This window comes from Microbacterium sp. SORGH_AS_0862 (genome assembly GCF_030818795.1).
In the GTDB taxonomy this organism is placed as follows: domain Bacteria; phylum Actinomycetota; class Actinomycetes; order Actinomycetales; family Microbacteriaceae; genus Microbacterium.
The window spans coordinates 1934008-2384089 of record NZ_JAUTAY010000001.1 but is presented as its reverse complement, the minus strand read 5'-3'; the positions used below and the strand labels follow the sequence as shown (position 1 = coordinate 2384089).

435 protein-coding genes, 6 tRNA genes and 8 pseudogenes (1 of these 449 cut by a window edge) are annotated in these 450082 nt (G+C 69.7%); 145 read left to right on the top strand and 304 right to left on the bottom strand.

Features of this window, described 5'->3' with window-relative positions; genetic code table 11:
• A protein-coding gene (locus tag QE377_RS11600) for a phosphatase PAP2 family protein (protein ID WP_307323229.1) crosses the window boundary here: on the bottom strand, window positions 1-244 show its 5' portion. 383 nt of this gene lie to the left of the window's left edge; only the first 244 of its 627 coding nucleotides appear in the window; its start codon is at window positions 242-244; the stop codon falls past the left edge of the window.
• Window positions 245-298: 54 nt separating this feature from the next.
• Window positions 299-1648 carry a multidrug effflux MFS transporter gene (locus QE377_RS11595; RefSeq protein ID WP_307323227.1) on the bottom strand — a complete coding sequence of 450 codons (1350 nt, stop codon included), beginning with the start codon at window positions 1646-1648 and terminating at the stop codon, window positions 299-301.
• A gap of 214 nt (window positions 1649-1862) precedes the next feature.
• On the opposite strand from QE377_RS11595, the gene QE377_RS11590 reads away from it, so the two are divergent.
• The 3 genes from QE377_RS11590 to QE377_RS11580 are packed head-to-tail and all read left to right on the top strand — an operon-like array spanning window position 1863 to window position 3673.
• Window positions 1863-2567, top strand: coding sequence for a DUF3105 domain-containing protein (locus QE377_RS11590; protein WP_307323225.1), 705 nt, complete (start codon window positions 1863-1865; stop codon window positions 2565-2567).
• A gap of 4 nt (window positions 2568-2571) precedes the next feature.
• Window positions 2572-3225 (top strand): DUF305 domain-containing protein, encoded by a 654-nt coding sequence (locus QE377_RS11585; protein WP_307323223.1) that lies wholly within the window; start codon window positions 2572-2574, stop codon window positions 3223-3225.
• A 25-nt stretch (window positions 3226-3250) separates the two neighbouring features.
• Entirely contained in the window at window positions 3251-3673 is a 423-nt protein-coding gene (locus tag QE377_RS11580; protein ID WP_307323222.1) for a hypothetical protein, read from the top strand.
• Here the strand turns inward: QE377_RS11580 and QE377_RS11575 are convergent.
• The 4 genes from QE377_RS11575 to QE377_RS11560 all read right to left on the bottom strand — a co-directional run bounded on the left by QE377_RS11575 (window position 3628) and on the right by QE377_RS11560 (window position 9919).
• Window positions 3628-6093, bottom strand: coding sequence for an HAD-IC family P-type ATPase (locus QE377_RS11575; RefSeq protein WP_307323220.1), 2466 nt, complete (start codon window positions 6091-6093; stop codon window positions 3628-3630). The genes QE377_RS11580 and QE377_RS11575 overlap by 46 nt on opposite strands.
• 89 nt (window positions 6094-6182) lie before the next feature.
• The gene (locus tag QE377_RS11570) at window positions 6183-7157 is read right to left on the bottom strand and encodes a carbohydrate ABC transporter permease (protein ID WP_137417799.1); all 975 of its coding nucleotides are present in this window, start codon (window positions 7155-7157) and stop codon (window positions 6183-6185) included.
• Window positions 7154-8488 (bottom strand): carbohydrate ABC transporter permease, encoded by a 1335-nt coding sequence (locus QE377_RS11565; RefSeq protein WP_307323217.1) that lies wholly within the window; start codon window positions 8486-8488, stop codon window positions 7154-7156. Before QE377_RS11565 ends, QE377_RS11570 begins: the two co-directional genes overlap by 4 nt.
• Window positions 8489-8587: 99 nt before the next feature.
• Window positions 8588-9919 (bottom strand): ABC transporter substrate-binding protein, encoded by a 1332-nt coding sequence (locus tag QE377_RS11560; protein WP_307323215.1) that lies wholly within the window; start codon window positions 9917-9919, stop codon window positions 8588-8590.
• Window positions 9920-10199: 280 nt separating this feature from the next.
• Between QE377_RS11560 and QE377_RS11555 the strand changes: the two genes are divergently transcribed.
• The gene (locus tag QE377_RS11555) at window positions 10200-11231 is read left to right on the top strand and encodes a LacI family DNA-binding transcriptional regulator (RefSeq protein WP_307323213.1); all 1032 of its coding nucleotides are present in this window, start codon (window positions 10200-10202) and stop codon (window positions 11229-11231) included.
• A gap of 51 nt (window positions 11232-11282) precedes the next feature.
• Here the strand turns inward: QE377_RS11555 and QE377_RS11550 are convergent, their stop codons facing one another.
• From QE377_RS11550 to QE377_RS11525, 5 genes are all read right to left on the bottom strand, one after another.
• A complete protein-coding gene (locus tag QE377_RS11550) occupies window positions 11283-16220 on the bottom strand; it encodes an ExeM/NucH family extracellular endonuclease (RefSeq protein ID WP_307323211.1) in 4938 nt (1645 codons plus the stop codon).
• A 180-nt stretch (window positions 16221-16400) separates the two neighbouring features.
• Entirely contained in the window at window positions 16401-16784 is a 384-nt protein-coding gene (gene rplL / locus QE377_RS11545; RefSeq protein ID WP_137417804.1) for a 50S ribosomal protein L7/L12, read from the bottom strand.
• Window positions 16785-16835: 51 nt separating this feature from the next.
• A complete protein-coding gene (gene rplJ, locus QE377_RS11540) occupies window positions 16836-17324 on the bottom strand; it encodes a 50S ribosomal protein L10 (RefSeq protein WP_137417805.1) in 489 nt (162 codons plus the stop codon).
• Window positions 17325-17637: 313 nt separating this feature from the next.
• Entirely contained in the window at window positions 17638-20307 is a 2670-nt protein-coding gene (locus QE377_RS11535) for a 5'-nucleotidase C-terminal domain-containing protein (RefSeq protein ID WP_373459561.1), read from the bottom strand.
• Window positions 20267-21784, bottom strand: coding sequence for a M1 family aminopeptidase (locus tag QE377_RS11525; protein WP_307323208.1), 1518 nt, complete (start codon window positions 21782-21784; stop codon window positions 20267-20269). Before QE377_RS11525 ends, QE377_RS11535 begins: the two co-directional genes overlap by 41 nt.
• Before the next feature lie 170 nt (window positions 21785-21954).
• Here QE377_RS11525 and QE377_RS11520 point away from each other — a divergent pair, with 170 nt between their 5' ends.
• From QE377_RS11520 to QE377_RS11510, 3 genes are all read left to right on the top strand, one after another.
• On the top strand, window positions 21955-22608 hold the full coding sequence (locus tag QE377_RS11520) for a YqaJ viral recombinase family protein (protein ID WP_307323206.1): 654 nt from the start codon (window positions 21955-21957) through the stop codon (window positions 22606-22608).
• 142 nt (window positions 22609-22750) lie between these two features.
• Window positions 22751-24442: an MDR family MFS transporter gene (locus QE377_RS11515; protein WP_307323203.1), complete on the top strand. Its 1692-nt coding sequence runs from the start codon at window positions 22751-22753 to the stop codon at window positions 24440-24442.
• A 10-nt stretch (window positions 24443-24452) separates the two neighbouring features.
• Window positions 24453-24923 (top strand): MarR family winged helix-turn-helix transcriptional regulator, encoded by a 471-nt coding sequence (locus QE377_RS11510; RefSeq protein WP_307323199.1) that lies wholly within the window; start codon window positions 24453-24455, stop codon window positions 24921-24923.
• A 57-nt stretch (window positions 24924-24980) separates the two neighbouring features.
• Here the strand turns inward: QE377_RS11510 and QE377_RS11505 are convergent, their stop codons facing one another.
• The 12 genes from QE377_RS11505 to QE377_RS11450 form a co-directional block, all read right to left on the bottom strand.
• Window positions 24981-26471 carry a glycoside hydrolase family 5 protein gene (locus QE377_RS11505; RefSeq protein WP_307323196.1) on the bottom strand — a complete coding sequence of 497 codons (1491 nt, stop codon included), beginning with the start codon at window positions 26469-26471 and terminating at the stop codon, window positions 24981-24983.
• A gap of 72 nt (window positions 26472-26543) precedes the next feature.
• Window positions 26544-28178, bottom strand: coding sequence for an FAD-dependent oxidoreductase (locus QE377_RS11500; protein ID WP_307323193.1), 1635 nt, complete (start codon window positions 28176-28178; stop codon window positions 26544-26546).
• Window positions 28175-29239: a LacI family DNA-binding transcriptional regulator gene (locus QE377_RS11495; RefSeq protein WP_307323189.1), complete on the bottom strand. Its 1065-nt coding sequence runs from the start codon at window positions 29237-29239 to the stop codon at window positions 28175-28177. The genes QE377_RS11500 and QE377_RS11495 overlap by 4 nt, the downstream gene beginning before the upstream one ends.
• A complete protein-coding gene (locus tag QE377_RS11490) occupies window positions 29236-30297 on the bottom strand; it encodes an ABC transporter ATP-binding protein (protein ID WP_307323186.1) in 1062 nt (353 codons plus the stop codon). Before QE377_RS11490 ends, QE377_RS11495 begins: the two co-directional genes overlap by 4 nt.
• Entirely contained in the window at window positions 30294-31337 is a 1044-nt protein-coding gene (locus QE377_RS11485; RefSeq protein WP_307323183.1) for an ABC transporter ATP-binding protein, read from the bottom strand. Before QE377_RS11485 ends, QE377_RS11490 begins: the two co-directional genes overlap by 4 nt.
• 1 nt (window position 31338) lies before the next feature.
• Window positions 31339-32244, bottom strand: coding sequence for an ABC transporter permease (locus tag QE377_RS11480; RefSeq protein ID WP_307323181.1), 906 nt, complete (start codon window positions 32242-32244; stop codon window positions 31339-31341).
• 1 nt (window position 32245) lies between these two features.
• Window positions 32246-33322 carry an ABC transporter permease gene (locus QE377_RS11475; RefSeq protein ID WP_137417816.1) on the bottom strand — a complete coding sequence of 359 codons (1077 nt, stop codon included), beginning with the start codon at window positions 33320-33322 and terminating at the stop codon, window positions 32246-32248.
• Window positions 33319-34965 (bottom strand): ABC transporter substrate-binding protein, encoded by a 1647-nt coding sequence (locus tag QE377_RS11470; protein ID WP_307323178.1) that lies wholly within the window; start codon window positions 34963-34965, stop codon window positions 33319-33321. The genes QE377_RS11475 and QE377_RS11470 overlap by 4 nt, the downstream gene beginning before the upstream one ends.
• Before the next feature lie 210 nt (window positions 34966-35175).
• Entirely contained in the window at window positions 35176-36186 is a 1011-nt protein-coding gene (locus tag QE377_RS11465) for a sugar phosphate isomerase/epimerase (RefSeq protein WP_307323176.1), read from the bottom strand.
• A complete protein-coding gene (locus tag QE377_RS11460; protein WP_307323174.1) occupies window positions 36183-37310 on the bottom strand; it encodes a Gfo/Idh/MocA family protein in 1128 nt (375 codons plus the stop codon). Before QE377_RS11460 ends, QE377_RS11465 begins: the two co-directional genes overlap by 4 nt.
• Window positions 37307-38422, bottom strand: coding sequence for a Gfo/Idh/MocA family protein (locus tag QE377_RS11455; RefSeq protein WP_307323172.1), 1116 nt, complete (start codon window positions 38420-38422; stop codon window positions 37307-37309). Before QE377_RS11455 ends, QE377_RS11460 begins: the two co-directional genes overlap by 4 nt.
• Window positions 38419-39210, bottom strand: a complete 792-nt coding sequence (locus tag QE377_RS11450; protein WP_307323170.1) for a sugar phosphate isomerase/epimerase — start codon at window positions 39208-39210, stop codon at window positions 38419-38421. Before QE377_RS11450 ends, QE377_RS11455 begins: the two co-directional genes overlap by 4 nt.
• A 127-nt stretch (window positions 39211-39337) precedes the next feature.
• Here QE377_RS11450 and QE377_RS11445 point away from each other — a divergent pair, with 127 nt between their 5' ends.
• A complete protein-coding gene (locus QE377_RS11445) occupies window positions 39338-39985 on the top strand; it encodes a TetR/AcrR family transcriptional regulator (protein WP_307323167.1) in 648 nt (215 codons plus the stop codon).
• Window positions 39986-40096: 111 nt separating this feature from the next.
• On the top strand, window positions 40097-41125 hold the full coding sequence (locus QE377_RS11440) for an NADP-dependent oxidoreductase (RefSeq protein ID WP_373459530.1): 1029 nt from the start codon (window positions 40097-40099) through the stop codon (window positions 41123-41125).
• Here QE377_RS11440 and QE377_RS11435 read toward each other — a convergent pair.
• A complete protein-coding gene (locus tag QE377_RS11435) occupies window positions 41112-41996 on the bottom strand; it encodes a LysR family transcriptional regulator ArgP (RefSeq protein ID WP_307323165.1) in 885 nt (294 codons plus the stop codon). The genes QE377_RS11440 and QE377_RS11435 overlap by 14 nt on opposite strands.
• 68 nt (window positions 41997-42064) lie before the next feature.
• Between QE377_RS11435 and QE377_RS11430 the strand changes: the two genes are divergently transcribed.
• Together QE377_RS11430 and QE377_RS11425 are read left to right on the top strand one after the other, a co-directional pair.
• Window positions 42065-42685: a LysE/ArgO family amino acid transporter gene (locus QE377_RS11430; protein WP_307323161.1), complete on the top strand. Its 621-nt coding sequence runs from the start codon at window positions 42065-42067 to the stop codon at window positions 42683-42685.
• A gap of 88 nt (window positions 42686-42773) precedes the next feature.
• Window positions 42774-43049 carry an acylphosphatase gene (locus tag QE377_RS11425; protein ID WP_307323159.1) on the top strand — a complete coding sequence of 92 codons (276 nt, stop codon included), beginning with the start codon at window positions 42774-42776 and terminating at the stop codon, window positions 43047-43049.
• Between the two features lie 52 nt (window positions 43050-43101).
• Here the strand turns inward: QE377_RS11425 and rplA are convergent, their stop codons facing one another.
• The 10 genes from rplA to QE377_RS11375 form a co-directional block, all read right to left on the bottom strand.
• The gene (rplA, locus tag QE377_RS11420; RefSeq protein WP_137417827.1) at window positions 43102-43794 is read right to left on the bottom strand and encodes a 50S ribosomal protein L1; all 693 of its coding nucleotides are present in this window, start codon (window positions 43792-43794) and stop codon (window positions 43102-43104) included.
• Between the two features lie 14 nt (window positions 43795-43808).
• Window positions 43809-44240 (bottom strand): 50S ribosomal protein L11, encoded by a 432-nt coding sequence (gene rplK, locus QE377_RS11415; protein WP_307323155.1) that lies wholly within the window; start codon window positions 44238-44240, stop codon window positions 43809-43811.
• Window positions 44241-44442: 202 nt separating this feature from the next.
• Window positions 44443-46293, bottom strand: coding sequence for an amidase family protein (locus tag QE377_RS11410; RefSeq protein ID WP_307323152.1), 1851 nt, complete (start codon window positions 46291-46293; stop codon window positions 44443-44445).
• Window positions 46294-46346: 53 nt separating this feature from the next.
• A complete protein-coding gene (locus QE377_RS11405; protein ID WP_307323149.1) occupies window positions 46347-47051 on the bottom strand; it encodes a cohesin domain-containing protein in 705 nt (234 codons plus the stop codon).
• 238 nt (window positions 47052-47289) lie between these two features.
• A complete protein-coding gene (gene nusG / locus QE377_RS11400) occupies window positions 47290-48378 on the bottom strand; it encodes a transcription termination/antitermination protein NusG (RefSeq protein ID WP_307323147.1) in 1089 nt (362 codons plus the stop codon).
• 53 nt (window positions 48379-48431) lie between these two features.
• Window positions 48432-48698 (bottom strand): preprotein translocase subunit SecE, encoded by a 267-nt coding sequence (gene secE / locus QE377_RS11395; protein ID WP_307323145.1) that lies wholly within the window; start codon window positions 48696-48698, stop codon window positions 48432-48434.
• 45 nt (window positions 48699-48743) lie between these two features.
• A tRNA-Trp gene (locus tag QE377_RS11390) sits at window positions 48744-48816 on the bottom strand.
• Between the two features lie 144 nt (window positions 48817-48960).
• The gene (locus tag QE377_RS11385; protein WP_307323143.1) at window positions 48961-49413 is read right to left on the bottom strand and encodes a hypothetical protein; all 453 of its coding nucleotides are present in this window, start codon (window positions 49411-49413) and stop codon (window positions 48961-48963) included.
• Complete coding sequence (locus tag QE377_RS11380; RefSeq protein WP_307323141.1) at window positions 49410-50327, bottom strand: hypothetical protein; 918 nt, start codon at window positions 50325-50327, stop codon at window positions 49410-49412. Before QE377_RS11380 ends, QE377_RS11385 begins: the two co-directional genes overlap by 4 nt.
• Window positions 50324-50764 (bottom strand): pyridoxamine 5'-phosphate oxidase family protein, encoded by a 441-nt coding sequence (locus QE377_RS11375; protein ID WP_307323138.1) that lies wholly within the window; start codon window positions 50762-50764, stop codon window positions 50324-50326. Before QE377_RS11375 ends, QE377_RS11380 begins: the two co-directional genes overlap by 4 nt.
• A gap of 147 nt (window positions 50765-50911) precedes the next feature.
• Between QE377_RS11375 and QE377_RS11370 the strand changes: the two genes are divergently transcribed.
• Both QE377_RS11370 and QE377_RS11365 read left to right on the top strand, forming a co-directional pair.
• Window positions 50912-52729, top strand: coding sequence for an HSP90 family protein (locus QE377_RS11370; RefSeq protein WP_307323136.1), 1818 nt, complete (start codon window positions 50912-50914; stop codon window positions 52727-52729).
• Complete coding sequence (locus QE377_RS11365) at window positions 52726-55542, top strand: hypothetical protein (protein WP_307323134.1); 2817 nt, start codon at window positions 52726-52728, stop codon at window positions 55540-55542. Before QE377_RS11370 ends, QE377_RS11365 begins: the two co-directional genes overlap by 4 nt.
• 43 nt (window positions 55543-55585) lie before the next feature.
• On the opposite strand, the gene QE377_RS11360 is transcribed toward QE377_RS11365, so the two are convergent.
• The 5 genes from QE377_RS11360 to gabT are packed head-to-tail and all read right to left on the bottom strand — an operon-like array spanning window position 55586 to window position 62160.
• Complete coding sequence (locus tag QE377_RS11360; protein ID WP_307323131.1) at window positions 55586-56953, bottom strand: NAD-dependent succinate-semialdehyde dehydrogenase; 1368 nt, start codon at window positions 56951-56953, stop codon at window positions 55586-55588.
• A 32-nt stretch (window positions 56954-56985) separates the two neighbouring features.
• Window positions 56986-58533: an APC family permease gene (locus QE377_RS11355; RefSeq protein ID WP_307323129.1), complete on the bottom strand. Its 1548-nt coding sequence runs from the start codon at window positions 58531-58533 to the stop codon at window positions 56986-56988.
• A complete protein-coding gene (locus QE377_RS11350; protein ID WP_307323127.1) occupies window positions 58530-59411 on the bottom strand; it encodes a universal stress protein in 882 nt (293 codons plus the stop codon). Before QE377_RS11350 ends, QE377_RS11355 begins: the two co-directional genes overlap by 4 nt.
• Complete coding sequence (locus tag QE377_RS11345) at window positions 59411-60772, bottom strand: NAD(P)/FAD-dependent oxidoreductase (protein WP_307323125.1); 1362 nt, start codon at window positions 60770-60772, stop codon at window positions 59411-59413. Before QE377_RS11345 ends, QE377_RS11350 begins: the two co-directional genes overlap by 1 nt.
• Window positions 60773-60804: 32 nt before the next feature.
• Window positions 60805-62160, bottom strand: a complete 1356-nt coding sequence (gene gabT / locus QE377_RS11340) for a 4-aminobutyrate--2-oxoglutarate transaminase (RefSeq protein ID WP_307323123.1) — start codon at window positions 62158-62160, stop codon at window positions 60805-60807.
• Between the two features lie 85 nt (window positions 62161-62245).
• On the opposite strand from gabT, the gene QE377_RS11335 reads away from it, so the two are divergent.
• Window positions 62246-63772, top strand: coding sequence for a PucR family transcriptional regulator (locus QE377_RS11335; protein WP_307323121.1), 1527 nt, complete (start codon window positions 62246-62248; stop codon window positions 63770-63772).
• A gap of 33 nt (window positions 63773-63805) precedes the next feature.
• Here QE377_RS11335 and QE377_RS11330 read toward each other — a convergent pair whose 3' ends face one another.
• The 13 genes and pseudogenes from QE377_RS11330 to QE377_RS11270 all read right to left on the bottom strand — a co-directional run bounded on the left by QE377_RS11330 (window position 63806) and on the right by QE377_RS11270 (window position 77358).
• Complete coding sequence (locus tag QE377_RS11330; protein WP_307323119.1) at window positions 63806-64948, bottom strand: LacI family DNA-binding transcriptional regulator; 1143 nt, start codon at window positions 64946-64948, stop codon at window positions 63806-63808.
• 40 nt (window positions 64949-64988) lie between these two features.
• Window positions 64989-66833: a glycoside hydrolase family 3 protein gene (locus QE377_RS11325; RefSeq protein WP_307323117.1), complete on the bottom strand. Its 1845-nt coding sequence runs from the start codon at window positions 66831-66833 to the stop codon at window positions 64989-64991.
• Window positions 66834-66865: 32 nt separating this feature from the next.
• A complete protein-coding gene (locus tag QE377_RS11320) occupies window positions 66866-67720 on the bottom strand; it encodes a carbohydrate ABC transporter permease (RefSeq protein ID WP_307323115.1) in 855 nt (284 codons plus the stop codon).
• A gap of 11 nt (window positions 67721-67731) precedes the next feature.
• A pseudogene (locus QE377_RS11315) lies at window positions 67732-68683 on the bottom strand (carbohydrate ABC transporter permease).
• Between the two features lie 4 nt (window positions 68684-68687).
• Complete coding sequence (locus QE377_RS11310; protein ID WP_307323113.1) at window positions 68688-69950, bottom strand: sugar ABC transporter substrate-binding protein; 1263 nt, start codon at window positions 69948-69950, stop codon at window positions 68688-68690.
• Window positions 69951-70050: 100 nt separating this feature from the next.
• On the bottom strand, window positions 70051-70686 hold the full coding sequence (locus QE377_RS11305; protein ID WP_307323111.1) for a TetR/AcrR family transcriptional regulator: 636 nt from the start codon (window positions 70684-70686) through the stop codon (window positions 70051-70053).
• Window positions 70687-70699: 13 nt separating this feature from the next.
• Complete coding sequence (locus QE377_RS11300; RefSeq protein ID WP_307323109.1) at window positions 70700-72274, bottom strand: glucoamylase family protein; 1575 nt, start codon at window positions 72272-72274, stop codon at window positions 70700-70702.
• A gap of 121 nt (window positions 72275-72395) precedes the next feature.
• Entirely contained in the window at window positions 72396-73253 is an 858-nt protein-coding gene (locus QE377_RS11295) for a MurR/RpiR family transcriptional regulator (protein WP_307323106.1), read from the bottom strand.
• A complete protein-coding gene (gene phnE / locus QE377_RS11290; protein WP_307323105.1) occupies window positions 73243-74076 on the bottom strand; it encodes a phosphonate ABC transporter, permease protein PhnE in 834 nt (277 codons plus the stop codon). The genes QE377_RS11295 and phnE overlap by 11 nt, the downstream gene beginning before the upstream one ends.
• Window positions 74073-74534, bottom strand: a complete 462-nt coding sequence (locus QE377_RS11285) for an ABC transporter permease (protein ID WP_307323103.1) — start codon at window positions 74532-74534, stop codon at window positions 74073-74075. Before QE377_RS11285 ends, phnE begins: the two co-directional genes overlap by 4 nt.
• Before the next feature lie 336 nt (window positions 74535-74870).
• A complete protein-coding gene (gene phnC / locus QE377_RS11280) occupies window positions 74871-75686 on the bottom strand; it encodes a phosphonate ABC transporter ATP-binding protein (RefSeq protein WP_307323101.1) in 816 nt (271 codons plus the stop codon).
• A complete protein-coding gene (locus QE377_RS11275) occupies window positions 75683-76660 on the bottom strand; it encodes a phosphate/phosphite/phosphonate ABC transporter substrate-binding protein (RefSeq protein ID WP_137417854.1) in 978 nt (325 codons plus the stop codon). Before QE377_RS11275 ends, phnC begins: the two co-directional genes overlap by 4 nt.
• Window positions 76661-76701: 41 nt before the next feature.
• On the bottom strand, window positions 76702-77358 hold the full coding sequence (locus QE377_RS11270; protein WP_307323097.1) for an HAD family hydrolase: 657 nt from the start codon (window positions 77356-77358) through the stop codon (window positions 76702-76704).
• 53 nt (window positions 77359-77411) lie between these two features.
• Here QE377_RS11270 and QE377_RS11265 point away from each other — a divergent pair, with 53 nt between their 5' ends.
• Entirely contained in the window at window positions 77412-78095 is a 684-nt protein-coding gene (locus tag QE377_RS11265; RefSeq protein WP_307323094.1) for an amino acid deaminase, read from the top strand.
• Between the two features lie 13 nt (window positions 78096-78108).
• Here the strand turns inward: QE377_RS11265 and QE377_RS11260 are convergent, their stop codons facing one another.
• Entirely contained in the window at window positions 78109-79566 is a 1458-nt protein-coding gene (locus tag QE377_RS11260) for a helix-turn-helix transcriptional regulator (protein WP_307323092.1), read from the bottom strand.
• 136 nt (window positions 79567-79702) lie between these two features.
• Here QE377_RS11260 and aceA point away from each other — a divergent pair, with 136 nt between their 5' ends.
• Both aceA and aceB read left to right on the top strand, forming a co-directional pair.
• Complete coding sequence (gene aceA / locus QE377_RS11255) at window positions 79703-81019, top strand: isocitrate lyase (protein ID WP_307323089.1); 1317 nt, start codon at window positions 79703-79705, stop codon at window positions 81017-81019.
• A gap of 41 nt (window positions 81020-81060) precedes the next feature.
• Window positions 81061-82755 carry a malate synthase A gene (aceB, locus tag QE377_RS11250; RefSeq protein WP_307323087.1) on the top strand — a complete coding sequence of 565 codons (1695 nt, stop codon included), beginning with the start codon at window positions 81061-81063 and terminating at the stop codon, window positions 82753-82755.
• A 175-nt stretch (window positions 82756-82930) separates the two neighbouring features.
• Here aceB and QE377_RS11245 read toward each other — a convergent pair whose 3' ends face one another.
• Both QE377_RS11245 and QE377_RS11240 read right to left on the bottom strand, forming a co-directional pair.
• Window positions 82931-83938, bottom strand: coding sequence for a hypothetical protein (locus QE377_RS11245; RefSeq protein ID WP_307323085.1), 1008 nt, complete (start codon window positions 83936-83938; stop codon window positions 82931-82933).
• 131 nt (window positions 83939-84069) lie between these two features.
• Window positions 84070-84861, bottom strand: a complete 792-nt coding sequence (locus QE377_RS11240; protein WP_307323082.1) for a coenzyme F420-0:L-glutamate ligase — start codon at window positions 84859-84861, stop codon at window positions 84070-84072.
• A gap of 72 nt (window positions 84862-84933) precedes the next feature.
• Here QE377_RS11240 and QE377_RS11235 point away from each other — a divergent pair, with 72 nt between their 5' ends.
• Window positions 84934-86133 carry a pyridoxal phosphate-dependent aminotransferase gene (locus QE377_RS11235; RefSeq protein WP_307323080.1) on the top strand — a complete coding sequence of 400 codons (1200 nt, stop codon included), beginning with the start codon at window positions 84934-84936 and terminating at the stop codon, window positions 86131-86133.
• Between the two features lie 16 nt (window positions 86134-86149).
• Here the strand turns inward: QE377_RS11235 and QE377_RS11230 are convergent, their stop codons facing one another.
• From QE377_RS11230 to QE377_RS11215, 4 genes are all read right to left on the bottom strand, one after another.
• Complete coding sequence (locus QE377_RS11230; RefSeq protein ID WP_307323078.1) at window positions 86150-86395, bottom strand: hypothetical protein; 246 nt, start codon at window positions 86393-86395, stop codon at window positions 86150-86152.
• Entirely contained in the window at window positions 86388-86714 is a 327-nt protein-coding gene (locus QE377_RS11225) for a hypothetical protein (protein WP_307323076.1), read from the bottom strand. Before QE377_RS11225 ends, QE377_RS11230 begins: the two co-directional genes overlap by 8 nt.
• A gap of 9 nt (window positions 86715-86723) precedes the next feature.
• Window positions 86724-87248, bottom strand: coding sequence for a YbhB/YbcL family Raf kinase inhibitor-like protein (locus QE377_RS11220; protein WP_307323073.1), 525 nt, complete (start codon window positions 87246-87248; stop codon window positions 86724-86726).
• A gap of 205 nt (window positions 87249-87453) precedes the next feature.
• A complete protein-coding gene (locus QE377_RS11215) occupies window positions 87454-88419 on the bottom strand; it encodes a DUF5937 family protein (protein WP_307323071.1) in 966 nt (321 codons plus the stop codon).
• Window positions 88420-88474: 55 nt separating this feature from the next.
• Between QE377_RS11215 and QE377_RS11210 the strand changes: the two genes are divergently transcribed.
• Window positions 88475-89758, top strand: a complete 1284-nt coding sequence (locus tag QE377_RS11210; RefSeq protein ID WP_307323069.1) for an MFS transporter — start codon at window positions 88475-88477, stop codon at window positions 89756-89758.
• On the opposite strand, the gene QE377_RS11205 is transcribed toward QE377_RS11210, so the two are convergent.
• Genes QE377_RS11205 through QE377_RS11185 form a run of 5 tightly spaced genes read right to left on the bottom strand, consistent with a single transcriptional unit; the run spans window position 89755 to window position 93633 of the window.
• On the bottom strand, window positions 89755-90891 hold the full coding sequence (locus QE377_RS11205) for a UDP-N-acetylmuramate dehydrogenase (protein WP_307323067.1): 1137 nt from the start codon (window positions 90889-90891) through the stop codon (window positions 89755-89757). The genes QE377_RS11210 and QE377_RS11205 overlap by 4 nt on opposite strands.
• On the bottom strand, window positions 90888-91295 hold the full coding sequence (locus QE377_RS11200) for a MaoC/PaaZ C-terminal domain-containing protein (RefSeq protein WP_137417869.1): 408 nt from the start codon (window positions 91293-91295) through the stop codon (window positions 90888-90890). Before QE377_RS11200 ends, QE377_RS11205 begins: the two co-directional genes overlap by 4 nt.
• Window positions 91292-91738 carry a MaoC family dehydratase N-terminal domain-containing protein gene (locus QE377_RS11195; RefSeq protein ID WP_307323064.1) on the bottom strand — a complete coding sequence of 149 codons (447 nt, stop codon included), beginning with the start codon at window positions 91736-91738 and terminating at the stop codon, window positions 91292-91294. Before QE377_RS11195 ends, QE377_RS11200 begins: the two co-directional genes overlap by 4 nt.
• Window positions 91739-91786: 48 nt before the next feature.
• Window positions 91787-92590: a sulfite exporter TauE/SafE family protein gene (locus QE377_RS11190; protein ID WP_373459529.1), complete on the bottom strand. Its 804-nt coding sequence runs from the start codon at window positions 92588-92590 to the stop codon at window positions 91787-91789.
• 29 nt (window positions 92591-92619) lie between these two features.
• Window positions 92620-93633: an SDR family NAD(P)-dependent oxidoreductase gene (locus QE377_RS11185; RefSeq protein WP_307323062.1), complete on the bottom strand. Its 1014-nt coding sequence runs from the start codon at window positions 93631-93633 to the stop codon at window positions 92620-92622.
• 114 nt (window positions 93634-93747) lie between these two features.
• Here QE377_RS11185 and QE377_RS11180 point away from each other — a divergent pair, with 114 nt between their 5' ends.
• Window positions 93748-94428 carry a TetR/AcrR family transcriptional regulator gene (locus tag QE377_RS11180; protein WP_307323060.1) on the top strand — a complete coding sequence of 227 codons (681 nt, stop codon included), beginning with the start codon at window positions 93748-93750 and terminating at the stop codon, window positions 94426-94428.
• 78 nt (window positions 94429-94506) lie between these two features.
• Here the strand turns inward: QE377_RS11180 and QE377_RS11175 are convergent, their stop codons facing one another.
• Genes QE377_RS11175 through QE377_RS11165 form a run of 3 tightly spaced genes read right to left on the bottom strand, consistent with a single transcriptional unit; the run spans window position 94507 to window position 97654 of the window.
• Complete coding sequence (locus tag QE377_RS11175) at window positions 94507-95784, bottom strand: chloride channel protein (protein ID WP_307323058.1); 1278 nt, start codon at window positions 95782-95784, stop codon at window positions 94507-94509.
• Window positions 95781-96365 (bottom strand): CoA-binding protein, encoded by a 585-nt coding sequence (locus QE377_RS11170; protein WP_307323056.1) that lies wholly within the window; start codon window positions 96363-96365, stop codon window positions 95781-95783. Before QE377_RS11170 ends, QE377_RS11175 begins: the two co-directional genes overlap by 4 nt.
• Entirely contained in the window at window positions 96365-97654 is a 1290-nt protein-coding gene (locus tag QE377_RS11165; RefSeq protein ID WP_307323054.1) for an O-acetylhomoserine aminocarboxypropyltransferase/cysteine synthase family protein, read from the bottom strand. The genes QE377_RS11170 and QE377_RS11165 overlap by 1 nt, the downstream gene beginning before the upstream one ends.
• 117 nt (window positions 97655-97771) lie before the next feature.
• Here QE377_RS11165 and QE377_RS11160 point away from each other — a divergent pair, with 117 nt between their 5' ends.
• Window positions 97772-98080, top strand: a complete 309-nt coding sequence (locus QE377_RS11160; protein WP_307323052.1) for a hypothetical protein — start codon at window positions 97772-97774, stop codon at window positions 98078-98080.
• Here the strand turns inward: QE377_RS11160 and QE377_RS11155 are convergent.
• On the bottom strand, window positions 98069-99520 hold the full coding sequence (locus QE377_RS11155; RefSeq protein ID WP_307323050.1) for an NAD(P)/FAD-dependent oxidoreductase: 1452 nt from the start codon (window positions 99518-99520) through the stop codon (window positions 98069-98071). The two genes, QE377_RS11160 and QE377_RS11155, sit on opposite strands and share 12 nt — an antisense overlap.
• Before the next feature lie 7 nt (window positions 99521-99527).
• On the bottom strand, window positions 99528-99974 hold the full coding sequence (locus QE377_RS11150) for an SRPBCC family protein (RefSeq protein ID WP_307323047.1): 447 nt from the start codon (window positions 99972-99974) through the stop codon (window positions 99528-99530).
• A gap of 114 nt (window positions 99975-100088) precedes the next feature.
• On the opposite strand from QE377_RS11150, the gene QE377_RS11145 reads away from it, so the two are divergent.
• Window positions 100089-100934, top strand: a complete 846-nt coding sequence (locus tag QE377_RS11145) for an NAD(P)-dependent oxidoreductase (RefSeq protein WP_307323045.1) — start codon at window positions 100089-100091, stop codon at window positions 100932-100934.
• Window positions 100935-100937: 3 nt separating this feature from the next.
• On the opposite strand, the gene QE377_RS11140 is transcribed toward QE377_RS11145, so the two are convergent.
• Window positions 100938-101417 carry a GNAT family N-acetyltransferase gene (locus QE377_RS11140; RefSeq protein ID WP_307323043.1) on the bottom strand — a complete coding sequence of 160 codons (480 nt, stop codon included), beginning with the start codon at window positions 101415-101417 and terminating at the stop codon, window positions 100938-100940.
• A gap of 45 nt (window positions 101418-101462) precedes the next feature.
• Here QE377_RS11140 and QE377_RS11135 point away from each other — a divergent pair, with 45 nt between their 5' ends.
• The 3 genes from QE377_RS11135 to QE377_RS11125 all read left to right on the top strand — a co-directional run bounded on the left by QE377_RS11135 (window position 101463) and on the right by QE377_RS11125 (window position 103443).
• On the top strand, window positions 101463-101804 hold the full coding sequence (locus QE377_RS11135) for a hypothetical protein (protein WP_307323041.1): 342 nt from the start codon (window positions 101463-101465) through the stop codon (window positions 101802-101804).
• On the top strand, window positions 101765-102040 hold the full coding sequence (locus tag QE377_RS11130) for a hypothetical protein (RefSeq protein WP_307323039.1): 276 nt from the start codon (window positions 101765-101767) through the stop codon (window positions 102038-102040). Before QE377_RS11135 ends, QE377_RS11130 begins: the two co-directional genes overlap by 40 nt.
• Window positions 102041-102105: 65 nt before the next feature.
• Window positions 102106-103443 (top strand): HNH endonuclease signature motif containing protein, encoded by a 1338-nt coding sequence (locus QE377_RS11125; protein WP_307323036.1) that lies wholly within the window; start codon window positions 102106-102108, stop codon window positions 103441-103443.
• Between the two features lie 28 nt (window positions 103444-103471).
• Here the strand turns inward: QE377_RS11125 and QE377_RS11120 are convergent, their stop codons facing one another.
• Entirely contained in the window at window positions 103472-104605 is a 1134-nt protein-coding gene (locus QE377_RS11120) for an FAD-dependent monooxygenase (RefSeq protein ID WP_307323034.1), read from the bottom strand.
• Between the two features lie 181 nt (window positions 104606-104786).
• Here QE377_RS11120 and QE377_RS11115 point away from each other — a divergent pair, with 181 nt between their 5' ends.
• The gene (locus tag QE377_RS11115) at window positions 104787-105719 is read left to right on the top strand and encodes a DUF5996 family protein (RefSeq protein ID WP_307323032.1); all 933 of its coding nucleotides are present in this window, start codon (window positions 104787-104789) and stop codon (window positions 105717-105719) included.
• Window positions 105720-105787: 68 nt separating this feature from the next.
• The gene (locus QE377_RS11110) at window positions 105788-107155 is read left to right on the top strand and encodes a D-alanyl-D-alanine carboxypeptidase family protein (RefSeq protein WP_307323030.1); all 1368 of its coding nucleotides are present in this window, start codon (window positions 105788-105790) and stop codon (window positions 107153-107155) included.
• A gap of 10 nt (window positions 107156-107165) precedes the next feature.
• Here QE377_RS11110 and QE377_RS11105 read toward each other — a convergent pair whose 3' ends face one another.
• Window positions 107166-108020, bottom strand: a complete 855-nt coding sequence (locus QE377_RS11105) for a helix-turn-helix transcriptional regulator (RefSeq protein WP_307323028.1) — start codon at window positions 108018-108020, stop codon at window positions 107166-107168.
• A gap of 85 nt (window positions 108021-108105) precedes the next feature.
• On the opposite strand from QE377_RS11105, the gene QE377_RS11100 reads away from it, so the two are divergent.
• Window positions 108106-109041 carry an SDR family oxidoreductase gene (locus QE377_RS11100; RefSeq protein ID WP_307323026.1) on the top strand — a complete coding sequence of 312 codons (936 nt, stop codon included), beginning with the start codon at window positions 108106-108108 and terminating at the stop codon, window positions 109039-109041.
• Here the strand turns inward: QE377_RS11100 and QE377_RS11095 are convergent.
• From QE377_RS11095 to QE377_RS11075, 5 genes are read right to left on the bottom strand one after another with little or no spacing between them, the layout of a single operon-like run.
• Window positions 109038-110240: a serine hydrolase domain-containing protein gene (locus QE377_RS11095; protein WP_307323024.1), complete on the bottom strand. Its 1203-nt coding sequence runs from the start codon at window positions 110238-110240 to the stop codon at window positions 109038-109040. The two genes, QE377_RS11100 and QE377_RS11095, sit on opposite strands and share 4 nt — an antisense overlap.
• Entirely contained in the window at window positions 110237-111193 is a 957-nt protein-coding gene (locus QE377_RS11090; protein ID WP_307323022.1) for a family 43 glycosylhydrolase, read from the bottom strand. Before QE377_RS11090 ends, QE377_RS11095 begins: the two co-directional genes overlap by 4 nt.
• A 37-nt stretch (window positions 111194-111230) precedes the next feature.
• Entirely contained in the window at window positions 111231-112055 is an 825-nt protein-coding gene (locus tag QE377_RS11085) for a carbohydrate ABC transporter permease (protein WP_307323019.1), read from the bottom strand.
• A complete protein-coding gene (locus QE377_RS11080) occupies window positions 112052-113020 on the bottom strand; it encodes a carbohydrate ABC transporter permease (protein ID WP_307323017.1) in 969 nt (322 codons plus the stop codon). The genes QE377_RS11085 and QE377_RS11080 overlap by 4 nt, the downstream gene beginning before the upstream one ends.
• Window positions 113017-114375, bottom strand: a complete 1359-nt coding sequence (locus QE377_RS11075) for an ABC transporter substrate-binding protein (protein ID WP_307323015.1) — start codon at window positions 114373-114375, stop codon at window positions 113017-113019. Before QE377_RS11075 ends, QE377_RS11080 begins: the two co-directional genes overlap by 4 nt.
• Window positions 114376-114549: 174 nt before the next feature.
• Between QE377_RS11075 and QE377_RS11070 the strand changes: the two genes are divergently transcribed.
• Window positions 114550-115581 carry a LacI family DNA-binding transcriptional regulator gene (locus tag QE377_RS11070; RefSeq protein ID WP_307323012.1) on the top strand — a complete coding sequence of 344 codons (1032 nt, stop codon included), beginning with the start codon at window positions 114550-114552 and terminating at the stop codon, window positions 115579-115581.
• On the opposite strand, the gene QE377_RS11065 is transcribed toward QE377_RS11070, so the two are convergent.
• The 3 genes from QE377_RS11065 to QE377_RS11055 are packed head-to-tail and all read right to left on the bottom strand — an operon-like array spanning window position 115578 to window position 119050.
• Complete coding sequence (locus QE377_RS11065; protein WP_307323010.1) at window positions 115578-115982, bottom strand: VOC family protein; 405 nt, start codon at window positions 115980-115982, stop codon at window positions 115578-115580. The genes QE377_RS11070 and QE377_RS11065 overlap by 4 nt on opposite strands.
• A 38-nt stretch (window positions 115983-116020) precedes the next feature.
• Window positions 116021-117541 carry an amidohydrolase family protein gene (locus tag QE377_RS11060; RefSeq protein WP_307323008.1) on the bottom strand — a complete coding sequence of 507 codons (1521 nt, stop codon included), beginning with the start codon at window positions 117539-117541 and terminating at the stop codon, window positions 116021-116023.
• Between the two features lie 45 nt (window positions 117542-117586).
• Entirely contained in the window at window positions 117587-119050 is a 1464-nt protein-coding gene (locus QE377_RS11055) for a cytosine permease (RefSeq protein WP_307323006.1), read from the bottom strand.
• 124 nt (window positions 119051-119174) lie between these two features.
• Here QE377_RS11055 and QE377_RS11050 point away from each other — a divergent pair, with 124 nt between their 5' ends.
• Window positions 119175-120725: a PucR family transcriptional regulator ligand-binding domain-containing protein gene (locus QE377_RS11050; protein ID WP_307323004.1), complete on the top strand. Its 1551-nt coding sequence runs from the start codon at window positions 119175-119177 to the stop codon at window positions 120723-120725.
• 9 nt (window positions 120726-120734) lie between these two features.
• Here QE377_RS11050 and QE377_RS11045 read toward each other — a convergent pair whose 3' ends face one another.
• Both QE377_RS11045 and QE377_RS11040 read right to left on the bottom strand, forming a co-directional pair.
• The gene (locus QE377_RS11045) at window positions 120735-121775 is read right to left on the bottom strand and encodes a methionine synthase (protein WP_307323002.1); all 1041 of its coding nucleotides are present in this window, start codon (window positions 121773-121775) and stop codon (window positions 120735-120737) included.
• Window positions 121772-122764: a putative oxygenase MesX gene (locus tag QE377_RS11040; RefSeq protein ID WP_307323000.1), complete on the bottom strand. Its 993-nt coding sequence runs from the start codon at window positions 122762-122764 to the stop codon at window positions 121772-121774. The genes QE377_RS11045 and QE377_RS11040 overlap by 4 nt, the downstream gene beginning before the upstream one ends.
• A gap of 121 nt (window positions 122765-122885) precedes the next feature.
• On the opposite strand from QE377_RS11040, the gene QE377_RS11035 reads away from it, so the two are divergent.
• Window positions 122886-123827, top strand: coding sequence for a LysR family transcriptional regulator (locus tag QE377_RS11035; RefSeq protein WP_307322998.1), 942 nt, complete (start codon window positions 122886-122888; stop codon window positions 123825-123827).
• A 26-nt stretch (window positions 123828-123853) separates the two neighbouring features.
• Here the strand turns inward: QE377_RS11035 and QE377_RS11030 are convergent, their stop codons facing one another.
• Together QE377_RS11030 and QE377_RS11025 are read right to left on the bottom strand one after the other, a co-directional pair.
• Window positions 123854-124420, bottom strand: a complete 567-nt coding sequence (locus QE377_RS11030) for a TetR/AcrR family transcriptional regulator (protein ID WP_307322994.1) — start codon at window positions 124418-124420, stop codon at window positions 123854-123856.
• Window positions 124421-124457: 37 nt separating this feature from the next.
• Complete coding sequence (locus QE377_RS11025) at window positions 124458-124727, bottom strand: hypothetical protein (protein ID WP_307322991.1); 270 nt, start codon at window positions 124725-124727, stop codon at window positions 124458-124460.
• Here QE377_RS11025 and QE377_RS11020 point away from each other — a divergent pair.
• Window positions 124714-125088, top strand: a complete 375-nt coding sequence (locus QE377_RS11020; protein ID WP_307325967.1) for a dihydrofolate reductase family protein — start codon at window positions 124714-124716, stop codon at window positions 125086-125088. The two genes, QE377_RS11025 and QE377_RS11020, sit on opposite strands and share 14 nt — an antisense overlap.
• Window positions 125089-125393: 305 nt before the next feature.
• Here QE377_RS11020 and QE377_RS11015 read toward each other — a convergent pair whose 3' ends face one another.
• The 14 genes from QE377_RS11015 to QE377_RS10950 form a co-directional block, all read right to left on the bottom strand.
• A complete protein-coding gene (locus QE377_RS11015; RefSeq protein WP_307322988.1) occupies window positions 125394-125825 on the bottom strand; it encodes a nitrile hydratase accessory protein in 432 nt (143 codons plus the stop codon).
• Window positions 125822-126430: a nitrile hydratase subunit alpha gene (gene nthA / locus QE377_RS11010; protein ID WP_307322986.1), complete on the bottom strand. Its 609-nt coding sequence runs from the start codon at window positions 126428-126430 to the stop codon at window positions 125822-125824. Before nthA ends, QE377_RS11015 begins: the two co-directional genes overlap by 4 nt.
• A complete protein-coding gene (gene nthB / locus QE377_RS11005) occupies window positions 126427-127134 on the bottom strand; it encodes a nitrile hydratase subunit beta (protein WP_307322984.1) in 708 nt (235 codons plus the stop codon). Before nthB ends, nthA begins: the two co-directional genes overlap by 4 nt.
• Before the next feature lie 167 nt (window positions 127135-127301).
• Window positions 127302-128699: an ABC transporter substrate-binding protein gene (locus QE377_RS11000; RefSeq protein ID WP_307322981.1), complete on the bottom strand. Its 1398-nt coding sequence runs from the start codon at window positions 128697-128699 to the stop codon at window positions 127302-127304.
• 9 nt (window positions 128700-128708) lie between these two features.
• Window positions 128709-129062 (bottom strand): helix-turn-helix transcriptional regulator, encoded by a 354-nt coding sequence (locus QE377_RS10995; RefSeq protein ID WP_307322979.1) that lies wholly within the window; start codon window positions 129060-129062, stop codon window positions 128709-128711.
• A 75-nt stretch (window positions 129063-129137) separates the two neighbouring features.
• A complete protein-coding gene (locus QE377_RS10990) occupies window positions 129138-129707 on the bottom strand; it encodes a histidine phosphatase family protein (protein ID WP_307322976.1) in 570 nt (189 codons plus the stop codon).
• Window positions 129704-130582, bottom strand: a complete 879-nt coding sequence (locus tag QE377_RS10985) for a CbtA family protein (protein ID WP_307322973.1) — start codon at window positions 130580-130582, stop codon at window positions 129704-129706. The genes QE377_RS10990 and QE377_RS10985 overlap by 4 nt, the downstream gene beginning before the upstream one ends.
• An 11-nt stretch (window positions 130583-130593) precedes the next feature.
• A complete protein-coding gene (locus QE377_RS10980) occupies window positions 130594-130809 on the bottom strand; it encodes a CbtB-domain containing protein (protein WP_307322970.1) in 216 nt (71 codons plus the stop codon).
• A 44-nt stretch (window positions 130810-130853) separates the two neighbouring features.
• A complete protein-coding gene (locus QE377_RS10975; protein ID WP_307322967.1) occupies window positions 130854-132398 on the bottom strand; it encodes an amidase in 1545 nt (514 codons plus the stop codon).
• A gap of 342 nt (window positions 132399-132740) precedes the next feature.
• Window positions 132741-133622, bottom strand: coding sequence for a hypothetical protein (locus QE377_RS10970; RefSeq protein ID WP_307322964.1), 882 nt, complete (start codon window positions 133620-133622; stop codon window positions 132741-132743).
• Window positions 133623-133763: 141 nt separating this feature from the next.
• Window positions 133764-133837 (bottom strand) — tRNA-Met (locus tag QE377_RS10965).
• A 34-nt stretch (window positions 133838-133871) separates the two neighbouring features.
• A tRNA-Thr gene (locus QE377_RS10960) sits at window positions 133872-133943 on the bottom strand.
• Between the two features lie 69 nt (window positions 133944-134012).
• On the bottom strand, window positions 134013-135470 hold the full coding sequence (locus tag QE377_RS10955) for a M23 family metallopeptidase (RefSeq protein WP_307322960.1): 1458 nt from the start codon (window positions 135468-135470) through the stop codon (window positions 134013-134015).
• 137 nt (window positions 135471-135607) lie between these two features.
• Complete coding sequence (locus QE377_RS10950; RefSeq protein ID WP_307322957.1) at window positions 135608-136414, bottom strand: inositol monophosphatase family protein; 807 nt, start codon at window positions 136412-136414, stop codon at window positions 135608-135610.
• Between the two features lie 51 nt (window positions 136415-136465).
• Here QE377_RS10950 and QE377_RS10945 point away from each other — a divergent pair, with 51 nt between their 5' ends.
• A complete protein-coding gene (locus QE377_RS10945) occupies window positions 136466-138052 on the top strand; it encodes an NAD(P)/FAD-dependent oxidoreductase (protein WP_307322954.1) in 1587 nt (528 codons plus the stop codon).
• Between the two features lie 47 nt (window positions 138053-138099).
• Here the strand turns inward: QE377_RS10945 and QE377_RS10940 are convergent, their stop codons facing one another.
• The 4 genes from QE377_RS10940 to QE377_RS10925 form a co-directional block, all read right to left on the bottom strand.
• Window positions 138100-139068, bottom strand: a complete 969-nt coding sequence (locus QE377_RS10940; protein ID WP_307322951.1) for a hypothetical protein — start codon at window positions 139066-139068, stop codon at window positions 138100-138102.
• A gap of 241 nt (window positions 139069-139309) precedes the next feature.
• Window positions 139310-139394 (bottom strand) — tRNA-Tyr (locus QE377_RS10935).
• A 105-nt stretch (window positions 139395-139499) separates the two neighbouring features.
• Entirely contained in the window at window positions 139500-140414 is a 915-nt protein-coding gene (locus QE377_RS10930; RefSeq protein WP_307322948.1) for a PfkB family carbohydrate kinase, read from the bottom strand.
• On the bottom strand, window positions 140411-140902 hold the full coding sequence (locus QE377_RS10925; protein WP_137417903.1) for an FBP domain-containing protein: 492 nt from the start codon (window positions 140900-140902) through the stop codon (window positions 140411-140413). The genes QE377_RS10930 and QE377_RS10925 overlap by 4 nt, the downstream gene beginning before the upstream one ends.
• 67 nt (window positions 140903-140969) lie before the next feature.
• On the opposite strand from QE377_RS10925, the gene QE377_RS10920 reads away from it, so the two are divergent.
• From QE377_RS10920 to QE377_RS10910, 3 genes are all read left to right on the top strand, one after another.
• On the top strand, window positions 140970-141458 hold the full coding sequence (locus tag QE377_RS10920) for a YajQ family cyclic di-GMP-binding protein (RefSeq protein ID WP_137417904.1): 489 nt from the start codon (window positions 140970-140972) through the stop codon (window positions 141456-141458).
• A gap of 90 nt (window positions 141459-141548) precedes the next feature.
• Window positions 141549-141929: a nuclear transport factor 2 family protein gene (locus QE377_RS10915; protein WP_307322942.1), complete on the top strand. Its 381-nt coding sequence runs from the start codon at window positions 141549-141551 to the stop codon at window positions 141927-141929.
• Window positions 141930-142028: 99 nt separating this feature from the next.
• Window positions 142029-142565 carry a sigma-70 family RNA polymerase sigma factor gene (locus tag QE377_RS10910; protein ID WP_307322939.1) on the top strand — a complete coding sequence of 179 codons (537 nt, stop codon included), beginning with the start codon at window positions 142029-142031 and terminating at the stop codon, window positions 142563-142565.
• Window positions 142566-142768: 203 nt separating this feature from the next.
• On the opposite strand, the gene QE377_RS10905 is transcribed toward QE377_RS10910, so the two are convergent.
• The 5 genes from QE377_RS10905 to QE377_RS10885 all read right to left on the bottom strand — a co-directional run bounded on the left by QE377_RS10905 (window position 142769) and on the right by QE377_RS10885 (window position 147710).
• On the bottom strand, window positions 142769-143335 hold the full coding sequence (locus QE377_RS10905; protein WP_307322936.1) for a manganese efflux pump MntP family protein: 567 nt from the start codon (window positions 143333-143335) through the stop codon (window positions 142769-142771).
• Between the two features lie 120 nt (window positions 143336-143455).
• Entirely contained in the window at window positions 143456-144427 is a 972-nt protein-coding gene (locus QE377_RS10900; RefSeq protein ID WP_307322934.1) for an alpha/beta hydrolase, read from the bottom strand.
• Between the two features lie 50 nt (window positions 144428-144477).
• Entirely contained in the window at window positions 144478-145851 is a 1374-nt protein-coding gene (locus tag QE377_RS10895; protein ID WP_307322932.1) for an FAD-dependent oxidoreductase, read from the bottom strand.
• Window positions 145852-145922: 71 nt separating this feature from the next.
• On the bottom strand, window positions 145923-146984 hold the full coding sequence (locus QE377_RS10890; protein WP_307322930.1) for a polyprenyl synthetase family protein: 1062 nt from the start codon (window positions 146982-146984) through the stop codon (window positions 145923-145925).
• A gap of 48 nt (window positions 146985-147032) precedes the next feature.
• A complete protein-coding gene (locus tag QE377_RS10885) occupies window positions 147033-147710 on the bottom strand; it encodes a class I SAM-dependent methyltransferase (protein WP_307325964.1) in 678 nt (225 codons plus the stop codon).
• Between the two features lie 141 nt (window positions 147711-147851).
• Between QE377_RS10885 and QE377_RS10880 the strand changes: the two genes are divergently transcribed.
• Complete coding sequence (locus QE377_RS10880; RefSeq protein WP_307325961.1) at window positions 147852-149093, top strand: isochorismate synthase MenF; 1242 nt, start codon at window positions 147852-147854, stop codon at window positions 149091-149093.
• A 4-nt stretch (window positions 149094-149097) separates the two neighbouring features.
• Here QE377_RS10880 and menD read toward each other — a convergent pair whose 3' ends face one another.
• Both menD and QE377_RS10870 read right to left on the bottom strand, forming a co-directional pair.
• A complete protein-coding gene (menD, locus tag QE377_RS10875) occupies window positions 149098-150876 on the bottom strand; it encodes a 2-succinyl-5-enolpyruvyl-6-hydroxy-3-cyclohexene-1-carboxylic-acid synthase (protein ID WP_307322928.1) in 1779 nt (592 codons plus the stop codon).
• A 1-nt stretch (window position 150877) separates the two neighbouring features.
• Entirely contained in the window at window positions 150878-151255 is a 378-nt protein-coding gene (locus tag QE377_RS10870) for a PLD nuclease N-terminal domain-containing protein (RefSeq protein WP_307322926.1), read from the bottom strand.
• 70 nt (window positions 151256-151325) lie between these two features.
• On the opposite strand from QE377_RS10870, the gene QE377_RS10865 reads away from it, so the two are divergent.
• Window positions 151326-151592: a DUF4229 domain-containing protein gene (locus QE377_RS10865; RefSeq protein ID WP_307322924.1), complete on the top strand. Its 267-nt coding sequence runs from the start codon at window positions 151326-151328 to the stop codon at window positions 151590-151592.
• A 4-nt stretch (window positions 151593-151596) separates the two neighbouring features.
• On the opposite strand, the gene QE377_RS10860 is transcribed toward QE377_RS10865, so the two are convergent.
• The 5 genes and pseudogenes from QE377_RS10860 to QE377_RS10840 form a co-directional block, all read right to left on the bottom strand.
• Window positions 151597-151830: a GNAT family N-acetyltransferase gene (locus tag QE377_RS10860; RefSeq protein WP_307322921.1), complete on the bottom strand. Its 234-nt coding sequence runs from the start codon at window positions 151828-151830 to the stop codon at window positions 151597-151599.
• A gap of 99 nt (window positions 151831-151929) precedes the next feature.
• A pseudogene (locus tag QE377_RS10855) lies at window positions 151930-152890 on the bottom strand (1,4-dihydroxy-2-naphthoate polyprenyltransferase).
• 25 nt (window positions 152891-152915) lie between these two features.
• Window positions 152916-154044: pseudogene (locus QE377_RS10850) on the bottom strand (AMP-binding protein).
• Window positions 154041-154943: a 1,4-dihydroxy-2-naphthoyl-CoA synthase gene (locus QE377_RS10845; RefSeq protein WP_373459528.1), complete on the bottom strand. Its 903-nt coding sequence runs from the start codon at window positions 154941-154943 to the stop codon at window positions 154041-154043. Before QE377_RS10845 ends, QE377_RS10850 begins: the two are co-directional and overlap by 4 nt.
• A 2-nt stretch (window positions 154944-154945) precedes the next feature.
• Window positions 154946-155743 (bottom strand): LLM class F420-dependent oxidoreductase, encoded by a 798-nt coding sequence (locus tag QE377_RS10840; RefSeq protein WP_307322914.1) that lies wholly within the window; start codon window positions 155741-155743, stop codon window positions 154946-154948.
• 34 nt (window positions 155744-155777) lie between these two features.
• Here QE377_RS10840 and QE377_RS10835 point away from each other — a divergent pair, with 34 nt between their 5' ends.
• Complete coding sequence (locus QE377_RS10835) at window positions 155778-156779, top strand: o-succinylbenzoate synthase (protein ID WP_307322911.1); 1002 nt, start codon at window positions 155778-155780, stop codon at window positions 156777-156779.
• Here QE377_RS10835 and QE377_RS10830 read toward each other — a convergent pair.
• Window positions 156763-157386, bottom strand: coding sequence for a TetR/AcrR family transcriptional regulator (locus QE377_RS10830; protein ID WP_307322908.1), 624 nt, complete (start codon window positions 157384-157386; stop codon window positions 156763-156765). The two genes, QE377_RS10835 and QE377_RS10830, sit on opposite strands and share 17 nt — an antisense overlap.
• A gap of 138 nt (window positions 157387-157524) precedes the next feature.
• Between QE377_RS10830 and QE377_RS10825 the strand changes: the two genes are divergently transcribed.
• On the top strand, window positions 157525-160287 hold the full coding sequence (locus QE377_RS10825; protein WP_307322906.1) for an efflux RND transporter permease subunit: 2763 nt from the start codon (window positions 157525-157527) through the stop codon (window positions 160285-160287).
• Window positions 160284-162287, top strand: coding sequence for a YhgE/Pip domain-containing protein (locus QE377_RS10820; RefSeq protein ID WP_307322904.1), 2004 nt, complete (start codon window positions 160284-160286; stop codon window positions 162285-162287). The genes QE377_RS10825 and QE377_RS10820 overlap by 4 nt, the downstream gene beginning before the upstream one ends.
• 213 nt (window positions 162288-162500) lie before the next feature.
• Here the strand turns inward: QE377_RS10820 and ccsB are convergent, their stop codons facing one another.
• From ccsB to QE377_RS10785, 7 genes are all read right to left on the bottom strand, one after another.
• Window positions 162501-163511, bottom strand: coding sequence for a c-type cytochrome biogenesis protein CcsB (gene ccsB / locus QE377_RS10815; protein WP_307322902.1), 1011 nt, complete (start codon window positions 163509-163511; stop codon window positions 162501-162503).
• A gap of 4 nt (window positions 163512-163515) precedes the next feature.
• Window positions 163516-165315, bottom strand: a complete 1800-nt coding sequence (locus QE377_RS10810) for a cytochrome c biogenesis protein ResB (protein ID WP_307322900.1) — start codon at window positions 165313-165315, stop codon at window positions 163516-163518.
• Complete coding sequence (locus QE377_RS10805; RefSeq protein ID WP_307322897.1) at window positions 165296-166030, bottom strand: cytochrome c biogenesis CcdA family protein; 735 nt, start codon at window positions 166028-166030, stop codon at window positions 165296-165298. Before QE377_RS10805 ends, QE377_RS10810 begins: the two co-directional genes overlap by 20 nt.
• Entirely contained in the window at window positions 166027-166635 is a 609-nt protein-coding gene (locus QE377_RS10800; RefSeq protein ID WP_307322895.1) for a TlpA disulfide reductase family protein, read from the bottom strand. The genes QE377_RS10805 and QE377_RS10800 overlap by 4 nt, the downstream gene beginning before the upstream one ends.
• The gene (locus tag QE377_RS10795) at window positions 166632-167261 is read right to left on the bottom strand and encodes a histidine phosphatase family protein (protein WP_307322892.1); all 630 of its coding nucleotides are present in this window, start codon (window positions 167259-167261) and stop codon (window positions 166632-166634) included. Before QE377_RS10795 ends, QE377_RS10800 begins: the two co-directional genes overlap by 4 nt.
• Window positions 167262-167317: 56 nt before the next feature.
• A complete protein-coding gene (locus QE377_RS10790; RefSeq protein ID WP_307322889.1) occupies window positions 167318-167998 on the bottom strand; it encodes a DedA family protein in 681 nt (226 codons plus the stop codon).
• 114 nt (window positions 167999-168112) lie between these two features.
• Window positions 168113-168610 carry a DUF6264 family protein gene (locus tag QE377_RS10785; RefSeq protein WP_307322887.1) on the bottom strand — a complete coding sequence of 166 codons (498 nt, stop codon included), beginning with the start codon at window positions 168608-168610 and terminating at the stop codon, window positions 168113-168115.
• Between the two features lie 46 nt (window positions 168611-168656).
• Here QE377_RS10785 and aspS point away from each other — a divergent pair, with 46 nt between their 5' ends.
• From aspS to QE377_RS10755, 6 genes are all read left to right on the top strand, one after another.
• Window positions 168657-170000 carry an aspartate--tRNA(Asn) ligase gene (gene aspS, locus QE377_RS10780; RefSeq protein ID WP_307322884.1) on the top strand — a complete coding sequence of 448 codons (1344 nt, stop codon included), beginning with the start codon at window positions 168657-168659 and terminating at the stop codon, window positions 169998-170000.
• A gap of 324 nt (window positions 170001-170324) precedes the next feature.
• Entirely contained in the window at window positions 170325-171461 is a 1137-nt protein-coding gene (locus tag QE377_RS10775; RefSeq protein WP_307322880.1) for an ABC transporter substrate-binding protein, read from the top strand.
• Window positions 171440-172390 carry an ABC transporter permease gene (locus QE377_RS10770; protein ID WP_373459527.1) on the top strand — a complete coding sequence of 317 codons (951 nt, stop codon included), beginning with the start codon at window positions 171440-171442 and terminating at the stop codon, window positions 172388-172390. The genes QE377_RS10775 and QE377_RS10770 overlap by 22 nt, the downstream gene beginning before the upstream one ends.
• A complete protein-coding gene (locus QE377_RS10765; RefSeq protein ID WP_307322877.1) occupies window positions 172387-173190 on the top strand; it encodes an ABC transporter permease in 804 nt (267 codons plus the stop codon). Before QE377_RS10770 ends, QE377_RS10765 begins: the two co-directional genes overlap by 4 nt.
• On the top strand, window positions 173187-174293 hold the full coding sequence (locus tag QE377_RS10760) for an ABC transporter ATP-binding protein (RefSeq protein ID WP_307322874.1): 1107 nt from the start codon (window positions 173187-173189) through the stop codon (window positions 174291-174293). The genes QE377_RS10765 and QE377_RS10760 overlap by 4 nt, the downstream gene beginning before the upstream one ends.
• Window positions 174294-174565: 272 nt before the next feature.
• The gene (locus QE377_RS10755; protein WP_307322872.1) at window positions 174566-175780 is read left to right on the top strand and encodes a mechanosensitive ion channel family protein; all 1215 of its coding nucleotides are present in this window, start codon (window positions 174566-174568) and stop codon (window positions 175778-175780) included.
• Here QE377_RS10755 and QE377_RS10750 read toward each other — a convergent pair.
• From QE377_RS10750 to QE377_RS10725, 6 genes are all read right to left on the bottom strand, one after another.
• A complete protein-coding gene (locus QE377_RS10750; RefSeq protein WP_307322870.1) occupies window positions 175729-176028 on the bottom strand; it encodes a Dabb family protein in 300 nt (99 codons plus the stop codon). The genes QE377_RS10755 and QE377_RS10750 overlap by 52 nt on opposite strands.
• Window positions 176025-176306 (bottom strand): glutaredoxin family protein, encoded by a 282-nt coding sequence (locus QE377_RS10745; protein ID WP_307322867.1) that lies wholly within the window; start codon window positions 176304-176306, stop codon window positions 176025-176027. The genes QE377_RS10750 and QE377_RS10745 overlap by 4 nt, the downstream gene beginning before the upstream one ends.
• A 28-nt stretch (window positions 176307-176334) precedes the next feature.
• The gene (locus tag QE377_RS10740) at window positions 176335-176628 is read right to left on the bottom strand and encodes a rhodanese-like domain-containing protein (protein WP_137417930.1); all 294 of its coding nucleotides are present in this window, start codon (window positions 176626-176628) and stop codon (window positions 176335-176337) included.
• Window positions 176629-176693: 65 nt separating this feature from the next.
• Window positions 176694-176792 carry a 30S ribosomal protein bS22 gene (locus QE377_RS10735; protein ID WP_003792170.1) on the bottom strand — a complete coding sequence of 33 codons (99 nt, stop codon included), beginning with the start codon at window positions 176790-176792 and terminating at the stop codon, window positions 176694-176696.
• 82 nt (window positions 176793-176874) lie between these two features.
• On the bottom strand, window positions 176875-177066 hold the full coding sequence (locus tag QE377_RS10730) for a helix-turn-helix domain-containing protein (protein WP_137417931.1): 192 nt from the start codon (window positions 177064-177066) through the stop codon (window positions 176875-176877).
• 89 nt (window positions 177067-177155) lie between these two features.
• Window positions 177156-177560 carry a helix-turn-helix transcriptional regulator gene (locus QE377_RS10725; RefSeq protein WP_307322862.1) on the bottom strand — a complete coding sequence of 135 codons (405 nt, stop codon included), beginning with the start codon at window positions 177558-177560 and terminating at the stop codon, window positions 177156-177158.
• Between the two features lie 87 nt (window positions 177561-177647).
• Here QE377_RS10725 and QE377_RS10720 point away from each other — a divergent pair, with 87 nt between their 5' ends.
• Together QE377_RS10720 and QE377_RS10715 are read left to right on the top strand one after the other, a co-directional pair.
• Window positions 177648-179090 (top strand): TrkH family potassium uptake protein, encoded by a 1443-nt coding sequence (locus QE377_RS10720; protein WP_307322859.1) that lies wholly within the window; start codon window positions 177648-177650, stop codon window positions 179088-179090.
• A 64-nt stretch (window positions 179091-179154) separates the two neighbouring features.
• Window positions 179155-179826 carry a TrkA family potassium uptake protein gene (locus tag QE377_RS10715; protein WP_137417935.1) on the top strand — a complete coding sequence of 224 codons (672 nt, stop codon included), beginning with the start codon at window positions 179155-179157 and terminating at the stop codon, window positions 179824-179826.
• 3 nt (window positions 179827-179829) lie between these two features.
• On the opposite strand, the gene proC is transcribed toward QE377_RS10715, so the two are convergent.
• A complete protein-coding gene (gene proC, locus QE377_RS10710; RefSeq protein ID WP_307322852.1) occupies window positions 179830-180657 on the bottom strand; it encodes a pyrroline-5-carboxylate reductase in 828 nt (275 codons plus the stop codon).
• A gap of 90 nt (window positions 180658-180747) precedes the next feature.
• Here proC and QE377_RS10705 point away from each other — a divergent pair, with 90 nt between their 5' ends.
• Both QE377_RS10705 and QE377_RS10700 read left to right on the top strand, forming a co-directional pair.
• Window positions 180748-181878, top strand: a complete 1131-nt coding sequence (locus QE377_RS10705; RefSeq protein WP_307322849.1) for an alpha/beta hydrolase — start codon at window positions 180748-180750, stop codon at window positions 181876-181878.
• A gap of 26 nt (window positions 181879-181904) precedes the next feature.
• On the top strand, window positions 181905-182834 hold the full coding sequence (locus QE377_RS10700) for an LLM class F420-dependent oxidoreductase (RefSeq protein ID WP_307322847.1): 930 nt from the start codon (window positions 181905-181907) through the stop codon (window positions 182832-182834).
• A 13-nt stretch (window positions 182835-182847) separates the two neighbouring features.
• Here QE377_RS10700 and tadA read toward each other — a convergent pair whose 3' ends face one another.
• Window positions 182848-183279: a tRNA adenosine(34) deaminase TadA gene (gene tadA, locus QE377_RS10695; protein WP_307325953.1), complete on the bottom strand. Its 432-nt coding sequence runs from the start codon at window positions 183277-183279 to the stop codon at window positions 182848-182850.
• Between the two features lie 86 nt (window positions 183280-183365).
• Here tadA and upp point away from each other — a divergent pair, with 86 nt between their 5' ends.
• The gene (gene upp, locus QE377_RS10690) at window positions 183366-183998 is read left to right on the top strand and encodes a uracil phosphoribosyltransferase (protein ID WP_137417940.1); all 633 of its coding nucleotides are present in this window, start codon (window positions 183366-183368) and stop codon (window positions 183996-183998) included.
• Window positions 183999-184005: 7 nt separating this feature from the next.
• Here upp and corA read toward each other — a convergent pair whose 3' ends face one another.
• Together corA and QE377_RS10680 are read right to left on the bottom strand one after the other, a co-directional pair.
• Complete coding sequence (corA, locus tag QE377_RS10685; RefSeq protein WP_307322844.1) at window positions 184006-185007, bottom strand: magnesium/cobalt transporter CorA; 1002 nt, start codon at window positions 185005-185007, stop codon at window positions 184006-184008.
• A 241-nt stretch (window positions 185008-185248) separates the two neighbouring features.
• On the bottom strand, window positions 185249-188803 hold the full coding sequence (locus QE377_RS10680; protein ID WP_307322840.1) for a bifunctional RecB family nuclease/DEAD/DEAH box helicase: 3555 nt from the start codon (window positions 188801-188803) through the stop codon (window positions 185249-185251).
• A gap of 101 nt (window positions 188804-188904) precedes the next feature.
• Between QE377_RS10680 and QE377_RS10675 the strand changes: the two genes are divergently transcribed.
• Window positions 188905-190962, top strand: a complete 2058-nt coding sequence (locus QE377_RS10675; protein ID WP_307322838.1) for an NAD(+) synthase — start codon at window positions 188905-188907, stop codon at window positions 190960-190962.
• 15 nt (window positions 190963-190977) lie between these two features.
• On the opposite strand, the gene QE377_RS10670 is transcribed toward QE377_RS10675, so the two are convergent.
• Window positions 190978-191556: a hypothetical protein gene (locus tag QE377_RS10670; protein ID WP_307322836.1), complete on the bottom strand. Its 579-nt coding sequence runs from the start codon at window positions 191554-191556 to the stop codon at window positions 190978-190980.
• 177 nt (window positions 191557-191733) lie between these two features.
• Here QE377_RS10670 and QE377_RS10665 point away from each other — a divergent pair, with 177 nt between their 5' ends.
• The 3 genes from QE377_RS10665 to QE377_RS10655 are packed head-to-tail and all read left to right on the top strand — an operon-like array spanning window position 191734 to window position 193443.
• The gene (locus tag QE377_RS10665; protein ID WP_307322833.1) at window positions 191734-192684 is read left to right on the top strand and encodes an aldo/keto reductase; all 951 of its coding nucleotides are present in this window, start codon (window positions 191734-191736) and stop codon (window positions 192682-192684) included.
• A gap of 58 nt (window positions 192685-192742) precedes the next feature.
• Window positions 192743-192886, top strand: a complete 144-nt coding sequence (locus QE377_RS10660) for a hypothetical protein (RefSeq protein WP_161594077.1) — start codon at window positions 192743-192745, stop codon at window positions 192884-192886.
• Window positions 192886-193443 (top strand): nucleoside phosphorylase, encoded by a 558-nt coding sequence (locus QE377_RS10655; RefSeq protein WP_307322830.1) that lies wholly within the window; start codon window positions 192886-192888, stop codon window positions 193441-193443. The genes QE377_RS10660 and QE377_RS10655 overlap by 1 nt, the downstream gene beginning before the upstream one ends.
• Window positions 193444-193450: 7 nt before the next feature.
• On the opposite strand, the gene QE377_RS10650 is transcribed toward QE377_RS10655, so the two are convergent.
• The 4 genes from QE377_RS10650 to QE377_RS10635 form a co-directional block, all read right to left on the bottom strand.
• Window positions 193451-194953: an MFS transporter gene (locus QE377_RS10650; RefSeq protein ID WP_373459526.1), complete on the bottom strand. Its 1503-nt coding sequence runs from the start codon at window positions 194951-194953 to the stop codon at window positions 193451-193453.
• A gap of 2 nt (window positions 194954-194955) precedes the next feature.
• Window positions 194956-195135 carry a hypothetical protein gene (locus QE377_RS10645; RefSeq protein WP_307322828.1) on the bottom strand — a complete coding sequence of 60 codons (180 nt, stop codon included), beginning with the start codon at window positions 195133-195135 and terminating at the stop codon, window positions 194956-194958.
• A 70-nt stretch (window positions 195136-195205) separates the two neighbouring features.
• Window positions 195206-198166 carry an SMC family ATPase gene (locus tag QE377_RS10640; protein ID WP_307322825.1) on the bottom strand — a complete coding sequence of 987 codons (2961 nt, stop codon included), beginning with the start codon at window positions 198164-198166 and terminating at the stop codon, window positions 195206-195208.
• Window positions 198163-199323, bottom strand: a complete 1161-nt coding sequence (locus QE377_RS10635) for an exonuclease SbcCD subunit D (protein ID WP_307322823.1) — start codon at window positions 199321-199323, stop codon at window positions 198163-198165. The genes QE377_RS10640 and QE377_RS10635 overlap by 4 nt, the downstream gene beginning before the upstream one ends.
• 82 nt (window positions 199324-199405) lie before the next feature.
• On the opposite strand from QE377_RS10635, the gene QE377_RS10630 reads away from it, so the two are divergent.
• Window positions 199406-199894, top strand: coding sequence for an 8-oxo-dGTP diphosphatase (locus QE377_RS10630; protein WP_307322821.1), 489 nt, complete (start codon window positions 199406-199408; stop codon window positions 199892-199894).
• Window positions 199895-199897: 3 nt separating this feature from the next.
• On the opposite strand, the gene QE377_RS10625 is transcribed toward QE377_RS10630, so the two are convergent.
• The 9 genes and pseudogenes from QE377_RS10625 to QE377_RS10585 all read right to left on the bottom strand — a co-directional run bounded on the left by QE377_RS10625 (window position 199898) and on the right by QE377_RS10585 (window position 208791).
• Window positions 199898-200125, bottom strand: coding sequence for a hypothetical protein (locus QE377_RS10625; RefSeq protein ID WP_307322819.1), 228 nt, complete (start codon window positions 200123-200125; stop codon window positions 199898-199900).
• Complete coding sequence (locus QE377_RS10620) at window positions 200122-200304, bottom strand: hypothetical protein (protein WP_307322817.1); 183 nt, start codon at window positions 200302-200304, stop codon at window positions 200122-200124. Before QE377_RS10620 ends, QE377_RS10625 begins: the two co-directional genes overlap by 4 nt.
• A gap of 88 nt (window positions 200305-200392) precedes the next feature.
• Entirely contained in the window at window positions 200393-200686 is a 294-nt protein-coding gene (locus QE377_RS10615; protein WP_234074575.1) for a GNAT family N-acetyltransferase, read from the bottom strand.
• Window positions 200687-200726: 40 nt separating this feature from the next.
• The gene (locus tag QE377_RS10610; RefSeq protein ID WP_307322814.1) at window positions 200727-202172 is read right to left on the bottom strand and encodes a glycoside hydrolase family 1 protein; all 1446 of its coding nucleotides are present in this window, start codon (window positions 202170-202172) and stop codon (window positions 200727-200729) included.
• Complete coding sequence (gene yicI, locus QE377_RS10605) at window positions 202169-204394, bottom strand: alpha-xylosidase (protein ID WP_307325948.1); 2226 nt, start codon at window positions 204392-204394, stop codon at window positions 202169-202171. The genes QE377_RS10610 and yicI overlap by 4 nt, the downstream gene beginning before the upstream one ends.
• Window positions 204395-204631: 237 nt before the next feature.
• Window positions 204632-204988 (bottom strand): annotated as a pseudogene (locus QE377_RS10600) (ABC transporter permease subunit); the annotation flags it as partial.
• 314 nt (window positions 204989-205302) lie between these two features.
• Entirely contained in the window at window positions 205303-206283 is a 981-nt protein-coding gene (locus QE377_RS10595) for a carbohydrate ABC transporter permease (RefSeq protein ID WP_274286252.1), read from the bottom strand.
• A 68-nt stretch (window positions 206284-206351) separates the two neighbouring features.
• On the bottom strand, window positions 206352-207665 hold the full coding sequence (locus QE377_RS10590; protein ID WP_307322812.1) for an ABC transporter substrate-binding protein: 1314 nt from the start codon (window positions 207663-207665) through the stop codon (window positions 206352-206354).
• A 112-nt stretch (window positions 207666-207777) separates the two neighbouring features.
• Window positions 207778-208791, bottom strand: a complete 1014-nt coding sequence (locus tag QE377_RS10585; RefSeq protein WP_307322810.1) for a LacI family DNA-binding transcriptional regulator — start codon at window positions 208789-208791, stop codon at window positions 207778-207780.
• A 422-nt stretch (window positions 208792-209213) separates the two neighbouring features.
• Between QE377_RS10585 and QE377_RS10580 the strand changes: the two genes are divergently transcribed.
• The 3 genes from QE377_RS10580 to QE377_RS10570 are packed head-to-tail and all read left to right on the top strand — an operon-like array spanning window position 209214 to window position 211199.
• Window positions 209214-209933, top strand: coding sequence for a winged helix-turn-helix domain-containing protein (locus QE377_RS10580; RefSeq protein WP_307322808.1), 720 nt, complete (start codon window positions 209214-209216; stop codon window positions 209931-209933).
• A 42-nt stretch (window positions 209934-209975) separates the two neighbouring features.
• Window positions 209976-210950: a DNA-3-methyladenine glycosylase gene (locus QE377_RS10575; protein WP_307322805.1), complete on the top strand. Its 975-nt coding sequence runs from the start codon at window positions 209976-209978 to the stop codon at window positions 210948-210950.
• 24 nt (window positions 210951-210974) lie between these two features.
• The gene (locus QE377_RS10570; protein ID WP_307322803.1) at window positions 210975-211199 is read left to right on the top strand and encodes a hypothetical protein; all 225 of its coding nucleotides are present in this window, start codon (window positions 210975-210977) and stop codon (window positions 211197-211199) included.
• 3 nt (window positions 211200-211202) lie between these two features.
• Here QE377_RS10570 and sigJ read toward each other — a convergent pair whose 3' ends face one another.
• Entirely contained in the window at window positions 211203-212081 is an 879-nt protein-coding gene (sigJ, locus tag QE377_RS10565) for an RNA polymerase sigma factor SigJ (protein WP_307322801.1), read from the bottom strand.
• A gap of 118 nt (window positions 212082-212199) precedes the next feature.
• Here sigJ and QE377_RS10560 point away from each other — a divergent pair, with 118 nt between their 5' ends.
• From QE377_RS10560 to QE377_RS10550, 3 genes are read left to right on the top strand one after another with little or no spacing between them, the layout of a single operon-like run.
• Window positions 212200-212952: an SDR family oxidoreductase gene (locus QE377_RS10560; protein WP_307322799.1), complete on the top strand. Its 753-nt coding sequence runs from the start codon at window positions 212200-212202 to the stop codon at window positions 212950-212952.
• A 57-nt stretch (window positions 212953-213009) separates the two neighbouring features.
• Window positions 213010-213822 carry an ABC transporter ATP-binding protein gene (locus QE377_RS10555; RefSeq protein ID WP_373459525.1) on the top strand — a complete coding sequence of 271 codons (813 nt, stop codon included), beginning with the start codon at window positions 213010-213012 and terminating at the stop codon, window positions 213820-213822.
• Window positions 213804-215402, top strand: a complete 1599-nt coding sequence (locus QE377_RS10550) for a hypothetical protein (protein ID WP_307322793.1) — start codon at window positions 213804-213806, stop codon at window positions 215400-215402. Before QE377_RS10555 ends, QE377_RS10550 begins: the two co-directional genes overlap by 19 nt.
• Before the next feature lie 61 nt (window positions 215403-215463).
• Here the strand turns inward: QE377_RS10550 and QE377_RS10545 are convergent, their stop codons facing one another.
• A complete protein-coding gene (locus tag QE377_RS10545) occupies window positions 215464-216270 on the bottom strand; it encodes a Cof-type HAD-IIB family hydrolase (RefSeq protein ID WP_307322791.1) in 807 nt (268 codons plus the stop codon).
• A gap of 37 nt (window positions 216271-216307) precedes the next feature.
• Complete coding sequence (locus QE377_RS10540) at window positions 216308-217684, bottom strand: MFS transporter (RefSeq protein ID WP_307322789.1); 1377 nt, start codon at window positions 217682-217684, stop codon at window positions 216308-216310.
• A gap of 136 nt (window positions 217685-217820) precedes the next feature.
• Between QE377_RS10540 and QE377_RS10535 the strand changes: the two genes are divergently transcribed.
• From QE377_RS10535 to QE377_RS10515, 5 genes are all read left to right on the top strand, one after another.
• A complete protein-coding gene (locus QE377_RS10535; RefSeq protein WP_307322787.1) occupies window positions 217821-219080 on the top strand; it encodes a histidine kinase in 1260 nt (419 codons plus the stop codon).
• Entirely contained in the window at window positions 219068-219760 is a 693-nt protein-coding gene (locus QE377_RS10530; protein ID WP_307322784.1) for a response regulator transcription factor, read from the top strand. The genes QE377_RS10535 and QE377_RS10530 overlap by 13 nt, the downstream gene beginning before the upstream one ends.
• Window positions 219757-220605 carry a hypothetical protein gene (locus tag QE377_RS10525; RefSeq protein WP_307322782.1) on the top strand — a complete coding sequence of 283 codons (849 nt, stop codon included), beginning with the start codon at window positions 219757-219759 and terminating at the stop codon, window positions 220603-220605. Before QE377_RS10530 ends, QE377_RS10525 begins: the two co-directional genes overlap by 4 nt.
• A gap of 96 nt (window positions 220606-220701) precedes the next feature.
• Window positions 220702-221301 (top strand): pyridoxal 5'-phosphate synthase, encoded by a 600-nt coding sequence (locus QE377_RS10520; RefSeq protein WP_307322779.1) that lies wholly within the window; start codon window positions 220702-220704, stop codon window positions 221299-221301.
• A gap of 9 nt (window positions 221302-221310) precedes the next feature.
• The gene (locus tag QE377_RS10515; RefSeq protein ID WP_307322776.1) at window positions 221311-222057 is read left to right on the top strand and encodes a phosphotransferase; all 747 of its coding nucleotides are present in this window, start codon (window positions 221311-221313) and stop codon (window positions 222055-222057) included.
• A 9-nt stretch (window positions 222058-222066) separates the two neighbouring features.
• Here the strand turns inward: QE377_RS10515 and QE377_RS10510 are convergent, their stop codons facing one another.
• Genes QE377_RS10510 through QE377_RS10500 form a run of 3 tightly spaced genes read right to left on the bottom strand, consistent with a single transcriptional unit; the run spans window position 222067 to window position 224101 of the window.
• Complete coding sequence (locus QE377_RS10510) at window positions 222067-222894, bottom strand: SDR family NAD(P)-dependent oxidoreductase (RefSeq protein WP_307322773.1); 828 nt, start codon at window positions 222892-222894, stop codon at window positions 222067-222069.
• A gap of 43 nt (window positions 222895-222937) precedes the next feature.
• Entirely contained in the window at window positions 222938-223252 is a 315-nt protein-coding gene (locus QE377_RS10505; RefSeq protein WP_307322769.1) for a hypothetical protein, read from the bottom strand.
• 54 nt (window positions 223253-223306) lie between these two features.
• Entirely contained in the window at window positions 223307-224101 is a 795-nt protein-coding gene (locus tag QE377_RS10500) for a class I SAM-dependent methyltransferase (RefSeq protein WP_307322766.1), read from the bottom strand.
• Here QE377_RS10500 and QE377_RS10495 point away from each other — a divergent pair.
• Together QE377_RS10495 and QE377_RS10490 are read left to right on the top strand one after the other, a co-directional pair.
• Window positions 224100-224960 carry a helix-turn-helix domain-containing protein gene (locus QE377_RS10495; RefSeq protein ID WP_307322764.1) on the top strand — a complete coding sequence of 287 codons (861 nt, stop codon included), beginning with the start codon at window positions 224100-224102 and terminating at the stop codon, window positions 224958-224960. The two genes, QE377_RS10500 and QE377_RS10495, sit on opposite strands and share 2 nt — an antisense overlap.
• A gap of 22 nt (window positions 224961-224982) precedes the next feature.
• Window positions 224983-225291 (top strand): hypothetical protein, encoded by a 309-nt coding sequence (locus QE377_RS10490; RefSeq protein WP_307322761.1) that lies wholly within the window; start codon window positions 224983-224985, stop codon window positions 225289-225291.
• Window positions 225292-225499: 208 nt separating this feature from the next.
• On the opposite strand, the gene QE377_RS10485 is transcribed toward QE377_RS10490, so the two are convergent.
• Entirely contained in the window at window positions 225500-225937 is a 438-nt protein-coding gene (locus QE377_RS10485; protein WP_307322756.1) for an Hsp20/alpha crystallin family protein, read from the bottom strand.
• Between the two features lie 159 nt (window positions 225938-226096).
• Here QE377_RS10485 and QE377_RS10480 point away from each other — a divergent pair, with 159 nt between their 5' ends.
• Entirely contained in the window at window positions 226097-227071 is a 975-nt protein-coding gene (locus QE377_RS10480; protein WP_307322753.1) for a hypothetical protein, read from the top strand.
• A 1-nt stretch (window position 227072) separates the two neighbouring features.
• On the opposite strand, the gene QE377_RS10475 is transcribed toward QE377_RS10480, so the two are convergent.
• A complete protein-coding gene (locus QE377_RS10475) occupies window positions 227073-228785 on the bottom strand; it encodes a long-chain-fatty-acid--CoA ligase (protein ID WP_307322750.1) in 1713 nt (570 codons plus the stop codon).
• A gap of 31 nt (window positions 228786-228816) precedes the next feature.
• Window positions 228817-229545 carry a 6-phosphogluconolactonase gene (gene pgl / locus QE377_RS10470; protein ID WP_307322748.1) on the bottom strand — a complete coding sequence of 243 codons (729 nt, stop codon included), beginning with the start codon at window positions 229543-229545 and terminating at the stop codon, window positions 228817-228819.
• Between the two features lie 246 nt (window positions 229546-229791).
• On the opposite strand from pgl, the gene QE377_RS10465 reads away from it, so the two are divergent.
• Both QE377_RS10465 and QE377_RS10460 read left to right on the top strand, forming a co-directional pair.
• Window positions 229792-230136 (top strand): helix-turn-helix transcriptional regulator, encoded by a 345-nt coding sequence (locus tag QE377_RS10465; RefSeq protein ID WP_307322745.1) that lies wholly within the window; start codon window positions 229792-229794, stop codon window positions 230134-230136.
• Window positions 230133-230804 carry a cation transporter gene (locus tag QE377_RS10460; protein WP_307322741.1) on the top strand — a complete coding sequence of 224 codons (672 nt, stop codon included), beginning with the start codon at window positions 230133-230135 and terminating at the stop codon, window positions 230802-230804. The genes QE377_RS10465 and QE377_RS10460 overlap by 4 nt, the downstream gene beginning before the upstream one ends.
• On the opposite strand, the gene QE377_RS10455 is transcribed toward QE377_RS10460, so the two are convergent.
• From QE377_RS10455 to QE377_RS10360, 20 genes are all read right to left on the bottom strand, one after another.
• Window positions 230785-231417, bottom strand: a complete 633-nt coding sequence (locus QE377_RS10455) for a LysE family translocator (protein WP_307322739.1) — start codon at window positions 231415-231417, stop codon at window positions 230785-230787. The genes QE377_RS10460 and QE377_RS10455 overlap by 20 nt on opposite strands.
• Before the next feature lie 35 nt (window positions 231418-231452).
• On the bottom strand, window positions 231453-231812 hold the full coding sequence (locus tag QE377_RS10450) for a phosphatase PAP2 family protein (RefSeq protein ID WP_307322736.1): 360 nt from the start codon (window positions 231810-231812) through the stop codon (window positions 231453-231455).
• A 262-nt stretch (window positions 231813-232074) separates the two neighbouring features.
• Window positions 232075-232224 carry a hypothetical protein gene (locus tag QE377_RS10445; protein ID WP_307322734.1) on the bottom strand — a complete coding sequence of 50 codons (150 nt, stop codon included), beginning with the start codon at window positions 232222-232224 and terminating at the stop codon, window positions 232075-232077.
• 686 nt (window positions 232225-232910) lie between these two features.
• Window positions 232911-233255 carry a carboxymuconolactone decarboxylase family protein gene (locus QE377_RS10440; RefSeq protein WP_307322731.1) on the bottom strand — a complete coding sequence of 115 codons (345 nt, stop codon included), beginning with the start codon at window positions 233253-233255 and terminating at the stop codon, window positions 232911-232913.
• Window positions 233252-233953: a RimK family alpha-L-glutamate ligase gene (locus QE377_RS10435; protein WP_307322729.1), complete on the bottom strand. Its 702-nt coding sequence runs from the start codon at window positions 233951-233953 to the stop codon at window positions 233252-233254. Before QE377_RS10435 ends, QE377_RS10440 begins: the two co-directional genes overlap by 4 nt.
• Before the next feature lie 457 nt (window positions 233954-234410).
• The gene (locus QE377_RS10430) at window positions 234411-235481 is read right to left on the bottom strand and encodes an LLM class flavin-dependent oxidoreductase (protein ID WP_307322727.1); all 1071 of its coding nucleotides are present in this window, start codon (window positions 235479-235481) and stop codon (window positions 234411-234413) included.
• On the bottom strand, window positions 235478-236302 hold the full coding sequence (locus QE377_RS10425) for a DUF1684 domain-containing protein (protein ID WP_307322725.1): 825 nt from the start codon (window positions 236300-236302) through the stop codon (window positions 235478-235480). Before QE377_RS10425 ends, QE377_RS10430 begins: the two co-directional genes overlap by 4 nt.
• 86 nt (window positions 236303-236388) lie before the next feature.
• On the bottom strand, window positions 236389-237546 hold the full coding sequence (locus QE377_RS10420) for a P1 family peptidase (RefSeq protein ID WP_307322722.1): 1158 nt from the start codon (window positions 237544-237546) through the stop codon (window positions 236389-236391).
• Window positions 237503-238687 carry an LLM class flavin-dependent oxidoreductase gene (locus QE377_RS10415; protein ID WP_307322720.1) on the bottom strand — a complete coding sequence of 395 codons (1185 nt, stop codon included), beginning with the start codon at window positions 238685-238687 and terminating at the stop codon, window positions 237503-237505. The genes QE377_RS10420 and QE377_RS10415 overlap by 44 nt, the downstream gene beginning before the upstream one ends.
• A complete protein-coding gene (locus tag QE377_RS10410; protein WP_307322717.1) occupies window positions 238684-240027 on the bottom strand; it encodes an NtaA/DmoA family FMN-dependent monooxygenase in 1344 nt (447 codons plus the stop codon). The genes QE377_RS10415 and QE377_RS10410 overlap by 4 nt, the downstream gene beginning before the upstream one ends.
• Entirely contained in the window at window positions 240024-241376 is a 1353-nt protein-coding gene (locus QE377_RS10405) for an LLM class flavin-dependent oxidoreductase (protein WP_307322715.1), read from the bottom strand. Before QE377_RS10405 ends, QE377_RS10410 begins: the two co-directional genes overlap by 4 nt.
• On the bottom strand, window positions 241373-242368 hold the full coding sequence (locus QE377_RS10400) for an LLM class flavin-dependent oxidoreductase (protein WP_307322711.1): 996 nt from the start codon (window positions 242366-242368) through the stop codon (window positions 241373-241375). Before QE377_RS10400 ends, QE377_RS10405 begins: the two co-directional genes overlap by 4 nt.
• The gene (locus QE377_RS10395) at window positions 242368-243165 is read right to left on the bottom strand and encodes an ABC transporter ATP-binding protein (RefSeq protein ID WP_307322708.1); all 798 of its coding nucleotides are present in this window, start codon (window positions 243163-243165) and stop codon (window positions 242368-242370) included. The genes QE377_RS10400 and QE377_RS10395 overlap by 1 nt, the downstream gene beginning before the upstream one ends.
• Complete coding sequence (locus QE377_RS10390; RefSeq protein WP_307322704.1) at window positions 243162-243947, bottom strand: ABC transporter ATP-binding protein; 786 nt, start codon at window positions 243945-243947, stop codon at window positions 243162-243164. The genes QE377_RS10395 and QE377_RS10390 overlap by 4 nt, the downstream gene beginning before the upstream one ends.
• A complete protein-coding gene (locus tag QE377_RS10385) occupies window positions 243944-244885 on the bottom strand; it encodes an ABC transporter permease (RefSeq protein WP_307322701.1) in 942 nt (313 codons plus the stop codon). Before QE377_RS10385 ends, QE377_RS10390 begins: the two co-directional genes overlap by 4 nt.
• The gene (locus QE377_RS10380; protein WP_307322698.1) at window positions 244882-245850 is read right to left on the bottom strand and encodes an ABC transporter permease; all 969 of its coding nucleotides are present in this window, start codon (window positions 245848-245850) and stop codon (window positions 244882-244884) included. Before QE377_RS10380 ends, QE377_RS10385 begins: the two co-directional genes overlap by 4 nt.
• A 7-nt stretch (window positions 245851-245857) precedes the next feature.
• The gene (locus QE377_RS10375) at window positions 245858-247438 is read right to left on the bottom strand and encodes an ABC transporter substrate-binding protein (RefSeq protein ID WP_307322694.1); all 1581 of its coding nucleotides are present in this window, start codon (window positions 247436-247438) and stop codon (window positions 245858-245860) included.
• A complete protein-coding gene (locus tag QE377_RS10370; protein WP_307322690.1) occupies window positions 247435-248811 on the bottom strand; it encodes an O-acetylhomoserine aminocarboxypropyltransferase/cysteine synthase family protein in 1377 nt (458 codons plus the stop codon). Before QE377_RS10370 ends, QE377_RS10375 begins: the two co-directional genes overlap by 4 nt.
• Before the next feature lie 131 nt (window positions 248812-248942).
• Entirely contained in the window at window positions 248943-250229 is a 1287-nt protein-coding gene (locus QE377_RS10365) for a nitrate/nitrite transporter (RefSeq protein WP_307322687.1), read from the bottom strand.
• Window positions 250230-250300: 71 nt separating this feature from the next.
• Window positions 250301-252121 carry a DUF2207 domain-containing protein gene (locus tag QE377_RS10360; RefSeq protein WP_307322684.1) on the bottom strand — a complete coding sequence of 607 codons (1821 nt, stop codon included), beginning with the start codon at window positions 252119-252121 and terminating at the stop codon, window positions 250301-250303.
• 39 nt (window positions 252122-252160) lie between these two features.
• Between QE377_RS10360 and QE377_RS10355 the strand changes: the two genes are divergently transcribed.
• On the top strand, window positions 252161-252595 hold the full coding sequence (locus QE377_RS10355; RefSeq protein ID WP_234074534.1) for a MarR family winged helix-turn-helix transcriptional regulator: 435 nt from the start codon (window positions 252161-252163) through the stop codon (window positions 252593-252595).
• A gap of 8 nt (window positions 252596-252603) precedes the next feature.
• On the opposite strand, the gene QE377_RS10350 is transcribed toward QE377_RS10355, so the two are convergent.
• From QE377_RS10350 to QE377_RS10325, 6 genes are all read right to left on the bottom strand, one after another.
• A complete protein-coding gene (locus tag QE377_RS10350; RefSeq protein ID WP_307322677.1) occupies window positions 252604-254001 on the bottom strand; it encodes an L-serine ammonia-lyase in 1398 nt (465 codons plus the stop codon).
• A gap of 39 nt (window positions 254002-254040) precedes the next feature.
• Entirely contained in the window at window positions 254041-254904 is an 864-nt protein-coding gene (gene fdhD, locus QE377_RS10345; RefSeq protein ID WP_307322675.1) for a formate dehydrogenase accessory sulfurtransferase FdhD, read from the bottom strand.
• A gap of 7 nt (window positions 254905-254911) precedes the next feature.
• Window positions 254912-257329, bottom strand: a complete 2418-nt coding sequence (locus QE377_RS10340; protein ID WP_307322673.1) for an FdhF/YdeP family oxidoreductase — start codon at window positions 257327-257329, stop codon at window positions 254912-254914.
• 244 nt (window positions 257330-257573) lie between these two features.
• Window positions 257574-257646: transfer RNA gene (locus QE377_RS10335), tRNA-Arg, on the bottom strand.
• 77 nt (window positions 257647-257723) lie between these two features.
• Window positions 257724-258413: an asparagine synthase gene (locus tag QE377_RS10330; RefSeq protein WP_307322671.1), complete on the bottom strand. Its 690-nt coding sequence runs from the start codon at window positions 258411-258413 to the stop codon at window positions 257724-257726.
• Window positions 258414-258487: 74 nt separating this feature from the next.
• A complete protein-coding gene (locus QE377_RS10325) occupies window positions 258488-258916 on the bottom strand; it encodes a YdeI/OmpD-associated family protein (RefSeq protein WP_307322668.1) in 429 nt (142 codons plus the stop codon).
• 115 nt (window positions 258917-259031) lie between these two features.
• Between QE377_RS10325 and QE377_RS10320 the strand changes: the two genes are divergently transcribed.
• The gene (locus tag QE377_RS10320; protein WP_307322664.1) at window positions 259032-259229 is read left to right on the top strand and encodes a hypothetical protein; all 198 of its coding nucleotides are present in this window, start codon (window positions 259032-259034) and stop codon (window positions 259227-259229) included.
• 158 nt (window positions 259230-259387) lie between these two features.
• Here the strand turns inward: QE377_RS10320 and QE377_RS10315 are convergent, their stop codons facing one another.
• The 7 genes from QE377_RS10315 to QE377_RS10285 all read right to left on the bottom strand — a co-directional run bounded on the left by QE377_RS10315 (window position 259388) and on the right by QE377_RS10285 (window position 265855).
• On the bottom strand, window positions 259388-260332 hold the full coding sequence (locus QE377_RS10315) for an aldose 1-epimerase family protein (RefSeq protein WP_307322662.1): 945 nt from the start codon (window positions 260330-260332) through the stop codon (window positions 259388-259390).
• Window positions 260332-261843 (bottom strand): L-arabinose isomerase, encoded by a 1512-nt coding sequence (gene araA, locus QE377_RS10310; protein ID WP_307322659.1) that lies wholly within the window; start codon window positions 261841-261843, stop codon window positions 260332-260334. Before araA ends, QE377_RS10315 begins: the two co-directional genes overlap by 1 nt.
• A gap of 21 nt (window positions 261844-261864) precedes the next feature.
• Entirely contained in the window at window positions 261865-263439 is a 1575-nt protein-coding gene (locus QE377_RS10305) for a xylulokinase (protein ID WP_307322656.1), read from the bottom strand.
• Entirely contained in the window at window positions 263436-264158 is a 723-nt protein-coding gene (locus tag QE377_RS10300) for an L-ribulose-5-phosphate 4-epimerase (protein ID WP_307322654.1), read from the bottom strand. The genes QE377_RS10305 and QE377_RS10300 overlap by 4 nt, the downstream gene beginning before the upstream one ends.
• A gap of 174 nt (window positions 264159-264332) precedes the next feature.
• Window positions 264333-264470 (bottom strand): hypothetical protein, encoded by a 138-nt coding sequence (locus QE377_RS10295; RefSeq protein WP_161594086.1) that lies wholly within the window; start codon window positions 264468-264470, stop codon window positions 264333-264335.
• Between the two features lie 256 nt (window positions 264471-264726).
• Entirely contained in the window at window positions 264727-264933 is a 207-nt protein-coding gene (locus QE377_RS10290; RefSeq protein WP_307322650.1) for a hypothetical protein, read from the bottom strand.
• Between the two features lie 91 nt (window positions 264934-265024).
• Entirely contained in the window at window positions 265025-265855 is an 831-nt protein-coding gene (locus tag QE377_RS10285; protein WP_307322646.1) for a universal stress protein, read from the bottom strand.
• 58 nt (window positions 265856-265913) lie between these two features.
• Between QE377_RS10285 and QE377_RS10280 the strand changes: the two genes are divergently transcribed.
• Both QE377_RS10280 and QE377_RS10275 read left to right on the top strand, forming a co-directional pair.
• Complete coding sequence (locus QE377_RS10280; protein WP_307322643.1) at window positions 265914-266948, top strand: glycoside hydrolase family 6 protein; 1035 nt, start codon at window positions 265914-265916, stop codon at window positions 266946-266948.
• 118 nt (window positions 266949-267066) lie between these two features.
• Window positions 267067-268065 carry a response regulator transcription factor gene (locus QE377_RS10275; protein ID WP_307322640.1) on the top strand — a complete coding sequence of 333 codons (999 nt, stop codon included), beginning with the start codon at window positions 267067-267069 and terminating at the stop codon, window positions 268063-268065.
• Between the two features lie 63 nt (window positions 268066-268128).
• Here the strand turns inward: QE377_RS10275 and QE377_RS10270 are convergent, their stop codons facing one another.
• The 3 genes from QE377_RS10270 to QE377_RS10260 all read right to left on the bottom strand — a co-directional run bounded on the left by QE377_RS10270 (window position 268129) and on the right by QE377_RS10260 (window position 271240).
• Window positions 268129-269547: a glycosyltransferase gene (locus QE377_RS10270; protein WP_307325946.1), complete on the bottom strand. Its 1419-nt coding sequence runs from the start codon at window positions 269545-269547 to the stop codon at window positions 268129-268131.
• Window positions 269548-269773: 226 nt separating this feature from the next.
• Window positions 269774-270487, bottom strand: coding sequence for a fructose 1,6-bisphosphatase (locus QE377_RS10265; protein ID WP_307322637.1), 714 nt, complete (start codon window positions 270485-270487; stop codon window positions 269774-269776).
• Window positions 270488-270622: 135 nt separating this feature from the next.
• Window positions 270623-271240, bottom strand: coding sequence for a hypothetical protein (locus QE377_RS10260; protein ID WP_307322634.1), 618 nt, complete (start codon window positions 271238-271240; stop codon window positions 270623-270625).
• 66 nt (window positions 271241-271306) lie between these two features.
• Here QE377_RS10260 and QE377_RS10255 point away from each other — a divergent pair, with 66 nt between their 5' ends.
• The gene (locus QE377_RS10255; RefSeq protein WP_307322631.1) at window positions 271307-273070 is read left to right on the top strand and encodes a DUF4012 domain-containing protein; all 1764 of its coding nucleotides are present in this window, start codon (window positions 271307-271309) and stop codon (window positions 273068-273070) included.
• Window positions 273071-273076: 6 nt separating this feature from the next.
• Here the strand turns inward: QE377_RS10255 and QE377_RS10250 are convergent, their stop codons facing one another.
• Both QE377_RS10250 and truA read right to left on the bottom strand, forming a co-directional pair.
• Window positions 273077-273772, bottom strand: coding sequence for an endonuclease/exonuclease/phosphatase family protein (locus tag QE377_RS10250; RefSeq protein ID WP_307322628.1), 696 nt, complete (start codon window positions 273770-273772; stop codon window positions 273077-273079).
• A gap of 64 nt (window positions 273773-273836) precedes the next feature.
• Window positions 273837-274676, bottom strand: coding sequence for a tRNA pseudouridine(38-40) synthase TruA (gene truA, locus QE377_RS10245; RefSeq protein WP_307322626.1), 840 nt, complete (start codon window positions 274674-274676; stop codon window positions 273837-273839).
• Between the two features lie 83 nt (window positions 274677-274759).
• Between truA and QE377_RS10240 the strand changes: the two genes are divergently transcribed.
• The gene (locus QE377_RS10240) at window positions 274760-276694 is read left to right on the top strand and encodes an acyltransferase family protein (protein ID WP_307322624.1); all 1935 of its coding nucleotides are present in this window, start codon (window positions 274760-274762) and stop codon (window positions 276692-276694) included.
• A gap of 121 nt (window positions 276695-276815) precedes the next feature.
• On the opposite strand, the gene rplQ is transcribed toward QE377_RS10240, so the two are convergent.
• The 33 genes from rplQ to QE377_RS10075 form a co-directional block, all read right to left on the bottom strand.
• Entirely contained in the window at window positions 276816-277367 is a 552-nt protein-coding gene (gene rplQ / locus QE377_RS10235; RefSeq protein WP_307322621.1) for a 50S ribosomal protein L17, read from the bottom strand.
• A gap of 35 nt (window positions 277368-277402) precedes the next feature.
• Window positions 277403-278392, bottom strand: a complete 990-nt coding sequence (locus QE377_RS10230; RefSeq protein WP_307322618.1) for a DNA-directed RNA polymerase subunit alpha — start codon at window positions 278390-278392, stop codon at window positions 277403-277405.
• A gap of 125 nt (window positions 278393-278517) precedes the next feature.
• Complete coding sequence (gene rpsK, locus QE377_RS10225) at window positions 278518-278916, bottom strand: 30S ribosomal protein S11 (RefSeq protein ID WP_039395885.1); 399 nt, start codon at window positions 278914-278916, stop codon at window positions 278518-278520.
• Window positions 278917-278949: 33 nt separating this feature from the next.
• Entirely contained in the window at window positions 278950-279324 is a 375-nt protein-coding gene (gene rpsM / locus QE377_RS10220; protein WP_137418031.1) for a 30S ribosomal protein S13, read from the bottom strand.
• Window positions 279325-279477: 153 nt separating this feature from the next.
• The gene (gene rpmJ, locus QE377_RS10215) at window positions 279478-279594 is read right to left on the bottom strand and encodes a 50S ribosomal protein L36 (protein WP_005050492.1); all 117 of its coding nucleotides are present in this window, start codon (window positions 279592-279594) and stop codon (window positions 279478-279480) included.
• Between the two features lie 58 nt (window positions 279595-279652).
• The gene (infA, locus tag QE377_RS10210; RefSeq protein WP_017201569.1) at window positions 279653-279874 is read right to left on the bottom strand and encodes a translation initiation factor IF-1; all 222 of its coding nucleotides are present in this window, start codon (window positions 279872-279874) and stop codon (window positions 279653-279655) included.
• Window positions 279875-280041: 167 nt separating this feature from the next.
• Window positions 280042-280713, bottom strand: a complete 672-nt coding sequence (locus QE377_RS10205) for a DsbA family protein (RefSeq protein WP_307322613.1) — start codon at window positions 280711-280713, stop codon at window positions 280042-280044.
• A gap of 11 nt (window positions 280714-280724) precedes the next feature.
• On the bottom strand, window positions 280725-281552 hold the full coding sequence (map, locus tag QE377_RS10200; protein WP_307322609.1) for a type I methionyl aminopeptidase: 828 nt from the start codon (window positions 281550-281552) through the stop codon (window positions 280725-280727).
• Window positions 281553-281555: 3 nt separating this feature from the next.
• Window positions 281556-282146, bottom strand: coding sequence for an adenylate kinase (locus QE377_RS10195; RefSeq protein WP_307322607.1), 591 nt, complete (start codon window positions 282144-282146; stop codon window positions 281556-281558).
• Window positions 282143-283468 carry a preprotein translocase subunit SecY gene (gene secY, locus QE377_RS10190; RefSeq protein WP_137418035.1) on the bottom strand — a complete coding sequence of 442 codons (1326 nt, stop codon included), beginning with the start codon at window positions 283466-283468 and terminating at the stop codon, window positions 282143-282145. The genes QE377_RS10195 and secY overlap by 4 nt, the downstream gene beginning before the upstream one ends.
• Before the next feature lie 138 nt (window positions 283469-283606).
• A complete protein-coding gene (gene rplO, locus QE377_RS10185) occupies window positions 283607-284167 on the bottom strand; it encodes a 50S ribosomal protein L15 (protein WP_307322605.1) in 561 nt (186 codons plus the stop codon).
• A complete protein-coding gene (gene rpmD / locus QE377_RS10180) occupies window positions 284167-284352 on the bottom strand; it encodes a 50S ribosomal protein L30 (protein ID WP_137418037.1) in 186 nt (61 codons plus the stop codon). The genes rplO and rpmD overlap by 1 nt, the downstream gene beginning before the upstream one ends.
• Window positions 284352-285044, bottom strand: coding sequence for a 30S ribosomal protein S5 (rpsE, locus tag QE377_RS10175; protein ID WP_137418038.1), 693 nt, complete (start codon window positions 285042-285044; stop codon window positions 284352-284354). Before rpsE ends, rpmD begins: the two co-directional genes overlap by 1 nt.
• Window positions 285041-285400, bottom strand: a complete 360-nt coding sequence (rplR, locus tag QE377_RS10170; protein ID WP_137418039.1) for a 50S ribosomal protein L18 — start codon at window positions 285398-285400, stop codon at window positions 285041-285043. The genes rpsE and rplR overlap by 4 nt, the downstream gene beginning before the upstream one ends.
• A gap of 2 nt (window positions 285401-285402) precedes the next feature.
• Window positions 285403-285939, bottom strand: a complete 537-nt coding sequence (rplF, locus tag QE377_RS10165; RefSeq protein WP_137418040.1) for a 50S ribosomal protein L6 — start codon at window positions 285937-285939, stop codon at window positions 285403-285405.
• Between the two features lie 6 nt (window positions 285940-285945).
• On the bottom strand, window positions 285946-286344 hold the full coding sequence (gene rpsH, locus QE377_RS10160; protein WP_137418041.1) for a 30S ribosomal protein S8: 399 nt from the start codon (window positions 286342-286344) through the stop codon (window positions 285946-285948).
• Window positions 286345-286432: 88 nt separating this feature from the next.
• Complete coding sequence (rplE, locus tag QE377_RS10155) at window positions 286433-287023, bottom strand: 50S ribosomal protein L5 (protein WP_137418042.1); 591 nt, start codon at window positions 287021-287023, stop codon at window positions 286433-286435.
• Window positions 287023-287382: a 50S ribosomal protein L24 gene (gene rplX / locus QE377_RS10150; protein ID WP_137418043.1), complete on the bottom strand. Its 360-nt coding sequence runs from the start codon at window positions 287380-287382 to the stop codon at window positions 287023-287025. The genes rplE and rplX overlap by 1 nt, the downstream gene beginning before the upstream one ends.
• 5 nt (window positions 287383-287387) lie before the next feature.
• On the bottom strand, window positions 287388-287756 hold the full coding sequence (rplN, locus tag QE377_RS10145; RefSeq protein WP_045246799.1) for a 50S ribosomal protein L14: 369 nt from the start codon (window positions 287754-287756) through the stop codon (window positions 287388-287390).
• Between the two features lie 34 nt (window positions 287757-287790).
• Window positions 287791-288123, bottom strand: coding sequence for a 30S ribosomal protein S17 (rpsQ, locus tag QE377_RS10140; RefSeq protein ID WP_137418044.1), 333 nt, complete (start codon window positions 288121-288123; stop codon window positions 287791-287793).
• Window positions 288123-288434 (bottom strand): 50S ribosomal protein L29, encoded by a 312-nt coding sequence (gene rpmC, locus QE377_RS10135; RefSeq protein ID WP_307322597.1) that lies wholly within the window; start codon window positions 288432-288434, stop codon window positions 288123-288125. The genes rpsQ and rpmC overlap by 1 nt, the downstream gene beginning before the upstream one ends.
• Entirely contained in the window at window positions 288434-288853 is a 420-nt protein-coding gene (rplP, locus tag QE377_RS10130; protein WP_137418046.1) for a 50S ribosomal protein L16, read from the bottom strand. The genes rpmC and rplP overlap by 1 nt, the downstream gene beginning before the upstream one ends.
• On the bottom strand, window positions 288853-289611 hold the full coding sequence (rpsC, locus tag QE377_RS10125; protein WP_137418047.1) for a 30S ribosomal protein S3: 759 nt from the start codon (window positions 289609-289611) through the stop codon (window positions 288853-288855). The genes rplP and rpsC overlap by 1 nt, the downstream gene beginning before the upstream one ends.
• Window positions 289611-290006 (bottom strand): 50S ribosomal protein L22, encoded by a 396-nt coding sequence (rplV, locus tag QE377_RS10120; protein WP_137418048.1) that lies wholly within the window; start codon window positions 290004-290006, stop codon window positions 289611-289613. Before rplV ends, rpsC begins: the two co-directional genes overlap by 1 nt.
• A gap of 23 nt (window positions 290007-290029) precedes the next feature.
• Entirely contained in the window at window positions 290030-290311 is a 282-nt protein-coding gene (gene rpsS / locus QE377_RS10115; protein WP_053546372.1) for a 30S ribosomal protein S19, read from the bottom strand.
• Between the two features lie 11 nt (window positions 290312-290322).
• Window positions 290323-291162 (bottom strand): 50S ribosomal protein L2, encoded by an 840-nt coding sequence (gene rplB / locus QE377_RS10110; RefSeq protein ID WP_137418049.1) that lies wholly within the window; start codon window positions 291160-291162, stop codon window positions 290323-290325.
• A 24-nt stretch (window positions 291163-291186) separates the two neighbouring features.
• Window positions 291187-291486, bottom strand: a complete 300-nt coding sequence (rplW, locus tag QE377_RS10105; RefSeq protein WP_137418050.1) for a 50S ribosomal protein L23 — start codon at window positions 291484-291486, stop codon at window positions 291187-291189.
• Entirely contained in the window at window positions 291483-292142 is a 660-nt protein-coding gene (gene rplD, locus QE377_RS10100; protein ID WP_274286321.1) for a 50S ribosomal protein L4, read from the bottom strand. The genes rplW and rplD overlap by 4 nt, the downstream gene beginning before the upstream one ends.
• Window positions 292143-292146: 4 nt before the next feature.
• The gene (gene rplC, locus QE377_RS10095) at window positions 292147-292806 is read right to left on the bottom strand and encodes a 50S ribosomal protein L3 (RefSeq protein ID WP_137418052.1); all 660 of its coding nucleotides are present in this window, start codon (window positions 292804-292806) and stop codon (window positions 292147-292149) included.
• Between the two features lie 8 nt (window positions 292807-292814).
• Entirely contained in the window at window positions 292815-293123 is a 309-nt protein-coding gene (gene rpsJ / locus QE377_RS10090) for a 30S ribosomal protein S10 (protein ID WP_045246810.1), read from the bottom strand.
• Window positions 293124-293536: 413 nt separating this feature from the next.
• Window positions 293537-294103 carry an LPXTG cell wall anchor domain-containing protein gene (locus QE377_RS10085; RefSeq protein ID WP_307322587.1) on the bottom strand — a complete coding sequence of 189 codons (567 nt, stop codon included), beginning with the start codon at window positions 294101-294103 and terminating at the stop codon, window positions 293537-293539.
• A gap of 188 nt (window positions 294104-294291) precedes the next feature.
• Window positions 294292-295743: a sugar transferase gene (locus QE377_RS10080; protein ID WP_307322584.1), complete on the bottom strand. Its 1452-nt coding sequence runs from the start codon at window positions 295741-295743 to the stop codon at window positions 294292-294294.
• Window positions 295744-295874: 131 nt separating this feature from the next.
• Window positions 295875-297743: a DUF4012 domain-containing protein gene (locus tag QE377_RS10075; protein WP_307322581.1), complete on the bottom strand. Its 1869-nt coding sequence runs from the start codon at window positions 297741-297743 to the stop codon at window positions 295875-295877.
• A gap of 132 nt (window positions 297744-297875) precedes the next feature.
• Here QE377_RS10075 and QE377_RS10070 point away from each other — a divergent pair, with 132 nt between their 5' ends.
• Both QE377_RS10070 and QE377_RS10065 read left to right on the top strand, forming a co-directional pair.
• Window positions 297876-299171, top strand: a complete 1296-nt coding sequence (locus QE377_RS10070) for an O-antigen ligase (RefSeq protein ID WP_307322579.1) — start codon at window positions 297876-297878, stop codon at window positions 299169-299171.
• 1 nt (window position 299172) lies between these two features.
• Window positions 299173-300771, top strand: a complete 1599-nt coding sequence (locus tag QE377_RS10065; protein WP_307322577.1) for a hypothetical protein — start codon at window positions 299173-299175, stop codon at window positions 300769-300771.
• Between the two features lie 3 nt (window positions 300772-300774).
• Here the strand turns inward: QE377_RS10065 and QE377_RS10060 are convergent, their stop codons facing one another.
• The 14 genes and pseudogenes from QE377_RS10060 to QE377_RS09995 all read right to left on the bottom strand — a co-directional run bounded on the left by QE377_RS10060 (window position 300775) and on the right by QE377_RS09995 (window position 313939).
• The gene (locus tag QE377_RS10060) at window positions 300775-301323 is read right to left on the bottom strand and encodes a DapH/DapD/GlmU-related protein (protein WP_307322574.1); all 549 of its coding nucleotides are present in this window, start codon (window positions 301321-301323) and stop codon (window positions 300775-300777) included.
• Between the two features lie 9 nt (window positions 301324-301332).
• The gene (locus QE377_RS10055; RefSeq protein WP_307322572.1) at window positions 301333-302298 is read right to left on the bottom strand and encodes a glycosyltransferase family 2 protein; all 966 of its coding nucleotides are present in this window, start codon (window positions 302296-302298) and stop codon (window positions 301333-301335) included.
• On the bottom strand, window positions 302295-303299 hold the full coding sequence (locus QE377_RS10050; protein ID WP_307322570.1) for a glycosyltransferase family 1 protein: 1005 nt from the start codon (window positions 303297-303299) through the stop codon (window positions 302295-302297). The genes QE377_RS10055 and QE377_RS10050 overlap by 4 nt, the downstream gene beginning before the upstream one ends.
• Entirely contained in the window at window positions 303296-304393 is a 1098-nt protein-coding gene (locus QE377_RS10045) for a glycosyltransferase (RefSeq protein WP_307322567.1), read from the bottom strand. The genes QE377_RS10050 and QE377_RS10045 overlap by 4 nt, the downstream gene beginning before the upstream one ends.
• A 46-nt stretch (window positions 304394-304439) precedes the next feature.
• Window positions 304440-304985 carry a VanZ family protein gene (locus QE377_RS10040; protein ID WP_307322564.1) on the bottom strand — a complete coding sequence of 182 codons (546 nt, stop codon included), beginning with the start codon at window positions 304983-304985 and terminating at the stop codon, window positions 304440-304442.
• 69 nt (window positions 304986-305054) lie between these two features.
• Complete coding sequence (locus QE377_RS10035) at window positions 305055-305375, bottom strand: hypothetical protein (protein WP_307322561.1); 321 nt, start codon at window positions 305373-305375, stop codon at window positions 305055-305057.
• Window positions 305376-305463: 88 nt separating this feature from the next.
• Window positions 305464-306657: an elongation factor Tu gene (gene tuf, locus QE377_RS10030; RefSeq protein ID WP_137418064.1), complete on the bottom strand. Its 1194-nt coding sequence runs from the start codon at window positions 306655-306657 to the stop codon at window positions 305464-305466.
• A gap of 164 nt (window positions 306658-306821) precedes the next feature.
• Window positions 306822-308937 (bottom strand): annotated as a pseudogene (gene fusA / locus QE377_RS10025) (elongation factor G).
• Between the two features lie 69 nt (window positions 308938-309006).
• Window positions 309007-309477 (bottom strand): 30S ribosomal protein S7, encoded by a 471-nt coding sequence (rpsG, locus tag QE377_RS10020; RefSeq protein WP_137418066.1) that lies wholly within the window; start codon window positions 309475-309477, stop codon window positions 309007-309009.
• A gap of 5 nt (window positions 309478-309482) precedes the next feature.
• Entirely contained in the window at window positions 309483-309851 is a 369-nt protein-coding gene (gene rpsL / locus QE377_RS10015) for a 30S ribosomal protein S12 (RefSeq protein ID WP_036318318.1), read from the bottom strand.
• A 288-nt stretch (window positions 309852-310139) separates the two neighbouring features.
• Window positions 310140-311732, bottom strand: coding sequence for a DUF5684 domain-containing protein (locus QE377_RS10010; protein WP_307322558.1), 1593 nt, complete (start codon window positions 311730-311732; stop codon window positions 310140-310142).
• Window positions 311733-311744: 12 nt separating this feature from the next.
• The gene (locus QE377_RS10005) at window positions 311745-312407 is read right to left on the bottom strand and encodes a spermidine/putrescine ABC transporter substrate-binding protein (protein ID WP_307322554.1); all 663 of its coding nucleotides are present in this window, start codon (window positions 312405-312407) and stop codon (window positions 311745-311747) included.
• A 69-nt stretch (window positions 312408-312476) separates the two neighbouring features.
• On the bottom strand, window positions 312477-312962 hold the full coding sequence (locus tag QE377_RS10000; RefSeq protein ID WP_307322550.1) for a hypothetical protein: 486 nt from the start codon (window positions 312960-312962) through the stop codon (window positions 312477-312479).
• Entirely contained in the window at window positions 312962-313939 is a 978-nt protein-coding gene (locus tag QE377_RS09995; RefSeq protein WP_307322548.1) for an ABC transporter, read from the bottom strand. The genes QE377_RS10000 and QE377_RS09995 overlap by 1 nt, the downstream gene beginning before the upstream one ends.
• 113 nt (window positions 313940-314052) lie before the next feature.
• On the opposite strand from QE377_RS09995, the gene QE377_RS09990 reads away from it, so the two are divergent.
• A complete protein-coding gene (locus QE377_RS09990) occupies window positions 314053-314643 on the top strand; it encodes a hypothetical protein (RefSeq protein ID WP_307322545.1) in 591 nt (196 codons plus the stop codon).
• A 6-nt stretch (window positions 314644-314649) separates the two neighbouring features.
• On the opposite strand, the gene QE377_RS09985 is transcribed toward QE377_RS09990, so the two are convergent.
• The 6 genes from QE377_RS09985 to pxpA all read right to left on the bottom strand — a co-directional run bounded on the left by QE377_RS09985 (window position 314650) and on the right by pxpA (window position 326215).
• Complete coding sequence (locus QE377_RS09985; protein ID WP_307322542.1) at window positions 314650-315261, bottom strand: hypothetical protein; 612 nt, start codon at window positions 315259-315261, stop codon at window positions 314650-314652.
• Between the two features lie 62 nt (window positions 315262-315323).
• The gene (locus QE377_RS09980) at window positions 315324-316058 is read right to left on the bottom strand and encodes an alpha/beta fold hydrolase (RefSeq protein ID WP_307322537.1); all 735 of its coding nucleotides are present in this window, start codon (window positions 316056-316058) and stop codon (window positions 315324-315326) included.
• A gap of 200 nt (window positions 316059-316258) precedes the next feature.
• Window positions 316259-320134 (bottom strand): DNA-directed RNA polymerase subunit beta', encoded by a 3876-nt coding sequence (gene rpoC / locus QE377_RS09975; RefSeq protein WP_307322533.1) that lies wholly within the window; start codon window positions 320132-320134, stop codon window positions 316259-316261.
• A gap of 44 nt (window positions 320135-320178) precedes the next feature.
• Window positions 320179-323682 carry a DNA-directed RNA polymerase subunit beta gene (locus QE377_RS09970; RefSeq protein ID WP_307322530.1) on the bottom strand — a complete coding sequence of 1168 codons (3504 nt, stop codon included), beginning with the start codon at window positions 323680-323682 and terminating at the stop codon, window positions 320179-320181.
• Between the two features lie 248 nt (window positions 323683-323930).
• A complete protein-coding gene (locus tag QE377_RS09965; RefSeq protein ID WP_307322527.1) occupies window positions 323931-325466 on the bottom strand; it encodes a 5-oxoprolinase/urea amidolyase family protein in 1536 nt (511 codons plus the stop codon).
• The gene (pxpA, locus tag QE377_RS09960) at window positions 325460-326215 is read right to left on the bottom strand and encodes a 5-oxoprolinase subunit PxpA (RefSeq protein WP_307322524.1); all 756 of its coding nucleotides are present in this window, start codon (window positions 326213-326215) and stop codon (window positions 325460-325462) included. The genes QE377_RS09965 and pxpA overlap by 7 nt, the downstream gene beginning before the upstream one ends.
• Before the next feature lie 33 nt (window positions 326216-326248).
• On the opposite strand from pxpA, the gene QE377_RS09955 reads away from it, so the two are divergent.
• From QE377_RS09955 to QE377_RS09945, 3 genes are all read left to right on the top strand, one after another.
• Window positions 326249-327115 (top strand): spermidine synthase, encoded by an 867-nt coding sequence (locus QE377_RS09955; RefSeq protein ID WP_307322521.1) that lies wholly within the window; start codon window positions 326249-326251, stop codon window positions 327113-327115.
• Between the two features lie 200 nt (window positions 327116-327315).
• The gene (locus QE377_RS09950) at window positions 327316-327843 is read left to right on the top strand and encodes a hypothetical protein (protein WP_307322518.1); all 528 of its coding nucleotides are present in this window, start codon (window positions 327316-327318) and stop codon (window positions 327841-327843) included.
• 37 nt (window positions 327844-327880) lie between these two features.
• Entirely contained in the window at window positions 327881-328369 is a 489-nt protein-coding gene (locus tag QE377_RS09945; protein WP_307322515.1) for a SprT-like domain-containing protein, read from the top strand.
• Between the two features lie 4 nt (window positions 328370-328373).
• On the opposite strand, the gene QE377_RS09940 is transcribed toward QE377_RS09945, so the two are convergent.
• Window positions 328374-328982, bottom strand: a complete 609-nt coding sequence (locus tag QE377_RS09940) for a 2-phosphosulfolactate phosphatase (protein ID WP_307322512.1) — start codon at window positions 328980-328982, stop codon at window positions 328374-328376.
• Window positions 328983-329057: 75 nt separating this feature from the next.
• Here QE377_RS09940 and QE377_RS09935 point away from each other — a divergent pair, with 75 nt between their 5' ends.
• Complete coding sequence (locus tag QE377_RS09935) at window positions 329058-329555, top strand: hypothetical protein (RefSeq protein WP_307322509.1); 498 nt, start codon at window positions 329058-329060, stop codon at window positions 329553-329555.
• Window positions 329556-329593: 38 nt separating this feature from the next.
• Here the strand turns inward: QE377_RS09935 and QE377_RS09930 are convergent, their stop codons facing one another.
• The 5 genes from QE377_RS09930 to QE377_RS09910 all read right to left on the bottom strand — a co-directional run bounded on the left by QE377_RS09930 (window position 329594) and on the right by QE377_RS09910 (window position 335282).
• The gene (locus QE377_RS09930; protein ID WP_307325939.1) at window positions 329594-330979 is read right to left on the bottom strand and encodes an ABC transporter permease; all 1386 of its coding nucleotides are present in this window, start codon (window positions 330977-330979) and stop codon (window positions 329594-329596) included.
• Window positions 330980-331044: 65 nt separating this feature from the next.
• Complete coding sequence (locus tag QE377_RS09925) at window positions 331045-331812, bottom strand: ABC transporter ATP-binding protein (RefSeq protein ID WP_307322507.1); 768 nt, start codon at window positions 331810-331812, stop codon at window positions 331045-331047.
• Window positions 331813-332053: 241 nt separating this feature from the next.
• Entirely contained in the window at window positions 332054-332698 is a 645-nt protein-coding gene (locus tag QE377_RS09920) for a response regulator transcription factor (protein WP_307322505.1), read from the bottom strand.
• Window positions 332695-333861, bottom strand: coding sequence for a sensor histidine kinase (locus QE377_RS09915; RefSeq protein ID WP_307322504.1), 1167 nt, complete (start codon window positions 333859-333861; stop codon window positions 332695-332697). The genes QE377_RS09920 and QE377_RS09915 overlap by 4 nt, the downstream gene beginning before the upstream one ends.
• Before the next feature lie 59 nt (window positions 333862-333920).
• On the bottom strand, window positions 333921-335282 hold the full coding sequence (locus tag QE377_RS09910; protein ID WP_307322501.1) for an aminotransferase class I/II-fold pyridoxal phosphate-dependent enzyme: 1362 nt from the start codon (window positions 335280-335282) through the stop codon (window positions 333921-333923).
• 146 nt (window positions 335283-335428) lie between these two features.
• Between QE377_RS09910 and QE377_RS09905 the strand changes: the two genes are divergently transcribed.
• The 11 genes from QE377_RS09905 (at window position 335429) to QE377_RS09855 (ending at window position 348342) form a co-directional block, all read left to right on the top strand.
• Entirely contained in the window at window positions 335429-336277 is an 849-nt protein-coding gene (locus tag QE377_RS09905; protein WP_307322497.1) for a nitrilase-related carbon-nitrogen hydrolase, read from the top strand.
• 14 nt (window positions 336278-336291) lie between these two features.
• Window positions 336292-337728 carry a dihydropyrimidinase gene (hydA, locus tag QE377_RS09900; protein WP_307322494.1) on the top strand — a complete coding sequence of 479 codons (1437 nt, stop codon included), beginning with the start codon at window positions 336292-336294 and terminating at the stop codon, window positions 337726-337728.
• A gap of 56 nt (window positions 337729-337784) precedes the next feature.
• A complete protein-coding gene (locus QE377_RS09895) occupies window positions 337785-338801 on the top strand; it encodes a TIGR03842 family LLM class F420-dependent oxidoreductase (protein WP_307322491.1) in 1017 nt (338 codons plus the stop codon).
• Window positions 338801-339691: an ABC transporter permease gene (locus tag QE377_RS09890; RefSeq protein WP_307322489.1), complete on the top strand. Its 891-nt coding sequence runs from the start codon at window positions 338801-338803 to the stop codon at window positions 339689-339691. Before QE377_RS09895 ends, QE377_RS09890 begins: the two co-directional genes overlap by 1 nt.
• Window positions 339688-340482 carry an ABC transporter ATP-binding protein gene (locus QE377_RS09885; protein WP_307322486.1) on the top strand — a complete coding sequence of 265 codons (795 nt, stop codon included), beginning with the start codon at window positions 339688-339690 and terminating at the stop codon, window positions 340480-340482. Before QE377_RS09890 ends, QE377_RS09885 begins: the two co-directional genes overlap by 4 nt.
• Window positions 340479-341261, top strand: coding sequence for an ABC transporter permease (locus tag QE377_RS09880; RefSeq protein WP_307322483.1), 783 nt, complete (start codon window positions 340479-340481; stop codon window positions 341259-341261). The genes QE377_RS09885 and QE377_RS09880 overlap by 4 nt, the downstream gene beginning before the upstream one ends.
• A gap of 52 nt (window positions 341262-341313) precedes the next feature.
• On the top strand, window positions 341314-342489 hold the full coding sequence (locus QE377_RS09875) for an ABC transporter substrate-binding protein (RefSeq protein WP_307322481.1): 1176 nt from the start codon (window positions 341314-341316) through the stop codon (window positions 342487-342489).
• A gap of 57 nt (window positions 342490-342546) precedes the next feature.
• On the top strand, window positions 342547-343848 hold the full coding sequence (locus QE377_RS09870) for an aspartate aminotransferase family protein (RefSeq protein WP_307322479.1): 1302 nt from the start codon (window positions 342547-342549) through the stop codon (window positions 343846-343848).
• A 211-nt stretch (window positions 343849-344059) separates the two neighbouring features.
• A complete protein-coding gene (locus tag QE377_RS09865) occupies window positions 344060-345553 on the top strand; it encodes a CoA-acylating methylmalonate-semialdehyde dehydrogenase (protein ID WP_307322478.1) in 1494 nt (497 codons plus the stop codon).
• Window positions 345554-345636: 83 nt separating this feature from the next.
• Entirely contained in the window at window positions 345637-347085 is a 1449-nt protein-coding gene (locus QE377_RS09860; RefSeq protein ID WP_307322476.1) for a DUF6421 family protein, read from the top strand.
• Window positions 347086-347274: 189 nt separating this feature from the next.
• Window positions 347275-348342, top strand: a complete 1068-nt coding sequence (locus tag QE377_RS09855) for a low specificity L-threonine aldolase (RefSeq protein ID WP_307322475.1) — start codon at window positions 347275-347277, stop codon at window positions 348340-348342.
• Between the two features lie 7 nt (window positions 348343-348349).
• Here the strand turns inward: QE377_RS09855 and QE377_RS09850 are convergent, their stop codons facing one another.
• Together QE377_RS09850 and QE377_RS09845 are read right to left on the bottom strand one after the other, a co-directional pair.
• Entirely contained in the window at window positions 348350-349210 is an 861-nt protein-coding gene (locus QE377_RS09850) for a helix-turn-helix domain-containing protein (RefSeq protein ID WP_307322472.1), read from the bottom strand.
• Between the two features lies 1 nt (window position 349211).
• Window positions 349212-349823 (bottom strand): NUDIX hydrolase family protein, encoded by a 612-nt coding sequence (locus QE377_RS09845; protein ID WP_243231285.1) that lies wholly within the window; start codon window positions 349821-349823, stop codon window positions 349212-349214.
• A 67-nt stretch (window positions 349824-349890) separates the two neighbouring features.
• Between QE377_RS09845 and QE377_RS09840 the strand changes: the two genes are divergently transcribed.
• The 3 genes from QE377_RS09840 (at window position 349891) to QE377_RS09830 (ending at window position 353404) form a co-directional block, all read left to right on the top strand.
• Window positions 349891-350532 carry an alpha/beta hydrolase gene (locus QE377_RS09840; protein ID WP_307322467.1) on the top strand — a complete coding sequence of 214 codons (642 nt, stop codon included), beginning with the start codon at window positions 349891-349893 and terminating at the stop codon, window positions 350530-350532.
• A 181-nt stretch (window positions 350533-350713) separates the two neighbouring features.
• Window positions 350714-352381 (top strand): ATP-binding cassette domain-containing protein, encoded by a 1668-nt coding sequence (locus QE377_RS09835; RefSeq protein ID WP_307322465.1) that lies wholly within the window; start codon window positions 350714-350716, stop codon window positions 352379-352381.
• A 75-nt stretch (window positions 352382-352456) separates the two neighbouring features.
• Window positions 352457-353404, top strand: a complete 948-nt coding sequence (locus tag QE377_RS09830) for an intradiol ring-cleavage dioxygenase (protein ID WP_307322461.1) — start codon at window positions 352457-352459, stop codon at window positions 353402-353404.
• Here QE377_RS09830 and QE377_RS09825 read toward each other — a convergent pair whose 3' ends face one another.
• Both QE377_RS09825 and QE377_RS09820 read right to left on the bottom strand, forming a co-directional pair.
• Window positions 353405-353731 carry a hypothetical protein gene (locus tag QE377_RS09825; protein ID WP_307322458.1) on the bottom strand — a complete coding sequence of 109 codons (327 nt, stop codon included), beginning with the start codon at window positions 353729-353731 and terminating at the stop codon, window positions 353405-353407.
• On the bottom strand, window positions 353728-354054 hold the full coding sequence (locus QE377_RS09820; protein WP_307322455.1) for a hypothetical protein: 327 nt from the start codon (window positions 354052-354054) through the stop codon (window positions 353728-353730). Before QE377_RS09820 ends, QE377_RS09825 begins: the two co-directional genes overlap by 4 nt.
• Window positions 354055-354179: 125 nt before the next feature.
• On the opposite strand from QE377_RS09820, the gene QE377_RS09815 reads away from it, so the two are divergent.
• Both QE377_RS09815 and QE377_RS09810 read left to right on the top strand, forming a co-directional pair.
• The gene (locus QE377_RS09815; protein ID WP_307322452.1) at window positions 354180-358799 is read left to right on the top strand and encodes an ATP-dependent helicase; all 4620 of its coding nucleotides are present in this window, start codon (window positions 354180-354182) and stop codon (window positions 358797-358799) included.
• Window positions 358792-359574, top strand: a complete 783-nt coding sequence (locus QE377_RS09810) for a DNA-formamidopyrimidine glycosylase family protein (RefSeq protein WP_307322449.1) — start codon at window positions 358792-358794, stop codon at window positions 359572-359574. The genes QE377_RS09815 and QE377_RS09810 overlap by 8 nt, the downstream gene beginning before the upstream one ends.
• Window positions 359575-359839: 265 nt before the next feature.
• Here QE377_RS09810 and QE377_RS09805 read toward each other — a convergent pair whose 3' ends face one another.
• Window positions 359840-360502, bottom strand: a complete 663-nt coding sequence (locus QE377_RS09805) for a YitT family protein (RefSeq protein WP_307325936.1) — start codon at window positions 360500-360502, stop codon at window positions 359840-359842.
• A 240-nt stretch (window positions 360503-360742) separates the two neighbouring features.
• Here QE377_RS09805 and QE377_RS09800 point away from each other — a divergent pair, with 240 nt between their 5' ends.
• The 3 genes from QE377_RS09800 (at window position 360743) to QE377_RS09790 (ending at window position 362990) form a co-directional block, all read left to right on the top strand.
• On the top strand, window positions 360743-361150 hold the full coding sequence (locus tag QE377_RS09800) for a transferase (protein ID WP_274286362.1): 408 nt from the start codon (window positions 360743-360745) through the stop codon (window positions 361148-361150).
• Between the two features lie 331 nt (window positions 361151-361481).
• The gene (locus QE377_RS09795) at window positions 361482-362222 is read left to right on the top strand and encodes a LysR family substrate-binding domain-containing protein (protein ID WP_307322443.1); all 741 of its coding nucleotides are present in this window, start codon (window positions 361482-361484) and stop codon (window positions 362220-362222) included.
• A gap of 45 nt (window positions 362223-362267) precedes the next feature.
• Window positions 362268-362990 carry a GMP synthase gene (locus tag QE377_RS09790; protein WP_307322440.1) on the top strand — a complete coding sequence of 241 codons (723 nt, stop codon included), beginning with the start codon at window positions 362268-362270 and terminating at the stop codon, window positions 362988-362990.
• Between the two features lie 12 nt (window positions 362991-363002).
• Here QE377_RS09790 and QE377_RS09785 read toward each other — a convergent pair whose 3' ends face one another.
• Both QE377_RS09785 and QE377_RS09780 read right to left on the bottom strand, forming a co-directional pair.
• Entirely contained in the window at window positions 363003-363794 is a 792-nt protein-coding gene (locus QE377_RS09785; RefSeq protein ID WP_307322438.1) for a tryptophan-rich sensory protein, read from the bottom strand.
• Between the two features lie 85 nt (window positions 363795-363879).
• Window positions 363880-364923 carry an isopenicillin N synthase family oxygenase gene (locus tag QE377_RS09780; RefSeq protein ID WP_307322435.1) on the bottom strand — a complete coding sequence of 348 codons (1044 nt, stop codon included), beginning with the start codon at window positions 364921-364923 and terminating at the stop codon, window positions 363880-363882.
• A gap of 235 nt (window positions 364924-365158) precedes the next feature.
• Here QE377_RS09780 and QE377_RS09775 point away from each other — a divergent pair, with 235 nt between their 5' ends.
• Together QE377_RS09775 and QE377_RS09770 are read left to right on the top strand one after the other, a co-directional pair.
• Complete coding sequence (locus tag QE377_RS09775) at window positions 365159-365521, top strand: DUF1349 domain-containing protein (RefSeq protein WP_307322432.1); 363 nt, start codon at window positions 365159-365161, stop codon at window positions 365519-365521.
• Window positions 365518-365757, top strand: a complete 240-nt coding sequence (locus QE377_RS09770) for a DUF1349 domain-containing protein (protein ID WP_307322429.1) — start codon at window positions 365518-365520, stop codon at window positions 365755-365757. The genes QE377_RS09775 and QE377_RS09770 overlap by 4 nt, the downstream gene beginning before the upstream one ends.
• 42 nt (window positions 365758-365799) lie before the next feature.
• Here QE377_RS09770 and treZ read toward each other — a convergent pair whose 3' ends face one another.
• The 7 genes from treZ to xylA form a co-directional block, all read right to left on the bottom strand.
• Window positions 365800-367545: a malto-oligosyltrehalose trehalohydrolase gene (gene treZ / locus QE377_RS09765; protein ID WP_307325934.1), complete on the bottom strand. Its 1746-nt coding sequence runs from the start codon at window positions 367543-367545 to the stop codon at window positions 365800-365802.
• A 29-nt stretch (window positions 367546-367574) separates the two neighbouring features.
• Window positions 367575-369923, bottom strand: a complete 2349-nt coding sequence (gene treY, locus QE377_RS09760) for a malto-oligosyltrehalose synthase (RefSeq protein WP_307322426.1) — start codon at window positions 369921-369923, stop codon at window positions 367575-367577.
• Window positions 369924-369935: 12 nt separating this feature from the next.
• Window positions 369936-372149 carry a glycogen debranching protein GlgX gene (glgX, locus tag QE377_RS09755; RefSeq protein ID WP_307322422.1) on the bottom strand — a complete coding sequence of 738 codons (2214 nt, stop codon included), beginning with the start codon at window positions 372147-372149 and terminating at the stop codon, window positions 369936-369938.
• Between the two features lie 157 nt (window positions 372150-372306).
• Complete coding sequence (locus tag QE377_RS09750; RefSeq protein ID WP_307322419.1) at window positions 372307-372786, bottom strand: glutaminase; 480 nt, start codon at window positions 372784-372786, stop codon at window positions 372307-372309.
• Between the two features lie 26 nt (window positions 372787-372812).
• Window positions 372813-373508 carry a GTP pyrophosphokinase family protein gene (locus QE377_RS09745; RefSeq protein WP_307322416.1) on the bottom strand — a complete coding sequence of 232 codons (696 nt, stop codon included), beginning with the start codon at window positions 373506-373508 and terminating at the stop codon, window positions 372813-372815.
• Window positions 373509-373587: 79 nt separating this feature from the next.
• Window positions 373588-374889, bottom strand: coding sequence for a xylulokinase (gene xylB / locus QE377_RS09740; protein WP_307322413.1), 1302 nt, complete (start codon window positions 374887-374889; stop codon window positions 373588-373590).
• 194 nt (window positions 374890-375083) lie between these two features.
• A complete protein-coding gene (gene xylA / locus QE377_RS09735) occupies window positions 375084-376274 on the bottom strand; it encodes a xylose isomerase (protein ID WP_307322411.1) in 1191 nt (396 codons plus the stop codon).
• 60 nt (window positions 376275-376334) lie between these two features.
• Between xylA and QE377_RS09730 the strand changes: the two genes are divergently transcribed.
• Window positions 376335-377492 (top strand): ROK family protein, encoded by a 1158-nt coding sequence (locus QE377_RS09730; RefSeq protein WP_307322408.1) that lies wholly within the window; start codon window positions 376335-376337, stop codon window positions 377490-377492.
• Here QE377_RS09730 and QE377_RS09725 read toward each other — a convergent pair.
• Window positions 377479-378999, bottom strand: a complete 1521-nt coding sequence (locus QE377_RS09725) for a glycoside hydrolase family 43 protein (protein ID WP_307322405.1) — start codon at window positions 378997-378999, stop codon at window positions 377479-377481. The two genes, QE377_RS09730 and QE377_RS09725, sit on opposite strands and share 14 nt — an antisense overlap.
• A 49-nt stretch (window positions 379000-379048) precedes the next feature.
• Window positions 379049-380053: a LacI family DNA-binding transcriptional regulator gene (locus QE377_RS09720; protein WP_307322403.1), complete on the bottom strand. Its 1005-nt coding sequence runs from the start codon at window positions 380051-380053 to the stop codon at window positions 379049-379051.
• A gap of 192 nt (window positions 380054-380245) precedes the next feature.
• On the opposite strand from QE377_RS09720, the gene QE377_RS09715 reads away from it, so the two are divergent.
• The 6 genes from QE377_RS09715 to QE377_RS09690 all read left to right on the top strand — a co-directional run bounded on the left by QE377_RS09715 (window position 380246) and on the right by QE377_RS09690 (window position 388740).
• Window positions 380246-381532 (top strand): extracellular solute-binding protein, encoded by a 1287-nt coding sequence (locus QE377_RS09715; protein WP_307322401.1) that lies wholly within the window; start codon window positions 380246-380248, stop codon window positions 381530-381532.
• Window positions 381533-381545: 13 nt separating this feature from the next.
• On the top strand, window positions 381546-382559 hold the full coding sequence (locus QE377_RS09710; RefSeq protein ID WP_307322398.1) for a carbohydrate ABC transporter permease: 1014 nt from the start codon (window positions 381546-381548) through the stop codon (window positions 382557-382559).
• Entirely contained in the window at window positions 382556-383449 is an 894-nt protein-coding gene (locus tag QE377_RS09705) for a carbohydrate ABC transporter permease (protein WP_307322396.1), read from the top strand. The genes QE377_RS09710 and QE377_RS09705 overlap by 4 nt, the downstream gene beginning before the upstream one ends.
• Complete coding sequence (locus tag QE377_RS09700) at window positions 383449-385749, top strand: glycoside hydrolase family 3 N-terminal domain-containing protein (RefSeq protein WP_307322394.1); 2301 nt, start codon at window positions 383449-383451, stop codon at window positions 385747-385749. The genes QE377_RS09705 and QE377_RS09700 overlap by 1 nt, the downstream gene beginning before the upstream one ends.
• A 337-nt stretch (window positions 385750-386086) precedes the next feature.
• Window positions 386087-387487, top strand: coding sequence for an aspartate aminotransferase family protein (locus QE377_RS09695; RefSeq protein ID WP_307322392.1), 1401 nt, complete (start codon window positions 386087-386089; stop codon window positions 387485-387487).
• 35 nt (window positions 387488-387522) lie between these two features.
• A complete protein-coding gene (locus tag QE377_RS09690) occupies window positions 387523-388740 on the top strand; it encodes a S9 family peptidase (RefSeq protein ID WP_307322389.1) in 1218 nt (405 codons plus the stop codon).
• A gap of 206 nt (window positions 388741-388946) precedes the next feature.
• Here the strand turns inward: QE377_RS09690 and QE377_RS09685 are convergent, their stop codons facing one another.
• Entirely contained in the window at window positions 388947-389261 is a 315-nt protein-coding gene (locus QE377_RS09685) for an ATP-dependent DNA ligase (protein WP_137418129.1), read from the bottom strand.
• Window positions 389262-389334: 73 nt separating this feature from the next.
• Between QE377_RS09685 and QE377_RS09680 the strand changes: the two genes are divergently transcribed.
• Window positions 389335-389661, top strand: coding sequence for a hypothetical protein (locus tag QE377_RS09680; RefSeq protein ID WP_307322386.1), 327 nt, complete (start codon window positions 389335-389337; stop codon window positions 389659-389661).
• 1 nt (window position 389662) lies between these two features.
• Here QE377_RS09680 and QE377_RS09675 read toward each other — a convergent pair whose 3' ends face one another.
• Window positions 389663-390388 carry an NRDE family protein gene (locus QE377_RS09675; RefSeq protein ID WP_307322384.1) on the bottom strand — a complete coding sequence of 242 codons (726 nt, stop codon included), beginning with the start codon at window positions 390386-390388 and terminating at the stop codon, window positions 389663-389665.
• Between the two features lie 50 nt (window positions 390389-390438).
• Here QE377_RS09675 and coaBC point away from each other — a divergent pair, with 50 nt between their 5' ends.
• Window positions 390439-391635: a bifunctional phosphopantothenoylcysteine decarboxylase/phosphopantothenate--cysteine ligase CoaBC gene (gene coaBC, locus QE377_RS09670; RefSeq protein ID WP_307322382.1), complete on the top strand. Its 1197-nt coding sequence runs from the start codon at window positions 390439-390441 to the stop codon at window positions 391633-391635.
• Here the strand turns inward: coaBC and QE377_RS09665 are convergent, their stop codons facing one another.
• Together QE377_RS09665 and QE377_RS09660 are read right to left on the bottom strand one after the other, a co-directional pair.
• On the bottom strand, window positions 391636-392616 hold the full coding sequence (locus QE377_RS09665) for a cation transporter (protein WP_307322379.1): 981 nt from the start codon (window positions 392614-392616) through the stop codon (window positions 391636-391638).
• Window positions 392616-393080 (bottom strand): transporter substrate-binding domain-containing protein, encoded by a 465-nt coding sequence (locus tag QE377_RS09660; RefSeq protein ID WP_307322377.1) that lies wholly within the window; start codon window positions 393078-393080, stop codon window positions 392616-392618. Before QE377_RS09660 ends, QE377_RS09665 begins: the two co-directional genes overlap by 1 nt.
• Window positions 393081-393248: 168 nt before the next feature.
• Between QE377_RS09660 and QE377_RS09655 the strand changes: the two genes are divergently transcribed.
• Window positions 393249-394232: an LLM class F420-dependent oxidoreductase gene (locus QE377_RS09655; RefSeq protein ID WP_307322374.1), complete on the top strand. Its 984-nt coding sequence runs from the start codon at window positions 393249-393251 to the stop codon at window positions 394230-394232.
• Between the two features lie 141 nt (window positions 394233-394373).
• On the opposite strand, the gene QE377_RS09650 is transcribed toward QE377_RS09655, so the two are convergent.
• From QE377_RS09650 to QE377_RS09640, 3 genes are read right to left on the bottom strand one after another with little or no spacing between them, the layout of a single operon-like run.
• On the bottom strand, window positions 394374-395981 hold the full coding sequence (locus QE377_RS09650) for a glycerol-3-phosphate dehydrogenase/oxidase (RefSeq protein ID WP_307322371.1): 1608 nt from the start codon (window positions 395979-395981) through the stop codon (window positions 394374-394376).
• The gene (locus QE377_RS09645) at window positions 395978-396796 is read right to left on the bottom strand and encodes an aminoglycoside phosphotransferase family protein (RefSeq protein WP_307322368.1); all 819 of its coding nucleotides are present in this window, start codon (window positions 396794-396796) and stop codon (window positions 395978-395980) included. The genes QE377_RS09650 and QE377_RS09645 overlap by 4 nt, the downstream gene beginning before the upstream one ends.
• Window positions 396793-397467, bottom strand: a complete 675-nt coding sequence (locus QE377_RS09640; RefSeq protein WP_307322366.1) for a class II aldolase/adducin family protein — start codon at window positions 397465-397467, stop codon at window positions 396793-396795. Before QE377_RS09640 ends, QE377_RS09645 begins: the two co-directional genes overlap by 4 nt.
• 67 nt (window positions 397468-397534) lie before the next feature.
• Here QE377_RS09640 and QE377_RS09635 point away from each other — a divergent pair, with 67 nt between their 5' ends.
• Window positions 397535-398167, top strand: coding sequence for a TetR/AcrR family transcriptional regulator (locus QE377_RS09635; RefSeq protein WP_307322364.1), 633 nt, complete (start codon window positions 397535-397537; stop codon window positions 398165-398167).
• Between the two features lie 270 nt (window positions 398168-398437).
• Here the strand turns inward: QE377_RS09635 and QE377_RS09630 are convergent, their stop codons facing one another.
• Window positions 398438-398941: an Lrp/AsnC family transcriptional regulator gene (locus QE377_RS09630; protein WP_307322360.1), complete on the bottom strand. Its 504-nt coding sequence runs from the start codon at window positions 398939-398941 to the stop codon at window positions 398438-398440.
• A 149-nt stretch (window positions 398942-399090) separates the two neighbouring features.
• Between QE377_RS09630 and ald the strand changes: the two genes are divergently transcribed.
• The 6 genes and pseudogenes from ald to QE377_RS09600 all read left to right on the top strand — a co-directional run bounded on the left by ald (window position 399091) and on the right by QE377_RS09600 (window position 405060).
• Window positions 399091-400182 (top strand): alanine dehydrogenase, encoded by a 1092-nt coding sequence (gene ald / locus QE377_RS09625; protein WP_307322357.1) that lies wholly within the window; start codon window positions 399091-399093, stop codon window positions 400180-400182.
• 400 nt (window positions 400183-400582) lie between these two features.
• Window positions 400583-401284, top strand: a pseudogene (locus QE377_RS09620) (SDR family NAD(P)-dependent oxidoreductase); the annotation flags it as partial.
• Entirely contained in the window at window positions 401284-401895 is a 612-nt protein-coding gene (locus tag QE377_RS09615; RefSeq protein ID WP_307322355.1) for a TetR/AcrR family transcriptional regulator, read from the top strand. The pseudogene QE377_RS09620 and the gene QE377_RS09615, both read left to right, overlap by 1 nt.
• Before the next feature lie 215 nt (window positions 401896-402110).
• Window positions 402111-402653: a hypothetical protein gene (locus QE377_RS09610; protein WP_307322351.1), complete on the top strand. Its 543-nt coding sequence runs from the start codon at window positions 402111-402113 to the stop codon at window positions 402651-402653.
• Between the two features lie 2 nt (window positions 402654-402655).
• Window positions 402656-403912, top strand: coding sequence for an aminotransferase class III-fold pyridoxal phosphate-dependent enzyme (locus QE377_RS09605; protein ID WP_307322348.1), 1257 nt, complete (start codon window positions 402656-402658; stop codon window positions 403910-403912).
• On the top strand, window positions 403909-405060 hold the full coding sequence (locus QE377_RS09600; RefSeq protein WP_307322345.1) for an MFS transporter: 1152 nt from the start codon (window positions 403909-403911) through the stop codon (window positions 405058-405060). The genes QE377_RS09605 and QE377_RS09600 overlap by 4 nt, the downstream gene beginning before the upstream one ends.
• Before the next feature lie 170 nt (window positions 405061-405230).
• Here the strand turns inward: QE377_RS09600 and QE377_RS09595 are convergent, their stop codons facing one another.
• The 3 genes from QE377_RS09595 to QE377_RS09585 are packed head-to-tail and all read right to left on the bottom strand — an operon-like array spanning window position 405231 to window position 408421.
• On the bottom strand, window positions 405231-406193 hold the full coding sequence (locus tag QE377_RS09595; RefSeq protein ID WP_307322342.1) for a Gfo/Idh/MocA family protein: 963 nt from the start codon (window positions 406191-406193) through the stop codon (window positions 405231-405233).
• Window positions 406194-406230: 37 nt separating this feature from the next.
• A complete protein-coding gene (locus QE377_RS09590; RefSeq protein WP_307322339.1) occupies window positions 406231-407868 on the bottom strand; it encodes a cyclic nucleotide-binding domain-containing thioredoxin-disulfide reductase in 1638 nt (545 codons plus the stop codon).
• 49 nt (window positions 407869-407917) lie between these two features.
• Window positions 407918-408421, bottom strand: a complete 504-nt coding sequence (locus QE377_RS09585) for a MarR family winged helix-turn-helix transcriptional regulator (protein ID WP_307322336.1) — start codon at window positions 408419-408421, stop codon at window positions 407918-407920.
• Between the two features lie 105 nt (window positions 408422-408526).
• Between QE377_RS09585 and QE377_RS09580 the strand changes: the two genes are divergently transcribed.
• The 3 genes from QE377_RS09580 to QE377_RS09570 are packed head-to-tail and all read left to right on the top strand — an operon-like array spanning window position 408527 to window position 410084.
• Window positions 408527-408928 carry a nitroreductase family deazaflavin-dependent oxidoreductase gene (locus QE377_RS09580; protein ID WP_307322333.1) on the top strand — a complete coding sequence of 134 codons (402 nt, stop codon included), beginning with the start codon at window positions 408527-408529 and terminating at the stop codon, window positions 408926-408928.
• On the top strand, window positions 408925-409596 hold the full coding sequence (locus QE377_RS09575) for an NUDIX domain-containing protein (protein ID WP_307322331.1): 672 nt from the start codon (window positions 408925-408927) through the stop codon (window positions 409594-409596). The genes QE377_RS09580 and QE377_RS09575 overlap by 4 nt, the downstream gene beginning before the upstream one ends.
• Window positions 409554-410084, top strand: a complete 531-nt coding sequence (locus tag QE377_RS09570) for a metallophosphoesterase (protein ID WP_307322329.1) — start codon at window positions 409554-409556, stop codon at window positions 410082-410084. Before QE377_RS09575 ends, QE377_RS09570 begins: the two co-directional genes overlap by 43 nt.
• 9 nt (window positions 410085-410093) lie before the next feature.
• Here QE377_RS09570 and QE377_RS09565 read toward each other — a convergent pair whose 3' ends face one another.
• The 4 genes from QE377_RS09565 to QE377_RS09550 are packed head-to-tail and all read right to left on the bottom strand — an operon-like array spanning window position 410094 to window position 411749.
• Window positions 410094-410309 carry a hypothetical protein gene (locus tag QE377_RS09565; protein ID WP_307322327.1) on the bottom strand — a complete coding sequence of 72 codons (216 nt, stop codon included), beginning with the start codon at window positions 410307-410309 and terminating at the stop codon, window positions 410094-410096.
• Window positions 410306-410590: a hypothetical protein gene (locus tag QE377_RS09560; protein ID WP_307322325.1), complete on the bottom strand. Its 285-nt coding sequence runs from the start codon at window positions 410588-410590 to the stop codon at window positions 410306-410308. Before QE377_RS09560 ends, QE377_RS09565 begins: the two co-directional genes overlap by 4 nt.
• Window positions 410587-411183 (bottom strand): Asp23/Gls24 family envelope stress response protein, encoded by a 597-nt coding sequence (locus QE377_RS09555; RefSeq protein WP_307322323.1) that lies wholly within the window; start codon window positions 411181-411183, stop codon window positions 410587-410589. Before QE377_RS09555 ends, QE377_RS09560 begins: the two co-directional genes overlap by 4 nt.
• Window positions 411180-411749: an RNA polymerase sigma factor gene (locus QE377_RS09550; protein WP_307322321.1), complete on the bottom strand. Its 570-nt coding sequence runs from the start codon at window positions 411747-411749 to the stop codon at window positions 411180-411182. Before QE377_RS09550 ends, QE377_RS09555 begins: the two co-directional genes overlap by 4 nt.
• Window positions 411750-411892: 143 nt before the next feature.
• Here QE377_RS09550 and QE377_RS09545 point away from each other — a divergent pair.
• The 11 genes and pseudogenes from QE377_RS09545 to QE377_RS09495 all read left to right on the top strand — a co-directional run bounded on the left by QE377_RS09545 (window position 411893) and on the right by QE377_RS09495 (window position 420473).
• Window positions 411893-412364, top strand: a pseudogene (locus QE377_RS09545) (Asp23/Gls24 family envelope stress response protein).
• Window positions 412361-412549: a DUF2273 domain-containing protein gene (locus QE377_RS09540; protein ID WP_307322318.1), complete on the top strand. Its 189-nt coding sequence runs from the start codon at window positions 412361-412363 to the stop codon at window positions 412547-412549. Before QE377_RS09545 ends, QE377_RS09540 begins: the two are co-directional and overlap by 4 nt.
• On the top strand, window positions 412546-412935 hold the full coding sequence (locus QE377_RS09535) for a hypothetical protein (RefSeq protein WP_307322315.1): 390 nt from the start codon (window positions 412546-412548) through the stop codon (window positions 412933-412935). Before QE377_RS09540 ends, QE377_RS09535 begins: the two co-directional genes overlap by 4 nt.
• On the top strand, window positions 412932-413516 hold the full coding sequence (locus QE377_RS09530) for a DUF6286 domain-containing protein (RefSeq protein WP_307322313.1): 585 nt from the start codon (window positions 412932-412934) through the stop codon (window positions 413514-413516). Before QE377_RS09535 ends, QE377_RS09530 begins: the two co-directional genes overlap by 4 nt.
• Window positions 413513-414127, top strand: a complete 615-nt coding sequence (locus QE377_RS09525) for a hypothetical protein (RefSeq protein WP_307322312.1) — start codon at window positions 413513-413515, stop codon at window positions 414125-414127. Before QE377_RS09530 ends, QE377_RS09525 begins: the two co-directional genes overlap by 4 nt.
• Before the next feature lie 47 nt (window positions 414128-414174).
• The gene (locus QE377_RS09520; RefSeq protein WP_137418157.1) at window positions 414175-414345 is read left to right on the top strand and encodes a CsbD family protein; all 171 of its coding nucleotides are present in this window, start codon (window positions 414175-414177) and stop codon (window positions 414343-414345) included.
• 105 nt (window positions 414346-414450) lie between these two features.
• A complete protein-coding gene (locus tag QE377_RS09515) occupies window positions 414451-415587 on the top strand; it encodes a glycerate kinase (RefSeq protein WP_307322309.1) in 1137 nt (378 codons plus the stop codon).
• Window positions 415588-415617: 30 nt separating this feature from the next.
• Complete coding sequence (locus QE377_RS09510) at window positions 415618-416076, top strand: hypothetical protein (RefSeq protein WP_307322306.1); 459 nt, start codon at window positions 415618-415620, stop codon at window positions 416074-416076.
• A gap of 213 nt (window positions 416077-416289) precedes the next feature.
• A complete protein-coding gene (locus QE377_RS09505; RefSeq protein ID WP_307322304.1) occupies window positions 416290-418629 on the top strand; it encodes a glycosyltransferase family 2 protein in 2340 nt (779 codons plus the stop codon).
• A complete protein-coding gene (locus QE377_RS09500; protein WP_307322302.1) occupies window positions 418626-420212 on the top strand; it encodes a chitinase in 1587 nt (528 codons plus the stop codon). Before QE377_RS09505 ends, QE377_RS09500 begins: the two co-directional genes overlap by 4 nt.
• Window positions 420213-420299: 87 nt before the next feature.
• Complete coding sequence (locus QE377_RS09495) at window positions 420300-420473, top strand: hypothetical protein (protein ID WP_307322300.1); 174 nt, start codon at window positions 420300-420302, stop codon at window positions 420471-420473.
• Window positions 420474-420526: 53 nt separating this feature from the next.
• On the opposite strand, the gene QE377_RS09490 is transcribed toward QE377_RS09495, so the two are convergent.
• From QE377_RS09490 to QE377_RS09460, 7 genes are all read right to left on the bottom strand, one after another.
• Complete coding sequence (locus QE377_RS09490; RefSeq protein ID WP_307322298.1) at window positions 420527-421042, bottom strand: ASCH domain-containing protein; 516 nt, start codon at window positions 421040-421042, stop codon at window positions 420527-420529.
• Window positions 421043-421121: 79 nt separating this feature from the next.
• A complete protein-coding gene (locus QE377_RS09485) occupies window positions 421122-424286 on the bottom strand; it encodes a carbohydrate binding domain-containing protein (protein WP_307322295.1) in 3165 nt (1054 codons plus the stop codon).
• A 431-nt stretch (window positions 424287-424717) separates the two neighbouring features.
• Complete coding sequence (locus tag QE377_RS09480) at window positions 424718-425524, bottom strand: ROK family protein (protein ID WP_307322293.1); 807 nt, start codon at window positions 425522-425524, stop codon at window positions 424718-424720.
• A gap of 472 nt (window positions 425525-425996) precedes the next feature.
• Window positions 425997-427208, bottom strand: a complete 1212-nt coding sequence (gene mmsB / locus QE377_RS09475; protein ID WP_307322291.1) for a multiple monosaccharide ABC transporter permease — start codon at window positions 427206-427208, stop codon at window positions 425997-425999.
• Window position 427209: 1 nt separating this feature from the next.
• The gene (gene mmsA / locus QE377_RS09470) at window positions 427210-428739 is read right to left on the bottom strand and encodes a multiple monosaccharide ABC transporter ATP-binding protein (RefSeq protein WP_307322289.1); all 1530 of its coding nucleotides are present in this window, start codon (window positions 428737-428739) and stop codon (window positions 427210-427212) included.
• A gap of 75 nt (window positions 428740-428814) precedes the next feature.
• Window positions 428815-429930 (bottom strand): multiple monosaccharide ABC transporter substrate-binding protein, encoded by a 1116-nt coding sequence (gene chvE / locus QE377_RS09465; protein ID WP_137418166.1) that lies wholly within the window; start codon window positions 429928-429930, stop codon window positions 428815-428817.
• 225 nt (window positions 429931-430155) lie between these two features.
• Entirely contained in the window at window positions 430156-431163 is a 1008-nt protein-coding gene (locus QE377_RS09460) for a sugar phosphate isomerase/epimerase (protein WP_307322286.1), read from the bottom strand.
• 108 nt (window positions 431164-431271) lie between these two features.
• Here QE377_RS09460 and QE377_RS09455 point away from each other — a divergent pair, with 108 nt between their 5' ends.
• Window positions 431272-432468, top strand: a complete 1197-nt coding sequence (locus tag QE377_RS09455) for an ROK family protein (protein ID WP_307322284.1) — start codon at window positions 431272-431274, stop codon at window positions 432466-432468.
• Between the two features lie 77 nt (window positions 432469-432545).
• Window positions 432546-433790 (top strand): hypothetical protein, encoded by a 1245-nt coding sequence (locus QE377_RS09450; protein ID WP_307322282.1) that lies wholly within the window; start codon window positions 432546-432548, stop codon window positions 433788-433790.
• Between the two features lies 1 nt (window position 433791).
• Here QE377_RS09450 and treS read toward each other — a convergent pair whose 3' ends face one another.
• Window positions 433792-436092 carry a maltose alpha-D-glucosyltransferase gene (gene treS, locus QE377_RS09445; protein WP_307322279.1) on the bottom strand — a complete coding sequence of 767 codons (2301 nt, stop codon included), beginning with the start codon at window positions 436090-436092 and terminating at the stop codon, window positions 433792-433794.
• Window positions 436093-436225: 133 nt separating this feature from the next.
• Between treS and QE377_RS09440 the strand changes: the two genes are divergently transcribed.
• Window positions 436226-436711 carry a hypothetical protein gene (locus tag QE377_RS09440; protein WP_307322276.1) on the top strand — a complete coding sequence of 162 codons (486 nt, stop codon included), beginning with the start codon at window positions 436226-436228 and terminating at the stop codon, window positions 436709-436711.
• A gap of 179 nt (window positions 436712-436890) precedes the next feature.
• Here QE377_RS09440 and QE377_RS09435 read toward each other — a convergent pair whose 3' ends face one another.
• The 5 genes and pseudogenes from QE377_RS09435 to QE377_RS09420 form a co-directional block, all read right to left on the bottom strand.
• The gene (locus tag QE377_RS09435) at window positions 436891-437289 is read right to left on the bottom strand and encodes a hypothetical protein (protein ID WP_307322273.1); all 399 of its coding nucleotides are present in this window, start codon (window positions 437287-437289) and stop codon (window positions 436891-436893) included.
• Between the two features lie 57 nt (window positions 437290-437346).
• Window positions 437347-437517 (bottom strand): annotated as a pseudogene (locus tag QE377_RS17370) (hypothetical protein); the annotation flags it as partial.
• A 61-nt stretch (window positions 437518-437578) separates the two neighbouring features.
• Complete coding sequence (locus QE377_RS09430; protein WP_307322270.1) at window positions 437579-438238, bottom strand: NAD(P)-dependent oxidoreductase; 660 nt, start codon at window positions 438236-438238, stop codon at window positions 437579-437581.
• A 20-nt stretch (window positions 438239-438258) separates the two neighbouring features.
• Complete coding sequence (locus tag QE377_RS09425) at window positions 438259-438912, bottom strand: NAD(P)-dependent oxidoreductase (RefSeq protein WP_307322268.1); 654 nt, start codon at window positions 438910-438912, stop codon at window positions 438259-438261.
• A 1-nt stretch (window position 438913) separates the two neighbouring features.
• A complete protein-coding gene (locus tag QE377_RS09420; protein ID WP_307322266.1) occupies window positions 438914-440188 on the bottom strand; it encodes an MFS transporter in 1275 nt (424 codons plus the stop codon).
• Between the two features lie 125 nt (window positions 440189-440313).
• On the opposite strand from QE377_RS09420, the gene QE377_RS09415 reads away from it, so the two are divergent.
• On the top strand, window positions 440314-442155 hold the full coding sequence (locus QE377_RS09415; protein WP_307322263.1) for a glycoside hydrolase family 3 protein: 1842 nt from the start codon (window positions 440314-440316) through the stop codon (window positions 442153-442155).
• Window positions 442156-442231: 76 nt separating this feature from the next.
• Here the strand turns inward: QE377_RS09415 and QE377_RS09410 are convergent, their stop codons facing one another.
• From QE377_RS09410 to QE377_RS09390, 5 genes are all read right to left on the bottom strand, one after another.
• On the bottom strand, window positions 442232-442594 hold the full coding sequence (locus QE377_RS09410) for an ATP-dependent DNA ligase (protein WP_307322260.1): 363 nt from the start codon (window positions 442592-442594) through the stop codon (window positions 442232-442234).
• Between the two features lie 156 nt (window positions 442595-442750).
• A complete protein-coding gene (locus tag QE377_RS09405; protein ID WP_307322258.1) occupies window positions 442751-442909 on the bottom strand; it encodes a hypothetical protein in 159 nt (52 codons plus the stop codon).
• A gap of 416 nt (window positions 442910-443325) precedes the next feature.
• Window positions 443326-443853 (bottom strand): GNAT family N-acetyltransferase, encoded by a 528-nt coding sequence (locus tag QE377_RS09400; RefSeq protein WP_307322256.1) that lies wholly within the window; start codon window positions 443851-443853, stop codon window positions 443326-443328.
• Window positions 443850-444227 (bottom strand): MerR family transcriptional regulator, encoded by a 378-nt coding sequence (locus QE377_RS09395; protein WP_307322254.1) that lies wholly within the window; start codon window positions 444225-444227, stop codon window positions 443850-443852. The genes QE377_RS09400 and QE377_RS09395 overlap by 4 nt, the downstream gene beginning before the upstream one ends.
• Window positions 444224-445171 carry an aldo/keto reductase gene (locus QE377_RS09390; RefSeq protein WP_307322251.1) on the bottom strand — a complete coding sequence of 316 codons (948 nt, stop codon included), beginning with the start codon at window positions 445169-445171 and terminating at the stop codon, window positions 444224-444226. Before QE377_RS09390 ends, QE377_RS09395 begins: the two co-directional genes overlap by 4 nt.
• A gap of 389 nt (window positions 445172-445560) precedes the next feature.
• Here QE377_RS09390 and QE377_RS09385 point away from each other — a divergent pair, with 389 nt between their 5' ends.
• On the top strand, window positions 445561-445896 hold the full coding sequence (locus tag QE377_RS09385; RefSeq protein ID WP_307322249.1) for a hypothetical protein: 336 nt from the start codon (window positions 445561-445563) through the stop codon (window positions 445894-445896).
• 40 nt (window positions 445897-445936) lie between these two features.
• On the opposite strand, the gene QE377_RS09380 is transcribed toward QE377_RS09385, so the two are convergent.
• The 3 genes from QE377_RS09380 to QE377_RS09370 all read right to left on the bottom strand — a co-directional run bounded on the left by QE377_RS09380 (window position 445937) and on the right by QE377_RS09370 (window position 448050).
• Window positions 445937-446668: a DUF1361 domain-containing protein gene (locus tag QE377_RS09380; protein ID WP_307322247.1), complete on the bottom strand. Its 732-nt coding sequence runs from the start codon at window positions 446666-446668 to the stop codon at window positions 445937-445939.
• A gap of 125 nt (window positions 446669-446793) precedes the next feature.
• Window positions 446794-446884 (bottom strand) — tRNA-Ser (locus QE377_RS09375).
• Between the two features lie 311 nt (window positions 446885-447195).
• Window positions 447196-448050 carry an LLM class F420-dependent oxidoreductase gene (locus QE377_RS09370; protein ID WP_307322245.1) on the bottom strand — a complete coding sequence of 285 codons (855 nt, stop codon included), beginning with the start codon at window positions 448048-448050 and terminating at the stop codon, window positions 447196-447198.
• A gap of 199 nt (window positions 448051-448249) precedes the next feature.
• Here QE377_RS09370 and QE377_RS09365 point away from each other — a divergent pair, with 199 nt between their 5' ends.
• A complete protein-coding gene (locus tag QE377_RS09365; RefSeq protein ID WP_307322244.1) occupies window positions 448250-449200 on the top strand; it encodes an L-lactate dehydrogenase in 951 nt (316 codons plus the stop codon).
• Between the two features lie 4 nt (window positions 449201-449204).
• Window positions 449205-449948 (top strand): creatininase family protein, encoded by a 744-nt coding sequence (locus tag QE377_RS09360; RefSeq protein ID WP_307322242.1) that lies wholly within the window; start codon window positions 449205-449207, stop codon window positions 449946-449948.
• Window positions 449949-450082: the final 134 nt, after the last annotated feature.

Sequence of the window (450082 nt, the reverse complement as noted above, 5' to 3'; positions counted from 1 at the left end):
TCACGCCGACGACCGGCACGACCAGCGACCCGACGAGCGTTCCGCCGGCGACATTGAGGAACAGCGAGAGCTGCGTGAGGAACGGCCAGTCGGCCGCGGCGAGCAGGTCGTTCCAGGCGGTGTCGATGGCGAACGGCGCATCACCGCTCAGCACGATCCACACCCCGATCGCCACCCCGAGCGCGACGAGTCCTCCCCCGATCCACAGGATGCCGCGGCGGGCGGACGCGCTGGGCTGGCTCATCGCGTCAGTCTGGCACGCGCATCCGGGATCCGCGGGGCGGATCGCGATGGTGTATCAGGGCGCGAGCTGGGCGACCGTTCGCGGACGCACGATGAGCCAGAGCGACAGCGCAGCGATCACGCCGCACCCGACCATCACCGATGCCATCGTCGTGGGCGAGATGGGCGCCCCGTGGGACAGCCCGCCCACGAGCGGCGAGATGATGCCCGCGACACCGAAGTTCGTGGCTCCGATGATCGACTGCGCGGTTCCCGCGGCATTGCCGTGCCGGTCGAGCGCGAGCACCTGCACGCACGGGAAGGTGAATCCGCACGTCGTCATGAACAGGAACAGCGGCACGACGGTGCCCCACACTCCGAGGTGCAGTTGATCGCCGACGATGATGGCGGCACCGGTCAGCACGAGAGCCGATGTCGAGAACGCCAGCACCCACTGCGGCCCGAACCGGGCGGCGAGCCGGGATGCGGTCTGCACGCCGATCACGAGGCCCACCGAGTTGGCGGCGAACAGCAGGCCGTACTGCTGCGCGTCGAAGCCGTAACTCTGCTGGAAGAGGAACGAGGACGCCGACAGGTAGGAGAACAGCCCGCTGAAGGTCATGCCGCCGATGATCAGCACGCCCACGAAGACGCGGTCGCTGAACACACTCCGGTAGCGCTGCCAGATCGTCGTCGATCCCCGCTCCTGACGGCGAGCGCGCGGGAGGGTCTCGGGGATGAAGACGAGCGCGGACACCAGCATGACGACGCCGTAGATCGCGAGGACGACGAAGATCCCGCGCCACGGCATGACCTGCAGCAGCCAGGAGCCGACGAGCGGAGCCAGAACCGGTGCCACACCGGAGACGAGGGCGAGCCGCGAGAGCATGACCACGAGCCGCCGTCCGCCGAACAGGTCGCGCACGATCGCGGCCGCGACGACACCGCCGGCCGCGGCGCCCGCGCCCATGAGCACACGGGTCACACCCAGGCTCACGAGATCCGGAGCGAAGGCGGCGGCCGCACTCGCCACGATGTGCAGGCCCGTCACGATCAGCAGCGGGATACGCCGCCCCAGCTTGTCGCTGAGCGGTCCGACGACGAGCTGACCCAGCGCGAATCCGATGGTCGTCCCCGTCAGGGTCAACTGGATCATCGCCGCCGTCGTGTCGAAGTCCGCTTCGAGGATCGGGAACGCCGGCAGGTAGAGATCGATCGTGAACGGGCCGAGCGCGGTGAGCGCGCCCAGCAGCACGATGTACAGCACGCGACGCCACGTCGGCATGGCATCGCCGGGGTGCAGCACGATGGGGGCCGTCGCCGGGTTCGAGCCGAGCGTGCGGATGGCGCCCGTCGCCGGGCGGGGCACGCGCACCGAACCGGTGGCGGTGGTCTCGTTGCGGTCGGGAGCAGGGACGTCAGACACAGGGGTACCAGTTCGCAAGAGAGGGTGGCGCCGAGCGGCGGGCCGAGCTCGAAACGATTCGAGCGGCAGATCGATTCTATCCGAGGTCCTCCGACACCGGCCCGGACGACTTTCCAGCCCTTACAAAATGCGTTCGAATACAATTCATCCGGGCCGCCAGCACGGCCCGTGTCCCGCCCTTCCGTGCCCCCACTCACCCGAGGACGTACATCACATGACCCCGACGCCCGACAAGCGCCAGAGCGGCAATCCCGCGACGCAGGCCAAGATCGCCAGCTCCCAGAAGCAGGAGCGCGAGCAGCGCCGTCAGGAGAAGCTGGCCGAGTACCAGCGCCAGCTCGCCAAGCGTCGGCGCAGCAAGCTCGTGTGGTGGGTCGTCGGCTCGGGTGCAGCGGTCGTCGTCGTCGCCCTCGTGGTCGCCTCGATCGTCTTCACGCCGAAGCCGGTCACCTACGGCGCCCAGGACTCGACGGGTGCGGTCATCGAGGGCGTCGAGACCTTCTCGAACACGACGAATCACGTCGAGGGCCCGGTCGAGTACCCGCAGACCCCACCGGCGGGCGGCGAGCACAACCCGATCTGGCTCAACTGCGGGATCTACACCGAGCCCGTCCCGAACGAGAACGCCGTGCACTCGATGGAGCACGGCGCGGTCTGGGTCACCTACGATCCGGCGCGGGTGGGCGACGACGAGCTCGCGACCCTGAAGAGCTACTTCCCGCAGACGTACACGCTGCTCTCGCCGTACGAGGGCCTCGACTCCCCCATCGTGCTGAGCGCATGGAACGCGCAGCTCAAGCTCGACACGGCGGACGACACCCGCATCCCGGAGTTCTTCGAGGAGTACTGGCGCAGCCAGAACGCGCCCGAGCCGAACGCCGTGTGCAGCGGCGGCGTCGACGCCCCCGGCCGTCAGTGACCCGATGACCGAACGCACGGAGCGCCGACCGGTCCGATGGCTCGCCATCGGGCTGGTCGTGCTCGCCGTGATCGCGGTCGGCTTCGCGATCGGGCGCTTCTCGCTCTTCAGCAACGGGCCCGCCGTGCCCAATGCCGCCGACATCGGCTTCGCCCGCGACATGCAGGTGCACCACGACCAGGCCGTCGAGATGGCGATGATCGCCTACCGCGGCACGGACGATGACATCGTGAAGGCGCTCTCGTACGACATCGCCACGGGTCAGGCGTCGCAGAACGGCTGGATGTTCGAGTGGCTCACCGAGTGGGGCGTGCCGCAGCAGGGCACACTCATGAGCTGGATGGGTGACGCCGACGGTCACGGCTCGCACGGAACCGCAGCCGACGCCGACCCGGCCGAGGTACGCGCCTCCATGGGGATGGCCACCGATGCAGAGCTGGCCGAGCTCCGCGGCGCCACCGGCACGGCGCTGGACTGCCAGTTCCTGACGCTCATGATCCGTCACCACGAGGGCGCCATCCCGATGGCCGATGCCGTGCTCGAGCGCGGCAGCATGCCCCGGGTGCTCCAGGTCGCGGAGACGATGAAGACGAACCAGACGGCGGAGATCGACGCGATGCGCGCCTCGCAGGCGCGGCTGGGCTGCTCGGCCGGCTGAGCCAAGCGGCCGCTAGGGTGGTCGCGTGAACCAGCACCGCGTCCGCCGCCCCGTCGCGGTGACCCTCGCGGTCGTGCTGGTCTCCCTCACCGGGGCGTACAACGTCGTGCTCGGCATCCTCGTGCTGCTGAGCCGCTACGACGTCGCCGCCGACGACGTGCTGGCCGTCTCGCTCATCGGCGCGGGCATCATCCTGTTCGGACTTCTGACACTCGCGGTCGCCTCGGGCATCGCGCGAGGCAGTCGGCTCTCCCGGCTGCTCGTGACCGTCTACATCGGCATCCAGCTCACGCTGCATGTGATCACCATCGTCACCAGCGATACCTGGGACGGCCTGCTCTTCGTGCAGATCGCCCTGCAGATCGCCCTCCTCGTCGTCCTGTGGACGCCGCTGGGCTCGCGCTACTTCCGCTCTCGGGACACCGCGCCGGACCCCTTCGCCCCCTGAGAGCGGGCGAGCGAGGCGCGAACGTACCGCACGTGGAACACACGCACGATCTCGATCGCGCCGATGGCGCCGATCACGAAGAGCGTCAGGGCGTACGCGCCCTCGCGGCCGGGATCGACGAGCTGGAAGAACTCGATCGACAACGGCACCGTGAACAGCGTGATCAGCGCGAGGAACATGACCCCGATCACGATCACTTTGAAGCGGTTGAGCGGGCGCGACAGGATGGACAGGATCCAGATGCCGACGACGGCGAGGATGATGGTCGAGCCCGTGCGCAGCTGGTCCTCCCCGACACCGATCGAACGTGCGACGAGCGCGTAGCCGGTGAGCGTGAGCGCCACGATGAGCCCCGACGGCAGGGCGAAGGCGAGTGAGCGCGGCAGGAAGCCCGGGATGTAGCGCCGGGCGTTCGGCATGAGCGCGAGGAAGAACGCGGGGATGCCGATGGTCAGTCCGTCGGTGATGGACAGCTGGCGCGGCAGGAACGGGAACGACAGGACGAGCGTGCCGAACAGGATGGCCAACGCCGTCGCGTAGGCGGTCTTGGTGAGGAACAGCATCGAGACGCGCTCGATGTTCGCGATGACCTGACGCCCCTCGGCAACGACGTCCGGCAGGTGCGAGAACCTGCCGTCCAGCAGCACGAGGCGTGCGACAGCCTTCGTCGCGGCGGCGCCCGAGTTCATCGCGATGCCCATGTCGGCACTCTTGATGGCGAGCGCGTCGTTGACGCCGTCACCCGTCATCGCGACGGTGTGTCCGCGGCTCTGCAGGGCGAGCACCATCGCCTTCTTCTGCTCCGGGGTGACCCGCCCGAACACGGTGTGCGTCTCGAGGACCTCGGCCAGCGCCTCCTGATCCTCGGGGAGCGTCCGCGCGTCGTATCCCTCGGCGACGTCGAGCCCCACCTCGCGGGCGATGGCCGCGACCGTGCGAGGGTTGTCGCCGGAGATGATGCGCACGCCGACGCCCTGCGCGTGGAAGTACGAGAGCGTCTGCGCCGCATCCGCGCGCACGCGCTCCCGGAACGTGACGACCGCGACGGGGCGGAGCGGGGCCGGGAGCCGTTCCTCCGCCACGTCTCGGTCATCGAGTTCGACCGGCGCCTGCGCCAGTACCAGCGTGCGCAGTCCCCGCGAGGCGAGTCCGGTCACGAGCCCGCCGAGGACGGATGCGGTATCGGTCGCCTCCTCGGGGAACACCATCTCGGGAGCGCCGAGCACCCAGGTCGCCCCCGCCAGCGAGACCGCGCTCCACTTGCGGGCGGACGAGAACCCGATCCGCGCGGTCGGCGGGGTGTCCGGCGCGTTCGGATACGGCTCGCGCAGACACCGCGCCGTCGCGTTGGCATCGGGGGCCGCGCCGTACCACGCGAGCGCGCTCTCCCAATCCCCTGCCGCATCCGGCAGCGGATGCGCCGCGTCGAAGGTGATCTCCCCCTCGGTCAGCGTGCCGGTCTTGTCGAGACAGATGACGTCGACCCTGGCGAGACCCTCCACGGCCGGCAACTCGTTCACGAGCACCTGCTTGGCGGCGAGCTTCGCCGCCCCCACCGCGAAGGCGATGGAGGTCATGAGCACGAGACCCAGCGGGATCATCGCCGTGAGCGAGGCGATGGTGTTGACGACCGCCTGCTCCCAGCGCCCCTCGGAGAAGATCACCGTCCAGCCGCCCGCGACCATGACCTGCGCGTTGAGCACGAGCAGCCCGATCGGTCCGATCCCCCAGCTCACCCACCTCAGCACGCGGTCGATGCTCGTGCGGAGCTCGCTGCGCACCATCGAGAAGCGCTTGGCCTCGGATTGGAAGCGATTGGCGTACGAATCGGCCCCGACCTTGTCGACCCGCGCATCGCCCTCGCCGCCCACGACGATCGACCCCGAAAGCACCTCGTCGCCGGGGCGCTTGTCCACCGCATCCGATTCGCCGGTCAGCATCGACTCGTCGACCTGCAGCGCCACGGAGCGCTCCAGCACCGCATCCGCAGAGATCTGATCGCCCGCACGCAGAACCATCACGTCGCCGAGCACGACCTCCGCCGGCGCGATCTCCACCTCGCGACCCGCTCGTCGCACGCGGGCCCGCGGCGCGTTCAGCAGGGCGAGACGATCGAGGGCGAGCTTGGCACGGAACTCCTGCACCGTGCCGATGATCGCATTGGCGAAGGCGGCGAGGCCGAACAGGGCGTCCTGCCACCGCCCCACCAGCAGCAGCACGAGGAAGCACGCCCCGACGATGCCGTTGAAAAGGGTGAAAACGTTGGCGCGCACGATGTTCCAGACGCTGCGCGACGTGTCGGGATCGACCGAGTTGCCGAGACCCGCGGCGAGACGTCGTGCAGCCTCCTCCGCGTCGAGCCCGGTGTCCGGGTCGGCGATCGACAGTGCCTGCTCGGATGGGCCCGCCCCCTGGTGCATGCGCTCACCCTATCCGCCTGCCGCGTGAACGCAGCAGGGGGCCGCATCCTCGCGGATGCGGCCCCCTGATCTGCGTCTCGCGCGGGGCGTCAGCCCTTCGTCGCGCCGGCCAGCAGCCCGCGCACGAAGAACCGCTGCAGGGCGAAGAACACGATCAACGGGACGATGATCGAGATGAACGTACCGGCCGACTGGAGATACCAGCGGTCGCCCCACGACCCGGACAGCGAGTTCAACGTCTGCGTCAACGGCAGCGATGAGCTCGGCGCGAAGATCGTGGCCACCAGCAGGTCGTTCCACACCCACAGGAACTGGAAGATCGCGAACGACGCGATCGCCGGCATCGCCAGGGGCAGGATCATCCGGAAGAAGATCTGCCCGTGACCGGCGCCGTCGACGCGTGCCGCCTCGATCACCTCGCTCGGGATCTCCGAGATGAAGTTGTGCAGGAGGAAGATCGCCAGCGGCATGGCGAAGATCGCGTGCGCGATCCACACCGTCGCGAAGCTGTGCTCCACCCCGCGCAGCTCGAACCCGGGGAAGACCGCGACACCGTTGATCTCGAGACCGCGCGAGAACAGGCTGAGCAGCGGCACGAGGGCCATCTGGATCGGCACGATCTGCAGCGCGAAGACGAAGATGAACAGGCCGTTCTTGCCCTTGAAGTCGATCCAGGCGAACGCGTACGCCGCCAGCGACGCCAGCGCGATCGGGATGGCGGTCGCGGGGATGGCGATGGCGAGCGAGTTGAGGAACGACTCCCCCAGCGTCAACGCGGTACCACCAGAGGTGAGCGCGTCGAAGTAGTTGTCGAGCGTGAACGCGGGATCGACGAAGACCGTCCACCATCCGCTCGTCTGGGAGTCGGCACCGGGGCGGAACGAGGTGACGAAGAGGCTGAAGGTCGGGATGGTCCAGAAGATCGCGATGATGATCGCGATCAGCGTGGCCGTCTTCGACGTCATCCGCTTCTGCGCCGTCTTCTCGTTGCGGCGCGTGTCGCGCGCGACCTTGCGCGCAGCCTTGGCGTCGAACGCCGGCGTGGTCGGGGCGGCGGCGCTCATCGGATCTCCTTCTGCTTGCGCATCTGACGCGCGTTGTAGATGATCAGCGGCAGCACGAAGAGGAAGAGCACGACGGCCAGCGCCGAGGAGTGCCCGTAGCTCTGGAACCGCTGCTGCTGGTTCACCATCTCGAAGCCCAGCACCGAGGTGTTCGACCGGCCGCCGGTCATGACGGCGACGATGTCGTAGACCTTCAGCGAAGCGATCGTGATGGTCGTGAGCACGACGATCAGCGAGGAACGGATGCCGGGAACGGTCACGTTCGTGAACCGCTGCCAGGCCGACGCACCGTCGAGCTGCGCGGCCTCCAGCTGCTCCGTCGGGATGGCCTTGATGGCGGCGGAGAGGATGACCATCGCGAAGCCGGTCTGGGTCCAGACGAACACGGCCAGCAGCGCGAAGGTGTTGACGAGCGGCTGCGCGTCCAGCCAGCCGACGGGCTGTCCGCCGAACATGGTCACGATCGCGTTGAGCAGACCGATCTGCTCGCCCTGGCGGTAGTCGTAGACGAACTTCCAGATGATGCCGGCGCCGACGAACGAGATCGCGACGGGCATGAACACGAGCACCTTGAGGATCTTCTCTCCGCGCGCACGGTCGATGAACGCGGCGTAGGCGAGGCCGATGATCGTCGACAGCGTCGGGGCGAACAGGGCCCAGATGATCGTGTTGATGACCGACCAGAAGCCCTCGGGGTTCGTGAAGGTCCAGATGTAGTTCTCGAGACCGACGAAGTTGTCGCCCGACTTGTCGAAGAACGACTGGAAGAAGGTCGAGATCGCCGGGTAGATGAGTCCCAGCAGGAGCAGAAGCATCGCCGGCGCCAGGAAGACGACCAGCTGGAACACGTATCCCGCCCCTTCGCGGGATCGATAGTCGGCGAAGAAGAGCAGGGCTCCCACGCCCAGCGCGATGGCGAGGACGTAGACGAGCGCGTTCTGGTAGGGGCGCAGCAGCATGAAGGCGAGCAGCGGAATCGCGAAGCACGCGACGACGCGCAGCCACATGTAGCCGCGACCGCGTCGGGGCGCGAACTCGATGAGCAGCAGCACGAGTCCGACCACGGCGCCGAACACGATCAGCACGATGGGGATCTGAACGATGGGGTTCAGCCCACCGAGCCAGATGAAGAAGCTGTTGAGCGAGAAACCGAGCGAAGTCGGCGGCGCGTCGTCAACCTGTGGGCTCAGCCACAGCAGAAGCGCGGCGATGACGACGAGAGCCGCGGCGGCGATGGCGATGATCGTCGCGATCTTGCGCGCGCGGGGCGATTTCGGAGGCTGGAGCTCGTCATGGAAGACGAGCGGCTCCGTCGTTTTCGTCTGGGACATCTGGGTCCTTGTCCTCCGGGCGGCTGCCCGCGGGCGGGGCCGCGGGGCCGCCCGGCATCAGAGCCGGACGACCCCGCGGTCGCGAGCGAGCCGACGGGATTAGTTGTCGTATCCCGCCTGGATGTCGCTGAGAACCTGGTCGAGCGGACGGCCGTCGATCCAGTTGACCATGCCCTTCCAGAACGAGCCCTGACCCACCGTGGCCGGCATCAGGTCGGAGGCGTCGAAGCGGACGACCGTGGACGGGTCCTGCAGCGTCTTCATGGCGTCGGTCAGGAACTCGCTGGAGGCGAGCGACGGGTCGGCGCCCTTGTTGGCGGAGATGACGCCGCCGAGCTTGACGCGAGCGTCCGCGAACTCCGGGGTCGACATGTACTCCACGACCTTCTGGACGGCCTCGTCATCGCTGAACGCGGTCACGAACTCGCCACCGGCCTCGACGTACTGCTCGCCGTCGGCGGTGATGCCGGGCAGCAGGAACGCGTAGACGTCACCGTCGGGGGCGACGGTGGGCGTGGCGCCCGAGGCGGTCTTGGCCTCGAGGAAGTTCGCCGACAGGAACGACGCCTGGTGCGTCAGAGCGCAACGACCGTCGGCGACCGCAGCCGCGACGTCACCGAAAGCGGTGGAGTTGATGCTCTTGACGTCGCCGTAGCCCGCGTTGACGTAGTCCGGGTTCAGCAAGATCGTGCCGACGGCCTCGAAGGCCTCCTTGATCTGCGGATCGGTGAACTTGACCTCGTTGTCGACCCACTGGTCGTAGACGTCGGCACCGGACTGGCGCAGCACGAGGTCCTCGATCCAGTCCGTGCCCGGCCAACCGGATGCGGCGTCGGACGCGAAGCCCGCGCACCACGGAGCGGCGCCGGTCTTGTCACGGATGGTCTGGGTGAGCGTCAGCAGGTCGTCCCACGTCTTGGGAACCTCGACACCCCACTCCTTGAAGCTGGCGGGCGAGTACCAGACGTAGCCCTTGACGTTGCCGAGCATCGGCGCCGCGTAGAAGGTGCCGTCGAGGCTGCCGTAGTTCTTCCAGTCTGCGGACCAGTACTCGTCGACGTTCTTGGAGACGGCGTCGGAGCCCTCCTTGACCTCACCGGTCTCGATGAGGGACTTGAGCAGACCCGGCTGCGGGACGATCGCGATGTCGGGGGCCGAGCCGCCCGTCACCTTCGTCACGATGTTGCCCTCGAAGCTCTTGTCACCCGTGTAGACGACCTTGATGCCGGTGTCGGCGGTGAACTGCTCGAAGGACTTGTTGAGCGCATCCGCCTCTCCACCGGTGATACCGCCGGCGATCTGGACCGTCGCGCCCTCGACCGAGCCGCCGCCCTGGGACGAACTGGTCTCGGCACAGCCTGCGAGCGCAAGGCCGGCGACTCCCAACAGAGCCATCGGGACGAGCACCCGACGTCGCTGTGACCTGGTCATGTGATTCCTCCTCTTTGAGCACGCAGGAGCATCTTGCCCCGCGTATCGGCTTCACTCAGGAACCGATTCCACGCCACCGTAATCCAATCCCGCATCTGACACAACAGCGAACCATCACAACTCGATAACCTGCTATGGGAGCGCTCCCGCGAGGGCTCAACGGGGCCTTGGGAGCGCTCCCGCGGCTCTTTAGCTATGTGGAACCGGTTCCCTATCGCCGGGGAAATCGCCTACCATGTGGAGCGTCCCCACATCACCCGTCGAGGAAGAGGGTGTTCCCATGAGCGGAATCGCCGACGTCGCGCGTCAGGCCGGTGTTTCCAAGTCCACGGCGTCACGCGCGCTCAGCGGTTCGGGCTACGTCTCCCAGGAGACGAGAGACCGGGTCACTCGTGCGGCCGAGATGCTGGGGTACGTCCCGTCGACCAACGCGCAGAGCCTGTCGACCGGGCGCACCCAGAACATCGGCGTGGTCATGCCCTACGTCAACCGGTGGTTCTTCGCCGAGGTGCTGGAGGGTATCCAGGCCGCGCTTCTCGAGAGAGGGCTGGATCTGACGCTCTACGACGCCAAACCGGGCAGTGACACACGCGAGCGCATCTTCGAGAGCTTCCTGACGCGCAAGCGATTCGACGGCCTGATCGCCGTCGGGCTGGAGCCCGAGGAGGACGAGCTGGACAGCATGCTCGCCCTCGGCAAACCCGTCGTGAGCGTGGTCGGCAACCACGAGCGCACCAGTGTCGTCACCCTCGACGATGCGCTGACCGCCCGGCGCGCTACCGAGCACCTGATCGAGCTCGGACACCGCCGCATCGCCTTCCTCGGTGCGGGCTCGCGCACCCGCTGGCCGCACGTGGAGTCGTCGCGACTCGACGGCTACATGCAGTCGATGGCGGATGCGGGGTTGTCGGAAGAGGCCACCCACACCGAATCGGAGCTGACGCTGCCCGCCGGCTACGACGCCGCGGTCGAATTGCTCAGCGACGCGCGCACACGCCCCACCGCGATCGTCGCCGCCTGTGACGAGGTCGCCATCGGTGCCATCATCGCGGCGAGGCGCCTCGGCCTGCACGTTCCCGCGGCGCTGAGCGTGGTCGGCATCGACGACCACGAGTTCGCCGAGATGTTCGCGCTGACCACCTTCCGCCAGGTCCCGCGCGAACAGGGCGAAGCGGCCGTCGAACTGCTCATGCGGCAGATCCAAGACCCGACCCTCGCTCCCGTCATCCAGCGCCTCAAGCCGCGTCTGATCGTGCGCAGCTCCACCGGTCCGCTGCGCTCTGATCGCGCCACGGCCGACGCGACGGTGTGAACGAGGGCGCCGGCGCCGAAGCGCCGACGCCCTCGCGTCATCCGTCGTCGATCAGTTGCGTCGACGCAACGGCACCGCGCGTCCGACGATGCCGAGCGCGAGCAGCAGCGAGGCGGCGAGCAGCGCACCCGCGATCCACTGCGTCTGCGCACCGGTGGCGGCCAGCGAGCCCGATCTGGGCGCGATGGACACCGCCTGCCAGCCGATGACCTGGCCGTTCGCGTCGAGCACGACGAGCCGGTGGTCACCCGTGAGATCGGCCGGCAGGGTCACCGTGACATTGCCCGCCGCATCGACCTGGTGCCATCCACCGAGCTGACGCGGGGTCGAGTACAGCCAGACCGTCACCCAGTCGCCCGCGTACTGCGTGCCGACGTGGATCGTGATCGTGGCTCCGGCGCGCAGCTCGCCCGCGATGACCTTGATGAGGTCCTGCAGCGCGGGCACGAGCTGGCTCGGATCCGCGGGCTGCGGCGTCGTGGTCGGCGGGATGTCGGACGCCACCTTCAGCGGCAGACGGAGTTCCGTACCCGTCTGCGGGGCCTGGAGGACGATCGTGCTGTCGGCCGGCGCATCGGCAGGCACCGTGAAGGCAACCGTCGCCGCTCCGCCCGTGACGGTGACCGGATCGAGGACGGCCGTGCTGCCCTCGATGCTCACCAGCAGGGAGGTCGTCTCCGGGCTTCCGAGCGAGGTGAGGTTCAGCCCGCCCACCTGGAACGAGACCTGCGCGCCCGGCGCGACGGATGCGGGGAGCCCCGTCACCTCGACGCTGCGGGAGGCGTAGCTCGGCGAGACCGGGCTGTTCGCCGTCAGGTACGAGATCCACGCATCCCGGTCGATGAGCCCGGAGTCGCGCGTGTCGGTTCCCTCCGCGAAGGTGCGGAAGTTGTCGCCGCCCTGCAGGAGGAAGTTGAACGAGCCGATCCGGTACTGGCCGGCGGGATCGATCGGCTCGCCGTCGATCCAGACGCCCGTGATGTGGGATCCCTGCGCCGCATCCGCGTCGTAGGTGTAGGTCACGTTCTTCGAGAGACCGAGCGCCAGGTACGGACGTGACGGGATGGAGCCGTCCGCGTTCGTCTGCCACTGTTCCTCGAGCACCTGCGTGAACTGCTCGCCCGTGAGGGTCGTCGTCCAGAGGTTGTTCACGAACGGCAGGACCGCGTTCGCCTCGGCGAACGTGATCACGCCGTCGTCGCCGCGCAGCAGCTCGGCGCGAAGGCCACCGGGGTTCACCACGCCGATCTCGGCGCCGCCGCGAAGCGGATCGGACAGCGTCGCCACGAGCGAGTCGGCGACGAGATTGCCGAGCGTCGACTGCGCTGCGCGGTTGTCACGTGTGCCCCCGGCGTAGACGCCACCCGTGTACGCACCGCCCGTGAAGGCCGTCGTGATGTCCGCCGTGACGCTTCCGACCGGGACACTGCCCTTCTCGGCGGCGTAGGCGAGCGCCGCGTCGACGATCTGCTTGACCGCCGCGACGCGCGGATACTGAGCCGCCAGTTCGGCGTTCAGAGCCGCGCTCTGCGCCGCGTCGTTGGCGGTGGTGCCGTCGTTCTCGATCGCGATGCGCGGCACGTTCCGCTGCGTGTGCGCGAGCACATCTCCCGTTTCCGCATCCACCGTCAGACGCACCTGACCGATGTTCTCGCCGTAGTTGCCCGTCTGCACCACCGGACGCGTGCGGTCCGTGCCCGGGATGGAGGCGTCCCACGCGTACAGCTTGTGGGTGTGACCGGTGAAGATCGCGTCGACCGCGGCCGAGGTGTTGGTGACGATGTCGGCGAACGCCTTGCCGTCCTTCAGCTCCTCCTCCAGCGTCGACTTCTCCGTGACGCCGGCTGCAGCGCCCTCGTGGTACTCGGCGATGATGACGTCCGCCTCACCGTTGGACGGGTCGCCGTCGGTCAGCTGCGCCGCCACTCGGTTCACGGCCTCGACGGGATCACCGAAGTCGACCGTGGCCACCCCGCCGGGCGACACGAGCGTGGGAGTCTCCTCCGTCACGGCGCCGATCACGGCGACCGTCAGCCCCTGCACCTCGAACGTCGCATACTCCTGCAGCGCCGGCGTGGTGGTTCCCTTGTTGTAGACGTTCGCTCCGAGGTACGGGAACGCCGCCTGATCCTTGACACGTCCTTCGAGATCCTCGAGACCCTTGTCGAACTCGTGGTTGCCGACCGCCGAGGCGCTCAGCTCCAGCGCGTTCAAAACGTCCAAGGTCGGCTTGTCGTCGGCCACCGACGAGGCGAACAGGGAGGCTCCGATGTTGTCGCCGTCGGAGAGGAACAGCGTGTTCTCCTCGCCGCCCTCCGCCCGCAACCGCTCGATGGTGCCCGCGAACTTGACCGTGTTGTCGTCGATGCGACCGTGGAAGTCGTTGATGTTCAGCAGGTTCAGCTCGACCGTCGGGCGCCACGTGATGCCCACCACGACCGGGTCGTGGTCGCTGGAGCGGTAGGGCGACACCTCGTAGAAGTTCGTCGCGTTGTAGTTGTACCGGCTGTACTCGAGCGCGATCGACTCCCCCGCGTTGATGTTCCACACGTCGACGCCGGTGACCATCTTGGCGGCGGCAGGCGAGGCGAGCACGTGATCGAGCGAGCCGCTCGCACCGTCGAAGGAGTACGTGTGCTTGCCCGTGCGGGATCCGAGATCGGTGTACCCGGCCGCGTAGAAGACCTGCATGGGGTCTTCCTGCGTGTACGAGTTGAAGTCGCCGAGCAGGAACACGCGGTCGGTCCCGGCAGCCGCCTTCCGCTCGTCGGCGAAGTCAACGAGCGCCTGCGCCTGGCGCATCCGGTCGCCGTTGTAGGCGCCCTGCGGCCCGTTGGCGTTGTCGCCCGTGGCCGGGTTGTCGCGGTCGTCGCCCTTCGACTTGAAGTGGTTCACGATCGCCAGGAAGGCGGCATCCGTCTCACCCTTGGGGGCGAACGCCTGAGCGAGCGGGCGTCGCGCGTTGACGAACGCGGCATCGAGGTCGATGACGGAGTCGCCGACCGGCGATACCGCATCCGCCTTGTAGATGAACGCGGTGCGGATGACGTCCTCACCGGCGGGCACCTGGCTGGGCGAGGGCACGTAGGCCCACTCGTCCGCGCCGAGATCGGCGTTCAGGGCGTCGACGAGGCTCGACAGCGCGGTGTCGCGGTTCTTGCCGAACGCCGCCGAGTTCTCGATCTCCTCGAGCGAGACGACCTCGGTGCCGAGGTTGTTGATCGCGTCGACGATCTTGTCCTGCTGACGCTTCAGGCTGACGTCGGTCGCGGCGCCGCGCGGGCCGTTGTTCGGGCACTGGTTCGCCGTGATGGGGGTGCCGTCTCGATCCGTGTAGACCGACGTGCAGCCCACCTCTGCGGCGGTCGTCGTGAAGTAGTTCAGCACGTTGAAGCTGGCAATCGAGATGTCGCCGCCGACCGCGTCGGGTGCGGATGCTGCGCGCGCCGACCCGATGGTGACGGGCAGCGGGTCGCCGGCCTCGAGCTGCGTGGTCGGCTGAACCTTCCAGGCGCCGTTGCGGTAGTCCAGGATCACCGGCTGCGTGAACGACACCGCGCCGCCCACCGTGACATCGACGTCGGTCAGGTACGGCAGCGGGATCGCCTTGTTCGTCGAACCGCCGAGGAAGTTGATCGACGCGCCGTCGTCGAGCACGACACCGCGCGCGGCGTTGTCGGCGACGGCGTCCGTGTACTCCTGGGTGCCCACACGCGCGACATCCGTCGGTGTGATGAGCGGCTTCTCGCCCGAGGCGAGCCCGATCTCGGCGTACTGGTTCGTCGTGTACGTGTTGCTCACCGTGAACCGGCCCTGGGGAGCGACGAGCATGCTCTCGAACTTCTCGCGGTCCGCCGGCGCGATCGGCCAGGAGAGGGGCACCGGCGTCACCGCCGCGACCTGCTCGTCGATCGTGGTGACCGAGCCCGCCGAGACGTTGAGCTGTGTGAGGGTCTGGGCGTCGCCCGCGACGCTCGAGTACTCGCCGGCCACGCCGGTCACCTCGACGTAGGCGCCCATCGGGGCCTTCGCGGCGAGGGCCGCTCCCGCCTGTCCGGATCCTCCGTAGACGAAGACGGCGTCGGATGCGGCGTGCGAAGCATCCACCGCGCCGCCGGTGCCGGGAGTCTGGATGGTGAAGCCGTTGAAGCCGCCCTCCGCGTAGGCGCCGGTCACGATGCCGCGCGTGGTGACCGTCTGGCCCAGCAGAGGCGTCGCGCCGCCGGTGCCCTGGATCTCGGCGATCGTCCTGGTCGCGGGGGTTCCGGGGTCGGTGCCGGGATCCGGGTCCGTGCCGGGATCGGGGTCGGTGCCCGGGTCGGGGTCGATACCCGAGGTCGCGGATGCCTGCGGCGTGATCTGCGCGGGGTGGCTGAAGTCTCCCGCGTTGTTGTCCGTGTCGACGAAGTTCGTGCGGGCGAGCGAGTTGGGGACGCTGTTCGCACCGGTGACCGGGACCACGCTCGTCTCGAACGTCTTGGATGCACCGTAGCCGAGAAGATCGACGACGTGCTGCTGCCCCACGACGGATCCGGTGGGAAGCGTGAGCGCCTGCGTGGTGTCCGCGAGGTAGAGCGTGCCCGTCGTGCCGGAGGCGTTGAAGCCCTTGTCGAACGACAGGTCCGGGGTGACGGGGAGCGCGGCGCCCACGGCGCCGTTGCCGTTCCATGCGATCAGGTAGTAGTCATCGGGCTCGATGACGCCGCTCAGCGGCTCGGTGACCGAAGGGCCCCCCGTTCCGTCGGCGGAACGGTATTGGAGCGACCAGCCCTCCAGGCTCTGCGCGGTGTCGCCGGCGTTGTACAGCTCGACGAACTTCTTGTTGAACGGAGCGTTGGCACTTCCGCCCTTGAGGTACACCTCGTTGATGACGACATCGGCGGGTTCGGCGGCGACGGCGACGGCGGGCACGAACATGCCCGCGACGACCGCGGTTCCGATCCCGAAGGCGAGCGCTGCGAACGGTCGCCTCGGCTGGGAGGGGGACATGGATCTCCTGAGTTTCTGCTGGGGGACACCAGGAGACTACGAAGAGAGACCCCTTCCGCGGCTTACGAGAAGATGACGGTTCGATGAGATTGCTCTCATCCGAACGTGCTACGCGCGGACGCACGAAGGCCCCGGATGCGGCGAACCGCGTCCGGGGCCTTCGTGAAGAAGGTGAGGACCTTACTTGAGGGTGACCGTCGCGCCGGCCTCTTCGAGAGCGGCCTTCGCCTTGTCGGCGGTCTCCTTGTTGGCGCCTTCGAGAACGGGCTTGGGAGCGCCGTCCACGAGAGCCTTGGCCTCGCCGAGGCCCAGCGAGGTGAGCTCGCGGACCGTCTTGATGACCTGGATCTTCTTGTCGCCGGCAGCCTCGAGGATGACGTCGAAGGAGTCCTTCTCCTCGACCTCTTCCGCGCCACCAGCAGCACCCGCAGCGCCGGCAACGGCGACGGGGGCGGCAGCGGTGACGTCGAACTTCTCCTCGAACGCCTTCACGAACTCGCTGAGCTCGACGAGGGTCAGGCCGGCAAACTGCTCGAGCAGCTCCTCAGTGGTGAGCTTCGCCATGATGTATCTCCTAGATAGGTGGGGGTGTGTGGGAAAGAGCTCGCCGGACGCTTACGCGGCCTCGGCGGTCTCCAGCTTTTCGCGAAGCGCGTCGATGGTGGCAGCAGCCTTGCCCATCGTCGCCTTCATCATGCCCGCGGCCTTCGCCAGCAGAACCTCACGGCTCTCCAGGGAGGCGTACTTGTTGACCTCGTCGGCACTCAGGGCGTTGCCCTCGAAGATGCCGCCCTTGATCACGAGAAGCGGGTTGGCCTTGGCGAAGTCACGCAGAGCCTTGGCAGTGGCGACGAAGTCACCGTGCACGAACGCCACGGCCGAGGGACCCTTGAGGTCCTCGTCCAGCGCCGTGATCCCCGCGTTGTTCGCGGCGATCTTGGTCAGCGTGTTCTTCACCACGGCGTAGCTCGCGTCCTGACGGATGCTGTTGCGCAGCTGCTTCAGCTGGGCAACCGTCAGACCGCGGTACTCGGTCAGCAGAACGGCGGTCGAGTCCTCGAAGTTCTTCGTGAGCTCGGCGACCGATGCATCCTTCTGCGCCATGGTCACTCCTTGATGTGAACGTGACACCCCGCGGTGGCGGAGCGTCGGCCTGGACCACCCGCACATGACAAAAGCTCCGGCGCAAGCGCACGGAGCTCGATTCCCGAAGGAGGAAGTTCAGTGTCACCTGCGCGGGCCCCTGCGTGGCAGAGCTTCGATCGCGTCACGTTTGCACGCACAGCGATGACCGGCGGTCTTTGGCTTGTCACCAAGACTACGCCACATCGCCCGCCGCCCCAAATCCCCCCCCCCCGGACAGCGCAGCCCCCGCCCGGATCATCCGGGCGGGGGCTGCCTCAGTGCCGACGTTCTCTCAGGATCGCCTGCGACGGATGGTCCGCGCCGAGACTCCCGCACCGACCAGGAGCAGGGCGACGAGCGACAGCCCGAGAATCAATCCGCCGTCCTGGCCCGTGCTGGGCAGCGCGCCGATCTGGACCTGTTGCCACCCGATCACGTTGCCCTCCGCATCCTGCACGATGAGTCGATGCGCCCCCGAGACGCCCGCGGGCAGGGTCACCGTGATGTTGCCGAGCTCGTCCACGCGGTACCAGCCCAGCAGCAGCGGGTCGGAGCGCAACCAGACGCTCACCCAGTCGCCGGCGTACTCCTCGCCGACGTGGATCGTGATCGTCTGCCCGGGCTGGAGGGTCGTCCCGCCCTGGATCTGGACCGCATTCTGGGTGGCGGGCGTGAGCGCCGACTCGGGCGCCGGCGTCTCGACCACGCCGCCACCCGTTCCCGGAACAGCCGGGCGCACATCGATCGGCACGCGGATGACGGTCCCCGAATCCGGCGCCTTGAGAGAGACGACCGCCGGCCCGGCGACGTCGCTGGGCGTCGTCAACGACACGTTCGCCACACCGTTCGTGACGGCGATCGGCGCGTAGGCGGCCTGACCGATCGACGGCTCCAGCACCGTGTTGGCGGGGCTCCCGAGCGAGGTCAGGTCGAACCGCGACACCTGGAAGGTGACGGCCTCGCCCGCGACGACGGATGCCGGAAGACCGGACACCTGTGCGCTGCGGGATGAGAAGTCCGGTGCCAGTGCGGGATGCGCCGCCAGGTAGTCGATCCAGGCGTCGCGGTCGACGAGACCCGAGTCGCGCGTCTGGGTCCCCTCCTTGAAGGTGCGGAAGTTGTCACCACCGGTCAGCAGGAAGTTGAACGAGCCCACGCGGTACTCGCGATTCGGGTCGATCGGCTGTCCGTCGATCCACACGCCTGTGATGTGCGAGCCCTGCGCCGCCGCGGCGTCGTAGGTGTAGAACACGTTCTCGGACAGTCCGAGCTGCAGGTACGGCCGCGAGGGGACCTGGCCCTTGTCGTCGAGCTGCCACTGCTCCTCGAGCACCTTCGTGAACTGGGCGCCCGTGAGGGCCGTCGTCCACAGGTTGTTGACGAAGGGCAGGACGGCGTTCGCCTCGGCGTACGTGATGACGCCGTCGGGCGCGTAGTTCAACTCGGCTCGCAACCCGCCCGGGTTGACCACACCGATCTCGGCTCCACCGCGCGCCGGGTCGGTCAGTGCGTCGCGGATGGAGTCGGCGACGAGGTTGCCCAGCGTCGACTGCGCGGCGCGGTCGTCGCGCGCTCCTCCTCGGTACACGCCGTCGACGTAGGAACCACCGCTGAAGGCGGTCGTGATGTCGGCGGCCACCGACCCCACCGGCTGGTTGCCGACGGCAGCGGCATCCGCCAGCGTGGCGTCCACGATCCGCTTCACCTCGGCGACACGGGGATATGCGGCGACCAGGTCGGCATCCGCGGCGGTGGTGCGCGCGGCGTTCTTGACCGTGTAGGACTCCACCGCTCCGGTCACCGGGTCGAGCTGCAGCACGACCTGGCCGATGTTCTCACCGTAGTTTCCGGTCTGAACGATGGGACGTGTGCGATCCGTGCCCGGGATCGGAGCTTCCCACGCGTAGAGCTTGTGGGTGTGGCCGGTGAAGATGGCATCGACCGCCGCGGAGGTGTCCTCGACGATCGAGGCGAATGCTCCCCCGTGCGCGACCTCCTGTTCGAGGGTCGACTTGTCGGGCGTGCCCGCCGACGCACCCTCGTGATACTCCGCGACGATGACGTCCGCCTCTCCGTTGGCCGGGTCGCCGTCGGTCAGCTGCGCGGCCACCCGGTTGACGGCTGCGACAGGGTCACCGAACGTGACTCCCTTGATGCCGTCGGGCGAGACCAGGCTCGGCGTCTCCTCCGTGACGGCGCCGATGACGGCGACCGTCAGCCCGTCGACGGTGAAGGTCGCGTACTCCGGGAGCAGCACCTCCCCCGTCTTCGCGTCGTAGACGTTCGCGCCGAGATAGGTGAAGTCGGCGCTGTCGGCGACACGACCGGTGAGATCGGCGATCCCCTTGTCGAACTCATGGTTGCCGACCGCGGACGCCTTCAGTTCCAGCGCGTTCAGCACCTCGAGGGTCGGCTCGTCCTTGAAGTACGACGAGGCGAACAGGGATGCACCGATGTTGTCACCGTCGGAGAGGAACAGGGTGTTGGCCTCGCCGTACTCCGCGCGCAGCTGCTCGATCGTCCCGGCGAACTTGACCGTGTTCTGGTCGATGCGTCCGTGGAAGTCGTTGATGTTGAGCAGGTTCAGCGCGACGGGGCCGGCGACCTGGAAGACCGCCTGGGCCGAGGTCAGGGTCGAGCCCAGCTGCGGCGCCGTGATCGGGATCGTGATCGCACCGCCGGGGGCCTCCGCGGCCACCTTCACCTCGATGTCGACGGATGCGGTCGCGCCGGGCGCGGTCGTGGGGATCGACCATGTCAGCGTCGAGTCCTGACGTGCGACATCCTTCGGGAGGATCGGGAAGGATGCCTGGGTCAGCAGCTGGGTCGCATCGGCGACGACGGTCGCGCCGGCCAGGTCGACCCGTCCGGTGTTCTCGACCTTGAGCGTCAGCGTCGCCGTGTCGCCCGGAAGGACGGTCTCACCCGCGGGTACGTCGCTCGTGATGCCCGCGGTCCACATCGCGGGCCAGGCCGGCTTGTCCGTGTCGAACAGCCAGTCCTGGAAGAACGCACCCAGCTCGCGCCCGGAGACCTGCTCCGCGAGCGCGATGAAGTCGTCGGTGTCCGCGGAACCGCCGGCGTGCGCCTTCGTCCACGTGGCATATGTCGCGTCGAAGGCGTCGCGGCCGATGGCCGTCATGAGGGCGCCGAGCGTGTACTTTCCGCGGTTGTAGACCTGCCAGTCGTACAGTTCGGCCGGGTCGGTGAAACCGACGGGTGGGCGTCAGCCACCGGGAGGCCGACGCAGAGCTCCAGCTGCCGAACGAGTCGTTCTCCGGGGTGGTCTGGCTGAGGCCGACGCCGTAGCGGTAGTAGGTGGTGAAGAACTCCGCCGCGCCCTCGTTGAGCCAGATGTGCGACCAGTCGGCCGGGGCGACCTCGTTGCCCAGCCACTGGTGGACGAGCTCGTGGATGAGCGTGTTGGCGGAGACGCTCCCGTCGAAGAACGGCCGGTCCTGGGTCTCCAGGGCGTACCCGACGCCGACGCGGTCGACGATGAGGCCGACGCTGTTGCCGGGGTAGGGGCCGAGCTTCGTCTCGAGCCAGTCGATGATCTGCTTGATCTCACCGCGACGCGTGTTGATCGCGTTCTGGACGTTCACGCTGATGGTCGGGTCGACGAAGCTCCACTCGTGCAGCGTGCGGCCGCTCGCGAGGGTGATGTCGCTCTCCAGCACGTTGAAGCGCCCGATCGAGAGGACGGAGAGCTCGGTCGCCATGGGATTGCGCTGCTGCCAGTCCCAGGTGGTGGTCCCCGCCTGGGCGTCGACGGTCTTGCCGATCAGCTCGCCGTTGCTCGCGACGCTCAGCGGGTTGCCGCCGGCGGCGGTGGGCGCCGTCACGCTGATGTCGTAGGTGGCCTTGTCCGCCGGGGCGTTGTTCTGCGGGAACCAGGTCATGGCTCCGATCGGCTGACCCAGGGCCGTCACGCCGTCGGATGTCTTCACCCACCCCTCCGAGGAACCGTCGGCGTCGATGTGCCTGACGGGAGCGCCCGAGTAGGCCACCGCGACCGTGAACGGTCCGCTCACCGCCGTCGCGGGGGTGATGTCGAGCTTGAAGAGAGTGGCGTCCACATCCTGCTCACGGGAGAACTGGGCAGGCACCCCGTTGACCGTCACACTGTCGACGGTCATGCCCTCGAAGTCGAGCGAGAAGGCCGACAGCGGCGCCGGAGCGGTGGCGGCGATCGTCGCGACCGCGCTCACGTCGTCGTTCGCGCGGTACGTGAGGTCCAGGTCGTAGTGGGTGACGTCGTAGCCACCGTTGCCGACGTGGGGGAAGAGCGGGTCACCCGCCGTGCGGGCGCCGACCGTCGGCTCAGCGCCGACGGCGGGAACGGTCGCCACCGCGGAGGCCGCGACGACGGCTCCGACGATGAGCGCTGCGGTGAGGATCCGGCCACGGCGGTGCGGTCGGAGAGCGGAGTCGGACATGGTCCCCCTGGGTCGGCACGGGCGCGAATTCGCGAGGAAGGTGCAACGGCCCGACCCTAGGGTTCAGAGATTTCTTACCGGTTTCCCAGCCGTTCCAAATATCCGCCCCGGCGCCGCCGGCGGCGCATGTCGTTCTCGAAGGCGTCGGCCACCGGGCGTACGCTCGAGAGGTGACCCCCGAACTCGCCGCTCGCATCGTCGCGGACTCCCGCGACCGGGTGGCGTGGATCCGGGCGCGCTCACGCGGCATCACGGCGACGGATGTGGCATCGCTCACGAGTGAGCGGGCGATCGCGAAGGCCGCCGACCAGAAGCTGGGCGGCTCGAGGTTCTCGGGCAACGCCTACACCGATCACGGCCGGCGCCGCGAGCCCGAGATCGCCGCATGGGTCGCCGCGACCCACGGCATCCAGCCCTCGTCGGCGCTGTTCCACGCGGTCGTCGAGAAGCGCCATCTCGCGACTCCCGACGGCATCGCCGTCGATACCGAAGGCCGGGTCACGCTGGCGGAGATCAAGACGACCAACAAGTCGTGGCGGTCGATCCCGCGCGGCTACCTGCGTCAGGTGTGGTGGCAGCAGCACGTGCTCGGCGCCGAGCGCACCCTCGTCGCCTGGGAGCAGCACGACGGCTTCGTCCCCGTCGACGACGAGCCGCGGTGCGCATGGGTCGAGCGCGACGAGGTCGAGATCGGCAAGCTCGTGCGCCTTGCGACCGCCCTCATCGACGAGCTGCACCTGCGCACGACACGCGGTCGCGCGCCCGCGCCCGCCCCGGAGGCTCCGCCGCGTCGCGAGTATCGCGCGCTCGTCTTCAGCGACTGACACGCCGCTCGCTTCCCACATCTCGTCGACCGGGAATAGTTGACGCGTCTCAACGATTGGCCATATAGTTGACCCAACTCAATCGTTGACATATATCAACTTACTGCGCCGATGACGCCGCACCCCACCGAAGGATGCCGCCGTGACCACCACCATCTCCCGACCGACGGACGCGTCGAGCAAGACCTCGCGCCGTCACGTCCTCGAAGCCCTGTCCGGCCTGCTGCTGGGCATGTTCGTGTCGATGCTCGCCTCGACCGTCGTCTCGACCTCGCTCCCCGTGATCATCCACGACCTCTCCGGGGACCAGAGTTCCTTCACGTGGGTCGTCACCGCGACCCTCCTGACCACCGCGATCACGACCCCCATCTGGGGCAAGCTCGCGGACCTCACGAACCGGAAGGTGCTCTACCAGCTGGCCATCGCGATCTTCGTCCTCGCCACGGCGGCCGCCGGGTTCTCGCAGAGCCCCGAGATGCTCATCGCGTTCCGCGCGGTCCAGGGCATCGGCGCCGGCGGCCTGGCCGCACTCAGCCAGGTCATCATGTCGGACATCATCAGCCCGCGTGAGCGCGGGCGCTACATGGGCCTGTTCGGCGCCGTGATGGCGGTCGCGACCGTCGGCGGCCCGCTGCTCGGCGGCGTCATCACGGACGCCTGGGGCTGGCGCTGGAACTTCTTCGTCGCGCTGCCCTTCGCCGTCGCCGCCCTGCTCATCGTCCAGCGCACCCTCCACCTCCCCCAGCGCACGCCGCGCAAGGTGTCGATCGACTACACGGGCATCGTGCTGCTGGCCACCGCCGTCTCCCTCCTGCTCATCTGGGTCACCCTGGCCGGCAAGTCCTTCGACTGGTGGAGCCTGAACACGCTGTTCATGATCGGCGGCGCGGTCCTCGCGACGATCCTGTTCATCGTCGTCGAGCTGCGGGTGCGCGAACCCCTCATCCCTCTGACGCTCTTCCGCAACCGCACCTTCACGCTGGCCGTGATCGCCTCGATCGCCACCGGCATCGCGATGTTCGGCGCGTCCGTGTACCTGAGCCAGTACATGCAGTCGGCTCGCGGGGCCACGCCGACCGAGGCCGGCGTGATGACCATCCCGATGATCGCGGGACTGCTCGTCGCATCCATGGGCGTCGGAGCGCTCATCACCCGGTTCGGTCACTGGAAGCCTTACCTCATCGCGGGCGGCGTGCTGCTGACGGCGGGCTCCGCACTGCTGTCGACGATCCACTACGACACCCCCTTCGTCCTCGTGTCGGTGTACATGTTCCTGTTGGGCGCGGGTGTCGGCATGACCATGCAGAATCTCGTGCTCGTCGTGCAGAACACCTCGCACCCGACCGAGATCGGCGCCGCGAGCTCGGGCGTCACGTTCTTCCGCAGTCTCGGCGGCACGATCGGCGTCTCCGTGATGGGCGCGGCTCTGGCGGCCCGGGTGACCGACCTGCTCACCGACCGGGCGGACGAGGTCCGCACCGCGCTGGCCGGGCTGGGCGAAGCGGGCGCGCAGTGGGCCACTCAGCTGAGCTCGGGCACTCTGCCGCAGGTCTCGGCGATGCCTGAGCCGCTGCGGGTCATCTTCGAGGATGTGTACGCGAACGGCATCTCCCACGCGTTCCTCATCGCGGTGCCCGTGGCCGTGCTGAGCGTGCTGGCGATCGTGTTCCTCCCGAACACCCCGCTGACGCGGATGACCACGACGGAGCGTGCACATGCCTCCGAGGCGGATCTGGCGACGGTGTCGGTGCCGGAGGCTATGGCCACGTTGACCGCGACCGGAGCCATCGCGACCCCGTCGAGCACGCCGGACACGGGCGACGAGCGCAAGTAGAGTGATGACGATGTCCGAGAAGTCGAGCGACGGGGAGCGCACCGAGGCCGTGCGCGCACTCGAGGCCCAGTTCAGCGACCTCATCGGACAGTTTCGACGCGTCATCAGCGAGAACGCGCATCGCGTCAGCCCGGGACTCCTCCCAGGGGCGTACAAGGTGTTCACGACCATCGCGCGCCACGAGACCGTGACGCAGGCGACGTTGGCGGATCACCTGTTGTTGGACAAGGGTCAGCTCAGCCGGACCGTACGTGAACTCGAGGCCCTCGGTCTCATCACCCGCTCCCCTGACCCTGCCGACGGACGCTCGAGCCTGCTCTCACCCACCGAGTACGGGCTCGAACGGCTCGCCGCCGCGCGCGCTCCGCAGGAGGGCGTGCTGGTGCGCGCCCTCGAGAGCTGGGACGTCTCGGACATCGACAATCTGCGCCGCCTGCTCCAAGCGCTCATGGCCGGCATCAACCCCGACACGGTCTCCTGACGGTCAGCAAGAGCCCCCGCACCGACACCGGTGCGGGGGCTCTCTCGTTCTCGAGGGTCAACCGATGTGCACGGCGATCTCGTGGACGCGCGCGATCTTCGCCTCGGTCGTGGACGCGGAGGGGTTCGTCACGACGAGTCTCAGCTGGTCGACGCCGGCGACGCCGACGGCGATCTCACGCGCCCCTTGCGTATTGCCGGTGACGGCCTGGACCGTCTGCCACCCGGCAGCCGTGTGGGCCTGGACCGAGAAGTCCACCAGGACCGTGCCCGTGCTGGTGCCGTAGCCGCTGTACACCCCCACCGAGGCCACATCGAGCGGCTGGGCGAAGGTGAGCGTCGCCGTCGGCGTCGCGTCCCCGACGGCGGAGAGCCAGCGGCCCGCATCCGAGCAGTCGCCGTCGACCACCTTCGCGCCGGGTGTGGACGCACTGTTCTGCGAAGACACCTGCACGCTCGCGCCGATCGCATCGTGGTCCGCGCACGGCGAGGTGTTCGGCGCGCCCGCGAGCCAGTCCTTCACGAACTGCCCCTGGTGCTCGCCGGCGAGGACGTTCCAGTCGTAGTCGAACATCTGCGGCTTCCAGAAGTTGTCGAGGATCCACGCCTGCCACCCGATCCAGGGCCGCGCGTCCATGTACGTGCGGAACGGCACACCCCAGTTCGTGGTCGTTCCCGCGGTGATCGAGTCCGAGAACTCCCCCGGCGGGTTCCAGCCGAACTCGCTGACCACGACCGGCAGCGTCTGGGCTGCAGTACCGAACTTCTGGTCCAGGAGCGCGGTCGTCGGCGCACCCTGATTCGGGTACAGGTGGTACACGTAGGCGGTGTTGTCGTCGACGATGGGATCGGTCAACGCACCATTGAGCATCGTGCTCCACTGCGGGGAGCCCATCAGCAGGAGGGTGTCCGGCGCCGCAGTGCGGATCCCGTCGACGACCGGCTGGATGTAGTCCTTCCAGGTGCTCCAGCTCGCCGGCGAGATCGGCTCGTTGAACACCTCGAACACGACATTCGGGTTCGAGCCGTAGACGGGCGCGATGTAGTCCCAGAACCGTTCGACCGTGGAGCGCGGCACGGCGCCGGCCGCATCCCCGTAGTTCCGCACGAGATGCAGATCGATGATGATGTAGACGCCGCGCTCGACCGCCTGAGCCACGTACGGGGCGATGTACTCGGCGTCGTAGGCGGCGAGATCCGTCGTCGCGCCGATCTCGGTGACCGGCAGGCGGATCACGCGTGAGTTCCAATCCACGGCCACGTCGATCAACTCGGATGTGGGCCGCGCATTGCAGTACTCGCACAGATCGTTCTGCTCGGGGGCGAGCACGGAGACCCCGCGCAGGGCGACGTCCTGGCCGTTCGCATCCACGATGCGATTGCCGTCGACCTGCAGGGCCGGCAGGGCGGCGGCCGCAGGACTCACTGCTGCGCTGTCCGGCCCCGCCGCGGCGTGCGCCGCGAGAGGCACGGACAGCGCGACGGCGGCGAGCGCGGAGGCGACCGCCAGCGGCCAGCGCCGGCGTGCGTGTGAGGAGGATCGGTGCATGGTGTGTTCCCTTTCCTGTTCGTCGCCGGCCTCGTTGCCCACGACGCTTCCGGCCGGAGCCGGGAAGATCTCTCAACCGGTCGGTACGACCGCATCCTGCGACGCGGGCCGGGGCTTCCAGTGATGGGTGCGTACCTCTTCGGGCCAGCGCAGACTGATGCCGAGCGTGTCGCCGAGCAGACGCTGGTAGTCCTCGAGAAGCCGCCGGTCGGCGCGGACCGCCCGCGGCGGCCGGGCCTCTTGCAGACTGAACGCGGCGAGCGCGCCGACGGCCTCGCCGATCGCCCACTCCACGGGGTGCAGCCGGTAGCACCCGTTTGTGATGTGCGTCGTGCCGATGTTCTTGCCCGCCGGCAGCAGGTTGTCGACCCGCACCGGAAGCAGCGCGCCCAGCGGGATCTGGAACGGGTACGACTCGATGTCGACGTAGGTGCGTCCCGCGGTGCTCGGATGCAGATCGATCCGGTAGTGGCCGAGGCCGACACTGTCGGCGAACAGCTCGCTGCCGGCACCCGCGCCGCGCGCCTCGACACCCACGTGCTGTTCCACGATGCGGAACTCGGTGAGCGCCCGTCGCGCCTCACGGATGTACGGCGCTTTCGCATAGCCGTCGGCGGTTCCCGTCACGTCACCGCGCAGTCGCAGCCCGGGGTAGCCGTGACCGCCGTCCTCGCGCGGCGCCTCGGTCTGCATCCAGTACAGGAACGACGCGGACAACTCTCGGCTGGAGGCCAGCGCCCGCTCACGCTGCTTCTCGCCGACACCCAGCAGCGGGGCCTCCCAGTAGTCGATCTGCGGCCAGTTCACGAGAGAGACGTCGGAATCGATCGTGCCGTCGCGGAAGTTCTCCGCCGCCACAACCCGACGGAAGCGCCAGAGATCGAAGGGCACGTCGGGGGTCGGACGCAGCTGGAAGATCGGGCGCGTGCGCACGCGCAACCCGATCGGCTCGACGTCCACCCACGACAGCTGCGGTCCCGGCCAGAACGGATCCACGTGCGTGCGCCAGTGGTCGTAGCGAGCGGGCTTGTCCCCCGTGTGGTCCTCCCCCGGACGGTGCTCGAGGGCGAAGCACCACGAGATCGCCTGCTGGTCCATCGGGTCAGCGGTCTCGGGCGCGTGCAGCTCGCCCGTGTCGTCACGTCCTTCCGCTCCGATGACGTGCTCGACGCCGGCGAGCTCGAGGAGCTCGCCCAGCTCCGTGGCGTCGACGACGATCGGCGCCCGCAGCTCCTTCTCGGTGCCGTCGGCCGCGCGCACCGTGACCGAGCGGATGCGGTCGCCCGCCGTCTCGGCCGCAACGGGTCGATGCTCGAACAGCACCCGCAGCCGCCCCGAGGCCAGCCACGGCGCGACCATCTCCTCGATCACCGCCGCGGCGACCCGCGGCTCGTGGCAGAGCCGACTGACGATCCCCAGTCCCGGGTCCAGCAGCGGGTCCGCCGCGGCCTTCGGCGTCAGCGGGTAGTTGCGGCGGTAGTACGCACGCACCCGCTGCCGGAAGTCGGTGTACCCGGGCGAGGCGTGGGGCCCCTCGATCCACGCGTTCTCGTCGGGCGGCACGGCTTGAGCCGTGAGCTGCCCGCCGAGCCAGTCCGTCTCCTCGGTGAGCAGCACGCGCAGCCCGAGCCGCAGCGCCGTCAGCGCCGCGGCGACGCCGCCGCATCCGCCGCCGATGATGAGCAGCTCCGCATCCCCCCTGCTCATGCGCGACGCTCCGTCCGCGCCTCGGCGACCGTGGCGCCCGCGACGAGTTCGCACCGCACCAGGACGCTCTCCCTGGGGGCGGTCGGATCCTCGACCATGGCGATGAGCCGGTCCACGGCGATGCGGCCGATCTCCTTCCGCGGGATGCGCAGATCGCTCCAGCCCGCACCGGTCGCAGCGGTGTCCTCCAGCACAGCGACCGACACGTCGACCGGGATGGATACGTTCCGCTGTGCGAGACGGGCGCGCAGCGTGTCGGCGATCCGCTCGGACTCGACGACGGCCGCGGTCGCCCGGCCGGTCGCGAGCGCGTCGACGACGACGTCCGGGAGTCCGGAGACCTCGTCGGTGTACCCCGGAGAGTCGTCGCGGAGCTTCAGGTGCTCGACGGCCTCCCGGTACCCGGCACGTCGGTCGTCGTAGGGCTCGCCGTCGATGGAGTCCCTCACGTAGGCGATGCTGCGGTGGCCGTTCGCGTGGAGGCGCTCGACGATCTCCGCGGCGGCGCTCCAGTAGTCGGGCACGATGCAGGGGAACGGAGCGCCCGGCACGTCGCGGCGTCCGATGTGGACGAAGGGATACCCGTCCTGCCAGAGCCGCGCGAGCTCGGCACGATCGGGACTCATGCCGAGCAGGATGCTGCCGTCTGCGATGGTCAGTCGGTTGGTCTCGGCGCGGTAGATACGACGGGTGCCGGAGCCGTCGCCGGTGGAGCTGAACAGCACGAGATCGTGCCCGCTCTCCTCCGCACGCTCCTCGATTCCGAGGAGGAACTCGAAGTAGAACGACTCGCGCGCGTGGGGGAACAACGGCTCGAAGGTGTGCACCCCGAGCAGCTGCGTGCGCTTGCCGCGGAGGTTGCGCGCCACCGGATTGGGCACGTATCCCAGCTGCGCGATCGCGTCCTGCACGCGACGCCGCGTCTCCTCGGGAATCCGGGACGACGACGCGTCGCCGCTGATCACCCGGGAGACGGCGGACTGCGAGACCCCTGCGAGGCGCGCGACATCGGCCTGACGCGCGACGCGCCCGCGAGGGGGGAGCGAGGATTGATCGGTCATGCGGATTCCTCCGTCGGCGTCTGGGGGGTGGGGGCGGTCATCGCGGTGTCGGCGATGAGATCGGCGCGACCGACCTGGTGCAGCCAGCAGTCGGCCCAATGGCCGTCCGGCTGCACCGTGCGCGGCGGCGCCTCGGTGCGACAGCGCTCCATCGCGAACGGACAGCGCGGGTGAAAGCGGCATCCCTCCGGCGGCTCGATCAGACTGGGCGGCTCGCCGAGGTCGTCGGCGGTCCCGAACAGCTCGTCACGGTCGAGGGTCGTGGCACGGTGCGGGTCGGGAGAGGACTCGACGAGCAGCTTCGTGTACGGATGCTGCGGACGGGAGATGACCTCGTCCTTGGGCCCCGCCTCGACCATCTGCCCGGCGTACATGACGACGATGTCGTCGCACAGGTAGCGGGCGCTCGCGATGTCGTGCGTGATGTACAGCATCGCGAGCCCGTCCTCGCGACACAGACGGTTCAGCAGGTTCAGCATCTCGAGCCGGATCGACACGTCGAGCATCGAGATCGGCTCGTCACCCAGCAGCACGCGCGGCTTCACGGCCAGCGCCCGCGCGATCACGACGCGCTGGCGCTGTCCGCCGGAGAGCTCGTGCGGGAACTTGTCCAGGAAATCGCGGGCGGGGCTGAGGCTCACCCGTTCGAGCAGGGCGATCATCTGCTGCTCGCGCTCGGCGCGCGTGGTCGCGCTCTGGTGCAGCCGGAGCGCGCGATCGAGGTTGTGGCGCACGCGGTGGAGCGGGTTGAGCGAGCCGAAAGGGTCCTGGAAGATCAGCTGCACGGCCTTCCGGTAGGCCTTGTCGACGTTTCGCCCGGTCGCCACGGGCCGGCCGTCGAGCAGGATCTCGCCCGACGTCGGCTCGTAGAAGCGGGCGAGCATCCGGGCGAGCGTGGTCTTGCCGCTGCCGCTCTCCCCCACCACCGCAGTGACACGCCCCGGGACGAGGCGGATGCTGGCCCCCTCGACGGCGCGCACGGTCGCGGAGCGGCCCACCGCGCCGGTCACCGTGAAGTGCTTGGAGACATCGATCGCCTCCAGAACAGCCTCGCTCATGCCGGGACCTCCTCATCATGCAGGTGACAGGCGACCTCGCGGTCGCCGCGGGTGAGCGGCAACGGCAGTTCGCGCACGCACCGGTCGAACGCGCGCGGACACCGGGGGGCGAAGGAGCATCCGGCGGGCAGTGCCCGCAGATCCGGGGGCGTGCCGGGGATGCCCTCCAGCCGAGCAGCCGTCGCGTGCAGCGGCGGGAACGAGTCGCGCAGCCCCTTCGTGTAGGGATGCAACGGCGAACGATAGATCTCGGATGCGGCGGCGAGCTCGACAACGCGCCCCGCGTACATCACGGCGATGCGATCCGCGAGCTCGAGCAGCAGCGACAGATCGTGGGTCACGAACACGACCGCGAAGCCGAACTCCCGGCGCAGGCGCAGCACCTGCGCCAGGATCTGCCGCTGCATCACGACATCCACCGCCGTCGTCGGCTCGTCCATCACGATGAGCTCGGGACGGCACGCGAGCGCCAGGGCGATGGTGGCCCGCTGCCGCATGCCGCCGGAGAGCTCGTGCGGATAGCTGCGTACCCGGTCGGCGGAGATGCCGACCAGCGACAACAGATGCCGCGCCTGATCCCAGGCCGCCGCTTTCGAGAGGGAACGGTCGTGGGTGCGCAGCACATCCACGAACTGCGCACCCAGCCTCATGACGGGATTCAACGCATCCATCGCGCTCTGCAGCACGATCGACAGGCGCGTCCAGCGCAGCTCCCGCAGTCTCTTGGGCGTGAGGGTCACGAGGTCGACGGCCTCACCGCCTTCACGCGGGTGGTACATGATGCGCCCGGCGGTCGTCACGGCCGGCGGACGCTGGAGGCGCGTGAGCGCCGTGATCAACGTCGACTTACCCGAACCGGACTCGCCCACGACACCGAGGATCTCGCCACGGCGCAGGGAGAAGGTCACATCGGCGCAGGCGCGGGTGGGAGCGCCGAGGGACGCGTACTCCACACTGAGCTGCTCGACCTCGAGCAGGACGTCGTCATCGCGCTCGGACACGGATGCGGCCTCCGCACGACTCTCGGCGGCGATGGTCATCTCAGGCTCCTTCCACGGCGACCGCGGCACGACGCACGCGCGCGGTGCGTTTTGCGACGAGGCGCGATGCCGAACGCAGCTTGGGGTTGGCGAGCTCGTCCACGCCGAAGTTGATGAGGGCGGCTGCCGTGCCGACCAGCGCGATGCACAGCCCCGGCGGCACGAGCCACCACCAGAGTCCTCGGAGCACGGCGCTCTGCTGCTGGGCGGCCTGGATCATGGTCCCCCAGCTGACCGCGGAGGAGTCGGACACTCCCAGGAAGGCGAGGCCGGCCTCGGCCATGACTCCGCCGATGAGTCCGCCGAGGAACATCGACGCGATCCAGCCGTACAGGTGCGGAAGCACCTCGGTGAAGATGAGGCGGGTGTGGGATTCCCCCATCATCCGCATCGCCTGGACGAAGTCGCGGCTGCTCACGCTCATGGCCTGTGCGCGCAGCGTCCTCGCACCGCCCGCCCAGCCGAAGACGCCGATGATGACGGCGATCATCACGAGACCGGTGCCCTGCAGATAGCCCGCCACCACGAAGATCAGCGGGAGCACGGGCATCACGAGGAAGAGGTTGGTGACGAAGTTGAGGGCCTGGCCGGTGACGCCGCGGAAGTAGCCGGAGGGCACGCCCACGAGGATGGCGAGCAGGGTGCCGATCGCTGCGGAGAGGAAGCCGACGAACATGGAGCCGCGCGCTCCCTCGACGACCTGCGCCAACACGTCCTGGCCGAACTGCGTCGTGCCCAGCAGATGCTGCGGGCTCGGCGGCTGCGAGATCGCCGAGATGTCGTTCGCACGCGCATCCAGCCCGAAGACGTCCAGGAGCAGCTGCCCGAACAACGCCAACAGGACGAAGAAGCCCAGCACGACGACCCCGAAGGTCACCTTGCCGTTCGCGAAGAGGCGGTACTTCACGTCACTTCTCCTCTCGCACGCGCGGGTCGAGCCACGCGTAGACGGAGTCCGCGATGAGATTCGCCAGCAGGACCGTGAGGGTCACGAGGAGGAAGACGCCCTGCATCACGGGATAGTCGCGCTTCTGCAGCGCGGAGAAGAGCAGGTAGCCGATGCCGGGGTAGCTGAACACGATCTCGGTGAGCAGCGCCCCGCCGACCACACCGCCCAGCGCCATCGCGAAGCCGGTGAACTGGGGCAGCATGGCGTTGCGGGCCGCGTAGCGCCAGCGCACGCGGGACGACGACAGGCCCTTCGCCTGCGCGAGGAGGACATAGTCCTCGCCGACAGTGGTGACCGTCATGTTGCGCATGCCCAGCATCCAGCCGCCGAAGGCGGAGAACACGATCGTCGCCGCGGGCAGCGCGCCGTACTGCAGCGCGCTCACGATGAAGGGCAGGTTGAATCCGACCGGAAGGTTCGGATCGTAGCCGCCCGCGAGGGGGAACCAACCGAGGATGAACCCGAAGTACCAGACCGCGAGCAGGGCGATCCAGAAGTACGGCACCGACGACAAGAAGGTGGTGAGCGGCGTGACGATCGAATCGAACCGCGACCCCGCCCGCCATCCAGCCGCGACGCCGAGGGCCGTGCCCAGCAGGAACGCGGCGATCGTCGTCGTTCCCACCAGCAGCAGGGTCCACGGCAACCCCGTGGCCACGAGATCCGCCACCGGAACGGGGAAGTTGACGATCGAGACGCCGAGGTCGAATCGCGACAGCTGCACGAGGTATGCCCCGTACTGCTCGAAGAGGTTCTCCTGCGGGTTGCCGAACAGCCCCTGGATCGATTGCAGCGTGGCCGGCGGCAGGGCCTGCCCGCTCACACGCTCCAGCTGATCGATGATCGCCGCCGACGGATCGCCGGGCATGAGTCGGGGGATGACGAAGTTGAGGGTGATCGCCGCCCACGCCGCGGCGAGGTAGAACCCGAACCGGCGCAGCAGGAAGATGCCGCGGCCGCGTCGCGGCCTTCTCTTGGCCGTCACCTGCGCCACGCTGACCGTGGCAGAGGTGACGGCCCCTGGTGCCAGGCTCATGATGCGGGCGTGAGGGACAGGAGGGTGCGGATGGTGTCGGGCCCGAGGCTCGGGAAGGGAACCGCGTCGAAGTCCTCCGGCGTCGGCCAGCCCTTCCAGTGGGAGGCGTTGACGTCGACGAACCAGTACGAGTTGTACAGCGGCGAGAACGGCACCTCGTCGACGACGATGCGCTGCATCTGCATCCCGAGGTCCTTCATCGTCGCCTCGTCGGCGGCCCGCGTCATCTCGGCGAGCACCTGGTCGGTCTCGGCATCGTTCCAGCGCCCGATGTTGGTCGCCGCGGCCGTACCCAGCGGCTCGGCGTAGCGGCTGTCGAGGAAGCTGTAGACCCCGTACACGCCCGCTCCACCTGTCGTCGCGATCGTCAGATCGAAGTCACCGGTCTTCTGCTGGTCGTAGAGGGTCGCGCCCGGTGCGCCCGCGGGCGTGACGGTGACTCCGAGGACCTTCTTCCAGCTGTTGATCATGATGTCGGCGTAGGCGTTCCACCCGAAGTCCTGATTGAACGAGAGCCGAGGAGTGAACGTCTTGCCGTCCTTGACCAGCGCGCCGTCGACCACCTCGTACCCGCTGGCGGCGAGAGCCTCGACAGCCGCGGACGCGTCGACCTCCTGCACCATCCCCTGATACTCGGGAGCGATCCAGTCGGAGTAGATCTGGTCGACGAGACCGGTGGGACCGGCTTCGGTCCCCGGACGGTTCAGGGTGGCCGTGATGTCCGATCGCGGAATCGACATCGCAAAGGCGCGTCGCACATTGACGTCGTCGAACGGCGCCTGAGCGGTGTTGTACATCATGGAGTAGGCGCCGCCGGTCGCGTACAGCTGGTAGAGGTTGGTCTCCGGGCTCTGAGCGACGAACTCCTCCTCCGCGTTCGGCCATCCGACCGGCGCCCAATCGACGTCACCGCGCAGGAGCTGCGCCTTCACGGTCTCGCCGCTGGTCGCGAGGATCTTCATGTACGCCATGGGAAGCTTCCCGCCCCAGTAGTCGTCGCGCGCCTTGAGCGTGACCTGCTGGGGCGCGAAGGCATCGAGGGTGAACGGGCCCGTGCCCACGGGGTCGGGGTTGGTCCAGGTGGTCAGATCCTGGTCCTTCCAGATGTGTTCGGGCACCATCGGAAGCGAGCTCGAGGCGAACTGGTTCAGCGCCGCGAACGACGGCTCGTCGAAGGAGACCTGCACGGTGTCGTCGTCGACCTTCTCGACCCCTGCGTAGGTGACACCGGCGAGGTTGAGCTCGGGCCGCTCGAGCGGAAGGGAGAGCGAGTAGGCCACGTCGTCCGCCGTGAGCGCCTCGCCGTCGGAGAAGGTGACGTCGTCGCGGATGTCGATCGTGAGTCTGGTGCCGGACTCGTCGAAGTCGAGGGAGTCGGCCAACCAGGGCTCGACCACCGCGCCATTGGCGTAGTCGATGCGCGCGAGCGGCTCGTAGATGAGCTCTGCATTCGGCGCCTTCTCGGTCGCGGGACCGAGGACGTTGTAGTTGCGGACGTAGGTGGTGCCGCCGTCCGACTTGCCGAAGATGATGGTGTCGGCTCTGGTTCCGCCCGCGGAGGTCGTGCCGGCCGTGCAGCCGGCGACGGCGACGAGGGCGGATGCCGCGAGTGCGGCGGCGAGGACTCGTCTGGTGGTGCGCATTCCTGTCTCCTTCGACTGGATGTTCGGGGTGTCCGCGGCGTGGAGCCGCGGTGCTCAGATGCGGGGAGCACGCTGTTGTGCTCCGGGGGCCACCTCGTGTTCATTCGTATGAGCAATCCATCCGAGCGAGGGAAGTGGATGCTTCTACGTATGAGCACGAGGTTATGAAGAAGCCCGGGCGAAGTCAAGAGCCGCCCGGGCTTCGGTGGGTCACTGGTTGCGGAAGGCGTCGTCGAAGGATGCGGTGGGGGTGGGCCAGAGCAGGCTCCGGACGAAGTCGACGGCCTCGGCGGCTCCGTGGAGGCGGTCCATGCCCGCGTCTTCCCATTCGATCGAGATCGGGCCGGTGTAGCCGATGGCCTCCAGGGCGCGGAAGGAGTCCTCCCAGGGCACGTCGCCATGACCGGTGGACACGAAGTCCCACCCCCGACGCGGGTCTCCCCACGGCAGGTGCGAACCCAACACCCCTGCCCGCCCGTTACGGGGCCGCATCCGGGTGTCCTTGCAGTCCACGTGATAGATCCGGTCCTGGAAGTCCCAGATGAAGCCGACCGGGTCGATGTTCTGCCACATCATGTGCGACGGATCCCAGTTGAACCCGAACGCGTCACGGTGATCGATGGCCTCCAACGCCCGCACCGAACTCCAGTAGTCGTACGCGATCTCCCCCGGATGCACCTCGTGCGCGAACCGCACCCCCTCCGAGTCGAACACGTCCAGGATCGGATTCCACCGCGCCGCGAAATCCTCGAACCCCGCCTCGATCACGGATGCGGGAACCGGCGGGAACATCGCCACATACGGCCAGATCGACGACCCGGTGAATCCCACCACCGTGTCCACACCGAGCTTGCGCGCCACCCGCGCCGCCCGCGTCATGTCCTCCGCCGCCCGCCGACGCACCCCCTCCGCATCCCCATCCCCCCACACGTACTCGCGCACGATCGCCTCATGCCGGAAATCGATCGGCGCATCACACACCGCCTGACCCGCCAGATGATTCGAGATCGCGAACACCCGCAACCCGTACCGGTCGAGGACCTCCCGCCGCGACGCGACATACGCATCATCCTCATCCGCACGACGCAGATCCAGATGATCCCCCGACGCCGCGATCTCCAACCCGTCATACCCCCACGACGCCGCAAGACGAGCCACCTCATCGAACGACAGATCCGCCCACTGACCCGTGAACAACGTGACAGGATGCGTGCTGGTCATATCGACTCCTTCACTGCGGCGGAAGATTCCGGTGATGCGGGAACGGGGGCCACATCGACCCAGCGGCGCTCGCGTGCGGATGTGAGGACGGCGGCGGTGATCTCGGCGGCGCGCAGGCCGTCCGCGAACGTGGGCAGTCCGTCGGGCGATGCTCCATCGAGCACCGCGTATGCGTCCGCGACGAAGCCGTTGAACGCATCCTGGTAGCCCATCGGATGGCCCGCCGGGACGAGGGAGAGACCACGGTCGCCGATCGCGCCCGGATCGCGCAGGACGAGCTGCGACCCCTCACGGGAGCCGATCCACAGCTCCTCGGAACGCTCCTGAGCGAACCGTAGGCTCCGCGCTGAGCCGTGGAGCTCGAGCACCAGCCCGTTCTTGCGGCCGGGAGCCAGCTGGCTGACCAGCAGGGTCCCCAGCGCACCGCCTTCGAGCTCCACCACGACGGCGGCGATGTCCTCGTTCTCGACGACGGAGCCCGCGCGGGTGTCGAACACCGTCGAGGTGCGCGCGGACAGCGCCACGATCCGGCGTCCCGTGACGAACTCGAGGAGATCGCACAGGTGGGAGCCGATGTCGGCGAACGCCCGGGAAGCGCCGCCGAGGCTCGCATCCGCGCGCCAGTCGGTGTCGCCCGACTCCAAGAGCCAGTCCTGCAAGTACGCCCCGTCGATCGTGAGGATGCGGCCGACAGCGCCCGTGGCGACGAGTTCGCGGGCCTGACGCACCACCGGGTGATATCGGTACACGAACGGCACGGCCCCCGCGACGCCGGCCTCGGCCGCCGCGGCGACGACTGCCCGCGCGTCCTCGACGGACGTCGCCAGGGGCTTCTCGCAGACGACCTGCTTGCCCGCGGCGAGGGCGGCCAGCGTCTGTTCGGCGTGGTCGCGGTTCGGCGTACACACGTGGACGACGTCGATGTCGTGAGCCGTGACCAGCTCGGCGGCGTGCGCGGCGGGGCGCCCGATCCCGAGCCGGTCCGCGGCCTGAGCCGCCCGTTCGGGTGAGGAGCTGGCGAGCGCGACCAGGCGAGCACCCGCGGCACGGGCGGCGCGGGAGTGGACGGCCGCCATGAAGCCGCCGCCGAGGAATCCGGCCCGCACCGGTGACAGCCGGGTCACAGCGTCACCTGCCGCGGGTCGCGGTCAGCCGGCACGAGCGGCAACGGCTCCACGGAGCTGTCGACCACGACGGGGACGCCGGCGTTGATGGACTCGTCAATCGCCACGAGGGTGTCCAGCACGTGATAGCCCAGCCGACCCGTGGCGATGTGCGCGGTATCGGCACGGATCGCCCGCGCCATGTCCAGGACACCGAGGCCGCGGCCCGCCTCGATGCCGACGGGTTCCACGACCTCCCAGCTCGGCTCGGCGCCGCCGAGGGCACGCCCCACCCGCACCTCGCCCCCGAATGTGTTCGGATCCGGCACGACGAGCGCGCCCTCTGTCCCGTTGATCTCGATGACTCCGCTGCGGGCGAGGACGGCGTCGAAGCTGAAGACGCTGTCGGCCGCGGCGCCGCCCTCGAAGCGGGTCAGCGCCTGCACATGCGTCGGGACCTCGACCGGGAAAGCGGTACCCGCGCGATCGCCGACCCGGATCTCCCGCGTGGCGCGTGACTGGGAGCCCAGCGCCACCACCTGATCGATCGGACCGAGGATGCTCACGAGCGCCGACACGTAGTACGGGCCCATGTCGAAGAGCGGCCCCGCGCCTCGGGCGAAGAGGAACTCGGGGTTGGGGTGGAAGGTGTCGGGACCGATGTACTGCATCGTCGTATGAGCCGACAGCGGGACCCCGATGTCGCCGCGCAGGACGGCGCGTCGCGCCGTCTGCAGACCCGGGCCCAGGATCGTGTCCGGCGCGACGCCGATGCGCAGGTCCGCCGCATCCGCGGCGGCGAGCAGGTCGCGGGCGCTCTCCCGGTCGATACCGATGGGCTTCTCCGACCAGACGTGCTTGCCTGCGGCGATCGCGGCCGCGCTGACCGCGGCGTGCGCGGCGGGGATCGTGAGGTTGACGACGATCTCCACGTCGGGGTGCGCGAGCACGTCCTCCGGCGCGCCGGAGTGCGGGACGCCGTGCCGGGCCGCCTGCGCGGCCGCGCGCGCCGCGTCGAGGTCGCCGATCGCGACGACGCGGACGTCGGGGAACGAGCCCAGGTTCTCGAGGTAGGTGTCGCTGATCATCCCGGCGCCGATGACGCCCACGCCGACGGGCCCTGTGCCGGTCATCGGATGCCTGCCTCGGCGAGGAAGGCGATGCCTGCGGCGAGTCCTTCGAACAGATCGCCGTCGTACTCGTCGAACTCGAGCACGGCGAGTTCGAGAGAGGTGGCCGCCCGAAGCGCTGCCGTCAACGGCACCTTCCCCTGCCCCGCGGGGACCTGCCCCAGGTCACCCTGCGGCGAGTCGGGAAGGAAGGGGTCGACCCCGGTGGCGCCGTCCTTGACGTGAAGCGCGCGAAGACGCCCTCCGAGACGGGTCACGAGGGCGGGCACATCCTGCCGTCCGACGGCGGCCCAGTAGGCGTCGAGCTCCAGCACGACATCCGGCCGCAGAAGCGAGACGAAGAACTCGTAAGCGCTCCGACCGTCGATCGAGTGGTGGAACTCCTGCGAGTGATTGTGGTACCCGACCCGCAGGCCGCGGGATGCGGCCACTGCTGCCGCCTGGTTCAGCCGATCGGCCGTGCGGCGCACTCCATCCTCGTCGCGCCAGTGGTCACCCCCTACCATCGGCTCGAAGACCGTCTGCGCTCCGAGACGGGCAGCCGCGTCGAACACCTCGTCCAGCGTCGCTGCGCCGTCCTCTCCCGCACCCACGAGCGGAGCGTGAACGCTCGGGCTGCGCAGGCCGTGACGCGCGAGGGATTCCGCCAGCGACACTCCCCCGTCCACGATGCCGTAGGCCTCGACGCGCCGCACTCCGAGCCGGGCCAGGTGCGCCAACGTCTCCTCCCGATCGACGGCCAGCGCCTCGCGCAGCGAGTACAGCTGAACGGAAAGCTCGGCTTCGGTCATGGGGATCCTCGATTCTCTGACGCGACGGTGCGCAGGCGGGCGGGCGGCGATGCCCCGCGATGGAGTTGACGAAAACCGACAGTAGTGCCGGTTTTTGGTTTCGTCCAGTCCCGCTAGGGTCATCCCCATGCCCGAACCCTCTTCGCGCGGCTACGCCAGCGGTCGACGCCGTCGCGATCAGGTCGTGTCCGCGGCCTTCACCGCATTCGGCACCGTCGGCTACCGGCAGACGAGCATGAGCCAGATCGCCGCTGATTGCGGCGTCTCCCGCGCCGGGCTCTTCCACCACTTCCCGACGAAGGAGTCGCTCCTCGAGGCCGTCCTCGACGAGCGGGATCGGCGTCACTCGCTGCGCTTCTTCGAAGGTGCGCCAGGCCCGGGCCGAGATGGACTCGACCACTTCGCCCGGCTCGTCGCGCTCACCGGCGCCAATGCCACGACCCCGGGGATCGTGAGCTTGTATGCCGTGCTCTCCGCAGAAGCCACCGACCCGGCCCACCCCGCCCACGCGTACTTCGTACGTCGGTACGAGAACTCACGGCGGCATCTCACGATGGCCTTCGAGGACCTTCGCTCCCGCGGCCTGCTCCGAGACCCTTCCGTCGACGGACTCCGCCTGGCCGAGGAGATCATCGCCATCATGGACGGCCTGCAGATCCAGTGGCTGCTCTCTCCGACGGCCGTCGACATGCCCGGCCGCCTGCGCGAGCGCCTGTCCGAGATCATCCGGGTGGACCTTCCGGATGTGCCGCCGACGCCCGCCGCGGAGGTGTGACGTTCTCCGCACGGTGACACCCGAGTAACGCCCACGAGACATAGTCGCGATTGACTGAGGGCAGTCACCGCATCGCATGGCCGATGCCTTCCGCAGCGAAAGGAGCGGCCGATGATCCCCCGACCGCTGAGACATGACACCCCCTCGCCCGCGCCGATGCGGGCCGAGGACGTCCCGACCCGGATGCGCGCCGTCGTCATCGACTCGACCGGAGCACCGGAGCTCCTCCACGAGACCCAGCTGCCGGTCCCCCAACCCGTGCTCGGCGAGCTGCTCGTGCGGGTGGTCGCCGCCGGAGTGAATCCCATCGACGCGAAGACGCGGGCAGGCCAGGGAGTGAGCGGAGCCATCGCGGCCTACCCCGCGGCGCTGGGCTTCGACTTCAGCGGCGTGGTTGTCGCGTCCCCGTTCGAAGCGCACCCGTTGCCTGCGGGCACGGAGGTCTTCGGGATGGTGCCCTTCCCTCGCACCGGGGGCACCTATGCCGAGTATGTCGTCGTGCCGTCGCAGTCCGTCGCCCGCAAACCCGCATCGCTCTCGCACGTCGAGGCCGCCGGCATCCCGCTCGCCGCCCTCACTGCCTGGGGCGTCGTCGTGGAGACCGCGCACGCCCACGAGGGCCAGCGCGTGCTGATCCACGCCGGGAGCGGCGGCGTGGGCCACTTCGCGGTGCAGCTCGCCGCGTACTTCGGCGCGCACGTGACGGTCACCTCCTCCGCCCGCAACGCCGCGTGGCTCCGTGAGCTCGGCGCATCCGTGGTCATCGACTACGCCACCACGCGGTTCGAGGACGTCGTGGCGGACATGGACGTCGTGATCGATCTCGTCGCCAACACCGAAGACGAGACCGGGACGCGCTCGCTCGGTGTCATCCGGCCCGGCGGCCTGTACATCATGGTGCCCAGCGGCGGCTGGCCGGGTTTCGCTGAGGCGGCGGCGGCGGCCGGGGTGCGCGCCACGGGCTACAAGGTCATCCCGGACGGAGATGTCCTCGCGACCCTCGCGCGACTGCTGGACACCGGATCGATCCAGGTCTACATCGACACCGTCTACGAGCTCGCAGACGCGGCCCAGGCGCACCGGTCGCTGGAGCGCGGTCGCACGCGAGGCAAGTCCGTGCTGCGCATCAGCGAGGCGTGATCCTCAACGCCCTGCTCGCCGTCTCCGCGACCGCATCCGCGACCGCATCCAGCAGCGAAGACGTCAGGTTCCACTGCTGCCAGTACAGCGGAACGTCGACGGGCGAGCCGGGGAGCAGCACGAGCGAGCCGTCGGCGAGGTCCGCCCCCGTCTGGAGGTCGGGCAGCATCCCCCATCCGAGACCGCCGCGCACCGCATCGGCGAAGGCGTGCGAGCCGGGCACGAAGCTGCGGGGCGGGGATGCGGGATCGATGCCCCGCTCCCGCAACCACCTGGTCTGCAGTTCGTCACGGCGGTCATAGTCGACGACCCGGGTGTGCTCCGCCCCCAGACGCTCGAGCTCGCGCGCGACTATCGGCGTCGCCACGGCGCGGTAGCGCATCGCCCCGAGGGGGCGCACCCGGCACCCGGCCACGGGGTCGGCCCGTGACGTCACCGCGGCGACCACGCGCCCCGACGCGAGCAGCTCGGCGGTGAAGTCCTGATCGTCCCGGTGGAGATCGAACACCACGTCGTGCAGTGCGGCCACCCGTGACAGCGCGGCGACGAACCACGTCGACAGAGAATCCGCGTTGACGGCGAGCGACAGACTGACCGCCGCCCGGCTCTCTCCCTCGCCCAGCTCTTGCAGCACATCGTGCGAGAGCAGCGCGTACTGCCGGGCGAGGCGCACGACTCGTTCGCCGTCCGCGGTCGCGCGGGCGGGCTTGGCGCGCACGAGCAGCACGCGGCCCAGCCGTTCCTCGAGCGCACGGATGCGCTGGCTGACCGCCGAGGGTGTGATGTGCAGTCGGCGGGCCGCCGCCTCCATCGTGCCGGTGTCGACCACGGCCGCGAGTGTCGCCGCGAGGTCGGCGGGAAGATCCATCATGAGCACAGCTTATGGCGGTGAAGGAATCCGAACTGGTGCTCATGCTCTACCGACCATAGCGTCGGAGCGTGTTCTCCTCGCTCGCCGCGGGCCTCGACCTCGGGCTTTCGCTCATCGTCGCCATCGGCGCGCAGAACCTGTTCGTGCTGCGCCAGGGCATCCGGCGGGAGCATGTGCTCGCCGTCGCGCTCGTCTGCGCCGCCTCGGATGCGGCGCTGATCGCGGTCGGAGTGTCGGGCCTCGGGCTCGTCGTCGATGCCGTCCCCTGGGCGATCGGCGTCGCGCGATGGGCGGGTGCCGCGTTCCTCCTCGGCTACGCGCTGCTCGCGGCACACCGGGCCTGGCGTCCCGCGACCGCACCATCCGTCGGTGCGACGCCCTCTCCCCCGGTCACGCGCACCTCGCTCACCGCGGCTCTGCTCACGTGCCTCGCGCTGACCTGGCTCAATCCGCACGTGTACCTCGACACGCTGTTCCTGCTCGGGTCCGTCGCGAGCACGCACGGCGACACGCGGTGGTGGTTCGCGGCCGGCGCAATGGCGGCGAGCCTGACATGGTTCTTCTCGCTCGCGTACGGGGCACGGTTCCTCGGGCGATTGTTCGGCTCCCCGGCGGCCTGGCGCATCCTCGACGCGATCATCGCCGTCGTCATGGCCCTGATCGCGATCAGCCTCATCCTCGGAGGCTGATCCGGCGCACGCCCGACGCATCCTGCCACCCGCTCGTCGTTCGCGACAGCCCGCGGCACCGCCGGGCCATCCGCGACACAATGTGCACATGCGTCATGTCCGAGTGATCGTCAGCGGCGCCGTGCAGGGCGTCGGCTTCCGTTATGCCGCCCACGACGCCGCCGCTCGCCTCGGCGTCGCGGGCTGGGTGCGAAACCGTCGGGACGGCACGGTCGAGGCCGAGCTCCACGGCGAAGAAGGACGGGTGGATCGGATGATCGACTGGCTTCGCAAAGGGCCGGCCGCAGCGCATGTCGAGCGTGTGGAGGTCTCGGAGACCACGCCCACAGGACCGCTCAGCTTCGACATCCGCGAAGACGTCTGAGCATGCAGGAAGGGCCCCGTCCGAAGACGGGGCCCTTCCTGTGAGATGTGTCTCAGACCAGCGCGTTGACGTCCAGCGGGATGCCGGGGCCGAACGTGGTCGACACCGCACCCTTCTGGATGTAACGGCCCTTGGAGCTGGACGGCTTCAGGCGGACGATCTCCTCGAGAGCGGCCTTCAGGTTCTCGTCGAGCTGGTCGGCCGAGAACGACGCCTTGCCCACGACGAAGTGCACGTTGGCGTGCTTGTCGACGCGGAACTCGATCTTGCCGCCCTTGATCTCCTCGACGGCCTTGGCCGGGTTCGGGGTGACCGTACCGGTCTTCGGGTTCGGCATGAGGCCGCGGGGACCCAGGACCTTGCCGAGGCGACCGACCTGGCCCATCAGCTCGGGCGTCGAGACGGCGGCGTCGAACGACGTGTAGCCGCCCGCGACCTTCTCGATCAGCTCGGCGCCGCCGACCTCGTCCGCGCCCGCAGCGAGAGCGGCCTCGGCGGCCGGGCCCGTCGCGAAGACGATGACGCGGGCGGTCTTGCCCGTGCCGTGCGGGAGGATGACGGTGCCGCGCACCATCTGGTCCGCCTTGCGGGGGTCGACCGACAGCTTGAGGGCGACCTCGACGGTGGAGTCGAACTTCTTCGACCCGGTCTCCTTCGCGAGGGTCACAGCCTCGGTCGGGGTGTAGAACTTGTCGGCCTCGATCTTCTCGGCGGCCGCGCGGAATGCCTTGGACTTGGTAGCCATGTTCGTTATCTCCCTCAGTCCTCGACCGTGATGCCCATGGAGCGGGCGGTGCCGGCGATGATCAGCGAGGCAGCCTCGATGTCGTTCGCGTTCAGGTCGGGCAGCTTCGTCTCGGCGATCTGGCGCACCTGGTCCTTGGTGAGCTTCGCGACCTTGACGGTGTGGGGGGTCTTCGAACCCTTGGCGACGCCTGCGGCCTTCTTGATGAGCTCCGCGGCGGGCGGGGTCTTCAGGATGAAGGTGAAGCTGCGGTCCTCGTAGACGGTGATCTCCACGGGGATGACGTTGCCGCGCTGCGACTCGGTCGCGGCGTTGTACGCCTTGCAGAACTCCATGATGTTGACGCCATGCTGACCGAGCGCGGGGCCGATCGGCGGCGCCGGGTTGGCTGCACCGGCGTTGATCTGAAGCTTGATCAGGCCGGTCACCTTCTTCTTCGGTGCCATTCTTCTTTCCTTTCATCGAGCGGATGCCGGATGCATCGGCTCTCCCGCATCCCGTCGACGGAAGCGGTTGTCGCAGCGCGCCGGAGCGGCACGCAAACCACAACACTCTACCGCATCACCGGGCGTGTCGCACGACGCTCGGGAGCCGCACGACCACCGCCCCACCGGAGGGGCCCGGCGGGGCGGTGGTCGCGAGTCCCGTCTACTGCAGCGCGCCGAAGATGCGCGGCGACGTGCGAGCGTGCGTGACCTGCTCGTAGCTGTACGCCAGACCGATCAGCGTGCCCTCGGAGAAGTCCCGTCCGAGGAACTCGATGTTCGTCCCGACCGTCTGCCCGCCTTCAGCCGTGCCCGCTGCGCTCATCGGCACGGTCACCGCGGGGAGCCCGGTGTTGGGGCTCAGCCGCATGTAGCTGCTGCTGAACGTGCCGTAGGCGCTCGTGCTCGGGTAGATGATCGCGTCGAGGTCGGCATCGTCCATCATCTGCGTGACGAGTGCCTTGCCCGCGGCGATCTGACGCGTGTGCGATCCCTCGGCGCCGGCCCATGCCTCGTACGTCTGGGGGGTGACGGCGTTGCGGGTCACGTAGGTGCTGCGGTAGCCGGGCACGAAGTTCCCGCTGTCGATGATCGCCTGCAGGCTGCGGGCGGTGACGTTCGGGTTCAGGTACGACGCGATGTACTCGTCGAGGTCGTGCTTGAACTCGTTGGTCGAGCCCGAGTTCTCGCCCGTGACGGCGCTGAACTCGGCGGGCGGGGTGATCGTGACGACGGTAGCCCCCTGCGCGGTGAGCAGGTCACGGGCCGCCGCGAAGCGCGTCGCGGTCTCTCCCGTGCCACTGAGCGAGCCGATCACACCGATCCGCGCGCCCTGCAGAGCGCCCGAGTCGAGGAAGGACGCGTACGACTCCGGCACCTTGCCGACCTGGCGCTGGGTGATGGCGTCGTTCTCATCCACGCCGACGACGGCGTCGAGGGCCAGTGCCGCATCCGTCACGCTGCGCGCGATCGGGCCGCCGGTGTCCTGCGAGAGGGCGAGCGGGATGATGCCGTCGCGGCTCGCGAGACCCACCGTCGGCCGGATGCCGACGAGCTGGTTGTACGAGGAGGGCACACGGATGGAGCCACCCGTGTCGGTCCCGAAGCCGATCCCGGCGAGGTTGGCGGCGATGGCGGCTCCTGTCCCACCCGACGAGCCGCCCGCCGTCTTGGTCGTGTCGTAGGGGCTCGCCACGTAGAGCGAGGTACCGGCCGGCTGGAAGGCGGAGTACTGCGAGCTGAAGCCGTAGGCGAACTCGTCGAGGCTCGCCTTGGCGATGATGATCGCCCCGTCGGCGCGGAGCCCTTCGACCATGTGGGCGTCGCCGGCGGTCTGGTTCTCGTTCCAGCAGCCGCAACCGCCGGTGGTGACCATGTCCTTCGTGTTGTAGTTGTCCTTCACCGCGACCGGCACGCCCAGCAGCATGCTGGTCACCCCGTGCGCGGCGCGCTCGGCATCGGCAGCGGCGGCCGCGGCGAGGGCGGTGCTGCTCGTGGTGATGATCGCGTTCAGGGGACGGGCGGTCTGAGTCGTGACGGCGGGAGCGGCGGGATCCACCGGATAGGTGATGGTCGCGTCGTCGAGCTTCGCGATGCGGTCGAGGTAGGCCTGGGTGAGCTCGACCGACGTGATCACGCCGGCGTTCATCGCCGCCTGCATGTCGACCGTGGAGGCCTCGATCAGCTCGAACGGTCCGTCGTCGTAGATCATGCGCTGCGACAGGGCGGCGAGGTCCGCGATCGTGATCTCACCGTCGGCGTCGGTGTCGATCACGGCGATCTCCGACCATGCCGCGTCGGCTGCCGTCGTGCCGAGGTGGCGCGCAGCGACGGCGAGGTCGTCGGCGTCGACCTGACGGTCACCGGTGAGGTCGAGCTCGGTGTAGTACGGAGCGAGCATCGCGGCGGATGCGGTGGGCTCCGGTTCGGCGAACGCGGGCGCCACGGCCATGACGGCGGTGACGGTACCCAGTACCGCCGCGGCGGCGATCGTGCGGGTGGTGCGGGTGGACATGGACGCTCTCCTGGAGGACGCGAAGGTTGCGGGAACGACGGCGGCGCGAGGGCTCATCGGGTGACCGCCCGGCGGCGGAGGAGCAGCACGACGCCGAGGGCGACGGCGGCGAGAGCGACCACACCGACGACGAGCCACGGTGCGGCGTCGACGCCGGTGGTGGCGAGCGGACCGCTCGAGGCGTCCGCCGGCACAGCCGCAGGCGTCGACGTGCTCGGCGACGGCGTCGTCGACGGCTGGACCACGACGGCGGTGATGACGGTGGTGGCGGGATCGATCGCCGTCACATCGAGCGAGGCGGTGTCGCGCGCCGCGCCGACGAGGTCGGCCGAGACGAGCTCGATCACCGCGTCGCCTGCGGCGAGAGCCGTGAAGGTGAAGGCGACGAGGGGCTGCGCCCCGACGAGCCCGGGCGAGGTGCCGAGTCGGGTGTGCGTCAGGAAGGCGAGACCGCGGTCGGCATCCGCCGTCGCATCGCCGAACCCGCCGCTCGGGAAGGTGGCGCTGCCCTCATCGAAGGCGAGCAGCTCGGCGTCGTAGCCGAGCGCGAGGTCGTAGGCGTAGAGGTCCTCGACGTTCGATGCGGCGATCGTGACGGTGACCGTGTCGCCGACCTCTGCAGCACTGGTGGCGGTGATCGTCACGCCGATCACGGCGGGAGCGGCATGGGCGGCGGGCGCGACGACCAGCGTCGCACCGAGCAGCGCCGCCGCGGCGGCCGTGGCCGCCGCAAGGCGGCGCGGGATGAATCTGGGCATGCGGGAGCGGATCCTTCCTGAGGGCCCGCGACGCGCTCGGGTGCGCTGACGCGGAGGATGTCTGGTGCCCCTGCAGCGTCACAGGCCCGGATTTCCCGCTCGGGCTCGGAGGTGTTTCCACCAGGTAAAAGATGTACCGATCGGTTCACAGCCCCGGATGCTGCGCGCACATGCCCGCCGCCGAACGACGAACGCCCCGCCGGCTGAGCCGGACGGGGCGTTCGAAGAGACCTGTGTGTCAGACCATCTTGGAGACCTGGTCGAACGACAGCTCGACCGGCGTCTCGCGCTCGAAGAGCGAGACGAGGACCGTGAGCTTGCCGCTCTCGGGCTTGATCTCGCTGATCGATCCCGGAAGACCCGCGAACGAGCCCTCCTTGATGGTGATCGTCTCGCCGATCTCGTAGTCGACCTCCGCCGCGATGACACGGGCAGCCGCCGGAGCGGAGCTGCCGCCACCGGACTTCGCCGGAGCGACGTCCTTGATCTCGACGAGGCTCTTGAGCATGTTGAACGCCTCTTCGAAGCGCAGCGGCGTCGGGTTGTGGGCGTTGCCGACGAAGCCCGTGACGCCGGGAGTGTGGCGGACGACCGACCAGGTGTCTTCATTGAGTTCCATGCGCACGAGAACGTAGCCCGGGATGCGCACGCGGGTGACCATCTTGCGCTGGCCGTTCTTGATCTCGACGACGTCCTCCATCGGGACCTCGACCTGGTAGATGTCGTCCTCGACCTCGAGCGTCGACTTGCGCTGCTCGATGTTGGCCTTCACCTTGCGCTCGAAGCCGGCATACGAGTGGATGACGTACCACTTGCCCTCGAGCGAGCGCAGCTCCTGACGGAACGCCTCGTAGGGGTCGGCGTCCGCATCGACCTCTTCCTCGACCTCGTCGACGGCGGCGGCCGCGTCATCGATCTCGGCCACGAACTCGGGGTCGAGAACAGGAGCGTCCGGCTCGCCGTTGATGTCGGGTCCGTCGTAGGGCGTCACTTCGTCGGCCTCCTCGGCTGCGCGCTCTGCTTCTTCTTCGGCGAGCGATTCGGTCAGCACCTCGGCTGCCGCTTCGGCTTCGGCGGCTTCGTCGATCTCCAGAGCGTCGTTCACGATCGCGTCGGCCTCGGGGTCTTCGACATCGGCATCCGCGTCGTAGCCGGTGTCGGAGTCCTCGTCCTCGTCGTCGCCCTCGATGTGCAGCGCGACGTGTTCGGCGGCCTCGACGGAGCGCTCCTCGGCGGCGAGCGTGTTGCCCTCCTGCGCCTCGTCGTCCTCACTGGACTGCTCGGCGGCGGTCGCCCAATCGGCGTCGTCGGTGTATTTCTCAGACACTTACGTACTCTCTCGTTCTGGTCTGCGGGTGGCGACACCCGCGCCTCGCGATGTCAGGCTCCGGGGATTCCGAAGACGACGGTCGTCAGCCAGACGAACACGACATCGAGTCCGTAGACGACCGCCATCATCACGATGACGAAGCCCAGGACGACGCCGGTGAACTTCACCAGCTCCTTGCGCGTCGGGGTGACGACCTTGCGAAGCTCAGCGAAGACCTGGCGGATGAAGATGACGATGCGCAGGAAGAAGTTGGGCTTCTTCTCGCGCGCGGCACCGCCAGCGGCGACGACCTCGCCCTTCGGCTCGTCCTGGACCATGCACCCACCTGAATCGCTTACGTCGTGCCAGCATGCGCTGGCGCGCAGGGCGGACAGGAATCGAACCTGCAACCTGCGGTTTTGGAGACCGCTGCTCTGCCAATTGAGCTACCGCCCTAGAGACCCGGAGGTCTCACGCCCGCACTCCTGCCGTGACCTGATCCGAAGGGATGTGTCGTCCCGATGACGGGCACGGCGAAAGAATGCAGACTTCAACTGCACGCTCAAGTGTACGGCATGGCACACGAGGGCGCGAACGCGCTCACCCCGGGAGGCACGGCGAGAAGACGGCGATGACCACCGCAGGACCGTCGGAGGCGAGGGTCACGGTGACTCCGTCCTCCGAGATCCAGCCCTGTCCTTCCGCTCCGGGATCGGCGTCGGCGAGAGGTCGCCACACGTCGGGATCCAGGCTCTCGCCGAGATCGTCGCGCACGCCCTCCGCCTCGGTGACGTCAGCGGCGACCGCCAGCACCCCGGTCGCCGTCAGCACGACCTGCTCGGTGTCGGCGGGCCGGGAACACGCCTGGGTGCGCGGTGCCGCGGTCTCGAGCGTGCGCAGAACCTGGGGATCCACCGCCGACGCCTGAGCGACGAGATCGTCGAACACCTCGTTCATCCGGCGATCCGCCGCATCCGCATCCACCGACGAGCACGCGGTCAGCGCGAGCACGGCGAGCAACGAGACGGCGGCGAGGCCCGAACGCATCCTCACGGTCGCACCACCTCGAGCACCTCGTAGTCCGCGGCCACGGGCTCCGTGACCTGGACGCCGAGCGACGCGAGATGATCCAGCAGCCACCCGTCGTACCAGCCCTCGACGTCGCACGGCGAGGAGGTGTCGACGTAGTCGGATGCCGGGATGCCGTGGACGTACACGGCACGACAACTCGCGTCGGCCTCCAGCTCGGGGCCGTACTGGTCGTCGGTGACCCCGGCGCGATCGGCTGCGAGGAAGGCCGGGTAGTAGTTCTGGTACTGGTACCAGTGCATGGCCTCGTGCACGAACACGGGCCACACGGACGCTTCCATGCCCGGATCCCACGCGATGAACAGCCAGCCCGGATAACGGGTGGAGTAGCAGCCACCGACGACGATCTCGTACCCCGTGCGCTCGGAGAGGTGGTAGCCGCAGTTCTCGTCCCCGGCGTCGAACGCGACCTGAACACGGTCCGCGCCGATCGACGAGAGGAACGCGCGCCCGTCCGGGTCCGGCCCGGGCATCGCCCGCCCGCCGGGGTTCGGCACGGCCAGCAGCGGCGCGTCGGTTCCCGTCTTCCACTGCTCCACCTGCGCGTGCTCGTCGTCCCAGGCACGACGATCGCTCTCATAGCGGGCCGTCGCCTGCTGGGTGGCGGTCACCTTGTCTGAGGCGGCGGCGAACGTGTCGGCGATCGCCGACTCCTGCTCCGGGCTCAGCACCCGCGACGCGAGCAACCATTCCCGTTGCTGCCAGATGAGCCACGCGCCGCCCGTACCGGCCGCGAGCAGAAGGGTGAGGACGAGGCTCAGCGAGAGGCCGATGATCCAGCCCGCGCCGCGACTGCGGCGTCTCGGCGCAGCGGGCGCGATGGTCTGCGGGAGGACGGGCGGTGATCCGGCCGTCGGCGGGGCCGGATCGAACGTCACGCCATCGCCCCTTCGACGGGATCGGCTGCTCGCCGCTCGAAGGCGCGTCCGGTGGTGACCGAGGGCGTGATGCGCACCAGGACGTCTTTGACGGTCGGCGCCCAGGGCGCCGAGGCGAGGGCTTCGAGAGCCGCGATCTCGTCGGAATGGTCGACGGCCGCCGCGGTCCCCCGCACGACGACGCTCCACGCATCGTGCGCGCTGTGGTCGTCGACCTCGAACAGCACCTCGTCACGGGCGGTGAGCTCGAGCAGCTTGGTGCCCGGCGCGGTGCGGAACAGGATGCTGCGTCCATCGAGCGCGTAGCCGACGGGGAACACGTCGATGCGCTCACCGATGCTGGTCACCAGGCGGCCGACCTCTTGCGTTGCGAGCAGGCGCCACATCGCCTCCTCGTCCAGCACCCGTACCCCGTCCGCCTGCGTCGTGTCGCTCATGAGCCCATCCTGGCCCAACCGGCCCCCGCGCGCACGGGATCGTTCTCTCCCCAGGCGCTCAGGTGCGCTCGCGCTCCCGGAGTACGCTGAATCGGTCGCCGCCCACCACCCGATGGGCGGCGCTGCGACGAGGTTCGAGGAGCGACGGTGAACGAGGTGCCGGCCCCCCAGCAGTTCCAGGTGGATCTTCGCGGGGTGATCGACCTGCTCAGCCGGCACATCTACTCGAGCCCGCGCGTCTTCCTGCGCGAGCTCCTGCAGAACGCCGTCGACGCGATCGCCGCGCGTCGCGCGCTGGACGGCGGCGGCGGCCGCATCCGCATCACTCCGGCAGGGCTGGAAGCAGCCGAGTTCATCATCCGCGACGACGGCATCGGGCTCACCGAGAGCGAGGTCGCCGATCTGCTGGCGACGGTGGGGCGCAGCTCCAAGCGCGACATCTTCGACCTTCCCCGCAGCGACTTCCTCGGTCAGTTCGGGATCGGGATGCTGTCGTGCTTCATGGTGTGCGACACCATCGTGATCCGGTCGCGAAGCGCCGCCGGAGGGCCTGCTGTCGAGTGGGTCGGGCGCTCGGATGGAACCTTCGCCGTGCAGCCTTTCGACGGCGAGATCCCGATCGGCACGAGCGTGCACCTGACCCCCCGCGTCGACAGCGCGGCCCTGCTCACGGGCTCCACCGTGCGCGAGCTCGCCGAGACGTTCGGCCGCTACCTGCCGGTCTCGGTCGTCGTGGACCTGCCCGGCGGCGGCGAGATCACCGTGACCGAGCCCGCCCCCTTCCTCGACGGCGACCCCGAGGCGCGACTGGCGTACGGCCGCGAGCTGATCGGCGTCGAGCCGCTGGACGCGATCGAGCTGACGGTCGCCGCGACCCAGACCCGCGGCATCGCCTACGTGCTGCCCTTCGCTCCACCGCCCTCGGCACGCCAGAGCACACGCGTGTACCTGCGACGGATGCTGTTGGCCGAGCGCGCCGACGACCTGCTCCCCGACTGGGCGTTCTTCGCGCGGGCGGTCATCGACTCGGGCGGGCTGCATCCGACCGCCAGCCGGGAAGCGCTCGTCGACGACGATGCGCTCGAGCAGACCCGCGGCGAGATCGGCGATGCGATCCGGCGCTGGATCCTGGAGCTGGCGTTGCGCGAGCCGGCACGGCTCGCGCAGTTCGTCGCCGTCCACGAGGTCGCCCTGAAATCGCTCGTCCGCCACGACGACGAGCTGGCCCGCTTCATCGTGCGCTGGCTCTCTGTGGAGACCACCGCGGGGCGCGTGCGGATCGAGGAGCTCGTGCGCCGCTCGCCCGAGGTGCGCTACGCCGAGACCGTCGACGAGTTCCGTCAGCTGGCGAGCATCGTGCCGCCGGGAACGCTTCTGGTCGACGGCGGCTACCTCTACGACGCCGAGCTGATCCGCCTGCTGCCCGAGATCTTCCCCGAGGTCACCGTGGAGCGTGTCGAGGTCGGCGCCGAGATGGACCGGCTCGATCTGCCGCCGCTCGACGACCGCAACGCCGCCCTCGATCTCGAGCGCCGCGCTCGCGCGGCCCTCGGCGACGTCGACGTCTCGGTGCGCTCGTTCGAGCGTCGCGAGCTGCCCGGCCTGTTCGTCGCGGATCCGCAGGCGCTCCGGGCGCTCGACCGGGGACGCGCCCGCGGCGCCGCCGGGGCGCTGTGGTCGGGCGTCCTCGACCGCGCCGAGAAGGCCGTCTCCGGAGCGGACGCGGATGTCGCACCGCCCGCCGCCAGGCTGTGCCTGAACTGGGGCAACCCGACCGTCCGCGCCCTCGCCGCGGCCGGCGACACCGCGGTCTTCGACAGCGGCATCCGTCTGCTGCACGTGCAATCGCTGCTCGCCGGCCATCACCCGCTCAGCCCGCGCGATCGCGCCGTGATGAGCACCTCGCTCGCGGAGCTGCTCGACCGAGCGCTCGCCGCCACCCCCGACCCGGAAGGAGCATCATGACCGGCTACGCGACCCGCATCCGATCGCTGTTCGACGAGATCGACCGGACGCCCTGGGGGCCCGGCGAGAGGGCATTGGTCGCCCAGGCGGTGGCACTGGCGCAGGAAAGCGGCGACGAGCGCCTCGAGTACGAGGCGCGGATGCGGCAGACCGCCAGCGCCAACATGGGCGGCGACACGGATCTGATGCTCACCTCGTTCGCGTGGTGCCTGGGTCACCACGACGCCGACCCCGAGCGCTTCCCCGCCGAGCTGGAGCCCGCGGGCGACCTCATGTGGCACTACAAGTGGATGGCCGGCGCCCTCCGGGGCTCCCCCGAGTTCTCGTCCGAGCAGATCACGGCCGTGCTCGATGACATGCAGACCCACTACGAGCGGGCCGGTCACGGAATGAGCGGCGTGCTGATGGCGCGCTTCGAGGACGCGTGGTCGGCGGGACGCATCGACGAGGCCGGCGAGCTGCGGCGTCGTCTCGAGGCGACGCCCCGCGACGAGTACAGCCACTGCGACGCCTGCACCCGCAGCCAGTTCGCGGGGTTCTTCGCGGAGACCGGTGATGAAACGGAGGCGATCCGTCTCGTCGAGGAGCTCGTCGAAGGCGGCTTCACGTGCGGCGAGGAACCCGAGCACGCCCTCGCCCGCTCCCTCATGCCCTACCTGCACGCCGGGCGCCCGGATGAGGCACGGGCCGCGCATCTGCGCAGCTACCGTCTCGCGAAGGACAACGCCGACAACCTCTCGATCGTCGCGAAGAACATCGTCTTCTGCGCCGTCACGGGCAACGAGGCACGCGCACTGGCGCTCGTCGAGCGGCATCTGCCGTGGCTCACCCACGACGGGCTGAACGCCAGTGCGCATCTGGAGGCCCTCGCGGCCTTCGCCGTCGCGCTGGATGCGGTCGCTGCCGCCGGTCACCCCGATGCGGCTGTGCGCGGATCCGACGCCGAGGCGCTCGTCCCCCTGATCGGCGCGCACGACGGCGTCTGGCCGGCTGCCGAGCTCGCCACGAGGATGTGGGCCGCCGCCGAGAGCATCGCCCGGGCCTTCGACGCTCGGAACGCGACCGACGCGCAGACCGTCTGGCTCGCCGGACAGCGCGCGGTCGGCGCCGAGCGCTACGAGGTGCCGATCAGCTCCCACGACTTCGCCGCCCGGTCCTCCGCGCCCGCTCCCCGCACCCCCGCGGAGCGCGTCGAGCGGGCACTGACCCTGCACCAGCTGGGCTCGATCGCCTCCCTCGAGGCGATCGGCGAGGCGCTGGGCGACGCGGACGTCGAGCAGCGGGTTTCGCTCACGCACGGGCTGCTCGCCGTGCTCGTCGCGCTCGATCACCTCGACGAGGCGGAGGCCGCACTGCCGACGAGACTCGCCGCGCTCCGCGCGGCAGGACGCGTCGCACAGGCGGAGCTGGAGGAGGAGCTGGGGCTCCTCCTCTACGGTGCCGAGGCCGACGACGCGCCTGAGACCCTCCGGCGCGCGCTCGACGAGCGGCGCGACGCTCCCGCCGAGGTGCGCGCGGACCTCCTCGCCACGATCGCCTTCCTCCGACTCAAGGACCAGACGGCGACCGAGCCCGACGATCGTCGACGCACCGCGGAGATGTTCGCCGAGGCGGCGGCGCTGTTCGCCGAGGCGGGCGAGGTCGGCCCCTCCCACTCGCAGCGCTGGATGCAGGCGGACATGACGGCGGCGGCCGGCGACCTGCCCGAGGCCATGGCCCTGCTGGAGGCTCTCCTCGCGGAAGACGGCCTCAGCGATGCGCGTCGTGCGCGGGCACTGCTGCTGCGCGCCCGCACCCGCGGCGGGCTGACCGAGTATGCGGCCGGTGCCGCCGACGCCGACGAGGCCGCACGCATCCATCTGCTTGCCGGAGCAGACGACCGGCTCGTGAGCGATGTCTTCTTCCTCGCGGGCGCGCTCCACGAGGATGCGGGCGCCATGGGCGAGGCGGTCTCCCGATACCGTGTCGCCACCGAACGGCGGGAGGCCACGGGCGCCCCCGCGACGGATCTGCGCTTCCGGCTCGGCCGCGCCCTGCTGGGTGCCGGGTTCGGCGAGGAGGCCATCGAGGTGCTCGATCAGGTGCTGCAGGAGGAGACGGCCGCGGAGGAGCCCGCCGGCTCCCGCGCGATCACCGTCGGGCTGCTGACCCGTGCGTTCGAGCAGGCGGGACAGTTCGGCAACGCGCTGGGCGGCTGGGAGTTCGCCGCGCAGCTGCACGAGGAGGCGGACGAGCCCGCTGCGCGTGCGTACGCCCTCAAGGAGCACGGACGTCTGCTCGGTCGCTTCGGCGAGATCGACGACGCGATCGACTCGTTGACGCAGTCCGTGGAGCTCGTGCGCGGGGACGAGGAGCAGGTCGGTCTGCTGGCCGACGGCCTCCACACGCTCGCGCAGGCGCACCAGCAGCGCGGCGACCTCGACCAGGTGTTCGCCCTGCTGGACGAGGCGGTCGAGCTCGGCCGCGCGAACGACGCGGCGTGGTTCGTCGCCGATGTCCTCGACACGCGTGCACGGGCTCTCGCCGCCGCCGAGCGCACCGACGACGCCGTGGCCACCGCACTGCAGGCGGCCGACGGCTTCGTCCAGGCCGGCGACACGACCTCGGCCGGCCGCTCCGAGTTCGTCGCCGCACGCATCCTGATGGGCGCGGAGCGCCCCGCGGATGCGGTCCCCCTCTACCGCGCCGCGCTCGAGCACGCCGGCGACGACGAGGCACTGCGTCAGACCGCCGCCCTCGAGCTCGGTGACGTGTTGGAGAGCCTCGGCCGGCCGGCCGAGGCGGCAGAGATCCGCTCGACGCTCCCGGCATGACGATGGCGGGGGGCGAGATCCTCGCCCCCGCCATCGTTCCGGCTCAGTCGGCGATGCGGATGAGCTTCTTGTTGACGAACTCGTCCGCCGCCAGCAGACCCATCTCGCGGCCGGTACCGGACCGCTTGACGCCACCGAACGGCAACTCGGGGGAATCGGCGAGCACGCAGTTGACGTAGACCATGCCGGCCTCGATCCGATCCGCCACACGCTCCGCCTGTGCGGGGTCCGTCGTGTAGACATAGGAGCCGAGCCCGAAGCTCGTGTCGTTCGCCACCCGCACCGCGTCGTCCTCCCCTGAGACGCGGTAGACCACGCCGGCGGGGCCGAAGAGCTCCTCGCGGTAGACGTCCATCTCGGGCGTGACATCCGTGAGCACGGTGGGCGTGTAGAACGCGCCGTCACGGGTGCCACCGGTCACGAGACGCGCGCCCTGCGCGACGGCGGTGTCGACCTGCGCCTCGAGCCGCTCGGCGGCCGCGAGAGAGGAGAGGGGCCCGAGCAGGGTCTCCTCGGCGAAGGGATCGCCCACGGGCGTCGCGGCCATCGCAGCGGTGAACTTCTCGAGGAAGGCGTCGTACAGCTCGTCGACCACGATGAAGCGCTTGGGCGCGTTGCACGACTGCCCGTTGTTGTCCATGCGCGCCTCGACGGCGGCGGCGACCGTGGCGTCCAGATCCGGGGTGGAGAGCACGATGAACGGGTCGGATCCGCCGAGCTCCAGTGCGACCTTCTTGAGGTTGCGACCGGCGATCTCCGCAACGGCGGCGCCGGCGCGCTCCGAGCCGGTGACCGACACCCCCTGCACCCGCGGGTCGGCGATGACGGCCGCCGCCTGGTCGTTGCTCGCGTAGAGGTTCAGGTACGCGCCGTCCGGCAGACCCGCATCCCGGTAGATCGCCTCGATGGCCGCCGAGGACTCCGGACACTGCGGGGCGTGCTTGAGGAGGATGGTGTTGCCGAGCACCAGGTTCGGGGCCGCGAAGCGGGCGACCTGGTAGTACGGGAAGTTCCACGGCATGATGCCCAGAAGCACCCCGAGGGACGTCGGGCGGATCACGGCAGAGCCCTCGCCGAGGATGTCGATCGGCCGGTCCGCCGTGATCTGCTCGGCGTGGTCGGCGTAGAACTCGGTGATGTCGGCGGCGAAGTCCACTTCGGCCAGCGCCGCGGCCAGGGGCTTGCCCATCTCGCGCACGGCGATGGCTGCGAGCTCGTCACGACGTTCGCGGTGCAGCTCGGCGGCTCGCCGCACGAGAGCGGCCCGTTCGGCGACGGGCATGTCGCGCCAGCGGCGGTAGGCGCGCTCGGACTGGGTGAGCTTCTGCTCGAGTTCCGCATCGCTGAGGGCGGGGTAGGTGGCCAGCTGCTCACCGGTGGCCGGGTTCACGACCGCGTATTCGCTGCTCATTCGTCCTCCTTGGTTGTGGTCTCAGTCTGCCGTCACCGCCGGCGGCGGCGCAGGCTCTCGGGCGCATCCAGGCTCAGCGTGCGCCCGCGGAAGAAGTCGGGGCGCTTGACCGCCTGCCAGATCATGATCACGACGCCCAACAGGATGACGGTGACCCCCAGCACGAACACGAGTCCCAGGCCGAAGATCTGCGAGCCCGATCCGTACTCGGGGTCCATCGAATCGACCAGCGTCGTCACGAACAGCACCGCGAGGATCACCCCTCCCACGAGCGGGAAGAGGAACGTGAAGACGAAGGCGCGCACCGAGTCGAACCACTGCTTACGGAAATACCAGACGCACGCGAAGGCCGTCAGACCGTAGTAGAAGCAGATCATCATCCCGAGCGCGGTGATGGTGTCCCACAGGACGTTCTCGCTGACGAAGCGCATGACGGCGTAGAACACCGAGGCGACGACGGAGGCGACGATCGTCGCGAAACCCGGCGTGAAGAACCGCGGGCTGACCTTTGCGAAACGCTCCGGCAGAGCGCCGTAGTGCCCCATGGCCAGCAGGGTGCGCGCCGGTGACACGAACGTCGACTGCAGTGACGAGGCGGAGCTGGTGAGCACCGCGAGCGACACGAGCGCAGCGAGCGGTCCGAGCACGGGGCCGGACAGGTGGAAGAACACGTTGTCCTGGATGTCGGGGTTGCCGAGGCCGAACTCCCCCGTGCCGACACCGGCGAACATGATGAGCGACACGGCGAGCAGCAGATAGAGCGCGACGATCACCAGCACCGTGATGGTCGCCGCCCGTCCCGGCGTCTTGTCGGGGTCCTTGGTCTCCTCGTTCATGGTGAGGGTGACGTCCCAGCCCCAGAAGATGAAGATCGACAGGGAGAGGCCGGCCGCGAAGGAGCTGAACGAAGAGACGGCGAACGGGTCGAACCACGACCAGTCGAACGGCGTCGCATCGAACCCGTTGCCGTTCACCGTCTCGATGATCGCGGCGACCGCGAAGACGACCAGCACGACGACCTGGAATCCGACCAGCACGTACTGCAGCTTCTGCGTCGTCTGCATGTCGCGGTACGAGACGAAGGTCGCCGCCGCCATGAACGCGAGACACACCAGGACGTTCACCCCCGGTTGCGCCGCGATGTCGGCGATCGAGGGGTTCTGGGTGATCTGGGCGATCAGCAGGAACAGGAAGTCGACGGCGATTCCGGCGAGATTGGAGAGCACGAGGATGGTGGCGGCGACCAGGCCCCACCCGGCCATCCATCCGATCCACGGACCGAAGGCGCGCGTGGCCCACGTGAACGAGGTGCCGGAGTCGGGCATGCGCCGGTTCAGCTCGCGGTAGCCGAACGCCACCAGCAGCATCGGGATGAAGCCGACCAGGATGATCGCCGGTACCTGCACGCCCACCGCCGAGACCGTGGGCCCCAGCGCCGCGGTCAGTGTGTAGGCGGGCGCGATGCAGGAGATGCCGATGACGACGGCGCCGATCAGGCCCACCGTTCCCGCGGACAGCCCCTTCTTGGAGAGTCCGCCGGTTTCGGCGGCCACGGCCTGCGATTCGGGTGCACTCATCATCGACCCCCTTCTGCGTTGCGGGTGCGTGGCACCACGATCATGGGAACGGGCAGCATGTGCAGCATCTTCGCCGCCGTCGAGCCCAGGAACAGACGCCGCGGCTGCGCGAGCCGGCTCGAGCCGACCATCGCGATCTCACCGGGCAGCCATTCGATCTGCGACACCGCATCCTCGATGTCGGCGCCCTGCGCGCTGACGACTTGGGCCACGGCACCTTCGGCGAGCGACGCGCGCGCCTGGGCGAGCACCGTCTCGGCGTGCGTCGCCTCGGTGAGCCGGATGACGCCGGTGTCGACTCCCGCCGGCAGATCGACCGTCGCGAGCGACAGCAGCCGCAGGGGTGCACCGGACGCGGTGGCGAGGCCCGCAGCCTCGGCCAGGAGCACGTCGCCTCCCGGCCGTGTGCCGATCGCGGCGGTGACCCGCTCGATGCCCAGGGATGCGGCGACCTCGCGGGCGCCCTCCGGAGCGAGCACGACGGGGACGTCGGAGGAGTGCACGAGCTCGTTCGCGACGGTGCCGAGACGGTGGCGCCCGCGGAGCCCGCCGTTCGCGGCGCCGACCACGATCATGCCGGCTCCGAACTCGGCGGCGGCGGCGATGAGGCCCTCGGCGAACGACTCGCCGTAGCGCACGTGACGACCGTGGGCGACGGCGTCCTCGAGGGACGCGGAGGCGCGGGCCAGCCACTCCCGCGCCCGCTCCCGGACGAGCCGGTCGTACCCCGCGTCGGGCGGCGTGATGACCGAGCGCTCCCCCGGCAGCACCATCACGATCTCCAGCACCGACCCGATCGCCCCCGCGAGCCGTGCTCCCAGGGCGAGCGCGTCGGCGCCCGCATCCGTCGCGGTGTAGCCGACGACCACCGGCGCGGCCATCAGCGCAGCTCCTCGAGGATCTCGGATGCGGCGCGGTGCCCCATGCGGATCGCGCCGTCGACGTGCTGGTAGCCGGCGCCGGCCATGTCGCTGCAGGCCAGATGGATGGGGCCGACCGCCGTGCGCAGGTCGGCGCCGTAGCGGTGGAGGCCGCCCAGGTCGAAACTCGCCGCGTATGCGCCGCGGGTCCATTCCTCGCTGCCCCAGTCGCTCTCGTAGTAGACGATCGGATTCTTGGCCTCGGGACCGTAGTAGTGCGACAGCGATTCGAGGATGCGCTCCTTGCGCTCGGCGGCGTCGAGACGGAACAGATCGTCGGCGTTGCGGTCGGAGACGAAGCCCACCAGCGTGCCGCGCTCGTCGCCGTGGTTCGTGTTGTCGTAGGCCTCGTGTGAGAGCTCGTACGGGCTGAACGCCGTGCCCGACAGACCCTGCTCCCGCCAGAACGGCCGGTCGTACACGGCGTGCACCTTGATGACGAAGCCCATCGAGATGTGCTGGTGCATCTGCTGCTGCAGCCGGGGCAGCGGCGGCACGAAGGAGATGCGGGGGTACAGCACGGGTGCGAGGGCGAGGATGGCGCGTCGCGCGCGGACCGTGACGGATGCGGCCTCGGCCACGACGCCGCCCTCGTCCCAGGTGAGCGAGCGCACCGGTTGATCCAGCAGGACGTCCTCGCCCAGGCGCTCCGCGAGCAGCAGCGGCACCTGCTGGAGTCCGCCCACGACGCGCTTGTCGAGGATGAAGTCCGCGTCGACGAGGTGCGAGTAACTGCCGGCGCTGGCCGCCATGAGCAGCGACTGCAGGAGGGAGAAGGCGTGCGTCGGCTTGGTGAGCATCGCCGAGCCGGTGGCGAAGGCGAGGTTGCGCACGGCCTCGTCGTCGTCGGTCTGCGAACGCAGCCACCCGTCCCACGAGATGGTGTCCCACTCGGCGGCCTTGGGGTGCGCCCACGGACGGTCGGGATCGACCTCGGCGACCATCGCGTCGAGGTCTGCGGTGATGCGTTCGATCTCGGCGGCCGTGTCGGAAGCCACCGGGAAGACGTCTCCCGTGAACCGCGTCACCGCGCCGTCGGGGCCGACGTAGACGCTGTCGCCCTCGCGATAGCGCGAGAAGGTGGAGAGCCCGAGCTCCGCGACCGTGTCGATGAGCGCCTGCTGGTCGGGCGAGATCCACTGGCCGCCGATCTCGAGCATCGCGCCCTCGATCGTGTCGGTCCACAGACGCCCGCCGACGCGATCGCGCGCCTCGAGCACGGCGACCGACAGACCGGCCTTGCGGAGGTCGTTCGCGGCGGTCAGCCCGGCGGCTCCCGCGCCGATGACGACGACGTCCCTGATGATCTCGGTGGTGCTCATCTCACTCCTTCGTGGTGCTCGGGTGTTGTGTCTCAGACGGCGGCGAGGGATGCGGCGAGGACGTCGAGTCCCTCGCCGAGGAGGTCGTCGTCGATGGAGAGGGGCGGCAGGAAACGGATCACGTTGCCGTAGGTGCCGCAGGTCAGCAGGATCACGCCCTCGGCGATGGCCGCCTTCGCCACGGCGGCCGCGAGCGCCGCATCCGGAGCCCCCGTCTCCGGGTCGACGAACTCCGCCGCGACCATCGCGCCCCGGCCGCGGACGTCGCCGACGCGCGGGTCCGCCTGCTGGAGCGCCTCGAGGCGGGCGGTGAGGATCGCGCCGATCTCGCGTGCTCGTTCGACGAGGCCCTCGTGCTCGTACGCGTCGATCGCCGCGAGCGCGGCGGCGCAGGCGATCGGGTTGCCGCCGTAGGTGCCGCCGAGCCCGCCGGCGTGCGAGGCGTCCATGATCTCCGCCCGACCGGTGACGGCGGCGAGCGGCAGTCCGCCCGCGAGGCCCTTGGCTGTCGTGACGAGGTCTGGCACGATCCCGAACCCGTCGCTCGCGAACATCTCGCCGGTGCGGGCGAAGCCCGTCTGCACCTCGTCCGCGATGAAGACGACGTCGTTCGCGCGGCACCAGTCCACGAGGGCTCTGAGGAACCCGTCCGCCGGGACGATGAAACCGCCCTCGCCCTGGATGGGCTCGATGACGAGGGCCGCGAGGTTGTCGGCGCCGACCTGCTTCTCGATCATCGAGATCGCGCGCGCGGCCGCATCCGCTCCGCCGAGGCCGTCGCGGAAGGGGTACGACAGCGGCGCGCGGTAGATCTCTCCGGCGAAGGGTCCGAAGCCGCTCTTGTAGGGCATCGCCTTCGCGGTGAGGGCCATCGTGAGGTTCGTGCGGCCGTGGTAGCCGTGATCGAAGGCGACGACCGCGGGCTTGCCGGTGTACTTGCGGGCGATCTTGACGGCGTTCTCGACGGCCTCGGCACCGGAGTTGAACAGCGCGGTGCGCTTCTCATGGTCTCCCGGGGTGAGCCGGTTCAACGCCTCGGCGACCGCGACGTACGAGTCGTAGGGCGAGATCATGAAGCAGGTGTGCGTGAACTGGGCCGCCTGCGCCTGCACGGCCGCCACGACGCCGGGATGCGCGTTGCCGACGGAGGTGACCGCGATGCCGGAACCGAGGTCGATGAGCGAGTTGCAGTCGGCGTCGACGACCACGCCGCCGCCCGCGGCCACCGCCTGGATGGGCACCGTGTGACCGACGCCCGCGGGAACCGCTGCGGCCTTCCGCGCGAGGAGCTCCTGCGAGCGCGGGCCGGGGATGGCGGTGACGAGGCGCCGCTCCTGCGGCAGCGAGGGTCCGCCCAGGGGCGTGGTGGTGACGTCGGCGATGCTCATGGCCGCGAGCGTAGGGCGAACGCGGAGCGCGCTGCACTCGCCTGCCCGTACACGTGCACGCACGACATGCGCCACGATGTACAACATGAGTACGTCCCTCGGCGACAGCCCCACCCTCGGCTCCCTCCTCGCCCGGCGGGATCTGGACCTGCGTGCGGCGGGAGAGTTCGACGCCGCCACGCTGGCGGCGCGGGTGCAGGGCGTCCACAGCTCGGACCTCGCCGATCCGACGCCGTTCCTGGCGGAGGGGCTCGTGCTGCTCACGACCGGCACGCAGTTCCTCGGCTCCGACGACGATTCGCCCGACTTCGATGCCTACGTCGCGCGACTCCGAGGCCGCGGCATCACCGCGCTCGGATTCGGCACCGAGGTGGTCCGCGAGGGCATCCCCCGCGGACTGGATGCGGCCTGCCGCGCCTACGGGCTTCCCCTGTTCGAGGTGCCCTATCGCACCCCGTTCATCGCCGTCGCCCGCGCCAACGCGCAGGCCATCGCCGCCGAGGAGTACGCGAGGCGCAGCTGGGCGCTCGCCGCGGGGCGCGCGCTCTCGCTGGCGGCGCTGCGTGCCGACGGGCTCGCAGCGACCCTGGACGAGCTCGCGCGACAGCTGGGCGGCTGGGTCGGCTTGTTCGATGCCGCCGGAGCCCTGACCCACGAGCATCCGGCAGGGTCTCTGGATGCGGCGACGCGCGACGACCTGCGCGACGAGGTGTCGGCACTGCTTCGCCGCGGAGCCCGGGCGGGATCCTCGCTGCACATCGGCTCGACCCCGTTCCACGTGCAGACCCTCGGCCGCGGCGGACGTCTGCGCGGCGCGATCGCGGTGTCGGCCGAGGTATTCGACCGCGAGGCGCGCGGGGTCGTCACGACGGCCGTCGCGATGGCGGGGCTCGCGCTGGAGCAGCGACAGACCCTCGCCCAGGCAACGACCCTGCTCCGCTCCGGCCTCGCCGAGGCGCTGCTGACCGGCGACGGCGCGCTCGTGCGGCGCGTGTCGAAGCCACTGTGGGGCTCGCTCGGCACGGGGCCGATCGCGATCGGTCTGACGGATGCCGAGGCCGCCCGCCGCGAGGACGTCCTCCAGTGGCTCGAGAGCGCCGTCGCCGCCCGCGGCGGCTCGTTGTTCTTCGGCCGGATCGAGGACGGACTGCTGCTGGCGGCACCCGTGGGCGACGGGGTGTTCGCCGAGCTCGCCGCGAAGCTCGGCCTGCGGGTGGGCGTCTCCGCTCCCGCGACGCTCGACACGGCTCCGGTGGGCCTCGCGCAGGCGCGGGTGGCCCGAGAGCGGGCTTCGGCGGGGTCGCTCGCGGCGTTCGCGGACGTGCGCGGCGGTCTGCTCTCGGTCCTGGACGACGAGCGCGTCGGCGCGATCGCCCGCGCGGAGCTGGAGCCGCTGCTGCGCCACGACGCCGAGCACGCGACCGCCCTCGTGACCACCCTCGACGCGTGGCTCGCAGCGGACACCGCCCACGAGGCCGCCGCCCGGGCGCTCGGCGTGCATCGGCACACCGTGCGGGCTCGTCTCGCGCTCACCGAGCGGGTGCTCGGCGTGGACCTCTCCTCCTTCGCGGTGCGCGCGCAGCTCTGGCTCGCCCTCCGCGCCCTGGACTGAGCGGCCGCATCGCTCGGCGACCCGGGGCCCGGCTCAGCCGCAGCCGCAGCTGGCGCGCACGACGAGCGCCGGTGCGAACACCGCGTCGAAGGGCGAACCGTCCTCGGGCAGCGGGCCGGCCGTTCCCGCGAGGATGCGGGCGGCTGCGCGCCCCATCGCCTCCATCGGCTGACGCACGGTGGTGAGCGCCGGCGTGCTCAGCCGCCCGGCGAGGATCCCGTCGAACCCGGTGACGATGACGTCCTCGGGAACGCGGAAGCCCAGCTCGCGCACCACGTCCATGGCCGCCAGCGCGTTCTGGTCCGTGGAGCACACGAGCGCCCGCGGCATCCGTCCGGCCTCGGCGAGCGTGTGCAGCTGCTCGGCCATCCGATCGGGCCCGCGCACGGTCGCGTCGACCGGTTCGTCCTCCGAGGCGATCCCCGCCTGGAGGAGGCTCTCCCGGTACTGGGCGAAGCGTTCCTCACCGTCCCAGGAGTCCAATCGTCCGACGAACGCGAACGAGCGCACGCCGTGCACCGTGAGCAGGTGCGTCATCACCTCGCGCATCCCCTGCGTGTTGTCGACGCGCACGCGATGATGCCCGTCGGCAGCGGGCGCTGCGGAGAAGAGCACGATCGGTATGGACGAGGAGAACCGCGACAGCACAGCCGCCGATCCCTCCGACGGGAAGATCGCAAGCCCGTCCACACGCCCCGCCGTGTCCGCCACCGACACATCGCTGTCGGAGCCGCTGCTGAGCATGACGGGCCTGCCCATCACCCAGCACTCCAGCGCGAATCCGCGCTGGACCTCGTCGACGTACAGCGGGAACGCCCTCGGATCGGCCAGCAGCTCGTCGTCGGTCTCCGCCCAGGGAATGATCCGCGGGCCCTCGAGATCGGGGCTGTGCAGATCGCGCAGCGCCCGCGCCCGCGCCGCCGGCTCGTGGGCCCGCTCGAGCATCAGGTCGAACGCGTGCAGGCCCAGGATGCCGGTGCGCCCGCGCGCGAGCCCTCGCGCCGAAGCGCTCGGCGCGTAGCCGAGCCGCCTCGCGGCCTCCAGCACGCGCTCGCGCGTCGCCTCGCTGAGCTGCTCGGGGCGGCGGAAGGCGAACGAGACGGAGGCGATGGACACACCCGCCTCCTGGGCCACGTCGTAGACGGTCGTGCGGCGCGTCCGCGGGCGTTCACTCACGCGTGCGACATCCTTCCCTGCGACAGAGGCCGTGCGTGCTCTAGGCGAGTCGCAGCCCGTGACGCACCGGGAACAGCGGATCCCCGGTATCCGACGGTACATCCTCCCTCGACGCCCGCACGGCGTCCATCGAGCGCGGCAGCTCGACCGGCAGCCGTCCCTCGGGCCGCACCCGCCCGGTCAGCGCGTCGATCACCGCGCGGGGAGAGCTGCCGTAGTCGACGACGATGGCCGCCGCATCCGCCACGAACGGGGTGAGGATCGCGGGGCGGTCGATCGTGACCACGAGAACCAGCGGGCACTGGCGCGCGATCTGCTGGAGGCGGTAGACGAGCCCCGGCGGGAAGTCGAGCGAGCCCTGATGGAACCACGCCTCCAGGAACAGATCGTCGCGCGCATCGAACGGCGCCTTGATCCGAACGATCGCGAGATCGGCGGATGCGGGGTCGGCGACGGTCGTTCCGAGCTCGGCGACATCCGCGTCGGCGAACCCCTCGACGTACAGCGCCTGTACCGGCCGCAGCGGGAGCGTCGCGTCCTCGGCGCCCTCGCGGTTCAGCAGCACGGTCAGCGAGCGGGCCTGCGCGCGCTCGCCGGCGGCGCGGAAGTCCGCGTTGCCCACGATCCGTTCGGCCGCGTCCACGTCGACGTACGGATCGTCGAACAGGCCGAGGGCGAACTTGACCCGGAGCAGGCGACGCGCGGACTCGTCGATGCGCTGCTCGCTCACGCGACCCGAGCGCACGAGCTCCAGCAGCAGTTCGACGCACTCCTCGCCACCGAACTGGTCGGCGCCCGCATCCAGGATCTTCGCCATCCGCTCGACCGGGGTGAGCGTCTCGACTCCCCACGCCCGGGCCGGCAGCACCTGGTCGCCGACGTGGTTGTCGTTCACGAGCTCCCAGTCGGTCACGACGACACCGTCGTAGCCGAGCTCGCCGCGCAGCAGGTCGGTGACGATCTGCCGGTTGTAGCCGAACCCCACCTCCTCGATCGACTCTCCGCCGCGCTCGAGGCCCACCGGCATCCCGTAGTACGGCATCATCCCGGCCGTTCCGCGCCGGATCGCCTCGCGGAACGGCTCGAGGTGGTACTCGAACATGCCGCCCGGGTAGACCTGCTCCCGGCCATACGGGAAGTGGGCGTCCTCGCCGTCCTTCTGCGGGCCGCCTCCCGGGAAGTGCTTGGTCGTGCAGGCGACGCTGTCCGGACCCAGCCGATCGCCCTGAAAGCCCTGCAGGTAGGCGGCGGTGAACTCGGCCACGCGCTCTGCGTCCTGACCCAGCGTCTGCGCCTGACGCCCCCACCGCGGCTCGGTCGCCAGATCGATCTGCGGGTGCAGCGCCGCCCGGATGCCGACGGCCACGTACTCCTGCCGTGCGATGTCGGCGAAGGCGCGCACCGTGTCGACGTCGTCGATGGCTGCGAGACCCAGTCCCTCCGGCCATTGCGAGAACGGGCCGGCCGAGAAGGCCACCCCCGTGTTCTCCACGAACGCGTGGCGCGGATCGGTGCTGATCGTCACGGGAATGCCGTGCGGCGTCTTCTCCGCGAGCGACTGGAGGGCGTTGTTCCACGTGGCCGCCTGCCGCGCGGTGCGGATGGCGTGCACGTTGAAGTGGTTCATGTGCTTGTCGCGCACGACGGTCGTGGTCGGCGATTTGGAGATGCGTCCCGGTTGCTCGAGGAGCTCGCCGTCCTCGCCGACCTCGATGACCGTCTGGAACATGAGTCCGCACTTCTCCTCGAGGCTCAGCCGCTCGAGCAGGTCCTCCGTGCGCTCCTCGGGCGACAGGCGCGGATCCTCGTAGGGATCCATCACGCCGTTGCCGTTCAGGTCGCGGTAGCGGGTGCCGTCGGGGGCGGTCGAGAAGGTCGCGGACATGGGGGCCTTTCTGGGGTGCGTGTCGACGGCGCTCACTTGAGCCCCGTCGTCGCGACGCCCTGGATGAAGTAGCGCTGCAGGAACACGAACAGGAGGATGATCGGGGCGATCACCAGCACGGAGCCCGCGAGCAGCAGGCCGTAGTCGGTCGCGTTCTGCCCCGTCGCGTAGAGCGAGATGGCGACGGGAAGGGTGTACATGTCCTCGCTTTGGGCGGCCACGAGCGGCCACAGGAAGTTGTTCCACGATGCGAGGAAGGTGAGGATGCCGAGCGTCGCCAGCGGCGGTCCGCACAGCGGCATCACGACACGGGCGAAGATGCGCAGCTCTCCCGCACCGTCGATGCGCGCGGCTTCGAGCAGTTCGTCGGGGATGCCGAGCATGAACTGCCGCATGAGGAACACGCCCAACGGGGTCGTGACGAACGGCAGGATCAGCGCGGCATAGCTGCTGGTGAGACCGAAGGAGGACACCATCACGAACAGCGGCACGAAGGTCACGATGCCCGGCACCATGAGCGTGATGAGCACGACGGCGAACAGCACCCTCTTGCCGGGGAAGTCCATCTTCGCCAGCGCGTAGCCGACCATGGAGCAGAACACGAGGTTGCCGAGGACGGTCAGCAGCGCCACGACGATGCTGTTCGTGAAGAACCGGCCGATGTCGAGGGGCCCGAACCACTGGGCGAAGTTCTCCCAGGTGATCTGCTGCGGGAGCCAGGTGGGCGGGCGCTGCAGGATCTCGCCCTGTGTCTTGACGGAACCGAGCAGCATCCACACGAACGGCAGGACCCACACGATGAGGCCCGCGACCAGCACGGTGTAGGTGAGGGCACGGCCGGTGAGCGCGCGACGGGCGCGACGGGAGGCCATCGTCGTCGAGGTCATGATCTCCTCCTTCAATCCTTCGAGCGCAGCAGCCGGAACTGCACGAGGCTCACGAGCGCGATCGCGAGGAACAGGATGTAGCTCGCAGCGGATGCGGTGCCGTACTCGCCGAAGCCGAACTGTTTGAACGTGTAGTAGGCGACCGACAGGGTCGAGTCGAGCGGTCCGCCCTGCGTCATCACGAAGGCTTCCTCGAAGAACTGCAGGAAGCCGACCGAGATGAGAACGGCGCCCAGCAGGAGGGTCGGACGCAGCAGCAGCAGGGTGATCGCGGTGAGGCGGCGCCAGGCGGAGGCCCCGTCCATGACCGCCGCCTCCTTGACGTCGGTCGGGATGGCCTGGAGGCCCGCGAGGAAGATCACCATGAGCGTTCCGACGTTGCGCCAGACGGCCATCGCGATGAGCGAGGGGAGGGCCCAGGTGGTGTCGTTGAGCCAGTCGGGACCCTGGATGCCGACGACGGCGAGCGCCGCGTTCAGCAGACCCTCGGGCTGCAGGATGTATCGCCACACGACCGAGACGGCGACGATGCTCGTGACAACAGGCGCGTAGAAGCCCACCCGGAGGAACGCGACGATCCGACCACCGCCGGAGTTCAGCGCCAGGGCCAGCGCGAGCGCCACGGCCATGGTCACCGGGATGCCGATCACGACGAAGGTCGCGGTGACACCCGCCGACTTGAGGAAGGTGGGGTCTCCCAGCACGGCCAGGTACTGGTCGAGACCGACGAAGTTCACCGCGAAAGGCGAGCGGATGTCCTGCGCGCGGAAGTCGGTGAACGACATCGCGAACGAGCCGACGATCGGCACGACCATGAAAGCGGCGAAGACGAGGACGAACGGCGAGCGCGAAGCCCCACGCGATCAGGCCCTGACGCCTGCGACGGCTCGACCGGCGGCCACCGCCGGCGCGACCGGAGCCGGCCAGGCCCGCTCCGGTCGCGGCCAGTGATGTCTGCGTCATGGGATCAGCCCAGCCCCACGGCGTCGGCCTTGCTCTGAAGCTCCTTCATCGCGTCTGCCGGGCTCATGGTTCCCAGCCGTATCTTCTCGAGCACGGCGTCTCCCGCCGCGGCCACCTTCACCCAGGTCGTCGTCGCCGGGACGGACTTCGCGGTCTCGAGCTGCGTGCCGAAGGCTGCGAGCGTCGGCTGCGAGGCGAGCGCGTCGTCCTGCCACGCCGCCTGGACGGCGGGAAGGTCACCGGTCTGGTCGTACCAGCGGGCCTGCGTCTCGGGATCGCTCAGCCACTGGGCGAGCTTCCATGCGGAGTGCGCGTTGTCGGAGTCGTCGAAGACGACGAGGTTCGAGCCGCCGCTGAACGATGTCGAGGACTCCTTCGTCGGGAGCACGGCCGTCGTGAACTTTGAGGAGAAGTCCGCACCGCCGAGCTTCTCGAGCGAGCCGATCATGAAGGGGCCGTCGATGAGCATCGGGGTGCGGCCGGCGACGAAGTCCGCCTCCTGCGCCCCCGACGAACGGTCTGCCGACGGATTCGCGAGTCCGTCCGTGAAGAAGCTCTGGTAATACTCGTACGCCTCGACCATCTCCGGGGTGTCGAGTGTCCATGCCGACCCGTCCTCGAGGGAGGCGCCGTTGGACCAGGGCATCCAGAGCGTGCCCTGGAAGGAGTCGTTTCCGGCGGGCAGGCGGATGCCGTACTCCGCTCCCGCCTTGGACTTCATGTCGGCGGCCATCTGGCTGAGCTCGTCCCACGTCGTGGGAGCGCTCGTCCAACCGGCCTGCTCGGCCATGTCGGTGCGGTAGTAGAGCACACGCGTGTCGACGTACCACGGCACGCCCGCCGCGCGATCTCCGACCTTGTTGGACTCGACCGCGCCCGGGAAGGAACCCGAGGTGTCGAGATCGGTGGGGACGGTCTGGAAGGCATCGGCGAAATCGGCCATCCAGGTCGAGCCCATCATCGCGATGTCGGGGGTGTTGCCGCTCGCGATCGCGGTCTGGAACTTGCTGTACGCGGAGTCCCACGGGATCGCGGTGACATCGACCTCGACACCCGGATTCGCCTCTTCGAACGTCTTGACGAAGTCGGGAAGCGCCTCGCCCTCGGCGCCCATCGCCCACATCGTGATCTTGCCCGTCGCGGGCTCGTTCCCGATGGTCGAGGCTTCCTGTGACGTCGTTCCCGCATCATCCGCCCGGCCGCATCCCGCCAGGCTGAGGGCGGCGACGGCGAGCAGCGCAGCGGCGCCGAGCCGAACATGTTTCATGGTTCCTCCTTGAACGAGACACACCTGATGGCGTCGTCACTACGGTACTTAAGCGCTTAAATTGTAGCAACCCCCCATCGATGGAGGCGTGGACATGACCTCAGAGCGGCCGCAGGTAGCCGCGGACGAACTCGTCGAAGAGCGCCCGCATGTCGACCTCTTCGTCGAGCAGGAACTGCTGCTGCAGCCCGTCCATCACGGCGCTGATGATCCGGCCGGCCCTGGCGGGATCGACATCGGAGCGGATCTCCCCCGCGGCCTGCCCCGCTGCGATGATCCGCTCGGCGGATGCGGCCGAGTCGCGATAGCGGTCGACGAACTCCCCGTGCGCGGGGTGGGCGGGATCGATCGCGTCCGCGGCCACCGTCGTGTACAGCGCGGAGAGGCCGCGCGGCGCGCTCTGGTTGTAGGCGACCACATCCGCGCTCTGTTCGATGAGCCTGTGCTCGGCCGGATCCCCGACCGCCGCTCGGATGCGCTCGTCGCGCTGGCGGAGGACCTCGACGAAGAGCTCCTCCTTGCTGGAGAAGTGATGCAACAGCCCCGCGGGAGTCATCCCCACGCCCCGGGCGATCGCCCGCAGGGAACCCGCGTCGAACCCGCTGCGGGCGAACACGACGAGGGCCTCCTCGACGATCTGCTGACGACGGACCTGACCCTTCGCATAGCTGCCACGCTTGCCGCGCGACGGGGAGGAGGCGGCCTCCTCCCCGTTCGCCTCGTCGGGTGTGCTCACCGCATCCCTCTCGTCATCGACCGTCCGGATCGCCCCAGCTCGAGCCGAACACCTGCGCCTGCATCGCGGGGCGCAGCCTGTTCTCCATGCCGCGGTCCACGACGTAGTCCTTGAGGCTATCGCCGGTCAGCTCATTGCCGATGGCGGCCATGATCATCGACTGATCCAGCGACAGATAGCGCTCGGCGATCGTGCCGCTGTGCACCGCGACCGCGTCGTAGAAGCCGCCGGGGCCGTACGCGCCGAGGTCGTCCTCGATGCCCGAGAGGTTCTTGAGGGCGCCCTCACGGTCGTAGGGCAGCGCGAGGAAGCTCGCGTGCGGAGTCACCACTCCGTCACCGAACTGCGGATCGGGGTTGGTGCCCACCGAGCAGCCGGGCCGGTCGATGTCGACGTCCGTCTTCTCGCGATCGGAGGTGTAGCCGTCCGAGCGCATCCCCGCGAGGTCGACGCCGTATTCGGCATAGCCGCCGAACGGATCACTGGCGGGCGAGAAGCCCCAGTAGCCGTAGCCGGCGTCCTGCCCGTGCCGCTCCTGAACAGCGACCGTGATCGGATGGTTCAGCCCCCACGAGCTCTCTCCCCATTCGGCCTCGGGGATCAGCAGATCGGGCATGAGCGCCTCGAACATGCTGCCTCCCCAGCTGGGGACGAAGCTCAGCCCGTCGTAGGAGTAGACCCCCTCCCAGACATCGAAGCCGTCGTAGGTGCGCGTGGTACCGGTGGGCAGCTGCTCCTGCCAGGCCCAGTCGCAGCCCGGCGGCATCGTGCGGTGCGTGCCGTACAGCGCGGTCGGCGGGATCTGCCCGTTCGCGATGCCCAGGTAGGTCGCGATGCGGCTCTCGCTCACGGTCGTGTCGTAGTGGTGGCACGTGTAGTACGCGGTCTCGCCCGAGCCGTTGTACATGGGCGCTTCGACACTGCAGCCCGTGGGCGGGGAGTCCCAGAACCCGCCGCGGTTCGTGCCGGCAGGCAGCCCCGCCGCACCCGCCGGATCGAAGAAGGCACCGAAGTCCATCGACCGGTACAGAGCGTTCGCCTGACGGGCCAGGCTCGGATCCGCTTCTCGCACGATGCGGAGGGATGCGGCCAGCCAGCCGTTGTCGACCGTCGACAGGAACGGCTCGACGGGATCGCCCGAGTCGGGCCAGGTCGTGAGCTTGGCACCGGTCGCCGGGTCGTACCAGTTGTAGAACATCCCACTGGCGTCGTTGCGCTCCAGCCGGTCGAGCGTCTCGAGGGTCGTCCGCATCCTCTCGCGCGCCTCCCGCCGGTCGATCAGCCCGATGTCGCGGGCGGTCACCGTCGACCACAGGTAGCCGCCGATGTTCGTCGGCGAGGTGTAGGCGCCCGCCGTCTGCAGCGCGCCGTCGATGTTGTCCGACGGGAGGCCGGTGTCCGGATCCGTCATCGCGACCAGCGATGCCCACGTGTCGGCGGCATAACGCTCCAACGTGCGGGTCTCGCTGTCGTCGTGGCCATGGCCGTTGCCCGTGGGCACCGCATCCGCCAGCGCGGGCGTCGCGGTCGTCACCGCCAGCACCGCAGCGGATGCAGCAGCCAGCACGAAACGGGTCGTCTTTCTCATCGTCGCTCTCCTCGTCGAAAGCGGCTCCGGGGGGAACCGAGTCCCAAAACCCTTACATGTGATCGGTTTTCGTTCAAGACCCCGAGCGCGGGGCGGCCTCATCCGCCGAACGAGCACCCGTTCACTCGGCGGGGTCCGCCAGGTTCTCCGAGAGGATCTCGAGCACCTGAGCGCGGATGCGGGGCGACCGCTCCCCCAGCTCGGCCGCGACGGCATCCACGAGCACCTCGCCGAAGACGGCGTGCACGGCGCGAGAGGTGTGCTCCAGCTCGTCGCGGAATGTCGCACCCGCGGGCGCCAGGACGAGGGAGAGGTCGGCGATCTCGGCCAGTGTCGAGGCGACGAACGAGGTGATGAGAAGAACGCCGGCGCCGGCGGCGTCGGCCGCGCGCGCGGCCCGCACACTCGCCTCGTTCGCCCCCGAGCCGCTGATCACGAGACAGACGTCGTCGCTCGTGAGCTGGCGTGCGGAGATCTGCTGCGCGATCGGGTCCGCGACGATCTCCGCGGGACGTCCGACCGCGGTCAGCCGCATCGCGAGATCGCTCGCGAGCGGCGACGACAGACCGTTGGCGACGACCAGCACCCGACGCGCGCGGGCGACGCGCGACACCGCGGCGGCGACCGCATCCTCGGTCAGGAGTCCGGCCGATCCGACGAGCGCCTGCGCCGCCCGGTCCATCGCGGTGCGCATGCGGCCAAGGACGCCCACGCCGTGATCGGTCGCCGCGTCCGGCTGCGCACCGAGCTCCGCGGCGAGCGCGACCCGCAGCTGGGGGTATCCGCGGTAGCCGAGGCGCTGACACGCCCGCACGACGGAGGAGCGCGCGACGCCCGCCCGGTCGGCGAGCTGCTGTGCGGTCAGCTCCACGACGACCTCCGGTTCCGACACGATGAGGTCGGCGACTCTTCTCTCGGTCGGTTGCAGGACGTTGCGCAGCGCGGCGATGCGCACGGTCGTGGCAGCGTCAGCGGACACGCGCACCCTCCATGATCCTGCGGCGGACCGCACCGCTGATGGCGTCGATCGTCATCGTCACCGCGATGACCACGATCAGCAGCATCCCCACCGTCGACCACTCACGGTACTGGGTGTAGGTGGTCAGCATGTCGCCGATTCCGCCCACGCCGATCAGGCCCAGCACGGCGGACGAGCGGACGTTGATCTCGAACCGGTAGAGCCAGAACGACAGGAACGCCGGGGTCGCCTGCGGCCACGCACCCCACCGCAGCACCTGCAGGGTGCTCCCGCCGGCGGCACGCGCCGCCTCGATCGGCCCTTGCGGCACCGCCTCGACCGCCTCGTATCCCCACTTGCCGAGCGTGCCGACGCCGTTGACCGCGAGAGCGAGAGCACCGGTGAGCGGCGTGAGCCCCGTCATGGACAGGATGATGATGGCGAAGATGATCTCCGGGACCGCACGGATGACGGAGAAGACGAGGCGAAGCGCGGAGCGCAGCCACGCCGGCCCGAAACCGCGGGAGGCCATCAGGCTCAGCGGCGTCGCGACGATCACGCCGAGCACGGTGCCCACCCAGGCCATCTCGACGCTGCGCCAGGTCTGCCAGAGCGCCTCGGGCAGTTTCGACCAGTCCGGGGCCGAGAACATGAGCCAGATGTAGCGCACGATCGCGGCGGGAAGCTCCCCCAGCCGCGACCACGTGATGTCGACCGACCAGAAGGCGGCGACGACGATCATCGTCACGGCGGCGCCGACCACGAGCGCGAGAGGTCGACGCGGTCGCTCAGGCAGCGCGAACGCGGGCGCGGTGCGCGCCGGCGAGGTGTCGACCGCGCTCATACGAGCCTCCGGCGGACGGCGGCGCTCAGGGCGTCGAGGAGGACGACGAGCACGAGGATCTCCAGGATGATGAGCGAGAGCTGGTCGTAGCGGTAATAGGTGCGCACCGCGTCGATGAGCAGGCCGAGCCCTCCGGCACCGACGAGTCCCAGCACCGACGAGGCGCGCACGTTGAGCTCGAACACGTAGAGAGTCTGGGCGACGAACGCCGGCCAGGTGTCCGGCAGCGCGAGGGTGCGGTTGATCTGCAGCTGGGTACCGCCGGCCGCACGGCCCGCCTCGATCGGGCCCGCATCCATCGCGTCGATCGACTCCGAGACGAGCTTGACGATGATCCCGACGTTGAAGAGCACGAGCGCGAGGATGCCGGGAAGCGCACCGACGCCGACCATCGCCACGAGCACCGCGGCCGACAGCAGGTCGGGAACGGCGCGCACGACGTTCAGCACGGTGCGCACGGCACCCCGGAGCCACGGCTGCGGGTTGGGTCGGGCGGGCGGCGAGGAAGCTGAGCGGGAGCGAGACGACGGCGCCGACGGCGGTGCCGATGACCGCCATCTGCAGCGTCTCCAGGAGCGGTCCGACGGTGCGCGGGAAGAACGACCAGTCGGGCTGGAGCAGCCCCAGGACCTTGCTCGCGCCGTGCTGCCAGTTGCGTGCGATGCCGCTGAGGTCGAAGTCGATCCCGACCACGGGCAGGCACATGAACACCGTGACCGCGGCGACGACGGCGGCGATCGCCCAGCCGCGCCACCGGCCACCGGGTCTGGGCGGCAGCTCGAGCGACGACGCGCTCACGAGCCCAGCCGATCCTCGGCCGTGACCGACCGACCGTAGATCTGGGCGAAGTCGGCGTCCGTGGCGTCGGCGGCTGCGCCGTCGTAGACGAGTTCACCCGCCCGCATCCCGATCAGCCGGGTGCCGTACTGACGGGCGAGATCGAGGAGGTGGAGGTTCACGAGCACCGTGATGCCGAGCTCACGGTTGATGCGGCGGAGGTCTCCCATCACCCCGTGCGCCGTGGGCGGGTCGAGGCTCGCGACGGGCTCGTCGGCGAGCACGATCCGCGGCTGCTGCGCGAGGGCGCGGGCGATCGCGACGCGCTGCTGCTGGCCGCCCGAGAGCGCCGAGGCGCGCTCGTAGACCTTCGCGAGGATGCCGACGCGCTCCAGCGCCTCGTAGGCGAGCTGCTTGTCGGCCGGCGTGTAGGCGCCGAGGAGCGTGCGCCAGGTGGGGGTGTGCGTGAGTCGCCCGACCAGCACGTTGTTCAGGACGCTGGTGCGCCCGGCGAGGTTGAACCCCTGGAACACCATGCCGATGCCGCCGCGCAGACGCCGGAGCGTGCGGGGCCTCGCGCCCGCGAGCTCGGTGTCGCCGACCGTCAGCGAACCCGCGGAGAGGGGCACGAGCCCGTTGATCGTGCGGATGAGGGTGGACTTGCCGGAGCCGGAGAGTCCCACGACCGCGACCATCTCGCCGGCGGCGATATCGAGGCTCACACCCCGCAGGCCCATCGTGCCGTTCGGGTAGCGCACCCGAACGTCGCGCAGGCGGATGGGCCAGGAGGCCGGGGCCGCAGCCCCAGCCTCTCGACCGACGGTCGTCGTCACTGCAGACCCAACTGCTGCGCCGCACGGGCGACCACGTCGAGCGACGAGGGGTCGGCGGGCGCGAGCTTGGTGATCGAGTAGATGCTCTGCAGCACCTTCGAGCCCTCGTCGGAGCTGGAGTACTCCTCGAGCGCGTCGGTGATCTTCTGCTGCAGCTCCGGCGACAGGTCGGAGGTGAGCGCGACGCCGTCGTTGGGGATCTCGTCCGTCATCGCGAAGACGACGACCTTCTGACCCACATCCGGGACGTCCTTCTTCACGATCGTGCGCGCGTCCCAGAAGCTGAAGCCGACCTCGGCGTCGCCGTTGTAGACCGCGAGCACCGAGGCGTCGTTCGCGGTGACCGGCAGCTTCTCGATGTCGCTGTCGGTGTTGATGCCGGCTTCCTGCAGCGCCAGCACGGGATAGATGTAGCCGGCGGGAGAGCCGGGTCCGAGCATCGCGACCTTGGCACCCTTGACCTTGGTGATGGAGTCCAGGCCCGCCGGGCCCTTCATCGCGTCGGCGCCGTTGCAGAAGAGCATCCCGTCGCGTTCGACGGGAGTGTCCTCGCAGTACTTGTCCGGGTTGTTCGTCATGAACTGCGCCGGGTAGGTGATGTTGCCGTTGCGCTCGGTCTGGAGCACGACCTTGGCGCCGTACTTGTCGCTGGCCTGCCAGAGCTGGAGAGAGGGCAGGAAGCCGATCTGGGCCTGGCCCGCACCCATGGCCTCGACCGCCGCCTGGTAGTCCTTCGCGACGACGCCCGTGACCGGGATGCCGAGCTTCTCGGTGAGCATGTCGGTCAGGGGCTTCGCGGTGTCGACGAGGCCGTTCTGGTCCTGCGAGGGGACCAGCGCCAGCACGAGGGAGTCGGGGTCCGCCGCGGCGCCGCTCGTTCCCGGATCGGCCGAGCCGGCACAACCGGCCAGGAGCAGGGATGCGGCCGCCACGACGGCGGCTGCGGCGCCGAGGCGCAGGCGGGTGATGTTCATGTGGTGTCCTTCGGATCGGGGTGGTGTGCGGGTCGGTGAGGTCAGGCGACGCGGGCGGCGAGCGCCCAGCGGGAGATGTCGTCGAGGAGGTCGTCCAGGCGCGCGGCGCGGTAGGTGGGCCGGGCCTCGGGAGCTGCGGATGCGCCCACGAGCGCCGTGGCGTGGCCGCGGGCGTGGACGGGGGCGAGGTCGTTGCGCCAGATGTCGCCGATGCTCAGGACGGGCCGGGCGGGATCGAGCTCGTCGAGGAGCATCTCCAGGCCGGCGGGCTTCGCCGCATCCGTGACGATCCGGTCGAAACGTCCCGCGAGCCCCAGCGCCTCGAGCGCTTCGGTGAGGCGCACATCGGGCGCGTTCGTGAGGAGGATCCGCTCCGCGTCGACCTCGTCGAGCAGTCGCGCCAGACCCGCGGGGGTGCCGATCGGCGCGGCGGACGTGGCCAGCATCCCTCGGCTCGCCCGGTAGCCGAACGCGAGGTGCGTCTCGTCGGCGCCGGCGCGCAGGGCGAGGATGCGGACGAGGTCGTAGCCGTCGACGGCACCCTCCGCGTTCGGGTCCTCGAGCCCCCGCCGCACCTCGGTGACGAAACTCTCCGGCAGACGGCCGGCGACGGCCACGGATGCGGCATAGGCCAGCACCGGCCCGTCGCCGAGGGCGACGGTACCGTCGAAGTCGAAGATGAGAACAGGACGTGGCACGGGGCTCCTTCAGATGGACGCTTCGTCCATGGTGAAGGAGGATTGTGGACGCAATGACCACGCCCGATGAACAGCCGGTTAAATCATCGACCGACCGCGTGGATACGGCGGCCCGCCGCGCGACGGAGGATCCCGTCGCGGCGCTCGCACTCCTGCCCGGCATCGCCGCATCCATTCGGCAGGACGCGGCGGACGGCATGTTCGACGCGTGGGAGCTCTCCACCGCCGTGGACGAGAACACCGGGGAGCCGGTCGTCCCCGAGGCTCTGTTCCACCACCTCCACACCACGGCGGGTCTGACTGCCACCTGGCCCGTCGGCAACGCGGGGCTCGTGCACGTCTACGGCTATCTCTTCTCCCTCGCCGACACGCCGTACGGGCTCAAGCGCGAGCGGTGGCTGGATGCGGAACTGGCCACCGCCTACGGCGAGCGCACGCTCTTCCACGCCGAGGCCCTGCGCGGCCACGCCGTCTCCGTCACGCCGCTCGCGCGCATCACGGACGCCGCCCGCACCCTGCTGGCCGAGCACACGGTGCGCGAGGAGCGGATCGGACCGGTGCGCGCGCGGATCGCCATCGGGCGGCGCGCCGCATCCGGCCCCTTCGCCCTCGCCTACGCGATCGATCGCGGTGAGGGCGAGCGCCTCGTGACGACGTTCCCGGTCTCCTCCCCCGACCAGACGCTCGCCGCGATCGACGCCGAGCCGCCCCGGCTGCGCTGGAACGCCGTCGAGTGAGCGCCCGACGCACTCAACTCGGCGAGTGCGCCTCGAGGAACTCGTAGACCTCCGTGGTGTCGACGCCGGGGAAGGCTCCGGTGGGCAGGGTCGCGAGCAGGGTGCGGGGCGTTCGGACGTTCGGCCAGGAGTTCTCACGCCAGGCGCTCTCGAGCTCGGCCGGCGCGCGCCGGCAGCACACCTCGACCGAGTGTCGTGAGACCCCGCGGTTGGCGGTGTCGCGTCCCAGGAACCACTTCGTGTCCTCGAAGCGCACGCCGACGCTGACCGAGTGCGCCCCCTCGCTCGAGTACTCGACGCGGGCGGTGCACCAGTACGTGCCGTTGCCCGTGTCGGTGTACTGGTAGTAGGGGTTGAAGCGGTCGTCGACGTCGAAGACCACGCGACTGGTCCACCGCCGACAGCACATCTGCCCTTCGATCGCGCCGAGCCTGTCGGCCGGGAAGTTCACGTCGTCGTTCTCGTACGCCTTCGTGATGGTGCCCGACTCGTGCACCTTGAGGAAGTGCACCGGGATGCCGAGGTGCACCGTCGCGAGGTTCGTGAAGCGGTGGGCGGCGGTCTCGTAGGAGACCGAGTAGAGATCGCGCAGATCCTCGATCGAAATCGCCCTGTCGCCCTTGGCATCGGTGAGCACCGGCACGACGTGCGATTCGGGGACGAGCAGGGCGCCCGTGAGGTAGTTGGTCTCGACCCGCTGGCGCAGGAACTCGGCGTAGCTCGTGGGTTCCCGGTGCCCGAGGATGCGGCTCGAGAGCGCCTGCAGCACGGCTGTGCGCGCGTCGCCCTTCGCGGCGACCCGGCTGGAGAGGTAGAGGCGTCCGTGCTTGAGGTCGGCGACGCTGCGTGTGGTCTGCGGCAGATCGGGCACGTAGTGCAGAGTGAAACCCAGGTGCGCCGCGATGTCGCTCGCCGAACGCTGCGTGAGCGGCCCGCCGGGATGCGCCACCGCATCCAGGATCGCCCGCGCTTCGGTCTCGAGGTCGGCGAAGTAGTTGCTCTGCTCGCGCATCAGATCGCGCAACTCGACGTTCGCGCGCCGGGCCTCCTCGGGCGTCGCGGAGCGCTCGTCGCGCAGTCGATCGATCTCGCCGTGCAGAGCCAGCATCGCCCGCAGCGCCTCGTCCGGCACCGACTTGCCGATGCGGAACGCGTCGATGCCGAGTGCCTGGAAGGTCTGTCCCTTCATCGCCCGCTGCAGCGCGATCTCCATAGCGGCGCGCTCGTCGAGCGGCTCGGCCTCCAGCAGCGCGTCGACCGTCGTCCCGAGCGCTTTCGCGATCGCTCGCAGCAGCGTGAGACGGGGCTCGCGCTTGCCGTTCTCGATCATGGACAGCTGGCTCGGCGCGCGATCCACGGCGGCGGCGAGCGCGTCGAGCGTCATGCCCTGCGCCGTGCGCAGTTGGCGGATGCGGCGCCCGATCGTCAGGGCGTCGGCGTCGTCGGTCATCGGATCTTCTTCGATCGTCATGGATCGGGATTGTGTCACAAGAACAGAAGAACGAGCAATCTTCTCCCGGAAAACCTCGGTTGCGCTCCGAGATCTTCACTCACAGTGGTCACACGCCTCGGGACGACGACCGTCCCTCAGATCACAGGAGACCGACATGACCAGCACCGCCCCCTTCACCCAGGGCCCGCTGCGCGCGGGTGACATGACGCAGACCGCCGCCGAGCTGCAGGAGATCTGGGACACGGATCCCCGCTGGGACGGCGTCGAGCGCACCTACTCGGCCGAGGACGTCGTTCGCCTGCGCGGCTCGGTGCGCGAGGAGAACACGCTCGCCCGCCGCGGCGCGGAGAACCTCTGGAACCTGCTGCACACGGAGGACTACATCCGTGCGCTCGGCGCCTACACCGGCGGACAGGCCGTGCAGCAGGTGCGCGCGGGCCTGAAGGCGATCTACCTGTCCGGATGGCAGGTCGCCGCCGACGGCAACCTCGCCGGTCAGACCTACCCCGACCAGAGCCTCTACCCCGCCAACTCGGTGCCCGCCGTCGTGCGCCGCATCAACAACGCGCTCATCCGCCAGGACCAGATCGAGCACGCCGAGGGCGAGATCACGCAGGACTGGCTCGCCCCCATCGTCGCCGACGCCGAAGCCGGTTTCGGCGGCCCGCTCAACGCCTACGAGCTCGCGCAGTCGCTCATCCAGGCCGGCGCCGCCGGCATCCACTGGGAGGACCAGCTCGCGAGCGAGAAGAAGTGCGGTCACCTCGGCGGCAAGGTGCTCGTTCCCACGCAGCAGCACATCCGCACCCTCAACGCCGCGCGTCTGGCGGCGGATGTGGCGGGCGTGCCGACGGTCATCATCGCCCGCACCGATGCCCTCGCCGCAGACCTCCTCACGAGCGACGTCGACCCGCGCGACCAGGGGTTCACCACCGGCGAGCGCACCTCCGAGGGCTTCTACCGGGTGCGTCCCGGCATCGACGCGGTCATCAGCCGCGGCCTCGCCTTCGCGCCGTACGCCGACCTCATCTGGGTCGAGACCGGCGAGCCCGACATCGAGCTCGCCCGGGCGTTCGCCGCCGCCATCCACGAGCGTTACCCCGGCAAGCTCCTCGCCTACAACTGCTCGCCCAGCTTCAACTGGAAGCGACACCTGAGCGACGAGCAGATCGCGACGTTCCAACAGGACCTCGCAGACCTCGGCTACAAGTTCCAGTTCATCACCCTGGCCGGATTCCACGCCGTCAACTACGCCATGTTCGACCTCGCCGCCGGCTACGCGGAGCGCGCCATGAGCGCCTACGTCGAGCTGCAGGAGGCCGAGTTCGCCGCTGAGGAGCGCGGCTACACCGCCACCCGCCACCAGCGCGAGGCGGGCACCGGCTACTTCGACCACGTCTCGACCGCGCTCAACCCCGACAGCGCGACTCTGGCACTGGCCGGCTCCACCGAGACCGCCCAGTTCCACTGACCCTTTCTTCCGTTTCCTCCCCGCCTTCGAAAGGCAGAGCCATGACCCCCACTGCGACGGGCCTCGCGCCCGAGAGCACCCGCATCCGCGGCGACGAACGCCACCCCGGCACCGGCCCCATCGCCACCGGAGCCCACACCCCCGCCATCGAGGTGCGCGGCCCGCTCCGCGAGCGGTACGACGAGATCCTCACCCCGGATGCCCTCGGCTTCCTGGCAGAGCTGCACGACCGCTTCGCCGGGCGCCGGCACGACCGGCTCGCCGACCGGATGCGGCGCCGGTACGAGATCGGCAACGGGCACGACCCCCGTTTCCGCGACGACACGGCCCGCATCCGCGATGACGCGTCCTGGCGCGTCGCCGGCGCCGGGCCCGGCCTCGAGGACCGCCGGGTGGAGATCACCGGCCCGACCGATCCGAAGATGACGATCAACGCCCTCAACTCCGGCGCGAAGGTGTGGCTGGCCGATCAGGAGGATGCCACGAGCCCCACCTGGCGCAACGTCATCGAGGGGCAGCTGTCGCTCTTCGACGCGATCCGCGGCCGGCTGTCCTTCACGAGCGCCGAGGGCAAGCGCTACGAGGTCACGGCCGCCGAGACCCCGACGATCGTGATGCGCCCGCGCGGCTGGCACCTCGTCGAGGAGCACCTCGGGTTCACCGATCGCTCGGGGCGCACGCTCGCCGCATCCGGCTCGCTCGTGGACTTCGGCCTCTACGCGTTCCACAACGCGCATCGGCTGATCGAGAACGGCGCCGGGCCCTACTTCTACATCGCGAAGCTCGAGTCGAGCGAGGAGGCGAAGCTGTGGGACGACGTCTTCAGCTTCACCGAGCGACGGTTGGGTCTCGCACACGGCACGATCCGCGCGACCGTGCTGATCGAGACGCTGCCCGCTGCGTTCGAGATGGAGGAGATCCTCTACGAACTGCGCGACCACTGCGCGGGGCTCAACGCCGGACGCTGGGACTACATCTTCTCGATCATCAAGAACTACCGCGGCCGCGGGGCGCGTTTCGTGCTCCCCGACCGCAGCGAGGTCACGATGACGGTGCCGTTCATGCGGGCCTACACCGAGCTGTTGGTGAAGACGTGCCACAAGCGCGGAGCCTTCGCCATCGGCGGCATGAGCGCCTTCATCCCGAACCGGCGTGACCCCGAGGTCACCGAGCGCGCCTTCGAGAAGGTCGCCGCCGACAAGAAGCGCGAGGCCGGCGACGGCTTCGACGGCACGTGGGTCGCGCATCCGGACCTGATCCCCGTGGCCCGTGCGGAGTTCGACGCCGTGCTCGGCGACCGCCCGAACCAGCTGGACCGTCAGCGTGACGACGTCGAGGTGACGGCCGCACAGCTCATCGACGTGCACATCGGCCGACCCATCACGGCGGCGGGCGTGCACGGGAACGTCTCGGTCGCCATCCGCTACATGGAGGCGTGGCTGCGCGGACTCGGCGCCGTCGCGATCGACAACCTGATGGAGGATGCGGCGACCGCCGAGATCAGCCGCTCTCAGGTCTGGCAGTGGATCCACCAGGACCGCTCGACTGAGGACGGCACCCGCATCACCCGCGACTACATCGAGGGTCTGATCGCGCAGGTGCTCGGCGAGGTGGAGCGGCGCGACGGCGACCGGTTCGACGACGCGGCCGAGGTGTTCCGCGACGTCGCCCTGGGCGCGGAGTTCCCGTCGTTCCTGACGCTCGGCGCGTACTCCCGGTTCCTCGTGGAACGCTGATCACTCCGGGATCCCCGGTCGCTCCGCTCTGCGCGGGACGACCGGGGATCCCGCGTGCTCACGCCCGAACTCCTGCAAAAGACGACCGAACCGCCGTCGGCGGCACCGAACCGGCGGATCTGCAGGAGTTCGGGCGTCGACAGCACCCGCACCGCTCGCGGGGGCGCCACGGAAGTCAGGGCGCAAGGAGGTCGAGCAGCTCGTCCGGGGCGACCGCGGCCCGCAGATCCGGACCCACGAGACGCCCGCATCCGTCGAGTTCCACGGTCGCCGTCGGGCCTCCCGGTGCCATCGGCAGCGGATGCAGGACCACCGTCGATGTGGCCTCCGCCTCGCACGTCCCCGCGGGACCCGCCTCACCGATGAGGGCGAGCGCTCGCGCGGCGCTCTCCCGATCGAGGTCGTCGACACCCGCGTACGGGAGCACTCCCTGGATGCTCACCACGGCCCCGTCGGCGGGAAGCGACGCCGGGGCGTATCGACAGACCCGCATCCCGGTCACCTCGTCGGCGGAGGGGAGCGGTGGCAGCGGCACGGGGACGGCCGTCGCGCCGACCTCCGGCAGGGCCCGATCGTGGTCGATGTCCACACCCGGAAGCGTCTGGGCCAGCACCAGGAGACTCGCCGTCGATGCGCAGCCCGCGGCCGTCGCCTCGGCGGACTCGATGAGGCTGCCGCGCTGGAACCGCTCCTCGACGAGACTGAGCCGCGACACGGCGGCCTCGATGCGCTCCAGGACGTCGAGTCGCGGCTGGGCGCAGCCGTCCGACGGATACGGCACCCGGATGAATCGGCCGTCGGCACCCTCGAGCCACAGCTCCGGACCGATCCACATCGACGCCGGGCAGACGAAGCCGGGTGCCGCATTCGGCTCGGCGAGGGCCGCGAGCAGCTCGCTCAGATCACCCTCGAACCGTTCGACGCGGGAGCCGGCCCAGACGCCCTCGGCATCGGCCTCGGTGCTGAACCCGTCGCAGCGGTGCAGCGCGACGGGTTCGAAGCCGTCGGGCACGGCGCCTGCGACCACATCCGGATCCACTCCGCCGAACCCGTCGCCGCAGCGGAGGTCGTCGATGGGCACCGCGTCGCCGCGCGGCTCGCCCGACACGAACGGGAGCGCACCCGCGCACCCGGTCAGCGTCGCCGCCAGCAGCACCGCGATGAAGGCCCCCGTCTTCCGCATCCCTCCACGCTACGGATGCGGCACGCCGCCCCGCGCAACGAAGCGCTAACGATCCGCGCACCGTACTCCTGCAGATCGCCCCGATCAGCCGGCCGCCCCGCGGCGAACGCCCGTTCTGCAGGAGTTCGGGCTCAGTCGCGTGACGCGCGCCCTGCGGCGAACCCGTCCGCGTAGCCGACCTGGCGCCCCATCGCGATCGCCTCGTCGGTGCCGAGACGGAACATGTCGTGCTCGCCCGTGCGGGGCAGGGTGCGTGCGCCGGGGGTGTCGACCTCATCTGTGACGTAGCGCGACAGCCCGCGCACCACCGCCACGGGACGCCCCGTCGCCTTGCCCTTGACGAGATCCCCCGCCGACGCGATCTCGTCGGCGACGACGGGCACCGTCACCACGAGCGGCCGTCCCTGCGCGTCTGTCCCGCCGCGCAGATCGTCGACGACCCGCATCCCCGCCGCTCCGATCGCGACGTCGGTCTGCCCGATACGCCATGCGCGTCCGAGGGTGTCGCTCACGACGATGCCCAGTCGCACCCCGAAGCGCTCCCGCAGCGCGGCGCACAGCGCGCGAGCCGACGCATCCGGGTCGACCGGCAGCAGCAGGATCGTCCCCTCGGGGGTGTTCGAGGCATCGACGCCGGCCGCGGCACCCACGACGCCGAGCCTGTTCTCCACGATCCGGGTCGTGCCGCGCACCGCGACGACCCGCACGGTCTCCGCGGTGATCGCGTCCTCACGATCGGATGCGGCCTGCTGCCGCCCCTCCGCCTTCGACACGATCTTGGATGTCACGACGAGGATGTCGCCGTCGACGACGCCATCCGCATCCGCCGCCAGCGCGTCGCCGATGATCGCGGCGAGGTCGTCGCCCGCGTTCACCTCGGCGATGCCGTCGAGGGCCCAGACTTGCATGCGGGGTGCGCTCACCCGATCATGTTTCCACACCCGGCGGGGCCTTCGGCCCTGCTGCGGCGGGCGCTCCCCCGGTAGGCTCGGGGTGTGACCGAACGCGCTCCCGTCTCCCGCAAACTCTCCGCCATCGCCGAATCCGCGACCCTCAAGGTCGATGCGAAGGCGAAGTCGCTGCAGGCAGCCGGACGCCCCGTCATCTCCTACGCCGCCGGCGAGCCCGACTTCCCGACGCCGCAGTTCATCGTGGATGCGGCCGCCGAGGCGCTGAAGGACCCGGCGAACTTCCGCTACACGCCCGCCGTGGGTCTTCCCGCGCTGCGCGAGGCGATCGCCGCGAAGACGCTGCGCGACTCCGGCCTCGAGGTCTCACCCTCGCAGATCATCGTGACCAACGGCGGCAAACAGTCCGTCTACCAGGCGTTCCAGGCCGTCGTGAACCCGGGCGACGAGGTGCTGCTGCCGGCGCCGTACTGGACGACCTACCCCGAGACCATCCGCCTCGCCGACGGCGTGCCCGTCGAGGTGTTCGCCGGCGCCGACCAGGACTACAAGGTCACCGTCGACCAGCTCGAGGCGGCGCGCACCGAGCGCACCACCGTGCTCGTGTTCGTCTCGCCGTCCAACCCCACCGGCAGCGTCTACACGCCGGAGGAGACGCGCGCGATCGGCGAGTGGGCTCTCGCGCACGGCATCTGGGTCATCACCGACGAGATCTACCAGAACCTCGTCTACGAGGGAGTGCGGGCCGTGTCCATCGTCGAGGCCGTACCGGCACTCGCCGGTCAGACGATCCTCGTCAACGGCGTCGCGAAGACGTACGCGATGACCGGGTGGCGTGTGGGCTGGATGGTGGGCCCCACCGACGCGATCAAGGTCGCCGCCAACCTGCAGTCGCACCTGTCGAGCAACGTGAACAACATCGCGCAGCGCGCCGCCCTCGCAGCCCTCACGGGCCCGCAGGACGAAGCCGAGACGATGCGGGTCGCGTTCGACCGTCGCCGCCGCCTCATCGTCGACGAGCTGTCGAAGATCGACGGCGTCACGGTTCCGAACCCGCTCGGCGCGTTCTACGTCTACCCCGACGTCCAGGGGCTGCTGGGCCGCGAATGGGAGGGCGTCACCCCGACGACGACTCTCGAGCTCGCGGACCTCATCCTGGAGAAGGCCGAGGTCGCCGTCGTCCCGGGCGAGGCGTTCGGACCGTCCGGCTATCTGCGCCTCTCGTACGCGCTGGGGGACGACGCCCTGCTCGAGGGCGTGCGACGCTTGCAGCGCCTGTTCGCCTGACGCGGGGCCCGCGTCCTCAGCTTCCTCCGAGGGCATCCGTAAGATCTGCGATCAGACCCCGAGCCGCCTCTCGGCTGGATGCAGTCGTCTCGGCCTCGGCGGAGACCAATCGAGTGAGCACCCACCGGGCGCCCATGAGCGCTTCCGACCCCGTGCTCGCGTACCGCGTGACGTCGTCGAGCTCGTCGGCCCAGCCGAGCACTCCTTCGACCCGCAGCCGTCCGGCGAAGGCGCTCAGCTGTCCCCAGAGATCGTCAGCCATCCGTCGTGTCCCTCGGGCGCGGTGCACCAGAGGGGGCTCCCGGCACCTCGATCGTGATCCGGGAGCCCTCCTCGATGACGCCGTGACCCTTGTCGGGCGTGGGAGCGGGAATCGGGATCTCCTGCTCGGCCTCCCACACGAGCCGCGCCTCGTGCGCGGACGGGTGGAACAGCTCGTCGAATCCGAGCAGTCCGCCCGACGAGCCCGCATCCGCGCCGTCCGATCGCTGGCGGCGGTGGGTGGAGATGCTCACGAGCACGAAGAGCAGGGGGATGCTCAGCACGAGGACGATGGTCCCCCACCCCAGCACGTCGCTCATCTCGATGCGTCAGTGCTGGTACGTGCCGTGGATGATGGCGCGGCCGAGGGTCTTGAACGCCAGGTTGAACGAGACCACGGCGGGTGAGGCGTCCGCATCCACTCCGAGCGTCGGCTCGGACACGGCGTGTACGACGAAGTAGTACCGATGGACCTGGTCGCCCTCGGGCGGCGCGGCGCCCATGAAGCCCGCCTGTCCGCCGTCGTTGCGGACGTGGAAGGCGCCTGCGGGAAGCTCGGCCGCTGCGGCTCCGGTCTCGAGCGAGGTGACGGATGCGGGCACGTCGACGAGCACCCAGTGCCAGAAGCCGCTGGGGGTCGGGGCGTCGGGGTCGAAGCAGGTGATGACGTAGGACTGCGTCCCCTCGGGAGCGCCCGACCAGGACAGCTGCGGCGAGGTGTTGCCGAGGGCGGCGACCTGGTCGTCCTTCAGCGGTGCGCCGTCGGTGACGTCGTCGCTGGTGACGGTGAACGAGGCCACCGCGGGAAGAAGCGGATAAGGGTCCGGCGTCTGGGGGCGGGTGAGATCGGTCATGGCACCGAGCCTACGCACGAGTCCTCCGAGCGGACAGGGAGTTGCGGGCTCCCGTCGACCGGATCTGCGGGCCGCCGACCACCGACAACCGCTACACAATTGCGCATCCGCCACAGAGAAGAACTGTCGCGGATGCGGAAACCTGCCGCATCCGCGCAAGGGCGACGCAACTCGGGCACATGACGGCGACCGGGCCCGCCGCGAGCTACGCGCGGGAGCCCTCGGCGCAGAGGGCGTCGCCGGTGGCGCTGCGGTAGTACAGCACGGCGCGTCCGTAGCGGGCGCGGTTGAGCAGACCCGCTCGCGCCATCACCCGCAGGTGCTGGTTGACGGCAGAGGTCGACACCCCGAGTCGCAGCGCCAGATCGGTCGAGGATGCGGGCTCCCCGAGCTCGGTCAGCAGCACCGCGCGCGTGCGGCCGAGCAGGTCGGTGACGGCCGCCGCATCCGGTCCGACGGCCGTGGACCACATCGCGCCCTGCCCCCGCGCGGGGTACATCACGGTCGGCGGCAGCTCGTCGTCGATCGGGGTCGACACGCGTGCCGTGAAGATCGACGGCACGAGTGTCAGGCCGTCGCCGAGGACGGGACGATGACGCACCGTCGGGTTCCACAGCCGTACATCCAGGTGCCGGCCGTCGTAGCGCACCGCATCCGAGAGCCCGTTCAGCACGGCCCCGATGCCCGCCTGGGCGACGATGCGTCCGCGATAGGCGATGTCGGCTTGCATGACGGCGTGCATGCGCGCCCAGTGCGGGGCGAAGCAGAGATCCCACGCCGTCGCGAGCGCACGCTGCAGGCGTGCAACGACGACGTCGTGGCGCCCGTGGAAGACCCGAGGCACGCTCCCATGCACCTTCTCGAGGTCCGCGTACAGATGCGCCCGGCTGATGCGGCCGAGGTCGGCGAGCTCGTCCTCCAGAGAGGTCAGCGGCGAGGAGGGCCGCGGGTTCACGAAGTCCGCGACCCATCGCCTGTCGTTGACGAGCGACAGCAGCATCTCCTCGTCGAGCAGCGACCGCACCCCGGCGATCCGCTGCACCCACGGGCGCTGCAGCGGAAACCACTCCGGCTCGTACAGGGCGCGCAGAGCCAGGCCGAGCTCGGACAGCGGCGAGACGCCGAAGCGGACGGCGGACACATCCGCCGCTTCCATCTCGTACCGAATCATGAAGCCATAATCTACATCGATTGCACGAGGGCGCAGCCGCTGCGGGAATGGGACGGTGACGAGCACCACCCCCACCCTTCCCCTGCGCACCCTCATCTCCGACGACCAGACGCTGCGACGCCTGCTCACGATCACGCTCGTCGATACCCTCGGCCGGGGCGCCTTCTTCACGCTCACGACCCTCTACCTGACCCTCATCGTCGGAGTTCCCGCCCTGTCCGTGGGCATCGGCCTGACCATCGCCGGCGCCGTCGGCGTCGTGAGCTCGCTCGTCTTCGGGCACCTGGCCGACGGTTTCAGCGCCCGCCGGATGCTGCTCTGGCTGCACGTGCTCCAGGGTGCAGCCCTCATGGGCTATGTCCTGGTGCACGATCTGGCGACCCTCGTGATCGCCGCGTCTCTCGTGACGCTCGCACAGCAGGGCAACGGAAGCGTGCGCTCCGCCGTCGTGGGCCGCGCGTTCCTCGGCGAGGACCGTGTCCGCATCCGCGCGATGATGCGCACCGTCACCAACGTCGGCATCGGCGTCGGGACCGCCGTCGCCGCGATCCCCCTGGCGCTGGGCACGGCCTTCGCCTTCCAGATCACGATGTCGATCGCGGGCGCCCTGTTCCTCGTGTCCGCGGTGCTGGTCGCGGGTCTGTCCGCCGAGCGGGTCGACGTAGGGCGCACGTCGCGCGGCGAGACGGATGCGGACGCCGCGACGCAGAAGGGCCCGAGCCCCTACCGCGATGCGCGCTTCCTGTGGTTGACGGGACTCATGGGCGTCTTCGGCATCCAGTTCGGGCTGTTCGAGGTCGGCGTGCCGCTGTGGGTCGTCGCGCACACGATCGCCCCCGACGTGCTCGTGAGCCCGCTCCTGCTCGTGAACACGATCGTCGTCGTGCTGCTGCAGGTGCGCATGAGCCGTGGCACCGGCACCTTCGCGGGGGCCGGGCGGGCCATGCGCAACGCGGGCGTCCTGATGGTTCTCGCCTGCGCACTGTGGGCGGGGGCCGGCTGGGTCGGCGGCGACGGGTGGGGGCCGATCGCGCTCGCCGGCGTGATCCTCCTCGCGGCTGTTCTCGTGCACTCGCTCGCCGAGATCACCTCGAGCGCCGCCGGCTGGAGCCTGAGCTTCGACCTGGCCCCACAGGAGCGGATGGGCAGCTACCAGGGCGTCTACGGCACCGGCTACGCGCTCGGGGCGATGATCGCGCCCGCCGTCGTGACGATGGCGGCGATCAATCTCGGCACGGTCGGATGGGCGATCCTGGCGGTGATGTTCGGCGCGGCCGCCGCGGGCGTCGTGATCATCGCGCGCCGCGCCGCGCGCGATGATGCCGCCGCGATCGGCTAGAGCTCGACGCCGACGAGCACGGGCTCGGGCTGGAGGATCAGGCCGAACTCCTGCTGCACCCGCTGCTGGATGAAGCGCGCGAGCTCGGCGACCTCGCCCGCCGTCGCCCCGCCGCGGTTCGTCAGCGCGAGCGCGTGCTTGCTCGACACCGCGGCGCGCGAGCGGCCGATGCGGAAGCCCTTGCCGATCCCCGCGTGCTCGATGAGCCACGCGGCGCTGACCTTCACGTCGATCGAGCGCACGGGAGCCGGGGGGACGTACCCGTCGAACTGGTCGAGCGGGATGACGCGCACGGGCTCGATCTCAGGCTCGAGCGGCCACCTCGGGCACTCCGCCGGGAGGGTGCGCGCGAACTCCTGCGACACCACGGCGTTCTGGAAGAACGAGCCCGCGGAGCGCGTGTCGGCGTCATCCGCATCGAGCACCATGCCCTTGCTGCGGCGGGTGGCGAGCACGGTGTCGCGCACCTCGGCGAGCGAGACGACCGCATCCGCCTCGAGACCCAGCGCCCGACGCAGCTGCTCGCCGCGCACGGGCGCCGCTCCGTGGCCCACCTGCTGCAGTTCCAGGGTGACCGAGAGGATCACGGCCCGACGGGCGGCGACGGATCCGTAGTGGTGCTTGAGCACCGAGGTGCGGAAGCCGAGGTTCAGTTCGGTGGCAGGTACCGTCGACACCTCGCCGGTGGACTCGTCGATGAGCTCCACCTCGACCAGCGTCTGCGAGATGTCCTGCCCGTACGCCCCGACGTTCTGCACGGGCGCCGCGCCCACGGTGCCGGGGATGCCGCTCATCGCCTCGATGCCGGCGAGCCCCGCCGTCACGGTGTCGGCGACCAGCGCGTCCCAGTCGTGTCCGGCCTGCACGCGCAGACGCGCGAAGCCCTCGCGGGGCGAGGGCAGCCGCTCGATGCCCCGGGTCAGCACACGCACCACGGTGCCGTCGAACGGCTCGTCGCCGACCAGGAGGTTCGACCCGCCGCCGAGCACGAACCAGTCGTCGCCGTCGGCCCAGACCTCGCGCAGCGCGGCGATCAGCTCGTCGCGAGACCGCGCCTCGCGCATCCGCGCAGGGGCGGCACCCGTGGCCAGCGTGGTCAGCTGCGCGAGCGGCAGCGGTTCTACGGCGGTCATGCCTCGCGGGCCACCCGCACCTGCGCCTTGCCCAGCACGGTCGTGTCGGCGTGGGTCACCGTCAGGTCGATGCGCAGCGTCTCGTCGTCGATCTGGCCGACGGTGGCGACGACGCGCACGTCGGCTCCGGTCTCGGCATCGACGACGACGGGTCGCGTGAAGCGCACGCCGTACTCGCGGATGCGGCCGGCATCTCCGAGCCAGGGCACGATCGTCTCGACCGACAGCCCCATGGTGAGCATGCCGTGGGCGAGGACGCCGGGCAGGCCGACGCGGGCGGCGACGTCGTCGCGGAAGTGGATGGGGTTGAAGTCGCCCGATGCGCCCGCGTACCGCACGAGCGACTCGCGCGTCAGGTGCACGTCGCGCTCGGCGACGACCTGGCCGATCTCGTACGCGGTCATTCCTCGCCTCCGATCAGCAGGATGGATGTGGCGGTCACGACGTGTGCGCCCGCCGCATCCGTCACCTCGGCCTCGCTCGTGACCATGGCGCCCTTGCCCACGGCGCGCACGCCCGTCACGCGCAGCTGCGCGGTGAGCTCGTCGCCGGCGACGATGGGCCGCGAGTAGCGGAAGCGCTGCTCGGCGTGGATCGTGCGCTCGAGGGCGATCCCCGAGTCGGGCTCTGCGAGCAGCTGCTGCAGGGTGAGGTCCTGGATCACCATCGCCAAGGTCGGCGGCGCGACGACATCGGCGTAGCCGAGCGCCCGGGCAGCAGCCGGGTCGGTGTGCTGGGGATCGGTGGCGAAGACGGCACGGGCGAACTCGCGCACCTTCTCACGACCGACGAGGTACGGCGGTGTCGGCTCGAAGGCGCGCTCGACGAGGGTGGGATTCACGGGCACAGCCCCATCCTACCGAGGGGCCCGAGTCGGGCCGCCGTCAGAAATCGCTCAGCGCTTGCGGCCGCGGACGGCCTTGATCGCCATCTGCGTGCCGATGAAGACGAGGAACGCGGCGAACAGGATGTTGGCGACGAAGGGATCGAGCAACGTCGCGATCCACGCACCGACCGCCGTGGTCGTGCAGGCGGCGACGCCGACGAGCGCGGCCGCGAGGAGGTCGACGTTCTTGCGACGGAGGTTGCCGATCGTTCCCGACAGGGCGGTGGGGATCATGAACAGCAGCGACGTACCCTTGGCCTCCAGGTCGCTCGCACCGAACAGCAGTACGAGCACCGGAACGACGATCACCCCTCCGCCGACGCCGATGAGGCCGGCCATGATCCCCGTGAAGACCCCGACGACGACCAGGGCGATGCTGGACAAGATCGTCACCTCGATCTCCGCGTCGCGGGAGGGGATGACGAAGAACAGGCTTGCGATCACGACGACGATGAAGGCGACGAAGCCCCACCGCAGCGCCGTCTGCGAGATCTTCGGCAGCAGCCAGGTGCCGATCTGAGCGCCCACGACGGCGCCGACAGCCAGCAGGACCGCCGGCACCCACGCGACCGAGCCGTGCACCGCATAGGAGATGACGCCGACGGCGGCGGTCGGCACGATCGCGGCGAGCGAGGTTCCCGCGGCGAGACGCTGGTCGAACTTCAGGAACAGGACCAGTAGCGGAACGATCACGGTGCCGCCGCCCACGCCGAACAGTCCCGACAGGAGACCTGCCAGCAGCCCTGTCGCGATGCAGGTGAGGATGAAGGCGGGAGTGCGTGGCGCAAGCACGCGTGCGGGGGCGTCGGTCACCGGGAGAGCCTACCGCCGCCCCCGAGACGTCACTGCACCGACCACCCTCCGTCGGACGCGAGGATCACCCCATTGATGTTGGCAGCGTCGTCCGAGAGCAGGAAGGTGATGGATGCGGCGAGCTGTTCCGCCGTGGCCACGGTCGGGATGAGCTGCTCGAAGGGCGACACCCGGGCGCGCCCGCTCTCGGAGAGGTGCGGCGGCAGCGCGATCCCGGTGGCGACCGCTCCTGGCGCTACGGCGTTCACCCGGATCCCCGCGGGGCCGTACATGAATGCGGCGGACTTGGTGAGCCCGACCACGGCGTGCTTCGAGACCGTGTACGCGTTCCCCGCGGCGTTGCCGCGCAGGCCCGCCTCGGAGGCGACGTTCACGATGGCGCCGCCTCCGGCCGCGGTCATCGCGGGGATCACCGCACGGGACAGCTTGAACGTGCCCGTGACGTTGACGGACATGACGCGCTCCCACACCGCATCCGTCGTCTCACCCAGCGGCGAGAAGTCGTCCATGATCCCGGCGACGTTCGCGAGTGCGTCGATCCGCTCTCCGGCGGCGGCGACGATCCGGTCGACGGCCCCCTGGTCGGTGATGTCGCCGGCGACCGCCACGAGCTTCTCCCCGCCGTGCGCCGCCACCAGCTCGTCCAGGCGATCGGAGGAGATGTCGACGGCGATGACGCGGCCGTCCTCTCGGAGCACGCGCGACGCCACGGCGCGTCCGATCCCGGATGCGGCTCCCGTGACGATCACGGTGCGACCGGCGAAGCGGCCCGCGACCACGCGCTCGACCCACGGCGCAGGGCCCGTCTGCTCGGGCATCGTGCCGCCGTTCGCCTGACGGACGAGATCGTCGACCACGGACTGCGGCAGCTGCCCCTGGCTCAGCGCGACGAGCTGTTGGAGCGGCTGGGATCGGACGGGGCCCAGCGCGTCCTCCGTCGTGCCCGATGCGGCGAGCAGCCCGCGGATGAGGTCGCCCCCGACGGGGTGATCCAGCCATTGCGCGATCGTGCTGTTCGCGGTCAACACCACACTCTCCGACATTGCAGAGCCCTTCTCTCGAGCGGGCCGTCGCCGTTCGACGGACAAATCCCGCACGGGAAATACTACGCTCGTCAGGACCGATGCGCCCGAGAAGATCGAGGAGACGGAGCCGACGTGACGCCAGAATCCCCCTCCCGTCGAGGACGCGGTGAACGCGCAGGACTGGACCGCGCCGCGATCCTCGACACGGCGCGGGCGCTGCCGTCGGAGCAGCTCACGATGCAGGGTGTCGCCGACGCGCTCGGGGTCGACCGCAAGGCGCTCCATCACTACGTGCACGGGCGTGAGGGCCTGCTGGAGCTGCTCGCCGAGGACGTGTTCCTGACCCGCATCGCGGCGCTCGAGATCCCCTCGGATGCGCCGTGGCCGCAGGCCTGTCGCACCTTCGCCGAGGGGATGCGGCAGTCGCTGGTGGCCTCGGGCGCCCTCGTCGAGCACTTCCGCACCCTGTCGCGGGCGACCCTCGCCGCGGTCCGGCCCGCCGAGGTCGTGCTGGAACGGCTGCTCGAGGGCGGGCTCGACGAGGTCACCGCCGGGCGCACTCTCCTGCTGCTGACGACCGTCGCGACGGGCTTCGCCCGGGAGGAGGTCGCGGCCGCGGGGGCGGGCGGACATCCGCAGGTCGCGCAGTTCCGCGGAATGCTCCGCGAGACGGGCGCCACGGATCTCAGCCTGCTGCGCCGGCTCGACGCGAGCGGTTTCGACGCCTACGGCGACGCGCAGTTCGCCTTCGACGTCGATGCCGTCATCGCCGCCGTTGCGGCACGCCTCGCCAAGTCTCGCCCCGTCGAGTGAGCACCCGTTCATCGAGCGAGCACACGATCTGATGCTCGCTCGCCGCGACGCGCGGAGTCTCGGCAGGCCGACCTGCGGCTACTCGCGACCGGGGTCGACCGGCGTGAAGCCGGCGAGACCGCCGCGCTTGAGCAGCCCCGCGACCGCGAGCGAACCGGCGACAGCGAGGAACATCGGCAGTAGCAGAGAGAAACCCGTGTCGGTGAACTCGATGATCAGGGCGATCGCGGTGAACGGCGCGCGCATGTTCGCGGCGAGGAAGGCGGCCGCGGCGACGACGGCGAGTCCCGTGCCGCTCGCCCCGGGCCAGAGCAGGGCCCATCCCGCCGCCGCTGCCGCTCCCAGTGCGGCACCGATCGCGACCGAGGGCTGCAGCGTTCCGCCGATGGCGCCCGCGCCGAGGGAGAGCGTCGTCGCGACGTACTTCAGCACGGCGAGGACGAGCAGGAACACGACCGGCTCGCTCAGCTCGAAGCCGGCGGTCGCCAGGGCGCGCCCGTTTCCGAGGATGAGCGGGAAGAACATCCCGACGGCGCCGACGGCGGCGAACACGATCGGGAGCACGACGAGCAGCTTCCAGCCGGTGGGCCGGAAGGCGCTCAGGCGCTTGGTCGCCGCCACGAAGCTGGTCGCGACGACTCCCATCAGCGGTCCGATGACGAGAGCCGCGACGAGCAGAGACGCGTTGACCTCGATCGATCCCAGGTCGTAGAGCGACTGGTCGCCCACGAGCGGCCGCGCGACCAGCGTGGCGATCGCGCTGACCGCGAGCGCGGTCACGGCGGCGGCGATCGAGAACTCGCCGAGGAGGATCTCCACCGAGAACACCGCGCCGCCCAGCGGCACGTTGTAGACGGCCGCGAGACCCGCGCCCGCGGCCGAAGCGATCAGGATGCGACGCCAGCGCGGCGTCAGGCGGAACCAACCGACGACCTTCGACGACGCCATTGCGGCGAGCTCTCGCGGGGCGACCTCCTTGCCGATCGAGGCGCCCAGCGCGACCGAGACGACCTGCAGGACCGTGTCGACGAGGGTCTCCAGCACCGGCATCCGTCGCCCTGAGACGCCCTGCTCGACGCTCGCCACGGGACGCCCGAAACGGCGGATGAGGTACCAGCCGACGGCCGCGATGACGCCGGCCGCGCTGACCGTGACCAGCGGCAGCCAGAACTCGGATGGTGCGGCGAGACCGTCGAGGAAGGGGCCTCGGCCCTCGCCCCAGACGAGGTGCTCGATCGAGTGGACGATCCAGACCAACAGGAGCACGGCGAGGCCCGTACCGACACCCGCGAGGAGGGTCGCCGCGCCGATCCGCGTGAGGTGACCGACGGCGGGGCGCAGCCGCGTCGCGCTCACCGCAGCGTGCGCCGGGAGCTGATCTGGCCGGTGTCGAACCCCATGAGGTGCAGGCCGCCATGGAAGCGCGCGTGCTCGATCTTGATGCAGCGATCCATGACGACGGTCAGCCCCTTGCTCTCACCGTAGCGGGCCGCATCCTCGTTCCAGATCCCGAGCTGCACCCAGACGGTGGGCGCGCCGACCGCGAGGGCGTCGTCGATGACCGAGGGGATGTCGTCGGCGCGGCGGAAGACGTCGACGATGTCGGGCACCTCCGGCAGCGAGGCGAGATCGGGGTAGGCGGGCTGACCGAGGATCTCGGTGGCGTTCGGGTTCACGAAGTACACCCGGTAGTCGCCGGACTGCAGGAGGTACGTGCCGACGAAGTAGCTCGAGCGCGCCGGATTCGCGGAGGCGCCGACGATCGCGATGCTCTTCGCGGCGCGAAGGATCGCGAGGCGTTCCTTCGCACCCGGCCCCTCCCACGTGCGCTGCGAGCGCAGCAGCTTGGCGAGGGGCGAGCTGGCGGGCAGGGCGCACGTCAGCCCGTTCGGCAGGCGGGTCTCGACGGTCTCCTCGGCGGCGGTCACGTCGTTCATCATGCCTCCTGCGCGGCGGCGAGGGCCTGGTCGAGGTCGTAGATGATGTCGTCGACGTCCTCGATGCCGACGCTGATGCGCACGAGCCCCGGCAGCACGCCGCCGTCGATGAGCTGCTGCTCGGTGAGCTGCGCGTGGGTCGTGGATGCGGGGTGGATGACGAGCGTCTTCGCGTCGCCGATGTTGGCGAGGTGGCTGGCGAGATCGACCGACTCGATGAACGTGCGACCGGCCGCGCGACCGCCCTTGACCCCGAAGCTGAAGACGGCGCCGGGGCCCTCCGGAAGATACTTCTTGGCCCGGTCGTGGTGGATGTGGCCGGGAAGCCCCGCCCAGGTGACGTACTCGACGCGCGGGTCGGCATCGAGCCATTCGGCCACGGCACGCGCGTTCTCGACGTGCGCCTTCATGCGGTACGGCAGCGTCTCGACGCCCTGGGCGAGCAGGAAGGCCGAGTGCGGCGCGAGCGCCGGGCCGATGTCGCGCAGCTGTTCGGCGCGCAGGCGGGTGAGGAAGGCGTACTCGCCGAAGTTTCCGGACCACTCGAGTCCGCCGTAGCTCGGCACCGGCTCGGTGAAGAGGGGGAAGCGCTCGCTCGACCAGTCGAAGCGGCCCGACTCGACGACGACCCCGCCCAGAGAGGTGCCGTGACCGCCGAGGAACTTGGTGGCGGAGTGCACGACGATGTCGGCGCCCCACTCGATCGGACGACACAGGTAGGGCGTGGCGACCGTCGAGTCGATCACGAGCGGGACACCGGCGGCGTGGGCGACCGCTGCGAGGCCCTCGATGTCGGCGACCTCGCCGGAGGGGTTGGCCACCGTCTCCGCGAACACCGCCTTGGTGCGGTCGGTGATGGCGGCGGCGTAATCGGCGGGGTCCGCCGAGGCCACGAACGTGGTCTCCACGCCGAATCGGCGCAGCGTCACGTCGAGCTGGGTGATGGAGCCGCCGTAGAGGTTGGCGCTGGCCACGATGTGGTCGCCCGCCCCCGCCAGCGAGGCGAACGTGATGAACTGCGCCGAGAGTCCGCTGGAGGTGGCCACGGCGCCGAGGCCCTGCTCGAGCGAGGCGATTCGCTCCTCGAACGACGCCGTCGTCGGGTTCGCCAGACGGCTGTAGATGTTGCCGTACTTCTGCAGCGCGAAGCGCGCGGCCGCATCCTCCGTGTCGTCGAAGACGAACGCCGAGGACTGGTAGATCGGCAGCGCACGGGCGCCGGTGACGGCGTCGGGGATGTTGCCGGCGTGGATGGCGCGCGTGCGGAAGCCGTATTCGCGGTCGGCCATGAGGGCCCTTTCGAAGGGGGATGCGGGTTTCCCGCAGCCTACCGGCCGCTCGGCGCCGCCCCGATTCGTGTGTCGGCGTGCGTCGGCGCACACGCGCCGGTCGCTATCGTCGGTGACATGGAGGACTGGACCGAGCAGGCAGCCGAGGCGCTGGACAGGCTGACCGAATCGGGGCTCGGCTCACCCTGGATCGGCACCGCCCGCATCCTGTCGGCGACCGCGCCGTCTTCTCGGCGGCGTCACCAGAGCTGCACGGTCGAGGTGGCCCTCGCCGCCGAGGGCTTCCAAGGCGCGACGGCGTCGGTCGAGGTCGTGATCGACACCCGGTACTGGCCGGAGCCCGGCACGGTGCTGCCGGCGCGGTTCTCCCGCGCGCTCCCCCGCACGATCGACGTGGACTGGGAACGGCTGCGCTCAGCGCGGTGACAGCGACGGCGTCTCCGGGATGCCGAACACGTGCCCCAGGGCGCTCCGCGCAGCCCACCATCCGCCGAGTCCGTGCACACCCGGGCCGGGCGAGGTCGACGCCGAGCACAGGTAGACCCCCGGAAGCGGCGTGCGCCAGGGGTCGCGGCGCAGCACCGGGCGTTTGAGCAGCTGCGCGACGTCGGGGCTGCCCGCAGCGATGTCGCCGCCGGGGTAGTTCGGATTGTGGCGGGCGAGGTCGACGGCGGTGCGCGAACGAGCGGCCAGGATCGTGTCGCGGAATCCGGGTGCGAACCGTTCGATCTGGGCGACGACGGCCTCCTCCCGGTCGGCGTCGCTGCCGGCGGGCACGTGGGTGTAGGCCCACAGGGTGTGCCCGCCGTCGGGGGCGCGCGTGCGGTCGAAGAGCGAGGGCTGCGAGATGAGCACGTAGGGGCGCTCCGGCATCCGCCCGTGCACGACGTCGTTCTCGGCGGCGGCGATCTCGCCCCGCGTGCCGCCCAGGTGCACCGTGCCGGCCTGCGCCACCGCGGGATCGGCCCAGGGGACGGGCGCGGACAACGCGAAGTCGACCTTGGCGACGGCGGCTCCGTAACGGAACCGGCCCAGCGCCTGCCGGTACGAGGGCGGCAGGTCGTCGCCGGCGATGCGCAGAAGCGCCGCGGGGGTGACATCCAGCAGCACCGCGCGAGCCGGAGGCAGTTCCGCGAGCGAGCGAACCTCGTGATCGCGCACGACCTCGACTCCGTGGTCGCGCAGATCCGCCACCATCGCGTCGACGATCGCCTGGCTGCCGCCGATCGGGATCGGCCAGCCGCGCGCGTGCGCGTAGGCGCCCAGTGCGAGCCCGGCCCCGGATGCGGCGAGGCTCGGCTGCGGCAGGATCGAGTGCGAGGCCACGCCGGTGACGAGGGCGGGCGCTGCATCTTCGCGGAACCTCCGCCCCCAGAGCGGCGACCCCTGATCGAGTACGCGCACGCCGAATCGCGCGGCGAACACAGGGTCGGCCGGGAAGCGCAGCAGCGGGCCGCCGGTCAGCTCGGCCAGCTGGCGCGTGTTCTCGGCCAAGGGACGCATGAGCCGCGCGTAGGCCGCACCGTCGCGCCCCAGCTCCTCACTCGTGCGGTCGAGGTCCCGGTACGCGAGCGCTGCACGCCCGCCGTCGAGCGGATGCGCGAACGAGACCTCGGGAACCACGAACTCGACGCGTTCGGTGAGCCCGAAGGCCTGGAAGAACGCGGACTCGAAGGCGAGCGGATGCACGGCCGAGCACACGTCGTGGAGGAACCCGGGCAGCGTCAGACCGGCCGAGGACGCGCCGCCGCCGAGGGTCGCGGCGCGCTCGTAGACCCGGACGACGAGTCCGGCCCTGGCGAGGGTCACGGCGGCTGCGAGTCCATTCGGCCCCGATCCGACCACGATGACGTCGAGATCGCTCACCCTTCGATCATCCCCCTCTCGCGGCGCGACCCTCCGCCAGGAAGGCCAATCGCTGCAGCGTCTCGGCGTTGCGCAGGTGCAGCGGCGGGTTCATGATCCACCGCGGTATCCACGCTCCGGGGCCGGCGACCGCGTCCTCCGTGATGCGCACCACGCATCCGTCCTCGCTCGATCGCACCTCGATCACGACGCGTGCCTCCCCCATCGGCCAGCCGCGCGCACGGAGCACGATCCGCCGCGGCGCATCGTACTCGCGCACCTGGGTGGTGTCGTCGATCAGCACCGGCCAGACCCCGAACGAGTGGTGCAGCTGCGCCCCCTCAGCCGGCCAGGAATCGTCGACCGACCGCATCCGTGAGGCCCCCACCACCCACGAGGGGTACAGCCAGCCGTCCGCCATCACGGCGAAGACATCTTCGGGCGTGCAAGACATGCGACGGACATTGCGTGACATGGGCGGCCTCCGATCGTCGTTGCGTCACGCTAAGCACGTCGGCTGCGAGCTCCGCCGGGGTTGCCCTCCGCGGCTGCGGCCGCTATCCGCCTCACCCTGTGGCACGCTGGAGAGATGCGGATCGCAGTGACGGGATCATCGGGGAAGCTCGGACGCGTGGTCGTTCGCGAATTGGCCGCGGCCGGACACGAGGTCATCGGTCTCGATGTCGTCGGCGAGCGCGGTCCCGGCTTCGTGCAGGTCGATCTGACGGATTACGGCCAGGTGGTCGACGCGCTCGGATCGGTCAACGATCAGCACGACGGCGTCGACGCGCTCGTGCATCTGGCCGCGATTCCCGCACCGGGTCTGCGCGCGGACGTCGCCGTCTTCCACAACAACATGACGGTGTCCTTCAACGTGCTGCACGCCGCGACCCGGCTCGGCATCCACCGGATCGTCACCGCGTCGAGCGAGACCGTTCAAGGGCTCCCCTTCGACGTCCCGCCGCCCTACATCCCCGTCGACGAGGACTACCCCGCGCGGCCGGAGTCGGTGTACTCGCTCGTCAAGCACCTCGAGGAGCGGATGGCGATCGAGCTGGTGCGATGGCATCCGGAGCTGTCGATCACGGCGCTGCGCTTCTCGAACGTCATGGTTCCCGAGGACTACGCCGAGTTCCCTTCCTTCGACGGTGACGCACGGGCGCGCAAGTGGAACCTGTGGAGTTACATCGACGCCCGCGACGGCGCGCAGGCCGTTCTCCGCGCGCTCGAGACGGCTCCGACAGGTTTCGACCACTTCCTCATCGCCGCGGCCGACACGGTCATGTCGCGTCCGAACGCCGAGCTGGTCGCCGAGGTCTTCCCCGGCGTCGAGGTGCGAGGCGAGATCGGCGCGAACGACAGCCTGTTCTCCACCGCGAAGGCGCAGCGCCTGCTCGGCTACGCGCCGCAGCATTCCTGGCGCGATCACGCCTGAGGTTCAGGACTCCGGGTGCACCGGCTTGCTCATCTGCACCGCCGTCACGCCGAAGCCGAGCGACTCGTACAGCCGGCGGGCGCGCTCGTTGAAGCCGAAGACGTTGAGCGCGAGCTCCCGCGCACCCCGCTCGGCGACGTACCGCTCGGCCAGGAGCATTGCCGCTCGCCCGTAGCCGCACCCTCGATACGGCTCGTCGATCTCGATGTCCCACACCCACCACACGCCCTCGTTCCCGCGCGGATGCGGGCCCAGCCACGTCACCCCGACGGTGCGGCCCGCCGCCTCGACGTGGAGCACATCGTGTCCCGCGGCGGGAAGCCCGCCCGGGAAGAGCTCCGTGTAGGACTCGGCGGCGATGCGCTCGGCGGTGGCGCGGTCATCGCCGGCGCGCACGCGCTCCTCGGTGTACGCGCGATGCTGAACGGCGATCCACGCGGGGAACTCGTCGTCCGAGAAGCGCCGGAAGGTGACGTCGACCATGCCTCCATCATCGCCGCCTTGCGCGTTCCTTCGTAGGGTGGGCGGATGGTCGACCGCCCCGAACCCCACTGGACCGCGATCGGTCGTTCCCTCGCGCACGTCGGACGCGTGACTCTGGTCGACCACACCGTCCTCCTCCCGGACGGCTCCCAGACCTCCTTCGAGGTCGACGAGAGCGTGCCGTACTCCGTCGCTGCTCTCGTCGTCGACGGAGACGATGTCCTGATCTCTCGGCAGTACCGCTACCCCATCGGCCGCTGGATCTACGACCTTCCCGGAGGCGGTGGCCGCGCGGACGAGACTCTCTCGCAGCGGCGCGGCGCGAACTCGAAGAGGAACTCGGCATCGTGCCCGACGATCTTCGGCATCTGCACACGTTCTTCATGAACCCCGGCCGCGCCGCGTGGCCGACTCACCTGTTCATCTCCACATCCGGGTTCGCCTGGACACGACCCGACGCGTCAGACCCCGCCGAGCAGGTGAGGCTGGCACGGATGCCGCTCGCGGAGCTGGATGCGCTGATCTCTCAAGGTGTCATCGTCGACCCGCCGCTCATCGTCGTGCGAGCGCTCGCGGCGGCGACCGGCCATCTGCCCCCGCTGCGAGCCGCCGGAACGCGGTGACAGGCGGCGCCCACACCCGTCTCGAGCACCGTCACGATGTCGGAGGCCCTCCCTATTGTGAAGGTATGTCCAGCGACGCGCCCCTCTTCGAAGAGGATCCCGACGCGTCGTTCGCGCGCGACGTCGAGAGGGCGCCTGTCGAGCCCGAAGACGCGGTCGATCGTGTCGTCGAGGTCTCCGCGATGCTGTCCGTCTTCGCCGCCGAGCAGGTGTGGGCGATCGCCGAGATGCGCACCGATGCGCACGCGGAGGCTAAGCGCGCCGGTCGGCACGATCGGGGCATCGTGGAGCGCTCGCTGCGCCTCGAGCTCGCGCAGGCGATCGGGGCCACCGAAGCAGCGGCCGACCGCCTCATCGCCCACGCCGTGGCGCTCGTCGAGCGGTACCCCGAGACCCTCGCCGCGCTGAGCCGTGCGCAGATCACCCAGCGACACGCCGAGGCTCTCGTCGACGCCGTCGATCGCGCCGAGCCATGGCTGCGCGAAGAGTTGGCCCCGCTCGCGCTCGAGCTCGCGGTGCGCCTGCCCATCGGTGTCTTCCGGCACGCCGTGCGCCGTCTCGTCGACGACGCCCGGGCCGCCACGCTGGCGGAGCGGCAGCGTGAGGCGCTCGACACACGCCGGGTCGCGGTCGACGACGACCGCGACGGAATGGCGTGGCTCACCGTGTATCTGCCGGCCGTCGAGGCGAGGGCGATCTTCGACCGCCTCACACGCACCGCCGCAGCCCTCATCGCCGCAGAGCCGGCCGCATCCGAAAGCCCGGAAAGCTCCGTGGGCGACGAGACGAACCGGCAGCGCACACTCGATCAGGCACGCGCAGACGTCGCAGCCGACCTCTTGATCGACGGCGAGGTGCCGCAGCACGGCGCGCAGGCGCGCGGCATCCGCGCGACCGTCGCGGTGACCGTGCCCGCGCTCACCCTCCTCGGCGCGAGCGAGGTCGCAGCCGTCGTCGACGGCGTCGGCCCCATCCCCCTCGCCAAGGCTCGCGAGCTGTGCGGCGGCGCCGACGGATGGATGCGTGTCCTCACACATCCCGAAACGGGTCTCGTCCTGTCGGTCGGGCGCACGCAGTACCGACCGCCGGCGAGCCTGCGACGGCTCGCACGGTGGCGCAGCGCCCGGTGCAGCGCTCCGGGGTGCATGGTTCCGGCGAACCGGTGCGAGATCGACCACACCATCGCCTGGGAGCACGGCGGTTCGACCGGCGCCGACAACCTCACCCCGCTGTGCAAGGGGCATCACACCGTCAAGCACCACGGCGGGTGGAAGGTGCGGCAGTTCGCGGATGCGTCCACCGAGTGGACGAGCCCGACGGGCCGCATCTACACCGTCGTCCCGGAGCGGCGCACACCCACGTTCGTTCCGGACGCGTCACCGCCGGGCGACCCGCCGTTCTGAGCATTCCCGCTCGAACGGCTCTTGTCGCTCACAGCGGCAGGCCGGCCGCCAGCCTGCGCCCGTAGTCTGCGATCCACCGTCCCACCGGGAGCCGCGTCGCGTCGTAGGCACGAAGCGCCTCAGTGGCACCCCGCTCGGCGAGCAGGTCCGCCAGTGCCAGCGCATCGGCCGCTGCCTTCGCCGCCCCCCTCGCAGTGTGCGGTCGCACGACCACGGCTGCATCGCCGAGCAGGGCGACCCGGCCGGCGGTCATCCGCGGCGGGACGTAGTCGTAGATGGCTTGCAGGAAGGGATGCGGCTCCGCAGCCACCGCATCGGCGAACGGTGGCGGGAGCAGCCGCTGCGCGTCATCCACCAGGCTCTCGCGCAGACCGACCGGAAGCTCGCCCGGTGCGAGCGAGGCCGCGTCGCGGCGCCTTCCCGATGCGGCCAGGACGTCGCTCAACGCATCGCGGGTCAGGGTGCGGTACCAGACCCAGTTGTAGCGCCGCAGGCCCGGCTCGATCTCGCCGCGCGGCCCGGGCACGAGGTAGCCGAGAGCGTGTCCACCGCGCCCCGTGAAGAACGCGAACCGTCCGGCCAACACGTCGGCGGCCTCCGACGGCAGCGCCGTCTCCGGAAGGAGCCCGCGCCAGGTGACGTAGCCGCTGTACGCGTTCGTCTTCTGCTCGGGCGCCACGAATCCCCGCACCGCCGAATGCAGCCCGTCCGCCCCGACCACGACATCGAACTCGCGTCGGCCTCTCGAGCCCAGATCGAGATATGCACCGCCGGGCGACCCCCCTCCCCCCCCCCCCCCCCCGCCCGCGACGCGCATCCCCGTGAGGTACGCCGCGTCCGCGAGCGTGGAGCGCAGGGCGTCGTAGAGCACGTCCCACGACAGCAGCGTCTGCGGCGTGGGGTCGCGGGAGACGATCCGTCCCGCGCGATCGAGGACGATGCGTTCGGAGGTCACGGTGCCGCGCGCCGCATCCGGGCGTCCCGCCGCGTCGAGGAGCGCGAGGAGTTCATCCTGCGCGACGAGCCCCGCACCCCGGCCCGAGAGCCCGCTCGCCGAGCGCTCGAAGACGGTGACGTCGTGCCCGGCCCGTGTGAGCAGCGCCGCCGCGCCGAGCCCGCCGAGCGATCCGCCCGCGATGCCGATCCGCAGTCGCTCGGCCATCTGCGCCGTCCTTCCCGACACCCGTGAGACGAGGTGTGTGCGACGACGATAGGAACGGATCCGGCCGCACTGCTCCGACAGGTGTCGAGGCCTCCTCCACGCGGATCGTCCGGTGCGGATGGCATGCTCGGATCATGGGACGCGGCGACGGCGGCCGCATCCGACCACGGAAGAGGTCCGCATGCTCGAGACGCGTCTGCCCTACAATGCCTGGCAGCCCACGAAGGAGACTGTGCACCGGTTCGTGCAGCTGGTCGGCAAACTGCGGCTCGCGCGCAGCGTGCGGCGCAACCACTGGTGGAACGTGCCGTTCCACCTCACCGGCTCCGGGATCACAACGCGTCCGATGGGTGCGGACCCGACCTTCGCGGTCGACTTCGACTTCATCGATCACCGCCTGAAAGTGGTCACGAGCGACGGCGTCCGCACGTCGTTCTCGTTGCCGGGACTCTCCGTCGCGGACTTCCACGCGCACGTCGTCCGCGCCCTCGAGGGTGCCGGCGTCGACGCCGCGCCGATCGTCGACGCGACGCCGTTCGACCTGCCCGACGCGACCCGCCCGTTCCGCGACGACACCGAGCACGACGCGTACGACCCCGCATCCGTCACGGCCTACTGGCGACTGCTCTCGGATGCCGGACTCGTGCTCGAAGAGTTCTGCGGCCGTTTCAGCGGCAAGACGAGTCCCGTGCATCACTTCTGGCACACGCTCGACATCGCCGCGACGCGCTTCTCCGACACGGTCGTGCCGCACACCGATCAGGCCGACAGCGTCACTCGTGAGGCCTATTCCCGGGAGGTCGTCTCGTCGGGGTTCTGGTTCGGAGACGCGAGAGTGCCGGAGCCCGCGTTCTACTCCTACACGTCGCCGGAGCCGGCGGGCATCGCGCAGCGCCCGCTCCCCGAGGGGGCGCTCTGGCTGGATCGAGGCACCTCCCATCTCGCCGTCTACCCGCTCGCGTGCGCCCAGGAGACGGGTGACCCGCGCACGGCGGCGCTCGACTTCTTCGAGTCCGCGTATCGAGCCGGGGCGGAGCTCGCCGGATGGGACATCGCGCGCTACGCCTGCATCGACGGCGTGACCGACCCGCTGCGCGCCGACGTCCGCGGCTGAGTACGCACCACCTCTCCCGCACCGTATACGGCAGGATGGTGCCTGCGCGCGAGGGATGGGGGCCCGACATGACGACGCACGACGACCCGACCGATCAACTGGTCCCGTTCGCCGACCTGCTCGACGCCGGTGCGGACGACCCGCCGCCCGTCGATCCCCGGGTGCGCCGACGGCGGCGCTGGATCGTGGCGACCGTGCTGCTGATCCTCGTGGCACTCCCTCTCGCGGCGGGCGGCGGCTACACGATCTGGGCACTGAACGCGCCCCTGCCCGCTCCGGCGATGACGGCCGAGAAGCCGTCGGTGTCCGCACCCGGAGCGGCCGGCATCGCGATGCCGACGGAGGGCGCGTCGGCGCTGAGCGTGTCTGGCGCAGACGCCTACCTCGGCGCGGGCGCCGGCGGCATCTGGACCTCGAGCGGCGGCGATGAGGCGCGCCCGCTGGCGAGCATCAGCAAGCTCATCACGGCGCTCGTCGTGCTCGACGCATCACCGCTCGGCGGGCCGGACGACCCCGGGCCCACGATCACGTTCTCGAAGGCCGACCACGACCTGTACGACGAGTACTACGTGCAGGGAGCGACGATCCTCGCCATGCCGACCGGCAGTTCGATGTCGCTGCGCGACGCGCTGACGGCGATGCTGCTTCCCTCCGCGAGCAACTACGCGGACGCCGTCTCCACCTGGGCGTTCGGCTCGCGGAGCGGATTCGTCGGAGCAGCACGCACCTGGCTCGATGCGCACGGGATGACCGGCACCACGATCGTGGAGCCCACCGGGATCAGTGCGCGCAACACCGCCACGCCCGCTGACCTCATCACCCTCGGCAAGCTGGCCGCATCCGAGCCGACCATCGCCGCGATCGCCGCGATGCCGTCGGCGTCGCTGGGCGATCTCGGCACAGTGAGCAACACGAACAACCTCTTGGGCGTCGACGGGATCACCGGCCTCAAGACCGGGAACCTCGGACCCGACAACTACAACCTGCTGTACACCTCGACGCTGGATGTGGGAATCGGCGAGCCGTTGCACGTCACCGGCGTCGTGCTCGGGGTGTACTCCCGCAGCACGGTGGACAGCGTCGTGCGTGCGCAGCTGAAGAGCATCCGTGACGGGTTCCACGCGGTGCAGCTCGCCGAGGAGGGGCAGCAGATCGGCTCCCTCTCGACCCGCTGGGGTTCACGTGCGGCCCTGGTCGTCGCCTCGGCCCCCAGCATCCTGACCTGGTCGGACACCGCGATCACGGTCGACATGGACGTCTCGGAGCCCACGACGTACACCGACGGCGAGGTCGTCGGCACCCTCACCTGGACCGCGGGGCCGAACACCACGACGGCCGACGTCGTCGTGTCGGGCGTCATCGAGCCGCCCACAGAGTGGTGGCGGCTCACGCATCCCGGCCAGCTCGGCGGCGACGAGGGCGTTTCTGCCCAATGAGCGCCGCGGCCTACTCAACCACGGAGGAGGTGAGGGACGTGCCGATCACCGAGAGGAGTTGCAGACGCTCGGCCGACGGGGAACCGGGGACGGCGGTGTACACCAACAACGAGTGGCCGCTCTCGGGGTCGAGGAGGGTCTGACACGTCAGGTCGAGCTCTCCGACCTCGGGATGCACGAAGCGCTTGAGCTCTGTCGGACGCTCGCCGACGATCTGCGCGTCCCACAGCACCCGGAACTCCTCGCTCTCCCCTCGTAGCGCCTCCGCCATGGCGGCCGCGCGTGACGACGGGCCGTGCTTGCCGACCAGTTCGCGCAGACCAGAGGCGAAGAGCCGCGACAGCCGGGCGTGGTCGGCCGGGGCGTAGCGATCGCGGCCGTGCGGGTCCGCGAACCAGCGGTAACCGATGCTGCGCGACGGACCGGTGCGCGAGACGAGGTCGCCGACGAGCGCGACGCCGAGCGGCGTCTGCCGCAGCGTCTCACCGAGCTCGGTGACGATCTCTGCGGGGGTGTCGGTGAGACGGTCGAAGATGCGCAGCATGCCCGGGCTGATGTGCTCCGTGGAAACACCCCGCGCGGGCGCCGGGTGCCCCGACAGCCGGAACAGGTGGTCCCGCTCGTCGAGGGACAGGTGCAGACCCTGGGCGATCGCGGCGATCATCTGCTCCGACGGCTGCGGCCCGCGCTCCTGCTCGATGCGCGAGTAGTAGTCGGTCGACATGAACGCGAGCGCGGCGACCTCCTCGCGGCGAAGGCCGCCGGTGCGGCGCCGCGGACCGCGGGGCAGGCCGACATCCTCGGGCTTCAGCGCCTCGCGGCGGTGCCGGAGGAACTCGGCGAGGCCGGCGCGGTCGTGGGGCATGCTTCGTTTCTACCCGCACCGGACCGCCCGATCCACGGATCGTCTGTCCCTGGATGCCGGCGGATCGCCCCCGGACAGTGGGAACATGCCTCGACAGATCACTCTCGACATCCCGAACCTCACCGGAAAGCGCGCCCTCCTCACGGGCGGCAGCGACGGCATGGGTCTGCGCATCGCCACCCGCCTCGCCGCAGCCGGCGCTGAACTGATCCTCCCGGTACGCAACCGCACGAAGGGCGAGGCGGCGGTCGCCGCCATCCGCGACGCCGCCCCGAACGCGACCATCACCCTGCACGACCTCGACCTCTCGTCGCTCGCGTCGGTCGCCGGGCTCGCCGAGACCCTGACCGCGGCGGGCGCCCCGATCCACGTGCTCATCAACAACGCGGGCGTCATGACACCGCCCGACCGGCAGACCACGGCCGACGGCTTCGAACTGCAGTGGGGCACCAACCACCTCGGTCACGTCGCCCTGACCGCCCGGCTGCTGCCGCTGCTGAGGGCGGGCAAAGCCCGGATCACCTCGCAGCTGAGCATCGCCGCGGCGAGCGGGAAGATCAATTGGGACGACCTCAACGCAGAGCGCTCGTACGACGGGATGAGGGCCTACCGCCAGTCGAAGATCGCCTTCGGACTCTGGGCGCTGGAGCTGCAGAAGCGCAGCGTCGCGGCCGGCTGGGGTATCACGAGCAACATCTCGCACCCGGGCGTCGCCCCGACGAATCTGCTCGCCGCCCGTCCCGAGATCGGGCGGGCCGAGGCCCTGTCCGGCCGGCGCGGCATCGAACGGATGACGCGGCTCGGGCTGACGGGCACGGTCGAGTCCGCGGGGTTGCCGGCGCTGATGGCGGCGACCATGGGCGAGCCGGGGAGGTTCTACGGCCCGACCGGGTTCGGCCGCGTCGGCGGCAAGCCCGGTGAGCAGTCGCTCTACAAGCCGCTGCGCAACGCCGAGGAAGGGGTGCGGGTGTTCGACACCTCCGCAGACCTCGTCGGGGTCTCCTTCTCGCTGGTCGACTAGGCCCGCCGGCGCCTGTCGGAGCCGGCCCTCGGGGACGAGGCCACGACCTCGCGGAGCGCGTCCACGATCCGCGTCGCCCGGTGATCGTCGACGGCCTCCATCCAGTTCGTGACGAACGAGAAGCCGACCCTGCTGTCGAGATCGGCGAACGCGACCTGCCCGCCCGCGCCGTCGTGGCCGAAGCTCGACGGTCCGAGGTACCGCCGCGCCTCGGAGTCGAGCTGGAACCCGGCGCCCCAGCGCGGCCACGGCGCCGGCGCGTCGAAGAACGGCGGTCCCGCCGTGCGCTCGCGCGTGGCCGCGATGACGGTGTCGTCGTCGAGCAGCCGCACCCCGTCGGTCTCGGACACGGTCGCCGACCACATCGCTGCGACGGCGCGCGCCGTGGCGACGACCCCGGCCCCGGGGATGACGGCGGCCTGCACCGCCGGCGTGTTGAAGCCCGCCGCCTCGCCCACGAGAGTCGGCGGCAGAGCGCCGCCGAGGGTCATGGCACGATCGCCCCAGTCGACCGCTCCGGGTGCGCGCCGAGCAGCCTGCTGTGCCACGAGGCCTTGGAGGGAGGCACCGACGAACAGGTGCGCGGCCGAGCCGGCGCGCTCGGGCGGCAACCCGAGCCACGCGTCCGCACCGAGCAGATCGGCCATCTCGCGGAACGCCGCGGCCGGGGCGAGCCCGCTCGCCCGACGCACGATCTCGCCCGAGATCCAGCCGTGCGTGAGCGCGTGGTACGCCCACGCCTCCCCCGGTGTCCAGAGGGGTTCCTGCGCCGCGAGCAGCGCGGCGACACGGTCGAAGTCGAGCACGTCCTCGGTCGTCAGATCGACGCTCAGCGCCGGCACCCCCGCGCGGTGCGCCAGCGCGTCGCCGACCGTCACCGCATCCTTGCCGTGCTGGCCGAACTCCGGCCACAGTGCGGCCAGGGGGCCGTCCAGATCGACCCGCCCGGATGCGGCGAGCCGGGCGACGAGGATCGACATCAGACCCTTGGAGCAGGAGAAGATCACCGACGGGGTCTCGCGCTCCCACGGACGGTCGGTGCGCGCGTCCGCGGAACCGGCCCAGAGATCGATGACGCTTCGGCCGTCGACGCGGATCGCCAGAGCTCCCCCCATCCGCGGAAGCCCCTCGAACGCCGCCGCGAAGGCGTCGCCGACCGCCTCGAAGCCGGGGGCGATGTGGCCGTTGATCTCGATCATGCTGCGCTCTCCTCGACGATGAGACGGTCGTTCTCCCAGCGCACCGGAAGCGGATCCGACAGCGCGCCCACGAAGACGCCGTCCGTGCCGACGTTCTCGAACGCGAGCATCACATCGCGCCCGGTCGCATCCTGCGTGATGCGACCGCTGTAGAGCTTCTCGCTCGCGACGAGCACGGCCCGGTCCACGGGGTAGGGCCCGAGCGGATCGTCGAGGGCCACCGCCCAGATCCCGCCCCGCGCACCGGTCCGCGTCCCGGCGAGGTGCGCGGAATCGCACGAGAAGATGAGCGCCCATCGGCCGTCGATCTGCACCAGCTGAGGGACTTCGAGGTGCGCGAAACCCGCACCGGGGACGCTGAGCGGCGGACGCACCTCCCAGCGCGAGAGGTCGTCCGAGCGGGCGTGGCCGATCACCCCGGCGTCGCGGTCGCCATGGCCCGCGGCGCGCGCGGTGACGAGCATGTGCCACTCGTCTCCGGCGGGGTCGGCGAAGACCCACGGATCGCGCCATGCCTGTTCGTGCCAAGTGCCGTCATCCAGCGTCTCGTACCACCGCGGGTCTGCGGCGACGACGACCGACGCATCCTTCGCCCAGTTGCCCGGCTCCGATGCGGATGCGGCCAGCACCGTCTCCACGTTCGTGTGCGCCGCGGAGTCGAGGAACCGCGAGCCCGTGTAGAACATCCGCCAGATCTGCGCGTCGCGGACGACGCTGCCCGTCCACGTGGCCGTCGCATCCGGCGCCGCCCCGCCCGACGGCCGCAGCACCGTGCCGTGGACGGTCCACGTCCGCAGGTCGGTGGAGGTGGCGTGACCGACCGTCGCATTGCGGTGGCGCAGATCGGGATCTCCGAGCGAGGTCGGCGCCTGCAGGAAGTACATGTGGTGGGTGTCGCCGTCGCGGGCGAACCAGAAGTCCCAGACCCAGTGGTCGGGCAGCGTGAACGTCACAGAGTTCTCCTCATGAATGGGGAAGGGGAAGGGTCGCTCAGCCCTTGACGGCGCCTTGCACGAGCGCACGGATGAACTGCCGCTGGAAGATGAGGAAGAGCACGACCGCGGGCGTGATGATGATCAACGCCCCCGCATTCAGCAGCGGGATGCTGAGCGAGTACTGCCCCTGGAAGAAGGTCAGCGCACCCGCGACCGTCCGCTGCAGCGGGTCGGCGATGAGCACGACCGGAAGCAGGAACTGGTTCCACGTCCAGATGAAAAGCAGGATCGCCAGAGCGGAGAGCGCGGGCATCGCGAGCGGGAGCTGGATGCTGCGGAACTCACGCCAGAGCGACGCCCCGTCCACGCGGGCCGCCTCGGAGAGCTCCCTGGGCACGTTGATGAAGTGGGCGCGCATCCAGAACACACCGAACGGCATGTACAGCCCGATGAGCGGGAAGATCACCGCCCACGGGGTGTTCACGGTGCCGAGCGACTGCGCCTGGTAGTAGAGCGGGATGATGAGGGCCTCGAACGGGATCGTCAGGCCCAGGATGAAGAACACCAGCACGCCCCGCCCGAAACGCACCTGGAGCGATCCGAGCGCGAACCCGGCGAGGGTGGCCGCGATGAGACTCGCCGGCACGACGCCGAGAACGATGAGCATGCTGGAGCCCATCAGCTGCCAGACGTGGCCCGTCTCGAACGCGGTGGCGAAGTTGCCCCACTGCGGGTCGGTCGGCCAGGTGAGTCCGGTCGGGTTGCGGTCGGCGGGCTGCAGGGCGGCCGAGAACATGCTGACCAGCGGCAGCATGGTGACGATCACCGCCACGCTGAGCAGGAGGTAACCGAGCACACGCTCGGTGCGGCTGGCGATCACGAGTCGCTCGCTCTCGAGAGTCGTTGGATGGGCAGGACGACGACGAGCACCAGCACCATCAGCACGATGCCGAAGGCGGATGCGAGGCCGACGTCGCTCTGGGTGAACCCGATGCGGAAGATGGACAGGCCCGGCACGAGAGTGGCCCGGCCCGGGCCGCCCTGCGTCGAGGTGTAGATGATGTCGAAGCTGGACAGCGCGGCGATGACGGTGACGGTCACGAGGACGGCGATCTCCTGGCGCAGCCCGGGGAGGGTGATGGTGAAGAACTCGCGCCACCACCCGGCCCCGTCGAGCCGAACCGCCTCGTAGAGCGAGACGTCGATCTTGCCGAGGCCGGTGAGCAGCAGCACGGTGCACAGCCCCGTCAGCACCCACGATCCGATCAGACCGACAGCGGGAAGTGCCGTGCCGTAGTCAGCGAGCCAGGGGCGGGTGATCCACCCGAGGCCCAGCCATCCCAGGATCTGGTTGACCGCGCCGGTCTGCGCGTACATCCAGGACCAGGCGATACCCGCTGCAGCCAGCGGGATGATCTGCGGCAGGAAGAGCACCGTCTGCGCCGAGGCGGCGAACGCCTTCGAGCGCAGTCCCCGGATGAGGGTCGCGAGCACGAGACCCGCGCCCACGGGGATGATCGTGAAGAACGCGATCAGCACGAAGGCGTTGCGGATCGCGCCGAGCAGGTCGGGGTCGGTGAAGACGGTGAGGTAGTTGTCCACCCCCACCCAACGGGCGACGCCGATGCCGTTCCAGTCGTAGAAGGAGTACTGCACCCCCTGGATGAGGGGCCAGACGACGAACGACACGTAGGCCGCGAGCGCCGGCACGAGCAGCAGCCAACCCGCGAGCGTCCCGCGCCGGGCGGCCGCCTTGGCGGCGGCCCGGCGCGGGGGTGCGGTCGTCGCCGCGGCGGTGCCGTCGGGTCGGGGTGCCGCAACAGCGGCGACCGCAGGGTCGGTCATTTGCCGCCGACCTCCTTCTCGTAGAACGCCTGCACGCGGTCCACGAACTCCTTGCCCGTGATCTGGCTCGTCACCAGCAGCTGCGACTCGGGGATGATCGATCCGGCGTAGATGCCGGCGGTCGTGTTGGCCATGAAGTCGACCTGGCCGTTCTCGGCGCCGATCTGCGCGGACATCGCGAGCGCATCCTCGATGAGCGAGCCGGATTCGACCTTCGGCTGCTCGAGCGACGGGTCGCCGCCGGGCGAGGCACCGGTGACATCCACGATGATCTGGCGCGCGGTCGGGTCGGTGTGCACCCAGTTGAGGAAGTACACGATCTCGTTCAGGTGCGCCGACTTGGCCGCCACGGAGAAGGAGTTCGCCGCGCCCATGGCGACGTGGTCGCCTCCGGCCTCCGCCGGCGGGACGAGGAAGAACGACACGTCGGAGCCGAGGGCCTTCTGGTAGTTCGCCGCCTCCCAGTTGCCGTTGAAGGTGAACAGCCCCTCGCCCTCACCGAACCGGCTCGTGAAGGTGAAGTAGTCGATCGCGTTGATGTCGGACGGGAAGTAGCCCGCGTCCGCCCACTTGCGCACGAGCTCGGCGCCCTTCACGTTGCCCTCTTCGTCGTAGCGGGCGCCCGGCTCGTTGAACATCCACGACAGGAACTGGTCCTTGTCCACGTACTGGTTCATCGCCGCCTGCACGACGAAGTTGACGACGCCGTCCTTGTCACCGGCCATGATCGGCAGGATGCCGGCGGCCTTGGCCTTGGCCATGTCGTCCTCGAGCTCGGCGAGCGTCTGCGGCGGTGCGTCGATCCCGAGCTGGGCGGCGAGCTTGTCGTTCATGTAGATGCCGGTGATGCTGTAGCCGAGCCCGAGCTGGTACAGCGAACCCGAGCCGCGGATGCCGTCCTCGCTCATCCGCAGCGGTGCGAGCTGCGAGGCGGGCCACGCATCCCAGCCGTAGGCATCGAAGTACGGGTCGAGGTTGGCGACGAGACCGTCGCGCACCGTGTCACCCAGGGTGGGGAGGCGGATGAGGTCGGGCGGTGTCGCGCTCGCGAGCAGCTTGGGGGCGTTGGCCGTCAGGTTCTGGAACGTGTCACGGGTGATGGTGAAGGTCACGTTCGGGTGCTGCTTGGTGAACTCCTCGGTCAGCTTGTCGGTGACCGGGAAGCCCGTCTCGTCGGCGATCGTCAGCTCGACCGGGTCGGAGGTGAGCTCGGTCGAAACGGTGACGTCGTTCTGGGCGGCCGGTGCCGCGGCTCCCGGCGCGCAGGCCGTCAGAGCGGCTACGGCGAGCCCGGTGATCGCCAGCAGGGCGAACGGCCCTGAGCGACGCAGGCGGCGGTGCGGTGTCGTGGTCATGGGGCGACTCCTTTGTCTGTGGTGCAAAACACGGCTCCGGATGACGGGAAGATCGGGTCATCTTCTCGCCGATCCGGCTGCTGAATGGATTTAGCACGCACATTGTGCGCATACTGGGTCCCCAGTGTCAATGTCCGCTCCGCGTACGCTGGGGGAGCATTCGAGGAGGTGTGCGTGGGCAAGCGAGTCACCCTTGCGGATGTCGCGCGCAGGGCCGGGCTGTCGCCGTCAGCGGCGTCGATGATCCTCAACGGCCGCCCCGACACCCGCTTGTCGGCCGATGCCCATGAGCGCGTGCACGCCGCCGCATCCGAGCTCGGATACCGGCCGAACGTCGCGGCCAGAGCACTGCGCACCGACACGACCCACACGATCGGCTTCGTCTCCGATCACGTCGCGACGACCCGCTTCGCGAGCGGACTCATCAAGGGCTCCCTCGAGGCGGCGGAGGCGGCGGGGCACGTCGTGCTCGTCGCTGAGACCGGCGGTGAGCCGGAACGCGAGGTCGAAGCGGTCTCGGCACTGCTGGATCGCCAGGTCGACGGCATCATCTTCGCCTCCATGCGGGCGCGGGAGACCTTCGTCCCACCCTTGCCCTCCCGCACGCGTATCGTGATGCTCAACGCGACGAACGACGTGCACACCTGCAGCGTGCTCCCCGACGAGGAGACCGGCGGGCGACGGGCGGTCGAACTGCTCGCCGACGCCGGTATCACCGAGGGCATCGTGCTGCTCGGCTACGACGCCGAGGCGGAGCGCGACGTGTTCCGCTCCGAGACGGTCGCGTCCCGCATCCGCGGCATGTCCGATGCCCTGCGCGAGCGAGGGATGACCCTGGCGCGCTCGGAATCCATCTGGCTGTGGGAGCCGGCGAGCGGCCACGAAGTGATCGCACGACTTCTGGCAGAGGGCGAGCGGCTGACGGCGATCATCTGCCTCAACGACCGGCTGGCCTTCGGCGCCTCGCAGGCGCTGGCGGAGGCAGGCCTCGGCATCCCCGACGACGTGTCGCTCGTCTCCTTCGACAACGACGAGCTCGCGGCCTACCTGCGACCTGGCCTGACCACCATCGGGTTGCCGCACGAGGAGATGGGCCGTCGCGCGGTCGAGCTCCTGCTCGAGCCGGACGGCCCGCCGCCCGGCATCCACCTCGTGGAGATGCCGGTCGTCGTACGCGCCTCCATCCGGTCGGCGACCCTCGGCTAAGCCCCGGCGGGCGAATAGCCGATCAGCCAGGTCACCCCGAACGCGTCGCGCACCTGACCGTCGACGTCGCCCCACGGACGCTCCCCCATGGCCTCGATGACGGTTCCCGTCGCGGCGAGCGCGTCGAACCATCGCCGGCACGTGGCCGCGTCGCCGGCGCCGAGGAGCGCGAACAGCACGCCGTGCACCTGGACGGATGCGGCACCGTCTGCCGCATCCGAGCCGAACAGGTCGACGGGTCCGCGCAGCTCGCCGTGCGCGACCCAGGACGGCGCGCCGTCCTGGCGGCCGAACTCGGCGAAGGTGTGGAGCTCCAGCTCACCGCCGAACACGTCGCGGTAGGTCTTCAACGCGTCGGCGGCGATGCCGGCGAACTGCAGGTACGGGACGGGGGCGGCCATTCCGGCAGGCTACCGCCCATCCCCGACCCGCGGCGCGATCAGACGAGCCAGGCGCGCTCGTCGCCGCTGAAGCGGTTGACGGCGCCCGGCGTGGACGTCGCGCGCTCGTACATGCGCGCGAGACCGGGTATCACCGCCTGGTTGCGCTCGTCGAGGCGGTCCTGACGCTCGATGATCTCGTCGAGACGCTCGGCGAGCTCGGCCCGTGCGGCGCGCTCGTCGACCGTGATCACTTCGCCGCCGGCGACGACCACGCGGCCCTGCACCATGACGATGTCGATCGAGGAGCCGTTCTCGGAGTAGACGAGTTGCAGGTCGAGCTTCTGACGGGGCGTGAACGCCATGGTCTCGAGGTCGTAGATCACCAGGTCCGCCTGCTTGCCGACCTCGAGCGAGCCCACGGCGTCGTCGAGCACGGCGCTGCGCGCTCCCCCGATCGTGGCGGCGGCCAGCACCTCGGCGACCGTGGGCCACCGGTCGATGCCCGGCTCTGTCACCTTGTGCAGCAGAGCCGCGGTCTTGACGACATCGAGCATGCGCGGCGAATCGCTGCTCGAGCAGCCGTCCGTGCCGAGGCCCAGGTTGACGCCCGCGTCCTGCAGCTTGCGCCACGCGGCGATCCCCGAGCCGAGCTTGAGGTTGGAGATGGGGTTGTGCGAGATCGAGGTGCCCGCCGCAGCGACGGTGTGCATGTCGGCATCCGTGAGCCAGATCCCGTGCGCGAGCGTCGTGTTCGGCGAGAGCGCACCGATCGACGCCATGTAGGCGACCAGGCTCCCGCCGTACGACTCGTCCCCGGTGACCAGCTGCGTCTTGGTCTCGAGCACGTGGATGTGGCACTCCGCCGCGAACTCGAGTGCCATCTCGGTCGCCCCGGTCAGCAGCGCGGGCTCGCACCGCTGCGGGGCGGAGGGCGCGACCATGAACCGCAGCCGGCCGTTCGCGCGACCGTGGTGGGCGGCGAAGGCCTCGCGGGCGAACCTCAGATACTCCTCGGTGGACGGCACGTGCGCGGCGCGGATCTCGCGCACCACGTCGCCGGGCAGGTACTCCTCGGCGAAGGGCACCGTGTCGAGGAAGGGGCGGTTGATGACGTGTCCCGAGATGTTCGCCCGCACGCCCAGCTGCTCGTAGGCGTCGAAGACTGCGGCGAGCTGCTCGTGATCCTGCCCCGGCGTCTCGAGCACGTCGTCGACGAGCGTCGTCACCCCCGCCTTGAGCGATTCGATGCCGAAGAGGGTCGTGCGAAGACGCACGAGGTCCGGCGCGACACGACTGTCGCCGAGGATCGGATACGACATCGCCATCCACATCTCGAGCGGCAGGTTGTCGTAGCGGCCCTTGTAGAACATCTCCCACGAGTGGGTGTGTGCGTTCACGAAACCGGGTGCGACCAGGCGGTCGTGACCCTCGATGATCTCGTCGCCCGGCTCGGGCTCGAGGTGCTCGCCGATCGCGACGATGACGCCGTCGGCGATGCGGATGCTGCGCACGAGCGGGGTGCTGCCCGAGATGGGGTCCATGGTGATGACGTGGGCGTCGCGGATGAAGGTGCTCATGGTGGTTCTCCGTCGAGGGGTGGGGGCGAGGCGGGGCGGGGATCCTCAGCGGGTGGACACGGTCTCGCGGGGCTCCGGCGTCGCCGTGAACTGCTGCACCTCGACCCAGCGCTTGTGGCTGGTGCGGGCCAGCAGCCAGTAGGTGAGGCCGGCGGCGACGCCGCCCGTGAGCCACGAGATGTCGAGGCCTCCGAGCGCCTGCGAGCCGAGACCCTGCAGCGCCGGCACCATGCCGTTCAGGAACAGCCAGGTGAAGACGATCCCGACGAAGAAGGCGATGATCGCGCGGGGGTTGACGTCGGGCAGACGCTTCGAGCCGACGGCGTCGAACAGGTGGTCGAACCGGCGCGAGCGGCGCTCGAAGATGCCGTAGTGCACGAGCATGATCGCGCCCCACGTGGCGACCCAGCCGACGACCCCGACAAGCCACGCGTCGAGGGTCTGGGCCGCATCCTCCTGGAAGATGAAGAAGACGGCGGCGGCGAGCGAGAGCACGCCGACGAGGATGTTGAGGGCCTTGCGTCCGACCTTGAGGTCGAGCGCCTGGGCGGCGACGCTGAAGCTGTAGATGTTGAGCACATTGGTCGCGATGGGCCCGTGCAGCACCAGCAGCAGGACCGGGATGGCGAGGGCGCCGAAGTTCTCGACGATGAGCTGGCCGGGATCGACCGTGCCGTTCTTCGTGGCGAGGGAGGCCCCGAGCAGACCGAGCCAGATGACGGGGATGAACTGGCCCAGGGCGCTTGCCAGATAGAGCTTGCGACGGGGCACGCTCGTGCTGATGAAGCGCGAGTAGTCCGCCGCATAGGTCAGCCAGGTGATGCCCCAGCCGATGCCGATCGCGGTCATGACCGCCGACATGGCGACGATGCGGTCGCCGCCGGAGAGCTCCGCGCCGGCGGGGCCGGAGTAGCCCCAGTCGATGTCGAGGAAGAACCACGCGACGATCGACATGATCACCAGCACGAGCACCGTCGGGGGCACCGTCCACCGCTCGAACGCCGCGATCGCCTTGTATCCGGCGAGCGCCACGCCCACCTGGATCGCCATGATGAGGGCGGCGATGCCGATCTTCCAGCCGATGTTGGCCTGGGTCGGATCCAGCCAGCCCAGCTCGCCGAGCAGGGCCGTCACGAGATCGAGGACGATCCACGTGTTGACGGCGCACCATCCGATGACCACCACGGCCTGGATCACCGAGGGCAGGTAGTTGCCGCGGCGACCGAACACGGCACGGCCGAGGAGCATGCCGGTGACGCCGGTCTTCTGGCCGAACAGCACGAAGATGCCGAACAGGCCCATGCCGATCAGGTTGCCGATCACGAGCACGAGCATCGTGTCGAGCAGGCTGAGCCCCATACTGATGCCGAGAGCTCCCAGCACCCAGTTGATGGGGGCGATGTTGGCCCCCATCCAGATCCAGAACTGGCCGGACACGCGGGTCGTGCGGGCGGATTCCGGGATCGGCTGGAGGGTCTCTTCGATGTCGTGCGGACTGGCAGAAGACATGGGCGGTGTCCTTCTCGCGAGGTGAAGCGATCAGTGGAGCGGGTCGCCACCCAGCATGCGGCGGCGGTGTTTCCGCGCTCGCGGCGCTCTGTAAACTCGCGGTCACGGCGAATGGACAGAATGTATGCCCCTCCTGCTCGATCAGATCCTCGCGGACGCCGTCGTCCAGAAGACCGAACCCGAACTCGTGTGCGGCACCGCATCCGAGGTGGATGTGCGCTGGGTGCACGCGAGCGAACAGCTCGACATCGCGCCGCTCCTGCGCGGTGGGGAGCTCATCCTCATGGAGGGGGTCAATCTGGTCACGGCGGATGCGGTTCAGCTGCGCACCTATGTCGACACGCTGATCGCGCGCGACATCGCCGCGCTCGCCGTGGAGACGACGCCCCGACTCCCCCGCATCCCCGAGGCGCTCGTCGAGCACGCGGAGGCGAATGGCCTGCCTGTGATCCACCTGCGGCGCCGGGTGCCGTTCGTGCAGATCTGCGAGAGCATCAACAGCCAGCTCGCCGACGTGAGCCTGCGGCGCCTGCGCATCGCCGATCGGATCTCCCTCGCGCTCTCCGAGGCGATCGAGAATCTTGCGAGCATCGATCAGCTGCTCGCCCTCATCCGCGATCAGGCGAACTCTTCGGCGCAGCTCACGTCACTGTCCGGGCAGACGCTGGGAGTCGCGCTCGTCGACGCCGACACGCCGTCGCTCGGCATCGAGTACACCGCACCGGTGTCGTTCGGCGGCACGGTCGTCGCCACGCTGACGCTGCGCCCGGCGGCGGACGCCGACATCCACCTCATCTCGGGCGCGCTGTCACGGGCGCCCGAGATCCTCGCCATCGCGCTGCTGCGCACGCATCCGCTCTCTCCCCACGACCGGCGCCGCAGCCGCTTCATCTCGCTGCTGGCGTCGAGCGGACCGCGGACCTCGGCCGCCGAGCACGCGCGGGAGCTCACGACGCTGGCCGTGCGGCTGGGATTCGAGCCCGACGACCGGTTCATCCCATTCGTCGTCGAACTCGACGCCGCCTCTGACGTCGCGGCCGTGCAGGAGGCGATCGGCGGGATCTCGCCGCGTTCGACCGGGCAGTTCGCCGACGGCCAGTACGTCGGCATCGTGGGGTTCGCCCCGTCATGGGACGCGCAGAACGTGCGCGGTGCGGTGACGGATGCGCTGCGCCTCCTCGCCGCTCGCGGCGGAGTGCGTGCCGCGGTCGGACCCACAAGCGCGAGCGTGGACCGGGCCGTGCGAGCCGTGCGCTCCGCGCGGGAGAGCGTGCCGTACACGTCTCTGTCGGATCCGGTGGTGGATGCGGCGAGCATCGCCGTGACGCGACTCTGGCCGCTGCTGTCGCAGATCGAGCCGGTCGCGGAGTTCATCGACGAGCAGATCGGCGCCCTGCTCGATCGGGACGCCGTCTCACACGGCGAGCTGTTCGACACGCTGCGTGCACTGGCCGAGAATCTCGGCAGCAAGACGGATGCCGCCGCATCCCTCGGTATCCACCGGCAGACCTTCTATCAGCGCTTCGAGCGGATCACCGGTGTCATCGGTCCACTCGAGCCGGGGTCGGCGCGGATCGGTGCGGTGCTCACCGCGGTGTTCCTCGAACAGGCGCGGCGACAGGCCGCCGCTGCGGCCGACGCGAAGCAGCATGCTGTGGGCCGCGCGAACGCGTGACGGCGTGGGTCAGGCCCGCTCCTCGCGCACGATCGCGGCGCCGGCGCTCAGCGCGCTGAGCTTCGCGAGGGCCACCTCCCGCGACAGCGGCGCCATGCCGCAGTTGGTGCTGGGCATCAGCTTGTCGGCGTCGACGTAGTGGAGCGCCTCACGGAGGGTGTCGGCGACCTCCTCGGGCGTCTCGATCTCGTCGGTGGCGACGTCGATGGCGCCGAGCATGACCTTCTTGCCGCGCAGGAGTCCGATGAGCTCCATGGGTACGCGGGAGCCGTGGCTCTCGAGCGACACGATGTCGATCGCCGACCGCTGCAGAAGCGGGAAGGACTCCTCGTACTGGCGCCATTCGGACCCCAGCGTCTGCTTCCACCGGGTGTTCGCCTCGATGCCGTAGCCGTAGCAGATGTGCACGACGGTCTCCGCCCGCAGCCCCTCGGCCGCGCGCTCCAGCGTGGCCACTCCCCAGTCGCGCATCTCGTCGAAGAAGACGTTGAAGGCGGGCTCGTCGAACTGGATGACGTCGATACCGGCCGCCTCGAGCTCCTTGGCCTCCTCGTTGAGGATGACCGCGAACTCCCACGCCAGCTTCTCGCGACTTCTGTAGTGGCGGTCGGCGAGCGTGTCGATCATCGTCATGGGGCCGGGAAGCGCCCACTTCAGGGGGCGGTCCGTCTGCTGGCGGAGGAACCGCGCGTCGTCGACGAAGACCGGCTCGGGCCGACTCACGGTGCCCACGACGGTGGGCACACTCGCGTCGTAGCGGTCGCGGATGCGCACCGTCTCGCGGCGCTCGAAATCGACGCCCGCCAGGTGCTCGATGAAGGTCGTCACGAAGTGCTGGCGGGTCTGCTCGCCGTCGCTGACGATGTCGATGCCACGACGCTGCTGCTCCTGCACGGCGATGCGCAACGCGTCCTGCTTGCCCTCGACGAGGGCCCCACCCGCCAGCTCCCACGGAGACCAGAGGACTTCCGGCTTCGCGAGCCACGAGGGCTTCGGGAGGCTCCCGACGATCGCGGTCGGCAGCAGCGCGGGCGTCTCTGCGAGATTCATCGGGCGAGTGCCGGCTCGAGACCAGCCCATCGTGCGAGCACATCACCGTAGGGCGTCAGGAAGTGCTCTGCCGCGTAGGTTCCCTGCGTGATCGCCAGCTGCGCGCGCTCGACGCGGTCGTAGTCGACCTGCGTGCGCGAGAAGTCGCCGTGCTCCAGGCTCGGGCGGTAGACGCGGCCCGCGGCCGCGTTCGCGTTGTAGATCTCCGGGCGGTAGATCTTCTGGAAGCTCTCCATCGTGCTGATCGTGCCGATGAGCTGCAGGTTCGTATAGTCGTTGGCCAGGTCGCCCCGGAAGTAGAACGCCAGCGGCGCCGCGGCACCCGCGGGCATGAAGTAGCGCACCCGAAGCCCCATGCGGGCGAAATACTCGTCGGTCAGCGAGTACTCGCTCTGGAGGTACTCGACACCGAGCACCGGATGCGTGTTGTCGGTGCGACGGTACGTCTTGGTCGTCGAGACGCTGATGCAGATCACCGGCGGCGCCTCGAAGCGCGCACGGTAGGCGTCCGAGTCCAGGAACGCCTGGAACAGCGCACCGTGCAGGGCGCCGAAGTCATCGGGGACCGTGAAGGCGCCGGCATCAGCGGTGACGGCGGGAAGGCGCACGCTGAAGTCGAAGTCGCGCACGTAGGACGAGAAGTTGTTGCCCACGATCCCGTGATGGCGGACGCCGGTGTGCAGGTCGCGGATGTGGAGGTCGAGCACCTCGAGCAGGGGGAAGTGGCGCTCTTCGCCGTCGGCGGTCAGCCCCGCATCCACCGAGACGATCTCGAGATCGACGGCGTACCGGTCGCCGTCAGGGTTGTCCCACCGGGCGAGGTCGTTGCACCGGCGATCGATCATCGTGAGAACGTTGCGGAGGTTCTGCTGCCGATCCTCCCCGCGGGCGAGGTTGGCGAAGTTCGTCGTGGCACGGGACTCGGCGGAAGGCGAGTAGTCCTCGTCGAACGGGGTCGTGGAGATGCGGAACGCGAGTTCGTTCGTCATGCGCAGCCAATCGGGATCTCACGCGGCCGGTGGGTCGCGCAGGGGTTGTCGTGTCATCGTGCCGAGGATCCGCACCCATCGGGTAATTCGGCGTGACTATGCGCTGCTATAGCCTTCGACTATGGCAAAGACCTCCGCAGGCATTTCGCTGCAACAGCTCCACTACTTCGTGGAGGTCGCGGCGGAGGGATCGATCTCCGCCGCGGCCGATCTGCTCTACGTCTCGCAGCCGACGATGTCGGCGGCGATGAAAGACCTCGAGGCCCGCGTCGGGCGAGCCCTCCTCATCCGGTCGGCACGGGGCGTGACGCTCACCGCGGACGGCACCGAGTTCCTCGGCTACGCCCGGCAGGTCGTCGAGCAGGTCGCGCTCCTCGAGCAGCGTTATCTCGGCCGGCCCCCGGCCCGGCGCCTGCTCGGCGTGTCCACGCAACACTACTCGTTCGCCGTGGACGCGTTCGTGCGGATGGTGAGGAGCTTCGGCGCGGCGGAGTACGAGTTCTCGCTGCGCGAGACGCGCACGTGGGACATCATCGAGGACGTCCGCACGCTCCGCAGCGAGATCGGCATCCTGTACCGCGACGACGTCAACCGGAACGTGATCAACAAGCTGCTCCGCGATGCGGGGCTGGCCTTCCATCCGCTGTTCTTCGCCGAGCCGCACATCTTCATCTCGCGGAAGAACCCGCTCGCCGCACGGGGTCGTGCGACACTCGACGACCTCGCCGATCTGCCGCGACTCACCTTCGATCAGGGTGCGAACAACTCGTTCTACCTCGCTGAGGAGATCCTCTCGACCCTCTCCGCGAAGCAGGAGATCCGGGTGTCCGACCGCGCGACGATCTTCAACCTCATGATCGGTCTCGGCGGCTACACGATCTCCACGGGCATCATCAGCGACGACCTCGATCCCGAGATCGTCGCCGTCCCCCTCGAGGTCGACGTGAGGATCGAGATCGGCTGGATCGGTCAGGCCGCCCTCGGGCTCACCGAACAGGCGCAGCGCTACCTCGACGAGGTGCGGGCGGTGGTGTCGGGCTTCGGTGTGGAAGTGTTGCGGTAGGGGGCTATCCCCGCCCGGATCTACTCCTACGGAAGGATCCGATCGACGAGCTCATCCACGGCCGCCTCGACCGTGAGACCGGTGTCGAGCGGCACTGTGAGATGGTCGAGCAGGAGCCCGTCGATCGCGAAGTGGAGCAATGCGATCTCGGTCCTCCCGCCGGGAAGGCCGGCGGCCTCGTTGAACGCCACATCGTCGAGGAGAGCGCGCTGTCGCCAGGCTCCCAGCGCCGCGGCGACAGCGGGCTTGCGCGCCGCTTCGAGTCGGAGCTCGAAGAGCGCAAGCGAGACGTGCGGGTCGGCGCTCAGGCGCCGCACCACGTCCTGCAGGTACTCCGCGAACAGCGCCCCGTCCGGCGAGCGGGAATCGCGTGACGCGATGACGTCCGGGTCGGGGGTCAGCCGCTCTTCGATGCGATTCGTCAATGCGGAGACGAGATCTCCGCGCGTGGGGAAGTAGTTGGACGCGGTGCCCCGCGGAGTGCCGGCGATGGCATCCACCGCACGGTGGGTGAGACCCCTCGCCCCTTCCTCCGCGAGCACGCGGATCCCCGCATCGGCGAGCGCAGATCGGCGTTCGTCATCTCGGACCATGACCCCGTGCTAGCCAAACCACAACGCCTGCTGTAGTTCAACCAGGACACCCGTCGTGATTGAAGTGAGCATGCGAGAGCTTTCCTGCTAGGTCGCCGTCAGCATCGACGGTTCCATCGCCGATCCGGGCGGCGGGTTCGACGCCTTCCTCGTCGAGGGCGATCACGCCTCGGCCGTCTTCGAGGAGTACGCCGACGCGCTGCCCGCGCACGCGCACGCGGCGATGGGCATCGAGCCGCCGCGAACCAGGTTCGACACCGTGATCATGGGGGTGGAACACCCTCGCGCCCGCGCTGGAGGTCGGCATCGACAGCCCCTACCCGCACCTGTACCAGATCGTCGCCAGCCGCCGAGCGCGCGAAGTCGCGCCGGCGATCTCGCTCACCGCCGATCCTCTCGCCACCGTTCGCAGCCTGAAAGAGGAAGACGGCTCGGGCATCTGGCTGTGCGGCGGCGGTGAGCTCGCGGGCACCCTGCTGCCGGATATCGACCGTCTCATCCTGAAACGCAACCCCGTCGCGCTCGGGCGCGCGATCCCTCTCATCGGCAACGCACCCTACGCACCGCGCCCGTTCGATCTCATCCGCACTCGCGCCTTCGGCTCGGGCGTCGTCGTCGAGGAGTACGCGTCACCCGCGATAACCTCCGCCGATAGAACATCCCTCTGACGAGGGCGCGCGCGTACGACGCGGCGGCCGCATGCCCTCACTCGTGCTGTGACGCGGCCAGATGAGAGGATCGCGGCATGGCCGAGATGATTGTGTCAGCGGCGTTCCCGCACTACCGTGGCGCAGACATCCGCCGGCGGCGCGTTCACGACCGCATTGCCGCGGAGACGGCTGAGCTCTTCGAGCGGCACCGCAGCTGACACGACCGAGAGGCCCACGCCTGTCGATCCGGAGCTACGTCTGACCGTGCGCGGAGTGAACCGGGATGCACGAGGGAGGGGCACTCGCCCCTCCCTCGTGCATCATCATCGAGCCGGATCGATGGCGATCGGTTCCGGGTGCGCCTCGTGATGGTTGCGGTTGGCAGGGGTGGCCAGCACTTCTGTGGTGCGCGCATCGAGGGCGGACGGATCGACATCGCCCGCCTCCACCATCACGTCTTCGAGCGCCACGAGCCAGTGCTCGTAGTACGACCAGGGGTCGCTTTCCCGGTCGCCGCCGCGCGCCTCCCATTCGGAGATGGAGGCGATCAGCGCGCTCTGGAACTGCGCCCAGTCGAACTTCTTCGCGTGGTAAGCCGTCACGGCGAGGGCGAAGGCGCGGATCTCCCACGGGCTCTCGAAGGACAACTGATCCGGTGAACCCCCGGGCAGATCGCACACGAGCTCCGCAACCCGACGGCGATCCCGCTCCAGGTCGCCGTCATCGACGTACGGCGATGGCAGAACGGATGTCACGACAGCTCCTCGGGGGCCTTGGTCGCTCCCACACCGATCATGGAGTCACGGGTCACCAGCTCGTAGAGCTGTTCCTCGGTCCACCCCTCCGTACCGGCGGGCCGCTGCGGGAGCACCCAGTAGCGCATCTCGCTGCTGGAATCCCAGACGCGCACCTCGACGTCCGTCGGCAGGTCGTAGGAGAACGCTTCACTGAGCACCTTCCGAGGCTCGCGAGTGATCGCCGCGCGGTACTGGGGGTCCTTGTACCAGTTCGGCGGCAATCCGAGGACGGGCCAGGGGTAGCAGGAGCACAGCGTGCAGACGATGACGTTGTGGACCTCCGGGGTGTCCTCGACGACGACCATGTCCTCGCCCTGCAGACCGCTGATGCCCAGCTCCGCGCACGCCTCCGACGCATCGTGGAGCAAGCGGGCCTTGAACTCGGGGTCCGCCCACGCCTTGGCGACGACACGAGCGCCCAGCTGCGGTCCGACCTCGTTCTCATAGATCTCGACCATGCGGTCGATCGCCTGTGTCGTCATGATGCCCTTGTCGATCAGCATCGACTCCAGGGCCTTCACGCGTGCGGCGATCTCTTCCTGGCTGCGGATGTGTGCACTCATGCTGCGTTCTCTTCCTTGCGCTCGACGAGTTCGATGTAGGGCTCCCAGACATCGAAGTAGACGGAGTCCCGCGGTTGATCGGCCCCGGACCCCCAGAGTTCTTCGGCGATGAATCTCACCGTGTAGACGTGCTCCGGCGCCTCGCCCAGACCGTTGCCGGCAGTGTCGGGGTAGATGAAGACGCCATGCGCCATCACGATCTCTCCGACCGCGCCACGGACGTATCGCGCTCGGCGCGTGTGCCCGTGCGGCGCGTCGCGCTCCACACGGACGATGTCACCGACCCGAAACGCGGGGGGCACGTCGGACTCCCGCTTCGCGGTGGCTCCGGCTTTCACGACGGCATCGACGAACGCGAGCAGATCGGGGTCGTCAGCGTGTTCGGGCAGGGGCGCGTCGGGATGGGCGAGGTAGTACGCGGTGCGACGGTCGAGTTCATCGAGATCCAGCACCCCACGCTTCTCGCCGTAATGCTCGACGGTGTGGACCCAGTGCTCGTAGTAGGGCGACGTGAGGTAGACCACAGGATCGATGAGCTCGATCCCGTGACGGAACTCGTCGACGCCGAAGAAGCCCGCGCGGAAGCACATCGCGAACATGGGGAAGACGGCCTTCTCCCACTCGCTGCGGAAGACAGGTTCGCTCTCCGGCACGACGACGGGGCCGATTCCATCGGTGCCGGCGAGGTCGAACACTCCGTTCATATCTCGCTCTCTTTCTCGGTCAGACGGGGACGGACTGCCCCCTTGTCATGTCATTGCGTCACGACGCACTGACACGTTGTCATATACAGAACGCGTAGAGAACCGGATCGTCAAGCGTCGACATCGCACCGCGCGGAAAACTTCACACGCGCGACACAAACCGTGGCTCAGAGCAGGTGGAAGCCGGTCTGCCCTGCGATGGCCACGCGGATCGTCGACGCATAGGTCTCTCCGTCGCCGAAGGTGAGGAGACCGCGCGGCGTCTCCAACCGCACCTGGCGTACCGCCCGTGCCCACGCGTCGGCGGTCGCGTCCGGATCGTCGGCAAGGGCGCGCTCGAGAAGGAGGATGGTGCTGTAGACAGACTCCGAAAGGCTCGACAAGGGCGGCGCCCATGCCCCGAAACGGGCACGATACCGGGCGACGAACGCCTGGTTCACGGATGAGGGAGACGCCTCGAAGTACCCCATCGCCGCCCATACGCCGGCGCTCTGTTCGGCGCCGATGTGCTCCCGGGTCGATTCGTCGAGAACGAGCGACAAAGTGGTCGCCGTCGATCGGAGTCCGAGCTCGTGGCTGGACCGCTCGAAACGCACCTCGTCGTCGCCGACGAGAGTGGAGAGCACCAGATCGGCGCCCGATCGCCGAATCCGCTCGACGACGGGAGCGTAATCGTGGTGGCCCAGCGGGAGGCGGGCCTCACCGGCCACGCCGGCCCCCAGATCCGCCAGCATTCCTCTCGCGACACGGGCCGCCGAGCGTGACCACGAGTACGTATGCCCCACGATGTAGCAGCGCGACCCGCCGGTCTCTCGCATGAGCGGCGTGAGGGCAGCGCGCAGCTGATCCGCCGGGCGCTCACCGAGTCGCAGCACCGAGCGCGCCGGGCGCCCCCCTTCATTGAGCACGGAATGCACCGCCAGTACGCCGTGGCGCTGGGCGACCTGCTGCACGGCCGTGAAGCTCGCGGAGATGACAGCGGCCACGATGACCCGGCATCCGGCGGCGATGAGTCGCTCGGCCTCGACCGCCGCCATGGCCGGGTCGGTCCCGTCGTCACCCACGACGAGGTCGTTCTCCATCCCCGCGCCCGCGGCGTTGAGCTCGTCGATCGCCAGCAGCGCGGCATTCTCCGTCCCCAGGGCGAAGACCGCGCCGGACCCGGACTTCGTCGTGAGAAGGCCCCAGCGCCTCCCCCGCGCGCTCTCGGGGGCGGATGACGGGATTCCTGTTCGCCGGACCATCCACCCCACGCCCGCGTCATCCACATCGCACGAGAGGGTGACGCGGGCGCCGATCGGGAGCGGTGTGAGACGAAGGCGCACCGTGCCGCGCCACGGTTGCGAGTGCTCGATGACGATCGACTGCCCCCAGACGATGCGCCTGATCCGCCCGAAAATGGTGAAACCTGAAGCGGCACCCCCGAACGGCACCGTCAGCGTCAAGGGCCGGCCGACCTCGAGCCGCTCGAACGACGCGCCGAACAACCAGCTGCCGAGCGTCTCGAAAACCGCCTCCGGCGTCAACGCCACGTCGCGCGTCGCTGTGAGGACGATGCCCGACACGCGCGTGGATCAGCCGGCGCGTCGAGCCCGAGATGCGGGCGAGGCGGACACGGGAGTCACCGCAGCCTTTCCGCTCTCGGCATCCTCGAGAGCGTTGCGCATCAGCGACTGGAAGTAGCCGACGGCGATCATGGCCGAACCCTCGCGATCGAGAGAGTAGAACCGCTGACGTCCGGCGCGTCGCTCACTGACCAGACCCGACGAACGAAGAATACGCAGGTGGGTGGATACCGCCGTACGCCCGACGTCCGAGATGGCATCCGCGATCTCTCCGGCACTGGCATCACCGTGCGTCGAGAGAAAAGTCAGGATGTCGCGGCGGACCGAGCTGGAGAGGGAGTCGAACACACTGTCGGCATCCATGACCACCCTCTTCTCCTCGTGCAGCCGCGATGTCGGGAGTCTACCGCCCGTGCAGACGAGCATGTCGTCCCGGAATCACAGGTTCACCAGCCGCAACCGAGTCTCGCCGCCGGCTCGACGGGCGACGGCCACGGTGGAAAGGGGATCGGCGTCCATCTCCCAGATCTTCGAGGCGGGGAGCCCGAGAGCCACCAGGACAGTCACCCGCGCGACAGCCTGTGGCACCACGGCGACGTACCGTCCGCCCCCGACTCCGTGGACGAAGTTCCGAACGCGCAGGAGCAGGTCGGCCACGGACTCGCCACCGGGAGGCGCTACCCCTGCCCGCCAGTGCTGGAACTGGTCCGGTGAGAGCGACGCGAGCTCTCTTCCCTGCCACTCCCCGGGCTCGGCACCTCGCAGATCGGACACGACCCGTGGCGGGGGCCATCCGAGCGCCGCGACCGTCTGTACACATGTCGGCTCGGGGGCGGAGAGCACGTCGTGTCGACCGGAGCGCATAGACGACCTCCGACACTGCTGGAGGCCGGCTGACGCGAGCTCGTCGTCGGCAGAGGGGAAGGCTGCCCGCAGCTGAGACACGGTCGTCGCTTGTACGACGAACACGATCTCAGCTCGGGCGGCGATCCGGTCTCGGTCCGTCATGGCGACAGAACGAGATCGTTCGATCCCACCTGCGGAACGGCGTCACCCCGTCCCCGCGCCCGGAATCCGATCACGGCAGCCAGCAGCACAGTCGCCACGCCGAAGATCGTCGTCGCCACGAGCAGGGATCCCAGCCGGAACCCACCGATCACCGCGGCCGGATAACCGTCGAGGACGATGTCGTCTCCGTCCATGACCGGCCCCGGGATCTCGGACGCAGCTCCGACGATCTGTGCCACGGAGGGCAGGAACGCCGCGACGGCGAGCATGACGACGAGGTATCCCCCGCCGACGGCCACGATGGCAGCGAACCATCCCCATCGGGCGGACAGCCGGGCGGCGACGACGACCGCGATCGTCATCGCGAACACCGAGATCGCGACCATCGAGTAGTACGCGGCGGTGCGAGCGACGAGGTCTCCGTGCGAGCCGATGGCTGGAGGGTCGCTCGGATACTTCGCGTATGGCACCAGAAACCCGGCGACGAAGGCGAGCGTGCCCGCGACCAGCGCCGCCCGGCGGGCAGACAGCTGCGGGAGGAGCTTGCGCAGCCCGTATGCGACCGCGGCGATGAGAAGACCCATCGCGAGACCGAACAGCCCTACAGACAGGAAGACACCGAGCGTCGCCTGCACCGCACGGGGCACGACCTCTTCCTCGCCCCCGCCCGCGGACGGGTCGACCGCGCCATGATGGTGACCACCGGTCACCGTGCCGGTGCCGACCGCAGCCTCCGCCGCCGACCGCATCGACTCGTAGTCGATCGCGGCCGAGATCGACGGCTCCACGGTGATCAGCGACACCACCGCGCCGAGGAGGCCTGCGACGAGACCGGCACCCGCGCCGGCGAGAACGATCCGCGATTCCGCGCTCATGACGTCCGTCCTCAGTGGCACGGGAAGCCGAGCAGGTGCCGGCCGTCGTGCATCATCTCGTGGATGTGCGTGTCGGATCCGAAGACCGACACGACACCCTGGTCGATTCCGACGAAGTAGTAGGCCGCGGCGGCGACCAGGACCGCGCCGGCGATCCAGGCGACGCGCACGGCGGTGCTCGCGGCGTAGACCGTCGGGACCGCCATGACCTCGGAGTGAGTGCTCATGATTTCTCCTATAGGGATGGGTGAGGGGGGTGTGGTGGGTGTCGTCAGACGTGACGGGCCGGCCTGGGCGGCTTGAGCGTACCGATCCGCGCTTGAACGGCCGCTGCTACGCGCAGGGCGAGCGCGTCGTCGAATCGCGGCGCGACCACCATCAGGCCGACGGGAAGACCGGACACCAGGCCCGCCGGTACCGACGTGGCGGGGTGCCCGGTGACGTCGAAGGGGGCAGTGTTGCCGATCATGCTGAGCGCCTTGCGGAGGTACTCGGCACGATCGTCGCCCGCTTCCAACAAAGGAAGCGCAGTGAAGGGCGTGGTCGGCATGACCAGGACGTCGACCTGCGCCAGCGCCGCGTCGTACGCTGCGCGAACGTAGGGGACGAGACGGCGCGCTTTGGCGTAGGAGGAGCCGCCGAGCCCCTGCAGTCCCCACGCACCCGTGAGTGCCGTCACCTTGACCGACTCGGAGAGCGCATGGCCCCGATCGAGCTTGCCCCGGGCGAAGTACTCCATCTGATGGGGGTCGTAATAGCCCTCGACCCCCAGTCCGTAGCCGTTGCCGTCGAGCATCTGGTATGTCGCGCCATCGGTCGCGATCACGCCCCACAGCGCCCCGGCGTCCAGGTGTTCGGGGATGTTGATACGGGTGACCGTGGCACCGTCGGAGGAGAGCGCCTCGGCCGCCGCGATCACGACCTCGTCGACCTCCGGGTCGGAGAGCCCAGGGATGCCGAATCCCTCGGCGACCAGACCGATGCGCATCCCGGAGACTCCGTCGGCAACTGTCGAGAGGTCGCCGGGGCCCCGGGTGGCCTCCGTCTGACGCGAGTCCAGCCCATCCGGGCCGGCGAGCACCGACAGCAGGAGCGCGGCATCCTCGACAGTGCGCGCCATCGGGCCGAGGTGATCGATCGTCCTCTCGATCGGGAAGGCGCCGGTATAGGGGACGAGGCCGAAGGTCGGCTTGTGTCCGACCACACCTGTGAAGGATGCCGGGAGGCGCACCGAACCGCCCTGGTCGCCGCCGATGGCGAGATCGACCTCGCCGGATGCGAGCAACGCGGCATTGCCGCTGGAGGAGCCACCGGTCGTCCGTCCGAGGTTCCAGGGGTTTCGCACCGGCCCGCTCGCGGAGGTGAAACTCGACCCCGAGAAGCACAGGTCTTCGCACACAGACTTGCCGAGGATGGTCGCGCCCGCCGCCAGTGTGCGCGTGACGACCGTGGCGTCCTCCCGGGGGACGTAGCCCTCGAGGGTGCGCGAGCCATTCATCATCGGGACGCCGGCGACGGCGATGTTGTCTTTGATGGCGACCGTGCGGCCGTCGAGCACTCCTGTGGAGAGCGGAGCGATCTCGGTCCGGACGTACCACGCAGCGAGCAAGTTCTCCTCGTCAACGGGCCGTTGCGACTCCCGCACGGGCGGCTCGACCTCGACGTGCTTCACATAGAGCTCATCGACGACGTCGTAGCCGGCCAGGCCAGCGACAGCGAGGGCGTGCAGCTCGTCGAACTCCGTGTCGTCGTAGTCGTAGCGGAAGCGCTGGGCGAACGCCTTCACGTCATCCCTTGTTGGGCGGGTCACGGCCATCCTCGGTCCTCTCGTCACGCGTCTCGCTCACCGAGTCGATCGAATCCAGCGAGCAAATGTGTCATGACTTATTGACGCATTGACGCATGCCAGATGGGTGACGCTGACGTTTCGCTCACGTAACGGCTCGAGCGCAGGTCTGATGAGTCCGATCGGTCGCTCTGGCGGAGCCAGATCTCGAAGGGCGGCCCGCTCTACGCCGCTCCCGCAGAACGCACGTCGTTCACCACCGCCGCTGAACAGTCAACGTCGATGTCCAGTCGGCCTTATGCCGCACCGACGCTCCGAGCGACGAGTCCCCGCACCGGCCTCGACGCCCTCATCGCGCCATCCCAACAGTTTCTAAACGATCGGAATTCCGATCTTTAGCTTGCGCCACGCGAGGACCTCCAGCGCCGTCGTGAATTGGAGGACGAGAGCATCCACCGTGTATTGAAGAGTCTGCGTGTCGTTGGAGATCTCCACATTGACCATCCCTTCTTCGCGATCGGCGAACTCCGTTCGATGCATGAAGCGAACAGAGCGGAGCATCGATGGATGACTCAGGCCGCTAATCGTCCGCCAAACCATCTCCCCATACCCACCCGGCAACCCTGTCGCGGCGGTGGCCTCGCGAACAATCTCGGCGAAGCTGACTGCATATCGGCCTAGCGTGGGATCCGCCACACCTGCTCGCATCGCCACTGCCCGAATCTGATCCACGTACTTCCGCTTCCACGCCTTCTGACCCTTGCGCTGCCGATCCACGAGGTGCGACAAGTCATCGGGAGCCAGGCGCTCCGATGCCCCCGTGAACGAGGCCTCATCGCTGACCTCCCACCAGAGGTTTCGCAGATGGCGTTCGATCCTTTGTCGGGGATCATCCGGCTGCAAGATCCAAAGGGCGGTCGAAGCCGCCTCGAGTCCTGAGCGTGCCACCGGGAAATGCGCGACATAGGGAACAGTGAGTTCCCCCGCCGGCGGGATCAGAACACCGAGCGCACGCAGGCAGTCAATTGCATGGTGCAGATTGTGGGCGACGTGAGAGCTGACACGCGTCCAATGTGTCACGTCATCGTCGAAGGCCAACTCGCTTCGCGGACCCGCCTTCCCACGCGCGATCCGATTCCACCGTTCAGCAAGCTGCGGTACCAGCGCCAATCTGGCCCGGACGTGCTGCACCGCGGCGAGCTCACGGGGCTCCGAAATCGGTATCGCGCGTCCCCCGTAGTAGCCGTCAGTCATACGATGAGTCTGGTGGCGGCCCCCGACGTCGGGCTCTGATCACTCCGCAAACGGCACAGAACCGGCAAGAACCTCATTCCGCCCAGCGCTTGAGTGTGCCCGGACACGACAAAACCCCGGCGGAACCGGGGGCCTTGTCTGTAGCAGGAGCGGGGCTTGAACCCGCGACCTCACGATTATGAGTCGTGCGCTCTCACCAACTGAGCTACCCTGCCGCGACGTTCCGGCGGCGGACCACCGGATGCTGCGAGCCCCGAGTCAGGATTGAACTGACGACCCCTTCCTTACCATGGAAGTGCTCTGCCACTGAGCTATCGGGGCGCTTCCCGGAGCAATCCGGGCAACCAGAAAAGAATATCAGAGCCGAGGGCCCCGACGAAACACGGCCGGTCAGCCGCCGGCGTGCTGACGCAGCCACGGCAGCGGGTCGATCGCCGTCGTGCCGTTGTCGAGCACCTCGAAGTGCAGGTGCGCGCCGAACGAGTGGCCGGTGTCGCCTACCCGGCCGATGAACTGGCCCACCTTCACGGTGTCGCCCGTCTTCACCTGCAGCGAGCCATACTGCATGTGGCCGTAGCGGGTCGAGACGAGCTTGCCGTCGATCACGTGATCGATGATGATCATCACGCCGTAGCCTCCGCCGCTCTCCGTCGCGGTGCGCACGACGCCGTCGGCCACAGCCTGGATCTCGGCACCCTCGCCCGGCGTGAAGTCCAAGCCCTCGTGCATGGTGCCGTCGCGCATCCCGAAGCCGTAGCTGATCGAGACGCCCACCTTGAACGGCCACTGGATCGGGTTGTTCGCGTTGTTGGTGAAGAAGTTCGAGTAGTGCGTGATGCCCGACTCGGCGGCGAGCTCCGCGGTCGACGCCGTGGAGTAGTCGCTGCGGTTCAGGGCGGTGACCTGCGCATCGGCCGGAGCCACGTACGCCTGAATCTCGTCGCTCGACAGCGCGCTCGAGGTGCCGGCTTTCGAGCCGGTCGCGATCGAGACGGATGCGGCGGCGGAGTTGCCTGCGCCCGAGACGGCCTCAGCGGGCGTCGTCATGCCGATCGCCAGCAGCCCGACGATTCCCATGGCACCGACGGTGGCGGATGCGGCCGTCGCACGCTTGAACGCCGCACCGCTGAAGCGGCGACGCTTCGCCGGAGCGGCCTCGGCGGCATCCTGCGCCGCGACGGGCTCGTCGGCGATCGCGGCCGCGGCGACCTGGATGGGGGTCACACCCGTGAACGAGAAGAGCCGGGCGGCGGCCTCGAACTCGTCGGCGATCGCGTGCGCTTCGGCCTCGTCGGCGAGAACCGCCTCGGCGAACACACGCGCCTCGTCGTCGAGATCCGCCGCGACATCCGCGACGGGCAGCTCGGCCGGGCTCGCCTCCGTCTCCGAAGCGACCGACACGGTGTCGACGACGGGCAGAGCGACCGGCTCATCGTCGATGGCGTCCAGGGCGACGTCGATGGGAGTCGCCGAAGCGACGGAGGTCTGGGCGAGCGAACGCGCACGGCGACGGGGCAGCGGCGCCTCGGCGACGGGCGCCTCTGACTCCGATACCGACAGCGTCACCTCGGCCGCAGCGACCGGCTCAGCGGGTACCGACAGCGTGACATCGGCGGCGGCCATGGGCTCCGGCACGACCTCGAGCACCAGCTCGGGCTCGGCGACGGGCATCGCGCGCTGCGCCGACCAGACCGGCGCGGGGTGCGCGGCCGCCTGGCGCGCGCGAAGCTGCGCGCGGGTGAGCGGAGCGACCGCATCCGAGGTCCCCGAAGAAGCCGCCTCAGCAGCGCGGTTCCGGCCGGAGCGTCGCGTGGGAGCGGTCTCCGCCTGGGGATCTAGGGGGGTCAAAACGTGGTCAGCCTCGGTCTCGGTCGCACGGGAAGCGACAGGGAAAACGGAAGGAGATGCTCATCCTCGTTCGGGCAACGAAGATAACGAATAGGTAAACACTACAACCCGGAGCCTGAGAATGCCATGCGCGCGTATCAGTCCTCGAGGCGGGCGAGCAGTGCGGCGAACAGGCCCGGTGCGGCCGCGATCGTCATCTCGCGGTCCGCGCGCTTGCCACCGAGTCCCGCCACGACGCCGCCGGCCTCGGCGACGATGAGGGCCCCTGCCGCGTGGTCCCACGGCCACAGGCCCTTCTCGTAGTAGCCGTCGATGCGACCGGCCGCGACGCCCGTCAGATCCAGCGAGGCCGCACCCATTCTGCGCAGGTCGCGCGCGAGCGGCATCACCCCGGCGAGCCGCTCGAGCGCCGGCGCGTGGGTCGCCGGATCGTACCCGAATCCCGTGGCCAGCAGCGCACCCGCATCCGACGGCTCGGCGACGCGCAGCATCCGCTCGCCCTCGATCGACGAGACGAGACGCGCTCCTTCACCCCGCGCCGCGGTGAAGAGCTCATCGACGGCGGGGTTGTAGACGGCACCAGCCAGCGCGTCCCAGTTCTGCGGGTCGGGCTCCCCCGACACGGCCGCGATGCTCACGGCGTACGCCGGGATGCCGTAGGCGTAGTTGACGGTGCCGTCGATCGGATCGACGACCCACGTGATCCCAGAGGCGGATGCGGCCGCGCCGCCCTCCTCCCCGAGAAACCCATCGTCGGGACGCGCCGTCGCGAGACGCTCGCGCACCAGCTGCTCGACCTCGCGATCGGCGTCGGTCACGATGTCCGCCAGCGCGGACTTCGTCGCCGCGATCTGCACGCCCTCGCGACGGCGCCGGGCGGCGAGCGCGCCCGCCTCCCTCGCGACCTCGATGGCGAGCGATTGCAAATCCAGAGCGGAAGGCATGCTCCCACGCTACCGTCGCGCGGAGCGAGGGTCCGCCGTTAGCGTGGCGGCATGACCGTCATCGCACCGACCCATGACGTCGTGATCGTCGGCGGGGGCCACAACGCCCTCGTCGCCGCCGCCTACCTCGCCCGCGCGGGGCGTTCGGTCGTGGTGCTGGAGCGGCTCGGCCACACCGGAGGCGCGGCCGTCTCCGAGTCGCCGTGGGCCGGCGTCTCTGCGCGACTGTCGCGATACTCCTACCTGGTGAGCCTCCTGCCCACCCGCATCGTCGACGACCTCGGGCTGCGCCTGACCCTGCGGCGCCGGCGCTTCTCCTCGTACACACCCGACCCGGCCGACCCGGCGCGCGGCGTGCTCGTCGACACCGGCGACGCGCAGGCGACGGACGCGAGCTTCCGCCGTGCGACGGGCAGCGCCGCGGAGTCGGATCGCTACCGGAGGCTGAATGCGCGGCTCGCACCGCTGGCGCGCACGGTCTTCCCCTCCATGACCGAACCGCTGCCCACCGCATCCGCTCTGCGCGCGGCGCTCGGCGACGACGCGCTATGGGACGCGATCACGGCCCGGCCGCTGGGCACGCTGCTGCGCGACAGCCTGGAGAGCGATCTCGCCCGTGGCATCGCGCTCACCGACGGACTCATCGGCACGTTCTCGCACGCCGACGATCCCTCCCTGCGACAGAACCGCTGCTACCTGTACCACGTGATCGGCGGCGGAACCGGGGACTGGGACGTCCCGGTCGGCGGGATGGGACACGTCAGCGCGGAGCTGGAGCGCGCCGCACGGGCCGCGGGCGCCGAGATCCGCACCGGAGCCGCGGTCACGAGCGTGAGTCCCGACGGCGAGGTGCGCTACGGCGGGAAGGATGCGGGCGTCGTCACCGGTCGGCTCGTGCTCTCCGCCGTCGGGCCGACCGTGCTCGATCACTTGCTCGCCGCGGCGGGAGCCGGCGCCCCGCAACGGCCGGAACCGGAGGGCGCGCAGATCAAGGTCAACATGCTCCTGCGCCGTCTCCCTCGATTGCACGATCGCTACGTCGCACCGGAGGCGGCGTTCGCGGGGACGTTCCACGTGAATGAGACGATGACCCAGCTCGACACCGCGTACACGGAGGCGGTCGCCGGCCGCATCCCCGATCCGCTGCCGGCCGAGATCTACTGCCACTCGCTCACCGACCCCTCGATCCTGGGGTCGGAGCTGCGTGAGGCGGGCGCGCAGACGCTCACCCTGTTCGGCCTTCAGGTACCGCATCGACTCCTCGACGGCGCGGACCCCGACGCGATGCGTGCCACCCTGCTGGCGGCGGCAGAGCGCTCACTCGAGTCCGTGCTCGCCGAGCCTCTCGCCGACTGCATCTGGGAGTCCCCGACGGGAGCGCCCTGCATCGAGGCGCGCACCACGGCGGATCTCGAGGATTCGCTGGGTATGACCGGCGGCGACATCTTCCACGGTCCGCTGTCGTGGCCGTGGCGTGAGGACGACGCGGATGCCGCCTCCCCCGCCGCGGCGTGGGGCGTCGAGACGGCGCACTCCCGCATCCTGCGCTGCGGGTCGAGCGCGGCACGCGGCGGGGCCGTTAGCGGACTGGGCGGTCACAACGCGGCGATGGCCGCGCTCGCGCTGCTGCCCGGCTGACACGGGGAAACACTCGGCCGCTGCGTCGGTACGTGGACCGCGAAGGCTCAGCGCGGGGGCAGCGGCGGCGGGGGCGGGAAGCCCTCGTACCCGGGGGCCGCAGGAGGCTCCGACGGCGTGACCGGCGCGGCGGATGCGGGCGGCCGGGCGCCGTACGCCGCCTCCGCCGTGGGCGAGACCGCCGGCGGCGCCGGGTGCCAGCCCGTCGGGTATCCCGTGTAGTAGGCCTGCCAGTCGGGCGAGCCGTCGGGCAGTGCCGGCAGCGGGGTGACGCGGTCGACGTATGTCGGCCACGCCTGCGGGGCAGCGACCGGCCAGGTCGGAGGCGCCGCCTCGGCGCGGGGCGTCTTGGGGCCGAACAGCAGGTTGACCAACGGGACCAGCGCAGTGCCGACGGCCGCCAGGATCGTCACGGCCACGACGACGCGCCAGTAGACGTCGTAGAAGTCCACCCACTCCTGGATCGTCAGCGGCAGCACGAGCAGCACGACGAGGGCTGCGACGAGGCCGACGGTCACGTATCCGACGATGCGGTTGAACAGGGTGGGAACGCGGATGATGGCCCTGGTGTACAGACGCACGTGGAGGACGGCGAGCTGGACGATCAGCACGATCATCAGGAACGAGAAGAACCGGGTGAAGCCGGTGAGACCGTCGGTGTACCGATATGCGTCGAAGGAAGGACGCTCCGGCATCCAGATGAGGAAGGCGCCGACGATGAGGATCAGCACCCACGCGATCATGCTCGTCAGCACGAACCACCCGGGACGCCGAGGGGCCAGATGCGCGTCGAGGATCGAGACGCCGGCGAAGGCGGCGAGCAGGAAGATCGTGAGGAACGCGCGTCCAACGATGCCGTTCTGAGAACCGATGAGCACCCAGACGACGCTGACGAGCGCCGCGGCGATCAGGGCGCCGATGGCGACCCAGATGCCGGCCCGCACGAGACGGTTCGGGCTCGACGACTCCGTGGTCGGCGCGGCGGACGGTGCGACGGGCGGTTGCGGCGCGGACATCACGGCTCCCTTCGCGGGCGCCCCTCGCCCGCCCTCTCATCCTGGCACGCCGCGCCGATCCACCGAGGAGGGTTGTGGGCGGCGGCCTGAACCCACCGTCGACGCACGGAGAGGCGGAGAGACTGTGCTCCCCTGTCACAGATCGCGCTCAACACGTCGATCTGTGACAGGGAAGCACGCCTCGCACACGGGCACAGCACAGAAAAGCCGAAAGCCCCCGTGCGGGGGCTTTCGGCTTTGGTGGTGGCGAGTGAGGGATTCGAACCCCCGAAGGCTACGCCGGCTGATTTACAGTCAGATCCCTTTGGCCGCTTGGGTAACTCGCCAAGTGCGCACCTGCCCAGCTTGTACAGTCGACCAGAGGCGCGATCTCCGATACTACCCCCTCGCCGACATACTCAGAAATCAGCGACGGGCCCGCGCGCGGCGGCTCAGGAGCCCTGATCGAGCCCCGACAACGCGGAGGGCAAGCGCAGCAGCGCACCTTCGAAACGGCAGGTCGCGGCCGCGACCTCCATCGCCGTGTCCACCAGTGTCGCCCACGCCGCCTCGTCGCTCGGATGCTCGGACAGCAGCGATGCGACCGCCGACGACAGCACCGCGTCGCCCGCACCCATCGTGTCGATGATGACGCCGGGGACGAAGGCGATCGGACGTTCGATCGCGACCACATCCGTGACGACGCCCGCACCCTGCGCGCCGCGCGTGGTCAGGACGGCCACGGCACCGATCTCCCGCATCCGGTCACGCACGGTGTCCAGCGATGCCGCGTACAGGAGTTCCGCATCGTCGTCGCCGATCTTCACGAGGTCGGCGAGCGCGGCGAGCGCCTCGAAGCCCTCGACGAATGCAGCCCGGTCGTGCATCATCCCCTCGCGTGGGTTCGGGTCGACCGCGAGCAGCCCGTCCGCGGCGCGAACCGCATCCGCGAGCTCGGCGGCCTGCGCGGCGTCGTCGAATGGGAAGCAGCTGACGACCGTGATCGCCGCATCCGAAATCACACGACGCTCCTCGTCGCCGAAGTGGATGCGGCGGTTGCAGGCCGCCTCGTTGAACACGTAGACCGGTTCCCCGCCGGCGTTGCGGGTGCTGACCGCGCGCGACGAGCCGTGCGGCGACGGGTTCGCTACCAGCTCGACGCCGAAGTCATCGAGATAAGCGCGGATGCGGTCGCCGGGCTCGTCGTCGCCGACCATCGCGATGAGTGTGGTGGGAAGCCCCAGACGAGCCAACCCTACGGCCACGTTCAGGGCCGCTCCCCCGACGAACTCGCGCACTCCGGTGTCGTCGCGCAATTCGTCGATCAGCGCGTCTCCGATGACGGCCACCCGTCCTGCTGCGGTCATGCCTGCTCCCCCTTCACGCGCCCGACGAACGCTTCAGCCCGTGCGCGTGTGCCGTCGATGCGGCGGTCGACGCTCGCCCGGATCTCGCTCGGCGCGAGGGGGGCCGCCAACCGCACGGTCTCGTGGCACGACAGATCGGCGCACATGTACGTTCCCACACTGTCACCGCTCTCCCCCGCCTCGCCCGCCCGGCGCGCGGTGAACAGCGCGACCTGATCGCCGGGCTGCATCGTGTGGCACAGGTTGCACATCGCCGATCGCGCACGGCCGTTGCCCTCCGCGGCGCGGAGCACCACGCCCGCCGGCCGCCCCTCGGACTCGGTAACCAGGTAACCCCGGCCACGCGAGCGCGGGTCGCGCCACGCCAGGAAGTCGAGGTGGTCCCAGTCGGTGAGCAGGAAGTCGTGCGGCATGGCGGCCACCCGCACTTCCTCCGGCGCGGCGTTCACGAACGACTCGCGCACCTGTTCCTCGGTCAGAGCCCGCATGACACAAGTCTACGAATCGACACGGACGCCGGATGCGGGCCGCATCCGCCCATGGAAGAATCGCGGCATGGCAGATTCCTCGTTCGACATCGTTTCCAAGATCGATCGGCAGGAGGCCGACAACGCCCTGAACCAGGCCCGCAAGGAAGTGGAGCAGCGTTACGACTTCAAGGGCACGGACGCCTCCATCGAGTGGAGCGGCGAGTCGATCCTCATCAAGGCCAACAGCGAAGACCGCGCGAACGCGGTGCTCGACGTCTTCCAGACCAAGCTCATCAAGCGCGGCATCTCGCTCAAGAGCCTGGAGTCGGGCGAGCCCACTGCGAGCGGCAAGGAGTACCGGATCGTCTCGACGCTGAAGGAAGGCATCTCGCAGGAGATCGCGAAGAAGATCGGCAAGATCATCCGCGACGAGGGCCCCAAGAGCGTCAAGTCCCAGATCCAGGGCGACGAACTGCGCGTGCAGTCGAAGTCCCGCGACGACCTGCAGGAAGTCCAGCGACTGCTCAAGGCCGCCGACCTCGACGTCGACCTGCAGTTCACGAACTACCGGTAAGCCAGGTCTGAAGGACTTTCTCGTCACAGGTCGGCGGCTGCGACGTCTTCCTCGGTGACCGCACCTCGCGGTCGCATCGAAAGGAAGACCATGACCTCCCCCGTCACCTCGCTCGACCAGCTGCCCGCCGAGTTCGCCCGCCGCTTCAACGCGCGCGACCTCGCCGCCCTCACCGCTCTCAACGCCCCCGGCGCCGTCTTCGTGCCCGCCCCGGGTCAGCCGGTCACGGGCGACGAGGCGGTCGCGGGCGCGCTGGAGCAGTTCCTCGCGATCGGCCTGCCGATCTCGATGGCCGTGCGCAACGTGTTCGTCAACGGCTCCATCGGCCTTGCGATCGCCGACTGGAAGCTCGAGGGAACCGCCGCCGACGGCAGCCAGGTGTCGCTCGGCGGCAGCACGGCCGACGTCGCCGTCTACGACGAGGAGCACGGCTGGCGGTACGCGATCGACAACCCCTTCGGCACCGTCTGAGCGCGCGCCGGCGGGGGCGGTGGCGATGGGTCGCCGTCCCCGCTCGCCGGCGGCGTCGGTAGGATTCTGCGACGTCCTCCCGAACGGATGAACTCCCTCATGTCGCCAGCATCCCCCGCCTCGTCCCGCACGCACGCCGCCCTCGAGGCGATGATCCGCTCCGACCCGCAGCGACTGCGTCGGCGATCGATCTCGCTGGGCGTCGATCCGTCCGATGCAGACGATGTCGCGCAGGATGCGGTCATGCGCGCCTGGCGCGCAGTGGAGCACATCCACTCGCCCGAGCCGGGGCAGATGTGCTCGTGGCTCGACGCGATCGCCCGGAACGCCGCCTACGACCTCGCCCGACAGCGGCGCCGGCATCCCGTCGTGCCGATTGCCGACGACCGTAGCGACGACGCCGACACCGCCCTCGACGTCGAGACGCGGCTCCTGCTCGCCGGCGCGCTGGCCGCCATCAACGACCTCCCGGACGAACTTCGCCGGCCCCTTCTGCTGAGTGTCGTCGACGGCCTGTCCAGCACTCAGATCGCCGAGCAGCTGGGCCTGACCGCCGCCGCTGCGCGTCAGCGCGTGGCCCGCGCCCGCAAGGCGCTCGGAGCCTGCCGTAGGGCGGGCATGGAGGAAGCCGGCTAGGTGACTCCGCACGCCCCGCGTGAGAACGTCATGAGAGTCGTTTCACATTCCACCGACACCCGCTGCGGGGTGAAAGCCTGGGGCGAAGCAACACCGCGCGCCGGGGATGTTCGGGTCATCGTCGTCGCGTGAAGCGCGATGTCGTGTCGTGTAGCCCCTCCCCTTCGCGGGAGGGGCTTTCTCGTGCCGCGACGGCGGTGCCGTCAGGCGGTGAGGTGCGAGATCAGGATCTGCGTGCCGATGCCGATGAGCACCAGGCCGCCCACGATCTCGGCCGGACGACGGAAGCGGGTGCCGATGCGATGCCCGATGAGCACCGCGGCGAACGACAGCACGAAGGTCACCAGGCCGATCGCGATGACCGCGATCCACACCGGGAAGTTGAGGAACGCGAAGCTCAAGCCCACGGCGAGCGCGTCGATGGAGGTCGCGACGGCGAGCACGATCGTCTCCCGCGTCGAGAGCCGGGCACTTCCGGCCTCCGCGCCGTCCTTGTCGGGCGTCAGCGCCTCCCACAGCATCTTGACGCCGACGGCGGCGAGCAGCGCGAAGGCGACCCAGTGGTCGAACGGCTCGATGAACGCGGCGAACGCGCTGCCGAGCAGGTACCCGAGCAGCGGCATGAGCGCCTGCGCGAGACCGAAGGCGAGCGCGAGCACGAGGGCGTTGCGGACGATCTGCGAGCGTAGCTGCAGCCCCTTGCCGAGGGCGACCGCGAAGGCGTCGGCGGAGACGCCGACGGCGAGCAGAGGCAATGCCCAGAACGACATGACGCTCCTGATGTGATGGCGGGGAGATGCGGGCGATCGCCCGCGTCATCCAGCCTGCCGATTTCGGAAAACCGAACTCAACTCCACGACACGATTGTCAGCTTTTCGGGCTCCCAAACATCAGTGGAAGCGTGCGCGCGCCCACTGCTCGAGCTCCGCGTACGCGACGCGCCGCGGCTCAGGCGCCGAGAGGAACACGTCGTGCACCGCCCCCTGGATGCGCGCGACCGTCACGAGCGGACCGAGCTTGAGCGCGGCTCGCGCGATGTCGTCGACAACGAGCACGGAGTCGGTCGAGGTCATCTGCTCGCTCCAGCGGATCGGCGACGACGAACGCGCGGAGAGCAGGACGAACGCGGGCGCCCCCACATCCACGCCCGCGGCGATGCGCGCATGCCCCTCCAGCACGGCATGCAGCCAGCCGGGATGCGTCGCGAAACCCTGCGCCGGACGCCACTGCTCGCGGTAGCCAGGGATCGGCAGCACACCCAGCTCGGTCTGCGCCCGCGTATAGAACCCGAGGTCAACGACGGGCTGCGACCCGCGGGGCTGAACGCGCGCCCGCGCCTGGATGAGGGGCGCGATGGCCTGGCGCCCGAACGACCCGATCTGGAACTCCAGCCACGGGCTGTTGAGCACGACCGCGGACGCGGTCCCCGGGTGGCGTGCCGACCACAGCGACAGCGTCAACCCGCCCGTGGAATGCCCGAGGAGCACGAGACGTCTGTTGCCGCGCGGCCCCATCGCGGCGAGCGCCGCCGAGATGTCGGCGTCGTACTCGTCGAGGCTGTCGGCGTAGCCCGGAACCTGTCCCTCACGCAGGCTCCGACCGTACCGGTGGAGGTCGAGGGCGTAGAAGCGCGCACCGAGCCGGGCCCAGAAACGCGCGAGCTCGGTCTGGAAGAAGTAATCCGACCACCCGTGGACGTACAGCACGTCGACGTCGCGGAGGGGCGCGACCAGCCGTCCGACCGGATGCGGCAGGTGCCGCACGAGGGTCGCCACCAGCGGACCGTCGTCCGCAGGAAGATCCAGTGGCAGGGTCAGCTGCGCGAACCCGGGCCCGAGGATGTCGGGGACCCAGGCGCTCATGTCGCCAGCCTAGCGATGCACGTCCGGGAAGCGCCCGATCGGTCGCGAGCTCACTCGCCGCGCGAGATCGCCACCATCTCGTCGCGGGGCACGACCTTGATGCGCGCACGCTCCGCGGGCGCCCCGAGGGCGATCTCGTGCTCATCGAGGCGGTGCCACCCCTCGAGGTCGGTCCAGCGCACACCGCGCTCGGCGAGCAGGGCCGGGACCGCCTCGGGGGAGGCATCCTCGGGCTGCCACCACGAGGCCTGGCCGTTGATGAGGTGGCGCACGGTCTCCATCGCGTCGGACTTGGTGTGACCGATCAGCCCCACGGGTCCGCGCTTGATCCAGCCGGTCGCATAGACGCCGGGGACGACCTCGTTCGAGTCGGGGTGCAGCACCTGGCCCTCGAGGTTCGGGATGACTCCGTGGCGCTCGTCGAACGGGACGCCGGGAAGCGGCGAGCCGAAGTAGCCGACCGCGCGATACAGCTGCTGGATCGGGACCTCGCGCAGCTCGCCCGTGCCGGCGACACCGCCCTCGCCGTCGGGACGCGTGCGCTCGTAGACCAGCGCCGCGACGCGGCCCGCCGCATCCTTCTTGACCTCGACGGGCTTGGCCCAGAAGTGCAGGTGCAGGCGCCGAGACGCCTCACCGCCGGCGCCGTTCGCACCCGGACGCGTGCGCCACTCCTGCAGCACGCGGTCGATGACCTTGACCTGCTTGTTGCTCGCGATCGCGGCGAGCGAAGCCTCGTCGTAGTCGAAGTCCTCGTCGTAGACGACCATGTCGACGTCGCGCAGCTCGCCGAGCTCGCGCAGTTCGAGCGGCGTGAACTTCACCTGGGCGGGGCCGCGGCGCCCGAACACGTGGACGTCGGTGATGGTCGAGGCCTCGAGCCCCGCGTGCACGTTGTCGGGGATCTCGGTCGGCAGCAGGTCGACGGCATGCTTGGCGAGCATGCGCGTGATGTCGAGCGCGACGTTGCCGTTGCCGATGACGGCGACCGAGGAGGCGTCCAGAGGCCACGTGCGCGGCACGTCGGGGTGACCGTCGAACCAGCTCACGAAGTCCGCGGCGCCGTAGGAGCCCTCCGCGTCGATGCCGGGGATGTCGAGGTCCGCGTCGCGGATCGCCCCGGTGGCGAAGATCACCGCGTTGTAGTGCTTCTTGAGGTCGTCGAGGGTGATGTCCTCGCCGAAGCGCACGTTGCCGAACAGGCGGATGTCACCGCGGTCGAGCACGTCGCGGAGGGCCGTGATCACGCCCTTGATGCGAGGGTGGTCGGGCGCGACGCCGTAGCGAACGAGACCGTAGGGAGCGGGGAGGTGCTCGAACAGATCGATCGAGACGTCGAACGCCCGCTCGGCCTTCAGCAGGATGTCGGCCGCGTAGATGCCCGCGGGTCCTGCGCCGACGATGGCCAGCCGGAGCTTGGTCATGGGAGTCCTTTCGAGGGATACAGCGGCGTCAGTGGCGACGCCTCGAGCGCTCTGGTTCGCAGGCGCGGAGATCAGCTGCTGCGGTCGGCGACCGCGTCGGCGAAGCGCGTGAGCGCCTCGCGGACCGCACCGCGCGGGAGCGGCTCCAGGGCGGCGACCGCCGCATCCGACCATTCGTGCGCGAGCGCCAGAGTCTGCTCGGTGGCGGCGTGTTCGCGCAGCTCGGCCAGCGGATCGTCCAGCAGCGCCGGGTCGGCCCCGTCGGCGATCTGCGCGACGCCCGCGTCGATGCGCGCGAGCAGGTCGACGGATGCGGGATCGTCGAGGCGTCCGAGCAACAGGTACGGCATGGTGGGCACGCCCGCGCGCAGGTCGGTGCCGGGCACCTTGCCGGTCTCTGCCGCATCCGCCGAGAGGTCGATGACGTCGTCGAGCAGCTGGAAGGCCACACCGACCTTCTCTCCGAAGGTCAGCAGGGGCTGTTCGTACGCCAGGGGGGCGTGCGAGAAGAGGACACCGGCCTGCGCGGAGGCCGCGATGAGCGAGCCGGTCTTGTCGCTCAGGACCTGCAGGTAGAAGTCGACGGGGTCATCGCCCGCCTGCAAACCGACGGTCTCGTGCATCTGGCCGAGCACGAGCCGCTCGAAGGTGTCGGCCTGCAGCTTCATGGCCTTATCGCCCAGACGCGACATGATCTGGCTCGCGCGGGAGAACAGCAGGTCACCGGTGAGGATGGCGACGCTGTTGCCCCAGACGGAGTGCGCGGCGGGCACGCCCCGGCGCACGTCCGCACCGTCCATGACGTCGTCGTGGTAGAGCGATCCGAGGTGGGTCAGCTCGAGAGCGGATGCGGCGTCGATCACCTGCTCGTTGACGCCGTCGCCCAGCTGCGCGGTGAGCACCGTCAGCATCGGACGCACGCGCTTGCCGCCGGCCTCGTAGAGGTAACGGCTGGTGGCGTCGGCGAGCGCATCGGCCACGTGCAACTCGTCGGCGAGATGGGCCTCGACCTTGGCCAGGCCGTCTTCGACGGTCTTCTGCAGTCGGCGGGAGACGGGACCGGCGAAGACACGGTCGGCGAGGCCGAGTCTGCTCGCGAGGTGCGCGCCAGGCGCAGAGGGGCTCCGTGTCACTCCTCTAGCCTACCCGCGGGCCGGAGAGGCTCGACCCGCTGTGAACCGTCAGTTCGCTGCGGGATCGACGAACGGCGCACGCGCGCGATGCAGCGCCACGATGCCGAACGTGAGGTCGCGGTGCGCGACGTCGACCCAGCCCGCATCCCGGATCCAGCCGCTGAGCGTGCGCTGGTCGGGCCAGTCCTTGATCGACTCGTTGAGGTAGTCGTAGGCGTCCGCGTTCGAGCTGAGGCCGCGGGCCACGACGGGCAGGACGCGGTCGTTGTAGAAGCGGTAGAGGTCGGCGAACAGCGGGTGCGGCGGATGCGAGAACTCGCAGACGACGATTCGGCCGCCGGGCTTGGTCACGCGGCGCATCTCGGCGAGCGCCGCGTGGGGGTCGTTGACGTTGCGCAGGCCGAACGAGATCGTGACGGTGTCGAACGACGCGTCCTCGAACGGGAGGGCGGTGGCATCCGCCTCCTGGAAGGTGAGGTTCATGATGTGCCCGTGGCGCCTGACGCCCTCGGCGATCATGCCCGGCGAGAAGTCGGCGGCGACCACCTCCGCTCCGCTTCGGGCCAGCGTCACGGCGCTCGCGCCGGTGCCGGCGGCGAGGTCGAGGATGCGCTGCCCGGCGCGCGGCGCGATCGCGCGCGTCGCCGCGACGCGCCAGAGTCGGTCGTTGCCGAGGCTGAGCACCGTGTTGGTGCGGTCGTAGCCGGCGGCGACCTCGTCAAACATGCCGCTGACACGGCCCGGATCCTTGCCGAGGTCGGCGCGGTGCTGGTCAGGGCTCTCGCTCACATCACCAGCCTACGGCGTGCGTGCGCACCCCTCTCGCTGGGCCTTCCTCGAGCGGGGCGAGTCTAGGCTGGGAGGGTGATTCGTGCCTCGCGTCCTCGGCTGCTCGTCGAGACCCGCGAGATCGACCCGATCGACGATCTGCTCGCCTTCACCGACCCCGCTCGCCCCCTCGTGTGGCAGCGCCGGGGTGAGGGCATGGTGGGTCTCGGCGAGCCGCTCGCCCTCCCCTTCGCCTCCGATGCCGACGCGCGCGCCGACCGCTGGCGCGAGCTCGCCGACGCCGCCGTCGTGGACGACCCGCTCGAGATCCCCGGCACGGGCCTCGTCGCCTTCGGCGCCCTGCCCTTCGACCGCCGCTCTGCACGGCCCGGCGCCCTGCTCGTTCCTCCCGTCGTCATCGGACGCCGCGACGGGCGCTCTTGGCTCACCCGCATCCGATGGAGTGACGATGCCGCCCTCGCTCCGGCGGCGACGCCCTACGGTGCGCACTGGTCCGCGACCCTCGGCCCCGGCCGTCAGCACCCCGCCGGCTACATCGCCTCGGTGCGCGAAGCCGTCGCGGCGATCGCGGCGGGCGAGGTCAGCAAGGTCGTCCTCGCGCGAGACCTCGCCGGCACCGTGCCCGCCGGCTCCGACCTGCGCCGCCTCGTGCGCGCCCTCGCATCCGGCTACCCCGACACGTGGGCCTTCGCCGTCGACGGACTGATCGGAGCCAGCCCCGAGACCCTCGTGACCGTCGAGCAGGGCACCGTCACCGCCCGCGTCCTGGCCGGCACCACGGCACGCGGCACGGATCCGGATACGGATGCGGCGGCCGCCCTGGCCCTGGCCACGAGCACCAAGGATCAGGACGAGCATCAGTTCGCGGTGCGCAGCGTTCTGGCCGCGCTCGACCCGCACACCCGAGCGCTGCGCTCGAGCGAGCAGCCGTTCACACTCAAGCTGCCGAACGTCTGGCACCTGGCGACGGACGTCGAAGGTGCGCTCTCCGACACGGCGTCGTCGCTCGACCTCGTCGCGGCGCTGCACCCGACGGCCGCCGTCGCCGGCACCCCCACGCCGGCGGCGCTCGATGTCATCCGCCGCCTCGAGCCCTTCGATCGCGGTCGCTACGCCGGTCCGGTGGGGTGGATCGACCAGGCCGGCGACGGCGAATGGGCGATCGCGCTGCGGTGCGCACAGTTCGACACGCCCGACTCGGGTGGTGACGTCTCCCTCACCGCCTATGCCGGCGCAGGGATCGTCGCCGCGAGCGATCCCGAGTCCGAGCTGCTCGAGACGCGGGTGAAGTTCCGACCGATCGTCGAAGCTCTGGCCTGAGCGCTCAGCGCTCCAGCGGCACCTCGATGAGCTGACGGCCGCCGGCGGGGGAGGTGAGCGCCTGGTCGAGCGCCGCCCGCGTCGTGATCCGGCGGTACTCCCACCCGTAGGCGAGAGCCAGGTGCTCCAGTCGCACCGACTGCGGCGTGTACTGCACGCGGTCGATCGCGGCCGCATCCGCGACGCTCGCGACTTCGAGCCCGTCGAAGATCGTGCCGCCGCCGTCGTTGCCCACGATCACCTGGATGCGCGGCTCCGCCTCGGCCGCCGGCAGCAGCAGGGCTCCGACGTCGTGCAGCAGGGCGAGATCGCCCAGCAGCACTCGGGTCACGCCGGGGCGCCCCTCGTCCTGACTCGCGATCGCCACGCCCGTCGCGGTCGCGATCGTGCCGTCGATGCCGGCGAGCCCGCGGTTCGCGTGCACCGGAACCTTCTTGCCGCCCAGCACCTGATCGGCGACGCGGACGAGGCGGGAGGACCCGAAGACCAGCCGGTCGTGGGGCCAGCTCGCGCGCCACACGGCATCGACGAGCGCCGCTCGATCGAGCGGGGCGCGCAGCACGTCGAGTTCCGCGGAGACCGCCGACAGCCGCTCGCGCGGCACGGCGGAGGCCAGGCCGTCCGCGTCGGGCGCGGGCGGCGAAAGATCGACAGATGCGGCACGGGACGCCCGCATCCACTCCCCCAGCCACGCACGATCGGCGTCGCCGGACGCCACGGCGACCGCGTCGACGGCCGTCGTGCGACCGTTGAGGTTCAGCGGCTCGCCGGGACCGCGGATCGCGACGACCTCGACATCGTCGCGACGCAGCAGAGCGGTGACCTCACGGCTCAGCGTCGGATGCCCCCACACGACGACACGCTCGACGCGTCCCCCGAGCTCGGGGTCCGACAGCGCCTGCCGGTAGCCGTGCACGAGCAGGCGGCCGAACCGGGCCCCGCTGACGATCTCGGCGATGAGCGGCCAGCCGCCCTCGTGCGAGACACGCTCGGCGTCGGCTCCCGCATCCGCTCCCGCGATCACGACCGTACGCGGCCCCTGCGCCAGCAGCAGCGGAGCGGCTCCGGGCTCCGCGGGGACGTCGGACTCACCGATTCCGCCGCCGCCCTGATAGAGCGCTCCGGATGCGGGCTCCTCCTCCTGCGAGCCAGCCGACTCGTCAGCGCCGGAGACGGCGAACCAGGCGGGAAGAGCGCCTGCCAGAGGCTCACGGACGGGCAGGTTGACGTGCACGGGACCGGCGGGGCGCGTGCCGGCGCCCAGAGCGGCGTCGAACGCGTCATCGGCGAGCCGGCGGAACATGCGGCTCTGCTCGGACGAACCGTCCGCGTCGATCGCGTCGGGCACCGGAGCGTCGATGTCGAGGCGGGTGGCGGGATGGAACAGCCCCGGTTGCCGTGTGGTCTGGTTCGCCCCGACGCCGCGCAGCTCCGGCGGTCGGTCGGCGGTGAGCAGCAGCAGCGGGACGCCCGCGTGATGCGCCTCGAGCGCGGCAGGCATGAGGTTCGCGACGGCGGTTCCGGACGTGCACACCACAGCCGCGGGGACACCGGATTCTCGTCCGATCCCGAGGGCGGTGAAACCCGCGACCCGCTCGTCGATGCGCACGTGCACCCGCACGCGTCCCGATGTCTCTGCGGCGGCGGCGACCAGCGCGAGCGCCTGCGACCGCGAACCGGGGCTCACCACGATGTGCTCGACGCCGCGTTCCATCAGCTGCGCGAGCAGGGCCGCAGCCGCATCCGTCGCCGGCGCGCGACCGGCGTCTTCGGGCGTCGTCATCTCAGCGCGGCTCGTCCTCGTCGGGCCGATGCGGCGCGGGCCGCTCCGGCGCACCGGGCGCCTGGTCGTCGGAGTCGAGCTGGGCGAGCTCCTCCTCGAGACGGCGGATGCGCTCGTCCTGGTCGCTGATCGAGCCGATCGTGCGGAGGAAGTCCGGATCGTCGTCGGGTGCCCGCCGCACCGGTGCCGCGTTCTTGCGCGCGCGCCCGGTCACGAACCACAGGATGCCGCCGACGACGGGCAGCAGGATCACGATGACCATCCAGGTGCCCTTGCTGACGCCGCGGTGACGCGTGGCCGGTTGCACCGCGCAGTCCACGACCGTGTAGACCCAGAAGACGACGGCAACCAGCGCCAGAATGAGCAGGAGCCGGACCATTCCCCCATCCTAGGCCGCGTGGCCTGCACGGGCCCCGAGAGCGCAGGCACCCGACGCGTAGGATGAGGGGGTGAAGGCCCGTCCCGCGATCGTCTATTCAGTGCTGCGCGTTCTCGCGTTCCTCGTGCCGTTCGCGATCCTCATGCTCTTGCCCGTGTTCCAGGAGCTGTACTGGCTCGCGGCCATCTTCGCCGCGCTGATCGGGCTGAGCCTGTCCATCCTCTTCCTGCGCCGGCCCCTGGCGGAGGCGACGGCCGATCTCGGCAAGCCCCGCGAGCCGCGCCGCCCGCTCGGTGCCGACGACGCCGAGGCCGAAGACGCCGCATCCGGGGACTGAGCCCTCAGCCCTCGCGCACCCGCCGCGTTCCGGGGCGGACCATCGCCGTCTCGTCGGGGGTGTCGAAACCGAACTGCCGATACAGGCCGTGCGCGTCGCCGGTGAACAGCGTCCAGCGGAACTCGGCACCGGGACCTTCGTCGATCATGGTGCGCACGAGGAGCTTGCCGGCGCCGGCGCCGCGTGCGGCGGGATCGACGACCACGTCCGCAAGGTACGCGTCATTGACGAACGCCACCGATGCCAGTACACCTCGCTCGAGAGCATCCGCCAGATCCAGGCGCGGTCGAGGCGAGCCGGATCGGTGTCCGCGACGAAGACCATGGTCGTCCGCCGCTCAGCCGTGGAGAGCCCAGAAGACCAGCGCCGCGTAGGCCAGCGAGCCGAGCGAGGTGAGACTCAGCGCGACCACCAGCTCCTTCGGCTCGCGATACGTCCACACGATCAGCACCGCGGGAAGCACCAGCAGCAGCACGAGCAGCGTGAGCCACGCGGGCGGGTAGAACAGCGCCAGGAAGATCGAGATCGCGAAGGGCACGAGCACGATCACGGTGAACAGCACCTGCGTCGCCCGCTTGCCGATTCGCACGCTCAGCGTCTTCTTGCCGGCCTTCTTGTCGGGCTCGATGTCGCGCAGGTTGTTGGCGAGCAGCACGGCGCAGGCGAACAGGCCCGCGGCGACCGCGCCGAACCAGGCCTCCTGCGGCAGCGCCTGCACCTGCACCCAGGTCGTGCCGAGGGTCGCGACGAGGCCGAAGAACACGAAGACGACGACCTCGCCGAGCCCCGCGTATCCGTAGGGCCGCTTGCCGCCGGTGTAGAACCACGCACCGATGATGCAGACGGCTCCCACGGCCAGGAACCACCACTGCTGGGTGCGGATGGTGAGCGCGAGCCCCGCAAGCGCGGCCAGGGCGAAGAAGGTCAGCGCGACGATCAGCACGGTGCGCGGCTTCGCCTTGCCGGCTCCCCGTCAGACGAGCCGGTCCGACGCGGAAGTCATCCGTGCCGCGCACGCCGTCGCTGTAGTCGTTGGCGAAGTTCACGCCGATCTGCAGGAGGACGGCGACGGCAAGACATCCGAGCGCGAGCAGCCAGTGCAGGGCGTTGTCGATCACGAGCGCCGCCCCCGTCCCCAGCAGCACCGGGGAGACGGCGAGCGGGAGCGTGCGGAGCCGCGCACCCTCGATCCAATCCCCCGCGCCTGTGCGCCGCACCGGGCGCGGACCGACCTGCGCGCGCGCCTTCTGGGGGTTGCCCGAGACGCCGGGTCGCTTCTTCTTGGTCTTACTGGCCACGAGCAGTAATCCTATTGCGGCGGGATCAGCGCTCGATGAGCGCACGAAGCGCGCGGCGGTCCGGCTTGCCGCTGGACAGCAGCGGGACGCTCGCGACCACCTCGATGCGGTCGGGTCGCGCCGGCGCTCCGAGGTCGGCGCCGACCGCGGCGCGCACCTCGTCCAGGCGCGCGGGATGCGGCCGCTTCCCCCGGCACGACGACGACGGGCGTCTCGCCCCACCGCTCGTGCGCCGCACCCACCACGACCGCGTCCGCGAACCCGGGGAGTCCGCGCACGACGCGCTCGACCCGGTCGAGCGACACGTTGACCCCGCCGGAGACGATCACGTTGTCGAGACGGCCGGTGACCCGCAGACGACCGTCGTCGAACGAGCCGGCGTCTCCCGTGCGGTACCAGCGCTGCCCCGCGACGTCACGGACGAAGGCGGCGGCCGTGCGCTCGGGATCGTCGCGGTATCCCTCGGCGAGCATCGGTCCCGACAGCTGCACCTCGCCGTCCGCGATCCGCACGCGCACACCGTCCAGCGGCACGCCGTCGTACACGCATCCGCCGCTCGTCTCACTCGCCCCGTAGGTGCGCACGATGCGCGCTCCGAGGGACGCGGCCCGCTCGCGCACGGCATCCGGAAGCGCCTGTCCGCCGACGAGGATCGCCTCGAACGAGCCGAGCGCATCGCGCACCTCGGGTGCGTCGGCCGCGGCGATCAGCTGGCTCACCTGCGCCGGGACGAGCGAGGTGTAGGTCGGCGTGCGTGCGCCGTGCGAAGCGGAGGCCATGCCCCGCGCGGCGGCGACGAAGCCCTCCACCGAGAAGTGACCCTCGAGGACGGCCGGTTCGTGCCCGGCCAGCAGCGAGCGTACGAGAACCTGCAACCCGGCCACGTAGGTCGCGGGCAGCGCCAGCAGCCAGGCGCCCTCCCCGATCCGCGCGGCGGTGGAGCTCGCGCTCGCGATGAGAGCGCTGCGGCTGAGCAGCACATCTTTCGGGTAGCCGGTCGACCCCGAAGTCGTGACGACCGCGGCGACCCCCGCCGGCACGGGCACCGGCGCTGCGCCGCCGAGGTGCACGGCCGGGCCGGCGCCGTCGAGCGCCGCGCGCACCGCCCCCAGCACCCCGCGGGCGCCGGGCGCCGAGGGGGGCCGGGCGGTCAGTAGTGCCACGGGTAGGGCGACCAGTCCGGTTCGCGCTTCTCGAGGAACGCGTCCCTGCCCTCGACCGCCTCGTCGGTGCCGTACGCCAGGCGGGTCGCCTCGCCGGCGAAGACCTGCTGCCCCACGAGCCCGTCGTCGACCGCGTTGAAGGCGAACTTCAGCATCCGGATCGCCGTCGGCGACTTGGTGAGGATCGTGCGCGCCATCGCGATGGCCTCGCGTTCGAGGTCGGCGTGCGGGACGACACGGTTGACCGCGCCCATCTCGTACGCGCGCTGGGCCGAGTACTCCTCCGCCAGGAAGAACACCTCGCGCGCGATCTTCTGACCGACCTGACGGGCCATGTACGCCGAGCCGTAGCCCGCGTCGAAGGAGCCCACATCCGCGTCCGTCTGCTTGAACCGGCCGTGCTCGGCCGAGGCGATCGACAGGTCGGAGACGATGTGCAGCGAGTGGCCGCCGCCCGCCGCCCAGCCGGGGATCACGGCGATGACGACCTTCGGCATGAAGCGGATCAGGCGCTGGACTTCGAGGATGTGGAGGCGTCCGGCCCGTGCCGGGTCGGCCACGGCGGTCTCGTCGTCGGAATACTTGTAGCCGTCGCGCCCGCGGATGCGCTGGTCGCCGCCGGAGCAGAACGCCCACCCGCCGTCCTTCGGGCTCGGGCCGTTGCCTGTGAGTAGGACGACCCCGATGCGCGGGTTCTGGCGAGCCGCATCCAGCGCGCGGTAGAGCTCGTCCACCGTGTGCGGACGGAACGCGTTTCGCACCTCGGGGCGGTCGAACGCGATGCGTGCGATGCGGCCGTCGTGCGAGACGTGCGCCGTGATGTCGGTGTAGGAATCGGCCCCTGGGGCGAGTTCCCACTCCGCAGGGTCGAAGAGTTCGGAGACGCCCACGCTCAGCCGTTCTTCGCGTCGCGCCAGCGCAGCCAGCGGCGAGCGATCTCCGGGTCGTAGTCGGGGCCGTTCAGTCCCAGCGTGAAGGTGCGCACACCCGCGGCGAACAGCGCGTCGGCGTACTCCTCGTCGCGATCCTTGAGCTCGTTCGAGATCACGAGCTTCGAGACGTCGCGCCCCTCGGTCTCGGCCCACTTCTCGATCACGCCGACCTTGTGCGCGATGTCCTCGGGCGCGACGAAGCTGTGCCAGATGTCGGCGTGACGTGCGACCAGACGCAGGGTCTTCTGCTCACCCGCGCCGCCGATGAGGATCGGGATGCGGCGGGTCGGCGCCGGGTTCAGCTTGCCCCAGCGCGTCGTCACGCGCGCGAGGCCGTCGGCGAGGTCGTTCAGACGCGAGCCCGCGGTGCCGAACTCGTAGCCGTACTCGTCGTAGTCGCGCTGGAACCAGCCCGAGCCCGTGCCGAAGATGAACCGTCCCTCGCCGCCCTTGGCGCTGATGTGGTCGATCGTGCGGGCCATGTCCGCCTGCAGGTCGGGGTTGCGGTAGCTGTTGCAGTTCACGAGCGCACCGAACTCGACGCGCTCGGTCTGCTCCGCCCACGCGGCGAGCATGGTCCAGGACTCGAAGTGCGCGCCGTCCGGGTCGCCGTGCAGCGGGTAGAAGTGGTCCCAGTTGAACAGGATGTCCACCCCCATGTCCTCGAACCGCACGACGGCGTCGCGGATGTCGGAGTAGGCGGCGTGCTGCGGCTGGAGCTGGAGCCCGAGGCGGACCGGAGTATCGAGAAGAGGCATGCCGTCAGCCTACGACCGCACGCACAATGGAGCGGTGACTCCCGCGCTCGCCGACATCCGCTCGAACCTCCACGTCGTCGCGCTTCCGCTGCGCACCCGCTTCCGCGGCATCGACGTGCGCGAGGCGCTCCTGTTCGAGGGGCCCGCCGGGTGGGCGGAGTTCTCCCCGTTCACCGAGTACGACGATGACGAGGCGGCGACCTGGCTGTCCGCGGCGATCGACTTCGCCTGGAATCCGCAGCCGGATGCGGTGCGCGCCCGCATCCCGGTCAACGCCACCGTTCCCGCCGTCCCCGCATCCGCGGTGGCGGAGGTGCTCAGCCACTTCGACGGCTGCCGCACCGCGAAGGTGAAGGTCGCCGAAGCCGGGCAGACCCTGGCCGACGACGTCGCGCGCGTCGCCGCGGTGCGCGAGGCGATGGGGCCGGCCGGCCGCATCCGCATCGACGCGAACGGCGGGTGGAACGTCGACGAGGCGGAGCACGCGCTGCGCGCACTCGCCGAGTACGACCTCGAGTACGCCGAACAGCCGTGCGCGAGCGTGGCGGAGCTCGCCGAGCTCCGCTGGCGCGTGCATCGCTCGGGGATCGACATCGCCGCCGACGAGAGCGTGCGCAAGGCCGTGGATCCGCTGCGCGTCGCCCGGGAGCAGGCGGCCGATCTGCTGGTCGTCAAGGCGGCGCCGCTCGGCGGTGTGCGCCGGGCGCTGCGGATCGTCGCGGATGCGGGGCTTCCCGCCGTCGTCTCCAGCGCACTGGACACCTCGGTGGGACTCGGCATGGGACTCGCCCTGGCTGCGGCACTGCCCGAGCTGGACTACGACTGCGGGTTGGGGACGGCGTCGCTGCTGGCGGCCGACGTGACCGCTGAGCCGCTGCGCGCCGCCGGCGGCGCGATCGAGGTGCGGCGCGCGGTGCCGGACGCCGACCTGTTGGGCAGCTATGCCGCCCCGTCCGCCCGCCGCGTCTGGTGGGAGGAGCGCCTCGAGCGCTGCTACGGCCTCGTCAGCGGCGCGGAGCTCACTCCGCGTCGGTGACCGCCGCCGCCAGCATCGCGGTGCGCTGGGTGAGCAAATCCTTCGCGGCCAGGGGGGCGAGGCCCGAGATGACCGAGAAGGCGCAGGTGGCGTCCCAGATGTCGAGCACCAGGCGCGCGAACTCGATCGCCGGGATGCGCAGCCGCAGTCGGTACGTACCCGCGATGTCGCCGATGATCTCCGCGACCCGCTCCGCCATGGCGGCCTCCCAGCCGAGGTAGGCCTCGGCGAGCCGCACGTCGCGCATCGCGTTCGTGCGGATCTCGCTCATCAGCACGACACCCGTCGGTCCATCGGTCCCGACGTCGAGGACGCTCGTGACGAGTTCGGCGACATTGCGGTCGACCGAGGTGTCCTCGCCGAGTTCGCGCACCCGCTCGGTCACCTGCTCCAGCTTCTGATCGGCGACCTGCTGCATCAGCCCGAGCAGCAGCTCCTCCTTGGAGGCGAAGTTGGAGTAGAAGGCGCCGCGCGTGAAGCCGGCACGCTCGCAGATCGCCTCGACGGATGCGCCTTCGAGGCCGAGTTCCGCGAAGACCTCGGATGCGGCGGCGAGAAGCCGCGCGCGGGTGTTCTCCCGGCTTCGGGGCACGGCGGGTTGCGTCACGATCTCTCCTTCCACCACGTCCATGTGGCTCTCATCGATCGCCCAGGTTCACCACGGAGGCGACTCTAGGATACACAGTTGTATCGGATACACTCCCGTATCGAACCCGCCCGATCACCTCGACCCACGGAGGCGCCGGTGTCCACGCTCCTGTACTCGCTCGGCCGCTGGTCGTACCGTCGCCCGTGGCGCGTGCTGATCGCATGGCTCCTGCTGCTCGTTCTCGCCGGCGGCGGCGCCGCCGTGTTCTCGCAGGGCACCGACAACAGCTTCTCGATCCCCGGCACCGAGTCGCAGGCGGGGCTGGAACAGCTCTCGCGCACCTTCCCCCAGGTCAGCGGCACGAACGCGCAGTTCGTCGTGGTCGCCGCCGACGGCACGAAGATCACGGACGACGACTACCGCACGCGCATCGAGGACACGATCTCGACGATCGAGAAGCTCGACGGGGTGCTCGCGGTCACCGACCCCTACGACGCGTCGATCACCGGCAGCATCTCCGACGACGACAGCGCCGCGATCGTGCGGATGCAGTTCGACGGTCAGGCGACCGACGTGCCGGAGTCCACGCGCACCGATCTGCAATCCACCGTCGACGCTTTGGAGCCCGAGCTCCCCGCAGGATCACAGGTCGCGCTCGGCGGCGACCTGTTCGCCGTGTCGCTGCCCGGCGTCACCGTGACCGAACTCGTCGGCCTGCTGATCGCACTCGTCGTGCTGATCGTGACGTTCCGCTCGTTCGTCATCGCGGGACTTCCGCTCATGACGGCGGTCCTGGGGGTCGGCCTGTCGATGGCGCTCATCTTCGTGGCCACGGCCTTCGCCTCGGTGTCCTCGACGACGCCGCTGCTCGCACTCATGCTCGGCCTCGCGGTGGGCATCGACTACGCGCTGTTCATCATCTCCCGGCATCAGGATCAAGTGCGAAGCGGCGCGGACCCCGAGGAATCCGCGGCCCGCGCGACCGGCACCGCCGGCTCCGCCGTGCTCTTCGCCGGGATGACGGTGCTCATCGCGCTCATCGGCCTCGGCTTCGCCGGCATCCCGTTCCTGACGACGATGGGCGTCGCGGCGGCCGTCGCCGTCGCGATCGCCGTACTGGTCGCGGTCACTCTGACCCCCGCGATGCTCGGCTTCGTCAAGGGTCGCGTGCGCGGTTGGGGCCGGCGCGACCGCCGCCGGGCGGATGCGGCCGCTCCCGAGCGGCGCGGCTTCTCGGCGCGGTGGGTGGGCATGGTGACGCGCCACCCCGTCGTGACGAGCGTGGCGGTCGTGGCGGTGCTCGGCGCGGCGGCCATCCCGGCGACGAGCCTCGCGCTCGCTCTCCCCAACGCCGGTCAGCTGCCGAAGGGAGACCCGGCCCGCGTCGCCTACGACCTGACGAGCGAGCACTTCGGCCCGGGAGCCAACGGCCCCCTCATCATGACCGGGACGATCGTGACCTCGACCGACCCCCTCACCCTCATGAAGGATCTCGGCGACGAGATCTCCCGCATCCCGGGCGTGAAGGAGGTCGCCCTTGCGACCCCGAACCAGGCGGCCGACACGGGCATCGTGCAGATCGTGCCGGAGACTGCGCCGGACGACCCGGCCACGGCCGAGCTCGTTCGCGACCTCCGCGCCCAGCACGATCGTCTCCTCGACGAGTACGGCGTCGATCTCCAGGTCACCGGATTCACGGCCGTGGCCATCGACATCTCCGACCGCCTGTCGGCGGCGCTGCTGCCCTTCGGCATCTTCGTCGTCGGGCTCTCCCTCATCCTCCTGATGATCGTCTTCCGCTCCATCTGGGTGCCGGTCAAAGCGGCGCTCGGGTATCTGCTCTCGGTCGCCGCCTCGTTCGGCGTCGTCGCGGCGGTGTTCGAATGGGGCTGGTTCGCCGATCTCCTGCACGTGGCGCGTGTCGGGCCCGTCATCAGCTTCATGCCGATCGTGCTGATGGGCGTGCTGTTCGGTCTCGCGATGGACTACGAGGTGTTCCTCGTGTCCCGGATGCGGGAGGACTTCGTGCACGCCCGCCGCGACAACCCTCATCGCCCGGCACGCGAGATCGCGCTCGAGGCCGTACGCAGCGGCTACACCGCATCCGCCCGCGTGGTGACGGCGGCCGCCATCATCATGTTCGCCGTGTTCGCGGCCTTCGTCCCCGAAGGCGATTCGAACCTCAAACCGATCGCCCTCGGACTCGCGGCGGGAATCGCCATCGACGCGTTCCTCGTGCGCATGACGCTCGTCCCGGCCGTCATGGCGCTGCTCGGAGACAAGGCCTGGTGGATGCCGAAGTGGCTGGAGCGCGTCCTGCCGCACTTCGACATCGAGGGCGAGGCCGTCGAACGAGAGCTCTCGCTGCGCGAGTGGGCGAGCACCGGTTCGGCCGTCGTCGCCGACAAGCTCGCGCTGCGCACCGACACCAGGCCCGTGTTCGGTCCGGTGGATGCGACCGTCGATCCGGGTGAGGCGCTCGTGGTCGCGGCGGAGGATCCCGCCGCGACGCACGCGCTGACGCTCGTCCTGGCGGGCCGGCTGAGCCCGAGCGACGGACGCCTGCGCGTGGCGGGCCACCTGCTGCCCGAGCGCGGCGCCTGGGTGCGGGCGCGCGCCGGGATGGCGCTGCTGGCCACCGCATCCGACCCCGTCGACGACCTCCGACACGCACTGTCGGGCACGCCCGCCGTCGTCGTGGTCGACGGCATCGACCGCCTCGAGCGGCTGCCCCACCCCGAACGCGACACGGCACTGGCGCTGCTCCGCGATGCCGCGGCGCGACGGCTCACGATCGTCGCCACCGCCGTCGGGTCCGCATCCGACATCGCCGCCGCGCGCACGCTGCTCACCGACGCCGGATATCGCACCGGCGAACCCGTCACCCTTCCCACGGCTCCCGCGGAGGTGCTCGCATGACCGTCCCCATCGAACGCTCCCACGCCCGACGCCCCGTCACCTGGCTGACGGTCCTCGGGATCGTGCTGCTGCCCGTCGTCATCGGCGGGCTTCTGGTAGCCGCTCTCTACAACCCGGTCGAGCGACTCGAGAACATGTCGGCGGCGATCGTGAACGACGACAAGCCGGTGGAGATCGACGGGCAGCTCGCTCCGCTCGGACGTCAGCTCACCGCGGGCCTCGTCGAGGGTTCGTCGGACGTGCCGAGCAACATCGACTGGACGATCTCCAACGATGAGGATGCGGCGGCGGGCCTCGCCGACGGCACCTACAGCGCGGTCATCACGATCCCCGAGAACTTCTCCGCCGCCGCCACCTCGACCGCCCCCGGTTCGACTCCGGAGCAGGCGACGATCTCGGTCGAGAGCGCACCGGACGGGCGCGTGGTCGACCAGGCGATCACAGCACAGATCACGCAGACGGCCGCATCCGTGTTCGGCAGCGCCGTCTCGAAGCAGTACCTGACGAACGTGCTGCTCGGTTTCACGACGCTGCACGATCAGCTGGGCGACGCGGCGAGCGGCGCGCAACAGCTCGCCGACGGTTCGGCGAGCGCAGCTCAGGGCGCGACCGAGCTGTCCAGCGGTGTCGGTCAGCTCGCCACGGGCGCCGACCAGCTCGCCTCCGGCGCCTCGCAGGCTGCAGCGGGCGCCGCGGCACTGCCCGGGGGCGCGCAGCAGCTCGCCTCCGGCGCACGCCAGCTCTCCGACGGTGCCGGCACTCTCGCGGCGGGTCTGGACGCCGCATCCGACGCCGTGGTGAACCAGGACCTCAAGAACGCGGCGGCCGCCACGACGACGGCCGCGAACAGCGCCCTGACGCAGACGCAGAAGCTCGGCGCGACGCTCGGCGGCCTCGTCCAGGAGTGCTACGTGACGTACGGCCCCACGGCCGCCCTGTGCGCTGATCTGCTCGCCACGATCGGCGACGCCGAGAACCCCGCCCCCGGCACGGTCGCGGGCATCGGCACGGCGGCGGGAACTGCCGCGGGCTACGGCCAGGGCACGGCCGACGGCATCGACAAGCTCATGACGGACACGAGCGCGGGCATCGCGCAGGCCGCCGCCGGTGCGCGCGACCTGCAGTCCGGCGCGGGCGGCCTCGCCACCGGCGCGGACCGGCTCGCCGTGGGCGCGGCCCAGCTCTCGGGCGGCGTCTCTCAGCTGGCCGGCGGTGCGAGCGCGCTCGCGAGCGGGGCGGACCAGGCATCCACCGGCGCGACGTCGCTCGCCGACGGCGTGGACCAGCTCTCGAGCGGTGCGGGCTCGCTCGCGAGCGGACTCGACACGGCCGTCGATCAGGTCCCGACCTACACCGACGAGCAGGCGCAGCAGACCGCATCCGTCGTCGCCGAGCCGGTCTCGGCGCAGGGCATCGGCTCGAACCTGTTCGGCGCGGCCGCCATCCCGTTGCTCACCGCCCTGGTGCTCTGGTTCGGGGGTCTCGGGTCGTACGTGGCGTTCCAGGCGGTGTCCGCGCGGGCCCTCACGAGCCGCCGGTCCTCGGTGACGCTCGCACTGCGCGCCTTCGCCCCCGGAGCCATCCTCGGCGCCGTGCAGGGTCTGCTCGTGGCCGGCGTCGTGCAGCTCGCGGCGAGCTACGACTGGGCGGACTGGTCGATCTTCGCGGCGATCTGCGTGGTCGCCGGTGTCGCCTTCGCCGGCGTGAACCAGGCTCTCGTGGCCGTCTTCGGCGGCGCAGGCCGGTGGATCGGGGCCATCATCGGCGCCTTCGTCGTGGCCACGGGGGTCGTCTCCACGGTCCCGGGCGTGCTGACCTCGATCGCCTCCGTGCTGCCGGTGCAGCCCGCCTACGCCGCGATGCTCGGCGCCCTCACGAGCGCCGGCGGGGTGACGGCCGGCGTCACGGTCCTCGTCGTGTGGCTGCTGCTGTCGCTCGTGGCGACCACGATCGTCGTCTCCCGTCGCCGCACCGTCTCGGCCCGCGCCGCCCTCGCCTGACCCGAGGGTCGACGGGGCCGCGCGGGTTGACCCCGTGCCCCCGGTCGGAGAAACGCGCTCCCGTCGGAGCATCGAGGCCGCATCCTCCGACATTCGACGGGTACTCCGACGCGCGGACGAGCGGGACGCCGGCGGATGCGGCCGCTCGGCCCCGCACAGCAGCGTGCCCCGGCCGCCCGAAGGCGCCGGGGCACGAGGGTGCAGGGATGCGGGTCAGCTGAGGCCGCTGTAGACGTGCAGGCCCTTGAAGAAGAGGTTCACGATCGTGAAGTTGAACATCACGGCGCTGAAGCCGATGATCGAGAGCCATGCCGACCGCGTGCCCCGCCACCCGCGTGTGGCACGGGCGTGGATGTAACCGGCGTAGAGCACCCAGATCACGAAGGTCCACACCTCTTTGGTGTCGAAGCCCCAGTAGCGACCCCACGCGTCGTTGGCCCAGATGGACCCGGCGATGAGCGTGAAGGTCCAGAAGATGAAGCCCACGATCGCGAACCGGTAGGCGAGCGACTCGAGCGCATCGGCACCGGGGAGGATGCGCAGGAACCGCGGCCCGGTCTTCGCGTCGGCAGCAGCCGCCTTGCGCTCGCGCCGCGCCTGCAGCAGCTGCGTCACCGACAGCGCGAAGGCGAGCGCGAAGAACGCCGTCGCCAGTGAGGCGACGAACACGTGCACCACGAGCCAGACGCTCTTAAGCGGGTCGGCCAGCGGCACGACGTCGACGTGGAGGAGCGTGGCCCAGCCCATGAGCACGGCGACGAGACCCGTGATGAAGGCGCCGAGGAAGCGCAGGTCGTAGCGGAACAGCACGGCCAGGTACACGGCGACGATCAGCACGGTGCCCGTCAGGGCGAACTCGTACATGTTCGACCACGGCACCCGCTCGGCGGCGATGCCGCGCAGCACCGCGCCGGTGAGGTGGAAGAGGAACGCGAGCCAGGTCAGCGAGGTGCCGATGCGCGCCCACACCGGACGCGAGCGTTCGCGTCCGCGCGCCGCGAGGGATGCGGCGGCGCGCTCTTCGCTCGCCCGAACCTGCGAGATCGTCTCTCCACCGGCGGCGACGAGCTCGCGATCGCGTACGAGGGCGTCCTGCCGGTCGGCAGCGTCGGCAGAGCGGCGAGCGAGGTCGATGGTGTACGCGATGAACGCGAGCGCGTAGATCGCGACCGCCGTCCAGACGGTGAGCAGCGAGACCGCGTCGAGCGAGAGCTGTTCGGGCATGGGATCAGTCTACTTTCGGGTCTGCGGCGGGGGTCGGCCGATCCGCGTCGATGATCTCACCCTCCGCGGCCTCGGCGAAGGCACGTCCGTGCCGATCGGCGAGCTGGTCGACGGCAACGGCGATCTGCGGGTCCTCCCCGCGCGCGAGGCCCGCGTACTCGATCAGCAGCGCGCCATCGCGCGGCGTGACCTTCACCCACATCCGGCGGCGGGGCACGAACAGCGCGAGCAGGAGCGCGGCGAGTGCGATGACCGCGAACAGCAGCACCCAGGGCGCGCCGACGTCGTGGTGGATGGAGAGCGAGACGAACCGCGGCACGGCCTGGGAGTAGTCGGCGCCCGGCGAGCCCGAGTCCAGGGTTCCGTCGGTGACCTCGTTCTGGCTCGGGTCGGCGGCGTTCTCGAACGTGATCGTGCCGAGGCCGTTCGGCAGATCGGTCGTCTGGCCCGGAAGCAGCTGGATCGAGGACTTGTCCGTGTCGATGCCGGTGAGCTTCGTCATGCCGGTCGGATCCAGGGTGTAGACCGAGCGAGGCGTGCCGTCGTCGATGCCGAGGTCGCCCTCGTAGACGTCGAGACTCAGCACGGGATAGATCAGATCGGGGTAGACCGAGGTGTACGCACCGGTGTCCAGCGGCTGCGCGGTCGGATAGAAGAACCCGACGAGACCGAGCTGCTGCGGCATGCCGTCGGCGATCTTGACCACGCCGAGCGAGGTCATGTTGTTGTTCTGGGGCAGGAAGGGCACGGCGTCGCGGAACACGACGTCGCCGTCGGCGTCGCGCACCGTGACGATCGGCGCGTAGCCGTTGCCCATCAGATACACACGGTCTCCCGCGATGTCGAGCGGGTGGTTGACGCGCACCTCGCCGTCCTGCGGATCCTGGCCCGGCAGCTGCGTGGTCACGTGCGCCACGAAGTCGCCGGCCTGCCCCGCTGCCGCCGTGCCGGAGGGCTGGTACGTGACGTCGAACCTGTTGAGGGTGATCGAGTACGGGGAGAGCTGGTCGGCGTCGACGAAGCGTCCGGGGTTGAAGGACGAGTAGTCGGTCAAGGCGTTCACGAAGCTCGTGCCCTGCACCATCGCCCGCTGGCCGGTGTAGGTCAGTGCTCCGCCCACGCCCACCGCGATGAGCACACCCACGAGGGCGATGTGGAAGAGCAGGTTGCCCGTCTCGCGGAGGTACCCGCGCTCGGCCGACACCGACAGGAAGCCGCGGCCGTCGTAGCGCTCGACGCGGTAGCGGGCGGTGCGCAGCAGCGCCGAGGCCGAGGCGACGGCGTCCTCCGCCGCGTCGGCGGCATCCATGCCCTCGGGCAGGCGCACCACGAGCTCGCGGTGGTCGTCGAGGCGGGAGAGGCGCGCGGGCGTGCGGGGCGGGCGCGCGCGCAGCGCCTTCCAGTGGTGCCGCGTGCGCGGGATGACGCAGCCGATGAGCGAGATGAACAGCAGGATGTAGATCGCCGAGAACCAGGGCGAGCTGTAGACGTCGAACAGCTTGAACCAGTCGAGCACCGGGAAGAGGTCCGGGTTGTCGGACCGGAACTGCGTCACACCGTTGGGATCGGCGGAGCGCTGCGGGAAGATCGAGCCCGGCACCGCGGCGATCGCCAGCAAGAGCAGCAGCACGAGGGCGGTGCGCATGCTCGTCAGTTGCCGCCATCCCCACCGAAGCCACTCGATCGGTCCGAGACGCGGCGACGTCACATCGTCGTCACGTGCCGGAGCGGGGCGGCCGTCGACGTGGTCGGAGGGACGCAGCGGTTCCGAGATGTCGGCTCGATCAGATGGGGAGCGGGACATTGACCAGCACCCCCTGCAACTGCGACATGAGTGAGCTCCAGACGCCGGTGACCATCAGCACACCGAGAACGATGAGCAGAACGCCGCCGAAGATGTTGATGGCACGGATGTGGCGGCGCAGGAACGACACCGACTTGCTGGCCCAGCCGAAGCCGGCCGCCAGCAGGAGGAAGGGGATGCCCAGCCCGAGCGAGTACGCGAGCCCGAGGACTGCCGCGCGGCCGGGGTCGCCCATGTTCCACGACAGCGCGAGGATCGTCGCGAGCGTCGGGCCGATGCACGGCGCCCAGCCGATGCCCAGGGCGAGGCCGAGCAGCGGCGCGCCGACCAGTCCGAGGTTCCCCCGGACGTTGGGCTTGAACGTGCGCTGCGCGAAGCCGAACAGGCCGATGAAGATGAGCCCCATGACGATCACGACCGCACCGAGCACGCGCGTGATGATGTCGGAGTACTCGAGGAAGAACCGACCGAGCGAGCCGCCGAGCACGGTCATCGCCATGAAGACCACCGTGAACCCGGCGATGAACAGGAGCACGCTCAGCAGCAGGCGCCCGCGCCCCCTGCGACCGGATGCGGTCCCCGCCGCTCCTCCGAGGAAGCCGAGGTATCCGGGCACGAGCGGGAGCACGCAGGGCGAGAGGAACGAGACGAGCCCCGCGGCGAGCGCCAGAGGGATCGCGACCCAGAGCGCTCCTTCGGCGACGATGCCGGTCACGAACCCTCCTTGAGGGCGTCGCGCACAAGCGTGGTGAGGATCGAGGCGTCGCCGAGCTCGCCGACGATGCGCGCGGCGACCCGGCCCTGCTTGTCGAGCACGAGAGTCGTCGGGGTGGCCGTGAGGGGTGTGGCGTCGGCGAACGACAGCTTCAGCTTGCTGTCGTTGACCGCGAGCAGGCTGGGATAGCTGATGCCGTTGTCTTTCGCGAAGGATGCGGCCGTGGGCGCCTGATCGTAGGTGTTGATGCCGAGGAACGAGACGTTCTCGCCCCTCAGGTCCTCGTACGACTTCTCGAGGCGCGGCGCTTCGACGATACAAGGGCCGCACGCGGCGTACCAGAAGTTCACGACGAGCACCTGGCCCGCGTAGTCCTCGTTCGTCACCGTCTCACCGCTGTCGCTCACACCCGTGAACACGATGGGATCGGAACGCTCGGCCGGCGGGGTCTCGACGATCGGCACGCCGTCGGCGCCGATGTAGCCCTTGTTCGATCCTTCCCGGTACTGGTCGGCGAGAGAATCGTTCGCCGTACAGGCGGCGAGGCTGACTGCGAGCGCGCCGGCGACGAAGGCCGCGGCGAGGCGGCGGGGACGGACTCTCATACTGCTCCTACATCGACGGCGCCCTCGGCGGATGCGGGCTCCGCGTAGGCGATCTCGCACCAGGCGCCCGGCCCGCCCTCGAAGCTCGTCACGCTCGACAGCGCGCAGCGTCGGGCTCGCGGGTCGTGCCGCAGCGGCAGGCCCGCGATCGCAAGGTGGGTCACCCAGATCGGCAGCTGGTGGCTGACGATGACGACGTCGCCCGCGGGAACCGCATTCCATGCCTTCGCCATGGCCCGCTGCATCCGCGCGACGACCTCGGCGTACGGCTCGCCCCAGCTCGGGACCGAGGGGCGCGTCACGTGACGCCAGTTCAGGGGGTTGGCGAGGGCCCGCCGCATCCGCTTGCCCTCGAACACGTTCCACGGCTCGATCACGTCGGGCTCGACGACGGGCTCGAACCCGAAGAGTTCGGTGAACGGCTCGGCCGACTCCCGCGTGCGCTGCAGGGGCGAGCAGACCAGCGCGGTGACGGGACGTCCCTCGGCCTGCACGTGCTCCGCGGCCTGGCGCGCCATCCGACGACCTGCCGCGCTCAGCCGGAACTCGGGCAGCCGACCGTACAGGACACGGTCGGGGTTGTGGACCTCGCCATGGCGCACGAGGTGGAGGCGTTCGGCGGGCACCCCCCGATTTTACGTGGATGCCGGATATGAAGAGACTGAGCGTCAGCTGGTAGCGGTCAGTCGCGGGCGCCCACGCGGCGTCGGTGCGCCAGCAGGGACCGGACCCGCGCGTAGACGAACCACGCGATGCCCGCGGCGACGACCACGATGACGATCACCTGGAACACCTCGGCGTACTGCTCGACGATGTGCCACGACTCGCCGAGGAAGTAGCCGGCGAGCACGAAGATCGTGTTCCACAGCAGGCTGCCCGCGGCCGTCAGCAGCACGAAGCGCCACAGCGGCATGCGGGTCACGCCCGCGGGAATCGAGATGAAGCTGCGGAACAGCGGCACCATCCGCCCGAAGAACACCGCCTTGCCGCCGTGCTTGTGGAACCAGGCGACCGTGCGGTCGATGTCTTCCGGATGCAGCAGCGGCACCTTCGCCGCCACCCGGCGCAGCCGATCGATGCCGAGCCAGGCGCCGATGCCGTAGAGCACGAGCGCCCCCACCACGGAGCCCGCCGTCGTCCAGAGGAGCGCCTCGGCGAGGGTGAAGCCCCCGCGACTGGCCGTGACCCCCGCCATCGGCAGGATCGCCTCGCTCGGCAGCGGCGGGAAGACGCTCTCCAGAGCGATCGCGATCCCCGCACCGATGGGGCCGATCCACTCCATCAGTCCGACCAGCGCGTCCATCAGCTGACTGAGCCAGGACTCGTTCGACGAGGCGCGGACAGGCGGAGCGACCTGGGTCATCGGGGTCCTCGAGACTCTCGGTGATCGGGCGAAGGATGTCGTGCGTCGCGCACACGGTACCCATCGCCGGTGAACCGCGGCTGGGAAATCGCCCGCGGCCTCATCGCCACAGGGTCAGACGGCGGCCCAGAGGAGGAAGGCACCCACGACCCAGCTCAGCGCGGCGAGGACGGTCCCCACCAGCGGCACCCAGAAGGCGCGGCGACGCACGACGAGCAGCAGCACGGCGAAGAACGCCGTCAGCACGAAGGCGATCCACGGCACCGTGAGCATGGTCCACACCCCGCCCTGGAGCAGTTCCGTGCGGCACACGCGACCGTCGGCGCCGCATCCGGTGGACGAAGAGGCCAACAGGAGAGCGAGCGCGGATGCGACCGCCGCGACGGTGGCGGTCGCGACCAGCAGCACGATCGTCAGGACGATGTCCCACGCCTTCCGTCGCCGACGAGGCGCAGTACGCCCGGTGTCGCGCTGCGGCGTCGGGGCCGGACGATCCGCGCGCGCGGCCGGCTCCGGACGGACGGCCGCCGGCGCCTCGCCGGAGCCGACGCGGAACGACTCGGGCGGCAACCGGAAGATCGCGGGTTCCTCGCCGGGGCGCTCACTGCTCACGCGGCCATCGTACGGGCGCCGGGCACGGCCCGTAGACTGCTCTCTCGTGAGTGAACGCGTTCTGGTCAAGCAGCTGAAGTCCCTCCCCGCGGGAGGTGTCTCGGTGTCCGGATGGGTCGAGACCGTCCGCGATCAGAAGAAGGTGCAGTTCGTCATCCTGCGCGATGAGACCGGCGCCGTGCAGCTCGTGAACCCTGCCACCCGCGAGCTCGGCGACGACGCGACGGCCGAGCAGGCAGCGGCTCTCGCACTGACCGAGACGATCTCGAACCTCGCCACGGGCACGTTCCTGACGGTGACCGGTGAGCTCAAGCACGACGAGCGCGTCAAGCTCGGCGGCGTCGAGATCAAGATCGCATCGCTGGAGATCGCGGCGGCTGCGCTGCCGGAGACGCCCATCGCCGCCGACAGCGGCCTCGACAAGCGCATGGACTGGCGCTTCATCGACCTGCGTCAGCGCCGCAACAACCTGATCTTCCGCATCCAGACGACCCTCGAGCACGCGATGCGCACCTACTGGGTGGAGCGCGACTACGTGGAGATCCACTCCCCCAAGCTCATGTCCACGCCCGCTGAGGGCAACGCGGAGCTGTTCGCGCTCGAGTACTTCGGCGACCAGACGGCGTACCTGGCGCAGAGCCCGCAGCACTTCAAGCAGATGGCGCAGGCCGCCGGCTTCGGCAAGGTCTTCGAGATCGGCGACGTCTTCCGCGCCGACCCCAGCTTCACCAGCCGCCACGCGACCGAGTTCACCTCGGTCGACGCCGAGCTGTCGTGGATCGACTCCTACGAGGACGTCGCCGCGATGCAGGAGGAGCTGCTCGCGGCCGCCTTCACCGCCGTCAAGGAGAAGCACGGCGACGAGATCAAGGAGCTGTTCGACATCGACGTCGTCGTGCCGACGCTCCCGTTCCCCCGCATCCCGCTCGCCGAGGCGCGCGAGATCGTGAAGGCGCGCGGCTACGACATCCCGCGCACGGACGGCGACCTCGACCCCGAGGGCGAGCGCCAGATCTCCGCCCACGTGCGCGAGACGTACGACCACCAGTTCGTGTTCATCACGGACTACCACCCCGAGATCCGGCCGTTCTACCACATGCGCAACGCCGAGACCGGCCTCACGAACAGCTACGACCTGCTGTTCAACGGCACCGAGATCACGACCGGTGCGCAGCGCGAACACCGCATCGAAGTGCTCGAGGCGCAGGCGCTGGAGAAGGGCCTGTCGCTCGAGGGTCTCGAGCACTACCTCGACTTCTTCCGCTACGGCATCCCGCCCCACGGCGGTTTCGGCATGGGCCTCGCTCGTGTGCTGATGCTCATGCTCGGCCAGGACTCGATCCGCGAGGTGACCTTCCTCTTCCGCGGCCCCACGCGCCTCGCCCCCTGACGCCCCGCCGCCCTCGGCCCCACCCCGGGTACCCGAGTTGCGACGCATGTGAGCAGATGCGCCACTTCTGCGCAGCCGCGACAGGTCGATCCTGTGGCAGGTGCGCAGAAGTGGCGCTCTTGCGTTGTGGCGGATGCGGGCAGACGCGGCGGTCGGCGGATGCCGCGCGCCCACCGCCCGGGCCCACCGCACTCGCCACGCTGCGTACACGGCCCGTTCACCGCCGCTGCCGACCCCCGTCACCGTCCCCTCATAACTTCCTCTCGTCCCGATCTGTCGCGCCCCTCGCGCGCGGCCGCATCGAACTACCCGAGAGGAATCCGCATGACCATCCGCTCCACCCGCCGCGGCCGCGCCGTCGCCGGGATCGCTCTGACGGCGATCGCCGCCGTCGCCCTCGCCGGCTGCGCAGGCACCGCCGAGGCGTCCTCCGACGACTCCTCCAAGGCCCAGAGCGCCACGAGCGTCGCCGACTTCGGCACCTTCGCCGACCTCGAGGCCGCGGCGAAGGCCGAGGGCAAGCTCAACGTGATCGCCCTGCCGCGCGACTGGGCCAACTACGGCGAGATCATCGACCTGTTCACCCAGCGCTACCCGGAGATCTCCGTCGAGGAGCAGTCGCCCGACATCTCCAGCGCCGAGGAGATCCAGGCCGCGAAGACGAACGAGGGTCTGGACACCGCGCCCGACGTGTTCGATCTGGGTCTCACCGTCGCGCTGCAGAACACGGCGTCGTTCGCGCCCTACAAGGTGCAGACCTGGGACGACATCCCCGACGCTCTCAAGGAGCCCACGGGGCTGTTCGTCGGCGACTACGGCGGGTACATGTCTGTCGGCTACGACTCGTCGCGCTTCCCCGCTCCCCAGAGCCTCGACGATCTGCTCGGCGACGAGTACCGCGGCACGGTCGCCATCAACGGCGACCCGACGCAGGCGGGCGCGGCCTTCGCCGCGGTGGGCATGGCCACGGTGCAGTCCGGCGGAACGCTGGACGACTACCAGCCCGGCATCGACTTCTTCAGCAAGCTGAACGCCGCCGGCAACATGCTCAAGCTCGACGTGACCAGCGCGACCGTGGCCAGCGGCGAGACGCCCGTCGTCTTCGACTGGGACTACCTCAACGCGACCCACACCCAGAGCAACCCCAACTGGAAGGTCGTCGTCTTCGACGGCACCGGGTACGCCGGGTACTACAACCAGGCGATCAACAAGAGCGCGCCGCACCCGGCGGCGGCCCGCCTCTGGCAGGAGTTCCTCTACAGCGACGAGGTACAGAACCTGTGGCTCGCCGGCGGCGCCCGCCCGGCCCGCATGGACGCCATGCAGACCGCCGGAACGCTCGACGAGAAGCTGGCCGCAGCCCTGCCCGCGACGCCCGACAAGACCGTCGTGCCGAGCGAGCAGCAGAGCACCGACGCCGGCACCCTGCTCGGTGAGAAGTGGGCCGCGGCCGTCTCGTGACCGCATCCGTCGTGGCCGACCGCGACACGCAGGACGCACGCCCCGTCGCCGGGGAGCCTCAGGCTCCCCGGCGACGGGGCGCCGCCCGTGACCTGTCCTGGCTGGGTCTTGCCCCGTTCGCGGCGTACATCGCCCTCTTCCTCGCCCTGCCGACCGTCCTCGCCGTCGGTTCGGGGCTCTTCGATGCCCGCGGTGCGTTCACCCTCGACAACGTCGCGGCACTGGGCGACCCCGTCATCCTCATGACGTTCTGGAACTCGACCTGGGTGTCGCTGCTGACGGCCCTGCTGGGCGCGGTCGTGGGAGCCGTGGTCTGCTACGCGATGCTGGGGCTTCCTGAGACCGGTTTCGTACGCAGCACGGTGGATGCGGCATCCGGAGTCCTGGCGCAGTTCGGCGGCGTGATGCTCGCCTTCGTCATGGTCGCCGCCATCGGAACGCAGGGGGTCGTCACGCTGCTGCTGAAGCACGTGCTCGGCATCGACCCGTACGCCGACGGTGCATGGATCTACTCCGTTCCGGGCCTCATCCCCGCGTACATCGTGTTCCAGGTGCCGCTCATGATCATCACCTTCATGCCCGCCCTCGCGGCTCTGAAGCCCCAGTGGGCCGAGGCCCATCAGACCCTCGGCGGCACTCCGCGCAGCTTCTGGCTGCACATCGGCATCCCGGTGCTCGCGCCGTCGTTCCTCGCGAGCCTCCTGCTGCTGTTCGCGAACGCCTTCTCCTCGTATGCGACGGCGGCGGCGCTGGCGAGCCAGGGCTCACAGATCGTGCCGCTGCAGATCCGCACGGCGCTCACGAGCGAGACGCTGCTCGGACGCGAGAACCTCGCCGGCGCGCTCGCGTTCGGCATGATCCTGGTCGTGGCCGTCGTGATGGGTGTGTACGCCCTCATCCAGCGTCGGGCAGCGAGGTGGCAGGCGTGAAGACCTTCGCCCCCTCCCCCCTCATCCGCTGGATCATCGGCATCGTCGTCGGCGTCGTCTTCGCCGTGCCGTTCGTCGCAACGGTCCTGTTCACGCTCGCGCCGCTGCCGGGCACCGACGCTCTCACCCCGACGCGGTGGCTGGCCGTCTTCAATCCGGCGAATGCCGCGAAGTACGCCCCGATCTGGACAGGGCTCGGCAACTCGCTCTCCCTCGCGGCCGTGACCGTCGCCCTCGTGCTGTTCCTGTTCACGCCCACGATGGTGCTCGTCGCCCTGAAGTTCCCCCGACTGCGACGCGGCTTCGAGTTCCTCGCCCTGCTGCCGATCTCGATCCCCGCGATCGTGCTCGTCGTCGGTCTCGCCCCGATCTACCTGCAGATCGGTCGGACCCTCGGCACGGGCGCGTGGACGCTCGCCTTCGCGTACGGCGTGCTTGTGCTGCCTTTCACGTACCGCTCGATCCAGGCCTCGATCGACGCGATCGACATCAAGACGCTGTCGGAGGCCGCACGCACCCTCGGTGCCGGGTGGTTCGCCGTGCTCGTGCGGGTCATCGTGCCCAACCTGCGCCAGGGGCTGCTCGCCGCATCCCTCATCTCGGTCGCCGTCGTGCTCGGCGAGTTCACGATCGCCTCTCTGCTGAACCGCCAGGTCCTGCAGACGGCGCTCGTCCTCATCAACCGACAGGATGCGTGGGCCGCCGCCATCTTCACCCTGCTGGCACTCGCCTTCGCGTTCGTGCTGCTGCTCATCATCGGCCGGGCCGGGCGCCTGGGCGCCGGAAGGAAGAACTCATGACCACGGCAGACACACCGCTGCGGGGGCTCCCCTCGACCTCCGACAACATGCTGCTCGCGGAGGCCGGCTCAGGCAGCCGCGTGCAGTTCCGCGGCGTCGTCAAGGACTACGGCGCGACGCGCGTGCTGCACGGCGTCGACCTCGACATCGCCCCCGGCGAGTTCGTGTCGCTGCTGGGCCCGTCGGGCTGCGGCAAGACCACAGCACTGCGCGTCCTCGCCGGCCTCGAGCACGCCACCGACGGCGAGGTGCTGCTGGCGGGGCGCGACGTGTCGGGGGTCCCCACGAACAAGCGCGACATCGGCATGGTGTTCCAGTCCTACTCGCTCTTCCCGCATCTCCGGGTGCTCGAGAACACCGCCTTCGGTCTGCGCCGTCGCGGCGTCGGCAAGACCGAGGCCGCTCGGCGGGCGGCAGACGCGCTCGACCTCGTCGGCCTGGGTCACCTCGCCGACCGGTTCCCGCACGAGCTCTCGGGCGGTCAGCAGCAGCGGGTGGCGCTCGCGCGCGCACTCGTGACCGAGCCGCGGGTGCTGCTGCTGGACGAGCCCCTGTCGGCACTCGACGCGAAGGTGCGCGTGCAGCTGCGCGACGAGATCCGCCGCATCCAGCTGCGACTCGGGATCACGACGGTGTTCGTCACGCACGATCAGGAAGAGGCGCTCGCGGTGTCCGACCGCATCGCCGTGATGAACGCGGGCCGCATCGACCAGATCGGCACGCCGGAGGAGCTGTATCTGAAGCCCGCCACGGCACAGGTGGCCGCCTTCGTCGGCGTCTCGAGCCTGGTACCCGGCACCGTCGTCGGCGACTTCGTCGACGTCTGGGGCCAGCGCCTGCCGCTGCAGACGCCGGTGGATGCGGGCTCGGTCGACGTGTTCGTGCGACCCGAGAACGTGCGCTTCACCGCATCCGAGGCGCCGGGGGTCGAGGCGACCGTGCAGGAGAGCACCTTCCTGGGCAGCTTCCGGCGATCGGTCGTGCGCACGGCGGACGGCACGATGCTGAACGTGCAGCACGACGCCGGCGAGCGCGTGCAGTACGGCGACACCGTGCGCATCGCGCTCGATCCGGTGCCGGTGGCCACGCGTCCGCGCCACTGAGCCCGCCGGCGCCCTCCCCAACCTGCCCGAGTTGCGTCGCGGTTGCGCAATCGCGACACTTCTCCGCATCCGCGACAGGAAACCTCTGTGGCGGATGCGGAGAAGTGTGGCATCGGCGGCGGGCCGGATGCGGAAACCGCCGCACCGAGCGGATGCCGGCACCTGACGCACCCCGCCGCGGGCACGAAGTATCACCCGAGCCGGCACCGACTGTCGAGCCGAGCGGCGGGTTCGGACGCGCCCCGTAGCGTGGTCGGACCCGAAGGAGGACCATGCTCGACAACCACTGGGCGCAGTTCGCCCTGATCCTGGCCATCGCCCTCGTCGTCGCCACCCTGGTGACCGTCGCGGCGACCGTCTCCACCCGGCTGACCGGTCGCCGCAAGTCCTGGCCGAGCGGCCTCGCGCGCCGCGCGCGTGCACCGTTTCGCACGCTGGCGTTCCTCGTCGCGACGTGGATCGCTGTGACCGCCGCCTTCCCGCTCCGCGACTGGCGTCCGATGCTCGACCAGGCGTTCACGATCCTCGTCATCGGCGCGACGGCGTGGCTGCTGGGGGCTCTCGTCGCCTTCAGCACCGATCTCACCCTGGGCCGTTACCGCATCGACGTGCCCGACAACCGGCTCGCTCGCCGCATCCGCACCCAGACGCTCATCGTGAAGCGCCTCGCGATCGTCCTGATCGTCGTGCTCGCCATCGGCGCGGCGCTGCTCACCTTCCCCGCCGTCCGCGCGGTGGGCGCGAGCGTGCTTGCCTCTGCGGGCATCGCCTCGATCGTCGCCGGCCTGGCGGCGCAGTCGGTGCTGGCCAACATCTTCGCCGGGCTGCAGATCGTGTTCAGCGACGCCCTGCGCGTCGATGACGTGGTCGTCGTCGAGGGCGAGTGGGGTCGGGTGGGCGAGATCACGCTCAGCTACGTCGTGCTGGATCTGTGGGACGAACGCAGGCTCGTGCTGCCCTGCACGTACTTCACGACCACGCCGTTCCAGAACTGGACCCGCCGCGGCTCCGAGCTGCTCGGCGCCGTCGAACTCGACCTGGACTGGCGCGTATCCCCCGCGCGGATGCGGGAACACCTCGACGAGGTGCTCGCACACACCGACCTCTGGGACGGTCGCGCCAGTGTTCTCCAAGTGACCGAGGCCACCGGCGGCTACGTGCGCGTGCGCATCCTCGTCACTGCACGGGACGCTCCGACGCTCTTCGACCTGCGCTGTCTCGTGCGGGAGGCGATGGTCACCTGGACCCAGGCGGCCATGCCCACGGCTCTGCCCGTCCAGCGCGTACTCATGACGGAGCCCGACGGCGCGGCCCCGCAGACGCACGAGCCGACGCCCCAGGATGCGGGACTGTTCACCGGCAGCGCCGAGGCCGAGGCCCGCGCCGACACCTTCACGCAGGCGATCCCCGTCGTCTCAGGCGGGGACGAGCAGGGTCAGAGCTCGAAGTCCACCGCGACGCGCGACGAGACCACCGAGCGCACGTAGGTGACGACCTCCTGGTGTGCGGGGTGGTCGATGTACTCGCGCAGACCGTCGACGTCGTCGAAGTCGGCGACGATCGCCACGTCCCAGTTCTCGCCGCCGAGAACGTCGGCGCCCACGGAGATGGCACGGATGCTGGGGACCACTCCCTCGAGCGCGAGGAGCCGCGTCGTGATGCCGGCCGCATCCACGGCGCGCTCATCGGCGTCGGCGGCGGCGAGCTTCCAGGCGACGATGTGGCGGATGGTCACAGTGATGCTCCTTCGGGGCGGGTGGCGTCCTCGACGGCGGCACGCAGCCGCTCGGGGTTCACTCGCCAATACGCGTGCAGGTCGTCATCGATCATGACGACGGGGATCTTCTCGGCCCACTGCTCGTGCAGCAGCGCGTCGTCGAGGATGGACTTCTCCTCGAGCTGGATGCGGTCGGCCGCGTCGTCGGGGAGTTCGGCGAGGACGTGCTCGATCACCCCGCGCGCGACGTCGCAGAGGTGGCAGCCTTCTTTGCCGATGAGCGTGATGGTTCTCACGCTCACATCCTAGATCGGGTATACGACCTCAGGACTCGACCGGGTAGCCCGCGGCGATCCACTCGCCCGTGCCGCCGTCGACGTTCGTGGCCTCATATCCGCGGGCTTCGAGCGCCTGAACGACGCGCGCCGAGCGACCGCCCATCTGGCAGATGACGTCGAAGGGACCCTCGGGCAGGCGGTCGAGGTTGTCGCCGATGGTCGACATGGGAACGTTGACCGCACCGGGGACGTGGCCGGAGGCGAACTCCTCCACCTCTCGCACGTCGATGAGAGGAACGCCCTCGCGCTCGCGCAGCTGCTGCACCGTGATCGAATTCATGTCACCAGGCTAGACCGCAGACACGAAGCGCCCGTCCAGGGGACAGGCGCTTGTGTCGATGCCGCTTACTTCTTGTTGCGGCGCTGGTGGCGAGTCTTGCGAAGCAGCTTGCGGTGCTTCTTCTTCGCCATGCGCTTGCGGCGCTTCTTGATGACAGAACCCACGGAAAACCTCACTGGTTGGCGGTCTGGGCGCAGGATGACCTGCTCCCGGGAACGAGGCACCGAAAAAATGCCTCGGATAAGTCTAGCCGACGTCGGCGATCGGCCGCTGCACGGCCTCTGTGACGGCGGATTCGGGCACCCGATAGCTGCGCCCGAATCGCACGGCGGGCAGTTCGCCCGCGTGCACGAGACGGTACACCGTCATCTTCGACACGCGCATGATCTGCGCGACTTCGGCGACGGTGAGAAAGCGCACGTCGGGCAACTCGGCCATGTCCCATCCTCCCCGGGGTTCAGCACACTCTAGGGCGACGCATAGACGCGTGTAAACCGGAGTGACGCGTGTGACCAGCGTGACGGTCGTCAGCGACCGCGCTTGCCGAACGCCACCGCGACCGCGCGGTTGACGGATGCGGCCGCACGACCGACGGCTGCAGCCGCGTTCGCGGCCGGCTCCGGCAGCGTCGAGATGAATGCGGCCGTCGCATCCTCGTCCTCGGTGAGGAAAGGCATGAGCCACGCGTCGATCTCGTCGAGCGGCTCGCGGGAGAGGCTGTAGTAGCGGTGCTGCCCCTCCTCGCGCACCGACACGAGGTCGCTCTCGCGGAGCACCTTGAGGTGCTTCGACACCGTCGGCTGGCTCACGCCCAGCTCGCTCACGATGTGCGAAACGCTCGTGCCGTCTTCTCCGGATGCCGAACGATCCAGCAGGAGGCGCAGGATGTCGCGCCGGGTCGCGTCCGCGATCACGCCGAAGATGTCCGCCATGCGCCTTAGGTTAGTCGGGCTCCGAGCGGAGTACCATGACACGCGTTCCGGTCGCAGACCGCTCCGCATCTCCGAAGGGTCCCACGGATGACGTCCGACTCCGCGAGTTCGGCGACGCGGCGTCGGCTCAGCGCCCTTTGGGAGCGCATCAGCGATGCGGCCAAGACCTTCACGACCTCGTCGCCGGCACGCTTCGCGGTCCTGATCTTCTCCGGCCTGATCCTGCTGTTCACGGCGCTTCTGTCGCTGCCTGCGATGGCGGCGGACGGCCGGGTCACCCCTCTCGCGGACGCCCTGTTCACCGCCGTGTCCACCATCTGCGTCACGGGCCTGTCGACGGTCAACATGGGCTCGCACTGGTCGCCGCTCGGACAGGTCGTGATCTACATCGGCGTCAACGTCGGTGCTCTCGGCGTGCTGACCCTCGCCTCGATCCTCGGGCTCATCATCTCCCGCAGGCTGGGGCTGCGCGCGAAGCTCATCGCCGCCGGAGACAGCAACCCCATGCGCGTGCACGGCGGCCCTGTGAACGAAGGGCAGACCGTACGCCTCGGCGAGGTCGGCGCGCTGCTTCGCACCGTCGCCCTCTCCACGCTCGTCATCGAGGCGGGCCTCGCCATCCTCCTCTATCCGTCGCTGCTCGCCGGCGGGGTGGACCCGATCACCGCTCTCTGGGAGGCGCCCTACTTCGCCGCGATGTCGTTCACGAACACCGGCTTCACCCCGAACGCCGACGGACTCGCGCCGTTCTCGCACGACTACCTGTTCATGACGGTGCTGATGATCGGCGTGTTCCTGGGGTCCATCGGCTTCCCCGTGATCTTCACCCTGTGGCGGCACCAGTGGCACGTGCGCCACTGGTCGCTGCACACCAAGCTCACCCTCATCACGACCGTCATCCTGTTCTTCGCCGGCGCCGTCGTGTTCGTGAGCCTGGAGTACGACAACCCGCTGACGTTCGGCGGGATGGATGCCTGGGACACGACCTTCCAGTCCTTCTTCCTGTCGGCGATGACACGTTCGGGCGGCTTCTCCGTCGTCGAGATCGGCGACCTGCACGGCTCCTCACTGCTGGTGGGTTCCATGCTCATGTTCGTCGGCGGCGGGTCGGCGTCGACGGCCGGCGGCATCAAGGTCACGACCCTCGCGGTGCTCGCCCTCAGCGTGTGGTCGGAGGCCAAGGGCCGCCCGTCGGTGCAGGCGTTCGGCCGCCGCGTCCCGAGCGACGTGCAGCGCGTCGCGCTCTCGGTCGTGGCGTGGGGCGCGACGATCGTCGCGATCTCCACGATCACCATCGCCCAGATCACGAAGGCGGATGTGGACAAGGTGCTGTTCGATGTCGTCTCGGGCTTCGCCACGGTCGGGCTGTCGACGGGACTCACCAGCGACCTGCCGGACCCGGCGGTGTATGTGCTGGCGGCCACGATGTTCATGGGCCGCGTCGGCACCGTCACCCTGGCGGCGGCGGTGGCCGCATCCTCCCGCTCCCAGCTCTACTCGCTGCCCGTCGAGCGCCCCATCGTCGGCTGAACGGCGCGACCTGAATCGGGATCACGGTCGATGCGGGCTGAGCGATCGCCGTAATCTGTTGCCCATGGTTGAGAAGCTCCGCAACGACGCCCCCGTGCTCGTGATCGGCCTCGGTCGCTTCGGCGCCGCCTGTGCGGGCGAACTCGACCGCCTGGATCGCGAGGTGCTGGCGATCGACGACAACCTCGATCTGGTGCAGAAGTGGTCGGAGCGGGTCACCCACACGGTGCAGGCGGATGCACGCAACATCGAGGCGCTCACGCAGGTGGGCGCCGCGGACTTCCAGGTGGCGGTCGTCGCCGTCGGCTCGTCGATCGAGGCGTCCGTGCTCATCACCGCGAACCTCGTCGACCTGAAGGTCCCGCAGATCTGGGCGAAGGCGGTCTCGCAGTCGCACGGCAAGATCCTCGCCCGCGTCGGTGCGAACCACGTCATCTACCCCGAGCGCGAGGCCGGCGAGCGCGTCGCGCACCTCGTGAGCGGTCGGATGCTGGACTTCATCCGCTTCGACGACGACTTCGTGCTCGCGAAGATGTACCCGCCGCGCTTCATCCGTGGCGTCGGGCTCAACGAGTCCGGCGTGCGCACCAAATACAAGGTGACGGTCGTCGGAGTGAAGAGCCCCGGGAAGCCGTTCCGCTACGCCGAGGCCAACACGGTCGTGACCAACCACGACCTCATCATCGTCTCGGGAACGAACAGCGACATCGAGCGCTTCGCCTCCCTCGACCGCTGAGCCTCAGCCGCCGGCGGCGAGCTCCTTCGCGCGGGCGAGGGCCGCGTCCGTCGCCTCGGCGAACACGTGCTCGAGGTGCGCGTCCTGCAGCACGGCGACCGCGCGCTCCGTCGTCCCCTTCGGGCTCGTGACGCGTCGGCGCAGCTCGGCGGGGTCCTCGCCCGTGGCATCGAGCAGTGCCGCAGCACCGACGAAGGTCTGCTCCGCCATCAACCGGGCAGTCGCGGAGTCGAATCCCTTTCCGACCGCCGCCTCTGTGAGCTTCTCGATGAGCAGGAAGACGTAGGCGGGGCCAGAACCCGAGATGGTCGACAGGGCGTCGATCTGCGCCTCCGCCACCTCGACGACGGCGCCCACGGTCTCGAAGACCGCCCGCACGACGCCCATCACGCGCTCGTCGGCGAGCGCGCCCGCAGCGATCCCCGTCACGGCCTTGCCCACCACGGCCGGCGTGTTCGGCATGGAGCGGACCACGATCGCATCTGGGCCCAGGATCTGCTCGAACGTGGCGATCGTGACGCCCGCGGCAAGGCTCACCACGATCGTGCCCGGACGCAGGTGCGGGCCGATCTCGGCGAGCAGATCCGGGACCATTGCGGGCTTGACGCCGATCAGCACGACGTCGGCGGATGCGGCCGCCGTCACGTTCGCGGTGGCGTCGTCCTCGAGCGCGAGCGAGCGGATGCCGGGATCGGTCAGAAGCTCGGCCTTGGCACGGCTGCGGTTGGTGACGACGACCTGGCCGGCGAGCCCGAAGGCTGCGACTCCCTGGGCGATGGCGCCGCCCATGGAGCCGGCGCCGAGAATCGCGAGAGGGGGGGGCTGGCTCATTTTTCCACCCTACGACCCGGGGGCGCTCCAGGTGCCCCGGCTATCATCGGAACGGCCGGGGCCGTGACGTGCCCCCTCCTGGAGGCGTCCATGATCGAACCCACCAGCCCCCTGTTTGACGGCATCACCGCCCGACAGGTGGACACCGCACGTATCTCCGCGCGCGTTCTGCTGCGCGACGGCGATCGCAGCGATACTCCCGCCGAGCGCACCGTGGTGCTCCTGCACGGTCTGCTGTCGTCGTCGCTGATCTGGCAGGAGTTCATGGAGGATCTTCCGAGCGACCTGCGCGTCGTTGCGATCGACCTGCGCGGGTTCGGGGGAACGGAATCGCTGCCGGTCGACGCCACCCGCGGGGTCGGGGACTTCGCGGACGACCTCCACGCCGTGCTCGACGCCCTCGAGATCCGCGCGGCGCACCTCGTCGGCACCGATCTCGGCGCATCCGTCGCGGCGCAGTTCGCGCTCGACGGGCATGGTGTCCTGTCGCTGACGCTGCAGGCCCCCATCTCCCCCTACGGCCTGGGCGGCACCCGCCTCGACGGCAGCCGTCTCACCGACGACGGTGCGGGAACCGGCGCCGCCACGGCGAACACGGAGTTCGTGCGCCGGCTGACGGCCCGCGACAAGAGCGACGAGTCGCCCGCATCCCCCCGGAGCGTGTTCCGCGCCGAGTTCGTCTCGGAGTCGTATCGGACGGCTCGCGAGGACGTCTGGGTCGACGCGATGCTCGCCACCTCCACGGCCGGCGGCAACTACCCGGGAGACACGGTGCCGAGCCCGAACTGGCCGGGCGCGGCATCCGGGAATCTGGGCGTGCTCAACGCACTCGCCCCCACCCACTTCGACCAGTCCGCGCTCGCGCACCTCGGGGCACGCACGCCGGTGCTGTGGATCCACGGCGAGCTCGATGCGATCGTCTCGGACGCCTCGTTCCTGGACCCTGCCCACCTCGGCTCGCTCGGCATCCTGCCGGACTGGCCGGGCGCGGATGCGGCGCCGAGCCAGCCCATGGTGTCGCAGACGCGTACCGTGCTGGATGCGGATGCCGCGACCGGAGCGGACGTGCGAGAGCTCGTCGTCGAGGGGGCCGGCCACCTCGTGCACCTCGAGCGTCCCGCCGCCGTGCGACAGGCGCTGCTGGAGGTCATCGGGTACATCGGGCACGCCCCGAACCCGGCGCCTCCCACCGAGACGATCGTGCTCAAGTCCTCGGACTGAGCGCCGCGAAGGGGCAGACTGACTGCATGGAGTACTGCGTCTTCACGGAACCGCAAGAGGGGTTCGGCTATCGGGACCAACTGGCCTTCGCCCAGCGCGCGGAGGAGCTCGGTTTCGACGGGTTCTTCCGCTCCGACCACTACATGCGGATGGCTCCCGGCGATCCGCTGCCCGGGCCGACGGACGCCTGGACGACCCTCGCGGGCCTCGCGCGGGAGACCTCCCGCATCCGCCTCGGCACGCTGGTCTCATCCGTGACCTACCGCGTGCCCGGCATCCTGGCCGTCCAGGTCGCGCAGGTCGACGACATGAGCGACGGCCGGGTCGAGCTCGGCCTCGGCACCGGCTGGTTCGCAGAAGAACATGCCGCGTACGGCATCCCGTTCCCCGAGAAGCGGTTCGGGCTGCTCGAGGAGCAGCTCGAGATCCTCACCGGGATGTGGCAGACCCCCGTCGGCGAGACGTTCTCCTTCCACGGCGAGCATTACCGGCTCGACGAGAGCCCCGCGCTCCCGAAGCCGGTGCAGGAGCGCGTGCCGGTGATCGTGGGCGGCGGCGGACCTCGGCGCACGCCGGCCATCGCGGCGCGGTACGCGAGCGAGTTCAACATCGGGTTCGCGACCGACGAGGTGATCGCGGAGAAGTTCGGCACTGTACGCGCCGCGTGCGAGCGCATCGGACGCGACCCCGAGAGCCTCAAGCTCTCGGTCGCGCTGCCGACCATCGTCGGGCGCACCGCCGCCGAACGCGAGGGGCGCGCGGCCGCGATCGGGACGGATGCGGCGGGCTTCGACAACGGAGCCAACATCATCGGCGATCCGGCCGCTGTGCTCGAGCGGGTCGAGCGACTGCGGGCGCTGGGCGCGGATCGCGTCTACTTCCAACTCATGGACATGCGCGACCTCGAGCACCTCGACCTTCTGGGTTCCGAGGCGCTCCCCCGCCTGCCGCACTGAGATCGAGGGCGCTTCAGCGACGGGCTGTGAAGAACGCCTGCAACTGCGCGGATGCGGCCTGCTCCGCCACTCCGCCGATGACCTCGACGCGATAGGGCAGCCGGCGATCGCGCAGCAGGTCGTACATCGATCCCGCAGCCCCCGCCTTGTCGTCCCACGCGCCGAAGACGACGCGGTCGACGCGCGCCTGCAGGATCGCGCCCGCGCACATGACGCACGGTTCGAGCGTGACCACGAGGGTGCAGCCGCTGAGGTTCCACGACCCGGCGGATGCGGCCGCCCGCCGCAACGCCACGACCTCCGCGTGGGCGGTGGGGTCCCCCGTGAGCTCGCGCTCGTTGCGCCCCTCCGCGATCGTCCGACCGTCGGCATCGAGCACGACCGCACCGACGGGGACGTCGCCGTCCGCCGAGGCGTGCTGCGCCAGCTCCAGCGCACGGGCCATGGCAGCGTCGTCCGCGGGTCGGGTGGGCAGATTCACCCGGCCAGACTAGCTCCGCGGCCCGCATCCGCGTGACGTAATCTGGACCCATGCGCCTGCACGTCGCCGACCACCCGCTCATCACGCACAAGCTCACGGTGCTGCGCGACAAGAACACCCCTTCCCCGGTGTTCCGTCAGCTGACGGAGGAGCTGCTGACCCTCCTCGCATACGAGGCGACGCGCAACGTGCGCGTCGAGGAACTCGAGATCGAGACGCCGGTCACCTCGACGACCGGCGTGCGGATCTCCGAGCCGCGCCCGCTGGTCGTGCCGATCCTGCGCGCCGGCCTCGGCATGCTCGACGGCATGGTGAAGCTCCTGCCCACGGCCGAGATCGGTTTCCTCGGCATGGCGCGCAACGAGGAGACCCTGCAGCCGTACACCTACGCGGAGCGCCTGCCCGACGACCTCAGCGACCGCCAGTGCTTCGTGCTCGACCCGATGCTCGCCACCGGCGGATCGCTGGGCGCGGCGATCGACTTCCTCTTCGCGCGCGGCGCGCAGGACGTCACCGCGATCTGCATCCTCGGTGCGCCCGAGGGCGTCGCGAAGATCGAGGAACTCGTCGGAGACCGCGATGTGACCCTCGTGCTCGGTGCGCTCGACGAGCGCCTGAACGAGAAGGGCTACATCGTGCCCGGTCTCGGCGACGCCGGAGACCGCCTCTACGGCACGGTCTGAGAAGCCCTCAGAGCCACTTCTTCTTGCGGAAGATCACCCACAGGGCGACGGCGAAAACCCCCATGCCGCCGACGGCGAGCGGATAGCCGTACTCCCAGTGCAGCTCAGGCATGTTCTCGAAGTTCATGCCGTAGATGCCGGCGATGAGCCCCGGCGCGAAGATGATCGCCGCCCACGACGAGATCTTCTTGATCTCGTCGTTCTGCGCGAGGCTCGCCTCGGTCTGACGGCGGGCCACGAGGGCGGAGTGCACCGTCAGCGCCTTGTCCAGCAACGCACGGAACCCCTCGATGCGCTCCGCGATGCGGATGACGTGGTCGAGCACGTCGCGGAGGTTGCGCTGCACCTCGAGGTCCACGTCGTACTTCTCGTATCCGCGGCGCAGCCACTCCAACATCCCGGACATCGGCTGAACGGCGCGACCGAAGCTGATGACCTCGCCGAACAGCTCGTAGATGCGTCGTGAGAGCGCGTCGTCGTCGCTGTCGCCGAAGAGCTGATCCTCGATCTCGTCGATGTCGTTCTCGATACCGGCGACGACCGGCTCGTACTCGTCGACCACGCGGTCGAGGATCGCGTAGAGCACGGCCTCCGGCCCCAGCTCCAGCAGCTCCGGCTGGCGCTCGAGCCGCTGCCGGACGGCCGCGAGGTTCGGCGACTCGGCGTGGCGGATGGTCACCACGAATCGGGGACCCACGAACAGGTGCAGCTCGCCGAACTCGACGTGCTCGAGCTCGTCGTCGTAGTGGGCGGGACGCAGCACGACGAACAGGGTGTCGCCGTACCGCTCCACCTTCGAGCGCTGGTGGCCCTGCAGCGCGTCCTCGACCGCCAGAGGGTGCAAGCCGAACTCGCCGGCGACGCTTGCGAGTTCCGCGGGGCCCGGCCGGTACATCCCGATCCAGGCGAAGCCGTCGTGGGCGTCGAGCAGTTCGTAGGTCTCGTCGAGGCTGCGCGGGGTCTCCACGCGGTGCCCCTGGACGTAGATGGCGTTGTCGATCAGAGTCATCGGATTCTCCGGTGGTGCGGGCGCCGCGAGGCGCCAGAGGATGAGGGTTCCGGGGCTCGCCAGGGCGCGACCACCGGATCCCTTCTCTACCGGAGGGATGCGGCGGTGCGCGCCGTGGCGCACGAACTATCGCCGGCCATGGCCATCACCGCCTCTCCGTCTTTCTCGGGTGGTCATCTCGGATGAGATCTCTCCCGCACGGTACGTGCCCGTGCTCCGCCCGCTCAGCGGGCCCGGGCGATCATACCTCTCCCGGGTGACCGGATCGCATCCTTGTCGCCGTGACCGACGACGGCTCGTCCTCTCCGACCAGGCGGGCGAACGCACTCAGCCGCGCCACTCCCTCCGGCGTACGCGGCAGGTCATCCAGCAGGTCGGGCGAGAAGACGACGTACGCGGCGAACTGCGCCCGCGAGACGGCCACGTTCAGGCGGTTCTGCAGGAGCAGGAACTCCAGGCCGCGGGGGGCCTCGCGGCCCGATGACGCGGCGAGCGACACGATCGCGACGATCGCCTCCTGACCCTGGAACTTGTCCACCGTGCCCACCCGGATGCCGGTGAGACCCGCCGCCTCGAGCGCATTCTCCACCTCGACCTGCTGGCCGTTGTAGGGCGTCACGACGATGACGTCCGCGGCGGTGAGCGGCCGCGCGGCCGCCTCACCGTCGTCCTGGCACGTCCAGGTGCGGCCGATCATGTCACGGACGATGCGCACCACTTCTGCCGCCTCTTCGGGCGAGGCGACCGCGTTGCCCGTGTGCACCACGGGAATCGGGTGCACGCCCGGTTCGACGCCGTCCAGCGTGCGGGTGGCCGTCACGGGCGCGGAAGCGAGCTCTCCGTCGTAGGAGAGCTCCGACACGGCGCTCGCGAGCGCCGGGTGCATCCGCCACGTGTGCGAGAGGAAGTAGCCGTGGGATGCGGGCAGGACCGCCGCGCCATCCATGACCCACCCCAGCGCCGACTCGTCGACGGGCTCGGGGTGCGTGCCCTGGCTGACCTGCGGGAGCTGCTGCGGGTCGCCGAGCAGCAGCAGGCGGCGCGCTGCCCGCGACACGGCGATCGTCGAGGCGAGGGAGAACTGTCCCGCCTCGTCGATCACGAGCAGATCAAGGCTGCGACGGGGTACGCGGCCGGCGTGGCTGAAGTCCCACGCGGTCCCACCGACGACGAAGCCCCCGGGCCGGTCCTCGGTGAACGTCGCGAGCGCGTTCTTCTCGAACACCGTGAACGACACGGCATCCGCCTGGCTGGGGTCTTTGAGCGCCTTGCCGACGAGGTTCGAGGAGAGACCCGCAGCCACGATCCGATCCAGCATGTGCTCCACGACGGCGTGCGACTGCGCGACGACACCCACGCGGAAGCCGCGCTCGGCCACGAGGCGTGCGACCACGTGGGAGCCCACGTAGGTCTTGCCCGTACCGGGAGGGCCCTGGACGGCGAGATAGCTGTCGTCGAGGTCGACGACGCTGCGGACGATAGCCGCGACGTCGTCGCCGGTCGAGGGTGTCAGCGCGTCCGTCGTGGTGCGCGGAGCGACGCGACGCAGGATGTCGGTGGCCGCGTCGAGCGGGAAGTGCGGGTCGGCGTCGATCAGCGCGTCCGCCCACGCGTCGATCGCCGCCTGCTGGTTGCCGGCCGCGGGGGGAGCTGCGGGCGCGAGGGCGATCGGCAGGTCCGACCAGGTCTGTCCGTCGGCCGCGAGCTCCTCCACGACGGCGCCGTCGTCGAGCGCCTCGACGATGCGCACGGCACGCGCCGCATGGATCCACCGCGGGGATGCCTCCCCGAAAGGCGCCGGAGCGGCGTACACGAGGAAGGGCTGGGTGCCGACGCTCAGCCGCGTGCCCGGCGCGGGGTCGCCCCGCAGCTCGAGACGGCGACGCAGGGCGCGCTGACGCCCCTGCCCCGGCTGCCAGTCGTCCACGACACGCGTGCGCGCACCGTCGAGCACGACGACGTCGCGGGTGTCCTCCCATAGCGACACCGGCTCGCGGAGCCGGAGGAAGTGCGAGGCCCAGAAGGTCTTCGCCTCGCGCGGGTAGTAGTCGATCGCCGCGGCGCCGAGGCGCAGGGCCGCCGCATCCGCCTCGTCGTCGGCGACGGCCGCGCGGCGCTGGAGCGCCACAGAGCGGAACGACGGCTCGTAGACGTCCTCGCCCACGACGGGATCCACCGACGGGAAGAGCTGCGCCTCGCGCGCTCGGTCGACGAGCCAGTCGCGCAGACGGAGCGTCGACACGCAGTCATCGCGGTTGTACTCGGCCAGATCGTCGAGCACGAGCTGAGCCTGATCATCCTGCCCCGCCTCGAGCAGCGCACGCGCCTCGACGTAGCGCACGATCGAGTCGTCGCCGCGCTGCACATCGCTCGTGCGGCGCTGGGCGCCCATGTACAGCGGCTCGAGCTTCTTGATGGAGTACGACCGGGACCCGACCCGCAGCGCTCGGCGGACGACCGGGTACAGGTCGACGAAGACACCGTCACGCAGCAGACGGTCGACCTCGGCCTCGCGGGTGCCGTGGCGCGCGGCCATCGCGAGCAGGTGCGTCGGCTCGTACGGCGCGTAGTGGTAGATGTGCATGCCCGGGTGCGCGCGCCGACGAAGATCGACGAAGTCGATGAACGTCTCGAGTGCCGCCTTCTCGTCGGCGAACGAGTGCGCCCACAGCGCCGAGTACTGCTGTTCGGGATCGATCCATCCGAAGAGGTAGTCGATCCCCCAGTCCCCGGCGCCCTCGGTGTACAGGGGGTCTCCCTCGAAATCGAAGAAGAGGTCGCCCGCATCGCGTCGCGGCAGAGCAGCGAGCGCCTGCGGCAGCACGACCTCGTAGCGCGGCACGGCGTCGGCGGGGACCGTACCGTCGGGTCCGGGCACCCCCGCGGGGCTCTCCAGCTGGAGCCGGGCCTGCGTCCGCAGCGACGCGAAGACGTCGTCGCTCATGCGCTCCGGGGCCGCCTCGGCCGCCGCCAACTCGTCGATCGTCGTGATGCCTGCGACGCGCAGACGCTCACGCTGCACGGGCCGCATCCCGGCGACGAGCAGCAGGTCGCGATGCGCGGCCACCTCCGTCTCGCACGTCGCACACCGCCCGCACGCCACGACACGCAGCGCTCCGCGGCCGTCCGCCCACGCGATCGGCTGTCCGGCGGCGCCCGCGGCGAGGTCGCGGTCGGCGATGAGCGCGCGCAGTCGGGCGCGACGCTGCCGATACACCGGCAGAAGATCGCGCACCCGATGGGTGCTGACCGAACCGTCGCCCAGGAGCAGCTCCACACGATCGGCCCGGGGAACCCCCGCCGCATCGAGCTGATCGACGTATGCCGCCAGCTGCATCAAGGCCGTCACGCGCGCGTGGCGGGCCAGTTTGGTGTCCTGCACGATCCACGCGCCGTCGTCTGCGCGCACCAGGAAGTCGGCGAAGCCCACGAATTCATCGGTGCGGAACGCCGCCTGATAGACCACGTGGGAGGCGGGTTCGGCGAGAGCGGCGAGGGTCGCGGCGACCGCATCCGTCATCGCCGCCTCATCGCCCGAGCGGGTCTCGGGGATCTCGACGACGGCCGCGCCGAACTCGTCACGATAGCGCTGCAGCACGGCCAGCTCGTGCCGCGTGCCGAGCCTGGCCGCCCGCTCGAGCATGACGTCTTCGGGTTCGATGACCGCGGGGATGCGGCCCAGCCGCGCATCGAGCTGGCGCAACCACGCGAACTCGCACTCCGCGGCGGCCTTGAGGTCGCTCGCGCTCCACACCACGCGCCCGCTGTCGGACCCCGCAGGCTCGATGTATCGCATTCGCTCCCTTTCTTTTATCGACCCTAGTTGCGGCCGCCGACAGCGCCTCCCCGGCAACACAACCCCGTTCTGCGTGCCCGTGCGGGTGCCAGACTGGACCCGTGAGCACGCACCTGCCCTTCACGAACCCCTACCGGCACGGCTTCGCCCGCGTCGCCGCCGTCACGATCCCGGTGAGCGTGGCCGACCCCGCGACGAACGCGGAGGCCGTGCTCGCCGAGGCGCGCGCCTGCCATGACGACGGTGTCGCCGTCGCACTCTTCCCGGAGCTGGCCCTCAGCGGCTACGCAATCGATGATCTCGTGCTGCAGGACCCGCTGCTGGATGCGGTGGCCGCCGCCATCGAGCGGATCGTCGCCGCCTCCGTGGACCTCCGCCCCGTGCTGGCCGTCGGCGCGCCGCTGCGCCACGGCAACCGCCTCTACAACTGCGCGGTCGTCATCCACCGCGGTGAGATCCTCGGGGTCGCCCCGAAGTCGATGCTCCCCACCTACCGCGAGTTCTACGAGCGCCGCTGGTACGCCCCGGGCGACGACCAGCGCGGCGGCGACATCCGCATCGGCGACCTCTACGCACCGTTCGGACCAGACCTGCTGTTCGAGGCGCTGGACGTGGACGGGCTCGTCGTGCACGCCGAGGTCTGCGAGGACATGTGGGTTCCCGTGCCGCCCTCGTCCGAGGCTGCGCTCGCGGGGGCCACGGTGCTGCTGAACCTCAGCGGCAGCCCGATCACCATCGCCCGCGCCGACGACAGGAAGCTGCTCTCGCAGTCCCAATCGCTGCGCTGCCTCGCCGCCTACGCCTATGCCGCGGCGGGCCAGGGCGAGTCGACGAACGACGTCTCGTGGGACGGCCAGACCATGATCTACGAGGGCGGTCAGCTGCTCGTCGAGACGGATCGGTTCCCGGACGCGGCCCGCCGCAGCGTCGCCGACGTCGACCTGGACCGCCTGCGCCAGGACCGGCTGCGCCAGGGCACCTTCGACGACAACCGCCGCTCACTCGCCGAACGCGTGGGGGCGTTCCGCACGATCCACTTCCGTCTGGACCCGCCCGCCGACCTCACCGGCCTGCGTCGCCCGGTCGCACGATTCCCCTTCGTCCCCGCCGACCCCGCGCGCCTCGCGCAGGACTGCTACGAGGCCTTCAGCATCCAGGTCTCCGGACTCGAACAGCGGATGCGGGCGATCGGCGCCCCGCGGCCCGTCATCGGCGTCTCGGGAGGCCTCGACTCCACCCATGCACTCCTGGTCGTCGCCCGCGCGATGGACCGGATGGGGCGCCCGCGCAGCGAGATCCTGGCGTACACGATGCCGGGCTTCGCGACCGGCGACGGCACCAAGTCCAACGCGATCGAACTCGCCGAGGCGATCGGCGCCACGATCGAGACGATCGACATCCGCCCCGCGGCGACCGAGATCCTGCGCGGGATCGGCCACCCGGCCGCCGACGGCGAGCCGCTCTACGACGTCACGTACGAGAACGTGCAGGCGGGTGTGCGCACCGACCTGCTGTTCCGCCTCGCGAACCGTCACGGCGGCATCGTCATCGGAACCTCCGACCTCTCCGAGCTGGCGCTCGGTTGGGCCACGTACGGCGTCGGCGACCAGATGAGCCACTACGCCGTCAACGCCGGCGTCCCCAAGACGCTGATCCAGCACCTCATCCGTTGGGTGATCGCAGACGGCGTCGGGATCGACGAGCGCACGGCCGCCGTGCTGCAGGCGGTCCTGGACACCGAGATCAGCCCCGAGCTCGTCCCCGCGGGCGAGGACGGCAAGGTGCAGTCGACCGAGGACACCATCGGCCCGTACGCGCTCCACGACTTCACGCTGTTCCACATCCTTCGATTCGGGATGAGGCCGTCGAAGATCGCGTACCTGGCGGAGGTCGCCTTCGCCGACCCGGATGCGGGGCTCTGGCCGGCCGGGTTCCCCGACGACGAGCGGTATGCCTACGACCGCCAGACGATCGTGCAGTGGCTGCGGGTGTTCCTCACGCGCTACTTCGGCTTCGCCCAGTTCAAGCGCACCGCGATCCCCAACGGCCCGAAGGTGTCCCCGGCGGGATCGCTGTCGCCGCGTGGGGACTGGCGAGCGCCCAGTGACGGGAACGCCGCGGCCTGGCTCAGCGAGCTCGACGCCGCCCTGGAGGCCTGAGCGCGCCGGGGCCGATCAGCCCTCTTCGGGAGCCCAGGCGAGCGTGATCACGAAGGCGTTCCGGGACAGATCCTGGATCGTGTAGCTCGTCGGCCGATCCCGCACCCATCCGCGGTGGCCGCCCTGATCGAGCTTCACAGACGTGGCCGACAGCCGCGGTCCGCGCCCATCGGCAGCGAGCACCGCTTGCGCCCGGCTCCAGTGGGTGAGCAGATCGAGGTCGGTCGCTCCCTCCCACAGCTGGCTCTGCGCCCGCATGACCGCGCGGGTGTGCGTGTCGGGATGCAGGTCGCGCAGGTCGATCCCCACGCGGACGCCCGGCTCGCTCACCGCGACGACATTGGCCGCCCGATACTCGGCGACGGTCACGACGAGATCGAGCTCCTCGCCGTCGAGCGAGGCGATCAGGCGCGTGTGGTGGCCGAACGTCGTGGGCGCTTCGCGTTCGATGCGCACGGCGGCCGGGTCCACGCCGAGCCGAGCACCGATGATCGCCCGGGCCAGCAGGCGCTTGCGGTCGTGCGCGGTGACCGAGGGGGCCCACCCGAGTCGAGCGTCGATTCCCGCCGGGGTGTCGAGAACGACCGATTCCATCGCTGCCTCCCGAGATCGCGGGCACAGCCGTCTGCGCCCTGTCTTCGACCCTAGCCCGGGCCCGCCGAGCCGCCACCGGCCGATCCCGGAACTAATGGGAATGGGCGGCGGCATCCCCGTCTTGTTCATAGGGAGTGCGCGCACACTGACCGTGCGCAGCAGCGACGAAAGGACATCATGACCCGCATCGGACGCAGCGACCTCGACGTCTTCGGCCTCTCGCTGGGCGGCAACGTGTTCGGCTGGACGGCCGACCGCGACGCCTCCTTCGAGATCCTCGACACGTTCCACGACGGCGGCGGCAATTTCATCGACACCGCCGACTCCTACAGCGCGTGGGTCCCGGGAAACAGCGGTGGTGAGAGCGAGACGCTGATCGGCGAGTGGCTGGCCGCACGCAAGCCCCGCGACATCGTCATCGGCACCAAGGTGAGCCAGCACCCGGAGTTCCGCGGCCTGTCCGCGAAAAACATCCGTGCGGCCGCGGAGGCGTCGCTGAAGCGACTCGGCGTCGACACGATCGACCTGTACTACGCCCACTTCGACGACCCCGAGACGCCGCTGGAGGAGACGGTCGCCGCGTTCACCGATCTGGTGAACGACGGCCTCATCCGCTACACGGCCGTCTCCAACTACTCGGGCGACCGCATCCGGCAGTGGATCGAGCTCGCGCAGGCCGCGGGCGGACCGCTCCCGATCGCCGTCCAGCCGCACTACAACCTCGTGCACCGCAACGACGTCGAGGAGCACATCATCCCCGTCGCCGAGGAGTTCGACCTCGCGCTCGTGCCCTACTACGGACTGGCGTCGGGCTTCCTGACGGGCAAGTACCGTTCGGCGGATGCGGCCGGTGCCGGTTCCCCGCGCGCCGAGGGCGCCGCCAAGTACGCGACGCCGCAGGGACTCGCGATCATCGACGCCCTCGAGCGCATCGGCGGCGAGCACGGCGTGTCCATCGCGGCGACGGCCCTCGCCTGGCTCCGTCAGCGGCCCACCGTCGTGGCGCCCATCGCGAGCGCGTCGCGCGCGTCCCAGGTCCCCGATCTGCTGACGAGCGTCGGCGTCGAGCTGACCAGCGAGCAGATCGCGGAGCTGGATCGCCTGTCCACCTGGCAGCCCGCCTCCTGAGCACACCTGACGAGCCCGCGACGACCACGATCGTCGCGGGCTCGTCTACGCTCGCAGGGTGAGTCTTTTCGGTTCCGGTCCCAGCGACGACCAGGGCAAGCCCTCCGCCACCCGCATCGGCATCTGGATCGCCGTCGCCGGAGTCGGCCTCTTCTTCCTCATCTCGGGGATCATCGGCATCGTCAGCGGAGGCGGCAACTGATGCGTCTGCTCGTCGCCGCGCTCGAGAGCGAGGTCGTCGCCTTCCCCGCGGAACTCGAGGGCTTCGACCGGCTCATCACCGGACCCGGCAAGCTGCCGGCAGCCGTGAACCTCACACGAGCGCTCAGCGCCGGCGATTATGAGGAGATCGTCGTGGTCGGAACCGCCGGCTGCATCGATCCGCTGCTGCAGGGGGATCTGCATGAGATCGCCGGCGCGATCCAGCACGACGTGACGGACCCCGACGGCGTCGTCGGTCAACACCTGTCGCTTCCGGCGCGGGTCGGCCACGACCGAGAGGGTGTGGTCATCGCGACCGGCGACTCCTTCGTCGACGATGCCGAGACCGTGAAGCTCATCCGGTCGCTGGGCGCGGGCCTGGTCGACATGGAGACGTACGCGTACTTCTGGGTGGCCGCCGAGTTCGGCGTGCCCATCCGCGTTCTCAAGGCGGTCTCCGACAACGCCCAGGACGATGCGATGACCGACTGGGATGCGGCCGTCACCGCCTGCAGCCACATCCTGCGCGAGCGCATCCGCGCCGACTACGGGGTCTGATCGCGACTCAGGATGCCGCGTCGGCCACCTTCTGGGACCGACGCCTGGCGCCGAGGTCGGCCACGGCGATGACGAAGGCCACGGCGAGGAAGAGCGCGACCGTCACCATCCCGAAGCCGTACGCGTCGTGGAACACGACCGCGTCCTCGGCCGCGTGGCCGTCTTCGCGGTAGACCGTCGCGTAGAAGAGGGCGAGGGCGACCGCGGTTCCGACCGCGGTGCCGATGCGCTGGCCGAGCTGTCCGACCGAGCCTGCGAGCCCGCCCTCGCGCACGGGGATGTCGGCGAGGGTGAGTGTCTGGTTCGGCGAGACCACGAGGCCGCCGCCGATGCCGCCCAGAAGCATGGCGCCCGCCATGACGAACGGCGTGACGGAGTCGGGGACATAGAGCGCGGTGGCGACCAGACCGGCGACGCAGGCCAGCATCAACCCGAGCCCCACGACGACGACGGGCCGACCGAACCGCACGACGAGCGAGCCGCCGATGTACGAGGAGACGGCGCTGGCCAGCGCGAATCCGATCGTGACCATGCCCGCGAAGACGGGCTCGATGTGCAGACCGCTCTGCAAGTAGAGGGTGGTCATGAGGAACATCGACGGCACCGCCGCGAAGTACGTCGTCTGCAGGAGCGTGCCGTTGCGGTACGAGCCGATCCGGAAGAGCTTCAGCGGGATGAGCGGCTGCTTGCCGATACGGGTGTAGCGCTGCTCCCAGGCCACGAACCCGGCGGCGAAGAGCACGAACAGCACGAGCAGCCACCACCGTCGCGGGTCGTCCCCCGGCGCGCCGGTGGTGAACAGGAACGGCCACATGAGCGAGATCACGGTGAGGGCGAACAGGATCACACCGACCGGATCGAGGGCGAGCTTGCGATGCGAGCGGGTGCGGGTGGCAGGGAGGAGCAGAGCCGCCAGCAGGATGGCGATCAGCCCGAGCGGGAGGTTCATCCAGAAGATCCACCGCCACCCGTCCTGAGGGCCGCCCAGAGCGATGAGCAGCCCACCGAGGGTCGGCCCGAACGCCGTCGCCACACCGATCGTGGCGCCGAACAGCCCGAAGGCGCGGCCGCGCTCCTTGCCCTGGAAGAGCTGCTGGATGAGCCCGAGCACCTGCGGCATCTGGATGCCGGCAGCCGCACCCTGCAGGAGGCGCGCGACGAGGAGCACCGTGGAGTTCGGCGCGAGCGCGCAGACGACGCTCATCGCGGTGAACAGCGAGAGACCGATCAGGAACAGAGCGCGGCGGGAGCGCTGGTCGCCGATGCGTCCCATCGGCACGAGGAACAGACCGAAGGTGAGGACATAACCGGAGACGATGAGCTGCAGCTCGGTCGCGCCCGCGGAGAAGGCCGTCTCGATCGACGGCAGGGCCACATTGACCTTGGACAGGTCGAGGATCGTGAGACCCGCGACGGCGACGCACACCCAGAAGGCGCGCCAGCGCGCGGCGGAACTGAGAGGGATGTCGGTCGTGACCGGGTGCGCGGCGGATGCGCCGTCGGCCGCCACGCTCAGTCCCCGCTGCGGCTGAAGGCCGAGCGCAGCACGAGGAAGACGACGAGCGCGACAGCGGCGACGATGACGAGCTTGAAGACGAAGGCGATCACCGAGAACAGCAGGTTGACGAGGAACCAGCCGATCACGATCGACGCGATGACGGCCAGCACCGTCCACAGGGTGTTCTTGCTCACTCCTCCACCTTAGGCGCGGGTGCAGATCCGGGGCCCCGGCTTGCGTCGCACGAGGATTCGTCGAACGTCGTCATCGCTGCCGGATGATGCTCGGTCCCTGCGGCGTCGCCTCGATCGTCAGCTGCGCGGGGAGCTGGTCCTTCATCGCCTCGACGTGGCTGATCACTCCCACCGTCCGGCCTCCCGCCCTGAGTTCGTCGAGGACGCTCATCGCGAGCTCGAGCGTCTCTGCGTCGAGCGAGCCGAACCCCTCGTCGATGAAGAGGGTGTCCAGCCGCATCCCGCCGGCGCGCGCGGTGACCACCTCGGCGAGCCCCAGCGCGAGCGACAGCGAAGCGAGGAACGTCTCGCCGCCCGACAGCGACTGCGGCGGGCGCAGCTGCCCGGTGAACGCGTCCATGACCTCTATCCCGAGCCCGGATGCGGCGCCGCGCGCGGCCAGCGCATCGGAGTGGTGGAGGCTGTACCGACCCGCCGACATCTCGGCCAAACGCACGTTGGCCGCGATGACGATCTCCTCCAGCTCGGCCGCCAGCACGAACGTCTCGAGTGGCATCCGCCGCGTGTTCGGCGCACGCCCGAGCAGGGTGTCGGCGAGCCGCGTGACGACCGCCGCCTCCTGGGCGAGTTCGGCCACCGACGCGTAGGCCTCGTCGATGCGCACGACGAGATCGCTCAGCCGATCCGCGGCGGAGAGGACCCGGCTGAGCTCCGCGATCGCATGTCCGCGCGCCCGGTCCGCATCCTCGGCCTTCTGTCTCGCCTCATCGAGCTCGACGGGCCCCTCCGGCACGCCGGCCAGCTCGAGCTGCAGCTCGAGCAGACGCGCGCGCACCAGTGCGAGATCGCGCTCGTGCGTCTGGACCCTTTCGACCAGCGCCGCCGTCTCCGCGCGCGAGCGCAGGGCGTCGGCGGCGTCCAGCGGATCGGTGAAACCCGCCTGCTCGGCACCCTCGGCGGCCTCGACCGCTGCCGCATCCGCCGCCTCCTGGGCGAGCGCGAGCGCCGCCAGCGCGCTGCGTCGGCGACGCGCACGCTCGCGTTTCTCGACGAGGACGGCGCGGCGGTCGGCCACGCTCTCGAACTCCTCGCGCGCACGCTCGACGGTCTGCGCGATCTCCTGCCGACGCGCCTCCAGCGCGGTGACGCGCGTCGCAGCGTCACGCTCGTCGCGCATCGCGCTCTCGACCGCTGCGGCGAGATCGGCCTCCTGCGCGTCGATGAGCGCGAGGTAACGCTCGGTCTCACGAAGGCGCGCCTCGGCCCCGTGTGCGCGCTGCAGTTGTTCCTCGGCGTCGGCGAGCGCCCGGTCGAGCTCCTCGGCGCCGGCGCCTCCCGCGACCGTGCGCGCCTCGGTGAGCTCGTCCCGAAGACGGCGCGCCTCCTCCGCGGCATGTGTCTCGTCCGCGCGCGCTCGCATGACGGCGCCCTCGGCGTCGGTGATCGTGTCGTCCGTGACGGCATCGTGGGCGCGCGGCGCAGGATGCGGGTGCTCGGTGGAACCGCAGACGGCACAGGGTTCGCCGGGCACCAGCGCTGCCGCGAGCTCGCCCGCGCGCTCCGCGACCCGTCGACGCATCAGACGCGCGAGTGCCGCGGATGCCGCCGCCGACGCGTCGAGCGCCGCGGTGTAGGCGGCTTCGGCGGCGGTGAGCCGGGCGTCCGCATCCGATGCCCGGCGGCCCGCCTCCTGCCGCAGCCGCGCAGCCTCGACAGCGCTCTCCCCCTCTGCGATCCGGCCCGCTTCGACGGCGGCTTCGGCCCGGGCTGCGCGCAGGGCCTCACGGCGAACCGGCACCTCTGTCGATTCGGCGCTCAGGCGCCGCAGTGTCTCGCCCGCATCGGCGAGGGCACCGGTGGCGAGCGCGAGCTCCGCATCCAGGGCGTCCAGCTGACGCTGGCTCTCGACCGCGGCGTCGACGCGGGCCAGCTCACCCGTCAGCTCCTCCTCGGTCGCGTCGAGATCCGCGGCCGGGTCCTCACCGGCGGCGAGCCATTCGTCATCGGCCGCTGTGGCCTCGGTCTCGGCCGCCCGGGCGGCGAGACCCGTCCGGGCGGCGCGTTCGAGGGCACCGCGCAGTGTCTCGGCCGCGAGCGCGCGGTCGCGTTCGACGCGCGCCTGCGCGACGACGTCGGCGGCGGCTTCGAGCGCCGCGAGTCGGGCGTCCGCCTCGTCGCGGGCGCGTTGCGCCTGGCGCTGGCGCTCGCGAAGCGCGAGGTCGGCGGCGGCCGCGGTCCACGCCTCGTCGGCCTTCGCCCGCGCGATCTCGGCCGTCTCGACCCGGTAGCGCGCCCGCTCCGCCGCGGTGCGCACCGCTTCTCGCCGCGCGGCGAGATCCTCGGATGCGGAAGGCTCGGCCTCTTCGTCGACGAGCAGCTCGGCTTCGGCCAGCAACGCCTCGGCGTGCACGCCCCGCTCCCGGAGCTGTTGCTGCGTGTCGCGCCGACGATCGTCGAGCTCGCGGGCGTAGTCCTCGTAGCGCCGGGTTCCGAACAGGGTGCGCAGCAGCGCCTGGCGCTCGTCGTTGCGCGCCAGCAGAAAACGGGAGAACTTGTTCTGCGCGAGCAGGATGACCTGCTGGAACTGCTGCAGGTTCAATCCGAGCACCCGATCGAGGATCTCGGCGACATCGCGCGGACGCGACGCGCGGCCGATCCAGACGTCGTCGACGAGCTCGAACAGCTCGGCGCGCGCCGGCTCCGTCGTCATCCCGCCGCCGCGCAGCTTCGGGCGGGCATACTCGGGCGAGCGGACGACGCGCCAGCGGACGTCACCCACCGTGAAGTCGAGGCTCACCTCGGTGGGATCCTCCACCGCGCAGTGATCGCTGCGCAGACGCTTGTCGGGGCCGTCGTAACGCGGCACGTTGCCGTAGAGGGCGAACGCGACACCGTCGAGAACGCTCGACTTCCCGGCGCCCGTGCGGCCGGTGATGAGGAAGATGCCGTCGTCGGCGAACGCGTCGAAGTCGACGATCTGCCGATCGCGGAACGGGCCGAAACCCGCGAGCTCGAGCCGGTGGAGCCTCACGCCCCGGCCTCGACGAGGGCGTCCTGCTTCTCGGCGAGCGTGGTGCGCAGCAGCTCCGCTTCGGCGGGCGACGCGGCTTCGCCCTCGCGGACGTGACCGAGGAACGCGTCGATGAGCTCGCGGTCGCTGCGTGCCTGGCGGACGCGCTGCGCGTAGCTGGCGAGAACCCCGGCATCGGCACGGTCGGGGACGTGCGCCACGTTCGCGCAGAACGGGAAACGCTGCTGCAACCGGCGCATGACGTCGCGCTGCGGCAGCGCGTCGGTGTACTCGGCGCTCACCCATGCCGACTCGGCGTCGGCGAAACGCGGATCGGTGAGCAGGTCGTCCAACGGTGCACGCAGTACCTCGAGACGGCGCGGGACGCTGACATTGCGCCAGGCGACCGACGCGAGCCCCGCCTCGTCGAGGTCGACGATCCAGACGCCTCGACGACGCCCCTTCTCACCGAAGCCGTAGTGCAGCGGCGCACCCGCGTAGCGCACGCGGTCGCTGAGCTGCTGACGACCGTGGATGTGGCCGAGCGCGACGTAGTCGGGCCCGTCGAACACCGCCAGCGGAACGACGTCGAGAGAACCCTGCCGGATCTCGCGTTCGAGCCCCGGCGTCGCCTCGATCCCCGCCGCGAAGCAGTGCGAGACGACGACCGAGCGACCGCCGCGCTCCGCGCGGTCGGCGCGCACGAGATCCATCGCGTGCTGCAGGGTCTGCGCCTGGGTGCGCAGTTCGGCCTCCGGCCACAGGTGACGCACCTGGGCCGGGGCGAGGTAGGGGATGCCGTAGACGTGCACCGGGCCGTGCGCGTCTACGACCGTGATGGGCGCGGCCAGGCGGGTGGGATCGGTGAGCACGTGGATCCCGTCGCGCAGCAGCCGTGCCTGGAAGCCGAGGCGCGCGGCCGAGTCGTGGTTGCCGCTCGTGACGATCACCTGCGCCCCGGCCTCGCGCAGCCCGACGAGGGCGTCGGTCAGCACGGTGTAGCACTCGGGAGCGGGGGCGGCCGAGTCGAAGACATCGCCGGCCACGATGACGAGATCGATCGCCTCCTCGCGCACGATCGACGCCATCTCGCCGAGCACACCGCGCAGGGCGTCGATCGTGGTGTAACCGTGGAAGGTACGCCCGATGTGCCAGTCCGAGGTGTGCAGGATCCGCATGTGTTCACGGTACGGGCGGCCCCGGACACGGCGTCGGACCCTCGCCACAGTTCCGAAACATTGCCGCCGTAAGGTGGCGGGCATGGCCATCCGCGACGTCTGCGTCGTCTACATCCTGCGCGGGCACGCGTCGGATGCGCAGGTGCTGCTCGGCTACAAGCGCACGGGCATGGGGCTGGGGCGCGTCGTGGGCATCGGAGGCAAGGCCGAACCCGGTGAGAGCGTCGTCGACGCGGCCGTGCGCGAGGTGCGCGAGGAGACCGGCCTCGGGATCGACCCCGCTCTGCTGGAGCCGGTGGGCCGGCTCGTCTACCGCTTCCCCTCCCGCGACGGCTGGTCGCAGCGCTCGCACGTCTTCATCTACCGGGCACCGGTGGGCGAGCCCGTCGAGACGGAAGAGATCGTGCCGGCCTGGTTCGGCCTCGACGAGGTGCCCTACGACCGCATGTGGGACGACGCGCGCCGGTGGCTGCCCGGAGTGCTTCGCGGCGGCACCGCGTACGGGAGCTACACGTTCGGCGACGACCTCGCGACGGTCGTGGCCGAGTCTCCCGGCACACCCGCAGCGTGAGGATCAGGCGTTGACCTGCTCCGCGAGGCGCGCGAGTTCGTCGTCATCGGTCTCGATGGCGGCGTCGTCGAAGCGCTGACGCAGCACGTCGATGACGCGCTCGATCGGCAGGCCCCTCACGTCGACGCGCGTCTGGGCGACGATCCCGTCGACCTTGTCTTGACGCGTGGCGATGTGCTGGTCCATGACCGGCTCGTCCTGGGTCCCCTCGGGGAACGATTCGGTGCTCATTCGGTGTCTCCCGTCGCCAGGTCGGGATCGGCGCCCTGCGACGGCTCGTCCGACTCCACCAATTCCGGTGATGCCTCGGCGCGCTCGTTCTGCTCGGCGGCCTCGTCGTCGGAGGTGCCCTCCCAGCCTCCGGGCGGGTCGGCGTTGATCACACCCTCGGGCAGATCGCGATCGTCCATGGCACTCCCTTTCGTCGAGTCCAGCATCCCGGAACGCACGGGAGGGACCTCGGGGGATTGACGCCCGTGAACGGCGACGGTAGAGCACTCAGACGCGCTGCTGGAGGATGCCCGCGCGCTCGGGATGGGCGGCGAACCAGTCGGCGACGTACCAGCACATCGGGACGATCTGACGGTCGCCCGCCTGCTCGAGCAGGCTCACGGCGCGCTCGACGATCTCCCCCGCGTAGCCGTGGCCGCGGAAGCTGGGGACGGTGAAGGCCCGCGTCATCGAGACGCTGCGCCCGTCGTCGCGATAGTCGAGCACGCTCACGAGGTCGTCGCCCAGGTACAGCGCGTAGCGAGAGGCATCCGTCTGGTCTTCGAAGCGGAACTCGGTCACCCCGCCAGGCTACGCCGTCGGCGGGGTGACCGAGGCCGTCTCAACCGAGCTCGTCCGCGGCCGGGATCGCGCGGCTGCGCGCGAGGCGCCGGTACCAGAGCCCCGAGTCCTTGACCGTCCGCTCGAGGGTGTCGAAATCGACGCGCACCACGCCGAACCGCTTCGCGTAGCCGTAGCCCCACTCGAAGTTGTCCAGCAGCGACCACACGAAGTATCCGCGGAGGTCCACGCCCTGCTCGAGGGCACGGTGCGCGGCGGTGAGGTGACGCTGCAGGTAGTCGACGCGCTCGGCGTCGTGCACCGCCCCGTCCGGCGCGACGTCATCCGCGAAGGCGGCGCCGTTCTCCGTGATCATGAGCGGCTGCGCCGGGAACTCGTCCCGAAGCGCCAGCAGCAGCTCCTCGAGTCCTTCCGGCGCGATGTTCCAGCCCATCTCCGTGTACGGACCCGGCTGCTCGACGAACTCGACGAGCTGGTCGCTGCCGGGCCAGGCCGTCCCGCCCGCGCTTGCCTTGTGCCCGTCGTTCTGCTGGCGCGGCGAGGAGCCGTCCCACAGACGCACGGTCGCCGTCGAGTAATAGTTGACGCCGAGCACGTCGATGGGCTGATTGATCCGTTCCAGGTCGCCGTCCCGCACGAACGACCAGTCCGTGACGGATGCGGTGTCCTCCAGCAGATCGGCGGGATACTCGCCCTTCAGCATGGGATGCGTGAACGCGCGGTTCGCGAGCGCGTCGATGCGACGCACGGCCTCCGCCGACCGCTCGCCCGCGCCGCGCAGGACGTGGAAGTTGAGCGTGACGGAGTACTGGGGATCGCCCGTCGAGGTGGCGCGCAACGCCTGGACGGCGCGGCCGTGGGCGAGGTTCAGGTGGTGCACGGCAGCGAGTGCCGCCGCGGGCTCGTGGCGGCCGGGGGCGTGACCGCCCTGGCCGTAGCCGAGGTAGGCGGAGCACCACGGCTCGTTCAGCGTCGTCCAGGTGTGCACCCGGTCGCCGAGGGCCGCGCCCATGACCTCGGCATAGCGCTCGAAGGCGTCGGCAGTCGCCCGCACGGGCCACCCGCCCGCATCCTCCAGCGGCTGCGGCAGGTCCCAGTGATAGAGGGTCGCCACGGGACGGATGCCGCGCTCGAGGAGCCCGTCGACCAGCCGCGAGTAGAAGTCGATGCCGGCTCGGTTGACCTCGCCCGTGCCGGTGGGCATGATCCGCGGCCACGCGATCGAGAACCGGTAGGCGTCCAGCCCCAGCTCGGCCATCAGATCGAGGTCGCTCTCCCAGCGGTGGTAGTGGTCGCACGCCACATCGCCGGTGTCGCCGTTCCACACCCGACCGGGCGTGTGGCTGAAGGTGTCCCAGATCGAGGGGCCGCGACCGTCTTCCGCGGCGGCCCCCTCCACCTGATACGAGGCCGTCGCGGACCCGAACGTGAATCCGGGAGGGAACACCAGGCCGCTGTCTCGGAAATCCGCGTTGCCCGCGCTCATCGGGTCACCTCCGCAAGGTCTGCGTGCAGCGTCTGGCTGCGTCCGTCGGGCGTGGTCACGAGCACCTCGGCGACGCCTTCTCCGCCGGGGAACACCCGCAGCGTCAGCCCCTCCAGGTAATCGTAGTCAGGCCGGTCGTCGCGGGCGCCCCAGGGCAGGACGGCGCCGGGACGCACGTACAGCGGCAGCGAGTCGACGCCGTGACGCTCGCGACGCCACCCGCCCGTCACGCTCTCCCCCGTGAGCAGGTGGGTCCACTCGCCCTCGGGCAGGTAGAACTCCACCTCGCCGTCCGCCGAGAACACCGGAGCGACCAGCAGGTCGCCGCCGAGCATGTACTGCCGATCGAGGTGGGCGCAGCTCGGGTCCTCGGGGAATTCCATCGCCATCGGGCGCAGCAGCGGCACGCCGTCGGATGCGGCCTCCACACCGCGCTGGAAGAGGTACGGCATGAGCCGCATCTTGAGCTGCGTGAAGATGCGCGTGACCTCGACCGCCTCGTCGTCGAAGTTCCACGGCACGCGGTAGGACTCCGAACCGTGGAAACGGCTGTGGGAGCTCAGCAGACCGAAGGCCGTCCAGCGCTTGAACACCTCGGGGTCGGGCGTGCCCTCGAACCCGCCGATGTCGTGGCTCCAGTGCGCGAAGCCGCTCCACGCGAGCGAGAGACCGCCGCGGAGCGTCTCGGCCATCGACACGAACGTCGACGTGCTGTCGCCGCCCCAGTGCACCGGCATGGACTGTCCGCCTGCGGTGGCCGACCGCGCGAACAGCACCGCGTCATCCGCGCCGCGCGCCTCGACGAGCACCTCGTGCACCGCCTTGTTGTACAGGTGCGTGTAGAGGTTGTGCATCCGGTCGGGAGCGCTGCCGTCGGCGTAGACCACGTCGAGCGGGATGCGCTCGCCGAAGTCGGTCTTGAAGCAGTCCACGCCCTGCGCGACGAGAGCACGCAGCTTGTCCTGGTACCACCGGGTCGCGTCGGGATTCGTGAAGTCCACGAGCCCCATGCCCGCCTGCCAGAGGTCCCACTGCCAGACGGAGCCGTCGGCGCGCCGCACGAGGAAGCCCTGCGCGGCCGCCTCGGCGAACAGCGGCGAGCGCTGGGCGATGTACGGGTTGATCCACACGCACACGCGGAGGTCGCGCTCGTGCAGTCGCCGCAGCATCCCGTCGGGATCGGGGAACACCCGCGGGTCCCACTCGAAGTCCGACCAGTTGAACTCGCGCATCCAGAAGCAGTCGAAGTGGAAGACGGACACCGGCAGCTGGCGTGCGGCCATCTCGTCGATGAACGACGTGACGGTCGCCTCGTCGTAGTCCGTCGTGAAGCTCGTGGACAGCCACAAGCCGTACGACCAGGCGGGCACGATCGGCGGACGCCCGGTGAGGGCGGTGTAGCGCGTGAGCACGTCCTTGGGGGTCGGGCCGTCGATCACGAAGTACTCGAGAACCTCGCCGGGCACGGAGAACTGCACCCGCTCGACCGTCTCGGATCCGATCTCGTAGGAGACGTGGCCGGGGTCGTTCACCAGCACGCCGTAACCGCGGCTGGATACGTAGAACGGGACGTTCTTGTAGGCCTGCTCACTGGAGGTGCCGCCGTCGGCGTTCCAGATCTCGACGCTCTGCCCGTTCTTGACGACGGGGCCGAAGCGCTCGCCGAGACCGTAGATGAGCTCGCCGACGCCGAGGTCGAGCTGCTCGTGGACGAACGTGTGCGTGCGGGCACTGCGGCCGCCCGCCCTGGCGTTGTCCACGATCCCCGGGTCGACCTGGGCGTCGTCGGCGAGAGTGATGTACCCCTGGGCCTTGTGTCCGCTGCCGGTCAGGCGCTTCTCGCCGGAGAAGAAGTCGAGCGACCACGGCGCCCCGGCGGCGATGCGCGCGGTGAGGGATCCGGTGCGCAGGCGCGCACCTGCCGCATCCGCCTCGACCTCGCCGACGCCGGGCACCGCGGCGATGCCGAAGGAGAGCGGCGGGGTGCCGCCGTCGTGGTGGACGATGCGCACGCGCACCACCCCTTCCGCGGGCGACGAGAGCGTGACCGTCAGCGTCGCACGGTTCAGGGTGTCCCCCCTGCGCTCGATGACCTTCGTCGGAGCGGTGATCACGAGCCCGGGGCCGTCGAGCGTGTCGGTCTCCCAGATGTCGTACGCCTCCTGCGCGTACAGGGCCGTGACCCCGGGGCGCAGCTGCCAGAAACCATCGGTGAACTTCATTACTTGACTGCTCCTGCGGTGATGCCGCGCGTGAGGGTGCGCTGGAAGATGAGGAAGAAGAGAAGGGTCGGGATCAGCCCCAGCAGGGCGGAGGCGCTCGTGGTGGTGACATCCATGAGCCGGTCGCCCTGCAGGACGCTGATCGCCACCGGCACGGTCTGGTTGGGCGTTCGAGACAAGGAACGTCAGCGGGATGAGGAACTCGTTCCACGTCCAGATGAAGAAGAAGATGACGAGCACCGAGAGCGTCGGACGGCTGATCGGGAAGACGACGCGCCACAGGATCTGCCAGCGGCTTGCGCCGTCCATCGCCGCGGCCTCCAGGACCTCCTTGGGGAAGGTGCCGTAGACCGACGCGAGCAGGTACGTGCCGAAGGCCGCCTGGATCACCGTGAAGATGATGATCACGGACCAGACGTTGTTGTAGAGTCCGACCGCCTTGGACAGGTAGTAGAGCGGGTACAGCAGCGCTTCCTGGGGCAGGAGGTTGGCGAGCAGGAACAGCAGCACGATCCAGCTGCGCCCGCGCACCCGGCCGATGCCGATCGCGAACGCGTTCAGCACCGAGATGAGCACGGCCAGCAGCGCCACCATCCCGGAGATGAAGAACGAGTTCCACACCTTCTCGGGGAAGTTGACGCGCTCCCAGAACGCGGCGAGACCCGTGAAGTCGATCTGGCTGGGCAGAGCGAGGGGTCCCCCGTTCGAGTAGTCGGCGGGCGACTTGAACGAGTTCACGAGGATCAGGTAGAACGGCGCGATCACGACGATCGCTCCGACGATGACGAAGGCGAGCATCAGCCAGTCGATACCGCGCGGGCGGGTCATGCCTCCGCGACCGCGACGCGGCATGCGCGGGGCGCGACGCCCCTCGCCCTTCGTGGTGCTCACAGCCATGGTGGCGGCCATCAGCGGCCCTCCCTTTCCTTGCGCTCCGCCGCGTTCTGCGCGCGGATGAAGAGCACGGCGACGATCGCGATGACGATGGTGAGTGCGGTGGCGATGGTCGCTCCATACCCGACCTGCTGGGCCTGGAAGAACTCGCTGTAGGCGTAGTAGGCGGGCACGATCGTCGAGGTGCCGGGGCCACCGCGCGTCAGCACGTAGACCGGGCCGAAGACCTTGAGGGCGGCGATCGTGCAGGTGAGGGTGACGACGAAGATCTCCGGACGGATGATGCTCATCGTGATCGAGCGGAAGCGTTGGAACCAGTTCGCGCCGTCGAGTTCGGCGGCCTCGTAGAGCTCGGGGTCGACGCGCTGCAGGGCCGCCATGAAGACGACGATCGGGTACCCGAGCTGCACCCAGACGAGCACGACCATGATCGCGCCGAGGGCCGTGTCGGGGCTGCCGAGCCAGTTGTGCGCGAGGGATCCGAGACCGATGCTCTCGAGGATCGTGTTGAGGGCGCCGTCGTCGGGGCGCAGCACCCAGCCGATGACGATACCGGCGATGGCCGCAGGGAGGATCTGCGGAAGGTAGTAGGTCGCGCGCAGGAAGCTCGCGAGACGCCCGCCGTACTTGCGGCCGACGACGTCGAACAGGAGTGCGGCGATGATGAGGCCCAGCACCGTGGGCAGGATCACCATGGCCACGATCATCCAGATGCTGTTGCCGAACGAGGTCCAGAACTTGGTGTCACCGAACAGGCGCACCCAGTTCTCGACACCGATCCACTCCGGCGGCTTGATGCCGCGCCAGCTCGTGAACGAGAGGTAGATGTTCCAGACGAGCGGGATCAGGATCACGACGCTGAGCAGGATCAGGCCGGGGATGAGGTAGAGCCAGTAGCCGGCGGATCCGCGCCCGCGCTGCGGGATCAGCGGCTCCTCGGGAAGGGGCTTGGCGCGCCGCGCTCTGGGCGGCCGCACGAACGGGACGGCGGACATGACCGTCTCCTCACTTGGTCGAAGGGATGGGGGTGGCGGAGGGGCGGTCGCCCCTCCGCCACCGGAGGTCAGCCGCGCAGGCTAGAGACGTACGACTCGTACTCGTCACCGAGTCCGGTCTGCACCTGCTCGGGCGTCGAGCTGCCGTTGGCGAGGTTCTGCAGCTGGGCGACGAGGGTGTCGTAGAACGTCGGCGTGGGCCAGTCCGGGTAGAACGAGAGGCCGTCGGAGTCGAGGATCGAGTTGAACGCGGTGATGAGCTCCTTGCTCTTCTCATCCGTGATGTCGGACTCGTTCGCCGCCACCGGAACGCCGCCGTTGTTGCCGATGATCGCCTGGATCTCGGGGCGCAGCGTGATGTCGATGAACTTGTAGGCCAGGTCCTTGTTCTTCGCGTTCTCCGGGACGACCCAGAGGTTGCCCGAGGAGCCGAGGCTCAGCTTGCTGCCGGGGAAGTTGAAGATGCCCCAGTCGTACCCGCTGATCTCCTCGGTGAAGCGGCCGTACCACCAGCTGCCCGACACGAAGATCGGGTAGTTGCCGGCGATGAACGCGGTGCCCGCATCCTCCGCCTTCATGCCCGCCACGTCCGGAGAGATGTAGCCGGCGTCGACGTACTCCTTGAGGGTGTCGGTCGCGTAGGTGATGGGCTCGTCGTTCCAGTCCACCGGGTTCTTGTAGAGCTGGTAGTCGTCGACCCACGAGCGGTCGGCCTTGCTCAGCGCCAGCTGGTACCAGAGCTGCCCGAGCGGGTACTCCGCGCCCGCTTCGGCGAGCGGCGTGATGCCCTTGGCGACGAACGCGTCGAGCACCTTCACGAACTCGTCGTAGGTCGTCGGCACCTCGAGGCCCGCATCCGCGAAGGCCTGCTTGTTGTAGTACACCGTGACGAACTCACCGTAGTTCGGGACGCCGTACCAGGCGTCGCCGCCCATGACGCCGTCCTCGCTGTAACGGGCGGTGGTCTGCAGCGACGGGGCGAGCTTGTCCGCCCAGCCGTTCTCCTCGACCGCCGAGGTGATGTCGGTGAGCAGCCCCTGGCTGGCCAGCAGGCCCGCGGTCGCGTTGCCCTTGTTGTACTCCATGATGTCCGGTGCCTCGTCGGAGTTCAGGACCTGGCTGGCGGTGGAGCGGATCTGCTCGAAGCCCTTGGCCTCGAAGTCGACCTTGGCACCGGTCTCCTCTTCGAAGACCTTGATCGCCTCGTCCCATGCCTTGCCCATGGCGCTGTCTTCACCCTCGTAGTGCCAGAGCGTCAGGGTGTTGGAGTCCTCCGTGCTGCCGCCGCCACCCGAGCAGGCGCTGAGGGCGAGGGCGGCCACGGCGACGCCGCCGAGCAGGATGAGGGAGCGGTGTGTGGTGCGTGATGTGATGCGTGCCATCTTCGGCACTCCTTTCATGGTGACCGTCGGTGGTCGGGTGTTGCGGGACGGGCGAAGCGGGCATATCGAAGCGCTTCGACAACGCGCAGGAGAAGGGACAGCGGAAAGAGGGTCATCTCGACGGGGCGGCGACGGATCCGACGTCGAGGTAGTGGGGGGCGATGAGGTGCACGCCCGGTTCCGGAGCGGATCCGGACAGGGCGGTGACTGCGAGCTCGACGGCGAGCTCGCAGCTTTCAGCGGGAACGAGAGGAATGGAGTCGAGCGGCGTGCTCAGGGCGGCGGTGTCGAACGATGAGCCCACGGAGACGATCGAGATGTCGCCGGGCACACTCAGTCCCGCATCCGCGAGCGCGTCGAGCACGCCCTGGTGGACGTCCTCCGCGCAGTGCAGCACGATCGCGCTCACACCCTCGGCCAGCAGGCCCCTTACCGCGTCGCGGATCGTCGCGGTCGTCGGACGCGATTGACCGGCGAAGCGGAAGGCGGTCTCGACGCCGCGGCGGGCGGCCGCACGCTCGAAGCCCGCGCGCACACGGGGCGGGAAGTTCGAGCGCTCGTAGGAGATCTCGGGGTGACCCAGCATGCCGATCGAGCGATGCCCCGCGTCGATCAGCCGGTCGGCCGCGAGCGCGGCGGCCCGCTCGAAGTCGAGGTCGACGCACACCAGCCCCTCGCGATCGTCGGGCACGCCGATGAAGATGCTCGGGAGCTCGATCTGACGCGACAGCTCCACGCGCGCATCGTCCGGGGCGACGTCGAGCACCAGGATGGCGTCGACCAGCCCGCTCGCGGCGACCCGCCGCATCCCCGCCTGGGCGTCCTCATCGGTCAGCAGCAGGATGTCGTAGTCGTTGCGCCGGGCGGCGACGGCCGTGGCGAGGACGAACGCCATGTGCGTCGGGGCGTGGGTGTCGATGCGCAATGGCTCGGTGAGCGCGAAGATCTGGGTGCGCCGCCCTGCGAGCATGCGCGCGCCGGCGTTCGGGCTGTAGCCGAGCTCGGCGACCGCCTTCTCGATGCGCCGGCGGGTGTCGACGGCGACGGGCCGTTTGCCGCTGAGGGCGTAGGAAACGGTCGAGATCGACACGCCGGCGGCCTGCGCCACCTCGTTGATCGTGACCATCTCATCCTCTTCGTCGGGTTGGTCGAAGCGCTTCGACGTCGCTTCGTCCAGGACTGTAGATCACAACCGGATGCGAGCGCAAGGTGTTTCGCGGAAGAAACAACAAAAAGGAACGCCCCGTCCGTTTGACGTGGACACGCCCGGCACGTCATAATCGGCCACATGACTGACAATGCACGTTCTCTGTCCGCCTGGGAGGCGAACGGGACTGCCGGCTCCATGATGGCCGGCCGCATTGTCATGTGTTGTCGAATGTGCCGCTGACTCGGTCACCCCGTCCGACGCCGCCGCGCATCTGAAGCGCCGCGCGTCCTCCGCATCCGCTCTGTGATGCTGCGCACCCGGCCCTGACCCTGGGCCGCGACTGACAACACGCGAATCGGGCACGAGTCCCGGTTCCTCTTCCGGCAAGGAATCCGCACATGTCCACTCCCGTTGCTCTCGACGACCGCTCCACCGCCCGCCCCGCTCTGCGTCTGGTCACCGACGCTCCCGCATCCCCCGCTCCGGCGCCCGCCGCCGCCGAGCGGAGTCTTCCCGCCGGCACCGCGCCGCGCGGCTTCGCGCTCTACGTCGGCTTCGACGAGGCGAAGGCCGCCGCATCCGGCGTCTCCCTCGGCACGATCGTCGAGGCGCTTCGCCGCACGCTGCACGACCTGGCCCCCGCCGCCGAGACCTACGCGACCGTGGCTCTGGCCCCCGTCGGGGCCGGCGGCCGTGACGTCGACGTGGTGCGCCTCGCGCTGCACGAACCGTCCGCGGTAGCCCGCACGAAGCCCGAGACCGAGGTCGAGGAGCGTGCCGAGGCCGGCGTCGTCGTCGACATCTCGCGCAAGCGCGTGCTGATCGACGGCGAGTCCGCCGCCTTCACGTTCAAGGAGTTCGAGCTGCTGCAGTATCTCGTGCTGCGCGAGGGCCGCACGATCGAGCGCGCCGAGCTGGTCGGCTCCCTCTGGCAGCAGGGCGACTCAGACGCTCCGGGCGAGCGCACGATCGACGTGCACGTGCGGCGCCTGCGCGCCAAGCTCGGGCGCTTCGAGGACATCGTGCGCACGGTGCGCGGGGTCGGCTACCGCTTCGACCGGCACGCCGACGTCGCCATCCGATACGGCCACGGCACGCCCTCCCCCGACCGGTTCTGAGCCGGTCGGCCCGCTGTCGGCGGGCCGACGTAGGGTGTGCACATGGATGCGGCCACGTCGACGATCGGGCACCGCCCGCCTCGTCCCGCCGCACCGCTGCATGCGCGATTCCGCGAGAGCGTCTACCGTCCCCGCCGCGAGCTGGATCTGCACCGGACCGTCGTGTTCCAGCGGCGGGGAACGCACGATCCCACCCTCGTCGTCGACGGGCACGTCATCTGGCGCGCGAGCAGAACCCCCGAGGGCATCGCCACCCTCGCCCTCCGCGCGAGCGGCGTCGGGATCCGACTGGCGGCGTGGGGTCCCGGAGCCGACTGGGTGCTCGACCAGGCTCCTGCACTGTGCGGCGCGCATGATGAGCAGGGCGACTTCGACGCCTCCCGGCATCCGCTCATCGCGTCATCGCACCATCGCCACCAGGGGCTCCGCCTCAGCCGCACCGATCTCGTCTTCGACGCCCTCGCGAGCGCGATCTTCGAGCAGAAGGTCACGGGCCTGCAGGCATTCGGAGCATGGCGTCGGATCGTCACCTGGTTCGGCGAGCGCGCCCCCGGCCCCACCCCGCGCCCGATGTTCGCGCCTCCCACCGTCGACCAGTGGCGACGCATCCCCTCCTGGGCCTGGCACCGCGCAGGACTCGAGCCGCCGCAGTCCCGCGCCGTGGTCAAGGCAGCCGCGCACGGCGACAGCATCGTCCGCGCGATGGCGGCGGCCCATGACAACTCGGAGCGCGACCGCATCCTCACGAGCCTTCCCGGCATCGGCCCGTGGACCTCGGCCGAGACGCGCATCCGTGCCTGGGGCGATGCGGACGCGGTGAGCGTCGGCGACTACCACCTCGCGCACGAGGTCGGGCACGCGCTCACGGGCCACCGCGTCGACGACGACACCATGCTGGAGCTGCTCGCCCCATGGGCGGGACAGCGTCAGCGGGTGATCCGGCTGCTCGCGGCCAGCGGCGTGCACGAGCAGCGCCGCGGTGCGCGCCTGGCGCCGGAGGATCACCGCTCGCGCTGACCGTCCACCCCCTACGCTGGGCGCATGACGAACTCGAGAACGGGCTGGCCGCGCGGTCGCACCATGTGGATCCTGGGGACGCTGGCCCTGTTCGCGGCGGGTGTCGTGGTCGGCATCGCCCTGGGCTCGGTCTGGATCGGTCTGCTCCTCGCTCTGATCGTGTCGATCGGGTGGCTCATCGCCTACGAGTCGTGGCGGGGTCGCAACGTCGGCATCTACGACCGGGACGACGACGGCGCCCAGCTCTGAGACTCACGCCCACAGCCTGAGCTTGTCAGGATTGCGCACGAGCCAGACGTCCACGATCCTGCCGGCGGTGTCGACCCCGAACGCGGCGAGCCCGACGGCTTCACCGCCCTGGCGCAGCAGGTACCCGAGACCGTCACCCGTCTCCACGGGCTCCAGGCTCGCACCGGGCTGCTTGGCGAGGATCCCGAGGACGAACCTCGCGACGTTGTCCGCGCCGACGACGGGACGACGCGCGGCGGAGACCCGACCTCCCCCGTCCGAGGTCAGGACGACCCCAGGATCCAGCGCGACCACCAGCTCCTCGAGCCGTCCACTCGCGCACGCCGCGGCGAACGCCATGACCACCTGGTCGTGAACGGCGCGTGACGCGCGTCGCCCGCGTTCCTCCCCGACTTTTCGCCGGGCGGATGCCGCGAGCCGGCGCACCGCTGCGGGCGAGCGTCCGACCGTCTCGGCGATCTCGGCGAAAGGGACCCCGAACACATCGTGCATCACGAAAGCCACCCGCTCGGCGGGTGTCATGGCGTCGAGGACGATCTGCAGCGCGAGACTCACGGAGTCGTCCAGCGTGACCGAGTCGAGCGGATCCGTCACCAGCCGAGCCGCACCGATAGCGCCGGACGCGGGCACCGGCTCGGGGAGCCACGGCCCGACATAACGCTCGCGACGAGCTCTCGCCGAACCGAGCACGTCGAGGCAGATGCGCGAGGTGACGCGATTGAGCCACGCCCCAGGCCGGTCGATGGCGGCTCGCTCCTGTTCGCTCAGCGCCACCCAGCGCAGGTACGCCTCCTGCACCGCGTCCTCGGCCTCGCCCACGTCGCCCAGCATCCGATAGGCGAGAGCCACCAGCGACACCCGCTCACTCTCGACATCGCGCATGGCTGCCCCCTCTCATCCGTTCGACGACACAGCCTCTCCGATTGTGACCTCACGTTCTGCGGTGCTGTGTCGTCGAAGACACAGAAGCACCCGAAGGACGGGGCGGAGAGGACGTGACATGCGAATCGCGATCGCGGGAGGAACCGGGCTGCTCGGCGGCAAACTCGCGCACGAGGCCGAGCGACGGGGACATGAGGTGCGCTTGCTCTCGCGCGTGACCGGCATCGACCTCACGGCACCCGACGGCATCACTTCCGCCGCGGCGCGGATCGAGGGGTGCGATGCGGTCGTCGATGTCCTCAGCGTCGGCAGCCGGAGCGACGCGGTCTCGGTCGCCTTCTTCGAGTCCACGACGCGGGCGTTGCTGTCCGCAGAGGAGCGAGCGGGGGTCATCCACCACATCGCCCTCTCCATCGTGGGCGTCGACCGCGCACCCACCGCCTACTACGCCGGGAAGGTGGCCCAGGAACACGCGGTGCAGCAGGGCGCGATCCCGTGGACGATTCTCCGGGCGACCCAGTTCCACGAGTTCGCGGCGCAGATGTTCACCGTCGCCTCCCGCGGTCCGATCCACCTCGCCCCGCGGATGCGTACGCAGCCCGTCGCCGCTGACGAGGTCGCAGGGCGCCTGGTCGATCTCGCCGAGATGCCGGCGTGCGGACGCGTTCCGGATCTGGCGGGCCCGCACGAAGAGAGCCTCGTCGACATGGTCCGGCGCTACGCCCGCGCCACGGGTCATCACGGGTGGATCCCGGCGGTGTCATTGCCCGGATCGTTCGGACGAGCGATGCGCGACGGTCGACTCCTGCCCGACGCCGGCGCCACGATCGGACGACAGAGCTTCACCGAATGGATCGCGTCTCTGGGGTGAGTGCCACGGGCCGAATCGCGCGCCACCCCTGGAGGGCGCGCACAGCGCGCTCCTAGGATGGGGCGCGTGACCACCACAGATCCTGCCCTGCCGCCGATCGATCCCCCCGCCGCATCCGGACCTGCTCTGCAGCTGCGCGGCCTGACCAAGCGCTTCGGTGACAAGGTGGCCGTCGCCGGCATCGACCTCGACGTGCCCACCGGCTCCTTCTACGGGCTCGTCGGCCCCAACGGCGCGGGCAAGACGACGACGCTGTCGATGGCCACGGGTCTGCTGCGCCCGGATGCGGGAAGCGCCGTGCTGCACGGGGTCGACGTGTGGCGCGACCCGGTCGCCGCGAAGGCGATGATCGGCAACCTCGCCGACGGCGTGCGTCTGTTCGACCGGCTCACCGGTGAGCAGCTCATCACGTACACCGGCATGATGTTCGGTCTGGCGCGCGACGAGGTGGCCGCTCGCACCGCCGACCTGCTGACCCTCATGGACCTCACGGAAGCCGCCGGCACCGCCGTGGTCGACTACTCCGCGGGCATGACGAAGAAGGTCGCGCTCGCCTGCGCCCTCGTGCACGCGCCGCGCATCCTGGTGCTCGACGAGCCGTTCGAGTCGGTGGATCCCGTCTCCGCGGCGAACATCGAGGACGTGCTGCGCAGCTACGCCGGCAGCGGCGGGACCGTGATCGTCTCGAGTCACTCGATGGACCTCGTGCAGCGTATGTGCGACCACGTCGCGGTCATCGCGAGCGGGCGCGTCCTGGCGGCGGGCACGATCGACGAGGTGCGGGCCGGCCAGAGCCTGCAGGACCGCTTCGTCGACCTCGTCGGCGGCCGTCACCATTCGGAGGGACCGCAGTGGTTGCGACTCTCCTGAAGCTGCGCTTCCGCGTCCTCGGCAACACCCTCGCCGCCAACCCCTGGCAGCTCGTCGGGTTCATCCTCGGCGGGCTCTGGGCCGTCGGGCTCCTGATCGGCGTGTGGATCGGGCTGTTCGCGGCGGGCTTCGCCGGCCTCGATGTGGTGACGATGGTGGTGACCGCGGGCGGTGGCATCCTCGTGCTCGGCTGGGCGCTCGGACCGCTGTTCGTCGCGGGCGTCGACACGACGCTCGATCCCGTCAAGCTCGCCCCGTTCCCCCTGACGACGAACAAGATGATGGTCGCCCTCACGGCCGCCGGGCTCACCGGGATCCCGGGGATCGCCTCGATCGCGGGCGCACTCGGCCTCTTCCTCGCGCTGTGGCGGTGGCCGATCGCCCTCGTCGCCGCCCTCGTGTGCATCCCGCTCGGCATCCTCACGTGCGTCGTCGTGTCGCGGCTCATCGCCGCGCTCAGCAGCAGCGCCGGCGGGAACCGCCGCACGCGGGAGCTCCTCGGTGGTCTCGCGTTCCTCGTGATCATGCTCGCCGGGCCCATCACGATCGGCATCATGAACCTGCTCGACGCGGGAGTGTCCGCCGCGGGCAATCCCATTGACCGCATCGGCGGCATCATCTCCGCGGCATCCTGGACCCCGATCGCCGCGGCGTGGGCGGTGCCGGCGACGCTGGCCTCCGGCGACATCCTCGGGGGCGTCCTGAAGCTGTTGATCGGGGCTGCGACCCTGGTGCTCCTCTGGTGGCTGTGGCGACGATCGCTGGCCGCGGCGCTGGTTTCACCGCCGCGCGCTCGCACCGCCACGGTGAAAGCGGGCAAGATCGGCTGGTTCGGGCGCATGCCCACCGGCGGCACAGGCGCGACGTGGGCGCGTGCGCTGACCTACTGGCTGCACGACCCGCGCTACCTCCGTCAGCTCCTGGTGGTGCCGATCTTCCCGGTTCTCATGCTGTTCTACTCGGGCGGCGATGTACGCAGCCCGCTGTTCGCATACTCCGCCGTGCTCGTCGCTTTCGTGCTCAGCATCGTCTCCTACGCGGATGTGTCCTACGACGGCACCGCTTTCGCGACGGTGCTCGCCACCGGTGCGCGCGGCCGGCAGGACCGCGCCGGCCGCCTCCTCGCCGCGGCGGGGCTCGGGGTGCCGCTGACCATCGCGATCGCGATCATCACGGTGGGCCTGTCCACGCAGTGGTCGCTGCTCATGCCGGTGCTCGGCGCGAGTCTCGGCCTGCTCCTGACCGGATACGGCGTGTGCGCGATCAGCTCGGCATCGATCGTGCAGCCCGTCCCTGCCCCGGGTGACAGCCCGTTCAAGCGGGTTCCCGGAGCCAGCGTCGTGACGGCTCTGCTCATGTTCGTGATCTGGATCGGCATCGCGGTGCTCTCGTTGCCCTCCCTCATCCCCGCCATCCTCGCCGGCGCGACGGGCGACGCGATGTGGGGATTCGTGGCGCTCGCGGCGGGACTCGTTCTCGGCGTCGTGTTCGCGATCGTCGGAGTGCTCGTGGGCGGTCGCGTGTTCGACCGCAACGCGCCGGCTCTCCTCGCGCAGCTGCAGAGCTTCAAGGGCGCCTGACCGCGCCGCGACGACGAGGGCCCCGGAGCAGACGCGCCGGGGCCCTCGTCGCGTGCGCGCATCAGGCGGGGTAAAGCTCCTCCAGGACGCGGATGACACCGTGCTCCAGGTGCGAGGGCGCGCGCAGGCGGGCGCGGGCGGCCACATCCGGGTGCGCGTTGGCCATCGCGTACGAGTGGTAGGCCGCATCCATCATCTCGAGGTCGTTCAGGTAGTCGCCGAAGACGGCGGTCTGCTCGGCTGAGACACCCAGCACGTCCTGGAGCCGCCGGAGCGCGACGCCTTTGTTGACGCCGCGGTTCATGACATCGACCCAGTGCGCACCCGAGACGACGACCTGGTGCGTGCGGGCGACCTCGGACAGCGCCGTCGCCGCACCCGTCTCCGCGTCGCCGAAATCGTAGACGGCGATCTTGAGGATGTCGTCGTCGACCTGCTCGAGATCGGGCACATGCTCGAGCAGCGCGTAGTACTTCTCCGCCTCCGCGCGGAACGCTCGGTCGTCGCGCTCGATGTATGCCGAGCGCTTGCCGCAGAGCACGACGCCGACATCGCGGCTCATCCCGCGCACTCGGCCGAGGACATCGGCGATGACGGCACGGTCGAGGGTGTCGGAGGCCAGCTCCTCGCCGTCGCGCACGACGTACGTGCCGTTCTCGGCGATGAAGACCATGCCGTCGGCGTGGTCTTCGAACTCACGGCGCAGGGTGGCGTACTGCCTGCCGCTGGCCGGCGCGAAAAAGGCGCCCGCGCGCCGCATCCGCTCCAGGATGGGCCACAGGCCCTCGGGGACGCGGCCGTCGCCGTCGAGGAGCGTGCCGTCCATGTCGACGGCGACCAGGCGGATGTCGGATGCGGGCTCGCTCATCCCTCCATCCTCGCCGATCCGCCGGACGCGTCCGCGCTCAGGCCGTTGCCGCGGGCTGCTCGGCGAGCGGGGCCGGCGTCTCCGCGTAGCTGCGCGAGAGACGCCGGTACTGCGGCGACAGGAACGCGCCGACGACGATCACCAGCATGACCAGGCTCGCCGCGACGAAAACGAGCGCGATGCCCCGCGCCTCGCCGTCGCCCAGCAGCCAGCGCCACCCGTCGCGGCCCGCGTCGGTGCGCATGTACGGGATGAGCCAGAACTCGGCGAGCGGGCCGATCAGGAAGGCCGAGATCGGAGCGGCCGCGGATTCGATGCTCGCGGCGAACCCGAAGACGCGGCCCTGCGTCTCGTAGGGGACCACGCGCTGGATGATCGTCTGCTCCGCGGCTTCGGCGACGGGCATGAGCGCCATGAACACCAGCATCCCCACCGCGTACAGCCACCACCATTCGCGCAGCGCGAAGGTGAGCCCCAGCACGGAAACGCCGACGTTCACCCACAGGAGCGTGCGCACGGGGTTCCTGCCGAGACCGAACTTCGCGACGAGACCGCCGCCGATGATGAAGCCGATGCTCGTGATGCCGAGCACGACACCCCAGATCTCGACGCTGAAGAGCGTGAGCCCGTACGGGTCCATGAGCGCCATGAAGACGCCGCCCACGAGGTTGTTGAACGTCGTGAACAGCAGAAGCGGCATGAGTCCGGGCACCGAGCGGATGGCGGGAAGCACCCCGCGGAACGTGAACCGCCGCGGCGGGGCGTCGGGATCGTGCACCACGCCCCGCTCGGGGATCGGCACGAACAGCAGGTGCGTGAAGGCGACGGCGGTCGCGATGATCGCGATGAACACCGTCGGCCCCATGCCGAGCAAGCCCACCGACAGCCCCGAGAACACGCTCGTGACCATGAAAGCGACACCTTGCACGGTGCCCACGAGCCCGTTCGCGCGATCGCGGCGGTCGGCCGGCACGAGCAGGGTGACGGTCGTCGACAGCGCGATGTTGCGGAGGTTCTCGACGACCCCGCCGATCAGGATCACGCCCGCGAACAGCCAGAACCACGGGCCGCCCCAGTCGATGAGCGCGGATGCGGGGAGCGCGAGGAAGAGGGCGCCCGCGAGCAGATACGTGGCCAGGGTGATGAGGCTGGAGAGCACCATCACCGCTTTCTTCTTCATGTGGTCCACGATCGCCCCGAAGACGACACCGAACACGGCCACCAGCAGCATGTAGCTGCCGCCGATGATGGAGGTGGCGAGCACGTTGCGTGTCTCGAGATAGGCCCAGAACGTGAGCGCGAACCAGAGGTAGCTCGTGGTCACGTTCGCGACGAGCGTGTTGGCCAGCACCTGGTAGAAGCTGCGCATGCGCGACGTGCGGGCGTGCTCGGCCGTGTCGTGGCTTTCGAGCATGAAGGGCTCCGCTTCGCTGGATGGTGGGTCCATCATGACGCCGGGTGCCGACATGCGCGAGGGTTCGGGTTTTCCCGAACCCGGTCGTCGGGATTGCTCCGATGTGGGGCGCGCGGTGCGCCCCTACTTTGGAGACATGACTTCCGCAGCTCCCACCGCGCGACGCGCGCGGCGCTTCGCCCCGGCGCAGACCGCCGGTGCGATCGCCCAGCTCGCCGCGCTCGGCCTCATCGGCCCCTTCATCCTGAGCACCCTGTTCGGCATGCTCGGCACCGGACTCGGGCTGGTGCCGGCCCTCGGCGTGGGTCTCGTCGTGCTCGTCGGACTCGTCTACGTCATGTACGCGGTCGGGTGGCTGGAGATCGCACGGATCGACGGGCTCTACGGACTCGGCCTTCCCGCCCCGCGCTTCAGCCCCCGGCTCCGCCCGGGCGTCGGCGGCTACCTGCACTCGCTCTGGCGCCAGTTCATCGATCCCTCGATGTGGCGGGCGTTGGCCAACACGGCGATCGCCACCGTCATGGGCGTCACCGTCATCAGCCTGGTCTCCGTCGCCACCGGTGCGATCGGCGTCGCCTTCGCCCCCCTCTCGGGAGTCGACGAGGTATGGGTCGGCATCGGCATGATCCCCGCCGGCTGGGCACCGGTGGTGGGCATCGTGACCGCGCTGGCTGCGATCGCGGCGACGATCGGCCTCGGGCTGCTTCACGGCGCGATCAGCCGCGCCATCCTCGGCCGCTCCCGCGCGGCGATGCTGGCGCAGGCCGCACGCACCTCCGACGCCCAGCGGGCCGGAGCGATCCGCGCCGCCGACGTCGAACGCACCCGCATCGAACGGGACCTGCACGACGGCGTCCAGCCGCGTCTGGTCTCGGTGGGCATGACCCTGGGTCTCGCCCAGCAGAAGATCGACGACGACCCGACGGCTGCCAAGGCGCTGCTCGAGGAGGCGCACACCTCCACGAAGGCGGCGATCACCGAACTGCGCCAGCTGGCCCGCGGCATCCACGCCTCCGTCCTCGACGACCGTGGACTGGATGCGGCCCTGTCCGCCCTCGCCGCCCGCTCGCACGTGCCGGTCGCTCTGGATGTTCGCATCGACGGTCGCTGCTCACGAGAGGCGGAGACCGCGGTGTACTTCGCGATCGCCGAGTCGCTCACGAACGCGGCGAAGCACTCCCGCGCCGCCGAGTGCCGCGTGGTCGTCCGGGTCCGCGACGGGGGCACCCTCTGGGCCCGCATCGAGGACAACGGCATCGGCGGCGCGCGGATCCTGCCCGGCGGCGGCCTCGACGGCATCTCGAACCGCGTCCTCGCCGCCGGCGGGAACGTCCGCCTCGACAGCCCGCAGGGCGGGCCGACCGCACTGGAGGTGAGTGTGCCGTGCGCATCCTGATCTGCGAGGACTCCGTCCTTCTGCGCGAAGGACTCGTCCGACTGCTGGCCGACGCCGGGCACGACGTGGTCGCCGCCCTCTCCGACGCGAGCGAGCTCGATGAGAGCGTCGTCGCCACCGATCCGGAGCTGTGCATCCTCGACGTGCGCCTTCCCCCGACCTACACCGACGAGGGCATCCGTGCGGCGTTGCGCCTGCGCGCGGCGCACCCGCAGCTGCCCGTGCTCGTGCTCTCGCAGTACGTCGAGGAGCGGTACGCGAGCGAGCTGATCGCCGCGAACGGTGGAGCGCTCGGATATCTCCTCAAGGATCGGGTCGCGGACGTGGCCGACTTCCTCGACACCGTGCGCCGTATCGGCGGCGGAGCGACCGTGCTCGATCCCGAGGTCATCGCACAGCTGCTGAATCGCCGCACTCGCGACGAGCGGATGCGGCGACTCACCGAGCGCGAGTCGACGGTGCTGGCACTCATCGCCGAGGGGCGGTCGAACCAGTCGATCGCCGCGACCCTCTTCCTCTCGGAAGCCTCGGTCGAGAAGCACATCACCGCCATCTTCCAGAAGCTCGAACTCGAGCCCGGCGAGTCGGGCAACCGCCGCGTCCTCGCCGCCCTCGCGCACGTCGAGCACGGCGCCGGCGAGACCGGCCCGCAGACACCTCAGACAGGAGCAACACGATGACCACGCTCACCCCTCCCCCCGCAGCTCCCGATGAGGCCGCCCCCTCGAGCCCGGCGACGCCGCCACGGCATCCCGGCGGCAGGGCCGTGGCGATCACCGCGATCGTCATCGGCGCCGTGATCCTCGGCGGGACCGTGGTCTCGGGCGTCGCCAACGCCGTCACCGCCGCGCTGCCGACCTCGTCGCAGACGCTCACCGCCTCGACCGCCGGCATCACCGAGGTCGAGGTGGATGCCAGCGCGGCGCTGTTCGAGTTGCGGTTCGACGACGTCGATGAGGCTCGACTCGAGGTCACCTCCGGCCGATCCACGTGGCGGATGGAGCGTGACGGTGACGAGCTGAAGATCAGCGCTCCGGACGGGTTCTTCGGGATCGGCTGGATCGGCCAGCAGCCGCGGGTCCTGCTGACGCTCCCGCACTCGCTCGAGGGCGTCGATGCGTCGCTCACGCTGTCGGCAGGAGAGCTTCGCGCCACCGGCACGTTCGGCGATCTCGACACGCACCTCTCCGCCGGCAGTCTCATCCTCTCCGGCGAGGCCCGCACGATCGACACCTCCATGAGCGCCGGAAGGTCCGACATCCGCCTGTCGGGTGTCACCGAGGCCGAGTTCGAGCTCTCGGCGGGTGACCTCACGGCCGAGCTGACCGGCAGCGCCCCCCGCAGCATCGACATCGGCGTCAGCGCCGGGTCCGCGGATGTCACCGTGCCGCGTGGCAACTACGACGTCCGCTCCAACCTGGAGGCCGGCGGCGTCGACAACCGGCTCTCCGCCGGCAGCGGCCCCCGCATCCCCGTCGAGGTCCGTGTCTCCGCGGGTGACGTCACCCTCCGCGACAACGGCTAGGCGCGAACGCGCATTCATTGAGCGAGCGAACATCCGATCGGGTGCTCGCTCGCTCAATGCGTGCTCACTCGGCGAGTGCAGGAGGAGGATGAGAGGGTGACGTCCTCCTTCGCCTCGTGGCTGCGGGCGCAGCCGTCGCTCGCCGGGTCGGCACCGCCTCTCGACACGGCGAGCCTCCCCGACCAACCCCATGTGCTGTTCGAACAGTGGCTGCGCGGCGCGGCGGCCGCCGGTGTCGCCGAACCGCACGTGACCACGCTCTCGACGGTCGACGCGGACGGACTCCCCGACGCCCGCGCACTGATCCTCAAGGACGCTGGCCCCCGCGGATGGGCGGTCGCCGGTCCTCGGTCGTCCGCGAAGGCCGAGCAGCTCGCCGTGCGCCCGGTGGCGGCGCTCAGCTTTTGGTGGCAGCCGATCGTTCGGGCGGTGCGGCTGCGCGGCGTGATGCAGCCCGCCACCGCCGGCGAGATCGCCGGTGACTTCGAGGCCCGCCCGGAGACCGCACGTGTCGGACTGACGTCCGCGGACTGGATGCTCTGGTGGCTCGCGCCTACGCACGTCGAGTTCTGGCAGGGCTCCCCCGACCGACGCCACACACGCATCATGTACGAGCGGCAGGGCGAGAGCTGGCACCACGAGGTGCGCGGGGGCGAGACGAGCACCGCACCCGAGGGAGCGGCATCTCGCCGATAGCCTCGAAGGATGCAGCAGGAGCAGGGTCTTTCGGGAGGCAACTCGGCGGGTCCCGTCTTCCGCGCGGGGAACACCGTCCGCAAGGCCTGGACACCGGCATCTCCGCACGTGCACGCGTATGTCGCCTCCCTGCGCGAGGCCGGCGTCGACGCGCCCGCCCCGCTCGGCCGCGACGAGCAGGGTCGTCAGGTGTGGGAGTTCGTCCCCGGCGCGCTGGCGGAGACGGGACTGACGCGGCCGGAGCTTCATCGCGTGGGCGCAATGGTGCGCGCCATCCACGATGCGAGCGCGGGGTTCGAGGCCCCACCGGGCGCGACCTGGGATTCCGCGATCCCGGCGCCCGGGGACGATCTGGTCTGCCACAACGACCTCGCCCCGTGGAACCTCGTGACCGGCGAGAGATGGGTCTTCATCGACTGGGATGCGGCGGCACCCAGCACGCGGCTGTGGGATCTCGCATACTCGGCGCAGGCTTTCACGCTCAACGATCCGTCACGCCCGCCCGCGGCATCCGCTGCCGATCTGACCGCGTTCATCGACGGTTACGACGCGGATGCCGAGCTGCGTGCGGCGCTGCCCGCCGCAATGGCCGCCCGAGCGGAGGCGATGCACGAGCTTCTGCGCTCGTCCCACGCCGAGAGCCGTGAACCCTGGGGATCCATGTTCTCGTCGGGTCACGGCGATCACTGGCTCGCCGCATCCCGCTACGCACGCGAGCACCTGGCTGCCTGGACCGAGGCGCTGAACGCGCGCTGAGCCCACTGCCTAGAGCGCGAGCATGCGCTCGCTGCGCTCCCACAGCTCCCTCGCCAGAGCGGCATCGTCTGCCTGCGCATGAGTCCGCGCGGGCTTGCGCTTCACGTAGTACTCGCCGGGCGCGTAGTCGCGGCCCGGAGCACCTTCCGCGAGGTAGACGAGGGTGTCGGCCCCCTTCGGGATGCTCGTGAGGAAGAGCTTCTTGAGCGGCGTCTGGTAGATAAGGCGCATGGGTGAGCTGGGCGCGTTCGAGAAGCTCGTGGCGATGTTGCCCGGGTGGAAGGCCACCGCGCCGATGCCCCGCGCTCGGTAGCGCCGATCGAGCTCCTTGACGTGCAGGATCTGCTCGAGCTTGGCGGTGCCGTAGGCGCGCGTGGAACTGAACGAGCGTTCGTTGTCGAGGTCGTCGATATCCAGCTGACCGAACAGACGCGCGCCGACGCTGGAGGTGTTGATGATCGTGGCCGTGGAGGCGATGAGCCGGTCCATGAGCAGCTGTGTGAGCAGGAACGGCGCGAGGTAATTCACCTGAAAGGTCATCTCGTGTCCATCGATCGTGCTCTCACGCACCTTGCCGAAGATGCCCCCGGCGTTGTTGGCGAGCACATCGATGCGGTCGTACTGCGTGAGCAGATCGTCGGCGAGTTCACGGACGCTCGCGAGATCGGCGAAGTCCGCGAGGTGCACACGCGACCCGACCTCTCGGGCGATCTGCGCGGTGCGCTCGGGATTGCGCCCGACGGGGATGACGGTGTGCCCCTGCGCGTGCAGCGCCCGCGCCGCCTCCCGCCCGATGCCGTCGCTCGCACCGGTGATCACGATCGTCTTGCCCGCCATGAGGCCTCCTTCGCCGTAGCTCGCGAAAGCCTAGTCGTCGTTGCTACCGAGGCAGCATGAAGAAGAGTCCGAGGACGGCGAGCAGGAGGGCCGCGAGCGAGACCACGAGCGCATGCGCGTTGCTCCCGTATCGCGCGGACCGCGCCAGAGCGATGATCGCCAGCAGCACCCAGAGCCATGAGGTGAACAGGAACGCCGCCATCGGCATGAGCGCCGCCATACTGCTCGCGCCGCTCGTGGTCAGCATGATCCACGAGAACGACGCCCAGATGATCGCCAAGGGCACGAAGGCGACGTACGCGAGAACGAGATTCAACGCCTGCGGAGGACGCGGGCGACCGCGCTGGTCGGAGCTCATGTCGTCCTCCGGCATCGATGGGTCGGAAGTGCCACCGTACCCGGTCTGATCCCGTCAGGACACACGGCAGATGATCTCGCCGTGTAGGAGCGAGAACCAGCCGTCATCGGATGCGGCCCACTCACGCCACCCGGCGGCGATCCGGTCGAGCTCGTCGGCGTCGGTGTCCGGCCTCGCCTCCAGCTGGCGTGCGAGAGCGGACTGACGGATGCGGTCCGCCCACAGATTGCCCCACCACATCCGCTCATCGGCGCTCGCGTAGCACCACGTGCTCGACGACGCGCTGATGTCGGTGAGCCCTGCCTCCCGCGCCCAGGAGAGGAGGCGTCGGCCGGCATCCGGTTCGCCGCCGTTGGCGCGCGCCGTCGCCTGATACAGCTCCAGCCAGCGGTCCAGTTCGGGCAGCTGCGGCCACCATGCGAACCCGGCGAAGTCGGCGTCGCGCACCGCGATGATCCCGCCGGGTCGAGTCACTCGCGCGAGCTCCCTCAGCGCCTGCACCGGATCCGCGATGTGCTGCAGCACCTGATGGGCGTGCGTGACGTCGAACGAGTCGTCGTCGAACGGCAGAGCGTGCACGTCCGCGATCCGCACGTCGACGTTCTGAACTCCCCGCTCTCGGACCGTCGCCCCGGTCAGCGCCGCCTCGTCCTCGCCGATCTCGGTGGCGGTGACGTGCGCCACGCGATCCGCGAGATCGACGGTGATCGTGCCGGGGCCGGCCCCCACGTCCAGCACTCGGTCGTCGCCTCCGAGAAACGGCAGGAGGTAGGCGGCGGAGTTCTCGGCAGTGCGCCAGCGGTGCGAGCGCAGCACGGATTCGTGGTGACCGTGGGTATAGGTGGACATGCCTCCACGTTCCGACTTCGAGCCGCCCCCGCGGAAGACCGTACTGTTCATAGGAGCGGCCCACCCACCCAGCAGAGAGGAGCCCGTCATCGCGAACGAACTCGGCGACTTCCTCCGTGCTCGCCGCCAGGACAGGGCGCTCGCGCCCGGACACGACTCCCCCGGCGCCCGGCGCACCCCGGGTCTGCGCCGCGAGGAGGTCGCGACCCGCGCCGGGATCAGCGTCGACTACTACATCCGGCTCGAGCAGGGGCGCGAATCCCACCCGAGCGATGCCGTACTCACGGCTCTCGCCCACGCGCTCGCCCTGTCTCCGGATGCGGCGCGTCATCTCCTGCGGCTCCGCGACGCCGCCGTTGCACCCGCCGAGCCGACGGCGGACGCCGAAGTCCTCCCGCGGATGTCGGCGCTCGTCGCGGCGGTCCGCCCCCAGCCCGCGTACGTGCTCGACCGGTTCAGCACGATCGTCGCGGCGAACGAGGAGGGGATGTCGCTGTACGCCGGGCTCGCCGAACTTCCTCCCGAGCAACGCAACACGTGCCGTTACCTGCTCACCGACCCGCGCGCCCGCGAGACGTTCCTCGACTGGGAGGAGCTCGCCCGCGGCGCCGTCGCCCACCTCCGCGCGGCGAACGTCGACCGCCTCGACGACCCTCGACTGGGCGATCTCGTTCGCGGACTCGGGGCCGAGAGCCCGCAGTTCACGGCGTGGTGGAGCGGGCACATCGTCGAGCGGCGCCGGGGCGCGACCACCCGCATCCGCGGACGCGACGGTGTCGTCGTCGAGCGGAGTTACGAGATCCTCCACCTGCCGGACGACGCCGTGCGCCTCACGATCTGGCTCCCGCCGGCGGCGTGAACACCCGACCTACACTCGTGCCATGACTGCTTTCCTCCCCGGTTCCCGCGGCACGCAACCCTGCCCGAATTGCGGCGCCGAGGTCGCGCAGTCGGACCGGTACCCCGAGTATCTCTGCGACGAGTGCGAGGCTCGCGCCGTGGATGCGGACGGCGCCCGCGTCACCGGATCGAACGCCTCCTTCGGCGGCGGGTTCGTGCTGCACTGGCCGGACGGCGAGCACGAGTCCCTCCCCTGCGCCTCGGCACGAGTGTGGGTCGACGGACGCGAGTGGGAGTACTCCGAGGCGCGCTTCGGCGGGGTGCTGATCACACCTGTCCGCGACCGCTGACCCGACAGTCGGCTATGCGTCAGCAAAGAATCACGAAAAGGTAACGGAAACCTCTTCCGCTCCGTTATCTCACCGTTATAGAGTGCTCGCACGGTAGTTGTTTTGCTGTGGCAGCTACCGACATGTGATTGCAGGACACTCTTGGTGCAAAGGGACAAGGGCCGGTCGGAAGCCTCTCCGACCGGCCCTTACTGCTGTCCGCGATGCGTCAGTTCTGCGACTCCGAGACCTGCAGCGCGGGGGCGTCATCACCCGTGGCGATCTCGACCTTGCGCGGCTTCGCCTTCTCGCTGACGGGGATTGTGACACTCAGCACACCGTTGCGGTAGCTCGCCGAGATCTTCTCGGTGTCGAGTCCCTGACCGAGGCTCAGCTGACGCAAGAAGGTGCCCGACGTCCGCTCGCGCGTGATCCAGGTCACGCCGTCGCCGGCCGACAGCGTGCGCTCGGCGCGGATAGTGAGCAGCTGGCCGTCGATGTCGACGTCGACCGAGCCGGGGTCGATGCCCGGCAGGTCGGCGGTGAGGACGTAGTGGTCGCCGTCGCGGTAGAGGTCCATCGGCATCTGCCGAGGGCCGCGCCGTGCGGTGTCGAAGAACGTGTTCGCCATGCGCTCCAGGTCACGGAGCGAGTCGTATGCAGCCATAGTCGTCTCCTCTCGAGCGGGATCGGATGTGGTATCCGACCCGTAGTCCCTAAGTTGAGCCCCCTTGACTCAACAATCACAGATTAGCACTCTCATGCCACGAGTGCTAGTTCTCACAGCCGCCTCTAGGGCCCGCCTGCGACCTCATAGACTCGGCGCGTGAACGACTCCGCCGAGGCGGCGAAACGACCGCCGCTGCTGCGGAGGATCGCCCTGAACCCGCTGATCTGGGCGGCCGCCTGCATCCTGGCAGCCTTGCCCGGATACCTCACCGAGGGCGGGTTCTTCCCCTTCCTGATGACGATCATCGCGGGGGCCCTCTGCGGGATCTGGTTCGTGAACCTCACGGTGCGCATGCCGCATCCGACCGGCGCGATCGTCCACCTCCTGGTGGCGGTCGCCCTCGCACCGGCCCTCTACGCATCGATCGAGTTCCTTCCGCCGCTCTTCGCGCCCGGCGCACCGCGCGCGATCTATGCGGGGCTGCTCCTCGCATTGCCCCCTGCCGCCGGCTGGGTCTGGATCACACTGCTCAGCCGCGTCATCAACCTCCTACCGGGCAAGACCCGAGCGCAGCCGCGGGTACCGCTGGCCTGGGAGAACGACGGCGACGCTGTCATCCTCCGCTTCCGGGCGATCCCGATGCGGATGCGGGAGCTCACGGTGTGGATGATCGCCACCATCGTCGTGACGGGGGCGCTCGTCACCACGGCGCTCATCATGTTCAGCGCCGTCGTCGAGCGACTTGGACCCCGCATGCTGATCCTCGCGCTCGGGGCGCTCTTCGCCTTCCCCGCCTATCTCATCGTCACCGCGCTGTTGCGCAGACGCTCCGTCGAAGCGAGCGTGCGCGTGTCACGCGACCGGATGTGGATCACCGCCGGCGAGGCGACGCACGCGCTTCGGCTGAGCGAGATCGAGCGGCTGCGATGGGGCACCACGAGCGACTACGCGCGGCTCGAGGTCACCGCACCGGGGGTCGATCTGGCGCTGCTCGTGGGCATCGCGAAGCAGGCGGACGGCCTCGCATCCGAGCTTCCTCCGCTGCCGGCGCGCACCCTTCGTCTCGCCGAGACGGAGGGGCTCGCGAGGTCCAGCTCGCGCCGCGGCCTGGTTACCCTCTCGCGCGCCTGACTCAGCGGGCCGAGAGACGCTCGCGGACGACGCGGCGCAGCACCTTGCCGATCTGCGAGCGGGGCAGATCCTGCACCTCGACGATCCGCTTGGGCACCTTGTACGAGGTGATGTGCGTGCGCGCGAAGTCCCGCAGCGCTGCCGCGTCGAAGACCGCGCCCTCCCGGGTGACGATCGCGGCCACGACATCCTCACCGCCGGAAGGACGGGGGATGCCGACGACGGCCGCCTCCGCCACATCCGGATGCAGCAGCAGCACCTGCTCGACCTCGGTCGGGCTGACGTTGAAGCCGCCCGTGATGATGAGCTCCTTGACGCGATCGATGACCGTGACGAAGCCGTCTTCGCTCACCGTCACGATGTCGCCGGTACGCAGCCATCCCCCGGGAAGCAGCACGGCCTGGGTCTCGTCGGGCTGCTGCCAATAGCCCTGGAACACCTGCGGACCGCGGATGAGCAGCTCCCCCGCCTCTCCAGCCGGACGGTCGACGCGAGGATCGTCGGGGTCGACGACCCGGATCTCGGTGCTCGGGAACGGGACGCCCACGGTGCCCGGGCGCCGCGAGGGCCCGATCGGATTGCCGAGCGCGACGGGCGACGTCTCCGTCATGCCGTAGCCCTCGACGAGCAGTCCGCCGGTCGCCTCCTCCCAGCGCGTCACCGTCGGCACCGGCAGACTCGTCGCCCCGGAGATCGCGAAGCGGATGCTGGACAGATCGACGCCCTTGCGCGTGCTGGCCCGCGAGAGCGCGTCGTAGATCGGCGGCACGGCGGGCAGGAACGTGGGCTTCGATTTCGCGGAGGCGGCGACGACCGCATCCACGTCGAACTTCGGGAACAGCACGACGCGGGCACCCAACGAGATCGCGAAGGTGAGGCAGAGGGTGAGCCCGTACGCGTGGAACAGCGGCAGCACGGCGTAGAACACCTCGCCGCCCTCGGTGAGCCCGGGGACCCAGGCCCGCCCCTGCGCGGCGTTCGAGCGGAGGTTGCGGTGCGACAGGATCGCGGCCTTGGGCGTGCCCGTCGTGCCGCTCGTGAGCTGCAGGAGCGCGGTGTCGTCCAGACGCGGCTTCGGCCACTTGCGCGGCAGCTTGCGCACGCGCACGAAGTCGGACCATTCGAGCAGGCCTCGGGCGCGCGGGCGGGTGGTCATCGCCTCGCGCGTCTCGCGAGCCTTGGCCACCGGAAGCCGCAGCGCCAGGCGCTTGCCGAAGGGCAGCGCGTCCGGCATCCGCACGGAGACGATGGCCGAGGGCGCGACGTCCTCGGGGAACTCGGCGACGGTGTCGGCGACCTTGTCCCAGACGATGGCGACGACCGCGCCGTGCACCTCGAACTGGTGGCGCAGTTCACGCGGGGTGTAGAGCGGGTTGTGCTCCACGACGATCGCCCCGATGCGCAGCGCCGCGTAGAACGCGACCACGTGCTGCGGACAGTTCGGCAGGATGAGCGCGACCCGGTCGCCCGCCTGGACGCCCAGCTTGCGCAGCGCGTTGGCGGTGCGTGAGACCTGCTCGCCCAGCTCGTCGTAGGTCGTCTCGGCGCCGTAGAACTCGACCGCGACCCGCTCGCCGTAGCGGGAGACGGACGCGTCGAGAAGGTCGACGAGCGTCTCGGTGACGGGTTCGATCTCGGCCGGCACCCCTTCCGCGTAGGAAGCGATCCAGGGGCGGCCCTCCAGCGGCGAGCCGGAGATCGTGTCCGCGGTCATGTCTGCTCCTCCCGTGCGCGCAGCGTTGGGCTCAGCTGGCCGCAGCCTCGTCGAACAGCCACTGCACGGACCCTCCTGCGGCGGTGACATGAGCTGCGACGACCGCGATCGGCAGCGCGCCTTCGGCGAGCGCCTCCGCCAGCGCATCCTTCTTTCCGGCACCGGTCGCGAAGACGATGACATGCTGCGCACCGTCCAGCGCCTTCAGCGTCAACGTGATGCGCGTGGGCGGCGGCTTGGGCGAGTTGCGGACCGGGATCACGAGCTCGTCGACCGGGCGGAAGTCGGGGTGTCCGGGGAACAGCGACAGAGTGTGACCGTCTTCTCCGACGCCGAGCCAGACCAGGTCCAGGCGCGGAGCGCCCGCATCCGTCTTCGGCAGCGCGGCGATCGCTGCGGCGTAGCGGCGCGCGGACTCGTCCTCGTCGACATCCGTGTCGGGACGCAGCTGCACCATGGTGTCGAAGCCGGGCTGGTCCAGGAGCGCGGGGGCGATCGTGCCCCAATTCGACTGCGGGTCACTGATCGGCACCGAGCGCTCGTCGCCGATCAGGACCGTCACCTTCGACCAGTCGATCGCGTCCGCATCCTGCGCCGCGAGGATCGCATAGGCCGCCATCGGCGAGCTGCCGCCGGCGAGAACCCACACGGCACTGCCGTGCTCATCGACCGCGGCACCGAGGGTGCGAACCGCGTCGCGGGCGGCCTCGGCGGCGACGTCCGCGGCCTGCGGGAAGGTGGTGATCGAACCGTAGGTCACGATGGGCTTCTCTCGTCTCGGATGAGGTCGGATGAGCGGGTGCCGCCGGCAATCGCGGCGAGCAGCCTCGCCCTCCTCGATTCAACCCCAGGTCGTATGCGATCAGATGCATGGCAGCTGGGAAACCGGCCCTGTGGAACTCCCCCGGCTGCCTGCCCGGCGTGCTCAACGGGTACAGATCCGTGCGCGGCTGATCACGCCGAAGCCTTCTCTCCATAGTTCACAACTCCGTGTACTATCCACCCCATGACCACCGTGCTCAACCGCGCCACCGCGACGCACACCGCTGCCCTGGCGCGACTCGGACACGCGCTCTCCGACCCGACGCGCGCAGGCGTTCTTCTGGCCCTGCGAGAGGCCCCGGCGTACCCGTCCGATCTCGCCGACGCCCTCGGAGTCTCGCGCCAGGTCATGTCCAACCAGCTCGCGTGTCTGCGCGGATGCGGCCTGGTCGAGACGATCCCCGAAGGGCGTCGCACCTGGTACCGCCTCGCCGACAGCCACCTCGCTCCCGCCCTGGACGAGCTGCTCAAGGTCGTCCTCTACGTCGAACCGGGCTGCTGCGCAGGCGACACCTGTCGCTGCGCATGAGCACGTCGACCACTCCGAGTGCTGCACGCGTCCGCGTGCTGCGGCGCCGCATCCGCTGGATCGTGGCCGCGACGATCGGCTACAACGTCGTCGAAGCGGCCGTCGCTCTCGCAGCCGGCGCCGCCGCATCCTCCGCAGCGCTCGTGGCGTTCGGTCTGGATTCGACGATCGAGGTGCTCTCGGCGGCGGCGGTCGCCTGGCAGTTCACCCGCCGCGATCCGGAGCGCTGGGAGCGCGGCACTCTTCGCGTGATCGCCGTCGCGTTCTTTGCGCTCGCGGCCTACGTCGCCGCGTCGTCGGCGTGGACGCTCGCGACGCGTGTCGAAGTCGAGCACTCGCCGATCGGCATCGCCCTGACGGCGCTGAGCGTGGCGATCATGCCCTTCCTCTCGCTCGCCGAGCGACGTGCGGGCCGCGAGGCCGGCTCCGCCACGGCCGTCGCGGACTCGGCCCAGACGCTTCTGTGCACCTACCTTTCGGCGGCCGTGCTGGTCGGACTCGTGCTCAACAGCGCGTTCGGATGGTGGTGGGCCGACGCGGTCGCCGGCTTCGTGATCGCCGCGTTCGCGGTGCGAGAGGGCGTCGAAGCATGGCGCGGCGACACCTGCGCGACCTCGGTCGGCATGGTGCTCGAGAGCGAGCGCGGAGTCAGCTCTTCGAGCCGCTGACCGCGAGCGCCCCGCCGAGACCGATCATCATGACGCCCCCGGCGCCCGAGAGCGTTGAGATACGCCGCGGCGAACGGGCGAACCAGGCACGTGCCGTCCCCGCGGCGAGCGCCCACACACTGTCGCACACGAGAGCGAGCGTCTGGAAGATCAGGCCGAGCAGCAGCAATTGCAGCCACACCGCCCCGGAAGCCGGATCCACGAACTGCGGCAGGACCGCCACGAAGAACGCGATCGTCTTGGGGTTCGTGAGCCCCACGACGAAGCCCTGACGCAGCAGCGTGAAGGTCGAGACCGGCGCGCGGTCGACACCGTCCACGCGAGCGCGACGGTGACGGATCGCCTGGATGCCGAGCCAGACGAGGTACACGGCACCGGCGATCTTGATGATCGTGAACGCGGCGACGGATGAGGCGACGATCGCGCCGACGCCGAAGGCGACCGCCACGACCGCGGGCACCGTGCCGAGGGCATTTCCCACGACACTCAGAACACCCGCACGACGCCCGAGCGCGATCGATCGTCCGATCACGAACAACACACTGGGCCCGGGTATCACGATGATGACCACTGACGTCACGAAGAAGGCGACGAGGTTCTCGAACGGGATCATGGCCGAACTCTAGCGGCCGGTTGTTTCGGTCAGAGTCAGTGGCTCCGACCCAGCCGGCGCGGCCGCGTCCGTCGCGCCGCCCACGCCATGATGGCAGGAACCGGGAGACCGATCAGCGCGCCGGCTGCGGCGTCGTGGAGATAGTGCGCGCCCTCGAGCATCCGGGCGATGGCCACGACGAAGGCGAAGAGGAGCGCGGCGAGCGTGAGCCATCCCCCGCGCGTCGCGACGGCGATCACGACCACGGCCGCGAACGCGAGAGCGGCGTGGTTCGACGGCAGAGAGAAGTCGGCGGCGTCGCATACACCCACACTCGTCCACCTCGTGCACGGACGAGCTGCGCGAACAGGAGCTTCAGTCCCTCGGCTCGCGGCGTACGCGACCGACGCCTCCATGACCATGTACAGACAACCGCGGTGACGACCGCGAGAGCCAGAAGCGCGCCGTCGGAGAGGTGTTCCACGGCAGGCACCGCGAATCCGAAGGCCGACATCGCGCCCGTCACCTCCGCCCGGAGTCGGATCCTCACCGGCGACCCGATTACCCGCCCGCTCGAGCGCCTCGGTCACGGCGCCACGACGCCCGTGCCGTAGAGGACGACATGGCCGTCGCCGACGCGGACCGGTCCGCGTCGATGTCCGTGACCGCGATATGAGGTCAGTCCCGGCCGTGGTCGACGACCGCGTCCTCGGCGGCGTCCATCGCAGCTTCGCCCTCTTCCTGCGACTCGGAACCGCCCGACGCGGCAGAGTCATCCGTCTTCTTCTCGTCGTGCTCGTCGCGTCCGGTGTTCTCGGCGTTGCTCATCACGATCTCCTCGCGTTCGTTGCCTTCGGCTTCGGGACGGTTCCAGTCCACTCCCTGCGTGCGACATTCACAGGGGGGTTGCGCACGCGCGCATCGCGCACACCGCTCGCGCGCCGGCGCTGGTTCGCGAGACTGCAGGCGAAGGAGCTGTTCATCCCGCCCGACATGATGGACGAGTACGTCCGCACGAGCCAGACGATGTCGCGCGAATCGCTCCTCGCCGCCGTCGGGGGCAATCTGCGCTTCGGCCCCCCGCGGGATGGTCCCGTTTCGAGGGTCGGTCGCTGGTGCTCGTGGGCGGCGAGGAGCGCAAGGTCATGCACGACTCCGCCGCAACCGTCCACGCTGCACAGCCGGCGAGCACCCTCGAGACAGTGCCGGGATGCGGGCACGGGATTCCGCTTCAGCGTGCGGACTGGTTCGCCGACCGCGTCCGGACGTGGCTGACACCAGCCACGTGATCCGCAGCAGTCCGCTCCCTGGACTCTGCCTATGCGCGAGAAAAGAATCACGAAAAGGTAACGGAAACCTCTTCCGCTCCGTTATCTCACCGTTATAGAGTGCTCGCACGGTAGTTGTTTTGCTGTGGCAGCTGCCGACATGTGATTGCAGGACACTCTTGGTGCAAAGGGACAAGGGCCGGTCGGAAGCCTCTCCGGCCGGCCCTTACTGCTCTCCGTGACGCGTCAGTGGGTATGGCCCGTATCCGCGAATTTGAAGGCGAGACGCCCGTGGGCGAAGCCGCCACCGGCGCGGATGGCGGTCGCCACCCAGGCCGTCTCCGCCAGTTCGGCCTGCGTCGCTCCCGCTGCGAGCGCGCGGTCGGTGTGCGCTTCGATGCAGTAGACGCATTGCGTCGTGATACCCACAGCGACAGCGATGAGCTCGCGGAACTTGAGGGGGATCTCTCGCCCCTCCGATGCGAAGACAGCGCCATCGAAAGCGGCGAAGGCCTGAAGGATGTCGGGCGTCTCGGCCTTGTAGACGCGCGTGTAGGTCTTGTCCCGTTCACGGTCGAAGTAGTCGGTCATGGTCCTCCTCGGGATCGGTCGGCTTCGCGCCCCGCATCGATCGCGACCAGCAGTGCGCCCAGCGCCGCGGCGACGGACGCCGGGCCTGAACGGGCCGCCGCCGCATCCACGTCGGGGTTGTAGTTGGTATTGGTGTTGAGGTCGTAGGTCACGAGTCGGCCATCGACCGTCTCGCTGAACTCCAGACCTGCGATGGCGATGCCCGCGTCGGCGAGGAACGCCCGCTGGGCGATCACGAGCGGATGCGACGCGTCGATGTCGTCTCGCAGACGGAAGAGCGATGTCGGATCCGGCTCGCCCGACTCAGACACGGCACACGCCTCAGCCGGGCACAGCTCGAAGCTTCCCGCACTGGTGTCCACCCGAAGGGCGTACACGAACTCGCCGCCGACGAACTCCACGCGCGTGATGAACGGCTCCCGCGCCCACAGATACTCCTGGATCAGCGTGATTCCATCGGGCGACGGCTCGAAGCCCTCCCCCGCCACCCACGCGTCGAACTCGTCATGGGAGTCGAATCGCCGCACGCCCAGGCCCTTGCCGCCCTGGTTGTGCTTGCTGATGAACGGCGCTTCGAACGCGCGGGCAGCGGACCCCAGCCCCTCGCGCCCGAACACCGCGGTCGTCCTGGGCACCTCGATGCCCGCCCGGCGCAGCGCGGCATGCTGCGCGGACTTGCTCACTTCGAGCTCGAGCACGGCAGAGCCGTTGACGACGACACGGCCCCACGACTCCAGCCACCGCAGAACCGCGCGTCCGTACTCCTTCGATGCGCCATGGTCGCGGGTGTGCGCGGATGCGCTGAGGCCTCGACCAGAACACCCCTCGCGGCGGCTCCGCGTCGAGGTCAATGGATCCGCGAGAAAGGTCCCAGTCCTCGAACGGCACTCCCGCGTCACCGAACGCCGCGGCGAACGGCGGAATCCAGCCCGGATTGTCGTGGATGATGTGGACTCGAGGAGTCTTCGTCACGTCAGGATGCCCCGCTCCACAACCGCGCCGTCTCGATATGCGTTCGCAGCAGGTGTTCACGAGACGCCTCCCACGCACGCCGCGCCTCTGAGAAGGCACGACGGGCGTCCTCGAGAGACGTATCGTCCACGTGACTGTCGGGTGCGTTCGTCATCTCCGGTCTCCTCGTTCTCGTGGTGCGATTCAGCCGCGCGTCACGGCGGCGCGGTTCCATCCGAGCGCGGGCGCGACGTGCTGCGCCACAGAGGCGAAGACGCGCTTCTTCTGCGCGACGGACAGCTCGGTGAGAGGCGTGAGCACCAGTTCGTCGATGAGGGCCAACGCAGGATCGGCGGCGAGCCGATCGACGATCTCCGCGGGGTCGCCGGCATACAGCGGGCTGGCCTGCCCCGGGCCGTCCGCCGCATCCGTGTATCGTCCGTCGGCGGTGACCAAACGGTCGTAGAACTCCTTGAGCCCGGCGAACACGGCGCGGTCCTCATCGTCGACGATGGGCAGAATCGATCGGCCGAGCGCGACGCGTGACGAGCGCCCCGGGTGGTGTCGCTCGAACTCCTCGCGGTAGCGAGCGATCAACTCCGCCTGGGTGTCGCCGAGCGTGGGGCCGGTCGCCTCCGAGTGGATCGTCGACAGGACGAGGTTGAGGCCCAGCCGCGCGGCGCGCAGCGCGCTGCTGAGCGACCCGGCGCCGTACGCGAGTCTCGTCTCGAGGCCGGGGCTGCGGGGAAACGCATACAGTTCGCCGGGCGCACTGGCGTAGGGACCGTGCGGCAGCGGAGCGACACCGTCTTCCCCCAGCGCCGCAGCTGCCGGCACTCGGCGCCCCTGCGGCGGCCCATCCCCCAACGCGTCGCCTCCAACGGCGGCGAGGATGCCCAGGAGCTTCTGCTCGACGGTGCGGGCGCGCTCAGCCGGGGGCCCGGCCACGAAGCCTGAGCTGAGTCCGAGGTCGAGGCGTCCCCCGCTGAGCAGATCGACGGTCGCGGCGTCCTCCGCGAAGCGCAGGGGGTCTTCCCAGCCGACCGGGATGATCCCGGTGGACAGGCGGATGCGGCGCGTGCGCTCGGCAGCCGCGGCCAGGAACGGAAAGGGCGACGTGAGGGTGCGTACGCCGTGATGGATTCGCACACCGGCGCTGTCATAGCCCAGGCCCTCGGCATGCACGAACAGGTCGAGCCCGTCCTCGAGCGCGCCGCGGGCCGCGTCGTCGTTGTCGTAGTTGAGGAAGACGAGGAATCCCAGGTCGAAGCTCACAGCAAGTCCTTTCCGTCGTGGTCGATCGCGTGGCGCTCTCCCGCGCGCACCGGAATGCCCAGCGCATTCTCGGCGGCGGGGATGGGGCAGCTCCAGGCGAGGCTGAAGGCACACGGCAGCAACGAGGTCTCGTTGAAATCGAGCGTCACCTCCCGGCGTGTGGCATCGATGATGCGCAGCACCCGCCCCGCCGCGTAGGTCTCGTCGCCGTTGGTCTCGTCGGTGAAGAGAAGTGTCAGACCGCTCTGGTCGGCGCCCGGCGTGGTCGCCAGCAGGACATGCTCTCGCCCTTGCCGCTGGAAGCGCACCTCGGCCACGATCGGCACATCGACGGGGCGAGGGTCACGGTGGTGGGAGATCGCCAAGGTGCGACCGGGCCGGACCGGGGCGATGCGGGCATCCACGACCCAGGTCGGGTCGTACTCGTAGGCCGAGATCGACGCGAATCGGCGAGCCCATTCCGATCGCGGGTTCCAGACCTGCAGCGCGAAGGCCGTGTCGTCGTAGCTGAAGACCACGCCCTCCCCGCCGTCGGCGAAGTGTGCGACGGTGGGTCCGTCGGCCGTCGAGGCGAAAAGCGCGGCGGTGCCGTTCACGACGGCCCCACCGATCTCGACGCCGTCCTCGGCAGCTGCGGTGACTCGCAGCCCCCGCTCACCCGCCGGCAGGGGCTCCCACGTGCCGGCCGCCCCCGTCACCACGGTTCCGGGCGCTGTCACGAAGTCACCCCAGACGAACGACGCGGGACCACGCGGAGCGACGGCTGCGGCGGCGCGGGAGGCGGTCCTCGCGGCGTGCAGGTCGGAGGCGATACTGGTCATGGCGCGACGCTAGCCGCGGCGACCGCCGCTCGGTCCGCGCGCGATCACGCGCCGTCACGGGGTGTCACGCGGCGTCACGCGGGGTTTCAACGCTGGCCGTAGAGGTCGCGGTAGCTCGGCACCACACCGGCCGCGCCGTGAGCGGTCGATACCGACAGGACGGCGTGGACGATCGCGCGCGTGACGACATCCGCCCCCGCCGTCAGCACTTGGTTGACCGCGTCCGAGTGGGCATGCTCGGCATGCAGTCCCGGCGCAGGGTCGGGCAGCGCACCGTCACCGGCCGAGAGCGCGAAGACGACGTCGCCGTCACCGAGCGTGTGCACCGGCCTGATCGCACGGGCCATACCGTCGTGGCTGGCGCTCGCCAAGCGGGCGAGCTCGGCGCGGTGCAATCCGGCGTCGGTGGCCACGACCGCCAGCGTGGTGTTCAAGGGCCGCAGCGCCGGTCGTCGCTCCGCTTCCCACCCCAGACGGGCCCGGGCTGCCGCATGCTCGGCCGCGGACGGCGGACGGATGCCGAACTCTCCTCCGCCGTCGCTCAACGGCAACTCCGCAAAGGCACCCCAGAGGATGCCGCTGCGGGGATCGACAGTCGTGCCGTCCGCGTTGACGACGACGAGAGCCGCCACCACGACTCCGCCCGGGAGGACGGCACTGGCGGTGCCCACCCCTCCGCGCATCTCGCCGGCGATCGCCCCGATCCCGGCTCCGACGCTTCCTTGCACGGGCGCCCCCGTGCCGTCTGAGAGAGCGTCTTCGGCTGCCTGCCGGCCGAGTGCTGCATCCGGATGGTTCTCGAACACCCCACCCCTTCCGAGGTCGAAGATCGCCGCCGCCGGCACGATCGGAACCACCGCCCGTGGATCGACACCGACCCGGAACCCGAGTCCGCGCTCGCGTAGCGCCGCCATGACCCCCGCACTCGCCTCGAGCCCGAACGCCGAGCCACCGGTGAGCGCGACCGCGTGGATGCGCTCCACCACGCCGGTGGGATCGAGGGCGGCCGTCTCTCGGGTGGCGGCTCCGCCGCCGCGCACATCGACGGCCGCCCGGGCGCCGCCGGGCGCGGCGACGACGGAGACCCCGGTGAGCCAGCCGTCCGCGGCCCGTGCCGCATGCCCGACGCGGATGCCGGCGACATCGACGATCGAGTTCTGCGGGCCGGGGCGGATCCCCGAGGTCCCACCCAACCGCCAGTCAAGGCCGCTGACAGGATGACTCGCTGAGGCCGAGATGCTCACGGATGGTCTCTCCTTCGTAATGGGTGCGGAACGCTCCGCGTCGCCGCAGTTCGGGAACGACCAGCTCGGTGAACGCCGTCAGCGTCCCGGGAAGCCAGGGGAACGACACCGTGAACCCGTCGACATCGGCCTCGTTCGCATACTGCTCGATGTGATCGGCGACGTCGGCGGGCGAACCCACGACCGCTCCGTCGCCCTCGGCCACCAGACGCACCAGGTCTCCGATCGTCAGGCCGTCGCGCGCTGCCTGACGATAGATCTCCAGCTGCGCCCCCCGACTTCCTGTGGCAGCACGCAACGGTGGCAGCGGCGACGACATCGGCAGCGCCGAAAGGTCGGATCCCGTCCAGTACTCGAGGTCGGCGAGCGCGACACGCGGGTCCAGAAGCTCCCGCATCCGCGCGAACGAAGCGCGTGCCTCGTCACGCGTCGGTGCGACGACGGTCGACAGCTCGGGTAGCACCCGGACGCGCGATCCATCCCTCCCGTGCGCGGTCGCGCGCGCCCGGATGTCGGCGACGAACTCTCTCGTCTCGGCAACCGGGAGCGCTCGCACGAACACGATGTCCGCGACGCGCGCCGCGAGATCGCGGCCGGCATCGGAGGACCCCGCCTGTGCCAGGACGGGGCGGTCCCGCCCCCATCTCTCGCTCGCGCGGCGCACGACATCCGCCGCACGTACATAGCGCTCAGCGTGCGGCAGGTGGGCTGAGCGTCCGAAGTTGCGGGCCTCCGCATCACTCAGGCTCGTGACCACGTTCCAGCCCGCCCGGCCTGCTGACAGCCTGTGAAGCGCGGCGATGTCGCGCCCGAGCTCCTCCGCGGACCCGAACGAGACGGATGCTGTTGCGATGAGACCGATCCGCTCGGTGACCGCCGAGAGCGCGGCGAGCAGGGTCAGCGGCTCGAACGAGTCGTTGACCACCGCGACGCGGGCGAGCACCTCGGGGTCGACGTCCGGCACGCCGACGAGGTCAGGCACGAACACCGCGTCGAAGGCCGCCGCTTCGAGCCGACGCGCCTGCTCGGCGACGAATCCGAAATCGACGCCGGCCCGCGCTGCTGCGGCGCGATGCCGCCACCCGCTCGGATACTCGCCTGCCGGCTTGAGGAAGCCGACCAGGTGCAGCTGTCGCGTCATACTGCCTCGGCGCTCACTCTTCGACGTCCTGAGACAGGACGCGACAGCCCCAGATGCTCGCGCAACGTCGTACCCGTGTACCTCTCGCGGAACAGGCCTCGGCGACGCAGTTCGGGAACCACCAGCTCGACGAACGAGTCGAGGGTTCCCGGCAGGGCCGGGAACGACACGTTGAACCCGTCGGCCGCGCCCGCCTCGAACCATTCATGGATGTGGTCGGCGACCTCGGTCGGCGTTCCCACCACGGTCTGCTCGGCGCGCAGACGCCGTTCGACAAACTGCCGAATCGTCAGGTTCTCGCGCCGGGCCGTCTCGTAGATGCGCTCCTGCGTGCTGTGCGACTGGTTGGTCTGGGCGAACCGGGGCAGCGGGCCGTCGTAGTCGTACGCCGTCAGATCGACCCCGCCGAGCCAGTACTCCAAATCACCGAGAGCGACCCGGGGGTGCAGCAACTCCGCGATGCTCGCGAAGCTGTCCTCGGCCTCCGCTCTCGTGGATGCGACGATCGGAGACAGCGCGGGGAACAGGAGGATGTCGTGACTCGAGCGCCCAGCCGCTTGCGCCCGCCGCCGCAGATCGTCGGCGTATCCGACTGCCTCCTCCAGTCGTGAGGCACCCGAGAAGATGAGCTCACCGTGTCGACCGGCGACGTCCCTCCCGGCGGGCGACGCCCCGGCCTGCGCGATGACCGGCCTTCCCTGCGGCGGGCGGGCGATGTTCAGCGGCCCCGTCACGCGGAAGAACTCGCCGACGTGGTCGAGACGATGGAGCGCGTGCTCGTGGAAGACGCGCCCTCCCGCCGCGTCCCACACGAAAGCGTCGTCGTCGAAGCTGTCCCAGAGGCCGTAGACCACGTCGAGGAACTCATCCGCCCTGCGGTACCTGTCGGCGTGGTCGAGGTGAGCAGGCACTCCATAGTTGCGAGCCTCGGCATCGATGAGGCTCGTGACGACATTCCAACCGGCGCGCCCCCTGGAGAGGTGGTCAAGCGAGGCGAAAGCGCGGGCCAACGCATAGGGGTGGTTGTAGGTGGTGGATGCCGTGCCGACCAGACCGATCCGATCGGTCACGGCTGCGAGCGCCGCCAGCAGAGTGAGAGGTTCGAGGCTGTCGTTGACGGTGGCCACCTTCTCGATGACCCGGGGATGGCTGCTGTCAGGTACAGCGAGAAGGTCGGCGATGAAGATGGCGTCGAAGGCCGCCGCCTCCAGCTTCCGCGCCTGTGCCGCGATGAAGGGGAAGTCGACCCCGGCGCGAGCGGGCGCGTCCGCGTGGCGCCAGCCGCCCAGCGACCCGCCCGCGGCGGAGTAAATGGCGTTCAGATGAAGCTGGCGGGTCATGCCGTCGCCCCCGCGAAATCGGCGATCGTGAGATCCGGCCGAGCAAGCGACAACGTCTCACGGAGCGTGTCGCCATAGTGCGGGCGCCAGATCCCCCGCTGTTCGAGTTCCGGCAGCACGTGGTCGAGGAAGGCGTCGGCTCCGCCGGGCAGGAACGGGAACGCGAGGTTGAACCCGTCGGCCACGCCCGCCTCGAACCACTCCTGAATATGGTCCGCGATATCGGCGGGCGTCCCGACGACGCCCGCACCGGCCCAACGGAGGGCGAGCTGACGCAGGGTGAGCCCCTCCTCACGAGCGAGGGCGATGATGCTGTCGGCGCGGCTTCGGGATCGATTGGACTCCGGCAGCTCGGGCAGGGGGGCGTCGAGATCGAAGTCGCTGAAGTCGACGTCGCCCACGTTGTCCTGGATGACGCGGCGGAGCACATCCTCGTGGAGCAGCTCGTCGAGCGTGTCGCGCAGGCGCGCCGCCTCTTCCTGCGTCGAGCCGATGACGGGAGACAGCGCCGGCCACACTCGAACATCCGCCGGGTTGCGACCGGCGGCGCGCAGCGCGTCGTCGAGCCCGGCGCGGTAGCGGTGGGCCTCTGCGAGAGTGCGCGGCGCGGCGAAGATCACCTCCCCGACACGAGCGGCGAACGCCCGGCCGGTCTCGGAGGCGCCCGCCTGGAAGATGACGGGATGCCCCTGTGGGGGACGCGAGATGTTGAGCGGGCCCGCGGTGGCGACGTGGTCACCGCGATAGTCGAGCGCTCGTCGCCCCGCCAGGTCGAGATAGATCCCGGACTCCTTGTCGCGGGGGAACGCGTCGTCGGCGACCGTGTCCCAGAGCCCCGTCACGGCATCCACGACCTCCGCTGCCCTGGCGTACCGCTCGGCATGGCCGTAGTGGGCGTCTCGTCCGAAGTTCCCTGCCTCGAGCGGGACCACGCTCGTGACGACGTTCCAGCCTGCGCGTCCGCGTGAGATGTGATCGAGCGAGGCGAACTTGCGCGCGAGTGTGAAGGGTTCGTTGTAGCTTGTGGTCGCTGTCGCCACGAGACCGATCCGCTCGGTGACCGCGGCGAGCGCCGACAAGAGGGTGAACGGTTCGAAGTAGCTCGCCCGCGTCGTTCTGCTGAGAGAGTCCAGGTGCTCACCCCAGACGCTCACGACATCCGCGACGAAGAGCGCGGTGAGTCCCGCCTCCTCGTAACGCTGCGCCCAGCGGATCGCCTCGGTCACGTCGAGTTCCGCCCCGGCGCTGCCGCCGCCGAGATCGGCGCCGAGCCGCCAGCCGGCGAGATGGTGGCCAGAGGTTCCGAAGAGGACCCCGAAGTCGAGGGTCGTCGAAGAGGTACCGGTCATGCGGGTGCTCCATTCGCGAGAAGGTGGGAGGAAAGCGCCGGTCGAATCTCGACGGCGATGGTCTCGAGGATGCGGAGGGCGTCGGGGATCGACGTCGATGCCGACTGCACCGCGAAGACATAGTCCGTCGCGACGGGGAGCGACGGGTCCGAGCGCACGGATGCGACGACGTCGGGAGGCGTTCCGTAGTGGACGACGAGCGCATCGAGAACGGCATGTGGATCCGCGGCGGCCCGCTCGCGCACGGCCGGGTCCGAGATGAAGCGGGCGACGTCCGGCCACAGCGCAGCCGCACGTTCGTCCCGATTGGCGCCGGGGAAGGCGCCACGGAATGCGGCGATGCGGGCAGAAGTGCCTTCCGGAAGGCCGGCGAGATAGGCGTCGGCGAGCGCGCGCTGGGTCGCGGCGTCACCGATCCCGAGGAGAAGGCCCCGTCCGGCGTGCGCCGTTCGAGCCGCCCGGTCGGGCGTGGACGCCGCTTCCCAGATGCGGTCGATCAATCCCGGCGCCGAAGGCGTCAGCGTGAGACCGTCAGGAAGACCCTGGCCCGAGAGGATCTCCTCCAGCCGCTCCAGCTTGGCGGCATAGGTCTGACGCCGACGTTGCGGATCCTGCCCGAACGCCGCGAACTCGGCGGCGGAGAATCCGCCCGTGCCGAGGCCCAGCTCAAGCCTTCCCGCCGAGAGCTCATCAAGCACCGCCGCATCCTCGGCCAACCGGAGCGGGTCCTCGAGCGGCAAGACGATCACCGTGGTGCCGAGACGGATCGTGCGCGTCGCCGTGGCGGCCGCGGCCAGCACGATCAGGGGTGAGGGCAGACGGCCAGAGTCGCTGCCCGCATGATGCTGCGCGAGCCATCCGGAGGAGAACCCGAGCTCGTCGGCCGCGACGAAGAGGTCGACGAGACCGGGCAGGAGTTCTCGCGCGGGGGCATCGCCGTGCACATGGGTCTGGAACCCGATGCGGGGCAGAGACGAACGCTCGGACGACATCACGAGGCCTCCTTGTCGATGAGGCGTGGCACCGCCGAGAGCAGGGAACGGGTGTAGGGGTGCGCGGGAGCACGGAGGACGCTCTCTGCCCGACCGGACTCGACGAGACGGCCGTCCTTCATCACGGCGACACGATCCGCGACGTGCTGCACGAGGCCGATGTCGTGAGAGACGAGCACGATCGTCAGCCCGAGCTGTTCGCGCAGATCCCGCAGCAGCTCGAGCACCTGGGCACGCACGGTGACGTCGAGAGCGCTGAGGGGCTCATCCCCGACGAGCAGGCGCGGCCGGTGGACGATCGCGCGCGCGAGTGCCACCCTTTGACGTTGACCGCCCGAGAGCTCATGCGGGTACTGGTCGGCCCGCCAGGCCGGCAGCTGCACCTGCTCGAGCACCTCGAGCACCCGAGCACGGTGGTCACCGCCGATCCTGAGCGCCTGCAGCGGCTCCGCGATCGACTCCGCGATCGTGAAGCGGGGATCGAGCGACGCGTACGGGTCCTGTAAGACGATCCCCGTCTGCCGGCGCAGCCACAGCAACTGCGACGCGCGTCGCGCCTCGATCGGGTGCTCGTCGAACATGACCCGGCCCGCATCCGCCCGCCGCAGCCCCAACAGCACGCGGATGAGAGTCGACTTGCCGGATCCGGACTCGCCGATCAGCGCCGTCGTGACGCCCTGCTCGATATCGATGTCGACGTCCTGGAGGGCGTGACGGTAGGTGGCGCGCGCGAACAGCGCGTCCTTCGGCAGGGCGAAGCTCTTGCGCAAGCCGCGTCCGCTCAGCAGCACGCTCATTCCGCAGGCTCCGTCCACGACGTCGCCCGCGCCGCGTCGGCCAGAGCGCGCGTGACCCGATGCCGTCCCTCGTGGAGGATCTCGGCGACCGAGCCGTGCTCGATGACGCGGCCTTCCGCCAGCACGACGGCGCGCGCGGCGATCTGCGACAGCACCGAGAAATCGTGCGTGATGAACAGCAGGGACGCACCGCTGTCTCTCACGATCCCGTCGAAGAGTTCGAGTATGCCGGCCTGGATCGTCACGTCGAGCGCGGTCGTCGGCTCGTCCGCGATCAGCAGGCGCGGCGATGTGGACAACGCGATCGCGATGGCCACGCGCTGCCGTTGACCGCCCGACAGCTGGTGCGGGTACTGCCGGATCAGACGCTCCGGATCGGGCAGCGCAACCTGCTTCGCGAGGCGCACCACCCGTTCGCGCGCTTGAGCTCGGCTGAGACCGTAGTGGATGCGCAGAGGCTCCGCGATCTGCGCGCCGACGGTCCGGACAGGATTCAGCGCGGTCGCGGGCTCCTGGAAGACGATGGCCGCATCCCGGCCCCGAAGTCGCGCGAATCGTGCATCCGGCTGCCCGACCAGCTCGACGCCGTCCAGAACGATGCTGCCTCCGACGACCGCGCCGCGCGGAAGCAGCCCGAGCACGGCGAGAGCCGTGAGCGACTTGCCCGAGCCGGACTCACCGATGAGACCGAGCCGTTCGCCGTCGGCGAGCGCGAGGCTCACACCGTCCACGACGCGACGACCGCGCAGATCGATCGTCAGGTCGGTGATTTCCAAGCTCATGGCACGATCTCCCGCTCTCTCGGCGCCAGCCGCTCCGCGCTGCTCGCCTCCGGCGCTCCGGCCGCCGGGCGTGAGCGCCGGAGGCGAGGGTCGGCGGCCTCTCGCAGCGAATCGCCGAGCAGGGACAGCCCGAGCACCGTGAGCGTGATCGTGAGCCCCGGCCAGAGGACGGCTACCGGTTGGACGCCGATGAACCGCTGGGACTCGGCGAGACTGCGGCCCCATGATGGTGTGCCCGCGGGTGCGCCGTAGCCGAGATAGCTGAGCCCGGCTTCGGCGAGCACGGCGACGGCAGCGATCAGGGAGAGCTGCACGATCATCACGGGGGCGACATTCGGCACGATGTGTCTGCGGATGATGCGCGTACGCCGTACGCCCGCTGCCCGGGCGGCCAGGACGAAATCCGATCGGTCCGCGATGCGGATCTCGGGGCGCACGACGCGGGCGATCGACACACCCCCGGCGATCCCCACCGCCGCAACGACCACCCACAGCGAGCCGCCCAGACTCGCTGCGAACAGCATGGCGATCAACAAGGTCGGGAAAGCGATGAGGACGTCGATGAGCACGGCCAACGACTCCGACACCCACCTCGGGGTCAACGCCCCGAGGGCGCCCAGCACCACTCCCAGCGCACCGGCGATGACCGCGGACAGCACCGAGACGAACACGGTCGTGCGAGCGCCCGCCATCAGCCAGCTGAACGTGTCCCGCCCGATCTGATCTGTGCCGAGCCAATGCTCCGGCGATGGCCCCTGCCATTTCTCGACGACGTTCTGCTGCAAGAGCGGATAGGGCGTCCACACCAGAGACAGCGCCGCCGCGACCAGCACCGCGGCGACGGCGATGAGTCCGTACGCGCCCCCCGGTCGTCGCCACACCTCCCGCAGGATGCCTCGGCGCGTCCGGCGGGAAGCCTTGTCGAAGCGAGCGTTCACGCGGCGACCGCCCTTTCACGCTGGCGCGGGTCGATGAGACGATGCGCGACGTCGATGAGCGCCCCGATCACGAGCACGATGCCGGTCAGGAAGAACACTTCGCTCTGCACTTTCGCGATGTCTCGAGAGCCGACGTCGTCGACGAGCATCCGTCCGACGCCCGGCAGGTTGAAGAGCGCCTCGATCAGAACGGCACCGGTGATCAGGCCTGCGAGGATCAGCCCCGACACGGAGACGATGGAGAGTCCGACGTTGGGAAGACCGTGCCGCGCGAGCGCCTGCGGCCGGGTGAGTCCCCTCGCAGCTCCCGCTCTCACGTAATCCTGGTCGAGGGCTTCCAGCGCCGCCGAGCGGACGAACCGCAGCAGCACCGCCCCCTCGATGAGGCCGATCGTGAGAGCCGGCAGCAGCAGAGAGGCCAATGCCGTCAGCGGATCCTGCCAGCCCGATCTGGGGAAACCGCTGGTCGGCAGCAGACCGATGAGCCCGACGCCTCGACCGAACAGCAGGATGAGCAGCAGACCGGCCCAGAGCGCCGGGACCGCAGCGAGGGTCTGCGAGCCGAAGCCGACGGCCACCCCGATCGGTCTGTCGTGACGCAGCGCGCTGTATGTTCCCAGCGGGAGCGCGACGGCCAAGGCGATCACGAGAGCCAGGAGTGTCAACGGCAGCGTGATCTCGAACCGGCGCGCGAGGTCATCGCCGATCGGCACACCGGTCAGCAGCGAGGTCCCGAGGTCGCCCCGGAGGAGTCCGGCCACCCACGCGATGTATTGGGCGGCCGGACTCTCGTTCAGCCCCAGCGATTCCCGGATCCTCGCGACCTGCTCAGGAGTGGCCGTCGTGCCGCCGATCACCTGCGCCACGTCTCCGGGAAGCACCCGCAGAGCGAGGAAGATGAGCAGGCTCGCGACACCGAGCCCGAGGACGAGCAGGACGGCTCTGCCGAGCAGGAAGCGGATCACCGGAGAATCACTCGTCGAACGCGGCGGCGGTGACGTTCAGACGCGAGCTCGTCGAGTCGACGGAGACGCCCGTGAGGCGCTTGTCGACGGCGACGAGCGTGGTCGGGTTGACGAGCCAGTCGGCCGCCGCATCCTCTGACACGATGCGCGCCGCCTCACTCAGCTTCTCGGCGTAGACCGTCTCATCCGATGCGGTCGTCGCCTGCTGCCACAGCGCCTGCACCTGAGCGTTGTCGTACCCGAAGTAGTAGTCCGGGTTCGCCCAGTTGGCGAAGTCGCGCGCCTCGGCGTGGTCGACGATGGACAACTGGTAGTCGTGGTTCGTGTAGACGTCGTTGAGCCATGCCGGGAACTCGACCTGATTGGCGTTCAACGTGATGCCGACGTCCGCGAGCTGAGAGGTGATGAGGTCGAGGATCGGGCCGAATCCCGTGCTGGCGTAGAAAGCGGGAATCGTCACGGTCACCGACAGCCCGTCGGCATAGCCCGCCTCGGCAAGCAGAGCCTTCGCCTCGTCGGGATCGTAGGGCGCGACGTCACTCAGGTCCTCGTAGCCGGGATCGCTCGCCACGATCGGACCATAGAGCGTGTTGCCGCCGCCCAGCGCCTCGACGATCGCGTCGTGATCGATGGCTGCCCGGACCGCCTGCCGCACTCGCACGTCCGTGAAGGGCGCGGCCTTGTTGTTGAACGCCAGCGTGTACTTGTCGGAGGCGAATCCCTCCTCCAGCGTGAAGGCGTCGTTGTCGGCGATCTGCGCCTGCAGGTTCTTGTCGACGGCCCCGAACTGCACGGCGCCCTCGTTCAAGGCGTTGAGGATCGCGTTGTTGTCGGCGAACAGCTGGAAGACGGCGGTACCGATCTTGGCCTTCTCCCCCCAGTAGTCGGCGTTGCGCGTCAGGACGACGGAGTCTCCCGCGTTGAACTCTTCGACGAGGAAGGGCCCCGAGCCGACCGCGCTGGTCTGCGGGTCGTTCTCGGCGTCTTGGTCGAGGACGAGCCCCGCGCGCCCCGCGAGGTTGTAGAGCAGCGTCGGGTCCGGCGCCTTCAGCTCTACGACCACCGTCTCATCACCGTCCGACCTGACGGACTCGACGCTCGAGAGCGTCTTCGCATCCGCGCGTTCGTTGTCGATCAGGTCCTCCAGCGACCAGACGACGTCCGCACTGGTGAGCGCATCGCCGTTCGAGAACGTCGTGCCCTCGTTCAAGGTGAAGGTGTACGTCAAGCCGTCGTCCGAGACCTGCCACTCCTTGGCGAGCGACGGTGAGATCGTGCCGGATGCATCGCGCGAAACGAGCCCCTCGTACACGTTGTCGATGAGGAGCTGATCGAGTGCCGCCCCCGTCGTCGTGCGGATGTCGAGGTTGTCGGGCAGCAGCTGCACCGCGAAGGTGACCTCGCTCTCCGGTGTGGGCGCGGGCTGGTTCACCGCGAAGGCCGTCGCGGCGCCGGCCCCGCCGACGACCACGAGACCGGCGACGACGCCGATGGCGATGTTGCGTCTCTTGCGCGTACGGGCGTTGGCTGCGCCGAGCTGTTCGAGGCTCTCTTCGGTTCCGCTGGTGGGTGCGGGGTCGGTCGTCATGGCTGGCTCCTGGTGGGTTCGGGTGTGGTGGGTGAGGGAAGATCAGGCGTCGGATCGATACGGCGCGCGGTGAGGGCGGATGCGGCGAAGCCGCGCTCCAGGTCTCGGATCAGGTCATCCGCAGACTCGGTGCCGATGGACAGGCGCAGAAGTCCCGGACCGATCCCGGCTCGATGCAGCTGCTCGTCGGTGAGACCGGAGTTGACCGTCGACGCCGGATGGATCACGAGGCTGCGGACATCGCCGATGTTCGCCAGATGGCTGAAGAGCTCGAGCGACTCGACGAAAGCGCGTGCGGCATCCCGACCGCCCGCGAGGTCGAACGACACGACGCCGCCGGCGCCTCTCGGGAGCAGCCGTCGCGCGATGTCACGCCAGGGCGCGTCGTGAGCGGTCGGGTAGTGGACCCGCTCGACGAGCGGGTGGGCGTGGAGGAAGGCCACGACGGCCTCGGCGTTCGCAACATGCTGGCGGACGCGGAGGCTGAGTGTTTCGAGTCCCTGGAGCAGCAGGAAGCTGTTGAACGGGGACGGAGCGGGACCGTAATCGCGCACGAGCGTCGTTCTCAGCCTGAGCGCGTACGCGATGCCGTCGGCGCCGAAGCGCTCCCAGTAGCTGCGATCGCCGTGTCCGACGTCCGCGCCGTGGAGACCTGGCCACTTGTGCGGGTCTGCGCCGAAGTCGAACGTGCCGGCATCCACCACGACGCCGCCGATGCTCGTACCGTGGCCGGCGAGGTACTTGGTGGTCGAGTGGACGACGATGTCGGCGCCGTGCACGATGGGTCGCAGCAGATACGGCGTCGCGAGCGTGTTGTCGATCACGAGTGGCACGCCGGCGTCGCGATGAGCGACCTCGGCGATCGCCGGGATATCGAGCACCGCCCCTGTGGGGTTTCCGATGCTCTCGGCGAAGAACGCACGGGTCGTCGGACGGATGTGGCGCCGCCACGCGTCCGGGTTGTTGATGTCGGACACGAGCGAGACATCGATTCCGAGCTCGGGGAAACGCTGCAGCAGCAGATTCGTCGTGCCGCCGTAGACCTGGTCGCTCGCCACGACGTGTCCGCCGGCGCGGAGCAGGTTCAAGAGGGCGACCGTCGTGGCGGCCTGACCGCTCGCCACCGCCACCGCAGCCGTGCCTTTCTCGAGAGCGGCGATGCGCCGCTCGGCGGCAGCGGTGGTCGGATTCGAGATGCGCGAGTAGGCGAATCCGTCGAGGTCATCCAAAAGGAAGGATGCCGCGGCCTGGTCCGTGCTCTCGTAGGTGAAGCTCGCCGACTGGTAGATCGGCGTCACCCGCGCGCGGGTGGCGGGGTCGGGCGATGCTCCCGCGTGGATCTGCAGGGTGTCGAAGCCCCAGTCGGTGGTCATGCGGCGACGCTAGAGCGCCGGCAGCACCCGCTCTCGGGAGTTCGCAATGTCGTGTCAGACGCCGTAACCGGGCGACGCACAGACAACACGAGGCGCTGACCGTTGGCTGCGCCGCCCCGTCGCGTGATCCGTCAGCGCGCGCCGCGGGCGCGCCGACGCGCGCGGGATTCGATGACGACCCCGACAGTGCCCACGGTCCACAGCGCGAACGTCGCGCTCATGGCCAACCGCAACTGGTCCCGCGTGTATGCGGCGGGATCGGCGCCCTGGAGGTCGAGCACGACACCGATCACGTAGACGAGCACGAGGGCCGCGATGAAGCCGCCCATGTTGACGACGCCGGTCGCGGTCGACAGCCGTGAGAGCGGGTTGTCCCGGCGCACCACGTCGAAGGCGATCATGGATGCGGCACCGCCGCTGGAGAGGGTGACGACCCACACCACGAGCAGCCACAGCGGGGCCTCACCCGGGGTGATCAGCACGGCTGCCAGCGCCACCGCCTGGGCGGCGACGGAGCCCAGCGCGACCAGCGCGCGGCGACCGGGGTGCGCAGCCGAGAGCATGCCCATCAGCGGGGCGAACACCGCGCCGCTCAGCACGAACACGGTCACGAGACCCGCGGCCGCATCACGGGACAGGCCCTCGCCCGCCACGAGGAACGGAATGCCCCACAGCAGCGCGAACGCCGTACCGGCGAACGGTGTGACGAAGTGGATCCAGAACCCGAGGCGCGTGCCCGGCTCGCGCAGCGCCGCGATCACGAGCGCGAGCTGACGCGGGCGCGGCCTGCCGTCGGCGGCCGCCGGCCGACCCCGCTCGCGGATGATCAGCGCGTCGAGGACGGCGAAGACGACGAAGACTCCGGCGACGGCCGCGAACGCACTCTCCCAGCCGATGCCGTGGGCGAGGGAGGTGAGCAGCACCACGCTGAGCACCTGGCCGAGCTGACCGAACTGCGCGGTGATCTGCTGCAGCACCGGCACCCGCTTGGCGGGCAGCCAGAGTGCGATGAGGCGCAACACGCTGGGGAAGATGAGCGCGTCCCCGGCCCCGGTCAACAGGCGGGCCAGGATCGCCGAGGGCACGTCGGGGGCGAACGCCAGCCACAGCGAGCCGCCCGCCATCGTCAGCATCCCGACCGTCCCGATGACGCGGGAACCCCAGCGATCCAGCAGCAGACCCGCGGGGATCTGCATGGCGCCGTAGACCGCGAGCTGGAGCGTGGTGAACAGGGCGAGCGTGCTGGATCCGGCGTCGAACCGCACCGCCATGTCGGTGCCGAGGCCCGCGAGCGAGCTGCGACCCACGATCGCGACGAGGTAGGTGAAGGCGCCGACGACCCAGATGATCCAGGGCAGGGCCCCGCGAGCCGGGCCCGGGACGCGGATCGTGCCGGTCGAGGCTCCGTAGTCGGTCATTTCGGGTGCGGGGCAGCCGGGAAGGGGCGCACTCCGCGAGCGAAAGACATCGACCCCATTCTACCGAGCGCTCAGACGCCGCCTCCGCCGCCACCCCCACCGCCGCCGCCCGCGGACCCGCCGCCGGTCGAGCCGCCGGAACTGCTCGAACTGGAGACGGCCGCGGCAGAGAGCGAGCTGACACCGCTCGTGAAGGCGCTCACGTTGAAGGCGGTCGCCCCGGCGTACCAGAGGGGCGCGCCGGTGCTCTCGTAGTAGACGGCCAGCTGAGCGGCCCACTGCTTCTCGAGGCCGAACACCACCGCGTAGGGCAGCAGCGGTTCGTAGATCGCGAGGACGGCCGCCGCATCCGTCGCGTCGACCGGACGCCGCTCGGCCGTCTGGGGAGACTGCAGCATGCGGATGCGGTCGGCCTCCGCCCAGCTGATGAAGAGCTGGAGCCCCGCGAGCTGTTCCCGGGTCTCGGCACCCTGAGGGCTCAGCGGACGGTGGGAGAGCAGCAGCAACCCGACAAGCCCGACCACCACGGCGACGATGAGCACGGTGAGGGGCACGGCGGGATACACCTGTGCGGACAAGGCCAACGCTCCCGTGACGACGGTCGCCACCCCCGCGGCGGCCAACGCCCAGACGACCGGAGGACGAATCCCGCGTCGCACCGTCCGGTAGATGCCGCGCTCGACCAGTTCCGCACCGGCCCAGCTGCGCATGTCGTCCGCGGCCTGAGCGAGCGCCGTGTTGCGGCCGCCGAACGCGTACTCGGCCCCGGGCTGAGCGTTCTCGCCGAACAGCCCCTCGATGAACTCCGCGCCGTCCTGGCGGGCGCGAGACGGGTCCACCAGCACGGCCCGCAGCTTCGGCCGCGCCCGGGATCCGCCCGGCACCTCTTCGATCCGGATCGCGCCCCGCACGGCGAGCTCCAGCAGCGCTGCGGGCGCGGCCTTCGAGGGCTTCGACAACAACACTGCAGCCGTCAGGGGCGTGACGGCTGCGGGAGGCTCGTACTCAGCGATGACGACGCCGCGGCCGGGAGAGTCGCGCAGCACTCGCCGCCGGACGACGATGGCCCACGCGAACGCACCCAGGAGAGCCAGGAACGATCCGCTCTGGGCCCAACCCCAGCCGGAGGCGAAGTAGCTGCCGTCGAACATCACGAAGGTGCCCGGCTCGAACCCCACCGACAGCGTGACGGTCTGGCGCGAGGCGACGTTCGCCACCGACACGGATGCGGCGGCCGCATCCGTGTCGAGAGTGATCGGGCAGGTCGTCGTGTCCCCTTGCGCACCCACGTAGCAGGCGGCCGCGCCGGTGAGGGAGGCAGCGAGCGCGGGATCGACGTGAAGCGTCGCGGAGACGGAGCCGAAAGCCTGCCCCCAGTCGACGCCGTTCACGTCCCAGTAGAACTCCTCGGTTCCCGTCTTCGGGAAGTACCAGGCGACGTTGCTCAGGTCGTAGGTGAAGACGTAGGTCTGTGCGCCGTGCACGAACCCGTCCGCGCGCGACGTCACGCTCCACGTCCCGTCGTCGCTGTCGACCTCGGCATCTCGCGGCGCGCCGGTCTCGTCGGTGACGGAGACGAGCTCGGGCCGCAGCGGCTGACCGTTGTAGGTGTCGGGGATGGTGCGGCGCATGCCGTGGTTCTGATCGGTCTCGGGGAACTCGGCGACGAAACGCTCGACGACGTGCAGCCGGGAGGTGCCGTCGTCCGCACGGGTCAGTGTGTAGTCGACGTCGAGGCTGCGGAACGTGAAGTCGTCGACTCCTGCCGGGACGACCATCGCGGGCTCCGGGGACGCGGGCGCCTGCGGCGCGACGGCGAAACCCGTCACTGCGAGAGCGAGAGCGAGAGCGGATGCGGCGGCGATGACGCGCGTGATTGCCCCGGCGATCATGGCACCAGCCTATGCCGGGCACAGCGTACGCTATCGGGCATGAGCGACCGCCGTCTGGCCATCGATGCCTGGGAGAGCCTGTTCCGGGCCCAGCACGAGATCTTCGCGGAGGTGGGTGCCGACTTCGAGCAGAGCGGCCTGCAGCAGGGCGAGTACGACGTGCTCCTGACCGTCACCCGCGCGCCCGACATGTCGGCGCGGCTGCGCGACGTGACGCGCAACATGCTCATCAGCCAGCCCAGCGTCTCGCGTCTGGTCGATCGGATGGTCGCACGCGGGCTGCTGTCCAAGTGCACGGACCCGGACGACGGCCGCGGCGCCATCGTCCGGGCGACCGACACGGGTGCGCGCCTGTTCCGCTCCATCGCGGCCGTGCACAGCCGATCGATCGCCGAGCACATGTCGACCCTCGACGACGACGAGCTGCGCACCCTGCTGGATCTCACGCAGAAGCTCCGCCCCCGCCGGGACTGAGCTCACGCTCAGCACTCGATGACGTTGACGGCGAGACCGCCCTCGCTCGTCTCCTTGTACTTCGTCGACATGTCGATGCCCGTCTGACGCATCGTCTCGACGACCGTGTCGAGCGAGACGTAGTGCGAGCCGTCGCCGCGCAGCGCGAGCCGGGCGGCGGTGACCGCCGTGGCGGCGGCGATCGCGTTGCGTTCGATGCACGGGATCTGCACGAGCCCGCCGACGGGATCGCAGGTGAGACCCAGATGGTGTTCCATCGCGATCTCGGCCGCGTTCTCGATCTGCGCAGGGGTGCCGCCCATGACGGCCGTGAGACCGCCCGCCGCCATCGCGCAGGCCGAGCCGACCTCCGCCTGGCATCCGCCCTCGGCTCCCGAGATCGAGGCGTTCGCTTTGAACAAGGACCCGAGCGCGGTGGCCGTCAGCAGGAACCGTCGGATACCGCGGGGGCGCTCGTCGTCGGCGATCGCCCGGTCGAGGCCGACGCCCGCATCCGCGAGGAACCGCCACCAGTACATGGCGACGGCGGGAAGGATGCCGGCGGCCCCGTTCGTGGGGGCCGTGACCACCCGACCGCCCGCGGCGTTCTCCTCGTTGACGGCGAGCGCGAAGGCTCCGAGCCACTCGCCGGGAAGCTCACGGTGGCCGATCGCCTGGGCGCCCTCGAGCTGCGCGCGCAGCGAACCTGCGCGACGCTTCACGCCGAGCTGACCGGGAAGCACACCGTCGTGGGCGAGCCCGGCCGCGATGCAGGCGCTCATCGCGTCCCAGATCGCGTCGAGTCCGCTGCGCACCTCGTCCTCGCTGCGCCAGGCCTCCTCGTTGCGGCGGGCGATCTCCGCGATGGAGAGGCCGGTCTCGGCGCAGAGCGCCAGCAACTGGGCGGCGCTGGCGTACGGGTGAGGCACCGCCGCAGGGGTGTCTGCCGCCTCGCCGTCGCGGCGGATGAACCCGCCGCCGACCGAGAAGTAGGTCTCACTCGCAACCGGCTCCCCCGCCGCGTCCCAGGCCGTCAGCGTGAGGGCGTTGGGGTGCTCCGGACGACGGACGCGGGGCGAGAGCACGATGTCGGTCTTCTGGAAGCGGATCGGATGGATGCCGTCGAGCACGAGCGTCGCGTCGTCACCGATCGCGGACCAGGCGCCGCGCACGAGGTCCGGATCCACCGTGTCGGGGCGGTGGCCCGCCAGCCCCGCGACGACCGCATCGGGGGTGCCGTGTCCGATGCCCGTCGCGCCCAGGGAGCCGAACAGCTCGCACCGCACGCGATGCACACGCTCGAGCAGTCCCGCATCCGCGAGTCGGCGGGCGAAGACTCCGGCGGCGCGCATCGGCCCGACGGTGTGGGAGCTCGAGGGTCCGACGCCGATGGAGAACAACTCGAACGCCGAGACGTATGCGCTCACCCCGTCAGCCTACGCTCTGCTCGTCCGAATGCTGCGGGATCACTCCTCGACGGCGACCCGCTCGGGGTGCGCGTAGACGTTCAGCGACGTCCCGCGTGAGAACCCCACGAGCGTGAGATGCGTCGACGACGCCAGCTCCACAGCGAGCGAGGAGGGCGCCGAGACCGCGGCCAGCATGGGGATGCCCGCCATGATCGCCTTCTGCACGAGCTCGAAGCTGGCACGCCCCGACACCTGCAGCACCGTGCCTGTCAGCGGAAGGCGGTCGGCGAGCAGAGCCCAGCCGATCACCTTGTCGACCGCGTTGTGGCGCCCGACATCCTCACGCAGGACGAGCAGCTCGCCCGTCGCGATGTCGAAGAGCGCCGCCGCGTGAAGTCCGCCGGTCTTCTCGAACAGCGCCTGACCGCTGCGCAATGCGTCGGGGAGCGATGCGAGCCACCGCGCGGGGGCGCGGCTTTCGTCGGCGGCCAGCTCGAAACGCGACACCTTGGTGATCTGCTCGATGGATGCGGCTCCACAGACACCGCAGGAACTCGTCGTGTAGAAGTTGCGGGCCGCGTCCTTGGCCGGGACCTCGCGGCCGGGCGCGAGGGCCATGTCGAGCACGTTGTAGGTGTTCTCGCTCTGGGGTGCACCGACGGGGGTGCTTCCCGGCCCCCCGCAGTGGATCGCGCTGCGGACATCGGAGCCCGAGGCGATGACGCCCTCCCCCGTCAGGAAGCCGGCGGCCAGCTCCAGATCGTGACCCGGGGTACGCATGGTCACGACGAGCGGCTCCCCGCCCACGCGCACCTCCAGCGGCTCCTCCACGACGACCGTGTCCGCGCGACGGCGCGTCGAGACGCCCTCGTCGGTGAAGGCGATACGCGTGACCGGCGTGCGATCGGTGAGTCGTCCCATGCCGTGCTCAGCGGTGCTCGAGGCGCACGATGACCGCCTTCGAGGTCGGCGTCCCGCTCACGTCGGCGACCGACTCCAGGGGCACGAGCACGTTCGTCTCGGGGTAATAGGCGGCCGCGTTCTGACGGGGCGTGTCGTAGGAGACGATGCGGAAGCTCTCGGCGCGACGCTCCTCCATCCCGCCGTCCGCATCCGTCCACTCGGAGACGAGGTCGACGATCTCCCCGTCGACGAAGCCGAGCTCGCGGATGTCTTCGGCGTTCACGAGCACGACGCGGCGACCGCCGTGGATCCCGCGGTACCGGTCATCCTTGCCGTAGACGGTGGTGTTGTACTGATCGTGTGAGCGCAGCGTCTGCAGCAGCAGGCGCCCGGCGGGGATGTGCGGGTACTCGAGCGGGTTGACGGTGAAACGCGCCTTCCCGTCGATCGTCGCGAACCGGCGCTCGTCGCGCGGACCGTTCGGCAGGAAGAAGGTGCGTCCCTTCTGGATGCGGCTCTCGTAGTCCTCGAAGCCGGGGATCACCCGCTCGATGTGCGAGCGGATGAGGGCGTAGTCCGCCTCGAGAGCGACCCAGTCCGCCCGCGGCACGTTGGCCGGGTCGTGGAGGCCGGCCGCATCCGGACTCTCCGACTCCACCGTCCCGTGCTCGGGGAGGGTGCGTTCGTGGTCACCGTCATGGGATGCCGGCGCGTCCTGGGGCGAGGATCCGCCGCCGAAGACGAGCGCGCACAGCCGCGCGATGATCGCGACCTCGCTGAGCATGTCGTCCGAGGGCGGGGCGAGCCGACCACGCGAGGCGTGCACGGCACCCATCGAATCCTCCACTGTGACGCGCTGCTCCCGGCCGCCGCGACGGTCGCGGTCCGTGCGCCCGAGCGTCGGGAGGATGAGGGCACGCCGGCCGGTGATGACGTGGGAGCGGTTGAGTTTGGTCGACACGTGCACCGTGAGGCCCACGCGAGCCATACCCGCCTCGACGACCGCGGTGTCGGGGGTCGCCGACACGAAGTTGCCGCCCATCCCCATGAAGAAGCGCACCTTGCCGTCGCGCATCGCACGGATGGCCGCGACCGTGTCGAAGCCGTGAGCGCGGGGCGCCGCGAACGAGAACTCCCGATCGAGAGCGTCGAGGAACGCATCCGCCGGCTTCTCGTAAATGCCGACCGTGCGGTCGCCCTGCACGTTCGAGTGGCCGCGCACGGGGCAGACGCCGGCGCCGGGACGGCCGATGTTGCCCTGGAGCAGCAGCACGTTCACGACGTCGCGGAGGGTGGGCACGGAGTGCTTGTGCTGCGTGAGCCCCATCGCCCAGCACACGATCGTCGCCTTCGAGGCGCGCACCTCGTCGCCGATCGCCCGCAGCTCCTGCTCGCCGAGGCCGGTGGCCTCCTCCAACTGGGCCCACTCCGCATCCGCCATCTGCCGGCGGTACGACTCGAACCCGCTCGTGTGGGCGCTGATGAAGGCCGTGTCCAGCACGTCGCCGTCACGGTCCTGCGCCTCGAGCAGATGCTTGCCGATCGCGTGGAAGAGAGCCTGATCGCCGCCGGAGCGGATCTGCACGAAGCGGTCGGCGAGCTTCGTGCCGCCGAAAGCGACACCGCGCGGGGTCTGCGGATTCTCGAACCGCATGAGCCCCGCCTCGGGCAGCGGGTTCACCGCGATGATGCGCGCTCCGCGCTGTTTGGCCTTCTCGAGGGCGGACAGCATGCGCGGATGGTTGGTGCCGGGGTTCTGACCTGCCACGATCAGCAGGTCCGCCTCGTGGATGTCCTCGATCGAGACGGTGCCCTTGCCGATGCCGATCGTCTCGGTCAGCGCCGAGCCGCTCGACTCGTGGCACATGTTCGAGCAGTCGGGGAGGTTGTTGGTGCCGAGACCGCGCACGAGCAGCTGGTACAGGAACGCCGCCTCGTTCGAGGTGCGACCCGATGTGTAGAACACCGCCTCGTCGGGGTGCGACAGTGACCTCAGCTCGTCCGCGATCATCTCGAGCGCTGCATCCCACGAGATCGGTCGGTAGTGCGTTGCGCCCTCGTCGAGCACCATCGGATGCGTCAATCGCCCCTGCTGGCCGAGCCACCAGTCGTCGCCCTCGCGCAGGTCCTCGATCGAGTGCGCAGCGAAGAACTCCGGCCCGACGCGGCGCACGGTCGCCTCTTCCGCGACGGCCTTGGCGCCGTTCTCGCAGAACTCCGCGACGTGGCGCTTGTCCTCCTCCGGCCACGCGCAGCCGGGACAGTCGAAACCGTCCTTCTGATTGACGCGGAGGAGGGTCTCGGCGGATCGTTTGAGGCCCATCTGCTCGTTCGCGATCTGGAGCGCGTGGAGCACGGCCGGCACGCCCACCGCGACCTTCTTCGGTCGCGACACGTGCACGCGGGTCTCATCGATATTGGCCGTCGGCGGCTTCATCGGCATGTCGCCAGAGTACGCCCAAGCGCAGCCGCGCGTGTCGAGCTCGCGGCGGGACGGGGGCGGCACTCACCGCGCCTCAGCCGCTTCTTCGTCAGGGGACATCCCTCCGGCAGGACGATCCAGGGGAGATTCGTCCTGCGGAGTGGCGTTCTCCTGAAGAGTGCTCGTCCTCCGTGCTCGCTCATCGGAGAAACGAACACCGGCCCCGCAGAAGCGGAAGCCGGTGTCGTACTGTCTCAACACAGTGTGCGCCCGAAGGGACTCGAACCCCTAACCTTCTGATCCGTAGTCAGATGCTCTATCCATTGAGCTACGGGCGCATGTTTCCCGTCGCATTCCTGCGCGCGGGCACTAGGAGAGACTACAACACAACCGGCCCGGCCGCGAATCGAGGCGGCTACTCGAGCTCGCTGAGGTCGATTCCGCCGCGCCGCTCGCTCGCGGCGGACACCGCGGGTGCCGCGTCCTCGCCCTTCGCGTTCAACCTGCGTCGATGCGCGGCGAGACGAGGGAGGTCGACGAGGCGCAGGCTCTGCATCCGCGCCTGCCGCATCTTGTCGTACCCCGGCTCGAGGTCGGGACGGGCCGCCTCGATCCGCAGCGAGCTGTCGATGTTGCGCGCGACCTCGGCCCACGCCGCCTCGCGCGCCGCCTCGACCAGCTCGCGGAGCCCGTCGAGGTCCTCCGCGCGCTCGCGGAGCTCCTCCGCGATGCGCAGGGACTGCTTTCGTCTGCGCCGGAGGTTGCGCACGTCGCGACTGCGATAGTCATGCGTGCCGCCGGAGTCGCTGAAGCGGCCGCGCGCCAGCTTGCGCTCCCTCTCCGCGCGCTCGGCGTCCGCCTCGGCCTCCTCGGCGAGCTTCAGCAGCGCGTCCTTCGCGTCGGGAACGAACCGGTCGGCGTCGAAACCTTCTCCCGCGGAGAGGATGTCGACGAGGATGTGGTTCTTCAGCGACAAGCGTGTGGCGGCCGCGGCGATGTAGACGCCCTCGGCGACGACGTCGGCGAGTTTCGGGCGCGACGCGCGGGCGGCCCACAGGGCTCCGAGTCCCTTGTGTTCCGTCGGTTCGTCCGCTCGTGATGCCACAGCACCCCCTCCCCCGATTCTATCGGAGGGGCCTCGGTGACTCACGGGTGGAGAGAGGAGAAAACCCCGTGGCCTCAGCGCAAGGACTCGACCACTCGATCGACACGGCGTTGCCGCGTCTCTGCCGCCTTGGCGCCCGTCACCGCGGTGACGTGGGCCTTCTGCGCGCTGGGCGACAATGCGTCGAAGGCGGGGCGGAGCCCCACGGATGCCAGCGCCTCGGCGAGGTCCTCCGGCACCTCCACCGTGCGCGGAGCGGTGTCGAGCTCGACGTCGACGTCGATGGCATCGCCACCGCCGATGCCCGTCTCGCGCCGCTTGTCCGCGCTGAACGGGATCAGGCGCTTGCCCCCCATCGCCCCGACGGTCGAGCGATATGTGTAGCCGTTGACGGTCACCACCAGCGCGGGGCGACGGCCGCCGCCGAGCTCCTCGATGACGTCCGCGGGGATCTCGATGCCCGTGTTGCTACCGAACTGCGACATGGTCGTCTCGAACCGCATGAAGCGAGTATGCACCCGCCGTGCGCTAGCAACCAGGGCGAACTCGTGCAACCCCGCTGATCCCGCAGGGTCCCCGGATTAGCCTGTCGGCACACCTCGACGAAGGGAGCACATCATGGGTTTCATCGATGATGCGAAGGAGACCGCGGAGACCGCTGGTCGCAAGCTCAAGGACAAGTGGGACGACACCACGGACCGCATCGGCGACAAGATCGACGAGGCGAAGGCGGACGCCAACGTCAAGAAGGCCGAGGCCGAGAAGGAGTCGGTCGAGCATCGCAACGAGGTCAAGGAGAACCTGCGCGACAGCTGACGACCGGCGCGCGCCCTGTCATCGAAGGCCCCGGAGAAGGATCCCTTCCTCTCCGGGGCCTTCCGCATCCCCCACAAGACACGTTCGCCTGTCACAGATCGACGCCGGAGGCGCGATCTGTGACAGGCGAACGTGTCTTGGAAGCGGAAGGATGCGGGTCAGATGGCGCGGATGGTCCAGCTCGCCGAGAGCGACCCCCCGGGCTCGAGAACCTGCAGGCCGGCGTCGTAGGGGTACCGGTCCGCGTTGAACGCGTCCGGCGCGCAGGTCATGGGCTCGATCGCGAGCCCCACGCGGTGCCCCGAGAGCCCGGGGCGGTCGGCCGTGTGCACCTGGACCCAGGGGCACGCCGCATCCCACGTCATCGCGACGCCGCGGCCATCCGCATCCGTCACGCGAACCGTCGCCAGGCCATCCGCGTCGCGGATGAGTCCGGTGTAGGCGTGGTCGATCTCGGCCGCACCGATCCGTCGTGCGGTGCGGTAGTCGAACCGCGACGAGTCGTCCGCCTCGGCCGCGCGCAGCTCGGTCGGCGCCAGCCGATCCTCCGTGACGTGCAGGACCTCGGCGGCGGGCAGCTCGAAGGTCCAGTCGTCGACGAGTCCATCACCTGCCACGAGATACGGATGCGGGCCCGTACCGTACGGGGCCGCCGTGTCGGACTCGTTGAACGCGGTCACCGTCTGCGTCAGGCCCTCCGCATCCAACGCGAAACGCGTCTCGACGCGGACGCGCCACGGGTATCCGTCCTGCGCCTCGACCACCGCGGACAGGGTGACGTGATCCGGGCCCTTGTCGATCGCCGTGTAGTCGAGCCATGCCGCGAGTCCGTGCAGCGCGTGGCCGCGGGCGGGCTCGGTCAGGGCGAGACGGTAGTCCTCGCCCCCGAAGGCGTAGCGGCCGTCCACGACCCGGTTGGGCCACGGGGCAAGGGTCGCCCCTCGGTAGGCGGGACGGACCTCGTCCGCCCCGAAGGGGACGACGAGGTCGCGCCCGGCGTGCGTGAGGGTGCGCAGCGACGCACCGACGCTCGCGATGCACGCCTCCACATCACCCGACCGCAGCAGGTGCTGGGTTCCCGACAGCGGCACCGAGCCCGTCATCACAGGCCCTGCGCGAGGCGGTAGTACGCCTGGTTCCAGCGGAGCTCCCGCTGGAAGTCACGCACCGTGGTCGCCTCGTCGATGACCACCAGCTCGGTCTTCGCAATCTCGGCGAAGTCCCGGAACACCTCGATGCCGACCGCGGTCGACATCACCGTGTGGTGGGCGGCTCCCGCCGCGAGCCAGCAAGCGGCCGAGGTCGCGAAGTCGGGAGCGGGCTTCCACACGGCACGACCCACGGGCAGCTTCGGCAGCTCCGGCGCGGACACGTTCTCGACCACGTTGGCCACCAGACGGAACCGGTCGCGCATGTCGCTCATGGCGACGACGACGGCAGAGCCGGGGTCGGCGGTGAAGACCAGGCGCACCGGGTCTTCCTTGCCGCCGATGCCGAGCGGATGGATCTCCAACCGCGGCTTGGCGGTGGTCAGCGACGGGGCGACTTCGAGCATGTGCGCGCCGAGGATCTTCTCGTCACCTGCCACGAGGTCGTAGGTGTAGTCCTCCATCAGGCTCGCGCCGCCGGGCAGACCTGCACCCATGACGTTTGCCACACGCACGAGGATCGCCGTCTTCCAGTCGCCCTCGGCGCCGAAGCCATAGCCCTCGGCCATGAGGCGCTGGACGGCCAGGCCGGGGAGCTGCTTCAGGGCGCCGAGATCTTCGAAGCTCGTCGTGAAGGCGCCGAAGCCCCCCTCCTCGAGGAACGAGCGCAGGCCGAGCTCGATCGCGGCTCCGTCGCGCAGGGACTGGTGCCGCTCGCCTCCCACGCGCAGCTCGTCGACGACGTCGTACAGTTCCTCGTACTCGGCCACGAGCGCGTCGATGTCGGACTCGGATGCGGCGGCGACCGCATCCGCCAGCTCGTTGACGCCCCAGGTGTTCACCTGAACGCCGAAGCGCAGCTCCGCCTCGGTCTTGTCACCCTCGGTGACGGCGACGTAGCGCATGTTGTCGCCGAAGCGGGCCAGCTTCAACGTGCGCACCGCGGCCCAGCCGGCAGCGGCGCGCTCCCAGTCCTCGATCTGCTGGCGGACGACCGGGTTCGACACGTGTCCGACCACCGTCTTGCGCGCAACGCCCAGCCGCGTCTGGATGTAGCCGAACTCGCGGTCGCCGTGGGCGGCCTGGTTGAGGTTCATGAAGTCGAAGTCGATGTCGGCCCACGGCAGCTCGACGTTGGCCTGCGTGTGCAGGTGCAGCAGCGGCTTCTGGAGGGCGTCGAGGCCCGAGATCCACATCTTGGCGGGGCTGAAGGTGTGCATCCACGCGATGACGCCGATGACGTCATCGCGGCTGTTGATCTCCAGCGCCATCCGACGGATCGAGTCGGCGTCCTTGAGCACAGGCTTCCAGACGACCTTCACGGGAAGCTCGCCCAAACCCGCGACGACGGCCTGGGACTGTTCAGCGACCTGCTTGAGCGTCTCTTCGCCGTAGAGGTTCTGGCTGCCGGTGACGAACCAGACCTCGTAGCCGTCGAGGGAGCTGGACAAGGGTGTGCGAGGCATGGATATCTCTCTTTCGATTTTTCAGAGCGCGGCGACGGCAGCGGCTTCGATGGCGAGGCCGGACCGGTAGCGCTCGAGGTAGGCGGCGAAGCCGGCGACGTCGTCGGCGTCGGGCTCCGCGGTCGAGGTCGCGGCGCCGGCGAACACTCGGCGCTCGAGGTAGGTGGACAGATCGAACTGGTCGGACTCGCCGAGATACGCAGCGAGCACCGCGATCCCCCAGGCGCCGCCCTCGGATGCGGTCTCGCCGACCGCGACGGGGGCGGCGAGCGCGCCCGCGAGGAAGCGCTGGGCGACGCCGGCCGTGCGGAACATGCCACCGTGCGCGAACATCAGATCGAGCGCGACGCCCTCCTCGGCGAGCACCCGCATCCCGAGGGCCAGGGTCCCGAACACGCCGTAGAGCTGGGCACGCATGAAGTTCGCGAGGGTCAGGCGACTGTCGGGCGTGCGCACGACGAGGGGACGCCCCTCATCGAGTCCGGCGATGGGTTCGCCGGCGAGATGGTTGTAGGCGAGCAGCCCACCCGCATCCGCTTCACCGGCGACCGCCTCGCGGAAGAGCGCCTCGAAGACGGCGTCCGCATCGAGAGGACGACCGGATGCGGCAGAGAAGCGCGAGAACATCTCGACCCAGGCGGCAAGCTCACTCGCCCCGTTGTTGCAGTGCACCATCGCGACGGGATCCCCCGCGGGCGTGGTGACGAGGTCGAGCTCGTGGTGCACCCGCTCGAGGGGGCGCTCGAGGACGACCATCGCGAAGATGCTCGTTCCCGCGCTCACGTTGCCCGTGCGCGAAGCCACGGCGTTGGTGGCCACCATGCCGGTCCCGGCATCGCCCTCAGGCGGGCAGAGCGGGATGCCGGCACGGAGCACGCCCGACGGGTCGAGGAGCGCTGCGCCTTCAGGGGTGAGTGCGCCCGCCTCGCGTCCCGCGGGAAGCACCTCCGGGAGGATGTCGGCCAGCGGAACATCGATCGCACCGAGTGCGTCATAACGGGCGAGCAGCTCCGCGTCGTAGTCGCGCGTGGCCGCGTCGATCGGGAACATGCCCGATGCGTCGCCCACGCCGAGCACCGACCGACCGGTCAGACGGCGGTGGACGTATCCCGCGAGGGTGTTGATCGAGGCGATGTGGGGCACGTGCGGCTCGGCGTCGATGGCCGCCTGGTGCAGGTGCGCGATCGACCAGCGCAGGGGGATGTTGACTCCGAACAGCTCGCTCAGCGCGCTCGATGCGGGCCCCGTGTTGGTGTTGCGCCACGTCCGGAAGGGCACGAGCAGCTCACCGGACGCGTCGAACGCGAGATAGCCGTGCATCATCGCGGAGACGCCGATGGCGGCGTGGGTCTCGGGGCGCACGCCGTGACGCTGGATCGCATCCGCCACGAGCGCCGCGTACGCGGCCTGCAGGCCCGCGACGACCTCGTCCAGGGAGTAGGTCCAGAGGCGGTCGACGTAGCTGTTCTCCCACGCATGAGCGCCCACCGCGATCACCGCGCCGGTCTCGTCGATCAGGCAGGCTTTGATGCGCGTGGAGCCGAGCTCGATACCGAGCCAGGTACGCCCCGTCGTGATGGCGTCTGCAGCGGTCATCGCCGGTCGTCCCCGCTCTGTCCGTAGACGTTCTGGTACCGCGCGTACAGGCTGTCGATCGCCTCCTGAGGGATCGGAACGAGCTCGCCGCCCTGACGCGCGATGTGCACCGTACGCGCGACGTCCTCCACCATGACGGCCGCCTTGACCGCATCCTTCGCGCTCACGCCGATCGTGAACGGCCCGTGGTTGCGCATGAGGACTGCGCGCGAGCGATGCCCGCGCAGCGTCTCGACGATCCCACGGCCGATCGAGTCGTCGCCGATGATCGCGAAGGGTCCGACCGGGATCGGGCCGCCGAACTCGTCGGCCATCGCGGTGATCACGCAGGGGATCTCCTCGCCGCGGGCCGCCCACGCGACGGCGTAGTCGGAGTGCGTGTGCACGACCCCGCCCACGTCGGGCATGTTGCGGTAGACGTAGGCGTGCGCGGCCGTGTCGCTCGAGGGCGAACGCTCGCTGCCGGGCGTGCCCGGGATCACGTTGCCGTCGAGATCGCAGAGGATCATGTTCGCCGGGGTCAGATCGTCGTAGGAGACGCCGGACGGCTTGATCACGAACAGGTCCGCACCCGGCACCCGACCCGAGACGTTGCCTCCGGTCCACACCACCAGTCCGTAGCGCACAAGTTCACCGTGCAGAGTCGCGACATCATCGCGGACGGCGTCGATGGCCGCTTGGACGTCAGAGGGGAAGGGCGTGGCTGCGCTGCCTGTCACGGGTGCTCCATTGGTCTCGTGGCCCGCGGGGTCCCATACCCGGCCGGCCGAAACAAATGTTACCGGTCACACACCCGGTGTGCAACGACTCTGCCGCGAAGGCACCGCGCACTGATCGCGGCAGAACACTCCGTCGCCGCGCGAGCCGAGGCGTACGCCTGCGAGCGCAGACCGCTAGAGGATGGCGTTGAGGTAACTGATGATCGAGGCGAACACGAGGGCCCCCACCCCGAGCGCGAGCAGCGCCACCCCGACGTAGATGAGCCATCGGGACCCGCCCGGCTCCGGATTGCGTTGCCCCTCGCGCGCCATGAGCGCCATGCTACTGAGAAAGGATGACGAACGTGTGACGCGGCGCGTCGGATGACGAACGGATCGCGACGCCGTTGTCAAGCCCCTCCGCCCGGTCACGCGCGCTTCCCATACTGAAGGGGCAACACCGCACGCCGAACGTGTTCGGGTCATCGACGGCGAGCGAAGGCACGGAGCGTTCCGCCCGTGTGATGAGAGGTCCTCTCCGGTTCCCCCAGGCCGCAGAGGGCCTCTCCGCTTTTCGCCGCGACGCCGGTCAGCGATGCAGACGTCGCCGCGAGACCGTCAGCGCGAGCGCACTCAGCACAGCGAGCGTCGCGACGACGAAGGGGACGAGGCTCGCGACCCGCTGCGCGTGGGGCTCCAGCCCGGGGAGCGCCCCCGCAGCGAAGACGCCGACGGCTACCGCGATGAGCGCGATCAGGCCGAGAGCGGTGACAGCTATCTGTGTTGCACGATCCATGAGGACTCCTTCGTCCGCCTACCGTGGTGGCACAAAGGTAGTCCCGCCAGGGCGCCTGTGGGCCGTACGCGCCGGAACTGTGGGAATCCGTTCAGCGGACGACGGCCGTGGCGGTCGTCACCTGAGAAACGACCTCCTCGCTGACCGATCCGAGAAGGAAGCGCGCGAAGGCGCCGCGCCCGTGCGAACCGACGACGACGAGCCTCGCCGCGCCCGCCGCATCCGCGATCGCCGCGGCGGGATCACCTTCGACGACGCGGGTCTGCACGTGGAGGCCCGGGTACGCCTCGCTCACCTTCTCTGCCACACGGTCGACGGCGGACTGGGTGATCGCGTTGAGATCCGTGAGATAGAGATCGGGGTACACGCCGAAATCGCCGGGAACGGCGACCGGCATCCACGCCGAGACGATCGTCAGGGTCTCGCCGAAGCGCTCGGCCTCAGCCGCCGCGAATGCCACCGCCGCGTCGGAGACCTCCGAGCCGTCGACACCGACCACGACGCCCTCCCCGTCCGCGAGCGCATCCAGCGGCACCACGACGACGGGCGAGTGGGATCCTGCGGCGATCCGGTAGCCGTGCTGACCACGGCGCCCCTGCCCGCGCTTCTCTCCGCCGATCACGAGCAGCCGTGCCTCCTTCGACGCCTCCACGAGCTCTGCGACCGGATTGCCGTGCGAGACGCGCACCTCGCACGAGACACCCGTCGACCGCAGGCGGTCGGCCTGCTGCTCGAGGCGCGCACGCGTGGCGGCGACGGCCGCCGTCAACACGTCGTCCTCGCCCACGGCTCCGGTGGCGCCGCCCACGACGGAGAACAGCACGAGCCGCTCCCCGCCTCGAAGCGCCCGAGCCGCCGCCCAGTCGACCGCACGCTGCGAGCCCTCCGCATCCGTCACGCCCACGATGATCGAGTCCGACATCCTGTGTCCTTCCGGTCGTTGCAGTCAGGGTAGCGCGGGCGCACGGTACAGTCCTTGCGTGAGTTCCACGCCAGCAAGGCCCGCCCGTCCACGCCGGCGCGCCTTTCCCCGCTGGCTGCTGATCACCGTGCTCGCGGCGAGCCTCGTGATCGTGATCACCGCCGTCGGCGTCGTCGGCTGGGCGATCACCTCCGGGCTGCAGTTCCTCGGCGCTCAGGCTCCGGGCGTCGGCACACGCATCGTGGTGCCGGAGGAGTCCAAGGCGAGCAAGGCCGCGACAGAGGGCGGGCTGGAGTCCGACGCGCAGGCCGCTGCCGACTATCTCGCCGCTCAACCGACCGCCTACTGGCTCACCCCCGAGATCGATCCGATCGGCGACGCAGGCCCCCGCATCCTGAACCTCGCCGCCGAGGCGCGCGATCAGGACGCGGCGCTCGCCGTCGTCGTGTACGGACTGCCCGAGCGCGACTGCGGCAGCCAGTCCGCAGGCGGGTTGGACGACGCCTCCTACGCGACCTGGACCGCGGAGATCGGCCAGGCGCTGGCGAGCGTGAAGGACGTGCAGAAGATCGTCGTCCTCGAGCCGGACAGCCTCGCCCAGGCACCCGACTGCGACGCCAACATCGGCCAGCGCATGAGCGCCCTTCACGATGCGGCACTGCGTCTCGTCGGCGTGGACACCTGGGTGTACCTCGACGGCGGGCACTCGAACTGGCGACCCGCCTCGGAGATGGCCTCTCTCATCCAGCGGGTCGGGGTCACCGACAAGGTGCGCGGCTTCGCCACCAACGTGTCGAACTACAACCCCACCGCGGACGAGTTCGCGTACGCGCACGAGGTGTCCACGCTCCTCGGCGGCAGCCACGCCCTCATCGACACGTCGCGCAACGGCGCCGGCGTCTCCACGAGCGAGTGGTGCAACGACCCGACGGCACTCGTGGGCGACCCCGGCGGCACCTACGGCGACGACGTCGTCGACACGAACCTGTGGATCAAGCCGCCCGGCGAGAGCGACGGCGTCTGCAACGGCGGACCACGCGCCGGATCCTGGTGGCCGGAAGGCTCCGTGCAGCTCACGCGCAACGTGCTCTGACCGTCCGCGGCGCGGCGCGCGCCGTGAATCGCGGGCGATCCGGCGGATATGGAACAATGGCGACGCGTGCGGTGCCACGAGCCGCGGCCTTGAACTGAGAATCGAGGATGCCGGACTCATGAGCGACGCTTCTGACGGGCAGAAGACCGCGGTCATTGTCGAAGACGATCCCGACGTTCGCCACCTCCTCGCCGAGGTCCTCGAAGCGGCGGGCTTCTCCACCGTATCGGTCGGAAACGGCATCGACGGCGTGCGGGCCGTGCTCGCCTACCAGCCGCTCATCACGACGCTCGATGTCAACATGCCCGGCATCGACGGATTCGAGGCCGCCCGCCGCATCCGCGAGAAGTCGAACACCTTCATCATCATGCTGACCGGCCTCGCCGATGAGGCCGACGTCGTTCTGGGACTCGGCGCCGGTGCCGACGAGTACATCGTCAAGCCCTTCCGGCCTCGGGAGTTCCGCGCGCGCGTCGAAGCACTGCTTCGCCGCCCCCGGCCTGAGCCCGCCGGCCAGACCCGGCGGCAAGAGAGCGTCGGACCGTCCTTCCCCGGCGCGCGCCCGCAGACGCAGTCGATCCCCGTGCAGCCCGAGGGCAGACAACCCATCGCGCCCGCCCCTGTCGAGGAGACGGCGTACCCTCCCGAGGCCGCCATGCCGGCCGACCGGATGACGTACGCGCCTCAGCCGCCCGCCGTGCCTGCGCAGCCGATCCCCGCTCCGGCAGCGGGAGCCGAGGTGGCGCCTCACGCCCAGGGCGCTCTCGTCCCGGGCGGAGGTTTCTGGGTGACCCATCGCGACCTCCAGCTGAACCCCGAGACGCGCATCGTGCTCATCAACGGACAGCAGGTCGAGTTGACGCGTACCGAATTCGATCTGCTGGCCACGCTTCTCGAGTCGAAGCGCCGCGTACGCAGCAAGGCCGATCTGACCCTCGTACTGCGCGGAGAGTCCTACGTCACCTCCTACTACGTGGGCGAGGCCGACAAGCGCGCCGTCGAAGCCCACATGACGAATCTCCGCCGCAAGCTGGGCGACAATCCCAGCAACCCGCGCTACATCGAGACCGTGCGCGGGGTCGGCTATCGGCTGACGACCGAGCTGCTCGCACCCTGATACTTCGGGAGACGACGAAAGGGCCCACGGGAGACCGTGGGCCCTTTCGTTCGGATGTGCGCCTCAGACCTTGTAGCCCTGGTACCGGCGCAGCAGCTTCGAGAACATGAGCAGCGTCTGCAGGACCGTCACGACGCCGACGATGGGCCAGCCGATCCAGAGGATGGAGGACTGCACGACCGGGCCGAGCATGTTCCAGATGATCGCCATCGCGACGAGCGCCGCGGCCAACAGGATGAAAGGCGTCCAGTGACCGATCGATGCACCGCCGCGTTCCGCCTTGGCCTGCATGGCCCAGTTGTCGACCTTCTTGCGCGAGAGGAAGCGGGTCCACGAGCGGAGGAAGTGGCTCAGACGGATCCACATGAAGATCTCCGCGGGGAAGACCAGCAGGGCGAAGAGGATGTCGCGCTGATTGCAGTACTTCATCGTGCGCGCGATGCGCAGGTTCAGGAGCACGGCTGTCAGCACGGGGATCAGCCACAGGGGCGAGAAGACGAAGGCGTTGATCGACAGCGATCCCGCGAGCAGCACCAGGAAGGCGACGCGGACGAAGAGGTTGGTGAGCATGCCGAAGTTCTCGAACCAGCGCAGGCGCAGGTTGGGGTGGAACGGCTGCCCCTTCGTGTCGCCGCGCTGTCCCGGCCACATGAGCTCGATCGCGCCGAAGGTCCACTTGACCTGCTGCGCGTCGTACCCCTTCAGTGTGGTCATACCGCCCACCGCTGCGCGGGCGTAGGGGCTGATCTTGGTGAGGTAACCGGCACTCTTGATCTGCAGGGAGAGCAGGGAGTCCTCGACCTCGCTGTCCTTGACCCAGGGCGTGTTCTGGTGGTTCTGCTTCATCGCGTCGCGCAGAGCGTTGGTCGAGAAGATCGAGAACTGACCGCCGAGCACCGCCATGTTGCGGCCGCGGAGAAGGTTCTGCAGGTTGAAGGCGGCGAACTGGGTGCGCTGGCCGGCGATGAGCCACTTGGCCGTCAGACCCTTGATGGGTCGATCGTCGATCGTGTAGATCGCGGAGATGCCCCCGATGCGCGAGTCGCTGACCGCTTCGGTCTCGAGGTACTCGACGGCGCGCGGTTCGGCGATCGTGTCGCCGTCCACGCCGAGCAGATAGTCGCATCCCTCGACCAGCGAGTAGCCGTAGTTGAGCGCGCCGACCTTCTTGTCGGGGTTCTTGCCGATGTCGTGCACGAAGACCTCGGTGAACTGTTCGCCGAGGTCCGTCATGATCTCGTGCGGACCGGCGTACTCCGAAGCGATCTTCGCCGTGTTGTCGGACGTGTTGTTGATGACCACGTGGATGACGTCGGGAACGCGCGTCTGGGCGAGTAGCGCCTCGATCACATCCGCGATCGACTCCTCCTCGTTGTAGGCGGGGATGACGCATCCGATCGTGGAGCGGTGCGTGGTCGAGTTCTCGAGCACCGACATGAAGTCCTGCTCGAAGTGGGACTCGAAGTCGGCGCCGGGCGTCATCACCGGGTACACCGGCTCGAGCTGCTGCGAAGGCACCTGCTGATACGCCATGCGGGGGTCCGACACAGTGATCACTTCCTGACGTTCATGGGCCGCGATGCGGCGGGAGATCAGCACGTTGTTTGTGCGATGAGTCCAGAATGCACGCTCTACCGCAAGATCATGGCGGGTCCGGCGAGAAGCTCAGCGCAAGATTGGCGCAAGATCAGCGCCGCAGGTCGCCGGCTCAGCCGGGGAAGATCGCGATCGGCAGGTACTGGTACACCGTCTGCTGCTGGAACGAGGCGTCCGTGTTCGCCGTGCCTTCGACGGAGATCGTCAGGGCGAACTCGAGAGTGAGACCGAACGTGTCCGCGGGCAGCTGGTGGATGCTCTGCTGGGGAACGTAGAGTCCGCCCTGGAAGCTGTTGAGCAGCAGTCCCCGGTCAGAGCGCAGGGTGTCGCTGGGAACCAGCGTGCGCGGGTCGGCGCTGAACTGGTAGGGCGACTGCATCTGGTTGGAGGTCTGCGTCGTGGTGGAGTTGATCTGCACCGACGAGATGTACACCCGACGCTTGTCCGTCAGTACCGCCTTCTCATCGACGCGGTGGTCGTAGACGTTGACCGCGAAGCCGAAGACCTTCTCGTTGTTCGCGGTCCACTCCTGCGTGCGCTTGGGGTCGACGGCCCACACGTTGAGCACGAGCTCGAGATCCTGCGCCACATCGCTGCGCAGCTCGACCGAGCCGTCGTACGTGAACTGGGAATTGAACGCCATGCTCGCCGACGGCGCGGGCGACGGCACGACGGTCGTCGGCTGCACAGCGTTGTTGCTGCTCTGCAGGGAGTTGAAGCCGTCGACGATCTGCGAGCAACCGGTCAGGGCCAGGATGCTCGCGAGGGCGAGAGCTGCCCCCGCGCTGAGCCGACGCACACGGCGGTCGGCGAAGGGGATTCTCACAGGGCGCTCCTCGGAGACGTGGCCTCTCGAGGCTCACAGGATTTCGGGTCGGTGCCGATCCGTTTCCAGAAAACCCCAGGGTCGGCGCCGAAAGTATACGCGATCCGCCCCCGAGCACCATGCACGAGATCCGCGTCAGTCCTGCGTGGCTCCCGCAATGGCGATCGTCAAGGTGTCGCTGGCCGTCTGCTTGGCGTACTCGGCCGACGTGGGCGTGGTCTGCACGAGGAAGTCGTAGGTGAACTGCACCTGCACGAACGTCGCCTCCGCCGGCACGTCACCGATGTTGAAGGTCTGCGAATAGCTGTAGGGGTCGAGGACCAAGTAGCCGGGGCTCACCGACGACTGGTCGGTCTGCGGAGCGAGCGGGTCGAAGGAGCGCGAGGCGTTGCCGGGGACGGCGACCATGGTCGCCTTCTGGAGGAAGACCTTCTGTCCGTCGTTGGGGGTGACGGTGGTCACCATCGAGATGCTCACGGGCTTCAGGGCCGTGGCCGTCCAGCGATCCATCGACAGGGTCGACCAGTAGTTGATCGTCGCGCTGACCGCGCCGGCGGGCACGACGCGCTGAGTCGAGCCGCTGGACAGGTCGTTGGTCACCGGCGTCGGAACCGGAGTGCTCGAACGCGACGGCGATGTCGGGCTCGGCGTCTGCGCACCGGTGTTCCACGGTGCCGGGCCGCATCCGGTCAGCAGCGCCACGGCGAGCAGCGGAGCGACGACCGCGACGGGTCTCCGATGTCTGCGGCGCATGGCGACTCCCGGGGTGAGGTGGACTTCCCACTCTAGCGGCGCGGCATGACCGCTTAAGGTGAAGGCGTGACCAATCCCCTGCTGCCGGCTCCCGCCAGAACCGCCGGACGCATTCTCGTCTGGGCACTGCTCGCGCTCCTCGTCGTGCTCGTGGCCGCAGCAGCCTGGCTGGGGGTGCGCGGATACCTCGCATACGGCCACCTGACCGCGGCGCAGCGTACGGCCGGGGAGGTCACCCGCAACCTCGACGACACGGACGCGGCGACCGCACGATTGGCAGACATCGCCGCAGACACCGCTGCGGCGCGGTCCCTGACCTCCGATCCCGTGTGGCAGGCGGCCGAGGTCCTGCCGTGGGTCGGCGACCAGCTCTCGGCCGTCGCCACGGTCACCGCAGCCGTCGACGACGTGGCGGGCAAGGCGCTGACGCCCCTCGTGCGCGTCGCGGCGGACTTCTCCGCCGGCGCGTTGAAGCCCGTCGACGGACGCATCGACGTGAGCGGTTTCGGCGAGATGCACGACGCCGCCCAGAGCACCACCGCGCAGGTGACGCTCGCTTCCGACGCCATCGACGAGATCGATCGAACCGCCCTGCTCCCCCCGCTCGCGAAGGCCGTCGAGGACGTGTCCGGGCTGCTCGCGTCCGTCGAGACGGGATCGGATGCGGTCAGCCGCGCGACGGCGCTGATGCCGTCCGTGCTCGGCGCCGACGGTCCGCGCAACTATCTCGTCATCTTCCAGAACAACGCGGAGTGGCGTTCGCTCGGCGGCATCGTCGGCGCGATGGCGCTCGTGCACACGGAGAACGGCCAGATCTCTCTCGCGGCCCAGGCATCCGCCTCCGGCGACATCGGCAAGCTGCGTGACCCCGCGCTCGACATCGGCCCCGAGCTCACGGCGTTCATGGAGACCCGGCCCGCGCGCTACATGCAGAACGCGACCCAGGTCCCCTCCTTCCCCCTGGCGGCGCAGATCGCGCAGGCGATGTGGGAGCGGGAGTACGGCCTCAAGGTGGACGGGGTGATCTCCCTCGACCCGGTCACCCTGTCGTACATGCTGGCGGCGACCGGGCCGGTGGCGCTGCCCACGGGCGACGAGCTCACGAGCGAGAACGCGATCCCGCTGCTGCTGAACGAGGTCTACCTGCGGTACGACCCCGCGACCCAGGACGCGTTCTTCCAGGCGGCCGCCGCATCCGTCTTCACCAAACTGGCCGCGGGAGACGTGGCCCCTTCCGCTCTCGTGTCGGCCCTGGCGAAGGCAGGCGAAGAGGAGCGACTGCTCATCTGGAGCAACGCGCCCCAGGAGCAGGCGATCCTCGACGGTACGAGCCTGCAGGGCCTGCTGCCGGTGACCGACAGCCAGCGGACGAGCTTCGGCGTGTACCTCAACGACGCCACCGGCTCCAAACTGGACTACTACATGAAAGTCGGCACCGGCGTGCAGTGGTGCACCACCGCGGGCGGATCGTCAGAAGCCGTGCTCGACGTCTCGCTCACCAACGACGCGCCCGCCGATGTCGCGGGATTCCCCTCCTCGATCACCGGAGGTGGCAGCTTCGGCACAGCGGCCGGACTGACGCGCACAACGGGGTATCTGTACCTTCCCGAGGGCGCCTCGGTGCTCTCCTCCGAGAACTCGAACGGCGGTGGCTTCCAGTCCGGCACCGACCAGGGACGCCCGGTCCTCGTGTGGTCCTCGCTGCTCGCTCCGGGCGAGACGGCGAGCGCCAGCATCCGCGTCCGCACCCCCTGGACTCCCGAGCTGAGCGCCCAGGTCACACCGGTGCTACCCGGCACGGACTCCGACCTCGTCGCCTCCTGCGGCTGAGCGGCCTCAGCTCACCTCGACGCGCGAACGCGACGACGCGAGCGTGGCCGTCACGAGGATCGGCAGGTGGTCGCTGAGTCCCTGCGGCAGTGTCCGGATGTGCTCGATGTCGAATCCCGTGGAGGTCGCGAAGTCGTAGTGACCGCGGAAGAAGCGATAGCGCGTATACGTTCGGGTGTCGCTGAGCGTGAGTTCGTACCCCTGGTCCCTCACCCGTTCGCCGAGACGTTCCTTGAAGACGGGGTAGTTGTAGTCGCCGACCATCAGCGCGGGAAGCTGCGGTCCGAGGTCCTGCAGCTCAGCCAATGCCGTGCGGATCTGATGGCGACGCAGCGAATTGAGCGCGGTGAGGGGCGCGGCGTGGAAGGACGCGACGATGATCTCGCGTCCCGCATCGATGTCGTGCAGGCGCACGCCCAGCATGCGCTCCTCCGCGGGCTTGAGCACCCGGTCGTGCAGCGACTTCTTGAGCGAGAGCGCACGCACCTCCTGCAACCGGAAGCTGCTCTCGCGGTAGTAGACCGCCAGGCCCAACCGGTTGCGACTCGTGGCGTCCGCCAGGCGCAGGCCACCGCTGACCTCGGGGATGTCGGTGGTGTCCGCCTCCTGGAGACAGAGCACATCGACGCCGTGCTGCTCGGCCAGATCCGCGATCTCGCCCGCAGCACGGTGTTTGCGCAGGTTGTAGGAGATGACCTTCATCAGGCCATCCACACTATGCCCGTTCCATGAACGCCAGATGCCGGTTGCACAACGCCCAGCGAATTCATTCCTGATCGCGACGCGCGCGCGTCTGCTCGGCGCGCGCCGCCATGAGCTCCGGCTCCGGATAGCCCACCTCTGTCAGGACCAGGCCGCGCGCAGCGAGGACCGCGAACTCACTCGTCCGCGTCGCCTGCTCGCGCAGGCGCACGACATCCTCGACCGCGAGGCGTCCCTGGCCGACGGCGACACAGGCTCCCACGAGCGCGCGCACCATCGAGTGGCAGAACGCGTCGGCCTTCACGTTCGCCACGATGGCTCCCTCGTCGTCGCGACGCCAATCGAACTCGAGGAGCGTGCGGATGGTCGTCGCCTCATCGCGCGGCTTGCAGTAGGCGGCGAAGTCGTGCAGCCCCCGCAGCGACCGCGCGGCCTCGTCCATCGCGGCGACATCCAGCGCGGCGCGAACGGTCGTGGTGAACTCCCGTCGCAGCGGATCGTAGCCGGTGACATCGTCGGCGATCCGGTAGGCGTACCGGCGCCAGACCGCCGAGAATCGCGCATCGAAGCCGTCGGGAGCGAGCGTCGTTCGGTGCACGGTCACGTCCGAGTAGGAGCTCAGGACGCCCCGGACCCGTCGCGCCAGGGCCGCGACGGGGTCGGACTCCGACCGGCGCGAGGCCGCCAGCCTCGCCTGCTGCGCGTCATCGAGGTCGAGGTGGGCGACCTGGCCGCTCGCGTGCACGCCCGCATCCGTGCGGCCGGCGACCGTCAGCTGCGGTGTGCCGGCGACGATCCGCGCGAGGGCCTCCTCGAGCGTGCCCTGAACGGTGCGCAGGCCCGGCTGCCGGGCCCAGCCGCGGAAGTGCGTGCCGTCATAGGCGATGTCGAGTCGGATCCGCACCGCACAAGCCTACGCGGGCACTCGGCGGAGTCGCCCATGCACGGATCGTAGAATGGCCGGGCCTCCCCTCCGGATCCTCCCCCATGATCGCTGACACCCCTCTTGACCCGCGCGCCCGCTACGCCGGTCTCGACGGCCTGCGTGCCGTCGCTGTGACGCTCGTCGTGGTGTACCACCTTTTTCCCGGCTGGTGGATGCGGGGCGGCTTCATCGGCGTCGACGTCTTCTTCGTGATCAGCGGATTCCTCATCACCTCGCTGCTGCTCCGCGAGCATGATGAGACCGGCCGCGTCGCGCTCGGCGCCTTCTGGCGCCGGCGGGCCCGACGGCTGCTGCCGGCCCTCCTGCTCGTCCTGACGGTGTGCGCGAGCGCGGCATGGCTGGTCGGCGGCGACGTGCTGGCCGGGCTCGGGCGACAGCTCGCGGGCGCGCTCGTGTTCGGATACAACTGGACGGCCGTCGCCGACGGCGCCGACTACTTCGGTTCCGGGGGCGGCGAACTGTTCCGCAACCTCTGGTCCCTCGCCGTCGAGGAGCAGTTCTACCTCGTGTGGCCGCCGCTCCTGCTCGCGCTCCTCCTGCTGCCGCGCGCCTGGATGCGCGTCGGCGCGGTGCTCTTTGCGGCGGCCGCATCCGCGGTGTGGATGGCGGCGATCGTCGCTTCCGGTTCCGCCGACCCGCTCACCCTGGGAGCACGCGTCACGCGCGCCTACTTCGGCACCGACAGCCACGCGTTCGGCCTCCTTATCGGAGTCGCCGTCGCGGTCACGTGGCGCGCGGCCGCGCGCGTCGAGCACGACTGGATGCGGCGCCGCGTCGTACGAGGAGGCGTATCCGCGCTCGGCACCTCCGCTCTTGCGGGCCTCGTCCTGCTCGCGACGGTCGGTCAGAGCCAGAGCACCGCGACCTTCCCGGGCGCACTCGTCGCAGCGAGCGCACTCTCCGCGATCGTGATCGTGGCGGGGGCCTGGCCGAGGTCGCTGCTGGGGCGCGCGCTGGATACGACGCCTCTGCGGTGGATCGGCGAACGCTCGTACGGCCTGTACCTCTGGCATTGGCCGGTGCTGGTGCTGATGGTCGCTGCCTGGCAGGGCACGAGCGTCGACCGCCCCTTCCCGCCGACCATCGGCGCAGCTGCGCTGGTCGCGACAGTGATCCTGTCCGCACTGTCATACCGGTTTCTCGAGATCCCGGTGCGCCGACGCGGAGTGCGTCCGGTCGTCGGCGATCTCCGACGGGCGCTCGCGTCGGGCTCGCGCCCTCGAGCGCGGGCCGTCGGTGCGGCGGCGGCCGGCCTCCTGCTCGTCGCCGGCGCGGCCGTCGCTGTGGTCTCGGCTCCGGCGGTCTCCAGCGGCGAGGCCGTGGTCGCCGCCGGCATGGACGCGCTGCAGGATCAACCCGCCCCGACGATCGCGGACGGGGATCCTGACGACGACGCCGTCACGGGCGATGACGTCACCGCCGTCGGCGACTCCGTGATGCTCGCCTCCGCCCCCAGCCTGCTCGCTGCACTACCCGGGGCGGACGTGGACGCCGTCGTGTCTCGTCAGATGTCCGCGGCTCCCGAGATCCTGCGCTCCCTCGCGGACTCCGGCAGACTGCGCGATTTCGTGGTCCTCGGCCTCGGCACCAACGGGTCGATCTCGCAGCGCACCCTCGATCAGGTGCTCGAGGTCATCGGCCCCGACCGTCAGCTCGTGCTCGTCACCGCGTCCGCGCCGCGCTCCTGGATCGCCGGCGTGAACGCCGATATCGCCGCGTTCGCCCGCACGCACCGAGGGGTGCAGATCGCCGACTGGCAGTCGGCGATCGCGCCGCACCTCGATCTGCTCGCGGGCGACGAGGTGCACCCCGGGGATGCGGGGGGCAGGATCTATGCCGACACCGTCGTCGCCGCTCTCGCCGACGCGCAACGCGCCAAGGCCCGGTTCTCCGCGTTCTCCGCACAGCGCGCCTTCGAGCAGGAGCTGCGTCGGTCCCAGCTGTTCCAGGCACCCGGCTCACCCGACGCGGGCTGAGGGCGCTGCCGGACACCCCTACTCCGGTCACCCCGCCGTGAACGGCGCGAACCCCGCGGGATCCGAAGATCACGCGGGGTTCGCGGTGCAAAGGGGCCGGGACAGGTCCCGGCGGGTCCGATTACTCGGACTTCTTCTCCTCCGACTCGGCCGGAGCCTCGTCAGCGGCGGCCTCGGACGCCTCGGGGGCCTCCTCTACGACAGTCTCCTCGGCCGGAGCCTCTTCGACAACCGTCTCCTCGGCGGGGGCTTCCTCGACGGGAGCCTTCTCCGCCTTGGGGGCCTTCTTGGCGGGGGCAGCCTTCTTCTTGGTGACGGGCTCGAGCACGAGCTCGATCACGGCCATGGGAGCGTTGTCGCCCTTGCGGTTGCCGATCTTCGTGATGCGGGTGTAGCCGCCCTCACGCTCGGCCACCAGGGGCGCGATCTCGGTGAACAGGACGTGCACGACTTCCTTGTCACCGATGACCGAGAGCACGCGACGGCGCGCGTGCAGGTCGCCGCGCTTGCCGAACGTGATGAGACGCTCGGCGAGCGGACGCAGGCGCTTGGCCTTGGTCTCGGTCGTCGTGATCGACTTGTGCGTGAACAGTGCCGCGGCAAGGTTCGCCAGCAGAAGACGCTCGTGTGCGGGGCCGCCTCCGAGGCGGGGTCCCTTCGTGGGCTTGGGCATTCTCAGTTACTCCAGGATTTCGCGGGTGAGCCGGATCAGGCGTTGTCTTCTTCGTATCCGCCGTAGAAGTGGGCGCCGTCGAAACCGGGCACCGAGTCCTTCAGCGACAGACCGAGCGAGACGAGCTTGTCGCGCACCTCGTCGACCGACTTCTGACCGAAGTTGCGGATGTTCATGAGCTGGGTCTCCGAGAGGGCGACCAGCTCGGACACCGTGTTGATGCCCTCGCGCTTCAGGCAGTTGTACGAGCGCACCGAGAGGTCGAGGTCCTCGATGGGCATCGACAGCTCGTTGGAGAGGACGGTCTCGACCGGCGCGGGGCCGATCTCGATGCCCTCGGCCTCGACGTTCAGCTCGCGAGCGAGGCCGAACAGCTCGGTCAGGGTGCGACCGGCCGACGCGACGGCGTCGCGCGGGGCGATCGAGGGCTTGGTCTCGACGTCCAGCACGAGCTTGTCGAAGTCGGTGCGCTCACCGGCACGGGTGGCCTCGACGCGGTAGCTGACCTTGAGGACCGGAGAGTAGATCGAGTCGATCGGGATCTGCCCCGCCTCGGCGTACTCGTTGCGGTTCTGCGTGGCCGACACGTAGCCGCGGCCGCGCTCGATCGTCAGCTCGAGCTCGAAACGAGCGGTGTCGTTGAGCGTCGCGATGACCAGCTCGGGGTTGTGCACCTCGACGCCGGCCGGAGCCGAGATGTCGGCGGCGGTCACTTCGCCCGCACCCGTCTTGCGCAGGTAGGCCGTGATGGGCTCGTCGCGCTCGCTCGAGACGACCAGCTGCTTGATGTTCAGGATGATCTCGGTGACATCCTCCTTCACACCGGGGACGGTGCTGAACTCGTGCAGCACGCCGTCGATGCGGATGCTGGTGACAGCAGCACCGGGAATGGACGAGAGGAGGCTGCGACGCAGCGCGTTGCCGATGGTGTAACCGAAGCCGGGCTCGAGCGGCTCGATGACGAAGCGGCTGCGGAACTCCCCGATCTTCTCCTCGGTCAGAGTGGGACGCTGTGCGATGAGCACGATGTGTTCCTTTCGGCTAAGTGCCCGCTATATGACACTTGCGTGGATGAGGTGTTGAGTTTTTCTCGCGGATGCCGGGGCGCACCGTCGGGCGGCGCGCCCCGGCATCCAGAAGCTGTGAGACGTCAGACGCGGCGACGCTTGGGCGGGCGGCAGCCGTTGTGCGCCTGCGGCGTGACGTCCTGGATCGACCCCACCTCGAGGCCGGCAGCGGTCAGCGAACGGATCGCGGTCTCGCGGCCCGAACCCGGACCCTTCACGAAGACGTCGACCTTCTTGACGCCGTGCTCGGCGGCCTGACGGGCGGCCGACTCGGCGGCCATGCCGGCCGCGTACGGGGTCGACTTGCGCGAGCCCTTGAAGCCCACGCCACCCGAGGACGCCCAGCTGATGACGGCGCCGGACGGGTCGGTGATCGAGACGATCGTGTTGTTGAACGTCGACTTGATGTGGGCGTGACCCACGGCGATGTTCTTCTTCTCCTTGCGGCGGGGCTTGCGCGCCGCGGACTTGGCCTGTGCCATGTGCGTGTTCTCCTAAACCCTGGGGGCCGCGCCTTAGCGCGCCTTCTTCTTGCCGGCGACGGTGCGCTTGGGACCCTTGCGCGTGCGGGCGTTGGTCTTCGTGCGCTGACCGCGCACGGGCAGGCCGCGGCGGTGACGCAGGCCCTCGTAGGAGCCGATCTCGACCTTGCGGCGGATGTCGGCAGCGACCTCGCGACGAAGATCACCTTCGACCTTGTAGGTGCCTTCGATGTAGTCACGGAGCGCGACGAGCTGGTCGTCGGTCAGATCCTTGACGCGGATGCTCTCGTCGATCGAAGTCGCCTTCAGGATCTCGACGGAGCGGGTACGGCCGATGCCGTAGATGTACGTGAGTGCGATCACCACGCGCTTGTCGCGCGGGATGTCGACGCCGGCAAGACGTGCCATGCGGCTCTCCTAGGAGTGAGTGGAGGTGTGGAGCAGGATCGGTGCCCGGGCCTCCGCCCGAGGTGTCCCCCTTGCGGGTTCTGATCCTGCCTGTTGTTCGTTGTTCAGTTGTGGGAGCGGATGCGGCCGCCAGCCGCATCCGCCGACTGCTCGTCAGCCCTGGCGCTGCTTGTGGCGCGGGTTCGACTTGCAGATGACCATGACGCGTCCGTGACGACGGATCACCTTGCAGTGATCGCAGATCGGCTTGACGCTGGGGTTGACCTTCATGATGCTTCCTGTTCGCTGTCTTCGTGCTCCGAAGCGGAGCCGTTACTTCTCGACCGGATCAGCGGTAGCGATAGACGATGCGGCCGCGCGTGAGGTCGTAGGGCGAGAGCTCCACGACGACGCGGTCCTCGGGGATGATGCGGATGTAGTTCTGCCGCATCTTGCCGGAGATCGTGGCGAGCACCTTGTGCCCGTTGCTCAACTCGACGCGGAACATCGCGTTGGGCAGAGCCTCGGAGATCACGCCCTCGATCTCGATGACACCGTCTTTTTTAGCCATAGCCTCGCTACCCTCGTGCAGACCGGTCGATCTGCGGTGGATGGGATTCGGTGCCGGAAACGCCTCGACGGCGACACGCCAACGAAGGCGCAAAGCACCAAAGATCAACTATAGGTGATAGAGCCGCATCGCGCCACTTGAGCGGCGGCCCGATCGCTCCATCCCGCTCAGGAGATCCTGCTGAGGATGTCGGTCTGCGGGTTGTACGTGATCTGCACGAGATCGCCGTTGACGCGGAGCGTCGGCGTTCCGGTCGCACCCTCCGGCAGTGACCGCGACTTCGCGAACTTGATGTACGCGTTCGAGGTGATCGCGCTCTCGAGGTCGGAGGTGACGTTCACACCCGCTCCGCGCGCGAGCTCCACCAGCTGCTCGTCGGTCAGACCGGTCGAGTTCTCGGCGGGCTGGTTCGCGTACAGCGCCTGCAGGAAGGCGTAGGCGTTGTCGGGGTCCGCGGCGGCGACCGCGTACATGGCGCTGGCGGCACGGCTGGAGTACTCGGTGCCCTGCGAGAGACGGTCGAGGATCGCGACGGGGTACACGTTCAGGGTGATGTCGCCCGACGAGACCAGGCCCTGGATGGTCTCACCCTCGGTCTGCTCGAACTGGTTGCAGTAGGGGCACATGAAGTCGATGTACGTGTCGACGGTGTGCTCGCCCGTGCCGAAGGAGATCGCTCCCGTGGAGGAGTCGATGTTGGAGGCCTCGGGGGCCTTGCCGGGGTCCGCGGCCACGTTGTTGAAGACGACCACGAGACCGCCGACCACCACGATGGCGACGACAGCGACGACGCTGATCCAAATCGCGAACCAGTTTGTCTTGCCCTTTGCCGCTGCCATGACGCTCTTTCCTACTCGATTTCGACCGGCTTCACACCATACGGAGCCAGCCCCGCGGCTCCGCCGTCGGGGGCCGTGAGAACCCAGATGCCTCCATCATGGACGGCGACGCTATGTTCCCAGTGGGAGCCGGCTGAACCGTCGATCGTGGAGACCGTCCACTCGTCGTCCTCGACGAACGTCGCCTCGGAACCTGCGACGACCATCGGCTCGATGGCGAGCACGAGCCCGGGCTGGATGCGAGGCCCCGGATCCGGCACACGGTAGTTGAAAACCGATGGCGCCTCGTGCATCTTGCGACCGATTCCGTGCCCGACGTAGTCGCGCAGGATGCCGTACTCCCCCGCCGCGGTGATGTGATCCTCGACGGCGGCTCCGATCTCGCCGATGTGACGTCCGGTCGCCATCGCGGCGATGCCGGCCCACATGGACCCCTCGGTGACCCGCGACAGTTCGCGCCTCGCTGCGACGAGCTCCGGCCGGTCGGGGTCGGGCAGGACGATCGTGATGGCCGAGTCGCCGTTCCACCCCCGGAACTGCGCCCCCGCGTCGATAGAGACGATGTCGCCGGGTTCGAGCACCCTGTCGCCGGGGATCCCGTGGACGACCTGCTCGTTGACCGACACGCACGTCGTGTGACGGTAACCGCGGACGAGCTGGAAGTTCGACTCCGCGCCGCGGCCGGTGATCACGGCGGCGGCCACCGCATCCAACTCAGCCGTCGTGACGCCGGGGGCGATCATCTCCCGTACGGCCTGAAGCGCGGCCGAGGTGATCAACCCCGGCTCGACCATCTGGCGCAACTGCGCCGGGGTCTTGTAGATGGACCGTCGCAGCACGACTCAGGATGCCGGCGTCAGCCCGCGGGCGATGAGAGCCGTGAGGATGCGCTCGGTGATCACATCGAGGGAGCCGATGCCGTCGATCGCCACGACGAGGCCGCGCTCGCGGTAGACGTCGAGGATCGGCGCCGTCTCGTTCTCGTAGATGCTCAGCCGGTGCGCGATGACCTCGGCGGTGTCGTCCGTGCGCCCCTGCTCCGCAGCGCGCTTGGTCAGGCGTGCGATGCTCTCGTCGCGCGGCACGTCGAGCTCGATCACGGCGTCGAGGCTCTCGCCGCGCTCCTCCAGGAACGCATCGAGGTCTCCCACCTGACCGAGGTTGCGGGGGTAGCCGTCGAGGAGGAAGCCGGGGGCAGCGTCGTCCTGCGCGAGCCGGTCGCGCACGACGGCGCTCGTGAGCTCGTCGGGAACCAGATTCCCCGCCGCGATGATCGCCTGCACCTGCTGGCCGAGAGCGGTGCCCTCGGAGATGTTCGCGCGGAACACGTCGCCCGTCGACACCGCCGGAACGCCGAACGCCTCGGCGATCCGCACACCCTGTGTGCCCTTGCCGGAGCCCTGGGGCCCCACGATCAGCAGGCGCGCGGTCATCGCAGGAGCCCTTCGTAGTGACGCTGCTGCAGCTGCGCGTCGATCTGCTTCACGGTCTCGAGCCCGACACCCACCATGATGAGGATCGAGGTGCCGCCGAACGGGAAGTTCTGGTTCGCCCCCACTGTCGCAAGAGCGATCAGCGGGATGAGCGCGACCAGACCCAGGTAGATCGATCCCGGCAGCGTGATGCGGGTGAGCACGTAGTCGAGGTACTCGGCCGTCGGACGGCCGGCACGGATGCCGGGGATGAACCCGCCGTACTTCTTCATGTTGTCCGCGACGTCGACGGGGTTGAACGTGATCGCGACGTAGAAGTAGGTGAACCCGACGATCAGCAGGAAGTACAGCAGCCAGTACAGCGGGTGGTCGCCGCGCGTGAGGTAGTTCTGGATCCACACGACCCAGCCCGGGAGCGCGCCGTCGGCATCCGGGGTCTGGTTGAACTGCGAGATCAGCGCGGGGATGTACAGCAGCGACGAGGCAAAGATGACCGGGACGACACCCGCCATGTTGACCTTGATCGGGATGTAGGTGTTCGTCCCGCCGTACGTGCGGCGGCCCACCATCCGCTTCGCGTACTGCACCGGGATGCGCCGCTGGGACTGCTCGACGAAGACGACGAGCGCCACGATCACGACACCGACCGCCAGCACGAGCAGGAAGACCTCGAAGCCGCGCGCCTGCCAGATCGACCACATCGCAGCCGGGAAGGTGGCGGCGATCGAGGTGAAGATGAGCAGCGACATTCCGTTGCCGATACCGCGTTCGGTGACGAGCTCGGCGAACCACATGATGAGGCCGGTACCCGCGGTCATGGTGATGATCATGAGGAGCTGCGCCCACCATGCGTCGTTGGTCAGCAGCTGCTCACAGGAGGCGACACCGGTGTTGCCGAAGAGCTGGCCGCTGCGCGCGACGGTCACGAGGGTCGTGGACTGCAGCAGGGCGAGGGCGATGGTCAGGTAACGCGTGTACTGCGTCAGACGCGCCTGACCCGACTGGCCCTCCTTGTAGAGGGTTTCGAAGTGCGGGATGACCACGCGCAGCAGCTGGACGATGATCGTCGCGGTGATGTAGGGCATGACGCCCAGCGCGAAGATCGACAGCTGAAGAAGCGCGCCGCCCGAGAAGAGGTTGACGAGCGAGAGCACGCCCTGCGTGTTCGACGTGTCGGCGAGACACGACTGAACGTTCGGGAAGTCGACGAACGGCGACGGCACATGTGCACCGAGACGGTACAGCACGATGATGCCCAGGGTGAAAGCGATCTTCCGACGCAGGTCAGGCGTGCGGAACACGCGCGCGATGGCGCTGAACACGTGGATTCCTCCAGAAAGGGTTCCCGGCGCAGGAGGCGCACAGATCACCAGGGTATCCCACCCCGCGCGTGACCGAGCGGCCGCATCCTCCGGGTATGCGACAGGGGCCGGAGATGACCTCCGGCCCCTGGACGCGGCTTACTTGACAGTGCCGCCCGCGGCGACGATCTTCTGCTCAGCGGAGCCGGAGACCTTGTCGACCTCGACGTTCAGCTTCACCGAGATCTCGCCGGTGCCGAGCACCTTGACCTTCTCGTTCTTGCGAACCGCACCCTTGGCGACCAGGTCGACGACGGTCACGTCGCCACCGGACGGGTACAGCTCCGCGAGCTTGTCCAGGTTCACGACCTGGTACTCGACGCGGAACGGGTTCTTGAACCCGCGCAGCTTCGGGGTGCGCATGTGCAGCGGCATCTGCCCACCCTCGAAGCCGGCCTTGACCTGGTAGCGGGCCTTCTGGCCCTTGGTGCCACGGCCGGCCGTCTTACCCTTGGATCCCTCACCACGACCGACGCGGGTCTTGGCGGTGTTGGATCCGGGGACGGGACGAAGGTGGTGCACCTTCAGCACGCCCGGGCGCGCCACGGTGACGTCCTTCTTCTCCGCCTTGGGCGCTGCGGCCTTCTTGGCGGCGGGCTTACGGGTCGTCTTGGCAGCGGGCTTCTCGGCCGCCTGCTCGACGTTCTCGTTCTCAGCCATTAGTCGATCTCCTCAACCTTCACGAGGTGAGCGACGGCCTTGACGTAACCGCGCGTCTGCGCGTCGTCGGGGCGGACGACCGAGTCGCCGATCCGCTTGAGGCCGAGGCTGCGCAGCGTGTCACGCTGGTTCTGCTTCTCGCTCACCTTGGACTTGACCTGCGTGACCTTCAGACGCTGAGCCATCAGGCACCTACCTTCGATGCGGCCGCGGCCTCAGCCTCGGCGCGAACCAGACGGGCCGGAGCGACCTGGTCGAAGTCAAGCCCACGACGGGCCGCCACCTGACGCGGCTCCTCGAGCTGCTTCAGGGCCTCGACCGTCGCGTGCACGATGTTGATCGTGTTCGACGAGCCGAGGGACTTCGAGAGGACGTCGTGGATACCGGCGCACTCGAGCACGGCGCGCACGGGACCACCCGCGATGACACCGGTACCGGCAGCGGCGGGACGCAGCAGGACGACGCCCGCGGCGGCCTCACCCTGGACCGGGTGCGGGATGGTCGATCCCGAGCGGGGGACGCGGAAGAAGTTGCGCTTGGCTTCCTCGACACCCTTCGAGATCGCGAGCGGAACCTCGCGGGCCTTGCCGTAGCCGACACCCACCACACCGTTGCCGTCACCGACGACAACGAGAGCGGTGAAGCTGAAACGACGGCCACCCTTGACGACCTTCGACACACGGTTGATGGTCACGACGCGCTCGAGGAACTGGCTCTCCGAACGGTCGCGCGACCCGCGGTCACGCTGGTTGGCGTTGCGCTCACGGCCACCGCGACGCGGCTCCCGCTCACGCTCGGCGGGCGCCGTCTCCGTCGCCGCAGCCTGAGTGGCATCGGTCACTTCGGTCTCCTGGTTGGTGTTCGTTGCATCGCTCACAGGTTCAGCCCTCCTTCGCGGGCGCCCTCGGCGATCGCGGCGACACGACCGGCGTAGCGGTTGCCGCCACGGTCGAAGACGACGTCAGCCACGCCGGCAGCCTTCGCGCGCTCGGCGACGAGCTCGCCGACCTTGCGGGCCTTCGAGGTCTTGTCGCCGTCGAAGCCGCGCAGATCGGTCTCGAGGGTGGACGCACTGGCCACGGTGTGGCCCTTGCTGTCGTCGACGACCTGCACGAAGACGTGGCGGGCCGAACGGGTCACGACGAGGCGGGGGCGCTCGGCCGTGCCGACGATCTTCTTGCGAAGACGCGAGTGGCGACGAGCGCGGGCCTCGGACTTGGAAGTCACGGCCATGGTTACTTACCAGCCTTTCCGGCCTTGCGCCGGACGACCTCGCCGGCGTAGCGCACACCCTTGCCCTTGTACGGCTCGGGCTTGCGGATCTTGCGGATGTTGGCAGCGGCCTCACCGACGGCCTGCTTGTCGATGCCGCTCACGGTGAGCTTGTTGTTGCCCTCGACCGTGAACGTGATGCCCGCAGGCGGGTCGACCAGGACGGGGTGCGAGAAGCCCAGCGCGAACTCGACGGACGAGCCCTTCTGCGCGACGCGGTAACCCGTGCCGACGACCTCGAGGCCCTTGGTGTAGCCCTGGGTGACGCCGATGATGTTGTTGTTGATGAGCGTGCGGGTCAGGCCGTGGAGCGACCGCGACTCGCGCTCGTCGTCGGGGCGGGTGACGAGAACCTGGTTCTCCTCCACCTTGACCTCGATCGGGTGGGCAGCGGTGAGCGTGAGCTCGCCCTTGGGGCCCTTGACGGAGACATCCTGACCGGACACCGAGACGGTGACGCCGGCGGGGATGTCGATGGGAAGACGTCCGATACGCGACATATCAGGTCACCACACGTAGGCGAGGACTTCCCCACCCACGCCCTTCGACTCGGCCTGACGGTCCGTGAGGAGGCCAGAGGAGGTGGACAGGATCGCGACGCCGAGGCCGCCGAGGACCTTGGGGATCTCGGTCGACTTCGCGTACACGCGGAGGCCGGGCTTCGACACGCGCTTGATACCGGCGATCGACCGCTCGCGGTTCGGGCCGTACTTCAGCGTGAGGGTCAGCGTCTGGCCGACACGCGCGTCGGTGACCTCCCAGCCGGAGATGTAGCCCTCCTGCTGGAGGATCTCGGCGATGTGGGTCTTGAGCTTGGAGCTCGGCAGCGACACGGAGTCGTGGTGCGCCGAGTTCGCGTTGCGCAGACGGGTCAGCAGATCTGCGACCGGGTCTGTCATCGTCATGATGGTTTTCCTTCGTTCACCAGGTTTCGACCGCCGTTACACGACGGCCGACCTGTGGTGGATGCCGACGGATGCCGGCACGGGGGTGTTACGCCTGGGCGTCCGCTTGGCGGAACGGGAAGCCGAGGTGACGCAGCAGAGCGCGACCCTCGTCGTCCGTGTTCGCCGTGGTGACGATCGTGATGTCGAAACCGCGGACGCGATCGATCTTGTCCTGGTCGATCTCGTGGAAGACCGACTGCTCCTGCAGACCGAACGTGTAGTTGCCGTGGCCGTCGAACTGACGCTCGTTCAGGCCGCGGAAGTCGCGGATGCGGGGCAGCGCGAGGTTCACGAGACGGTCGATGAACTCCCAGGCGCGGTCGCCACGCAGGGTGACGTGCGCACCGATCGCCTGTCCCTCACGCAGCTTGAACTGCGCGATGGACTTGCGGGCCTTCGTGACGACCGGCTTCTGGCCGGTGATCTTGGTGAGGTCGTCGACCGCACCATCGATCACCTTGCTGTCGCGAGCTGCCTCGCCGACACCGGTGTTCACGACGACCTTGACCAGGCCGGGGATCTGCATGACGTTCGCGTAGCCGAACTCGTCCTGCATCGCCTTCTTGATCTCGGCGTTGTACTTCTGCTTCAGGCGGGGCTGGGTCTTGCCAGCCTCCGCGGCAGTGGCGGTGCTCATCAGAGGTCCTTACCTGACTTCTTCGCGTAGCGCACGCGGACGGTGCGCTTGACGCCGTCCTTGACCTGCTCCTCGACACGACGGCCGACACGGGTCGGCTTCTTGGTCGAGGGGTCGACGAGGGCGACGTTGGAGATGTGGATGGGGGCTTCGGTCGTCTCGATGCCACCGGTCTTGGTGCCGCGCTGGGTCTGGCCGACCCGCGTGTGCTTGGTGACGTAGTTGACGCCCTCGACGATGACGCGGTTCTGCTCGGTCAGGACCTTGCGGACCTTGCCCTGCTTGCCGCGGTCGCCGCCCTTGTCCTGCTTCTTACCAGTGATGACCTGAACCAGGTCACCTGCCTTGATCTTGGCCATGAGGGTCAGATCACCTCCGGAGCGAGCGAGACGATCTTCATGAACTTCTTGTCACGAAGCTCACGACCGACCGGCCCGAAGATACGGGTGCCGCGGGGCTCCCCGTCGTTCTTCAGGATCACGGCGGCGTTCTCGTCGAACTTGATGTAGGAACCGTCGGGACGACGGGTCTGCTTGACGGTGCGGACGACGACGGCCTTGACCACATCGCCCTTCTTGACGTTGCCGCCGGGGATCGCGTCCTTGACCGTGGCGACGATGACATCGCCCAGGCCGGCGTAGCGCCGGTTGGAGCCGCCGAGCACACGGATCGTGAGCAGCTCCTTGGCGCCGGTGTTGTCGGCGACCTTGAGGCGGGATTCGTTCTGAATCACTTGTTACTCCTTGGATTCCAAGTAAGCCCGAGGCTTACTTGGCCTTCTCGAGGATCTCGACCAGGCGCCAGCGCTTGGTGGCGCTCAGCGGACGGGTCTCGTTGATGAGCACCAGGTCGCCGATACCGGCGGTGTTGCCCTCGTCGTGCGCCTTGACCTTGGAGGTGCGGCGGATGACCTTGCCGTAGAGCGGGTGCTTCACGCGGTCCTCGACCTCGACGACGATGGTCTTGTCCATCTTGTCGCTGACGACGTAGCCGCGGCGCGCCTTGCGGTAGCCACGGGCGCCGGCGTCACGGACGTCGTGCTCCGAGCTCTCGTGCCCAGCGGTCTGCTCGACCTCTGCAGCCTTCTTCGTGGTGGCCATCACTCAGCCTCTCCTTCGGCGGCGGCCGAGGTTTCCTCGGTCTTCTTCGCCTTCGTCTTCTTCGCCTTCGCCGGCTCAGCGGCGACGGGCGTGGCACGGATGCCCAGCTCGCGCTCGCGGATCACGGTGTAGAGCCGCGCGATGTCGCGCTTGACCGCACGGATGCGGCCGTGGCTCTCGAGCTGGCCGGTGGCCGACTGGAAGCGCAGGTTGAACAGCTCTTCCTTGGCCTTGCGCAGCTCCTCGACGAGGCGCTGGTCTTCGAACGTGTCGAGCTCGCTCGGGGCGAGCTGCTTGGTGCCGATCGCCATTACGCGTCGCCCTCCTCGCGCTTGATGATGCGTGCCTTCAGCGGCAGCTTGTGGATGGCACGGGTCAGCGCCTCGCGAGCGAGCTGCTCGTTGACGCCCGCGACCTCGAACAGGACGCGGCCCGGCTTGACGTTCGCGACCCACCACTCGGGCGAGCCCTTACCCGAACCCATGCGGGTTTCGGCGGGCTTCTTGGTCAGCGGACGGTCGGGGTAGATGTTGATCCACACCTTTCCACCACGCTTGATGTGACGCGTCATGGCGATACGAGCGGACTCGATCTGACGGTTGGTCACGTAAGCGGGGGTCAGCGCCTGGATGCCGAACTCGCCGAACGACACCTGGGTGCCGCCGGTGGCCTGGCCGTCACGCTTCGGGTGGTGCTGCTTGCGGTACTTGACCTTGCGGGGAATAAGCATCAGGCAGACGCTCCTTCTGCGACGGGGGCCTCGTTGCGGGGGCCACGACGGCGGTCGCCACCACGGTCGTCACGACCGCGGGACTTCGGCGCGTTGGCCTGCTCGCGAGCGAGTTCCTTGTTGGTGAGGTCGCCCTTGTAGATCCAGACCTTCACGCCGATGCGGCCGAAGGTGGTCTTGGCCTCGTAGAAGCCGTAGTCGATGTTCGCGCGCAGGGTGTGCAGCGGCACACGGCCTTCGCGGTAGAACTCCGAACGGCTCATCTCGGCGCCGCCGAGGCGGCCGGAGACCTGGATGCGGATGCCCTTGGCACCGGCGCGCTGAGCACCCTGCAGGCCCTTGCGCATCGCGCGGCGGAATGCCACACGAGCGGAGAGCTGCTCGGCGATGCCCTGTGCGACGAGCTGAGCGTCGGCCTCGGGGTTCTTGACCTCGAGGATGTTCAGCTGGATCTGCTTGCCGGTGAGCTTCTCGAGGTCGCCGCGGATGCGCTCGGCCTCCGCACCACGACGGCCGATCACGATGCCGGGACGTGCGGTGTGGATGTCGACGCGCACGCGGTCGCGGGTGCGCTCGATCTCGATGTTGCTCACGCCTGCGCGGTCGAGGCTCGACAGCAGGAGCTTACGGATCTTGATGTCCTCGGCCACGTAGTCGGCGTAGCGCTGTCCGGGCTTCGTCGAGTCCGAGAACCACCGCGACACGTGGTCGGTGGTGATGCCGAGGCGGAAGCCGTACGGGTTGACTTTCTGTCCCATTACTTGCTCGCCTTCTTGCTCTGGGCCGGGGCGGTCTCTGCCACCTCGGGCGTCGCCAGGACGACGGTGATGTGGCTGGTGCGCTTCTTGATCTGGAACGCGCGGCCCTGGGCGCGGGGCTGGAAACGCTTGAGCGTCGTGCCCTCGTCGACGAACGCGTTCTTGACGAACAGATCCTGCTCGTCGAAGAACTCGCCTGCCGCATCCGCCTTCACACGGGCGTTCGCGATCGCCGAGGCGACCAGCTTGTAGATGGGCTCGCTGGCGCTCTGCTGCGCGAACTTCAAGATCGCGAGAGCTTCTTCAGCCTGCTTGCCCTTGATGAGAGCGACGACACGACGAGCCTTCTGAGGGGTCACGCGGATGTGTCGCACGCGTGCGATGGACTCCACCATTTCTTCTCCTCTGCGTCACCGCGTCAGCGGCGACGGCCCTTCTTGTCGTCCTTCACGTGGCCGCGGAAGGTGCGGGTGGGCGCGAACTCGCCCAGCTTGTGGCCGACCATGGTCTCGCTCACGAACACGGGGATGTGCTTGCGACCGTCGTGGACCGCGATCGTGTGACCGAGCATCGCGGGCACGATCATCGATCGGCGCGACCAGGTCTTGATGACGTTCTTGGAACCCGCCTCGTTCTGCGAGACAACCTTGCGAAGCAGGTGCTCGTCGACGAAGGGGCCCTTCTTCAGACTGCGTGGCATCTTCTTGACTCCTACTTGCGCTTCTTGCCGGCGGTGCGACGGCGGACGATGTACTTGTCGCTTTCCTTGTTGGCGTGGCGGGTGCGGCCCTCGGCCTTACCCCACGGCGTGACCGGGTGGCGTCCACCGCTGGTCTTGCCCTCGCCACCACCGTGCGGGTGGTCGACCGGGTTCATCGCGACACCGCGGACGGTCGGGCGGACGCCCTTCCAGCGCTTGCGGCCGGCCTTGCCCCAGTTGATGTTCGACTGCTCGGCGTTGCCGACCTCGCCGATCGTCGCGCGGCAGCGCGCGTCGACGTTGCGGATCTCGCCGGAGGGCAGACGGAGCTGCGCGTAGGGACCGTCCTTCGCGACCAGACGCACGCTGGCGCCGGCGGAGCGGGCCATCTTCGCACCGCCGCCGGGGCGGAGCTCGATGGCGTGGATGACGGTACCGGTGGGGATGTTGCGCAGCGGCAGGTTGTTGCCGGGCTTGATGTCAGCGCCGGCGCCCGACTCCACGATGTCACCCTGCTGCAGCTTGTTCGGCGCGAGGATGTAACGCTTCTCGCCGTCCACGTAGTGCAGCAGCGCGATGCGTGCGGTGCGGTTGGGGTCGTACTCGATGTGAGCGACCTTCGCGTTGATTCCGTCCTTGTCGTTGCGACGGAAGTCGATCACGCGGTACTGGCGCTTGTGGCCACCACCGATGTGACGCGTCGTGATGCGGCCCTGGTTGTTACGTCCACCGGTCTTGCTCAGCGGGCGCAGCAGGGACTTCTCGGGCGTCGATCGCGTGATCTCGGCGAAGTCCGCCACCGACGAGCCGCGACGACCGGGGGTCGTCGGCTTGTACTTGCGAATAGCCATAATCTGTGTCCTCTATCCCGACCGTCAGCCGACTGCCGTGAAGATGTCGATGGTGCCCGACTTCAGGGTGACGATGGCGCGCTTGGTGTCCTTGCGCTTGCCGATCCCGAAGCGGGTGCGACGGGCCTTGCCGACGCGGTTGATCGTGTTGACCGAAGCGACCTTGACGCCGAAGATCTTCTCGATGGCGAGCTTGATCTCGGTCTTGTTGGCGCGGGTGTCCACGTAGAACGTGTACTTGCCCTCGTCGATCAGCCCGTAGCTCTTCTCGGAGACGACCGGCTTCAGGATGATGTCGCGCGGGTCCTTGTTGACGGCGGTCATGCCGAGACCTCCTCGGTGGCGGTCCGCGACGCGACGAACGCGTCGTAGGCGGCCTTGGTGAAGACGATGTCGTCGGAGACGAGCACGTCGTAGGCGTTCAGCTGGTCGAAGGCGAGCACGTGGACGTACGCGAGGTTGCGCACGCTCAGCAGGCTCAGCTCGTCGTCGCGCTCGATGACGACGAGGACGTTCTTCGCGGGGGTCAGCGTGTTCAGCACCGCAGCAGCGGCCTTGGTCGAGGGAGCGCCCTCGACACCGAACGAGTCGACGATGTGCAGACGCTCGCCGCGAGCACGATCGCTCAGCGCGCCCAGGAGGGCGGCCGCGATCATCTTCTTGGGCGTGCGCTGCGAGTAGTTGCGCGGCTTCGGACCGTGGACGATGCCACCGCCGGTCATGTGCGGGGCGCGGATGGAGCCCTGACGGGCGTTACCCGTGCCCTTCTGCTTGAAGGGCTTGCGGCCGGCACCGGAGACCTCGCCACGACGCTTGGTCGAGTGCGTGCCCTGGCGAGCCGCCGCGAGCTGCGCGACGACGACCTGGTGGATGAGGGGGATGTTCGTCTTGACGTCGAACAGGGCGGCGGGCAGCTCCACGGAGCCGGCCTTCTTGCCGTCTGCCTTCACGACGTCGAGCGCGAGAGTCGAGTCAGCCATGTTCTCAGGCACCCTTCACTGCGTTGCGGACGTAGACGATGCGGCCACGAGCACCGGGCACAGCGCCCTTGACGAGCAGCAGACCCTTCTCGGCGTCGACGGCGTGCACCGTGAGGTTGAGGACGGTCACGCGCTCGCCACCCATGCGGCCGGCCATGCGCATGCCCTTGAAGACGCGGCTGGGCGTCGACGAGGCACCGATGGAACCGGGCTTGCGGTGGTTGCGGTGCGCACCGTGCGAAGCGGAGACGCCCTTGAAGTTGTGGCGCTTCATGACACCCGCGGTGCCCTTGCCCTTGCTGGTGCCGACGACGTCGACCAGCTTGCCCGCTTCGAAGACACCGTCGACCGTGAGCTCCTGACCGAGTGAGTAGTCAGCGGCGTTCGCGGTGCGGATCTCGGTGACGTGGCGACGCGGCGTCACGCCGGCAGCCTCGAAGTGGCCCTCGAGGGGCTTGGTGACCTTGCGGGGGTCGATCTGACCCGCGGCGATCTGAACGGCGTTGTAGCCGTCCTTCTCGGGGGTGCGGATCTGCGTGACCACGTTCGGGGTGATCTGGATGACCGTCACGGGGACGAGCTTGCCCTGCTCGTTCCAGACCTGGGTCATGCCGAGCTTGGTGCCCAGGAGGCCCTGGGAGATCTTGGAGTTGATGTCAGCCATGTCGAACCTCAGAGCTTGATCTCGATGTTGACATCGGCCGGAAGGTCGAGACGCATCAGCGAGTCGACGGCCTTGGGCGTCGGGTCGATGATGTCGATGAGGCGCTTGTGGGTGCGCATCTCGAAGTGCTCGCGGCTGTCCTTGTACTTGTGGGGCGACCGGATGACGACCACGACGTTCTTCTCGGTCGGCAGCGGCACGGGGCCGACGACGGTGGCGCCGGCTCGGGTCACGGTGTCGACGATCTTGCGCGCCGAGCTGTCGAGCCCCGCGTGATCGTACGACTTCAGGCGAATGCGGATCTTCTGTCCCGCCATAGTCTGCTCACTCTCTTTCTCGCGTCATACCTCTGAGGGCATCGGACGCACGGTGACGCTTGCGCGCCGGGCACTTCTCCCGCTTTCGCGGTGATGCTGCACCACTGTTCTCGTGTCAAACCGGCATCCTGCGGACGCCGGCCCCTCACTCCACGCGCGGTGCACGCCCGTTTCCGGGAAGAAGTGTGGGAGATGTCGTTCTGCTGCCCGCGGCCTAGACCCCGCGCTCGAGGCGCTGATCTATGCACTGCCCTGGCAGTGATCCGGGCAGCAAAGCACCCGGAATGTGGAACCTGACTAGTCTACGTGTCGCCCGGGCGTGTCGCAAACTCGGGCGTGTCGGGGCGGCGTGTCGAGAACAACGACAGAACCCCCGAGCCGTAGCCCGGGGGTTCTGTCGTTGATTGGGTGCGTCAGGCGCCCTGGCGCTGACGACGCACGGCGAAGACGGTGACCGCGAGGCCGCCCAGCAGCAGCACGCCGCCGCCGATCCAGACGCCCATCAGCGAACCGCTGTCGACACCGGTCGCCGGAAGACCCGTGCCGGAGCCGGTGCCGGTGCCGCCGCTTCCGGCGCCCACGGCGAGGCTCGTGGTCTCGGTGACCGAAACACCGTTCTTCTGGCCGGTGACCGCGACGTCGTAGGAGCCGGTCGCGTTCGACGGCAGCTTGACGTTGAACGACGCGTCGCCCGCCGCGTTCGTCGAGGTGGTGAAGGTCGGCGACGAGCTGATGGCCAGCTTGACCGACGCCTGGGTGATGCCGGCACCGTTCTCTCCGGTGACGACGAAGCTGATCGGTGTGTTGCCGTCGAAGGCGGTGGCGACGAGCGTCACCGTACCGCCGGGGGTCGGTGCGCCGGAGACCGCCGCGTCGGGCGATCCGGGCGTGGGGACGTAGGCCTGCGCTGCCGCGGGAGCGGCAACGAGGGCGGCAGCGGTCAGGATGACCGCTGCGATCTTGGTGCGAAGGCTCTTCATTTTCAACTCCGTGGGGGTGTGAGGCGCAGCCTCAATGGGTACCAGGATGGTCCGGGAGTTGGACTGAGGGACGAATCGCCCAGCCTACCCCCGCAGGCCACGCTAGCCCTACTCCCAGCGCACTCACAAGTCGAGGGCATCGTAAACGTCTTTTCTTTACGTCTCCGTAACCTCGCCGAACCACTGGATCAGTGCGCGGTCTTCCCCGGGGCGAGCACTGCCCGCACGGTGCGGAACAGGATGATGACGTCCTGAGTGAACGACCAGTTCTCCACGTAGTAGAGGTCGAGACGGATCGCATCCTCCCACGACAGCGACGAGCGCCCGCTGACCTGCCACAGGCCGCTCATGCCGGGCTTGACCAGGAGTCGGCGGTGGGCCGCCTCATCGTAGAGGGCCACTTCGGCGTGACGCTGGGGTCGCGGGCCCACGAGGCTCATGTCACCCGAGAAGACGTTGAAGAGCTGAGGCAGTTCGTCGATGGAGTGCTTGCGGATGAAGCGCCCGACGCGGGTGATCCGCGGATCGTTGACCACTTTGAACAGCGGCTCGTCCGTCGTTCCCTGCAGATCGAGCAGCGAGGCGAGCTGGTCGTCGGCGTTCGCCACCATGGAGCGGAACTTGATCATGCCGAAGGGCTGCCCCAACCTGCCGATGCGCTCCTGCCGGTAGATGAGCGGTCCGCGGCTCTCCGCCTTCACGGCGATCGCCACGATGAGCATCAGCGGGGATGCGGCGACGATGAGCAGGCCCGACCCGACGATGTCGAAAGCGCGCTTGAGGAAGCGTTTGGCGCCGTCCAGCTTCGGGAACGAGACGTGCACGAGGGGAAGTCCCGCGACGGGACGCGCATGGATGCGGGGGCCTGCGACATCGGTGAGAGCGGGAGCGACCACCCAGTCGACGTCGCGCTCCGCCATCGCCCAACCCAGCCGCCGCATCGTCTTGGGGTCCAGGTCATCCGATCCCGCAGCGATGACGGTGTCGGCGCGGACCGAGTCCACCACCGTCTCGGTGTCGTCGAAGGTTCCCAACACGGGGACCGGTCCGATGCGCGGACCGAGACCCGCATCCGTGATAGCGCCGACGATGGCGATGCCGGTGCCTTCGGTCGTGTGGATCATGCGGACGACGTGCGCGACCTTGGCCGGGGACCCGATGACCACTGCGCGGTGGACGTAGCGGGTGTGGCGCTGCTGCCGACGCAGCCATTGGCGCCAGATCCAGCGCGACAGAATCAGCAGCGCAGCTCCCACGGGCAGCGCGAACAGGAAGAGCGAACGCGCCAGGTCGATACGGAGGAAGAAGCAGGCCGCGAGGATGAGACCGAACGCGAAGAGAGAGGCCCGGATGATGCGCTGATACTCGGTGAAGCCGTGCCCGACGATATGCCGATCACGGGAGTCGACTGCATCGAGCGTGACGAGCCAGATGACGCCGACGACGATGACGACCACCCAGTAGGGGACGGTCGGGCCTCCCGGCCAGTCGAGGCTGTCGGCCGCCTCAGGCAGCCACAGCGTGTAGGCGGTCAGGGTCGCCACCACGACGGCGAAGTCGCTGAACAGCAGCCGCCCTGCGTAGCGGCGCGGCCACTTGAGCGAGCGGACGGAGCCGGTTCGCTCGACCGGAAAGGACATCGCCGCGCTTCCGCTGTGCGCGGAATGAGCTTCCACTGTCACATGCCCCCCTCAACTCGGCGTACGCACCCCCGCACACGCTTTGTCAACAGTCTATTCATATGACGGTCGTTGCTGTAACGGAGCTGGAGTCACCGCCCGGATCGGGTCGCGGGGAGCGCGTCGCAGGATGCGTCGATGGAGATCGGCGTATCTCCGACACCGGCGGAGCGTCGGATGCTGATCGGTCCCTGCGCATCCTCGGGAATCGTGCTCGTGAACGTGATCGTGCGCGATTCACCCATCGGCACCACGAGCGTACGGCTCTCCCCGGGACGGCCACTCTCGACGCCCGATCGATCCCACCCGTCGAGGTCGCTGGTCGCTGGGTCGCTGCCGACGATCGTGGATCCAGGCGGAGCGATGAACAGAAGGTCGAGCAGCATGCTCGTGCGCGGAATGCCGAGACCGGGGTTACGCCAGCTGAGAGTCCATCCCGAGAGATTCGCCGAGGGGACGTTGTTGTGCACGGTCGCCGTCGTCGTCATCGTTCCCGCAGCAGCGTCGCATGTGACGGCGATCCCGGTGCTCATGTAGTAGCTGAGCTTGTCGTAACCGGCGTCGTTGACGAACATCCCGATCTCGGTGCCGTGGGAGTTGTCTGTGGCCAGTGCTCCAGAGACGCCCAGAGTGGTCGCCAGCGCCTCCTCCTTCTCACGCGGGAACCAGAGGAAGACGCGCTGTTCGGCGACGCCCCGCGAGATCTGATCGAACATCGACAGCGGATCCCACGATCCGGAGACGACGGCGCCGAACACGCCACCGGCCACCGCGGCGAAGTACGTGTCGGCTGCCGCACCATCCATGCCGAATCGCTCGTATGCATCGCTCAGAAGGACCTTGACCGCGTTCTCGGACGTCAGCTGCTGCCCGTCGACGATGTCCACAGGTCCCGTTGCTTGGAGCATGTAGGAGAGCACGACGGGATCGATCGAGATGACGCCGTCGATGTCCTCACCCATCGTCTTCTGCCAGAGAGCGCGGAACATCTCCGCCGTCGTGGGGAAGTTGGGCGTTCGATTGTAGTTCTGCGCGAACGTGGTGAAGTCGTTCTCGTACAGCGCCGTCGTCTCCTCGGGCAGTTCCACGTAGCTGCGTCCTGAAGTGCCGTACTCGTCGTACGTGGCGGCGCTTGCCTGGTTGCCCATCGAGATCTTGCCGTTGTCGACGGTCAGCAGGAAACTCGTCGCCGCGTTACCGCCCGTCGCACGAGATTCCGCGTTGTTCTGGAAGAGCACCAAGTAGTGTCTGGGACCTTCTTTGCCCGCCATCTCGAGGATCGACGGCAGGTACTCGTCGAGCATGGTCACCGCGGGCGCCGCCTGGTCGACGACGTCGAGAAGCTGGCCGACTGCTTCATTCACGACAGGGAGAAGCTGCTCGCGATCGATGCCGCCGACCGCGAGCTGCGCCTTGCTGAAGGCCCCACTGATCTGCGGGAGCACCGCCTGTGCGTCGACGAACGGCTGCAGGTTGAACCCGCCGCCCTCCACCGTGAGATTGTTCACGTCGATCGTCTGCACGAGCTGGAGCCCCACGGGCAGGGCATCTGTGACCAGGATGTGCGTCGCGTCCGTCGCCGCGCTGATCGCCGCGACGTTCTCGCCCACGACGGGCACCGCGGAGAAGAAATCCCAGAGCGGAGTCCGGACGGTCTGCTCGGCGCGATCCGTGAGCTGCGTCACCTTCGCGACAGTCGCCTCCGCTCCGGCGGCATCACCGGAGCGGACCTGGTCGAGCACGCCAGAGAGTTGGGATTTCGCCGCCGTCAGGTCATCCCGTACCGTCATCGCCTGCATCGCGAACACGCCGGCCGCCACGGCGAGGCCGACGGCGAGGCTCAGCACACCGCCCAGCGCCCACGGCCACCAGCGGGTTTTCGGGCGGCGGGAGTCCGCAGCCGCATTCCGGGCGCGCAGTTCACGGCGCGTCGGCGCGTGTGCGCCAGCGGGTCGATTCATCGAAGCCTCATCCACATCCCCAGCGGCAGCCAGAAGTGCCGTCCAGATACACGCTAAAGGCCACGGCCCGGGGAAAAGCCGTGAGCGCAGCCGTGACAGGGCGGTCGCGCAGCCGTAGATAGGCTATCGGTCATGCGCCGAACGCGAAATGCGCTCTCTCTCACTGCGCGATGGAGTCTCTACGGCGCTCTCTTCACCATCGGGTGGGATCGCCTCGCCAACGTCTCTGTGATGGGCTTCAACGTCAAGGTGCCCATCCTGCTGTTCGCACTCTCCCTCGTGCTCGGGCTCATCGAGTGGATCGTGATGGCCGGATCCCTCGAGAAGGCCCGACGACGATGGTCTCGATGGGACCTGACGCTGGGCGGCCTGATCCTTGCCGCTCTTCTTGTCCTCGTCGCGAGTTCGCTTCTCTCGGAGCATCCCGCATCCGCCCTTCTGCAGTGCGTCACGGTCGTCCTCGGCGCCGTGGTCCCCTTCGTCGCAGTCGTCGTCGGCGCGCGGCTGCACGATGACCTGGCCGATCTGTTGCGTGCTTTCATCGCCGGAGGGATGGTGGCGGCGGTCTTCGGCCTCTATCAACTGCTCGCGGCGCTCGTAGATTGGCCGCAGTTGATCGAGTACGAGGCGCTCGGCGGCGGCTCGGCGCGGATCTCGTCGTTCCTCTACGAGGCCGGCTACTTCGGCTACTACATGGTTCTCGTCGTCGGCGCCGTCATCGCCTACGACCGGCTTCGATCGCGGACGACGTGGTTTTCGATGGCGCTCATCGCCGCGCTCGTCCTGGTGACGATCTTGGCGAACACTCGGGCCGCCTATCTCACCCTGCCGCTGCTCCTCGTGGCCCTCGGTTGGCCCTATGTGGGTCGACTCCGCCGGTTCTGGCCCTGGGTCGCCGGCGCGGTGGCGGCCGCCGTCGCGCTGGTGTTCTTGCTCCCGGGCGTGTTCGGCTTCCTCTGGGAGAGGTTCACGTCCATCTTCGACCCGACGGAGGAGTCCTCGAACGCCCCTCGGCTGGAGTGGATCGACCGCACTCTCCGCATCAGCGCCGACCATCCCCTGCTCGGGATCGGCCCCGGCAATCTCTTCTACGTGGCCCCACGGTACGGCGGCGACGTGACCGGCGGGCGACCCAACTCGATCATCGCCAACAATGCGTTCTTACAGGCGTTGCTGGACGGCGGCATTCTTCTGCTCCTGTGCCAGCTTGCCGTCGTCGCCGTGATCGTGTGGCAGACCTACCGTCTGCGACGACCCGTCTCCCAGGCGCTCATCGGTAGCTGGCTGTCAGTGGCCATCGTCGCGTTGTTCATCACGTCCTACTACTGGGACCTCAAGCTCTGGGCGGTGGCTGCGCTGGCATGGGCGGCCACCGGAGTCGTTCGGGCACCACGTCGCGTACGCTCGGCGGAACAAGAGCCGAGCTGAGATGACAGAACCGGCGCATCGCCCCCAGGCGCAGAGCACGCCCCCCGCGGTCGGTACTCCCGGTGTGCGAGGCGTCCTGGCACGCAACGGGCTGGCCAACGTCCTGCGTAGTGCATCCACCAGTGGATTGACCATCGCGTTGCCGCTCGCCCTGGTCCTTCTGCTCGACAACACTCTCTACGCCGTCTGGGCGCTCGTCTTCAGCATCGGCGCGTATCTCGCGTATCTCGACGCGGGCGTGCCCACCACGATGCAGGCGATAACCGCTCGAGCGGTGGCGATGGGCGACACGGGGGCCGTGCGGCGGGTGGCGCGATCGGGCCTGATCGTGTCGACGACCGTCGTGATGCTCTTTCTCGCCTTCGCGTCCGTCTTCGCCGTGTTCCTGGGCACGTTCGTGCCTGCCATCCCCGGCCCGCTCGCGGCCGAAGGCGCGCTGACGCTGGTGCTCATCACGATCGGACAGGGCGCGACTCTTCTCGCGAACGCGGCCGCGGCCCACTTCGCCGGGCTGCAACGCAACTTCATCCCGACATGGGTGCTCGCGCCGGCCCGTCTGCTCGCCTTCGGCTTGGCCGTCGCGGCTGCGGCCGTCACGAAGGACTTGGCCTGGACGGCGGCGGGCTACGCACTCCCGCTCCTGGCGGGCACCGTGATCATGGTGTGTCTTGTGAACCGGAGCGCGTCACGATTGACGGCCGCAGGCATCGGCACCGTCGACGATGAGATGACGCGCCTCTCCCGGGTCTTCGGCGTCCTTGGCTACTCGGGGCCGCTCATCATCTGGAGCGTATGTTCGCTGGCGGCCTCCGGTTTCAGCACGTTGATCGTCGCGCGCTTCGCCTACCAGGACCTCGTCGGCTACTCCCTCGCCACGGTCGTCCTGGCCGCGTTGACGGGAGTGATGTCCGCACTTTCAGGGCCGCTCCTGCCGCAGTTCGCAGGCACGCACGCCATCCGCCGTGAGGACGTCGGTCGACAGATCGTGCTCGCGACGCGCATGCATTCGGCGCTGCTGTGCACTCTTGCTGCCGGTGCCCTCGCCGTGCTGCCCTGGTACCTGGGTGTGGTCGCCGACGGAAACGCCTCGGAGGCACCCCAGGTATGGGCCGTCGGGATCCTGCTCGTCGCGGCCGGAACCGCTCAGCTCCTTTCCAACCCCCTCGCCCTTGGATTCATCGCGACGCGGACCCACTCCCGACTCATCTTCCCGCCCGTCGTCTCCGCAGGCGCCAGCCTCCTGCTCAGCCTGATCCTGGTGGTTCCACTCGGCGGCGTCGGGGTCGCCCTGGGTGTCTTCCTCGGCTCCCTGCTCGGCACGACGCTGACCTGCTTCTGGTCGGTGCGCGTCTCCCGCATCGCGGGGCTACGACCAGGAGACGCTTTCCGTTGGACGCTGGGGGTTCCCGCGCCGGCGCTGATTCCCATCGTCGCGGCGGTCGCCGCGCTGAGCGCGTCGGGTGCAGCTCGCACCGTATGGGGCGCTGTCGTCGCGGTGATCGCCGCAGCGGGAGCCGTAGCCTGGCAGATGGCGGTGGTGGTGCCGAAGTCCGAACGCGCCGTCGTGACCGCCCTCGCGCGGCGCCTCACAGGACGCTGATCGTCAGCCGAAGGTCCGGATGACGATCGCCGGGGAGCCGACCGCGACCGAGTTGGGCGGGATGTCGCGCGTGACGACGGATCCTGCACCGATGACGGAGTTCTCTCCGATCGTCACGTTGGGAAGCACAACGACGTTCGCCCCGAGAAGGACGCGCCGTTTGATGTGCACCACGCTGTGTTCCAGTTCCACGTGTGATGCGCGATTGCCGTCCGCAGGATCGCCGATCGGGTGCGTCGAGGCGATGATGGTGCCGCGGGGTGCGATCGCGACATCATCCTCGATGATGATGGTGCCGCTGGCCGCGATATGCGCCCCCTGCTCGATGCTGACGTTGTTGCCGATCACGATGCGCCCCCGCGGGACTCCCTTGCGCACGACCGCCTCGATTCGAGCACCCTCGCGCACGAAGAGGTTGTCACCCACCGTGATGCCGCCGGGGTTGAGGAGAGCAATGGGTCGGCGGATGACACCGCGCCGCCCATGGGAGGCGAACCGCGGATAGTAGAAGACCCGTGTGATGGCACGCCACCAGACGTTGCTGACCTGCATCCCCCCAGATTATCGGATCGGGCCGGGCCGACTGACGACCTCTCCAGCGCTTGCACCCGGGATGTCACGGCTCTCGCGCGCAGTGCGCAGCCCCTCGAGATAGGCGCGCTCACGCAGGCGGATCCGCCAGAACGGATCACGGGCACGCACGGAGCCGGCGAGCAGGTGAGCCTGGATGTACAGCAGCGAGACGGCTCTCTGCACCGGCGAGGTCGCATGCCGCCGGGCAACGAGCACCCAGTTCCGGATTCCCCAGCGTGCGGTGAAGGCACCTCGATCTTTGCCGGTCACGCTTCCTGCCTTATGCAGCAGTCGTACGTGCGAAGCCACCTGGTAGGCCCAGCCCGCGCGCCGCGCCCGAATGCAGAAGTCGACGTCGTCGAAGTAGACGAAGTAGGACGGGTCCATGAGGCCTACGGCGGCGAAGACGTCCGGGGCCACCAGCAGAGCGCACGTGGGCGCATACGCTGTCGGCCGGGTGACGGGTGAGTCCTCGGATATCGCCGGGAAGGGCAAACCCGCACCGACATGCGTAGCCCGGTACCCCTGCCAGGGGTGGAGTACACCGGCCCCGAACCACAATGAGCCGGGCGGGTCGTCGCCCTCGATCATCGGGGTCACGATGCTCGCGCTCGTCGACGCCGCCGCCTCGACGAGGTCAGCGATCATCGTCGGTTCGAACTCGGTGTCGTTGTTGAGGAGGAGGACCCAGTCCACCCCGTCCGCGAGAGCCTGCCTGATCCCGAGGTTGTTTCCCTCGGCCACACCGAGGTTCGCCCCACTGCGGATCACGACGCGCGCGACATCCCCACTGTCCCAGCTCTCGATCAGGTCCACGGAGTCGTCCGACGAGTCATTGTCGACGGCGTAGAGCGTCACGCTGATCCCGAGTTGCGCGCGGACCGAAGCGAGGAACGGCTGGAGCACGGCCGCACTGTTGTACGTCACCGTGACGATGCCGACCCTGATGTTCATCGCTGCCCGTCTCTCTCGGACGCACCGAGGCGCGCGCTCAGCGCTCTGTTGATCGACGAGGCCGTCCGATCCCAGCTGAACTGCTCAGCAGCCCCGGGAGGGATGCGACGATCCTCGTGCGCGGCTCGCTGCATCGCGCCCGCCCACTCGTCCGCGTCCTGGCTCTCGGCTACGGAGATGCCGGCCGGTCCGACGATCTCGCTCACGGAATCGCAGCCGCGCCAGTAGACGACGGGAGTTCCCGATCGGATGCTCTCCAGCGCGGGCAGGCCGAACCCCTCCAGCGTCGATGGGAACACGAGGGCGACCGCTCCCCGGTACAGGGTCGCCAGCTCCTCGTCTGAGATCGACGAGACGACCCGCACACGATTCGAGACGCCCATCTCATCGAGCAGCCGGAACAGCTCGGGACGCTCCGACTGCGGCAAGACGACGACACCGCGCGCTTCGACCTCGCGGAGCGCGTTCAAGAACGTCCGAATGTTCTTGTGGGCCCGGAGATTGCCGACGAACAGGAAGTACGGGGCCCCCTCATCCGCCGCTTCACCGTCCGGAACGAAAGCGGGCGAGCATCCGCCTCGCGTATTCACGATCTCGACATCGTCGTCGCGCAGCCAGCCACGGATGTCGTTCGCGGAAGCCTCGGAGACCGTGAACACCAGGCCGCTTCGGCGCACGAGCGCTCGCGCGGCGGTGTAGTAGGCCTTGTACTTCAATCCTTCCACCCCGGATACCCGGAGGTGGATCAGATCGTGGATCGTGACGAACTGCTGCCGCACGCCGAGGAACGTGTTGTAGCCGGGACTGTAGAGCGCATCGTCTCGCTCCACGGGAACGGAACGAAGAAGCTCCATCGGCCCCGAGGGCCGGCCCGGCAGCGCGAGTGAGCGCCACGGCACACTCAATCGGGAGAGCACCTCGGATGCGTATCGCCCGATGCCGTGAGCCCCAGACCACCTGTCATCCACGAACAGACGCGCGAGCACAGTCTGTCCCGTCACGACAGAGACTCCTGCATCCACGAGCGGATCCGCTCGTGGAAGACATCCGCTCCGAACTCCGTGGCGCGCTCCACACACCGCTCAGGGCGAGAAGCGGTCGCACGTTCCACCCCGGCGAGAAGCTCCTCTGGCGTCCACGACGCGATGATCGCGCCGGTCTCTCCATCGATGACGGACTCCGCGGCTCCCCCGACCGCGTTGGCGATGACGGGCGTGCCGGCGGCCATCGATTCGACGGGGATGATGCCGAAGTCCTCGATCGGCGCGAACACCACCGACAGTGCGCGGCGGTACAGCGCGTTCAGCAGATCAGTCGAGGGATGATCGACGAAGAACACGGAACCGGGATGGCGCGTCTCGCCGATACTGCGCAGGCGCGCCTCGTCGGGGCCGCTCCCGGCCAGCACGACCGGGAGCCCCGCGGCCACGCCCGCGTCGATCACCCGTTCAAGTTGCTTGTAGGGCACGAATCGCGAAACCCCCAGAAGGAACTGACCGGGTAGCGTGTCCAGGCGTGATGCGTCGGATGCGCTGAGCTCCGGGGGCCGCTGGAAACGATCCACGGCAACCGGGGGATAAATGACCACGGAGTCGCGCTCCCAGGTGTCGGCGATCCGCTGCGCGACGAAACGACTGTTCGCGGCGATGGCGACGGGTTCCTGAGCGCGTTTGCGATCGAGCGGTTTCAAGGCGCGGGAAACGGCTCGCGCTCCAGCGCCCCCGCCGCGACCGTCCAGTTCAGGCACCCACACGTACCGAGCCGGGGTGTGCGCGTACACGAGTTTGGGCGCGCTGTGCGCGGGTCCTCGGAAACGAGCATGATGCGCGAAGAGATGACTGCTGCACAACACCCACTCTGCGTCCGTCTCGGGAAGCTGCCGCCAGGCGAGAGGCATCAAGGGGAGCGCCGCCGCCTTCCTGCCGCGGAGGGGAGTGCGCGCCAACCAGGTCTCTCCGACATCCGTGAAGCGGCCTTCGCTCGCGTTCCAGAGGCAGAAGCGTTCCGCGTCGGGGAAGATGCGCCCGAGTTCCTCGAAGACGTTCTCGGATCCGCCGCGCGGGGCGAGCCATTCATGAACGAGAACGCCAGTCATGATCCCCCACCCACCGCAACAGCCTACCCGACCCGCTGCGGGCGCCTCAGCGCACCCCACGCTCCCAAAGGGCGCGGGCGATGAGCTTGCGGTCGCGGGCGTCGACGACCGCGCGGAGTATGATCGCGAGGATCGCCCCCAGATAGCCCCCCGCGGTGTTTGCGACGACGTCCAGCACCGAAGCGAAGCGGGCCGCGAGGAATGTGGCCTGGAACAGCTCGATCGCCCCGGAGAAGGCCGGGATCATGAGGATGACCGCCCACACCGCCTTGCGGGGCAGAGCGAGCGCGAGCAGGAAACCGAGCGGGACGAACATCGCGACGTTCGCACTGAACTCCAGCTTGCTGTACCCGAACCACTCGGGGATTCCGTTTCGATGCAGCACTCCGAGGAAGCGCTCGATGGCGACGTCGTAGCCCGCGTCCAAGGGCGTCGGCGATAGTGTGGCGGCGAGCACGACGCCGACGTAGGCGAGCAGGCCCGCCAGCGCGATACCGAGTCTCAGCCGGCTGGGAGCGGGCTTCCGGGGCGCGGAGTCGCTTCTCCCCCACTGCTCCAGCAGGCTCTCGGTCTCATGCGCAGACATCGACATGCTCATTCCCCGCCGTCCCCCGTGGCATGCGTTGAACCGCAATACTAGGGCACCGGCCCTGGGAGCCTCCTACGCCCCCGTGAGCATCGGGAGGAACACCGCGAGGACCAGCCCCAGGAGGACTCCCGCGTTCATGAGGGCGCCGATGATCACCGTCGCCGACTGCTGACCCCTTCCGGCGATCGCTCCGAGCACACAGAGGATCAAGCCGATGAGCGCGATCGCCGCACCCACGAGACCGATGAGCGGGGTGCTGAGGACGTCGGACGTGAGGCCCCGATACATGGCGAAAGCGATGCCCAGCGGCACGGCCACCGCGATCAGCGCATCCACGATGGCGATGATCCCGAATGCGCGCGCCAGCTTCGAGACGGGGTATCGGGATGCCACCAGACGAGCGTATCGGATGGCGTACTCCGCAAATGCCGACAGGGGCCGGACCCGAAGGCCCGACCCCTGTCGGCGAAGTCCGAAGGACTTACTTGAGGATCTTGGTCACCGTGCCGGCGCCGACGGTGCGGCCACCCTCACGGATCGCGAAGCCGAGGCCCTCTTCCATGGCGATCGGCTGGATGAGCTCGACCGACATCTCCGTGGTGTCCCCGGGCATGACCATCTCGGTGCCCTCGGGCAGCGTGATGACGCCGGTCACGTCCGTGGTACGGAAGTAGAACTGCGGACGGTAGTTCGTGAAGAACGGGTTGTGACGGCCGCCCTCCTCCTTGGACAGGATGTACGCCGTGCCCTCGAAGTTGGTGTGCGGGGTCACCGAACCGGGCTTGACGACGACCTGGCCGCGCTCGACGTCGTCACGCTTGGTGCCACGAAGGAGCAGACCACAGTTCTCGCCGGCCCACGCCTCGTCGAGCTGCTTGTGGAACATCTCGATACCGGTGACGATCGTCTTCTGCGTCGGACGGATGCCGACGATCTCGACCTCGGAGTTGATGGCCAGGGTGCCACGCTCGGCGCGGCCCGTGACGACGGTGCCACGACCGGTGATCGTGAAGACGTCCTCGATGGGCATCAGGAACGGCTTGTCCTTGTCGCGCACCGGGTCCGGGATGGACTCGTCGACGGCTTCCATGAGCTCGACGATCGAGTTGACCCACTTCTCGTCACCCTCGAGAGCCTTCAGGCCCGAGACGCGGACGACGGGGGCGTTGTCGCCATCGAAGTCCTGCGACGACAGCAGCTCGCGAACCTCGAGCTCGACGAGCTCCAGGATCTCCTCGTCGTCGACCATGTCGCTCTTGTTCAGGGCGACGAGCAGGTACGGCACGCCGACCTGCTTGGCCAGCAGCACGTGCTCGCGGGTCTGAGCCATCGGGCCGTCGGTGGCGGCGACCACGAGGATCGCGCCGTCCATCTGAGCGGCACCGGTGATCATGTTCTTGATGTAGTCAGCGTGACCGGGAGCGTCGACGTGAGCGTAGTGACGCTTGGGCGTCTCGTACTCGACGTGCGAGATGTTGATCGTGATGCCGCGCTGGCGCTCTTCGGGAGCGGAGTCGATCGACGCGAAGTCGCGCTGCACGTTGGTGGCCGACGGGAACTTGTCGGCGAGCACCTTCGAGATCGCGGCGGTGAGCGTGGTCTTGCCGTGGTCGACGTGACCGATCGTTCCGATGTTCACGTGCGGCTTGGTCCGCTCGAACTTGGCCTTAGCCACTGGGTCCTCCTCAGGACGTCGTGTAGAGACTCCGGTCGCTGGGTTGCGACCGGCTCACTACGGGGATTGTTCTCAGTGTAATAGAGAGGGGTCGTGTGAAGTTGTGAGCCAGAAGTGCGGACGGGACGAAACCGCCCCGTCCGCAGACGAGACCTCCGAGGAGATTACTCGCCCTTCGTCTTCTGAACGATCTCGTCCATGACGTTGCGCGGGACCTCGGCGTAGCTGTCGAACTCCATGGAGTAGACAGCACGGCCAGAAGTCTTCGAACGCAGGTCACCGATGTAACCGAACATCTCGGACAGCGGGACGTTGGCACGGACGACCTTGACGCCGGCCGCATCCTCCATCGACTGGATCTGGCCGCGACGGGAGTTCAGGTCGCCGATGACGTCACCCATGTACTCCTCGGGAGTACGCACCTCGACGGCCATGATCGGCTCGAGGATGACGGGGTTCGCCTTGCGGACGGCCTCCTTGAAGCCCATGGAGCCCGCGATCTTGAACGCCATCTCCGAGGAGTCGACGTCGTGCGAGGCACCATCGAGCAGGATCGCCTTCACGCCCACCATGGGGAAGCCGGCGAGCACGCCGACGTTCATGGCGTCCTGGAAGCCCTGGTCGGTGGGGCTGATGTACTCGCGCGGGATGCGGCCACCCGTGACCTTGTTCTCGAACTCGTACGTCTTGTCCGCCGTGACCTCGAGGGGCTCCAGCGCGAACTGGATCTTGGCGAACTGACCCGAACCACCGGTCTGCTTCTTGTGCGTGTAGTCGTGGCGCTCGACGGTCTTGCGGATCGTCTCGCGGTACGCGACCTGCGGCTTTCCGACGTTGGCCTCGACCTTGAACTCGCGCTTCATGCGGTCCACGAGGATGTCGAGGTGGAGCTCACCCATGCCCTTGATGACCGTCTGACCGGTCTCGGCGTTCTGCTCGACGCGGAACGTCGGGTCCTCTTCGGCGAGCTTCTGGATCGCGAGACCCAGCTTCTCCTGGTCGGCCTTGGTCTTGGGCTCGATCGCGACCTCGATGACCGGCTCCGGGAACGTCATCGACTCGAGGACGACCTGATTGGTGCTGTCGGAGAGGGTGTCACCGGTGGTGGTGTCCTTCAGACCGATGACCGCGTAGATGTGACCGGCGGTAACCGAGTCGACCGGCATCTCCTTGTTGGCGTGCATCTGGAAGATCTTCCCGATGCGCTCCTTCTTGCCCTTGGTCGCGTTCACGACCTGGGCACCGGAGTCGAGGTGACCCGAGTACACGCGGATGTAGGTCAGACGACCGAAGAAGGGGTGCGTGACGATCTTGAACGCGAGGGCCGCGAACGGCTCGTCGCGGTCGGCGTGGCGCTCGATGACGATCTCTTCGTCCTTGGGGTCGTGCGCCTCGATGGCGGGGCACGTCCAGGGGCGAGGGGAGGTAGTCGACGACGGCGTCCAGCATCGGCTGCACGCCGCGGTTCTTGAACGCCGAGCCACACAGGACCGGGTAGACCTCGGAGTTGATCGTGAGCTTGCGGATCGCGCCCTTGATCTCTGCCAGCGAGAGCTCCTCGCCGCCGAAGTACTTCTCGAGCAGCGCCTCGTCGCTCTCGGCGACCGTCTCGAGCAGCTTCTCGCGGTACTCTGCAGCACGGTCGGCGAGATCGGCCGGGATCTCCTGGATCTCGTACTTCGCGCCCATGGTGACGTCACCCTTGGCATCGCCGGGCCACACCAGAGCACGCATCTCGACGAGGTCGATGACACCGACGAAGTCGTTCTCGGCACCGATGGGCAGCTGCAGCACGAGCGGCTTGGCCTTGAGGCGGTTCACGATCGTGTCGACGGTGAAGTAGAAGTCGGCGCCCAGCTTGTCCATCTTGTTGACGAAGCAGATACGCGGCACGTCGTACTTGTCGGCCTGACGCCACACCGTCTCGGACTGGGGCTCGACGCCCTCCTTGCCGTCGAAGACGGCGACGGCACCGTCGAGCACGCGCAGCGAACGCTCGACCTCGACCGTGAAGTCCACGTGGCCGGGGGTGTCGATGATGTTGATCTGGTTCTTGTTCCAGAAGCAGGTGACAGCGGCGGAGGTGATCGTGATGCCACGCTCCTGCTCCTGCTCCATCCAGTCGGTGGTCGCAGCGCCGTCGTGCGTCTCACCGATCTTGTGGTTGACGCCCGTGTAGAAGAGGATGCGCTCGGTCGTCGTCGTCTTGCCGGCATCGATGTGCGCCATGATGCCGATGTTGCGGACCTTGTTGAGGTCGGTGAGCACTTCTTGTGCCACGGGGATGTCCTTACGTGTTGTCGGGTGCGCCGGCCGGGGCGGTGGCCCCGGCCGGCGCCGAGCTGCTGATTACCAGCGGTAGTGCGCGAAGGCGCGGTTCGACTCGGCCATCTTGTGGGTGTCTTCGCGGCGCTTGACCGCGGCACCGAGGCCGTTCGAGGCGTCGAGGATCTCGTTCTGCAGACGCTCGGTCATCGTCTTCTCACGACGACCCTTCGCGTAGCTGACGAGCCAGCGCAGCGCCAGGGTGTTGGCGCGGTGCGGCTTGACCTCGACCGGCACCTGGTAGGTCGAACCACCGACGCGGCGGCTCTTGACCTCGAGGGTGGGACGGACGTTGTCGAGCGCCTTCTTCAGCGTCGCGACCGCGTCCTGGCCGTTCTTGGCCTCGACGCCGCGGAGCGCCGTGTAGACGATCGACTCGGCGAGCGACTTCTTGCCGTCGACGAGGATCTTGTTGACGAGCTGGCTGACGATCGGTGCGCCGTAGACCGGGTCGTTGACGACCGGACGCTTCGGGGCGGGACCCTTACGAGGCATCTAACTCAACCCTTCTTCGCGCCGTAGCGGCTACGGGCCTGCTTGCGGTTCTTGACGGCCTGGGTGTCCAGGGCGCCGCGAACGATCTTGTAACGCACGCCGGGGAGGTCCTTCACACGACCACCGCGCACCAGCACGAGCGAGTGCTCCTGCAGGTTGTGGCCCTCACCGGGGATGTAGGCGGTGACCTCGGTACCGTTGCGGAGCTTCACACGAGCGACCTTGCGCATCGCCGAGTTCGGCTTCTTCGGGGTGGTGGTGTACACGCGGGTGCAGACACCGGCCTGCTGCGGGTTCGACTTCAGCGCGGGAGCCTTGGTCTTGGTGACCTTCGGCGTGCGCCCCTTGCGAACCAACTGCTGAATAGTTGGCACGTTCTCTCCTTGTCAGTGCTGCACGGTGACAGCGTCGTGGTCTCCCCCGCTCCGACGGATTCTTTCGATTCGTGTCGGAGAGGGCTCACGCGGACCCACCGGGGCGACAGAATGACTGACGCCCGTTTCGTTGGTGGATATGCCGTGGGGGTGGCCTGTTCGCAGGCCGTTCCCTGAGATGGTGTGCTCTTGTTCACCCTGTTCGTGCCGGGCACGACGCAGGGCGCGCGAGAGCGCACACCCGCTCAATGATACGCGCCGAATCGGGATGCGGTCAAACGACCGCGATCATGCGTCTGCACGCACGATGCGCAGCTCCGCGTCGCCCAGGAGGAAACGTTCCGTCACCTCGTGCTCCGTCCCGGGCGCCACGTCGACCTCCTCCTGCGCGGCGAACACGACGACGCCGTTCGTGGAGTCCAGATCGCTCACCATCCAGGCATCCGCACGACGACGGAGCAGCGCGTGGGTCTTGGAGACCGTGCGCGTGTCATCGACGACGGTCACCAGCTGCGCGCCGGGCGCGGCGTGCACGGGGACGGGCCGGCGCCCGAGCACGACCGCATCGCCGGTGAGTTCCATGGGCGAGCCGTCGGGCAGCAGCAGCGCCCACTTGGGTCGACGGCGCGAAGCGATGACGGTGTCTTCGACGATGTCGCCGACACCGGGTCGCGACGCGGCGACGGATGCGGCCGCCGGTCGCGGCATCCCCGCGATCGGCGCTCCGGCCACCGCCGACACCTCGCCCGAGGCCTCGGGGAACGCGTCGGGCTCGGCGACGAAGGACTCCCGCAGCACGGGGGGCGCCGCTGGCGGCACGAAGGAATCCGACGTCGCGGGTTCTGCCGCGGCAGGCGCCGCGGGCGTCTCCGGCTCCACCCACGCGGGCGTCGCGGCGGCGGGTGCGGGCTCCTCCTCGACGATGGCGGGCTGCCACCACGACATCACCGGTGCGGGCTCGGGCGCGGCCGGTGCCACGTAGGGGTCGTCGACCGGCGCTGCGGGCGCATCGGCGACGGGCGGCGCGTAGGGGTCCGCTGAGGGCGCCGAGTACGCGTCGCGGGCAGGGGCTGCCGGAGCCGGCTGGGCGTAGGGGTCCGCGGCGGGGGCGGGGAATGCCGGCGGGGCGTATGCATCGGGGGCGGGCGCGGCGTAGGGATCGACGGCGGGCGCCGGTGCGGCTGCGGCATACGGATCCGCCGGGGCGGCGCCGTACGCGTCCGCCGGAGCGTAGGGATCGGCGGCGGGAGCCGCCGGGGCGGGCGGCAGAGGCGGCTCGCCCCACGCTCCGGCGATCGGCATCGCGGCGGTGGCGGGTGCCGCCGCGGTGCCAGGCGCGGGCGGTGCCGGGGGGATCCATGCCGATGGCGCCGGGACGTCGCGGCGGGCACCGAACTCGTCGGTGGTCGGGGCGTACTGCGGCGCGAACCCGAGAAGGTCCTCGACCCCGCCCGTCGCCTGGCGCGGAGCGCCCTGCTCGAGCGGCCTGGCGGAGCCGAAGCCCAGAACGCTCGCCCAGACCGGGAACAGCAAGGCCGCCAGCACGGTCATGCCCACGCCCTGTCCGAACATGACGTTCACCCGGTGCGCGGCGGTGATGAAGGCGACGTAGACGAAGATCTGCCCGAAGAACGGGATGAGGTAGAGCAGCAGGAGCCAGGGGCTCAGGCCGCCGATGATGAACAGGACGGCGACGTTGTAGACCGGGATCCAGGCCTTCCAGCCCTCGATGCCGAGCTTCGCGTACACCCGCGACAGCGCGAGCGCACCCCAGACGTAGACCAGGAGCGACGGCACGAGCGACACGAGCACGAGGAGCACGACGGTTCCTGCGTCGGGGACCAACGGCGAGGAGTAAGCGGCGACGAGTGCGTTGAGCATGGATGAACTGCCTCAGGGAGTGGGACCGTCGAGGTCTCGGGGGTCGAAAGGAACGTCGAGCGAACGCGTCAACTCTTCCAGCATGGCGGTGATCTGCGGTTCTACATACTTCGCGACCGCTGCTTGGATTCGGATGCGGTGGTGCAGCAGCACCTGGCATACTTCGCGTCCGATCAGATTCGCGTAGTCGTCGGCCAGCGCGACCTCGTGACGCAGCGCCGCCTTCGCCTCGTCGGACAGCGGCGGAAGCGCGGGGACGCCCGCATCCGCGTCGGCGGCCATGCCCGCGAGGGTGAAGAGGAAGGGCGCACCCGGAATCGGGTCCGGATCCAGTGGCAGACCGTCGTACTCGGGTTCGAGGTCCTCGGTGGGTCGGTAGCTGCGGGCGCGGTTGCGCGTCGCCTGCTGGTCGAGCTCCGACTGGAGCAGGGGAAGATTGCGCGCCGTGTACTCCGCGACCGCGTGGTCGACGACCGTCTTCAAACGGGTGGACAGGCCGTGCTGAACCGCGTGCGGAACGTCGCCGCCGAGGCCCGCGGCCGACAGGATCGGCGAGCCGAGGCAGCGTCGGCACACCGCAAGCCGCCCGCGGTGCGTCGCCGGCTCCCAGCGGGGCAGCCAACGCAGCCAGGCGTCGACGGCCTGGCTCACCTGCGTCTCGAGCGAGCGCTCCACGCTCTAAAGGTAGCCGCCGCCCGCGTCTTTCCGCGGGAAATCCACGCATGCGGTCGGTCGGGTTCGCGATCAGGCCTCGTCTCGGCCCTCCCAGGGCCATCGGGGCCGCCCCGCGCGCGTGCGTACGAGCGCGATCGCGCACCAGGCCGCAACCGCCGCCGCGATGCCCACGACGCCGCCCTGCCAGCCAGTCAACAGACGGGCCATGAGCGAGAGCCCGACCGCCACGTCCTCCGACGCGACGGCGCCGACGACCCCCGCACTGAGGCTGTACACGAACCACACGGCGACCGCGATGAACAGCGCTCCGGTGTAGGCGGGGTTGCCCGGTCGGAGCACGAGGGCGGTGCCGGCGGCGTAGACGCCGCAGGCGAGGAGCACTCCGACGATTCCGGGCGCCTGCCCGACACCCGCCACCGGAACGACCTCGACGTCCGCGAGCAGGCTCACCATCCCGAACGCGGCGATGACCAGAGCGAAGAACCCGGCGAGCGTCAGGGCGATGGCGACAGCCGGAGGCACCGGCGGAGTACGAGGCGCGTCCGGCTGCGACATCAGACCTGGTGGAGCTGCGGACCCGCTTCGAGGGTGCGCTCGTACTCGCGCTGCGCTTCGTCGTTGAGCGCGGTGACGCGGCGTCCGCGGGCGGCGACCCACGCGCCGAACCACACCGTCAGCTCACGACCGAGCACGAACGCGAGGATCGGCAGCGGGGAGAACAGCGAGACCTGCATGAGCTCCGCCCCCTGGCGAGCGGTCAACTCCCAGAACGGCGCCTGGAACAGGATGCCGAGAAGGGAGCCCGCGTAGGCGGCGACGCCGACGAGCAGGCCCCAGATGACCCAGTGAGCCCAGCGCGCACGGTTGAGGATCGCGCCGAGGAACCAGAAGCCGAGGTAGAAGACGACCACCGGCATCCAGAACGTCCACGAGCCGATCAGGGTGAGGGCGAGCTCGGCGGGGTCGTTCTCGACGGTTCCCAGACCGCCGTAGAAGTAACCGAACGCGAAGAGCACGCCGAACGACAGGACGGCGAAGGCAAGGGCGGCGACCAGGCCGATCGCACCCGCGGCGCCGCGGTTGCCGCGCGGGCGGGGAGCCTCGGGCGCCTGCACGAAGATCGGCTGAGCCGCAGCAGCACCGTAGACCGGCTCGGACGCGGCGACCGGCGTCACCGTCGTCGCTTCGGCGGCGGCCGGAATCGCTGTCGTGGCAGCAGGCTCCGGGTCCATGGGGACGGTCTCCGGGCGGTCGTACCAGGGGACGTCGTCGTCGGCACGGGCCTGGTCGGTCGCCGTCTCGGTCACGACGACCTCCTCGACGACACGCTCGCCGTCGGCGGTCGGCGTCTCGACGACCACCACGTCCTCCTCGACGACACGCTCCGAGGCGACCTCCTGCTCTCCGGTCGCCGTGCGCTGAGCGGCCTCCGCGTCGGCCAGGGCCTCGTTCGCGTTGCCCACGACGTCGTCCACGACGACGTTCGGCTCCTCCACGGGTTCGCCGGCCGAGGGCGTCTTCTGCTCGGTCATCGCTGTCGCTCCTTCAGCGGGGGTGCACATCCGCTTCCCGAGGGTAACGCCGGGTCGGTGTCGGCCGTGTCAGGCGCGCGGCGCGCGGCGATCCGTGCGGCTAACCTGGCCCCATGACGCTGCGCCGGAGCTCGAGAACGAGCCTGCTCATGGCATCCTCGGCTCTTCTCGCTCTGTTCGCCCTGGCGGGCTGCGCCCCGGAACCCTCGCCCGCACCGACCGGCTCCGTGCTCCCGCCGTCGTCCTCGCCCGCCCCGACTCCGACCGCGACCCCGACACCCACCGCGACCCCGGTCGCCATTCCCACCGACTGCCGAGAGATCCTGTCCGACGCGGTGCTCGCACAGCTCGCCGACGTACCGCTCAACGACCCGGCCTTCGGAACCGCCGGCGCGCAGGCCGACGGAAGCCTCACCTGCATCTGGGGAAGCCCGGCGACCGACACCGGCAGGCTCACGACCACGATCTCGAAGAAGTCGCGCGGACCCGCTCTCGACATGCTCAACGCCCTCGTCGGCGATGGCTTCACCTGCTACACCCCGGACAACGGGACCCGGTGCGAGAAGGTCTGGGTCGATCCGCAGTACCCGGTCAACGACGGTCGCACGCTGTTCTGGCGCGACGGTGTGCTGGTGGACACGCAGTACGTGGGGCTCGCGCCGTCCGGCTACACGGATGCGGTGATCTCGCGCGTCTTCGACTGAGTGCGCTCAGCTCGGCCAGAGCTGCAGCGCGACGCGTTCGGTGTAGCGATCGGGATGCCAGCCCGTGAACTCGCTGGCCAGCCAGACGCCGTCCCGGATGACCTGATCCTCCGCACCCTCCGCCGTCGTCAGTCGGCAGCGCACGCCGTCGCCGAAGTCACCGCACTCGTAGCCGGCCGTCTCCAGCGTCGAACGGGCGAGGCGGGCGGCGCCCGCATCCACCTTCGCCACCGTCGTCACGAGCGAACCGGTGTTGATGCCGGTGAACGTGCACGAGACCGTCACCTCGGGCGCCAGGGAGGCCACCAGCGTCGTGGCCGACACGCGCGGCGCACTCGTGTCCTGCACCGGCACTCCTCCGGCGCGCTGGGTCAGCTCCGCCCAGAGCGCCTCCGTATAGAGGCCCTGGCACAGCGGGGTGGATGAGGTGGCCTGGGGGGCGGCTGCCTCTCCCTGGGCGACGGGGGCGGATGTCGAGGACCGCAGGGTGTCACCGACCATCTGGATGCCCGCAGGGATCGCCGGGAGGGCGAGGACCACCAGCGCCGCCACCACGGCAGCGCTGCCGAGCCCCACGACCCATGCCATGAAGCTGTTGCGACCGCCGATCCGTGCCACGCCGTCCTCCCCCGTCCACGCTACGCGTCGCATCCGGCGAAGCGAGGCAGCGGCACGCGGCGTCAGGTGCGGGCGGGCACGTGAGCGGCGATCCAGCCGTGGACGAGTCCCATGAACCCCGCGTGGTCGTCGCGGAAGACGGTGTGGCCGGCCCCCTGCAGCACCGTCACGGTGAGCCCGTCGCCGCGCATGGCGGCGGCGACGGTGCGTGTGATCAGCAGGCTCTTCTCGGCCAGCACGACGAGACTCGGCTGCCGAGGCCGACGCGGCGCGACGAGGGCACGGGTGTCGGCGAGGCCGAGGATCGTGCGTTTGTCCCAGGCCTGCAGCGACGCCAGCTCGAGGTCGATGTCCTGCGCGCTCCAGCCGGGGTTCATGCGCCGCAGCATCCCCCGACGCGGCTTGGGGGCGAGGGCGAAGGCGAGCTTGTACGCGAGTCCGCGCACTCCCCGCGGGAAGGCGAAGGCGGGGTCCACGTAGACGGCTGCACGGGGCGCGAGCCGCTCGGCCACGATGCTCGCCACGAGCGCTCCGAGGGAATGCCCGACGATCAGATCCGGAGCGTGCTCCAGCATCGGCTCCAGCGTCTCGATGACGTCCTCGGCCCAGGCGGTCGGCGAGTAGCTGCGGGACCGAGGACTCCGCCCGTGTCCGGCGAGGTCGACGGCGAGCACGCGGAAGCCGGCCGCCTCGAGGTCGTCGCTCACGCGATGCCACGCCCGCGAGTCGGACATGATGCCGTGGATGAGGATCGCGGTGCGCGCACCGGAGCCTGCGGAACGAACGGCGAGCTGCATGCGGACACGGTAACCGGCCGGGCTTGGCGCCAGCCGAATGCCCACTGTGCGGACGGGGAACGACGAAGGCCCCCGAGCCGGAGCTCGGAGGCCTTCGTCGTCAGTCGGGACCGACTCGATCAGTTGTTCTCACGGCTGTGCCGCTCGACAACCTCAATCGGCTCGGGGGAACGAGCTCGCTCGTTCCCCTCTCGCCTCAATCAGTTGTAGGTCCCGGGCGTGAAGTCGTCCGTCGAGAAGCTGTCGAAGTCGACGTAGCTCAGGTCGGAGTCGCTGTACGCACCGTCCGAGGCGAAGATGCGGTTGGGGTACCGCTCGCTCTTGGCCTCTTCGGTCGCCTCGACCGTGACGTTGCGGTACTTCGACAGGCCGGTCCCCGCGGGGATCAGCTTTCCGATGATCACGTTCTCCTTCAGGCCCACGAGCGGGTCGCTCTTGCCCTCCATCGCGGCCTGCGTCAGAACGCGGGTCGTCTCCTGGAAGGAAGCGGCCGACAGCCACGACTCGGTCGCGAGCGAGGCCTTCGTGATACCCATCAGCTCCGGGCGGCCCGACGCGGGGCGCTTGCCCTCGGCGACGGATGCGCGGTTGATGTCGATGAAGCGACGCGAGTCGACCATCTCGCCGGGCAGCAGCGTGGTGTCGCCGTGGTCGACCACGGTGACCTTGCGCAGCATCTGGCGGACGATGACCTCGATGTGCTTGTCGTGGATCGGGACACCCTGCGACCGGTACACGCCCTGGACACCGCCGACGAGGTACTTCTGCACCTCGCGGGCGCCCATGACGCGCATGATCTCCTTCGGGTCGAGCGTGCCGACCTGGAGGGGCTGACCGACCTCGACGCGCTGGCCGTCCTCGACGAGCAGGGTGGCGCGCTTGAGCACGGGGTAGACGTGCGGCTCGTCACCGTTGTCGGGCGTGAGGATGACCTTCTTCTGCTTCTCAGTCTCTTCGATCGTGATGCGTCCGTCGGCCTCTGCGATGGGCGAGGAACCCTTGGGGGTACGCGCCTCGAAGAGCTCCTGCACGCGGGGCAGACCCTGCGTGATGTCCTCGGCCGACGCCGAACCACCGGTGTGGAAGGTACGCATCGTCAGCTGGGTACCGGGCTCACCGATCGACTGGGCCGCGATGATGCCGACGGCCTCGCCGATGTCGACGACCTTGCCGGTCGCGAGCGAGCGGCCGTAGCACTTCGCGCACACACCGACGGCGGAGTCGCAGGTCAGGACCGAGCGCACCTTGATGGAGGTGACGCCGCCCTCGACCAGGCGGTTGATGAGCACGTCGCCCACATCCGAACCGGCCTCGGCGAGAACCTCGCCGCTCGGGCTGACCACGTCCGCGGCGAGCGTACGGGCGAACACCGAGTTCTCGACGTTGGCGTCCTTGATGAGCACCCCGTCGGCACCCGCGGCGGCGATGGGCAGCTCCAGACCCTTGGTCGTGGCGCAGTCCTCCTCGCGGATGATGACGTCCTGCGACACGTCGACGAGTCGACGCGTCAGGTAACCCGAGTCGGCGGTACGCAGAGCGGTGTCGGCGAGACCCTTACGGGCACCGTGGGTCGCGATGAAGTACTCGGCCACGCTCAGACCCTCGCGGTACGAGGAGATGATCGGGCGGGCGATGATCTCACCCTTCGGGTTGTTCACCAGACCACGCATACCCGCGATGTTACGGATCTGCAGCCAGTTACCACGGGCGCCCGAGCTCACCATCCGGTTGATGGTGTTGTCGGCCGGGAAGTGGCTCTTCATCGCAGCCTGGACCTCGTCGGTCGCAGCCGTCCAGATCTTGATGAGCTCCTGACGACGCTCGGCGTCGGTCGTGAGGCCCTTCTCGTACTGGGACTGGACCTTCGCGGCCTGCTTCTCGTAGCCCGCGATGATCTCCGCCTTGTTCGGCGGGGTCAGCACGTCGCTGAGCGCAACGGTCACACCCGAACGCGTGGCCCAGTAGAAGCCGGCGTCCTTGATGCGGTCCAGGGACGCGGCTACCTCGACCTTGGGGTACTCCTCGGCCAGCTTGTTGACGATCTGCGACAGCTTGCCCTTGTCGGCCTGTTCGCGCACGAACGGGTAGCCCTTGGGGAGCGTGTCGTTGAAGATCGCCTGACCGAGCGAGGCGTCCACGAGACCGTGGCGCTCGTAGCCCTCGGGGGCTTCGCCCTCGAGGAAGGTCAGACCGGGAACGCGGATGCGGACCTTGGCCTGCAGGTCGAGGGTGCCCTCGTCCTTGGCCAGGATCGCCTCACCGACCGAACCGAACACGCGGCCCTCACCGACGGCACCCTCCTTGACCGTGGTCAGGTGGTGCAGACCGATGATCATGTCCTGCGAGGGCAGGGTGACCGGGCGGCCGTCCGACGGCTTCAGGATGTTGTTCGACGCGAGCATCAGGATGCGGGCCTCGGCCTGCGCCTCGACCGACAGCGGCAGGTGCACAGCCATCTGGTCACCGTCGAAGTCCGCGTTGAAGGCGGCACACACGAGCGGGTGGAGCTGGATGGCCTTGCCCTCGACGAGCTGCGGCTCGAACGCCTGGATGCCCAGACGGTGCAGCGTGGGAGCGCGGTTGAGCAGCACGGGACGCTCGCGGATGATCTCCTCGAGCACGTCCCAGATCTCGGGACGCGTGCGCTCGACGGCACGCTTGGCGGCCTTGATGTTCTGCGAGTGACCGAGGTCGATCAGGCGCTTGATCACGAACGGCTTGAACAGCTCCAGGGCCATCTGCTTGGGCAGGCCACACTGGTGCAGCTTGAGCTGCGGGCCGACGATGATGACCGAACGGCCGGAGTAGTCGACGCGCTTGCCGAGCAGGTTCTGACGGAATCGACCCTGCTTACCCTTCAGCATGTCGCTGAGGGACTTGAGGGCGCGGTTGCCGGTACCCGTGACCGGGCGACCACGACGACCGTTGTCGAACAGCGCGTCGACGGCCTCCTGCAGCATCCGCTTCTCGTTGTTGACGATGATCTCGGGGGCACCGAGGTCGATCAGACGACGAAGACGGTTGTTGCGGTTGATCACGCGACGGTAGAGGTCGTTCAGGTCGCTGGTGGCGAAGCGGCCACCGTCGAGCTGGACCATCGGGCGCAGCTCCGGCGGGATGACCGGGACGACGTCCAGGACCATCGACGCCGGCGACATGCCGGTCGACAGGAACGAGTTGACGACCTTGAGGCGCTTGATCGCACGGATCTTGCGCTGGCCCTTGCCCTCGGAGATCTGCAGACGCAGGCTGTCGGCCTCGGCGGCCAGGTCGAAGCTCTCCAGGCGACGCTTGATCGACTCCGCACCCATGTGGGCCTCGAAGTACTGACCGAAGCGGTCGACGAGCTCGTTGAAGATCTCGTCCTCGGGCTTCAGGGCGCCGACCTCGAGGGAGCGGAACTCCTCCCAGACGCGCTCGAGCTTGGCGATCTGCTCGTCACCGCGCTTGCGGATGAGAGCCATCTCCTTCTCGGCCGCGTCCTTGGCCTTCTTCTTGGCGTCGGCCTTGGCGTCCTCCGCCTCGAGCGTCGCGAGCTCCTCCTCGAGGGCGGCCAGGCGAGCGGCCACACGGGCGTCGCGGCGGTCGCCGAGGTTCTTGATCTCGAGACGCAGGTTGTTCTCGTGGGTGGGGAGGTCGCGGTGGCGGCCCTCCTCATCGACGGAGATCACCATGTAGGCGGCGAAGTAGATGACCTTCTCGAGGTCCTTCGGCGCCATGTCCAGCAGGTAGCCCAGGCGCGAGGGGACGCCCTTGAAGTACCAGATGTGGGTGACGGGCGCGGCGAGCTCGATGTGGCCCATGCGCTCACGACGGACGGAGCTCTTGGTGACCTCCACGCCGCAGCGCTCGCAGACGATGCCCTTGAAGCGGACACGCTTGTACTTGCCGCAGGCGCACTCCCAGTCGCGCGAGGGTCCGAAGATCTGCTCGCCGAACAGACCGTCCTTCTCGGGCTTCAGGGTGCGGTAGTTGATCGTCTCGGGCTTCTTGACCTCGCCGAAGGACCAACGACGGATGTCGTCGGCCGTGGCCAGCCCGATGCGGATCTGGTCGAAAGTGGTGGATTCGAGCACTGGTTCTCCTGTGTGCCTAATAAATCTCGGTGAGTGAGCCGGGGTCAGATCTCGTCGATGGACGAGGACTCGAACCGGCTGGAGATGTTGATGCCGAGCTCCTCCGCAGCGCGGAAGGCGTCGTCATCGGTGTCGCGCAGGTTGACAGCCGTACCGTCGGCCGAGAGGACCTCGACGTTCAGGCAGAGCGACTGCATCTCCTTCATGAGCACCTTGAAGGACTCGGGGATACCGGGCTCCTGGATGTTCTCGCCCTTGACGATCGCCTCGTACACCTTGACGCGGCCGAGGATGTCGTCGGACTTGATCGTGAGGAGCTCCTGCAGCGCGTAGGCGGCGCCGTAGGCCTCGAGGGCCCACACCTCCATCTCACCGAAGCGCTGGCCGCCGAACTGCGCCTTACCACCCAGCGGCTGCTGCGTGATCATCGAGTACGGACCGGTGGAGCGCGCGTGGATCTTGTCGTCCACGAGGTGGTGCAGCTTCAGGATGTACATGTACCCGACGGAGATGGGTGCCGGGAAGGGCTCTCCGCTGCGGCCGTCGAACAGCGTGGTCTTACCGCTGGAGTCGATCAGTCGCACGCCGTCACGGGTGGGGTTCGTCGAGTCGAGCAGACCCGCGATCTCCGACTCGAACGCACCGTCGAACACCGGGGTGGCGACCTTGGTGCCGGCGGGGGCCTCGAAGGCCTCCTTCGGCAGGTTCGCGGCCCACTCCGGGTTGCCCTCGACCTTCCAGCCCTGCTGGGCGATCCAGCCGAGGTGGAGCTCGAGGACCTGACCGAAGTTCATTCGACCGGGGATACCGAGCGGGTTGAGGATGACGTCGAGCGGCGTGCCGTCGGCAAGGAAGGGCATGTCCTCGACGGGGAGGATCTTCGCGATGACACCCTTGTTGCCGTGACGGCCGGCGAGCTTGTCACCCTCGGTGATCTTGCGCTTCTGGGCGATGTAGACCACGACCCGGCGGTTGACGCCGGAGCCGAGCTCGTCGTCGCCGTCCTCGGCGTTGAACTCCTTGACGGCGATGATCGTGCCCTGCTCACCGTGGGGCACCTTCAGAGAAGTGTCACGGACCTCGCGGCTCTTCTCGTTGAAGATCGCGCGGAGCAGTCGCTCCTCGGCCGAGAGCTCGGTCTCACCCTTGGGTGTGACCTTGCCGACGAGGATGTCGCCGGGGCGGACCTCGGCACCGATGCGGATGATGCCGCGCTCGTCGAGGTCCTTCAGCAGGTCGGGGCTCACGTTCGGCAGGTCGCGCGTGATCTCCTCCTTGCCGAGCTTCGTGTCGCGGGCGTCGACCTCGTACTCCTCGATGTGGATCGAGGAGAGGGTGTCGTCCTTCACGAGCTCCTGGCTGAGGATGATCGCGTCCTCGAAGTTGTGACCCTCCCACGTCATGAACCCGACGAGCAGGTTCTTGCCGAGGGCGAGCTCGCCGTTCTCGGTCGCGGGACCGTCGGCGATGACCTCGCCGGCCTCGATGCGCTCACCGGCGGAGACCACGACGCGCTGGTTGTACGACGTGCCCTGGTTGGAGCGGTCGAACTTGCGCAGGAAGTAGTCGTCGGTGCCGCCCTCATCCGCCTGGATGGTGACGACATCGGCGGAGACCTCCGCGACGACGCCGGAACGCTTGGCGGTGACGACGTCACCGGCGTCGACGGCGGCGTAGCCCTCCATACCGGTTCCGACCACGGGGGACTCGCTGCGAACCAGCGGCACGGCCTGGCGCTGCATGTTGGCACCCATCAGGGCGCGGTTCGCGTCGTCGTGCTCGAGGAAGGGGATCAGCGAGGTCGCGACCGACACCATCTGGCGCGGCGAGACGTCCATGTAGCCGATCTCGTCGACCGGGAACAGGTCGACCTCGCCACCCTGGCCGCGACGGGCCAGCACGCGGTCCTGCGTGAAGGAGCCTTCGGCGTCGAGCTCGGCACCGGCCTGAGCGACGATGAAGTCGTTCTCCTCGCTGGCGGTGAGGTAGTCGATGTCGGTGGTGACGCGACCGTTCACGACGCGGCGGTACGGGGTCTCGATGAACCCGAACGCGTTGATGCGCGCGAAGGAGGCGAGCGAACCGATCAGACCGATGTTCGGGCCTTCCGGCGTCTCGATCGGGCACATGCGGCCGTAGTGCGAAGGGTGCACGTCACGGACCTCGACACCGGCACGCTCACGCGACAGACCGCCGGGGCCCAGCGCCGACAGGCGACGCTTGTGGGTCAGACCCGCGAGCGGGTTGTTCTGGTCCATGAACTGCGACAGCTGCGAGGTTCCGAAGAACTCCTTGATCGCCGCGACGACCGGACGCACGTTGATCAGGGTCTGCGGCGTGATCGCCTCGATGTCCTGCGTCGTCATGCGCTCGCGGACGACGCGCTCCATGCGCGACAGACCCGTGCGGACCTGGTTCTGGATGAGCTCGCCGACCGCGCGGATGCGGCGGTTGCCGAAGTTGTCGATGTCGTCGACGTCGATGCGGATCTCCGCCTTCTTGCCGGCGCGCACGCCCTCGAAGGTCGTGTCGCCGCGGTGGAGGCGGACGAGGTACTTGATGGTCGCGACGATGTCGTCGACCGTGAGCACCGAATCGGTCAGCGGGGTGTCAAGGCCCAGCTTCTGGTTGATCTTGTAGCGACCGACCTTGGCGAGGTCGTAGCGCTTGGACGAGAAGTAGAAGTTGTCCAGCAGCGCACGCGCAGCCTCGGCGGCGACCTGCTCGCCCGGACGCAGCTTGCGGTAGATGTCGCGCAGCGCGTCTTCCTTGGTGAGGATCGTGTCCTTCTCGAGGGTCTCCTCGATCGAGCTGAAGCCCGCGAACTCGTTCATGATGTCTTCGCTGGACAGACCGAGCGCCTTCAGGAACACGGTGACCGACTGCTTGCGCTTGCGGTCGATGCGCACGCCCACCTGGTCGCGCTTGTCGATCTCGAACTCGAGCCAGGCGCCGCGGCTGGGGATGACCCGAGCCGAGACGATGTCCTTGTCGCTCGTCTTGTCGGCGACGCGGTCGAAGTACACACCGGGCGAACGCACGAGCTGCGACACGACGACGCGCTCCGTGCCGTTGATGATGAACGTGCCCTTGTCGGTCTGGAGCGGGAAGTCGCCCATGAAGACCGTCTGCGTCTTGATCTCACCGGTCTGGTGGTTCATGAACTCGGCCTCGACGTAGAGCGGGGCCGCGTACGTCTTGCCGCGCTCCTTGCACTCCTCGATGGAGTACTTCTCGGGCTCGAGGTAGGGGTTCGTGAAGCTCAGCTGCATCGTCTCGCTGAGGTCTTCGATCGGGGAGATCTCCTCGAAGATCTCCTCGAGACCGCTCGTGGCCGGCACGTCGGTGCGACCGGCGGCCTGAGCCTCGGCGACACGCGCCTTCCAGGCGTCGTTGCCGACGAGCCAGTCGAAGGACTCCGTCTGCAGCGCGAGAAGGTCGGGGACCGTCAGCGTGTCGGTGATCTTCGCGAAGGACAGACGCGAAGCGCCGCGTCCGTTCTTGGGGGTCTTGGTGGTGGGGGTGCTTGCGTGGGGCGCGGCAGCCAAGGGATAACCTCCATGGGCCCGGGCGGGGGCTCGTGATTCTGATGTCAGATGGAGTGCTCGATCTTCCCGACGCGTTCGCACCGCACGCCGCTATCTGCGGGGGCACGCACGCAGGCCGACCACCATATGAGGGCATGGGAGGAGGGAGCGCAAAGACCAACTATATGTCAGATGACGCGCCGTGTCCAGTGGAATTCTTGACGAGTTTCACGACCTGCGGTATAACCGCGCGTCGACCCCGCCGGCCCTCATCCGACGGGCCTGATCCGCACGCGGCTACCGGGCCTCGCCTGCGCGAGGCGGTCCAGGGACTCGGCCGTGGCGACGGCGATCACCGGGTACCCGCCGGTGACCGGACCGTCGACTCCGAGCACGACCGGCCGCCCGTCCGGCGGCACCTGCAGCGCACCGGGGACCATGCCCTCGCTCGCCAGCTCCCCCGCGCGGATGCGGGTCAGCCCGGGCCCCTCCAGGCGCACGCCGACGCGGTCGGCGGTCGAGGACACGTGCCACCCGCCGGCGAAGAGCGCCCGTTCGGCGTCGGCGGCGAACCAGTCGACGCGCGGTCCCGGCGCCACCTCCAGAATCACGTCGCCGGGCGCGGGCGCCGTCCACGCGACGGCGTCGATCGGAGGCACCTCGCCCGCGATCTCCGCCCCCACGGGGATCTCGTCGCCCGCAACGAGCGGAGCGGGACCGAGGCCCGCAAGGGTGTCGGTGGCTCGGGAGCCCGCCCTGCGGGGCACATCGATCCCGCCCCGCACCGCGAGATAGGCCCGAAGGCCCGTGGCGAGGGGGCCGATCTCGAGCACCGAACCCGAGGGCCAGAGCACGGCACGGTGCGGGTCGGCGGCCCTGCCGTCGATGCGCAGCGCGCCCAGTCCGCCCGTCACCGCGATCCATCGATCGGCCAGCGCCGTCGCACGGAACGGCCCCAGCAGGATCTCGATGACGGCGGCCGTCTGCGCAGAGCCGACGAGGCGATTGGCGAGGGCCGCCGCACGACGATCGGCCGCCCCGGACACGGCGATGCCCATGGCAGCGGCGCCCGGTCGCCCGAGGTCCTGGATGGTCGCCAGCGGTCCGGGATCGTCGATGCGCAGCGCCCGCGCCCCCGTCGTCGTCGCCGCCGTCGGGGCGGGCAGCTCGACACGCGCCCGCTCCGGCCGGAAGCGCACACGCGTCCCGGCGGTCAACAGCGCCGGGACGACCGCATCCGGGTCGAAGAGCGGCGCGGTCGTGGTGCCGATGATGCGCCATCCGCCCGGCGTCGCCCGCGGATAGGTTCCCGTGAACCCCGCGGCGAGCGCGACGGCACCGGCGGGCACGCGCGTGCGCGGGGCGTCCAGGCGAGGGATGTCGAGATCCCACCCCTCCCCCACGAGATAGGCGAATCCAGGAGCGAACCCCGTGAACGCGACCCGCCAGGGCGTGCGCACGTGCCGCTCGACGAGCTCGACCGGCGACAGGGCGGCCCATCGCCCCGCCTCGGCGAGATCCATCCCGTCGTAGACGGTGGGAAGCGTCACCTCCTGCGCATCGGTGTCCGTCCGGGATGCGGCCGCATCCGTCGCTGCGATCCACGCCCGCACCGCCTGCGCCGGGACCCGGCGCGGATCGAAGCGGACGAGCACCGTGCGCGCCGCGGGGACCAGTTCTTCGACGCCGTCGAGAGCCGATGCGGCAAGACCCGCGTGCAGGCCCAGCACCGCATCCAGGTCCTCGAGCTCGATGAGCAGGCCGCCCGCCCCGAAGGGCAGGACGCGTCGCCGGCCGGTCACCACGGCGCCCGGACCTCAACCCCGGCCGCCGTGAGCGCCGCGCGGACGGCGCGGGCCATCGCCACCGCCTCGGGCGTATCGCCGTGCAGGCAGAGCGAGACCGCCTCGGTGCGCACGACGGAGCCGTCGACAGCCACGACCTCCCCCGCCGTCGCCAGGCGCACCGCGCGTGCGGCGACCTGATCCGGGTCGCGCAGCAGCGCCCCCGTCGTGCCCCGCGGCACGAGCGAACCGTCCGGCAGATACCCGCGGTCGAGGAAGGCCTCGCCGAAGAACGGGACGCCCGCATCCGCCGCCGCTTCGCGCAGGCGATCGCCGAGGCCCAGCACCGGGACGGGCCGGCCGAGTTCGTCCGCGAGAGCGGCGACCTCGGCGACGACCGCTGCCGCCGTCTGCGGATCACCGCCGGCCTCGTGGTACAGCGCACCGTGCGGCTTCACGTAGCGGATGTCGGCGCCCGCGGCACGGAGGGCGCCCAACTGGGCGGCGAGTTCGCGTCGCAGCCGGGCGGGCGCGATCCGTATCGCCCGACGCCCGAATCCGGCGCGGTCGGGATAGGAGGGGTGTGCTCCGATCGCGACGCCGCCCGCCTCTGCCAGCGCCACAGCGGCGCGCATCGCGTCGGGGTCGCCCGCGTGGCCTCCGCATGCGACGCTGGCACTGGAGACCACCGCGAACATCGCCGCATCGTCGGCGGTCGGCTCGCCGTCGACGGTCTCGCCGAGGTCCGCGTTCAGATCGATCGAGGGCATGTGCACACGGTAGTGCCGCCGTACTGTGGACACATGGCCCGCGCGCGTTACGAGCACGTCTCGCATCCGGAGGCGCGACTGTCGGACGGCTCGATCGCCCGCATCGTCCCCTCGTCGTTCACGAGCGGATTCGAGCTGGATGTCGCCGGCACGCCGCAGTCGCACGTCGACCTCGACGACCCGACCCATCTGCACTTCGAGTACATCGGACGGATGGCCGCCGTCATCGACCAGCTGCGCCTGCCCGGTCAGCCGCTCACCGCTGTGCATCTCGGCGGCGGCGCTCTCACCATCCCCCGCTACGTCGCCCACACGCGCCCGGGGTCCCGCCAGCAGGTCATCGAGCTCGAACAGGCCCTCGTCGACCTCGTGCGCACGAACCTCCCGCTGCCGCGCGGCGCACAGATCCGGGTGCGCATCGGGGACGCCAGGGCGGGGCTCGCACGCCTGCCCGAGTCGTTGGCGGGAAACGTCGACCTCCTCGTGTCCGACGTGTACGCGGGCGCCCAGACGCCCGCCCACCTGACCACCGTGGAGTTCTACCGGGATGCGGCCCGTCTCCTCGCCCCGGACGGGGTGCTGCTCGTGAACGTCGCCGACGGCGCGGGCCTCGCCTTCGCACGGCGACAGGTGGCGACCGTGCGGGAGGTGCTGCCGGAGATCGCGCTGCTCGCGGAGGTGCAGACGCTCAAGGGACGACGCTTCGGCAACCTCGTGATCGCCGCATCCGCCGCTCCCCTGCCGACAGCCTGGCTGCCGCGCCTGATGGCGGCGGGCCCGCATCCGGCGAAGGTCGCGATCGGTGCGGAGCTCGAGGAGTTCGTGCGCGGCGCGGTTCCCGCGACGGATGCGACCGCCACGCCTTCGCCGAAACCCGCCGCATCCCTCTTCGAACTCTGAGCGCGGCGTGGGGGCGCCCGCTCTCGTTCTCTCTGAGCGCGAGACTGCATCTCCGGCACGAGATCACTGTCTTCACCCGTGATCTCGTCAGGGAGATGCAGTCTCGCGGGGAAAGGTGGAGGCGTGGGCGCGGCGTGCCTGAAGCGCCCAGCGGCGGAGGTCGGGGACACTGGATGCGGCGCCGGCACGAAGGGAGCAACGTGAGCTATATCAGGGGGCACCACCCGGAGACGCTGCGTGAGATCGTCGACGAGCGGGAATGCCTGGAGCGGCTCGAAGAGATCGGCTCGCAGCGCAGCCTGGCCGCGCTGATGGAGCGCGTCTGGCTGTTGAAGGTCACCGATCAGCTCGACGAGGCCCTCCTCGTAGCCGAGCAGACGGTGCGCACCGCGCGCATGGCCGGCACCCGCAAGGATCTGCTGCGCGCCCGCATCCTGCACGCCACGGTGCAGCAGGAGCGGGGCCAGCTCGGCGCCGCGGCGCACGAGCTCACGACCTGCGCCGAGGAGGCCGAAGGCCAGGGCTGGGCGGGCATCGCCGCCTTCGCCTACCAGCACCGCGGCAAGGTGCACCTGGACGGCGAAGACCTGGATGCGGCCCGCGCCGACTTCAAGCGCACGCTGTTCCTGCGCCAGCAGGCCGGGGCACCCGAGGATCAGCTCGAGACGACGCTGCTCGCCATCGACACGGTCGATCGCCGCCGCATCGCGGCGAGCGTCGCCAGCTGAGCCGCCCGCTGTCCGCGGCTCGATCTACGCTCGTCCCATGTCGGATCTGCAGCGCGTGCGCGTCTGGGCGGAGGCCCTGATCGCGCTGCATCTCGATGACAGCTGGAGCTTCGGCTTCGACAATGCGAAGCGTCGCGCCGGTCTCTGCGACTACACGAAACGCCGCATCAGCCTCTCGCGCTATCTGAGCGCACGCTACGACGACGACACCAACCACCAGACGCTGCTGCACGAGGTCGCGCACGCGCTGGCGGGCTCGACCGCCGGACACGGCCCCCAGTGGAAGCGCATCGCCCGCGACCTCGGGTATGTCGGCGGCGCCACCCACCACGGCGAGACCGCCACGGATCTCGCCCCCTGGGTGGGGGTGTGCCCCAACGGACACGTCGTCTACCGACACCGCAAGGCGACCCGCCAGACCTCCTGCGCCAGCTGCGCGCCGCGCTACGACCCGCGCTTCGCGTTCACCTGGACCAGGCGCGAGATCACGCGTGCCGCGCGGATGGCGGCGTCCACGCCGCGCTGAGGCCTCACGCCGCGACGAAGACGCCGTCCCGCAGAACCGGCACCGCGGACGCGGCATCGAGCGTCGCCGCGGACAGCACTGCCTCGCGCGCCCCCGCCTCCAGCAGCGCCTGTCCGCTCGCGCTCGCCGTGAGCAGGTGCCGCACCGCGCTCTGCAGGCCGCGGAACGACTCGCACGCAGCGGCGGCCTCGGGCGAGGTGTGGTCGAGCCCGAGCGCTCCGAGCGCATCGATGACGGCCCCCGCGCCGAACTGATCCTCGACGGCGACGCGCCAGCCGGCCGCATCCGCATCTCCCGCGGCGATCACCGCGACGGAGGTGCGCGCGCCACGACGCTGCTGCTCCGCCAGCACCGCAGCGGCGACGGCGGCCGCGTTGCGCAGCGCGCCGAGCAGCACGACCGCGCCGGCATCGTGAGCGGCGCCCGCGAGCTCGGCGAGCCCCGTCTCGGCGAGCGGGACCGCGGCGCCTGCGGCGACCGCATCCACGACCTCGGTAGACGCGGACAGCACGTCCACGATCACGACCACGTCGGATGCGGCGAGCCGGCGCACCCCGGGCGATCCCCACTCGAAGCGGATCTGGTAGCGCGACTGGTCGGCGATCTCGGGCATCCGTCCAGACTAGGACGAGCCCGGCCCGGCGCCGAGCCGCGTGACGTCGAGAGACGCGCGGGGCAGACTGGGGCCATGCGCATCCTGCTGAAGTTCGTCATCGACTGCGATCCGGATGCGGCCTGGCGCGCGCTGCATTCGCCGCGCGCCGTCGCCGAGCTCTACGGCCCCCTGATCGACATGCAGCCGCTCAGCCCGCTCCCGACCAGCTGGGAGAGCGGTCAGGACGTCGCCGTGGGACTCTTCGCCGGCGGGCTCCTGCCCCTCGGGACCCAGCTCATCTCGGTCAGCGATCGCGCGGTCGACGAGCTCCGCGGCCCGGTGCGGATCTTCCGCGACTCGGGGGCTCCGCTGACCGGTCCCCTCGCGTCGCTGGATGTGTGGGACCACCAGATGGCGGTGAGCCCCGCGGGCTACGGCCGCACGCTCTGGCGCGAGCGGCTCGTGATCGAGGGGCGGACCGCCCCGCTGTTCTGGCCGGTGCTGTGGGCGACGTGGCAGTGGCGGGGCTCCCGCATCCGCGCGCTCGCGCCCTCGTGGGCCCACGATCCGGAGGCCGTCGCCTCCGCCTGAGCGGGTCCGCACCGCCCGGCACGGACCCGCCCCACGGCTCACGCCTCGGCGAGCGCCTCGATGGGCGCGACGCGCGTGGCGAGCCGGGTCGGCACGACGGCCGCGACGAGGGTGAGCACGGTCGTCGCCGCGACGATCACGAGCACGGGGATCGGCGGGATCGCCGGGAGCACGAACGTCGGCTCGGGCGGGCGCGTGGGGTCGATCGGCACGGAACCGAGGAGGGACTGCGCACCCGCCCAGCCGTACACGATCCCGAGCACCAGACCCGTTGCGGTTGCCGCGATCGTGATGTGAGCGGCCTCACGCAGCACCATGGCGCGCAGCTGCGCGTTCGAGACGCCGAGGGTACGAAGCAGACCGAGCTCGCGGCGGCGCTGCACCACACCCAGCGTCAACAGGTTGACCAGTCCCACACCCGCGATGACAGCGGAGACCGCGACGAGTCCCATCATGACGGCGGAGAAGGTGTCGAGCACGCGCGACAGATCCTCCGGCATCGATCCTCCGCCCGCGGCGGTCATGACGGCCTTCGTGGAGGCGATCGCGACGGCGAACATCGTGATGAGGGTGACGCCCATGACGACGCCGATCGCCATCCGGCTCGAGCGCTCCGGGTAGCGCAGCGCGTTCTGAGCCGCCAGCCGCGACATGGCCGAACGGCCGAAGACCGAGCCGACCATGCGCAGGACGGGCGGCATCACGAACGTCGCGCCCAGCGCGAGGCCGGTGAAGGACAGCACGCCGCCGAAGAAGGCAATGACGACGCCGGTCGGGCTCACCAGCCCGTATGCGATCCCGCCTCCGAGCAGGAGCGCGCCCAGCACCAGCAGGACAAGCGCCGAGGCGTTGCGTCCGGTGCGGCGTGCGGCGCGAGCGTAGGGCGCCTCGACAGAGCCGCCGAGTGCCTCGAGCGGCGTGACGGTGAGCACCCGCCGCGATCCCGCCCATGCGGCGGCCCACGTGGTGAGTGCGACGATCACCGCGGGCACGACGAGCATCGGCTCGACGGGGGTGAAGGACACGTCGAGTCCCAGCGCCCAGTCGGCCGCGCCGACCCCGATGACAGCGACGAGTGTTCCGCCGACGAGGCCGACGAGCGCACCGATCGCGCCCACGACGAGGCCCTGCCGCGCGAGCTCCGTGCGCTGCGACCGCGCTGACGCACCGATGAGGCGGAGCAGGGCGATCCGGCGCGTCCGACCGGCGACGACCGTGGCGAAGGTGTTGGCCGTGACGATCGCGGCGACGTAGACCGCCACGCCCACCAGCAGCACGGTGAGGAAGCTGAGCACGAAGGCGAGCGTGCCGCTGTCGCCGATGTAGGGGTCCGCCCGCAGGAGCGCGGCGATGTAGCCGGTGGCGGAGATGAGGATGACCCCGAACGCCGTGGAGATGGCCGAGACGAGGATGCTCGCCCCCATCCCGCGCTCGCGCAGCCAGCCGAGGGGCGCTGCGCCTCTCACGGCTGCGGGCAGGACCGCGGCGCTCACGCGACGGCCCCCTGCTCGGCGGCGAGCATGAACGCGGCGATCTGCTCGGCGCTCTGCCCGCGGTGATCGGCGACGACGCGGCCGTCGCCGAGATAGATCACGCGGTCGGCGTGGCTCGCGGCGATCGGGTCGTGGGTGACCATGGCGATCGACTGACCGTGCTCACGGCTCGCGGCGCGCAGCAGTGCCAGCACCTCACGTCCGGTGCGGGAGTCGAGGTTCCCGGTCGGCTCGTCGGCGAAGAGCAGATCGGGCGCCGTGGCGAGCGCGCGGGCGATCGCCACCCGTTGCTGCTGCCCACCGCTGAGCTCGTGGGGACGATGCGTCAGACGCGAGCCCAGCCCGAGCGTCTCGACGAGCATGTCGATCCGCGCGCGTTCGATCGCGGAGGGGCGACGGTCGTCCAGGTCGAAGGGAAGCGTGATGTTGCCGATGACATCGAGCGTCGGCACGAGGTTGAAGGACTGGAACACGAAGCCCACCCGGCGACGCCGGAGCACGGTCAGCTCACGGTCGCCGAGGCCGGTGATGTCGGTGTCGCCGATCCACACGGATCCGCTCGTCGGGGCGTCGAGTCCGGCCATGATGTGCATGAGCGTGGACTTGCCGGAACCGGAGGCTCCCATGACGGCGGTGAACTCGCCGCGGCGGATGCCGACCGCGACGTCGTCGAGGGCGCGGACGGCGCCGGCGCCGCTGCCGTAGGTCTTCGTGAGCCGCGAGACACGCGCGGCGAGGCCGAGTTCGCTGGAGGAGATGTGCATGTCTCCGACGCTATGAATCGGGCCGGATGGGCCGCGTCGCCCGCCCGGCGTATCCGCATCCTTCTGGCGGATGATTCGCGGACGGCCACGGCAGCGCGGTCGGCGCCGGCAGTGCCACACTTTTCCGCATCCGCGACAGCGAATGACTGTGGCAGGTGCGCAAAAGTGGCGCATCTGCGCAACTGCGACGCAACTCGGGCCACCAGGGGGGCACCTACGTGCGGCGGGGTCCCGGGGAGGGTCAGACGAGGCCGTGCTCGAAGGCGAAGACGACGAGCTGCACGCGATCGCGCAGGGCGAGCTTGGCGAGGATGCGGCTGATGTGCGTCTTCACGGTCGCCTCCGACAGGAACTCCCGCTCCGCGATCTCGGCGTTGGAGAGCCCGCGGGCGGCGAGCGCGAAGATCTCCCGCTCGCGGTCGGTCAGCGCCTGCCAGGCCGGCGGCGCCGCGACGGGCGGAGGCGAGAACTGCGCGAACAGGTCGCGCGTGGCACTTGCGGCGATGACGGCGGAGCCCGCGTGGACCGTGCGGATGGCGGCGAGGAGGAACTCGGGATCCGCGTCCTTCAGCAGGAACCCGCTGGCCCCCTCCCGGATGGCGCGTGCCGCCGCCTCATCCAGGTCGAAGGTCGTCAGCATCACGATGCGCGGTGCGTCGGCGTCGCGGAGCAGCTCCGCCGTGGCCGCAAGGCCGTCGAGGCGCGGCATCCGGATGTCCATCAGCACCACATCCGGCCGCTCTCGGCGCACCACCTCGATCGCCTCGACGCCGTCGCCCGCCTCGCCGACGACGCTCAGGTCGGGCTGGGAGTCCACCAGCATGCGGATGCCGGCGCGGAAGAGCGCCTGGTCGTCGACGAGGACGACGCGCACCCCGGCGCTCATGCCACGGCTCCGATCGGCAGATGCGCGTCGACGAGGAAACCGCCGTCGGTGGCGCCGGCGAACAGCGTTCCGCCGACCAGCTGCGCGCGCTCGCGCATGCCGACGACGCCGTGCCCGCCGGCGTCCTCGAGCATCCGCTGCTGCTCGCGGGCCGGGGAACGCAGCGCATTGCGCACGGTTGCTCGCACGTGATCACTCTGCCACGCGAGCCAGACCTCCACCGGGCCGTCGCCGTGCCGCAGGGCGTTGGTGAGCGCCTCCTGCAGGATGCGGAACACGGCCAGCTGGACGGCCGCCGGCACATCCTGCGGCGGCACCGGTGCGATCTGCACCCGCAGATCGACGCCCGCCGCATGGACCTGGGCGAACAGGCCGTCGAGGTCCGCCAGCGTCGGCTGCGGCCCGGCACCCTGCTGATGGCGCAGCTGCGTGAGCAGCAGACGCACATCCGTCAGCGCGGAACGCGCGGTGGACGAGATCGTCCCGAGTGCGGTCGTCGCGGCCGCCGGGTCGGCCGCCGCCGCGTAGCGGGCGCCGTCGGCCTGCGCGATCACCACCGCCAGAGAGTGCGCCACGATGTCGTGCATGTCGCGGGCGATCCGCATCCGCTCGGATTCGATCGCCACCTGCGCGCGCGCCGCGTCCCTCGCCTGCCGAGTCTCTCTGGCCCGCGCCGCGGTGCGCACCAGCGCGCCCGCGGTCCACGACAGCCCGAGGGCGAACAGCGCCGCCAGCATGACGAAGACGGCGATCGGCAGGCTCCGCCAATCGAGCCCGGACGTCGCCATATAGGTGTTGACGAAAACGAGGTAGACCGCGATGGCCGCGGAGCCCGCGACCGCGGAGGAGAACCCGAGCCAGAACAACAGCCGGGTCCCGTAGGCGGCGGTCGCGTACAGCACGACGAAGATCGCCACGTTGCTGAGCATGGGCGGCAGCCCCAGCGCCATCTGTGCGAGCGCGCTCACCCACGCGACGGCCAACGCCAGGAACGGCGAGAACCGGCGCAACCCCAGTGCCACCGCCATACCGAGGGACACCAGCACGCCCCACACCTGATCGCCGGAGGAGGGCGTGTAGAACAGGAACCCCGTGACGCCGAAGAACCCGAGCGCGAGGACGGCGTCCACGAGCCATTGCACGGGCGAGAGCTGGCGGAACACCCTGACACGCTACGCGGACGCCGACGGCACCCGCATCCGTCCAGCGATGTATCCGGTGCTCAGCGACCGGTTGCGCGCGCGGCCGCGGCGAGGGCGGCCGCCGCCCCCTGGGCGTCACCGAGCGCGATGAGCCCCGCCGTCACGCGCACGTGCGGCGCGTGCGTCTCGCCCGCCACGAACGGCGCGCCCGCCGCGACCACGATCCCCGCGGCGGCGAGTTCGACCAGGGCCGCGCGCTCCTCGAGGACGGGCACCCACAGATTGATCCCGTCCGGCGGCACGAGCGGGATGCCCTCTCGTCGCAGCGCCCCGACCATCGCCTCCTGACGGTCACGGTAGGCGAGGCGGGCGCGCTTGACGGCAGACACCGAATCCGGCCGGGTGAGCATGTCCAGCAGCACGCTCTGCAGCAGGCGCGAGGTCCACCCCGGTCCCAACATCCGGCGCGCGATGACGCGGTCCAGCACGCGGGACGGGCCGCCCATGGCGGCGATGCGGAGGTCTGCCCCGTGCGATTTCGAGAAGCTGCGCACCTGGACGACCTGATCGGGCAGCCAGCGCGCGAGCGTCACCGCGGGCGCCATCGCGATGAGCCCGGAGTGGTCGTCCTCGACGACGAGCACCCGGTCGCCGTCGCGCGCCGCGCGGATCGCGCCCGCGAGCTGCTGCGCCCGCATCGAGGTCATCGAGGCGCCGGTCGGGTTCTGTGCCCGCGGCTGCAGCAGCACCGCCGACGGATGCCGCGCGAGGGCGCGGGTGAGGGATGCGGGCACCATCCCCTCGTCGTCGACCTCGACCGGCACGGCCTCGGCGCCGAGAGCGTCCAGCAGGTCGAAGAAGTAGGGGTAGCCGGGAGACTCGATCGCGACCCGGTCGCCGAAGCGCACGGTCTGTTCCATCACTCTCGCGATGCCGTCCATCGCGCCGTCGACGACCGTCAGCGTCTCCACCCGCGAGGGCCAGCTCTCCCTGAGCACGTCCGCCAGCTCGGGAAGCACCGGGACGTCGTGGTAGCGCCCGGCCCCCGCACGCAGATCGACCCGCTCGAAGGCCGCGCGCAAGGGTGGCAGGAGGGCGGGGTCGGGCATGCCGGACGCCAGATCCCAGCCGGCGGGCGCCGCCCCCGACAGACCTTTCACGCGAGGGGTGAGCCATGCCCGACGGGGCGCACGCACGAAGCTCCCCGCCCTCCCCCGAGACACGATGACGCCGGCGCGGGCGAGCGCCTGCCAGGCGGCGCTGACCGTCGCAGGGCTCACCGAGAGCGCCGCGGCGACCTCGCGCACCGTGGGCAGACGGTCGCCGGGCGCGAGGACGCCGTCGGTCACCAGACGCCCCAGTTCGCGTGCGATGCCCTCGGGGCTGCGCTCGCCGGCCGCGGCGATCCGCGCTCCGACCGGGTCTTTCACCGAATCACTCACGGGCGCACCATTAACCATCACGTCACAGGCTGAAACCGAAGAGAAATGTTCAGTCAGAAAGATAACAGAACGGGGATGACCCGCCGGAACCGCTCCGGTCCCCGTCGCTGCCAGGGTCCTCCACGAGAAACAACCGGGAGGCGACGATGACGACGGTACGCGCAGCGATCACGCAGACGACGTGGACGGGCGACAAGGCATCCATGCTCGACAAGCACGAACAGTTCGCTCGGGATGCGGCAGCCGCCGGCGCCCAGGTGATCTGCTTCCAGGAGCTGTTCTACGGCCCCTACTTCGGGATCACCCAGGACAAGAAGTACTACCGCTACGCAGAACCCGTGGACGGTCCCATCGTGCAGCGGTTCGCCGCCCTGGCGAAAGAACTGTCGATGGTGATGGTGCTGCCGATCTACGAGGAGCAGCAGACCGGCGTCTACTACAACACCGCCGTCGTGGTGGATGCGGACGGCTCCATCGCGGGCGTCTACCGCAAGAACCACATCCCGCACGTGGAGAAGTTCTGGGAGAAGTTCTACTTCCGTCCCGGAAACCTCGGGTACCCGGTCTTCGACACCGCGGTCGGCAAGGTCGGCGTCATCATCTGCTACGACCGTCACTTCCCCGAGGCATGGCGCGAGCTCGGCCTGAACGGCGCGCACCTCGCCTTCAACCCGAACGCGACCAAGCCCGGCCTGTCGAACCGCCTCTGGGAGGTCGAGCAGCCGGCTGCCGCCGTCGCGAACGGCTACTTCGTGCTCGCACCGAACCGCGTGGGCCGCGAGGACAACGAATACGGCGACGAAGCCGTCACCTTCTACGGCAAGAGCCAGGTCGTCGACCCGCGAGGCAACTACGTGGGCGAGCTCGGCTCGGGCGAGCACGAGGAGATCCTCATCCGCGACCTCGACATGAATCTCGTGCAGCAGATGCGCGACGACTGGCAGTTCTTCCGCGACCGCCGCCCCGACACCTACGACGAGATCACGGCCCCCTGAGAGGCGGAGCGATCATGACCACCACACTCATCACCGGCGGCACCGTCGTCTCCGCCAACGGCCGCGTGACGGCCGACGTCCTCGTCGACGGTGAACGGATCGTCGCGGTGCTCGCCCCGGGCTCGCAGCTGCTGGGCAGCGACCTGACCGCATCCGTCGACACCGTCATCGACGCGACCGGCAAGTACGTCATCCCTGGGGGCATCGACGCCCACACGCACATGCAGCTGCCCTTCGGCGGCACGAGCGCGTCCGACACGTTCGAGACGGGCACGCGCGCCGCGGCCTGGGGCGGCACGACCACGATCGTGGACTTCGCGGTGCAGCGCACCGGCGAGCGCGTGCAGGACGGACTCGCCCATTGGCACGAGCTCGCCGCGGGCAACTGCGCGATCGACTACGGGTTCCACCAGATCGTCGGCGGCGTGGATGCGGACGCACTGGCGGCCCTGCCGGGACTCATCGACGAGGGCATCACGAGCTTCAAGATGTTCATGGCCTATCCCGGCGTCTTCTACGCGGACGACGCGCAGATCCTGCGCGCCATGCAGGTCGCAGCCGATACGGGTCTGCTCACGATGATGCACGCCGAGAACGGTCCCGTGATCGATGTGCTCGCCGAGCAGCTGGTCGAAGCGGGCAAGACCGACCCGTACTTCCACGGGATCGCTCGCGCGTGGCAGGCAGAGGAGGAGGCGACGCACCGCGCGATCATGCTCGCGAACCTCACCGGCGCACCGCTGTACGTCGTGCACGTGAGCGCGAAGCAGGCCGTCGAGCAGCTCGCCACCGCGCGAGACAAGGGCCAGAACGTCTTCGGCGAAACGTGCCCGCAGTACCTGTACCTCTCCCTGGAGGAGCAGCTGGGAGCCTCGAGCGAACAGTGGGGGGCGTTCGAGGGTGCCAAGTGGGTCTGCTCCACACCGCTGCGGGCACGGGCGGAGGGCCACCAGGACCACATGTGGCAGGCGCTGCGCACGAACGACCTGCAGATGGTGTCCACCGATCACTGCCCGTTCTGCATGAAGGGGCAGAAGGAGCTCGGCCTCGGCGACTTCCGCGCGATCCCCAACGGCATCGGATCGGTCGAGCACCGCATGGACCTCATGTACCAGGGCGTCGTGACCGGCGAGATCACGCTCGAACGCTGGGTGGAGCTGACCAGCACGACCCCGGCGCGCATGTTCGGCATGTACGGGCAGAAGGGCGTCATCGCGCCCGGCGCGGATGCGGACATCGTGATCTACGACCCCGAGGGCCACACCTCGATCGGGGTCGACAAGACCCACCACATGAACATGGACCATTCCGCATGGGAGGGCTTCGAGGTCGACGGCCATGTCGACACGGTCATCGCGCGCGGCAAGGTCGTCGTCGACGCCGGTCGGTACCTGGGGCGGGCGGGCGACGGCCGGTTCGTCAAGCGCGGCCTGAGCCAGTACCTGATCTGATGCGCGCACTCCGTCCCGGCTTGCCGGCCCTGCCCACCGACCGGAAGGTGTGACCCATGGACTTCGGCGTCGTCCTGCAGACCAACCCGCCCGCATCCCGCACCGTCCAGCTGTCGCAGCTGGCGGAGGCGCACGGCTTCAGCCATGTGTGGACCTTCGACTCGCACCTGCTGTGGGAAGAGCCCTATGTGGTGCACTCCGCCATCCTGAACGCGACCAAGCGCATCACGGTCGGCCCCTTCGTGACCAACCCGGCCACCCGCGACTGGACCGTGACCGCATCCGTGTTCGCGACGCTCAACGAGATGTACGGCAACCGGACGATCTGCGGGATCGGACGCGGCGACTCCGCCGTGCGGGTCACGAACGGCAAGCCGGTCTCGATGTCGGAGCTGCGCGAGTCGATCCACGTCATCCGGGAACTGGCCAACTCGCGTCCCGTCGAATACAAGGGGGCGACGCTGCAGTTCCCGTGGAGCCGCGGGTCGGAGCTCGACGTCTGGGTCGCCGCCTACGGCCCGCTCGCGCTGAAGCTGACCGGGGAGGTCGGCGACGGCTTCATCCTGCAGCTGGCCGACCTCGACATCGCGCGCTGGATGATCAAGGTCGTCAAGGATGCGGCCGCCGCGGCCGGCCGCGACCCGGACAGCATCGCGTTCTGCGTCGCGGCCCCCATGTACATCGGCGACGACCGGGCGCACATGCGCGACCAATGCCGGTGGTTCGGTGGCATGGTCGGCAACCACGTCGCCGACATCGTCGCCAAGTACGGCACGTCGGGCGAGGTGCCGCAAGCGCTCACCGACTACATCGCGGGGCGCACGGGCTACGACTACAACAGCCACGGCAAGGCGGCCAACGACCACGTCGACTTCGTGCCGGACGAGATCGTCGACCGGTTCTGCCTGCTCGGCACCGCAGAGGAGCACATCGCCAAGCTCGAGGCGCTGCGGGAGATCGGGGTCACCCAGTTCGCGGGCTACCTGCAGCACGACAACAAGGAGGAGACGATGCGCGTGTACGGTGAGCGCGTCATCCCCGCCCTGACCGAGCACATCACGGCGAAGCGATGATGACGCGCCGCGCGGCCGCCGCGATCTGGGGCGTGGTGGGCGTCGCGGCCGTCATCGCCCTGTGGGAGCTCTACAAGTTCCTGGGCCCCGCCGACGGGGTCGTGATCGGGGGCGACGAATCGACCGGCAGCGGGGTGATGATCCTCCCGCGCACCCACGACCGCGCCATGCCGCACGTGTGGGAGATGGTCGCCCGGCTGTTCGCCTCGACGAGCGGCAGCGACACCCCGCCGCTGTGGGTGTCGGTCCTTTCGGCGGGAGGCGTCACGCTCGGCATCGCCGCAGCGGGATGGGTGATCGGCGTCCTCGTCGGCGGCGTCCTCGCGATCGCGATGCAGCGCTGGCAGCTCATCGAGTGGGGCCTGCTGCCCTGGATCGTGGTCAGTCAGACCGTGCCGCTGATCGCGTTCGCGCCTGTCGTGAACGCCCTCGGCGGACAACTGGCGCGCGAGGGGATCCCCTGGCCGCAGTGGCTGTCCGTCGCCGTCATCGCCTCCTATCTGGCCTTCTTCCCCGTCGCGATCGGCATGCTCCGCGGCCTGCAGGCGCCCGACAGCATCCACGTCGACCTCCTCCGCACGTACGCGGCGGGCTACGGGACGACTCTCCGGCGGTTGCGACTGCCCGCGGCGGTGCCGTATCTGCTGCCGGCATTGCGGCTGGCCGCCGCGGCGGCGGTCGTCGGCGCGGTGGTCGCGGAGGTGTCGATCGGTATGCGGGGCGGCATAGGACGCATGCTCATCCAGCTCGCCGGTCAGGCCTCGTCCGATCCGGCCGCTCCGTGGGGACCCACCTTCGGCACGATCGCGCTCGGGCTCGTGGCCGCCGCGTCCGTGGCCCTCGTGGGCACAGGGCTCAAGAACTACCGCAGAGGCGAGGAGACCGCATGAGCATCGCACCCGCCGTCCGTGCCGCAGGCGTGGGCAAGATCTTCCCCACCCGGACCGGCGATGTCGTCGCGCTCACCGACGTCGATCTCGACGTCGCGCCGGGCGAGTTCGTCTCGCTGATCGGCCCGTCCGGATGCGGCAAGTCGACGCTGCTGCGCCTGATCGCGGACCTCGACGCCGCCACGACGGGAACCCTCGAGATCTTCGGCAAGCCGGCGGCCACAGCGCGGCTGGACCAGGACTACGGCATGGCCTTCCAGCAGGCGGGGCTCCTCCCCTGGCGCACGATCGCCGAGAACATCGCCCTCCCCCTGGAGATCCAGCGGGTGACGAAGGCGGAGCGCACAGAACGGGTCGCCGAGCTCGCCGAGCTGGTCGGCTTGACCGACTTCGTGCAGCGTTACCCCGACCAGCTGTCGGGCGGGATGCAGCAGCGCGTCGCGATCGCCCGCTCGCTCGCCGCGCGGCCCAAGCTGCTGCTCATGGACGAGCCGTTCGGAGCGCTCGACGAGATGACCCGCGAGCGGCTGCAAACGGAGCTCACCCGCATCGCGGCCGAAACAGGTGCCGCCGTCGTCTTCGTGACCCACTCGATCCCGGAGGCGGTGTTCCTCTCGGATCGGGTCGTGGTGATGAGCCCTCGTCCCGGGCGCATCACCACGGTGATCCCGACACGATTCGACCGCATCCGCGACGAGGCGCTGCGCGAATCGACCGAGTACTTCGCGAAGGTCACCGAGGTGCGCGAGGCCCTGCACGGAACGCCGGCGACCAGGGCGAACGAACGATGAGCACGGCGAGAGTCGATCGACGGCTGCCCGCCTGGCTCCGGGTCGCAGCGCCTGCGGGCGTCGCCCTGATCGGGCTGGCGGTGTGGGTGCTCATCGTCGATGTCGCCGATGCGGCACCGCGTATGCTTCCGAGCCCCTTCGCGATCCTCGAGGAGTTCTTCACCCGCTGGTCGATCATCGCGCCCGACATGGCGATCACCGGGACCAACGCTCTCGTGGGCCTCGTCGCCGGAACCGTGCTGGCGATCCTCCTGGCCGCGCTGGCGGCATCCGCCAAACCGATCGACGGGATGCTCGCGCCTCTCGTGGCGGCGCTCGCCGTCATCCCGATCGTCGCTCTGACCCCCATCCTGAACACGATGTTCGGCGCCTCGAGCCAGTTCGGCCGACAAGCGGTCGCCGCCATCGCGGCGTTCGTCCCCGTCTTCGTCAACGTCCTGCGCGGCCTGCGCCAGACCCGCCCCGTGCAGCGCGACCTGCTGCGCGCGTCCGCCGCCTCCCGCGCGCAGACGTTCCGCTTCCTGACCCTGCCCACCGCCCTTCCCTACCTGATGTCCGGAATCCGCATCGCCGCATCCCTCGCGGTCATCTCCGCCCTCGTCGCCGAGTACTTCGGCGGGCCCGCCGACGGCATCGGCACCGCGATCGCCAGTTACGCGAAGTCGGGCCGCGCCGCTCTCGCGTGGGCGTTCGTGCTCGGCGGCATCCTCATCGGCCTTCTCTTCTTCCTCGTGACGAGTCTCCTGGAGCGACTGTCGACGAGGCGGGCCCCGGTCTGACCGGAGGCGTTCCATCGCACCACCCGGCACCACCGAACCCGAAAGGAACAGCATGAGACACAGCATTCGACGCACCCTCGTCGCCGTATCCGCCGTCGGCATCGCCTCGATGGCGCTGGCTGCCTGCGCCGGCGGAGACTCCGGCGCGCCGGCCGCCTCCGGAGACTCCGACTTCGAGCCGCTCACCTCGATCAAGCTGCAGCTGCAATGGCTGCCCCAGGCCCAGTTCGCCGGCTACTACGTCGCTCTCGACCAGGGCTACTTCGAGGAAGAGGGCTTCGATGACGTCGAGATCGTGCCCTCCGGCGGTGACATCGTGCCCCAGGACGCGCTCGTGGCCGGCGATGTCGACTTCGCCGTCGCGTGGGTGCCCAAGGTGCTCGGCACCCTCGAGGCCACGGGGGCCGAGCTGACCGACATCGCGCAGGTGTTCCAGAAGTCCGGCACTCTCCAGGTCTCCTGGGCCGACAGCGGCATCACCTCCGTCGCCGACTTCGAGGGCAAGCGGATCGGCTCGTGGGGCTTCGGCAACGAGTGGGAGATCTTCGCCGCCATGGCGGCGGATGATCTCGACTCCACGTCGGTCTCGATCACGACGCAGGACTTCAGCATGAACGCGCTGCTGGACGGCGACGTGGATGCAGCCCAGGCCATGACCTACAACGAGTGGGCGCAGGTGCTCGAAGTCGTGAACCCCGCGACGGGCAAGCTCTACCAGCCGGAGGACTTCAACGTCATCTCCTATGAGGACACCGAGGGCGCCATGCTCCAGGACGCCCTCTGGGCCGACACCGCGCGCCTGTCCGACGACCCCGCCTACGCGGACGCCGCCGTGCGGTTCCTGAAGGCCGTCACGAAGGGTTGGATCTTCGCGCGCGACAACCCCGAAGAGGCGGCGTCGATCACGTACGACGCGGCGATCAACGCCGAGGCGGCCTTCCCGGTCGGACCGGTGCACCAGCTGTGGCAGATGAACGAGGTGAACAAGCTCATCTGGACCGACGACGCCTTCGGCGTCGTGAACGAGGATGCGTGGAAGAAGACGGTCGCGGGTGCCCTCAAGGCGGTCAACCAGGACGGTCTGAACCTCATCACCGAGGAGCCCTCCGACACGGCATACAGCAACGAGTACATCGAGAAGGCGCTGCAGGAGCTCGAAGCCGAGGGGGTCGCGGTCGACGGGACGTACACGCCCCTCGACGTGACGCTCACCGAAGGCGGTAAGTAGGATCCGCGGTGGGGGCGACGCGTGCGTCGCCCCCACCGCTCATCGAAGGAGAAGAGCATGACCACCGATCTCGACCGCCGCGCGTGGGAACTCGACCGCGCCCATGTGTTCCATTCCTGGTCGGCGCAGGCGGCGCTCGATCCGCTCGTCATCGCCGGCGGGCAGGGCACCCGCGTCTGGGATCACGCCGGCACGCGCTACCTCGACTTCTCGAGCCAGCTCGTGAACGTCAACATCGGCCACCAGCATCCGGCCGTCGTCGAGGCGATCGCCCGGCAGGCGGAACTGCTCACGACCATCGCGCCGTCCACGGCCAACCTGACGCGGGGCGAGGCGGCCGAACGCATCATCGCGCGCGCCCCCGAAGGATTCCACAAGGTCTTCTTCACCAACGGCGGTGCCGACGCGAACGAGAACGCGATCCGCATGGCGCGGCTCGTGACCGGTCGCGACAAGGTGCTCTCGCGCTATCGCTCCTATCACGGCAACACCGGGGCGGCCATCGTGGCCACGGGCGACTGGCGCCGCATCCCGAACGAGTACGCACGCGGACACGTGCACTTCTTCGGCCCCTACCTCTACCGCTCGGAGTTCTGGGCGACGACGCCCGAGGAGGAATGCGCCCGCGCCCTCCACCATCTCGAACGGGTCGTGCAGGCCGAGGGGGCGGCCACGATCGCTGCGATCCTGCTGGAGTCGGTGCCGGGCACCGCGGGCGTGCTCGTGCCGCCGCCCGGCTATCTCGCCGGCGTGCGGGAGATCTGCGACCGCTACGGCATCATGCTGATCCTCGACGAGGTGATGGCCGGGTTCGGCCGCACCGGCCGATGGTTCGCCTTCGAAGGCCACGACGTCGTGCCCGATCTCATCACCTTCGCCAAGGGGGTGAACTCCGGGTACGTGCCGGTGGGCGGCGTCATCATCTCCGACCCGATCGCGGCGGCCTTCGACGAGCGCGTCTTCCCCGGCGGCCTCACCTACTCCGGTCATCCGCTGGCGGCGGCGTCCATCGTCGCGACCCTCGACGCGATGGAGGCGGAGGGAATCGTCGAGAACGCGGCACGCATCGGACGCGACGTCCTCGGCCCCGCGTTGCACGCGCTCGCCGAGAAGCACGATGCGATCGGCGAGGTGCGCGGCGAGGGCGTGTTCTGGGCGCTCGAGCTCGTCGCCGACTCCGAGACGCGCGAGCCCCTCGGCGCCGCCGCGATGGGCGCGCTCAAGAAGGACCTCATCGGACGCGGGCTGCTCCCGTTCGTGCAGGACAACCGCATCCACGTCGTTCCGCCCTGCGTCGTGACCGACGACGATGTGAGCGAGGCCATCGGCATCTACGACGAAGCCCTCGCGGCACTCTGAGCCCCATGCTCCGCGAACGAGGCCACACACCGCTGCGTCGCTCCTCGCCGCGCAGGCGAGAAGATACCGCCCACCGGAAACCCCCTCGCCTCGATCAGCGGTCGGAGCGGCATGATGACCGACGAGGATGCGAGCGAGGCCCTCGGCATCCACGACGCCGCGCACACGGCCCGCTGATCCCCACCCACGACGACGTGACAGGAGAAACGACATGACACACACCCTCGGACACTGGGTATCGGGACGCGAGTGGGACGGAGCCTCCGAGCGCACGGGACCCGTCTACAACCCCGCACGGGGCACGGTGACCACGCAGGTGCGACTCGCGAGCACCGGGGACGTGGATGCGGCGGTGGCCGCGACCGTGGCCGCCTGGCCTTCCTGGCGCGACGCCTCGATCGCCAAACGCACCTCCGTGCTGTTCGCGTTCCGCGAGCTGCTGAACGCCCGCAAGCAGGAGCTCGCCGAGATCCTCACGTCCGAGCACGGCAAGGTGCTGTCCGACGCCCTCGGTGAGATCGCCCGCGGCCTCGAGGTCGTCGACTTCGCCTGCGGCGTCGGACAGCTGCTCAAGGGCACCTACTCCGAGAACGTCTCCACCGACGTCGACGTGTACACGCTGCGTCAACCGGTCGGCGTCGTGGGCGTCATCAGCCCCTTCAACTTCCCGGCCATGGTGCCGCTCTGGTTCCTGCCGATCGCGCTCGCCGCCGGCAACGCGGTGGTCCTCAAACCCAGCGAGAAGGACCCTTCCGCCTCCATCTGGCTCGCGCGCCTGTTCGCCGAGGCAGGGCTGCCCGAGGGCGTGCTCACCGTCGTCAACGGCGACAAGGAGGCGGTCGACGCCCTTCTCGTGCACCCCGACATCCGCTCGATCTCGTTCGTCGGATCGACTCCCATCGCGCAATACATCTACGCCACCGCCGCCGGCGCCGGCAAACGCGTGCAGGCCCTCGGCGGCGCGAAGAACCACATGCTCGTGCTTCCCGACGCCGACCTCGACCTCGCCGCGGATGCCGCGGTCAACGCGGGCTTCGGCTCGGCCGGCGAGCGCTGCATGGCGGTCTCCGTGGTCCTGGCGGTGGATGCGGTCGCTGACGCGCTCGTCGGGAAGATCACGGAGCGGATGTCGACGCTGCGCACCGGAGACGGCACCCGCGGCTGCGACATGGGTCCGCTCATCACCCGCGAGCACCGCGACAAGGTCGCCGGATACCTGGATCAGGCCGCATCCGACGGCGCCACGGTCGTCGTCGACGGGCGGGGCATCGACGTCGACGGCGAGGCGGACGGCTTCTGGCTCGGCCCCTCGCTCATCGACCGCGTGCCGCTGGATTCCGCGGTCTACCGCGACGAGATCTTCGGCCCCGTGCTCTCGATCGTCCGCGTGAGCGGCTACGAGGAGGCGGTCGACATCATCAACGCCTCGCCCTACGGCAACGGCACCGCGATCTTCACGAACGACGGCGGCGCCGCCCGCCGTTTCCAGCGCGAGGTGCAGGTGGGAATGATCGGCGTCAACGTGCCGATCCCCGTCCCTGTCGCCTACCACTCGTTCGGCGGCTGGAAGGCGTCCCTGTTCGGCGACGCGAAGGCCTACGGCCCCTACGGCGTCTCGTTCTTCACCCAGGAGAAGGCGATCACGAGCCGCTGGCTGGATCCCTCGCACGGCGGCCTCAACCTCGGATTCCCGCAGAACGCCTGAGCGCGTCCGACCCCGAGCCGCGTAGCCTGTTCGCACCATCACCACGCCGCATCCGCGGCCGACTTCGACGATCGGAGGTTCCCATGTCCATCGACGCCGCCCACCCCTCACGTGAGCTCAAGGCGATCATCGGCGAGCCCGAGGTCGTCGAGGACGCCGCGAACCTCGCGATCGGCGTGGAAGACGATCCGGCCTGGCTCGAGCTGAAGGACGCCGCCGTCGCATTGCAGGCGATGCAGGCGAAGGACGGCTCGGTGCCGGAGGCGGAGGACCGCACGGCTGCGCGCGTGGAGGTCGATCGGATCGTCGCTGCCGTGCAGGAGCTCGCTCCGCGCTTCCCGCACGATGCCGACTACCTGCAGGCCCTGGTGGGCGACTTCCTGCGCTGGTCGGCGGAGGACTTCGGCGTGCCGGACTTCTTCGACGCGCTCGTCGCCTTCCAGCCGCAACGGCACCGGGTGGACGGGATGCGCCACCTCGTCGTGTTCCCGATGTACACGCAGAACGGCTCGCCGAACCGGTACATCGAGGCCGTGCTCGTCGAGGTGATCTGGCCCGAGTTCATCGCGCAGCTCGAGACGGAGTACACGAACGCACTGTTCGTCTCGCTCCGACTGGTGGACTTCACTCCTGGCTACGACACGAACTCGGCCGTGCTGTTCCCCGAGACCGTCTCGATGCGCGAGGTTCCCGCGTTCACGTGGGGGGCGATCTTCCAGGACCGCGAGGCGGCGCGCTACCGCAGAGTGGTCGCGGCCGCATCCGAGATCACGAAGCTCGAGCTGCCCGAGGACGCGGCGCGGATGCTGACGGACCAGGCGCTCGCCGAGCAGACCTTCGTGATGTGGGATCTCATCCACGACCGCACCCACATGCGCGGCGACCTGCCGTTCGATCCGTTCATGATCAAGCAGCGCATGCCGTACTTCCTCTACTCGCTGGAGGAGCTGCGGTGCGATCTGACCGCGTTCCGCGAGTGCGTGCTCATCCGCCGACGCCTCGACGAGCGGGTCGCTGCCGGCGAGCAGCTGAGCGAGGTCGACGAGCGGATGCGGGAGCATGCAGGACTCGTGCTGTACGCAGTGCTCTTCGATCGCATCTTCCGCTTCGCGATCACGGGCACCCGGGTGCGCAACTACGACGGGCTCGGCGGACAGCTGCTCTTCGCATGGCTGCACCGCCGCGGCGTGCTGCACTGGACCGACACTCGGCTGCGCATCGACTGGGATCAGGTTCCGGATGCGGTCGTGGCGCTGGCGGATGCGATCGACGAGCTGTATTGGCGTTCGATCGACCGCCCGAAGACGGCTCACTGGCTGGCGGCGTATGAGCTCGTGAGCTCGGTCGTGACGCCGCATCCGGCCTCGGTGTGGGCGCGGGGCCTGCCCGACGAGGTGCTGTCGGGCCCGCCCGCGGGCTTCACCGACCAGGTGCTGACCGACGAGTTCCCGCTGTCGATGTTCTACGAGGCGCTGGAGAAGAAGATGCGCGACGTGATCGCCTCCACCGCCGGCATCCGCGCCGCCGACTGACCCGCCCGAGCGGCTCGCGGCCGCATCCGCTCATCAGGCATGTCCCACTTGCCGCAATGCATGTCCCACTTGCGGCAATCCGTGTCCCACTTTCTGCAGATTTCGGCTCCGATTTCTGCGGAAAGTGGGACATGGTGCGACTGACCCGGCGGACGGATGCGGGCGAGAGCCGACGTAGATTGGACGATTGTGACGACTCTGCATGACACCGCCGTGCGCGGCTTCGCCTCCGACAACTACTCCGGCGTGCACCCCGAGGTGCTGGCCGCGATCGCCGCCGCCAACGAGGGGCACCAGATCGCCTACGGCGAGGACGTCTACACGGCCCGCCTGCAGGAGGTCGTCGTCGCCCACTTCGGCGAGCGCGCGGAGGCGTTCCCCGTCTTCAACGGCACGGGTGCGAACGTCACCGGCCTGCAGTCGATGCTGCCCCGCTGGGGTGCGGTCATCGCCGCATCCACGGCGCACATCAACGTCGACGAGGGCGGTGCGCCGGAGCGCGTGGGCGGTATGAAGCTTCTGACCGTCGCCTCGCCCGACGGCAAGCTCACCCCCGAGCTCGTCGACCGCGAGGCCTGGGGCTGGGGCGACGAGCATCGCGCGCAACCGCTCGTGGTCTCGATCACGCAGACCAGCGAGCTCGGCACGCTCTACACCCCGGATGAGATCCGCGCCCTCGCCGATCACGCGCACGAGCGCGGGATGCGGCTGCACCTCGACGGGGCACGCATCTCCAACGCGGCGGCCGCCCTCGGCGTGCCGCTGGCCGCCTTCACGACCGACGCGGGCGTCGACGTCGTGAGCCTGGGCGGTACGAAGAACGGCGCGCTGGGCGCCGAGGCGATCGTCGTGCTCGACCCCGCCGCATCCACCGGCCTCACGTACCTGCGCAAACTCAACATGCAGCTGGCCTCGAAGATGCGCTTCGTCTCGGCGCAGCTCGTGGCGCTCTACGAGGGCGATCTCTGGCTCCGCAACGCCTCGCACGCGAACGCGATGGCCCAGCGCCTTCGCCAGGGCGTGGATGCGGGCCTCGCCGACGGCTCGATCCGCGGCGTCTCGTTCACGCATCCCACCCAGGCCAACGGCCTGTTCGCGATCCTGCCCGAGGGCGTGGCGGAGCGCCTGCGCGAGAGCTTCCGGTTCTATGACTGGGATGAAAGCCGCCGCGAGGTGCGCTGGATGTGCTCGTTCGACACGACCGAAGACGACATCGACGCGTTCGTCGCCGCGATCGCCCGCGAGACCACGCGCTGAGGCGGGCTCAGGCGCCAGAGGGGCGCCCGAGCACGAACGACGCCACCGACGGTCGCCAGTGGCGAGCCACGTAGTCGACGGCCTCGTCCACCCCGAGCGCGCGCGACGAGTTGCCCACCCGCACCCAGAGCTCGCGGGTCGAGCCGCCGTCCTTGGGCTGCGTGACGAACACCGGTTTGCCCGCCGGCCGGCACTGCACGAGGCACACGACGACGCCGTCGCCCGCTGTCCCGAACCGGATGCGCGGAAGCGCCGCGGCGTTGCGGCCGAGCGAGGTGGAGAGCATGTCGCGCAGCCAGAGCTCGAAGCGGTCGTGGTCGGGCGTGCGCAACGTCTGGAGGTCGCGCTCGAGGCCCACCGCCTCGCCCGCGTCGTTCGCGCCGATCACGAGAAGACCGCCGCGCGAGTTGAGGAACGCCGCGACGGTCTTCGCGACCGCCAGCTCCATGCGCGGATCCTTGCGCGACTCGCGCACGTTCCAACGGGCGGTCTCCTTGAACTCCCGGCGCTCCGACTCGCCCGCGGCGAGCACCGCCGCCGCATCCGGCATCGCACTCGCCCCGCGCACCGCCGCCACCGCTCCCGCGACCAGGAACGACAGTCCGAGACTCGCCCCCGTCGCCAGCAACAGGGTGCTCGGCATCCACAGCCGCTGGCCCGGGATGAAGAGTCCCGAGACGAGCGCACCGGCGCTGACCCCGAGCACGCCGATGAGGGTCATCGTCGCCGTGCCGAGCGACAGGCGCTCCCCGAACAGCCGTCGCAGCAGCAGAGCGATGCCGTAGGCGACGAGCAGCACAACCGGCAGCGCGACGGCGAAGTCGACGAGCGAGGGGCTCGCAGGGAACGAGGATGCGGCGACCGGCATGTCAGCGCAGAGCGCCGACGCTGGCCAGGCCCAGGCGGATGAGGGTTCCCCGGCCGCCCTCCATCTCGGCCGCGAGGGCGTCGGATGCGGCCTCCGCCGGCTCCATCCAGGTGACCTCGAGGGCGTCCTGGCGCGGCTCACAGGTGCCCGTGACCGGCACCACGAACGCGAGCGAGACCGCGTGCTGGCGGTCGTCGTGGAACGCGCTCACACCGGGAAGGGGGAAGTACTCCGCGACCGTGAACGGCGTCGGGCTCGGCGGCAACAGCGGGAAGGCCATCGGGCCCAGATCATTCTCGAGGTGGCGGAAGAGCGCGTCGCGCACGGTCTCGCCGTAACGCACCCGTCCGGACACGATGGTGCGGGTCATCTCCCCCAGAGGCGTCGCCCGCAGGAGGATGCCCACCTGCGTCACCACGCCCATGCCGTCGGTGCGCACCGGGATCGCCTCGACGTAGAGCATCGGCAACCGACGCCGCGCCTCGGCGAGTTCGACGTCGCTCAGCCACGCGGGATTGCCGGCGCTGCCGGGCAGGCCCCCGAGGCCCAAGGGATCGCGCGACGAGTCGTCGCCGGGCTCGTGGGGATCAGGATCGGGCGTGCGGACCGGCATGCCTCCTGTATACCCCACACGCCGGCCTCACATGGCGGATGGGGGTGGTGGGTAAGAGGATGGAGCGATGGATGCCACCCCGATGCTCGACGACGACGCCGTGCTGTTCTCCGACGACGACAACACCGCCGGTCGCCCGCTGCTGGTTCTGCTGCACGGCTACGCGAGCGACGAACGCGACCTCTTCTCCCTGGCGACGCACCTGCCGGCCGCGTACCGCATGGCCGCGGTACGCGCGCCGCTCGCGCCGCCGTGGCCGTCGCCGGGCTACTCGTGGTACCCGATCGAGGGTCTCGACGGCCGCGACCCGCGAGCGATCACCGCCGGCACGGACGCTCTCATCGCCTGGCTGGATCGCGCGAGCACGGCCGAGACCGTCGGGCTCCTGGGGTTCTCCCAGGGGGGCGCGGTCTCGCTGCAGGCCGTGCGCCGGCAGCCCGACCGCTTCGCGTTCGCGGTGAATCTCAGCGGCTACGTCACCCCCGGCGAGCTCGAGACGGATGCGGCGCTCGCTGCGCGGCGCCCGCCGGTGTTCTGGGGGCGCGGTTCCGCCGACGACGCGATCCCCGCTCCCCTGATCACCCACACCGCGCAGTGGCTGCCCGATCACGTGGACCTCACCGGGCGCCTGTACCCCGGACTCGGTCACTCCGTCAGCGCAGAGGAGCTCGTCGACGTCCGGGCGTTCCTCGAGCGGCAGCTCGGCTGATCCCGCTGCTCGGTCTGGACATCGCCCTCCGCGGTCGGTAGGGTCTTCGAGTCCTGCCCCTTCCGAAAGGTCGAACCGGTGTACTTCCTCGACGGCTTCCAGCCCACGCGCTGACCCCGTCGATCACCGTGCCCGCGGGCACCCGGGTGTCAGTGCTTCCACCGACATCTTGGGAGGCACCATGCCCGCTCTTTCCGCCGCGGTCGTCCTCGACGGCCTCTCCTTCTCCTGGCCGGACGGCACGGCCGCTCTGACCGAGGTCTCCGGCACGTTCGGCACCGGCACCACGGGCCTCGTCGGACGCAACGGCTCCGGCAAGACCACTCTGCTGCGCCTGATCGCGGGCGAGCTGCAGCCCGCATCCGGCCACGTCAGCGTCGACGGCGACGTGGCGGTGCTGCCGCAGCGCCTCACCCTCGACGCCGACCGTCCCGTCGCCGATCTGCTGGGCCTGGGCGAGGTCCTGACCGCTCTGCGCGCGGTCGAGGCGGGCGACGTCGACGCCCGCCACTTCGACACGATCGGCGACGACTGGGATGCCGAGGCCCGCGCCGTCGCCGCGCTCGATGCCGCCGGGCTTCCCGGCGATGCCCTGGACCGACGCATCGGACAGCTCTCCGGAGGCGAAGCCGTGCTCGTCGCAACGGCCGGACTGCGGGCCCGCCGGACCGCGGTGACCCTTCTCGACGAGCCGACCAACAATCTCGACCGCGCGGCGCGCGCCCGGCTGCGCCACCTGATCGCGGACTGGCCGGGCGCCCTGATCGTCGTCAGCCACGACGTGGCGCTGCTGGACGGGATGTCGGAGACGGCCGAGCTGTACGGAAACCGTCTGACGCGCTTCGGCGGCGGCTACCGCGCGTGGCGCGAGCAGCTCGAGAACGAGCAGGATGCGGCACGCGCCGCCGAGCGCGCCGCCGCATCCGCCGTACGGCGCGAGAAGCGCCAGCGGATCGAGGCGGAGACGACGCTCGCACGACGCGCCAGGACGGCGCACAAGGCGGAGGTCGAGAAGCGCGTGCCCAAGATCATCGCGGGTGGCCGTAAGCACGCGGCGCAGGTGTCGGCGGGCAGGCTCCGCGGCATGGTCGCCGATCGCGAATCCGCCGCGCGCGCCGCGCTCGATACGGCGGAGCGGCGCGTGCGCGACGACGAGAGCGTGCATCTGGATCTGCCCGACCCGCAGGTCGCTGCGGGCAGGCGTCTCGCCGAGATCGGCGACGGCGACCGCACCTGGATCGTGCAGGGCCCCGAGCGGATCGCGATCGTCGGATCGAACGGCGCCGGTAAGTCGACTCTCCTCGAGCGACTGGCGAGGGGAACCGGGCACGAATCAGCCGGAGCCGAGCCGGACGGGGACGGCGACAGGCAGGTCGGCCCTGCCTGGCTGCGTTCTGCTCACGCGGTTCTGCTCACGGATCGGGTGGGGTACCTTCCGCAGCGCCTGGACGGGCTGGACGACGACGCGACCGTGCTGTCGATCGTCGCCGATGCCGCACCGACGATGCCGACCGCGGAACTGCGCAACCGTCTCGCGCGGTTCCTGCTGCGGGGCGCGGCCGTCGACCGAATCGTCGCCGCCCTCTCCGGCGGCGAGCGGTTCCGGCTCTGCCTCGCGCGACTGCTGCTCACGGACCCGCCGCCGCAGCTGCTCCTGCTCGACGAGCCGACCAACAACCTGGACCTCGAGACGGTCGACCAGCTCGTCGACGCCCTCTCCGCCTATCGCGGTGCGCTGATCGTGGTCAGCCACGACGACGACTTCCTCTCCCGTCTGGGCGTGGACACGGTCATCGAGATCGACGGGGAGGGGATGCGGGAGACGGAGGCGTTCATGGGCGACGTATAGGAGTGTCACCGTGTCCGCCTGAGCGGGTCGGACAGGATCGAGCCACGAAGACCGCCGACATGTCAGGAGACGACCGTGGTACGCATCCCCGATGCCGAGCAGACCCCGCGAGGACCCGCCTTCGAGGGCCGCCTGTTGGACCGACCGGATGAGGAGGTCGTCGATCAGGGCGCCCCGTTCGATGTCCGCACCCTGATCACTCGTCGCGGCATCCTCGGGCTCGTGGGCGTGGGGTTGGGAACCGCGGCGCTCGCCGCCTGCGCACCCATGAGCTCCGCGGGCACGACGTCGACCGCCACACCGACGTCCTCGGCATCCGCCGCCCCCGGATCGGCGTCGGGGACGCTGCCGTCGGGAGAGATCTCCGACGAGACGGCCGGCCCCTATCCCGGCGACGGGTCCAACGGGCCCGACGTGCTCGAGCAGAGCGGGATCGTGCGCAGCGACCTGCGGACGAGCATCGGCTCCTCGACCGCGGTGGAGGGAGTGCCCCTGACCTTCACGCTGCGTGTGACCGACATGGCGAACGGCGACGCGCCCTTCGCCGGTGTCGCCGTCTACGCGTGGCACTGCGACGCGCTGGGCCGGTACTCCATGTACTCGGAGGGCGTCGAGAACGAGACGTGGCTGCGGGGCGTCCAGGTGTCCGACGCGAACGGCCAGGTGACCTTCACCTCCGTCGTGCCGGGCTGCTACACCGGCCGCTGGCCCCACATCCACTTCGAGGTCTATCCGAGCGCCGACGGCATCACGGATTCCGGCAACGCGATCGCCACGTCGCAACTCGCTCTGCCGGAAGCGCCACTGACGGACGTGTACGCCCTCAGCGCCTACGACGGCTCGGCGCGCAATCTCTCCCAGGTGACACTGTCCAGCGACAACATCTTCGGCGACGACGGCGGCGCCCTCCAGGTCGCCACCGTCACCGGGGACACGACGAGCGGCTACACCGCCGCCCTCGCCGTCCGCGTCGATACGACGACGACGCCGTCCGCGGGTCAGGCACCCGGCGGACGGCGTTGATCAGCGACCGCCGTCGCGCCCGGCTCCGCCGATGCCGGGCGCGCCGGGCTGACCGTAAGGACCGTGGTCACCGGTTGCGCGATGATCCTGGATCGGGCGCACCGACGAGCCGACGCCGCGCATCATGCGCCACACCCAGACAGCGGTGAGCGCGCCGATCACCACAACCACCGCCAGGATCACCGCGAGGCTCTGCGTGACGATGCCCAGGACCACGGCGAGCACGGCGGCGAGTGCCAGCATCCCGAGGACGACCCCGAGGATGGCGCCGATCGATGTGCGCCGGAGGGGCTGCTGCTCGTCGTACGGCGGTGTGTCGTTCGTCATCCGTTCGCTCCCGTCGTCGAGGAACCGCCCACGTTACCCAGGCCCACCGTGTTCGGCTGGCCGAGCGGCCCGAACTGTTCATAACCCGGACGCTCGCCGGGGCGATGCTCCGGCGGCGGAGTATCGCGCAGAACGCGGGGCACCCACAGCGCGCCGAGCACGACGAGGACGCCGCCTGCGATCATCGCGGCGACCAGGCTCTGGGAGACGGCTGCGGTGAAGCCGCCGATGACGCCCGCCAGGACCAGCATGATGGTGGCGAAGGCCACGATGCGCCACACCGAGGAGCGCACCGGGCGATCGTTCTCGTGTTTCGTGTCCATGTTCTTCACGGTAGGCGCGGGGCTGCGAGGTCGCACCCCGTTGACCCCGGCGGCGTAGGCGTCTAGGCCTGCGCTCTGAGCGCAATCCCCAGCCGGGTGTCGTCGGGTGCGGCCACAATGATCGGGTGAGTGATGTGCTCGGCCAGTTCTCGTCTGCCACGCAGGACTGGTTCCGGGGCGCCTTCGCCGCTCCGACCGATGCGCAGGCCGGGGCCTGGCGCGCGATCTCGCAGGGACGCCACGCGCTCGTGGTCGCTCCCACCGGCTCGGGAAAGACCCTGTCGGCGTTCCTCTGGGCGATCGACAGTGTGTTCCGCGAGCGGACGGCCTCCCCGACCCCCGCGAAGGATGAGCCGCGCACCCGCATCCTCTACATCTCCCCGTTGAAGGCGCTCGGCGTCGACGTGGAGCGCAACCTCCGCTCGCCGCTCGTGGGAATCGGGCAGTCCGCCCGGCGCCTGGGTCTGACCGCGCCGGATGTGCGGGTCGGCGTGCGCTCCGGAGACACCACGTCCTCCGATCGGCGCAAGCTCGTGAGCGATCCGCCCGACATCCTCATCACGACCCCGGAGTCGCTCTACCTGATGCTCACGAGCCAGGCGTCCGAGACCCTGCGCGGCGTGCACACCGTCATCATCGACGAGGTGCACGCGGTGGCTGCCACCAAGCGCGGAGCGCACCTGGCCGTCAGTCTCGAACGCCTCGATGCGCTGCTGGGGACTCCGGCGCAGCGCATCGGGCTGTCCGCGACCGTCCGCCCGATCGACGAGGTCGCACGATTCCTCGGAGGTGCGGCGCCCGTCGACATCGTCGCCCCCCGCGCCACGAAGGCCTTCGACATGACGGTCGTCGTGCCGGTCGACGACATGCTGCATCCGCCGCCACCTCCCGGGCAGCAGGCGGAAGCCGAGGGCGAGGATTGGTTCGCCTCGGATGGCGGCGAGAGCACCGAGGTCACGGGATCACTGTGGCCGCACGTCGAGGAGGCGATCGTCGACCGCATCCTCCAGCACCGCTCGACGATCGTCTTCTCGAACTCCCGCCGGCTCGCCGAGCGCCTCACCGGCCGTTTGAACGAGATCTACAGCGAACGGCTGGGGCTCGACCTGCCCGACCCCGCCGTGCCGGCGGCCATGATGGCGCAGGCGGGGGCCACCGCCGGTGCCGAACCGGTGCTCGCCAAGGCGCATCACGGCTCGGTCTCCAAGGAGCAGCGCGCCATCGTCGAGGACGAGCTGAAGTCGGGCGTGCTCCGCTGCGTCGTGGCCACGAGCAGCCTGGAGCTCGGCATCGATATGGGAGCGGTCGATCTGGTGATCCAGGTCGAGGCGCCTCCGTCGGCCGCATCGGGACTGCAGCGCATCGGTCGCGCCGGTCACCAGGTGGGCGAGGTGAGCCGCGCGGCGCTGTTCCCGAAGCACCGCGGCGACGTGCTGCACACCGCGATCGTCACCGAGCGGATGCTGGCGGGTCGGATCGAGTCGATCCGCGTGCCGCAGAACCCGCTCGACATCCTCGCCCAGCAGACCGTCGCAGCCGCCGCACGGGGCGCGATCGAGGTCGAGGACTGGTTCGAGACCGTGCGGCGCAGTGCGCCCTTCCGCACGCTGCCCCGCTCCGCCTACGAGGCGACGCTCGATCTCCTGGCGGGCCGGTACCCGTCCGACGAGTTCGCGGAGCTTCGGCCGCGGCTCGTGTGGGACCGCGATCACGGCACGCTCACGGGCCGTCCGGGAGCGCAGCGGATCGCGGTGACCAGCGGCGGCACGATCCCCGACCGTGGCCTGTTCGGCGTGTTCGTCGCGGGCGAGAGCCAGAACGCCCGCGTCGGAGAGCTCGACGAGGAGATGGTCTACGAGTCGCGGGTGAACGACGTGTTCACGCTCGGCACGACCAGCTGGCGCATCGTCGAGATCACGCACGACCGTGTCAATGTGGTGCCCGCATTCGGCCAGCCCGGCAAGGTCCCGTTCTGGCACGGCGACGGGCTCGGCAGACCGGCAGAGCTCGGCGAAGCACTCGGCGCCTTCTCCCGCGAGGTCTCGGCCGCCGAGCCCGCTCGCGCCCGGGAACGCCTGACCGAGGCCGGACTGGACGCCTTCGCGCAGGACAACCTGCTCGCCTACCTCGCCGAGCAGCGCGAGGCCACAGGTTCGGTCCCGACCGATCGCTCGCTCACCGTGGAGCGCGGGCGCGACGAGGTCGGCGACTGGCGCGTCATCCTCCATTCCCCCTACGGCATGCAGGTCCACGCGCCGTGGGCGCTGGCGGTGAACGCCCGCATCCGGGAGCGATTGGGGGTCGAAGGCTCCGCCGTGGCCAGCGACGACGGGATCATCGCCCGCGTTCCGGATGCCGAGGCGGAACCGCCGGGCGCCGAACTGTTCGTGTTCGACCCCGACGAGCTCGAGCAGATCGTCACCGACGAGGTCGGGGGCTCCGCCCTCTTCGCGTCGCGATTCCGCGAGTGCGCCGCCCGCGCCCTCCTCATGCCGCGCACGAACCCCAACCGTCGAAGCCCCCTCTGGCAGCAGCGGCAGCGTTCGGCGCAGCTGCTCGAAGTCGCGCGCCGTCACCCCACCTTCCCGATCATCCTCGAGACCCTGCGCGAGGTGCTGCAGGACGTCTACGACCTTCCGGCGCTGACCGGGATCGCCCGCAAGATCGCGGATCGCCGCATCCGCCTGGTCGAGACGACGACCTCGCAGCCCTCTCCGTTCGCGCGCGACCTGCTGTTCGGCTACGTCGGCGCGTTCATGTACGAGGGCGACTCGCCGCTGGCCGAGCGCCGTGCCGCCGCGCTCTCGGTCGACCCGGCGCTGCTGGGCGAGCTGCTCGGCAAGATCGAGATGCGCGAACTGCTCGATCCCGACGTCATCGCGCAGTTCGAACGGGAGGCGCAGCGACTCGACGACGAGCGCAAAGCCCACGGCGTGGAGGGCGTCGCCGATCTCCTGCGCCTGCTCGGTCCTCTCGCCGTCGACGAGCTGGCGCTGCGCCTGACCGACGGCGAGGAGGCGGCGCAGTACGCCGCGCAGCTGGTCGATGGCCGCCGGGCGATCCGGGTGGGCATCGCCGGAGCGGAACGTATCGCCGCGATCGAGGATGCGGGGCGGTTGCGCGACGCGCTCGGCGCCGCGCTCCCGGTGGGGCTGCCCGTGGCGTTCCTCGAGCCGGTGGCCGACCCGCTCGGCGACCTCGTGGCCCGGCATGCCCGCACGCACGGTCCGTTCACCGCGGATCAGGTCGCCGAGCGATTCGGCGTCGGGGTGGCTGTCGCGCGGCACACGCTTCAGCGCCTGGAGTCATCGGGGCGGGTGACGAGCGGCTTCTTCCTGCCCGAGTCCGCCGCGCGCCGCAGCGACGACACCGAGTGGTGCGACAGCGAGGTGCTCCGACGATTGCGGATGCGGTCTCTGGCCGCCATCCGAGGCAGCGTCGAGCCAGTCTCCCCCGACGCCTTCGCCCGTTTCCTCCCGGTGTGGCAGCACGTGACCCGGCCCCTGGAGGGGATCGACGGCACGCTCGCCGTCATCGAGCAACTCGCCGGCGTGCCGATCCCCGCGAGCGCCTGGGAGTCCCTCATCCTGCCCTCGCGGGTCAGGGACTACACCCCGTCGATGCTCGACGAGCTGACGGCGTCGGGCGAGGTCGTCTGGGCCGGACACGGCGCGCTTCCCGGCCGCGACGGGTGGGTGTCGCTGCATCCCGCAGACGCCGCATCCCTCACCCTGGCCATCCCTGAGGACGAGGTCGCGGCGGATTCGCTCGACGCCCGCATCCTCGAGGTTCTCGGCGCCGGCGGCGCGTACTTCGCCGCGCAGGTGCGAGAGCTCGCGCAGGCGGAGAACGAGCAGTCCGTCGTCGACGCGCTCTGGCGACTGGCGTGGACGGGCCGGGTGACCAACGACACCTTCGCTCCCGTGCGCGGGCTGCTGTCCGGCGGCTCGCAGGCGCATCGGGTGGCCCGGCGGGCGCCGCGCGCGCGGATGTTCCGCGGCACGAGCATGCCGCGCCCGACGGCTCCGGCGCGGCCCGCGTCCGTCGGCGGGCGGTGGTCGCTGCTTCCGACGCCCGAGAGCGACCCGACGCTGCGCCACACCGCCGCGGCATCGCTGCTGCTGGATCGCTACGGCGTGGTGACCCGCGGCTCCGTGCAGAACGAGGGCCTGCCAGGAGGTTTCGCCCAGGCGTACCGCGTGCTCGCCCAGTTCGAGCAGGCCGGGCACTGCCGACGTGGGTACCTCATCGAGAAGCTGGGCGCGGCGCAGTTCGCCGCGTCGTCGACGATCGACCGGCTCCGCGAGTTCGCCGCGGTGGGAGACCCGCCGCCTCGCAACGGCGTCACTCTCGCGGCGACCGATCCCGCCAACCCCTACGGTGCAGCGCTCGGCTGGCCGGCGCGCGAGGGCGTGAAGCATCGGCCCGGGCGCAAGGCGGGCGCGCTGGTCGTGCTCGTCGACGGTGACCTCGTGCTGTATCTGGAGCGCGGCGGCAAGACGGCGTTGAGCTTCACCGAAGACGAGGACGCGCTGGCATCCGCGGCGGCGGCGCTGGCCCAGACGGCGCGCGCCGGCAGGCTCGAGACCCTCACGATCGAGCAGGTCGACGGTGCTTTCGTCTTCGGTACGGTGCTGGGCCGGTTGCTGCGCGATGCCGGTTTCGTCGAGTCCACCCGGGGCCTGACGCTGCGGCGGCTCACCGCCGGGGACGCCGCGCGAGCGGAACGGTCGACGCGTGCCTGAGGGTGACACCGTCTACCGGGCGGCGGCCCGCCTGCACGCCGCCCTGGCGGGCCGCGTCGTCGAACGGTTCGATCTGCGTGTTCCGCAGCTCGCGACGCTCGATCTGCGGGGTCAGACCGTGCTCGCGGTCGTGCCGCGCGGCAAACACCTGTTGGCGCGGATCGGCGATCAGACGCTGCATTCCCATCTGAAGATGGAGGGCGAGTGGCACGTCTACGCGCCCGGTGCGCGATGGCGCAAACCCGCGTTCAAGGCCCGAGCGATCGTCGGCGTCGGCACGGCGGATGCGGTCGGTTTCGACCTGGCCATGATCGACGTGGTCCCGACGGCACGGGAGGACGAGCTCGTCGGCCACCTCGGCCCGGACCCGCTCGGCGCAGACTGGGATGCCGCCGAGGCGGTCCGCCGGCTCGGAGCCGATACGCGCGCCGCCCACGTCGCGGTGCTCGATCAGCGCAACGTCGCAGGCTTCGGCAATGTGTACGCGAACGAGCTGCTGTTCGTGCGCGGAATCCATCCCGAGACGCCCGCGACCGAGATCGATGCCGCCGGGCTCATCGAGACCGGCGCACGCATGATCCGCGCCAATCGGGACCGTCCGGCGCGCACGTTCACCGGCCAGGATCGCGCGGGGCAACGCACCTGGGTGTACGGCCGCGCCGGCAGGCCGTGCCGTCGGTGCGGCACCCTCATCCGCGAGACGGCGCTGGGCGCCTCACCGACGGCGGAGCGCAATGTGTTCTGGTGCCCACGCTGCCAGCCCGCGCCCGAGTGAGCTCTCGCCCCGCCTGAGCGGCTCCTCCGGACCTGCCAGCTGCCAGCCACTGAGCCGCGGAGCGGCCGGTGGTCACAGCCCGCGCATGTCCCACTTCCCGCAAAGCATGTCCCACTTTCCGCAGAGATCAGGCTCCAAAAGTGCAGCAAATGGGACACGCCTCGGAAATCCGGCCCCAGAAGTGCAGCAAGTGGGACATGGATGCGGGAAGCTCGCCCGGGGCGGCGGATGCGTGACCGATGCCGGTGGCCGATCGGCCCGGCGATCAATGGCCGATGTAGCGGCCGGGCCGATGGTTCATCGCGAGGACCAGGTTCAGCAGCACCGCGCCGATCGCGCTCAGCAGCACGGCGGGCGCCGGGATCACCAGAAGCGAGATCAGGATGATGACGAGGTCGAGGATCAGCTGGGTCCAGCCCGCGCGGAAGCCGGTGCGCTCCTGGATCAGCAGAGCGACGATGTTGATCCCGCCCAGGCTCGCCTTGTGGCGGAACAGGATCAGCAGACCGACGCCGGCCAGCAGGTTGCCGCCGAGCGTGCCGTAGATCGGGTCCAGGCTCTCGATGCGCAGGAGCGCGTGGTGCACGACCGACCATCCGGACACGAGCGCGATCGAGACCGCCGTACGCAGGGTGAAATCCCACCCCTTCTTCCAGATCGCGAGCACGGCGAAGGGAAGGTTCACGACGGCGAAGATCAACCAGAACGGCCACGAGGTCGCGTAGTCGAACAGCAGCGCGACACCCGCGGTGCCGCCGGTGACCGAGCCCGCCGACTGCAGCAGGTAGAGACCGAGCGACGCAGCGAAGGTGCCGGTCAGAATGCCGAGGACGTCCTCCGGCACGCTGTGCGCCGTCTGTTTGACGTCGAAGACCAGGGTCGAGGCGGTCTCGGGGGCGCTCGGGCGTGCCCCGAGCTCCGGTTCCATCGCGTCGGCGGCGGGCTCGGCGGGCTCCGGATGCGGCTCGTTCACGTCGTCCATCGTGCCACCTGGATGCGGCCGCTCCGCTGCGCATCCAGGTCGTCGATTCGTGCGGCGCAACCCGCATCCGATCCCACGTCGGCTCCGAATAGGGTTCAAGGCCGGGAGAGCGCCGGGTCGGGAATGAAAATCCGCACCGGATCGTTTCGACCAGTGCTGGCACCTCGAGGTCCGGAGGAGGCGATCGTGGGCAAGAACTACATCGATATCGAGAACGAGCGCGGTGAGATGCTGCGCTACCGCAAGCACGTGAACGGACGCGGGCTCATCGCGAACGGGGCGAAGGTCCACCCGACGGCCGTCGTCGAAGCGGGCGCCTATGTGGAGCCCGGCGCGCAGATCGCGGCTGACGTCTATGTCGGCCGCGGGGCGTGGATCGAAAGCGACGTCGTCATCGGACCGAAGGTCAAGATCGCGCCGCACGCGCACATCGGTTCCCGCGCACGCGTGGGTGCCGGCGCGCAGATCGGCGTGCGCACGCAGATCGGCCCCGGAGCGAGTGTCGCCGGGGGTTCGCTGATCGGCGACGACCAGACCATCGCGCAGGGTGAGCGCGTCGCCACCGACCGTCGGGGACTTCGCTCCGCCGCCTGAGCGCACCGCATCCGTTCCCCGCATCGTTCGCCTGTCCCAGATCGCGCCCATCCGCGCGAGATGTGACAGGCGAACTGTCGTTTGCGGCGCCGACCTCTCTCCTCCCCGAGTTGCGTTGCATGTGCGCAGATGCCACACGATTCCGCATCCGCCACAGCGATGAACTATGGCGGATGCGGAAAAGTGTCGCCCCCTGGGCACCCATACGCCCCCTGGGCACCCATACGCCCTGGGCACCCGTACGCCCTGGGGACCCACACGCGCCCCGGCGGCCACGAGCACCCACGAGCACCTCACGAACCGCGAGCCCGGGGCCGGATAGCCTGGGGACATGGCTGGTCGAGGGGCACCGAAGGGCGGGAAGAAGTCCGCACGCGCTGCCTCGACCCGCAGCGCCGCCGCCCGTCGCCCGGCGAAGAAGGGCTCACCCCGCACGCCCCCGAAGAAGCCGGCCCCGACTCCGGCGCCGCAGATCCCCGAGGGTCCGTTCCGCCTCGGCGCGATTCCGGGGGCCACGCCAGGCAAGTGGATCGACATCTGGCAGGAACGGATGCCGCGCACGGAGCTTGAGCTCGTGCCGCTCGAGGTCGCCGCGCAGGAGGAGGCGTTGCGGAGCGGCCAGGTGGATGCGGCGCTGGTCCGCCCACCCGTGGACACCGACCGCTGGCATCTCATCCGCCTCTACGAGGAGACGACCGTGGTCGCGTTCTCCGCCGATTCGCACCTTGCCGCGGGAGAGAAGCTCACGCCCGAAGACCTTGCGGGCGAGGTGCTCATCGTCCCGGCTGACGATGTGCTGGACCCGCACGTCGCCGGCACCGTCGCGCCGGCCTTCGCGGCACCGCCGACGACGGCGGACGCCATCGAGATCGTCGCATCGGGCGTGGGCATCGTGATCGTTCCGATGTCGCTCGCCCGGCTGCACCACCGCAAGGACGTCGAGTACCGCGCGCTCTCGGGCGCGGCGACCTCGCCCGTCGGATTCGCGTGGCCGCGCGAGGATGCGTCGCCGCTCGTCGACACCTTCATCGGCATCGTCAGGGGTCGTACCGCGCAGTCGTCGCGGGACTGAGTGACTGCAGCGGAGACGGCCACAGCCGCGCCATAGAATCGCAGGATGGATTCCCGCCCGCTGCTGTACCTCTGCGCGCGCCCGCAGCGGGATGCGGCCGAGGCGGAGTGGGCGTCGTTCCGCACCGCGATGGGACGCGACGCCGACGGACTGCAGGCGTGGGACCTGGTCTCCGAGGGCCTGCCGCCCGACGCGATCGATCGCTACGCGGGCTTCGTCGTCGGCGGCAGCCCCTTCAACGTGACGACCTCCGACAAGGGCGCGGTGCAGGACCGGCTCGAGGACGACCTCGCCCGCGTCGCCGAAGCCGCCGCGTCCGGCGCGACGCGGGCGATGTTCACCTGTTACGGCATCGGCGTCGTCACCCGCGTCTTCGGCGGCACGGTTGCCGACACCTATCCCGAGGGCACGGGGGCGACGACCGTCGCCCTGACGGATGCGGGGCGCCGCGACCCGGTGTTCGGCGGTCTGCCCGAGCGATTCGATGCGTTCACGGCGCACAAGGAGGGCACCGACGTTCTGCCGTCGGACGCCGTGCTGCTCGCCACCAACGAGGACTGCCCCGTGCAGGCCTACCGCGTGGGCGAGAGCCTCTACACGACGCAGTTCCATCCCGAGCTCACGCCGCAGGACTTCACGGCGCGCATGCGGATCTACCGCGACGGCGGATACTTCGATCCGAGCGAGTTCGATGCGGTGGCGGCGCGCGTGCTCGCCTCCCCGGTCACCGAGCCCGCCCGCATCCTGCGCGCCTTCGCGCGCCTCTGAGAGAGGACCGGCTCAGCGGCGGCGCAACCGCTGCGCGACGCGTACGACGGTGACGAGGGCGATGACCATCGCGGCACAGACGGCGGCCGTGCCGATCGCCGCGCTGTGCGGTTGATCGGCGAGACGGCCCACGGCGAGCCAGGACAGTCCCCAGCACAGGGCGAGAGAGGGCGCGACGCGGCCGAACCAGGCGATGCCGCATCCGATGGCCGCCACGACGACGAGGACGACGATTCCCCACACGTCCGCCGCATCCTCCGCACCGGCGGGCAGGATGCGGGTGAGCCACGCCGCCGTGTTGGCGACCGTCGCGAGTGTCACCCACCCGAGGTGCAGTCCGGTGACACCGTCGATCAGCACGGCGGAGACGGCACCTTCGCGCGGCTGCATGATGACCCGGCGCCAGGTGATCGCGAGGGCGGCGAGTAGCAGCACGATGACGAGCACGGTCAGCGGCAGCGTGGTGAACTGCGCCGACACGAGCCAGAGGCCGTTGAGCACCTCGGTGACGGCGATCAGCCACCCGAGACGTCGCTGGCGCTCACTCGTCCGCTGACCCGGCAACGCCTGCCAGATCCCGTAGGCGATGAGCCCCAGGTAGACGGCCGACCAGATCGAGAAGGCCTGCCTGGCGGGGGCGAGATAGCTCGCGTCGGCGTCGAGGGCACCGTCCTGCAGGTCCTGAACGGCGGTGCCGCCGAACAGGCCGGTGCCGACCATGGCCGCGACCAGCATGAAGCCGGTCGCGGCCAGGACGACGATCTGGCGCGTGAGGTCGGATGAGCGCGGGTTGGCGACGTTCATCCCACAAAGCTAGATAATCTAGCTACCTTGCGCCAGGGGTTGACAGGATCGGCCGCGCCGACGGGGCGGGTCGTCCCGCGGCCGCTCAGCGGTAGCTCGAGAGCACCCGCTGAGACTCGCGCTCCGCCTTCTCGTTCGCCTTCCCCTCGCGCGAGCCCGCGAGCTTCGCACGGATGTGGTCTCCCACGGTGATGGGCTCGTACAGGTCCGGGTGCTCCGCGTCGACGCAGGAGGGCAGCGTCTCGATGAGCGCATCGACGTCGCCGTCGTGGAAGAAGGCGGCCGATCGGCGACGCTCGATCGTCCCGTCGATCACGGGCGGCTTCACGCGGTGCAGGGTCGACATCCACCGCTCGTTCGTCCAGCGCGCCGTCACGTCGCCCAGGTTGATGAGAAGCGCGTCGTCGGCGGGCGCGACGTCGTTCCACGACCCGTCGGCGCCGAGCACCTGGAGCCCCTTCACCTGGTCGGCCCAGAGGATCGTGACGATGCCGTAGTCGGTGTGCTCGCCCATGCCGACGAGGTCGCCGTCCAGCGTCACGTCGGTCCCGGGCGGCAGCGCGTAGTTGTTCATCCGCATGACATCGAGGGAGTGACCGGTGCGCCTGTCGAAGAAGTCGGGCTCCAGCCCCAGCGCGTCGGCGAAGATCCAGGTCATCGTGCGTGCCACGCGCGCCGCCTCGGCGAAGTACGCCCGCACCTGCATCTCGAAACCGTCGACGTCGGGCCACAGGTTGTCGGCGTACTCCGGCTGCGGAAGATCCGGGGATGCGGGATAGTCGGCCTGCGCGGCACCGACGTTGAACGCCTCGAAGAAGTCGTTCATCCGGTTCGCCGACTCGACGCCGAGCGAGAGGCTGAGGGACTCGGACTTGGGCGGGCTGTAGCCGCGGTTGATCTGCGGGGGCGTGCGATAGGTCTTCTTCTGCTCCAGATCGAGGGCGAAGAAGCGGTCCATCGCGTCGGTCAGGCCTGCGGTGACCGCATCCGGAATGCCGTGTCCGGTGATCTGGATGAAGCCGACCGTGCGGCAGGCGTCGTCGATCGCGCGCGCGACCTCGGCTTTCGCCTCGGGGCTGCCGTCGGTGACGTACGCGGTGATGTCGACGAGGGGGACGTGGAAGGTCATGGCGACTCCTGGGTGGGGATCGCCCTCGGAAGGGCGACCGATGGGTATCGAGGTAGCCACTTCACGGTTTCCCACCGCGGCCTTCGACGGCCGCGGCGCGTGTTTACATGAACGCTGCCGTCAGGTTAGACGGCTCGCGTTTCCCCCGCGTTACATCTCGCACGGCCCGCCCGAACGAGCGCCGGACGGTGCGCTTGTAGATTCGGAGGGTTCGCGATGAAGGGGGATCACCACCATGACGGTCGAGTTGCCGGGGCTGCCGCCTCTGACCTGGACCCACAGCCAGGGTCAGCACCACCGGGAGGGCGACGTGCTGGTGCTCACCTCCGACGCGGAGGTGGACTGGACGAACGACGCGACCGGCGCGCCGGCGTCGCACACGTCGACCAGTCTCTCCTTCGACATCGACGAACCGTTCCAGCTTTCCGCCCGGGTGTCGGTGGATGCCCCGCGCACGACGTTCGACGCCGCCGTGCTCACCCTGTGGGTCGACGAGGCATGCTGGGCGAAACTCTGCTTCGAGTACTCGCCGCAGGGCGAGGAGATGGTCGTCAGCGTCGTGACGGATCGCTACTCCGACGACGCCAAGGGCCCGTGATCCTGGAGGGGTCGGTCTGGCTGCGGGTGTCGAGCCTTGTCGGCGGCGCGTTCGCCTTCCACTACTCGACGGACGGAGTCTTCTGGCGCTTCGTGCGTCAGTTCCGACTCGACACGTCGGCGCGCCCGCAGGTCGGTTTCATGTCGCAGGCGCCCATGGGCCCCGCCGCCACATCACGGTTCTCGCAGATCTCTCTCGTTCGCGAACAGCTCGCGGACGTGCGCGACGGACGCTGACCACCGGGACCGTTCGACGGGAGGCGGCAGGCTCACCCGAGCTCAGGGCAGGGCCGGGCCGAGCACGACGGCCGCATCCGCCGGAACCGTCACGGCCCCCGCCCCGGGAGAGACCGGGACGGTGGCGAGCAGCACATCCTCCGCCATGCCGAGGGGTACGTCCCACGGCTCGGCCGCGAGATTGACGATGATCCGCAGCGGCCCGCGCCCCAGCACGAACCGCCGCGCGGACGGCGCCGCATCCGGTCGCTCGATCGCGGCGGACAGATGCGCCGACGAGGGGTCGGTGAGCTCGGGACGCTCACGCCGAAGCCGCGCGAGGTCTCGGTAGAGCGCCAGGATGCGGGCGTGTTCGCCGGTCTCGGCCTCCTCCCACGCGAGCTTGGCGCTCTGGAACGTCGCCGGATCCTGCGGGTCGGGCACGGCCGCCTCGTCCCAGTCGGTCTTCGCGAACTCCTCCGCACGTCCCTTCCGCACCGCCTCACCGAGCCACTCCTCCGGATGCGAGGTGAAGAACGGCCACGGCGTCGATGCGCCCCACTCCTCGCCCATGAAGAGCATGGGCGTACCGGGCGCGGTCAGCGTCAGCACGGCCGCGACCGCCAGACGATCGGGCGAGAGCGTCGCACTCAGCCGGTCACCCGCGGCGCGGTTGCCGATCTGGTCGTGGTCCTGGGCGAAGGTCACGAGACGCCAGGTCGGCACCTCCGCCGGGATCGGATGTCCGTGGTGGCGCTCGCGGAACGACGAGTACGTGCCGTCGTGGAAGAATCCGCGCGTCCACACCTTCTCGAGCGCGTCGGATGCGGCGAAGTCCGCGTAGTAGCCGCTGACCTCACCGGTGAGCGCGACATGGACGGCGTGGTGCCAGTCGTCGCTCCACTGCGCGGCCAGACCGTAGCCGCCGGCCTCGCGCGGCAGGATCAGCGTCGGGTCGTTCATGTCGCTCTCCGCGATGAGGGTCAGCGGCCGGCCAACGTGCGCCGAGAGCGCGTCGACGGCCTCCGCCATCTCGCGCAGGATGTGGACGGGCCGCTCGTCGTGCAGCGCGTGCACCGCATCCAGTCGCAGCGCGTCGACGTGGTAATCCCGAAGCCACATCAGGGCGTTCTCGACGATGTAGGCGCGGACGGCGGGCTCATCGAGGTTGACGGAGTCGCCCCACGTGTTGCGCGTGCCCTCGCGCAGGTACGGACCGAACTCCGGAAGATAGTTCCCGGACGGACCGAGGTGGTTGTACACGACGTCCTGCACGACGGCGAGGCCCGCGGCGTGGGCCGCGTCCACGAAGCGCGCGTAGCCCGCAGGGCCCCCGTAGGCCTCGTGCACGGTGTACCAGGCGACACCGTCGTAGCCCCAGTTCCAGACCCCGTTGAACCCGTTCACCGGCAGCAGCTCGATGTGACTCACACCGAGCTCGACCAGGTACGGCAGCCGCTCGATCGCCGCGTCCAGCGTCCCCTCCGGCGTGAACGTGCCGAGGTGCAGCTCGTAGATCAGACCGCCCGCCAGCTGTCGGCCGGTCCACGCCGCGTCGGTCCACGCGAACGCGGCGGCGTCGACCCACGCGGATGCCGCGTGCACACCATCCGGCTGACGGCGCGAGCGCGGGTCGGGGCGCAGTTCGCCGTCGTCGAGGACGAATCCGTAGCGCTCACCGTCGGCGAGTTCGACCGGAGCCCGCCACCATCCGTCCGCCGCCGCCGCGGTCAGCTCGCTCTCGCGGCCGAGCCCGACCCCCGACCGCATCCTCACCCGCCGCGCCTTCGGCGCCCAGACCTCGATCATCGTCTCGTCCTCGTCTCGTGGCTCGGTCGTCATCCGCGCGGCGCCGCGAGGGCGACCGGCGCGAGGAGGGCGACGGGGTAGGTCGCCAGCAGCTCGGCGAGCGGGATCCGCTCGGTGTCGAAGACCCGGCCGGTCAGCTCGTCCTGCACGGCGCCGGCGGGATGCAGCAGCGTGGCGTCGCCCCATCCACCGCGGGCCGCGAGACCCACCGGCAGTCGGGTCGCGACCGCGATCGCCCCGCCGCGGTCGAAGGCCACCGCGTGCTCGGCGGCGGCGCCGGTCACGGTCACCGGCGTGTAGCGGGTGAACAGGTGAGGGCGGTCGCGACGCAGGCGCAACGCGCGGGAGACCACCAGGAGCTTGGCGGCGGCGCCCTGGTCGACGGGCGGCACGAGCCCCTCATCCAGCCGCGCGAGCGTCTCGGCGCGCGCAGCGAAGTCGACGTGGCGGCGGTTGTCCGGGTCGACGAGCGACTGCTCCCACAGCTCGGATCCCTGGTACACGTCGGGGATGCCGGGGCCGGCGAGCTGGAGCACCTTGGCCGACAGGCCGTTCGAGTATCCGGCCGCAGCGATCTCGGCGACGAACGACTCGACGAGCGGTTGCGCCGGACCGAAAGCGGCGTCGACGACGGCATGCATCCGCCGTTCGAAGTCCTCGTTCACGTCGAGCCAGCTGGTCGCGTCGCCGGCCTCGCGTGCGGCCTTCTCCGCGTAGGCGTGGAGCCGCTCGGCGCTCGCGGGCCAGGCACCGATGACGGCCTGCCAGAGCAGCGCGTCGAACGGTCCGTGACCGGTCGTCGCGATCTCGCGCAGCGCGTCGAGCGTCTCCGCCCACCGCTCGGGGATCTCCGCGAGGACGTCGAGACGCGCCCGTACGTCCTCGCCGCGTTTCGTGTCGTGCGTCGACAGCGTGGTGAGCGAATGCGGCCACGAGGCCTGTCGTCGGGCGAGGGCGTCGTGGAACCCGGCGACGTCGAGCGAGAACTCGGACGGGTCTCCCCCGACCTCGGTCAGCGAACCGAGGCGTGTGAACCGATAGAACGCGGTGTCTTCGACCCCCTTCGCCATGACCGGCCCGGTCGTCTGCTGGAAGCGCTGCGCAAGCTCGCTCGAGCCGTCGGCGAGCAGCGGCACGAGAGCGGCGATCGCCTCGGCGAGATCCGGGCGGGCGGCGGATGCGGCCTCCGCCGCCTCGTCGAGCCACGCGCGCCCCGCCGGCAGGTAGCTGCGGTAGGTCGGGAACAGGGCGAGGAGTTCGGCCAGGGCGTCTCGCGCCCCCGGGACCGGGCCCGGCAGCAGGCGCACCAGACGTGCGACCTCGGATGCCTGGATCGTGTCGGCGATCCGGCGCTTCGTTCCGTGGATGAGCTCGCCCCACGACGGCGCCGACGGCAGTCCGGTCTCGATGCGCAGCTGCGCATCGAGGGCATCGAGTCCCGCCCGACCCGAGGGGTCGACGAGCACACGCTCGATCTCGCCGAGGGCGTCGTAGCCCGTCGTGCCTGCGGTGTGCCACCACGACGGCAGCTCTTCACCGTGCTCGAGGATCTTCTCGACCCACACGGGCAGACCGTTCGTCACCTCGGCCAGGCGCGCGAGGTACCCGCCCGGGTCCCGCAGTCCGTCGGGGTGGTCGACGCGCAGACCGTCGACGAGCCCCTCGCGCACCCACCGCAGGATCTCGACGTGCGCGTCGTCGAAGACGCGCGGGTCCTCGACGCGGACGGCGGCGAGCGTCGTCACCGCGAAGAAGCGCCGGTAGTTCAGCAGCGCGGCCTCGTCGCGCCAGAAGCGCAGCTCGTAGTGCTGCCTGTCGAGTACCGCGGCGACGTCATCGGGCTCGAGGCCTTCGAGCGAGCCCGGCGCGAGCGGCAGCTCGTTGTCGTAGTAGCGCACGAGCCCGTCGGGCGCGTCCGGAGCGGGCGTCGGGTCGATGGTGATCTCACCGATCGTCTCAGCGAGGGGAGCACCGAGGATGGGCAGGCGCACCCGGCCGTCGTCGAGCGCACGGTCGACGTCGAACGCGTCCGCGCGCACGGACGCCTCGCCGAGGCGCAGGTAGTCCCACCACCACGGGTTCTCGCGCGGGATCGAGACGCCCATGTGGTTGGGAACGATGTCCACGAGCACGCCGAGCCCGGCGTCGTGGGCGGCGGAGACGAACCGGTCGAGCGCCTCACCCCCGCCGCGGGCGGGGTCGACGAGGGAGGGATCGACGACGTCGTAGCCGTGATCGGAGCCGGTCGTCGCCTTCAGCAGCGGCGACAGGTACACCCATCCCACGCCGAGGTCGGCGAGGTAGGGCACGACGGCGGCAGCCGCATCCAGATCGAAGCTCGGACGGATCTGCAGGCGGTAGGTCGAAGCGGGCAGCATGCGTCCTCCGGGTCAGTGCGGGAGCTCGGACTTGGGCGCCGCGCCGGGCACCTCGTCGACAGGGACCGTGAGGTTCTGCGTCAGGGATGCGGCGACCGAGTGATCGGGTTCGACCTCGCTCTCGTGGTGCTCGCGCAGCACGATGAGCGACTTCGTCTCGACCGGGAGCACGTCGCCGGGGCGGACGGGTTCCGAGTCGGCGCGGTTGCCGGCGGTGTCGACGAGCACGTCCCACTCGGGCGAGAAGTCGACGTTCGGAAGCGTGAACTCGACCGGCTCATCGCCGGCGTTGAACAGCACGATGAAGTGGCTGTCGATGATCTGCTCGCCGCGGCGGTCGCGTTCGCGGATGCCGTTGCCGTTGAGGAAGACGCCGACGGCACGGCCGAAGCCGGAGTCCCAGTCCTCGGGACGCATGGGCGTGCCGTCGGGACGCAGCCACACGATGTCGGGGACGGGTGCATCCTCCTCCTGCAGCACCGGACGGCCGTCGAAGAACCGGCTGCGACGGAACGTGGGGTGATCACGGCGGAGACGGGACAGCGCCGCGGTGAACTCGATCAGCGGCAGGTCGACGTTCTCCCAGTCGACCCACGTGATCTCGTTGTCCTGCGCGTAGCCGTTGTTGTTGCCGCCCTGCGTGCGACCCAGCTCATCGCCGTGCAGGAGCATCGGGATGCCCTGGCTCAGCAGCAGCGTCGCGATGAAGTTGCGCTGGGCGCGGGCGCGCAGCGTCAGCACCTCGACGTCGTCGGTCGGCCCCTCGACCCCGAAATTGTACGAGCGATTGTGCGATTCGCCGTCGTTGCCGTCCTCGCCGTTCGCGTCGTTGTGCTTCTCGTTGTACGAGACGAGGTCGCGCAGGGTGAAGCCGTCGTGCGCGGTCACGAAGTTGACGGATGCGACGGGTCGCCGCCCGGAGTTCTCGTAGAGGTCCGCGGATCCGGTGAGGCGCGAGGCGAACTCGCCGAGCGTGGCCGGCTCGCCGCGCCAGAAGTCGCGCACCGTGTCGCGGTACTTGCCGTTCCACTCGGTCCACTGGGGCGGGAAGTTGCCCACCTGGTAGCCACCGGGTCCCACATCCCACGGCTCGGCGATGAGCTTGACCTGGCTGACGATCGGGTCCTGCTGCACGAGCTCGAAGAAGGCGGCGAGACGGTCGACCTCGTAGAACTCGCGTGCGAGGGTGGCGGCCAGGTCGAACCGGAAGCCGTCGACGTGCATCTCGAGCACCCAGTAGCGCAGCGAATCCATGATCAGCTGCAGCGCGTGGGGGTTGCCGACGTTGAGGCTGTTGCCCGTGCCGGTGTAGTCGGTGTAGTACCGCTTGTCGTCGGCTTCGAGGCGGTAGTAGGCCTCGTTGTCGATGCCCTTCATCGACAGGGTCGGCCCGAGGTGGTTGCCCTCGGCCGTGTGGTTGTAGACCACGTCGAGGATGACCTCGATGCCGGCCGCGTGCAGCGCCCGCACCATGCCCTTGAACTCCTGCACCTGCTGCCCGCCCTCGCCCGTCGACGAGTACGTGTTCTGGGGCGCGAGGAACGCGATGGTGTTGTAGCCCCAGTAGTTCGACAGCCCCTTCTGCTGCAGGGTGTCGTCGTCGACGAACTGGTGCACGGGCATGAGCTCGATGGCAGTCACGCCGAGCTTCTTGAGGTGCTCGATGATGACCGGGTGCGCGATCGCGCTGTACGTGCCGCGGATCTCCTCGGGGATCCCGGGGTGGAGCTGGGTGAGGCCCCTCACGTGTGCCTCGTAGATGAAGGTCTCCGAGTAGGGCGTCTTCGGCTGGCGGTCGCCGCCCCAGTCGAAGAAGGGGTTGATGACGACGGCCTTCATCATGTGCGCGGCGGAGTCGTCGTCGTTGCGGGAATCCGGGTCGCCGAAGTCGTACCCGAAGAGCGACTGGTCCCAGTCGATCTGACCGTCGACCGCCTTCGCGTACGGGTCGAGCAGCAGCTTGTTCGGGTTGAACCGCTGGCCCGATGCGGGATCGTACGGACCGTGCACGCGATAGCCGTACCGCTGCCCCGGGCCGACGTTGGGCAGGTAGGCGTGCCAGACGAACGCATCGACCTCGATGATGTCCAGACGCGTCTCGATGCCGTCGTCGTCGAACAGGCAGAGCTCGACGCGTTCTGCCCCTTCGCTGAAGAGCGCGAAGTTCGTACCGTTCCCGTCGTACGTCGCCCCCAAGGGATAAGCCGATCCGGGCCAGGTGTGCACGTCGTCGCCTCCTGAGGCTTCGGATGAGGGGGATTTCACCCTAGTGGACGCGGAGGGCGCGGAATCATCGGTCACCATCGGAGCATGGCTCATCAAGGTGGGCCTGGCGCAGGGCTTGACGCGGCCCACCGCGAGGACTCCGGATCCGACGGCGAGATCAGGCTCCCGCGGGCGGCGTGCGGGCGAGGGCGACGCGCTCGGCGAGGTACGTGCGAAGCGGCATGAATCCGCCGGCCGCGCTCCAGCGAACGAGGGGCCCCTCGGCGCCGAGGCGCAGCGGCGAGGATGATGCGTCCACTGCTCCGGGATCGATCGGCTCCCAGCCGACGTGCACGCTCTGCCCTTCGGCGAATCCGCCCCGGAAGGCGGCCGCGGCGATCGCGGCCCGCTCCCGCTGCGACTCGGCCGCGAATCCGCGCCGCACCTCTTCCCGCGCGCGCACGATCTCGCCCGTCGCGAGCACGGCGTCGTCCGTCAGCAGCAGGACGCCCAGATGCCACGCGGAACCCGCGGGCACGATGCGCGGGGCCGCCGGGATACCGAGGATGCGGCGGCTGCGCCACACGCCCAGCGCCTCGCGCGGCACGTCGCCCAGCTCGCGACGGGCCGCATCCAGGAGTTCGGCCACGGCATCCACGCGCAGAGCCTAATCGCGCCGGAGCCTCACACGCGGATGACGTTCGCCGGGCTGGCGACGTGCCCCTGCTCGCCGTGCACCTCGCGGTGCAGTCGTTCCATGCGCTCGTCCAGCGCAGCGGCGGTCTCGGCCGCCTCGCGCAGGCTCTCGGTGAGCCCCATCGGCACCTGGCGGTCGTACTTGTAGTAGATCTTGTGCTCGAGGCTCGCCCAGAAGTCCATCGCGATGGTGCGGAACTGCACTTCGACGGGAACCCGCACGGGGCCGGTGGAGAGGAAGACGGGCACCTCCACGATCGCGTGCAGGCTCTTGTAGCCGTTCTCCTTGGGCGTGGCGATGTAGTCCTTCACCGTGCGCACCGTGATGTCGTCCTGCTGGGTCAGCAGATCGAAGAGCCGGTACGCATCGGTCGTGAAGCTGCACGTGACGCGCACGCCGGCGATGTCGGTGATGTGCTCACGGATCGAGGCGAAGTCCGACGGGATGCCCTTGCGCGTCACCTTGTCGACGAGACTGTCGGGCGACTTCAAGCGGCTGGTGACGTGCTCGATCGGGTTGTACTCGTGCATGTGGAGGAACTCGTCCCGCAGGATCGAGATCTTCGTCTCGATCTCCTGCATGCCGAAGCGGTACTCGAGCAGGAACCGCTGCAGCTCATCACGCACCTCGCGCAACTGAGCCGGGGACATCATGATCTGTTGCTGCTCGAGCGGCACCTTCATGTCTCCGACCGTACGGGCGCCCGCTCGGTGGGCGCTGTGAGGACCGACCGGATGGGCCGGATCCGGTCGGTCCGGAATCTCAGCCGAGCGTGCCGGCGGCCTGGCGCGCGGCGCCGAGCGCCACGTACTCCCCCGGCTCGGGAACCTCGACCGGCAGCCCGAAGACCTCGGGCGCCACGCGGCGCACCGCCTCGGACTGGGCGGCCCCGCCGATCAGAAGCACGCGCTCGAGCGGCACGCCGAGCCCGCGGAGGGCGTCGAGGCCCGCACCGAGGCCGGACAGCATCCCCTCCACCGCCGCGCGGGCGAGGTTCTCCCGCGTCGTCGAGGCGAGCGTCATGCCCTCCAGGGATGCGGTCGCGTCCGGAAGATTGGGGGTGCGCTCGCCCTCGAAGTAGGGGATGAGTCGCAGTCCGCCGGCGCCGGGCTGCGCGGTCAGTGCGAGCGCGCTGAGCTCGGCGTGGTCGACCCCGAGCAGCCGCGCGATCGCGTCGAGCACGCGCGCGGCGTTGAGGGTCACGACGATGGGGAGGAAGTTGCCGGAGGCGTCGGCGAATCCGGCAACCGTGCCGGTCGCGTCAATCGTGCGCTCGGCGCTGACGGCGAACACGGTGCCCGAGGTGCCGATGGAGACGATCGCATCGCCCGGCACCGCGCCGACGCCGAGGGCGGCGCCCGCGTTGTCGCCGGCGCCGGGACCGACCCGACGACCCGCCGCATCCGTCACCCACTCATCGGGGCCGAGCACGCGCGGCAGGAGCGCGTCGTGGCCGAGAGCGGCGACGAGCAACTCGCGGTCGTAGCCGCCCGTCTCGGGCGACCAGTACCCGGTTCCTGAGGCATCGGAACGGTCGGTCACGAGCTCGTCGAGCACCGGACCGAGCGCGCTCTCGCCCGCGGGACCGTACCCTCGCAGACGCCAGGTGAGCCAGTCGTGCGGCAGCGCGACGGCGGCCACGCGCGCCGCGTTGTCGGGCTCGTTGTCACGGAGCCACCGCAGCTTCGTGATGGTGAAGGAGGCGACCGGAACGAGACCCGTGCGCTCGGCGAGCGCTGGGGCGCCGAACTCGGCGGTCAGCTGGGCTGCCGCGCCACCGGAGCGGGTGTCGTTCCACAGCAGCGCCGGGCGTATCACGCGGCCGTCTGCGTCGAGCGCGACCATCCCGTGCTGCTGCCCGCCGATGGACCACGCGGCGATGTCGTCGAGGCCACCCGCATCCGCGATCGCCGACTGCAGCGCGTCCCACCAGGCGGCGGCGTCGACCTCGGTGCCGTCGGGATGCGGGGCGCGTCCGGTGCGCACGATGGCGCCCGACTCCGCGTCGATCACGACGACCTTGCACGACTGGGTCGACGAGTCGACCCCCAACACCAGCGTCATCGCTGCTCCTTCTTGCTCAGGGACGCCCTTCCGATGGACGTCTGCTTCTTCAGAGGGCGCCTCCCGCATCCACAGCGCACCCATGTCCCACTTGCCGCAGTTTTCGGGGTCGAATTCTGCGGGAAGTGGGACACGGGGCACGGCGGAGCGCCGGATGCGGGCGCGAACCCGCCGGCGGGCCAGCCGCGGGTGCGTCAGCCGCGGGCACCCAGCAGGTGCTCGGTCGCGAGCTGCTGCAGGCGCACGAAGCCGCCACCCTTGCCGCCCATGTAGGCGTCGGTGTCGAAGTCCTCGTAGGCCGAGCGGTCGGCGAGGAACTGCTCGTAGGTCTCGCCCTCATTCAGGGTCGGAACCGACAGCTCGGGGACCTTGGCGGCGGCGAGCGCCTCCTGCACCTCGGGGTCGGCGCGGAAGGCCGCCGCACGCTCCTTCAGGAGCAGGTAGGTGCGCATGTTGGCCGCGGCCGATTCCCACACGCCCTTCTCGTCCTCGGTGCGGCTGGGCTTGTAATCGAAGTGGCGGGGGCCGTCGTACGCCGGGACGCCGCCGGGGCCACCGTTCTCGAGCAGGTCGACGAGTGCGAACGCGTTGTGCAGGTCGCCGTGTCCGAACACGAGGTCCTGGTCGTACTTGATGCCGCGCTGACCGTTGAGGTCGATGTGGAAGAGCTTGCCGTGGTACAGGGCCTGGGCGATGCCGGCGGCGAAGTTGAGCCCCGCCATCTGCTCGTGCCCGACCTCGGGGTTCAGGCCCACGAGCTCGGGGCGCTCGAGCGAGTCGATGAAGGCGATCGCATGGCCGAGCGTCGGCAGCAGGATGTCGCCGCGGGGCTCGTTCGGCTTCGGTTCGATGGCGAACTTGATGTCGTAGCCCTTGTCGGTGACGTAGTCGCCGAGGAGGTTGACGGCCTCGCGGTAACGCTCGAGGGCGGCGCGGACGTCCTTCGCGCTGTCGTACTCGGCGCCCTCACGGCCGCCCCACATGACGAAGGTCTTGGCGCCGAGCTCCGCGCCCAGGTCGAGCTGGCGGAACACCTTGCGCAGCGCGTAGCGGCGCACGTCGCGGTCGTTGGCGGTGAAGCCGCCGTCCTTGAAGACGGGGGCCGAGAAGAGGTTCGTGGTGACCATCGGGATGATCAGGCCGGTGTCGGCGAGAGCGCCCTTGAGGCGATCGATCTGCTTCTGACGCTCGGCGTCCGTGGAGCCGAAGGCGAACAGGTCGTCGTCGTGGAAGGTGAGGCCGTAGGCGCCGAGCTCTGCGAGCTTCTCGACGGCGTGGACGACGTCGAGGGCCGGACGGGTCGGTCCGCCGAACGGGTCGGTGCCGTTGTATCCGATGGTCCAGAGACCGAACGAGAACTTGTCGGCGGGAGTGGGGGCGGGCATGACGCTCCTTCGCGATGCGAGGCGGATATGTTGTTATTCGCAACTTACTACACTGGAGCCATGGACGCCATCGGCATGCGGCAGCGCAACCTCTCCCGCATCCTTCGACTCGTGCACCGCGAGGGCGCCCTCTCGCGCGCCGCCCTCACCGAGGCGACGGGACTGAACCGTTCGACGGTCGCAGCCCTCGTCGCCGAACTCGCGGCGCAGCAGCTCGTCGCCGAGAAGGCGCCGGACCCCGCGAGGCGCGCCGGACGCCCCTCCCCCATCGTCGCCGCGCAGTCCCGCACGGTGGCGATCGCGGTCAACCCCGAGGTCGACGCGGTCAGCCTCGCCGCGGTCGGGCTCGATCTCTCCATCCCCGTCCGCGTGCGCGTGACGATGCGCGAGGCCCCCACGCCCGCCGAGACCGCGGCGCTCGTGGTCGAGCACATCGACCGGTGGCGGCAGGCGGAGCTCGCCGATCACCGCATCGTGGGCGTCGGACTCGCCGTGCCCGGACTCGTCCGCACCGGCGACGGCCTCGTGCGCGACGCCCCGCACCTCGGGTGGCGCGACGTCCCGCTCGCCGATCTCATCCGCCGGGCCACGGGTCTGGAAACCGCCATCGGCAACGACGCCAGTCTGGGCGTGCTGGCCGAGCACCTGTTCGGCGCCGCCCGCGGCGCGGCCGACGTCGTCTACCTCAACGGCGGCGCGAGCGGCATCGGCGGCGGCGTGATCGTCGCCGGCAATCCGCTGGCCGGAACCGGCGGCTACGCGGGCGAGTTCGGGCAGAACCGCCCCGGAATCGAGGATGCGGCGGACCGCCGCGTGCCCGGCGGCGTCCTGGAGGACGAGGTCAACCGCTCGCTCCTGCTGGCCGCCCTCGGACTCGCGGATGCCGATGACGCGCAGCTCACGGATGCGGTCGCCGCCGCATCCGGAGACGCCCGCGCCGAGATCGAACGGCAGCAGCGGATCCTCGCGACAGCACTGGCGAACGCGGTGAACGTCCTCAACCCGAGCGTGGTCGTGCTCGGCGGGTTCCTGGCCGCGCTGTGCGCGAGCGACCTGGGCACACTCGGCGACACGGTGCGCGCCCAGTCGATGCCCGCGTGCGCCGAGACCCTCGAGCTTCGCCTCGCCTCGCTCGCCGAGGACCGTCTGCTGATCGGGGCCGGCGAACTCGCCTTCGCCGACCTCCTCGCCGATCCCTCGGAGTTCAGCCCGCGCTGAGCGTGAAGCGCGTGATGCGCGCCTCACCCGATCCGACCGACACCGGACCCACCCAGGCGCCGATGAACCCCCGCGGCGGCCGGGGCGCCAGGACATCGAGCTCGCAGAAGGCCACCTCCTCCTCGCCCACGAAGAGCCGCGCCGTGAGGTTCCGGATGCGGAGCGTGAGCTCGAATTCGTCACCGAGGGCGTCGCGTCCGAGCGGCAAGCGTCCGACCTCGGCTCCGGCGAGCACCGCGATCGCCTCACCCGCACCGGTCACCGACAACTCCAGCTGCTGAGCATCGGAGACCCGCAGCAGCACCCCCGCGCGGAACCCGTCGCCTGCCGGAGTGATCCGCAGACGCAGCGACGCCTCGCTGATCTCGTCGGGCAGTCGCCGGCCCAGGAACGAGACACCCGCCGTCTCCGACGGCTCGGCTCCCCCGGGCAGCAGCAGACCCTCGGCACCCCAGGTCGCGATCTCCTCCGGCAGGCGACCGGCGCCGTTCCACTCGAGATCGAGGCGCTCGGCCGTGAAGTGCTCCACGACGCGCGTCGGCCGCGGCCGCTGATCGGGGACGCCCTCCGCCGTCACCGTCTGCTCGACCCGCCCGACGCCCGGCGCGAAGAGCGGACGGCCGTCGACCCACCCGACCGGCACGAGCGACGTCCGCCGGCCGAGGATCCCCCGTCGCCCGTCGACGGGGTGCAGCGCCAGCACCGTCGCCCAGCTGCGCCCTTCGACGTCGTCCACCAGGTCGGCGTGCCCCACGGCGACGATCGGCGCCACGGGTCCGAGATCGCGATGCGAAAGGCGGGGATTTCCCGCATCCCCCGTGTACGGCCCCTCGATGCGATCGGCGTACGCGACGCAGACCGCGTGTTCGAGGTCGGTGCCGCCCTCGGCGACCAGCAGCATCCATCCGCCATCGGGATGCGGCAGCAGGTGCGGCCCCTCGGCCCACACCGCCCCGACGGCGGCTCCCGTCCAGATCACCACCGGCTCGCTGCGCAGCGCACCCGTGGCGAGGTCGAGCTCGGCCACCCACACCTCGGTGCGGCCGGGCCAGTAGCCCTCGACCGCCTCCCGCGTGCCGCAGAGCCAGACGCGATCACCGTCGACCGTGATCGACGGGTCGAATCCGCCGACGCCGTCGATCCATACCGGGTCGGACCACGGGCCCTCCGGAGCGCCGGCCGTGACCAGGAAGTGGCCGGTCCGTCCCGCCCAGTCACCGTCCTCGGGTCCGACGACCGTGCACACCACCACGAGCCTGCCGTTCACCTCGCGCACCGTCGGCGCGTACGTGCCGGAGGACGAGGTGAGCCCGGACAGATCGATCTGCCCCGGCCGATGCAGCGCGTGGCCCACGAGCGTCCAGTTCACGAGGTCGTCAGAGACATGCACGGGAAGGCCCGGCAGGTACTCGAAGCTCGAGGTCACCAGCACGTAGCGATCGCCGAAGCGGCAGATGCTGGGATCCGGGTGACAGCCCGGCAGGACGGGATTGCGGTAACGACCCATGGATGCTCCTTCGCGTGATGGTCGGGTGCCGCCCGCGGGGGCGGTGGTCTCAGTGCCCCGCGCGCGGCGGGGCGGTGGTGGCACGAGGGACGAGCCGCGTGGCGAGGCGGACGTGCGTCGCATCCAGTTCCTCGCCGTTCATGAGGGCGAGGACCATGGTCGCGGCCGCGGCACCGAGGCGCTGCATCGGCTGGCGTACGGTCGACAGGGGCAGGGCCGCGCGCGCCGCCTCGGGGACGTCGTCGAACCCGATGACCGACAGATCCTCCGGCACCGAGAGTCCCAGCTCGTGCGCGACGTCGATGATCGAGAGTGCGGAGAGATCGTTGGCGGCGAAGATCGCCGTGGGCCGGTGGGGCGACGAGAGCATCTGCACGGCGGCCTCGCGAGCGATGTCGCCGTGATAGCGGCCGACGCCGACGAGGTTCGGATCGAACGGGATACCGACCTCGGACAGCGCCACCCGGTAGCCCGCGTCTCGCGCGGCGGAGGAGCGCAGATCCGGACGTCCGGCGATGAAGCCGATGCGACGGTGCCCGAGCTCGACGAGATGGCGAACCGCCTGCTGCGCGCCGGTGAAGCTGTCGGATTCGACGGTCGGGAGGTCGGCACGCCCGGTGTGCGGATCGACCGCGACGATCGGCACGTCGGAGGTGACGTTCACGATCGTGGGCGTCACCATGATCGCCCCGTCGATGAGCGTCCCGCTGAGCCGGCTCAACGACCGCCGCTCCCAGCCCGTCCCCTCCTGATGCGACCCGCTGTAGGCGAGCACATCGTGGCCGGAATCGGCCAGCGCGCTGCCGACGCCCTTGAGCACCTCCGCGGAGAAGGGCTCGAAATCGGCGACGAGGACGCCGATCACCCCCGTGCGCCGCGAGCGCATGCTCGAGGCGACGAGGCTCGACTCGTATCCCAGCTCGTCGACCGCCGACAGCACGCGCGCCACCGTCTCCTCCGCCACGCCGTACCGGCCGTTGACGGCTTTCGAGACGGTCGCGACGGACACACCGGCGGCGGCGGCGACGTCGTGGATCGTGACCCTTCGGACCATGACGCCTCAGCGTAGACCACCGGAAAAGGTTTTCGAAAACGTTTGACACCCTTTCGGGCGCTTGCCACACTGACACCGCTCGGAACCCTTCGAGCCCCCGCACGACGCCACGTCGAGGCAGCGACGCCACGGATGCTCGTGCCCACAGCAGCACCTCGAGGTGCGACTCGATGAAGAGAAAAGGTGGATCACATGAGAACCAAGAAGTTGCTGGTCGGTGCTGCTGCACTGGCCATGAGCGCGCTCGCGCTCGCCGGCTGCAGCGGCGGCGGAGACGGCGGCGACAGCGGCGGCGATGTCACGCTGACCTTCTGGCACAACTCGACCACGGGTGACGGCAAGCAGTACTGGGTCGACACGGCCGCCGCCTTCGAGAAGGCCAACCCCGGCGTCAAGATCGAGATCCAGTCGATCCAGAACGAGGAGATGGACGGCAAGCTCCAGACCGCCCTCAACTCCGGCGACGCGCCTGACATCTTCATGGCCCGCGGCGGCGGCAAGCTCGCCGACGTCGTGAAGGCAGGACAGGCCATGGACCTCACCGACGGCCTCTCGCAGGCGACGAAGGACGCGATGGGCGGCTCGCTGTCCGCCTTCGCGATCGACGGCAAGAACTACGGCGTTCCGACCGCCGTCCTGCCCTCCGGCATCTACTACGCGTCCGACCTCTTCACCCAGGCCGGTGTCACCGAGACCCCCACGACGATCGACGAGCTCGAAGCGGCCAACGCGAAGCTGCGCGCGGCCGGGATCGACCCGATCGCCGTCGGCGCGAAGGACGCATGGCCCGCCGCGCACTGGTACTACAACTTCGCCCTGCGCGCCTGCTCGAAGGATGCCCTCGACAAGGCGGCCTCCGATCGCTCCTTCGATGACCCGTGCTGGCTGGAGGCGGGCGAGAACCTCGAGGCCTTCATCAAGACCAACCCCTTCAACGACGGCTTCCTCACCACGACGGCACAGCAGGGCGCCGGCTCGTCGGCCGGTCTGCTGGCCAACCACCAGGCCGCGATGGAACTCATGGGCGCCTGGGACCCGGGCGTGATCGCCTCCCTGACCCCGAACGAGGAGCCCCTCGCGGACCTCAAGTGGTTCCCCTTCCCCGAGGTCTCGGGCGGCAAGGGCGAGGCCGGCGCGATGATGGGCGGCGTCGACGGCTTCAGCTGCTGGGTCAACGCCCCCAAGCAGTGCGTCGACTTCCTCAACTTCATCGCCGAGAAGGAGAACCAGGAGGGCTACGCGAAGGCGTTCCAGACCCTTCCGGCATCCACCGAGGCGCAGAGCGTCGTGACCGACCCCGCTCTGGTCGACATCCTCAAGAGCTACAACAACGCCCCCTACGTGGTCGTGTGGCTCGACACCCTGTACGGCCAGAACGTGGGCAACGCGCTCAACGTCGCCGTCGTCGACCTGTTCGCGGGCAAGGGCACGCCGCAGGGCATCGTCGACGCCGTCAACGCCGCGGCCGCGAAGTCCTGAGAGGTCGATGACGATGGCTTCCGTTCGCGAACACGCGAGTACCGTCGCTGACGCGGCGGACAGCCTTCCGCCGGTGGGCGGTGCCGCATCCGCGGCATCGCCCACCCGGCCCCGCCGGCGCGGGGGCAGGTGGCGCCTGCGCGCCGAGCTGCTCCTGCTCCTCGGCCCCGCCCTGATCGTCTTCGTCTCGTTCGTGATCCTCCCGGTCGCGATGGCGGCGTTCTACGGCTTCTTCAGCTGGTCGGGCTATGGCGCCCCCACCGACTTCGTCGGCATCCGCAACTACGTCACGATCCTCACCGACCCGGCCTTCCACGAGGCCTTGGGCCACAACGGCTTCATCGTCGTCATGTCGCTCGTGATGCAGGGCCCGCTCGCTCTGGGGCTCGCACTGCTGCTGAACCGCAAGATGCGGTTCCAGTCCCTCATCCGCGTGCTCATCTTCGTGCCGTACGTCATCTCCGAGGTCGTCGTCGGCCTCGGCTGGGGCCTGCTGCTGCAGTCGAACGGCGCGCTGAACGGGCTGCTCGAGAAGATCGGCCTCGGGTGGCTCGCGAACGACTGGATCTCGAATCCCTCGCTCGCGATCTGGACCCTCATGGTCATCATCACGTGGAAGTACGTCGGCTTCGCCGTCATCCTCTTCCTCGCCGGCCTCCAGGGCATCCCGGAGGAGCTGTCGGAGGCGGCCGCGATCGACGGCGCGTCGTACTGGCAGATCCAACGCCACATCGTGCTGCCGCTCATGGGGCCGACGATCCGCATCTGGGCCTTCCTCTCGGTGATCGGATCGCTCCAGCTGTTCGATCTCGTGTGGATCGTGTGGGGTCAGTACGTCGCCTCGACGGCGGGCACCTCCACCATGGCCACCTACATGGTCGCCAACGGGCGCAACGCCGGCAGCTACGGCTACGGCAGCGCGGTCGCGGTCGTCATGTTCCTCATCTCGCTGGCGGTCGCACTGCTCTACCAGCGCTTCGTCCTGCGCCGCGACACCGCCGGCGCCATCACGGGAGGTGCCCGATGACCGCCACCGCTGCCGTCGTCACGCCGGGCCGTCGCACCCCGCCCCGCCGACACTCGAGCGGCCTTCCCAGCCAGCGGAAGTCGTCCAACCTCGCCGTCTACTTCATCGCCCTGGTGCTCGTCGCCCTGATGCTGGCGCCCGTCGCGTACATCATCTTCGGCGGCTTCCGCACGAACTCCGAGATCACCCTCGACCCGTCCGGTCTTCCGACGACGTGGAACTGGGAGAACTACGTCAACGTGCTGGCCAGCGGCGTCTTCTGGCGCCAGGTGGGCAACTCGCTCATCGCCGCGGTCGCCACGACACTGTTCGTGGTGGTCCTGGGGCTCATGGCTGCCTTCGCGCTCGCACGGTACAACTTCCGCGGACGCGGTGCGTTCTACGCGCTGTTCACCGCAGGGCTGATGTTCCCGATGACGGTCGCGATCACGCCCCTGTACATCCTGGTGCGCGACCTCGGACTCATGAACTCGCTCGCGGGCGTCATCGTGCCGCAGATCGCCTTCGGCCTGCCGATGACGATCATCATCCTCGTGCCCTTCCTCGCCGCGATCCCCCATGAGCTCCAGGAGGCCGCATCCATCGACGGATGCTCGCGCCTCGGCTTCTTCTGGCGCATGGTCGTCCCCCTCGCGGTGCCCGGCATCATCACCGTCGGCATCCTCGTCTTCGTCCAGAGTTGGAACTCCTACATGCTCCCGCTGTTCATCCTCAACAACGAGGCGTCCTTCACGCTGCCGCTGGGCACGCAGGCGTTCGCGTCGCAGTATTCGGTCGACACGGCCAAGGTGCTCGCCTTCACCTCGCTGTCGATGATCCCCGCCCTCGTGTTCTTCAGCCTCTTCGAGCGTCGTATCGTCGGCGGTCTGACCGGGGCGGTGAAGGGCTGATGTCGCTCGAACAGGATGCGGCCGTGTCCGCCGCCGCCCCCAGCTCGCGCGTCGTCGATCTGCTCGGACGCATGACTCTCGACGAGAAGCTCGCGCAGCTCGTCGGATTCTGGATCGACCAGGGCGACGAGGTCGTGGCGCCGATGGCGGGCGAGATGGCCGGCTCCACCCGGTACGCGGATGCGTCGGTGCACGGCATCGGCCACCTCACCCGCGTCTACGGCACACGTCCGGTCGACCCGGTCGAGCGCGCCGAATGGTTGTGGTCCGAGCAGCGCCGGCTGCGGGAGCAGACGCGTCTGGGCATCCCCGCGATCGTGCACGAGGAATGCCTCACGGGCCTGGCCGCGTGGAAGGCGGCGACGTTCCCCACCCCGCTCGCGTGGGGCGCGGCGTTCGATCCGCAGCTCGTGGCCAAGGTCGGCGAGGCGATCGGCGAGTCGATGCGCGAACTCGGTATCCACCAGGGCCTCGCGCCGGTGCTCGACGTCATCCGCGACCCGCGCTGGGGCCGCGTCGACGAGTGCATCGGCGAGGATCCTTACCTCGTCGGCACCGTCGGCACCGCGTACGTGCGCGGGCTGCAGGATGCGGGCGTGCACGCGACCCTCAAGCACTTCGCGGCCTACTCCGCCTCACAGGCGGGCCGTAACCACGCCCCCGTGCACGCCGGGCGCCGCGAGCTGCAAGACATCTTCCTGCCGCCGTTCGAGATGGCCGTGCGCGACGGCGGCGCCCGCAGCGTCATGAACTCGTACGCCGACATCGACGGCGTCCCGGTGGCCGCATCCGGCGAACTGCTGACGGGGCTGCTGCGCGAGGAGTGGGGCTTCGACGGCGTCGTGGTCTCGGACTACTTCTCCGTGGCGTTCCTGGAGACGATGCACAAGATCGCCGCGGACCGCGGCGAGGCGGCGGCGCTCGCACTCGCGGCGGGCATCGACGTGGAGCTGCCCACCGGGGACGCATACACGGCACCTCTCGCCCAGCGCGTCCGCGACGGCCTGGTCCCGATCGAGGACGTCGATCGGGCGGTGCTGCGCGTTCTCACCCAGAAGGAGGAGCTCGGCCTGCTCGATGCCACCTTCGAGGAGCCGGCACCCGCATCCGTCGACCTCGATACCCCTCGCCACCGTGCGCTCGCACGCCGCCTGGCCGACGAGTCGATCGTGCTGCTCTCCAACGACGGCGTCCTGCCGCTCGCCGAGCCGTCGCGCATCGCCCTGATCGGACCGAACGCGGATGCGGCCTCGGCGCTGATGGGCTGCTACTCCTTCGCCAACCACGTGCTGGCGCACCATCCTGGTGTTCCGATGGGGTTCGAGATCCCCTCGCTGCGCGAGGCGCTGGTCGCGCGCTACCCCGGGGCGTCCTTCGATGTCGCAGAGGGCTGCCCCGTCGAAGGCGAGGACCGCACCGGCTTCACCGAGGCGATCGACGCCGCGCGCGACGCAGAGGTGGCGATCGTCGCGGTGGGCGACCGCGCCGGGCTCTTCGGCCGGGGAACGGTCGGCGAGGGCAACGACGTGGAGTCGCTCGAGCTGCCCGGCGTGCAGCGGGAGCTGGTCGAGCGCATCGTCGCCACCGGAACGCCCGTGGTCCTCGTGGTGCTGTCGGGCCGCCCGTACGCGATCGATTGGGCCCTCGAGGGCGAGACGGCGCCGGCTGCCGTGCTGCAGTCATTCTTCCCCGGCGAGGAGGGCGCCACTGCCTTGGCGTCCCTTCTCGCCGGGGATTCGGGGCCGTCGGGTCGGCTGCCCGTCTCGCTGCCGCGATCGGCGGGCGCGCAGCCGTACAGCTACCTGCATCCGCTGCTGGGCGCGGCGAACGAGATCACGAGCGCGGACAGCACCCCGGTGCGCCCGTTCGGTTTCGGGCTGTCCTACACGCGCTTCGCACACCGCGACCTCGAGGTGGATCCGGACGCGAGCACGTCGGACGGGTTCACGGCGCGCGTCGTGGTCGAGAACGTCGGCGACCGCTCCGGCGTCGACGTGGTGCAGCTGTACACGCATGACCCCGTCGCCTCGGTGACGCGCCCGGTCGCACAGCTCGTCGGCTACGCCCGCGTCACGCTGGCCGCCGGCGAGCGCGCCACGGTCGAGTTCGTCGTCCCCGCCGCGAGGCTCGCCTTCTCCGACCGCGGCTATCGCCGGGTGGTGGAGCCCGGCGCCCTCGAGGTCTGGGTCGGACCGTCCTGCGACGAGCGCGAGACGGCCGCCGACACCACTCTTGCGGGCGGGGTGCACGAGATCACGGCGCGCGACGAGCGGCTCACGGTGGTGAGCATCACGTCGTAGGCGCCGAGCGAGACGGGCCGGCGCGCGCTGGGGGGACAGATCGCGCGCCGGCCTCTTCGCGCCTTCCGGCTTCGCGACCCGGGTCGTTGAGCGAGCGCAGCCCCGCCCCGGTCGTCGAGCGAGCGCAGCGATCCGGAACGTCGCACCCGCATCCGCACCCGCATCCGCATCCGCCACACATCTGCGCAACGGCCACAGACAATCACCGTCGCATCCGCGCAGAAGTGGCGCATCTGCGCACATGCGACGCAACTCGGGCCGAGGAAGAGGGGACCGTCCGGCGGGTACAGTTTGGCCGGGGGCGGGAGTATCGTCGGGCGCAACGAAAGGCGCCGACATGACTCCTGAGCCCGCACCGTCCTTCGACATCGCCGACCTGCAGAGCAAGGCGCGCGACCACCTCTGGATGCACTTCGCCCGGCAGTCGACGATGGACTCGCCCGACGGCGTCCCGATCATCGTCCGCGGCGAGGGGCATCACATCTGGGATGCGGCGGGGCACCGCTACATCGACGGGCTTGCCGGCCTGTTCGTCGTCAACGCCGGGCACGGCCGTCGCCGCCTCGCCCAGGCGGCCGCCCGGCAGGCGGAGCAGCTCGCCTTCTTCCCGATCTGGTCGTACGCGCATCCCGCCGCGATCGAACTCGCCGGCCGTCTGGCGGATCTCGCCCCGGGAGATCTCAATCACGTCTTCTTCTCCACGGGCGGCGGCGAGGCGGTCGAGACCGCGTTCAAGCTCGCCAAGAACTACTGGAAACTCGTCGGCAAGCCCGGCAAGCACAAGGTCATCTCCCGCGCCATCGCGTATCACGGCACCCCGCAGGGGGCGCTCGCGATCACGGGGCTTCCGGGCATGAAGCAGATGTTCGAGCCGCTCACGCCGGGCGGCTTCCGCGTGCCGAACACCAACTTCTACCGCGCCGCGGAGATGGGCTTCTCCGGCACCTCGGAGGAGGAGTTCGGCCGGTGGGCGGCGGATCGCATCGAGGAGATGATCCTCTTCGAGGGCCCCGACACGGTCGCCGCCGTCTTCCTCGAGCCGGTGCAGAACTCGGGCGGGTGCTTCCCTCCCCCGCCCGGCTACTTCGCACGGGTGCGGGAGATCTGCGACAGGCATGACGTCCTGCTCGTCAGCGACGAGGTCATCTGCGCCTTCGGCCGTGTCGGAGAGTACTTCGCCGCCGACGCCTTCGGCTACCAGCCGGACATGATCACCTTCGCGAAAGCGGTCACGAGCGGATACTCCCCCCTCGGGGGCACGATCGTCAGCGACCGCGTCTACGAGCCGTTCGCCACGGGAACGACGAGCTTCGCGCACGGATACACGTTCGCGGGGCATCCGGTCTCGGCCGCGGTCGCGCTCGAGAACCTCGACATCTTCGAGGAGGAGCAGCTCAACGCGCACGTCCGCGAGAACTCGCCCCTCTTCCGCGCCGCCCTCGAACGGCTGACCGATCTGCCGATCGTGGGAGACGTCCGCGGCGCCGGGTACTTCTTCGGTATCGAACTCGTCAAGGATAAGGCGACGAAAGAGACTTTCGATGAAGCGGAGTCGGAGCGACTTCTCCGAGGGTTCCTCTCCAAGGCGCTGTACGACGCAGGACTCTACTGCCGCGCGGACGACCGCGGGGATCCCGTGATCCAGCTCGCGCCGCCGCTCACGATCGGGCCGGCGGAGTTCGACGAGATCGAGCAGATCCTGCGCGGTGTGCTCACCGAGGCCTGGCAGCGCCTCTGACACACTGTCGGACACAGAGACGATTCGGGGGGATCATGTCGCACGCCAGTGTCTTCGCCGCTCCGTTCGCACGGTCGGCCGACCGCGACTTCACGGTGCGCTGCGTGCTCGGCCTCGCACCGTCCGGCGGCGCGGACATCGGCGAGGTCCTCGCGGCCGTCGGCGACGTGAAAGCGAAGGATGCGGGGGCGTGGCTGTCGACGTGGCAGGTGCTCGGCGAACGCGTCGCGCGGGACGCGCAGGGTGCGGCCGCCGACGGTCATGCCGACACGGCGCGCTGGGCGTCGCTGCGCGCCGCGAACTACCTCGCGGTCGCGGTGGACGCCGCATCCGCCGCCGACGACGAGGACCGAGCCGCGTCTCTCTTCACCGCCCATCGCGCCGCGTGGGACGCGTTCGCGGAAGACGCCGGTGTGCGCATGAGCCGGATCGACGTTCCGCTCGACGGCACCGCGATGCCCGGCTATCTCTTCCACGCGGATGCGGCGGGGCCCCGCCCGACGATCGTCTTCGTCAACGGCAGCGACGGCTCGATCAGCTCGCTGTGGGGCACCGGCGTCGCCGCCGCCCTGGCGCGGGGCTTCCATGCCTACGTCTTCGACGGACCCGGCCAGCAGTCCCTGCTGTTCCAGCACGGCATCCCGTTCCGGCCGGACTGGGAGAACGTGCTGGCACCCGTCGTCGACGAACTCGCCGGCCACCGCTACGTCGACGAGCACCACCTGATCGTGTGGGGCATCAGCCAAGCCGGCTACTGGGTCCCGCGGGCACTCTCCGGCGAGCACCGGTTCGCGGCCGCCGTCGTCGATCCCGGGGTCGTCGACGTTTCGACGTCATGGACGGACCATCTGCCGGCATCGCTCGGCAGGCTCCTCGATGAGGACAAGGATGCGCAGTTCGACCGCGACATGGCTCTCGGGATGCGGTTCTCCCGCGACCTCGCGGCGACGTGGGCGTTCCGCGCCCGCCCGGTCGATTCCGGCGGATATGCGGCGGTGATCCGCCGCATCCGGGAGTTCGCACTGTCGGAGGCCGAGGCCGCGCGCATCGACACGCCGCTGCTGATCACCTCACCCGAAGGCGAGCAGTTCTGGCCGGGTCAGTCGGAGAGGCTCGCGGCCATGACGCCCACCGTCTCGCAGGTGGTGCGCTTCACGGCGGCGGAGGGCGCGGACGGACATTGCGAGCCGTTGGCGAGGACCCTCGTGCACGAGCGCGTGCTGGACTGGATCAGCGCGACGATCCGGGAGTGACCGGCCCATCGGTTCGCGGCAGGAGCTCTCCGTCCACGACATCGATACCCGGCACGCTGTCGAACAGCGGGCCCTCGGGCGAATCGGGCTGAGCGTTCTCGTCGCGGGGGCGCATCGGCCTCACCTCCTGCGGAAGACAAGCCTGCCGCATCCGCGAGACGAGCCCGGGCGCTCTTGACAGCCGGCGCCCGGCGCCTTAAAACCTCTCAGCCGTGGTCGACCGGCTCGTCGGCCGGCTCGGGCACGATTGAGAGCCCGTGCGGACCGGATGCGGCGAGCATGAGGTCTTCGACCCAGGCCCGGTTGATCTTCGGCTGACGGGAGCCGTAGAAGTGGAACTGCATCGGCACCGAGGGGTGCACCCAGAAGCTGCGGCGGCCGCTGCCGTCGCCCACCTCGACGTCGAACATGAACGGCTCACCGCGGCGCAGCTTGTTCATCACGACGATGCGCAGGTGCGCGAGAGTCCTGTCCTCGATCTCGACGGCGTTCGAGGCGGTGTCGTAAATGAATCGGCCCACGGTACGAGCATAACCAGCGCGCCCCGGATGCCGTGACCTCCCGTTGCGGGCGGGTCGGGATTAGGGTGTGCGCATGGGAACCATCTACTACGGCGGCGGGAGCACGCCGATCCACATCGAGGATCGTGCTCTCGCGCATCTCAAGGTCGTCATCGCGACCAAGCTCCGCCGCGGTGAGAGCTTCACCCTGTCGTGGCGGCACCCCGACGACCAGCCGCGCGGTCGCAGCACGCTCTGGCTGCATCCGTCGATCCCGCTGCGCTTCGTCTTCGACGACCCCGAACCGGCCATGCTCAGTCGCGAATGGGTGGAAGAGCTGGCGAACTCGGCCAACTCGTCGGGCGGCATCATGCTCGTCGCCGAGCACTTCGACTCCCGCACCGCGCCGACGGCCTCCTGACTCAGGCGGTCGGGGTGAGCGGCCCCCAGTGTCCCGGCGCGGGAAGGTCTGCGTAGCGGACGTCCACTCCGCCGCTTCCCCCGACGCTCGCCACGCACACGAGCAGCGACAGCGTCGGGATGCCCAGATGGCGATGATCGCGGATGAGCGCGCGGTCATCCGTCGCCTCCAGCTCAGCGCTCCGCTCGATGACCTCCAGCCAGGTGCGCCACCACTCGTCACCCGGCCCCTCCTCGGTCAGCGCGGCGAACTGCGGCAGCCAGTGGGTGATGCGCGCGGTGCGCGGATCGTCGAGGTCGTCGTGGGCGATCATGTGGGTGCCGGGGCTCAGCACGCTCTCGCGCAGCGCCTCGCCGTCCCAAGAGATGACTCGAGCGCCGGCCTGAGAGACGTCGAGCAGGTTGAAGCCTCGCGTCGGCGGCGCACCCTCGGGCGCACGGCCCGCCACCGCCTCCAGCGGCAGCACGCCGCGCGAGGTGACCGCGTCGTCCGCGAGGGGTGAGGTGTCGGCGCGGTTCAGCAGCACCGCCAGCCGCGATGCAGCAGGATCGGCGGCGAGCCAGGCCCCGCCGGCTCGCACATCGTGCACCCCGATGACCCCCGGGTAGGTGTCCGGCCACCAGGGACCGAGCCGGTTCCACGGACGATTCGGGTCCTCGTCGCGGATGGCCACGATCCGCGTGGACTCACTCGCGTCCTCGGGCACGCGGACGATCACGGTGCACATCGGCGGAACGGTCTCCTTCGGGCGGCGGGGCCGGATGCGACAATCGAGACATGTTCGTCGTCGTCGCAGTCACGGGCGGCATCGCCGCATACAAGACGGTACATCTGGTGCGCGACCTCGTTCGCGCGGGCCACGAGGTTCACGTCGTCCCCACGGCCGATGCCCTGCGGTTCGTGGGTCTGCCGACCTGGGAGGCCCTCAGCCGCAACCCCGTCACCACCTCGGTGCACGACGACGTCGCGCGCGTGCGCCACGTCTCCCTCGGCCAGCAGGCGGATCTCGTGATCGTCGCGCCCACCACCGCGAACACCATCGCCAAGATGGCCGCCGGCATCGCCGATGACCTGCTCGGCACGACTCTGCTCGCAACGACCGCGCCGGTGGTCATCGCCCCGGCGATGCACACCGAGATGTGGCGCCACCCCGCGACGACCGCCAACATGGCGACACTGCGCAGCCGCGGTGTGATCGTCGTCGGCCCCGACGATGGGCTCCTCACCGGCGGCGACAGCGGACCCGGCCGAATGAGCGAGCCGGCGGACATCCTGCGCACGGCCCTCGGCGCGGTGACCGCACCCGACCTCGAAGGACTGCGGGTGCTCGTGAGCGCGGGCGGCACGCGCGAACCACTCGACCCGGTGCGCTTCATCGGCAACCGCTCGAGCGGGAGGCAAGGCGTCGCCCTCGCGCTGGCCGCCGCCGACCGCGGAGCCGAGGTCGATCTCGTCGCCGCACACGTGGAGGCGGCCGTGCTCGCCTCGGCCGCCTCCCATCCGCGCATCCACATCTCGCACGTGGGCACGGCCGCCGAGCTGCAGGATGCGGTCGTGGCGGCCGCATCCGTCGCGGATGTCGTCGTGATGGCCGCCGCCGTGTCGGACTACCGCGTGAACGAGGTCGCCGACACGAAGCTCACGAAGGAGGGCGGCGACGGCACCCTGACGCTGCGGCTCGTCGAAAACCCCGACGTACTGGCGGGACTCGCCCGTACACGCCGACCCGGCCAGACCATCGTCGGATTCGCCGCGGAGACCGCATCCGGCGACGAGCTCCGTGAGCGGGGGCGCCGCAAGCGAGAGCGCAAGGGCGCCGATCTGCTCGTCGTCAACCGCGTCGGCTGGAGCGAGGGATTCGAGTCCGAGGAGAACGCCGCGTTGCTGCTGACCGAGGGCTCCGAGACCGAGACCTCCGGCTCGAAGCGCGAGGTGGCCGACGCCGTCTGGGATGCGGTGCTCGGCCTGCGCTGATCAGGCCACAGCCCTGTCGTTCGTCGCTTCCTCGGGAAGAGCGGGCACCACCACGATCGACACGTCCTGCATCTTCCAATCGATCTCGGCCACCGCGCGACGCGCCTCGTCGAGCTCGCGCACGCGCACCTTCCGGCGCCGGGGCACGACATACGCCTCGACGTGGAAGACCTGACCCATGTCACGCATGCGGACGGCGGCCTCATCCACCCAGGGCAGCTCTTCGAGACGCTGCACGATGCGGCCGATGAGGGGGTGGGCGCCGCTGTCGTCCTCGGTGCGCGCCCGCTGATCGATCAGATCGAGGATGGCCGTGCGTGCGTTCTTGATGCCGTCCCACACGATCCCGGCCGAGATGAACAACGCCGCGACGCCGTCGAGCCACCAGAGCCCGATTCCCACCCCGAGCACACCCACGATCGAGGCGACGGTCGTGGTCCAGTCGGCCTTGGCCATGTCGGCATCCGCGTAGAGCACCTTGTTGTGCAGGACCGGCGCGAGCTTCGCCTTCGCGTGGCCGTAGAAGAACGGCCCCACCACGACGAGCGCCATCACGGCGACCATGAACCATCCCAGCCACACCGTCGCACCGAACACGCGCACCGTGCCGATCGCGGGATGCTCGGCCTTCACGAGTCCGATGACCGACTCGAGGGCGAGGCTGCCGCCGATCGCCAGCAGAGCCACACCGGCGACGAGATGACCGACGCCCATCACACGGTGGAGTCCGTACGGGAACGCCCGCGTGGGCCGGCGACGGATGAACAGGAGCGCGAGCAGGAAAGAGATCTGCGGGATGAGGGAGAGCATGTCCTCGACCCATGCCGTCTTCATCGCCTGCGACCCGCCCACGACGAGGGCGATCAGCACGATCGTGACCGTCGTGTATCCGATCGTGAACCACTCCCAGCGCACGGCGGAGCGCAGCGCCTCCCGCTGCTGGTCAGGGAGATCGGTGCGCCCGACCGCGTCGATCCGCATCAGCCGACCTCCTCGTCGAGGAAACCCTCGATGGCCGCCTGGAGTCCGTTCTCACCCATCGGCAGAAGGATGACGACATCCGCTCCGTTCGCCCCAGGAAGCTCCGGGTAGGCGCGGGTGACCGAGACCTGCTCGGCCCATGGCGTCTGGGCGGTCATGCCGCCCACGGCGACGTCGAGGCGCCCGGACGCCAGATCGTCGACGAGATCCTCTTCGCTGTCGATCGTCCACTCGACGCGAGCGTCCCGCGCCGCGGCGAATTCCTCGACCACATCGGGGAGGACGCCCGACACCTCGCCACCGTCCACGATCACCAGATCGCCGCTCGGCGATGCGCCGGCGCGGAGCACGCCGCCGGTGATGCGATCGAGCGATCCGTCCGGGTCGGCGGGGACTCCGCATCCGGTGAGCACCCATCCGAGCGTCGCCGCCACGACGAGCGCCGATGCGATCCGTCGTCTCATGTTGCCTCCGTCACCTTGCTCATCGCGGACGCTACCCGCACGTCCCGCGCCTCGCAGCCGCTTGACAGCGAGCGGCGCCTGCCGCATCCGTGGCGTCGGCGCAAGGCCCGCGGCGACGGGAGCTTCGGGGCTTAGCGTCGCTGACACCCCTCACAGAAGGACGACGCGATGACACGTTTCGGCTACACCCTCATGACCGAGCAGAGCGGGCCGCGCGAGCTCGTGCGCTACGCCGCCGGCGCGGAGGAGGCGGGATTCGACTTCCTCGTCTCCAGCGACCACTTCTCACCGTGGCTGACGACCCAGGGACACGCGCCCCACGCGTGGACCGTGCTGGGAGCCGTCGCGCAGGCGACGAGCCGCGTCGAACTGATGACGTACGTCACCTGCCCGACGATGCGCTACCACCCCACGATCGTCGCCCAGAAGGCCGCCACTCTGCAGCTGCTCTCCGAGGGGCGCTTCACGCTCGGCCTGGGCTCGGGCGAGAACCTCAACGAGCACGTCGTGGGCGAGGGATGGCCTGCCGTGCAGATGCGCCAGGACATGCTCGTCGAGGCGATCGAGATCATCCGGGCTCTGCACACCGGCGAGCTCGTCACCTACGACGGCCAGTACTTCCGAGTCGACTCGGCCCGCATCTGGGACAACCCCGACGGCGGCGTGCCCATCGGGGTCGCGGTGTCCGGCGACAGCTCCATCGAGAAGTTCGTCGACCTCTCCGACCACCTCATCGCCGTCGAGCCGGACGCGGACCTCGTGAAGGCGTGGGATGACAAGCACCCGGCAGGCGGGTCGGAGTCCGGCGAGAGCCGCAAGATCGGCCAGATCCCGATCAGCTGGGATCCCGACCGCGAGACGGCGATCGCCCGGGCGCACGACGAGTTCCGCTGGTTCGGCGGCGGGTGGGGCGTCAACGCCGACCTTCCGACGCCCGCCGGGTTCGCGGCCGCATCCCAGTTCGTTCGTCCGGAGGACGTCGCGGACTCGATCGCGTGCGGACCCGACCTCGACGAGCTCGCCGAGAGCGTGCGGCCGTTCCTGGATGCCGGTTTCACGGACGTCGCCATCGTGCAGATCGGCGACGCGCAGCAGGAGCGTTTCGTCGCCGAGGTCGCCGCTCCCCTGCTGGAGAAGCTCCGCGCGCTCTGATCCGGGCCGGCGCAGGCCGGGGTGCGGGCGCTACGGCGACATGTGCACGACCCAACGCCCGGCGAGCACCCCATCCTCCCCACCAGGGCGCTTCTGCACCACGGGTCGTGCAGATGTCGCGGTGCTCGAGAGCCTGGGCGGTCAGTCCACGGGCAGGCGGACGGCGGTGCGCGCCGCGGCGAGCTCGGCGGCGGTGCGCTCGGGGTCCCAGCCGCGGGCCTCGGCCATGATGTCTGCGGACAGTCCGAGGAGGCGCTCGCCGGGATCCTGGAGGCGTCCGATGCCGGTGCGCCGCAACAGCACATCGGTGAGGTGCTCGGGCGCTTCATCGCGCACGGCCCACGCGACGGCCGCGAGCGGCTCACCGTCCGACGTGGCGCGCTCGGCGAGGCGCGGATCGGATGCGGCCAGCGCCAGCACGGAACGCGCGCGGCTGCCGTAGTGCGCGAAGAGCACGTCGGCGGTGTCCGCGGCGAGTCCGAACCCCGCCGCATCCCGGCGGAGGACGGCCTTCGCGGCCGTCACGTCGTCGACATCCCCACCGGGAAGGGGCGTCGTCGCCGTGGCCGAGGGCGCGGGACGCAGGCCGTGACCGGCCAGCCTGTCGACGATCTGCTGGGCGAAGGCGCGGGAGGTCGTGTACTTCCCGCCGAGCGCCGACAGCAAGCCGGCGACCCCGTGACGCGCGTGATCGACGAGATCGGATGCGCGGGAGGCCCGGTACGTGTCGGCGCCCGCCGACTCGGCGAGCGGACGCAGACCACCGTACGCGGCCGTGACGTCGTCGAGCGTCAGCGGCTCCGGGAGCTTCGCACCCGCGTTGATCTCGGCGATGAACCGCTCGATCGCGCCCAGCGTGAGCCGCCACTCGTCGACCGGGCCGGTGTACGGGGTCTCGGTGGGTCCGATCAGGCTCCGATCCCGCCAGGGCGCGACGCTGAAGTGCCCGCCGGACGACACCGTGAGCACCATCGTCTCACCGAGGCGGCGGGTGACGAGATAGATGCCCTCGGAGCGCACCGCGGGCGCGGGGCCGATGGCTTCGCGCAGCGCGGGCGTTCGGGAGAGGAAGTCGTGCGAGAACGAGCCGGTCGCGTCGATCGTCACCGTGGCCGCGATCTCCGCGGTCTCGTCCGACACGAAGTCGTGCACCTCGGCGCCGATGACGCGCCCCGCGCGCACCAGCAGCCGCGTCGCCCGCGTGTAGGTCGAGATGGTCGCGCGGTGGGATGCGGCCGCCTCCGCGAAGGCGAGCGTGAGACGCTCGGGCGAGAGCATCATCGCGTCGTAGTAGAGGATGCCGTGCCGCATCCATCCGAGGCCGCGGTCGACGAGTTCGGATGCCGACAGCGACCGGTGCCGGGGGATGTGCGCGGCCGCATCCGCGATCCGGTTGCGGTCGAACGACAGCAGGTCGTAGGCGGTCAGACCCAGATGCTCGATGAGCCCCGGTTCGGGCAGCACCATGCCGATCGGGCGCACGAGGTGCGGCGCGATGGAGAGCAGGGTGCGCCGCTCGGCGAGGGATTCGCGCACGAGGCGCACCTCGAGGTTCTTGAGGTAGCGCAGACCGCCGTGGATCAGCTTGCCGGTGGCGGCGCTCGTGGCGCCACCGAGGTCGCCCGCCTCGACGAGGGCGACCGACAGCCCACGGCTGGCGGCCTCGTAGGCTGTCGCGACGCCGGTGATCCCGCCGCCGACGACCAGCACATCGACCGCACCGCCCGGCAGTGCTCGCCGCAGGCTCATTCCGCCGCCAGGTCGGCGCGGATGCCGGCGATCATGCGCTCGCGCTCGGATGAGATGTCGAGAAGCCCGAGCCGCAGCACGCGCGCGGCGATGTCCCACCGGTCGAGGTCCGCGACGCTGACGGTGCCGGCACGCAGGTATGACTTCAGGTAGAAGCGGAGGAGGATGCGGCGCACCGCCCCATAGACGACGCGCATCGGCACGGAGGTGCCCGGGAAGAGCTCCGCCTCGCGGAACAGCAGGCGGGTGAGGGCGACGTCGGCGGCGGGCTGGCCGGCGACCGCCGTCTGCCAGTCGATGACCACGTTCCGTTCGGCCAGCACGAACACGTTCTGCGGGTGGAAATCGAGGTGCAGCACCGCGTCGCCGGCGGGGAGCGCACGGATGCGGCGGGCGACCGCATCCCGTTCGCCCGGCGTGAGGGCCGAGAGCGCCGGGGTGTCGAGCTGCGCGACGGCGAGCTCGCGCACATCGGGCAGCCGGTCGGTGTGCGCGCGGTGGACGAACAGGTGCTCGGTCGCGAGCGTGCTGCCGACCTGAGGCAGGCGCAGGATGTTGCGCTCGGCCACGGCCGTGAGCGGGACGCCGTCGATGCGATCGAACACGATGCCGTGGCGTCCGCCCACCTCGACGCCACCGTGGCAGCGCACCGGGGTGATGCCGAGCTCGTGTGCGAGGCGGGAGGCCGCCACCTCCTGCGCGACCTCGGCCGCGTCGACACCGGGGAAGGCGAGCTTGACGACGCGGTCGTCGCCGTCGGCGAAGACCTCGGCGGACCGGCCGCGCGCGATCGGCCGGGAGCCGACGGTGCTCATTGCTCGGCCCGCTGGGGTCGACCGTATCCGCGACGTGTGGCGGCCTCGACGACCGCGTGCTGCGCAGCAGCGTCGAGCGCCCGGGGTTCCCCGATGGCTCTCGCGTGCCAGTACAGGTCGCAGATCCACTCCGTCAGCAGCGCGTTCTCGACCGCGTGGACGAGGTCGCGCCCGAGGGCGACGGCGCCGTGGTTGGCCATGAGCGCGGCGAGTCGCCCGTCGAGCGCTGCTCCCACGGCCTGCGCGAGCTCGACGCTGCCGAACGGATGGAAGGGGGCGACCCGCAGCGCTCCGCCCAGGAGCAGCTGCTGGTAGTGCACCACCGGCACTTCGTCGAGCACGAGCGAGAGGCTCGTCGCCATCGGCGCGTGGGTGTGGACCACCGCGCCGACCTGATCCGCGGGCGCGTGCCGCAGCACGCCGAGGTGCAGAGCCGTCTCGGATGTGGGCGCCCAATCACCCTGGACGACCTCGCCGTCGAGGGTGACGATCGTCACCTGTTCCGGAGTGAGTTCGCCGAGGACGGCACCGGTCGCCGTCACGGCGGCGAACTCCCCCACGCGCATGCTGACGTTGCCTGCCGTCCCGACGAGGAGGCCTGCTTCGGCGAGGGATCGGGAGGCGTCGGCCACCGCGACGCGCGCGGCGGAGATGTCTGACGTCGTTGTCATGGCGCTAGCATGACCGCGAGGACAAACCAAAGTCAAGTTTGGTTTCTGACGGAAGGATGCGGTGGCCGTGACACCCCTCGCCGCGACGGAGCCGGATTGGGACCGCATCCCGCTGCAGCGTGCGCCGCGTCAGCAGCGCTCGCGCGAGAAGGTGGCGCGAGCGCTGGCGGCCGCATCCGGGCTCGTGACACGGGAGGGCGTCGCCGCTCTGACGCTCCCCCGCGTGGCCGAGGCCGCGGGAGTCAGTGTGGGCGCGCTGTACCAGTACCTTCCCGATCGCGACGCCATCGTGCGCGCGCTCGTCGCCGAGTATCACGCACGGCTCGAGGCCCTGCTCGAGAACGCGGTCGTCCTGACGCGCGAGAGCACGCCGCCCGTGGATCCCGTCGGCCACGTGATCGACGCCGTCGCCGAGGTCTATCGCGACCGCGACGTGGTTCGCACCCTCGGCACCGCCTCGACCGGCGGGCTGATCGATGCGGACCGGGCGGCCCACAAGCAGCGGATGGCCGAGGCCGCCGCCCGCCTCCTCCACGCCAGCGGGCTGACCCGTGACGAGACGGATGCGACGGCCCGCGCGCGGGTCGCCTTCCTCGCCGCCGACGCCGTGCTGCACGACGCTTTCGCCGCCCCGCCCGCCGCGGAGGAGCAGACCCTGCAGGAGCTGCGCCTGCTCCTGCGTCGCTACCTCCAGCCCTGACCCTCCCGCCCGCCCGCTCGCCCTGCCGCCCGCTCGCCCTGCCGCCCGGCTCGCCCTGCCGCCCGCTCGCCCTGCCGCCCGGCTCGCCTGTCACAGATCGAGCCAAACGTGTCGATCTGCGACAGGCGAACACGGACTGCCCCAGTTCACCTGTCACAGAACGACGACCGTGAGTCGATCTGCGACAGGTGAACTGGGGCGTCGGACGCAGGTCGCGGAGGACCGGATGCGGTAAAGCGAGGGATGCGGGCGAGGGATGCGGGCGAGGGGTCAGCCGATGGGGCCGCGCATGTCGTCGAAACCGGCCGCACGAGCCGAGGTGCGCACCCAGTCGAACACGATCTGGGTCTCCGTCGAGGCGACTGCGGGATCCATGCTCAGACGCGTGGCGACGAAGTCGCGCAGCTGCTCGGGCGACGTCGTGACGACGTGGATGAGGAAGTCGGTCTGCCCACCGAGGAAGAAGAGGTTCAGGACGTTCGGGAGGCGCGAGACCTTCTCGGCGTAGGTCTTGATCGCCGGCCGCGCCTGCGCGCGGAGCTTGACCGCGACGATGGCCTGAAGAGGCAGTCCGAGAGCGGAGAAGTCCACATCGGCGTGCGCAGAGCCGAGGGCGCCGGACTCGCGCAGGGCCCGCACCCGTGCGTGCGTCGCCGAGGGTGAGAGCCCGACCCGTGCGGCGAGCGCCGCGTTGGTCTGGGACGCATCGCGGCGCAGCTCCCAGAGGATGCGCTCGTCGACCGGATCCGCCCGTCGGTTCTGCGCCTGCGCCATACCCCACCCCGCGTCCCACCGGACATCGTCCGTAATTCTCCCGATGCAGAGAATTCTCTTCGGCAGGTAGTGATTCTGACACGCTTTTCTTCTAGATTCGGCCCGCTCCAGACGAACATCCTGATACATCGAAACGAAGGACGGCGCCCATGCGCATCGGAATCCCCGCCGAGGTCAAGAACCACGAGTACCGCGTCGCCGCCACGCCCGCCGGCGTGCGCGAGCTGGTGCGTCACGGCCACGAGGTCGCCGTGCAGAGCGGCGCCGGGACCGGCAGCTCGATCACCGACGAGGAGTTCGCCGCCGCGGGCGCGCGGCTCGTCGACGTCGCCGAGGCCTGGTCGGCCGAGCTCGTCCTCAAGGTCAAGGAGCCGGTGGCCTCCGAGTACGGCTATCTGCGCGACGACCTCACCCTCTTCACGTACCTGCACCTGGCCGCCGACGAGCACCTCGTCGACGCGCTGCTGGGCGCCGGGACGACGGCGATCGCCTACGAGACCGTTCAGCTGCCCGACCGCTCCCTGCCGCTGCTCGCCCCCATGAGCGAAGTGGCGGGGCGCCTGTCCGTGCTGACCGGCGGCTACCACCTCCTCGGTTCGCAGGGCGGCCGCGGCGTGCTGCTCGCCGGGGTCCCCGGGGTGCGCCCCGCGAAGGTCGCGGTCATCGGCGGCGGCATCGCGGGAAGCAATGCGGTCGCGCAGGCCGTGGGGCTCGGCGCGGACGTCACCGTGCTCGACATCTCGATCCCGCGGCTGCGTCAGCTCGACGATCTGTATCGCGGCGCCGTGCGCACGGTGGCATCCAGCGCGTACGAGATCGAGCGCACGGTGCTGGATGCGGACCTCGTCATCGGCGCCGTCCTCATCCCCGGCGCGAAGGCGCCGCACCTCGTCTCGCACGCGACCGTGGAGCGGATGAAGACGGGCAGCGTCCTCGTGGACATCGCCATCGACCAGGGCGGCTGCTTCGAGGACTCGCACCCGACGACTCATGACGACCCGACATTCCGTGTCGGACCCACGATCTTCTCGTGCGTCGCCAACATGCCGGGCGCCGCGGCCGGTACGTCGACCCCCGCCCTGACCAATGCGACGCTGCCCTACGCCCTCGCCCTCGCGGACAAGGGCTGGGAGCGCGCGCTCGCCGACGACCCCGCCCTCGCGCTCGGGCTCAACACACTCCGCGGTTCGATCGCGAACGCGGGCGTCGCCGCCGCCTTCCCCGACAAGCCCCGCGCCTGACCCACCGGATGCGGGGCGCCCCCGCATCCGCACCGCAGGAGATCACCACCGAACAGGACGATTCCGACGCATCCGTCCTGACGAACGCGCACCTTCCTGCGCACCGCTGCGCACCGCACATCGCCCGTTCCGGACTCCGGCCGGATGCGGGCGCCCCGGCGCCGGGCGTCCCGCAGATTACGGGGGAGTTTCCCGCACCTGCGAATCGCGGCGAATGCTTGCCCTGCGCGGGGTGCGTGCGCTTTCATGAACCAACTTGGTCAAACGTCCAACTGCGACGGGGCAGGGACGAAGGAGGCGCTCATGCAGGAAACGCGACGACCCGTGGCGGTCGTGACGGGGGCGAGCTCGGGGCTCGGGCGCGGATACGCGGGAGCGTTTCGCCGCACGCGGCCACGACCTCGTGCTCATCGCCCGCAGAGCGGACCGACTCGAGGAGCTCGGCGCCGCACTGCGCGCGCAGCACGGCCGACAGGTCGACGTCATCCCCGCCGACCTCACCGACCCCGCCACCCCCGGCAGGATCGCAGCCGAGCTCGCGGAGCGCTCGCTGACGACCGAGGTGCTGGTGAACTGCGCCGGGTTCGGTACCGCCGGGGCCTTCGCCGGCGAGGACCCCGCGCGGATCGCCCAGGAGATCGCGGTCGACGTGACCGCCCCCACGGTTCTCACCCGGCTGCTGCTGCCCGACCTGCTCGCCGCCGACGGCGGGATCCTGCTCATGATCTCCAGCATCGCCGGCCACCAGCCCACCCCGAACCTCGCCGTGTACGGCGCGTGCAAGGCGTTCCTCACCTCGCTCACGGCGTCGATCTGGGAGGAGAACCGGGGATCCCGGATGCGGGTGCTCGCGGTGTGCCCGGGCCCGACGGCGACGGATTTCTTCGAGGCGTCGGGTTCGGAGCAGTTCAAGGTGGGACGCGTCGGCACGATCGATGAGGTGCTCGACGCGACGTTCGCGGCCCTCGACGCCCGCCGCGGACCCGTCGTCACGGTCGGCTGGGGAAACCGCATCCAGTCGATCGGTTCTAAACTCGCTCCGCGCCGGCTCACGCTCAGGGTCGGACGCGCCGCGACCGAGCGCGCGGGACGGGGCGCCTGATGCGCCGCCTCTCCTTCGAGGAGCGTCGCAGCGAGCTGCTCGACGCGGCCGTCCGGGTCATCGGGCGCGAGGGGCTGGCCGCGGCCACCACCCGCGCGATCGTCGCCGAAGCCGATATGCCGCTGGGAGCATTCCACTACGTCTTCGCCTCGCGCGACGACCTGATCGCCGCGATCGTCGAGCACATCACGGAGCAGGAGCGACTCGCGGCGTGGATGGATGCCGACACCGACGCGACGTGCGCCGAGGTGCTGGCGCGTGGCCTGGACGCCTACCTCCGGCTGCTCGAGTCGGAGCCGCAACGCGAGATGACCCTGCTCGACGTCGCCACCCACGCCATGCGGCACGACCCGGATGCGGTGGAACGCCAGTGGGCCACCTACCGCGCCGCGGCGCGCGCCAGCCTCTCCTACGCCGCCGAACTCGCCGGTATCGCGTGGACCCGTCCGCTCGACGAACTCGCGTGGTCGCTGGCGAGCTGCCTGGACGGCCTCACCCTCTCATGGCTCAGCACGCGCGACTCGGATGCGGCACGCCGCCACATCCGTCTGCTCGCCGATGCCTTCGCCGCCTACGCCACCCCCGTGAAGGAGACCACCGATGCTGACTGAGACCGATGCCCGCGTGCTCGCGCTCACCAACGCGCGAGCCGTGCTGGGGGCGCTCCCCCGTCTCGTGGAGCTGGTGCCCGAAGCCGGGCGGATCCTCGGGACCCTCCCCGCGCCGACGACGCTGTCGCTCGTCGCGCCGGGGATCCCCGTCACGCGCTACCCGCTTCGCCCCAGAAGGCATCGCCGCGGTGTCCGAGGGCCGAGGGCCGACGCTGATGTTCCGATCCGTCGACCACCTCAACGCCGTCATCGCCGGAACCGCGCAGCCCATCCCGATCGCCGGCCCCGCCGGCATCCGCTTCCTGACGCGCGTGTTCACCCCGCTCACCGACCTGCTCGGCGCGTACCTGAAGCCCGATGACGAACGCCTCGCGGATGCGGAGTTCCGCCGTCGCAGCACCCTGCTGACGCTGGAGGTCGCCGCGCGGGCGATCGCGGTCGTCGGCAACGAGGACACCAGCGGGCGCTTCTCCGCGGCGCACATGCCCGACGGCGATCTCGACCTCGAGATCGGCGACGAGCTGCGCTATCGCCTCGAGGTGAAGAACCACCGCATCCGCCTCGACGACGAACTTTCAGATCCGCCGCGTGCCGCCCTCCGCTTCGCAGACCTCGACGTCGCCGGTGGCGTGATCAGCGGCCGCGACAGCGCGCTGGCCTGCGTCTGCGACGGCAGGCTCGCCATGCGCGGCTTCATCCCCCTCGTCGACAACACCAGCCGCATCCTCGACCGCGTCGGCGCCTACCTCGGAGCGTGATCATGAGCACCCCCACCCTGACCCCCGTCTACAGCTACACGAAGAGCAACGAGGCGTTCACCCGTGCCGTGAAGGTCATCCCCGGCGGCGTCCCCGGCCACCTCGGCCCCTCGGAGGGCTGCTTCATTCCCCGATCGGCATACCCGCTGTTCTCCGAGCGCGCCGAAGGCACCCGGTTCTGGGACGTCGACGGCAACGAGTACATCGACTACATGTGCGGCTACGGCCCGAACGTGCTCGGCTACGGCGACGCGGATGTGGCCGCCGCCGCCCAGGCGCAGGCGCATAAGGAGGACGTGGTCTCCCTCCCCTCGACCACGATGATCGATCTGGCCGAGCTGCTGGTCGACACCGTCGCGAGCGCCGACTGGGCGTTCTTCGCGAAGAACGGCGGCGACACCACGACCCTGGCCATCATGACCGCGCGCGCCGCGACGGGCCGCCGGCGCATCGTGTTCATCGAGGGGTACTACCACGGCGTCGCGCCGTGGACCCAGAAGCTCGACTACCCCGGGGTGCTCGACACCGACGTGCAGGGCAACATCGAGGTGCCGTGGAACGACATCGAGGCCATGCGGCGGGTGTTCACCGAGCATCGCGGCGAGATCGCCGCACTCATCGCCCAGCCGTACAAGCACGGCAACTTCTTCGACAACGCCCTCCCCGCCCAGGGGTACTGGCAGGCGGTGCGGCGGCTCTGCGACGAGCACGGCGTCGTGCTGATCGTCGACGACGTGCGCGCCGGCTGGCGGCTGGACCTCGCCGGCAGCGACCACTTCTACGGATTCGAGGCGGATCTCATCTGCTTCTGCAAGGCCATCGCGAACGGCTACAACATGTCGGCGCTGTGCGGGAAGGACAGCCTGCGCGAGGCGGTGTCGAGCATCACCTACACGGGCAGCTACTGGATGAGCGCGGTGCCTTTCGCCGCCGGCATCGCGACGATCGAGAAGCTCAAGGCGATCGACGGCCCCGCCCTGTTCCGCGAACTCGGCACCACGTTGACCACCGGACTCATCGAGGTCGCCGCGTCGCACGGTCGGACGCTGGTCGCCTCCGGCGAGCCGGCCCTGTTCTACCTGCGTCTCGCGGATGACGAGTCGCTCATGCTCCACCAGCGGTGGATCGCAGAGTGCGTGCAGCGAGGAGCGTTCTTCAGCTCCCACCACAACCACTTCATCAACGCGGCGCTCACGAGCGCCGACATCACCCGGACGCTCGAGATCGCCGACGAGGCGTTCCGCGCGATCGAGGCATGACGTCGCTGCCGGCACTGCGCACGCGTGGTGCGGCCGTCGGAGCCGCCTACGCCGCGCAGGGTCTCGGCTACGCCACCATCGTCACCGCTCTGCCGACGATCAAGGATCGCGTCGACATCGGCGACGACGCGGTGTCGATGCTCCTGCTCGCGACGTGCCTCGCCGCCGCGCTCGGCTCCGTGCTCGCCGATGTGATCGCCGTGCGGGCCGGCAGCAGACTCGCCCTCACCTCGGGGCTCGCCGCCCAGGCGGTGGGACTCCTCTTCGTCAGCTTCACCGCATCCCTTCCGGTGCTGATCGTCGCGATCGTGCTCTACGGCGTGGGCCTGGGCGCCGTCGACGCGTCGTCGAACATGCAGGGCTCGCTCCTGCAGCGCCACCACGAGCGGCCGGTGTTCGGCCGGCTCTACGCCGGGTACACGGGCGCTGCCATCGTCGCCACCGGGGTCACGGCGGCCGTGCTGGCCGCCCGCGCTCCCGCGGGCCTGACCCTGGTCATCGCCGCAGCGGCGCAGGTCGCGATCGCCGGATGGGGACTCGCGGCCTTCGATCCCACGCGAGCGGCGCACGAGGTCGACGACTCCGCCGCATCCCGCCCGCCCCTGCCGCGCCGAGCGATCTGGGCGGTGGGCGCGATCGTGTTCGCGGCGTTCGTCGTGGACTCGGCCGTCGCGAGCTGGAGCACGATCTACCTGACCGACGGGCTCCGGGCCGACCCGGGCGTCACACCCCTCGGCTACGGGGCGTACCTCGTCGCGATGCTGGGGGCGCGACTGGGCACGGACCCGCTCGTGCGCCGGATCGGACGGATGCGGCTGGGTGCCGCGGCGATCGTCGTGGCCGTGGCCGGCGCCGTTCTGGTGGCCGCGGCTCCGTTCGTGCCGACGGCGATCGTCGGCTTCGCGGCGATGGGCGTGGCATCGGGGGCGCTCGTGCCGATCGCGTTCAGCCGTGCCGGCGAACTGCTTCCCGAGCGCAGCGACGAGGTGATCGCGCGCGTGAACCTCTTCAACTACGCGGGCGCCGTCGCCGGAGCCGTCGCGCTCGGGCTCATCGCGGCAGGGCCATCGCTCGGCCCCGCCTTCCTCGTGCCGGCTGTCATCCTGGCCGCACTCTCGCCTCTGCTGCGCACCCTGCGCCGCCACTGACCTCGTCGCTCCCGCCCTGCTCACCTGTCACAGATCGACGCCAACGGCTCGTTCTGTGACAGGTGAGCGTGGAGGTTCGCTGCTCGCCTGTCACAGATCGACGCCAACGGCTCGATCTGTGACAGGCGAACACGGGACGTTCACGCTGGCGGGGACGCCGGGCTGAAGGCTCAGCGGGCGAGGTCGGCTCGGATGCGGGCCATCGTCTCCAAGGTGAGGCGCGTGCGCTCCTGATCCTCGGCCGCGGCGGCCCCGCCCGCCTCGACCAGGGCCACGAAACGCTCCACCTCGCCGCGCAGCGAGTGACGCTCGTCGGGCACCTCGACGACCTCACGGTCGCCGTCGACGGCGTGACGCACCACGCGGCGCGGGCTGACGAGATCGTCGATCGAGAGGGTCGCCTGCTCCCCCTCGATCTCGCTCGGACGCCCGGCGTTCGTGATCTTCGAGTACGAGACATCCACGACGAGGCCCGGGTAGCCGAGCAGGGCCACGCCGGCGCCGTCGGCGCCGCTCGCGACGGGCACATCCAGCGCCCGCACGGAATCCGGACGCCCGAACAGCAGCACGGCCGCATGCACGCTGTAGACGCCGAGATCCGCGAGCGCGCCGCCGCCCATCGCGGGATCGAAGATGTTGACGCGCCGGCCCGCCAGCACGTCGTCGTAGCGCGAGGACCGCTTGCCGTAGTGCAGCGACGCCCGCCGCAGGACACCCAGCGTCGGGAGCAGGTCGCGCACGACACGGATGCCCGGGTCGTAGGCCATCCGCATCCCCTCCATCAGGATGAGGCCGCGCTTCGTCGCCTCCCCGGTGAGCGCGATCCACTCCTGCTCGGAGTCGACGGCCGGCTTCTCGACGAAGACGTGCTTGCCGGCGGCGAGCGCCGCGCGGATCTGCTCGGCGTGCACCGAGTTGGGCGAGCCGACGTATACCGCGTCGATCTCCGGGTCGGCCAGCACCGCATCCAGATCGGATGCGGAGTGCGGCGCGCCGATGCGCCGGGCGATCTCGGCCGCGCGGTCCGCATCGCGAGAGGTGGCCGTGTGCAGCGCGATGCCGTCGACCTGGGCGACGGCACGCGCGAAGGCTTCGGTGATGATGCTGGAGCCGATCGTGGCGACGTTGATCATCGCACCAGCGTAGGCGGGGCCGTGCGCGCGGCGGCGCTCACGCGAGCGCGAGCGCGCGGTGGACGGACGCGACGGCGCTGGATCCCTCGCCGACCGCCGCCGCCACCCGCTTCATAGATCCGCGTCGCACGTCGCCGGCGGCGAACAGCCGCGGCAGCGAGGTCTCGAACGGGAGCGGCTCGCGACCCAGCTGCTGCCAGCGGGAGATCGACTGCACGGTGACGTCCGTGCCGGTGCGCAGGAAACCGTGGCCGTCGCGGTCGAGCGATCCGAGCCAGGATGTGGCGGGCTCGGCCCCGATGAAGCAGAACAGCCCGCGGGCGTCGACGTCGCCGACCGTGTCGATGCGCACGCTCTCGAGCACGCCGTCGCCGTCCAGCGCCGTCACGTTGGCGGCCGTGTGGATGCGGACACCGGGGCTCTCGAGCAGCCGGTCCACCAGATAGCTCGACATGCGCTGACGCAGGTCCGTCCCGCGCACTACGAGGTGCACGGGACAGCCGTTGCCGGAGAGGTAGAGGGCGGCCTGCCCCGCGGAGTTCGCGCCGCCGACGACGACGGACGGCGCTCCCGCGACCTGGTGCAGCTCGAGGGGCGTCGCCGCGTAGTAGATGCTCGAGCCCTCGAACCGCGACCACCCCTCGATGTTCAGTCGGCGGTAGGCGGCACCGGAGGTGACGATGGCGGTGCGGGTGCGGATGAGGCGGCCGTCGGCGAGGGTGACCTCGAGCCCTTCGGGCACCTCGGCGATCGCGACGGCTTCGCACGGGGCGTAGACCCGCACCCCGAACTTGAGCGCCTGCAGCGTCGCCTGACCGATGAGCTGGCCGCCGCTCACCCCGAACGGGAAGCCCAGGAAGTTCTCGATGCGAGAGGTCGCGGCGGCCTGACCACCCGGTGCGACGGCGTCCAGGAGGACCGTGTTCAGCCCCTCCGACGCGCCGTAGATCGCGGCGGCGAGACCGGCAGGACCGCCGCCGATCACGACGAGGTCGACGGCCGCATCCGTCTCGGCCTGGTAGCTGAGCCCCAACCGGTCGGCGACGATCCCGGGCGTCGCGCGCCGGACAGGCTCCCCCTGCAGATAGGCGATCGGCAGGTCCTCGATGCGCACGCCGTGATCGGCGTGGACGCCCATGTCGTCGGGATCCACCTCGACGGCGGTGTGCACGAGGTCGAGCCGCTCGGCGAAACGGTCCAGGGCGAGGAACTCGCGCGAGCCGCGGAGCCCGACGAATTTGAGCGTGAGGGCGGCGGGACCGGTTCGCAACGACTCCCGCCGGTCCCACAGGGCGTGCAGGATCAGGTCGCAGAGCTCGTCGTCCTCCGCCATCAGCCGGCGCAGCTGCGCGCGCGGCACCCGCAGGATCCGGCCGGGCTCGGCCACACGGGCGGAGAGGAAGGCCCCCTGCCCGTTCAGCAGGCTCAGCTCGCCCGCGAACGTGCGCGCACCCATGCGCGTGAGCACCACCTCGTCGACCCAGCCCAGACCGTCGCGCACGATCTCGATCTCGGCGGTGTCGACGAGGATCATGTCGTAGTCGTGATCGCCGGAGCGGAAGACGTAGTCCCCTGCGGACACCTCCTCTGCGGTGCCGTACACGCACAGCCGCTCCCACTGCGCGTCTGTCAGGTCGGGGGGACGAGTCGGCACGGCGACGGTCTCGTGGCTCATACGCGGGATTTTCCTCGTCGGTCGGCTCCGCCACAACTCGACGGGCGCGTCACCCGCGTTCGGGCCCCATGAGCGGGCGCAGGGCCCTCGTGAGGGCGGCGATGTCGGCGCGATCCGACCCCGCCAGAACCTCCGCCTCCCGCCGCACGAGCTCCGTCATGGCCGCATCCACCACCCTGATGCCTTCCTCCGTCAGCAGGATGTAGACGCTGCGCCCGTCGGACGGGTTGCGCTTTCGCACCACGAGGCCGCGCGTCGAGAGGTTCGCCAGCCGATGCGACATCGTCGCGCTCGTGATCATCGTCCGTTCGATCAGCTGCGCGGGGCTCAGCCGGTGCGGAGGATCGGCGCGACGCAGCGCCGCGAGCACGTCGAACTCCCACGACGCCAGACCCGCCGTCGCGAACGCCGCAGCACGCAATCGGTCGAGCCGGATCGCCGCACGACGCAGCCTCGACATGACATCGAGCGGAGTGAGATCGACATCGGGCAGGCGCCTGCCCCACGCGTCGATCAGCAGATCGACCTCGTCGTCCCGACGGTCATCGCTCACACGACGACGGTAGCGTGCGCAGACGGATCGCAGGCGGCATCCCCCGTCTCCCGCGCGGAGTGCGAGGATCGAGACGGCGAACCCACCGACAGACGGAGCACACGCATGACCTCGTACAACGATCACGTGATCGCCGAGTTCCGGCGAAACGGCGGCCGGGTGGAGAACTTCGGCGACGCCCTCATCCTGTTGCACCACATCGGCGCCCGCAGCGGCGTCGAGCGCATCGCCCCGCTCATGGCGCTTCCCGACGGAGCCGATGCCTGGCTGATCGCCGCTTCGAAGGCGGGGGCGGAGGACAACCCGGCGTGGTTCCACAACCTCCGCGCGCATCCCGACGTCACGGTCGAGACGCCGTCGGGCGAGGTGCAGGTGACGGCTCGGGTGCTCGATCCGTCCGAACGGGATGCGGCGTGGCAGCGCTTCCTCGAAGCGAGCCCCGGTTTCGGCGATTACGAGCGACGCACGACGCGCACCATCCCCGTGGTGCGGCTGGAACGCCGATGACGGGTCAGCCGGGGGTCGACGTCCCGGATGCGCGGGGCCGCACGGGCCTCGACCGCGCGGGGCGCGATCTGAACGGCAACCCCAGGGTGCGGGTGCGCGAGGTCCGCGTGCTCACCTCGAACTGGTTCGTGACGCGCACGACGACCTTCGACTTCCAGCACTCGGACGGCTCCTGGACCACCGAGCACCGCGAGACGTACGACCGCGGCGACGGAGCGTGCATCCTTCTCTACGACCCTCAGGCGCGCACCGTGCTGCTGACCCGTCAGTTCCGCTACCCGGTCTACGTCAACCGGCATCCCGACGGCATGCTGATCGAGGCCGCCGCGGGCCTGCTCGACGACGACGCGCCCGAGTCGGCCATCCGGCGCGAGGCCGAGGAGGAGACCGGGCGCCCGGTCGGCGAAGTGGAGCACGTCTTCGACGTCTACATGAGCCCCGGGTCGGTGACCGAACGACTGCACTTCTTCGCCGCGCCGTACCGTCGCGGCGATGTGGTGCCGGGAGCGCGGGCGGGACTCGCCGACGAGGGCGAGGACATCGAGGTGCTCGAGCTCGACGTCGACGACGCCCTCGGGCGCATCGGCATCGATATCGTCGATGCGAAGACGATCATGCTGCTGCAATGGGCGGCGCTGCGCGGACCGTTCTCGGCGGCTCGTTCGTGACGACGCGGCTGTTGCTGATCTCCGACACTCACATCCCGCCGCGGGCGCGCACGCTCCCGGATGCGGTTCGTCGGCTCGCGGACGACGCCGATCTGATCGTGCACGCCGGCGACTGGGTCGTCGAGTGGGTGCTGGACGACCTCGCTCGGCACGGCGAGGTCATCGGCGTCTACGGCAACAACGACGGGGCGGATCTGCGGGCCCGGCTTCCGCTGGTCGCGCACCGTCGGATCGAGGGCGTCCGGATGAGCGTGGTGCACGAGACGGGCGACGCACGCTCGCGGGAGCGCCGTATGGATGCGGCGTACCCCGAGTCCGATCTGCTCGTGTTCGGACACAGCCACATCCCGTGGGACACCGTCACGCCCGGGGGCCTGCGTCTGCTGAATCCGGGCTCTCCGACCGACCGGCGCCGGCAACCCCATCACACCTGCATGACGGTCACGATCGACGACGCCCGTGTCGAGGCGGCACTCATCACTCTCTGACCCGCTCGGTCAGCCCTCTTCCTCCTCCGCGAGCAGCGACCAGATCGAGGGCGGGTCACCTGCACTCCGCTGCAGGATGACGTACTCGGTCTCGGGATGCTCGGCGATGAAGCGCCGTGCGTCCGCGAGCGTCATCACGCGCTCCGTGACCTCATCGCCGTTGCGCTCCGACCAGGAGTTCTTGAACTGGACGCGGTACTCCTTCACGCTCTTCGCCTCCGTCACTGGATGCGGTCGACCTGCACCCGGATGAGGTCCGCATCCGGGAAGCGGGCGAGGAGCAGATCCGCGACCTCGCGGCCCGTGTCGGCCGCACCCGCCGATGCGTCGGCGGCGATCCGCACCTGGACCGACTCCGAGGCCGCGCGCCCCGCCACGAGCGGGGCGACGGAGCCGAGCGCGCCGGCCACCGCATCCGCGACGCGCGGCGGGAAGACCGCCGCGACTCCGGAGGAGCCGAGGACGAGTTCGGTCACCGCGTCCCGTGGCGCAGAGGGCAGGTTCATGACGCGTCCTTTCGCGGCTGGGGGGCGTGGACGTCCTCGATCGTGACGTCGATCGCCGCGACCTCGAGGTCGGTGTGGCGCTCGACGACCTCAGCGACCCGGCGGCGCACGTCGTCCGCCACGGCGCGCGCGTCGAGGTCCCACGCGATGGATGCGGTGATGTCGATCGTCACCGGGGCGCCGAGCTCCTCGGCGTCGCCGATGATGCGCGTGCGTCCGATGAACACCCCGTCCAGCTCGTCGGCGGCCGAGCGCAGGAGGGTGCGCACCGCGCCCTCGGCGATCGTGATCCGCACTCTCGGGTCGGGGTGGCGCACCGGCAGGTCGCGCCCCGACCGCAGCTCGGCCGCGACCTGGTCGAGGATCCCGCCGAACCATCCCGCCGACGGCTCGGGGAGCGAGGCCGCATCGGCGGCGAACAGGTCGCGGGAGAGGTCTCCGACGCGGGAGAGGGACTCCAGCGCGTTCAAGCACTCGGCGCACTGTTCGATCTCGGGGTCCCGCGGCGAACGTCCGGCCTCCAGGTACTGGCTCAATTCCTGGATCGTGCGCCCGCAGTCGAGGACGTCGGATGAGGCGTTCGATGCGGTCATCGCCATCCCTCCATCCCGATCATGATGCTCGCTCTGGCACGGGCGAGGTTCCCGCGGACCGTGCTCACCGGCACGCCCAGTTCCTCCGCGATCTCGGAGTAGCCGAGCCCCGCGGCTTCCCGGAGCAGCCAGGTCCGTCGCTGCGCCTCCGGCAGCCTCTCCAACGCCGTCGAGAGTGCGGCGAGTCTAGCGTTGCGTTCGGCGACGTGCTCGGGCCTGGTGCTTTCGGGTGTGGCCGGCTCCCAATCCTCGAACGGCTCCTCCTTCCCCGCGCGGCGCAGCACCCGCAGTGCCTCGCGGGACGCGATGCGCAGCAGCCAGGCCTTGACCGACGAACCGTCGCGGAGGGTCGGCAGCTGCCGCCACGCGACGACGAAGGCGTCCTGCACCACGTCGTCGGCGTCGGCTTGCGAGCGGAGCATGCGCGCGATGTATGCGCGCATGAGCGGGCTGTGCCGACGCACGATCTCCGCGAAGGCCGCCACGTCGTCGTCGACCGCACGCTCCACCAGGATGCGGTCGGACAGCGCTGCGAGTCCCCTCGCCCCCGTTTCAGGCTCCGCCATCGGCCCCTCCGAAATCCGCCGGAACTTTTTTGTGACGATCCGGCGGGTAGGTGCCTCATGTCAGTAGGGCGAAGTTAGCGCCGACGGCGAGAACCGTCTTGCGCTCTTGTCAACGCCCTGGCAACGAGATAAAGGAGCACATCATGGCCACTGAGCAGAAGACCACCCCCACCGTCGCCCCCGCTCGCGTCGACCGCGGCGCCGTCGGCACGACCGGATCCGCACCGACGGTCGCGGCCGCAGGTCGGACCGTCATCGCCGATGGCGTGGTCGCGAAGGTCGCCGGTATCGCGGCACGCGAGGTTCCCCGGCGTTTACGCGCTCGGCGGCGGCGGAGCGCGCGCCCTCGGGATGATCCGCGACGCCATCAACGCGACCGACCTCACGCAGGGTGTGAAGGTCGAGGTCGGTGAGACGCAGGCCGCGGCCGATCTGACGATCGTCGTGGAGTACCCCGCCCCCATCCAGGAAGTCGCCGCGGGGGTGCGTACCGCGGTGGCCGGCGCGATCTCACGCCTGGTCGGCCTCGAGGTCGTCGAGGTCAACATCGAGGTCAACGACGTGCACCTTCCCGGTGACGACACCGACGACGACGCCGAGGCGCGCGTCGCATGAGCGCCACGGTGAGCGGAGCGCTCGTGGGTGCGGTGCTCGCCGTGTCCGCCCTGCTGTTCGGCTTCTGGGGGTTCCTCCTGGTCGCCCTGTTCATGGGCATCGGCGCGCTCGTCGGTCGCGTCGTGTCGGGTTCGCTCGATCTCCGCGCGCTCGCCAACGTGTTCACCGGCCGCCGGACATCATGAGCACCGCGACCTGGTCCGCGCTCGGCGGCGGGATCGCACCCGCCGCCGAGACGGTCCTGCCGGGCCGCACGCTCGTGGCAGAGCGCGCCTTGGTCGCCGTGTGCGAACAGGTCGCCGCGCGGGCCGTGGGCCTCCCGCGACGCGAGGTCACCGTCCGGCTCGGCGCGACCGCCGGCGCGCTGGCGGTCCGGGTGGAGGCGCCACTTCCCATCCCGGACCTGTCGGATGAGGCTCGGCCCGCCGAGCCGGAGAACGTCACAGCCCGCGGACACCGCATCCGCGAACAGATCCGCACCGACGTCGCGGCCCTCACCGGCCGCGAGGTACGCCGCATCGACCTCACGATCACCGGCGCCCGCATCGAGAAGAGGAGGAGGGTCAGATGAGCACCACCGCTTCACCGGACCGCGCGCTCGCCCGCGTGCAACGGCGTGAGACCCACTCGCCCCGGTCGACGGCCATGGTCGTCGCCGTGGTCCTGATGATCGCACTGGTCGCCTACCTCGGGGCAGAGGCCGTACTCCTCATGGCGGGCGCTCCGGCGCTCATCGCCGCCCCGGCCGACCTGCTACGCGGCCTCTCCGCGGCGTCCGGCACGGCCATGACCGCGATCGGCGCCGCCGTTGCGTTGGTGGGTGCGGTCCTCGTGGTGATCGCGGTCACCCCCGGCCGACTGGCGAAGCACACGATGGCCGCCGCCGACGGCACGATCGTCGTCGTGGACAACGGCGTGATCGCCGCCGCCCTGGCCCAGCATCTGAGCGACGCCCTCGGCATCGACCGGCGCCGGCTCACCGTCGGCGTGGGCCACCGCCGCGTCGACGTCACCGTCCGGCCCGAGACGGGTCTCGGCATCGACCTCGACGGGGTGCGCGCCGCAGCCCAAGCCGAACTGGCCACGTATCGACTGAACCCGTCGGTCGCGCTGAGCGTGCGTCGCCGTCTCGAGAAGAAGGAGGAGCGATGAACACCACCCGCCGCGGCCTCAACCGCTTCCTCGTCCTCCTCGTCGGCCTCATCGCCCTCGCCGCAGGAGCGGCGGTCGTGTGGGCATCCCTCTCCGGCGATGCCCACCGCGTGTGGGCTCAAACGCTGACCGCGGCCGCTGACGCCGTGGATGACGCGCACAGCGCGACCCTCGTCGGCGCGGGACCCGTGTCATGGGCGGGGCTCGGCGCGGTCGCCGGCGCGGTGATCCTCATCGTGCTCCTGCTCGTCCCGGTCGCGCTGCTGGCGCACCGGCGTTCACGCACCGTGCTGCGCAGCACCGAGACGGATGCGGCGCCCGGCCGTGTCGTCGTCCGGGAGGGATTCGCCTCCGACGCGGTCACCGCATCGCTGGCGCGACGGGCGGACATCCTCTCGACGCGCGTCGTGGCCGACGACGTTCGCAACGCGCCCGTGCTCCATGTGTCCGTGACTCCCCGCCCCCAGGCGTCGCCGCGCGAGATCGCCGACCACGTCGCCGCCGTCGGCGCCCGTCTCGATGCGCTCCTGGACCGCCCCACGCGGACGTACATCTCACTTCACGCAGGACTCCGAGCGCGTCTCGCCTCGGACCGGCGCACCCTCACGTGACCGCGCACCGGGCGCGGGTCATCCGAAAGAAGAGAAAGGAGACCCTCATGGGACTCGACGACAAGATCAAGAACGCTGCTGAGGACCTCGTCGGCAAGGCCAAGGAGGCTGCCGGCAAGGTCACGGGCAACGAGAAGCTCGAGGCCGAGGGCAAGGCCGAGCAGGCCAAGTCCGATCTCAAGCAGGCTGGTGAGAACGTCAAGGACGCCCTCAAGTAGTCCGGAACAGACAAGTAGTCCGGAACAGAAGTGCCCCGCGGCCTCGGTCGCGGGGCACTTCGCTGCGGGATACCGCTCGCGGGCTCCGGCTGCGACGATCGACAGGTGTCCGCCCTCGTCTCCCCCGCCCGCTCGCGGATCGTCGTCGCTCCCGACAGCTTCAAGGGATCGATCGACGCGACGAGCGCGGCACGCGCGCTGGCCGACGGATGGCGGAGCGTCCGCCCCGACGACGAGCTGCTGCTGCGGCCCATGGCCGATGGCGGCGAAGGCACCCTGGATGCGTTCGCCGCCGCGATCCCGGGATCTCGACGCGTCCCCGTCACCGTGACCGGTCCGACGGGGCGACGGATCGGCTCCCATTGGCTGATGCTGCCGGGCGATCACCCCCGCACCGCCGTGGTCGAGCTGGCGTGCACCTCCGGTATGGAGCTCGTGGAGGCGGACGAGGCGGTCGACCCGCTGGCGACGCACACGCTCGGATTCGGCGAAGCCATCCGCGCCGCTCTCGCGGCGGGGGCCACCCGCCTGCTGCTCGGAATCGGCGGGAGCGTGTCCAGCGACGGCGGCGCGGGAGTGCTGACCGCGCTGGGCGCGATCGTCCGGGATGCGGACGGTCGCCAGGTCCCCTCCGGAGCCGCCGGACTCGCACAGGCCGCATCCTTCGACGCCGGCGGGCTCCTGCCGCCGCCGGTCGACGGGATCCTCGTGCTCTCCGACGTCCGCGCCCCGCTCCTGGGCCCCGACGGCGCCGCGCGGGTGTTCGGTCCGCAGAAGGGAGCCGATCCCGATCAGGTCGACCGGATCGAGACCGCGCTGACGCGGTGGGCTCGGGTCATCGGCGCCGCCCCGGGCACAGCGGGGGCGGGAGCTGCCGGCGGATGTGGTTTCGGTCTCCTCGCCTGGGGCGCCCAGCTCGCGTCGGGGGCGGACGCGGTCGCCGAGACGATCGGACTCGACGCCGCCCTCGCGGGCGCGGAGCGTGTGATCACGGGCGAGGGGTCCTACGACTCCCAGTCGCTGCTGGGTAAGGCGCCCGGCGTGGTCCGCGCGTACGCGGAGGCCAGAGGCGTACCCGTGAGCGTCGTCGCGGGCCGGTTCGGGGTGGCTTCCGGACCGGATGACCTGTCACTGGCGGAGGTGGCGGGCTGCACCTCCGCGGCACTGTCGGATCCGCGACGATGGCTTCGCGAAGCGGGCTCCCGACTCGCGCACGCACACACGCCGCGCGATAGCGTGTAGGAACGGTACCGGCGAGACGAGGAGCGCACGATGAGTCTTCGCGCTCGGCTGCGTCGGCGGGTCGAACAGGACCTGCGCAGCGCCCGTGTGCTCATCGACGGCGACGCCGAGGCCCTCATCACCGGCATCCGCCGCGTGATCGCCCCCGACCAGCTCGTGCTGCCCGGCGACGGCGATCGGCGGGCCGATCTCGGCGTCGTGATCATCGACCGCAAGGCGCACGGTTCCACCTTGCACCGCGCGCAGGAGTTCTTCTCCGGCATCGACGCGCAGCTCGTCGACGACGCACCGCGGATCTGTCTCATCGTGGGCGGCGCGAACTCGGTTGCTCCGCGCACCCTGGCACGGCTGTTGAGCGCCGAGGTCGTCCATCAGATCGTGGTGAGCACCGCGCCATCGCTGGCGACCACGCGCGACCGGGCCGACCGCCGCCGCCTGCGCGCGCTGGGGTGGCTCGGAATCGACATCCTGCGGCTCGGTCGCGTCTGAGCGACCCGACTCGAACCGCAAGGAATGCGCAAGAAACGCGCAAGATCCGCAATCCCACCGCAAGGTTCGAGCCGTTCCGCCCGAATTCCGCGCGACGTGCTCCGCAGCTGGAACCGCTCTCGTACCGTGGCTCCAGCAGCATTCCGCTGCCCTCGGTGAGCGCCCCGTCACCCGAAGACGTGGGCGCTCACCGCTCCTTCGGCAGGGGACGACATGGCGAAGACTCCTGCGCTTCCGAGCGCACGAAGGCGGCAGTGGGGATCCGAACGACGCCGCGAACCGCTGCCCACGCTCCACCCGCGTCCCTCGGCAGCGAAGATCGTCTGGGCCCGTGTCGCCATCGCGATCACGGTCGCCGGCTGGGCCGCCTACATGCTCACCACGGCACTGCGCCAGATCTTCGCCTACGACGGCGAGCACATCTGGCCCACGATCGAGGCCTGCATCTACGCACTCGTCATCACAGCACTGAGCTTCTCCGCGCTGATGTTCCTCGTTCAGCGCGAGGCAGCGCTCAGACGGTTCCGCGATCACGACCGGGTGCCGCGTGCGGAGCTCGACCGGCACTTCGACGACGAGCACGGCGAGGGGATGACCGTGCTCATCCCCTCCTACGCCGAGGAGCCCTCGGTCATCCGCAAGACGATGTGGTCGGCGGCGCTGCAGGAGTACCCGTCACTGCGCGTCGTGCTGCTTCTGGATGACCCTCCGTTCCCCACGGATCCGCACACACTCGCGCGCCTGGAGGCGACCCGCCAGATCGCCCTGGGGATCGCCGAGGACCTCGCGGAGCCCGCGTACCGCTTCACCGAGGCGATGTTCGACTTCGAGCAGCGTGCCGCAACGGACGGGGTCGGCGAGGCGGAGATCCTCTCCCTGCGCGACGAGTACCGCTACGCGGTCGCCTGGTTGAACGACATGGCGGACTCCGAACCGCACGAGGACCATGTCGACACCTTCTTCATCGACCAGGTCCTTCGCGGGCTGGCCGACGACCTGGACCTCACCGCGTCGGCGCTCGAATCCGCGGCCGGATCGGGGACCGACATCTCGCACCAGCGCCTGCACGAGCTGCACCGGCGCCTGGTGTGGATCTTCTCGGTGGATGTGGGAACGTTCGAGCGCAAGCGCTACGCCTCGCTGTCCAACGAAGCGAACAAGGCGATGAACCTCAACGCGTACATCGGCCTGATGGGCGGTCGCTACCGCTTCGTGGAGGGTCCCGGCCGCAAGACGGTGCTGCGCCTGGTCGCGGGCGCGGGGCAGGAAGCGGATCTCGTCATCCCCAACTCGGACTACCTGCTCACCCTCGACGCCGACTCGCTCCTGCTCCGCGACTACTGCCTGCGCCTGGTCTATTTCCTCGAGCAGCCCGGCAACGAACGCGTCGCCGTGACGCAGACGCCGTACTCCTCGTTCCGCGGCGCCCCGACGCGCATCGAGCGCCTGGCGGGCGCGACGACCGACATCCAGCACATCCTCCACCAGGGCATGTCGGGCTACGACGCGACCTTCTGGGTCGGCGCCAATGCGGTCATCCGCATGGAGGCGATGGACGACATCATGCAGATCGATGACGTCGACGGCTTCGAGGTGCGCCGCTACGTGCAGGACCGCACCGTGATCGAAGACACCGAGTCCTCGGTGGATCTCGCCGATCACAACTGGACGCTCGTGAACTACCCCGAGCGACTCAGCTACTCGGCCACGCCGCCCGATTTCGGCTCCCTCGTGGTGCAGCGGCGGCGCTGGGCCAACGGCGGACTGCTCATTCTGCCGAAGTTCCTGCGTCAAGTGCGCGCCCGCAGACGCTCGTCGCGCCCGGTGCGCCTGGGCGAGTGGATGATCCGGGTGAACTACATGGCCTCGCTCGCGTGGGCCAGCTTCGCCCTGCTCTTCCTGCTCACGTTCCCGTTCGACAGCGACCTGCTGAGCCCGCTCGTCCTGGTGGCGGCAGCCCCGTACTTCCTGTGCCAGGCGAGCGACTTGAAGTACTCCGGCTACCGCTACCTCGACATCCTCCGCATCTACGGTTTCAACCTCATCCTCCTGCCGGTCAATCTCGCCGGCGTGCTGAAGTCGATCGAGCAGGGCCTGACCGGCCGTAAGATCCCGTTCGCCCGCACCCCGAAGGTGCGCGAGCGCACGGCGACGACGCTGCTCTACGTCGTCGCGCCCTGGGCGATCGTCGCGTTCTCGATCTTCACCGCGTGGTGGAGCTTCAACGCCCAGAACTGGGGCACGTTCTTCTTCGGCACGCTGAACGCGGTCTGCGCCCTGTGGGCCTGTGTCGAGAACATCGGCATCCGCAACTCGCTCGTCGATGTGTGGATGGGACTGACCAACTGGATGTGGGTGCCCGTTCCCACCCAGACCGCGGGCCGCGCCGCCCCCGGTGAGCCCGGGTTCGACTGGCAGGATGCACTGTTCCACGGCTACCCCGCCGCCGGCGATCCGGTCCGTCGCGCAGCCCGGCCCACCGCATCCGCCGCGGTCGAGCAGGCACCGTCGCGCGCGCTCGAGACGAGAAGCGCCACGGGCCGGCGCGCATGAACCCGCGCGTCGCCTACACCGCACCTCCCGCTCCCGGCCCATACGACGGCAAACGCCTGTCGCCGTGGCGGGTCGCGCTCGGGGTGCTCATCCTCGTCGCCATCGTCGCCGGTTCGCTCTTCGGCTACCGTCTGCTCGTGGTCGACCAGGTGCGCGCGGTCACGGGGGCTGCCTGGTTCGCACCGTACGTCGACGTGACGACGACACCGTTCTTCGCGTTCGAGAAGCCCGAGAACGATGCCGACCGGGACGTCGTCCTCTCGTTCGTGGTGGCCGCCGCCGCGGATTCGTGCACGCCGTCCTGGGGCGGATACTACGACCTCGACGAAGCGGCGCGCGACGTCGATCTGGACCGGCGCATCACGCGGCTGCGCGAGAGCGGCGGCGATGTCGTCCTGTCCTTCGGCGGCGCAGCGGGCACCGAGCTCGCCAATGCGTGCGCCGACGAAGAGGGGCTCGAGCAGGCCTATCGGAGCGTCGTCGACCGGTACGACGTGTCGACGATCGACCTCGACATCGAGGGGGAGAACCTCGAGGACCCCGTGTCGGGTCTGCGCCGGGCGGTCGCGATCGCCGATCTTCAGCGCGAGCGGCGGGCGGCGGGCGAGGACCTCGCGGTCTGGCTCACGTTGCCGGTCGCGCCCGACGGGCTGACCGCCGCTGCGCGCACCGCCATCGCGCAGATGCTGGAGTCCGGTGTGGATCTGACCGGCGTCAACGTCATGACGATGGACTTCGGCGTCGACCGTGGGACGCAGACCATGGCCGAAACCGCCATCGACGCGCTCCGCGCGACGCATGCGCAACTCGGCGCGCTCTACGAGGACGCCGGGACGACCCTTACCGCACCCACCCTCTGGGGCAAGCTGGCGGCCACACCCATGATCGGCCAGAACGACGTACCGGACGAGGTCTTCACCCTCGACGATGCGACAGCGCTGAACGCGTTCGCGCAGCAGCAGCGGATGTCGCGACTGTCGATGTGGTCAGTGAACCGGGACCGGACGTGCGGCACCAACTACGCCGACACCTCGGTCGTCTCCAACGACTGCAGCGGCGTCGACCAGCAGGACGCGACATTCGCCGAGACCCTGCAGCCCGGATTCGAGGGCGCGCCCGACGAGTCTGCGGGGCACCGCACCACGCCGGAGCCGGTTCCCACGGTGACCGACGACCCCGCGGCCAGCCCGTACCCGATCTGGACCGAGACCAACACGTACCTCTCGGGCGCGAAGGTCGTCTGGCGGCAGAACGTCTACGAGGCGAAGTGGTGGACGCGCGGCGACGATCCGGACAACCCGCTGGCGGATGCGGACTCGTGGCCGTGGCGGCTGATCGGTCCCGTGCTGCCGGGCGAGACGCCCTACCCGCAGCCCACGCTGCCGGCAGGCACGTACCCGGACTGGGACCCGGCGACGACGTACACCGAAGGTCAACGGGTGATGTTCCAGCAGGTCCCCTATGAAGCCAAGTACTGGACGCGCGGCGACAGCCCCGCCGCGCAGGCGACGGATGCGGACGGCTCGCCGTGGCAGCCGCTGACGATCGCGCAACTCGAGCAGATCATCCAGAGCGGTCCCTGACACGGCGCCGCGTCAACCCCCGCGAGGGAGGATGCGACGCGGCGTAGCGTGCCGGCATCCGCTGGACCCGATCGAAAGGAGACCACGATGTCGAACAACACCTTCCCTCCCCCCGTGCCGCTTCCCGGGGACGGAGAGCGAGACCAGGAGCCGACACGCGACGTGGACGGCGAAGAGGTGCTGGATGAGGACCTCGACGACGACCGGATCGACAGCGCCGAAGCCGATCGCATCGCCTCCCAGGAGGGCGACGCGAGCTGAGCCGAGGGACCCTGCGCCCGACGTCGCGGGGTCTCCGGCTCACGCCGTCGCGGTCAGTCGGCGTGCTCGGGGGGCCACACCACGGAGAACCGCTCGAACACGATCTCCTCGTCCTCCGACCAGACGGCGCCGCGCGCGGCGCTGACACGCTCCCAGTACCGGCGGTGCTCGCGCCGCCAGCTCTCGAGCGACCCGTCGTCCTCTCCCTCGTCTCGGGCGAAGGATGCGTCGGCGCTCCCGAAGGGGCCGAGGCGAAGCTCGGTGCTGCGGATGACGATGCGCGGTGCGCCTGTGCTGTCGCAGGCGATCCAGTGGGAGCCGATACGCGGCACGGCATCGCCACGCGCCACGAAGTCGGCGACGAGTTCGGCGGTTGCGCGCTTGCGTCCGGACAGGACGATGTCGAGGAGTTCGTCTGCCAAGCGCGCCGAGTCGCCGAAGTGCTCGACGGTGTATTCGGGCGAAGCACTCACAGCCTCGGGGTGGGCGGCGCGGTACTCCTCCCACATCCGTTCGGCAGCGGCGATGTCGCGCGCGAGGGCCACCGAGGAAGCGGATGACTCAGCCATCCGCTGATTCTCCCACCCGTCACGCAGAAGCAGGTGCCCGGGACGACGAACGCCGTCCCGGGCACCTGCCGCTCATCCGTTAGAGCTCGGACCGACGCGCCCGCGCGCGCAGCCGGAGCATCGCCAGGACACCGAGGCCGAGCATCGCTGCTCCGAACAGCGATGCCGACATCAGCGGCGCCGTGTCCTGCCCCGTCGCCGCCAGCGCACCCGCGGCCGCACGCACGGTGACGGGCAGCTCAGCGAGGATCCGGTCGCCGTCGCGCAGTTGGATGTGGTGCTCCCCGGGCGTGATGTCCGCGGGGATCGTCACGGTCGCACGGAGCGCGCCGTCGGTCACGTCGACCGAGGCGAGTGCGCGATACGTGCTCGCGATGCCGATCTCCACCTTCGCGACATCGAGTCCCTGCGCCGTCACCGTCACCGACTCACCCGCACGCACGTCCGTGCGCGACAGGACCGCGGTCACCTCGGAGGCGCCGGGCTCGCCCGGGTTACCGGGGTTGCCGGGCTCGCCCGGGTTACCGGGGTCGCCGGGCTCGCCCGGGTTACCGGGGTTGCCGGGCTCGCCCGGGTTGCCCGGGTTGCCCGGGTTGCCCGGGTTTCCGGGGTTGCCCGGCTCGGTGTCGTTCTCAGCCGTGAACGTCCAGTTGTCGACCTCCATGAGCTTCGAATCCGCGCCGCCCTCGGGCTCCGCGAAGACGAAGAACACGTCGTGCTCCCCGGTCGCGCCGGTGACGTCGCCACTCACGGTGGTCCACTCGCCCACGGTTCCCTCGACGGCGATCTCGCCGACGACGGGGCCGTCGACCTGGTCGAGGCGGACCTGGATCGACGCGCCCTCCACGAGCGGCTTCACACGTGCCGAGACCGAGGCGGCCCCGTCACCGAAGTCGACCCCCGAGATTCCGGCGAAGTCGCCGTCGTCGATGGAGCTCAGCGCCATGTTGCCGCTGCCGTTGTGCTCCGGGAACTCGACCGACGCCGCATCCGTCGCGACCGTCTTCAGCCCGAGCTGCCATGCCAGCGTCTCGGCCTCGAAGGTGCGGTACGGGTCGAACGCCTCGACCTGCTCGACACCTGCGCGGGTTCCCTGGACGGGCTTGATGGTGCCGTCCTCGTTGAACTCGAGCTTGTCGATGTGCACCGAGCGGTAGCCCTGGGTCGATCCCGGGGTTCCGAGTGCCGCAGCCCACGCCGCGCCACGCGTCTGAGCGTGGTACGTGAAGTACGTCTCGCCCTTGAACGTGAACATGTCGGAGTGGTTGTTGCCGCCGTTACCCGCGCCGAAGAAGTTCGACTGGTTCTGGAAGGCGACACCCGCGTACTTGGACGCCGGCAGGTTCATCGGGTCGTCGGTCATCATGTAGGCGATCGCTCCGGTGGGCGGGTAGACCCCCTCCTGCGGACGCACCTGGAAGTTCGACGAGTACGAGTAGTAGTACGTGTCGCCGCGCTTGAAGATGCTCGACGCCTCGAACATGCCGGGGCCGTCGATCTCCACGGGGTCGCCGTCGAGCGTCACCATGTCGTCCTTCAGCTTCACGACGCGCGTCGACTTGGGGTTCTGCGGTCCCTGGACGTTGCTGCCCGAGCCGATCTGCGAGTTGCCGCCGAAGTACAGGTACGCCTGTCCGTCGTCGTCGATGAAGACCTCGGGGTCGAACAGCCACATCCCCGCCGGGAATCCGCCGCCGGCGATGTACTCGGGCGAGACGGTGTCCGGGATGATCTTCTTGCCGACCGGGTCGGTCCAGGGCCCGAGGGGCGATCCACCCACGACGACGGCCGTGCCGGTACCGCTGTCGCAGAAGTACAGGTAGACCTTCCCGTCCTTCTCGATCGCCGCCGGAGCCCAGGAGTTGCGCGCCCAGGGAGCTGCGCCGCCCTCACGCGCGATCGGAACCGCGCCGTGGTCGACCCAGTTGACCATGTCGGAGGTCGACATGACGTTCAGACGCGTGATGGCACCGTAGCCGTTGGACTGCGTCGGCAGGCCGTTGGCGTCCTTGGTGTTCGCCTCGTACTGCTGAGTGTCATCCGTCGAGTAGATGTAGAGGCGGCCGTTGTAGATCAGGTGGTGCGGGTCGGCGCCGAACTTGTGGCCGACGAGCGGATTGTGGTCGCCGATGGGCTTGGTCTGCACCTCTTCCAGGCTGCCGTAGGTCGGGGTCGCCGGGGCGTCCGCGACCTTGATCAGCGACATGTCGTCGACCTGGAAGTCCTGCAGGGCACTCGATCCCCACGGCGTCTCGACGAAGAGCCAGTCCGCGGACGCGTGGTTGGCCCCGGCCATGAACTCCTTGGAGAAGGTTCCCCACTCGCCGCGCGTGTAGGTCTGACCGTTGTCGACGCAGCCGTTGAAGTTGCTCGGGCAGAACGTGAAGTTGAACTGCTGGGTCGGTTCGCCCTCGGTGTACTTCAGCTTGCCCCCGAGGCGGTAGGTCGCGCCGGCCTCGAGCTTGCCCGTCACCGAGGCGAAGGGCCCCGACTGGGTGTTGGTGCGACCGGTGACCTTGAGGGAGTGCGCCCCGCTGGCCGCGTCATCGCTCAGAGCGAGCGTGCCGGAGCGGACCGCGGTCCATCCCGTGAACCCGTCCACGAACCGGCCATCGGGAAGCAGGTTGCCGGCGACGGCCGGCGGCTCGGTCACGACGGGAGTGCCGGGGTCGGTGCCGCCCGCCGTGGTCAGGGAGACATCGTCGATGACGAAGCTCTGCACGTTCGTGTTCCACGGCGTCTCGACGAACATGATGTCGTAGGTGGAGACCGCCGGGGTGAAGGTCTTCTCGAGGACCTTCCACTGGCCTGCCGTGACCGTGGCTCTGGTCACGACATCGCACTGACTGCGCGAGCTCGTGCACAGCACGACGTTGAAGTTCTGCGTGGCCGCGCCCGCGTCGAACTTCACCGCGAGCGACAGGTCGTAGCTCTTCGCCGGGTCCAGGAGGCCGGTGACGGTGGCCGTCGGTCCCGACTGGAAGGTGGTGCGGCCGCTGATGGCGAGCGATTTGCTCCCCGACTTGGCGTCGTTGCTCTCTGCGAGCGTTCCGCCCAGGGGCGCGGTCCAGCCGCTGATACCGGTCTCGAACGTGCCGTTCGCGATCAGCGGGGTGGATGCGGCATGGGCCGCGGGAATCGCGACCGCCGAGGACAGCGCCAGCGCGCCGATTCCCAGCAGCGCGCCGACTGTCCGTGGCCCGCGTGCGCGTGCACGGCGCGGGGTGCGTAGGGGTGGTCTCACGTCTTGTCTCCTTTGAGTTCGAGTGCCACCAGCGCCTCATCTGCGAAAGCGCCGCTCCCGTCGATCGGTCGCCGGCCTGACCGGCCACGAACCCGGTTCCAACGCAGTGAGCCACCTCGCTCACTGCACCCTGTCCGCGCACGGGAGGCCGCGGGACGCCGTCACCTTCGCACGCAGGCTTGTCGCCGCTGCGAGGGGCCGACTCACCCTGCGTCGTCGGCGTCTGGTCGTCGGCGAAAACGCGAGGATGGGGAACCGTTGGTGATGTTACCGGTACCATTAGCGCTAACACAATGGTTTCGCATAACGAACTCTCAGTTTCGAACGGTTTTCGGTGGTCAGCCCCTTCTGCAGGCGAGCCTGAGAGCGCCTCCGCTCGCAAGCCGCCGCGGACCATCGGGCCCTCGCCGCCGCCGCGGCGCTGATCCTCGTCAGCGACGGAGAGCGGTCGTCGGGTCGGCCAGGATCGGCGCGAAGGCGAGTTCGGCGGGCCCGATGAGCATGAGTCGTGAGCGCAACCGGGAACGTTCGAGGCGCACGACGCGCCCCTCCGCTCCCAGCGGATGCAGGCGCACGGCCGCCGACAGTCGCTCCCTGCTGACGGAGAGAAGCGAGCCCAGGTAGCCCGAGAGCACCACGAGCTCGGGGCTGAAGGCATTGACGAAGTTGGTCAGCGCGATCGAGAGCACCTCGACCTGCCGCGCGACCTCCGTCATGACCTTCGGGTCGCGCGCGACCCCCAGTTCGACATCCAGCTCGTCCTCGTCGAGTCGCCGACGTCCCAGCAACGGCTCGATCAGGCTGAGATCGACCTCCGCCTCCAGGCATCCCCGCCGCCCGCAGACGCACTTGATGCCGCCGGGATTGACGACCGTGTGGCCGAGCTCACCCGCGTAGCCCGATGTGCCCCGCAGCAGGGTGCCGTCCATGATGACGCCGCCCCCGATGCCGCGCAGCGAGCCGCCGAGGTAGAGCAGGTTGCGCGCCCCGCGGGCGACGCCGAATCGCGTCTCGACCAGGGCGCCGATGCTGGCGTCGTTGCCGGCCGTGACATGCATGCCGAGCTTGTCGGACATCCGCGCGGCGACCGGTTCATTCCGCCATTGCAGCGTCGGCGCCACCAGCACCGACCCGCGGGCGTCGACCAGGCCCGGCACGGCGAGTCCCACACCGACCACGCGATAGTGCCGATCGATGTCGGCCCGCATCACGTTGATGAGATCGACGGCGAGCTGCACGAAGCGGCGCGGGCTGACGGGTCGGGCGGTGTCGCTGATGGAGTCGGGCGTGCACCGTGCCGCCGAGCCCGATGAGCGCGACCGTCACACCGTCCGCATCCACGCCCACGCTGATGGCCGAGACCGCGTCGTCGACCTGCAGCTCCGAGATGGGACGGCCCGCCTTGCCCGTCGAGGGAACCGCCGGCAACTCCCGCACCAGAGCCGCATCCATCAGCTCCGCGACGAGGCCCGTGATCGTCGAGCGGTTGAGCCCCGTCTGGGCACTGAGCTGCGCGCGCGACAGGGTGCCGTTCAGCCGAAGTTCCGAGAGCACCGCCACGAGGTTCTGCCGGCGGACCGCGTCATTCGTGGTTCCACCCCCCGCGGAGCCCGCGGGGGGTGGAAGATCAGGCCCCGTCGCCACGGTCACCGCAGTCACCCGGCAATTCTGACACGGCGTCCGGCGGTCGCCCGGCGCGGGGCGCGGCGCTCACGCGCCGCCGCTGCGCCGCTTGTTGAAGATGTCGAAGGCGACCGCCAGCAGCAGCACGATGCCCTTGATCGCCATCTGCCACGCCGCATCCACGCTGAGGATCGACAGGCCCATGTTGAGCACGCCCATCACGAGACCACCGATCACGGCGCCGACGACCGTGCCGATACCGCCCTGGACCGCCGCCCCGCCGATGAAGACGGCGGCGATCGCATCCAGCTCGTAGTTCTGACCCGCAGAGGCGACCGCGCTGCCGGCGCGGGCCGTGCTCACCACGGCGGCGAGGCCCGCGAGCACGCCCATGTTGACGAAGATGAAGAAGTTGACCCATCTCGTCTTCACACCGCTCATGACGGCGGCGAACAGGTTGCCGCCCATCGCGTAGATGTGCCGGCCGAACACCGTGCGGTTGAGCACGAACGTGTACGCGAGCACGAGCACCGCGAGGATGATGAGGACGATCGGCGTTCCGTTGTACGTGGCGAGCGTCCACGCCGTCGCCATGATCGCCACGACCGCGACCGCGTTCTTCAGCCAGAACGACCACGCGACCTCGCGCGGCAGCTCCATCCGACGCAGCGTGGCGCGCGTGCGCAGCTGCTGAGCCACGAGTGCGACCGAGGCGAGCAGGCCGAGCACGAGGGTGAGCGCATCGCGGTCCGCGACGTAGCCGAAGACGGGCGGAAGCCACCCGGCGCCGATCGCCGTGAAGCGGTCGGGGAGCCCGCTGATTGTGCCGCCGGTCAGCAGAACGAGGGTGAGACCGCGGAACAGGAGCATGCCGGCCAGGGTCACGATGAACGCCGGTATGCCCACGAACGCCACCCAGAACCCCTGCCACGCACCGACGACCGCGCCGACGACGAGGGAGAGGATGACCGCCGCCCACCACGGCAGCCCCCAGTTGTTCATGGAAATCGCCGCGATCGCGCCGACCATGGCGACGACCGACCCCACCGACAGATCGATGTGACCGGCGATGATGACCATCACCATCCCGATCGCGAGGATCAGGACGTAGGCGTTCTGCTGGATGAGGTTGTTGACGTTGCCGGGCATCAAGAGGCGCCCACCGGTCATCACCTGGAACAGGACGATGATGATGACCAGGGCGGCCAGGATGCCGTACTGACGGAAGTTGATCCGAGCGAGCAGCCCCCGCCTCTTCTTCGGCGGGGTGTCCACCGTCTGCGTCGACGCAGTAGCCATGTCAGTTCCTTCCGGCGGTCATGTGCCGCATGAGCGTTTCCTGGGTCGCGTCGGCACGGTCGACCTCTGCCGTGATGCGCCCTTCGGAGATGGTGTAGATGCGGTCGGAGAGCCCGATGACCTCGGGAAGCTCCGAGGAGATGACGATGACCGCCTTCCCCTGCGCCGCGAGTTCGTTGATGATGCCGTAGATCTCGTACTTGGCCCCCACGTCGATTCCGCGGGTGGGCTCGTCCAGGATGAGTACGTCGGGTCCTGTGAACATCCACTTCGAGAGCACGACCTTCTGCTGGTTGCCACCGGACAACCGGCCCGTGATCGCGGCGACGCTGGGCGCCTTGATGTTCATCTTGTAGCGATAGGAATCGGCGACCTTGTACTCGCGGTACCGGTCCACCACGCCGAGCCGCGCCAGCCGTGCAAGCGCGGATGCGGAGACGTTGACCTGGATGTCGCCGATGAGGTTGAGACCGTACTTCTTCCGGTCCTCGGTGGCGTAGGCGATGCCGTGGCGGATCGCCGCATCCACCGTGCGCACGTCGATCCGCTCGCCGTTCTTGTACACCTCGCCGGAGATTCCCGTGCCGTACATGCGACCGAAGACGCTCATCGCGAGCTCGGTGCGCCCCGCGCCCATGAGACCGGCGAAGCCGACGATCTCCCCCGCGCGCACCATGAAGGATGCGTCATCGATCACGACACGCTCGGTGTCGACCGGGTGGTGCACGGTCCAGTGCTCGACCCGGAACAGCTCCCCGCCGATGTCGGGCTCGCGCGGCGGGAACAGGCTGTTGAGATCGCGGCCGACCATGGCGCGGATGATGCGCCCCTCGTCCGTCTCCGGATCGTCCCTGCGCATCGTCTCGATCGTGCGGCCGTCGCGGATGATGGTGATGCGATCGGCGATGCGCAGCACCTCCTTCAGCTTGTGGCTGATGATGATGCAGGTGATGCCTTGGGCGCGCAGCTGGTCGATGAGATCGAGCAGATGGGCGGAGTCGTCGTCGTTGAGCGCCGCGGTGGGCTCGTCGAGGATGAGCAGCTTCACCTCCTTGGCCAGCGCCTTCGCGATCTCGACCAGCTGCTGCTTGCCGACGCCGAGCTCGAAGATCTTCGTCGCGGGGTTCTCCTTGAGACCCACCCGCGCGAGCAGGGCCGCCGCTTCCCGGTTCGTGGCGTTCCAGTCGATGACGCCCCGACGGGACTTCTCGTTGCCGAGGAAGATGTTCTCGGCGATCGAGAGGTACGGACTCAGCGCGAGCTCCTGGTGGATGATCACGATGCCGGCCGCTTCGCTGTCGTTGATCGAGCGGAAAGCGACCTGCTCGCCGGACAGGATGATCGTGCCCTGGAAGCTGCCTGCCGGGTAGACGCCGCTGAGCACCTTCATGAGCGTGGACTTGCCCGCGCCGTTCTCGCCGCAGATCGCGTGCACCTCGCCGGGATAGACGTCGATGGAGACGTCCGAGAGCGCCGGCACGCCGTTGAAGGACTTGGAGATCCCCGCCATGCGCAGGATCGGTTCGGTCATGGTGTGTCCCTTCGCCGCCCACGGGCGACGCTCGAGCGGCGGGGCGGGTGAGACCCGCCCCGCCGCGTGGATGGATCAGAGACCGACGTCGGAGGCCTTGAGGAAGCCGGAGTCGATGAGCTTCGACTGCACGTCGTCCTTCGTGACCACCTCGGGCGTCAGCAGGAACGACGGCACGACCTTCTTGCCGTTGTCGTAGGTCTTGGTGTCGTTGACCTCGACCTCCTTGCCCTGCGTGATCTCCTGGATCATCGTGAACACGCGGTCACCGAGCGCACGCGTGTCCTTCCAGACCGTCATGGACTGGAGGCCGTCGAGGATGGCCTTGACGTTGGCCTTGTCCGCATCCTGACCCGTGATGATCGGGTAGTCCGCGCCCGCGGTGTAGCCCGCGGACTTCAGCGACGCCTCGATGCCGATCGCGAGGCTGTCGTTGGGCGAGAGCACCACGTTGACCTTCTTGCCGTCGCCGTAGAACGACGAGAGGCGGTTGTCCATCTCGGCCTGCGCCTTGTCGGACGCCCAGCCCTGGATGCCGATCGACGCCCACGCGTCGTCGTTCGCGGGAGCCTTGCCGCTGGGGACGACCAGCTGACCCTTGTCGACGTACGGCTTCAGGACGTCCCACGCGCCGGCGAAGAAGAACTTCGCGTTGTTGTCGTCGGGGCTGCCGGCGAAGGGCTCGAGGTTGAACGGTCCCTTGCCGTCCTTGAGACCCAGCTGCGTCTCGATGTACTGGCCCTGGAGGGTGCCGACCTTGTAGTTGTCGAACGTGGCGTAGTAGTCGACGTTCTCGCTGCCGTTGATGAGGCGGTCGTAGGCGATGACGGTCGCGTCCTGCGCCTTCGCCTCCTCCAGCACAGGGCCGAGAGTGGAGCCGTCGATGGCGGCGATCACAAGGATCTTCGCGCCGCCGGCGAGCTGGTTCTGGATCTGGCTGATCTGCTGATCGGTCTTGTTGTCGGCGTACTGCAGGTCGACGGTGCAGCCGGCGTCCTTCAGCTTGGCCTGCAGCTGCTCACCGTCGTTGATCCAGCGCTCGAGGCTGCGCGTGGGCATCGCGATGCCGACATTGCAGTCGGTCGAGGCGGCGGCGCCGGACGGGTCGTCGCCACCCCGCGTCGACGAACACGCGGCGAGGCTGATGGCGAGGGCGCCGACCGCCACGGCCGCAAGGAGCTTCTTCTTCATGTGATGTGCGTTTCCTCTCTGAATCGCAAGGCCGATAGCGGCGCGCCCGCACTGTCGCTGCAGCGGGCTCGGGGCTTCGTCGTCCCGGCTGATGACCGTCGGAATTATGACGGCTCCGTAAAATTAACCACCGCAGCGAATTTTGTCTAGAGGCACAACATAATTGCGCGGGAGCGATCCCCTCCCGGCGGGGAGCGAACGGGCTCGCGAGCCAGCAGCTCCCGCCTACTGGTTGCGGAAGGCGTCGTCGAAGGATGCGGTGGGGGTGGGCCAGAGCAGGCTCCGGACGAAGTCGACGGCCTCGGCGGCTCCGTGGAGGCGGTCCATGCCCGCGTCTTCCCATTCGATCGAGATCGGGCCGGTGTAGCCGATGGCCTCCAGGGCGCGGAAGGAGTCCTCCCAGGGCACGTCGCCATGACCGGTGGACACGAAGTCCCACCCCCGACGCGGGTCTCCCCACGGCAGGTGCGAACCCAACACCCCTGCCCGCCCGTTACGGGGCCGCATCCGGGTGTCCTTGCAGTCCACGTGATAGATCCGGTCCTGGAAGTCCCAGATGAAGCCGACCGGGTCGATGTTCTGCCACATCATGTGCGACGGATCCCAGTTGAACCCGAACGCGTCACGGTGATCGATGGCCTCCAACGCCCGCACCGAACTCCAGTAGTCGTACGCGATCTCCCCCGGATGCACCTCGTGCGCGAACCGCACCCCCTCCGAGTCGAACACGTCCAGGATCGGATTCCACCGCGCCGCGAAATCCTCGAACCCCGCCTCGATCACGGATGCGGGAACCGGCGGGAACATCGCCACATACGGCCAGATCGACGACCCGGTGAATCCCACCACCGTGTCCACACCGAGCTTGCGCGCCACCCGCGCCGCCCGCGTCATGTCCTCCGCCGCCCGCCGACGCACCCCCTCCGCATCCCCATCCCCCCACACGTACTCGCGCACGATCGCCTCATGCCGGAAATCGATCGGCGCATCACACACCGCCTGACCCGCCAGATGATTCGAGATCGCGAACACCCGCAACCCGTACCGGTCGAGGACCTCCCGCCGCGACGCGACATACGCATCATCCTCATCCGCACGACGCAGATCCAGATGATCCCCCGACGCCGCGATCTCCAACCCGTCATACCCCCACGACGCCGCCAGACGAGCCACCTCCTCGAACGACATATCCGCCCACTGACCCGTGAACAACGTGACAGGATGCGTGGCCATCAGCTCTCCTCAGGGGTCCGGCTTCTGCCGGCATCCTGTCACAAGTCGTCCACTCAACCGACTAATGCCGGGAAAGGTGGCGCAGAACACGTGTGGTTTACTACCCCTATGACGGACGCGGGCAGGGCCCTGGGGAGCGCTCCCGCCGGCGCCGGAGACATCTTCCAGCTTCTCCTGGACGGTCACGCTCGCACCAAATCAGACCTCGTCCACCTCACGGGCCTCGCCCGCTCGACCGTGTCGTCGCGCGTGGACGCCCTGCTTGCTTCAGGCCTGATCTCCCCCGCCGGAGAGGCTGCGTCGACGGGCGGGCGCCCGCCCTCACGCGTCGCGTTCAACCCGCGCGCGGGCCTCGTGCTCGCGGTCGATCTGGGAGCCTCCCACGCCACCATCGCCGTCTCCGACCTGAGCGGGCAGATCCTCGCGTCGGTCACGCATCCGATGGACATCGCCAGCGGACCCGTCGCGGTCCTCGACCACGTCGCCGAGCAAGGAGCGGCACTGTTGCAGGACACGACTCTCGCCGCCATTCCCCTGGCGGGCGTCGGGATCGGCGTCCCGGGTCCGGTCGAGCACTCGAGCGGTCGCCCGTACAACCCGCCGATCATGCCCGGCTGGGACCGTTTCGACATCCCCTCCTACATCCGACGCACGTTCGACGTCCCCGTCTTCGTCGACAACGACGTCAACCTGCTCGCGCTCGGCGAGCAGGCGGCGAGTTTCCCGGAGACGACCGATCTCATCTTCGTGAAGGTCGCCACGGGCATCGGCGCCGGGATCATCGCGGGCGGACGCCTGCAGCGCGGCGCCCAGGGGTCCGCGGGCGACATGGGTCACGTGCGCGTGCCTCATGCGAGCAAGTCACGCGGCCGCCGCTCTGAGGAGCTCGACCTCGAGGACCTCGCCAGCGGAAGCGCGATCGCCGCGACGTTGCGCGCCCAGGGAGTCGGGGCCGAGACGAGTCAGGACGTGATCGAACTCGTCCGCGCCGGCAACGCGGCAGCCATCGATGCGCTGCGCCAGGCCGGGCGCGACGTCGGCGAGGTGCTGTCGACGGTCGTGAACCTGTTGAACCCCTCCGTCATCGTGCTCGGCGGGAGCATCGCCCGCGCCGGGGAGCATCTGCTCGCCGGCGTACGCGAGGTGGTGTACCGGCGCTCCATACCGCTCGCCACCCAGCATCTCGCGATCGTGCAATCGCCCACCGCCGAGCGCGCCGCGGTGCTCGGCGCGGCCATGCTCGTTGCGCGCGAGGTGCTCTCTGCCGAGAATGTCAACATCCGGGTGGCGCAGGCCGCGGACTGAACGGCGCCGTCTAGGCCCTGAGGGCCGCGCACGTCCAGCCCTTCCTTCGAGAGTGGTCAGCCGCCAGGGTGGAGACCGTGGACATCACGGATGAAGTCGGCGCCTGGGTCGCGCGGCAGCGGTGGTACGCCGGGAAGAGTCACGAACCGCGCTTCCGCGTGCTCGACGCGCAACCCGCCCCTGCTGCCACCCGCTATCTGCTGATGGACGACGCCGGCACACTCCCGGCGCTGTATCACGTGCCCGTCGGGGTCGTCTCGGACACGGAGGAGGGCGACGACCTGATCGGAAGGACCGTCGACGGGCTCCTCGTAGATGCGGCGCGCCAGAGCGCTTTCGCGATCGGCACTCTCGAAGCCATGGGCGTCGATGTGAGCCGCGTGACAGGGTCGCGGGTGCTGGCCGTCGAGCAGTCCAACACCTCGATCATCTTCGAGGAGGACGGCCGGCCGTCCATCATCATGAAGCTCTTCCGCACGCTCCACCACGGGGAGAATCCCGACGTCACCGTGCAGCGGGTGCTGAGCGCCGCCGGATCGCCGTACGTCCCCCGGTTCTACGGCAGTCTGGATGCCGAGTGGCCGGATGTGGGGCGCGGATCCGGGGTGGCCCGTGGCACCCTCGCTTTCGCGCAGGAGTTCCTCCGCGGCGTCCGTGACGGCTGGTCGGTGGCGCTGGAGGCGGCGCGCGCGGGACGCGACTTCACCGAGGCCGCACACGACCTGGGAACGGCGGTGGCCGGGGTGCACGGCGCTCTCGGCGCGACCCTCGGCGCATCCGCTCCCGACCCGGATGCGGTCGCGGCCGTGGGCGTCGCCTGGCGGCGTCGACTCCGCATCGCGGCCGCGGAGGTCCCGGCCGTCGCGGATCGCCTCCCCGCGATCGAGGCGGTCTATCGCTCCGCTCTCGAGCGGCCGTGGCCCCTCCTACAACGCATCCACGGTGACCTGCATCTCGGCCAGGTGCTCGCCGTCCCGCACGGCGGCTGGCGACTCGTCGACTTCGAGGGCGAGCCGCTGCGTCCGATGGCCGAGCGGGCTATCCCCGACCTGCCGCCGCGCGACGTGGCAGGCATGCTGCGCTCTTTCGACTACGCGGGAGCGGTCGGCGAAGCTCCGGATGCGGCCGCGTGGTCCGCCGCCTGCCGCGGCGCCTTTCTCGATGCGTATGCGAGTGCGCCGGGTGCCGTGGCGCTCGATCCGGTCCTGCTTCGAGCCCTCGTGCTCGACAAAGCCGTCTACGAGTCGGTCTACGAGGCGCGCAACCGCCCCGATTGGCTTCCCGTGCCCCTCTCCGGGATCGACGCGGCCCTGGTCGGCTGACTCAGTCGGCCTCCGGCTCGGGATCGGGTGCACGGAGCATCAGGAACCGCGCGCCGTAGGCGGGCAGGGACACCGAGAAGCTCTGCAGGTCGTCGACGCGTCCCGCATCCTCTCCCGTTGCGGCGTCCGTCACGTCGCTCTGCGGCAGGAGGTGCTCCGAACGCACCGTTCCGACGATCGGCTCCGCGGAGAAGTTGAGCACGGTCACCTGCATCGGTGCATCGGCGGCGGCATCCCCGTTGTCGAGTCGATGCACGAGAACGAGCATCGCCGCGTGCGCCACCTCGGGCACGTCCACCTGGGTCGCCGTCGCGATGCCCGACTCCCGCCGCAGGTCGAGGATGCGGGCGAGGCGACTCGCGAACGAGTCGGGATCGCCGAGCTGGGCGGGCAACGGGCCGTAGAGCGCGCGGCCGCGCGGCATCCCTGCCGCGGATCGGGTGGCGGCGGGATCGGCGTCGAGCAGATCGTGCGCGCCCCGCTCGATCCAGCGCGTGTCTCCGGCGGAGATGAGATCGGCGATCTCGGCGGCGGGGACGGTCAGCATCCCGACCAGATCCCAGCCGGAGAGGGCGAAGACGCCCGGTTGCCAGGCGTTGTACGCGCAGAGGAGCAGGTGCGCGTCGCGGATGACCGGCACGTGCTCGTCGCCGACGTCGTCGAGACGCTCGATGCCCTGCGTCGCCGCGATCAGCGACGCCGTGGTGCAGGCGATCCCGTTCTGCGTGAAGACGCGGTTGTAGTCCGCGGCGCCCGTCAGGTGTTCGGTGAGCTCGGCGCGCACGAGTTCCGCAAGTTCGCCTCCCGAGGTCTCATGTCCGCGGAATCGGTAGAGATCATCGGCGTGACGGGTCGCCCAGTGGACCAGTTCGTAGGTGAGCTCGTCGTGGTTCTGGAGTCCGTGGACGAGCTGCACCGGCGCGACGCCCAGCTCGAGGGACGAGGTCAGAGCGAGCCGCAGGAACTCCGTCTGCCCCGTGGCGAGGGCGTGGTGGTAGCCGGGCCGCCCGATGAAGTCGTACGAGAGGTCCGCGCCGACGGCCCCGGTGTCGCGGATGTCCTCGATCGTGAGGTTCAGCTCCTGGAAGGTGAAGCCACCGACCTTTCGCACCATGCCCGCGATGATGTGGTTGGCCGCGTGCGAGAGCGGGTGCCCTTCGGACCACGCCGGCAACCCCTCGGCGCTCTTCTCGACGCCCAGGAAGCCGTTGGCGTCGAGACGCAGCGCGCTCGTGCCGAGTTCCCCGAGCGAGTGCAGGGCATCGCCGATCACGAGCCGCATCCCGGCGAAGGTCGGATCGAGCCAGTTGATCGAGGGCTGACCCTGCTTGAAGTAGTGCAGGTACACCCAGCGACGAGTCGCGCCGTCGGGGCCGATGACGGGTGCGGTGGCGCTCCAGTTCGTCTCCTTCACCCCCGGCGTGTAGAAGATCACGCGCTGCAGGGCTCCGATGATGTAGCCGCGCTCGGCGAGCTCGTGCTCGGTCGCGGGATCGAGGTTCACGCTGTCGACGCCCTCTGGCACGTCCGGCAGCAGCGACCAGTCCTCCCGCGGGATCTCGACCATGTGATAGATGCCCGGGTAGTCCTTGAAGCCCATCTCCGCCAGGCGGAAGTCCGCACCCTTGCCGGTGTGGCCGGGCACGATGTCGTCGATGACGCTGCCGCCGTACGCGTCGGCGACGTCGCAGAGCGTGCGGAACTCGTCCTCGGTCCCGAAGGCGGGGTCGATCGCGGTGCTGATGCGGTCGAAGTGACCGTCGACGCTGGGCGTCTCCCCCCATCCCGCGATCCCTCCGGCACGCTTGACGGGGCCGGTGTGGATCGCCGTGATCCCGATGCGCTCGAAGACCGCCCACAGCTCCTCATCGCCGAGAGCCGCCAGGAAGGACTGTCCCGGGCGGGTGATGAGGGAGATCGGATAGGCCGTGAACCACACGTCGCTCGTGGCGATCGCCCGGCGCGCATCCGGGCGGGCGTACGGATTGCGCCACATCGCGGGCTGACCCGACAGCTGCCGCGCGAGGACGTCGGCGTCCTTGAGCATCGACTGCCGCACGAGCCACTCGACGTAGGACGGGTTCGTGCCGTTGGCGGTGCGCGGATCGGTGCGGATGCGGCGGACGCTCCCGCCTCGGAACTGGTCGCGCGGGCGGAGCCGCCGCGGACGCGCCGGATACCGCTGTTCGTCGTAGCTGATCTCGGGCGCCTCGAGCTCGCCCTCGCTTGCCTCCGCGGCCATCTTGGGCAGGTCGATGGGGCCGGTGTAGAGGTCCTCGGGCCGGTGGTCGTCGCGCGCCATTCCTCCACGGTAGAGATTCCGCCCGCTCCCCACGAGCACTGGCGCGTATCGCGCAGAACAACTATGGATGCCCTGCCGCATGGATTCCGTCTGCGGCGCCGGCCCTCTCCGCTGCGCGGCGTAGACCGGGGGCATGACACTCACGTCGCTCTTGCCCACCCTCCGCGAGAGTCTCCCCGCCCCGCTCGAGGAGACCGCCTGGCCCGCCGGTACCCACGCGTCCCCCCGCGATGTCGTCATCTCGGGGGTGTCGATGTTGCGGCTGGCCGAGATCTGCGGCACACCGTGCGTCTACTCGGGTGCTGCGATCATTCCGTTCGGGGGCGGAAAGGCGTCACCCACTGAGACGGTGACGGTGATCCTCTCGACGGTGACGGGTGTCGACGACCGTGGGATCTGCCTCGACACACGTTTCGATCTCCACTCGCCTACGTGGCGCGAGGCACGTCTGCTGGGTCGCGTCTCGCGCGCCAAGGAGGTTCCCCTGGATCTGCACGGTCTCGATGGCGAGGGCGCGCGCGTCAGCCTCCCCGGCGATCTCCAACCGGGCGATGTTCTTGCCGTGCCGTGTGCCGGCAGTTTCCGGGTCGGCGATGTGCGGGCGGATCGGGCGCGGTGAGACGGATGCTGTTCGCCACCATCGTTCACGCCCAGCGCTGCGCGCTCATGGCGGCGACGGTCGAGGATGCCGTTGACGACGGGGAGCCGACACATCCGTTGCCACCTGTCTCGGCAACGAGCCGGCGGCGATGAGGGCCTGTTTCTACGCGAGCGCTCGCCCGTCGTCATCGCGGCTCGTCAGGTCTCGATGCTCAGCCGCGCAAGCGCCATCCTCTCCATGCGTCGGATGAAGGCGTCGAAGTTCTCCGGCGCTCCTTCCAGCCAACGAGGTCCGTACAGTGCACGCATCGCACACTCGCTGTGAACCATGCGCGCCACATCGTGTGCGGCTTCTTCATCGCCATCGTCGAGCAGCTCCTCGATCAGCGAGACCATCTCGAACGATTCCGGCGATCCGCGCTCGCTCATGGCGGCGTCGCCCGTCGCATACCTCATAACCGGCGTCAGGAACCGCAGGTTCGATTCGAAGGTCGCTCCGGCCGCCTCGATGACGAAATGGACCCGCTCCCCAGTCCCGACGGGCAGGCCACGTGCGCGCTCGAGCTGCCTTCGCTGTTCGAGCATGATCGGACGCATGCCCTCCTCGTACACCGCCCAGAAGAGCCCGAGGATCCCCTCCACCCTTCGATAGATGACCGTCGGGGCGACGCCGGCTCGCTCACACACCCGCGCGACCGTGAAGCTGTCTCGCCCCTCCTCGACAAGGATGTCGGTCGCTGCGGCGAGCACCTTCGCCCAACTACGACGGCTGCGTTCCTGCTTCGGCGGTCGGGGCGGATCGCTGGAAGGGGGGCCTTCGGACATCTCTTCATCATCGCATCGCCCGCCCGCCCGGCGATCGGGCAGACGGTGCGATGTCCACGCATCAGTAGGCGACGCAGATCCTCACCCTGTGGTGGCGGGGGTGCTCGATCTCGTCCATGCAGGCGTATCCGTAGTCCTCGAGCCCGATGTACGACTGTCGCGCGTAATCGGGGTCACGGATGTCTTTCGTGCACAGCTCGTCGACTGCAACCCGATAGATGTAGCGCCGTTTGTCCGGGAAGATCTTCGCCGCTGGTGCGATCTCGATCCAGTCCAGCTCTTCCTCGGCCAGGTACTCGAGATGCGACTGCGCGTGCACGCCGTACCACGTGCGATAGAACGGGGTGAGGAAGGTCGTGTCCTTGAGAAGCACTCCCGACTCCACTTCGAAGACGCAGCTGTCGCCGACAGCGACCAAGCGCCCGACAGACTTCTCCTTGGCCACCTCGATCACATTCCGCGCCCATGACGGGAACGACCCCGGGTTCTCGGGGTCTGGCATGACGGCGTTCACCAGCACATCCGTCCCCTCCGGCACGGAGGCGCGCAGCGACTCGATGTCGGCGCAGTCACCGTACAGCGACTCGATCTCAGGGAAGTCGGTGTGACGGATGTCCACGGGATTCCTGGAGATGCACACGACCTCGTGGCCGCGCGCAAGCGCTTCCTCGGCGATGGAGGAGCCGAGGTTGCCGGTGGCTCCGATGATGACGATCTTCACGGCGGATGTCTCCCGAGGTCTCAATAGCCGACGGTGTATCGGGCGAAGTGGTGGCGAGGCGTCTCGATCTCGTCGATCATCGCCACCGCATAGTCCTGCATGGACAGCGTGCTGATGTGGGGATAGTCGGTCGAGTTCGGGTCTGTGACCACGAGTTCGTCCTTCCCCACGCGATACGTGCCGGTGCGGGATCCGACGTTCTCCTCCATCATGGCCGGCGGTGTCTGCACCACCCAGTCCAGCTCTGTCTCCTGACGGATGCGATCGAGCACTCTCTCGTGCATGGCGACGATGGGTCGGATCGTCTTGGAGAAGTACTTCGTGTACAGATAGAGCTTGCCCGGGGCGATCTCGGCCGTCCCGCCGCCGCCGACGATCAAGAGCCGCTCGACCCCGCCGCGTTTGCACGCCGTGATGATCCCCTCGATGAGCGACTCCACCTTGTCCAGGCCTTTGGCGTTGGGCACGCCGGCATAGACCACCGCGTCGACCCCTCTCACCGCGTCCTCGAGACCCGTGACATCGCCGACGTCGCACCTCACGTACTCGGTCTCGTCGAAACCGGCGCGCCCCTCGTCGATGCCGACGCCGACCACGTGGTGCCCCCGCTGGACCGCCTCCGTCACGATGCGAGAACCGACGCGTCCGTGCGCACTGATAACAGCTACTTTCATGTCAGACCGCTGCGGAGGCGGTGCTTTGCACACTCGCCGCAGCGGATTCCTTCCTGTCTCGGCGCACGCTGAAGAGGAGTCCCCACAACAGCGACGCAATGATGCTGACGATGATCCCCACCCACCAGAGCGCGGCCCATCCTTCCGGCGACGCCTCGGGGCCGACGAGCCGGTTGTAGAGCTCGTTGCCGACGAGCGAGCCCAGGAACGTCCCGATGCCCGTGAAGATCAGCTGGAAGAGCGCTTGTCCCTGGCCGATGATCGACGGCGGACAGATCCGGCTCACATACATGGCTCCGAGCACCATGAAGAAGTCGTTGCAGATGCCGTGCATGGCGACGGCGACGATGGCCGGCGTGATGCCCGCCCCGGTCGCGACGACGAACAGGAGCAGGCGGATCGCCCACATCGCCATACCCGCGAACAGGGCCCACTTCATTCCCAACCAGCGCAGGACGAGAGGGATGAGGATGATGAACACGATCTCCGAGAGCGGCCCGATCGCGAGGACGGATGCGACGTTGTCCACCCCCAGTGACGCGATGAACGGCGAGGCGTACGCCGTGTAGACGCCGAGGGGGATCCCGATGAGCAGGGCGCAGATCGCGAAGACGGAGAAGTTGACCGTCCGGAACAGACGGAACGCACGGACGCCGACGAGGTCTCCCCACGAGAATCGCTCCGCCCGCTTCGAGGGGGCTGTCCGCGGAAGCGTCATCGCATAGACCGTCATGACGGTCGACGCCTCCGCGGAGATCAGGAAGACGCCGGGTGAGGCCGAGAGGCCGAGCTGACCTACCAGGAGCCCCGCGACGACGAAACCGAGTGTGCCGAAGACGCGCACATAAGGGAATCTGTTGCTACGGGCGCCGATCTGGCTGATTGCGATCGTGTTCGTCACCGCCATGTTCGGCATGTAGACGAACATGTAGACGAACAGCAGGACGATCGTCGTTCCGCTCAGCCCGGCGGGAACGACGAAGTACAGCGAGATCATCAGGGCCGCGCAGATGAGGTGCGAGGCGCCGAGCACGACCTTCGCGCCGAGCCATCGGTCGATGAGCGCCCCCACGAAGAGCGTCGCCACGATGGCGCCGAGTGACGCAGACGAGTACGCGAGGCCGATGATGTCGGCCATGCCGTGGGTGGCCAGCACCAGTCCGAGCGTCGAGAACCAGGCGCCGAAGGCGATGAAGTGGAAGAGCATCATCGCGCTCAACCGCCAGAAGACTCCTCCTCTCCCGGGAGGCACCCCGAGATCCGCGCTTTCGTTCATGTCGTGCTCCACTTCCTCGTTAGAACCGTCGATGGTCGCGTCGATTGCGGCCGTTATGATTATGGTAATACCGTTTCTGTTTAGCAAGTCACGATATGTCGCGCAGCGCGACGGTGGAGGAAGCAATGAACGAAATCCGCGAGCACCTCGCGCCGGTTCACCGCCCGTGGCTCGACGCAGCCCTGCCCGCCGAACACCGAACGACGCTGCTCCTCAGCGAGATGACGCTCGAGGAGAAGGCCGGACAGATGTTTCACACGATGGTCGCCATGGGCGGGGACGGTGAACTGGCTGGAGCGAACGATGAGTTCGGCATGCCCTCGACCGAGGAGTACGTCACCCGCAGGATGCTCAGTCACTTCAATCTGCTGAGTGTCTCATCGGACGCCGCAGCGCTGGCGCGGTGGAACAACAGATTGCAACAGCTCGCCTTGTCGACGCGTCTCGGCATTCCCGTGACCGTCTCATCGGACCCCCGCCACTCGTTCACGGACAACCCCGGCGCCACGCTCAACTCCGGCGCGTTCTCTCAGTGGCCGGAGCCGCTGGGACTCGCCGCGGCGCGCGATGAACGCCTCGTCGAAGCATTCGCCGATACCGTGCGGCGCGAGTACCTCGCCGTCGGGATCCGTGTCGCACTGCATCCTCAGGTGGATCTGGCGACCGAGCCTCGCTGGGCGCGACAGCTGCAGACATTCGGCGAGGATGCCGAGCTCGTGGCACGACTCGGCGCGGCGTACGTGCGGGGTCTGCAGGGCGACGACTTCGGGGTCCGATCCGTGTCAGCGATGGTCAAGCACTTCCCGGGCGGCGGACCACAGCGCGACGGCGAGGACCCGCACTTCGCGTACGGGCGCGAACAGGAGTATCCCGGCGGCCGATTCGATCTCCACCTCAAGCCGTTCATCGATGTCTTCGCCGCGGGAGCGAGGCAGGTCATGCCGTACTACGGCATGCCTGTGGGCACCACGCACGAGGAAGTGGGGTTCGGCTTCAGTCGTTCGATCCTCACCACGCTGCTTCGCGAGGAGCTCGGCTTCGAGGGGATCGTCTGCACCGATTGGGGCCTCATCACCGACCAGCACATCCTCGGCACCACCTTCCCCGCTCGCGCGTGGGGCGTCGAGCACCTGTCACCGCAGGAGCGCATGATCCGCGTGCTGGATGCCGGAGCGGACCAGTTCGGCGGGGAGGATGCTCCCGCGATGCTGGTGGAGCTCGTCCGCGCGGGCCGGGTGAGCGAGGACCGCCTCGACATCTCCGTTCGCCGCATCCTGACGGAGAAGTTCGAGCTGGGGCTCTTCGACGATCCGTTCGCGGACGAGCAACAGGCGACCAGCATCGTCGGCGCCGCCCCCCTACGCGCACTCGGAGACGCTGCGCAGCGCGCCTCGATCACTGTGATCTCCAATGACGGCGTGCTGCCGTTGCGACGCGGGCTGCGCCTGTACACCGAGGGGTTCCATCCCGACGTCGTTCGGCAGTACGGCATCGCAGCAGAAGACCCGTCGGATGCGGATGTCGCCGTCATCCGACTGCAGGCGCCGTTCGACGTTCGCGAGTCAGCGTTCGAGAACTTCTTCCACGCAGGTTCTCTCGAGTTCGATCCGGCGTTGGTGGCGAACCTCGCCGAGATCGCCGAGCGCGTGCCTGTGATCATCGATGTATTCCTCGACAGGCCCGCAATCATCGAACCGCTCCTCGCGAAGGCCGCCGCAGTCACCGCGAACTGGGGAGCCAGCGGAGCGGCGCTTCTCGACGTGCTGACGGGGGCTCACGCTGCACAGGGAAAGCTCCCCTTCGACCTGCCACGAAGTATGCGTGCGATCGAGGAATCTCGCCCCGATGTCCCGTTCGATACGGCGGATGCCCTGTTCCGTTTCGGACACGGCCTGGAGATCGCGTCACGCCGCGGTGATGTCGCCGCGGGCTCTCACGATGAGCCCGCGCAGCCGCCGCAGCGCTGAAGTCGGGGGCCTGAAGGCAGCCTCACCGCCTGTTCACGGGAGTGGCGTCCCTGTCCTCGCAGCGCCCGAAGCGTGTTCAGTCCGCCGGCACGAGATCGAAACGCTGTGACGAGCCGTGGAGCGTCGGCACAGGCGACTCGTTCGGTGCGGGTTCCGGAACGACGTAGAGCCCCGTGGGCCCATTGGCCGTGTACGCCAGGGCCTCGAGCCATGCCCGGTTCAGTGCGGGCTCTCGCGTACCGAAGAACTTGAACTGCACGTTGGCGTTCGGATGCAGCCAGACGGAGGTCCGCCCGCTGCCGAGGCTCACGTCTTCCTTCCAGGTGAGCGCGAACGATTCGTTGCGACGCAATTTCGTGAAGATCACCTGCTGGAGGTGAGCCAGGGTGCGGTCTTCGAACTCCGCCTTCGTGTACTGGTCGTAGATCAGCTTTCCCATGGTGGGCTCCGGCCTGCCAACGCGAAGTGAGCGACGATCAGCCGTTTGACGATGGTTCAGACCTGAGAAATCGACACGCTCCGAGCGGGCGGTTGACCAGCCACGATCCTCCGGATGACTCCGGTGCACAACCCCTCGTGCCGATATGGGGTTACGTCAGGAGCGAAACGGCTCCGCGACCTCCCAGTCGGGACCCACGGCGATGAGGACATCCGCCATCGCATCCGCCCGGTTCTCCGCGTCGACCTCCACGCCGTGCCGGTAGCGTTCGCCAGCGATCGGCTCGATCAGCTGCACGGGGACGATGAAACGCATGCCGTCGTGTCTACGCGAGCTCGAGCGGGTTGGCCTATCGCCTTGACTCCGGCGGCGGCAGCTCCTACGGAAGGGGCCGATCAGGCGGGAAGGGCGCCACGCGTCCCGCGCATCACCAGGGTGATCAGGATGGCATCCATCACCACGCGGGGTCGACGCCGGCGAGCGCCGAGGAAGCCGCAGCACCGGGCACGGAAAGCCCGAACGAAGCCGCCGTTCTCGCGCGATCGCATGCACGTAGCTGCGCTTCCGAGACGACCTTCATGTCGCCGCTTCCGGCTTCATCCAGAACGGCGAGTAGTGATAGCCGTCGCGGTCATCGAACCGACGCTGGTACATGAACGGGTAGTAGTCGGTATCACCGACACGACCTCCCACGGCGCGAGCCCGCTCGACGAGTTCATCGTCTGCCGTCGTCAGGGCGAGTCCGGCAGCGCGACGGTGAGCTTGAAGCCGACGTGCGAGTCGACGAATCCGAGGCGCCGGTAGAACCGGTGGGCGTCGACCCGCGCCGCATCCGAGGTCAACTGCACGAGCGGGGCGCGGAGGGCGACCGCCGCCTCGTCCACGACCCAGCGCATCAACGCACTCCCAACGCCGGTTGAGCGCTCCGCGCTCGCGACGCGGACGGCCTCCACCAGCAGCCGGTCGCTCCCTCGTCGAGACATGCCCGGGATGAGCGTCAGCTGCAGAGTGCCGACGACGGTTCCCGCCGCATCCTCCACGACCACGAGCTCGTTGCTCAGGTCGAGGATGATCCGCTCGAGCGCAGACGCGTACGCCGCGACGCCGCCCTCGCTCGCCACGTCACCGCGGCTGGCGCTGATCGGGTCGTCGGCGAGCAGGCGGAGGATCGCGTCAAGATCCGCTGGTGTCGCCCGCCTGACGATGAAGCCGGCTTCGCGGAGGGCGAGGGATGCGGGCAGGGTCAGAGCGTCGATCACTGTTCGTCCTCCCCAGTGCCGGCCGCCGCGAAGTGCGCGATCTTCTCGTCCATCACCGCGATCGCGCGGGCGAGCACCTGCCGGCGCTCTTCCAGGACCGCGCGACGCTCGCGCAGGAAGCCGACGGGATCGGGCGAGGCGTGCGGGCCGTGCAGCAGATCGGCGAAGGTGCGCAGTTCATCGATGCCGAGCCCCGCATCCTTCATGCAGGTCACGACGTGGATCCAGGCGATGTCCTTCTCGCTGAAGACCCGGTGGTTCCGGTGGTCGCGGGCGAACGGCCCGATGATGCTCTCGTCTTCGTAGTAGCGGAGCGTGTCCGCGGTGAGGCCCGTCGCTGCGGCGGCCTCGCCCATCGTGAACGTCGGGATCATTCGTGCTGCTTTCCGTCGAGTTCGGCGCGGTCTTCGGCATCCACGTGGAGCTGGAGCGCATCCATCGCCTCATCCAGCTGAGTGAGGTCCGACACTCCGATGATCGGGGTCACCGCGGGTGAACCGTCCAGCAACCACGACAGCACGACTTGGTTCCGCGTCGCATCCCACCGCCGAGCGACCCGGTCTAGTGCGGCCAGACGACGCTCCGTATCGGGATGCCGGTACGCCTCCTGCAACCGCTCCGGTCGCGCGAACGCCCCACCGAGCAACGTCGTGTACGCCCACATCCCGAGCCCCTCGGATGTGACGTAGTCGATCGCCTCGGGTGATGCGACGACGTGTCCCCAGTCCGGGAGCGGCGCGAACGGGATCGGCTGGAGGTAGCTGTGCCGCAGCTGCACGAAGCGGAAGGGCTCGATGCCCCGCGCCCGCGCCCCGGCGCGCGCTCTCTCGACGCGCCACATCGCATGGTTGGACGCGCCCAGCCGCCGGACCCTCCCGTCTGCGACGAGCGCTCCGAAAGCCTCGACCTGGTCCTCGAGCGGCACCGTACGGTCTTCGACGTGCGCCCACAGCAGGTCGATCGTCTCAACACCGAGCCGCTCCATCGATCCCTCCACCGCCTCTGCGATGGCGCTGGGGGCCAGCCCCTCCAGGGACGCTGCCCCGGCACAGGGCTGGGTCGGGTTCGCGCCAACCTTCGTCGAGATCGACACGTCGTCTCGCACACCCGGATGACGACGGAGCCATTCCCCGAGCACCGTCTCACTCGCCCCTCCCCGGCCGGACGGCGATGCCCAGAACGCGTAGTTGTCGGACGTGTCGAGCCAGCGTCCGCCGCGCGAGACGAAGCGGTCGAGGAGCGCGAACGATGTCTCCTCCGAAAGCCGAGTACCGAACCACATCGCGCCGAGGGCGATTCCGTTGCTGAAAGTGTCCATGAACACGCAGCGAACCACCTGGAGCGCACTCCAGGTCAAATCCGGTTCTGGGACAGACGTCCTGCGCGTCACGGGCTTTGCCGCTCCGCGCGATCTGCGTCATGATGCCGTCATGCGCGCCTCCCGCCCCCTCCTCGGCGTATGGGTCGCCCTCGTGACGGTGGTCGCGGCCGGGTGCGCCACTTCGGCCGGCAATCCGGCGAGCGTCGATGCGATCTCCGAGCGGGTCGGGGCGGTCGGCATCTCGGCCGATCTCGTCTTCACGACCGCGGTGCCGGGCTACACCCTGGCTCCGCAGTCGGTCGGCGTGTCGAACGACGACGGCATGTCGGCGACCTGGATCCGCGACGGGTCGGGCGCGATGATTTCTTTGCGCACGCAGGGGCGATATGACCGCCGAGGCCTGCGCGGCGCTGCCGATGTGGGACGATCCCGAGACTCCCGTGACCTGCACCGAGCAGGACGGGATCTGGCACCGAGAGCGCAACGGCGCCCACGAGGACATCGTCGTGCGCGACGGCGCGGCAGTGCGCATCATCGGTTCGGGCGGGGCCACAGCGGACGAGATCGACGCGGCCGCGAAGGCGGTTCACGTGCCCTCGTCGACGGAACTCGACCAGATGTTCTCCGACACCCCGAGAACGCCACCGACCCCCGTGGAGCGCGGCGATCTGCCCGGGAACGGCGACGGCGCCCCCATCCAGCCGTCCGGCCCGGGCGGCTGACAACACCCTCAAGGCGGGTCGATGAGGCCCGGACCCACGGCTAGTTCAGGAGGGCGTTGTAGGCGAGGCCGAAGATCGGCACGTAGAGAAGCGCGACGAGGACGGTGTGTGTCGCGACGAACGCCAGCCCTTCCAGGGCCCGGCCGCGGGCGGCGAAATGGTCACGGAGCTTGCGGATGAGGGTCGCGGGGTGGCGGACGTCCCAGCTGTTCAGTCGCAGGTAGCGCCCGAGGTAGACGCCGAGGGCGCCGAGCAGGATCGCGACCGCCGCGAACGTCCAGCTCCACGCGGGCGGACCTGAACCGGCCGAGGGATCAGCGATGACGACGATGAGGCCGAAGTGGATCAAGGCGAGGCTCAGTACCGCGTTGGCGAGCCCCGACCCGGTGAGCGTGAGGGTGTGCACGATGTCGTACCAGAGCGGCACGGGGGTGTGCTCACGGCGGTGGCTGAAGTTGAGCTCGGTGATCAGATAGATCGAGTTCGGGAAGAACACCAACCACGCCAGGGTCGCGATGCCGAGGTAGCCCCAGACGGCCGCGACCGGCAACGCCGCCGATAGCGCTCCGAGGCTGAGCGCGGCGGGCGCCACGAGGATGAACCCGACGAGCCCGACGAACGCGAGAGCCACGGGCGCCAGGGACAACCCGATGTTGACGAGCATCGGCCGGTACAGCGGCACCCGGTACACCTTCGCGCGAAGCACGATCAGCACCGCCGCGTAGACATTGAGCAGGACCACGCAGACCAGTGCGGTGAGAATCGCGTTCATCGCTCCTGATCCTTCACCACATCCGGGGCGTTCTGGAGCATCGCGCGACCCTGTGGGCACGCTGCTCCCGACCGTGCGGAGGCCACCCGGAAACGCGAAAACCCCCGATTCCTCGGGGGTTTTCATGGCGGTGACGGTGGGATTTGAACCCACGGTAGGGGGTTACCCTACACAACTTTTCGAGAGTTGCACCTTCGGCCGCTCGGACACGTCACCGCCGACCAGCTTACGTCACGCCGGGCCGAGCCGCCAATCCGCCCGGTTCGGCACCCGCACACCCCTGCGTGTCTCACTCATGCACGCAAACGGCGCCGCCAGCGTGAACAACCGAGACATGGATGCGGCGGGGCATCGACCATCATCTGCCGACCGGTCCGGGAGCGGCTCCCCATCCCTGCGTGTCTCACTTATGCACGCTCGTGGCGTCCTTCGCCTGCATAAGTGAGACACGGATGCCGGAGCCGTCGCGCCACGCAACCCTGGCGATTCGTGCCACGCGACCCGAGCGGTGCACGGGCCCCGACGGCTCAGCGGGCGAGGGCGGCAACCCCGGCGATGAGCTCGACCGCGCGGGCCGGCTCGTCGATGCCGGCGGCGAAGACATAGGTCGCGGCGAAACCCGCATCCGAGAGCGCATCGACGCGCGTCGCGACCTCGTCCGGCGTCGAGGTCGGGTTGATCGCGATCATCGCGGTCTTCTCGATCTCGTCGTAGTCGCGGCCGACGTCGTCGCAGTGCGCGCGCAGCACGTCGAGCTTGTGCGTGGGCACCTCCGCCATCGCCGACAGGTTGCACGCGTCGGCGTACTGAGCGACGAGCTTGAGGGTCTTCTTCTCTCCCCCGCCGCCGATCATGAGGTACGGCTTGGTCACGTTCTGCGGCGAGTTGAGCGTGCGCTCGAGCTGCCAGATCGCACCCTCGTACGGCTCCTCGGAATCGGACCACATCTGCAAGCAGATCTGGAGCGTCTCCTCGAGTTCGCGGAAACGCTGCGCGACGGGCGGGAACGGGAAACCGAGTCCCTTGCACTCCTCCTCGTTCCACGCGGCCCCGATGCCGAGCCCGACCCGGCCGCCCGAGAGGACGTTCAGCGTGGTGATCTGCTTGGCCAGCAGCGACGGATGCCGGTAGATCACGCCCGTGACGAGCGTGTGCAGCAGCGCCTTCTCGGTATGCGCGGCGATGAAGCCGAGGGTGGCGTACGCCTCGAGCATCTCGTGCTCGACCGGACCGATGCCCGGCAGCTGCCAGAAGTGGTCCATGACGGTGATGCGCTGGATGCCGGCGGCCTCCGCGTTGCGCACGTGTGCGGCGAGCGCGGGGCCCAGCTGGGCGGGGCCGCTCTTCCAGGTGAAGTCCGCGATGTGGATACCGAATTCCATGGGCCCGTCCCGTCCGGACGGATGCCGCATCCGCCCTCCGCCGATCAGGGTATGACCACCGCGGTACCCCGAGGGCGGATGCGGGTGAACTCATCGGAACGGGATCAGAACCGGATGAGGCCGCCACCTCGACGCGCCGGGTTTTCTCCCGGCGAACACGCCCGCGCGCGCCGACCGCCGGGCCTGCCAGACTGGGGTCATGTCTGCGATCGAGAACTCGAAGCTCACCGTCGTCGGCGCTGGCAGCGTCGGCTCCAGCGTCGCGTATGCGGCCCTCATCCGCGGCTCCGCACGCCACGTCGCCCTCTACGACATCGCGACGGAGAAGGCCGAGGCCGAGGTGCTCGATCTCGCGCACGGCACGCAGTTCACGGGCACCAGCGACATCATCGGCGGCAGCGACCTGTCGGTCGTCGAGGGGTCGCACGTCGTGGTCATCACCGCCGGCGCCAAGCAGCGGCCCGGTCAGACGCGGATCGAGCTCGCGGGCACGAACGCCAACATCATCAAGTCGATGATGCCGCAGCTGCTCGAGGTCGCCCCCAACGCGATCTACGTCATCGTCACGAACCCGTGCGACGTGCTCACCGTGCTGGCGCAGGAGGCCACGGGCCTACCCGTCGAGCGCATCTTCGCCTCCGGCACCGTGCTCGACACGTCGCGTCTGCGGTGGAAGCTCGCACAGCGCGCCGGCGTCTCACCCTCGAGCGTGCACGCGTACATCATCGGCGAGCACGGCGACACCGAGTTCCCGCTGTGGTCCACCGCATCCATCGGCACTGTGCCGATCCTCGACTGGCAGACCCCGACACACGAGCGCATGACGGTCGACGAGCTCGACGAGATCGCGGTCGACGTGCGCGACGCCGCCTACAAGGTGATCCAGGGCAAGGGCGCCACCAACTACGCCATCGGGCTCTCGAGCGCCCGCATCGTGGAAGCGATCCTGCAGGACGAGCACGCGGTGATGCCGGTGTCGACCGTGCTGCACGGCTACCACGGCATCGACGGGGTCGCCCTCTCCGTGCCGTCGATCGTGAGCGCTTCGGGCGCGGTGCCGATCCCCGAGACGGCATTCAGCCCGAACGAGCTGGGGCTGCTCCGACGTTCGGCCGACGCGCTTCGTGACGTCGCCGCATCCCTGCGCTGATCGCATGATCGAGCTGGCGCGCGCCACCTGGACCGAGGTCGCGGACTTTGTCGCAGCCCGACCGCGCGTCGCCGTGCTGCCGTTCGGCGCGCTGGAGCAGCACGGCCCGCACCTGCCCCTGTCGACCGACACGCTGCAGGCGGATGATGTCGCCCGCCGTCTCGCCGAGAGCCTGGATGCGGCACTCCTGCCGTCCGTCGCATACGGCAACACGTGGAGCAACGACGCACTGCCGGGCACCGTCTCGATCGGCGCCGACACCGTCACCGCCCTGTGCACCGACATCGCCGCATCCCTCGATGGCGCGGGCTATGCACTGCTCGTGGTCGTCAACGGCGACTACGGCAACCGCCTGCCCCTGCACCGCGCGGCCGAGCGCGCCGCCGCATCCGGTCAGCGGATGCCGGTGGTCGTGCTCGACTACCCCGGGCTGACGGAGATCGGGGATGCGGTGAAGGAGTCGCCGTGGGCGGCTCCGGGCCTCTGCCACGCCGACGAGCTCGAGACGTCGATGGTCCTGGCCGTGGCGCCCGCACTCGTGCACCCGGATCGGTACGAGCCGTCCTACCCCGAGCTGCCCGCGGACTTCGGTCTCCGCCAGATGCCGCTCGCGCCGCTGTCGAAGTCCGGAGTCTTCGGCGACCCACGCCCCGCGACTGCCGAGAAGGGCGAGCGGATCCTCGCGCACGTCGCGGCGGAGAGCGAGCGCATCGTGCGCCAGGTGCTCGCCGGCCTCGACGCCGCCTGAGCCCCCGGCACGCATCCGTGCCCGGCGCGGGTGCCCGTGCCCGGCGCGGGTGTCCGTGCCCGGCGCGGGTGTCCGTGCCCGGCGCGGGTGCCCGTGCCCGGCGCGGGTATCCGTGCCCGGCGCGGGTATCCGTG

Excerpts from the sequence above, each read along its gene's own strand:
- sigJ (WP_307322801.1), bottom strand. The coding sequence starts at position 212,081 with ATGCGCGATGTCGAGAGTGAGCGGGTGTCGCTGGTGGCTCTCGCCTAT.
- QE377_RS10490 (WP_307322761.1), top strand. The coding sequence starts at position 224,983 with ATGACTGCTTTCCTCCCCGGTTCCCGCGGCACGCAACCCTGCCCGAAT.
- aceA (WP_307323089.1), top strand. The coding sequence starts at position 79,703 with ATGACCAGCACCGCCCCCTTCACCCAGGGCCCGCTGCGCGCGGGTGAC.
- rplQ (WP_307322621.1), bottom strand. The coding sequence starts at position 277,367 with ATGCCCAAGCCCACGAAGGGACCCCGCCTCGGAGGCGGCCCCGCACAC.
- QE377_RS09980 (WP_307322537.1), bottom strand. The coding sequence starts at position 316,058 with ATGCAGCTCGCCGTTCGTTCCGCAGGCTCCGGTGCGCGCACCGCGATC.
- QE377_RS10505 (WP_307322769.1), bottom strand. The coding sequence starts at position 223,252 with ATGAGCTCCGACCAGCGCGGTCGCCCGCGTCCTCCGCAGGCGTTGAAT.
- QE377_RS10495 (WP_307322764.1), top strand. The coding sequence starts at position 224,100 with ATGCCTCCACGTTCCGACTTCGAGCCGCCCCCGCGGAAGACCGTACTG.
- rplK (WP_307323155.1), bottom strand. The coding sequence starts at position 44,240 with ATGGCACCGAAGAAGAAGGTGACCGGCCTGATCAAGCTTCAGATCAAC.
- QE377_RS11225 (WP_307323076.1), bottom strand. The coding sequence starts at position 86,714 with ATGAGCGACGTGCTGGGGTGGGGGACCATCGTCCTCGTGCTGAGCATC.
- rplC (WP_137418052.1), bottom strand. The coding sequence starts at position 292,806 with ATGGCTGACATCAACTCCAAGATCTCCCAGGGCCTCCTGGGCACCAAG.
- araA (WP_307322659.1), bottom strand. The coding sequence starts at position 261,843 with ATGCCTCGCACACCCTTGTCCAGCTCCCTCGACGGCTACGAGGTCTGG.
- QE377_RS10510 (WP_307322773.1), bottom strand. The coding sequence starts at position 222,894 with ATGGCGGGCAAGACGATCGTGATCACCGGTGCGAGCGACGGCATCGGG.
- QE377_RS11140 (WP_307323043.1), bottom strand. The coding sequence starts at position 101,417 with ATGGTCGACGTCACCTTCCGGCGCTTCTCGGACGACGAGTTCCCCGCG.
- QE377_RS11160 (WP_307323052.1), top strand. The coding sequence starts at position 97,772 with ATGGAGGACTGGACCGAGCAGGCAGCCGAGGCGCTGGACAGGCTGACC.
- QE377_RS11375 (WP_307323138.1), bottom strand. The coding sequence starts at position 50,764 with ATGAGCGACACGACGCAGGCGGACGGGGTACGGGTGCTGGACGAGGAG.
- QE377_RS09440 (WP_307322276.1), top strand. The coding sequence starts at position 436,226 with ATGACACTCACGTCGCTCTTGCCCACCCTCCGCGAGAGTCTCCCCGCC.
- QE377_RS10790 (WP_307322889.1), bottom strand. The coding sequence starts at position 167,998 with ATGACCCAGGTCGCTCCGCCTGTCCGCGCCTCGTCGAACGAGTCCTGG.
- QE377_RS09395 (WP_307322254.1), bottom strand. The coding sequence starts at position 444,227 with ATGATCCCGACGTTCACGATGGGCGAGGCCGCCGCAGCGACGGGCCTC.
- QE377_RS11060 (WP_307323008.1), bottom strand. The coding sequence starts at position 117,541 with ATGAGCACCTTCATCCGCGACGCCCACGTCATCACCATGGACCCCATC.
- QE377_RS09935 (WP_307322509.1), top strand. The coding sequence starts at position 329,058 with ATGCGCATCCTGCTGAAGTTCGTCATCGACTGCGATCCGGATGCGGCC.
- QE377_RS10610 (WP_307322814.1), bottom strand. The coding sequence starts at position 202,172 with ATGAGCGCGGGCAACGCGGATTTCCGAGACAGCGGCCTGGTGTTCCCT.
- QE377_RS11570 (WP_137417799.1), bottom strand. The coding sequence starts at position 7,157 with ATGAGCGCCGCCGCCCCGACCACGCCGGCGTTCGACGCCAAGGCTGCG.
- QE377_RS11445 (WP_307323167.1), top strand. The coding sequence starts at position 39,338 with ATGCCCGAACCCTCTTCGCGCGGCTACGCCAGCGGTCGACGCCGTCGC.
- QE377_RS10885 (WP_307325964.1), bottom strand. The coding sequence starts at position 147,710 with ATGTTTGACGAGGTCGCCGCCGGCTACGACCGCACCAACACGGTGCTC.
- QE377_RS11105 (WP_307323028.1), bottom strand. The coding sequence starts at position 108,020 with ATGCCCCACGACCGCGCCGGCCTCGCCGAGTTCCTCCGGCACCGCCGC.
- QE377_RS11475 (WP_137417816.1), bottom strand. The coding sequence starts at position 33,322 with ATGAGCCTGGCACCAGGGGCCGTCACCTCTGCCACGGTCAGCGTGGCG.
- QE377_RS10445 (WP_307322734.1), bottom strand. The coding sequence starts at position 232,224 with ATGAGCAACGCCGAGAACACCGGACGCGACGAGCACGACGAGAAGAAG.
- QE377_RS09630 (WP_307322360.1), bottom strand. The coding sequence starts at position 398,941 with ATGGCGCAGGCGCAGAACCGACGGGCGGATCCGGTCGACGAGCGCATC.
- QE377_RS09715 (WP_307322401.1), top strand. The coding sequence starts at position 380,246 with ATGAGAACCAAGAAGTTGCTGGTCGGTGCTGCTGCACTGGCCATGAGC.
- rpmJ (WP_005050492.1), bottom strand. The coding sequence starts at position 279,594 with ATGAAGGTCAACCCCAGCGTCAAGCCGATCTGCGATCACTGCAAGGTG.
- QE377_RS09865 (WP_307322478.1), top strand. The coding sequence starts at position 344,060 with ATGACACACACCCTCGGACACTGGGTATCGGGACGCGAGTGGGACGGA.
- QE377_RS10680 (WP_307322840.1), bottom strand. The coding sequence starts at position 188,803 with ATGCGATACATCGAGCCTGCGGGGTCCGACAGCGGGCGCGTGGTGTGG.
- QE377_RS10440 (WP_307322731.1), bottom strand. The coding sequence starts at position 233,255 with ATGACCGACTACTTCGACCGTGAACGGGACAAGACCTACACGCGCGTC.
- QE377_RS10540 (WP_307322789.1), bottom strand. The coding sequence starts at position 217,684 with ATGCTCGAAAGCCACGACACGGCCGAGCACGCCCGCACGTCGCGCATG.
- QE377_RS11435 (WP_307323165.1), bottom strand. The coding sequence starts at position 41,996 with ATGATGGATCTTCCCGCCGACCTCGCGGCGACACTCGCGGCCGTGGTC.
- ccsB (WP_307322902.1), bottom strand. The coding sequence starts at position 163,511 with ATGCCCGAACAGCTCTCGCTCGACGCGGTCTCGCTGCTCACCGTCTGG.
- rplW (WP_137418050.1), bottom strand. The coding sequence starts at position 291,486 with ATGACCGCCGTCAACAAGGACCCGCGCGACATCATCCTGAAGCCGGTC.
- QE377_RS11245 (WP_307323085.1), bottom strand. The coding sequence starts at position 83,938 with ATGCGGAAGACGGGGGCCTTCATCGCGGTGCTGCTGGCGGCGACGCTG.
- QE377_RS10410 (WP_307322717.1), bottom strand. The coding sequence starts at position 240,027 with ATGACCCGCCAGCTTCATCTGAACGCCATTTACTCCGCCGCGGGCGGG.
- treS (WP_307322279.1), bottom strand. The coding sequence starts at position 436,092 with ATGGCGCGCGACGACCACCGGCCCGAGGACCTCTACACCGGCCCCATC.
- QE377_RS11345 (WP_307323125.1), bottom strand. The coding sequence starts at position 60,772 with ATGAGCACCACCGAGATCATCAGGGACGTCGTCGTCATCGGCGCGGGA.
- rplJ (WP_137417805.1), bottom strand. The coding sequence starts at position 17,324 with ATGGCGCAGAAGGATGCATCGGTCGCCGAGCTCACGAAGAACTTCGAG.
- QE377_RS10920 (WP_137417904.1), top strand. The coding sequence starts at position 140,970 with ATGGCAGATTCCTCGTTCGACATCGTTTCCAAGATCGATCGGCAGGAG.
- QE377_RS10485 (WP_307322756.1), bottom strand. The coding sequence starts at position 225,937 with ATGGCTGCATACGACTCGCTCCGTGACCTGGAGCGCATGGCGAACACG.
- QE377_RS09405 (WP_307322258.1), bottom strand. The coding sequence starts at position 442,909 with ATGCGTTTCATCGTCCCCGTGCAGCTGATCGAGCCGATCGCTGGCGAA.
- rpmC (WP_307322597.1), bottom strand. The coding sequence starts at position 288,434 with ATGGCGATCGGCACCAAGCAGCTCGCCCCGAGCGAGCTCGACACGTTC.
- QE377_RS11110 (WP_307323030.1), top strand. The coding sequence starts at position 105,788 with ATGACGACGCACGACGACCCGACCGATCAACTGGTCCCGTTCGCCGAC.
- rpsG (WP_137418066.1), bottom strand. The coding sequence starts at position 309,477 with ATGCCTCGTAAGGGTCCCGCCCCGAAGCGTCCGGTCGTCAACGACCCG.
- hydA (WP_307322494.1), top strand. The coding sequence starts at position 336,292 with ATGACCACCACACTCATCACCGGCGGCACCGTCGTCTCCGCCAACGGC.
- chvE (WP_137418166.1), bottom strand. The coding sequence starts at position 429,930 with ATGAAGAAGAAGCTCCTTGCGGCCGTGGCGGTCGGCGCCCTCGCCATC.
- QE377_RS09930 (WP_307325939.1), bottom strand. The coding sequence starts at position 330,979 with ATGGGGGCGAGCATCCTCGTCTCGGCCATCTCCACGGCGTTCGGGGTC.
- QE377_RS10545 (WP_307322791.1), bottom strand. The coding sequence starts at position 216,270 with ATGAGCGAGCCCGCATCCGACATCCGCCTGGTCGCCGTCGACATGGAC.
- QE377_RS09510 (WP_307322306.1), top strand. The coding sequence starts at position 415,618 with ATGAGTCTTCGCGCTCGGCTGCGTCGGCGGGTCGAACAGGACCTGCGC.
- QE377_RS10515 (WP_307322776.1), top strand. The coding sequence starts at position 221,311 with ATGCAGCAGGAGCAGGGTCTTTCGGGAGGCAACTCGGCGGGTCCCGTC.
- QE377_RS09455 (WP_307322284.1), top strand. The coding sequence starts at position 431,272 with ATGACGGACGCGGGCAGGGCCCTGGGGAGCGCTCCCGCCGGCGCCGGA.
- QE377_RS11150 (WP_307323047.1), bottom strand. The coding sequence starts at position 99,974 with ATGTCACGCAATGTCCGTCGCATGTCTTGCACGCCCGAAGATGTCTTC.
- rpsC (WP_137418047.1), bottom strand. The coding sequence starts at position 289,611 with ATGGGACAGAAAGTCAACCCGTACGGCTTCCGCCTCGGCATCACCACC.
- xylB (WP_307322413.1), bottom strand. The coding sequence starts at position 374,889 with ATGACGCTGGTGTTGGGGGTCGACTCGTCGACCCAGTCGTGCAAGGTC.
- QE377_RS09945 (WP_307322515.1), top strand. The coding sequence starts at position 327,881 with ATGTCGGATCTGCAGCGCGTGCGCGTCTGGGCGGAGGCCCTGATCGCG.
- QE377_RS09650 (WP_307322371.1), bottom strand. The coding sequence starts at position 395,981 with ATGAGCCTGCGGCGAGCACTGCCGGGCGGTGCGGTCGATGTGCTGGTC.
- QE377_RS09875 (WP_307322481.1), top strand. The coding sequence starts at position 341,314 with ATGAGACACAGCATTCGACGCACCCTCGTCGCCGTATCCGCCGTCGGC.
- QE377_RS11360 (WP_307323131.1), bottom strand. The coding sequence starts at position 56,953 with ATGAGCAGCGAATACGCGGTCGTGAACCCGGCCACCGGTGAGCAGCTG.
- QE377_RS10365 (WP_307322687.1), bottom strand. The coding sequence starts at position 250,229 with ATGACCGACTACGGAGCCTCGACCGGCACGATCCGCGTCCCGGGCCCG.
- QE377_RS10900 (WP_307322934.1), bottom strand. The coding sequence starts at position 144,427 with ATGAGCGCCTGGGTCCCCGACATCCTCGGGCCCGGGTTCGCGCAGCTG.
- QE377_RS11350 (WP_307323127.1), bottom strand. The coding sequence starts at position 59,411 with ATGGCCGCGCCGGTGGTCGTCGGCTACACCGCGACGGATGCGGGCGCC.
- QE377_RS09645 (WP_307322368.1), bottom strand. The coding sequence starts at position 396,796 with ATGAGCACCGTCGGCTCCCGGCCGATCGCGCGCGGCCGGTCCGCCGAG.
- rplV (WP_137418048.1), bottom strand. The coding sequence starts at position 290,006 with ATGGTGGAGTCCATCGCACGCGTGCGACACATCCGCGTGACCCCTCAG.
- QE377_RS11220 (WP_307323073.1), bottom strand. The coding sequence starts at position 87,248 with ATGACCGATCTCACCCGCCCCCAGACGCCGGACCCTTATCCGCTTCTT.
- QE377_RS11275 (WP_137417854.1), bottom strand. The coding sequence starts at position 76,660 with ATGAACATCACCCGCCTGCGCCTCGGCGCCGCAGCCGCCGTCGTGGCG.
- rplE (WP_137418042.1), bottom strand. The coding sequence starts at position 287,023 with ATGAGCACCGCCACTGCCGCGGAGGCTGGCAAGACCCAGCCCCGCCTG.
- QE377_RS09385 (WP_307322249.1), top strand. The coding sequence starts at position 445,561 with ATGACCGCCGAGGCCTGCGCGGCGCTGCCGATGTGGGACGATCCCGAG.
- QE377_RS10915 (WP_307322942.1), top strand. The coding sequence starts at position 141,549 with ATGACCTCCCCCGTCACCTCGCTCGACCAGCTGCCCGCCGAGTTCGCC.
- QE377_RS10450 (WP_307322736.1), bottom strand. The coding sequence starts at position 231,812 with ATGGAGGCGTCGGTCGCGTACGCCGCGAGCCGAGGGACTGAAGCTCCT.
- QE377_RS09850 (WP_307322472.1), bottom strand. The coding sequence starts at position 349,210 with ATGCCGGTCGCCGCATCCTCGTTCCCTGCGAGCCCCTCGCTCGTCGAC.
- QE377_RS11025 (WP_307322991.1), bottom strand. The coding sequence starts at position 124,727 with ATGCCGACCTCCAGCGCGGGCGCGAGGGTGTTCCACCCCCATGATCAC.
- QE377_RS10985 (WP_307322973.1), bottom strand. The coding sequence starts at position 130,582 with ATGAGCGCGGAATCGCGGATCGTTCTCGCCGGCGCGGGTGCCGGTCTC.
- QE377_RS10585 (WP_307322810.1), bottom strand. The coding sequence starts at position 208,791 with ATGGTCACGATCAACGAGGTGGCGCAGGCCGCCGGCGTGTCGATCTCG.
- QE377_RS09640 (WP_307322366.1), bottom strand. The coding sequence starts at position 397,467 with ATGACAACGACGTCAGACATCTCCGCCGCGCGCGTCGCGGTGGCCGAC.
- QE377_RS11500 (WP_307323193.1), bottom strand. The coding sequence starts at position 28,178 with ATGAGCAGGGGGGATGCGGAGCTGCTCATCATCGGCGGCGGATGCGGC.
- nthA (WP_307322986.1), bottom strand. The coding sequence starts at position 126,430 with ATGAGTGCACACATCCGCAGCCAGGAAGAGATCGCCGCACGCGTGAAG.
- QE377_RS11450 (WP_307323170.1), bottom strand. The coding sequence starts at position 39,210 with ATGACCGAAGCCGAGCTTTCCGTTCAGCTGTACTCGCTGCGCGAGGCG.
- QE377_RS09580 (WP_307322333.1), top strand. The coding sequence starts at position 408,527 with ATGACCTCGTACAACGATCACGTGATCGCCGAGTTCCGGCGAAACGGC.
- QE377_RS09555 (WP_307322323.1), bottom strand. The coding sequence starts at position 411,183 with ATGACCGCATCGAACGCCTCATCCGACGTCCTCGACTGCGGGCGCACG.
- proC (WP_307322852.1), bottom strand. The coding sequence starts at position 180,657 with ATGAGCCAGCCCCCCCCTCTCGCGATTCTCGGCGCCGGCTCCATGGGC.
- QE377_RS10355 (WP_234074534.1), top strand. The coding sequence starts at position 252,161 with ATGAGCGACCGCCGTCTGGCCATCGATGCCTGGGAGAGCCTGTTCCGG.
- QE377_RS09415 (WP_307322263.1), top strand. The coding sequence starts at position 440,314 with ATGAACGAAATCCGCGAGCACCTCGCGCCGGTTCACCGCCCGTGGCTC.
- QE377_RS09995 (WP_307322548.1), bottom strand. The coding sequence starts at position 313,939 with ATGACCGAGCAGAAGACGCCCTCGGCCGGCGAACCCGTGGAGGAGCCG.
- QE377_RS10465 (WP_307322745.1), top strand. The coding sequence starts at position 229,792 with ATGACCACCGTGCTCAACCGCGCCACCGCGACGCACACCGCTGCCCTG.
- QE377_RS10945 (WP_307322954.1), top strand. The coding sequence starts at position 136,466 with ATGACCGTCATCGCACCGACCCATGACGTCGTGATCGTCGGCGGGGGC.
- QE377_RS10270 (WP_307325946.1), bottom strand. The coding sequence starts at position 269,547 with ATGACGCCCGGCGCCGACTTCGAGTCCCACTTCGAGCAGGACTTCATG.
- QE377_RS09490 (WP_307322298.1), bottom strand. The coding sequence starts at position 421,042 with ATGGCTGAGTCATCCGCTTCCTCGGTGGCCCTCGCGCGCGACATCGCC.
- QE377_RS11335 (WP_307323121.1), top strand. The coding sequence starts at position 62,246 with ATGAGTACGTCCCTCGGCGACAGCCCCACCCTCGGCTCCCTCCTCGCC.
- QE377_RS11200 (WP_137417869.1), bottom strand. The coding sequence starts at position 91,295 with ATGACCGCGTACGAGATCGGCCAGGTCGTCGCCGAGCGCGACGTGCAC.
- QE377_RS11510 (WP_307323199.1), top strand. The coding sequence starts at position 24,453 with ATGTCCGAGAAGTCGAGCGACGGGGAGCGCACCGAGGCCGTGCGCGCA.
- QE377_RS10375 (WP_307322694.1), bottom strand. The coding sequence starts at position 247,438 with ATGACGACCGACCCCGCACCCACCAGCGGAACCGAAGAGAGCCTCGAA.
- QE377_RS09940 (WP_307322512.1), bottom strand. The coding sequence starts at position 328,982 with ATGCCCGAGATCGCCGACCAGTCGCGCTACCAGATCCGCTTCGAGTGG.
- QE377_RS09605 (WP_307322348.1), top strand. The coding sequence starts at position 402,656 with ATGAGCACCCCCACCCTGACCCCCGTCTACAGCTACACGAAGAGCAAC.
- QE377_RS10580 (WP_307322808.1), top strand. The coding sequence starts at position 209,214 with ATGTCCACTCCCGTTGCTCTCGACGACCGCTCCACCGCCCGCCCCGCT.
- QE377_RS09690 (WP_307322389.1), top strand. The coding sequence starts at position 387,523 with ATGTCGCACGCCAGTGTCTTCGCCGCTCCGTTCGCACGGTCGGCCGAC.
- QE377_RS10080 (WP_307322584.1), bottom strand. The coding sequence starts at position 295,743 with ATGTCCTTTCCGGTCGAGCGAACCGGCTCCGTCCGCTCGCTCAAGTGG.
- QE377_RS09390 (WP_307322251.1), bottom strand. The coding sequence starts at position 445,171 with ATGGACACTTTCAGCAACGGAATCGCCCTCGGCGCGATGTGGTTCGGT.
- QE377_RS09845 (WP_243231285.1), bottom strand. The coding sequence starts at position 349,823 with ATGCCGGTCCGCACGCCCGATCCTGATCCCCACGAGCCCGGCGACGAC.
- QE377_RS11035 (WP_307322998.1), top strand. The coding sequence starts at position 122,886 with ATGGCAAAGACCTCCGCAGGCATTTCGCTGCAACAGCTCCACTACTTC.
- QE377_RS10665 (WP_307322833.1), top strand. The coding sequence starts at position 191,734 with ATGACCCGCATCGGACGCAGCGACCTCGACGTCTTCGGCCTCTCGCTG.
- QE377_RS11355 (WP_307323129.1), bottom strand. The coding sequence starts at position 58,533 with ATGATGAGTGCACCCGAATCGCAGGCCGTGGCCGCCGAAACCGGCGGA.
- QE377_RS10250 (WP_307322628.1), bottom strand. The coding sequence starts at position 273,772 with ATGAAGGTCATCTCCTACAACCTGCGCAAACACCGTGCTGCGGGCGAG.
- QE377_RS10740 (WP_137417930.1), bottom strand. The coding sequence starts at position 176,628 with ATGAATTCGATCACGGTGCAGCAGCTGCGCGAGCGCGAGGGCGTTCCT.
- ald (WP_307322357.1), top strand. The coding sequence starts at position 399,091 with ATGCGCATCGGAATCCCCGCCGAGGTCAAGAACCACGAGTACCGCGTC.
- QE377_RS10970 (WP_307322964.1), bottom strand. The coding sequence starts at position 133,622 with ATGACTGACGGCTACTACGGGGGACGCGCGATACCGATTTCGGAGCCC.
- QE377_RS11495 (WP_307323189.1), bottom strand. The coding sequence starts at position 29,239 with ATGACCGATCAATCCTCGCTCCCCCCTCGCGGGCGCGTCGCGCGTCAG.
- QE377_RS10755 (WP_307322872.1), top strand. The coding sequence starts at position 174,566 with ATGCTCGACAACCACTGGGCGCAGTTCGCCCTGATCCTGGCCATCGCC.
- QE377_RS09880 (WP_307322483.1), top strand. The coding sequence starts at position 340,479 with ATGAGCACGGCGAGAGTCGATCGACGGCTGCCCGCCTGGCTCCGGGTC.
- QE377_RS09905 (WP_307322497.1), top strand. The coding sequence starts at position 335,429 with ATGACGACGGTACGCGCAGCGATCACGCAGACGACGTGGACGGGCGAC.
- QE377_RS11405 (WP_307323149.1), bottom strand. The coding sequence starts at position 47,051 with ATGCCCAGATTCATCCCGCGCCGCCTTGCGGCGGCCACGGCCGCCGCG.
- QE377_RS11100 (WP_307323026.1), top strand. The coding sequence starts at position 108,106 with ATGCCTCGACAGATCACTCTCGACATCCCGAACCTCACCGGAAAGCGC.
- mmsA (WP_307322289.1), bottom strand. The coding sequence starts at position 428,739 with ATGACCGAACCGATCCTGCGCATGGCGGGGATCTCCAAGTCCTTCAAC.
- QE377_RS09720 (WP_307322403.1), bottom strand. The coding sequence starts at position 380,053 with ATGGTCCGAAGGGTCACGATCCACGACGTCGCCGCCGCCGCCGGTGTG.
- QE377_RS10060 (WP_307322574.1), bottom strand. The coding sequence starts at position 301,323 with ATGCAGGTCAGCAACGTCTGGTGGCGTGCCATCACACGGGTCTTCTAC.
- rplL (WP_137417804.1), bottom strand. The coding sequence starts at position 16,784 with ATGGCGAAGCTCACCACTGAGGAGCTGCTCGAGCAGTTTGCCGGCCTG.
- QE377_RS09540 (WP_307322318.1), top strand. The coding sequence starts at position 412,361 with ATGAGCGCCACGGTGAGCGGAGCGCTCGTGGGTGCGGTGCTCGCCGTG.
- QE377_RS09790 (WP_307322440.1), top strand. The coding sequence starts at position 362,268 with ATGGATTCCCGCCCGCTGCTGTACCTCTGCGCGCGCCCGCAGCGGGAT.
- QE377_RS09530 (WP_307322313.1), top strand. The coding sequence starts at position 412,932 with ATGAGCACCACCGCTTCACCGGACCGCGCGCTCGCCCGCGTGCAACGG.
- tadA (WP_307325953.1), bottom strand. The coding sequence starts at position 183,279 with ATGGCCCGTGCGCTGGAGCTGGCGCAGCACGCCTCGGCGGACGGCGAC.
- QE377_RS10315 (WP_307322662.1), bottom strand. The coding sequence starts at position 260,332 with ATGACGGGCTCGGTGCCGCTGTCGGGAACCCAGCACCTGCTGCGGTCG.
- QE377_RS09575 (WP_307322331.1), top strand. The coding sequence starts at position 408,925 with ATGACGGGTCAGCCGGGGGTCGACGTCCCGGATGCGCGGGGCCGCACG.
- QE377_RS09360 (WP_307322242.1), top strand. The coding sequence starts at position 449,205 with ATGATCGAGCTGGCGCGCGCCACCTGGACCGAGGTCGCGGACTTTGTC.
- QE377_RS10990 (WP_307322976.1), bottom strand. The coding sequence starts at position 129,707 with ATGACGGACCGAGACCGGATCGCCGCCCGAGCTGAGATCGTGTTCGTC.
- QE377_RS11040 (WP_307323000.1), bottom strand. The coding sequence starts at position 122,764 with ATGACGAACGAACTCGCGTTCCGCATCTCCACGACCCCGTTCGACGAG.
- QE377_RS11485 (WP_307323183.1), bottom strand. The coding sequence starts at position 31,337 with ATGACCATCGCCGCCGAGAGTCGTGCGGAGGCCGCATCCGTGTCCGAG.
- QE377_RS09610 (WP_307322351.1), top strand. The coding sequence starts at position 402,111 with ATGTTCCGATCCGTCGACCACCTCAACGCCGTCATCGCCGGAACCGCG.
- QE377_RS09785 (WP_307322438.1), bottom strand. The coding sequence starts at position 363,794 with ATGAACGTCGCCAACCCGCGCTCATCCGACCTCACGCGCCAGATCGTC.
- QE377_RS11310 (WP_307323113.1), bottom strand. The coding sequence starts at position 69,950 with ATGAAACATGTTCGGCTCGGCGCCGCTGCGCTGCTCGCCGTCGCCGCC.
- pxpA (WP_307322524.1), bottom strand. The coding sequence starts at position 326,215 with ATGCCCTCGATCGATCTGAACGCGGACCTCGGCGAGACCGTCGACGGC.
- QE377_RS10535 (WP_307322787.1), top strand. The coding sequence starts at position 217,821 with ATGACTTCCGCAGCTCCCACCGCGCGACGCGCGCGGCGCTTCGCCCCG.
- QE377_RS10930 (WP_307322948.1), bottom strand. The coding sequence starts at position 140,414 with ATGACCGCAGCAGGACGGGTGGCCGTCATCGGAGACGCGCTGATCGAC.
- treZ (WP_307325934.1), bottom strand. The coding sequence starts at position 367,545 with ATGATCGAGGTCTGGGCGCCGAAGGCGCGGCGGGTGAGGATGCGGTCG.
- QE377_RS10670 (WP_307322836.1), bottom strand. The coding sequence starts at position 191,556 with ATGGAATCGGTCGTTCTCGACACCCCGGCGGGAATCGACGCTCGACTC.
- QE377_RS10405 (WP_307322715.1), bottom strand. The coding sequence starts at position 241,376 with ATGACCGGTACCTCTTCGACGACCCTCGACTTCGGGGTCCTCTTCGGA.
- rpsS (WP_053546372.1), bottom strand. The coding sequence starts at position 290,311 with ATGCCACGCAGTCTGAAGAAGGGCCCCTTCGTCGACGAGCACCTGCTT.
- QE377_RS11365 (WP_307323134.1), top strand. The coding sequence starts at position 52,726 with ATGACCGGCTACGCGACCCGCATCCGATCGCTGTTCGACGAGATCGAC.
- QE377_RS11565 (WP_307323217.1), bottom strand. The coding sequence starts at position 8,488 with ATGTCCCAGACGAAAACGACGGAGCCGCTCGTCTTCCATGACGAGCTC.
- QE377_RS10625 (WP_307322819.1), bottom strand. The coding sequence starts at position 200,125 with ATGAGCACCGAATCGTTCCCCGAGGGGACCCAGGACGAGCCGGTCATG.
- QE377_RS11320 (WP_307323115.1), bottom strand. The coding sequence starts at position 67,720 with ATGACCTCGACGACGATGGCCTCCCGTCGCGCCCGTCGCGCGCTCACC.
- QE377_RS09835 (WP_307322465.1), top strand. The coding sequence starts at position 350,714 with ATGCCCGCTCTTTCCGCCGCGGTCGTCCTCGACGGCCTCTCCTTCTCC.
- coaBC (WP_307322382.1), top strand. The coding sequence starts at position 390,439 with ATGTTCGTCGTCGTCGCAGTCACGGGCGGCATCGCCGCATACAAGACG.
- QE377_RS09895 (WP_307322491.1), top strand. The coding sequence starts at position 337,785 with ATGGACTTCGGCGTCGTCCTGCAGACCAACCCGCCCGCATCCCGCACC.
- QE377_RS10705 (WP_307322849.1), top strand. The coding sequence starts at position 180,748 with ATGATCGAACCCACCAGCCCCCTGTTTGACGGCATCACCGCCCGACAG.
- QE377_RS10010 (WP_307322558.1), bottom strand. The coding sequence starts at position 311,732 with ATGCTCAACGCACTCGTCGCCGCTTACTCCTCGCCGTTGGTCCCCGAC.
- QE377_RS09920 (WP_307322505.1), bottom strand. The coding sequence starts at position 332,698 with ATGAGCGCCGGGGTGCGCGTCGTCCTCGTCGACGACCAGGCGCTCTTC.
- rpmD (WP_137418037.1), bottom strand. The coding sequence starts at position 284,352 with ATGGCTCAGCGTCTGAAGGTCACGCAGGTCAAGTCCAAGGTGAGCGAG.
- QE377_RS11260 (WP_307323092.1), bottom strand. The coding sequence starts at position 79,566 with ATGACGATCGAAGAAGATCCGATGACCGACGACGCCGACGCCCTGACG.
- nthB (WP_307322984.1), bottom strand. The coding sequence starts at position 127,134 with ATGAACGGAGTGTTCGACCTCGCCGGCACCGATGGAATCGGCCCCGTC.
- QE377_RS10460 (WP_307322741.1), top strand. The coding sequence starts at position 230,133 with ATGAGCACGTCGACCACTCCGAGTGCTGCACGCGTCCGCGTGCTGCGG.
- rplX (WP_137418043.1), bottom strand. The coding sequence starts at position 287,382 with ATGGCCAAGATCAAGGCAGGTGACCTGGTTCAGGTCATCACTGGTAAG.
- fdhD (WP_307322675.1), bottom strand. The coding sequence starts at position 254,904 with ATGGGACGACTCACCGATCGCACGCCGGTCACGCGTATCGCCTTCACC.
- QE377_RS10065 (WP_307322577.1), top strand. The coding sequence starts at position 299,173 with ATGACAGAACCGGCGCATCGCCCCCAGGCGCAGAGCACGCCCCCCGCG.
- rpsM (WP_137418031.1), bottom strand. The coding sequence starts at position 279,324 with ATGGCACGTCTTGCCGGCGTCGACATCCCGCGCGACAAGCGCGTGGTG.
- rplP (WP_137418046.1), bottom strand. The coding sequence starts at position 288,853 with ATGCTTATTCCCCGCAAGGTCAAGTACCGCAAGCAGCACCACCCGAAG.
- mmsB (WP_307322291.1), bottom strand. The coding sequence starts at position 427,208 with ATGGCTACTGCGTCGACGCAGACGGTGGACACCCCGCCGAAGAAGAGG.
- rplO (WP_307322605.1), bottom strand. The coding sequence starts at position 284,167 with ATGGCTGAGAACGAGAACGTCGAGCAGGCGGCCGAGAAGCCCGCTGCC.
- QE377_RS10475 (WP_307322750.1), bottom strand. The coding sequence starts at position 228,785 with ATGACCGCGGACACGATCTCCGGCTCGCCGCTGGAGGGCCGCCCCTGG.
- QE377_RS11550 (WP_307323211.1), bottom strand. The coding sequence starts at position 16,220 with ATGTCCCCCTCCCAGCCGAGGCGACCGTTCGCAGCGCTCGCCTTCGGG.
- QE377_RS09860 (WP_307322476.1), top strand. The coding sequence starts at position 345,637 with ATGTCCATCGACGCCGCCCACCCCTCACGTGAGCTCAAGGCGATCATC.
- QE377_RS09780 (WP_307322435.1), bottom strand. The coding sequence starts at position 364,923 with ATGACCTTCCACGTCCCCCTCGTCGACATCACCGCGTACGTCACCGAC.
- QE377_RS11205 (WP_307323067.1), bottom strand. The coding sequence starts at position 90,891 with ATGACCGCCGTAGAACCGCTGCCGCTCGCGCAGCTGACCACGCTGGCC.
- QE377_RS10360 (WP_307322684.1), bottom strand. The coding sequence starts at position 252,121 with ATGATCGCCGGGGCAATCACGCGCGTCATCGCCGCCGCATCCGCTCTC.
- QE377_RS11145 (WP_307323045.1), top strand. The coding sequence starts at position 100,089 with ATGCGGATCGCAGTGACGGGATCATCGGGGAAGCTCGGACGCGTGGTC.
- QE377_RS10070 (WP_307322579.1), top strand. The coding sequence starts at position 297,876 with ATGCGCCGAACGCGAAATGCGCTCTCTCTCACTGCGCGATGGAGTCTC.
- QE377_RS09890 (WP_307322489.1), top strand. The coding sequence starts at position 338,801 with ATGACGCGCCGCGCGGCCGCCGCGATCTGGGGCGTGGTGGGCGTCGCG.
- QE377_RS10325 (WP_307322668.1), bottom strand. The coding sequence starts at position 258,916 with ATGCGGTTCGAGACGACCATGTCGCAGTTCGGTAGCAACACGGGCATC.
- QE377_RS11125 (WP_307323036.1), top strand. The coding sequence starts at position 102,106 with ATGTCCAGCGACGCGCCCCTCTTCGAAGAGGATCCCGACGCGTCGTTC.
- QE377_RS10295 (WP_161594086.1), bottom strand. The coding sequence starts at position 264,470 with ATGGCGCGCGAGGGGCAACGCAATCCGGAGCCGGGCGGGTCCCGATGG.
- rplF (WP_137418040.1), bottom strand. The coding sequence starts at position 285,939 with ATGTCGCGTATCGGACGTCTTCCCATCGACATCCCCGCCGGCGTCACC.
- QE377_RS10820 (WP_307322904.1), top strand. The coding sequence starts at position 160,284 with ATGACCGTCCCCATCGAACGCTCCCACGCCCGACGCCCCGTCACCTGG.
- QE377_RS09725 (WP_307322405.1), bottom strand. The coding sequence starts at position 378,999 with ATGGGTCGTTACCGCAATCCCGTCCTGCCGGGCTGTCACCCGGATCCC.
- QE377_RS09410 (WP_307322260.1), bottom strand. The coding sequence starts at position 442,594 with ATGGGAAAGCTGATCTACGACCAGTACACGAAGGCGGAGTTCGAAGAC.
- QE377_RS09425 (WP_307322268.1), bottom strand. The coding sequence starts at position 438,912 with ATGAAAGTAGCTGTTATCAGTGCGCACGGACGCGTCGGTTCTCGCATC.
- QE377_RS11230 (WP_307323078.1), bottom strand. The coding sequence starts at position 86,395 with ATGGCTGACGATCTCTGGGGACAGCTGAGCGCCTTCGCCGGACGGCTG.
- QE377_RS09955 (WP_307322521.1), top strand. The coding sequence starts at position 326,249 with ATGGCCCGCGCGCGTTACGAGCACGTCTCGCATCCGGAGGCGCGACTG.
- QE377_RS09660 (WP_307322377.1), bottom strand. The coding sequence starts at position 393,080 with ATGAGACGACGGATCGCATCGGCGCTCGTCGTGGCGGCGACGCTCGGA.
- QE377_RS10000 (WP_307322550.1), bottom strand. The coding sequence starts at position 312,962 with ATGTCGCAGCCGGACGCGCCTCGTACTCCGCCGGTGCCTCCGGCTGTC.
- QE377_RS09730 (WP_307322408.1), top strand. The coding sequence starts at position 376,335 with ATGGACGCCATCGGCATGCGGCAGCGCAACCTCTCCCGCATCCTTCGA.
- rplB (WP_137418049.1), bottom strand. The coding sequence starts at position 291,162 with ATGGCTATTCGCAAGTACAAGCCGACGACCCCCGGTCGTCGCGGCTCG.
- QE377_RS10720 (WP_307322859.1), top strand. The coding sequence starts at position 177,648 with ATGACGTCCGACTCCGCGAGTTCGGCGACGCGGCGTCGGCTCAGCGCC.
- rplA (WP_137417827.1), bottom strand. The coding sequence starts at position 43,794 with ATGGCTACCAAGTCCAAGGCATTCCGCGCGGCCGCCGAGAAGATCGAG.
- QE377_RS10195 (WP_307322607.1), bottom strand. The coding sequence starts at position 282,146 with ATGACCGCGCGCCTGCTGATCGTGGGGCCCCAGGGCTCCGGCAAGGGC.
- QE377_RS09680 (WP_307322386.1), top strand. The coding sequence starts at position 389,335 with ATGGGAACCATCTACTACGGCGGCGGGAGCACGCCGATCCACATCGAG.
- phnE (WP_307323105.1), bottom strand. The coding sequence starts at position 74,076 with ATGAGCGCGGTCGACACCTCGCCGGCGCGCACCGCGCCCGCGTTCGCG.
- QE377_RS11455 (WP_307323172.1), bottom strand. The coding sequence starts at position 38,422 with ATGACCGGCACAGGGCCCGTCGGCGTGGGCGTCATCGGCGCCGGGATG.
- QE377_RS11325 (WP_307323117.1), bottom strand. The coding sequence starts at position 66,833 with ATGTCCGCGACCTTCTCGACCGCCCCCGACGGCACCCGCTACCGCGAC.
- QE377_RS11535 (WP_373459561.1), bottom strand. The coding sequence starts at position 20,307 with ATGTGGACCGCGGGCATCACGAGCGACGTACCCGCGGGTGAGACCGTC.
- QE377_RS09840 (WP_307322467.1), top strand. The coding sequence starts at position 349,891 with ATGGATGCCACCCCGATGCTCGACGACGACGCCGTGCTGTTCTCCGAC.
- aceB (WP_307323087.1), top strand. The coding sequence starts at position 81,061 with ATGACCCCCACTGCGACGGGCCTCGCGCCCGAGAGCACCCGCATCCGC.
- QE377_RS11465 (WP_307323176.1), bottom strand. The coding sequence starts at position 36,186 with ATGACCAGCACGCATCCTGTCACGTTGTTCACGGGTCAGTGGGCGGAT.
- QE377_RS10760 (WP_307322874.1), top strand. The coding sequence starts at position 173,187 with ATGACCACGGCAGACACACCGCTGCGGGGGCTCCCCTCGACCTCCGAC.
- QE377_RS10775 (WP_307322880.1), top strand. The coding sequence starts at position 170,325 with ATGACCATCCGCTCCACCCGCCGCGGCCGCGCCGTCGCCGGGATCGCT.
- QE377_RS10560 (WP_307322799.1), top strand. The coding sequence starts at position 212,200 with ATGCGAATCGCGATCGCGGGAGGAACCGGGCTGCTCGGCGGCAAACTC.
- QE377_RS09460 (WP_307322286.1), bottom strand. The coding sequence starts at position 431,163 with ATGGCCACGCATCCTGTCACGTTGTTCACGGGTCAGTGGGCGGATATG.
- QE377_RS10630 (WP_307322821.1), top strand. The coding sequence starts at position 199,406 with ATGGCCATCCGCGACGTCTGCGTCGTCTACATCCTGCGCGGGCACGCG.
- QE377_RS11055 (WP_307323006.1), bottom strand. The coding sequence starts at position 119,050 with ATGTCTTCTGCCAGTCCGCACGACATCGAAGAGACCCTCCAGCCGATC.
- QE377_RS10870 (WP_307322926.1), bottom strand. The coding sequence starts at position 151,255 with ATGGTCCGGCTCCTGCTCATTCTGGCGCTGGTTGCCGTCGTCTTCTGG.
- QE377_RS10415 (WP_307322720.1), bottom strand. The coding sequence starts at position 238,687 with ATGACGCGACAGCTGCACCTGGTCGGCTTCCTCAAGCCGGCAGGCGAG.
- QE377_RS10290 (WP_307322650.1), bottom strand. The coding sequence starts at position 264,933 with ATGGATCGTGCAACACAGATAGCTGTCACCGCTCTCGGCCTGATCGCG.
- QE377_RS10910 (WP_307322939.1), top strand. The coding sequence starts at position 142,029 with ATGTCGCCAGCATCCCCCGCCTCGTCCCGCACGCACGCCGCCCTCGAG.
- QE377_RS09695 (WP_307322392.1), top strand. The coding sequence starts at position 386,087 with ATGACTCCTGAGCCCGCACCGTCCTTCGACATCGCCGACCTGCAGAGC.
- QE377_RS09795 (WP_307322443.1), top strand. The coding sequence starts at position 361,482 with ATGGCTGGTCGAGGGGCACCGAAGGGCGGGAAGAAGTCCGCACGCGCT.
- QE377_RS11470 (WP_307323178.1), bottom strand. The coding sequence starts at position 34,965 with ATGCGCACCACCAGACGAGTCCTCGCCGCCGCACTCGCGGCATCCGCC.
- QE377_RS10555 (WP_373459525.1), top strand. The coding sequence starts at position 213,010 with ATGGGGCGCGTGACCACCACAGATCCTGCCCTGCCGCCGATCGATCCC.
- QE377_RS11525 (WP_307323208.1), bottom strand. The coding sequence starts at position 21,784 with ATGTCCGACTCCGCTCTCCGACCGCACCGCCGTGGCCGGATCCTCACC.
- QE377_RS10940 (WP_307322951.1), bottom strand. The coding sequence starts at position 139,068 with ATGTCCGCGCCGCAACCGCCCGTCGCACCGTCCGCCGCGCCGACCACG.
- QE377_RS09615 (WP_307322355.1), top strand. The coding sequence starts at position 401,284 with ATGCGCCGCCTCTCCTTCGAGGAGCGTCGCAGCGAGCTGCTCGACGCG.
- QE377_RS10715 (WP_137417935.1), top strand. The coding sequence starts at position 179,155 with ATGGTTGAGAAGCTCCGCAACGACGCCCCCGTGCTCGTGATCGGCCTC.
- treY (WP_307322426.1), bottom strand. The coding sequence starts at position 369,923 with ATGCTGCCCGCTTCGACCTACCGCCTGCAGATCCGTCCGAGCTTCGAT.
- QE377_RS10975 (WP_307322967.1), bottom strand. The coding sequence starts at position 132,398 with ATGGCCGTGACCCGCCCAACAAGGGATGACGTGAAGGCGTTCGCCCAG.
- QE377_RS10995 (WP_307322979.1), bottom strand. The coding sequence starts at position 129,062 with ATGGATGCCGACAGTGTGTTCGACTCCCTCTCCAGCTCGGTCCGCCGC.
- QE377_RS09825 (WP_307322458.1), bottom strand. The coding sequence starts at position 353,731 with ATGACGAACGACACACCGCCGTACGACGAGCAGCAGCCCCTCCGGCGC.
- QE377_RS11095 (WP_307323024.1), bottom strand. The coding sequence starts at position 110,240 with ATGATCGAGATCAACGGCCACATCGCCCCCGGCTTCGAGGCGGTCGGC.
- QE377_RS10635 (WP_307322823.1), bottom strand. The coding sequence starts at position 199,323 with ATGCGGATCCTGCACACCTCGGACTGGCACATCGGGCGTACCTTCCAC.
- rpsH (WP_137418041.1), bottom strand. The coding sequence starts at position 286,344 with ATGACGATGACAGACCCGGTCGCAGATCTGCTGACCCGTCTGCGCAAC.
- QE377_RS11560 (WP_307323215.1), bottom strand. The coding sequence starts at position 9,919 with ATGACCAGGTCACAGCGACGTCGGGTGCTCGTCCCGATGGCTCTGTTG.
- QE377_RS10840 (WP_307322914.1), bottom strand. The coding sequence starts at position 155,743 with ATGCCTCTTCTCGATACTCCGGTCCGCCTCGGGCTCCAGCTCCAGCCG.
- QE377_RS11555 (WP_307323213.1), top strand. The coding sequence starts at position 10,200 with ATGAGCGGAATCGCCGACGTCGCGCGTCAGGCCGGTGTTTCCAAGTCC.
- QE377_RS11030 (WP_307322994.1), bottom strand. The coding sequence starts at position 124,420 with ATGGTCCGAGATGACGAACGCCGATCTGCGCTCGCCGATGCGGGGATC.
- QE377_RS09820 (WP_307322455.1), bottom strand. The coding sequence starts at position 354,054 with ATGGACACGAAACACGAGAACGATCGCCCGGTGCGCTCCTCGGTGTGG.
- QE377_RS11120 (WP_307323034.1), bottom strand. The coding sequence starts at position 104,605 with ATGGCCGAGCGACTGCGGATCGGCATCGCGGGCGGATCGCTCGGCGGG.
- QE377_RS09435 (WP_307322273.1), bottom strand. The coding sequence starts at position 437,289 with ATGCGTCCGATCATGCTCGAACAGCGAAGGCAGCTCGAGCGCGCACGT.
- QE377_RS10700 (WP_307322847.1), top strand. The coding sequence starts at position 181,905 with ATGGAGTACTGCGTCTTCACGGAACCGCAAGAGGGGTTCGGCTATCGG.
- QE377_RS09365 (WP_307322244.1), top strand. The coding sequence starts at position 448,250 with ATGTCTGCGATCGAGAACTCGAAGCTCACCGTCGTCGGCGCTGGCAGC.
- QE377_RS09775 (WP_307322432.1), top strand. The coding sequence starts at position 365,159 with ATGACGGTCGAGTTGCCGGGGCTGCCGCCTCTGACCTGGACCCACAGC.
- QE377_RS09370 (WP_307322245.1), bottom strand. The coding sequence starts at position 448,050 with ATGGAATTCGGTATCCACATCGCGGACTTCACCTGGAAGAGCGGCCCC.
- QE377_RS09560 (WP_307322325.1), bottom strand. The coding sequence starts at position 410,590 with ATGAACCTGCCCTCTGCGCCACGGGACGCGGTGACCGAACTCGTCCTC.
- QE377_RS11300 (WP_307323109.1), bottom strand. The coding sequence starts at position 72,274 with ATGAGAAAGACGACCCGTTTCGTGCTGGCTGCTGCATCCGCTGCGGTG.
- QE377_RS10425 (WP_307322725.1), bottom strand. The coding sequence starts at position 236,302 with ATGACCAGTATCGCCTCCGACCTGCACGCCGCGAGGACCGCCTCCCGC.
- QE377_RS11170 (WP_307323056.1), bottom strand. The coding sequence starts at position 96,365 with ATGAACGACGTGACCGCCGCCGAGGAGACCGTCGAGACCCGCCTGCCG.
- QE377_RS11185 (WP_307323062.1), bottom strand. The coding sequence starts at position 93,633 with ATGTCGGAGAGTGTGGTGTTGACCGCGAACAGCACGATCGCGCAATGG.
- QE377_RS10075 (WP_307322581.1), bottom strand. The coding sequence starts at position 297,743 with ATGAATCGACCCGCTGGCGCACACGCGCCGACGCGCCGTGAACTGCGC.
- QE377_RS09885 (WP_307322486.1), top strand. The coding sequence starts at position 339,688 with ATGAGCATCGCACCCGCCGTCCGTGCCGCAGGCGTGGGCAAGATCTTC.
- QE377_RS09420 (WP_307322266.1), bottom strand. The coding sequence starts at position 440,188 with ATGAACGAAAGCGCGGATCTCGGGGTGCCTCCCGGGAGAGGAGGAGTC.
- QE377_RS10810 (WP_307322900.1), bottom strand. The coding sequence starts at position 165,315 with ATGTCCCGCTCCCCATCTGATCGAGCCGACATCTCGGAACCGCTGCGT.
- QE377_RS09600 (WP_307322345.1), top strand. The coding sequence starts at position 403,909 with ATGACGTCGCTGCCGGCACTGCGCACGCGTGGTGCGGCCGTCGGAGCC.
- QE377_RS11075 (WP_307323015.1), bottom strand. The coding sequence starts at position 114,375 with ATGACCACGACACCGCACCGCCGCCTGCGTCGCTCAGGGCCGTTCGCC.
- QE377_RS10925 (WP_137417903.1), bottom strand. The coding sequence starts at position 140,902 with ATGCGGGCTCTGACCGAGGAACAGGTGCGCGAGTCGTTCGTGAACGCC.
- QE377_RS09500 (WP_307322302.1), top strand. The coding sequence starts at position 418,626 with ATGAACCCGCGCGTCGCCTACACCGCACCTCCCGCTCCCGGCCCATAC.
- QE377_RS11135 (WP_307323041.1), top strand. The coding sequence starts at position 101,463 with ATGGTCGACCGCCCCGAACCCCACTGGACCGCGATCGGTCGTTCCCTC.
- QE377_RS10725 (WP_307322862.1), bottom strand. The coding sequence starts at position 177,560 with ATGGCGGACATCTTCGGCGTGATCGCGGACGCGACCCGGCGCGACATC.
- QE377_RS11425 (WP_307323159.1), top strand. The coding sequence starts at position 42,774 with ATGCGTCATGTCCGAGTGATCGTCAGCGGCGCCGTGCAGGGCGTCGGC.
- QE377_RS09595 (WP_307322342.1), bottom strand. The coding sequence starts at position 406,193 with ATGATCAACGTCGCCACGATCGGCTCCAGCATCATCACCGAAGCCTTC.
- QE377_RS11575 (WP_307323220.1), bottom strand. The coding sequence starts at position 6,093 with ATGCACCAGGGGGCGGGCCCATCCGAGCAGGCACTGTCGATCGCCGAC.
- QE377_RS10395 (WP_307322708.1), bottom strand. The coding sequence starts at position 243,165 with ATGAGCGTGCTGCTGAGCGGACGCGGCTTGCGCAAGAGCTTCGCCCTG.
- QE377_RS10595 (WP_274286252.1), bottom strand. The coding sequence starts at position 206,283 with ATGTCCGCCGTCCCGTTCGTGCGGCCGCCCAGAGCGCGGCGCGCCAAG.
- QE377_RS10730 (WP_137417931.1), bottom strand. The coding sequence starts at position 177,066 with ATGGCCGAGTTGCCCGACGTGCGCTTTCTCACCGTCGCCGAAGTCGCG.
- QE377_RS09870 (WP_307322479.1), top strand. The coding sequence starts at position 342,547 with ATGACCACCGATCTCGACCGCCGCGCGTGGGAACTCGACCGCGCCCAT.
- QE377_RS11410 (WP_307323152.1), bottom strand. The coding sequence starts at position 46,293 with ATGTCCACCCGCACCACCCGCACGATCGCCGCCGCGGCGGTACTGGGT.
- QE377_RS09380 (WP_307322247.1), bottom strand. The coding sequence starts at position 446,668 with ATGAACGCGATTCTCACCGCACTGGTCTGCGTGGTCCTGCTCAATGTC.
- QE377_RS10525 (WP_307322782.1), top strand. The coding sequence starts at position 219,757 with ATGACCACGCTCACCCCTCCCCCCGCAGCTCCCGATGAGGCCGCCCCC.
- QE377_RS10305 (WP_307322656.1), bottom strand. The coding sequence starts at position 263,439 with ATGACCGCTGCAGACGCCATCACGACGGGGCGTACCTGGCTCGGTATC.
- QE377_RS10895 (WP_307322932.1), bottom strand. The coding sequence starts at position 145,851 with ATGACCAAGCTCCGGCTGGCCATCGTCGGCGCAGGACCCGCGGGCATC.
- rplR (WP_137418039.1), bottom strand. The coding sequence starts at position 285,400 with ATGGCCGTGACTTCCAAGTCCGAGGCCCGCGCTCGTCGCCACTCGCGT.
- QE377_RS09655 (WP_307322374.1), top strand. The coding sequence starts at position 393,249 with ATGACACGTTTCGGCTACACCCTCATGACCGAGCAGAGCGGGCCGCGC.
- QE377_RS10085 (WP_307322587.1), bottom strand. The coding sequence starts at position 294,103 with ATGAAGAGCCTTCGCACCAAGATCGCAGCGGTCATCCTGACCGCTGCC.
- QE377_RS10500 (WP_307322766.1), bottom strand. The coding sequence starts at position 224,101 with ATGTCCACCTATACCCACGGTCACCACGAATCCGTGCTGCGCTCGCAC.
- QE377_RS11165 (WP_307323054.1), bottom strand. The coding sequence starts at position 97,654 with ATGGCCGACCGCGAATACGGCTTCCGCACGCGCGCCATCCACGCCGGC.
- QE377_RS11590 (WP_307323225.1), top strand. The coding sequence starts at position 1,863 with ATGACCCCGACGCCCGACAAGCGCCAGAGCGGCAATCCCGCGACGCAG.
- secE (WP_307323145.1), bottom strand. The coding sequence starts at position 48,698 with ATGGTCCAGGACGAGCCGAAGGGCGAGGTCGTCGCCGCTGGCGGTGCC.
- QE377_RS11050 (WP_307323004.1), top strand. The coding sequence starts at position 119,175 with ATGCCCCTCCTGCTCGATCAGATCCTCGCGGACGCCGTCGTCCAGAAG.
- corA (WP_307322844.1), bottom strand. The coding sequence starts at position 185,007 with ATGACTCTGATCGACAACGCCATCTACGTCCAGGGGCACCGCGTGGAG.
- QE377_RS11045 (WP_307323002.1), bottom strand. The coding sequence starts at position 121,775 with ATGAATCTCGCAGAGACGCCCGCGCTGCTGCCGACCGCGATCGTCGGG.
- QE377_RS10370 (WP_307322690.1), bottom strand. The coding sequence starts at position 248,811 with ATGACCACCGACTGGGGCTTCGACACCCTGCAGATCCACGCGGGAGCA.
- QE377_RS09675 (WP_307322384.1), bottom strand. The coding sequence starts at position 390,388 with ATGTGCACCGTGATCGTCCGCGTGCCCGAGGACGCGAGTGAGTCCACG.
- QE377_RS10390 (WP_307322704.1), bottom strand. The coding sequence starts at position 243,947 with ATGAGCTTGGAAATCACCGACCTGACGATCGATCTGCGCGGTCGTCGC.
- QE377_RS10320 (WP_307322664.1), top strand. The coding sequence starts at position 259,032 with ATGGGTTTCATCGATGATGCGAAGGAGACCGCGGAGACCGCTGGTCGC.
- QE377_RS10620 (WP_307322817.1), bottom strand. The coding sequence starts at position 200,304 with ATGGACGATCGCGATCTGCCCGAGGGTGTGATCAACGCCGACCCGCCC.
- QE377_RS11115 (WP_307323032.1), top strand. The coding sequence starts at position 104,787 with ATGCTCGAGACGCGTCTGCCCTACAATGCCTGGCAGCCCACGAAGGAG.
- QE377_RS10045 (WP_307322567.1), bottom strand. The coding sequence starts at position 304,393 with ATGACTGGCGTTCTCGTTCATGAATGGCTCGCCCCGCGCGGCGGATCC.
- QE377_RS09925 (WP_307322507.1), bottom strand. The coding sequence starts at position 331,812 with ATGCACATCTCCTCCAGCGAACTCGGCCTCGCCGCGCGTGTCTCGCGG.
- QE377_RS11080 (WP_307323017.1), bottom strand. The coding sequence starts at position 113,020 with ATGACCGACCCTGCGGTCGCCGCTGTTGCGGCACCCCGACCCGACGGC.
- rpsK (WP_039395885.1), bottom strand. The coding sequence starts at position 278,916 with ATGGCACAGGCCAAGTCCGCGGCGCGCAAGCCCCGCCGCAAGGAGAAG.
- QE377_RS10575 (WP_307322805.1), top strand. The coding sequence starts at position 209,976 with ATGGATGCGGCCACGTCGACGATCGGGCACCGCCCGCCTCGTCCCGCC.
- QE377_RS11440 (WP_373459530.1), top strand. The coding sequence starts at position 40,097 with ATGATCCCCCGACCGCTGAGACATGACACCCCCTCGCCCGCGCCGATG.
- QE377_RS09590 (WP_307322339.1), bottom strand. The coding sequence starts at position 407,868 with ATGAGCCACGAGACCGTCGCCGTGCCGACTCGTCCCCCCGACCTGACA.
- QE377_RS10570 (WP_307322803.1), top strand. The coding sequence starts at position 210,975 with ATGACGAACTCGAGAACGGGCTGGCCGCGCGGTCGCACCATGTGGATC.
- QE377_RS09710 (WP_307322398.1), top strand. The coding sequence starts at position 381,546 with ATGGCTTCCGTTCGCGAACACGCGAGTACCGTCGCTGACGCGGCGGAC.
- QE377_RS10040 (WP_307322564.1), bottom strand. The coding sequence starts at position 304,985 with ATGTCGATGTCTGCGCATGAGACCGAGAGCCTGCTGGAGCAGTGGGGG.
- QE377_RS10275 (WP_307322640.1), top strand. The coding sequence starts at position 267,067 with ATGAGCGACGCTTCTGACGGGCAGAAGACCGCGGTCATTGTCGAAGAC.
- xylA (WP_307322411.1), bottom strand. The coding sequence starts at position 376,274 with ATGCCCGCCCCCACTCCCGCCGACAAGTTCTCGTTCGGTCTCTGGACC.
- QE377_RS10905 (WP_307322936.1), bottom strand. The coding sequence starts at position 143,335 with ATGTCGTTCTGGGCATTGCCTCTGCTCGCCGTCGGCGTCTCCGCCGAC.
- QE377_RS11505 (WP_307323196.1), bottom strand. The coding sequence starts at position 26,471 with ATGCACCGATCCTCCTCACACGCACGCCGGCGCTGGCCGCTGGCGGTC.
- QE377_RS09525 (WP_307322312.1), top strand. The coding sequence starts at position 413,513 with ATGAACACCACCCGCCGCGGCCTCAACCGCTTCCTCGTCCTCCTCGTC.
- QE377_RS10455 (WP_307322739.1), bottom strand. The coding sequence starts at position 231,417 with ATGATCCCGTTCGAGAACCTCGTCGCCTTCTTCGTGACGTCAGTGGTC.
- QE377_RS09805 (WP_307325936.1), bottom strand. The coding sequence starts at position 360,502 with ATGGAACCGGAGCTCGGGGCACGCCCGAGCGCCCCCGAGACCGCCTCG.
- QE377_RS09495 (WP_307322300.1), top strand. The coding sequence starts at position 420,300 with ATGTCGAACAACACCTTCCCTCCCCCCGTGCCGCTTCCCGGGGACGGA.
- QE377_RS09990 (WP_307322545.1), top strand. The coding sequence starts at position 314,053 with ATGACGCTGCGCCGGAGCTCGAGAACGAGCCTGCTCATGGCATCCTCG.
- QE377_RS09505 (WP_307322304.1), top strand. The coding sequence starts at position 416,290 with ATGGCGAAGACTCCTGCGCTTCCGAGCGCACGAAGGCGGCAGTGGGGA.
- QE377_RS10205 (WP_307322613.1), bottom strand. The coding sequence starts at position 280,713 with ATGGCAGCGGCAAAGGGCAAGACAAACTGGTTCGCGATTTGGATCAGC.
- QE377_RS10980 (WP_307322970.1), bottom strand. The coding sequence starts at position 130,809 with ATGAGCACTCACTCCGAGGTCATGGCGGTCCCGACGGTCTACGCCGCG.
- infA (WP_017201569.1), bottom strand. The coding sequence starts at position 279,874 with ATGGCTAAAAAAGACGGTGTCATCGAGATCGAGGGCGTGATCTCCGAG.
- QE377_RS09705 (WP_307322396.1), top strand. The coding sequence starts at position 382,556 with ATGACCGCCACCGCTGCCGTCGTCACGCCGGGCCGTCGCACCCCGCCC.
- QE377_RS10240 (WP_307322624.1), top strand. The coding sequence starts at position 274,760 with ATGATCGCTGACACCCCTCTTGACCCGCGCGCCCGCTACGCCGGTCTC.
- QE377_RS10400 (WP_307322711.1), bottom strand. The coding sequence starts at position 242,368 with ATGTCGTCCGAGCGTTCGTCTCTGCCCCGCATCGGGTTCCAGACCCAT.
- menD (WP_307322928.1), bottom strand. The coding sequence starts at position 150,876 with ATGACGACGCCCGAAGACGCCGGTCGCGCGCCGGCGACGGATGCGGCT.
- QE377_RS11585 (WP_307323223.1), top strand. The coding sequence starts at position 2,572 with ATGACCGAACGCACGGAGCGCCGACCGGTCCGATGGCTCGCCATCGGG.
- QE377_RS09570 (WP_307322329.1), top strand. The coding sequence starts at position 409,554 with ATGGGCGGCGCTGCGCGGACCGTTCTCGGCGGCTCGTTCGTGACGACG.
- QE377_RS09535 (WP_307322315.1), top strand. The coding sequence starts at position 412,546 with ATGAGCACCGCGACCTGGTCCGCGCTCGGCGGCGGGATCGCACCCGCC.
- QE377_RS09665 (WP_307322379.1), bottom strand. The coding sequence starts at position 392,616 with ATGCGGATCGACGCGGTCGGGCGCACCGATCTCCCTGACCAGCAGCGG.
- QE377_RS10655 (WP_307322830.1), top strand. The coding sequence starts at position 192,886 with ATGCGTCTGCTCGTCGCCGCGCTCGAGAGCGAGGTCGTCGCCTTCCCC.
- yicI (WP_307325948.1), bottom strand. The coding sequence starts at position 204,394 with ATGAAGTTCACCGATGGTTTCTGGCAGCTGCGCCCCGGGGTCACGGCC.
- upp (WP_137417940.1), top strand. The coding sequence starts at position 183,366 with ATGCGCCTGCACGTCGCCGACCACCCGCTCATCACGCACAAGCTCACG.
- QE377_RS11065 (WP_307323010.1), bottom strand. The coding sequence starts at position 115,982 with ATGGCCGCCCCCGTCCCGTACCTGCAGTTCGCCGGCATCGCCGCCGAC.
- QE377_RS10285 (WP_307322646.1), bottom strand. The coding sequence starts at position 265,855 with ATGTCGGACTCGATCATCGTGGGCGTGACGGATGCGGAGGGCTCGCAG.
- QE377_RS10340 (WP_307322673.1), bottom strand. The coding sequence starts at position 257,329 with ATGCCGATGAAGCCGCCGACGGCCAATATCGATGAGACCCGCGTGCAC.
- rpsQ (WP_137418044.1), bottom strand. The coding sequence starts at position 288,123 with ATGGCCACCACGAAGAAGGCTGCAGAGGTCGAGCAGACCGCTGGGCAC.
- QE377_RS09550 (WP_307322321.1), bottom strand. The coding sequence starts at position 411,749 with ATGGCGGAGCCTGAAACGGGGGCGAGGGGACTCGCAGCGCTGTCCGAC.
- QE377_RS09700 (WP_307322394.1), top strand. The coding sequence starts at position 383,449 with ATGTCGCTCGAACAGGATGCGGCCGTGTCCGCCGCCGCCCCCAGCTCG.
- QE377_RS10260 (WP_307322634.1), bottom strand. The coding sequence starts at position 271,240 with ATGCGCCGCAGACATCGGAGACCCGTCGCGGTCGTCGCTCCGCTGCTC.
- QE377_RS11265 (WP_307323094.1), top strand. The coding sequence starts at position 77,412 with ATGACCACGCCCGATGAACAGCCGGTTAAATCATCGACCGACCGCGTG.
- QE377_RS11490 (WP_307323186.1), bottom strand. The coding sequence starts at position 30,297 with ATGAGCGAGGCTGTTCTGGAGGCGATCGATGTCTCCAAGCACTTCACG.
- QE377_RS10055 (WP_307322572.1), bottom strand. The coding sequence starts at position 302,298 with ATGAACATCAGGGTCGGCATCGTCACGGTGACGTACAACAGTGCGGCC.
- rpsJ (WP_045246810.1), bottom strand. The coding sequence starts at position 293,123 with ATGGCGGGACAGAAGATCCGCATTCGCCTGAAGTCGTACGATCACGCG.
- QE377_RS10950 (WP_307322957.1), bottom strand. The coding sequence starts at position 136,414 with ATGCCTTCCGCTCTGGATTTGCAATCGCTCGCCATCGAGGTCGCGAGG.
- QE377_RS10590 (WP_307322812.1), bottom strand. The coding sequence starts at position 207,665 with ATGGCACGCATCACATCACGCACCACACACCGCTCCCTCATCCTGCTC.
- QE377_RS09745 (WP_307322416.1), bottom strand. The coding sequence starts at position 373,508 with ATGAAGGTGCCGCTCGAGCAGCAACAGATCATGATGTCCCCGGCTCAG.
- QE377_RS11215 (WP_307323071.1), bottom strand. The coding sequence starts at position 88,419 with ATGATTCGGTACGAGATGGAAGCGGCGGATGTGTCCGCCGTCCGCTTC.
- rplD (WP_274286321.1), bottom strand. The coding sequence starts at position 292,142 with ATGGCTGACTCGACTCTCGCGCTCGACGTCGTGAAGGCAGACGGCAAG.
- gabT (WP_307323123.1), bottom strand. The coding sequence starts at position 62,160 with ATGAGCATCGCCGACGTCACCACCACGCCCCTGGGCGGACCCTCGCTG.
- QE377_RS09520 (WP_137418157.1), top strand. The coding sequence starts at position 414,175 with ATGGGACTCGACGACAAGATCAAGAACGCTGCTGAGGACCTCGTCGGC.
- QE377_RS10800 (WP_307322895.1), bottom strand. The coding sequence starts at position 166,635 with ATGAGAGTCCGTCCCCGCCGCCTCGCCGCGGCCTTCGTCGCCGGCGCG.